This is a genomic window from Spirosoma aerophilum, assembly GCF_054782495.1.
Genome location: NZ_BAAGSJ010000004.1, coordinates 288356 through 749728, shown reverse-complemented (window position 1 = coordinate 749728; position 461373 = coordinate 288356). Strand labels below are relative to the sequence as shown.

Annotated in this window: 390 protein-coding genes, 4 tRNA genes and 1 riboswitch (2 of these 395 only partly in view); of the genes, 197 read left to right on the top strand and 197 right to left on the bottom strand. The window is 50.6% G+C overall.

The window, feature by feature from the left end; genetic code table 11:
* On the top strand, positions 1–382 hold the end of the coding sequence (locus ACYVK4_RS04990; protein ID WP_461126374.1) for an alpha/beta hydrolase. 689 nt of this gene lie to the left of the window's left edge; the window shows 382 of its 1071 coding nt (coding positions 690–1071); its start codon lies off the left edge, out of view; its stop codon occupies positions 380–382.
* Between the two features lie 59 nt (positions 383–441).
* Here ACYVK4_RS04990 and ACYVK4_RS04985 read toward each other — a convergent pair whose 3' ends face one another.
* The 4 genes from ACYVK4_RS04985 to ACYVK4_RS04970 all read right to left on the bottom strand — a co-directional run bounded on the left by ACYVK4_RS04985 (position 442) and on the right by ACYVK4_RS04970 (position 2493).
* On the bottom strand, positions 442–675 hold the full coding sequence (locus tag ACYVK4_RS04985) for a hypothetical protein (protein WP_461126373.1): 234 nt from the start codon (positions 673–675) through the stop codon (positions 442–444).
* Positions 676–827: 152 nt separating this feature from the next.
* On the bottom strand, positions 828–1253 hold the full coding sequence (locus ACYVK4_RS04980; protein WP_461126372.1) for a response regulator: 426 nt from the start codon (positions 1251–1253) through the stop codon (positions 828–830).
* 452 nt (positions 1254–1705) lie between these two features.
* Complete coding sequence (locus ACYVK4_RS04975; protein WP_461126371.1) at positions 1706–1852, bottom strand: hypothetical protein; 147 nt, start codon at positions 1850–1852, stop codon at positions 1706–1708.
* A 236-nt stretch (positions 1853–2088) separates the two neighbouring features.
* The gene (locus ACYVK4_RS04970) at positions 2089–2493 is read right to left on the bottom strand and encodes a DUF983 domain-containing protein (RefSeq protein ID WP_461126370.1); all 405 of its coding nucleotides are present in this window, start codon (positions 2491–2493) and stop codon (positions 2089–2091) included.
* A gap of 488 nt (positions 2494–2981) precedes the next feature.
* On the opposite strand from ACYVK4_RS04970, the gene ACYVK4_RS04965 reads away from it, so the two are divergent.
* The 4 genes from ACYVK4_RS04965 (at position 2982) to ACYVK4_RS04950 (ending at position 4314) form a co-directional block, all read left to right on the top strand.
* A complete protein-coding gene (locus ACYVK4_RS04965) occupies positions 2982–3383 on the top strand; it encodes a hypothetical protein (protein WP_461126369.1) in 402 nt (133 codons plus the stop codon).
* 83 nt (positions 3384–3466) lie between these two features.
* Positions 3467–3856 carry an antitoxin Xre/MbcA/ParS toxin-binding domain-containing protein gene (locus ACYVK4_RS04960; protein ID WP_461126368.1) on the top strand — a complete coding sequence of 130 codons (390 nt, stop codon included), beginning with the start codon at positions 3467–3469 and terminating at the stop codon, positions 3854–3856.
* Positions 3857–3859: 3 nt separating this feature from the next.
* Positions 3860–4093, top strand: coding sequence for an RES family NAD+ phosphorylase (locus ACYVK4_RS04955; RefSeq protein ID WP_461126367.1), 234 nt, complete (start codon positions 3860–3862; stop codon positions 4091–4093).
* Positions 4090–4314, top strand: a complete 225-nt coding sequence (locus tag ACYVK4_RS04950) for an RES family NAD+ phosphorylase (protein WP_461126661.1) — start codon at positions 4090–4092, stop codon at positions 4312–4314. The genes ACYVK4_RS04955 and ACYVK4_RS04950 overlap by 4 nt, the downstream gene beginning before the upstream one ends.
* A gap of 237 nt (positions 4315–4551) precedes the next feature.
* On the opposite strand, the gene ACYVK4_RS04945 is transcribed toward ACYVK4_RS04950, so the two are convergent.
* The 5 genes from ACYVK4_RS04945 to ACYVK4_RS04925 all read right to left on the bottom strand — a co-directional run bounded on the left by ACYVK4_RS04945 (position 4552) and on the right by ACYVK4_RS04925 (position 11447).
* Positions 4552–7080 carry a glycoside hydrolase family 9 protein gene (locus ACYVK4_RS04945; protein ID WP_461126366.1) on the bottom strand — a complete coding sequence of 843 codons (2529 nt, stop codon included), beginning with the start codon at positions 7078–7080 and terminating at the stop codon, positions 4552–4554.
* A 292-nt stretch (positions 7081–7372) separates the two neighbouring features.
* On the bottom strand, positions 7373–8821 hold the full coding sequence (locus ACYVK4_RS04940; RefSeq protein ID WP_461126365.1) for a family 43 glycosylhydrolase: 1449 nt from the start codon (positions 8819–8821) through the stop codon (positions 7373–7375).
* A 53-nt stretch (positions 8822–8874) separates the two neighbouring features.
* Positions 8875–9603 (bottom strand): acetylxylan esterase, encoded by a 729-nt coding sequence (locus ACYVK4_RS04935; protein WP_461126364.1) that lies wholly within the window; start codon positions 9601–9603, stop codon positions 8875–8877.
* Positions 9604–9815: 212 nt separating this feature from the next.
* Positions 9816–9956, bottom strand: coding sequence for a hypothetical protein (locus ACYVK4_RS04930; RefSeq protein ID WP_461126363.1), 141 nt, complete (start codon positions 9954–9956; stop codon positions 9816–9818).
* Between the two features lie 849 nt (positions 9957–10805).
* The gene (locus ACYVK4_RS04925; RefSeq protein WP_461126362.1) at positions 10806–11447 is read right to left on the bottom strand and encodes a nitroreductase family protein; all 642 of its coding nucleotides are present in this window, start codon (positions 11445–11447) and stop codon (positions 10806–10808) included.
* Positions 11448–11525: 78 nt separating this feature from the next.
* Here ACYVK4_RS04925 and ACYVK4_RS04920 point away from each other — a divergent pair, with 78 nt between their 5' ends.
* Positions 11526–11918, top strand: coding sequence for a winged helix-turn-helix transcriptional regulator (locus tag ACYVK4_RS04920; RefSeq protein WP_461126361.1), 393 nt, complete (start codon positions 11526–11528; stop codon positions 11916–11918).
* Between the two features lie 119 nt (positions 11919–12037).
* On the opposite strand, the gene ACYVK4_RS04915 is transcribed toward ACYVK4_RS04920, so the two are convergent.
* The gene (locus tag ACYVK4_RS04915; RefSeq protein ID WP_461126360.1) at positions 12038–12562 is read right to left on the bottom strand and encodes a DinB family protein; all 525 of its coding nucleotides are present in this window, start codon (positions 12560–12562) and stop codon (positions 12038–12040) included.
* Positions 12563–12856: 294 nt separating this feature from the next.
* Between ACYVK4_RS04915 and ACYVK4_RS04910 the strand changes: the two genes are divergently transcribed.
* The 5 genes from ACYVK4_RS04910 to ACYVK4_RS04890 all read left to right on the top strand — a co-directional run bounded on the left by ACYVK4_RS04910 (position 12857) and on the right by ACYVK4_RS04890 (position 17961).
* Positions 12857–13111 (top strand): hypothetical protein, encoded by a 255-nt coding sequence (locus ACYVK4_RS04910; protein ID WP_461126359.1) that lies wholly within the window; start codon positions 12857–12859, stop codon positions 13109–13111.
* 114 nt (positions 13112–13225) lie between these two features.
* Complete coding sequence (locus ACYVK4_RS04905) at positions 13226–15331, top strand: histidine kinase (RefSeq protein WP_461126358.1); 2106 nt, start codon at positions 13226–13228, stop codon at positions 15329–15331.
* A 5-nt stretch (positions 15332–15336) separates the two neighbouring features.
* A complete protein-coding gene (locus ACYVK4_RS04900) occupies positions 15337–16077 on the top strand; it encodes a LytR/AlgR family response regulator transcription factor (RefSeq protein WP_461126357.1) in 741 nt (246 codons plus the stop codon).
* 10 nt (positions 16078–16087) lie between these two features.
* Complete coding sequence (locus ACYVK4_RS04895; protein WP_461126356.1) at positions 16088–17302, top strand: amidohydrolase family protein; 1215 nt, start codon at positions 16088–16090, stop codon at positions 17300–17302.
* 149 nt (positions 17303–17451) lie between these two features.
* Positions 17452–17961, top strand: coding sequence for an SgcJ/EcaC family oxidoreductase (locus ACYVK4_RS04890; RefSeq protein ID WP_461126355.1), 510 nt, complete (start codon positions 17452–17454; stop codon positions 17959–17961).
* Between the two features lie 422 nt (positions 17962–18383).
* Here ACYVK4_RS04890 and ACYVK4_RS04885 read toward each other — a convergent pair whose 3' ends face one another.
* Positions 18384–18791: a transposase gene (locus ACYVK4_RS04885; protein ID WP_461126354.1), complete on the bottom strand. Its 408-nt coding sequence runs from the start codon at positions 18789–18791 to the stop codon at positions 18384–18386.
* A gap of 262 nt (positions 18792–19053) precedes the next feature.
* Between ACYVK4_RS04885 and ACYVK4_RS04880 the strand changes: the two genes are divergently transcribed.
* The 3 genes from ACYVK4_RS04880 (at position 19054) to ACYVK4_RS04870 (ending at position 21482) form a co-directional block, all read left to right on the top strand.
* Positions 19054–20013, top strand: coding sequence for an NAD(P)-dependent oxidoreductase (locus tag ACYVK4_RS04880; RefSeq protein ID WP_461126353.1), 960 nt, complete (start codon positions 19054–19056; stop codon positions 20011–20013).
* Positions 20014–20110: 97 nt separating this feature from the next.
* Complete coding sequence (locus tag ACYVK4_RS04875; RefSeq protein ID WP_461126352.1) at positions 20111–20356, top strand: hypothetical protein; 246 nt, start codon at positions 20111–20113, stop codon at positions 20354–20356.
* Between the two features lie 358 nt (positions 20357–20714).
* Positions 20715–21482: a tellurite resistance TerB family protein gene (locus ACYVK4_RS04870; RefSeq protein WP_461126351.1), complete on the top strand. Its 768-nt coding sequence runs from the start codon at positions 20715–20717 to the stop codon at positions 21480–21482.
* 765 nt (positions 21483–22247) lie between these two features.
* Here the strand turns inward: ACYVK4_RS04870 and ACYVK4_RS04865 are convergent.
* The 7 genes from ACYVK4_RS04865 to ACYVK4_RS04835 all read right to left on the bottom strand — a co-directional run bounded on the left by ACYVK4_RS04865 (position 22248) and on the right by ACYVK4_RS04835 (position 28727).
* On the bottom strand, positions 22248–23156 hold the full coding sequence (locus ACYVK4_RS04865) for a manganese catalase family protein (RefSeq protein ID WP_461126350.1): 909 nt from the start codon (positions 23154–23156) through the stop codon (positions 22248–22250).
* A gap of 249 nt (positions 23157–23405) precedes the next feature.
* Positions 23406–24308: a magnesium transporter CorA family protein gene (locus tag ACYVK4_RS04860; RefSeq protein ID WP_461126349.1), complete on the bottom strand. Its 903-nt coding sequence runs from the start codon at positions 24306–24308 to the stop codon at positions 23406–23408.
* A 57-nt stretch (positions 24309–24365) separates the two neighbouring features.
* Entirely contained in the window at positions 24366–24596 is a 231-nt protein-coding gene (locus ACYVK4_RS04855) for a hypothetical protein (RefSeq protein WP_461126348.1), read from the bottom strand.
* Positions 24597–25304: 708 nt separating this feature from the next.
* Positions 25305–25607: a chaperone modulator CbpM gene (locus ACYVK4_RS04850; RefSeq protein WP_461126347.1), complete on the bottom strand. Its 303-nt coding sequence runs from the start codon at positions 25605–25607 to the stop codon at positions 25305–25307.
* Between the two features lie 41 nt (positions 25608–25648).
* Entirely contained in the window at positions 25649–26548 is a 900-nt protein-coding gene (locus tag ACYVK4_RS04845) for a DnaJ C-terminal domain-containing protein (protein WP_461126346.1), read from the bottom strand.
* Between the two features lie 352 nt (positions 26549–26900).
* Positions 26901–27662: a nuclear transport factor 2 family protein gene (locus tag ACYVK4_RS04840; RefSeq protein ID WP_461126345.1), complete on the bottom strand. Its 762-nt coding sequence runs from the start codon at positions 27660–27662 to the stop codon at positions 26901–26903.
* A gap of 195 nt (positions 27663–27857) precedes the next feature.
* Positions 27858–28727, bottom strand: a complete 870-nt coding sequence (locus tag ACYVK4_RS04835) for a helix-turn-helix domain-containing protein (RefSeq protein WP_461126344.1) — start codon at positions 28725–28727, stop codon at positions 27858–27860.
* 87 nt (positions 28728–28814) lie between these two features.
* Between ACYVK4_RS04835 and ACYVK4_RS04830 the strand changes: the two genes are divergently transcribed.
* On the top strand, positions 28815–29309 hold the full coding sequence (locus ACYVK4_RS04830; RefSeq protein WP_461126343.1) for a DUF6265 family protein: 495 nt from the start codon (positions 28815–28817) through the stop codon (positions 29307–29309).
* A 75-nt stretch (positions 29310–29384) separates the two neighbouring features.
* On the opposite strand, the gene ACYVK4_RS04825 is transcribed toward ACYVK4_RS04830, so the two are convergent.
* Entirely contained in the window at positions 29385–32678 is a 3294-nt protein-coding gene (locus tag ACYVK4_RS04825; RefSeq protein WP_461126342.1) for a S41 family peptidase, read from the bottom strand.
* Between the two features lie 255 nt (positions 32679–32933).
* On the opposite strand from ACYVK4_RS04825, the gene ACYVK4_RS04820 reads away from it, so the two are divergent.
* Complete coding sequence (locus ACYVK4_RS04820; protein ID WP_461126660.1) at positions 32934–33419, top strand: VOC family protein; 486 nt, start codon at positions 32934–32936, stop codon at positions 33417–33419.
* Positions 33420–33438: 19 nt separating this feature from the next.
* Here ACYVK4_RS04820 and ACYVK4_RS04815 read toward each other — a convergent pair whose 3' ends face one another.
* Positions 33439–34272, bottom strand: coding sequence for a 3-keto-disaccharide hydrolase (locus ACYVK4_RS04815; protein WP_461126341.1), 834 nt, complete (start codon positions 34270–34272; stop codon positions 33439–33441).
* A 174-nt stretch (positions 34273–34446) separates the two neighbouring features.
* Between ACYVK4_RS04815 and ACYVK4_RS04810 the strand changes: the two genes are divergently transcribed.
* Complete coding sequence (locus tag ACYVK4_RS04810; RefSeq protein ID WP_461126340.1) at positions 34447–35553, top strand: SMP-30/gluconolactonase/LRE family protein; 1107 nt, start codon at positions 34447–34449, stop codon at positions 35551–35553.
* 162 nt (positions 35554–35715) lie between these two features.
* Here ACYVK4_RS04810 and ACYVK4_RS04805 read toward each other — a convergent pair whose 3' ends face one another.
* The 3 genes from ACYVK4_RS04805 to ACYVK4_RS04795 are packed head-to-tail and all read right to left on the bottom strand — an operon-like array spanning position 35716 to position 37102.
* Positions 35716–36057, bottom strand: coding sequence for a hypothetical protein (locus ACYVK4_RS04805; protein WP_461126339.1), 342 nt, complete (start codon positions 36055–36057; stop codon positions 35716–35718).
* On the bottom strand, positions 36054–36515 hold the full coding sequence (locus ACYVK4_RS04800; protein ID WP_461126338.1) for a hypothetical protein: 462 nt from the start codon (positions 36513–36515) through the stop codon (positions 36054–36056). Before ACYVK4_RS04800 ends, ACYVK4_RS04805 begins: the two co-directional genes overlap by 4 nt.
* A 53-nt stretch (positions 36516–36568) precedes the next feature.
* On the bottom strand, positions 36569–37102 hold the full coding sequence (locus ACYVK4_RS04795) for a TetR/AcrR family transcriptional regulator (RefSeq protein ID WP_461126337.1): 534 nt from the start codon (positions 37100–37102) through the stop codon (positions 36569–36571).
* 704 nt (positions 37103–37806) lie between these two features.
* Here ACYVK4_RS04795 and ACYVK4_RS04790 point away from each other — a divergent pair.
* On the top strand, positions 37807–38763 hold the full coding sequence (locus tag ACYVK4_RS04790; protein ID WP_461126336.1) for a tetratricopeptide repeat protein: 957 nt from the start codon (positions 37807–37809) through the stop codon (positions 38761–38763).
* Positions 38764–38787: 24 nt separating this feature from the next.
* Positions 38788–40089 (top strand): WD40 repeat domain-containing protein, encoded by a 1302-nt coding sequence (locus ACYVK4_RS04785; RefSeq protein ID WP_461126335.1) that lies wholly within the window; start codon positions 38788–38790, stop codon positions 40087–40089.
* A gap of 184 nt (positions 40090–40273) precedes the next feature.
* Here ACYVK4_RS04785 and ACYVK4_RS04780 read toward each other — a convergent pair whose 3' ends face one another.
* Together ACYVK4_RS04780 and ACYVK4_RS04775 are read right to left on the bottom strand one after the other, a co-directional pair.
* A complete protein-coding gene (locus ACYVK4_RS04780; RefSeq protein ID WP_461126334.1) occupies positions 40274–40870 on the bottom strand; it encodes a 3-keto-disaccharide hydrolase in 597 nt (198 codons plus the stop codon).
* Between the two features lie 227 nt (positions 40871–41097).
* Positions 41098–42219: a lactonase family protein gene (locus ACYVK4_RS04775; RefSeq protein ID WP_461126333.1), complete on the bottom strand. Its 1122-nt coding sequence runs from the start codon at positions 42217–42219 to the stop codon at positions 41098–41100.
* 257 nt (positions 42220–42476) lie between these two features.
* On the opposite strand from ACYVK4_RS04775, the gene ACYVK4_RS04770 reads away from it, so the two are divergent.
* A complete protein-coding gene (locus tag ACYVK4_RS04770) occupies positions 42477–43361 on the top strand; it encodes an OmpA/MotB family protein (protein WP_461126332.1) in 885 nt (294 codons plus the stop codon).
* Positions 43362–43665: 304 nt separating this feature from the next.
* Here ACYVK4_RS04770 and ACYVK4_RS04765 read toward each other — a convergent pair whose 3' ends face one another.
* Both ACYVK4_RS04765 and ACYVK4_RS04760 read right to left on the bottom strand, forming a co-directional pair.
* A complete protein-coding gene (locus ACYVK4_RS04765) occupies positions 43666–44469 on the bottom strand; it encodes a lipoprotein signal peptidase (RefSeq protein WP_461126331.1) in 804 nt (267 codons plus the stop codon).
* A gap of 62 nt (positions 44470–44531) precedes the next feature.
* On the bottom strand, positions 44532–45749 hold the full coding sequence (locus ACYVK4_RS04760) for a proline dehydrogenase family protein (RefSeq protein WP_461126659.1): 1218 nt from the start codon (positions 45747–45749) through the stop codon (positions 44532–44534).
* Positions 45750–46023: 274 nt separating this feature from the next.
* Between ACYVK4_RS04760 and ACYVK4_RS04755 the strand changes: the two genes are divergently transcribed.
* Positions 46024–47127, top strand: a complete 1104-nt coding sequence (locus ACYVK4_RS04755; protein WP_461126330.1) for a chorismate mutase — start codon at positions 46024–46026, stop codon at positions 47125–47127.
* A gap of 205 nt (positions 47128–47332) precedes the next feature.
* On the opposite strand, the gene ACYVK4_RS04750 is transcribed toward ACYVK4_RS04755, so the two are convergent.
* Positions 47333–48298 (bottom strand): DUF4249 domain-containing protein, encoded by a 966-nt coding sequence (locus ACYVK4_RS04750; protein ID WP_461126329.1) that lies wholly within the window; start codon positions 48296–48298, stop codon positions 47333–47335.
* Positions 48298–50727, bottom strand: a complete 2430-nt coding sequence (locus ACYVK4_RS04745) for a TonB-dependent receptor (protein WP_461126328.1) — start codon at positions 50725–50727, stop codon at positions 48298–48300. The genes ACYVK4_RS04750 and ACYVK4_RS04745 overlap by 1 nt, the downstream gene beginning before the upstream one ends.
* A 211-nt stretch (positions 50728–50938) precedes the next feature.
* Here ACYVK4_RS04745 and ACYVK4_RS04740 point away from each other — a divergent pair, with 211 nt between their 5' ends.
* The gene (locus ACYVK4_RS04740; protein ID WP_461126327.1) at positions 50939–52273 is read left to right on the top strand and encodes an NAD(P)/FAD-dependent oxidoreductase; all 1335 of its coding nucleotides are present in this window, start codon (positions 50939–50941) and stop codon (positions 52271–52273) included.
* 108 nt (positions 52274–52381) lie between these two features.
* On the opposite strand, the gene ACYVK4_RS04735 is transcribed toward ACYVK4_RS04740, so the two are convergent.
* Together ACYVK4_RS04735 and ACYVK4_RS04730 are read right to left on the bottom strand one after the other, a co-directional pair.
* The gene (locus ACYVK4_RS04735; protein WP_461126326.1) at positions 52382–53200 is read right to left on the bottom strand and encodes a hypothetical protein; all 819 of its coding nucleotides are present in this window, start codon (positions 53198–53200) and stop codon (positions 52382–52384) included.
* 137 nt (positions 53201–53337) lie between these two features.
* On the bottom strand, positions 53338–53529 hold the full coding sequence (locus ACYVK4_RS04730) for a hypothetical protein (protein ID WP_461126325.1): 192 nt from the start codon (positions 53527–53529) through the stop codon (positions 53338–53340).
* A 324-nt stretch (positions 53530–53853) separates the two neighbouring features.
* Here ACYVK4_RS04730 and ACYVK4_RS04725 point away from each other — a divergent pair, with 324 nt between their 5' ends.
* From ACYVK4_RS04725 to ACYVK4_RS04670, 12 genes are all read left to right on the top strand, one after another.
* The gene (locus ACYVK4_RS04725; protein WP_461126324.1) at positions 53854–55986 is read left to right on the top strand and encodes a S46 family peptidase; all 2133 of its coding nucleotides are present in this window, start codon (positions 53854–53856) and stop codon (positions 55984–55986) included.
* Between the two features lie 105 nt (positions 55987–56091).
* A complete protein-coding gene (locus ACYVK4_RS04720) occupies positions 56092–56613 on the top strand; it encodes a DinB family protein (RefSeq protein WP_461126323.1) in 522 nt (173 codons plus the stop codon).
* 153 nt (positions 56614–56766) lie between these two features.
* A complete protein-coding gene (locus tag ACYVK4_RS04715) occupies positions 56767–58974 on the top strand; it encodes a S9 family peptidase (RefSeq protein ID WP_461126322.1) in 2208 nt (735 codons plus the stop codon).
* 111 nt (positions 58975–59085) lie between these two features.
* A complete protein-coding gene (locus tag ACYVK4_RS04710) occupies positions 59086–59745 on the top strand; it encodes a hypothetical protein (protein WP_461126321.1) in 660 nt (219 codons plus the stop codon).
* 169 nt (positions 59746–59914) lie between these two features.
* The gene (locus tag ACYVK4_RS04705) at positions 59915–60595 is read left to right on the top strand and encodes an NUDIX hydrolase (RefSeq protein ID WP_461126320.1); all 681 of its coding nucleotides are present in this window, start codon (positions 59915–59917) and stop codon (positions 60593–60595) included.
* A gap of 42 nt (positions 60596–60637) precedes the next feature.
* On the top strand, positions 60638–61072 hold the full coding sequence (locus ACYVK4_RS04700) for a nucleoside deaminase (RefSeq protein ID WP_461126319.1): 435 nt from the start codon (positions 60638–60640) through the stop codon (positions 61070–61072).
* A gap of 73 nt (positions 61073–61145) precedes the next feature.
* Positions 61146–61961: a hypothetical protein gene (locus ACYVK4_RS04695; RefSeq protein WP_461126318.1), complete on the top strand. Its 816-nt coding sequence runs from the start codon at positions 61146–61148 to the stop codon at positions 61959–61961.
* 49 nt (positions 61962–62010) lie between these two features.
* On the top strand, positions 62011–62982 hold the full coding sequence (locus ACYVK4_RS04690) for a polyprenyl synthetase family protein (protein ID WP_461126317.1): 972 nt from the start codon (positions 62011–62013) through the stop codon (positions 62980–62982).
* A 113-nt stretch (positions 62983–63095) separates the two neighbouring features.
* Positions 63096–63719 carry a rhomboid family intramembrane serine protease gene (locus ACYVK4_RS04685; protein WP_461126316.1) on the top strand — a complete coding sequence of 208 codons (624 nt, stop codon included), beginning with the start codon at positions 63096–63098 and terminating at the stop codon, positions 63717–63719.
* 48 nt (positions 63720–63767) lie between these two features.
* Positions 63768–64664 carry a LytR/AlgR family response regulator transcription factor gene (locus tag ACYVK4_RS04680; RefSeq protein WP_461126315.1) on the top strand — a complete coding sequence of 299 codons (897 nt, stop codon included), beginning with the start codon at positions 63768–63770 and terminating at the stop codon, positions 64662–64664.
* A gap of 136 nt (positions 64665–64800) precedes the next feature.
* On the top strand, positions 64801–65499 hold the full coding sequence (locus ACYVK4_RS04675) for a DUF2306 domain-containing protein (protein WP_461126314.1): 699 nt from the start codon (positions 64801–64803) through the stop codon (positions 65497–65499).
* Between the two features lie 2 nt (positions 65500–65501).
* A complete protein-coding gene (locus ACYVK4_RS04670; protein WP_461126313.1) occupies positions 65502–66908 on the top strand; it encodes a S41 family peptidase in 1407 nt (468 codons plus the stop codon).
* A 2-nt stretch (positions 66909–66910) separates the two neighbouring features.
* On the opposite strand, the gene ACYVK4_RS04665 is transcribed toward ACYVK4_RS04670, so the two are convergent.
* Together ACYVK4_RS04665 and prfB are read right to left on the bottom strand one after the other, a co-directional pair.
* Positions 66911–67543, bottom strand: coding sequence for an SGNH/GDSL hydrolase family protein (locus ACYVK4_RS04665; RefSeq protein WP_461126312.1), 633 nt, complete (start codon positions 67541–67543; stop codon positions 66911–66913).
* A 206-nt stretch (positions 67544–67749) separates the two neighbouring features.
* Positions 67750–68827, bottom strand: a protein-coding gene (prfB, locus tag ACYVK4_RS04660; RefSeq protein WP_461126311.1) for a peptide chain release factor 2 whose coding sequence is annotated in 2 segments (ribosomal slippage) — positions 67750–68766 and positions 68768–68827 — 1077 coding nt in all. Because the reading frame shifts where the segments join, the coding sequence is not laid out codon by codon here.
* 259 nt (positions 68828–69086) lie between these two features.
* Here prfB and lpdA point away from each other — a divergent pair.
* Positions 69087–70487 (top strand): dihydrolipoyl dehydrogenase, encoded by a 1401-nt coding sequence (gene lpdA / locus ACYVK4_RS04655; RefSeq protein WP_461126310.1) that lies wholly within the window; start codon positions 69087–69089, stop codon positions 70485–70487.
* A 98-nt stretch (positions 70488–70585) separates the two neighbouring features.
* On the opposite strand, the gene ACYVK4_RS04650 is transcribed toward lpdA, so the two are convergent.
* Positions 70586–71329 (bottom strand): glycosyltransferase family 2 protein, encoded by a 744-nt coding sequence (locus ACYVK4_RS04650; protein ID WP_461126309.1) that lies wholly within the window; start codon positions 71327–71329, stop codon positions 70586–70588.
* 143 nt (positions 71330–71472) lie between these two features.
* Between ACYVK4_RS04650 and ACYVK4_RS04645 the strand changes: the two genes are divergently transcribed.
* From ACYVK4_RS04645 to ACYVK4_RS04610, 8 genes are all read left to right on the top strand, one after another.
* Complete coding sequence (locus ACYVK4_RS04645) at positions 71473–72537, top strand: TerC/Alx family metal homeostasis membrane protein (protein WP_461126308.1); 1065 nt, start codon at positions 71473–71475, stop codon at positions 72535–72537.
* A 158-nt stretch (positions 72538–72695) separates the two neighbouring features.
* On the top strand, positions 72696–75077 hold the full coding sequence (locus tag ACYVK4_RS04640; RefSeq protein WP_461126307.1) for a TonB-dependent siderophore receptor: 2382 nt from the start codon (positions 72696–72698) through the stop codon (positions 75075–75077).
* Between the two features lie 18 nt (positions 75078–75095).
* Positions 75096–76262, top strand: coding sequence for a PepSY-associated TM helix domain-containing protein (locus ACYVK4_RS04635; protein WP_461126306.1), 1167 nt, complete (start codon positions 75096–75098; stop codon positions 76260–76262).
* Positions 76263–76413: 151 nt separating this feature from the next.
* On the top strand, positions 76414–80454 hold the full coding sequence (locus tag ACYVK4_RS04630; RefSeq protein ID WP_461126658.1) for an AAA domain-containing protein: 4041 nt from the start codon (positions 76414–76416) through the stop codon (positions 80452–80454).
* A 102-nt stretch (positions 80455–80556) separates the two neighbouring features.
* Positions 80557–81201: an RNA polymerase sigma factor gene (locus ACYVK4_RS04625; protein WP_461126305.1), complete on the top strand. Its 645-nt coding sequence runs from the start codon at positions 80557–80559 to the stop codon at positions 81199–81201.
* Positions 81202–81313: 112 nt separating this feature from the next.
* The gene (locus ACYVK4_RS04620; protein WP_461126304.1) at positions 81314–82318 is read left to right on the top strand and encodes a FecR family protein; all 1005 of its coding nucleotides are present in this window, start codon (positions 81314–81316) and stop codon (positions 82316–82318) included.
* A gap of 12 nt (positions 82319–82330) precedes the next feature.
* Positions 82331–85006 carry a TonB-dependent receptor gene (locus tag ACYVK4_RS04615; protein ID WP_461126303.1) on the top strand — a complete coding sequence of 892 codons (2676 nt, stop codon included), beginning with the start codon at positions 82331–82333 and terminating at the stop codon, positions 85004–85006.
* A 3-nt stretch (positions 85007–85009) separates the two neighbouring features.
* A complete protein-coding gene (locus tag ACYVK4_RS04610) occupies positions 85010–85882 on the top strand; it encodes a DUF4249 domain-containing protein (RefSeq protein WP_461126302.1) in 873 nt (290 codons plus the stop codon).
* A 46-nt stretch (positions 85883–85928) separates the two neighbouring features.
* On the opposite strand, the gene ACYVK4_RS04605 is transcribed toward ACYVK4_RS04610, so the two are convergent.
* From ACYVK4_RS04605 to rplC, 31 genes are all read right to left on the bottom strand, one after another.
* Positions 85929–87725 carry a fasciclin domain-containing protein gene (locus tag ACYVK4_RS04605; protein WP_461126301.1) on the bottom strand — a complete coding sequence of 599 codons (1797 nt, stop codon included), beginning with the start codon at positions 87723–87725 and terminating at the stop codon, positions 85929–85931.
* A gap of 235 nt (positions 87726–87960) precedes the next feature.
* Positions 87961–89064 (bottom strand): glutamine-hydrolyzing carbamoyl-phosphate synthase small subunit, encoded by a 1104-nt coding sequence (gene carA, locus ACYVK4_RS04600; protein ID WP_461126300.1) that lies wholly within the window; start codon positions 89062–89064, stop codon positions 87961–87963.
* A gap of 114 nt (positions 89065–89178) precedes the next feature.
* Positions 89179–89796 (bottom strand): 50S ribosomal protein L17, encoded by a 618-nt coding sequence (rplQ, locus tag ACYVK4_RS04595; protein WP_461126299.1) that lies wholly within the window; start codon positions 89794–89796, stop codon positions 89179–89181.
* An 89-nt stretch (positions 89797–89885) separates the two neighbouring features.
* On the bottom strand, positions 89886–90875 hold the full coding sequence (locus ACYVK4_RS04590; RefSeq protein ID WP_046577854.1) for a DNA-directed RNA polymerase subunit alpha: 990 nt from the start codon (positions 90873–90875) through the stop codon (positions 89886–89888).
* Positions 90876–91056: 181 nt separating this feature from the next.
* Positions 91057–91662 carry a 30S ribosomal protein S4 gene (rpsD, locus tag ACYVK4_RS04585; RefSeq protein WP_461126298.1) on the bottom strand — a complete coding sequence of 202 codons (606 nt, stop codon included), beginning with the start codon at positions 91660–91662 and terminating at the stop codon, positions 91057–91059.
* A 76-nt stretch (positions 91663–91738) separates the two neighbouring features.
* Positions 91739–92134, bottom strand: a complete 396-nt coding sequence (rpsK, locus tag ACYVK4_RS04580; protein WP_012930219.1) for a 30S ribosomal protein S11 — start codon at positions 92132–92134, stop codon at positions 91739–91741.
* Positions 92135–92239: 105 nt separating this feature from the next.
* Positions 92240–92617, bottom strand: coding sequence for a 30S ribosomal protein S13 (gene rpsM, locus ACYVK4_RS04575; RefSeq protein WP_012930220.1), 378 nt, complete (start codon positions 92615–92617; stop codon positions 92240–92242).
* 2 nt (positions 92618–92619) lie between these two features.
* Positions 92620–92736 carry a 50S ribosomal protein L36 gene (gene rpmJ / locus ACYVK4_RS04570; RefSeq protein WP_046577847.1) on the bottom strand — a complete coding sequence of 39 codons (117 nt, stop codon included), beginning with the start codon at positions 92734–92736 and terminating at the stop codon, positions 92620–92622.
* An 88-nt stretch (positions 92737–92824) separates the two neighbouring features.
* The gene (gene infA / locus ACYVK4_RS04565; RefSeq protein ID WP_009284801.1) at positions 92825–93043 is read right to left on the bottom strand and encodes a translation initiation factor IF-1; all 219 of its coding nucleotides are present in this window, start codon (positions 93041–93043) and stop codon (positions 92825–92827) included.
* A 7-nt stretch (positions 93044–93050) separates the two neighbouring features.
* The gene (gene map, locus ACYVK4_RS04560) at positions 93051–93863 is read right to left on the bottom strand and encodes a type I methionyl aminopeptidase (protein ID WP_461126297.1); all 813 of its coding nucleotides are present in this window, start codon (positions 93861–93863) and stop codon (positions 93051–93053) included.
* A 32-nt stretch (positions 93864–93895) separates the two neighbouring features.
* Positions 93896–95215 carry a preprotein translocase subunit SecY gene (gene secY / locus ACYVK4_RS04555; protein WP_461126296.1) on the bottom strand — a complete coding sequence of 440 codons (1320 nt, stop codon included), beginning with the start codon at positions 95213–95215 and terminating at the stop codon, positions 93896–93898.
* Between the two features lie 30 nt (positions 95216–95245).
* Positions 95246–95722 (bottom strand): 50S ribosomal protein L15, encoded by a 477-nt coding sequence (gene rplO / locus ACYVK4_RS04550; RefSeq protein WP_461126295.1) that lies wholly within the window; start codon positions 95720–95722, stop codon positions 95246–95248.
* A 178-nt stretch (positions 95723–95900) separates the two neighbouring features.
* A complete protein-coding gene (gene rpmD, locus ACYVK4_RS04545) occupies positions 95901–96080 on the bottom strand; it encodes a 50S ribosomal protein L30 (protein WP_100989102.1) in 180 nt (59 codons plus the stop codon).
* A gap of 18 nt (positions 96081–96098) precedes the next feature.
* On the bottom strand, positions 96099–96617 hold the full coding sequence (rpsE, locus tag ACYVK4_RS04540; protein WP_461126294.1) for a 30S ribosomal protein S5: 519 nt from the start codon (positions 96615–96617) through the stop codon (positions 96099–96101).
* A gap of 3 nt (positions 96618–96620) precedes the next feature.
* The gene (rplR, locus tag ACYVK4_RS04535; RefSeq protein ID WP_461126293.1) at positions 96621–96974 is read right to left on the bottom strand and encodes a 50S ribosomal protein L18; all 354 of its coding nucleotides are present in this window, start codon (positions 96972–96974) and stop codon (positions 96621–96623) included.
* Between the two features lie 108 nt (positions 96975–97082).
* Positions 97083–97640, bottom strand: a complete 558-nt coding sequence (gene rplF / locus ACYVK4_RS04530; protein ID WP_461126292.1) for a 50S ribosomal protein L6 — start codon at positions 97638–97640, stop codon at positions 97083–97085.
* A gap of 13 nt (positions 97641–97653) precedes the next feature.
* Entirely contained in the window at positions 97654–98052 is a 399-nt protein-coding gene (gene rpsH, locus ACYVK4_RS04525) for a 30S ribosomal protein S8 (RefSeq protein ID WP_100989110.1), read from the bottom strand.
* Positions 98053–98142: 90 nt separating this feature from the next.
* Positions 98143–98412: a 30S ribosomal protein S14 gene (gene rpsN, locus ACYVK4_RS04520; RefSeq protein ID WP_106137346.1), complete on the bottom strand. Its 270-nt coding sequence runs from the start codon at positions 98410–98412 to the stop codon at positions 98143–98145.
* A gap of 23 nt (positions 98413–98435) precedes the next feature.
* Positions 98436–98990, bottom strand: coding sequence for a 50S ribosomal protein L5 (gene rplE, locus ACYVK4_RS04515; protein WP_461126291.1), 555 nt, complete (start codon positions 98988–98990; stop codon positions 98436–98438).
* Between the two features lie 15 nt (positions 98991–99005).
* Complete coding sequence (gene rplX, locus ACYVK4_RS04510; protein ID WP_461126290.1) at positions 99006–99377, bottom strand: 50S ribosomal protein L24; 372 nt, start codon at positions 99375–99377, stop codon at positions 99006–99008.
* A 3-nt stretch (positions 99378–99380) separates the two neighbouring features.
* Positions 99381–99749: a 50S ribosomal protein L14 gene (rplN, locus tag ACYVK4_RS04505; protein WP_012930232.1), complete on the bottom strand. Its 369-nt coding sequence runs from the start codon at positions 99747–99749 to the stop codon at positions 99381–99383.
* A 3-nt stretch (positions 99750–99752) separates the two neighbouring features.
* The gene (gene rpsQ / locus ACYVK4_RS04500; RefSeq protein WP_461126289.1) at positions 99753–100115 is read right to left on the bottom strand and encodes a 30S ribosomal protein S17; all 363 of its coding nucleotides are present in this window, start codon (positions 100113–100115) and stop codon (positions 99753–99755) included.
* Between the two features lie 12 nt (positions 100116–100127).
* The gene (rpmC, locus tag ACYVK4_RS04495) at positions 100128–100322 is read right to left on the bottom strand and encodes a 50S ribosomal protein L29 (protein ID WP_461126288.1); all 195 of its coding nucleotides are present in this window, start codon (positions 100320–100322) and stop codon (positions 100128–100130) included.
* A gap of 21 nt (positions 100323–100343) precedes the next feature.
* Positions 100344–100775: a 50S ribosomal protein L16 gene (rplP, locus tag ACYVK4_RS04490; protein WP_012930235.1), complete on the bottom strand. Its 432-nt coding sequence runs from the start codon at positions 100773–100775 to the stop codon at positions 100344–100346.
* 88 nt (positions 100776–100863) lie between these two features.
* Positions 100864–101769 (bottom strand): 30S ribosomal protein S3, encoded by a 906-nt coding sequence (gene rpsC, locus ACYVK4_RS04485; RefSeq protein WP_461126287.1) that lies wholly within the window; start codon positions 101767–101769, stop codon positions 100864–100866.
* Between the two features lie 6 nt (positions 101770–101775).
* A complete protein-coding gene (gene rplV, locus ACYVK4_RS04480) occupies positions 101776–102168 on the bottom strand; it encodes a 50S ribosomal protein L22 (RefSeq protein WP_461126286.1) in 393 nt (130 codons plus the stop codon).
* 85 nt (positions 102169–102253) lie between these two features.
* Entirely contained in the window at positions 102254–102532 is a 279-nt protein-coding gene (gene rpsS / locus ACYVK4_RS04475; protein WP_012930238.1) for a 30S ribosomal protein S19, read from the bottom strand.
* Positions 102533–102541: 9 nt separating this feature from the next.
* A complete protein-coding gene (gene rplB / locus ACYVK4_RS04470; protein ID WP_461126285.1) occupies positions 102542–103366 on the bottom strand; it encodes a 50S ribosomal protein L2 in 825 nt (274 codons plus the stop codon).
* Between the two features lie 30 nt (positions 103367–103396).
* Positions 103397–103684, bottom strand: coding sequence for a 50S ribosomal protein L23 (gene rplW, locus ACYVK4_RS04465; protein WP_012930240.1), 288 nt, complete (start codon positions 103682–103684; stop codon positions 103397–103399).
* Positions 103685–103687: 3 nt separating this feature from the next.
* Positions 103688–104317, bottom strand: coding sequence for a 50S ribosomal protein L4 (rplD, locus tag ACYVK4_RS04460; protein WP_461126284.1), 630 nt, complete (start codon positions 104315–104317; stop codon positions 103688–103690).
* A gap of 3 nt (positions 104318–104320) precedes the next feature.
* Positions 104321–104941 (bottom strand): 50S ribosomal protein L3, encoded by a 621-nt coding sequence (gene rplC / locus ACYVK4_RS04455; RefSeq protein WP_461126283.1) that lies wholly within the window; start codon positions 104939–104941, stop codon positions 104321–104323.
* 884 nt (positions 104942–105825) lie between these two features.
* Here rplC and ACYVK4_RS04450 point away from each other — a divergent pair.
* Positions 105826–106770, top strand: a complete 945-nt coding sequence (locus ACYVK4_RS04450) for a sugar phosphate isomerase/epimerase family protein (RefSeq protein ID WP_461126282.1) — start codon at positions 105826–105828, stop codon at positions 106768–106770.
* Here the strand turns inward: ACYVK4_RS04450 and ACYVK4_RS04445 are convergent.
* Positions 106767–107540 carry an SDR family oxidoreductase gene (locus tag ACYVK4_RS04445; RefSeq protein WP_461126281.1) on the bottom strand — a complete coding sequence of 258 codons (774 nt, stop codon included), beginning with the start codon at positions 107538–107540 and terminating at the stop codon, positions 106767–106769. The two genes, ACYVK4_RS04450 and ACYVK4_RS04445, sit on opposite strands and share 4 nt — an antisense overlap.
* A gap of 49 nt (positions 107541–107589) precedes the next feature.
* Here ACYVK4_RS04445 and ACYVK4_RS04440 point away from each other — a divergent pair, with 49 nt between their 5' ends.
* From ACYVK4_RS04440 to ACYVK4_RS04400, 9 genes are all read left to right on the top strand, one after another.
* Positions 107590–108933, top strand: a complete 1344-nt coding sequence (locus tag ACYVK4_RS04440; RefSeq protein WP_461126280.1) for a M16 family metallopeptidase — start codon at positions 107590–107592, stop codon at positions 108931–108933.
* A gap of 67 nt (positions 108934–109000) precedes the next feature.
* A complete protein-coding gene (locus ACYVK4_RS04435; protein ID WP_461126279.1) occupies positions 109001–110377 on the top strand; it encodes a M16 family metallopeptidase in 1377 nt (458 codons plus the stop codon).
* Between the two features lie 103 nt (positions 110378–110480).
* A riboswitch (cobalamin riboswitch) is annotated at positions 110481–110690 on the top strand.
* Positions 110691–110728: 38 nt separating this feature from the next.
* Positions 110729–112687 carry a TonB-dependent receptor plug domain-containing protein gene (locus tag ACYVK4_RS04430; protein WP_461126278.1) on the top strand — a complete coding sequence of 653 codons (1959 nt, stop codon included), beginning with the start codon at positions 110729–110731 and terminating at the stop codon, positions 112685–112687.
* The gene (locus ACYVK4_RS04425) at positions 112684–113736 is read left to right on the top strand and encodes a YncE family protein (protein WP_461126277.1); all 1053 of its coding nucleotides are present in this window, start codon (positions 112684–112686) and stop codon (positions 113734–113736) included. The genes ACYVK4_RS04430 and ACYVK4_RS04425 overlap by 4 nt, the downstream gene beginning before the upstream one ends.
* Entirely contained in the window at positions 113733–114470 is a 738-nt protein-coding gene (locus ACYVK4_RS04420; RefSeq protein WP_461126276.1) for a Dph6-related ATP pyrophosphatase, read from the top strand. Before ACYVK4_RS04425 ends, ACYVK4_RS04420 begins: the two co-directional genes overlap by 4 nt.
* A gap of 181 nt (positions 114471–114651) precedes the next feature.
* Positions 114652–115182: a gluconate 2-dehydrogenase subunit 3 family protein gene (locus ACYVK4_RS04415; RefSeq protein ID WP_461126275.1), complete on the top strand. Its 531-nt coding sequence runs from the start codon at positions 114652–114654 to the stop codon at positions 115180–115182.
* 212 nt (positions 115183–115394) lie between these two features.
* Positions 115395–117107, top strand: coding sequence for a GMC oxidoreductase (locus ACYVK4_RS04410; RefSeq protein ID WP_461126274.1), 1713 nt, complete (start codon positions 115395–115397; stop codon positions 117105–117107).
* Positions 117108–117292: 185 nt separating this feature from the next.
* The gene (locus ACYVK4_RS04405; protein WP_461126273.1) at positions 117293–117865 is read left to right on the top strand and encodes a hypothetical protein; all 573 of its coding nucleotides are present in this window, start codon (positions 117293–117295) and stop codon (positions 117863–117865) included.
* Between the two features lie 97 nt (positions 117866–117962).
* The gene (locus ACYVK4_RS04400) at positions 117963–118382 is read left to right on the top strand and encodes a peptidylprolyl isomerase (protein ID WP_461126272.1); all 420 of its coding nucleotides are present in this window, start codon (positions 117963–117965) and stop codon (positions 118380–118382) included.
* A 103-nt stretch (positions 118383–118485) separates the two neighbouring features.
* Here the strand turns inward: ACYVK4_RS04400 and ACYVK4_RS04395 are convergent, their stop codons facing one another.
* Positions 118486–118722 (bottom strand): GlsB/YeaQ/YmgE family stress response membrane protein, encoded by a 237-nt coding sequence (locus tag ACYVK4_RS04395; protein ID WP_461126271.1) that lies wholly within the window; start codon positions 118720–118722, stop codon positions 118486–118488.
* A gap of 218 nt (positions 118723–118940) precedes the next feature.
* Here ACYVK4_RS04395 and ACYVK4_RS04390 point away from each other — a divergent pair, with 218 nt between their 5' ends.
* Complete coding sequence (locus tag ACYVK4_RS04390; RefSeq protein WP_461126270.1) at positions 118941–122045, top strand: PVC-type heme-binding CxxCH protein; 3105 nt, start codon at positions 118941–118943, stop codon at positions 122043–122045.
* Between the two features lie 118 nt (positions 122046–122163).
* Positions 122164–123126, top strand: a complete 963-nt coding sequence (locus tag ACYVK4_RS04385; protein ID WP_461126269.1) for a hydroxypyruvate isomerase family protein — start codon at positions 122164–122166, stop codon at positions 123124–123126.
* Positions 123127–123214: 88 nt separating this feature from the next.
* On the opposite strand, the gene ACYVK4_RS04380 is transcribed toward ACYVK4_RS04385, so the two are convergent.
* Together ACYVK4_RS04380 and pnuC are read right to left on the bottom strand one after the other, a co-directional pair.
* Entirely contained in the window at positions 123215–123517 is a 303-nt protein-coding gene (locus tag ACYVK4_RS04380) for an isoamylase early set domain-containing protein (RefSeq protein ID WP_461126268.1), read from the bottom strand.
* Between the two features lie 484 nt (positions 123518–124001).
* On the bottom strand, positions 124002–124676 hold the full coding sequence (gene pnuC / locus ACYVK4_RS04375; RefSeq protein ID WP_461126267.1) for a nicotinamide riboside transporter PnuC: 675 nt from the start codon (positions 124674–124676) through the stop codon (positions 124002–124004).
* A 78-nt stretch (positions 124677–124754) separates the two neighbouring features.
* On the opposite strand from pnuC, the gene ACYVK4_RS04370 reads away from it, so the two are divergent.
* From ACYVK4_RS04370 to ACYVK4_RS04355, 4 genes are all read left to right on the top strand, one after another.
* Positions 124755–125948: a Gfo/Idh/MocA family protein gene (locus ACYVK4_RS04370; RefSeq protein WP_461126266.1), complete on the top strand. Its 1194-nt coding sequence runs from the start codon at positions 124755–124757 to the stop codon at positions 125946–125948.
* An 84-nt stretch (positions 125949–126032) separates the two neighbouring features.
* Positions 126033–126815, top strand: a complete 783-nt coding sequence (locus tag ACYVK4_RS04365) for an SDR family NAD(P)-dependent oxidoreductase (protein ID WP_461126265.1) — start codon at positions 126033–126035, stop codon at positions 126813–126815.
* 17 nt (positions 126816–126832) lie between these two features.
* Positions 126833–127336, top strand: a complete 504-nt coding sequence (locus ACYVK4_RS04360; RefSeq protein ID WP_461126264.1) for a GNAT family N-acetyltransferase — start codon at positions 126833–126835, stop codon at positions 127334–127336.
* Between the two features lie 43 nt (positions 127337–127379).
* Complete coding sequence (locus tag ACYVK4_RS04355) at positions 127380–128408, top strand: methionine synthase (protein ID WP_461126263.1); 1029 nt, start codon at positions 127380–127382, stop codon at positions 128406–128408.
* A 20-nt stretch (positions 128409–128428) separates the two neighbouring features.
* On the opposite strand, the gene ACYVK4_RS04350 is transcribed toward ACYVK4_RS04355, so the two are convergent.
* Together ACYVK4_RS04350 and ACYVK4_RS04345 are read right to left on the bottom strand one after the other, a co-directional pair.
* Positions 128429–128986 (bottom strand): acyl-CoA thioesterase, encoded by a 558-nt coding sequence (locus ACYVK4_RS04350; protein WP_461126262.1) that lies wholly within the window; start codon positions 128984–128986, stop codon positions 128429–128431.
* A gap of 170 nt (positions 128987–129156) precedes the next feature.
* A complete protein-coding gene (locus ACYVK4_RS04345) occupies positions 129157–129483 on the bottom strand; it encodes a HesB/IscA family protein (RefSeq protein WP_461126261.1) in 327 nt (108 codons plus the stop codon).
* Positions 129484–129637: 154 nt separating this feature from the next.
* Here ACYVK4_RS04345 and mce point away from each other — a divergent pair, with 154 nt between their 5' ends.
* The 6 genes from mce (at position 129638) to ACYVK4_RS04315 (ending at position 135398) form a co-directional block, all read left to right on the top strand.
* Positions 129638–130045, top strand: a complete 408-nt coding sequence (mce, locus tag ACYVK4_RS04340) for a methylmalonyl-CoA epimerase (RefSeq protein ID WP_461126260.1) — start codon at positions 129638–129640, stop codon at positions 130043–130045.
* 13 nt (positions 130046–130058) lie between these two features.
* Positions 130059–131714: a M1 family metallopeptidase gene (locus ACYVK4_RS04335; protein WP_461126259.1), complete on the top strand. Its 1656-nt coding sequence runs from the start codon at positions 130059–130061 to the stop codon at positions 131712–131714.
* A gap of 116 nt (positions 131715–131830) precedes the next feature.
* Positions 131831–132940, top strand: coding sequence for an AAA family ATPase (locus ACYVK4_RS04330; protein WP_461126657.1), 1110 nt, complete (start codon positions 131831–131833; stop codon positions 132938–132940).
* Entirely contained in the window at positions 132937–133503 is a 567-nt protein-coding gene (locus tag ACYVK4_RS04325) for a hypothetical protein (RefSeq protein ID WP_461126258.1), read from the top strand. Before ACYVK4_RS04330 ends, ACYVK4_RS04325 begins: the two co-directional genes overlap by 4 nt.
* A 161-nt stretch (positions 133504–133664) precedes the next feature.
* A complete protein-coding gene (locus tag ACYVK4_RS04320) occupies positions 133665–134399 on the top strand; it encodes a helix-turn-helix domain-containing protein (RefSeq protein ID WP_461126257.1) in 735 nt (244 codons plus the stop codon).
* Between the two features lie 60 nt (positions 134400–134459).
* Positions 134460–135398, top strand: coding sequence for an NAD(P)-dependent alcohol dehydrogenase (locus tag ACYVK4_RS04315; protein WP_461126256.1), 939 nt, complete (start codon positions 134460–134462; stop codon positions 135396–135398).
* A gap of 193 nt (positions 135399–135591) precedes the next feature.
* On the opposite strand, the gene ACYVK4_RS04310 is transcribed toward ACYVK4_RS04315, so the two are convergent.
* On the bottom strand, positions 135592–135999 hold the full coding sequence (locus tag ACYVK4_RS04310; protein WP_461126255.1) for a hypothetical protein: 408 nt from the start codon (positions 135997–135999) through the stop codon (positions 135592–135594).
* 253 nt (positions 136000–136252) lie between these two features.
* On the opposite strand from ACYVK4_RS04310, the gene ACYVK4_RS04305 reads away from it, so the two are divergent.
* Positions 136253–137629 (top strand): cystathionine beta-synthase, encoded by a 1377-nt coding sequence (locus ACYVK4_RS04305; RefSeq protein ID WP_461126254.1) that lies wholly within the window; start codon positions 136253–136255, stop codon positions 137627–137629.
* Between the two features lie 94 nt (positions 137630–137723).
* On the opposite strand, the gene rsgA is transcribed toward ACYVK4_RS04305, so the two are convergent.
* Together rsgA and ACYVK4_RS04295 are read right to left on the bottom strand one after the other, a co-directional pair.
* Positions 137724–138650, bottom strand: coding sequence for a ribosome small subunit-dependent GTPase A (gene rsgA / locus ACYVK4_RS04300; RefSeq protein WP_461126253.1), 927 nt, complete (start codon positions 138648–138650; stop codon positions 137724–137726).
* Between the two features lie 74 nt (positions 138651–138724).
* Complete coding sequence (locus ACYVK4_RS04295) at positions 138725–139969, bottom strand: 3-deoxy-D-manno-octulosonic acid transferase (protein WP_461126252.1); 1245 nt, start codon at positions 139967–139969, stop codon at positions 138725–138727.
* Positions 139970–140029: 60 nt separating this feature from the next.
* Between ACYVK4_RS04295 and ACYVK4_RS04290 the strand changes: the two genes are divergently transcribed.
* Both ACYVK4_RS04290 and ytxJ read left to right on the top strand, forming a co-directional pair.
* The gene (locus ACYVK4_RS04290; RefSeq protein ID WP_461126251.1) at positions 140030–140338 is read left to right on the top strand and encodes a phosphoribosylpyrophosphate synthetase; all 309 of its coding nucleotides are present in this window, start codon (positions 140030–140032) and stop codon (positions 140336–140338) included.
* A 54-nt stretch (positions 140339–140392) separates the two neighbouring features.
* Positions 140393–140722 (top strand): bacillithiol system redox-active protein YtxJ, encoded by a 330-nt coding sequence (gene ytxJ / locus ACYVK4_RS04285; RefSeq protein ID WP_461126250.1) that lies wholly within the window; start codon positions 140393–140395, stop codon positions 140720–140722.
* Positions 140723–140811: 89 nt separating this feature from the next.
* On the opposite strand, the gene folB is transcribed toward ytxJ, so the two are convergent.
* From folB to ACYVK4_RS04270, 3 genes are all read right to left on the bottom strand, one after another.
* On the bottom strand, positions 140812–141162 hold the full coding sequence (gene folB, locus ACYVK4_RS04280) for a dihydroneopterin aldolase (protein WP_461126249.1): 351 nt from the start codon (positions 141160–141162) through the stop codon (positions 140812–140814).
* Positions 141163–141244: 82 nt separating this feature from the next.
* The gene (locus tag ACYVK4_RS04275; RefSeq protein ID WP_461126248.1) at positions 141245–142153 is read right to left on the bottom strand and encodes a DivIVA domain-containing protein; all 909 of its coding nucleotides are present in this window, start codon (positions 142151–142153) and stop codon (positions 141245–141247) included.
* A 143-nt stretch (positions 142154–142296) separates the two neighbouring features.
* Positions 142297–143196 (bottom strand): WD40 repeat domain-containing protein, encoded by a 900-nt coding sequence (locus ACYVK4_RS04270; RefSeq protein WP_461126247.1) that lies wholly within the window; start codon positions 143194–143196, stop codon positions 142297–142299.
* A gap of 33 nt (positions 143197–143229) precedes the next feature.
* Here ACYVK4_RS04270 and ACYVK4_RS04265 point away from each other — a divergent pair, with 33 nt between their 5' ends.
* Positions 143230–143898 carry a 4'-phosphopantetheinyl transferase family protein gene (locus tag ACYVK4_RS04265; RefSeq protein ID WP_461126246.1) on the top strand — a complete coding sequence of 223 codons (669 nt, stop codon included), beginning with the start codon at positions 143230–143232 and terminating at the stop codon, positions 143896–143898.
* 82 nt (positions 143899–143980) lie between these two features.
* On the opposite strand, the gene ACYVK4_RS04260 is transcribed toward ACYVK4_RS04265, so the two are convergent.
* The gene (locus ACYVK4_RS04260) at positions 143981–144856 is read right to left on the bottom strand and encodes a transglutaminase-like domain-containing protein (RefSeq protein ID WP_461126245.1); all 876 of its coding nucleotides are present in this window, start codon (positions 144854–144856) and stop codon (positions 143981–143983) included.
* Between the two features lie 129 nt (positions 144857–144985).
* Here ACYVK4_RS04260 and galE point away from each other — a divergent pair, with 129 nt between their 5' ends.
* The 6 genes from galE to ACYVK4_RS04230 all read left to right on the top strand — a co-directional run bounded on the left by galE (position 144986) and on the right by ACYVK4_RS04230 (position 151324).
* Entirely contained in the window at positions 144986–146023 is a 1038-nt protein-coding gene (galE, locus tag ACYVK4_RS04255) for a UDP-glucose 4-epimerase GalE (protein ID WP_461126244.1), read from the top strand.
* Positions 146024–146096: 73 nt separating this feature from the next.
* On the top strand, positions 146097–147155 hold the full coding sequence (rfbB, locus tag ACYVK4_RS04250; RefSeq protein ID WP_461126243.1) for a dTDP-glucose 4,6-dehydratase: 1059 nt from the start codon (positions 146097–146099) through the stop codon (positions 147153–147155).
* A gap of 119 nt (positions 147156–147274) precedes the next feature.
* Positions 147275–148135 (top strand): glucose-1-phosphate thymidylyltransferase RfbA, encoded by an 861-nt coding sequence (rfbA, locus tag ACYVK4_RS04245; RefSeq protein ID WP_461126242.1) that lies wholly within the window; start codon positions 147275–147277, stop codon positions 148133–148135.
* 449 nt (positions 148136–148584) lie between these two features.
* Positions 148585–149001: a hypothetical protein gene (locus tag ACYVK4_RS04240; protein WP_461126241.1), complete on the top strand. Its 417-nt coding sequence runs from the start codon at positions 148585–148587 to the stop codon at positions 148999–149001.
* A gap of 786 nt (positions 149002–149787) precedes the next feature.
* Complete coding sequence (locus tag ACYVK4_RS04235; protein WP_461126656.1) at positions 149788–150600, top strand: sensor histidine kinase; 813 nt, start codon at positions 149788–149790, stop codon at positions 150598–150600.
* 64 nt (positions 150601–150664) lie between these two features.
* Positions 150665–151324, top strand: coding sequence for a response regulator transcription factor (locus tag ACYVK4_RS04230; RefSeq protein WP_461126240.1), 660 nt, complete (start codon positions 150665–150667; stop codon positions 151322–151324).
* Between the two features lie 105 nt (positions 151325–151429).
* Here ACYVK4_RS04230 and ACYVK4_RS04225 read toward each other — a convergent pair whose 3' ends face one another.
* Positions 151430–152218 carry an SDR family oxidoreductase gene (locus ACYVK4_RS04225; protein ID WP_461126239.1) on the bottom strand — a complete coding sequence of 263 codons (789 nt, stop codon included), beginning with the start codon at positions 152216–152218 and terminating at the stop codon, positions 151430–151432.
* A 148-nt stretch (positions 152219–152366) separates the two neighbouring features.
* Here ACYVK4_RS04225 and ACYVK4_RS04220 point away from each other — a divergent pair, with 148 nt between their 5' ends.
* The 4 genes from ACYVK4_RS04220 (at position 152367) to ACYVK4_RS04205 (ending at position 156825) form a co-directional block, all read left to right on the top strand.
* Complete coding sequence (locus tag ACYVK4_RS04220; protein ID WP_461126238.1) at positions 152367–152948, top strand: LemA family protein; 582 nt, start codon at positions 152367–152369, stop codon at positions 152946–152948.
* A gap of 97 nt (positions 152949–153045) precedes the next feature.
* Positions 153046–153480 carry a TPM domain-containing protein gene (locus ACYVK4_RS04215; RefSeq protein WP_461126237.1) on the top strand — a complete coding sequence of 145 codons (435 nt, stop codon included), beginning with the start codon at positions 153046–153048 and terminating at the stop codon, positions 153478–153480.
* A gap of 97 nt (positions 153481–153577) precedes the next feature.
* Positions 153578–154333 carry a TPM domain-containing protein gene (locus ACYVK4_RS04210; protein WP_461126655.1) on the top strand — a complete coding sequence of 252 codons (756 nt, stop codon included), beginning with the start codon at positions 153578–153580 and terminating at the stop codon, positions 154331–154333.
* Between the two features lie 140 nt (positions 154334–154473).
* Positions 154474–156825 (top strand): carbohydrate binding family 9 domain-containing protein, encoded by a 2352-nt coding sequence (locus ACYVK4_RS04205; RefSeq protein WP_461126236.1) that lies wholly within the window; start codon positions 154474–154476, stop codon positions 156823–156825.
* A 24-nt stretch (positions 156826–156849) separates the two neighbouring features.
* On the opposite strand, the gene lpcA is transcribed toward ACYVK4_RS04205, so the two are convergent.
* Both lpcA and ACYVK4_RS04195 read right to left on the bottom strand, forming a co-directional pair.
* Positions 156850–157422, bottom strand: coding sequence for a D-sedoheptulose 7-phosphate isomerase (lpcA, locus tag ACYVK4_RS04200; protein WP_461126235.1), 573 nt, complete (start codon positions 157420–157422; stop codon positions 156850–156852).
* Positions 157423–157512: 90 nt separating this feature from the next.
* On the bottom strand, positions 157513–159306 hold the full coding sequence (locus tag ACYVK4_RS04195; RefSeq protein WP_461126234.1) for a hypothetical protein: 1794 nt from the start codon (positions 159304–159306) through the stop codon (positions 157513–157515).
* Between the two features lie 135 nt (positions 159307–159441).
* Between ACYVK4_RS04195 and upp the strand changes: the two genes are divergently transcribed.
* Positions 159442–160089, top strand: coding sequence for a uracil phosphoribosyltransferase (gene upp, locus ACYVK4_RS04190; protein ID WP_461126233.1), 648 nt, complete (start codon positions 159442–159444; stop codon positions 160087–160089).
* Between the two features lie 44 nt (positions 160090–160133).
* Here upp and ACYVK4_RS04185 read toward each other — a convergent pair whose 3' ends face one another.
* From ACYVK4_RS04185 to cysM, 4 genes are all read right to left on the bottom strand, one after another.
* Positions 160134–160775 carry a LolA family protein gene (locus ACYVK4_RS04185; protein ID WP_461126232.1) on the bottom strand — a complete coding sequence of 214 codons (642 nt, stop codon included), beginning with the start codon at positions 160773–160775 and terminating at the stop codon, positions 160134–160136.
* 142 nt (positions 160776–160917) lie between these two features.
* A complete protein-coding gene (locus ACYVK4_RS04180) occupies positions 160918–163497 on the bottom strand; it encodes an FtsK/SpoIIIE family DNA translocase (RefSeq protein ID WP_461126231.1) in 2580 nt (859 codons plus the stop codon).
* Between the two features lie 105 nt (positions 163498–163602).
* A complete protein-coding gene (locus tag ACYVK4_RS04175; RefSeq protein WP_461126230.1) occupies positions 163603–164646 on the bottom strand; it encodes a quinone-dependent dihydroorotate dehydrogenase in 1044 nt (347 codons plus the stop codon).
* Between the two features lie 20 nt (positions 164647–164666).
* Positions 164667–165539 carry a cysteine synthase CysM gene (gene cysM / locus ACYVK4_RS04170; RefSeq protein WP_461126229.1) on the bottom strand — a complete coding sequence of 291 codons (873 nt, stop codon included), beginning with the start codon at positions 165537–165539 and terminating at the stop codon, positions 164667–164669.
* 283 nt (positions 165540–165822) lie between these two features.
* Here cysM and ACYVK4_RS04165 point away from each other — a divergent pair, with 283 nt between their 5' ends.
* Positions 165823–166263 (top strand): LytR/AlgR family response regulator transcription factor, encoded by a 441-nt coding sequence (locus ACYVK4_RS04165; RefSeq protein WP_461126228.1) that lies wholly within the window; start codon positions 165823–165825, stop codon positions 166261–166263.
* Positions 166264–166390: 127 nt separating this feature from the next.
* Here ACYVK4_RS04165 and ACYVK4_RS04160 read toward each other — a convergent pair whose 3' ends face one another.
* The 6 genes from ACYVK4_RS04160 to lipB form a co-directional block, all read right to left on the bottom strand.
* Positions 166391–168094 carry an AMP-binding protein gene (locus tag ACYVK4_RS04160; RefSeq protein ID WP_461126227.1) on the bottom strand — a complete coding sequence of 568 codons (1704 nt, stop codon included), beginning with the start codon at positions 168092–168094 and terminating at the stop codon, positions 166391–166393.
* Positions 168095–168597: 503 nt separating this feature from the next.
* Positions 168598–168669 (bottom strand) — tRNA-Arg (locus tag ACYVK4_RS04155).
* Between the two features lie 115 nt (positions 168670–168784).
* Positions 168785–171265 (bottom strand): ribonuclease R, encoded by a 2481-nt coding sequence (gene rnr / locus ACYVK4_RS04150; protein ID WP_461126226.1) that lies wholly within the window; start codon positions 171263–171265, stop codon positions 168785–168787.
* 138 nt (positions 171266–171403) lie between these two features.
* Positions 171404–172141, bottom strand: coding sequence for a 3'-5' exonuclease (locus ACYVK4_RS04145; RefSeq protein ID WP_461126225.1), 738 nt, complete (start codon positions 172139–172141; stop codon positions 171404–171406).
* Between the two features lie 72 nt (positions 172142–172213).
* The gene (locus ACYVK4_RS04140) at positions 172214–172618 is read right to left on the bottom strand and encodes a hypothetical protein (RefSeq protein ID WP_461126224.1); all 405 of its coding nucleotides are present in this window, start codon (positions 172616–172618) and stop codon (positions 172214–172216) included.
* A gap of 47 nt (positions 172619–172665) precedes the next feature.
* Positions 172666–173421 carry a lipoyl(octanoyl) transferase LipB gene (lipB, locus tag ACYVK4_RS04135; RefSeq protein WP_461126223.1) on the bottom strand — a complete coding sequence of 252 codons (756 nt, stop codon included), beginning with the start codon at positions 173419–173421 and terminating at the stop codon, positions 172666–172668.
* A gap of 100 nt (positions 173422–173521) precedes the next feature.
* Between lipB and ACYVK4_RS04130 the strand changes: the two genes are divergently transcribed.
* The 3 genes from ACYVK4_RS04130 (at position 173522) to ACYVK4_RS04120 (ending at position 177022) form a co-directional block, all read left to right on the top strand.
* Complete coding sequence (locus ACYVK4_RS04130; protein ID WP_461126222.1) at positions 173522–173875, top strand: YraN family protein; 354 nt, start codon at positions 173522–173524, stop codon at positions 173873–173875.
* Positions 173876–173987: 112 nt separating this feature from the next.
* A complete protein-coding gene (locus ACYVK4_RS04125) occupies positions 173988–175448 on the top strand; it encodes a S41 family peptidase (protein ID WP_461126221.1) in 1461 nt (486 codons plus the stop codon).
* 89 nt (positions 175449–175537) lie between these two features.
* Positions 175538–177022 (top strand): TonB-dependent receptor, encoded by a 1485-nt coding sequence (locus tag ACYVK4_RS04120; RefSeq protein WP_461126220.1) that lies wholly within the window; start codon positions 175538–175540, stop codon positions 177020–177022.
* A 77-nt stretch (positions 177023–177099) separates the two neighbouring features.
* Here the strand turns inward: ACYVK4_RS04120 and ACYVK4_RS04115 are convergent, their stop codons facing one another.
* Positions 177100–177621: a DinB family protein gene (locus tag ACYVK4_RS04115; protein WP_461126219.1), complete on the bottom strand. Its 522-nt coding sequence runs from the start codon at positions 177619–177621 to the stop codon at positions 177100–177102.
* Positions 177622–177782: 161 nt separating this feature from the next.
* Between ACYVK4_RS04115 and ACYVK4_RS04110 the strand changes: the two genes are divergently transcribed.
* Positions 177783–178088, top strand: coding sequence for a hypothetical protein (locus ACYVK4_RS04110; RefSeq protein ID WP_461126218.1), 306 nt, complete (start codon positions 177783–177785; stop codon positions 178086–178088).
* Here ACYVK4_RS04110 and ACYVK4_RS04105 read toward each other — a convergent pair.
* The gene (locus ACYVK4_RS04105) at positions 178056–178298 is read right to left on the bottom strand and encodes a hypothetical protein (RefSeq protein ID WP_461126217.1); all 243 of its coding nucleotides are present in this window, start codon (positions 178296–178298) and stop codon (positions 178056–178058) included. The genes ACYVK4_RS04110 and ACYVK4_RS04105 overlap by 33 nt on opposite strands.
* 618 nt (positions 178299–178916) lie before the next feature.
* Between ACYVK4_RS04105 and ACYVK4_RS04100 the strand changes: the two genes are divergently transcribed.
* On the top strand, positions 178917–179156 hold the full coding sequence (locus ACYVK4_RS04100) for a hypothetical protein (protein ID WP_461126216.1): 240 nt from the start codon (positions 178917–178919) through the stop codon (positions 179154–179156).
* 248 nt (positions 179157–179404) lie between these two features.
* Here the strand turns inward: ACYVK4_RS04100 and ACYVK4_RS04095 are convergent, their stop codons facing one another.
* Positions 179405–179632: a DUF6965 family protein gene (locus ACYVK4_RS04095; protein ID WP_461126215.1), complete on the bottom strand. Its 228-nt coding sequence runs from the start codon at positions 179630–179632 to the stop codon at positions 179405–179407.
* 1017 nt (positions 179633–180649) lie between these two features.
* Here ACYVK4_RS04095 and ACYVK4_RS04090 point away from each other — a divergent pair.
* From ACYVK4_RS04090 to ACYVK4_RS04045, 10 genes are all read left to right on the top strand, one after another.
* The gene (locus ACYVK4_RS04090; protein WP_461126214.1) at positions 180650–180850 is read left to right on the top strand and encodes a hypothetical protein; all 201 of its coding nucleotides are present in this window, start codon (positions 180650–180652) and stop codon (positions 180848–180850) included.
* Positions 180851–181190: 340 nt separating this feature from the next.
* The gene (locus tag ACYVK4_RS04085; protein WP_461126213.1) at positions 181191–181829 is read left to right on the top strand and encodes a gluconate 2-dehydrogenase subunit 3 family protein; all 639 of its coding nucleotides are present in this window, start codon (positions 181191–181193) and stop codon (positions 181827–181829) included.
* Positions 181830–182030: 201 nt separating this feature from the next.
* Complete coding sequence (locus ACYVK4_RS04080; RefSeq protein ID WP_461126212.1) at positions 182031–183749, top strand: GMC oxidoreductase; 1719 nt, start codon at positions 182031–182033, stop codon at positions 183747–183749.
* 167 nt (positions 183750–183916) lie between these two features.
* Positions 183917–184504 (top strand): hypothetical protein, encoded by a 588-nt coding sequence (locus ACYVK4_RS04075; RefSeq protein ID WP_461126211.1) that lies wholly within the window; start codon positions 183917–183919, stop codon positions 184502–184504.
* Positions 184505–184570: 66 nt separating this feature from the next.
* Positions 184571–185986: an ATP-binding cassette domain-containing protein gene (locus tag ACYVK4_RS04070; RefSeq protein ID WP_461126210.1), complete on the top strand. Its 1416-nt coding sequence runs from the start codon at positions 184571–184573 to the stop codon at positions 185984–185986.
* A gap of 365 nt (positions 185987–186351) precedes the next feature.
* Positions 186352–188439 (top strand): gliding motility-associated C-terminal domain-containing protein, encoded by a 2088-nt coding sequence (locus ACYVK4_RS04065; protein WP_461126209.1) that lies wholly within the window; start codon positions 186352–186354, stop codon positions 188437–188439.
* 164 nt (positions 188440–188603) lie between these two features.
* Positions 188604–190967: an OmpA family protein gene (locus tag ACYVK4_RS04060; protein ID WP_461126208.1), complete on the top strand. Its 2364-nt coding sequence runs from the start codon at positions 188604–188606 to the stop codon at positions 190965–190967.
* A 13-nt stretch (positions 190968–190980) separates the two neighbouring features.
* Complete coding sequence (gene ispE / locus ACYVK4_RS04055; RefSeq protein ID WP_461126207.1) at positions 190981–191787, top strand: 4-(cytidine 5'-diphospho)-2-C-methyl-D-erythritol kinase; 807 nt, start codon at positions 190981–190983, stop codon at positions 191785–191787.
* A 43-nt stretch (positions 191788–191830) separates the two neighbouring features.
* Positions 191831–192439, top strand: coding sequence for a cytochrome c oxidase subunit 3 (locus ACYVK4_RS04050; protein WP_461126206.1), 609 nt, complete (start codon positions 191831–191833; stop codon positions 192437–192439).
* Positions 192440–192500: 61 nt separating this feature from the next.
* Positions 192501–194471, top strand: coding sequence for a M1 family metallopeptidase (locus ACYVK4_RS04045; RefSeq protein ID WP_461126205.1), 1971 nt, complete (start codon positions 192501–192503; stop codon positions 194469–194471).
* 103 nt (positions 194472–194574) lie between these two features.
* Here the strand turns inward: ACYVK4_RS04045 and ACYVK4_RS04040 are convergent, their stop codons facing one another.
* From ACYVK4_RS04040 to secA, 4 genes are all read right to left on the bottom strand, one after another.
* On the bottom strand, positions 194575–195513 hold the full coding sequence (locus ACYVK4_RS04040; protein WP_461126204.1) for a 3-oxoacyl-ACP synthase III family protein: 939 nt from the start codon (positions 195511–195513) through the stop codon (positions 194575–194577).
* A 142-nt stretch (positions 195514–195655) separates the two neighbouring features.
* Complete coding sequence (locus tag ACYVK4_RS04035) at positions 195656–196780, bottom strand: glycosyltransferase (protein WP_461126203.1); 1125 nt, start codon at positions 196778–196780, stop codon at positions 195656–195658.
* A 13-nt stretch (positions 196781–196793) separates the two neighbouring features.
* Complete coding sequence (locus tag ACYVK4_RS04030) at positions 196794–197876, bottom strand: hypothetical protein (protein ID WP_461126202.1); 1083 nt, start codon at positions 197874–197876, stop codon at positions 196794–196796.
* Between the two features lie 109 nt (positions 197877–197985).
* Positions 197986–201378, bottom strand: coding sequence for a preprotein translocase subunit SecA (gene secA, locus ACYVK4_RS04025; RefSeq protein ID WP_461126201.1), 3393 nt, complete (start codon positions 201376–201378; stop codon positions 197986–197988).
* A gap of 288 nt (positions 201379–201666) precedes the next feature.
* On the opposite strand from secA, the gene ACYVK4_RS04020 reads away from it, so the two are divergent.
* The 8 genes from ACYVK4_RS04020 to ACYVK4_RS03985 all read left to right on the top strand — a co-directional run bounded on the left by ACYVK4_RS04020 (position 201667) and on the right by ACYVK4_RS03985 (position 212019).
* Positions 201667–204072 (top strand): SLBB domain-containing protein, encoded by a 2406-nt coding sequence (locus ACYVK4_RS04020; protein WP_461126200.1) that lies wholly within the window; start codon positions 201667–201669, stop codon positions 204070–204072.
* Positions 204073–204086: 14 nt separating this feature from the next.
* Positions 204087–205154, top strand: a complete 1068-nt coding sequence (locus ACYVK4_RS04015) for a Wzz/FepE/Etk N-terminal domain-containing protein (protein WP_461126199.1) — start codon at positions 204087–204089, stop codon at positions 205152–205154.
* 7 nt (positions 205155–205161) lie between these two features.
* A complete protein-coding gene (locus tag ACYVK4_RS04010; RefSeq protein ID WP_461126198.1) occupies positions 205162–206127 on the top strand; it encodes a GDP-mannose 4,6-dehydratase in 966 nt (321 codons plus the stop codon).
* Positions 206128–206131: 4 nt separating this feature from the next.
* Entirely contained in the window at positions 206132–207481 is a 1350-nt protein-coding gene (locus ACYVK4_RS04005) for a flippase (protein ID WP_461126197.1), read from the top strand.
* A gap of 145 nt (positions 207482–207626) precedes the next feature.
* The gene (locus ACYVK4_RS04000; protein WP_461126196.1) at positions 207627–208550 is read left to right on the top strand and encodes a nucleotide-diphospho-sugar transferase; all 924 of its coding nucleotides are present in this window, start codon (positions 207627–207629) and stop codon (positions 208548–208550) included.
* Positions 208551–208613: 63 nt separating this feature from the next.
* Positions 208614–209507: a hypothetical protein gene (locus tag ACYVK4_RS03995; RefSeq protein ID WP_461126195.1), complete on the top strand. Its 894-nt coding sequence runs from the start codon at positions 208614–208616 to the stop codon at positions 209505–209507.
* Positions 209508–209510: 3 nt separating this feature from the next.
* A complete protein-coding gene (locus tag ACYVK4_RS03990; protein ID WP_461126194.1) occupies positions 209511–210614 on the top strand; it encodes a glycosyltransferase family 4 protein in 1104 nt (367 codons plus the stop codon).
* Positions 210615–210702: 88 nt separating this feature from the next.
* Positions 210703–212019, top strand: a complete 1317-nt coding sequence (locus ACYVK4_RS03985) for a hypothetical protein (protein ID WP_461126193.1) — start codon at positions 210703–210705, stop codon at positions 212017–212019.
* A gap of 90 nt (positions 212020–212109) precedes the next feature.
* On the opposite strand, the gene ACYVK4_RS03980 is transcribed toward ACYVK4_RS03985, so the two are convergent.
* On the bottom strand, positions 212110–213786 hold the full coding sequence (locus tag ACYVK4_RS03980) for a glycosyl hydrolase family 28-related protein (RefSeq protein WP_461126192.1): 1677 nt from the start codon (positions 213784–213786) through the stop codon (positions 212110–212112).
* Between the two features lie 413 nt (positions 213787–214199).
* On the opposite strand from ACYVK4_RS03980, the gene ACYVK4_RS03975 reads away from it, so the two are divergent.
* On the top strand, positions 214200–215531 hold the full coding sequence (locus tag ACYVK4_RS03975; RefSeq protein ID WP_461126191.1) for an MBOAT family O-acyltransferase: 1332 nt from the start codon (positions 214200–214202) through the stop codon (positions 215529–215531).
* Positions 215531–216472 (top strand): hypothetical protein, encoded by a 942-nt coding sequence (locus ACYVK4_RS03970; RefSeq protein WP_461126190.1) that lies wholly within the window; start codon positions 215531–215533, stop codon positions 216470–216472. Before ACYVK4_RS03975 ends, ACYVK4_RS03970 begins: the two co-directional genes overlap by 1 nt.
* A gap of 25 nt (positions 216473–216497) precedes the next feature.
* Here ACYVK4_RS03970 and ACYVK4_RS03965 read toward each other — a convergent pair whose 3' ends face one another.
* Complete coding sequence (locus ACYVK4_RS03965; protein ID WP_461126189.1) at positions 216498–217280, bottom strand: glycosyltransferase family 2 protein; 783 nt, start codon at positions 217278–217280, stop codon at positions 216498–216500.
* 319 nt (positions 217281–217599) lie between these two features.
* Here ACYVK4_RS03965 and ACYVK4_RS03960 point away from each other — a divergent pair, with 319 nt between their 5' ends.
* Genes ACYVK4_RS03960 through ACYVK4_RS03950 form a run of 3 tightly spaced genes read left to right on the top strand, consistent with a single transcriptional unit; the run spans position 217600 to position 219971 of the window.
* On the top strand, positions 217600–218325 hold the full coding sequence (locus tag ACYVK4_RS03960) for a glycosyltransferase family 2 protein (protein WP_461126188.1): 726 nt from the start codon (positions 217600–217602) through the stop codon (positions 218323–218325).
* A 26-nt stretch (positions 218326–218351) separates the two neighbouring features.
* Entirely contained in the window at positions 218352–219047 is a 696-nt protein-coding gene (locus tag ACYVK4_RS03955; RefSeq protein ID WP_461126187.1) for a glycosyltransferase family 2 protein, read from the top strand.
* An 18-nt stretch (positions 219048–219065) separates the two neighbouring features.
* Positions 219066–219971, top strand: coding sequence for a glycosyltransferase family 2 protein (locus ACYVK4_RS03950; protein WP_461126186.1), 906 nt, complete (start codon positions 219066–219068; stop codon positions 219969–219971).
* On the opposite strand, the gene ACYVK4_RS03945 is transcribed toward ACYVK4_RS03950, so the two are convergent.
* Complete coding sequence (locus ACYVK4_RS03945) at positions 219968–221599, bottom strand: glycosyl hydrolase family 28-related protein (RefSeq protein WP_461126185.1); 1632 nt, start codon at positions 221597–221599, stop codon at positions 219968–219970. The genes ACYVK4_RS03950 and ACYVK4_RS03945 overlap by 4 nt on opposite strands.
* Positions 221600–221781: 182 nt before the next feature.
* On the opposite strand from ACYVK4_RS03945, the gene ACYVK4_RS03940 reads away from it, so the two are divergent.
* The 7 genes from ACYVK4_RS03940 to ACYVK4_RS03910 all read left to right on the top strand — a co-directional run bounded on the left by ACYVK4_RS03940 (position 221782) and on the right by ACYVK4_RS03910 (position 231298).
* A complete protein-coding gene (locus tag ACYVK4_RS03940) occupies positions 221782–223539 on the top strand; it encodes a beta strand repeat-containing protein (protein WP_461126184.1) in 1758 nt (585 codons plus the stop codon).
* Position 223540: 1 nt separating this feature from the next.
* Positions 223541–224077: a T9SS type A sorting domain-containing protein gene (locus tag ACYVK4_RS03935; protein ID WP_461126183.1), complete on the top strand. Its 537-nt coding sequence runs from the start codon at positions 223541–223543 to the stop codon at positions 224075–224077.
* 175 nt (positions 224078–224252) lie between these two features.
* Entirely contained in the window at positions 224253–225788 is a 1536-nt protein-coding gene (locus tag ACYVK4_RS03930; RefSeq protein ID WP_461126182.1) for a capsule assembly Wzi family protein, read from the top strand.
* 199 nt (positions 225789–225987) lie between these two features.
* Complete coding sequence (locus ACYVK4_RS03925; protein ID WP_461126181.1) at positions 225988–227367, top strand: sugar transferase; 1380 nt, start codon at positions 225988–225990, stop codon at positions 227365–227367.
* A 39-nt stretch (positions 227368–227406) separates the two neighbouring features.
* Positions 227407–228927, top strand: a complete 1521-nt coding sequence (locus ACYVK4_RS03920) for a capsule assembly Wzi family protein (RefSeq protein ID WP_461126180.1) — start codon at positions 227407–227409, stop codon at positions 228925–228927.
* A 132-nt stretch (positions 228928–229059) separates the two neighbouring features.
* Entirely contained in the window at positions 229060–230307 is a 1248-nt protein-coding gene (locus tag ACYVK4_RS03915; protein WP_461126179.1) for a serine hydrolase domain-containing protein, read from the top strand.
* Positions 230308–230377: 70 nt separating this feature from the next.
* Positions 230378–231298, top strand: a complete 921-nt coding sequence (locus ACYVK4_RS03910) for an alpha/beta hydrolase (protein WP_461126178.1) — start codon at positions 230378–230380, stop codon at positions 231296–231298.
* A gap of 191 nt (positions 231299–231489) precedes the next feature.
* Here the strand turns inward: ACYVK4_RS03910 and ACYVK4_RS03905 are convergent, their stop codons facing one another.
* The 3 genes from ACYVK4_RS03905 to ACYVK4_RS03895 form a co-directional block, all read right to left on the bottom strand.
* The gene (locus ACYVK4_RS03905) at positions 231490–232638 is read right to left on the bottom strand and encodes an acyltransferase family protein (RefSeq protein ID WP_461126177.1); all 1149 of its coding nucleotides are present in this window, start codon (positions 232636–232638) and stop codon (positions 231490–231492) included.
* Between the two features lie 118 nt (positions 232639–232756).
* Positions 232757–233662 (bottom strand): prohibitin family protein, encoded by a 906-nt coding sequence (locus ACYVK4_RS03900; RefSeq protein ID WP_461126176.1) that lies wholly within the window; start codon positions 233660–233662, stop codon positions 232757–232759.
* Between the two features lie 312 nt (positions 233663–233974).
* Positions 233975–234427 (bottom strand): DUF1573 domain-containing protein, encoded by a 453-nt coding sequence (locus ACYVK4_RS03895; protein WP_461126175.1) that lies wholly within the window; start codon positions 234425–234427, stop codon positions 233975–233977.
* 241 nt (positions 234428–234668) lie between these two features.
* Here ACYVK4_RS03895 and ACYVK4_RS03890 point away from each other — a divergent pair, with 241 nt between their 5' ends.
* From ACYVK4_RS03890 to ACYVK4_RS03860, 7 genes are all read left to right on the top strand, one after another.
* Positions 234669–237074 carry an alpha-ketoacid dehydrogenase subunit alpha/beta gene (locus ACYVK4_RS03890; RefSeq protein ID WP_461126174.1) on the top strand — a complete coding sequence of 802 codons (2406 nt, stop codon included), beginning with the start codon at positions 234669–234671 and terminating at the stop codon, positions 237072–237074.
* Positions 237075–237178: 104 nt separating this feature from the next.
* Positions 237179–238657, top strand: coding sequence for a 4Fe-4S dicluster domain-containing protein (locus ACYVK4_RS03885; RefSeq protein ID WP_461126173.1), 1479 nt, complete (start codon positions 237179–237181; stop codon positions 238655–238657).
* A gap of 22 nt (positions 238658–238679) precedes the next feature.
* Positions 238680–239237 (top strand): NADH-quinone oxidoreductase subunit J family protein, encoded by a 558-nt coding sequence (locus ACYVK4_RS03880; RefSeq protein WP_461126172.1) that lies wholly within the window; start codon positions 238680–238682, stop codon positions 239235–239237.
* The gene (nuoK, locus tag ACYVK4_RS03875) at positions 239224–239535 is read left to right on the top strand and encodes an NADH-quinone oxidoreductase subunit NuoK (RefSeq protein WP_461126171.1); all 312 of its coding nucleotides are present in this window, start codon (positions 239224–239226) and stop codon (positions 239533–239535) included. Before ACYVK4_RS03880 ends, nuoK begins: the two co-directional genes overlap by 14 nt.
* Positions 239532–240143 carry a 2OG-Fe(II) oxygenase gene (locus ACYVK4_RS03870; RefSeq protein ID WP_461126170.1) on the top strand — a complete coding sequence of 204 codons (612 nt, stop codon included), beginning with the start codon at positions 239532–239534 and terminating at the stop codon, positions 240141–240143. Before nuoK ends, ACYVK4_RS03870 begins: the two co-directional genes overlap by 4 nt.
* A 58-nt stretch (positions 240144–240201) precedes the next feature.
* Complete coding sequence (locus ACYVK4_RS03865; protein WP_461126169.1) at positions 240202–242109, top strand: NADH-quinone oxidoreductase subunit 5 family protein; 1908 nt, start codon at positions 240202–240204, stop codon at positions 242107–242109.
* Positions 242110–242182: 73 nt separating this feature from the next.
* Positions 242183–243862, top strand: coding sequence for a complex I subunit 4 family protein (locus tag ACYVK4_RS03860; protein WP_461126168.1), 1680 nt, complete (start codon positions 242183–242185; stop codon positions 243860–243862).
* A 16-nt stretch (positions 243863–243878) separates the two neighbouring features.
* On the opposite strand, the gene ACYVK4_RS03855 is transcribed toward ACYVK4_RS03860, so the two are convergent.
* From ACYVK4_RS03855 to ACYVK4_RS03830, 6 genes are all read right to left on the bottom strand, one after another.
* The gene (locus ACYVK4_RS03855) at positions 243879–244106 is read right to left on the bottom strand and encodes a DUF6169 family protein (RefSeq protein ID WP_461126167.1); all 228 of its coding nucleotides are present in this window, start codon (positions 244104–244106) and stop codon (positions 243879–243881) included.
* Between the two features lie 53 nt (positions 244107–244159).
* On the bottom strand, positions 244160–244396 hold the full coding sequence (locus ACYVK4_RS03850) for a hypothetical protein (RefSeq protein WP_461126166.1): 237 nt from the start codon (positions 244394–244396) through the stop codon (positions 244160–244162).
* Positions 244371–244580 (bottom strand): hypothetical protein, encoded by a 210-nt coding sequence (locus tag ACYVK4_RS03845; protein ID WP_461126165.1) that lies wholly within the window; start codon positions 244578–244580, stop codon positions 244371–244373. Before ACYVK4_RS03845 ends, ACYVK4_RS03850 begins: the two co-directional genes overlap by 26 nt.
* A 70-nt stretch (positions 244581–244650) precedes the next feature.
* A complete protein-coding gene (gene gldG, locus ACYVK4_RS03840) occupies positions 244651–246318 on the bottom strand; it encodes a gliding motility-associated ABC transporter substrate-binding protein GldG (protein WP_461126164.1) in 1668 nt (555 codons plus the stop codon).
* A gap of 170 nt (positions 246319–246488) precedes the next feature.
* On the bottom strand, positions 246489–246737 hold the full coding sequence (locus ACYVK4_RS03835) for a hypothetical protein (RefSeq protein ID WP_461126163.1): 249 nt from the start codon (positions 246735–246737) through the stop codon (positions 246489–246491).
* A gap of 53 nt (positions 246738–246790) precedes the next feature.
* Positions 246791–250390, bottom strand: a complete 3600-nt coding sequence (locus ACYVK4_RS03830; RefSeq protein WP_461126162.1) for a putative LPS assembly protein LptD — start codon at positions 250388–250390, stop codon at positions 246791–246793.
* A 94-nt stretch (positions 250391–250484) separates the two neighbouring features.
* On the opposite strand from ACYVK4_RS03830, the gene ACYVK4_RS03825 reads away from it, so the two are divergent.
* A complete protein-coding gene (locus ACYVK4_RS03825) occupies positions 250485–251327 on the top strand; it encodes an N-acetylmuramoyl-L-alanine amidase family protein (RefSeq protein WP_461126161.1) in 843 nt (280 codons plus the stop codon).
* 176 nt (positions 251328–251503) lie between these two features.
* The gene (locus ACYVK4_RS03820; protein ID WP_461126160.1) at positions 251504–252499 is read left to right on the top strand and encodes an MlaD family protein; all 996 of its coding nucleotides are present in this window, start codon (positions 251504–251506) and stop codon (positions 252497–252499) included.
* Positions 252500–252723: 224 nt separating this feature from the next.
* Here ACYVK4_RS03820 and ACYVK4_RS03815 read toward each other — a convergent pair whose 3' ends face one another.
* Entirely contained in the window at positions 252724–255831 is a 3108-nt protein-coding gene (locus ACYVK4_RS03815) for a WD40/YVTN/BNR-like repeat-containing protein (protein WP_461126159.1), read from the bottom strand.
* Positions 255832–256115: 284 nt separating this feature from the next.
* On the opposite strand from ACYVK4_RS03815, the gene ACYVK4_RS03810 reads away from it, so the two are divergent.
* Positions 256116–257726 (top strand): acyl-CoA carboxylase subunit beta, encoded by a 1611-nt coding sequence (locus ACYVK4_RS03810; RefSeq protein ID WP_461126158.1) that lies wholly within the window; start codon positions 256116–256118, stop codon positions 257724–257726.
* Positions 257727–257843: 117 nt separating this feature from the next.
* Here ACYVK4_RS03810 and ACYVK4_RS03805 read toward each other — a convergent pair whose 3' ends face one another.
* The 7 genes from ACYVK4_RS03805 to ACYVK4_RS03775 all read right to left on the bottom strand — a co-directional run bounded on the left by ACYVK4_RS03805 (position 257844) and on the right by ACYVK4_RS03775 (position 262885).
* A complete protein-coding gene (locus ACYVK4_RS03805) occupies positions 257844–258272 on the bottom strand; it encodes a c-type cytochrome (RefSeq protein WP_461126157.1) in 429 nt (142 codons plus the stop codon).
* A 71-nt stretch (positions 258273–258343) separates the two neighbouring features.
* The gene (gldD, locus tag ACYVK4_RS03800) at positions 258344–258931 is read right to left on the bottom strand and encodes a gliding motility lipoprotein GldD (protein ID WP_461126156.1); all 588 of its coding nucleotides are present in this window, start codon (positions 258929–258931) and stop codon (positions 258344–258346) included.
* Between the two features lie 95 nt (positions 258932–259026).
* Complete coding sequence (locus tag ACYVK4_RS03795; RefSeq protein ID WP_297370652.1) at positions 259027–259317, bottom strand: hypothetical protein; 291 nt, start codon at positions 259315–259317, stop codon at positions 259027–259029.
* A gap of 118 nt (positions 259318–259435) precedes the next feature.
* Positions 259436–260215: a TIGR00266 family protein gene (locus tag ACYVK4_RS03790; protein WP_461126155.1), complete on the bottom strand. Its 780-nt coding sequence runs from the start codon at positions 260213–260215 to the stop codon at positions 259436–259438.
* Positions 260216–260345: 130 nt separating this feature from the next.
* Complete coding sequence (locus ACYVK4_RS03785; RefSeq protein WP_461126154.1) at positions 260346–260636, bottom strand: hypothetical protein; 291 nt, start codon at positions 260634–260636, stop codon at positions 260346–260348.
* A gap of 243 nt (positions 260637–260879) precedes the next feature.
* Entirely contained in the window at positions 260880–262409 is a 1530-nt protein-coding gene (gltX, locus tag ACYVK4_RS03780) for a glutamate--tRNA ligase (protein WP_461126153.1), read from the bottom strand.
* A 107-nt stretch (positions 262410–262516) separates the two neighbouring features.
* Entirely contained in the window at positions 262517–262885 is a 369-nt protein-coding gene (locus ACYVK4_RS03775) for a RidA family protein (protein WP_461126152.1), read from the bottom strand.
* Between the two features lie 187 nt (positions 262886–263072).
* Between ACYVK4_RS03775 and ACYVK4_RS03770 the strand changes: the two genes are divergently transcribed.
* From ACYVK4_RS03770 to ACYVK4_RS03735, 8 genes are all read left to right on the top strand, one after another.
* Entirely contained in the window at positions 263073–264221 is a 1149-nt protein-coding gene (locus ACYVK4_RS03770; RefSeq protein WP_461126151.1) for an App1 family protein, read from the top strand.
* Positions 264222–264321: 100 nt separating this feature from the next.
* Positions 264322–265164, top strand: coding sequence for a hypothetical protein (locus tag ACYVK4_RS03765; protein ID WP_461126150.1), 843 nt, complete (start codon positions 264322–264324; stop codon positions 265162–265164).
* A 145-nt stretch (positions 265165–265309) separates the two neighbouring features.
* Entirely contained in the window at positions 265310–265888 is a 579-nt protein-coding gene (locus tag ACYVK4_RS03760; RefSeq protein WP_461126149.1) for an RNA polymerase sigma factor, read from the top strand.
* Positions 265869–267515, top strand: coding sequence for a porin family protein (locus ACYVK4_RS03755; protein WP_461126148.1), 1647 nt, complete (start codon positions 265869–265871; stop codon positions 267513–267515). The genes ACYVK4_RS03760 and ACYVK4_RS03755 overlap by 20 nt, the downstream gene beginning before the upstream one ends.
* Positions 267516–267588: 73 nt before the next feature.
* Positions 267589–268101, top strand: coding sequence for a QcrA and Rieske domain-containing protein (locus ACYVK4_RS03750; protein ID WP_461126147.1), 513 nt, complete (start codon positions 267589–267591; stop codon positions 268099–268101).
* A gap of 58 nt (positions 268102–268159) precedes the next feature.
* Positions 268160–268843, top strand: a complete 684-nt coding sequence (locus ACYVK4_RS03745; RefSeq protein WP_461126146.1) for a hypothetical protein — start codon at positions 268160–268162, stop codon at positions 268841–268843.
* 4 nt (positions 268844–268847) lie between these two features.
* On the top strand, positions 268848–269405 hold the full coding sequence (locus ACYVK4_RS03740; protein WP_461126145.1) for a YceI family protein: 558 nt from the start codon (positions 268848–268850) through the stop codon (positions 269403–269405).
* Between the two features lie 146 nt (positions 269406–269551).
* Complete coding sequence (locus tag ACYVK4_RS03735; RefSeq protein ID WP_461126144.1) at positions 269552–271045, top strand: serine hydrolase; 1494 nt, start codon at positions 269552–269554, stop codon at positions 271043–271045.
* 21 nt (positions 271046–271066) lie between these two features.
* Here the strand turns inward: ACYVK4_RS03735 and ACYVK4_RS03730 are convergent, their stop codons facing one another.
* On the bottom strand, positions 271067–272290 hold the full coding sequence (locus ACYVK4_RS03730; RefSeq protein ID WP_461126143.1) for a TCR/Tet family MFS transporter: 1224 nt from the start codon (positions 272288–272290) through the stop codon (positions 271067–271069).
* 117 nt (positions 272291–272407) lie between these two features.
* Positions 272408–273547: a DNA polymerase III subunit beta gene (dnaN, locus tag ACYVK4_RS03725; protein ID WP_461126142.1), complete on the bottom strand. Its 1140-nt coding sequence runs from the start codon at positions 273545–273547 to the stop codon at positions 272408–272410.
* A 145-nt stretch (positions 273548–273692) separates the two neighbouring features.
* On the opposite strand from dnaN, the gene ACYVK4_RS03720 reads away from it, so the two are divergent.
* The 10 genes from ACYVK4_RS03720 (at position 273693) to ACYVK4_RS03675 (ending at position 288945) form a co-directional block, all read left to right on the top strand.
* Complete coding sequence (locus ACYVK4_RS03720) at positions 273693–274205, top strand: DUF2480 family protein (protein WP_461126141.1); 513 nt, start codon at positions 273693–273695, stop codon at positions 274203–274205.
* Positions 274206–274664: 459 nt separating this feature from the next.
* Positions 274665–277820: a PQQ-dependent sugar dehydrogenase gene (locus ACYVK4_RS03715; RefSeq protein WP_461126140.1), complete on the top strand. Its 3156-nt coding sequence runs from the start codon at positions 274665–274667 to the stop codon at positions 277818–277820.
* Between the two features lie 239 nt (positions 277821–278059).
* On the top strand, positions 278060–279541 hold the full coding sequence (locus ACYVK4_RS03710; protein ID WP_461126139.1) for a M48 family metalloprotease: 1482 nt from the start codon (positions 278060–278062) through the stop codon (positions 279539–279541).
* A gap of 246 nt (positions 279542–279787) precedes the next feature.
* Positions 279788–280687, top strand: coding sequence for an ABC transporter ATP-binding protein (locus ACYVK4_RS03705; protein WP_461126138.1), 900 nt, complete (start codon positions 279788–279790; stop codon positions 280685–280687).
* A gap of 114 nt (positions 280688–280801) precedes the next feature.
* Positions 280802–284449: an ABC transporter permease/M1 family aminopeptidase gene (locus tag ACYVK4_RS03700; RefSeq protein WP_461126137.1), complete on the top strand. Its 3648-nt coding sequence runs from the start codon at positions 280802–280804 to the stop codon at positions 284447–284449.
* 2 nt (positions 284450–284451) lie between these two features.
* Positions 284452–285507 carry a c-type cytochrome gene (locus ACYVK4_RS03695; protein WP_461126136.1) on the top strand — a complete coding sequence of 352 codons (1056 nt, stop codon included), beginning with the start codon at positions 284452–284454 and terminating at the stop codon, positions 285505–285507.
* A 44-nt stretch (positions 285508–285551) separates the two neighbouring features.
* Positions 285552–286007 carry a DsrE family protein gene (locus ACYVK4_RS03690; RefSeq protein ID WP_461126135.1) on the top strand — a complete coding sequence of 152 codons (456 nt, stop codon included), beginning with the start codon at positions 285552–285554 and terminating at the stop codon, positions 286005–286007.
* A gap of 240 nt (positions 286008–286247) precedes the next feature.
* Positions 286248–287381 (top strand): AAA family ATPase, encoded by a 1134-nt coding sequence (locus ACYVK4_RS03685; RefSeq protein ID WP_461126134.1) that lies wholly within the window; start codon positions 286248–286250, stop codon positions 287379–287381.
* 2 nt (positions 287382–287383) lie between these two features.
* Positions 287384–288046: a DUF3226 domain-containing protein gene (locus ACYVK4_RS03680; RefSeq protein ID WP_461126133.1), complete on the top strand. Its 663-nt coding sequence runs from the start codon at positions 287384–287386 to the stop codon at positions 288044–288046.
* 2 nt (positions 288047–288048) lie between these two features.
* Positions 288049–288945, top strand: coding sequence for a LysR family transcriptional regulator (locus ACYVK4_RS03675; RefSeq protein WP_461126132.1), 897 nt, complete (start codon positions 288049–288051; stop codon positions 288943–288945).
* Between the two features lie 21 nt (positions 288946–288966).
* Here the strand turns inward: ACYVK4_RS03675 and ACYVK4_RS03670 are convergent, their stop codons facing one another.
* From ACYVK4_RS03670 to ACYVK4_RS03655, 4 genes are all read right to left on the bottom strand, one after another.
* Positions 288967–290307 (bottom strand): sensor histidine kinase, encoded by a 1341-nt coding sequence (locus ACYVK4_RS03670; RefSeq protein ID WP_461126131.1) that lies wholly within the window; start codon positions 290305–290307, stop codon positions 288967–288969.
* Positions 290308–290507: 200 nt separating this feature from the next.
* A complete protein-coding gene (locus ACYVK4_RS03665) occupies positions 290508–291440 on the bottom strand; it encodes a sugar phosphate isomerase/epimerase family protein (RefSeq protein ID WP_461126130.1) in 933 nt (310 codons plus the stop codon).
* Positions 291441–291554: 114 nt separating this feature from the next.
* A complete protein-coding gene (locus ACYVK4_RS03660) occupies positions 291555–292838 on the bottom strand; it encodes a TraB/GumN family protein (RefSeq protein WP_461126129.1) in 1284 nt (427 codons plus the stop codon).
* Positions 292839–292996: 158 nt separating this feature from the next.
* A complete protein-coding gene (locus ACYVK4_RS03655; RefSeq protein WP_461126128.1) occupies positions 292997–294781 on the bottom strand; it encodes a DUF6044 family protein in 1785 nt (594 codons plus the stop codon).
* 104 nt (positions 294782–294885) lie between these two features.
* On the opposite strand from ACYVK4_RS03655, the gene ACYVK4_RS03650 reads away from it, so the two are divergent.
* The gene (locus tag ACYVK4_RS03650) at positions 294886–296439 is read left to right on the top strand and encodes a M20/M25/M40 family metallo-hydrolase (RefSeq protein WP_461126127.1); all 1554 of its coding nucleotides are present in this window, start codon (positions 294886–294888) and stop codon (positions 296437–296439) included.
* 126 nt (positions 296440–296565) lie between these two features.
* Positions 296566–296796, top strand: a complete 231-nt coding sequence (locus tag ACYVK4_RS03645; protein WP_461126126.1) for a DUF4834 domain-containing protein — start codon at positions 296566–296568, stop codon at positions 296794–296796.
* A 94-nt stretch (positions 296797–296890) separates the two neighbouring features.
* Here the strand turns inward: ACYVK4_RS03645 and ACYVK4_RS03640 are convergent, their stop codons facing one another.
* Positions 296891–297277, bottom strand: a complete 387-nt coding sequence (locus tag ACYVK4_RS03640) for a hypothetical protein (RefSeq protein ID WP_461126125.1) — start codon at positions 297275–297277, stop codon at positions 296891–296893.
* Positions 297278–297282: 5 nt separating this feature from the next.
* A complete protein-coding gene (purN, locus tag ACYVK4_RS03635) occupies positions 297283–297858 on the bottom strand; it encodes a phosphoribosylglycinamide formyltransferase (protein ID WP_461126124.1) in 576 nt (191 codons plus the stop codon).
* 263 nt (positions 297859–298121) lie between these two features.
* Here purN and ACYVK4_RS03630 point away from each other — a divergent pair, with 263 nt between their 5' ends.
* The 4 genes from ACYVK4_RS03630 to ACYVK4_RS03615 all read left to right on the top strand — a co-directional run bounded on the left by ACYVK4_RS03630 (position 298122) and on the right by ACYVK4_RS03615 (position 300840).
* Entirely contained in the window at positions 298122–298748 is a 627-nt protein-coding gene (locus tag ACYVK4_RS03630) for an ABC transporter ATP-binding protein (protein WP_461126123.1), read from the top strand.
* A gap of 115 nt (positions 298749–298863) precedes the next feature.
* Positions 298864–299586, top strand: coding sequence for a peptidylprolyl isomerase (locus ACYVK4_RS03625; RefSeq protein ID WP_461126122.1), 723 nt, complete (start codon positions 298864–298866; stop codon positions 299584–299586).
* A gap of 76 nt (positions 299587–299662) precedes the next feature.
* The gene (locus tag ACYVK4_RS03620) at positions 299663–300562 is read left to right on the top strand and encodes an SDR family oxidoreductase (RefSeq protein WP_461126121.1); all 900 of its coding nucleotides are present in this window, start codon (positions 299663–299665) and stop codon (positions 300560–300562) included.
* A 14-nt stretch (positions 300563–300576) separates the two neighbouring features.
* Positions 300577–300840, top strand: a complete 264-nt coding sequence (locus ACYVK4_RS03615; RefSeq protein WP_461126120.1) for a DUF167 domain-containing protein — start codon at positions 300577–300579, stop codon at positions 300838–300840.
* Between the two features lie 107 nt (positions 300841–300947).
* Here ACYVK4_RS03615 and ACYVK4_RS03610 read toward each other — a convergent pair whose 3' ends face one another.
* The 6 genes from ACYVK4_RS03610 to ACYVK4_RS03585 all read right to left on the bottom strand — a co-directional run bounded on the left by ACYVK4_RS03610 (position 300948) and on the right by ACYVK4_RS03585 (position 307804).
* Positions 300948–303338 carry a mechanosensitive ion channel family protein gene (locus ACYVK4_RS03610; RefSeq protein ID WP_461126119.1) on the bottom strand — a complete coding sequence of 797 codons (2391 nt, stop codon included), beginning with the start codon at positions 303336–303338 and terminating at the stop codon, positions 300948–300950.
* Between the two features lie 286 nt (positions 303339–303624).
* Entirely contained in the window at positions 303625–304221 is a 597-nt protein-coding gene (locus ACYVK4_RS03605; protein ID WP_461126118.1) for a carbonic anhydrase, read from the bottom strand.
* A gap of 252 nt (positions 304222–304473) precedes the next feature.
* Complete coding sequence (locus tag ACYVK4_RS03600) at positions 304474–305163, bottom strand: hypothetical protein (protein WP_461126117.1); 690 nt, start codon at positions 305161–305163, stop codon at positions 304474–304476.
* Between the two features lie 20 nt (positions 305164–305183).
* The gene (locus ACYVK4_RS03595) at positions 305184–305999 is read right to left on the bottom strand and encodes a polyprenol monophosphomannose synthase (protein ID WP_461126116.1); all 816 of its coding nucleotides are present in this window, start codon (positions 305997–305999) and stop codon (positions 305184–305186) included.
* A 72-nt stretch (positions 306000–306071) separates the two neighbouring features.
* Positions 306072–307433 (bottom strand): protoporphyrinogen oxidase, encoded by a 1362-nt coding sequence (gene hemG / locus ACYVK4_RS03590; protein WP_461126115.1) that lies wholly within the window; start codon positions 307431–307433, stop codon positions 306072–306074.
* The gene (locus tag ACYVK4_RS03585; protein WP_461126114.1) at positions 307433–307804 is read right to left on the bottom strand and encodes a DUF4296 domain-containing protein; all 372 of its coding nucleotides are present in this window, start codon (positions 307802–307804) and stop codon (positions 307433–307435) included. Before ACYVK4_RS03585 ends, hemG begins: the two co-directional genes overlap by 1 nt.
* A gap of 84 nt (positions 307805–307888) precedes the next feature.
* On the opposite strand from ACYVK4_RS03585, the gene ACYVK4_RS03580 reads away from it, so the two are divergent.
* From ACYVK4_RS03580 to ACYVK4_RS03565, 4 genes are read left to right on the top strand one after another with little or no spacing between them, the layout of a single operon-like run.
* Positions 307889–308755, top strand: coding sequence for a DUF58 domain-containing protein (locus ACYVK4_RS03580; protein ID WP_461126113.1), 867 nt, complete (start codon positions 307889–307891; stop codon positions 308753–308755).
* Positions 308752–309777, top strand: coding sequence for a hypothetical protein (locus tag ACYVK4_RS03575; RefSeq protein ID WP_461126112.1), 1026 nt, complete (start codon positions 308752–308754; stop codon positions 309775–309777). Before ACYVK4_RS03580 ends, ACYVK4_RS03575 begins: the two co-directional genes overlap by 4 nt.
* A gap of 4 nt (positions 309778–309781) precedes the next feature.
* Entirely contained in the window at positions 309782–310861 is a 1080-nt protein-coding gene (locus ACYVK4_RS03570) for a VWA domain-containing protein (RefSeq protein ID WP_461126111.1), read from the top strand.
* A gap of 21 nt (positions 310862–310882) precedes the next feature.
* Entirely contained in the window at positions 310883–311458 is a 576-nt protein-coding gene (locus ACYVK4_RS03565; protein ID WP_461126110.1) for a ribonuclease HII, read from the top strand.
* On the opposite strand, the gene ACYVK4_RS03560 is transcribed toward ACYVK4_RS03565, so the two are convergent.
* Positions 311450–311890, bottom strand: coding sequence for an RrF2 family transcriptional regulator (locus tag ACYVK4_RS03560; protein WP_461126109.1), 441 nt, complete (start codon positions 311888–311890; stop codon positions 311450–311452). The two genes, ACYVK4_RS03565 and ACYVK4_RS03560, sit on opposite strands and share 9 nt — an antisense overlap.
* A gap of 375 nt (positions 311891–312265) precedes the next feature.
* On the opposite strand from ACYVK4_RS03560, the gene ACYVK4_RS03555 reads away from it, so the two are divergent.
* The 3 genes from ACYVK4_RS03555 to ACYVK4_RS03545 all read left to right on the top strand — a co-directional run bounded on the left by ACYVK4_RS03555 (position 312266) and on the right by ACYVK4_RS03545 (position 315557).
* A complete protein-coding gene (locus ACYVK4_RS03555; RefSeq protein WP_461126108.1) occupies positions 312266–312601 on the top strand; it encodes a hypothetical protein in 336 nt (111 codons plus the stop codon).
* 173 nt (positions 312602–312774) lie between these two features.
* Positions 312775–314214 carry an amino acid permease gene (locus ACYVK4_RS03550; protein ID WP_461126107.1) on the top strand — a complete coding sequence of 480 codons (1440 nt, stop codon included), beginning with the start codon at positions 312775–312777 and terminating at the stop codon, positions 314212–314214.
* Positions 314215–314258: 44 nt separating this feature from the next.
* Positions 314259–315557 (top strand): APC family permease, encoded by a 1299-nt coding sequence (locus tag ACYVK4_RS03545; RefSeq protein WP_461126106.1) that lies wholly within the window; start codon positions 314259–314261, stop codon positions 315555–315557.
* A 138-nt stretch (positions 315558–315695) separates the two neighbouring features.
* Here ACYVK4_RS03545 and ACYVK4_RS03540 read toward each other — a convergent pair whose 3' ends face one another.
* On the bottom strand, positions 315696–318596 hold the full coding sequence (locus tag ACYVK4_RS03540; protein ID WP_461126105.1) for a M16 family metallopeptidase: 2901 nt from the start codon (positions 318594–318596) through the stop codon (positions 315696–315698).
* A 78-nt stretch (positions 318597–318674) separates the two neighbouring features.
* Between ACYVK4_RS03540 and ACYVK4_RS03535 the strand changes: the two genes are divergently transcribed.
* The 3 genes from ACYVK4_RS03535 to ACYVK4_RS03525 all read left to right on the top strand — a co-directional run bounded on the left by ACYVK4_RS03535 (position 318675) and on the right by ACYVK4_RS03525 (position 321684).
* Positions 318675–319814, top strand: coding sequence for an LLM class flavin-dependent oxidoreductase (locus ACYVK4_RS03535; protein ID WP_461126104.1), 1140 nt, complete (start codon positions 318675–318677; stop codon positions 319812–319814).
* Between the two features lie 225 nt (positions 319815–320039).
* Positions 320040–320444 carry a response regulator gene (locus tag ACYVK4_RS03530; protein WP_461126103.1) on the top strand — a complete coding sequence of 135 codons (405 nt, stop codon included), beginning with the start codon at positions 320040–320042 and terminating at the stop codon, positions 320442–320444.
* A 259-nt stretch (positions 320445–320703) separates the two neighbouring features.
* Positions 320704–321684 (top strand): YihY/virulence factor BrkB family protein, encoded by a 981-nt coding sequence (locus ACYVK4_RS03525; RefSeq protein ID WP_461126654.1) that lies wholly within the window; start codon positions 320704–320706, stop codon positions 321682–321684.
* Between the two features lie 53 nt (positions 321685–321737).
* Here the strand turns inward: ACYVK4_RS03525 and ACYVK4_RS03520 are convergent, their stop codons facing one another.
* From ACYVK4_RS03520 to ACYVK4_RS03500, 5 genes are all read right to left on the bottom strand, one after another.
* On the bottom strand, positions 321738–322154 hold the full coding sequence (locus ACYVK4_RS03520) for a hypothetical protein (RefSeq protein WP_461126102.1): 417 nt from the start codon (positions 322152–322154) through the stop codon (positions 321738–321740).
* Positions 322155–322619: 465 nt separating this feature from the next.
* A complete protein-coding gene (locus ACYVK4_RS03515; protein WP_461126101.1) occupies positions 322620–323042 on the bottom strand; it encodes a BLUF domain-containing protein in 423 nt (140 codons plus the stop codon).
* A 469-nt stretch (positions 323043–323511) separates the two neighbouring features.
* The gene (locus ACYVK4_RS03510; protein ID WP_461126100.1) at positions 323512–323961 is read right to left on the bottom strand and encodes a response regulator; all 450 of its coding nucleotides are present in this window, start codon (positions 323959–323961) and stop codon (positions 323512–323514) included.
* A gap of 268 nt (positions 323962–324229) precedes the next feature.
* On the bottom strand, positions 324230–325033 hold the full coding sequence (locus ACYVK4_RS03505) for an NIPSNAP family protein (RefSeq protein ID WP_461126099.1): 804 nt from the start codon (positions 325031–325033) through the stop codon (positions 324230–324232).
* 320 nt (positions 325034–325353) lie between these two features.
* A complete protein-coding gene (locus ACYVK4_RS03500; protein WP_461126098.1) occupies positions 325354–325482 on the bottom strand; it encodes a hypothetical protein in 129 nt (42 codons plus the stop codon).
* 50 nt (positions 325483–325532) lie between these two features.
* Here ACYVK4_RS03500 and ACYVK4_RS03495 point away from each other — a divergent pair, with 50 nt between their 5' ends.
* A complete protein-coding gene (locus ACYVK4_RS03495; RefSeq protein ID WP_461126097.1) occupies positions 325533–326681 on the top strand; it encodes a GAF domain-containing sensor histidine kinase in 1149 nt (382 codons plus the stop codon).
* 91 nt (positions 326682–326772) lie between these two features.
* Here the strand turns inward: ACYVK4_RS03495 and ACYVK4_RS03490 are convergent, their stop codons facing one another.
* The 4 genes from ACYVK4_RS03490 to ACYVK4_RS03475 form a co-directional block, all read right to left on the bottom strand.
* The gene (locus ACYVK4_RS03490; RefSeq protein ID WP_461126096.1) at positions 326773–328941 is read right to left on the bottom strand and encodes a 3-hydroxyacyl-CoA dehydrogenase NAD-binding domain-containing protein; all 2169 of its coding nucleotides are present in this window, start codon (positions 328939–328941) and stop codon (positions 326773–326775) included.
* 63 nt (positions 328942–329004) lie between these two features.
* Positions 329005–330213: an acetyl-CoA C-acetyltransferase gene (locus ACYVK4_RS03485; protein WP_461126095.1), complete on the bottom strand. Its 1209-nt coding sequence runs from the start codon at positions 330211–330213 to the stop codon at positions 329005–329007.
* A 357-nt stretch (positions 330214–330570) separates the two neighbouring features.
* Positions 330571–331134 (bottom strand): RNA polymerase sigma factor, encoded by a 564-nt coding sequence (locus ACYVK4_RS03480; protein ID WP_461126094.1) that lies wholly within the window; start codon positions 331132–331134, stop codon positions 330571–330573.
* Between the two features lie 72 nt (positions 331135–331206).
* The gene (locus ACYVK4_RS03475; RefSeq protein ID WP_461126093.1) at positions 331207–331542 is read right to left on the bottom strand and encodes a LytTR family DNA-binding domain-containing protein; all 336 of its coding nucleotides are present in this window, start codon (positions 331540–331542) and stop codon (positions 331207–331209) included.
* 591 nt (positions 331543–332133) lie between these two features.
* Between ACYVK4_RS03475 and ACYVK4_RS03470 the strand changes: the two genes are divergently transcribed.
* Both ACYVK4_RS03470 and ACYVK4_RS03465 read left to right on the top strand, forming a co-directional pair.
* Complete coding sequence (locus ACYVK4_RS03470; protein WP_461126092.1) at positions 332134–336447, top strand: response regulator; 4314 nt, start codon at positions 332134–332136, stop codon at positions 336445–336447.
* Positions 336448–336609: 162 nt separating this feature from the next.
* A complete protein-coding gene (locus ACYVK4_RS03465; protein ID WP_461126091.1) occupies positions 336610–337938 on the top strand; it encodes a rhamnogalacturonidase in 1329 nt (442 codons plus the stop codon).
* 104 nt (positions 337939–338042) lie between these two features.
* Here ACYVK4_RS03465 and ACYVK4_RS03460 read toward each other — a convergent pair whose 3' ends face one another.
* From ACYVK4_RS03460 to ACYVK4_RS03405, 12 genes are all read right to left on the bottom strand, one after another.
* Positions 338043–339050, bottom strand: a complete 1008-nt coding sequence (locus ACYVK4_RS03460) for a hypothetical protein (protein ID WP_461126090.1) — start codon at positions 339048–339050, stop codon at positions 338043–338045.
* 75 nt (positions 339051–339125) lie between these two features.
* A complete protein-coding gene (locus tag ACYVK4_RS03455; protein WP_461126089.1) occupies positions 339126–340700 on the bottom strand; it encodes a flavin monoamine oxidase family protein in 1575 nt (524 codons plus the stop codon).
* Between the two features lie 102 nt (positions 340701–340802).
* The gene (locus ACYVK4_RS03450; protein WP_461126088.1) at positions 340803–341975 is read right to left on the bottom strand and encodes a pyridoxal phosphate-dependent aminotransferase; all 1173 of its coding nucleotides are present in this window, start codon (positions 341973–341975) and stop codon (positions 340803–340805) included.
* A gap of 358 nt (positions 341976–342333) precedes the next feature.
* Positions 342334–342798: a lipocalin-like domain-containing protein gene (locus tag ACYVK4_RS03445; RefSeq protein WP_461126087.1), complete on the bottom strand. Its 465-nt coding sequence runs from the start codon at positions 342796–342798 to the stop codon at positions 342334–342336.
* Positions 342799–342919: 121 nt separating this feature from the next.
* A complete protein-coding gene (locus tag ACYVK4_RS03440; RefSeq protein WP_461126086.1) occupies positions 342920–344911 on the bottom strand; it encodes a S9 family peptidase in 1992 nt (663 codons plus the stop codon).
* A gap of 218 nt (positions 344912–345129) precedes the next feature.
* On the bottom strand, positions 345130–346896 hold the full coding sequence (locus tag ACYVK4_RS03435) for an RNA-binding domain-containing protein (RefSeq protein WP_461126085.1): 1767 nt from the start codon (positions 346894–346896) through the stop codon (positions 345130–345132).
* Between the two features lie 120 nt (positions 346897–347016).
* Positions 347017–348285: an aminotransferase class V-fold PLP-dependent enzyme gene (locus ACYVK4_RS03430; protein ID WP_461126084.1), complete on the bottom strand. Its 1269-nt coding sequence runs from the start codon at positions 348283–348285 to the stop codon at positions 347017–347019.
* Between the two features lie 97 nt (positions 348286–348382).
* Positions 348383–349768, bottom strand: a complete 1386-nt coding sequence (locus tag ACYVK4_RS03425) for a M20/M25/M40 family metallo-hydrolase (RefSeq protein WP_461126083.1) — start codon at positions 349766–349768, stop codon at positions 348383–348385.
* A 131-nt stretch (positions 349769–349899) separates the two neighbouring features.
* Positions 349900–350463 carry a toxin-antitoxin system YwqK family antitoxin gene (locus tag ACYVK4_RS03420; protein WP_461126082.1) on the bottom strand — a complete coding sequence of 188 codons (564 nt, stop codon included), beginning with the start codon at positions 350461–350463 and terminating at the stop codon, positions 349900–349902.
* Between the two features lie 136 nt (positions 350464–350599).
* Positions 350600–352090 carry a multicopper oxidase family protein gene (locus ACYVK4_RS03415; RefSeq protein WP_461126081.1) on the bottom strand — a complete coding sequence of 497 codons (1491 nt, stop codon included), beginning with the start codon at positions 352088–352090 and terminating at the stop codon, positions 350600–350602.
* A gap of 137 nt (positions 352091–352227) precedes the next feature.
* Entirely contained in the window at positions 352228–352761 is a 534-nt protein-coding gene (locus ACYVK4_RS03410) for a hypothetical protein (protein ID WP_461126080.1), read from the bottom strand.
* Between the two features lie 169 nt (positions 352762–352930).
* Positions 352931–353272 carry a tRNA-binding protein gene (locus ACYVK4_RS03405; RefSeq protein WP_461126079.1) on the bottom strand — a complete coding sequence of 114 codons (342 nt, stop codon included), beginning with the start codon at positions 353270–353272 and terminating at the stop codon, positions 352931–352933.
* Between the two features lie 221 nt (positions 353273–353493).
* On the opposite strand from ACYVK4_RS03405, the gene ACYVK4_RS03400 reads away from it, so the two are divergent.
* Positions 353494–354870, top strand: coding sequence for a PQQ-dependent sugar dehydrogenase (locus ACYVK4_RS03400; protein ID WP_461126078.1), 1377 nt, complete (start codon positions 353494–353496; stop codon positions 354868–354870).
* 106 nt (positions 354871–354976) lie between these two features.
* Positions 354977–356635 carry a hypothetical protein gene (locus tag ACYVK4_RS03395; RefSeq protein WP_461126077.1) on the top strand — a complete coding sequence of 553 codons (1659 nt, stop codon included), beginning with the start codon at positions 354977–354979 and terminating at the stop codon, positions 356633–356635.
* Between the two features lie 7 nt (positions 356636–356642).
* Here ACYVK4_RS03395 and ACYVK4_RS03390 read toward each other — a convergent pair whose 3' ends face one another.
* From ACYVK4_RS03390 to ACYVK4_RS03380, 3 genes are all read right to left on the bottom strand, one after another.
* Positions 356643–359216, bottom strand: coding sequence for a TonB-dependent receptor plug domain-containing protein (locus ACYVK4_RS03390; protein ID WP_461126076.1), 2574 nt, complete (start codon positions 359214–359216; stop codon positions 356643–356645).
* A 97-nt stretch (positions 359217–359313) separates the two neighbouring features.
* On the bottom strand, positions 359314–359658 hold the full coding sequence (locus ACYVK4_RS03385) for a winged helix-turn-helix domain-containing protein (protein ID WP_461126075.1): 345 nt from the start codon (positions 359656–359658) through the stop codon (positions 359314–359316).
* A 46-nt stretch (positions 359659–359704) separates the two neighbouring features.
* Positions 359705–361747 carry a hypothetical protein gene (locus ACYVK4_RS03380; RefSeq protein ID WP_461126074.1) on the bottom strand — a complete coding sequence of 681 codons (2043 nt, stop codon included), beginning with the start codon at positions 361745–361747 and terminating at the stop codon, positions 359705–359707.
* Between the two features lie 141 nt (positions 361748–361888).
* On the opposite strand from ACYVK4_RS03380, the gene ACYVK4_RS03375 reads away from it, so the two are divergent.
* Positions 361889–362098, top strand: coding sequence for an alkylphosphonate utilization protein (locus ACYVK4_RS03375; RefSeq protein ID WP_461126073.1), 210 nt, complete (start codon positions 361889–361891; stop codon positions 362096–362098).
* Between the two features lie 87 nt (positions 362099–362185).
* On the opposite strand, the gene nfi is transcribed toward ACYVK4_RS03375, so the two are convergent.
* The 6 genes from nfi to ACYVK4_RS03345 all read right to left on the bottom strand — a co-directional run bounded on the left by nfi (position 362186) and on the right by ACYVK4_RS03345 (position 367846).
* On the bottom strand, positions 362186–362878 hold the full coding sequence (nfi, locus tag ACYVK4_RS03370; RefSeq protein WP_461126072.1) for a deoxyribonuclease V: 693 nt from the start codon (positions 362876–362878) through the stop codon (positions 362186–362188).
* Between the two features lie 48 nt (positions 362879–362926).
* Positions 362927–363940, bottom strand: a complete 1014-nt coding sequence (locus tag ACYVK4_RS03365; protein ID WP_461126071.1) for a sterol desaturase family protein — start codon at positions 363938–363940, stop codon at positions 362927–362929.
* Positions 363941–364086: 146 nt separating this feature from the next.
* A complete protein-coding gene (locus ACYVK4_RS03360) occupies positions 364087–364344 on the bottom strand; it encodes a hypothetical protein (protein ID WP_461126070.1) in 258 nt (85 codons plus the stop codon).
* 91 nt (positions 364345–364435) lie between these two features.
* A complete protein-coding gene (locus ACYVK4_RS03355) occupies positions 364436–365977 on the bottom strand; it encodes a S41 family peptidase (protein ID WP_461126069.1) in 1542 nt (513 codons plus the stop codon).
* Between the two features lie 76 nt (positions 365978–366053).
* Positions 366054–367199, bottom strand: a complete 1146-nt coding sequence (locus ACYVK4_RS03350; protein ID WP_461126068.1) for a helix-turn-helix domain-containing protein — start codon at positions 367197–367199, stop codon at positions 366054–366056.
* A gap of 23 nt (positions 367200–367222) precedes the next feature.
* The gene (locus tag ACYVK4_RS03345) at positions 367223–367846 is read right to left on the bottom strand and encodes a hypothetical protein (RefSeq protein ID WP_461126067.1); all 624 of its coding nucleotides are present in this window, start codon (positions 367844–367846) and stop codon (positions 367223–367225) included.
* Between the two features lie 266 nt (positions 367847–368112).
* Between ACYVK4_RS03345 and ACYVK4_RS03340 the strand changes: the two genes are divergently transcribed.
* The 4 genes from ACYVK4_RS03340 to ACYVK4_RS03325 all read left to right on the top strand — a co-directional run bounded on the left by ACYVK4_RS03340 (position 368113) and on the right by ACYVK4_RS03325 (position 371456).
* Positions 368113–369369 carry a hypothetical protein gene (locus tag ACYVK4_RS03340; RefSeq protein WP_461126066.1) on the top strand — a complete coding sequence of 419 codons (1257 nt, stop codon included), beginning with the start codon at positions 368113–368115 and terminating at the stop codon, positions 369367–369369.
* Positions 369370–369429: 60 nt separating this feature from the next.
* Positions 369430–371085, top strand: coding sequence for a hypothetical protein (locus tag ACYVK4_RS03335; protein WP_461126065.1), 1656 nt, complete (start codon positions 369430–369432; stop codon positions 371083–371085).
* Between the two features lie 147 nt (positions 371086–371232).
* Positions 371233–371305, top strand: a tRNA-Gly gene (locus tag ACYVK4_RS03330).
* Positions 371306–371372: 67 nt separating this feature from the next.
* Positions 371373–371456 (top strand) — tRNA-Leu (locus ACYVK4_RS03325).
* A gap of 245 nt (positions 371457–371701) precedes the next feature.
* Here ACYVK4_RS03325 and ACYVK4_RS03320 read toward each other — a convergent pair.
* Positions 371702–372190 carry a low affinity iron permease family protein gene (locus ACYVK4_RS03320; protein ID WP_461126064.1) on the bottom strand — a complete coding sequence of 163 codons (489 nt, stop codon included), beginning with the start codon at positions 372188–372190 and terminating at the stop codon, positions 371702–371704.
* Positions 372191–372581: 391 nt separating this feature from the next.
* Between ACYVK4_RS03320 and ACYVK4_RS03315 the strand changes: the two genes are divergently transcribed.
* Both ACYVK4_RS03315 and ACYVK4_RS03310 read left to right on the top strand, forming a co-directional pair.
* Positions 372582–375608, top strand: coding sequence for a DEAD/DEAH box helicase (locus tag ACYVK4_RS03315; RefSeq protein ID WP_461126063.1), 3027 nt, complete (start codon positions 372582–372584; stop codon positions 375606–375608).
* 95 nt (positions 375609–375703) lie between these two features.
* Complete coding sequence (locus ACYVK4_RS03310; RefSeq protein ID WP_012930624.1) at positions 375704–375880, top strand: hypothetical protein; 177 nt, start codon at positions 375704–375706, stop codon at positions 375878–375880.
* A 117-nt stretch (positions 375881–375997) separates the two neighbouring features.
* Here ACYVK4_RS03310 and ACYVK4_RS03305 read toward each other — a convergent pair whose 3' ends face one another.
* Positions 375998–376510, bottom strand: coding sequence for a phosphoribosyltransferase family protein (locus ACYVK4_RS03305; protein WP_461126062.1), 513 nt, complete (start codon positions 376508–376510; stop codon positions 375998–376000).
* Between the two features lie 131 nt (positions 376511–376641).
* On the opposite strand from ACYVK4_RS03305, the gene ACYVK4_RS03300 reads away from it, so the two are divergent.
* The 3 genes from ACYVK4_RS03300 (at position 376642) to ACYVK4_RS03290 (ending at position 380025) form a co-directional block, all read left to right on the top strand.
* The gene (locus ACYVK4_RS03300; protein ID WP_461126061.1) at positions 376642–377037 is read left to right on the top strand and encodes a DUF4783 domain-containing protein; all 396 of its coding nucleotides are present in this window, start codon (positions 376642–376644) and stop codon (positions 377035–377037) included.
* Between the two features lie 111 nt (positions 377038–377148).
* Complete coding sequence (locus ACYVK4_RS03295) at positions 377149–377733, top strand: YcxB family protein (RefSeq protein ID WP_461126060.1); 585 nt, start codon at positions 377149–377151, stop codon at positions 377731–377733.
* Positions 377734–377823: 90 nt separating this feature from the next.
* Positions 377824–380025: a S9 family peptidase gene (locus ACYVK4_RS03290; RefSeq protein WP_461126059.1), complete on the top strand. Its 2202-nt coding sequence runs from the start codon at positions 377824–377826 to the stop codon at positions 380023–380025.
* Positions 380026–380350: 325 nt separating this feature from the next.
* On the opposite strand, the gene ACYVK4_RS03285 is transcribed toward ACYVK4_RS03290, so the two are convergent.
* The 7 genes from ACYVK4_RS03285 to ACYVK4_RS03255 all read right to left on the bottom strand — a co-directional run bounded on the left by ACYVK4_RS03285 (position 380351) and on the right by ACYVK4_RS03255 (position 391348).
* Positions 380351–381805 (bottom strand): DASH family cryptochrome, encoded by a 1455-nt coding sequence (locus ACYVK4_RS03285; protein WP_461126058.1) that lies wholly within the window; start codon positions 381803–381805, stop codon positions 380351–380353.
* 511 nt (positions 381806–382316) lie between these two features.
* Positions 382317–383747 (bottom strand): M56 family metallopeptidase, encoded by a 1431-nt coding sequence (locus ACYVK4_RS03280; RefSeq protein ID WP_461126057.1) that lies wholly within the window; start codon positions 383745–383747, stop codon positions 382317–382319.
* Complete coding sequence (locus tag ACYVK4_RS03275) at positions 383744–384160, bottom strand: hypothetical protein (RefSeq protein WP_461126056.1); 417 nt, start codon at positions 384158–384160, stop codon at positions 383744–383746. Before ACYVK4_RS03275 ends, ACYVK4_RS03280 begins: the two co-directional genes overlap by 4 nt.
* A gap of 11 nt (positions 384161–384171) precedes the next feature.
* A complete protein-coding gene (locus ACYVK4_RS03270; protein WP_461126055.1) occupies positions 384172–386112 on the bottom strand; it encodes a TonB family protein in 1941 nt (646 codons plus the stop codon).
* Positions 386109–386480 (bottom strand): BlaI/MecI/CopY family transcriptional regulator, encoded by a 372-nt coding sequence (locus ACYVK4_RS03265; protein ID WP_461126054.1) that lies wholly within the window; start codon positions 386478–386480, stop codon positions 386109–386111. The genes ACYVK4_RS03270 and ACYVK4_RS03265 overlap by 4 nt, the downstream gene beginning before the upstream one ends.
* Positions 386481–386735: 255 nt before the next feature.
* Positions 386736–388673: a glycoside hydrolase family 2 protein gene (locus ACYVK4_RS03260; RefSeq protein WP_461126053.1), complete on the bottom strand. Its 1938-nt coding sequence runs from the start codon at positions 388671–388673 to the stop codon at positions 386736–386738.
* Between the two features lie 146 nt (positions 388674–388819).
* Positions 388820–391348 (bottom strand): glutaminase family protein, encoded by a 2529-nt coding sequence (locus ACYVK4_RS03255; protein ID WP_461126052.1) that lies wholly within the window; start codon positions 391346–391348, stop codon positions 388820–388822.
* Positions 391349–391895: 547 nt separating this feature from the next.
* Here ACYVK4_RS03255 and ACYVK4_RS03250 point away from each other — a divergent pair.
* The 9 genes from ACYVK4_RS03250 (at position 391896) to ACYVK4_RS03210 (ending at position 402374) form a co-directional block, all read left to right on the top strand.
* Positions 391896–392840 carry an RraA family protein gene (locus ACYVK4_RS03250; RefSeq protein WP_461126051.1) on the top strand — a complete coding sequence of 315 codons (945 nt, stop codon included), beginning with the start codon at positions 391896–391898 and terminating at the stop codon, positions 392838–392840.
* 68 nt (positions 392841–392908) lie between these two features.
* A complete protein-coding gene (locus tag ACYVK4_RS03245) occupies positions 392909–394186 on the top strand; it encodes a mandelate racemase/muconate lactonizing enzyme family protein (protein ID WP_461126050.1) in 1278 nt (425 codons plus the stop codon).
* Positions 394187–394478: 292 nt separating this feature from the next.
* On the top strand, positions 394479–395804 hold the full coding sequence (locus ACYVK4_RS03240; RefSeq protein WP_461126653.1) for an MFS transporter: 1326 nt from the start codon (positions 394479–394481) through the stop codon (positions 395802–395804).
* A 33-nt stretch (positions 395805–395837) separates the two neighbouring features.
* Positions 395838–395960, top strand: coding sequence for a hypothetical protein (locus tag ACYVK4_RS03235; protein WP_461126049.1), 123 nt, complete (start codon positions 395838–395840; stop codon positions 395958–395960).
* Positions 395961–396051: 91 nt separating this feature from the next.
* Entirely contained in the window at positions 396052–397266 is a 1215-nt protein-coding gene (uxuA, locus tag ACYVK4_RS03230; protein ID WP_461126048.1) for a mannonate dehydratase, read from the top strand.
* 134 nt (positions 397267–397400) lie between these two features.
* Positions 397401–399524 (top strand): alpha-glucuronidase family glycosyl hydrolase, encoded by a 2124-nt coding sequence (locus tag ACYVK4_RS03225; RefSeq protein ID WP_461126047.1) that lies wholly within the window; start codon positions 397401–397403, stop codon positions 399522–399524.
* Positions 399524–400324: an SDR family NAD(P)-dependent oxidoreductase gene (locus tag ACYVK4_RS03220; RefSeq protein WP_461126046.1), complete on the top strand. Its 801-nt coding sequence runs from the start codon at positions 399524–399526 to the stop codon at positions 400322–400324. Before ACYVK4_RS03225 ends, ACYVK4_RS03220 begins: the two co-directional genes overlap by 1 nt.
* A 186-nt stretch (positions 400325–400510) precedes the next feature.
* Positions 400511–401032, top strand: a complete 522-nt coding sequence (locus ACYVK4_RS03215; RefSeq protein WP_461126045.1) for a GNAT family N-acetyltransferase — start codon at positions 400511–400513, stop codon at positions 401030–401032.
* Between the two features lie 100 nt (positions 401033–401132).
* The gene (locus tag ACYVK4_RS03210) at positions 401133–402374 is read left to right on the top strand and encodes an alkaline phosphatase family protein (RefSeq protein ID WP_461126044.1); all 1242 of its coding nucleotides are present in this window, start codon (positions 401133–401135) and stop codon (positions 402372–402374) included.
* A 20-nt stretch (positions 402375–402394) separates the two neighbouring features.
* On the opposite strand, the gene ACYVK4_RS03205 is transcribed toward ACYVK4_RS03210, so the two are convergent.
* The 8 genes from ACYVK4_RS03205 to ACYVK4_RS03170 form a co-directional block, all read right to left on the bottom strand.
* Entirely contained in the window at positions 402395–402850 is a 456-nt protein-coding gene (locus ACYVK4_RS03205; RefSeq protein WP_461126043.1) for a DUF2147 domain-containing protein, read from the bottom strand.
* A gap of 394 nt (positions 402851–403244) precedes the next feature.
* On the bottom strand, positions 403245–404078 hold the full coding sequence (locus ACYVK4_RS03200) for a sugar phosphate isomerase/epimerase family protein (RefSeq protein WP_461126042.1): 834 nt from the start codon (positions 404076–404078) through the stop codon (positions 403245–403247).
* A 65-nt stretch (positions 404079–404143) separates the two neighbouring features.
* The gene (locus ACYVK4_RS03195) at positions 404144–405481 is read right to left on the bottom strand and encodes a Gfo/Idh/MocA family protein (protein WP_461126041.1); all 1338 of its coding nucleotides are present in this window, start codon (positions 405479–405481) and stop codon (positions 404144–404146) included.
* A 94-nt stretch (positions 405482–405575) separates the two neighbouring features.
* Positions 405576–407225, bottom strand: a complete 1650-nt coding sequence (locus tag ACYVK4_RS03190; RefSeq protein WP_461126040.1) for a RagB/SusD family nutrient uptake outer membrane protein — start codon at positions 407223–407225, stop codon at positions 405576–405578.
* A gap of 20 nt (positions 407226–407245) precedes the next feature.
* A complete protein-coding gene (locus tag ACYVK4_RS03185) occupies positions 407246–410533 on the bottom strand; it encodes a TonB-dependent receptor (protein WP_461126039.1) in 3288 nt (1095 codons plus the stop codon).
* Between the two features lie 261 nt (positions 410534–410794).
* Complete coding sequence (locus ACYVK4_RS03180; protein ID WP_461126038.1) at positions 410795–411940, bottom strand: FecR family protein; 1146 nt, start codon at positions 411938–411940, stop codon at positions 410795–410797.
* Positions 411941–412053: 113 nt separating this feature from the next.
* Positions 412054–412674, bottom strand: coding sequence for an RNA polymerase sigma factor (locus ACYVK4_RS03175; protein WP_461126037.1), 621 nt, complete (start codon positions 412672–412674; stop codon positions 412054–412056).
* A gap of 132 nt (positions 412675–412806) precedes the next feature.
* Positions 412807–413256 (bottom strand): hypothetical protein, encoded by a 450-nt coding sequence (locus ACYVK4_RS03170; RefSeq protein WP_461126036.1) that lies wholly within the window; start codon positions 413254–413256, stop codon positions 412807–412809.
* Positions 413257–413372: 116 nt separating this feature from the next.
* Here ACYVK4_RS03170 and ACYVK4_RS03165 point away from each other — a divergent pair, with 116 nt between their 5' ends.
* The 4 genes from ACYVK4_RS03165 (at position 413373) to treZ (ending at position 419408) form a co-directional block, all read left to right on the top strand.
* Positions 413373–413669 (top strand): SCP2 sterol-binding domain-containing protein, encoded by a 297-nt coding sequence (locus ACYVK4_RS03165; RefSeq protein WP_461126035.1) that lies wholly within the window; start codon positions 413373–413375, stop codon positions 413667–413669.
* A 159-nt stretch (positions 413670–413828) separates the two neighbouring features.
* Positions 413829–415259: a Gfo/Idh/MocA family protein gene (locus ACYVK4_RS03160; protein ID WP_461126034.1), complete on the top strand. Its 1431-nt coding sequence runs from the start codon at positions 413829–413831 to the stop codon at positions 415257–415259.
* A gap of 178 nt (positions 415260–415437) precedes the next feature.
* Positions 415438–417411 carry a sensor histidine kinase gene (locus ACYVK4_RS03155; protein WP_461126033.1) on the top strand — a complete coding sequence of 658 codons (1974 nt, stop codon included), beginning with the start codon at positions 415438–415440 and terminating at the stop codon, positions 417409–417411.
* A gap of 116 nt (positions 417412–417527) precedes the next feature.
* Positions 417528–419408, top strand: coding sequence for a malto-oligosyltrehalose trehalohydrolase (treZ, locus tag ACYVK4_RS03150; protein WP_461126032.1), 1881 nt, complete (start codon positions 417528–417530; stop codon positions 419406–419408).
* Here the strand turns inward: treZ and ACYVK4_RS03145 are convergent.
* Both ACYVK4_RS03145 and ACYVK4_RS03140 read right to left on the bottom strand, forming a co-directional pair.
* Positions 419380–420126 carry a hypothetical protein gene (locus tag ACYVK4_RS03145; RefSeq protein ID WP_461126031.1) on the bottom strand — a complete coding sequence of 249 codons (747 nt, stop codon included), beginning with the start codon at positions 420124–420126 and terminating at the stop codon, positions 419380–419382. The genes treZ and ACYVK4_RS03145 overlap by 29 nt on opposite strands.
* 120 nt (positions 420127–420246) lie before the next feature.
* The gene (locus tag ACYVK4_RS03140; protein ID WP_461126030.1) at positions 420247–421125 is read right to left on the bottom strand and encodes a LytTR family DNA-binding domain-containing protein; all 879 of its coding nucleotides are present in this window, start codon (positions 421123–421125) and stop codon (positions 420247–420249) included.
* Positions 421126–421375: 250 nt separating this feature from the next.
* Here ACYVK4_RS03140 and ACYVK4_RS03135 point away from each other — a divergent pair, with 250 nt between their 5' ends.
* Positions 421376–424801 carry a HEAT repeat domain-containing protein gene (locus ACYVK4_RS03135; protein ID WP_461126029.1) on the top strand — a complete coding sequence of 1142 codons (3426 nt, stop codon included), beginning with the start codon at positions 421376–421378 and terminating at the stop codon, positions 424799–424801.
* Between the two features lie 403 nt (positions 424802–425204).
* On the opposite strand, the gene ACYVK4_RS03130 is transcribed toward ACYVK4_RS03135, so the two are convergent.
* The 5 genes from ACYVK4_RS03130 to ACYVK4_RS03110 form a co-directional block, all read right to left on the bottom strand.
* Positions 425205–426500, bottom strand: a complete 1296-nt coding sequence (locus ACYVK4_RS03130; protein WP_461126028.1) for a sugar MFS transporter — start codon at positions 426498–426500, stop codon at positions 425205–425207.
* Positions 426501–426511: 11 nt separating this feature from the next.
* Positions 426512–427681: an N-acetylglucosamine-6-phosphate deacetylase gene (nagA, locus tag ACYVK4_RS03125; RefSeq protein WP_461126027.1), complete on the bottom strand. Its 1170-nt coding sequence runs from the start codon at positions 427679–427681 to the stop codon at positions 426512–426514.
* Complete coding sequence (locus ACYVK4_RS03120; RefSeq protein WP_461126026.1) at positions 427678–428445, bottom strand: glucosamine-6-phosphate deaminase; 768 nt, start codon at positions 428443–428445, stop codon at positions 427678–427680. The genes nagA and ACYVK4_RS03120 overlap by 4 nt, the downstream gene beginning before the upstream one ends.
* Before the next feature lie 158 nt (positions 428446–428603).
* Positions 428604–429626, bottom strand: a complete 1023-nt coding sequence (locus ACYVK4_RS03115) for a Gfo/Idh/MocA family protein (protein WP_461126025.1) — start codon at positions 429624–429626, stop codon at positions 428604–428606.
* A gap of 268 nt (positions 429627–429894) precedes the next feature.
* Positions 429895–431217 carry a Gfo/Idh/MocA family protein gene (locus ACYVK4_RS03110; protein WP_461126024.1) on the bottom strand — a complete coding sequence of 441 codons (1323 nt, stop codon included), beginning with the start codon at positions 431215–431217 and terminating at the stop codon, positions 429895–429897.
* Between the two features lie 297 nt (positions 431218–431514).
* On the opposite strand from ACYVK4_RS03110, the gene ACYVK4_RS03105 reads away from it, so the two are divergent.
* Positions 431515–434256 (top strand): YncE family protein, encoded by a 2742-nt coding sequence (locus ACYVK4_RS03105; RefSeq protein WP_461126023.1) that lies wholly within the window; start codon positions 431515–431517, stop codon positions 434254–434256.
* Positions 434257–434542: 286 nt separating this feature from the next.
* On the opposite strand, the gene ACYVK4_RS03100 is transcribed toward ACYVK4_RS03105, so the two are convergent.
* Positions 434543–436261: a GH35 family beta-galactosidase gene (locus tag ACYVK4_RS03100; RefSeq protein WP_461126022.1), complete on the bottom strand. Its 1719-nt coding sequence runs from the start codon at positions 436259–436261 to the stop codon at positions 434543–434545.
* A 306-nt stretch (positions 436262–436567) separates the two neighbouring features.
* Between ACYVK4_RS03100 and ACYVK4_RS03095 the strand changes: the two genes are divergently transcribed.
* Positions 436568–437494 (top strand): helix-turn-helix domain-containing protein, encoded by a 927-nt coding sequence (locus ACYVK4_RS03095; RefSeq protein ID WP_461126021.1) that lies wholly within the window; start codon positions 436568–436570, stop codon positions 437492–437494.
* A 438-nt stretch (positions 437495–437932) separates the two neighbouring features.
* Here ACYVK4_RS03095 and ACYVK4_RS03090 read toward each other — a convergent pair whose 3' ends face one another.
* A complete protein-coding gene (locus ACYVK4_RS03090; RefSeq protein ID WP_461126020.1) occupies positions 437933–438481 on the bottom strand; it encodes an RNA polymerase sigma factor in 549 nt (182 codons plus the stop codon).
* Positions 438482–438724: 243 nt separating this feature from the next.
* On the opposite strand from ACYVK4_RS03090, the gene ACYVK4_RS03085 reads away from it, so the two are divergent.
* From ACYVK4_RS03085 to ACYVK4_RS03070, 4 genes are all read left to right on the top strand, one after another.
* Complete coding sequence (locus ACYVK4_RS03085) at positions 438725–439264, top strand: heme NO-binding domain-containing protein (protein ID WP_461126019.1); 540 nt, start codon at positions 438725–438727, stop codon at positions 439262–439264.
* 3 nt (positions 439265–439267) lie between these two features.
* Positions 439268–442132 carry a PAS domain S-box protein gene (locus ACYVK4_RS03080; RefSeq protein ID WP_461126018.1) on the top strand — a complete coding sequence of 955 codons (2865 nt, stop codon included), beginning with the start codon at positions 439268–439270 and terminating at the stop codon, positions 442130–442132.
* Complete coding sequence (locus ACYVK4_RS03075) at positions 442129–442821, top strand: LytR/AlgR family response regulator transcription factor (RefSeq protein WP_461126017.1); 693 nt, start codon at positions 442129–442131, stop codon at positions 442819–442821. Before ACYVK4_RS03080 ends, ACYVK4_RS03075 begins: the two co-directional genes overlap by 4 nt.
* A gap of 476 nt (positions 442822–443297) precedes the next feature.
* Entirely contained in the window at positions 443298–447875 is a 4578-nt protein-coding gene (locus ACYVK4_RS03070; protein ID WP_461126016.1) for a nitric oxide synthase oxygenase, read from the top strand.
* Between the two features lie 113 nt (positions 447876–447988).
* Here ACYVK4_RS03070 and ACYVK4_RS03065 read toward each other — a convergent pair whose 3' ends face one another.
* The 4 genes from ACYVK4_RS03065 to ACYVK4_RS03050 all read right to left on the bottom strand — a co-directional run bounded on the left by ACYVK4_RS03065 (position 447989) and on the right by ACYVK4_RS03050 (position 458088).
* Positions 447989–448396, bottom strand: a complete 408-nt coding sequence (locus ACYVK4_RS03065; protein ID WP_461126015.1) for a hypothetical protein — start codon at positions 448394–448396, stop codon at positions 447989–447991.
* Between the two features lie 184 nt (positions 448397–448580).
* A complete protein-coding gene (locus tag ACYVK4_RS03060; protein WP_461126014.1) occupies positions 448581–449411 on the bottom strand; it encodes an alpha/beta hydrolase in 831 nt (276 codons plus the stop codon).
* 212 nt (positions 449412–449623) lie between these two features.
* Complete coding sequence (locus tag ACYVK4_RS03055; RefSeq protein WP_461126013.1) at positions 449624–456793, bottom strand: SdrD B-like domain-containing protein; 7170 nt, start codon at positions 456791–456793, stop codon at positions 449624–449626.
* A 965-nt stretch (positions 456794–457758) separates the two neighbouring features.
* Positions 457759–458088, bottom strand: coding sequence for a hypothetical protein (locus tag ACYVK4_RS03050; RefSeq protein ID WP_461126012.1), 330 nt, complete (start codon positions 458086–458088; stop codon positions 457759–457761).
* Positions 458089–458273: 185 nt separating this feature from the next.
* Between ACYVK4_RS03050 and ACYVK4_RS03045 the strand changes: the two genes are divergently transcribed.
* Both ACYVK4_RS03045 and ACYVK4_RS03040 read left to right on the top strand, forming a co-directional pair.
* The gene (locus tag ACYVK4_RS03045; protein ID WP_461126011.1) at positions 458274–458489 is read left to right on the top strand and encodes a hypothetical protein; all 216 of its coding nucleotides are present in this window, start codon (positions 458274–458276) and stop codon (positions 458487–458489) included.
* A gap of 71 nt (positions 458490–458560) precedes the next feature.
* Entirely contained in the window at positions 458561–459535 is a 975-nt protein-coding gene (locus ACYVK4_RS03040) for a lipid A deacylase LpxR family protein (RefSeq protein WP_461126010.1), read from the top strand.
* Between the two features lie 66 nt (positions 459536–459601).
* On the opposite strand, the gene ACYVK4_RS03035 is transcribed toward ACYVK4_RS03040, so the two are convergent.
* From ACYVK4_RS03035 to ACYVK4_RS03025, 3 genes are all read right to left on the bottom strand, one after another.
* A tRNA-Arg gene (locus ACYVK4_RS03035) sits at positions 459602–459673 on the bottom strand.
* A gap of 68 nt (positions 459674–459741) precedes the next feature.
* Positions 459742–461022 (bottom strand): GTPase HflX, encoded by a 1281-nt coding sequence (hflX, locus tag ACYVK4_RS03030; RefSeq protein WP_461126009.1) that lies wholly within the window; start codon positions 461020–461022, stop codon positions 459742–459744.
* A 194-nt stretch (positions 461023–461216) separates the two neighbouring features.
* Positions 461217–461373, bottom strand: partial view of an MATE family efflux transporter gene (locus ACYVK4_RS03025; RefSeq protein ID WP_461126008.1) — the 3' portion only. The gene runs 1229 nt beyond the window's last position; 157 of the gene's 1386 nt are visible here — the last part of the coding sequence; its start codon lies beyond the right edge, outside the window; the stop codon is at positions 461217–461219.

Genomic DNA, 461373 nt, shown 5'->3' with positions numbered 1-461373 from the left:
TCAGAATTTAGGAGGAACATTTTATCGAATCTTGTGGCGCTCCAAGGAATACAACCTATTTGATTATCTGAAAACCAAAAAAATCTACCGGTTAAACTGGCCCATGGATCAGGCCATATGGCCCACCATTGATTTGAAACGGCAAATTCCAGCGGTCAATGTGCCGGTTTATTTTTGTTTAGGTCGTTATGATCATCATGTGCCGGCCACCGTGGTAGCTGATTATTACGCAAGCTTGCAAGCACCCGTCAAAGAAGTGACTTGGTTCAAGGAGTCGGCTCATCATCTTTGCTTTGAGGAACCCCAAAAGTTTCATGCCTTACTGAAAGAAAAGTTGTTGGGGGTTAAACCCGAAGCCGCACGAGCTTCCGATAAGAATTAGGCTGTTGCGATCTTCCTAAACCCTCAAACGTGAGACTACAAACGATTCTTAAAACAACATTACTCGCTGAATTTCAGATCCCGTTCTCGAACTAAGGCATTTGTCTCGGCAAACTCGAGTAACATGCCGTATTCTTCTTTGGACCGAGTGGTGGAACCCCCTTTGGTGGCCGGATCGTTGAATTCACACCTACATCGGCGCTGACCATACTGATTCGTACCAAAATCAAAATGAGCTATTTTGTCTGGATCATACGCCACATTTCCTAAAATTAATATATGTCCTTTTCTCATAAGTGTTGGCTTTAAAGACTAAATGACCGTTTAAGCTCATCGCTTTTCGAGTCGTATGCCTGCGTATTCTGAAAGGGCCAAGAATGGGGACGTTAGCCTTTGTATCGTCTATTGGTATAACCTCAAAAGGGCTTAACTACGGTGGCGACAAATTAGACCACAAAGTCAGGTGAAGTACATTCCTGCCAGTAATCGATTATTTTTCGCATCATATGCTCGAGTTTATCCAGGCTACTGGGCTTGATAAAAAAGCCCTGGACTGATTTGGAGTAGGCGTCAATAACGTGTTGCTGCTCGGCACTGGTGGTAAAGAATAAATAGGGGATGCATTTCAAGCGCAGGCTCTCATTGGCATGTACTTTCTCTCGGAGTTCGAGTCCGCTTAGTTTGGGCATATTGATATCTGACAAAACGATGAATGGCTCAATATCGGTCGATAGTAAGTAGGTAAGCGCTTCTTCAGGATCCTGGAAAAAGATAATTTGATTCCGAATGATTAGTTTTTTAATGACCTGCGTTAACAGGAGCTGGTCGTCCTCATCATCTTCAATGACAATGATGGGTCCTTTCTTATTCATAAGCGGTGGGGAAATAAACTTTGCGTGTAGCGATCGGCTGCGGGGGTAACGACACTTGCCGACCATTCGTTGCAAACCTAACGGTACACTCATCCGGGATTCCAGTAATTTTAGGCTCAGCTATTGGCAATAGGTCAGACGCTATTTATCCTAAGAGACAAATTGATTGTAAAATGTGCCTACTGGCTGGACCGCGGTGGCTACGGGCAGACCCGGGTCGGCACGGGCTTCCGGTGCGGTACCGACTGTGAGCCACTTGACAGACAGTAAAATCACCGGCTCCTCAAACGGTCGCAATCAGATACTTGAAATGATAACTGCTAAGGGTATATGGGCAAGAGGCAATTGCGCGTCAATCGCTTGGCCGACTTGGGCATTTCGTTGAATGTCACCGCCATAATCAGACTCCTGTTGCTTGGATAGAGATCGAAGCAACAGGAGCCTTCAATTAATTATTTCTTGGTTTTGGGAGCTGAATCAGGCGGCTTAATTCCGGATTCACTTTGCTCATATTTGGGGACTTTGGCTACTCCTGCCACCTTGGGTGCTTTGGTAGCTACTTTCTTGATATTCTTGTTTTTCTTTTCCTCGTGAGCCATGATCGTATCGTTTAACTGTAGAACACATTTCACCAACTAACGCTTTATTTTTTATGCATTCGTCAACCAGAACCGGTATGACAAAGCCTTTTTAGAGATCGTATGGGACTGATTGGGGTTCATAGATATTAAAAAAATCACTCTCTTATAAAACCCTCGATTCGGTTATACTAAACTATACGCAAGTGATGGATTTCTGGTCCGCCGTTGCGGTGCCAAACGACATGCACACCCCATCAAGGGCAGTGGGTAGGCTTGTGTGCATCATAGCTGATAAAGAAGTTAATCCAAGTTAAGCGCGCCAGCCGGAAGACCACCGGTGTCAACACGATCAGCAAAGTGATCAACAGGGTTAAAAAATAACTCAATTCTAACTCGACCATTACCTGAAAGGCCACAAAAGAAATTACGATCAGAGCTGTATAATACGCGTAACTTACATACAGGGCGCCGGTATAATAGCCCGGCTCTCGCTCAAAGCGTTCACCACAACAGCCACACAGTGGATTCATTTGGTCAAATCGCTTGAGGTTATAGGGGTTGTTGACCGAAAAGAATCTTCCCTTCTGACAACGGGGGCAGGTATTGAAAAGGATGCTGTAGAGTTTGGTGCCTTTTCCCATTGTGTTAGTAGGATGCATAGCCTTCGGTCAAAAAAAGACGCTAAGCGCATTGACTAATTAGTATACCCTTATGACCATTTTATCCGACATTTTGTTTGCCATAATAAGGCTACTTACCAATTGGCTAAAGCCAAGCGTACTTTACTGAGTGAGTTGAACAGTTACTGTAAATCAGGGTCTTCGCAAACCCTACTAATTAAAGACCTGAGGCAAAATGGACTGCTCAAGCAATAATAAGTGAAGTTGAATTCCCTGTTGAGGTAGGGTACACAATAATATAATCGTTGTAGCGCTCCTTAAGCAGACCGATCCCCTAGCCTCAGCCCGGATCGCTGACACTTCTTGTTTCATTTTCTTTACTGCTTAAGCGATTGCAAAGCGTTCACCCAATACTTACGTTAAGTGAATCCATAGCATGGCTACTCTTGCTGCTGCCCCTGGCTGATGAGGGGCAGCCCATACCCAGGAACAATCTAGCAGATTGGCTTATTATCGGCTACCCTGCTATGGAACCAGACACCGCCACGAACGTCAATCAGCTATCACCTCAAGCTTATGGCCTACTCATCGAACGGATGTTCACCATTGATCAGCGGAGTCGAGACAGTCTAAACCATTCCGGGCAAGCCTTCATTAAACAAGACTATTATGGGAAGCTGATGAGCATGAATGACCGAGCGAATCAGACACTGTTGCTAAAGATCCTCAAACGCCATGGTTGGCCCTGCCAGCCGGACCGATCGCTTTCCCATAAAGCCTGGTACATTGCTTGGCATAGTCGAGGTGATTATGCGCGGTTCAGCCAGTTCTATCGTTACTTGCAAAAGGCTAGGAGCTGTGTAGACGCTTCTTTATTTGGAGAAATGAAGGAGCGGATAGAAGCCATGAAAGCCGTAGGCTACAAGTGAGGTATGCCTGCATTTGTCTTTATAGCGTAAGGAAACGCACAATGAAACGAGTTGCCTCACCCGAAAATCTTCTCTTATGAGATGTGCCTGCCCACATTAATGATAGTGAAATTCTTTCCTTGCTCTATAGCCGAGGGGTTAACTGGCAACATGTCAATCCCATTAAGACCTTGACCGAGTTTAATGACACCATTATTTCGGACTGGTTCAATATGAGCGTTAAAACATTTCGCGAATACAAAAAGCCACCAACGACCTTTAAGGAAAACGTCAACGAACAGGTGCTACTCCTGTTAGCCCTGATCAGGCACGGCATTACCGTATGTAGCTCGGTCAAAGAATTCGACCAGTGGCTCAACCGGGCCGACTTTTATTTTGATAACAAGAGTCCCAATGCCTTTCTCAATACAATCACCGACATCCGATTTGTCGATGATCGGTTGACGGCCCCGGAATACGGAGACAACGTGTAAGGGATGGAAGTATTTCGAATCAGTAAAGACGTTCATGCGCATAGCTTACGCTCATCAGGCAGTGCAGATCGGTGGAATAGCAAAGGCCAGCAGGTTATTTACACCGGCACATCGCGTTCCTTATCCTCTCTGGAACTGGTCGTTCACCGGGGCGGCATCCAGCCCACTTCTTCCCACAAGGTGATGGTCATCTCTGTGGCTGATGATGATTACTTGATGCAAACGGTTCACCTATAAAAGAACTTCCCGCCAACTGGCGAACCTTAGCGGGTTATCCGGCTTTACAAACCATGGGGTCCACCTGGTACACCAGCCAGGAAAGTTTAATCTTAAAGGTTCCTTCAGCGGTCATCATCTACGAGTACAATTACATCATCAACACCGGACATCCAGACTTTAGCCAGCATGTTCAGCTAGTTAGAACGGAGGACTATTTTTGGGATCCCAGGCTTCTCTAAGAGCGATGAAGTTAAATTAAAACGCATTTTAAAAACCTGTACGAAGAGCCAAAGCAAGTTTCATATACATGCTTCAGAAAATGGGTGTTTAATTGGAAGGCTTATTGAAATGACTGCCAACTACTATTCGTAGTAGACGTTTTTCAAATCACTATCAAACAATACAAAATAGCGCCAGTGACAAGCGACGAACTAGCGGGCTTATCACTGGCGCTAAACTTGTTCAGTTGAATCTACTTACTTGACCAGATTCCTGAAGGCTGAGCCAAAAATCAAATAGCTGGTGTTGCCGGCAATCGTGCCTTCGTTCTGTCCCCAGAAGAACGGCCAATCGTCGTAGTTTTCAAAGTGGTCGGGTTTTCTGAACAACAAACCGGGAGCCACGTTGCCCGGAATAAACGAGAAATCAGCCCGGTTATTCCCGTAAAAAACGGCTTTGGGACGTGTTGCACCTACCGTGGCCACCAATGAATAATTATGATAAGGATGGCAGCCAAATAGGTAGTTGCTTGCCTTAAACGCATGACTGGCGGCAACGATATCCGGAAAATACTTGCTGGCAAAGCAAACGGTAGTACCAAAGTTGATAACTTCGCCACTACCGGCCCAGTTGCCGAGGCCAATGGGCACGCCGTATGGATTGTTCTTCTCAAGCCCTTTGATGTAGTCATTGTACTTCACTACATACGGCCGAAGCTTTTCCTTATACGCGGCATCCAGATGCGGAATGGCGTCCAGAGCCGTCAACAGGCCGAAGTTTACGTTACGATCAAGCGCCGGCCACAGAAGCTCCTGAAACTTATCGAGGTACTGTTGCTCCCCGGTCGAGATGTATAACTGAAGGTTGGATGAAGCGCTTGAGCCAAACCGTCTGGCAAAGCTGTCCGGCGGCAGGTTGGCTATTAATTCCGTCGACTCTTTGAGCAATCGTTTCGACTGTTGCAACGCCCTCGCCGACAAATCATCGTTGTACCCCTTTAATGCCCGGCTGGCAGCTGCCAGCATGGTGGCCGCGTTCATGTCAAGGCCGGGATTACGGGTGGTAAAGGCCCAAAGGTCATCCTTAACTCCGCTGGAACGGCCGTCTGGGGCCACTTCATAAGGGGCCAGGTTCGGGTTGTACGGCAGGCCATCGGTCAGCGAGGCCGCATCGCCCAGGTGGTGGTAATTGTCCAGCACAGCGTTCGAGAGCGTTTGCGACATGTGGCCGATCTTCTCGGCCTGCGCGACCAGGTTCAGGGTGCCGTGTTCAATAAACTGCAATACGTCGGGCGTGCCATCGGGCCGGTGAAGATCAACGTAACGCTGCTTCTGGCTCACAAATGTTTGATCGCGCTGCGGCTTGAAATACTCCCAGGTCCGCACGAAGTTTTGCACGACGCTGATATTCGCCCCCGTCTCAATATCGAAATCACCGGCGTCGAAGAAGCCCCCAACGTTCAGGCCGGGAATCAATTCGAGCGCTTTGTATTTGGTGTCGGTCGTTGGTCCTTGTGCGTGCAGGTCAAAGTGGTCGGTGTTCGGTGGTGCCTGCCGATAGCCTTCCTTGAACGGCTCGCCATGCCATACCCGGTAGGCCTCGTTAACCGTCATATGGTTCATGTGGATTGGAATCCAGATGTCGCTGGTGGCATCGGTAATCTTATCATAGACGCTGTTTTCGATCAGGAAATTATTCGTCTGGAAATTACCGTACTTAATAAAGTAGATACCGGGCTCTTTGACAGACGTAAAATCAAACTTTACGTAGTGGTATTTAAAATAGTCACCCCAGGCCTGTATTTTACTACTGTATACCGAAGCGGCATTTCCGTCGGCCCCAATTTTATAAAGCGAGGCAGTCGCCAGCGGCTTGTCTTTCTTGTCAAGCTCGATGACAGCCACTTTTTGCTGTGCCGGGAGGTAGCCAACCTGCGAAAAACCAATGTTGGGTTCCCGTACCCAGCCTTTAATCGCATTGGGCTCGACGGTCCAGCTCAAGACCTTACCTGTTTTTCCCGCCGGCAACATACTGCGAACGACAAACCAGCCGTTTTGAGCCAGCACACGGCCGTCATACAACATGAGGTCAGCATCCGGCGATGTGATTTTTATCAGGCGTGAAGGCTCATCGGGTGCCAGCAGAAAGGTACGTCCTTTTTCGAGGGGCAGCGGATCGACAAACCGGCCGGTTCCCCGGTCGTCCGACGTGTTATATCCCTTGAATTGTTTCGGTTTTTCGCTGTTGGGATTAGTTGTGCTGTTACCTACCACATAGCGCGGAAACCGATTGTAACGCCCATCCATCAGATAGGCCTTACCCCAATACTGAGAAGGCAAGAACTCCAGGTTGAATCCGGCCGCTTTTTCCAGGGCCTTGGGGACCGGTTTGTCGAGATAAACAGCGATTTCTACTCCTTTGCCCTTTGGCGTTACGACGACTCTTGACTCAAAATCGTAGTCTTTATACCGCAAGGTAGCCTCAATCGTGTTCGACGCACGGTCTACCTTCCGGTTGGAAATGTCCGGCACAAGGTCCCACTGCTCCGGTGTATTGGAAAGCCGTATGGCACCGCCCTGTGCGGTTCGGACACCATGATGAATTAATTCGATACCGGCGTTCTTCTCATCGTTGAAACCTCCCGTAAACAGGTTGTTGTACACCAGTACGTTGACGCCCTGCGTCTCGAAATACTCAAGGTTGTTGAGCTTTAAATCCTGACCCGAAGCATACTGGTATGCCCCAAGTACGAGCAGGATTAGGGATAAAATAGTTGTTTTTTTCATGTTGGCCAGAAGGGTTCTTTATAGGAAGTCACTCGTTTCAATATGACTTTATCCATATTTTATACCCTTTATGTACTGTATTTTTTTTGTGCCGTATTTTTTACCATCCCATAGCTAGCTTTTTGTGTACACCTTCCCCATCAATCAGCGCAACAACCTCGAGGGGTAAGGTCCTTTTTTCAAGCTTATTCAGTAGGTCGCCAAGCCGTTAGTAAGCCGACGCTGTTTTTTGATCGGTTGACCTGTTGGGACTTTCGATGCGTGTTTTCAGGATAAGCAGGTGAGAGGGAACTTAGTGCGCCTTAAGATTCCACTTGGAATTATCACTGCTAAAGTCAAATTCTGCCAACGTTGGTGTGCTGTCGCCTGACGATACCAGCGCCAGCTTCTTACCGGAATTAGGGACTACCTTCGGCATGATTCGGTAGGTGCCGTCCGTCAACTGGTCGATTCGCCACAACTGTTCGGGTGCGCCGGTAAAGTTTGAAACCGTAGTTAATTCAGCGTCTGCCGTTGCGGCCAGGGCCCGCTCTGTTCCTGCAATGACGATTTTATAATAGGGGCCGCCCAGATACCCGCCTGCGGTAGGAGCCGCCGTAATTGTCCATCGTTGATGCGGACGAACCATATAATCGCCCATTCGCACAGGAATAGTTCCGGTTGGCCAGGTCTTCATTACATCCGTTAATGCCTGAGATGGTACGGGTTTTATGGGCTCATCAGTATTGCGAGGGCCACGAGGGCCACCGGGCATTCGGGTGAAGTCAACAATTAATTCCAACGCATAGCCTCTTCGTTCAGACTCAATCTCGTACGTGCCTTCTTTAACGTTATCTCCCGCAACAGGCCATCCATTTTTCCATAGCAACGGACGGATACCTAACACACTACGGCCGCTTTGGTCCAGATCGGCTTCGTAATGGCAGGACATCTTTTCTGCCCCATCCTCCAGCACGTAACGGCCGAAATGCCCGGGTCCAATCAGTCGTTCACCGGCAGCAAGTACCATTTTTCCCCCGCCTTTCAGCATGTCTCTTCCCATATTATCCAGATACGGACCGGTAACTTTTCTGGAGCGGCCAACCACAATATTATAGGTTGAGTTGGCGCCGTCGCAGCAGGTTCCGTGGGTGCCAAGGAGGTAATACCAACCATCCCGATACAGTAAATCGGTGGCTTCGCAGTCAATGGCGATATTGATGGCTTTGTTTCCTTCAACCCGTTTCCCGGTTTTAGGGTCAAGCTCGATCAGGCGGATAAACCCGAAATAAGTACCATACGACACCCACAAACGACCATCTGTTGGATCAAGAAGCAGGCCTGGGTCAATGGCATCGTTATCTTCAACCCCATCGGACGAGGCCACGACAATCGCTTCCGAAAACTTGAAATCGGGCGACTTAGGGTCCAGGGTTTTGTTCCACATAGTCAGGATTCGGCCATTGTGTCCGCCCCCTAAACCGCCACCGGTTGATCCATAAATGACCAGGTAACGATCCCCAATTTTGACAACATCCGGCGCGGCTCCTCCACCCGGTCTTTCGGCGCCACCGTTCCAGGTCCAGCCATCTTCGGATATCAACCCACCTCTACCGGTGCCAAACGTAAAATACTTTCCTTCGCATTCGGTGATGGTGGATGGGTCATGGATAAATGGTTTGCCAACTTGTGCCAGTAGGGGGCCGGTTGAGCACAGGGAAAACAGGGCTATGGAGCCCAATAGGTTAGTAGTAAAGTTCATGGTAAGGTCAATGTCTGAAGAGTCGAACGTTTATTACAGATTGTTGAACGGGTTTACTCGTAACTAATCGTGAGGTTCTTTACCGGCCTTCCGTTTTCGTCCAGGAAGCGAACACAGAAATCACTCATGCCAGGGCCATTGATAACGGCTCCCCGAATAATATTCTTCCCCTGGTTCAGGGTTAACCGGGTCGAAACGCAATCATCCATTACCATCCGCCGATCGCCGGAAAGGAGGACGGCTTCCTTACCGTTCAGCCACCACATCGATGCTGAATTTGAACCTACCGCCATTCTGACATTTTTCAGCTCCTGCGGACTGTTGATAACCGTTACTGCCCAAAACAGAACACCATACACTGGTTTTCGTAGTCCATAGGCGAACCGAAACAGCTTGACATTGTAATTGGTACTTTCCAGGGCGTGCCAGGTCAGTTCCTGATCGCCTACTTTTACGTTGTCGCCACCTTTGGGAATAACCGTAAATTGATTGGGAAAATACTCGGTGGTAAAGGCTGTTCGGAGATAGCTGTCCGTAAAGACAGTATTGGTACGATTAGGCTTATTGATCGGCTCCAACAGTAGCCAGCGTTGAATGAAGCCATCCACATCCGGCGTCTTTTTGGCTTTTGTAGCCTGCGTGAAATACGGGGCGATACTCCGGGTGGTGTCGGTTTTAGCTACACTTGTGATTGGACTCTTTGAGGTGGTGGAACAGCCTTGTAACGTAAGTCCTGCAAACAGGACGAACCCGGCTGCCCGCGCCAATTTTTCACGGTTCATAGTTAGAGTTGATTCTTATAAGGTGATTTGCTTTTTTAAAATGAATTTGCGTCGAAACGATACCCCTACCAAGCCCTAAAATTTTATTTCGAATTATCGCTGTTGACATCAAACTCGGCCAGGGTCGGTGTGCTGTCGCCGGAAGCTAGCTAGCGCACTTTGGCTTTCATGAACGACTCATACGCTTTCATACCACCCATAAATTCGGAGGACTATTCGACAATCGTAAATAGCTCACGCTCGTAAGCCAACTTGGTTTGTGCCTGAGCTGGGCTCAAGAACGTACTCAGCACTACAGTCAGCAGCGCATAGGCTGTCAGCCAACTGCGATAAAAAAGTGAGTTAGTGTTCATCTGTAAAGATGTTGGTATCAATGATAAGGCAAGAGTACGGTAAATTCAGGTCAGTTTAGTAGGTAGAACTACGGATTATTAGCTGTGTAACTCTTCTAAAACTGTATGCTTATTGATTGAGCCTCGGTGGCCGGTTGGCATGCCACGCCACCTCCAGTGCGGGAGCACTGGACTGATATAAAAAACTTTCTTTTAAAATGATCTTAGGGTAGACAAAGGGAATTTTCTATCAGGAACCTGGTTGAGATCAATAAACATTCGAACATCTTTTGCCTAGTTGACGGACGCCACCAGATCCTGAAAATCATACTCTGGCGGTGTCTAGTGCATTCACAAGCAGCTCGGTTTATGCGAATGACATAACTAAAAAACTTGATCCCGTACCTCATCCCAACCGAAACTGGAGACGATATGAACTGATCTCGTATGCCGGCGGTAGCCTTTATGATCAGCCGTACTTTCTCAGAAGGCCCCCAAAGATCGGCTGTATCTAAAGAGTTACTCCCTACCTCAAGAGAAGAGTGGATTTTAACGACCGCTTCCTGTTTATCGACGGGCCCATCCGTATGGCCATCCCTGATACTGGTCACGCCCACACAGCCAAAATTGATTGATAGTGGGTATCAGTAGCCCCTGGCTTCCCAATGCTATTTTTGTGTTCTGCCCGTATCTCGGTCGTGACTAATCTCGACAGAGATATAGGCAGAATCCCGTACAGTTTCAGCCATTCAAGGATTACTAACCCGCGACAAACTAAATAACCCATTGATGAACGTGACGGATAGGCTCACGTTCATCAATGGGTTATTTAGTTTGTCGCTAACTTGCTTAAGCAGTTATGAACGCTCTCTAATTAAAGAACGTAGCGAAGTCAGCAAGCGGGAGTCTGACTTTTTTCAACGTAGCGAAGTGGTCATTAGCCTGATCACGATAGCCAATTGCCAACGCAACGACCGACTTTAAACCTTTCTCTGGTAAGCCTAATAAGGCGTCAAATTTGGTTGCATCAAAGCCTTCCATAGGCGTTGAATCTATTTTCAATTCAGCAGCAGCGATCAAGGCTGTTCCTAAAGCGATGTAAGCTTGTTTTGCCGCCCAAGCCGAATTTTCCTCATCCGATCTCGATAGAAGTCCCTTTATCAATGCCGCCTTGAAATCAGCTAATGCCTCGACAGGAATGCCTCGTTCACGCGCGATATGAGCGATGTAGGCACTAATGTGATCGGCTGTTACTTTATCAAAAGCCGCAAATACCAAGAGATGCGACGACTCCGAGATCTGAGCATTGAACGAACCCTCGGCCAGTTCTTTTCGAAGGGCATCATTGTCTATAACAAAGATGCGATAGGGCTGAAGACCGGTGGACGAAGCCGAAAGATTAGTGGCTTCAAGAATTTTGGCCAGATCGTCTGCCGAAACTTTTTGGTTGCTGAATTTTTTGGTGGCATAACGCCATTCCAGATTTTCGATAACATTCATTTTTCCTGTCATTCGTTTCGACAAAATTCAGCAATATCAGTTTACTTTTGTCACTAACTGGCAAAAAGTAATAGTGACAAAAAGGTAACTATGTTAAAAATAACCCCAACCCCAACCCACGATTGTAAAAAAGCGATCATGAGTATTCATGATGCGATGTATGTCTTAGGCGGTAAATGGAAGATCCGTATCATTGCCGGTCTGCTATTTGGCCCTAAGCGCTATTCGGACCTGCTGCGGGACGTATGCGGGATATCTGGCAAGGTCCTCAGCCGGGAATTGAAGGAGATGGAAATGAACCGATTGGTAAAAAGATCGGTCAAGAATGACAAGCCGATCACCGTGATCTATGAGTTGACCGACTATGGCGATTCGACTAAAGAGATCATAAGCGTACTAGCTGACTGGGGAGAACGGCACCGGGAGATCATTCTGCAAGAGCCTTTGGAGCTTTTAAACGATGAGGTATCAATAGTGCCATAAAGGCTTGCCTTGGCGATAATCTGTAGATACAATTAGTTGCTATCAATGTTCAGACTGTCCAGGTACTGGACTGGCTAACTTTTGCTGGACAAAACCCGAAGCAACGTGTGTCTGATCGGTCATCTCGCTAAGCGTAGGCCGAAATCATGGCGCTCGTCCACCACGCGCTTGATGAGCCCAATCTGACCACAGTGGTACATGGTGTGCTGGATATTCCAATCAACAGCCTCTCGTTTTGTGGTAGCGATGGGATGAGGAGTAGGGGTGGGTTCTAGCGGATTGTCTAGTTCTGAATCTTCCAGAGTTGCCAGGATAGCCAACGACTTTCGTTGCATAAATTGCAAGTCAGCTAGCAAGTTAACTGAATCTACTTTAGCTACTGACAGGGAAGGGCCTGAGACGGTGAACCACTCACTATAGTCTCGGATGGGAAGCTGCTGAAGGATATCCATTTGGTGCCCCCGAATGACCATAATCGAATGGAAATACTGACTGATAATCAAATGCCCAAGCTGCCAATCAATACTTGATGCTACGATGGGAGGAATGATACTCCACCTGTCAAGTGGTACTGGATCAACCAGCTTATTCGTCCATTCATACGCATTGGCGGTTTGCTTAATTAACATCTGGATTTCAGTCATCGGTCGTAAACGTGTTTGGCTTAGATAAAACGATGTTGCACACTTGTAGGCTAAGTTATTGCAAGTATCCCAATAACAGTGGGTATGTCCATTCGGCGATCAAATTTTTGGGTTGTTAACGAGAAGAGTCGGTCAAAAGGGTCATTCTAGACTGACTCCCCAAAACGCTCATTTATTCAGCCGATATACCCAGTTAATAAACAAATAAACCCGGCAGCACAATGCCACTTTCCAGACCATATGGCTTGATTTTACTTTACTGACAAAATCAGTCATTACTTGTAAAAAAGAGCCATGAGCACAAAATACACCACCATCCTGCTGGCCGTATTGGCCCACGTGTTCCTGTTAGTGGCCTGCAATGACCATATTGTTACCCTACGATCCGTTTCATTTGACGAAACGTTTACAACGACAAACGAAGAGCTCAATCCGGCACTTGCGCCGAAGCAACGAACTTCTGGAACTTCTTCGGCTGAATCGCTGAATATTCATAAATTTATTACTGTTGCTACAAGTACGAGAGCGCCCCACCACCTTTTGATTTAGCCATAACTATCTCGCTTTTAAAAAATTAGCTGTACATTGATACTATACAATACGGACAGTCTTTTTGTAGCTGATTGATTGATTCCGCAGGTGCCCTTCTGACAATAACTGTGTATGCGAGCTAGTCTAACCATGCTACTTCTGGTGCTGACGATACAGGGCTGGTCACAAACGACCCGAATTGATCGGCTACGACTTGCCCTTCCGACCCTGAACGACCGGTGGCGGGCAGATAGCCTGAACGCGCTTGGTTTGGAGTTTACGTTTTACCATGTGCATGCTGACTCGGCCCTTAAGTACGCTCGTCTGGCTTATCAACAAGCCTTAACCAGTAAGTACCTAAAAGGGCAGGCCATTGCCTTACTAACACAGGGCGATGTGGCGGGCCGTTTACTGGCGGATTACAGGCGTATGGTTCAGCGGACCGAACAGGTCATTGCGTTACTAAGGCATCAGAACGAACCGGCTTCCCTGTCAAAAGCGTATTATCTGCTGGCCATTGCCCGGGGAAGTCAGGGGCAGTACGATCAGGGGCTGCGCGCTGCGGGCAAGGCCCGGCAGATGGCTCTGGCCGCTCATGACAGGCTGGCCCTGGGCTGGGCCACCCAAGCGGCTGGGTATCTGTACTGCAAACGGGGGCAATACTGGAAAGCCTTCGCAAACCTGATTGAGTCTCAGAAAATGGGTAAAGAGCTGAAGGACTCGGCCCTGACGGCGGTTTCCCTGGCTTTCATTGGTCGGTCGTTTAACCGGGTGGGTGACCCGCAAAAGGCCCTGGACTACTATCACCACTTCTTACCCTATGCGACCCCGTTTCTGCTTCTCTTTCCAAATGTGGAGGATATGGCTTACGCCCATCTGCAACTGCAGCAATATGATTCGGTACTGTACTACCAGCGGCAGCACCAGCGTAATCTGGAACGGCTGACCACTGACCAGGCTATTCGCAACAGGTTCAGAACTTATACCTGGGGCTATTCGGTGGAGGTGCAACTAGCCCGTCATCAATACAATCAGGTGCTGGCGGATGTAGTGCCACTCATGGACGGCCTTCGCCGAAAGCGCGATGTTATACCGCTAATGCAATCGCTGCTGACGGTAGCTCATGTGTATGAGGGGAAACAAAAGTATCCACTTGCGCTGCGGTATGCCCGCGAATTACGCCAAACGGCGCACCAGACGGGCAATCAACAGTACCTGAAAGATGCCAATGGGCTCATGGCTTCCCTGTTCGAGCGGTTGAAGCGCCCCGACAGTGCTTACTTATATTTTAAACAGTATACGGTCCTCAACAATTCGCTGGCGGCCCATCAGTTTGCCCAACGGACAGCCTTGTACCTGGCAGCTTCCCAGGCCGAAAACCGCATTCGGTTGTTGAAACAGGACAAAGCCCTAAAGGAGCAGCAGCTCGTGGTAAAGCAACAGGAATTGCAGCGACAAACGCAGTCAACAACCATGCTGGCGGGTGGATTACTAGGGCTGTTTGTTTTTTCGTCGCTGGTAATTCGAACGATAAGCCTTAGACGGAAAAACGAAGTCCTGCGCTACGAACAGGCCCAGTCGAGTCTAAAACGCAAGGCGCTGGAGCTGGAAATGCAGGCCTTGCGCACCCAGATGAACCCGCATTTTATCTTTAATTGTCTGAGCGCCATCGACAATCTCATCCAGACCGGCCAGCCTGACCGGGCTACTACCTACCTGGCCCGGTTTGCCAAACTGATTCGGTTAGTACTCGACAGCTCCAAAAATAACTTGGTTCATTTTCAGAAAGATTTTAATACCCTGCGCCTGTACCTGGAGCTGGAGCAGTTCCGGTGCAATCATAAATTCAGCTATTCGCTGACAGCCGATCCGGAGTTGATCGAAGGCGATTACAAGGTGCCACCGTTGCTTATTCAGCCCTTTATCGAAAACGCAATCCATCACGGTTTGCTCACTAAACCCGACATGCATCGCCAACTGGACATAGCCGCTCAACTAAGTGACGATTACATTATCTATTCGGTGGTCGACAATGGCATTGGCCGTGCACAGGCCGCCCGACTGAAAGAATTGAACCGACCCGAGCACCAGTCGTACGGCATCCAGATAACCCGGGAACGCATTCAGCTGCACAACCGGCACGACCGGTTAGCCGATGTTCAGATCAGCGATCTGGAAGAGAATGGAAGGCCTGCAGGTACCAAAGCGGTCATCAGGATTAGTAGCGCTGAACCCTAAATAATATGCTGAACGCCGTATTAATTGACGATGACCAGAGCAACCTGAGTTCGTTGAGTGAAAAACTGGCTCGACATTGTCCCCAGATCCAAATTAGGGCCCGTTGCGATACCGCTCAGGATGGTCAGCAAGCCATTGATCGCCTGAAGCCGGATGTGGTGTTTCTAGATATCGAAATGCCGGTGATGAATGGCTTTCTGATGCTTCAGCACGTGTCGTACAAACAGTTCGCACTGATCTTCGTGACAGCCTATGACCAGTATGCCATTAAGGCCATCCGTTATAGTGCCCTGGATTACCTGGTCAAACCAGTGGACATCGACGAGCTAAAAGCAGCCGTTGCTAAAGCCGAAGCGAACCGGCTGAACCAGTCAGCCGAATCGCAAGTGCAGGTGCTACTGGAATACATGCAGAAGAAACAACCACGGCGCATCAGCATTCCAACGTTTGAGGGCTTGCAGTTCATTAACATCGATGACATTATCTACCTCGAAGCCAGCGCGAACTATACGTACATCCACTTGGTGGACTCCCTTAAATTTCTGGTGAGCCGCACCCTAAAAGAGTTTGACGAGTTATTGCCCGCCGACATGTTCCTGCGAATTCACCACGCCCATATGATCAACAAGTCGTTCGTAGAACGCTACATCCGGGGGGATGGCGGTCAGGTGGTGATGAGCAATGGGGTTGTGCTGGATGTATCTAAACGCAAAAAAGCGGAGTTTCTACAGGCCATCAGTTTTTAACGAACCATCTATGTCTACCAAACTTTACAAAGGGAATGCGCTGGTAAATCGCCGGACGGCATTAGCTCAGCTATCAGCACTCGCTACGGTTGCCGGGTGGCCCGCATCGGCTGGGGCGGTTGCATCTGATGCTAAAGGGAGTACCCCCCCAACCGTCGAAAAGCGCGTACGAAAAATTGCTACCGAGGAAGCATTCATGATTCCGGAAGTGGCCATGGCTGTACGCGACCTGGCCCGGCGGGGTGGCTCAAACCTGGATCTGAAACTCCTTAGTACTATATACGATGCCCCCGCTCTAGTGGCTGTCAAAGACCAGAATCAGGCGCCCCCTCCGATCTCGAACCGGGATGCCAGTTCACGGCTGATGCTGCCCAAACTGCTAGATTTGGGTGCTGGACGTCTGGCTGACATGGACGCGAATGGGGTCGATATGCACCTGCTCTCGTTAGGGCTACCGGGTGTACAGATGTTTGAACCTGATCAGGCAGTAACCCTGGCCCGCCTTTCCAACGACCAGTTGGCCGAAGCCATTCGTCGTCATCCAAAGCGTTTCGCAGGGCTGGCCTGCTTTGCCCCCCAGAATCCAAAAGAAGCCGCCAAAGAAATGGAACGGTCCATTAAAACACTTAAGCTGAACGGATTCCTGGTCAACTCACATACCGCAAACCGCTACCTCGACGAACCACAGTTCTGGCCTATCCTGGAAGCGGCCGAAGCCCTGGGTGCCCCGCTTTACATTCATCCCCGCGCTCCGTCGGACGGTATGGCTGCTCCTTTTGGCGACTACCGCATCGAAGGGGCCATTTGGGGGTATGGTATTGAAGCGGGAACACACGCGTTGCGGTTAATGCTGAGTGGCGTTCTGGATCGCTTTCCCCGCTTACAGATTGTTTTAGGCCATATGGGTGAAGCGCTGCCGTTCTGGTTGTGGCGGCTGGACTTTATGGGCGCACCAGGTGCCAGGGCCGGCCGGGGTAACCGGCTTACACCAAGCGAATACTTCAAACGCAATTTTTCTATTACTACCAGTGGCGTTGAAGACCCGCTTGCGCTTCGGTTTAGCATCGACAAGCTCGGAATCGACTCGGTTATGTGGGCAATTGATTACCCCTACCAGCCTACAACCCCGGCCGTTTCCTTTATCGAGTCGGCAACGCTTACGGATGAGGAGCGCGCCAAAGTAGCGCATGGTAATGCCGAGCGCATCTTCCGGATTACCGGATAAAACAGAATGCATCTACAGTTATCACCCACTGTCGTTGACAGCCTGAAATTCATATCTGAAAACAGCCTGAAAAGGACGACAACACAACTCAAATGTATGTAGGAGCTTTAAGCCATTTATGAAGCGCCATCCTTCTTTTTCCACTAATTATGAAACAGCTAATCATCCTAACCGTGACCAGCCTGAGCGTGCTTTATGCAACTCCAATGCAAGCGCAACGAAACGCCGATTCGCTGACTATTCAAACTATCCTTGGTCAGGAAGTGACTTCCTGGAACAGTGGGGATGCTGCTACGTACTCTACCCATTTCGCCGAGAATGGAACCTTTACCAATATTCGAGGGATGTTTTTCACCGGGCATCAGCAGTTTTTAGACAGGCATGTGGAGATATTTAAGGGCATGTTCGCTCAAACGGTTTTGCAACAGGATGTAGTCTCCTTTCGGTTTCTCAGTCCAGACATTGCTATTGTAGAAACAATTACTTGGATTACTGGATTTCCGAAGGGTATTTCGCCAAAAGCGATTCATATCGACAATAAGGGACGCCTGCACACGCGGCTGCTTCAGGTCTTCCAAAAACAAAGAGGTGATTGGAAAATTGTTGTTTATCACAATGTTGACTTGAAGCCCGACACACCCGTTCCAGCACATCCATAAAAATCAGTGGGCTAACCTAATGCAAGTAAACCAAGGCTGATTAATCGACTTAAAGCAAGGTTAAATTTCAGCGTTTGCTTAATTCAAAAGTGTCACGTAAAACGCTCCTCCTTGAGACATAGAAACGTTCATGGATAGGTCCCCCGTCTTAGACGACGGCGTATTCATGTATCGGCTGCTTAAATGGGGCGATTAAAGAAACTGTACCGTAAGGCCATTGCTATCACTTGGACCCAAAACGCTGCATTCATAAAGGTAAATTCACTAGAAATCACCAGCTTAGCTGTAGAACACAACACCCGTTTTGTTTAACTTTTTTTCCAGGTAAACATGAACTGTGTTAAAAGGCAAGGAATCGTACGTAAAATTGGCGGATAATTCGGATCAAAATCTTCCTGGAATTTAACGGCCGCAAAGGCCTGTCAAAGTAATTTGTTAGCCACTGCAATCAGAGCTACTTTAGAAGCTTTGCCTGCGGCTTTTAGATGTTGATAGCACTCCCGGCAAGGCTTATTGTAACGCATCGCGGTCCAACTAGCCATGTATAATAAGCCTCTCAAATGACCCTCACCTGATCGGTTGATACCGCGAGTGGTCCCCATTTTTCCTGACTGATAAATAGTGGGGGCAATGCCAATAAACTTGGCCAATGCCTTGGCAGACTGAAAGTCCTGAAACCCGTTCGTTGTCTCGATCAAGGCTGTCGCAATGGTGTGCGAGATTCCTTTGATCGAGGTTAGTCGCTTATACTGAGCCGCAAAATCGTCTTGACAAACCTGGGTTATTTCACCTTTCAGTTTGACAATAGCCGTCTGGAAATGGGAGATCATTTGTTGCAAACTTTGTCGGACTGTTGGGTCTGGTAGCGGAAGGGGACGGAACGATTCGAGTACATTCTGCTAAGCAGTACACTGTCCAACCGAGCGGACAACGATTAACCAGGATAGCCCGCAAAGATACCTCTCTGGCTAACCGGGGCCTTGAGACGCCAAGCCGATTGGAGCCGGGGAACGCATTGAGTCGTCTGAGCATCAGCTAAACATTTGTCCTCTGTCGACGGTATGTATAGTCACTACCATCCAGGCTATTTTCATGAAAGCCATTGCCTTTAGCGTAGGCGCCTTCGAGGAGCCCTTTCTGCGCAACATCAGCCACGACCTGACGCTGGTAGAGGACCGACTTGGTCCTGATACGGTTGATCAAGCCAAGGGCTATCAGGCCGTACTCATTTTTGGCACCGATGATGCCTCCAGGCCCGTGCTCACCCGGCTTCATCAACTCGGTATCCGCTACCTGCTGACCCGGTCCGCCGGTACGGATCACATTGATCAGCCAACGGCGGATGCCCTGGGCATTGACGTCAAAAGTATTCCAGCCTACTCACCCGGCGCTATTGCCGAGTACGCCGTCGCCTTAATGCTGGCCCTTGGCCGCCACCTCAGGCAGGCAACCGACAACGCGCGCCAGTTCGATTTTAAGCTAACCCGGCAGCTAGTCGGTTTCGAACTCCGGGAGAAAACCGTGGGCATTGCTGGTTACGGCAACATTGGTCAGGCACTGGCCCGTATTTTGACCGGTTTTGGCTGTCGCCTGCTGGCGTATGATACTAAGCCCGACGCAGCTCAGCAGGAATCCCCGGTTCCCATCGAGTTTGTTTCCCTGGGGGAGCTGCTCACCCAGTCCGATATTATTAGCCTTCATTTACCCCTGACCGATCAGACGCAGGGCCTCTTCAACGCACAAACCCTTCTTCAGATGAAACGGGGGAGCATGCTGATCAATACGGGGCGGGGCGCTGTCCTCAAGACGACGGATGCGCTTGACGCGCTCAAAAGTGGGCAGCTAGGGTATCTGGGCATTGATGTCTATGAGCACGAGCATGGCTTGTTTTTTGAAGACCACTCGGATTCAGCGAATGCCGACCCCCTGGTTGCTGAATTACTACGTATGCCCAATGTACTGGTAACGGGTCACCAGGCCTTTCTTACTCAGGAAGCCCTGGCGGCCATCGTTAGCCAATCGATGACGATCTTGGATGAGTGGGAGCACTAGGATCGCACCTTGGGGCCGGTCAGTCTGCTGCTGTTTCACGCGCATTCCTTAAGGAATACCCCTATATTAATTCACCTAATTAAACTTATTACCAGCCATGCAAAATCAAATTGCTGCTTATTTGTCGAGCCCTAGTCCCATAGTGGTGATTGTTTATCAAAAAGAGCCCTATCAATACGTAGGGGTCTTCGTTAACCAGACCCGCCAGCAAGCCGAAGAACGATTCAAACAAAACTATCCCCTTGAGGGGGAGGCATCCTACGAGGTGAACGAATACGAAAACGTAGAAAGCTATTCGGTTACTGAAAATGGCCGGTTGGTGGTAAACGGCACCTACAAGTAGCCAACCATCTGATTCTGAGGTTCGCTTTACTCCGCACAGACAGCAAAGAGCGCCAGGTGACTCCCAAGTTGGGTGGTTCTCTTTTTACCTGGAGTTTTAAGCACCGCTGATAGGAGCCATTTCAACCCCGTTTCACCATGTAAGATCATCGTTTGGTGGGACAGCGGGTTTTACCTGCTGTTCAACACCAGCCTTATGCTACGGCTAGCTGTGCAGAAACGGATTAGTCAGGCTGTAGAAGGATAAGAAATGGATGAGCCACTGAGCGAAGTCGGCTGCCTTTTAGTTATCGATAAATAGCCTTCCCTCCGGCAAGGCTTTTAATAAACCTAACCAATTAAACCTACTTCATTTCGTTATGGAACAACCAACCACGTTACTGAAAGACTATTCGCTGCCAGAAAAAGGCGCTTATTTGAGTGCTCTGGCCACCCTGGCTGCTGCCGATGGCACGACCTCAGCGGAAGAACTGGAATTTCTGGGCTTGCTGGGGCAAGCCGCCGAATTACCCCAACCCGATCAAGAGCAGGTATTGCAAATTGCCCGTAATCCCTCCCAGATTAGTCTGCAAGCCTGCCTGGATCAATTGAAGGGCAGTCAACTCCGCTTTTCTTTTATTACCGATATCATCAGCTTTGCCAAAGCGGATGGGCAATACTCCCCGCAGGAGCAAGAACGGATTCAAGACATCGCGGCCTATTTAGGCATCAATGCGGAGCAGTTCCAGAGCCTCGATGAGTTTGTGGACAGCGCCGGGGCAGCCCAGCAGCAGGGGCAGGACCCCACCTCCCCCACGTTTCTTCAGCAAAGCGGTTTTGCTGATCGATTTAAAAATCTGAACATCTCCCCAGGAATGATACAGGGCGTACTGGGCATGCTGGCCCCTTTGGTCATTTCGCGCCTGGTCGGCGGCCGCCGGGGTGGGGGTATGGGCGGTGGTCTGTTGGGAAGCCTGTTAGGCGGGGGGGGGCGGATGGGCCGGGGCGGGGGGCTAGGCTCACTGATTTCCATACTGGGCGGACTGGGGGGCAGGCCCCGGTATGGCGGGATGAACTCCGGTGGATTAGGGAGTTTGCTAGGGGGTATCTTAGGCGGTGGGCGCCGGGGCGGTGGTTTGGGCTGGTAGGGAGCTGGTCAGCAGAGTATTCCAGCCCTTAACTGACTCGTGCCTGCCACCTCCATGCCGTTTGCTAGTCGTACTACCCATTGACCCATGAGAAGCCCCCTGTTGGTAACACGACTAGCGAAACGATTCACTCTTGTAGTGGACTGGCAAGATTTAACTGGAAATAGCTTTTTGATACACGTGGGGCAAACCAACCAGAAGGTACTCATGAAGGAAAGGCCGCTGAACGGCGGACCGGAGATATTTAGACAAATGACTTGTTCCGGTTTAGTGGTCGAGTTGTCCCAGGCAAAAGGGTCAGTGCAGGATGCCGTATGCGATTAATCGATGTTAACAGATTAGAAAAGTGTTTCTTTTAATGCTCCCGCCTGAGACGAAGGATCGTTCTGATATCTGCTTTAGCAATGGGCTGTTTTCATAGGCCATTGCTTTTTTTGTAGCTCTGTAATGGTCACGCACCGGCACGGTCCGCCGGTGCGTGCCTGGCTACCGCAATTCAGCCCCTGGACACCCGACCAATTGATTGGTTTGCCTGGCCAGGTAGTGGTCGTTGCTACTTCCTGGCCAATACCTTTTGTGGAACCTGCGTGTAATGATCTCTTAAGCCTGTAGGTGGCATTGCGAGTACAAGTTACTACCCAATTTCTACCCACCGAAGCCGCTGCCTTCAACCAGTTGGATAAGTTGAGAGCAGCGGCTTCGGTGGATAGGAACGAGAAGATAATTCAGTTCTGGAGGCCAGACCGGAATCACTTTCTCCATGCCTTAGTATTCATACTTGAGCCCCATTTTTTTGGCCATATCCGCGAACATTTGCGGATCGAAGTCCTCCGTACCGGGTGCTGTTAACTGCGGCTCTTCCTCCAGATCAGGCACCGCATAGCCCGGTATGGCTCCTTCGATAACGACGCATTCCTGGCCATCATCCGGATGGGGACCATTCCAGATTAAGCCCGCCTGCTTATAATCTTCCTGACTAAAGGTGTACAGCTGCAAATGCAATTTCTGCTCCATAAACTTCTTGGCTTCGGGGAAGGCATCGTTGCTCAAGGGAGGAATCGGTAAGAGCTTGGTCACTTCTACTCCCGTCAGCTTCTCCAGCGCTTTAGCATAGGCCACCACGTGGAGTCCACCCCGCACCAGCAGGTAACCGACCATGGTTCGGGCGGTGGGATCGGAGACCATCTCGTAGGCGCGGATTTTGTTGGCCCGCGCCCCACACTCCAGGAAGAAGTTGTGCAACAGGTCCAACTTCAGATTGCCACTACTGAAAACGTTCTCCCCCGTCCAGAAACGACCCATTGAATCCAGGGGTAATGCCCCCTGGCCACTGGCGATAAAGTGACTCGTATTGCGGAAGTTAGTCGCATCCGCTAGCGGAGCGGTCACCGGATCATGGCCCCGTTTGGTGGTACCGGTCAGCAGCAGATTGATGGCGTAAGAGACCACTTCAATATGCCCATACTCTTCGCCGGCAATACTAGCGATGACATCGTAAAAAGGACGAATTTTCTTGCGTCCCCGGAAGTTGAAGGACTGAAAGGTGTAGTTCATCAGCGTGGACATCTCGCCGAACTTACCGCCTAACAATTCCTGAATCGCGGCCGCATCATTGGCCGAAGGGTTCTTGGGGGTAGGCAACTCAATGGGAAGCCGATCCATCTTTAAAATCATACCAGTGTTGTTTAATTGGTTAGTCGGCAAGGTCCTGCCTTTTACCTAACTGATTCTATAGACAAAGGTTGTTAAAGGATTAGCAAACGGGTGCCAGGGATACCAGTGAACAGCTATAAACACCAACGTCTCAACAAGGACTCTACCTTAAATCGAAGGAACGTTCAGGCAATTGTCCATTGATTGGGGCGTTTGATAGAATCAGTTCGGGAAAGACTCGGCTCATAATTAAGCCGGCTATACTGCCGGCTAAAGCCAGCCTTTGCGCTTAAACCAACCAAAGATACCGAAGGCTACGAACGCCATTGCGACGAGCACACCGGGATAACCCCAGGGCCATTTTAGTTCGGGCATGTACTCGAAGTTCATCCCGTAGATACCGGCAAGAAAGGTGAGCGGCAGGAAAAACGCTGAAAAGATTGTCAACACACGCATCACCTCGTTGGTGCGTTGGGAGGCCATCGAGAGGTAGATGTTCAGCAAGTGGGTGGCTGCCTCTTCGAGTTGGTCGTAGATGGTGCGGGCTTTCAGATGTAAATCCAGCGTATCCTGTAAGACGGGGGAAGCGCCCTCACTCCGTTGTAAACAATGGAGAACGTCTTCCGTCAGCGTTAAAATGCGCTTAGCCGAGGAGGCCTTGCGCTTCAGATAGTATAACTGCTGGAGCACTTGTTTGGTGGGTTTTCCTAAAAAAAGAGCCGATTCATAGCGGTCCAGCTCATTGGCCAACGCCAGACCCGGATCAATGTAGCTAGCCAGGACCCAGCGAACAATGCGGATGCTTAATTCCGCCGTGGTCGGGCAGCGCCCAGGATCTACATAGCGATTTTTAATCTCCTCCAGTACGGGCTGCTCATAGCGGTGGACGGTAATGAGAAAGTCTTTACTGTAAAAAATAGCAATTTTGTTACTGAGCTCCTGGATGGTATCGGCGTCGGTATCTTTATCGGGATTATAAATGCGGGTAATAATGAAATTCACCGGCCCAATCGATTCAAATTTTGGCAGGTGATCCGGTTCCAGACAATCTTTAATCACGGTATAATACAGATCATACTGCTGAGCCACCTGGTTCAATTCCTCGGTCGAGGGGTCGTTCAAATCCAGCCAGGTAAAGGCGTGGTCAGTAGGGGTGGCTAATTGGTGCTGCATGGGTGTTTGCGGTTTGTAGGTTACCGACTATGGCAGAACGTTGGCGATTTAGGAGGGCTAATTCAGGCTTAAACCAAACAGCACACCAAACCAGGGTTTTTGCTGGTAAAGCCAGGCCTGGCGATTGGCATCGGTTAAGTAATCCGGGCCGATGGCCAGGCCTATATTAAAAATACGTGCGTCGTAGAGGACAGCGACCCCGGCATCCACGACCACCCCTTGGTATTCTGTACCAATCGGTGTTCGTAAGACAAATTCGTGAATGTCGCCTGCATCCCTGATGTACATTCTTTGGCCATTTATAGCCAGGGGCGTGGCATGCGGGATGTGGTAAAAGTCAGCCTTCAGGGAAGGTTGTGAGGACAGAACGCGACAGCCGTACAACAGCCATGAGGTGATGAGACATCCTTGCCCGAGAATGGTGAATCGATTCATCCAATACGAAAAGTAGCGTGTGCTGATTGTGTTGCCGAAGCCTAGAGCCGGTGTGTCATTAGTAATGTCGGAAAGCGCTACTTTGTTTTATTGACCAGTGTAAATCGATACTCCTAATACCGGTTACAAAGCACCTGACTAGTTCATTCAACGCGATCTCCAGTTGACAGGTAACAAATCATTAAAAGCCATCCTGTCCAGCTCTGGTCTGTCATTTTACTTTTCGGTCAGCAGGCTTATTGCTTCTGAAGAGGTAGTCTGTATGCCGATCTTTTTCATAGGAATCAAAGTGCCCTACGTTAGGCTAATTTGTGTACGGCCCGTCTCTTCAAACCCTCGTTTATGTCAACTATTGATAATCAATAGGAATGGACATCAAGTTTCCTTGTGATAGTTCTTTGCGGCAGCCGCGCTGTCCAGTTACTAAAAGAAGACCAATAGAGACTATTTTTTCGAGTTAACCGAAGGTTCCCGTTCCGGCGGCCCCTGCTGGCGTCGGGATGACAGAAATTACGCTTTGTTTAATCGGTGAACAATTCACAATTAATGTTGAATTACTGATCAGCCAGCCCGACGTTGATAGAACGTCAACTGATTCTGTAGCTGGCTTATCTCTCCCTGTAGGCCCTCCAGACGCTCCAGTAAATCGCTCACGACGTCGAGGTCGTCGGGATGGATAGCCAGGTCTTGGTGCAGCCGGACGAGCTTCTCCAGCCGGGGTAGTTGTTCGGGCTGCACAAAAACCGACTGCTCGACACAGATTGTTTCGACAAGGCCCTGTTGTTCCAATGAGTTCACAAACGCGATTTCGACATGGTGGTGAATGCAGAACTCGCTGATGGGGATAAGGTGGTTAGGCTGCATGGATGCAAATGGTTATTGCCGTGCCGAGCCGACGCTCGGCATTACATGGCGGCTAATTTTCGGAATAAGTCTTTCTGCTCGTCGGTTAGCTTCGTGGGAAGCTTGATTTGCCATTGTACGTACAGGTCGCCGAAGGAGCCATCCTGTTTGTAAACCGGAAAGCCTTTGCCTTTCAGCCGAACTTTGGCACCGTTCTGGGTTTCGGGCGGTACAGTCAGTTTTACTTTGCCGTCCAGCGTTTCGATAATCTTCTCGCCACCCAGCAGAGCCGTGTACAGGTCGATTTCTTCATCCACATACAAGTCGTTTCCTTTACGTTTGTAGCGGCTGTCGTCGGTAATGACGAAGGTGATGTACAGATCACCGTTGGGGCCGCCATTAACGCCGGGAGCACCATAACCTGCCAGCTTTATCTTCTGGCCGTTCTCAATACCGGCGGGTACAGTAATGCGGATGTTCTTGCCGTCGACGGTCAGCGTTTGTTTGTGGGTCGTATACGCATCGCGCAGGTTTAGGTTCAACTCGGCCTGGTAATCCTGCCCGCGGAACTGCGCCCGCTGCCGACCTCCGCGCGGCCCCGCGTCCTGCCCGAACATCGACGAGAAGAAGTCCGAGAAGTCGGACCCGCCGAAGCCGCCAGAGAAATCGCTGGCATCACTCTGGGCATATTGTGGACGAGATCGCTGTTGCCGTTTCGCTTCTTCAAACTGGTCGGCATGTTGCCAGTCTTTGCCGTACTGGTCGTATTTCTTGCGTTTCTCGGGGTCGCTCAGGACCTCGTTTGCTTCGTTGATCTGCTGAAATTTCTTACTGGCTTCCGCATCATTCGGATTTAAATCGGGATGATGTTTGCGGGCCAGTTTACGATATGCTTTTTTGATGTCTTCGTCCGAAGCCGTTTTCGGTAAGCCCAGAACGCTATAATAATCGATGAAGTCCATTTTATATGTGGCGGGTATATATAAGTGAATGATAGCTACTAATCACCTCTATAAACACATTTTCAGGCAGGAAGGTTGTTATCTGGACCGGCTGTTTTTGCCCAAAAACGTCACTATAAAATGGGTATCTAACGTGAATAATGCCCGTATTTAAGTTGAATTGAGCTCATTAAACAGACTTTGTGCCTCTGTGGTTAAATAAGATACACTAGCTATATGTATAAGCTAAATTTTGATCGAGCCAACCCATTATTCACCTTATCTAACAGGAAAGGGGGCCACTAACAGTGGCCCCCTGACGCTATGATTTCCTAAACTTTACCCGCAAGTAGCCTACCACAAATGGCAACCGTTAGAACTTGCCGTTCGTATTCTTCCACTCCGATTTAGCCGGAATGGTTTCAATGGTGTCCCAGTGTTCGGCAATCATCCCGTTTTCTACCCGGAACAGATCATAAAACGAGGTATGGGTTCCGCCAAATGTCCCTTCGCTTAGGACCAGCACAAAGTTCCCTTCGCCCAGCACCCGGTGAATTTTGTCGTACTTCATGGTCACCCCCTGTTTGGCCATGGCCTCCAGCGCTTTCCCCAAACCCGAAAGACCATCGCCAATTTGCGGATTATGCTGGGTGTACTGATCGCCATCGACGTAGCCCGCCAGTTTGTCCATACGGCCATTGACCAGAATGTCGTCCACAAACGATTTGACAAGCGCTTTGTTGGATTCAGTCTTTTCCAGATCCGTTGCCTGGGTTGGGCCATCGGTCATGCTGTGGCCACTTGGATTAGCCGTGGCGGGTTTCTCTTGCAGGTTATCCCAGTGTTCAACAATCTGGCCGTTGTCGAAGCGAAATACGTCAAAGCCAATCTTCGGCCCGAAGAAGTTGTAATCCGTGTGGGCAAAGACATAGTCCCCATCAGCGAAGACACGAACCGTATTGACGCTGGCCGAGTTGGGCGGCAATTGCTGTAACACCGCCCCAAAACCAGCCAAGCCGTCGGCAACGCCTAGATTATGCTGAGTATATTGGGTTGGGTTGATAACGGCGGCCGGTTCTGCCTCGCCGGTTTCGATGCTTTTTAATAAAGCAATTACCTGATCTTTTTTGTCCATTTTTGCTTCCTTTCTTTAGGTGTGATTACCGCCTGTGTTTAGTCCAATATGGGAAAGCAGTAATCCGAAATTTGTTGGTAAATTATTGAATACAAATAATTTAGATGTCAAGTCGTGACGCAACAAAGGTCGACAGATGTATTACCTGTAAAAAGATAAAAAACCGACTAAAACTGATCAAAATACGAAATTGGCCTATCTGACAAATGGCTTGCGAAAATCGGCAGGCGTTTGGCCGATCTGCTGGCGAAAGAAGCGGGTGAAGTTGGTCGGCTCGTCGAAGCCCAGTCCAAAGCCAATTTCTTTAATAGACAGATTTGTGTACACCAGCAATCGTTTGGCTTCTAAAACGAGCCGCTGGTCAATGAGTTGCTTGGGCGTTTTGCCTACAGCGGTAGCCGTTGCCTGCTGGAGTCGTCTTTCTGTAAGACCCATTTGTGCCGCATACTGATTGACCGATCGAAGGTGCTTAAATTGATTTTCCAGTAAAGTGCTGAATGCCATTGTGTAGTCCAGAGCTGGTCCTTTATTGATTTCGGAAAACCCCTGTGCCCTGCGTTCCCGGTCTGCCAACAGGAGCAAGGTAACGAGCAGATGTTTCAGAATCGGCCCATGAACCGCATCGTCAGGTCCGGCCAGTTCGTCCCGAAGCTGGGTAAGCACCACCGTCAGGTCTGTTTTTGTTTGATCGAGCTGAACGACAGGTACATCCAGAAGGTCATGGAAAAGGATGGTTTTGCGAAGAAAATGAGTGTCTTCCGGATTCTGGACAAAAAAGGTGTCCGTGAACATCAACAGCCAGCCGTCGTACTGACCTCCTTTATCGAAGAAATGGACACGGTTCTTATTAATGAACAACAGGGAATTCGGCTGGACGGCGATGGGCATAAAATCAACCGTGTGCACGGGCGTTCCCCCCGTAAACCAGAAGATGTGGTAAAAGTCGGCCCGGTGTGGTTGAATAATCGTTGACTCGTGCTTCTGAAAAATAGCCGATATCGGAACGAGTTCAATCTCGGTGGTCAAACCGGGCTTAAACGCATAGGTTTTGATGTTGGTAGACATTGGGCAAACAGGTCGGAATGAGTTGCGTAGAAATCGGGCATTTATTCGTTTTGGTAATGTTTAGCCCTTACCAAATCAAGATTCATTATGCAATCCTATCGCTTTTTACGTGTATTCCTCTTTTTTCTAACTCCTTTTTTCGTTCAGGCTCAGGCTACGAAAGGATCTCTTTCGGATGTTGCCTTTATGGAAGGGCGCTGGCTCGGTACCTTCAACGGCGGGCCTATCGAAGCCGCCTGGATTGCGCCTGTAGGTGATAACCTCACCGGCTTCATGCGGATGATGAAAGACAATAAAGTCTCGATGTACGAAATGCTGATTTTCGAACAGACCGAGCAGGGCCCCATTGTGCTGGTGAAGCACTTCAAACCCGGTCTGATCGGTCAGGAAGAAAAGGATAAATCGGACCGCTACAAGTTCATTGAAGCGGGTAAAGAAAAGGCGCTGTTCGAGAAAGAAGACGGCTCCATCCGCATCATCTACGAAAAGCGCGGCAAAGACCAGTTAGTCATCCAGCGCGGCCAGCAAAAAGACGGGAAATGGGCGTTCGCCGATTTGTTCGTATTTAACCGGGTGAAGTAAGAGTCTTTTAAAAGTAGAAAGCGGTGCCACGGCTCTAAACCGTGGCACCGCTTTCTACTTTTAAAACAACCAAACTTATTCCTTACCGCTGCTCACTTTCGACGCTTTGGCTTCATTTAGCTGCTTCAGCAACTCAGCTACCGCCGTATCCAACTGCACATTCTTGTCGGTATAACTCTCGCCAATGGGCCTCGACACCGTAACATCGACCGGGCGGGGAGCCAGCTCCATGTTCTTGCCCGTGTTGTCGGTGATTTTAGAGAACGGCAGCCGCAGGTTCGAGCCGTCGATCAGTTGCGCGGCCGAGGTGAAGATGATCCAGCCAGCCGTGGGTTCGCCAACGACCTTGCCCAACTTGAGCGTCCGGTAGCCTTCCGTAAAATCTTCGGCATCGGACAGCGAGTGCTGGTTCGTGACCAGAATCGTTGGCGTTTCCAGTGCCCGCTGACCCAGTTGCGTCCGGGCAGGAGCCGCGGGCAAACCGCGTGAGGTCATGGTGAGGTAGCCTTTGCGGGTAAATACATCCAGCGCGTAGGCATTGACAAACCCGCCGTTGTTATTCCGAACATCCACGACAACACCTTCTTTCGCGTGGTTGTCGGCATCCAGATCAAGACTTAACTGCGCCAGGGCATCCGCCGACATATCGTACATGTGAACGTAACCAAGTCGGCCACCGCTCACTTTTTCAACGTACTGACGTTGCTGCTGCACCCATTGCTTATACAGTAAACCCTTTTCTGTCGTCAGGTTGACCGGACGTATCGTCACGTCTCGCGGGGTGCCGTCGGGGGTGGAGGCAATCTGGAGTGAAATCCGCCGGTTGATCTGGTTTTCCAGCAACTGGTCGAGGTTAGTGGTGGCCGTTAGTTTGGTATCGTCGACGCCAACCAGGTATTCACCGACTTTAATCGTGCCCGTCAGAGCCGCCGGACTTAGCGGAATGATCTCCGTAATTTTCAGTTTTCCTTTGCTCTCGTATTCGTCCCGGTCGAAGCGCAGGCCCGTTCGGCCCGTTGTTGTCTGAACAGAACCGGCTGGCCCCGAAATGCCCGAGTGCGATGCGTTCAACTCTCCCAGCATCAGGCTAATCAGCCGACGGAGTTCGTCGGGGGTGCGGGCACCGGCAGCCAGGGGTTCGTACTGAGCTTTAACGGCTTTCCAGTCGGTGCCGTGGAAAGTCGAATCGTAGAAGCCTTTGCTCTGAATATCCCACGCCTGCCGGAATACCTGTACTTTTTCCTCGCCGAAGTCAACGTCCATTTCGGCCGTTACCGCCAGCGGCTTGGGTTCCCGTCTGTCGAGCGAGATGGACTGGATTCGTCCCTGTTCGAGGTAATAGATCTCTTTGCCATCGGGCGAGAACTGCGCCCCGTTCTTGCTGCCCGCCGTTGAGGTGAGTTGCCGGGCAACGCTCTGGTCGCGACCCAATTCATCAAGTGAATAGGTGTACAGGTTCTGCTGGCCCGCTACGGTAGCTATCAGCAACAGCGTTTTGCCGTCCTTACTGATCGAATGCGCGTCCACATCGACGCCTACGGGCAGTAAGCTTAGCCGTTGGCGAATGTCCTCAAAAACGATCTTCGTCGGTGCGCCTTTGCTGGATTTGGCGGTATCGCCCAGTGCCAGGGCGGTGGTGTCGCGCGTGGCGGTTTTTGCCACGGCGGGCGAGGTTGGCGCTGGCTTCAGTGTTTTGGGTACCTCTTCGTTGAACAGATCCCGGAACTGATCTTCCCGGAACTTGGGTGAACGAGGCACCAGATCGATGCGGGCAATCTGCGCCGTTTCGGTACGCTGGGTGGTGCTGAACAGAATGTATTTTCCGTCGGGGCTCCAGGTTACGTTGCCGCCAAAGGTGTTGGCCAGAAAACTGACGGGCTTGCTTTCGCCACCAGCGGCCGGAATGACCGAGATGTTCCGGAACGTTTTGGCCCCATACGACGCAAAGGCAATCCATTTGCCATCCGGCGACCAGACAACGGACCCATTCGACCCAAAGGGCGGACGGCCGAGATACGCTTTCTTCAGCAACCGGTCTTTTTTCGTAGCTATGTCCAGTACGCGCAGTTCCTGCCCATTGCGAACGTAAGCCAGCGATTTACCATCGGGCGAAAACACGGGTGAACCATCGTCCAGCGTGCCATCCGTCAGGCGGGTTTCGTCGCGGGTGGCGAAATCGTAGCGGTAAAGGTGCGAAACACCGTCGCGCTGAGACACATAGACCAGGCTGCGGCTGTTGGGTGTCCAGACGGGCTGCGATTCGTTGGCGGCACTGTTACTGATTCGGGTAGCGTCGCCCCCGTCTTTGGTCGATGCGGCAAACACTTCTCCATGCGCCACAAAGGCCACTTTTTTGCCATCGGGCGCTACCGCCAGTTCGCGGAACTGGTTCGTCAATTTCAGCCGGTCCACCGCCGGGCTGGCGGCTACGCCCCGTAACTTAACCGACATGGGCGCGGCCTGTTTGCTGGCTACGTCGTATTTCCAGAGCTGAAAATCCCGCTCAAAGACAATGCTTTTCCCGTCGTAGCTGATGGATGGCCACAACACCCGCCCGTTGGTGAACGATGTCAGCATGGCGGGTTTACCACCCAGCGGTAGTGTCCACAGGTTTTGGGCCTGGGTGCGGTCGGAGATGTAAAAGAGTGCTTTGCCGTCGGCGCTCCACATGGGCCAGAGTTCTTTGGCCCCGCCTTCGGTCAGGCGTTCGTAGGCGGTGCCTGCTTTTTTAGTGTCGGTATGAAGCAGCCAGATTTCGGATTCATCGAGGTGGCTGTGCCCTTTGCGCCACCACTGGTTCGAGGCAATGCCCCGCGCCGAAAAGGCCAGCGTTTTGCCGTCGGGTGAGGGAACGCCATAGAATTCATTGGCGTACCGGTCGGCGGTAATGGCCATGGGTGTACCACCGTTGACCGACACCCGGTAGATGTCGTTCATACCGGCAATGTCCTTGCTGGTCGACTGGAAATAGATCATCTTGCCATCCCGCGACCAGGCATTGAGCACTTCGGCCCCATCGTCGTAGGTCAGGCGTTTGGTGGCCCCCGTTTCCAGCGTCAGCAGATATACATCGCCGTTGCCGGTGCGTGACGAAACGAACGCCATGTATTTGCCATCGGGCGAATAGAGTGGGCGGGATTCATTGTCGGGGTGCGAGACCAGCAGCCGGGCTTCACCACCCGCAGCGGGCACCGTCCAGATGTCGCCCCCGGAAACGAACGCCACTTCGGCCCCATCGGGCGAGAGACTGGGTTCGGCATAGGCGAATTTGAGTGTTGGTGTAGCGGGTTGTGACTGGGCCATAACGGGTGCTACCAGCGCAGCCAGCAGGGCCGATTGAAAGAGAAAGGTTTTTGTAGAGGTATACATTGACAAGGCGTCAGCTTATTGACGAACGGAGTGATCTGTACAAATAATTTGATAACATGATTAACGTACTATAAAAATACGGCTGTTGGGTGGCGATGGCAAATTAAATATGGAGGTAAGCTACTATTCGGGCCAATGGAAAGACTATAAATCCTTCCCCATCAACCTTTACACAGGGCTGTCCAGAGACAAAAACGAATTGCCGATAATTCGTGTTGATACATCAAATGAACGCATACATTGATGCTTATGGCTATGGCTGATTACACCATTCCCGCCCAGACGCGCATTGGGCACATACATTTGAAAGTTGCTGACCTCGACCGGGCACTGGCGTTTTACCGCGACCTGCTGGGCTTTTCACTCGTTACCATGTACGGTAAGGAAGCCGCCTTTATTTCGGCCGGGGGCTACCACCATCACATCGGTTTGAATACCTGGTACAGTAAAGATGCATCCCCCGCGCCAACCCGAGCGGCCGGTCTGTTTCATACGGCTATTCTATACCCCACCCGCCGTGATCTGGCTGTGGCGCTCAAGCGGCTCATCGATGCCAGGTACCCCATAACGGGCGCATCGGATCATGGTGTTTCCGAGGCCATCTACCTCAACGACCCCGACCACAATGGCGTTGAACTCTACTGGGATCGCCCGCGCGAGGAGTGGCCGCTGAAACCGGACGGCTCCATCGAGATGTTCACGCATCCGCTGGATCTGGAAGGGCTGCTTGGGGAGATTTGAGGGGGTATCTACCCCCTTCTTACTTCACCAACCCCACCGGCAACTGACCAATGGGCTGAATCTGAATATTTCGATAAAAAACCTCGGCCCCTTCGGACTGGATCTGGATTTTGCCCTTCGTCAGCGGCTCGGCCTGCCCGTTTACGAGGTGGCGGGTTTTGGTGAGGACTAAATTGACTTTGCCGTTCATGACGTGTACGCTGGTGTCGCCAAAGCAATATAATTCCAGTACGTTCCACTGACCGGAGGGCTTCTCGGCATCGGGGTTTTTCAGGCACGACCGTCCGATCGGCGTTTTATCCTGAAAGGTTATGAGCGGGGAAGCCGGGTCATAAACATATCCCTTTTCATTTTTACGGGCGGTAATATCGGCCAGTACGTTCATGACGCCCCAGTAGTCCCCACAGTCGCCCTCCTGCACTTGCAGCTCAAACGATTCCATCCATAACATCGGTGTGCCGTGCGGACCGACGCTGTGATACAACAGGCCACTGTCGCGGGGGCGGTCGAGTTTGGGTGGCCACTTTTGCGTGCCCCATTTAAACTCCATGCGGAGGTGGTAGTTACCGTAGTCGGCCAGGGTATTGATGCCGCCGAAGGTCTCGCCCGAAATGCGTAAGGCCGGTTTACCATCCACCATCACGACGGAGAAAACATGGTTAGGGTCTTTATTCAGTCCAATGGGCGGTGTTTTGTCGTTCTCCCCGTCTTTGGCGTAAGGTTTATCCAGATACGTTTCCCAGCCGGTTAGGTCTTTTCCGTTGAAGAGTGACTGCCACCTGGCCGATGATTGGGCCATTACCGACGAAGCAATGAGCAGGCCGATACCGGCTGCTAGCAAGCGTAATTTCATAACAGAAGGGGTAATAGGCTAATGTATAAGCTGTTGTAATACTTTACTTTCAAGTGTTTTGGTCATGCAGTACTCACTCTTTCGCTCTTTTACCATTCGCTCACTCAAGGAATACAACTTTTAAGAGAACACTCGGTTTATGTCGGGATGTGTTTACTTACTCAACATAAAACCATGAAACAGTTTATCATTCCGGTTCTACTCGGACTCGGCCTGGCCGCTGGCTGCCAAAAGAAAGAAAATGCGAAGGGTGTGGATACCGGCGATCTGGATAGTGCCAAAGAGACCGTCTCGACTATTGGCGATCCCAAATTGCTGTACACACTACCCGCCAAATACAACACGCCCGATGGCATGGCGCTGGCTCCCGACGGAACAGTCTATCTGTCCGTCCCCAATCTGGCCGACAACAGCTCTCCCGGTGTGCTGGTCACGTTTGCTGCCGACTCGGTGAAGTTCTTTACCAGCCTGCCCGTCCACCCCGACACCAAACACGCCTGCCCGATGGATCTGGCGTTTGGCCCCGATGGCAATCTGTATTATGCCGATAACCAGTACGAGAACGATAAAAACTACAAATCGCGGCTCATGCGGGTCAAGATGAGTGGTGGCAAAGCGGTGAGCGTGGAGCCGGTTGTTACGGGTTTCGGGCTGTCGAATGCGGTGGTCTGGAAAGGCAACACCATTTACGTGACCGACAGCCAGTGGGACATGCCCGACAACGACAAAGGCAGCGCCGTGTTTCACTTTACGCTCGATGAACTTAATAAGGGCGTAGTGGCCCTGAAGCCGAAAACGATGGACCCGCACGTGCTGGCGACCTTCACCACGACGGTCAATGAAACGGGCGTCGACAACGGCGCCGACGGGCTGGATTACGACAGCAAAGGGAATTTCTACACCGGATCGTTCGGCGATGGCACGCTTTACAAAATGACCCTCAAGCCCGACGGCTCGCTGGCCTCAAAAGAAGTGGTGAAGGTAAGCGAACCCATTGCCTGCGTCGACGGTCTGATCGTGGACCGCAAAACGGACAAGATCTACCTCTGCAATTCGCGCATGAACTCGATCCAGACCGTAACGCCCGATGGTAAGGTGAGTACCCTGGTGCAGAACGGCGATACCGATGGCAAAGACGGCCGCATCGACCAACCCGCCGAAGTGCTGCTAAAAGGCAACCGGCTTTATATAACGGACTTCGACAAACCCGAAAAGAAGTTCGTCAACACCAAAGCCGACGATGTACACACAATGTCGTATGTTGATCTGGTGAATCAGTGATTAAGTAAATAATGGTCAGTTCATAATGAATATCAAACCGCTACGCGGTCATTATTCACGTTAACTAAGTGGCGGTGCTGGCAAAGTTGATATGAATCGGCTTCGTCAGCACCACCCTATCGGTTGGGCTTCTGGTGTCCGGACGCCTTTTTGTGCCGGGCATTACCTGTCACCAATCAGCACCTTTTTTAAGTCGCCATTCTCTTTCGTTAACAGATACAGGAGGTACGGAGCAAACGCCAGTATGCCTAGGATCATGGCTGCCAGGCCCAGTACGATAGCCGCAGGAGCAAACTTATTCCGCCACATAATCCATAATCCCGAAAGTGCCAGGTAACAGCTGAAATCCAGATTGAATTGCCCATTCCAGGTTAGTGAGGCAATATTGGCGAGGAAGAGTTGAAAGAGGGTTGCGCCTTCGTTCTGAAAAGCCAGGTAGGTATAGACTAGTAGCGCAATGGTCTGGACAAAGAGTAAAAACCGAAGTAGAGGCTGTCTGTTCATTGGGCGATAGAATTCATGTTGATTGGTTTCCAAAGTGGTCCGGCGGCCAACAACAGGAAGAAGATGTTAAAGAAAACATTGGACGTATTGCCCGAAGCCAGGGAGCCCGCACTGTCCAGCACCCACCAGGCTACTAGGCCCGTGAGTACCGATTTTCGAACCCCTTCCGGCGCTGCGTCGTAGACCCATTTTTGTAAGCACCAGATGCAGACGCCCCAGCCAAACAAAAATCCGCCGGTAAGCGCCGAAAGAAACCGGGTGGTAGCTGCGGTATAATCCTGTGCGCCATCCACCGGAAAGCTTAAGAAATCGAGCGCCCACCGGGCCGGTTCCGACGTGGGAACCATACTGCCCAAAAAGAAAACCGGGCCAAACGAACCGACAACAAAAGCGGTAAACTTTAAATACGATTTATAAAACGCTGGATTCATAGCCGCACTTACTTTGTCTTTTGGCAAAGCTACCGGCGTTCACAGCTGTATTTTAGACGCTCCCGTACAATGCACCGGGGCTACCCGAAGTTCTGGGCAATGCGCTTCAAATTTTTAAAGTAATCGGATAGCCATTCATTCGTAAGCGTTTCGGCATTTATTTGCAGAAAGAAATTTTCCAGGGCCAACTCAAACAAACCCTCTGCCTGGTTCTGACTCAACGGTAGTTGCTGGTCTTTCACCCAAATAGACACAAATTCAGAACCGATAATCTGGTTAGACCGGAGTAGCGTTTCCTTATACGCTTTATACTGCTGGTTAATGCGCAACTGCCTGTTAAACAGTAAGTCTGTTTTGTGCGCTACCAGAATTTGTATGAGTTCAGGGTCTATGTTGGCGGCTTTCTTTTCTTTGTCGGCAATAACCTGCGACTGTACCAAATGAAAGGCCAGCAGGAGTTCGATAAACACCTCCAGATCGGCGAAGTGATGGTAAAACGACGATTTGCTAATGCCTACTTTTCGGGCGAGGGTTTCCACCTTCAGGCCACTTTCGCCGGACAAAGCAAAAATTTCGTACCCCACCTTAATCCAGCTGTCTTTATTTTCGATCATGGGCCGAGTTTTCTCCTGCAAATAAAGATAAATAGGGTCGATTACTTAAAACCGATCCTAGCCCTACATACGCTTCATCATTGGCTAAGACAAATTAGAAAGAAGCTCGTAATATGAAAGCTGATGATGTGCCTACGGTGTCGTATGTTGATTTTGAATCAGTAGGTGAGTTGTTGGCTGGCGAAGGTGAGGCTTTATTAGCACCGTTGAAACTTATTTAGATACATATATTAAATCATACATTCAACCAATTGCCATTTTCCAATTGGTTGAATGTATGATTTAATATATGTATAATCGAATTACAGGCTGCCACTTTCTGTGATTTTAGTAAGTTCATATATTTTTTTTAAGGCAATCCGTCTGATTTAAAGCAATTTTTCATAATAGTTAATTAGAGCTATTTTGTCAACGCGTTTTTCTTTAAGTCATCTTTGTAAGATAATTTTAATAATCTAAAATTTTTTTAATCCGTTACTTATAGAAAAAGTAGCGTCAAAGTAAATATTTTTTTGATTCAATGCGTGGATTCAAGACTTCGAAGTAAATATTTACATTGGAAGATATGTAAAATTAGTTGATTCCGTTTGTCATCTTTCATGAATTTAGTTAGGTCGTACTTATTTGTTTTATCTATTGAATAGTAACTACCTTAATTTATGCATTTATTTTACAGAGACTTCACATCATACTGTTTAATTTTCATGAAAATATATGTAGTTATTTTGCTTCTTTTGCCCTTTCACGTGCTACGGGCGCAGGTAAGAAATTTATCGCCAACGTCAAAATTAATTTTGCCGCCTGACTATGACATATCAGGAGCAGATTGGCAACATACTACTATAAGAAAGAATACCTCTTTTGGAGGAGTAAAATTCAATACGTTCGAGGTAACTACCATTGACAGAACAGGTGAATATAAGCATAGGGAAAGCATTCCATACATAGGTGGGGGAGGGTCAGAAACGGTGATTAGTACGTTCTGTTATTGCGACGGCGCGCCTGTACTAGTGAACATAAATACAAATAGAGGGGCGGGAGGATTTATGTCGGCCCTCTCCGATGGATCTGAAACATTGACGAGTGGTGTATTTGAAGAATACTATTGGCGGGTAAAACCTTTATGTTACTATAAAGAAGTAACGAGCCCTACTTTAAAACAAGAGCAGGAAGCAGAACGAATATACAAACAAGCCATTGCGATTCCGGGTAATACATCTGAGAATAGACTAAATAAAATAAAGCTATTAGACCAGTCCATTAAAGAAAATTCTAAGTCTGGTAAGTATCAATATCAAAAAGGAATATCCTGTTATTCTGAAGGCTTGGACCTTGAGTGCATTATCTGTTTTCAAAATTCTATATTACTGGGTTACAAAGCAGACTCTTCTTACTATTACAAAGGTGTATCTCTCGGTAAATTAAAAGAATATAAGCAAGCTTCTGTTGCCCTTGATATGGCAACGCGCCTAAATCCTAATTTTCATTCTGCCTGGTTTTATCTGGGTGAAAGTTATATGCTTCATGGGGCTTTATCGGATGCACTTTATGCATTGAAAAAATATTTACTATTTAAGACAAGTGATGGTGAGAAGGGCTTAAAGTCAGAATCCTATATTAGCGATATACTTACTGAAAAACCTTTCATTATTAAACGATAGGAAGGTAAGTTCCTGCGAAGAATTATGAAGAAAGCTCTGTTAATAGTAGTCGTGCTATTTACGTTTTATACACCGTTACTGGCGCAATACGCGCGTAAGAACGTTAAATTTCTGCCTCCAAAATTCACGTTCAATAGGCAAGCTCAAGAGGGAGGTATGAGCTTGATTGAATTTGCCTATTTCCTTACAGACACTACGCTGATTGTTGTAACTAGCAAATCTACGATCTCTCACCTCTTATACCATATAGTTCATTTTGATGGTAAAAATTTTACTGTAAAAAAGGATATTACAAATGAGTTTTATCCTAATGCTGTTCCATCTTCAGGAAATAACTTCACGTTACAAACAGTGGCTGGAAAAGACTTCTTTTATGCCAGAAGGTTGCCCTATGGCGATGTGAAACAAATTGATAAGAACGGAGAGGTCAAGAGAAATTTTATGACTTCTCTTGACTTTGATTTATCAATTAAATCTAAAGAGCAAAGAGAAAAAGTCGCCGAATTTATGAAGGAAAAGGATCCTAGATATAGACTTTTAGGTATCAATTCTGGATTGATTCAGACGATCGAACCCAATTCGTCCGAAGATGACCTTTTTGGGTTAGGTTACTTCTTATACGATGGATGGGTTAATTATAAACCAAAAAAATATACATCCTACAATATAAATGAATTAAATAAGGTTAAGATAAAAGATGATAAGGTAGATTTTTTCAAACTTGACAAGATAAACTTTTTAAAAAATGGGTTTTCTAACCGCTATATTGACTTTAAAAGAAATCGGATATTTTATATTTCAAAAATTGGTAATATAGCGTCAGCAGTGAGTGATTTTTATAGATACTATTTCACAATTGATGACTATTCTCAAAATAGTAGTGAAGAATTCTTTTTCGGACGAGGCATAAACGAAAAAATAACATCGTTAACTATTGAAAAGGAAAATAATGTTGCTTTTGTAGGATGGGCTGATGGCGTTATTGATACGTATGATTTGACCATAAATGATAGATCTCAAAAAACACTAAATAGACTAAACAGAATTTATGCTAACCCAACAAAAAAAATTACACATATTGCCTATTCTAAAGATAAAAATTATTTAATAAGTGCTGCAACAGATGATGTCGATAAGCCTACATGGGCCTATATAAGAGTCTGGAATTCAAAAAATGATGATCAGGTATACAGTCTGCACGGAGCTAAGGATATCAATCCGGTTTTTGGCGAGGCTAGTATTAAACAACTGGAAGTTAGTCCCGGTGGACGCTATGTACTTGCAGTGGCAGCGACTGGTGAGCTTAAAATTTGGGAAATAAACTAAGAGTGGACAAATCAGTCCCAATTTCTTCTAGATAATTAGGTGATAAATAAGAACCCCCGTTGTTAGCAAGCTCACTAGAGAGCGTCGCTAATAACGGGGGTATAGACTTCATACTTATTAAGGCCATAAGTCTTCGCCTACACGTCTTTGCTTCAACTGCGCGGGCTGAAGGACCGCGGTACGGCTACAATTCTTTCAACTTCATATTCCGCCAGCGGACTTTGATGCCGCCACCGTCATGGATTTGCAGGGCTACGGAGCCTTCGCCTTTACCGATTTTCTCGTCGGTCAGGTCAACCATTTGGGTGCCGTTCAGGAAGGTTTGTACATGGTCGCCCTCTACCCGGATGCGGAGCTTGTTCCAGTCAGTGGGTTTCAGGATGTTCTCTTTCTCGTCGGGAATCTGGATCAGCCAGCCGCGGCCGTATGATTCGTAGATGCCGCCCGTGTCGTGATTCGGTGGCGCTACTTCTACCTGCCAGCCGTTCACTTTGGTGCCTTCTACCGTCGAGCGGAAGAACACACCGCTGTTGCCGTTCGCTTCTTCTTTAAATTCCAATGTCAGGTCGAAGTTTTTGTAGTGCTTCTCCGTAGCGAGGTAGCCGTATTTTTTATCGGGGCCGCTCTCGCAGATCAGCTCGCCGTTCTCGACGTACCATTTCTCGGTGCCGTAGATCTTCCAGCCCGATAGGTCTTTGCCGTTAAACAGCTTAACGGTTTTGGTAGGAGCCGTAAACGCCAGTGCCGTAAACAGCAGGCATATAGCAAGGCATTGTTTCATGGGGTATCAGGTTTTGGGGTTAATAAAATTTTTAAAGAAGTAAGATTTTCGGCTAAAATACAGCAGTTGTGTCATTTCTTCCGCAACGAAATCAAAAATCCACCGCCTGGTGCCGAATGTATTGGCTATGATTTCGTTCGGGTTATGGTTTTGCCATAGACCGGATAATCGATAGGATTCCGGCTGGTGTTGGAATTATCTACATAACGAACCGATTTGGCAGTGTTTTATCCCTTCGTCATGATCACGCATACGGGGGCTGGTACCTTTACCGACTGACCGGTGTAGGTTAGCTTTCCCGTTTTCTGATCGCGTCTAAAGATCGTGATGTTGTCCGTGTCCTGATTGGCCACAAACACAAAGTCACCTTTGGGGTCGATCAGGAAGTTGCGGGGCGTTTTGCCTTCGGTTGGCTGGTCGCCCACTTTGGTGAGCTTGCCATCGGAGCCAATCGCGAAAATAGCCAGTGTATTGGCCCCCCGGTTCGACTGGTACAGAAACTTGCCCGACGGGTCGATGTGGATGTCGGCGCTTGTGTTCTGTCCCGAAAAGTCGGCTGGCAGTGTTTTAATGTTTTGGTCGATCAGCGTTAATGCGCCGGTCTTCGCATTGCGGGAAAACACAGCGACGGTAGATGTCAGCTCTTCGACCAGATACGCGTATTTGCCATTGGGGTGAAAGGTGAAATGGCGCGGCCCGGAGCCGGGGTTCACGGAGGCATAGGGTGTAGCCGCCGGTTTTACTTTGGCGGCCTTCGTGTCGATGTCGAATATATTCACCCTGTCGGTACTGAGGTTGGCTACATACACAAACCGGTTGTCGGGTGCCAGCGTGGCCGAGTGAACATGGGATTTCTCCTGGCGTTGTGCGTTGGGACCTTTGCCCACGTCCTGCACGCTGTCGGAAGCAGCCCCCAGGGTGCCATCGGTCTTAATGGGCAGCACGGCGAGGCTGCCTCCGCCATAGTTGGAGATGAAGGCCATTTTGCCCGTCTTGTCGACGCTAACGTGACAGGGGCCATCCCCCAGCGACGATTGCTCATTCAGGAATTGAAGTTTACCGGTTGCCCTGTCGACGGCATAAGCACCAACGCCCCCCTTTTTATCGGCTCCTTCGTTGGCTGAATACAGGTAGTTGCCGGATGGGTGAACGGCCAGGAAAGATGGGCTTTTTTTGTTCGAAACGGCCTGAACGGGTTGCATTATCCCGGCTTTCCGATCGAATTCGAACACATAAATACCTTCGCTACCCCGAGTGGAATACGTGCCCACATACATCATCTCTTTGCCGGATTGTGCTTGGGCTGACAGGGCTGTGCTTACCATCATACTTACTAATAGCTTGTTCATACGTTCAATAATGAGTCATATCAATAAGCGTTGTCAGAATGTAAACTACCGGCATTGCAGGGGCTTCTTTCGTTGCTGATGTAAAGTTTTTAAAAAAAATAGCAGTTCAATGAGGAAATAATAGAAATAGAATTGTTTAGTTGGTGTATGCTATTGAAACGATTGAACGGAATCCTTTACTTTTGCGAAGCGATTAGCCCCATTCATTCTTAGCTTTTATCGTTAAAACCTAACTTTTCGTTAACACTTCCAGTACTATGAGACGAGTATTGATAATTTTCGCGGCCGTAACTATGCTAGCTTCCTGTAACAGCAAGAAGCGCCTGGCCGAAATTAAATCGTTGCAGGATGCCCGTGATAAGGCTGTTGCGTCCCTGAACGATTGCGATCAGCGTACCGCTACCCTTCGTTCGCAACTGTCAGCCAAAGACACTGATTTACAAGGTAAAGACAAACAAGTGAGCGATCTGCAGTCGCAAATAGATTATCTCAAAAGAACGAATACGAACCTTCTTGACCGGATGTCGGATTTGTCGATCGTGAGTAAATCGGGTGCCGAAAGCATCAAAAAATCACTTGAAACACTAAACGAACAGACCAAATACACCAACAACCTGAATGCGTCTATTCAGCGGAAAGATTCGATCAATCTGGCGCTGGTCATGAGTCTGAAACGGTCGCTGGATGACATCAACGACCAGGATGTACAAGTTGAAGTGAAGAAAGGTGTTGTGTACGTATCCCTTTCCGACAAACTTCTCTTCAAATCCGGTAGCTATGACGTTCTACCTGCCGCTGAAGTGGTTTTAGGTAAAGTGGCCAAGGTAGTTAATGACCACAAAGACCTCGATATTCTGGTGGAAGGCCACACGGACGCTGTCCCCATTGCCACAAACGCCATCAAAGACAACTGGGACCTGAGCGCCCTGCGGGCTACATCGGTTGTTCGGACTTTGCAAACCAAGTTTAGTGTAGCACCCACGCGGATGACTGCCGGTGGCCGGTCGGAGTTCTCGCCAAAAGATGACAACACAACGTCGGTTGGTCGTCAGCAAAACCGTCGTACAGAAATCATCATTACCCCAAAACTTGATCAGTTCTTCAATCTGTTGTCGAGCGGTCAGGCTGGTGGCAGCAAATAATTTACAAGGCCTTTCGGGTTATTCGAAAGCCGGTTCTAAAAAGCCCTCTCAGGACTACCTGAGAGGGCTTTTTGATGTAGCGTGGAAGGGTATTCCGCGTAGCCGTCAGGCTACTATACAGTGTGGTCTGTTTATCGAAATCCCGTTCGGTTGATAGCGTATCCGATAGGTTTTGAGAAACCTACCGGGTCAGTTTTAAGAAACTGACAGCACAAGCAGATACCCCGGCCTAAACGCAAATCGGGCTGCCTAAGATGATTTCTTAAGCAGCCCGAGGATGAGACAGTATTAATTTTTCGACGCGTTATTCCGACCGTTTTGATTCTTCTTCCGGTTCGGGTAATAGTGATTCCGGTGTTGGCTGGCTTGGCGTATCGTCTGTCGGTTCAGGAGCTTCGTTAATGGGTTCCGACGTGGTTGGCTCCTGATGCGTATGGCTCTCTTCGTCAATAAATTCAGAGGCAGGTAACACGGCTGCGTTAGTGGCATCCGGTCCCGAAACAGGAAGGAGGCTGTCTTCGATAGGCGGTTCGCCGAAGAACCGGCGCTGGAAGAACAGGATCAGACAGACACCAATGAAAATGCAGGAATCGGCAATGTTAAAAATGGGTGTCGAGTAATACTGACCACCCCAAACGGGTACCCATTCCGGAATGAACCCTTCCCACACGTCAACAAAGATCATGTCGATCACCTGCCCGTGGAACCAGGGGGTAGGGGAGCCATAAGGAGCGTTGTTCAGAAAGACCCCATAAAACGTACTGTCGATAACGTTACCGACGGCACCGGCCAGAATCATGGCCATTGCCCAGAGCAGACCATTCGGAGCACCCCGATTGGCCAGACTTACTAAGTAGAAGCCAATACCGACCATTGCAAAGAGCCGGAAGACACTTAACAGAAGTTTTCCGTATTCATGTCCCAGTTGCATCCCGAAGGCCATCCCGGGATTCAGCACATAATGGAGCTTCAACCAATCGCCAGCCACCTTGATCTGGCCCGCAAAGCCGGGTGCCATGTAAAAATGAACAGCCAGCTTCACGCCCTGATCGAGTAGAATCAGCAGCAGCGTCAGCAGAAAAAACTTATAGGGACTTTTCTGAATCATAATAAAAAGACAGCAAGGTGCCGACCAATCGACCGGGACCTTGCTGTTTGTGAGTACTCAACTTATTTAGAGCCTTTCCGGCGTTTCAATTCATTACTAACCAGCGTAAACTCGCGGCTACTCTGTCCGGCAATCGACTTGTTCTCATCGGCCCGACGGAACAAATAAGGCATAACAGTTTCTACAGGACCGTAGGGTACATATTTGGCAACGTTGTATCCGGCATTGGCAAGGTTGTACGAAATGTTGTCGCTCATGCCCAGTAGTTGGGCGAAGTATATATGCACATCGTCGGGAGCAATGCCCATTTCCTGCATATGCTGAACGCAATACTGGCAGCTCTCTTCATTATGAGTACCCAGACAAATCGAGATGGTTTGGCGATTCTGCAAACAGAAGTCGATCGCTTCGTTAAAGGCTTTATCGGTTTCTGCCTTCGTGGGCTGAATGGGGTCCTGGTATTCCTCTTCGTGGGCGCGCAGGCGCTCTTTTTCGAGGTAGGCCCCGCGCACCAGTTTTACCCCCAGGTAATAGCCTTTGGCTTGTGCTTCGGCCGTATCCCGTTGAAGGTGAGACATACTTTCCCAGCGGTACATCTGGTACGTATTGTAAACGATAGGGCGCTCATGGTTATAGCGGTCCATCATTTCATACGCCAGCGTGTCGATGGTATCCTGTATCCAGCTTTCTTCAGCATCGATAAAAACGCGTACATTCCGTTCATGAGCCCGCTGACAAATGGTATCAACACGCTTCATGACCCGGTCAAATTCAGCTTTCTGTTCTTTGTTGAGGGAGTCGCCAATCTGGATCGCTTCCAGCAGGTTGGTAGAGGCAATACCCGTCACCTTAAAGACAGAAAAAGGAATGTCGTTGGATTCGCTGGCCCGCTCGATGGTCCGAAGGATTTCGAGTGTTGTCTCGTCGAAACTTTTTTCAGTTTCCTCACCCTCAACCGAATAGTCGAGGATAGTTCCTACATGGACATCGTGTAGGGTCCGGATTGTTTTTTCAGAGTCCTGGATGCTCTCTCCTCCACAAAATTGGTCGAAAATTGTGTTTTTAATGAGGAATTTGATGGGGAGACGTAAGCGTAGGGCGATCTTTATAAAAAAAGTCCCTAAATTTACCAGCCATCCCTTATTCATCAACGCAAATAACCAGTAGGTCTTTCGGAGTTTAAAGTCCGACTGGGACGAAAAAGCAATCGAAGTGTCCTCAAAGGAAAGGGGGCTAATGGTTGACTTGACGTCTTTCAGGCCCTGGACAGTCTCCGGCATTAGATTACTTCGGTTCGACATATCAGTGCTCCGTTTGGGCGGTGCTACTAGCATAGCTTAAGTGCGTGTCGGCTAACACGACCGAAATATATAACGAAATTTCGGTCAATCGGTCAATGTGCCGGCGCGGCTTGGTTCGACAAACTAAAAACGGTTATAGACAAATGAAGGAACCGGCTTGAAAGACAGCCAATTCCTCTGCAAATATACCACAAAATTAAATTTAAAGTTCCCCATAGAGTAGCAGGTGTTACTCTTAGATTAGGCGTATAGTATGAAAGTAGAATTAGCCGTAGAGCCGCTTGGATCGTGGATTGATACCAACGGCAAACCTCTGATCATTGCCGGACCGTGCAGTGCTGAGACCGAAGATCAATTAGTAGAAACTGCCCGCCAGTTGAAAGCGCTGGACGCGGTTCATGTTATCCGCGCGGGCGTATGGAAGCCCCGCACCCGGCCGGGTAGTTTTGAAGGTATGGGCGAAGCCGCTCTGCCCTGGATCCAGCGCGCCAAAGCGGAAACGGGTTTGCCGTTTGCCGTGGAAGTCGCTACGCCCGAGCACATCGAACTGGCTCTGAAATATGGTGTTGATATTCTGTGGGTAGGTGCCCGGACGACCGTTAACCCATTTAACGTACAGGAAATTGCTGATGCCCTGCGTGGCGTTGATGTTCCTGTGTTGGTAAAAAACCCGGTAAACCCGGACTTAGCCCTTTGGGTAGGTGCGTTCGAGCGTCTGGCCGGAGCGGGTATCAAGAAACTGGGTGCTATTCACCGTGGTTTTGCTACAGGTGAAGCCAGCAAGTACCGTAACATTCCGATGTGGCAGATGGCCATTGAACTGAAGTCGATCTTTCCTCAGTTGCCTATCATCGGCGATCCCAGTCACATGTCGGGTAAGCGTGCTTACCTGAACGAACTGGCTCAGATGGCGATGGACCTGAACTACGACGGTCTGATCGTTGAATCGCACATTGACCCCGATAAAGCGTGGAGTGATGCCGCCCAGCAGTTGACCCCAGCCGCTTTCGGCGACATGCTCGACCATCTTCAAATTCGGCAGGTTGAGTCGCAGAATCTGGAATTCCAAAGCTTTGTGGAGCAGTCGCGTCGTAATATCGACAACGTTGACCGGCAGATCGTTGAAATGCTGGGCGCCCGGATGGCCCTCGTTGAGCGTCTGGCCGAGTACAAGCGCGACAATAACGTTACGCTGTTCCAGCCTGAGCGTTGGAAGGAAATCCTGAAAACACGTACCGAACTCGGTAAAAAACTGAATCTGTACCCCGAACTGGTGGAAGAGATCTACAAGATCATCCACATGGAGTCGATTCGGAAGCAAACCGAAATCATAAACAGCGCTGCCCAAAACGCCTAGTTCGTTTTTGGTGCAGTTAATGAATTGAGTGGAGTAGGGACTGGTCTCTACTCCACTTTTTTTGTGGGTAGGACTTTTTTATGAAAGATGGCTTCCGTCGATGAAGGCTAAAGATGGCACGCGGATAACCTTAAGCGAGTGGAATGAGGAATGGAGACAAGTTACGGTTCCAACTTACCTCACCCATTTCACTAACGCCACCACGTCACTTCAACTTCAACGTTCTCGTGGCGTTATTATAACCGGCGAAGCAGCCGAGGCCACCCTGGATATTGCTGGGGATCAGGACAGGTTCGGCAAAGGGATTGTTGCGCGACCGACGCTGCCGAATGATGGCCTCCTGATATCGGTAATAGGATTGCTCAACGCTCAGCAGGCTAACCGTAACGGAAGCGGTGTTGTATTGGTTGAAAAAGCCCGTTTGCAGGGTGCTGGTCGATGAGTTGGGCGTTATAAACGCCCTGCCCGACGGTATAATGGTACCATCCAGACCATCATCGGTAAATAAGCCCCGCCTGTCATCGTCGAACGAAAGGCTCGTATAAGCCTCTTCACGAACGTTTGTTTTCGTTGTATACCGAAAAATACCGGCAACCTGATACGCGTTTGCCTGCCCGGCAGGGTCTTGCCAATTTACCCGGATATAATACCGCTCGGTCGGTCTGCGATTCTGGGTTTCTGCCAGCGAATCAAATTTGATAACGGTTGGGTCGACGGCTTGAGGAATGGTGCAGGTACTGGTAGCGCGCTGACCGTTGGCTGTCGTAACGGTGAGTGAATAGGTATGACCGGCCAGAATGGGTAACAACCGGGTACTGGCGCTGTAATAGAACTGCTTTGTCGTATCGACACCTTGCTTCAGATTATTGTAGAGCAACCTGACCGATTGGTTGCCATCGGCTATTGTTACCGTGGCATCTGTTATGTTATTCCCTGTCTGCAACAAACTAAGGCTGTCACCAACCACCGTGTTGGAACGGGTTACCTTGATAGTCAATACGGTGTCTTGCGGACATAAGAAGCCGCTAACAACGAGTTTAGCTTGTTCAAGGCCCAATTGCTCCGGGTCGACTTCGTTGCGGAGACTGTTGCAACTTCCAAGCAGGGCAATCATAGCCAGATAAATGGCTAAACCAGAAAGAGCGAATCCACTTCGGGCGGTTGAGTACATCAAAACTTGAAATTATAGCTGACAGAGGGTACGACAGGAAACACGGAGTAGCGAAACAGAGCCGTTCGGGTGGGCTCGGTGGCGGTGGCGGCAACGGACTCCAGGCGGTAGAAAAATGGGTTTCGGCGGTCGTACATATTATACACACTGAATTCCCAGGTGCGTTCGTGGTGCTTCATCTGCTTGTGAAACTGAATGCCCAGATCGAAGCGATGGTAGGGTTCGGCCCGGAAACTATTCTTCTGGGTACCGTAATCGTCGACGGTGCGCCCGTTGTTGAAAAACGACTGAACAATACCCGGCGAGCCACCGTAGACCAGCGTATTGCCCGCCCGGTAGGTATCATAGCGGCCCACCGGAACGGTCAGCGCATTGCCCGTGCCATATACCCAGACCGCCGACAGGGTGATCCGCTTACTGAGGTCGTAGATGCCCACCAGCGAAACATCGTGCCGACGGTCGTAGCGCGGATAGTAAGGCTGACCACCGTTAAGCTCGGCAAATTGCCACTGAGTCCAGGAAAGCGTGTAACCCGCCCAGCCCGAGAAACGGCCCGCTTTTTTTTGCAGCAGTACTTCTCCGCCATAGGACCAGCCGCGCCCGGCCGTTACATTGTCTTCCCACCGAATGCTGTTGGCCGAGGTTGGGTCATTGATCAGTAAAAAACTCGCTCCTTCCTTGTAGTTGATGATGTTGTTCATGGACTTGTAATAGCCTTCGACGGTCAGCGTCAGCCCTTTGGCGAACGCGCCCCCGGTCGTGAAGTCTTTGGCCAAACCAACCGCTACCTGCTGCGATTGCTGTGGTTTGACCCGGTCGGTGCTGGGTACCCATAAATCGGTCGGGAGGCCAATGCCGGTATTCGACAACAGATGAATGTACTGATTCATAAGCGCATACGACGCCTTGATAGACAGGTCGGGTTTGAGTGTATAGGCCGCCGAGAAACGGGGTTCTGGTTTCAGATAGCTCGCATCTGTCTGTCGAAAATAACTCAGCCGCAGGCCGCCATTCATGCGCCATCGGCTGGACGGCCGCCAGGTGTCTTCGGCATACATGCCCGACTCCAGCACATCAATGGTATTGATATTGTTAATGGACTGATTGATACCAGCGTTTTGCAGGACAACGGCACTGGGCGTAAAACGATGATAAGTGTTCTGCATGCCCGCCTTTATGGAGTGCTGAGGAGTGGGGTAGTAATCGACGTCATATTTCAGCGAGAAATCCCGAATGCCGGAATTGTATTCGAGTGAATAGGTATCCGTTGCCAGTGTGCTTTTCTCGACCGCCGATATCTGGAATTTATAGTCGCTGAAAATCAGGGACAGGTTGGCAAATAGTTTCTGGTTGAACAGGTGATTCCAGCGGAGGGTACCCGTTGCATTGCCCCAGCCCAGGCCGATGTCATTGTTCTGGGTGTTGTCGTGGGCGTAGAACCGGTCGCGGCCGAAGTAGCCGCTTAGGTAAATTTTGTCGGTTGGGCTGAAATCGTAATTCGCTTTCGCGTTCAGATCATAGAAATAATAACCCGCCTGGGTTTGCCCTTTGGTCTGTGCATTGATCAACGGAGCGGCTACAATATCGAGGTACGTCCGGCGGCCGGATACCAGAAATGACCCGGACCGCTGCCCTGTCTTTTTATTATTCGTGAGTGGCCCTTCGAGCGTGAGCCGGGATGCAATCAGGCCAATACCGCCTTCGCCATGCAGCTTTTCGCGGTTGCCGTCTTTCATATTCAGGTCGATGACCGACGACAGCCGCCCGCCGTACCGGGCCGGGAAGCCGCCTTTGATCAGCTCGACACTTTTAATCGCATCGCCGTTAAAGACCGAGAAGAAACCGAACAGGTGACTGGCATTATACACAACGGCATCGTCCAGAATGATGAGGTTCTGATCCGGCCCGCCCCCCCGAACGTAAATTCCCGTTTGCCCTTCCGAACCCTTCTGAACACCCGGCATCAGTTGCAGTACTTTCAGCACGTCTTTCTCGCCCAGAAAAGCCGGTATTTTCTTGATCTGCGCAACAGGAACATCAATAGCACTCATCTGCGCACTCTCGCTCACTTTTTCGGTCAGACGACCGGCTTTCACCTCAACCGATGTTAACGCCTGGCCGGGCGACAGCAGTACGTTGACCGTCTGGTTTTTGCGAAAAGCAACCGGGCGTTCGATGGATTCGTAGCCGACAAACGAATAGGCCACACGTACACTATCCTGAGCGGGCAGTGTAAGCGAATAAAAACCGTAGGTGTTGGTAGTAGTGCCGGTGGTGGTGCCGGGTAAATAGACATTTACGCCAATCAGGGCCTCCAGACTTCCGGCTTCCCGAACGTAGCCACTAATGGTAAACCGGGTGGTTGTCTGGGCTTGTAAGCGGCTGATAAACAGAAAGAAAAAAAGAAAGGCCTGTACTCGTATGCGCATGGGTGCGGGCAAACTAAAGAGCGTGTTGGTTTTGTTGTATAAGTAGAAAACTAAACGGGCGTGACCACAGCAGTCACTTTTCTGAGGTAACTTATAACGAAACGACGAAGCTAGTGATCAATTGCTCATTTTCCCCCGCCGGTTCAAACAAAAGGCCTGATTACAAGGTACTATACCCGGAAAAGAACCCTGTGCTGAACGCCTGACGACTATGCTTCAATTCGATAAACTTTCGCTCAATATACCGGACACGACAAAACCGCGTGTCGTCATTATCGGTGGTGGATTTGGTGGCATGAATCTGGCCAAAAGTCTGCGCAACACCGATGTTCAGATCGTGCTGCTGGATAAACAAAATTACAACGGTTTCTGGCCGTTGTTGTACCAGGTAGCTACGGCGGGTCTGGAACCCGACGCTATTGCTGAACCTTTCCGGAAGATGTTCGACGGGTTCGAAGACTTCCATTACCGCATGGTGCGGGTCAACAAAATAGACCCGGCTACGAAAACGGTAACAACCCTGATCGGTGATCTGCACTATGATTACCTGGTGATTGCCAGCGGAACGAAGTCCAACTTTTTTGGCAATAAAGAGATTCAGAAATACTCGTTCCCGCTGAAAACGGTTCCCGAAGCGCTCAACGTGCGAAGTCAGTTTCTGCAGTGCTTCGAGCAGGCCAGCGTCACCACCGACCCTGCTGAACGGGAAAGTCTGCTGACGTTCGTCATTGCCGGAGCGGGGCCAACGGGGGTAGAAATGGCCGGTTCGCTGGCCGAAATGCGCAAACACGTGCTCCCCAGCGATTACCCGGGTCTGGATTTTAGCCAGATGAAGATATTCATCGTAGAAGGGCTGGGCAAAGTGTTGCCGCCCATGTCGGAGGAAGCTGGTAAAAAAGCCCAGCGGTACCTCGAAGACCTGGGTGTTATCATCAAGCTCAACACACTGGTCGAGTCGTACGACGGCGAGACGGTCACCTTTAAAGGGGGTGAGCAGATACGAACCCAGACCCTGGTGTGGGGCGCTGGCGTAACGGGAGCATTGATCGACGGCATCCCTGCTGAGTCGATCGAGCGGGGCCGGATTCTGGTGGATCCTGTCAACCGCGTACAAGGCCTGACGAATGTGTTTGCCATTGGTGATATTGCCCTGATGAAACTGGACGATTACCCCAAAGGACATCCCGGCGTAGCGCAGCCCGCCATTCAGCAGGGCGAGCATCTGGCCAAAAATATTCGTCGGTTGATGAAGAACGAGCCGACAGAGCCGTTCAAATATTTTGATAAAGGCTCACTGGCCATTGTAGGCCGCAGTCGTGCCGTGGCCGATCTGCCGGGAAATATACACCTGGGCGGTTTTGTGGCCTGGATGGCCTGGCTGTTCGTCCATATCTGGTATCTGGTAGGCTTCCGCAGTAAGCTGGTCGTCTTCAGCAACTGGGTATACCGTCTGTTCACCTACGAGCGTGGCACCCGGATCATTATCCGGCCATTTATCCGCAAAGACGATAAAGTAGGGCAGGAGATGATGGCCCAGAGTGAATAGAGGTATGGCACATGGATTAGTGTGGTTTTTAGGATAACTTATGATTTCTGTTTTTCATTTATAGATCATAGGTCATCCTAAAGACCACATTAATCCGTGTGCTATCCGTCACCGCCGGTTAATTGGGTAATTGAAGCCGAACTGGTATTTGTACTGGAGCGAATAAAAGTGGTGCGTAGCCAGACCCTGCTGGTCGGCACCGAGCCGGGTGTTGGTGTAATCGGCCCAGGCTCCCTGGAAATCGGATTGCAGAAAGAAGTATTTGAAAATATCCATCCTCAGCCCGGCGCTCAGAGCGGCCACCATACCGTGATAATGGAAAGGCCCTTCCTGACCATTGCCCAGTACAGTCGAAATGGTGTAGGAGATCAGCGGCCCTCCGCCTACTTTTCCGATAGCGCTCAAGTCAAGGTGTTTGGCATGCCACAATTTCTTGCGCTTGACTAGGTTAAGCATCAGGTAATTATTCCCATTCGTGTGCTGCAAGTGAACGAAGTTTGGCGTTACCAGCGTGTCCTTGTCGATCTGATGGCCCCGGATCTGCCCCTGTACGTGAATAACCTGGTTATCTGTAACGATATACTTTAGGTGGTCCCAGCTGATTTCAATGCCCAGATCGTGTTTATCGTTGAAGAAATAACCGGCGTTCATGTCGTACTGCGGAACGGTCAGGTTGTCAAGTTTATAAAAGTCGTGTAAATCCGGACGGTCATGGGCTTTCGCGTGGATAAACGTGAAGTCGTAATTATCGGTCGTTGTGTTGCGGAAGTGAATGGTACTGGCGGTGTACCATTCCCGGTTGTAGCCCCAGGTGAAATAAAAGCTGCCAGACTGTTTTCCTGATTTGAACGGAAGGGGTTGTTGCGCGAAGGCTGTTTGAAAGAGGCAATAATAAATCAAAGGCACAAGTAAACGTGTCTGCTTCATAAAGTTTAACAAGAACGGTGGTAGGAGGTATGTAACTCGATAGATGAGGCACAAAATAGCCTCATGAGTTCCTGCGAGCCCTATACAACAGGATAGTGCCTACCCCCTGGTGGGCACTATCCTGTTCAATCTATTGCTTACCAGCCGGAACGACCATAGTTGCCGTAGCCGTACCCTCTGTAGCCGCCATAGGGGCGGGGTGGCGGACCATGATGCCGACGGCCATAGCTATTAACAGAACGGTTTGTGTAATAGGTTGGCCCACAGCTGCTAACCGATATGAGTAGCAGCAATGCCACTATATACCCGAGCATTTTTGACGTTTTCATAACCGTAGAATTGTGTTTTTTGAGCAATTCCCAAATTAGATACGCCAACAGGTCGGTTGATTAAAACGGGGTGATTAAGCTTCCGTTAAAGTTTTGGATGTGTATCGTGGTGCGGGTATTTACCCGTGCTTTTATTTGGCAAGCCGGTCCGGCGTTCCGGTTCGCTTGCGTCAGTGAATACTGACTTAATGAAAAGGCACGGGTTCAAACCCGTGCCAGCTAGGCAACCCGCGCCAGCCGCCGTCACCCGCACCAGTTTAAAATCCTAAACGTTTGGCTTACCTTCACAGTTTACTAGCGAAAAGTACCATCCTTCTCGGCCTAATGCAGTTTAGAAAATTTCGTCTCGCTTTGCTGGCAACCGCTTGCCTGGCATTTCTGGTTGGCCCGGCGTCAGCCCAAACGACCGATACGACTAAAGGCGGCCCGCTCGATCTGGGCAAAATGTGGACGTTCGATAATCCGCCCTCCGCCTTTTTCAAAAAGACATACAACTTCACCGCCGACGAAAAATGGTTCGACGAAGCCCGTTTGGCGTCCCTTCGTTTCGCTGATTATTGCTCGGCTTCGTTTGTGTCGGCCAATGGGCTGGTGATGACCAACCACCACTGCGCCAGGGAGTCGGGAACGGGCGTGACCCGCCAGGGCGAAGACCTGAACGCGACAGGTTTCTTTGCCAAAACACCCGCCGAAGAGCGTAAAGTGGATGGCTTGTTCGTAGATCAGCTGGTTAAGATCGAAGACATCACCAAACGGATTCAGGATGCTATGAGTGGCGCAGGCACGGAACAGGCCCAGCTACAGGCGCGTGAACAGGCGTTTGAAACGGTAAAAAAGGAATTTGCGACGAAAGAAGGCTGGAAAGGACTTGAACTCCAAACCATCACGTTTTATAACGGTGGCCGCTATGCGCTGTACGGCTTCAAACGCTATACCGACGTTCGGCTGGTGTTTATGCCGGAGCTGCAACTCGGCTTCTTCGGGGGCGATTACGATAATTTTACGTATCCCCGTTACGCCCTCGACTGTTCGTTTTTTCGAGTGTATGATGGCGGAAAGCCGTTGAAAACAACCCATTTTTTCAAATTCAATACGAATGGTGTCCGCGATGGCGAACCGATTTTTGTGATTGGTAACCCCGGCCACACCGAACGGCTCAAGACTGTCGCCGAGCTGGAGTTCGACCGGGATTTGCAGACGCCAGCGACCATTCAAATGCTGCGTAACCGGTCGACGGCTTTACAGGCCTATAATGCGACGGCAAAGAACGATAGTATTCTGAATGAGATTTTCAGCTATGAAAATAGCCTGAAAGCCTATGGGGGGCAACTCGAAGGGTTACGCGATGCCAGCTTGCTGAAGCGTAAGGCGGTGTTTGAAAGCCAGTTTAAAGCTGCTGCCAAAACTAAAAATTTACCCCCCGACCAGCTGAAGACGTGGGATGAGATTGCCGCCAATACCGCTCAGCTGCGGAGTTTATTTAAAGATGCCAACTACCTCGGACCCAGCGAACGGACGATGGGCGAACTGTTAACGTTTGCCAACATAGCCACTCAGTTTAGTGAGCTACTGGCTACCCGGCCGCAGGATGCCGAACGCGCCCGGTCGCTGATGGGCATGCCCGAGGTCAAGAGTATGTCGCTGGAAGAGGCTTATTTGACGGCTCACCTGGCCGAAGCCCAGGCGGGTCTGGGTAATGACGACCCCTACGTAAAAGCGGCCCTGACGGGTGCCAATGGCAAGATGATGACGCCTAAAGAGGCCGCAGCGTACCTCATAAAAAATACAAAACTGACCGATCCATCGTTTGTCAGTGAATTATCGACTCGGCCCAATGCGGCTGTGGCGTCCAGCGATCCGATGCTGGCGCTGGCCCGGATTGGTTTCCCGCGCTATGTGGCAGCCGCCCGGCAGGCCCGGCAGATTTCGCAGAAACAGGAGGTGCTGCGTGGTCAGCTGGGACGTATGCTATACGATGTGTACGGCACGGCTGTTCCGCCCGACGCAACGTTCTCGCTGCGAATCAACGATGGCGTGGTGCAGTCGTATGATTACAATGGGACGAAAGCCCCCATTCTGACAACCTTCGCCGGTTTATACGACCGCAATTATTCCTTCGCCGATAAAGCGCCCTGGAATTTGCCTGCCCGCTGGAAGAATCCACCAATGGAGTTATTGAAACAACCCATGTGCTTTATCTCGACCAATGATATCATTGGCGGAAACTCGGGGAGTCCGATGATTAACAAAAACCTCGAAGCGGTGGGGCTGGCTTTCGATGGCAATATGGAGAGTCTGCCGGGTGAATTCATCTTCGTGCCCGACGCTAACCGAACGATCTCGGTACATACGGGCGGTATCATTGCCGCCATGCGCTACATCTATAAAGCTGATCGGCTGGTCAGTGAACTGACGGGCGCGGCCGTGCCAACGAAGCCCAAGCCGGCAAAAAAATAAGGGATAGAACGCGGATAAAACAGATTGGACAGATTTTAATGGATTAATGTTGCTAATTTGATCCGTTGAAATCTGTTCAGTCTGTACAATCTGTGTTCTATTCGTATGACTATCTCTGACATTCCGGTGATGCCAAAGTTCTTCGACCGGTATATCAATCTGGCCGGAAACGACTGGCTCCTCCTCGACGCGCTCACCCAGGGCGTGTCATTTGAAAACCTCATCCCTGCCGAAACCCTGGAAAAACTGGGCGATCTCCGTTACGAACCCGGTAAATGGACGGTAAAAGATATTTTACAGCATATCATCGACACCGAGCGTATCATGAGCTACCGGGCGATGCGTATCGCCCGCAATGATAAAACACCACTGCCTGGCTTCGACGAAGTGATGTTTGGTGAATTTGCGAACGGCATCCACCGGACCATCCCCGATCTATACGAAGAATACACGCTGGTAAGGCAATCCAACATCGCTCTGTTCAAGAGCTTTACTGACGAGATGCTGCTACGTACCGGCACCTGCTCCGATCAGCCGATATCCGTCATCGCATTGGGTTTTGTGCTCGTTGGGCATGCTACGCACCACGTCAATGTCATCAACGAACGGTATCTGCCACTGCTGTGAACGTACGTACCTATGGGCCGGGCCGCGTTCGGCTTCAGCCCGTATTCATTCTATCGCCATATACGGGCTGAAGCCGAACGCGGCCCGGCCCATAGGTACGTACACCCTTCTCACCCAATAACTTTTACCATAACCCAATACAACCAACACTTCATGAAGGCAACCTTCTTACTGCTTATTGCTCTGACGGCGCAGACGGTCTGTGCGCAGCAAAAATCTAAAGTTACCGTTACGGACATGGTCCGGATCAAGCAGGTTGGCGGTATTTCGCTATCGCCCGATGGGCAGCGGGCCGTTTATTCCCTAGCCACTATTGAGCCGAATCCTGACCAAAAGGAAGAGTACGAATACAAGACGCACATTTATCTAAGCAACCTGAAGCCCGGTGATGCCAAAGCCCTGACGCGTGGCCCCGAGTCGGCCCGGCAGGCGGTGTGGTCGCCGGATGGACAGCGGATTGCGTTTGTGCGAACCGTGAAAGGTAAAGGCCAGATCTTTATCATGCCGCTGGATGGGGGAGAAGCCTGGCAGCTTACCAACAGCACCTACGGCGCATCGACGCCCCTGTGGTCGCCGGATGGTACCCGGATCGCGTTTACGTCGGGTATCACCATGGCCCAGATGCTGACCGATTCGCTGGTTAATCCCGGCAAAAATACACCCGCCTGGTCACTGGAGAAACCGGGTTTTTCGAGCAATAACTTTATCCAGCGCGACAAGAAAATAAAGGCCAACCCGGATGGGTCACTGGCCGAAATTCGAGCGTATCTGGAAAAGGACGTTGATGACAAAAAAGCGAAGGTATTTAACCGGCTCAACTTTCAAGGCGAAGCGACTACCGAACCCGACATGTCCTTCACGCATATGTATGTTGTCGATGTGAAGGAAGGGGCCATGCCCAAAGCCCTTACGCGCGGCTTTTATTCATATCAGGGCGGCAACTGGCTGCCAAACGGACAGGGGCTGCTAGTCGTAACGGACCGCGATTCGCTCAAACACCCCGACCGGGAGCAGGATAACATGATCGTGTACATTCCGGCCGATGGGTCTGGTACGCGGAAAGCTGTTCTGGCCGAAGCCGGTAAAAGCTACCGCTCGCCCGATCTGTCGCCGGACGGTAAGCAGCTGGCGTTTATGGTATCGTCATCCGAAGGGGTTAACTTTCCTCAGCTTGGTCTGGCTACGGTAAACGGCACTACGGTTTCGGGTGTCGAACTCGTCACCTTCGACCGGGCACCCAGCAGCATGGCCTGGACGACGGCCCCTGCTCCAGCTAAAGGCAAGAAAGGAGCAACGGGCTATGTCATTTACTTCAATGCATCGGCCAACGGTGGTTCGCCCCTCTACCGGCTCGATCCGGCTACGAAGCAGGTGACCCAACTAACCGATTTCACGGCAGGCGTTACCAGTTTCGACGTCGACGGCAACCGGATTGTGCTGGCCAAGACCGAAGTCGCGAACCCATCGGAACTGTACCTGACCGATGCCACGGCCAAAGCACAAACCAAATTAAGCAATCACAATGACTGGGTAGCTCAGCGGCAGTTGAGCCAGCCCGAAAAGCGGACCTACAAAAATTCGCTCGGGCAAACGGTCGATTACTGGATCATGAAGCCGTCCTTCCAGGAAGCTGGCAAAAAATACCCGCTTCTCCTGAACATGCACGGTGGCCCAACAGCCATGTGGGGACCGGGAGAGCCATCCATGTGGCACGAGTTCCAGTACATGTGTTCGCAGGGGTACGGCGTCGTGTATGCCAACCCACGCGGATCGGGTGGATACGGTATCAATTTTCAGCGGGCTAACATTAAGGATTGGGGCACCGGCCCGGCCGAAGATGTGCTGGCGGCAGTGACGGATGCCGCCCGGGAGAACTGGGTCGATACCAGTCGGCAGGTCATCACGGGTGGTTCCTATGCGGGTTACCTGACGGCCTGGATCGTAGGCCACGACAATCGCTTCAAGGCCGCTTTTGCCCAGCGGGGTGTATACGACCTGACAACATTCCTGGGCGAGGGTAATGCGTGGCGGTTGATTCCAAACTATTTCGCCTATCCGTGGTCGGCGGAGGCCAAGGTGCTGGATGCCAACTCGCCTTACACCTTCGTACAGAATATCAAAACGCCGTTGTTGATCAAACACGGCGAGAATGACCTCCGGACCGGGCCGATCCAGAGCGAAATGATGTATAAGAGTTTGAAAATATTGGGTCGCCCGGTAGAGTATGTTCGTATGCCGGGCGCCACGCACGAACTGAGCCGGTCGGGCAACGTTCGGCAGCGGATTGATCGGATGCTGCGGATTTATGAATTTTTTGAGCGCTATGTGGGTGCTGATGCACAGGCTCTAACCCAGAAGTAGACCTCGCATTGCTGGCCGACTCAAAAATTTGCCGGATACTCAAAGAAACGATTTGTCAATCATCGGATTGGGTTTATTTGTCACTGATATTAAACAGGACATCCCAATCCGATGAACAGACAACTTCTTTTACTCGCTCTATCGCTCATGGCCACGACTTCGTTCGGGCAACTGGCCAATGACAATACGTTGAAAGCGCAAATTGACGGCAAGGAATTCGTGACCCAACCCCGCCGGGTTCGAATCGGCAACTTCTGGTGGATAACCGCCAATACCGTGAAGCCCGACAAATCCCTGCGCATCTGGCTCGGCAGCTACGACAAACGGGATATTATCGAAACCGGCACATATCTGATCGTTGATGCTGACAAACCCGACACCAAAGAGAACAAGAAAAAGGTGGAGGATTTGACCAAATACAAGGGGATTGCCGCCATCAAGTACGTCGAAGAGACACGCGAGCCCCGCATGGAATACCACGTTGGCAAGTCGCAGAATGGCGACGAAACTATGGAGGTGAAAATGGGAGCTGATGGGTTTCTGGAAGCGACCTTCAGCAGTAACCTGGTGGGCAGCTACTGGAAAGAAAAAGCCACCGCTACTGCATTCGGTGGCGTGGGACGATTGATCAGCAAGATGGAAGATAAAGCCATCACCAAAGCGTCGGGCTATGATTCGGATATTGACCCGGAAGGGAACGGCTACAAAAGACAGGATAAGCAGGATCAGGTTGTGATAAAAAATGGAACGGTGAAACTGAAAATGAAGTAGCCGAATCCTCGTAAACAACATACCCGATACATCGTTACGTCTTTAACCTGATGCCTGTCAGGTTAAAGACGTTTTTTTGTGGTACCGACGCTCGGCGCTACACATAGCCTACACGTCACTATTATTAAAAAGTTAAAACGCCGAAACCGTTTTATGTATAACTAGCGTAATGAAAAATCAGAAGGAGTCGCTTGAGGACGCGCCCAAGTTTCGGTACTGGAAAAGTCAGGCCGAAGCGAATGGTCTGAAAATTAATGCTGTAAAAGACTTTTATATCCGCTATCGGCATAATGGGGAAGTGTTGTTCGCCATGCTCGAAGTGGACGCCGACACCCCCGAAGGCGACAAGATTCCGCCCGCCCTCTTCCTGAAAGGTCATGCGGTTTCGATGCTGGTCTGTTTGATTGAGAAAGAGACGCGGCAGAAATTTGTGGTTCTGGTGAAACAGCGACGCATTGCCGATGGCTCACAAACGTATGAGCACCCGGCCGGTATGGTCGATGCCAGCGATGCTCCCGGCGAAGTGGCCGCCCGCGAACTGGGCGAAGAGATCGGCATGACCGTTTCGGCCAATGAACTGACCAGGCTGAACCCACGCGTGTGGCACCCCAGCACCGGCACCAGCGATGAGGGCATGCACTTTTTCTACATCGAGAAAGAAATGGCCCGCGACGAGATCATGGCGTTTCATGAGCAAAACATGGGTAATCAGTCGGAGTTCGAGCGTATAACGAGTGTGGTAGCCACCTTACCCGAAGCACACAAACTGATCACAAACGTCAATGGGTTGCTGTTGCATTTCCTGTATTTACAGCACGTGGGAGATTATTACACAATGAAATTGCTGTAGTTGTCAGTTGATAAACTGCAGTATCAATAAACGTATAGGAACATGGATGAATTTATGCAGGAGGCTATTCGTCAGGCCCGGAAGAGTTTAAGCGAAGGCGGCATCCCGATCGGGTCGGCGCTGATCAAAAATGGCGAACTGGTGGCGTCGGGCCATAACAAGCGGGTGCAGGAAAATAACCCGATCCTGCATGGCGAGATGGACTGCCTGAATAATGCCGGCCGGGTTGGGTCGTTTCGCGATACGGTTATTTACTCCACCCTGATGCCCTGCTACATGTGCGCCGGAACCATCGTGCAGTTCAAGATTCCCAAAGTCATTGTTGGTGAGTCTCGTACGTTTTCCGGAGCGCGAGCATTCATGGAACAGCATGGGGTGGAAGTGATTGATCTTGACCTGCCCGAGTGTGTGGATATGATGAACCAGTTCATTGCCGAAAAGCCGACGCTCTGGAATGAGGATATTGGTGAACTATAGGCAATAGCTAGTTACCTTATTTGAACTAATTCGTCACATACGCTGATCATAACGACTTACAGTTGTGCGGTGTATGTGGCGTTTTTTCATTCTGGTTATCTGTATAAGCTATCCGTCGGGCTTGCAGGCGCAGCGTTCCGAGATCTGGCGCGAGCGGCCGGGTAGCTGGCTTTTAAATGGCGGATTGGGCGCTACCCATTATCTGGGTGATTTGACCGAAGCGGGTAATCTGGGCCATTTACGCCTGGGGGCTGCCCTGGATATGGCGATTGCCTATCGATACTCTCCTCAGCTGACGTTGCGGGCTGAAGGACAGCTCTATTATATTCGGGGTACGCATAGAGATACTCATCTGGCGTATAACAACCTGTCATTTTATAGTATAAACCCCGACATCTGGGCGGGTGTACAATGGGATTTCTGGCCGGCCAGTCATCGCAATCATGTGATCATCCCCTATGCACTGGCAGGCGTTGGGCTAACCCACATAACACCCCGAGCGATGTTTCAGGGGCAATCGGTCAGCCTACCCTCGCTACAAACAGAAGGCGTACGGTATAACCGGCTGCCGTTTACTGTGCGCTACGGTCTGGGTGTTCCCATTCACTCGACAGATCGATTAAAATGGAACGTGGAGGCTGCTTACACCCATGTGTTCAGTGATTATCTGGACGATGTGAGTACCGTTTATCCCGACATTACGCTGATGGATCCATTTGCCGCTGCCTTATCAGACCGGCGGCTGGAGATTGGTCTCAAGCCCAACGCCCCCGGTGCACAACGCGGCAATAGCAATCGGCGGGATGGTTATTTTGTCCTCTCGGCGCGGTTGATCTTTGTGATCATGACGCCTTCCCAGCGGAATTACCGCCGGATGTTTCATCGTTAGGCTTTTGGGGTCTTTTGACGTATTTTTGGCCGAAACGTAAACTTGCCGAATGAGTCCTGCTATTTTCATTGATGCACTTCAAGATGAACTTCAGTCTATAGAATACGGGCAGGCCCCGCCCGAACTCTACGATCCAATAAAATACATTATGAGTTTGGGAGGGAAGCGTATGCGTCCCTTGCTGACGTTGATGGGTGCCTACCTGTTCACGGACGACTGGCGGAAAGCGATTCGTCCGGCGCTGGGCGTCGAGGTCTTTCACAACTTCACGCTCATGCACGACGACATTATGGACAAAGCTCCGCTTCGCCGGGGGCAGCTGACCGTACATGAGAAATGGAATGGGAATGTCGCCATTCTGTCGGGCGATGTCATGCTCGTGAACGCCTATCAGCTGCTGCTCCACATCGAATCCGACAAACTGGCTATGGCGCTGGCTCGCTTTAGCCGCACTGCTGCCGAAGTCTGTGAAGGCCAGCAGATGGACATGAATTTCGAAACCCGCTGGGATGTTTCTGAAGCCGAGTACATTGACATGATTCGGCTAAAAACGTCCGTCCTGCTTGGGTATTCACTGGAATTAGGTGGCTTGATTGGAGGTGCCGATCTTGAAACAACCCGGCATCTGTATGATGGAGGCATGAACATCGGGGTTGGCTTTCAGTTAAAAGATGACCTGCTGGATGTGTACGGTGACCCGGCCAAGTTCGGCAAGCAGGTTGGTGGCGATATTATTGCCAATAAAAAAACCTTCCTGCTCATTGAAGCCCTGGCACAGGCCAAAGGTACTGTCCGGGATGAACTGATCGACTGGTTAACACGAACGGAGTTTGACAAAGCCGAAAAAGTAAAGGCCGTTACTGCTATTTATAACCAGTTGGGTATTCGGGAGCTTACCGAAGCGCGCATCAATGAGTATTTCGCTCTTGGATTTGCCAATTTTGACCAGATCAATGCCCAACCCGGTCGGAAAGCCCTGTTGATTCAATTTGCCCGTCAGCTTGTCGAGCGGGAAAGCTAGATAGAGCGCTGTATGCTGTACCCACGGACTTTAGTCCGTGTTTGTGAAAATAATCACGGACTAAAGTCCGTGGGTACAGCATATATCATATACATTACATCATTCATCAAGCCATGAGTATTACCCTGATTATCATTGTTGTTACGGTTATCGTGAGTGTGGCCGCCTGGAATAACTATAGCCTGATGAATCAGTGGATCATGAATCCCTATCAGGTCGCCAGCCGGGGGCAGTATTACCGCCTGATTACGTCGGGTTTTCTACATGCCGACTGGGGACATTTGTTCTTCAACATGCTCAGTCTTTACTTTTTTGGGGGATTCATCGAGCAGGTGTTTAGCATGCTGTTTGGTGGCAACGGGGCGGTATACCTGATCGGCTTTTATCTGGTCGCTATTCTGGTGTCGGATATTCCCAGTTTTCTGAAACATAAAAACGATCCCGGTTATAACTCTTTGGGCGCATCGGGGGGTGTATCGGCTATTATTTTCGCGGCCATTCTGTTCCGGCCGTTAACGCCGATCTACATGTACTTTATCCCCATTGGTATTCCGGGTTTCATTTTCGGAGGTCTTTATCTGGCTTATTCCTATTACGAGTCGAAACGGGGGGCGGGAAATGTAAACCACGATGCTCACTTCTACGGTGCTTTGTTTGGGATTATTTTCATGATTGTGGTGTATCCGGAAGTGCTGCCCGGTTTTCTTGACCAGATTGCCGGCTGGAGACCCTTTTAAGGAATAGTGAACAGGTAAGCAGGTAACTAGTAAAATTGAACGGAAACCATGTTCCGATTTTTTAATCAACCTTACCCAATTGATTCCTCGGCCCTTTCCCAATTACGAAAGGCAGCACTGATCGGCTTATTTATTGGTCTGTTTCTGCTGATCTTCCAACCCTTTGGACTGGCTTCATGGAATACACCCGACAAGGCGTTCAAAACGCTGGGCTTTGGTGCCGTAACGTTTGTGGTAACAGTCTTTAATTTTGTTATTCTTCGACGGCTGTTCCCGAGTCTGTATGCAGAGAAACAATGGACCGTTGGCCGTGAAATACTGGGATTGATGGTTAATATCACGCTCATTGCGGTAGCTAACCGGCTCTATTTGAGTTGGCTGCTGAGATCGGAAGAGGTTAGTGGCATGAGTTGGCTGGGTATGATTCTGGGGACTTTCCTGATCGGGTTATTTCCAATAACGGGGCTTGTATTCGTTAACTATATCACCCAACTTAAAAAATACAGTCAGGCCGCTGCCAGTTTGCCGGTCCATGTGCATAATGATGAAACGACGCTGGCCCAAAACACCCCGGTTGGCTCAGCTACTGAGCCCGAACAGCCAACCGTTACCCTCGTTGCTGACAATGAAAAAGATGTTGTCACGATCAATTCCGAAGATCTCCTCTTCATTGAGTCGAGCGATAATTACTGCACGGTTACCCATCTGAAAAATAAGCAGGTTATGAAGCCGCTGCTGCGGAGTAGCCTTAGTCGGCTGGAGAAACAGATTACCCAGCCCTATATTGTCAGGTGCCACCGGTCTTACATTGTTAACCTCGACCGGGTAGAGCGTGTAACGGGCAATGCGCAGGGCTACAAACTGCATTTGTTGTCAGGGCAATTTGTGGTGCCGGTAGCCCGGCAGTATAACGAGACCCTTATTGCGGAACTGAAAGCCTTGTAAAACGCCCCTCCGTTCGTCCCAAACGCCATTTTGCTTTGTCAAACGCCCCAAAGCGTGTTGGTGGTCCCTTTTCATTATTGACTTCTTCTGGGTTGCCGTAGGTTTGTCTCAACGAAAAACAAACCCGGTAACGGCCATGAAAACAGTCATCATTTCTCTGCTCATTCTTCACATCGCGACAGGCTTTTCCGCCCTGCTTGTTGGCCTGATTCCCATGATCGCCAAAAAGGGAGGACAACTGCATAATCGGGCCGGGCTTATTTATGTTTACTGCATGATAGCAGTAGCTATATCAGCCTTGATGTTATGTGCTCTACAGCCGTTTAAGATGATGCGTTTATTTCTGACCGGCATTGCTGTTTTCAGCTTCTACCTGAGCATGACGGGCTGGCGGGCCACCAAACAGAAAAAATCGGGACCAACCCTGGCTGACAAAGCCCTTACGTTTGTCACGTTGCTGGTTAGTCTGGCTATGATAAGCTTTGGCATTTATTTGCTGGCACAATACGGAGCGTCGTTCTTCCCGATTTTATTTACCTTCTTTGGCCTGTTGACCATGACATTTGCCGGCCGCGATGTTCAAGCCATGACGCGCCCAAGTGAAAAGATGCATTGGTTTTTTCAGCACTTCACCCGAATGGGCGGCTCGTATATTGCCACGTTTACGGCGGCTCTGGTCACCAACCTGCCCCGCTTGTTACCCACTAATGCACCCGAATGGATGTCAACCGTTGGTTGGATAGCTCCTTCGCTAGTGGGTGGAATGCTCATTGGTTATACCGTTCGGTATTACAAGCTGAAATTCAGCGGTTCTAAACTCCCCGCTGTTGCTTAAGTATGAGCCGTTTCGTTATAACGCTGCTTTTTGTGTTATCCTTTTGGCAAGAAGCCTCTGGTCAAGCACGTTTAACCCCCGAACAGCTGCGGGCCGATATTGAGCGATTACGCACCCTGCTGGAAACCTGGCACCCCGGTTACGCGCAATATCAATCGCCGGATGCGTTAAGAAAGCAGTTTGATGAGATTGGTCAGCGAATAGCGCAGCCCATGACAGCCCGGCAATTTATGCGTGTTGCCCGTGTGGCTTCGGCTCAGATACAATGTCTGCATACTACAGTTTCGCTACCTGTGGCTAAAGGGCAGGCTACAACAAAGCCCGGCAATAGGTTTCTGTCGAACCTTTACCTAACGGCCGACAACCAATTGCTCAACCGCGCTACCGGCGACACTATTCGGCAGATTAACGGCCGTTCGGCACCCTTGATCGCTGATAGCCTGTTGCAGTTTTTTGCGAGTGATGGCCCCAATCCATCACTGAAACACTGGGCAGTCAACCGGCAGTTTGCTACGGTGTATGCTGCTCGTTTTGGACTGGTCGATACGTTGAACCTATTGGTTGCTTCGAGCACGGGTATGATTCGTCAGCAAATCATAGCCGATAAGGCCAAACCGGATACAATGGCAGCCTATCTCGCCAACCAGCCCTATCAAATCTGGCACGCCAGCCCCGATATTACTCTCTATTCACTGAACAAACAGCCTGATGTGGCCGTATTGCAGCTTCGGTCTGTGGGCGGGATTCTAAATCAGTTCAGGGTAAAACGGATTATGCGGTTGCTACAGAAACAGTCTGTTCGGCAGTTGGTGCTCGATTTGCGAAACAATACCGGTGGACGCGTCTGGACGGCTACAACTTTATTGAAACACCTGCTTCATCAACCCACGACCCTTTCTTTTGAGCGGTATCAAAAAGCGCAGGGGGCATCACCGCTGGGAGTTGTAAATCAGTTGTTCCGGTTTCTCTATAGTGCCCGTCTTTCCCTCAGAACCTCCGTGAACCGGGCCGCCGGGCGCGTGCGTCATACATACACCATCCGGCCAGTACGCCAGTTATTTGCGGGGCAGCTGACCGTGTTGATAAATGGTGGAACGGCGTCGGCAGCATCGCTCATGGCGGCTTATCTGCATGAGCAAAACCGGGCTACATTTGTTGGGTCAGAAAGTGGAGGCAGCCGATTTGTAAGTGCCGGCATGCAGGTTCCTACCCGCCCACTACATCATTCGGGGTTGCGGGTGAGGGTTCCTTTGTATCAGGTTATTCATGCCACCCAAGCGCCTAATGATGGACATGGCGTATTGCCCGATGTGTTTGTCGATGAATGGCAATCCACACAGGATGTGGTGATGCAGAAAGCCCTGGAGCGGACAGCTCCCGCCAAAACGCTGGTCATCGAACGACCGTAGGCTTAGTTCGTGATTCGTGTCTTTGCCACCGGCAGAGCCTTCTCGGCCCACTGCTGCATCTGCCTGCCCGAATAGTGAAGCCCGTCGGAAGCAAATTGTGTTGCGTCGCCAGTGGCTGATCGGGAGAGGGGGGTAATATCAACATACGCAATGCCTGCCTTTCGACATTCCTCCTTCGCAATGGCGTTGAACTGGTCGATCTCGCGGGCTACTTTGGCTTTATCGCGACCAGCAGCAAACGGCGAAGCCCCCCAATCGGGAATAGAGAGCACAAAAACATGCGTCGGTTTGCCACCTGCAAATTGAGCCGCTGTTTGCAATAGCTGAATAAATTCGGCCCGGTAGCGGTCCGGACTCTGGCCCCGATACTGGTTATTGACGCCAATCAGCAGGGAAACCAGCCCGTAGGTGTTCTGGTTTCCGCTGGCTTTGATGGCTTCCTGCAATTCGGCCGTTGTCCAGCCGGTTTTAGCAATAATATCCGGGTTTGCCACATCGATACCTTCTTTTCGCAGCATACCCGCCAGTTGAACGCTCCACCGGTCGGCTTCGGGCACGCTTTCGCCAATGGTATAGGAGTCGCCCAGGGATAAAAAGGTGTGTTTTGACTGAGAGAAGGCTGACGTGGCAGTCATTATGAAAAGTAGTAAAACCGGGATTTTTATGATTTGATTGATTTTCATGATTTTGCCTAACATACTGAATGCCTGACTCGAAAAAGCGAATGGCTATCAAAATTAGATTTTTAAATCTTCGTTAATCATTATTTGCTTTATCGATCAACAAAATCACAGTCGGTCAGTTAAATCACAAAAATCCTGCGGGGCCGCCCATGCGGTTATTACTCCTGCTCCAGCAAAAACGCTTTGATGAACGGGTCGATATCGCCATCCAGCACAGCTTCTGTATTCGACGTTTGATAGCCTGTACGGTGGTCTTTCACCCGGCGGTCGTCGAGTACGTAGGAACGGATTTGTGAACCCCACTCGATCTTTTGTTTGCTGGCTTCCACTTCGGCCCGGGCGGCATTGCGCTTCTGAACCTCAATTTCATACAGCTTGGACTTCAGCAACCGAATGGCTACTTCCTTATTCTGTAACTGGCTCCGTTCCTGCTGGCACTCGATAATCAGGCCCGACGGTTTGTGCTTCAGGCGAACGGCGGTTTCGACCTTGTTCACGTTCTGGCCACCCGCGCCCCCCGACCGGAACGTGTCCCAGTCAATATCGGCCGGATTGACTTCAATGTTGATCGTGTCGTCAATGAGCGGATAAGCATATACCGACGCAAAGGAGGTATGTCGACGGGCGTTGGAATCGAAGGGCGAGATGCGCACCAGCCGGTGAACACCATTTTCGGATTTCAGGAAGCCATAGGCCAGCGGGCCGTCCACTTCAATCGTTGCCGATTTAATGCCCGCCGTGTCGCCATCCTGATAGTCGACCTGTTTGAGGCCGTAGCCATGTTTTTCGGCCCAGCGCATATACATTCGGTAGAGCATATCGGCCCAATCCTGGCTTTCGGTTCCACCGGCTCCGGCGTTTATTTCGAGCACCGCGCTAAGCTGGTCCTCTTCATTACCGAGCATTTTTTTGAGTTCGAGTTCTTCGAGAGTGGTCGTTACCTTACGGCCTTCCTCATCAACTTCCTCTTCCGTTACATCGCCGGCTTCGTAAAATTCAAACAGGGTTTCGAGATCGCCGAACTGGCTGTTCAGCTTCTCATAGCCGGTAGTCCAGCCTTTCAGACCGCGTACCTGCTTCATAACCCCTTCGGCACGGGCCGCGTCGGTCCAGAATTCGGGTTGAAATGTCTGCTGTTCGAGTTCAGCTAGTTGTTCTTTCTTATTATCGTAGTCAAAGATACCCCCTCAAAGCCTCTACTCTGGCTCTCAAGTCGGTCAACTGGTCAGTTGTCATGAACTTGTCTTCTTGTTTGAAAAAATAAAATGTGACACAGCGATACACAGAGGAGCGCAGAGACTCACTGAGAAAAATCAGAAGAATACCTCCGTGTCGCTTTGTTCTCCTCTGGGTATCGCTGTGATACAATGCAAAGATAGAACAAATCAAGCTGGGGTAAGGGTTTACATCGGGTATCAACTTTTCGGCCTACCTTTGCGTTCTCCTTGTAAGAAGAGTTTACTTTTTTCATTCTACATAATTCATTCATTAACTAATGGCTTCACAGTACGATGTAATCGTTGTGGGTAGCGGACCGGGCGGCTATGTAGCTGCTATCCGGGCGTCGCAGTTGGGTATGAAAACAGCCGTCATTGAGCGCGAAAGCCTCGGCGGTATCTGTCTGAACTGGGGTTGTATCCCAACCAAAGCCCTGCTGAAATCGGCGCAGGTTTTTGAGTATATCAAACACTCCGCCGATTATGGCATTACCATATCGGGCGAGTCACAAGCCGATTTCGGAGCCGTTATCAAGCGAAGCCGGGGCGTTGCCGACAGCATGAGCAAAGGCGTTCAGTTTCTGATGAAAAAGAACAAAATTGACGTCATCAATGGCTTCGGTAAAGTAAAAGCAGGTAAGAAAGTTGACGTAACAGCCGCCGACGGTAAAGTCACGGAATACGAAGCTAAACATATCATTATTGCTACCGGTGGCCGTGCCCGTCAATTGCCGAACGTACCCATCGATGGTAACAAGGTCATCGAATACCGGAAGGCCATGTCGCTCGAAAAGCGGCCTGATAGCCTGCTGGTAATCGGTTCCGGTGCTATTGGTGTTGAATTCGCCTATGTGTACGCCAGCATGGGCACCAAAGTGACCATCATCGAATTCCTGCCCAACGTGGTGCCGGTTGAAGATGAAGACATTTCGAAAGAATTGGCCAAGCAGTACAAAAAACTGGGCATTGATATTTACACCAAGTCGGAGGTTACGAAAGTCGACACCAGCGGCAATGGCTGCAAAGTGTTCGTGAAAACCCCCGACGGCGAGAAAACCTTCGACGTCGACATCGTTCTGTCGGCAGCGGGTGTGGTGGCCAATATTGAGAATATTGGTCTGGAAGAGCTGGGTATTTCAGTTGACCGCGGCAAAATTGTTACCGACGATTACTACCGCACCAACGTAGAAGGCTATTACGCCATCGGCGACGTAACGAAAGGCCAGGCGCTGGCGCACGTAGCCTCTGCCGAAGCGATCATCTGCATTGAGAAAATTGCGGGCCTGCCACACGTTGAGCCGCTGAATTACAATAACATTCCGGGCTGTACGTACTGCACGCCCGAAATTGCCTCAGTCGGTTATACGGAAAAGGCTGCGCGTGAAGCGGGTTACGAGCTCAAAGTAGGCAAATTCCCGTTCTCGGCCTCGGGCAAGGCGAAAGCCGGTGGCGTTCCCGAAGGCTTCGTAAAAGTGATCTTCGATGCTAAATACGGCGAGTTTCTGGGTGCTCACTTCATTGGCTCAAACGTAACGGAAATGATTGCCGAGGTGGTAGCCGCTCGCAAGCTGGAAACAACCGGCGAAGAGATTCTGAAAACGGTTCACCCGCACCCAACCATGTCTGAAGCCATTAAAGATGCTACGGAAGCGGCTTATGGTGAAGCGATTCACCTGTAGTATTTTGCTGTATCGATCAGCATGACAAAATAGAATAAAGGCCCTTAGTTACAAACTGAGGGCTTTTTTATGTCAGGCAAGGTCATTATTGCAAAAAATTATGCCTTCAGCACCTTCCAGTTAGCTAGCCCAAGTTTGGTTAGGAAATACAGAAACGAAGTCCGTAGAACACCCAATCCATAGATGGAGCTGCGTCGGAAATTGATAGATGAGGCTTCCTCAAAGTACTTGGTGGGGCAGGTGACCTCGCCAATTTCGTAGCCTTTGAAGAAAACCTGCGCCACCATTTCGTTATCGAAAATGAAATCGTCGGAGTTGTGTGTGAAATCCAGACTGCGTAGCACTTCGCCCGAAAAAGCCCGATAACCGGTATGGTATTCGGAGAGTTTCTGATTCATCAGAACGTTCTGCGAAAAGGTCAGAAAGCGGTTTGCGATGTATTTATACATCGGCATTCCCCCTTTCAGGGCTCCTTTACCTAAAATACGGGAAGCAAAGACAACGGGGTACAACTCGTTGCCAATGATGGAAATAATGGCCGGTAAAAGTAAAGGAGTGTATTGATAATCAGGGTGAAGCATGACAACTATGTCGCCACCAAGCTCCAGCGCTTTGGCATAACATGTTTTCTGGTTGCCACCATAACCTTTGTTTTGATCATGACGGATAACGTGCCGAATACCCAACTGCTTGGCTACTTCGACCGTATTATCTGGACTGGCATCGTCGACTAATATAACTTCATCGACTAAATCGAGCGGGATTTCGCGGTAAGTCCGTTCCAGCGTTAAGGCTGCCCGATAGGCGGGCATGACGACAATTACCTTCTTATTATTAAACATTATAGCAAAATTAAGCGGTGGGTGTTATCATGCCAATTAATTTGACAATTAAAGCCATTTGGTATGACATATTGGCCGTAGATTTGTTGTTTAATCGGGAGCATGCTTAAGCCAAAGGCTTCATTATCTGTTCATTTTTTATTATGTTATCTAGCGAAACCATCTTTTTTCTAGCCTTTGCAGTCTTTGTTCTTGTCATTATGGCGGTTGACCTTGGCGTTTTTTCAAAGCGCAAAAGTCATGTTGTCCAATTTAAGGAAGCGGCTATCTGGAGTGCTATATGGGTAGCCTTGTCCATTGCCTTTTACTTCTTTTTAAAGAATTATGGGTACCTGGTTCATGGTATTACCGATATGGCCCGGCTTCAGGAAGTCAGCAACCGATACGCTGAACACGTTGAATTGATTCCAAGCAATTTTTCGGCCAGTTTAGCGAAGTTTCAGTCGAACATGTCACTCGAGTATATAACAGGTTACCTGGTCGAGTACTCACTGTCTGCCGATAATATCTTTGTTTTCATCCTGATTTTCAACTCTTTCGGTGTGCGGGAACGGTATTACAAAAAGATTTTGGTATGGGGTATACTCGGAGCAATCGTCCTGCGCTTTGTCTTCATCTTCCTGGGTTCAGCCCTGATCCAGCGCTTTGAATGGATCATGTTCTTTTTTGGTGCCTTTCTGGTATATACCGGTATTCAGTTGTTTTTTCAGAAAGACGAAGAGGAGAAGATCGAACCGTCAAAACACCCTGTTGTCCGTTTGGCCAGTAAATACCTGAACGTTTACCACCGCAATGTTACCGACAATTTTTTCGTCCGGCGAAAAACAGACCGAAAATTATTTGTTACGCCCTTGTTTTTGATAGTCATCGTGGTGGCTTTTACCGACCTGGTATTTGCCGTTGACTCCATCCCGGCTATCTTTTCGATCACGAAAGATCCATACATTGTTTTCTTCTCGAACGTGTTCGCGATTATGGGGTTACGGTCGATGTTCTTTTTCCTGTCCAGCATCATGGACCAGTTCCGTTTCCTGAAGGTGGGTCTTGCCGTGCTGCTTACATTTATTGGGGCTAAAATGCTGGCTGAACATTGGCTGGCTGAACAGGGGTTTAAGCCGGTTTATTCACTCTACATTATTGTCGCTATCCTGGGCATAAGTGTCCTGGCCTCTTGGCTTATACCCGAAAAGAAAAAAGTCGAAGCTTAATCGTTATTATAAATATGAAAAGCCATCTACACAGACATGTGGATGGCTTTTTTGTGTTGTTTTTTATCTATTTCAACAAAGACTATAATTTTTCCGACAAACTTATGCGCAGTATTCCATCGTTCGTACCTTTGTTTTAGAATTAGTCTAAATAAAGTATGAGAACACTCTTCTTTCACTATCAATACTATATCAAAAGCTTTGGTCTGCTTTGGGGCGTTTTATTTAGTTCGCTGGCAATGGCGCAAACGACCGGAACGGTTACAGGCCGAGTGCTGGCCGTTGATGCACAGCCAATGACACAGGTAACCGTACGGTTGACCACTGGTCGGATAGGGGCGCTGACCAACGAGCAGGGCGAGTTTACACTGAACCAGGTTCCGGCTGGCACACATACGTTACTGATCAGCCGGATGGGTTATAGCCGTAGTCGGCAATCGGTGACGGTAGCTGCCGGAGAGACGGTGACCCTAACGGACATTACGCTGCTGGAAAGCAGCGAATCGCTTCAGGAAGTGACCGTGGAGGGCAAAAATTCCTATAAAGCGGATATTCCTTCGTATAGCCTGCGGGTGAAAACGCCCCTCATTGAGTTGCCGCAGAATATTCAGGTTATAAACCGCCAACTCATTGCCGATCAGCAGATTTTCGATATGCTGGAAGGCGTTTCGCGGAATGTAAGCGGGGTGACCAAACAGGAGCACTGGGACAATTATGCCCGCCTGAACATGCGTGGATCACGGGTAGCTCCGTTTCGGAACGGAATGAATGTTCAGTCGACATGGGGGCCGCTGGCCGAAGATATGTCGATGGTGGAGCGCATCGAATTTGTGAAAGGTCCCGCAGGCTTTATGATGGCCAATGGCGAACCCAGTGGTTTTTATAACGTCGTGACCAAGAAGCCAACCGGTGTTTCGAAAGGCGAAGTGAATATGACAACGGGAAGCTTCGATACCTACCGCGCCACGCTCGATCTGGATGGTAAACTCAATCAGGATGGCAGTTTGCTGTATCGGCTGAACGTGATGGGACAGGCGAAAGGCTCGTTTCGTGATTTTGAATATAATAACCGCTACACGGTGGCACCCGTGCTCAAGTATAAACTGAGTGAACAAACGTCCATCACGGCTGAGTATACGTACCAGTACTCACAGATGTCGGCGATTGGATCAGCCTATGTTTTCAATGCTACGGGGATGGGCAACCTGCCCCGGGCTTCAACAGCGGCTTCGGCCAACCTCGACCCCACGAATGTTCATGACCACAGTGCCTTCCTGATTCTGGAACACCAGATTGACCCAAACTGGAAGCTGACCGGCCAACTGGCCTATTTCAACATGAGTCAGGTAGGGAGCTCTATCTGGGCCGATTCGGCCAAAGCCGACGGCACGGTTTACCGGTACAACAGTATCTGGGATGCGGCCAATGAAGGGAAATTTGCCCAGATTTTCGTGAATGGCGACGTGAAAACGGGGGGCATCACCCATCGCATTCTGGCTGGTCTGGATTTGGGTAACAAAAAATACATGGCCGACTGGAACCAGAGTTTCCCGCTTTACAGCAGCGACTTTACGTTCAACGTCAACACCCCCAACTATTACTTACCCGCCAGCCTGCTTCCCAGGTTCGACCGGACACAGAGCCTGCGCAACCGGGCGGGTACCAATGTGTTGAGCCAATCCTATAGCGGTATCTATTTGCAAGACGAGTTACGCTTCTGGGAAGACAGGCTCCGCCTGACGCTGGCTGGACGGGTAACGTCGGCAAAGGATAGTCAGTACGGCTCCGGCACAAATGAAACGGTCTTTACGCCCCGCGTCGGCGTTAGCGCATCACTGACAAAGCAAACCTCACTCTATGCGCTTTATGATCAGGCGTTTGTGCCCCAGGCGGGTGTTGATCGGCAGGGAAATGCCTTCAAACCTATTACCGGCAACAATATGGAAGTTGGTCTAAAGAGAGACTGGGCTGGTGGCCGTTGGAATTCAACCCTTTCGCTGTATCAGATCACGAAGAACAACGTGCTCACCACCGACCCGACCAATCCCAATTACTCCATTCAGTTGGGCCAGACTGAAACCAAAGGCGTTGAATTTGATCTTCGGGGTGAATTACTGCCGGGTCTGAACCTGGTTGCCAACTACGCGTATACCGACTCGAAGATTACAAAAGATACCAAATCGGAGAATGTAGGACTGCCGGTACCGGGCTACAGTAAGCATGTGACTAACGCCTGGCTTGCCTATCGGGTGCGGGAAGGAAACTTGCAGGGGTTGGGCGTTTCGCTCGGGTATCAATGGCAGCTTGATCGGTATGCCTGGTTTTCGGATGCTACATCAAAGGAGCCCACCTTGCCCAATACATTCCGAACCGACGGAGCCATTTCGTGGCAGAACAGCCGTGTCAACGTCGCGCTGAACATCAACAATATCTTCGATGCCTATCTGTATTCGGGGGCTTATTACCCCTACGGCGGCTACTATTACTATCAGGCAGAAGCTCCGCGCAATTTCCGTCTGAGCATGGGCTACAAATTTTAACGAGTTGATCAGCTAACCATGACAGCGAAAAAACTGATTGGTAATGTACACCTCTGGCTCGGACTTTCGTCCGGGCTATTGGTGTTTGTGGTGGCCATTACGGGCTGCTTTCTGGCGTTCGAGCAGGAAATCAAGACGGTGCTTCGTCCCTATCAATTCATTGAACCGGTTGCCAACGGAGTTGTGTTGCCGCCGTCTCAGTTGAAACGCATTGCCGAAAAAGTTGTGCCGGGCAAACCTGCCAAGGCGGTCATTTACGGGGATGGGGAGCATAGCGCCGTCGTGCCCTTTTATGGGGTTGCCCCTGACTATTACTTTCAGGTGTATATAAATCCCTATACCGGCAAGGTGCTGCACGTACATGACGAGGAAACGGATTTCTTTCATTTTATTCTGCATGGGCACTATTACTTGTGGCTACCCGAAACGATTGGCCAGCCGGTAGTTGCCTATGGGACGCTGGTGTTTGCCGTGATGCTCATAACGGGGCTGGTGTTGTGGTGGCCTAAAAACCTGAAAAAGTCTAATCGGGAGAAAAGCTTCCGCATTAAGTGGAAAGCCAAATGGCGCCGGGTTAATTATGATCTGCACAACGTTCCCGGTTTTTATGCGCTGGCTATTGGTCTGGTGCTGGCCTTAACGGGGATGATCTTTGGTATACAGTGGTTCGCCGACTCGGTATATTGGGTTAGTTCCGGAGGCAAAACGGCGCCGGTCTACCAGTTGCCCCTCTCCGACACGACGGTCGTTCGGCAGTTTGCTGCACCGGAAGACCGCGTCTGGCAACAATTGGGTAAGAACAAACCAAATACCGCCGGGCTGTACATTTCATTTCCCGAGAAAGCCTCAGAATCCATTTTGGCTTATGTCAACTACAAACCCGGCACCTATTATAAAATGGATTACTACTCGTTCGACCAGAACACGCTGAAGCCGTTGATTACAGAAGGACCCTATTCCGGTACGTATGCCAAGGCGGGTTTGGGCGATAAGCTTCGTCGGATGAACTATGACATTCATACCGGAGCCATTCTGAGTTTACCCGGTAAAATACTGGCTTTCTGCGCCAGCCTGATTTGTGCCAGCCTGCCCGTTACGGGTACCATCATCTGGTGGGGACGACGGAAAAAGAAGTCGCCTTCCACAAAACGGCGCTCTGTATCACAGATCAAGGAAAAAGTCTGAGATGGGACTCGAATGATTTACAGGATTTTTCTGGATTTTGCGTTATAATGCTGTTCATTAAAAAAATCTTGTGGAAATCCCGGTCCAGACTGTATTAAAGACATTCCGTCGACGTTTAACCAATCTTAGCAGCCGTAATCGGTCGCTTTTGCTGACAAGTTTACCGGCTGGTCAGTTTCTGGATCTACAGGAAACGGATTTTCTGCTTAACAGACCAGCCTTCACCATCATCAGCGACCTCATTAATCGGAAAGGGTCGATTGCCCTGTGCGATGTGCTTGACCCCCGGCAGGAGCGAAGTAATGAGGTGAGCCGCAAACTACGGCGCATTGACCGAACCGCCCGCTTTATTGAAGAGGAGCGGGGCACCGAAGATTTATACGTGGGATGGCCCTTTATTAAGGGTAAATTCATGGACGACTCGGTGGTTCACGGCCCCTTGTTGTTTTTTCCGGTCCAGATTGAGCAGCAGGGTAAACACTGGAAACTCACGCGACGGGGTGATGAACTGGCATTTCTGAATCCCACATTACTACTAGCCTACGGACAATTCAATCAGGTAAAGCTGACGGATGAGGTCATCGAGAAATCTGTCGACGATTTCGACCGTGACCCGCTCGTATTCCGTACTCAACTGTACGAATGGCTCAAAACCAGTCCTCTGGAGTTGAACTTTAATCAGGAGCTATTCACCAACAAACTTCAATTTTTCAATAAACAGAGTGCCAAAGATCTGGCCCAACTCGAACGCACCGGCGAACTAAAGCTTTACTCCGAGGCCGTGCTGGGCATCTTCCCGCAAGCCGGCTCATTCCTGGTGCCCGATTATGAGAAGCTAATTTTAAGGAGCGAGGAGCGAGGAGCGAGGACGGGGCCGCCCGGCGGTGAGGAGCTAAAAAGAAGAAGTGAGGAGTTAGGAGTTAGGAGCGAGGAGGCATTCGGCGGTGAGGAGGCAGTTAATAGCGAAGGGCTTTCTAATTCACTTTTTTCTTTTTTGCTTCCGAACGGCTCCTTACCGCCGGATGGCTCCTCACTTCCGGGACGCCGGCCGGCCGCTCCTCGCTCCTCGCTCCTAGAGCGCCAGCTCCACACCCCCCTGCCCATGGATGCATCGCAGGAAACGGCGGTGCGGGTGGTGAAGGCGGGACAGTCGCTGGTGGTGCAGGGGCCGCCGGGAACGGGGAAGTCGCAGTTGATTGCGAATCTAATGGCCGATGCCGCAGCAGCCGGGAAGCGGGTGCTGCTGGTATGCCAGAAGCGGGCTGCGCTGGACGTAGTGCAGCATCGTCTGGAGGAAGTGGGGATGGCTCCCTTTTTGGCACTGGTACACGATTTTCAGAATGACCGACGCGCTTTATTTGCCCAGATTGCCAGTCAGATCGCGCAGATCGACGCCTATCGGCAACAGAATAATGGGTTAAATGCCGTTTTGCTGGAGCGTGATTTTGATATAGAAAGCCGCCGGATTGATGACACCGTGGCGGAATTGCAGGCGTTCAAAACCGCGTTGTTCGATACGCAGGAAAGTGGCGTGTCGGCAAAAGAATTGTATCTGATGATACCTTCGGGTGGGAGTTATCAACAATTAATTGACTTAGAGGGTAGTTATCCACAATTTAGCTTGTCAAATGTGGGTAACTTTGTGCAGCGGTTAACCAACTATGCTGCTTATCAACAGGCGTTGGGACCGAATCATGTTTGGACAAACCGGGTCAGTTTTTCGGCCTTTACAAATGCTGATTTAGTCCGGGCGGAACAGATACTCCTTCGCTGGGAGCAAATACGGCAAACTGTTACGGATCAAATGACCGTACTGCTGGGCCAGCCACTTTCACTGACCAATTTACTCAACTGGCAGGCACATGATTGGGAGCTGACAGCCTTGCTGAGTCTTCTGAATGTGCCTGATGCACCCCTGCTCTGGAAGGTCGCCCGTCATATACTGGCCAATACGAACCATCCGTCCCTGAGCCTTGACGAAATTCGTTTCGATCAGTTGGCCCGGGGATGGGAAGAGGCATTGTTTACGCCCGGTCCGGAAACGTCACTGCCAACAACCGAGTTACGAGCGTTTCGGGATGTACTGGCCGATGCGTTAACAGCCCGGTCGTCGTGGGTGAGCTGGAACTGGTGGCAGTTGACAAATTCGGGCAAGGCACAGCTTCAGGCGGTTGTTTCAGCCAATGGACTAACACTTTCCGGATCCGATCTACAGATGCTTTCGGTGAAAGTAAATCAGCGGATCAAACTGGAAGCTATCCGGCACGAAGCAAATTCTTTACTCGTTGATCTGCCGCTCTCCCAATCACCGGAAAGTTTACGACTGCTGCATCGGGCACGTCATCTGGCCGAACGGTTAACTACGCTCGATCTGCTGCGGCATTTACCGGAATCTCTTTGGGAGACACCGGCTCAATTTTCGACCAGCGTACAGACGATGATGCAGCTAGCGGCTACGGTCACCCAGCAGCAGGCCGAAGCGGCTAACTACCTTACACCTGAGCCGCTGATGCGTAGTTGGGAGGATAGTGCGTATGCCACGGAACTACGCCGTAAGCTACGGGCCGATTTTGATTTGCTCGTTGAAGCAGATCGTCTACAGGACGGTTTTCTGGACGCCGAAAAGACGGTGATCGACCGGTTGAGTAACGAAGCTCCTGCTCTTTGGCCCACCATTTTTTTGGATAGCCTTCGGGCTGCCTGGCTCGACCATATTGAGCGACGATACCCTGAACTACGGGCGGTATCGTCGCTTAAGATGACTCAACTGGAACAACTATTACAGGACGGTATTCGTCGAAAACAATCCTTGAGCCGGGAGACGTTGCTGGTTAAACTACGGGAGCAAACGTACCGAAATCTGACCTTCAATCGCCTGAATAACGTAGTTACCTACCGCGATTTACAGCATCAGGTAACCAAGAAGCGCAACGTATGGCCGGTTCGTAAGCTGATGGAGTCGTTTACCGACGAAGTATTCAAGCTGGTCCCCTGCTGGCTGGCCTCCCCCGAGTCGGTTTCGGCCATGTTTCCCCTTCGGGAGGGCCTGTTCGATCTGGTCATTTTCGATGAAGCGTCGCAGTGTTTTGCCGAGAATGGGATTCCGGCCATGGCGCGGGGTAAGCAAGTCGTCATTACCGGCGATAACCAGCAACTGCGCCCGAGCGATTTGTACCGCACCCGTATTGATGAGGAAGAATCGGATGAAGAAACCCCAATTGCGCTTGAAGTAGAGTCCCTGCTGGAATTAGCTGCTCAATACTTGCCGCAAGTGTTCCTGACCGAGCATTACCGGAGCCAATCGCTCGACCTGATCACGTTCTCGAACGAACATTTTTACCAGAGCAAGCTCTCGCTGCTGCCCCGGTTCGATGATGTTAACCGACGCGAACCGGCTATCCGATACATGAACGTAAAGGGTGTCTGGCAACAAAACACCAACCAGGCCGAAGCCGAGGCTATACTGACTCTTATCGATCAACTGGCGGTTGAGCTTCCCGGTCGCTCCATTGGTATTGTTACCTTCAACTACCCACAGCAGCAGTTAATTCAGGATATGCTGGAAGGTGCGGCAACCGGCCAGGTACAGCCTCCGGAAATGCAGCGTTCCTACCCGGCTTCCCTTTTTGTCAAAAATATTGAGAACGTACAGGGTGATGAACGGGATATTATCATTTTTTCCGTTGGCTATGCGCCGGATGAGCGTGGACGCCTGGCTATGCAATTTGGTAGTTTAAATGCCAGGGGTGGCGAGAATCGGCTTAACGTTGCCGTGACACGGGCGCGGGAACGGGTATATGTGGTCACCAGTTTGTGGCCCGAACAGCTCACCGTAGCCGATACGGTCAACGAAGGCCCGCGACTGTTGAAAGCCTATCTGGCCTATGCACTGGACGTGTCGCAGGAGCGCTTCCGGCCAATGCCCAGACCGCAGCAGGCGCTGCCATCGGGCACATTACTAAAAGATAAACTGGCTGCCGAGCATACCAGCTGGCATTATGAGCTTCCTTTTGCCGACCTGACCGTAAAAGCGGAGGATGAAACGTATCGATCCGTTATTTTAACGGACGATGACTTGTTTTACCAGCAAACGACAAAGCAGGCCCATGCCTATCTACCCATGGCATTAGCCGCCCGTAACTGGCCCTATCAGCGGATGTGGAGCCGGGAATTCTGGCGTAACAAACTGTAAAACAGCTAAAATATTATTCGAAAAGTGCTCAGTTATACCCTTTTAGTTTAATATTGTGCACTCCTTCACGTCATCTTGTAGCACATCTTATCGCACACGCCTATGGTATCGTCCACTGTACAGGCCACCCATCTGCCAGAAAAGCTACAGATTCTATGGGAAGGTGTCCGGCGGCAGGATCATCAGAGCCTGACGGATTTATATGGGCAGATGTATACCGATTTGCTCAACTTCGGAATTTTTTTCGGTCATGATGGTATGACGACGAAAGACGCGGTCAATCAGGTGTTCCTTGAAGTCTGGGAGCGCGGTAAAGAGCTGCCCCCCGTTGAGAATGTACGTTCCTACCTGATTACTTATCTGCGCCGGAAACTCCTCCGGGAATATGAGCAGGGGAGCCGGTTCAGTGCACTCACCGATACCGAAATCCTTAGTCAGCGCTCGTATGAGGAAGTTATTGTTGAAGCGCAGCGGGAGGAGCGTATCCGGCAGCGATTGCAGGAGGCCCTTGTCCAACTCACACCCCGTCAGAAAGAGCTGATCGAAATGCGATTCTTTCGCAACTTATCCAATGAAGCCATCAGTCAGGAGACAGGGATGAACATCAATACGGTGTATAACACGATCTCGTCGGCCCTGAAGACACTTCGGCAAATTCTAGGGCAAGAGGATTATTACAATCTGCTTATTGTGTGGCCGTTGCTGTTTCCGTTGCTCTTTCAGGCAGAGTCGCTTGCTAACAGCTAAAATTTAGTTGAAAATTCTTTGTGAGATTTATCTTAAGTGCTACACTATGAGATAGCACACTTCATCAACAAGAATTTTATTTAGCACTTAGGTCTCATTGCGCAGTTAACGAATGGACTACGAAAACTACACAGTTGACGATTTCCTGATGAACGATCAGTTTCTGGCCTATTGCCTGGGAAGTGATCCAACTGCCGTTGAATTTTGGGAAAGCTGGCAATTGAAAAAGCCGCCTAACCTGCCTGCTTTTCGGGAAGCAGGCAGGTTATATGCCCTACTTAATGGCCAAAAGCCGCGTCTGGACAAATCGTTTGCCGAACTGGACGCGATGATTCAACGTCGCGGCCAGGTAGTTCCGGTTGTTCCTATGCCCATGGCGCTGTCCCGCGGTTTTCAATGGTGGGCTGCTGCGGCATCGGTAGTCCTGTTTCTGGGATTAGGATGGGCCGGATACTCGTATTGGCAGAATCAATATGTGAGCTACGCAACCGGCTATAACCAGCAGCGAACGATCTCTCTGCCTGATGGCTCCACGATAACCCTCAATAGTCATTCTACATTACGGCACAAACGGAATGGGTTTTCGGGTGGTGAACGGGTGGTTGAATTCCAGGGAGAAGGATACTTTTCGGTTCGGCATCTGATCCGGCATACACCGTTTAAGGTCGTAACAGATGATGCATTCGATGTAGAGGTTCTGGGTACCGAATTCACGCTGTCAAACCGGCCTGCACTTCACCGTGTTGTGCTCAACTCGGGCCGGATACAGATTCACTTTCACACGAATCGCCCGGAGGTGACGTTGCAGCCCGGGCAACTGCTTGAACTGGATGACAGCACCCGGCGTATCCATCAGCGAAGCGTACGGGCTGACCAATACAACGCCTGGCTTCGTAACCAGCTGGTATTCGACAACACGAGCCTAGTCGAAGTGATTCGCCGGATTGAAGATCAATTTGGGGTGAGGGTACAGGTTGAGGGAGCCGATCTGGCCGAACGAACAGTTACGGGTATCCTGCCCATGAACAAACCGGAAACGGTACTTGATGCAGTTGCCGCCCTGACTCAACTTAAGGTTCGCAAAACGAAAAACGTGTTTGTGCTGAGTAAACAGTAATTGCCGGTAGCTATGCAGTATATGTTGTCCGTTCTGATCGGGCGAACATTGGCGATTGTCTGCCTTATGGGTAGTCTACTTTTCGTTGGCTCCATGGCCCTCGGGCAGGTACCTATGCCGCTGCGGGAAGGTTTGAAAAAGCTGAATCAGAAACGAGGAACTTATTTTCTTTATGACCCAAAGCTGATAGATGGTCAGCTTATAACGACAAAACCGGACTGGAAGGCCGATACGGAACCGCTGCTGGCCCAACTCCTAAGCGGCACTCAGTTAGCGTTTAGGAAGGTGAGTGATTGTTATGTCATTGAGCCGATAACGGAAAAAACGACTCCCTCGCCCAGTCCGTCCGTCGTGACTCGGCGATTCACCATCAGTGGTTATGTTAAAGAGCGGGGTAGTGGCGAACAGTTGGTGGGGGCAACGGTTTTTGTCGCCGGAAAGTCAGGGACGCTGACCAACAATTACGGATTCTACGCTTTATCGCTGCCCGAAACCGATGAGGTTGACTTAATTGTATCACTGGTCGGTTACCAGCAGGCCTATCGACGGATTCGGCTAGATCAGCCGGTGTTGCTCACGGTTGAATTGACGCCCAACGATCTACTCGATGAGGTGGTGCTGACCTCTGATGCCATGGAACGTGCCGGGTCGAATGCACAAGTGAGCCAGCATACGATACCTATCCCTCTGGTTCAGCATACGCCGATGGTAGCGGGTGAAAAAGACGTCCTGAAAACGATCCAATTCCTGCCTGGTATTCAAAAAGGACTCGACGGACAAGTTGGGCTCCATGTGCGTGGGGGAGGGGCCGACCAAAACCTGCTTATTCTGGATGAAGCTCCCGTTTACAATGCCAATCATTTATTCGGATTCGTATCGGTTTTCAACGCGGATGCGCTCAAGAGCGTGCGGCTCCAGAAGGGTGGCTTCTCGGCGCGCCATGGGGGGCGTTTGTCGTCGGTGGTAGAGATGAATATGCGCGAAGGCAATAAAGAAAGCCTTCATGGTGAAGTTGGAACAGGTTTGATTACCTCCCGACTGATGCTGGAAGGGCCGATCATTCGAAACAAAGCGTCGTTTCTGCTCACGGCCCGGCATACCAACTTTAGCTCGCTCCTGGGTGGCTTTGTTGCTGACTTAGTGGATAATTATACCGGAACGAACTGGAAAGCCAGCTTTTATGATGTCAATGCCAAAGTTAATATTGAGCTTAACCGCCGAAATCAACTTTACCTGAGCGGATATTTTGGACGCGATTTTTTTGGTGGTGGGGATAGTCTGGACCGAAACCGCCGGTGGGAAAACGTCGTGCGTTGGGGGAATACAACAGGCACACTACGCTGGAATCACCTGTTCAGCGAACGACTGTTCTCAAATCTATCGCTTATTTATAGCAACTACGATTTTACGACGCACACAAAATACATTCCCATCGACCCATCAGACTTGTCCGTTAGTCAGAATACATGGCGGTATTTCGACGGGGTAACCGACTACACGGTTAAATATGACCTTGATTACTTCCCGACGCTTACACACCAGCTTCATGCAGGATTAACAAGCACACAACGGTCATTCCGGCTGAACGGGTACGAAATTATTAATTCTGCCAATAAGTTTCACCAGACTCACCACGAAGCCAATCGCTCTACCGAAACATCGGTGTATGCCGAAGATAACTGGACGGTCAGCACCCGGCTAAAAGCACTGGTTGGTGTTCGGACAACCCTGTATCAGATTCAGGATCAATCGTACACCCGTCTGGAGCCCCGCCTGTCGCTTTCGGCGAAGATGGGTACCAATACTGCCTTGCGCGGGTCTTTTTCGCTCATGAACCAGTTCATTCATCAACTGACCAATACCGGCGAAGGGCTACCTACTGATCTTTGGGTACCGGCAACGGCTCAGGTGAAGCCCCAGCAGTCGCAGCAGGTGGTGTTGGGTGTCGTGCACGATCTGACCTCAAAGTGGCAGCTTACCGTTGAGGCATATCAGAAGTGGATGCGGCATATTATTGGCTATCATCAGAATGCCGATTTTATTGGCATTACCAATGCGCAGCGGGCAGAAGGCATTCAATGGGAGAAAAACGTAACCAGCGGATACGGCAATGCGTATGGGGCTGAGATTATGCTCCAGCGAAAAGCTGGTCGGTTATCGGGCTGGGTGGGATATACCTGGGCCTTGACGCGCTGGTTTTTTGATGAGCTAAACAACGGACAGCCGTTTTATCCCTCACATGATCGCCGACATACGCTCTCTTGGGTTGGTGCTTATGACTTTACGCCAACACTCAAACTTTCTGGGTCATGGTCCTATAGTTCAGGAAATCCGCAGTCGCTGCCGGTATCGAACGTACCTAGTTTTGGCCATTTGGGGTTAGGGAAGGTCGACACTCCCAGTACACCCGCTGATCAGCTTTTTGGTACCGAAGGCCCTCTGGTGCAGGTTAGGCGATCGTATAACGGTTTTCGGGCCGAGCCGTTTCATCGCCTTGATCTCAGTGTACAGAAAACGTTTACAGGCCGTCGGTTGAAGCATGTGCTGGAGGCCACAGTTGTGAACGTGTATGGCCGCAGGAATCCATTTTATTACGACCTACATGTCGATGAAGCAAACCAGACAACGCTCAAGCGGGTTTCGCTGTTCACGTTCCTTCCGTCTATTAATTACACATTACGTTTTTAAGCGATGCGGGTTTGGGTTGTCATTCTGTTGGCGCTACTACTGGCGGGTTGTTTGAAAACAACGGACCAGATCGACTCTGACCGGCTGACACCGGATCGGGAGTCGAAGCTGTATGTAATTTGCTTCATATCCCCTCAGGATACGGTTCTGGCAGCCAGAGTGGCCTTGTCGAACCCTACAATAAGCACCGTGCCCGATCCGTCACTCCTTGTCAAAACGGCTAATGTTATGATCAGCGATGGACAAAACCGCATCTCATTACCGTATGACAATTCACTAGCTTATTATCGGGTAAAACCATCAAAAGAGTTTTCAATAAAGGCGGGTCAAACCTATCAGCTAACGGTCCAGTTGGGTGAAGACCGCCGGGTAACGGCACAGGCCACCGTACCGCAGGCAATGGCTATTCAGCAGGTCCAGATGGACTCAACTATCAGCGTAAGTGCCGCAGGTCAATCCATTCGGTATCAAACAACAATAACTTGGAATACACCGGGTGGCGTTAACTATTATCGGGGCTACGGGGAGATCAGCCAAACGGTTTTTGACCAGCGGGGGGCTATGCTTGATACCTATGTTAGCCAGCCCTCTTTTTTTGTCGATCGCGAAAACAGTCCCGGCCCTTCGCTACGATCGCTTACGGGAACACATACGCTCGTGGTGCCGGTAGGTGCCCGCGTTCAAACGACACGCACACGAGTGGGGCTTTTCACGACGGATTTGAATTATTATCGGTATCACGAGACGCTGCGGGAGCAGATCAACACGCCCTTAAATTCGTTTGCTGAATCAACCATTCTGTTCTCGAATATCGATGGTGGTTTCGGCGTTTTTGCCGCTTATAATGCTTCTTACATCAGCCTGCAACAAAAATAAGGAGCAAGTAGTACCTGCCCCTTATTTGATCCACCGAGTTTTCAATCTAGGGTAATAAGACCTGGTTAATTACATGCACAATACCGTTTCGGGTGATGATGTCTCCGGCCATTACGGTTGAGGGTGTGGCATTACCTTTTCCTTTTACCGTAATCGTAGGACCAACCCCTACCAGAAGAGCTTGCCCTTGCAGCGTATTAACTTCGCCATTACGCAGGGTAGACGAAAGTTCACGCCCAGCTACTACGTGATACGTCAGGATACGTGTCAGAACGGAGGGGTCTGCCGCCCGTATGGATTCGATTGTCGGGAACCCTGCCGCCTGGAAAGCGGCATTTGTAGGAGCAAAAACCGTCAAGGCGCCTGCTGTTGCAATCGTTTGTACCAGATTGGCCCGCTGCAGAGCGGCAACCAAATAGGTTAGGTTTGGATTGGCTACGGCAACCTCAGCCAGATTGCCGGTAGGCGGCATTAATACTTTATTGATAACATGAATGACCCCATTTGTTGCCTGCACATTGGCTTGCTCAACGATGACGCCATTTACCGATACAACCTGCCGTTTGGCAACCAGCACTTCATCCCCCTGAAGCGTTTTATGACCCGTAACGGTATTGGATAGAAACTGGGTTGGGAAACGGTTGCCAAGAACGTGGTAGAGTAGAATTTGGCGCAGCACATCGACATTGGCATTATTGATTGCATCGGCATTGGCGAAACCTGCTGCCTGAAAAGCGGCATTGGTTGGCGCGAAAACAGTTAAGTTACCCGTTGCCAGGGCGTTGGCAAGGCCAGCCCTTATAACTGCAGTCCTTAACAGGGAGAAAGCCGGATTGGCTACAACAATATCAGTAATTGACGTGGTCACATTTCCGCCATCGGGTAATAAGACCTGGTCGATCACGTGAACCGCTCCGTTGAGAGTATTTATATCTGCCTTAACAATAGAAGCTGGCGAACTATTACCCAGCCCTTTCACAGTTGCCATGGTTGGCGTTTTGGTTGTTGCCAGTGTGTTGCTCTGTAAGCTAGTCAGGCTTCCTTCACTAAGTTGAGAAGAAAAAAAGCGTCCGCTCACTACGTGATACCGGAGGATACGGCCTAACACATTTGGATCTACCGCTCTGATGGCGTCAATTGTTGGAAAGCCAGCCGCTATAAAGGCCGCGTTCGTTGGCGCAAAAACAGTAAGCCGACCCGTTGCCAGTGCCTGTAGGATGTTAATTTCGCCCTGACTGGCCCGTTGTACGGCGGCTACCAGATAGGTAAGGTCAGGGTTTGAAACGGCAACCTCAACTGTATTGCCAGCGGGCGGGAGGAGAACTTTATCAATTATATGGATGACTCCGTTGTTCGTTTCCAGATCAGCTTGTGAGACCGGAATTCCGTTTACGGATAAGCCCCCTAACCGGGTTGCAAATACCTCCTGTCCCTGCAAGGTTCGGTAACCTGTCAGGTTCTCTGAAATTCTGTCCTCGAAGAAACGCTCGGTACCAATAACGTGGTAAAGCAGGATGTTGCGAAGTGCATTGACATCCGCGTTATTGATCGCATTTTCATCTGTAAAGCCAGCTGCCTGAAAAGCGGCATTGGTCGGCGCAAATACGGTTAAGTTGCCCGTGCCCAGCGCATCGGCCAGTCCAGCTTTTACCACCGCAGTTTTTAGGAATGAAAAGTTAGGAGAGCCGACAACGACTTCGGTGATCGTTTGATTGAGTCGGATTCGGGCGCCGGATTTCTGACTCGACTCCTGCGGCACAACCGCCCGCTCGCAGGCCATACTGGTGAGCAGGATGAGGAAAAATATCCCGATACCCTGGTAGAGCTGAATGGTACGTTTCATAAAAATCAGTTGACAGTTTTAGTTGAAGAAGTAGACGTTGCTTTGCTCGTTTCATGGAGAAGCGTTTCAACTGATAGTGTCGGAGATAACGGATATCTCACAAAAAATTTTTATAAAATTTATATAAGCCCGTAAATGGCCATTTTCAGGCCAGGATTTGGTATCACGTGAGGCTAAAAACACACAGCCGCCCTGATGTATCAAGGCGGCTGTATACAAATAAGACATCGTTCTCTTATTCCTTCATCATCCCTATGAACTGGTCGAAGAGGTAATGCGAGTCGTGCGGGCCGGGCGACGATTCGGGGTGGTACTGCACTGAAAAGGCAGGCTTGTCTTTCCGGCGGATACCTTCAATCGTGTTGTCGTTGAGGTTAATATGCGTCAGCTCTACATTAGCGTGATCCATTACTTCCTCCGCCCGGACGGCAAAGCCATGATTCTGCGAGGTAATTTCGCAATGACCCGTAATTAGGTTCTTAACCGGGTGATTCAATCCCCGGTGACCATTATGCATTTTATAGGTGGAAATGCCGCTGGCCAGCGATAAAATCTGGTGCCCCAGGCAAATACCGAATAAAGGCTTATCCGTATCCAATGCCTGCTTTACCGTTTCTACTGCATAGGGCATAGCCGCCGGATCGCCGGGACCATTGGCAATGAAGTAGCCATTTGGATTCCAGGCCGCTAATTCAGCGTGGGACGTCCGAGCCGGAAATACTTTACAGAAGACACCGCGCTCGTTGAAGTTGCTCAGAATGCTTCGTTTTACGCCCAAATCGAGCACCGCAACGCGTAAATCAGCCTCTGGGTTGCCTTGCTCATAAGCTTCTTTAGTACACACTTCCGACGAAAGCTCCAGGCCATCCATGTCAGGTACTTTATTCAGCTCGGCAAGGAGAACCGCGGGGTCCAGAATCTCCGACGAGATAATGCAGTTCATCACGCCTTTCGACCGAATGTAACGCACCAGCTGGCGGGTATCGACACCGTGGATACCAACAATATTTGCCCGTTCGAAATAATCCTGCAGCGAACCATCGGCGGTGTAGCGCGAGTGAATGTTCGAGAAGAAATTACAGACCATTCCTCGGATCTTCACGCTACCCGACTCCTGTTCGGCATTGTTCAACACGCCGTAGTTACCAATGTGCGAGGTGGTATTGATAATCACCTGACCATAATAGGAGGGATCGGTGTAAATTTCCTGGTAACCGGTCATGCCGGTGTTGAAGCATATTTCACCTCCGGCTGTACCAATTTTACCGAGTGCCAGACCTCGATAGACGGTTCCGTCTTGCAAAACCAACAGGGCTTCAGGTTGCTGTGTATGTTTCATTATTCGGTTTGACTTGATAGGCTAAAAAAAAGGGCTAACCGTTGCCGGCTAACCCATTTTCTATATGATTTGTGCGTATATCACTCAGTTCTTTTGCTTTTTAATCTAACGACCTTAAGCCTCTTTGGGTTCATCTGACGAATCAGATGGAGTGATATTTTCATCTTGTGCAGGTACTTCTTCAGCAGTTGCTTCGACAACCGGAGCGGCTTCAGCTTCAACAACCTCGGCTTCAGCAACAGGAGCTTCAACAACTTCAGCAGCGGCAACCGGTGCAGCGGCATCCGTAGCTTTAGCACCTGATCCGCGACGGCTACGACGAGTCGTCTTGGTGGTAGCAGCCGTTTTCTCAGCAGCAGCAGCAAGCAGTAACTCGTTGAAATCAACCAGCTCGATGAGGCAGGTTTCTGCATTATCACCTAACCGGTTGCCCAGTTTGATGATACGGGTGTAACCACCTGGGCGGCTGGCGATTTTGTCCGCTACCGTTCCAAATAATTCTTTCATCGTTTCCTTGTCGTTCAAGGAACGGAATACAACACGACGATTCGCGTATGTATCATCTTTGGCCCGCGTCAGGATTGGCTCCACAAATTTACGAAGCTCCTTGGCTTTCGCCAGCGTGGTTTCAATACGCTTGTGCAGGATGAGCGACGACGCCATGTTCTGCAACATCGCTTCGCGGTGCGAATGTGTCCGACTTAGGTGATTATCTTTTTTACCGTGTCTCATTGTCTGGTGAAGGGAGCAAGGGAGGAGGGAGAAGGGAGAAGGTTTATATCACCCTTTCTCCATTATCCAATCTCCTTTCTCCTTTAATTTTAGTCTTCGTCTAGTCTGTACTTAGCGACGTCCATACCGAACGTCAGGTTCTTTTCAGCAACAAGTTGCTCCAGCTCCGTTAATGACTTCTTACCGAAGTTACGGAACTTCATCATGTCGGAAATTTCTAACCGAACAAGATCACCCAGGGTGCGAACGTCGGCCGATTTGAGGCAGTTGTAAGCCCGTACAGACAGATCAAGATCAGCCAGCGACGTCTTAAGAAGTTTCCGCATGTGCAGCACTTCTTCATCAACTACGTTTTCTTCTTCCGGTTTCGCCGTTTCAAACGTCATCGTTTGATCTGAGAACAGCATAAAGTGCTGAATCAGAATATAAGCTGCTCCTTTAAGTGCTTCTTCGGGGTGAATCGATCCATCCGTTTCAATGTCCAGCAGCAACCGCTCATAGTCGGTTTTCTGCTCAACACGTGTGTTTTCAACACTATATTTCACGTTTTTAATAGGCGTGTAAATAGCATCGATGGGGATGTGTCCGAAAGGTAACTCATTCGCCCGTGGCTCGTCGGCAGGAACATAGCCCCGACCTTTTTCCACGAAAATTTCCATTTCCAGATCCCGCGTATCGTCGATGTGGCAGATTTCCAATTCTGGATTCAGCACTTCGAACGAGGGTGAGAACTTGGATATATCACCGGCCTTCAGAACCGATTGTTTCTTGATGTTAACGGTGATCTTGTTGTCGACCATGTCATTGATCTTCTTGAAACGAACCATTTTCAGGTTCAGAATGATCTCTGTCACATCTTCAACGACGCCCTCAATTGATGAAAACTCGTGCAACACACCCGGGAATTTTACGCTTGTAATAGCGTATCCTTCCAGCGATGACAGCAAAATACGCCGAAGCGCATTACCTATTGTTACACCGTATCCTTTTTCAAGGGGTTTGAATTCAAACACCCCGTGAAAGTCGTCAGCTTTCTCCACTACGACTTTGTCGGGCATTTGGAACGCTAGAATTGACATACGTTTCGTATTTTAAAGCAGTTCTCTGCCTTGGCGTGAAGACTGAAATAGTGTTTACGGGTTTCAGGTCTTCGGTTGAAAGTGGGGGTAAATGACCAGCCCCACAAGAACCAATCACCCCTAAACCGTAAACTATAGAAAGGTGGCAGACACCCGGTAAGGTATCTGCCAACCCAATAAATTACTTCGAATATAATTCGACGATTGCCTGCTCGTTGAAGTTCTCAGGAATCTGGTCACGCTCTGGGTAGCTAATAAACTTACCCACTAACTCCTGACCATCCCACTCAACCCAGTTGTAACGCTTGGCGTTACGGGCCGACAGGCTTGAAGCAACAGCTTCCAGTGATTTCGATTTTTCACGAACGCCGATCAGCTGACCTGGCTTCAGTGAATACGAAGGAATGTTCACCACCTCGCCATCAACAATAATGTGTTTGTGAGCAACCAACTGACGGGCAGCCCGACGCGAAGATGCGATACCCAACCGGTAAACCGTGTTATCCAGACGGGCTTCACACAATTTGAGGAGGTTTTCACCGGTAATTCCTTCCCGAACCTGTGCCCGGTGGAACAGAGCCCGGAACTGACGCTCCAGGATACCGTATGTATATTTTACTTTCTGCTTTTCCAGCAACTGGAGTGCATATTCGGACTGTTTCCGTTTGCGACCCCGACCGTGCATACCCGGTCCATAATTCTTTTTCTGAAGCGCTTTGCTCGGTCCCAGGATGGGCTCACCGAACTTGCGCGAAATCTTGGCTTTAGGCCCTGTGTAACGTGCCATTCTTTAATGAATGAATAATTGTGAAACATTGGACAGACACAACCAAATGTCGCCTGTCCCTATTCAGCCATCCGTGTTATACGCGACGACGTTTTGGCGGCCGGCATCCATTGTGCGGCAGCGGGGTAATATCACGAATCGTGGTTACTTCGATCCCTGAGTTCTGAATGGTACGGATAGCCGATTCACGACCTGATCCCGGACCTTTCACAAATACTTCTGCTTTGCGCATTCCCAGATCGTGGGCAACGGCAGCACAGTTTGAAGCGGCTGTTTGAGCAGCGTACGGGGTGTTTTTCTTGGAGCCACGAAAGCCCATTTTACCGGCCGATGCCCAGGAAATAACCTGGCCGTTCATGTTGGTGATCGAAATGATGATGTTGTTGAACGTAGCCCGGATGTGTACCTGACCAACGGGTTCAACAATTACCACCCGCTTTTTCGCTTTGTCTTTGCGTTTTGCTTGAGCCATTGTTTGTAGGTAATCGTCAATGTGTCACCGGTGTCATTACTTGCCAGTTAGTCAGATAAACTAACCAGCCACAAATGGTCCGTATGACGATGAGCGACCGATTTATTATTTCGTTACTTTCTTCTTGTTAGCAACAGTCTTCCGCTTACCTTTCCGGGTACGGGAGTTGTTTTTAGTATGCTGACCACGAACCGGCAGACCTTTACGGTGCCGCAGACCCCGGTAGCAACCGATGTCCATTAACCGTTTGATGCTCAACTGCACTTCTGAGCGCAGCTGACCTTCAACTTTGTATTCGTTCGAGATGGCGTTACGAACGGCACTCGCTTCTTCATCAGACCATTCGCTGGCTTTCTTATCAACGCTGATACCAGCATCGGTCAGAATTTTTTTCGCCCGACTACGGCCGATACCGAAAATGTATGTCAGCGCAATCTCGCCACGCTTTTTGTCTGGAATATCAACACCTGCAATACGTGCCATGCTTAGCCTTGTCTTTGTTTATAACGGGGATTCTTTTTGTTGATCACGTACAGTTTTCCTTTCCGACGGATCACGACGCAGTCTTCACTACGTTTCTTGATTGACGCTTTAACTTTCATTTGTTTGGAGTTAAACGTAAAGAGGGTGAACTGAAGAGTAATTAAGTTTAAGAATGACTATCCTTAACGCTTCAGTTTACATTCTTCACTACTTGTATCGGTACACAATTCGCGCCTTGCTCAAATCGTAAGGCGACATTTCCAACTTTACGCGATCACCCGGCAAAATTTTGATGTAATTCATCCGCATTTTGCCGGAGATGTGAGCAATTACTTCATGCTTGTTTGCGAGTTCGACCCGAAACATTGCATTGGATAATGCTTCTAAAATCACACCGTCCTGTTCTATAGAATTCTGCTTTGCCATGTGTGCTTTAAGCCGCTATCAGTTCCTGAGTATCAACCATCAGGCTTGTGTTTGCGGTAACTGCTTCTATGTATTCAAAAGTTGTCAGAATTTCAGCTTTCCCTTTCCGCACGGCAACCGTGTGTTCAAAGTGGGCCGAGGGCTTCCGGTCAACTGTCCGAATCGTCCAGCCGTCACGCTCCTGAACAACACCTTTCTTTCCGAAATTGATCATCGGCTCGATCGCCAGAATCATCCCTTCGCGGAGTTTTGGGCCTTGTCCTCGCTTTCCGTAATTCGGTACTTCAGGGGCTTCATGCAAGTCCTGACCAACGCCATGACCTACTAACTCCCGAACAACTGAATACCCGAACTTTTCAGCGTAGGTTTGAACGGCATACCCGATATCTCCAATCCGATTCCCTTCTACAGCTTTTTCAATACCGAGATAAAGGGACTCTTTTGTGCGGGCCAATAGCCGCCGAACAGCAGGAGTGACGTCGCCAACAGGATATGTGTAGGCACTATCGCTGTGAAAACCGTTCAATTTTACTCCGCAGTCGATGGAGATAATGTCGCCATCACGAAGTTCATATTTACTGGGAAATCCGTGTACGACAACATCATTAATTGAAATACAAAGAGAAGCCGGAAACTTGTTATAACCCAAGAATGACGGAGAGCCTCCATTATCCTTAATAAACGTTTCTGCTACCTTATCAAGTTCCTTGGTGGCTATGCCTGGCCGAATAAGCTTGGCTACTTCAGCGTGCGCTTTTCCAAGTACCTGGGCACTGATCTTTATCAAAGCGATTTCTTCATCACTTCGGTAAAAAATCATTTTATCCTTTTTATCGGAACTACTCATCTCAATTAAGCGGCTACTGTCTCGCTATTCGCACGTCCCTGTACCCGGCCTGACTTCATCAAACCTTCGTAGCGACGCATTAATAGATAGCTTTCTACTTGTTGTAAGGTGTCGAGAACAACACCAACCATGATCAACAGGGAAGTACCACCAAAGAACTGGGCAAAACCACTGGTCATACCTAACAGGTTAGCAATGGCAGGCAGAATAGCCACAATTGCGAGCATAACAGCTCCTGGCAGGGTGATGCGGTCTAACACGGTTCCAATGTACTCCGATGTCTGAAATCCCGGCTTAACGCCTGGGATAAATCCGCCACTACGCTTCATGTCATCAGCAATCTGAACAGGGTTAACCGAGATAGCTGTATAGAAAAACGTAAAGATGATGATCAACAGGGAGAACAACAGGTTATACTGCCAAGTCGTATAGCTTTGAAATGCATTTTGCACGCTGGCGGCAAAATCACTTTTTTCAGCAAACAAACCGGCTACGTAGGTTGGGATAAACATCAGCGCCTGAGCAAAAATGATCGGCATAACACCGGCTGCATTCAGCTTAAGCGGCAAATACTGGCGTTGTCCGCCAACCACTTTATTTCCGATTACCTGCTTCGCGTACTGGATGGGGATGCGTCGAACGGCTTGTGTTAACACAACCGCGCCCATGATTACGAAAAACAGACCAACTAATTCAAGTACGAAAATCAAGCTACCACCCGTACCGCGTGACAATGCTTCGCCGTAAATGGCACCTGGCAGCCGTGAAACGATACCGATCATGATAATCATCGAGATACCATTACCAATACCTTTGTCCGTAATCCGTTCGCCCAGCCACATACAGAATATGGTGCCAGCCGTCAGAATAAACAACGAAGAAATGGTGAACAGTCCCTGATCAATCAGTAACGCTTCTTTCGGAATCGTTGTGCGCACATAGGTAATCGCCTGTACGGCCGTTACACCGATCGTAAGCACCCGAGTAATCTGATTCAACCGCTTCCGGCCTGATTCGCCTTCCTTCTGCATTTTCTGGAAGTAGGGCAGAGCCAGCGTTAACAGCTGTATGGCAATCGATGCCGAGATATACGGCATAATTCCCAATGCAAAGATTGACGCTTTACTAAATGCGCCACCCAGGAAGGTGTCCAGCAAACCAAGTAATCCCTGAGGATTAAGATTCAGTTTGTTCGGATCGACGCCAGGCAGTACAATGGCAGAACCAAGACGAAACGCTGTTATGAATAACAACGTGTTCAGGATTCGACCCCGCAACTCGTCAATTGCAAAAATATTCTTAAACGTGGTGATGAGTCGATTCATAAAAGTATGTCGGCGTTACGGTGCTCACTATTAGTTAGCTGCTTCCTCTTTTACATGTTTGGCAGGCACAACGGCCTTACCACCTGCTTTCTCGATGGCTTCTTTAGCACTGCTCGAAAAAGCGTGGGCGTGAATTTCAACAGCTGCGGTCAATTCACCCCGGCTCAATACTTTAACAAGATCTTTCTTGCTTACCAGACCATGCTGGAGCAGGAAGTTCATGTCAACAACAGTAGCCTTGGTTTCGTCAACCAATGCCTGGATTGAGTCCAGATTAAGAGGTTTGTACTCGACGCGGTTAATATTCTTGAAGCCGAATTTTGGAACGCGACGCTGAAGTGGCATCTGACCACCTTCAAAGTGCGTTTTACGACTGTAACCTGAGCGTGACTGCGCTCCTTTGTGACCACGCGTAGACGTTCCGCCCATGCCTGATCCCTGTCCGCGTCCGACTCGCTTGCGCTCTCTGACGGAACCTTTTGCCGGTCTAAGGTTGCTTAAATTCATGTGATTGGGTCGACTTAAAAACTAAGACAGACGAAAAAACTTGTGTTAAACCACAACTTTTTTGACGAGCTTATTCTTTAAATCAATATTTAGTGTTAAAAAGATGATTCTTTTGGCTCTTCGATACCATCAAAACGGGGTTCTGACAGCCTGAAAACCAAAAGAATCGCAAAGATACTTAAATTTCTTCAACCTTCACCAGGTGCTGCACCTTATTGATTGCACCTTTCAGAGCGTCGTTATATTCTAACTCTACGCTGCGGTTGATTTTGCCCAAGCCAAGTGACTTGATGGCATTTTTTTGGTTTAGCGGTCGTTTAATGGTGCTGCTGACCTGCGTAATGCGTACTCGTGCCATGTCTGTTGCTCCTTTATATTAACCGTTAAATACTTTTGCCAGGCTGATCTGACGCTGGAAAGCCACCTGATGCGGTAACCGCATTTTCAACAGGGCTGCAAGCGTAGCTTTTACCACGTTGTGCGGGTTCGACGAACCTTTCGATTTTGCCAGGATGTCGTGGATACCAGCCGATTCAAGAACGGCCCGCATAGCACCACCAGCGATTACTCCTGTACCAGGAGCAGCTGGCTTCAGCAGGACAAAGCCGCCACTGAATTTACCTTCCATTTCGTGGGGTACCGTACGCTTCAGAAGGGGGATCTGAACCAGATTCTTCTTCGCGTCTTCTACTCCTTTGGCAATCGCGTCAGTTACTTCATTGGCCTTACCCAATCCGTAACCAACGACACCGTTACCGTCGCCAACGACGACAATTGCCGAGAAGCTGAACCGGCGACCACCTTTTACCACCTTCGCTACGCGGTTGATGGCCACAACCTTTTCTTTCAGGTCGGCTTCGTTAAATTTTGTCGGTCTTGCTGCGTTCGTGTTCATTGTTTAGAACTTAAGGCCTCCCTCGCGGGCTGCATCGGCCAATGCTTTTACTTTACCGTGATATAAGTAGCCATTGCGGTCGAATACAGCGCTGCTGATATTCTTTGCAATTGCTTTCTCGGCCAACCGCTGGCCAACTTTCTTCGCCGTGTCGACGGTATTTCCTTCAGCTTCGCTTTTCAGCTCGACCGATGAAGCTGCTGCCAGGGTATGGCCGGTCAGATCGTCGATGAGTTGTGCGTAGATCGCTTTGTTAGAGCGGAAAACTGATAAACGGGGACGCTCGGCTGTGCCTGAAACTTTCGCCCGGATACCAAACTTGATCCGCTGTCTTCTTTCTTGTTTATTCGTTGCCATGTTATTTGATTCCGACCAAATAGGCGAATTTAGATTTTGGATTTATGATTTCGGGTTTATGATTACTGTTTACCAGAAGATCATAAATCCGAAATCCCAAATCATAAATTATTTCTTCGACGAAGACTTACCAGCTTTACGGCGAACTTGCTCACCGATAAACCGGATACCTTTGCCTTTGTAAGGCTCAACTTTACGGAGCGAACGGATCTTAGCCGCTACATCGCCCAGAAGCTGCTTATCTGAACCTTCCAGATATACTTTTGGGTTCTGACCTTTTTCCGTTACAGCTGTTACCTTGATCTCGGTTGGAACGGCCAGATACACATTGTGTGAATAGCCAAGCTGCAATTCGAGAACGTTATTGGCAACAGATGCTTTATAACCAACCCCGATAACTTCGAGATCCAGTTTGAAGCCTTCGCTTACGCCTGTTACCATGTTGTTGACCAGCGACCGGTACAAACCATGCATTGCTTTATGACGCTTCTGCTCGGTGGGCCGTGATACTTGGATATGACCGTCTTCAATGGCTACCGAAATGTCCGGGTCAACCGATTGGGTCAAGGTGCCTTTAGGCCCTTTTACTGTAACGACGTTTTGGTCGTCAACAGACAACGTTACGTTGCTGGGGAGGGCGATGGGTTTCTTACCTATGCGTGACATCGTTCAGTTCGGATTAATATACGTAACACAATACTTCTCCACCGACGTTCAGCGTCTTCGCTTCCTTATCTGTCATCACTCCTTTCGAAGTGGAGATGATAGCGACACCTAAGCCATTGAGGATACGCGGCAGGTTATCGGCTCCCCGATACTGACGCAGACCTGGACGGCTGATGCGTTGTAGATCAACGATAGCATTCTGCTTCGTCGTAGGATTGTACTTCAGCGCAATCTTGATTGAGCCTTGTGGGGTGCTGTCGTCGAACTTATAGTTCTGGATGTACCCTTTTTCGTACAATACCTTGGTAATCTCTTTCTTTATGTTTGAAGCAGGGATCTCCACAACCCGGTGCTTTGCCCGGATGGCGTTTCTAACACGGGTCAGAAAGTCTGCTATTGGATCTGTATTCATTCTTGGCGTTGCGTTACTTGCAAACCTCTCGTTTTGAGAAAGTTCGCAAAATTACGGAAACTGAATTACAAATAGAAATGGAATCTGGAATTACCAGCTTGCTTTAGTTACACCTGGAATCTTACCGGCTGATGCCATTTCCCGGAATGTTACCCGCGAAATACCAAACTTGCGCATGTAGCCCCGGGGACGACCCGTTAGTTTACAACGGTTGTGCAGACGTACTGGCGATGCATTTTTAGGCAGTTTGTCCAGGCCGATGTAATCACCGGCGGCTTTCAAAGCGGCCCGCTTGGTAGCATACTTAGCTACCAGTGCTTCGCGTTTCCGTTCCCGTGCTTTTATTGATTCTTTTGCCATTATCTTACCCTTTAGAACGGTTGTTATTTACCACTTTTAGCAAACGGCATACCCATCGCTTTCAGCAACTCGTAACTCTCATTGTCGGTATTGGCAGTGGTCACAAACGTGATGTCCATTCCCGAAATGCGGGCTACTTTGTCAATGCTGATCTCAGGGAAGATAATCTGCTCCTGCACACCGAAGGTGTAGTTGCCACGGCCATCAAACCCTTTGTCGCTAATGCCTTTGAAGTCACGAACACGGGGCAGCGACACTGTCGTTAGCCGGTCCAAAAATTCATACATCTTCACACCACGCAGCGTAACTTTCGCACCGATGGGCATTTTCTCCCGCAGTTTGAAGTTCGAGACAGCTTTTTTCGACAGTGTCGGAACAGCTTTCTGACCCGTGATGGTCGTTAATTCTTCGACGCCTACGTCTACCAATTTTTTATCGGCGACCGCAGCTCCAATACCTTTGTTGATCACAATTTTGCTCAAGCGGGGCACTTGCATGACCGACTTGTATTGAAATTTGTCTTTCAACTGTGGTACGATTTCGCTTAAATATTTCTCTTTCAGTCTTGGCGTTGCCATTCTCTTAGACCTTTATTATTTACGACCCGCGCCGGCGGACCGGTCGGGGATAAAGTTGCCTGTCTTCTTCGAGTAGCGTTGCAGCTTACCCTTCTCGTTCAACTTACGACCCGTGCGGGTAGGTTCGCCAGTGGCAGGATCAACCAGCTTCAGATTGCTGATGTGGATCGACCCTTCCGTTTTTACCAGACTCCCCTGCGGATTAGAAGCCGTTGGCTTCATGTGCTTGGTGATCATAGCGACGCCCTCAACACGAGCACGATCTTTTTCTACGATTACTTCTGTCACTACACCGCGCTGACCTTTCGAGTTACCACCAATCACGACGACAGTATCGCCCGATTTGATGTGGAATTTGTGTTTCGGTAGCGTTATTTTCTTCTCCATTGCTTACAATACCTCCGGGGCTAACGATACGATTTTCATAAACTGCTTCTCACGCAATTCACGGGCTACCGGCCCAAAAATCCGGGTGCCGCGAGGCTCGTCGTTGTTGTTGAGCAATACGGCGGCATTGTCTTCAAAACGGATATACGATCCATCTTTCCGACGCACTTCCTTCTTGGTCCGAACAACTACGGCTTTAGAAACCGTACCTTTCTTCATATTGCTGGACGACAGGGCTTGCTTCACTGTCACGACAATCTTGTCACCGACTGATGCATACCGCTTGCCTGTACCGCCCAGGACGCGGATAACCAGCACTTCTTTGGCGCCACTGTTATCGGCTACTCCTAATCTTGATTCTTGCTGTACCATGGCTTACTTCGCTTTTTCGATGATTTCGACTAAACGCCAACGCTTATTCTTACTCAATGGGCGGGTTTCCATAACACGTACTGTGTCACCAATACCACACTCATTTTTCTCGTCATGAACAGTCAGTTTTTTCGTCTTGTTCATGAACTTGCCATACATCGGGTGTTTCACCTTGCGGTCAATTGCTACGGTGATCGTTTTCTGCATTTTATTGCTGGTCACCCGCCCGATACGCTCTTTCCGAGCGTTGCGCTCCGAAGCCTCTACAGTTGCGCTCGTTGCTGGAGCGGTTGTGGTAGGCTGTTCTGTTGCTGCTGCCACCGGGGTTGTTTCCGCCTGTGGTGCTGGTGCTTGTTGCTCTTCCATTGTCGTGTCTTATTAGGCTTGCCGCGATTTAACCGTCAGTTCCGTGTTCAGGCGAGCAATCCGCTTCCGGCTCTCGCGGATACGCATTGGGTTCTCGATAGGAGAGACCGCATGAGCGAACCTAAGTTTCAACAGTCGGTCCTGTTCTGCACCAATCTCCGTGCGCAAGTCGTCGGCCGACAATCCTTTTAAATCTTCTTTTTTCATTTTGTTCGTCGCTTAGGGGTACTAGTCTTCGACTTGCTCCTGATAATCACGCCGGACAACAAACTTGGTCCGAACTGGTAATTTCTGAGCGGCCAGGCGCAGGGCTTCCATTCCCGTTGCCAGATCTACGCCCGTCGTTTCGAACATAATCGTGCCGGGCTTCACTACGGCTACCCAATACTCGGGTGCTCCTTTACCTTTACCCATCCGTACTTCGGCTGGCTTCTTGGTAATGGGTTTGTCGGGGAAAATACGAATCCAAACCTGGCCTTCGCGTTTCATGGCCCGCGTTACTGAAATACGAGCGGCTTCAATCTGGCGGGCGGTAATCCGACCGGGTTCCAGCGACTTGATGCCGAATGTACCGAAGGCAATCTCATGACCGCGTGATGCGATACCTGGAATCCTGCCTTTATGTTGCTTACGGAATTTAGTTCTTTTTGGCTGTAACATAGCTCTAAAAGTTAGCGTCGATAGTGGTTAGTTGGTAATCATCTAGTTGGTGAACTGATAATTGCTGACTGACAACTGACGACAGAATTTATCGTCTTGGTCCACCACCACGGTTGCCACCCTGACCACCACCGCCACCACGGTTGCTGCCTGCACCGGCACCGCCACCGCGGTTACCACCTGCTCCAGCGCCACCACCACGGTTGCCGCCACGGTCACCTCCGCGATCGCCACCACGACCACGGCCACCACGATCGTTACCATCACGGTCACCACGAGGGCCACGACGATCGCCACGATCATTTGCCGAAGCGGAACGCTCACCGGCTTGCGCCTGGCTCATCATTGCTGCCGGAGACAAATCACGCTTGCCATACACTTCGCCTTTAAAAATCCACACCTTGATGCCGATTTTACCGTAAACGGTCTGGGCTTCCGAGATAGCATAGTCGATATCAGCACGCAACGTGTGCAGCGGAACACGACCTTCTTTATATTGTTCCGAACGGGCAATTTCTGCACCGCCCAAACGACCTGATACTTTTACCTTGATACCCTGAGCACCTACCCGAATCGCTGACTGGATCGCTTGCTTCATGGCACGACGGAACGAAATACGAGCCTGTAACTGCTGGGCAATAGCTTCGCCAACCAGTTTAGCATCGATTTCAGGGCGTTTGATTTCGAAGATATTGATCTGGACATCTTTGCCCGTGATCTTTTTCAGCTCTTCTTTGATCTTATCGACTTCACCACCGCCTTTACCGATGACGATACCCGGACGAGCCGTGTGGATAGTCAGGGTAACACGCTTCAGTGTACGCTCGATAACGACCCGCGCAATGGCGCCTTTAGGAATACGAGCTGCTACGTATTTACGGATCTTCTCGTCTTCAACGAGTTTATCTGCAAATTCTTTGCCGCCGTACCAGCTTGATTCCCAGCCCCGAACAATACCAAGTCGCAGGCCAATTGGATTTATTTTTTGTCCCATTTCTGTCTATTGTTCGTTTTCAGGGGTAGAAACTTCAGCCTGAGTCAAGACCGTATCGGCTGCGCTGTCGACCACAATAGTGATGTGGTTTGACCGCTTGCGAATCCGGTGACCACGACCTTGTGGAGCTGGACGAAGACGCTTCAGCATCGGACCGCCATCAACAAAAATCGTTTTCACGTAGAGATCCGCGTCTTCGATCCGCGCATCTTCGTTTTTTTGCTGCCAGTTGGCAACGGCCGACAAAAGCACTTTCTGCAAGGTGTCGGCACCAGCCTGTGGCTGATATTTTAAGAGACCCAACGCCCGGCTAACGCGCTGACCACGGATGAGGTCGGCGATTAACCGCATCTTGCGGGGCGACGTGGGCACATCTTTAAGTTTTGCTACTGCTTCCATTTTTTTAGTGGCTTGTAGTTAGTGGTTAGTGGTTTTTTGATGGTTTTGAAACCAACGGCTAACCACCAGCATCTAACCACTTAGTTTATCGTTTGCCCTTGTCTTTCTTTGCGGTGTGTCCCCGGAAGTTACGCGTTGGCGAGAATTCGCCGAGCTTGTGTCCTACCATGTTCTCCGTTACATAAACCGGGATGAACTTGTTGCCGTTGTGAACAGCGAAGGTATGGCCTACGAAATCCGGCGAAATCATCGAACGACGCGACCAGGTTTTGATGACCGATTTCTTGCCCGAATCATTCTGAGCCTGAACTTTATTGTCCAGACGGAAATCAATATATGGGCCTTTTTTGAGTGAACGTGCCATTGTTATCTGTTACTTTTTGCGTCGGCTAATAATCATGCTTTCAGATGCCTTGTTCTTGTTACGGGTCTTCTGACCTTTCGCGAACTGGCCATTACGTGAGCGTGGGTGACCACCCGATGCCCGACCTTCACCACCACCCATTGGGTGATCGACTGGGTTCATAACCACCGCACGAACGCGGGGACGACGGCCCAACCAACGGTTACGACCTGCTTTACCGATGACCACGTTCATATGGTCGGGGTTCGATACTGAACCTACCGTAGCCATCCCGGCACTTAATACACGGCGGGTTTCGCCAGAAGGCAGACGCAGGATAGCGTACTTGTCTTCACGACCAACCAACTGTGCATACGTACCAGCTGAACGAGCCATTGAGCCACCTTTACCAGGTGTTAGTTCGATGTTGTGAACGATGGTACCGATTGGCATCAGAGCCAGTGGCAATGCGTTACCAACATCCGGGGTAGAGCCTTCGCCCGACTGGATGGTCTGGCCTACGGTGATACCCTGTGGTGCGATGATGTAGCGTTTTTCGCCGTCAGCATACTGCACCAAAGAGATGCGCGCTGAGCGGTTTGGATCGTATTCTACAGTCAAAACTTCGGCAGGCTGGCCGACTTTATCGCGCTTGAAGTCAATAATACGGTAGTGCCGCTTATGACCTCCACCAATGTAGCGCATAGTGCGGTGACCTTCGTTATTACGGCCACCGGTTCTCTTGATGGGCTCCAGCAGACTTTTTTCTGGCTTGGAGGCTGTTATTTCCGCAAAGTCGGGTGCCACGCGAAAACGTGTACTCGGCGTTATTGGTCTTAGTTTTTTAACTCCCATGACTGATTAATTGGTAGAGCAGTGCTCGGTTTACAGGTCAGCGTAGATATCAATTACTTCGCCTTCAGCAACCGTAACAATTGCTTTCTTAGTGGTTGGGGTCTTGCCCGATACAACACGTCCGTTGATGTTCTTGCTGCGTTTCTTTCCGTAAACCCGGAACGTGTTGACAGCTTCAACGTTAACGCCATACATTTTCTCGATGGCTTTGCCGATCTCGAGTTTGTTGGCTTTTAGTTCAACCTCAAAAGCATACTTCCCCTGCTTGTTAAGGCCCGTCATTTTTTCAGTGACGATTGGTCGTTTTAGTACGCTCATGGTTTATTTGTCGAACAACGTTTGGATGGTTGACAGCGCTTCTTCGCTAATGAGCAGTTGGTCGGCGTTCATCAGATCGTAGGTGTTTACCTGCGAAGCTGTCGTAACTTTCGCCTTCTGTACGTTCCGGCTCGACAACACAACATTCGTGTTTACGTCGGGCAGGATCAGCAGCGTTTTTTTACCTGTTACATTCAGATCGGTCAGGAACTGGATGTAATCTTTCGTGCGGGGAGCTTCTAGTGCGATGCTGTCAATAACTGAAATTTTCTCAGCTTTTGCTTTCACGGCATAGGCCGACTGGCGAGCCAGCGCTTTCACTTTCTTATTCAGTTTGAAGCTATAATCGCGGGGGCGAGGTCCAAAAATGGTACCACCACCAACGAATACAGGCGACTTAGCGCTACCGGCACGGGCACCGCCTGTACCTTTCTGCTTCTTCAGTTTGCGGGTTGAGTGTGCATTTTCTGCCCGCTCTTTCGCTTTGTGCGTTCCCTGACGCTGATTGGCCAGGTATTGTTTCACGTCGAGGTAAATCGCGTGTTGGTTCGGCTCAATACCGAAAACCTCTTCCGGAAGCGTGACCTTTTTGCCTGTGTCCTCGCCTTTGCTGTTATATACGATTACTTCCATGACCTACTTCTCGATAATAACGTATGAATTTTTGGCTCCTGGAACTGAACCGCTAACAACGAGCAGATTTTGCTCAGGCAGAACACGCAAAACGCGCAGGTTTTGAACCTTCACACGGTTGCCGCCCATCCGGCCGGCCATCCGAAGACCTTTGAACACACGCGAGGGGAATGAACACGCGCCGATCGAACCTGGGTGACGACCCCGGTTATGCTGACCGTGCGTTTGACCGCCAACCCCAGCGAATCCATGACGTTTCACAACGCCCTGGAAACCACGACCTTTTGCTGTTCCAACTACGTCAACGAAGTCAGTCTCTGCAAATACGTCGGCAACCGTCAGTGTTGCACCTAAAGCAAGTTCCTGCTCAAATTCTTTGAATTCGACCAGTTTCCGCTTAGGTGTGGTGCCCGCTTTCTTAAAGTGGCCCAACTCCGGCTTGTTGCTGTGCTTTTCTTTTTTGTCGCCATAACCCAGCTGCACAGCTGTGTAGCCATCTTTCTCGACGCTACGAACTTGCGTTACGACACAGGGACCCGTCTCAATCACTGTACATGCCAGAGCCTGCCCGTCCGCATTGTACACGCTGGTCATCCCGATTTTCTTGCCAATTAAACCAGACATTTGTGTTTGTTTAAAGTAAGCAGGTAAAAAATAGGTACTCATTTTCCGCTTCGGACCTTCCGAATCGGGCCGCAAAGGTAGACAAATAATCGGACGAATCCTATATGTGCCTAACAATCAGGCCCCGAAACGACATAAAAAAAGGTCGGGCGCACAGCACCTGACCTCAGTGGGCAGACAAAACGATGCAGGGCAGCGTTTGTTCGCCGAAATAAGTCAGATGTGGTTTCCTTTCGGACCTTCACCCTCGTATGTCGTTACACTCGATGTTCCGAGTTTGGGAGTGCAAAAGTATGAAATAGTTAGGAGAAATAGAAAATTTATTTTAAAGAAGTTTTTCGAAGCCATTCCATCCAGTCTTTGGCGACTTCGTCTCCAGTGTATTCTTTATCAATGACCGTAGCGGATGAGTCGCGTTTGAGCTTAAAAAACTGATGGTCATGATTGTAATGGGGCTTTATCAAATATACCTTTTGTGTAGCGATGACTAAATTAACTTGAGAAGGACTGTCACGTCGCTACGCGACTTGAAGGACGGCTTAGGTAAGGTTTGGGCTACAAACATTGTGTCACTAACGCGACTAAGTAAGGGCATAAGTAGATAATTAAGTTGGGTCAACAGTTAAGATTACAGTCGCGTTAGCAACATAATGTTTGTAGTCTATCATCGTTCGATTATGTTCTCAAGTCGCGTAGCGACGAAACTCTGTAGCATTGGGCCAGGGTTGATGTTGTTGCAAATCGTTTGTTGTTAACTTGAACAAGTTGATATTACTCTTCCGCATAAACCCATATTTGAAACCTCAGTGATATCTCTTTACAGTAGGTTTGCGCCCTTTTCTTGTTTATTGACTTATCGCAAACGCCTGAATCCTGTTTCTTTCATGTCTCAATCTGTAACTCGCCGTCAAACATTAGCGGCTCTGACTGCCTCTGTGGGCGCTTCTCTTTCGACCAATTCGCTGCAAGCTATGCCGGCGCCAACTGCTCAGTCTCCATTCACGATTTGCCTGAACATGAGTACCATCCGGGGGCATAAGTTGGGTTTTGTCAAGGAACTCGAAGCAGCCTCGAAAGCCGGATTTCGGTCGGTGGAAATATGGATTGAAACGTTGCAGACCTATCTGAAAAATGGCGGCACAACGGCTGAAGCTCGTAAAGTGCTGGCTGATAACGGAATAAAAGTTGAAAATGCCATTGGCTTTGCTCCCTGGATCGTTGACGACGAAGCCGCCCGTGCTAAAGGTCTTGCTCAACTAAAGAGTGAGATGGAGATGCTGGCTGAAGTGGGTTGTAAGCGCGTAGCGACTCCGCCCATTGGTGCCCAGTCGCCGGGGAGTCCGAAAGTCGATCTGTATAAAGCGGCTGAACGGTATCGGGCCATTCTCGAGATTGGTGATAAAACCGGTGTAGTGCCGCAACTGGAACTGTGGGGTTTTTCGCCCAACCTGAGCCGGCTAAGCGAGGTAATGTTTGTCGCCATCGAAAGCGGGCATCCATCAGCGCGGGTATTGCTGGATATTTATCACCTGTATAAGGGCGGTTCGGGGAACACGATGCTCCCGCTGGTCGGGAAATCGGCTGTCGAAGTGTTCCACGTAAACGACTACACGGCCAACTTCACCCGTGAGAAGATCGTCGATGCCGACCGGGTGTTTCCGGGTGATGGCGTGGCACCGATTCGCGACACATTGAAACTCATCAAACGCACCGACCAGCCTGTTGTGGTATCGCTGGAGGTATTTAATAAAGATTATTACGCACAGGATGCCCTGACCGTCACGAAAACGGCGATGGCGAAAATGAAGGCTATGGTGGCGGGGCTTTAGTACGCCCAGGCCATCAGGCCACCATCAGCCGAAATCGTTTGTCCCGTCACATAGCCGGATGCGGGCATGCACAGGAAAGACACAATTGACGCTATTTCTTCCGGTTCGCCAACGCGGTTCATGGGTGTTCGTTTCAGAATGCCTGCCAACTTCTCGGGGTTTGTGAGTACGGGTGTAGCCAGAGGGGTATTGATGTACCAGGGAGCCACCGCATTCACGCGGATACCGTCGGGTGCCCATTCGACAGCGAGGTTTCGGGTGAGTTGAAGCATGGCTGCTTTGGTCATGCCATACAACGAGCCACTACTGGTATGCGCCAATCCTGACACGGAGGAAATCATGACGACCTTTCCACCCACAGAAGACTCTTTCAGGAGTGGATAAGCGGCCTGGGTCAGTTCGTAGGCTGAGCGCAGGTTCGTGTTCAGAATATGATCATACTCCGCCGGGCTATAGTCGGCGGTGGGTTTGCGGATGTTCGTTCCCGCATTATTGACTAAAATGTCCAGACTTCCCCCTATTGCTTTTACCGCATCGATAACCTGAACGACCGCTCCCGGCTGACTTACATCGACGGCCATTCCATCAACTGTATGGCCCAGTTGGCGATAATTTGTTAGTTGTTGCTGGAGCAGCGTGTTATCGCGGGCGACGATGAAAACAGAAGCGCCGAGGTCCAGAAACTGCCGGACAATGGCTTCGCCGATTCCTTTGGTGCCGCCCGTGACGAGAGCGCGTTGGCCACTAAGCGACCAGAGTGATTGGTTCATGAGCTAAAGGTCATTAATTTTAGCTTTTCTCCAAACTAAAAACCATCTCATGAATAAACGAATGGGGCTTTTGGCGGCATTGACGCTCTCGGCTAGTGTTGTGCTGGCGCAGAATAAGCCTAAAGCGGAGGACGTACAAACGTTCACGCTTAAAAACGGCATGAAATTCATGGTCCTCGAAGACCATTCCATTCCCAACGCCAATTTCTATTCGTTCTGGAAAGTCGGCTCCCGTAACGAAGTACATGGCATAACCGGTCTGTCGCACTTTTTTGAACACATGATGTTCAATGGAGCCAAAAAATACGGCCCCAAGCAGTTCGACCGGGTGATGGAAGCGAATGGGGGCTCGAACAATGCCTATACCACGCAGAATACGACGGTATATACCGACTGGTTCCAGAGCGGGGCGCTGGAAACGATCTTCGGGCTGGAAGCCGACCGGATTCGTGATCTGGCTATCGACCCGAAAATGGTCGAGAGTGAGCGGGGCGTCGTGCTGTCGGAGCGAAGCACCGGACTAGAGAACAGCAATTACCGGGTTATCAGCGAACTGGTACAGGCAACAGCTTTTGTCGAGCATCCCTACATGTTTCCGGTCATCGGTTTCGAGTCGGATATAAAAAAATGGACCCAGGCCGATCTGGAGAAATATTTTAAAACCTATTATTCGCCAAACAATGCCGTGGCCGTGGTGGTCGGTGATGTAACGGCAGCTCAGGTAAAGAAACTGGCCGAACAATACATAGAGCCTATTCCGGCGCAGAAACTGCCCGACAGCCTGCGTACGGTTGAACCGCCCCAAAACGGCGAACGGCGCGTGACGACTTACAAAGACGTAGCTACGCCCAATATTTTGATGGCTTACCATACGCCCGCCACTCGCCACTCCGACTATTACGCCCTCGATTTACTGAGTGGTGTGCTCAGTTCGGGCAACTCATCAAGGCTGGTAAAATCGCTGGTGCTGGATTCGACCGTTGCCTCGCGGGCGTTCACCAATTTTGGCGAATCATTCGATCCCAGTCTCTTCTCGATCTATGCCATTGCCGCCAGTGGTATTACGGCTGAAAAGTTAGAACAGTCGGTGTTGCACCAGATTGACAAAGTCATCAACGAGGGAATTACTGATGTGGAACTGCAAAAGCTGAAGAATCAGAAACTGATGGAGTTTTACCGGACGATGGAGTCCATCAACGGCAAAGCCAACTCATTGGGCACTTATGAACTGTTCTTCGGGGATTATAAAAAGCTCTACGAAGCACCGGCCCTCTATGAGAAGGTGACGAAGGAAGATGTGCAGCGCGTAGCCAAGATTTATCTGACCAGCCGTAATCGAACGGTAGGATATCTTTTGCCAGAACCCAAAGCGAATCCGGTCAAGAACAATTAAACAACCCGATATCGCCCAACCCTATAATGTTTTTGAAAAACTTGCGGGAATTCACAATAGATCATCAATGAAATACATACATACTTTATTCATTATCCTTGTGGTAGTGACCTCTTCCCTGGCGCAAACGTTCAAGGTGCCGCCCTACCAGAAGTTCAAGCTAAAAAACGGCATGACGGTTTATTTGATGGAGCAGCATGAGGTGCCGCTTATCAACGTCTCGGCCGTGTTCGATGCCGGGGCTATTCAGGATGGGAATCGCTATGGATTGGCCAGCATGACGGCGGATGCGCTGTTATTTGGTAGTGCCAAATACACGAAAGCCCAACTGGAAGAAAAAACTGAATACGTTGGCGCAAGCGTAGACACCTATGCGGGGAAAGAAGTGGCTAAACTGACGGCGTCCTTTGCCGTGAAAGACCAGGATCTGCTCTTCGATATTATTCAGGACGTGATCACGAAGCCGACCTTCGATCAAGGCGAGTTCGATAAATATAAACAACGGCAACTGCTTCAGCTAACCCAACAGAAAGAAAGTCCGAGGGGCGTGATAGCGTCGTATTTTAACAAGTTTGTGTTTGACGGCCATCCATATGCCAATCCGCTAACGGGTACTCCCGCTTCGGTGTCGGCCATATCGGCTACCGACGCCCGGCAGTTTTACCAGAAGAATTTCACTACCGATCGGGCGGCTATCGCTATTGTGGGCGATTTCAGTACGGCAGCCATGAAGAAACGCATCACCGATTTGTTTGGTAACTGGAAAACGGCGGCCGCCACCTCGCCCGTTCTGGCAGAACCCGCCGTAGCGTTCGACAAAAGCCGGGTGTTGCTGGTGAACAAAGACGATGCCCGCGAAACAACATTCCTGATTGGCGGCAAAGGGATCACTCAGAATAACCCTGATTTCATTCCCGTCACTGTTGTTAATACCATTCTGGGTGGTCGGTTTACATCCTGGCTGAACGATGCTTTGCGGGTTAATTCGGGCCTGACGTATGGGGCGAGCAGCCGGTTCGGGACATTTCGAAAAAGCGGAACATTTACTGTTTCAACCTTCACGAAAGTCAGCACGACCACGCAGGCAATTGATATGGCGTTGCAGGTGTTAGACAGTTTGCATCGAACGGGCATTGATGAGAAAACTCTGTCGTCGGCTAAAAACTACGTGAAAGCTGACTTCCCGCCCCGATACGAGTCAGCCAGCGAACTCGCTAACCTGCTGACCGATATGTTTAGCTTAGGTTTCGATGAATCGTTCATCAATAATTTTCAAAAGAACGTGGATGGTCTGACCGTGGCGAAAACCCGTCAGATCATCGATCAGTATTTTCCGAAAGATAAGCTTCAGTTTGTGCTGGTGGGTAAGGCCGATACCATTCGGGATAAGGTGAAGAAGTACGGAACCATCACCGAGAAAGAAATTAAAGCCGAAGGGTTCTAACGGTATCGCGGCTGAAAAGTCGCGTTAGACACAAAGCGGCACAAGGAACACATAGAATAGATTTCTTTATGTTCCTTGTGCCGCTTTGTGTAAATAACCCTACCTTTGTTATCGAGTTTTTGGTGCCTGATGCTGCTTCGTGGTAGCTTTCAAGGCTTAAAAGGGAAGTTGGTGAAATACCAGCGCTGTCCCCGCAACTGTAAGTCTTTTTTAAAATCGGTTCAATCCACATGACCACTGCGCTGACGTTCGGCGTGGGAAGGTCCGAACCGATAAGACGAGCCAGGAGACCTGCCGAAGACCATCCGTTGTTCTGGCGTTCGGAGGAAACGCCCCAATCGCGTGCTGTTAATGCACATATTGTTCAAAGGTATAGTGGGAAAGAAAGCCCTTTATTGGTGGCTGCTAGGGCTGTTTGTCGGTTTGTTATCAAGTCAGAACAGTTTGGGTCAGGCTGATTCATCGGTTGTGTCGCTATCGGCTGTGACGGTGCGGGCTATTACGCCTGAGCGGTTTCTGGCAGGTCAAAAGCTTCAGCGGATAGATTCGACAACTCTGCTCCAGTTTCGCTTTGGCTCCCTGACAGATTTACTGACAGCCAATACACCGTTGGCGTTCAAGAACTATGGCCCCGGGCAATTGGCAACGGTTTCCTTTCGGGGTACATCGGCCAGTCATACGGCCGTTCTCTGGAACGGCATTAACATCAACCAGCCCAATCTGGGTCTGACCGATTTTTCGACCTTACCCGTTGCAGGCTTCGATAAGTTATCGGTTCAGTACGGCTCGTCGGCCAGCGTTGTCGGGTCCGATGCCGTGGGTGGGAGTATTCTGTTGGGCAGTAGTGCTATCTGGAAGCCGGGTATTCAGGTAACACTTGGCCAGCAACTCGCCAGTTTTCAGAATAACCAGACGCAGTTGGGTGTTCGCTATAGTTCAGCCCTGGGAGCCGCCTGGAAACTATCGGGTAAGACCTTTGCCTACCGAAACCAGTTTAACAACGCTTATCCATCGGCCGAACGCCGGAATTACTTTCTGGAACAGTCTACCACCGCACAGCGGGGCCTGGTTCAGGATTTATATTTCCTGCATAAAAGTGGCCGACAGCTGTCGGTCAATGTATGGCTGACGGATAACGACCTGATTCTGTCGCCAAAAGACACCATCGCCCGGGAGCGTACCCGGACGCAATCGGCCCGGTTCCTGACAACCTATGAGTCAAACCACCTGACGCTCCGCCTGGGCTGGATGCATGATGTGCTCGATTATGCCAAGGGTGATTTTGACCTGCCAAGCCATACCGAAACAGACCGGTTCATCGGCCGCGCCGAGCGGGAGTTTAGTCTCACACCGGCAAACGCTAAACTGGGCCTGAACCTCCGGGTTGGAGGAGAATGGTCGCATTACCGAACCCGCACGGACGGCTACATTCGCCCATTAATTGATGAAGACCGCGGTGATTTGTACGCGTTGCTCCGGCTTCAGACCGCTCGCTGGCTCGTATCGGCCAATCTGCGTCAGGCGTTCGTAACACATTTTAATCCACCGCTTACGCCATCGCTTGGCACAGAATACCGGCTGGTGCAACACAGCAAGTTTGGGCTGACAGCGAAAGCGGCCATTAGTCGCAGCTACCGAGTGCCAACGCTCAATGAACGGTACTGGGCCGGTTTGGGTAACCCGGATTTATTACCCGAAAAAGGGTTTAATCTGGAAGCCGGACTAGCTTCGACGCTGGTGATTAATGAACACCTCTCCCTAACGTCTGAAGCAACCGTCTACCGCAATCGGGTGGACAACTGGACATACTGGAATCCAACCACCAATTACCACGTTGAAAACCTGCAGCTGGTTGTTGCCCGTGGGGGCGAATTGACTGCTTCGTTAGCGTATGCGCGAAATAACTGGCGCGCGGGTCTTCGGGCGGGGTATGCGCTGACACGCTCGTCGCAGGAGCGGGCCTACGACACCTATGCGCAGGAGGTGATTGGCAAGCAACTGATCTACGTGCCCATTCATACCGAAACGCTCAATGCCTATGTGCAGCGGGGGCAAACGCGACTCAGCATACAAACACAGGCCAGTTCGCGCCGATACATCACATTCGATAATAGTCAGTTTTTCAAGGGCATTACCCTGACGAACATCCTGCTGGAAACGACAACCAAACTTGGTCCGGTACCTGTTCGACTACAGGGACAGATCAATAATGTGTTTGATGCGCTGGCCTTCAGCGTCAAACGAAATGCACTGCCCGGGCGAAACTGGGCACTCAATGTTCTTATCAATTTTCCATCTACTAGTTTATGAAATACCAAGTTACAAAAGGAATCGCGCTGGGTTTGCTGGCGCTGAGCGTCTGGAATTGTAAAACGTCTGATCCTGAGCCAACGCCCTATGAGTCGGGGGTATATATACTAAATGCCGGTAATTTCTTCGATAACAACGGCACCATCTCGTTCCTGTCACGAAACAGCAATACCGTTGCCACCAACATTCTTCAGGCAGCCAACCCAACATTTCTGCCGAGTGGCGGCATACAGGGCTACACCGAAGTGAATGGTAAAGGCCTGATTTTGGTCGATAACAGCGATACCGGCAAGGATAAGGTCGAGATTGTTGAGGCTGGTACGTTTGTATCCCGCGCCACGCTCAAATCGCCGGATATCGAAAACCCGCGTCAGGTAATTCAGGTGGGACCGAACAAGGCCTATGTGAGCTGCTGGGATGTGTCTGGCTCGGGTAATGCGTTCTATAAAGACCCCGGCTATATTGCCGTTATTGACCTGAACTCGGGTACGGTTACTAAAAAAATACCGGCGGTAAAAGGGGCTGAGAAAATGGTTGTGGTCGGTACCGAAGCATTTATCGGAAGCAATACCTACAGTGGCGATCAAACCCTGTTGATCATTGACCTGAACACCGACACCGAAAAGCAACGCATCGCTTTTGGCTCGACGCCTGAGCCGCTGGCGGTTGACGCGACGGGTAAATTGTGGATTCAGGCCGGAAAAGATCTCGTTCAGATTGACCCCGCGAGTCGGATTGTTGCCAAGCGATTAACATTTGGCGCGGCACCCTCTTCGGTCGTGATGAGTGCCGATAAACGAGCGTTTTATTACGTGTTGAGTGGCAAAACTTACCGGCTTCCTATCGAAGCTGCTACGTCTTTGGGTAGTCAGATAATTGCCCGTTCATTCAATGCGCTGGGAGTTGATCCACAAACCAAACGCATCTACGGCAGCCCATCGCCTACGCTTTACAAGCAGGCGGGCTATGTGATTCGATATGACGAAAATGGCACGCTGGTCGATTCTGTGAAAGCCGAAATTGCCCCACTCGGGTTTTATTTCCGATGAGTCGGCAGCGGGCCGTTATGAACTGGAGCGGGGGTAAAGATTCGGCCCTTGCTTTATACCATAGCCGTCAATCCGGACAATGGGATATTCAGACGTTGCTCACAAGTGTCAACGATGAATATGGCCGCGTGAGCATGCACGGTGTCCGTATCGGGTTGATGACGGCCCAGGCCGAGCGATTGGGTATTCCGTTGCAACTACTGCGTTTGTCGGGCAATGTTTCCATGGAGGTATACGACGCGCAGATGCAGACCACGCTTCAGGAACTGACGCAGACCGGAATTACGCACTCTATTTTCGGCGATATATTTCTGGAAGACCTGCGCCGTTATCGCGAAACGCAGCTACAACGGGTAAGTCTCGTAGGTGAATTTCCGCTCTGGCATCGGAACACACGGGAACTGGTTCACGAGTTTGTTGATGTGGGCTTCCGGGCTGTGCTGGTTTGCGTCAACGAAAAACACCTGAGCGCTGACTTTATCGGTCGCGAACTGGATCTCGATTTACTCAAAGATTTGCCCAGAACAGTTGACCCTTGTGGCGAAAATGGGGAGTATCATTCCTTCGTGTATGATGGCCCCATCTTCTCCAGCCCGGTCCCGTTTGTAAAAGGTGATATCGTTCGACGGACGTATACCACCTCGGGCGGAACCGATGATCACACAGACCAGGCCGAACCCAATGCAACATGGGATACCGGTTTCTGGTATCAGGATTTGATTTCCGAGGAATAACCTGGCTATGGTTATTTTCCGGGTAGTTTGAAAAGGCGTGCCACGGTTCAAAACCGGGCACGCCTTTTTCATATGTGCACCAGAAACATTAAAATTAGTACGCTAATTACCCTTATTGTCATACTATTAGCTGAAATTTTCTTATTATTGGTCTTTTATACCTAACAATACTCACCTTTCTATGAAACGTAGAGAAGCCTTGCAACAGGCGGCCCTCATGATGGGGGCTATGCTGTCGGCTCCCACACTGGCGGGCGCTATGGGTCGTGTGACCAATACCGGTCCGAGCGTGGCCGTCTCGCCCGATCAGGAAGCCCTTCTGGCTGAGGTTGCTGATGTTATTATTCCAACTACAACAACGCCGGGAGCCAAAGCCGCTGGCGCCGAAAAGTTCATTGTTCGGGTCATGCGCGACTGCTACCCCAAAGCCGATCAGGAGAAATTCTACGCGGGTCTGGCCAAGCTGGATGCCGACAGTAAAACCAAATTTGGTAAAGGCTTTGCCGCGCTGGAAGGGGCGCAGAAAATTGAGATGGTCAAACAAACCATGACCGCCGACAAGCCATTTTTCCTGCGCATGAAAGAGTTGACGACTACCGGCTACTTCACATCGGAAATCGGGGCCACCAAAGCGCTCGAATACCTGCCCGTTCCGGGCCAGTTCAACGGTTGCATGCCTATGAAACCCGGACAGAAGACGTGGGCATTGTGAAAAGTATGTAGGAGTTAGGAGCGAGTCGTGAGGAGTTATCCGGCGGCACAAAACATGCCGGTCCGCCGATGCGGTTAGCCCTCCTCGCTCCTAATACTGATTCTTAACATAAGAGTAAGGAGTGAAAAGTGAAAAGGGTTACTGCGTCAGCAAAGAGCATGCCGGTCAGCCCTCCTCACTTCTCGCTCCTCACTACTAACTCCTTAAAAAACATGTACCTTAATATAGATTCCATTAAAGACCAGACCTACGATGCCATTGTCATCGGGTCGGGCATATCAGGTGGCTGGGCCGCCAAAGAATTGACCGAAAAGGGGCTGCGCGTCCTGATGCTCGAAAAAGGGCATAAGCTCGACCACGTAACCGACTACGAGTACGCCATGAAAGATCCCTGGCAAACCCAGTATAACGGTCGTCTGACGGAGGAGCAGAAAGAGTCGCACCCGAAACTGGCGCGCGACTACCCGTACAATGAAATGACCCAGAACTACTGGATGAAGGATACCGACTCGAACTACAAAGAAGTGAAGCGGTTCGACTGGTATCGGCCAAACATCGTTGGCGGTAAATCCATTATGTGGGGTCGGCAGTCGTACCGGCTGAGCGATATCGATTTCGGTGCTAACGCCCGCGAAGGGGTTGCGGTCGACTGGCCTATTCGCTATAAAGATGTAGCCCCCTGGTATTCTTATGTCGAGAAGTTTGCCGGTATTTCGGGCGAGAAGCTAAACCTGCCCCAACTGCCCGACAGCGAGTTTCTGCCACCCATGGAAATGTACTGTGTAGAGAAAGAAGTTCGGAAGCGGATCGAGAAAAACTTCCCCGGTCGAACCATGACCATTGGTCGGGTAGCCAACCTGTCGAAAGCCGCTCAGGCGCAAATGGGCGTTGGCCGGGCCTCGTGCCAGTACCGGAACAAATGCTCCCTGGGCTGCCCATACGGCGCTTACTTCAGTACACAGTCGTGTACATTACCGCCAGCGGCCAAAACGGGTCGGTTAACCCTGCGTCCTGACTCCGTCGTGACGGAAGTGATGTACGACGAGAACAAAAAACGGGCAACTGGCGTCCGCATCGTCGATGCTGTAACCCTACAGCCTAAAGAATACTATGCCAGCATCATTTTCGTGTGCGGCAGTACACTAGGCTCAACAGCGGTGTTACTCAACTCGAAGTCGAACCGTTTCCCGAACGGTCTGGGTAACGACTCGGAGCAGCTGGGCCATAACCTGATGGACCACCACTTCCGTATCGGCGCATCGGGCGACTGGGAAGGCGATCTGGATAAATATTACATCGGTCGTCGGGCCAACGGTATTTACGTGCCTCGCTACCGCAATATCGGTAACGACAAGCGTGATTACCTGCGCGGCTTCGGTTACCAGGGTGGCGGCAGCCGCCAGGGCTGGCAACGGAACATTGCCGAGATGAGCTTCGGGTCCGATTACAAAGAGGAGCTCACCAAGCCCGGTCCGTGGACAATGGGTCTGGGCGGTTTCGGTGAGACCCTGCCTTACTACGAAAACCGCATGTATCTCGACAAGAACGAGAAAGACAAATGGGGTATGCCGTTGGTGGTGTTTGACGCCGAGCTCAAGGAGAATGAGAAGAAAATGCGTATCGACATGATGAACGATGCCAAGGAAATGCTGGAATCGTCGGGCGTTAAGAACGTGAAAGCGTACGACCGGGGCTCGTACCTGGGCATGGCCATTCACGAGATGGGTACCGCCCGCATGGGTCGCGACCCCAAAACGTCGGTGTTGAATGGCAACAACCAGATGCATGCCGTGAAGAACGTATTCGTGACGGACGGTGCCTGTATGGTATCGGCCTCCTGTGTGAACCCGTCGCTGACCTATATGGCACTCACCGCCCGTGCGGCTGACTTTGCCGTGAAGGAGATGAAGCGGAAAAGTATTTAATAAGCACTTTGATTAAGTAGCCCCCGCTGTGCCAGAGTCTGGTCAGGGCGGGGGCTATTTTTTTAACGCCCTGGCAGGAGAGGCTTCTCTTGTTACAGTACATTGAATGACGCTACGTGAATTTGATTTGGCCGTCTATCCCAACGCTTATCACTCGATCCGGGTCTATTTAGGAAAACATGCCTATGAAGACTCTCCAGTGGCTTTTAATTGCATTTGCCGGGCTGTTAGGCTGTTCAAGATCTACTCCAGACCCTGCGTTTAGTGGAGATACAAAAGCTACGCTGAATGGCCAGGCGTGGGGTGGATTTTCGACTGCCTGGAAAAATCCCGGTGACTCCTGTGGAATCAATACGATCACGCTAAGTATTCAAAATAAATTATCTTATCCGAAGGCTCGCTTACAAGCGCCCGCCTATTGCGCAGGCTATTGCGGTGATCAATCACTTACCTTCACCAGAATACCCCTGTCAGTTGGCGTATACGCGCTGTCAATGCATCAGCCTTGTCCGGCAAGTACAAATCAGGTAGGAGTGAGCTTCACAACCTTGATTGGGGGTGATGTCATTCGAGATCAATACCAACCTGATTTAACCAGGACGGGCACGATTAGAATTACCCGGTATGACCCGGGAGCAGGTGAAATTGAGGGCACTTTTGATGTTTCTTTAGTCAGAGATAATCGTAGTCAGACCAAATCCGATGCCGCTGAAATAGTCCATTTCCAAAATGGCTCTTTTAAGACCAAGCTGCCTTAATTGATTCTTACACATATACAGCTATCTGGCCCAAAAACATGTGCTTGCTGAGTTATGCCACCGTTGGACACCTTCTTACAACAAGCCGGTTACACCTATGAAACTTTGTTTGCTTGCTCTTCTTTTTTTGGCTGGCGAGGTTCCCTATTCGTTGTATGGGCAGGTGCTGCCAGAAACAAATAACAAAAGACACTATAGTGATGTAGCGGCAAGAAAAGAAGCTGCCTTTCTCTATCGAAAAGTAAAGGTGGGTTATCCATTTGACAAGCTGGCAGTCGCTTATTCTCAGGATTACGGTTCTTACGCCATGGGTGGCAAATTAGGTTGGCAAAAAACGAATCAGTTCGTGCCTGTTTTTGCTGACGTAGTTAGTCAAATGACGCCAGGCCAAATTTCGAAGCCATTCAAAACGGAGTTTGGTTATCACATTGTGCAACTGATAGACAGGAGAGAAGGAGAGGTCTTGACCAGGCATTTGCTTTTAAAGACATGGCGTTATACAAATAGCACCAGGTAAAGGGATGCTAACGGATAAAACAGAGATTGGCCCTTTTATTCGCTAGCATCCCTTTACTCGGTGCCATTCGTGTGCTGCCGGTATGGTTTAAGTCTAATTATGATTAGAATAACCTGCCTACAAAAATCAATAATACAGCACCACCAACGGCAATCAGCAAATTCATAAATAGGCCGTCGTTTTCCGGGTCGTTGCCGAGCTTACGGGCCACGAAGCCACCCACAAATCCTCCTACAATTCCGAGAATAATATTGACGATGGCCGAATTATGGCTATCCATCAGGCGGCTGGCTATATAGCCGGCAATACCACCGACAATAATTGAATACAGGAATCCCATGTCAGCAAGTGTTTAGATGAACGGTTTGTGATGTACCTACGCAATGCTACAAAAAACAATCTATTTTTGTATTATTATCAGGATTATTTGGACTAAAAATTCTGACAGCCAATGGGTATAAATGGGCACATTTTTCACTTTAAGAAGCAATACGCTGCTCTCTAATAAAAACAACTACTTAACTTAAGTAGGTCCTTCATATGAATAAATTGGTGCTAATGAAACGCTCAGCCCTGGCGCGACGGATAGTAGCGTTATCGGCCGCCGGATTAGTGGTTGGTGGAGCCTTTATCGGGGCTTATCAGAACAAAAACCTGAACGGGGCCTCTAACCCCTACCTGACAACCTTGTTCGCCCAATTAAGCGACGACGACAAACACGATCCAAAATATGCAGTGGGTAGCCTGAACGTAGCGCCGGGCCTCGAGGCAACCCTGTTTGCCGCCGAACCCATGCTGACCAACCCCACCGACATCGATGTGGATGCACGGGGGCGGGTCTGGGTCTGCGAAGCGTACAACTACCGGCCCGGGATCAATGGCAACCCAACCCGCAAGGAGGGCGACCGTATTGTGATTCTGGAGGATACCAACGGCGATGGAAAAGCTGATGTGACGAAGGTGTTTTATCAGGATCCAAGTATCGAATCACCACTCGGTATCTGGGTGCAGGGCAATAAAGTCATTGTGTCCGACAGCCCAAATGTTTGGGTGCTGACCGATGAAAACGGCGACGATAAAGCCGACAAGAAAGAGCTGTTGTTCACCGGCATTGGTGGAGAGCAGCACGACCACGGCATGCACACCTTCGTATTCGGACCGGATGGGAAATGGTATTTCAACTTCGGTAATGCGGGTGAGCAGCTTCTTGACAAGGACGGCAAACCCGTTATCGATATTGCCACCGGTAAACCTATCGATAAGCAAAATTTCAAGCAAGGGATGGTGTTCCGTTGCGATCCCGACGGAAAGAATGTCGAACTCCTGGGCCAGAATTTCCGGAACAACTATGAGGTGGCCGTCGATTCCTACGGTACGCTTTGGCAGTCGGATAATGACGACGACGGCAACAAAGGCGTCCGGATCAACTACGTGATGGAGTACGGTAACTACGGGTACACCGACGAACTGACCGGCGCAGGCTGGCAGGCAAATCGGGAAAATATTGAACCCGAAATTCCACGGCGTCACTGGCACCTCAACGACCCCGGTGCTATGCCTAACCTGCTTCAGACGGGGGCCGGTTCGCCAACGGGCATGATTGTGTACGAAGGCAATTTGCTTCCAGAAGTGTTTCGCAACCAGATGATCCACTGCGATGCGGGCCCGAATGTGGTACGGTCGTACCCGGTTCAGAAAGATGGTGCAGGCTATAAAGCCGAAATTGTGAACGTACTGGAAGGCGCCCGTGACCAGTGGTTCCGGCCCGCCGACGTTTGTGTAGCTCCTGATGGCTCGCTAATTATTGCCGACTGGTACGATCCCGGTGTGGGTGGTCACCAGGCCGGTGACCAGAGCCGTGGCCGCGTTTATCGCGTGGCGCCACCAAATTCGCCCTATAAAATTCCGAAGGTCGATGTGACAACGGTCGAAGGCGCCATCGAAGCACTTCAAAGCCCCAACATGTCGATTCGCTATGCGGGCTGGCAGTCGCTGCGGAGCATGGACAAAAAGGCCGAAAAAGCGTTGGCTAAACTGTACAAAACATCGGCCAACCCCCGGATGCAGGCGCGTGCGCTCTGGCTGTTAAGCAAGCTCGATAAAGGATCGAAATACATTGAAACCGCTCTCAAAAGTGATAACTCCGACCTGCGGATTACGGCGCTTCGGGCCGCTCGTGAGCTGAAAGGAGACATTACTCCATACATTAAGCAGTTGGTCAACGATCCCGAACCACAAGTTCGCCGGGAGTGCGCGATTGCGTTACGGAAAAATCTGGCCAGGGGACCACAATCACCTGAAGCACCGGCTTTATGGGCGCAGCTGGCCAGTCAGTATGACGGTAAAGACCGCTGGTATCTGGAGGCTTTGGGTATTGGGGCCGATGGAAGCTGGGATACGTATTACACCGCCTGGGTGAAGCAAATGAATAATGACCCGCTTGCCAACGCTGGTGGACGTGACATTGTTTGGCGTGCCCGCACTAAAGAATCAATCCCCATGCTGGCCAAACTGGCGGGCGATCAATCGGTGGATGTTAGCCAGCGGTTGCGCTATTTCCGGGCGTTTGATTTCAACCCCGCGGCACTCGAAAAATCCAATGCCTTGCTCGGCATCTTACAGGCAAACAGCAACTCGACCGATGTGACGAAGCTGGCCCTGCGCCACCTTGACCCGGCTTTTGTGAAAAGCTCCCCGGTGGCAACTACGGCCCTGAACAAAGTTATGAATGATGTATATGGCACTCCTGAATACATCGATCTGGTAAGCCGCTACGAACCCACCACCGAAAACGCACGTCTGAAGCAATTAGCTGTTCAGAAAGCGAGTGATGGGATGGGCCGTGATGCGGCCCGGCAATTATTGAAGCAAAAAGGCGCTTCGATGGCCTGGGAGGTGATCAACGGAAATGATGCCGATGCCGCAGCGAATATGCTGGTAGCCCTGCGTCGTGTGGGTAACAAAGAGTCCATCGAGATGCTGAAAACAGTAGCGCTCGACGAAAAGAAACCAGCAGCTTTACGCCGGGAGGCAACCCGCTCGCTGGGTGGCAGTTCCGAAGGGGCTGATCTAGTGGTGGCTTTATTAAAGTCCGGCGATATCAAAGGCGAGTTTAAGAAGTCGGCTGTGCAGGGCGTTAGTAACGACTGGCGCAAGAGCATCCGGCAGCAGGCTGCCAGCTTCCTGGATGGCGGTCAGAGCGCCGAAGGGAAAAAGCTACCCGCCATTAATGAGCTGTTGGCCATGAACGGCGATGCCGCCCGTGGCGTATCGGTGTTCAAGAACAATTGCAACATCTGTCACCAGGTCAACGGAGAGGGTATGGACTTCGGTCCGAAGCTGTCGGAGATCGGCTCCAAGCTCCCTAAAGAAGGGCAATATCTGGCCATTCTGCATCCCGATGCCGGTATTAGTTTCGGCTATGAAGGCTGGGAAGTGAAGTTTAAAGATGGTAGTTCCATGGCCGGTATCGTGTCCAGCAAAACCGAGACTGACCTTCAGATGAAGTTTCCGGGGGGCGTAGTCCAGAATTACAAAATGGCCGACGTTGTTTCGATGAAGCAGATGGAAAATTCCATGATGCCGTCGGGTTTGCAGGAAGCCATGAGTACCAAAGATTTAGTGGATTTAGTCGAATATTTAGCCAGTTTAAAGAAAAAGTAGAACCAGGATTTTTGTGATTTTTCTGACTGACTATGATTTCTTTAAGGAGCTTTCTAGGAAAGCAAAAATCATAATCAATCAGAAGAATCATAAAAATCCCGGTTCAGACACCCTCCCTATGCAACGACGCAATTTCGTAAAATCAACCTTTGGAGCCGCTGGCTTAGGCGCGGCCGGATTAGGTCTTACCGGTGCCGTAACCACCGAATCTGTAGCCGGCAACTGGCACTCTCAGCCTGCCTTTCTGGCCAAGAACAATTTCAAACTGAAATATGCTCCGCACTTTGGTATGTTTGAAAACAGTGCGGGGAAGGACCTCATCGACCAGCTTAAATTCATGGCCGATCTGGGATTCACCGCGCTGGAAGATAACGGTATGATGGGCAGGGAGCCCGCCATGCAAACCAAAATAGGTGAAGAAATGGCCCGGCTGGGCATGACAATGGGCGTGTTCGTACTCGATAAGGGGGGCAACTCACAAAACACACTGGCCGCCGGGAAGCAGGAGTTTATTGACATTTTCCTGAATGGCTGCCGAAAAGCCGTTGAAACAGCCAAGCGCTGCAACACGAAGTTCACGACGGTGGTGCCCGGCGATTTCGAGCGGAATCTGCCCATTGGCATTCAGACGGGACACGTGATCGACGCCTTACGTCGGGGTGCCGATATTCTGGCACCTGCCGGACTAACGATGGTGCTCGAACCATTGAGCGATTCGCCAAACCTGTTCCTGCGTACGTCAGATCAGACCTACGAAATTTGCCGGGCGGTCAATAGCCCATCCTGCAAGATTCTGTTCGACATTTATCACATGCAGAAGAACGAAGGGCATGTCATTCCGCACATTAACTGGTGCTGGAGCGAAATCGGCTACTTCCAGATTGGTGATAACCCCGGCCGGAACGAGCCGACAACGGGCGAGATCAACTACAAAAATATCTTTAAACACATTTACCAGAAGCAGAAAGCCGAGGGAAAAGAGTTCATTTTCGGCATGGAACACGGTAAGTCGCAGAAGGGTAAAGAAGGCGAAATCGCGTTGGTGAAAGCTTACGTCGAGTCGGATAGCTTTACCGTGTAGTTTGTGGTGCCGACCGGAGAGGTCGGCACTATATAAAAATGGGCATCAGGCAGAATAGCCTGATGCCCATTTTTATTAAATGTCTTTGTTAAAGAACAACAACCGAATTCTCTTCGTACGAAACACCGCTTGGAACGTATTTGTCAGCGGCTGTATCGTTTGTCCATGTTGTACCATCCAAAACGTAACGGAACTGGTATTCGCCACCAACGGGCAATTCTACCGTCGTTTTGTAAGAACCATCTTTTTGCTTTTTCAGGGCCTGGGCATCCCAGCCGTTGAATTCACCGGCCAGAGCGACCGTTTTCGCACCGTTGACGGCTTCGGCCGACAACTCAAATGTAACTTTCGCAAGGGGCTTGCTTTTGAGGAATTGTTTGGCAACTGCCATAGAGGTTCACTGTTTGGTTTTCAATGCAAAGTTATAATACAAAATCAGTAATATTATAGTTATCAGAAGGTTAACCCACAATATTCTTTACATAGTTATAATTAATATATCTTGTTTTATAATTAGTTGTATGGGAAACGTACTATTTTAATGCCTTAGTTCAGGTACTCCCATAGCGAATGAGCCACTCTAAAAATAGCCTTTACCTACTCAAATAGCCATTAATGACGCTAATTGAGAACTGATGAACCAATCCACTATAGGGATTATATATTGTTTTTAGACAAAATGGCCATTTTGGGGCCAACATGTATCATGGAATGAAAATATATCCGGCGGTAGTAAATGGGTTCTAGTTTTACTATTTGACCCGTTAACGAAGGCAGGTAACTTACTTTACTTCACGTATTTGCTCTTTCAAGCGTAAGATAGCCGCCAAAAAGTCCAGCCGCCATTTGAGCGTACACTTAGCCAATACCCAAACTTAATGGACTGGCTGCTGTGCCGGATACGTTCGGTATTCCTGCCACCAATGCCAGGCGCCCTGAAAAGCGATCAGGCAGAAAATAGCGTACTCGACACCCACTAGTTTCACCCCTTTCGTAAAATACATGTACGTGCTGATGATGTCGACCAACAGCCATACCCACCAGCATTCCAGCTTTTTGTGAATCATCATAAACGTACCAATGATGCTCATAACCGTGGTAAACGAGTCGAGGTAGGGGAACGCACTTGGCTGGCTGAACATGACCGGGAACCAGATGTGAAGATTCTGCGCAAAAGTGCCTAGGATACCGGTAGCCACCAGCCCGCCCAGCAGCACCAAAACAAGCGGCTTGCCAATCAGGCGGGTAATGCGAAGTTCGTTGCGGCTATCGGCCTCCAGTGCTTTCGGGTGTGTCCACCGCCACCAGCCCTGCAGGTTCGTGATGAAGAAGAATATCTGCAAAAACATGTCGGGGTAAAGCTGAATCTGATAGAACAGAAAGAAGAACAGCAGCACACTGGCTGCACCAATTGGCCAGCTCCACACATTGGCTTTAGCCGCCAGCCAGGTAGCCACCGCCCCTGATGCCGCCCCGAAAAATTCGAGGTAACTCATGGGGTAGTCCCATAGCGTAAAGAAGATGGTATGGATGTCGAAAAAATCGGCCATGGGTATAAAAAAACGGTGGGGGTTCTTTACTTTAACAACACGAAAGTACGGATTAACCGTTTACCTAAATCGTTACCTATGCAACGTATTGCCATGCTCGGGGGCGGCTTCATTGGCCGCTTCTACGCCGAGTCCATTCACGGCCAGCGCAGCCGCGACAAAGTGGTTGCCATTTACGCCCGTCGGGAAGAAACCGCCCAAAAGTTTGCCGCCGACTATGGCTGCGATTTCGCTTCGACCAACATGGAAGAAGTGATCGCCCATCCCGATGTCGACATGGTTTGCATTGCCCTGCCGAATAACATCCACGAAACGGCCGTCAACCTTTGTGCGAAACACAAAAAGTCGGTGGTGTGTACCAAGCCGCTCGGCCGCAATGCCGACGAAGCCCTTCGGATGATGCAGACAGTTGAAGAGGCCGGTATCTTCGCCGGGTATCTGGAAGACTTATGCTATACGCCGAAGTTCCTGAAGTCACTGGAAAGCGTCAAAAGTGGAGCGCTGGGCCGTATTCTCTGGGCGAAATCCCGCGAAACGCATCCCGGTCCGCACTCCGACTGGTTCTGGGATAAAGAGCAGGCCGGGGGCGGGTGTATGCTCGATCTGGGTTGCCATTGTGTGGAGATTTCCCGGAATTTTATCGGAAAAGACGTAAAACCCTTAGAGGTCATGTGTTGGGCCGCCACGCAGGTAAAACCCATTGACGCCGAAGACCATGCCATTGCGCTGGTGAAGTACGAAAACGGGGCTATCGGGCAGTTTGAAGTAAGCTGGACCTTCCGGGGCGGCATGGACCTCCGCGACGAGGTGATGGGCACCGAAGGCACCATCTGGATCAATAACTTCCTGCGGACAGGCTTCGAAATGTTTACCACCGGAAAAGGTGCCGATTATGTGGCCGAAAAAGCCGAATCCAACACCGGCTGGTTATTTCCCGTCGGCGATGAGGTGAACGATCTGGGCTACAACCACATGTTTACCGACATGTTCAGCGCGCAGGAAGAAGGCCGCGACCCCGCCGAAACCTTCTATGATGGCTATGTGGTAAACGCCGTGCTCGACGCAGCCTATAAATCAGCCGAAACGAAGCAGTGGGAGAAAGTAAATTTGCCGGTCTGGCGTGGACAAGAAGGGCTTAAACCTGAATCGACGCTGGTCGAGTACGACGCCGATCATTACCTCATCAAGCAGGAAATGACCCACGACGGCCGCAACAAGGTAATTCTGAAAGAGAAAGCCAGCGGTAAGATTATTGAGCGCGATATTGTGTAAGCGCCACCTGTGTTCAGGTAGATGGCTGGTTGTTATTGAATAGAAGCTGACTTTATTTCTTGCGTAAAAAACGCATCTCATCTTATGTGGCTGGAATCTAAAAAAATTGTGGTCGTGGGTGGCACGACCGGCATGGGTCTGTCGGCGGCCATGGCGTTTGTTCGGGAAGGGGCACAGGTCGTGGTTGTCGGGCGAAACCCGGAGAGCTGTACATCGGCGGAGAAACAACTGGATGGGAATGGGCTGGCCATGTCCGGCGATGCCTCCGACCCACAAACGGCTCCCAAGGCCATTGCCCTTTGTCAGCAGATTTTCGGGGGCTTCGATGGCCTGTACCATGTAGCGGGAGGCAGCGGCCGACGGTTCGGCGATGGCCCTTTGCACGATATCACGCTGGATGGCTGGAATTACACGGTAAACCTCAACCTGACATCGATGATGTTATCGAATCAGGCAGCTGTGCGGGCGTTTCGGGCGCAGGGTGGGGGTGGCGTTATCCTCAATATGGGTTCGGTGCTGGGCGAGCGGCCCTCACCGACCTATTTTGCTACCCATGCCTATGCCGCCGTGAAATCAGCTGTGATCGGCTTCACTAAATCGGTGGCGTCTTATTATGCAAACGACAATATCCGTGTCAATGTGCTGGCCCCGGCCCTTGTCGAAACCCCAATGGCCCAGCGAGCTACCAAAGACGAAACGATTATGGCGTTCACAAAAACCAAGCAGCCGCTCGACGGCGGTCGTATCGGTCAACCCGATGACCTCGACGGAGCGGCTGTGTATTTCATGTCCGACTATTCTGCTTTTACCACCGGGCAGGTACTCACCATTGATGGCGGCTGGAGTGTGAGTGAAGGGCAGGTTTAAATGATGATGTATATATCATGATTGAAACGCCACGCCTGACACTCGTTCCCCTGACGCTCGATCAGCTCCGTACGCACCTGGCCAATAAGTACGAGTTAGAACAGATTTTTGGCCTGAAAAAAGGCTATAGGGAGGTTGTCGAACCTGTTCGGAGTATCGTCGTTTATTTCACGATACCGCGCTTGCAGGACCCCTCGCTCGATCCGCTCTTTCACACGCTGTGGCTGGCCATTGACCGTGAAAAACAACAGTTTGTGGCCGAAGCGAAGTTCAAAGGGGAGCCCGACGATACCGGAACCGTTGAAATTGGCTACGGAACCTATCCGGGTGTACAGCGGAAGGGGTACATGACCGAAATGGTTGGCGGTATGGTAAACTGGGCGCTGCAGCAACCCGGTGTTGTGCGGGTAGTGGCCGATACAACCGCCGACAATGTAGCCTCACAGAAAGTGCTTGAAAAGAGCGGCTTTCGCCTGTTCGACCAGATCGAAGACATGCTTTGGTGGGAGATTAGTAAATAAACCGTTTCTAACGCTTTTTTGAGCCAACAAACCCCCTACCATTTTGCAGCCCGTACCCATTAAAACCACGGTTGTCGGTTCGATGCCGTTTCCTGGCTGGCTTGAATTTTCGAGTCAGAACCTGTCGCAGTTCGGCCCGGCCGATGTTAACGAAATGATCGAAGATGCGGTCGTTACCTCCGTTCATGACCAGGTTGCCGCCGGACTGGACGTCATCACCGATGGTGAGCAAACCCGCTTCGACTTCAATCTGTCGTTTTACGGCTACATCAATGGCATTCAGAATAACGACACGGAGCTGCGTCGATACGGCCCACCGGCTCACGACCAGCGCGGAAAGCACAACATCATTGAGCCGCTCACCGCTCCAAAAGGCCTGGGTGTAGTTGACGAATATCTACGGCTGAAACGGCTGGCTCCCGAAGGGCAGGGTCTGAAAGTGTCCATTCCGGGGCCGTATACGCTCAGCGGCCGGTTGCTGCCCGGTAGTTTATATAAAGACCGTTGGGAAGTAACGGAAGCGCTGTTGCCGCTGGTCAATAAAGAAATTGCCGATCTGGTGGCGCTGGGTGTCCCGGAAATCTGCGTCGACGAACCGTCTATGTCGTGCTATGCTTACCGCGAAGACACCAAACGCTTCGTGGATATCTTTAACCGGACGGTGGCACCGGGCGTGGGTAAAACCCGCCTGTCCATGCACCTCTGTTTCGGCAATTATAAAGGTCGGTCGGTGGGCAAAAAGAGTATTGCCCCCATGCTCCCCGACTTCCTCGACATGACCGTCGATGAGCTGCATTCTGAAATGACCATTCTGAATTTCTCGGAAGTAAACCTGCTGGCCCGCTTCGCCGAGAAATTCGATGTGGCGGTGGGTGTCATCGACGTCAAAAGCTATTACATCGAAACCCCCGAAGACGTAGCCGAGCGCATCCGCAAATGCCTGCCCTACGTCCCCGCCGAAAAGCTGGCCGTTGCCCCTGATTGTGGCCTGAGCCAAACCGCCCGCTGGGCTGCGAAGCAGAAGCTGGCTAATATGGTGGCCGGGGCAAAAATTGTACGGGGCGAACTGTAGAGACGCAAGTGATTGCGTCTCTACAGTTCCAATCCCTCCGCTAGCTCACATCGCTCTTTTTCCAGCTTCCCGATGTTCTCATTCAGCAACATTCGCGTTCTGGCGTTGTCGAAGTGTTCGCTATAGGAGGCCCGGAGCTCTTTGCGTTTCATGGCTTCCAGAAAACGGCGGATATCATCGACGGTTTCGAGCAGGAGGGGGGGGACTTCGGTAGGCCGTTCGTCGTCGTCTTTGGCAACCATAGTGAAGTACGAGGTATTCGTGTGCTTTACCGTTCCTGACTTTACATTCTCGGCAATCACTTTGATGCCAACGACCAGCGATGTTCGGCCCACGTAATTCACCGATGCCAGTAGCGAAACCAGTTCACCCACTTCGACCGGCTGGCGAAAATTAACTCCATCGACGGATACTGTTACGCAGTATTGGCCGGCGTGTTTGGCCGCGCAGGCGTAAGCCACTTTGTCCATCAGCGACAGTAAAATGCCGCCGTGGACACGACCGCCAAAATTGGCATACGACGGAATCATTAACTCTGTAAGGGTAGTTTGAGAATGGCTAACGGGCTTAGCGTTCATCTGGGACCGGGATTTATTTGATTTGTCTGATTTTCTGGATTTTGCTAGACGGCGCTGAGTAAAGAAAAGACACTGTCATTCTGAAAGGTACAAAAATGAAGAAGCCACTCCTTTTTTGGAGTGGCTTCTTGAAAAATCAAGCTAATTAACTAAATCCTATAAATCCAGGTTCAGACGGAAAAACTCTCTCCGCAACCACATGTACGCGTTGCGTTGGGGTTTTTGAACTGAAAACCTTTCCCGTTCAAACCGTCGGAGAAATCGAGTTCAGTACCAGCCAGATAGAGCAGACTTTTGCGATCTACTAAAATCTTGATGCCTTTATCTTCAACAAGATGGTCGGTGGGTTGCTGGGTCGCGTCAAACTGAAGGTCGTACATCAACCCTGAACAGCCGCCACCTTCTACTGCTACCCGGATGGCCGTATCTTCAGCAAGACCGTCTTTCTGACGGAGTTCAACAATCTTATTTTTGGCGATATCAGAAACCGTAACCATAGTTGTAATCGAATCAATGTTGAGGCATATCAATGCTTTCTCTATAACTTTCGGCCAAACGGAAAAGTTCTTTCTGTACCCGACAGCTTCCAGCTGTCAGTAGGCCGATATTTTTTAACACCGACAGCCAGAGGCCGTCGGCTACAACACACCCATGCTCACCAACGTCGAACATATCGGTATTGCCGTCCGCGATCTGGCGGCATCGAATGAATTATTTGCCAAACTACTGAATGTGCAGCCCTATAAAGCTGAAACAGTGGCCTCAGAAGGGGTGTCAACATCGTTCTTTAAGGTAAACCAGACCAAGATTGAACTGCTTGAAGCGACTAATCCGGATAGCCCGATTGCAAAATTTCTGGAGAAGAAAGGGGAAGGAATTCATCACATCGCCTTTGAGGTAGACGATATCCTGGTTGAGATTGACCGCTTGAAAGCCGAAGGGTTTACTATATTAAACGAGGTGCCTAAGCGGGGTGCCGATAATAAACTAGTGTGTTTTCTGCATCCCAAAGGCACAAACGGCGTTTTGGTTGAACTGTGTCAGGAGATAAAGGAATAAGGAGTACGACAGAATGAAAGAAGGGAACAAAGGATTTTTAACGGGGCTGCTGTTACTGGCTGCCGTCACCATCACACATGCGCAGTTAGCCAGCGGCTACGCAGCCCGCTATACACAACCGGGCGTCGATGTTCAGAACTACAATTTTTCGCTAACCTTAAGCGACTCTACCAACCAGATCAAGGGCGAAACCACCATCCGGTTCACCCGCGCCGACGATCGGCAAACGGTCTGGTTCGACCTGATCAGCCCGCGCGACTCATCTGGTACGGGTATGCGGGTGCGTTCGGTAAGCCTGTCGGATGGCAAGGCAGCTCCTTTCAGCCAGCGCAACGACCGGGTGTTCATTAATCTGCCAGCCGCGCCCAATCAGGCAACGGAAGTAGTGATCCGATACGACGGTATCCCGGCCCGGGGGCTTATTATCAGCCAGAATAAATTTGGAGAGCGAACCTTTTTCGGCGACAACTGGCCCAACAACGCCCGAAACTACCTGCCCGTAGTTGATCACCCGTCCGACAAAGCGACCTGTGCCTTCACCGTCAACGCCCCCGCAACATATCGCATCATCTCTAACGGAAAACTCCAAAGTGAGAGCAACCTGCCCGGTGGCCGCAAACTGACGCGCTGGCAGGAGAATACACCCATTCCGACGAAAGTAATGGTGATTGGTGCGGCCAGGTTTGCCGTCGACGAAGTAGGGTCTGTGAATGGTGTGCCCGTACAAAGCTGGCTCTACCCAAATGATAGCCAGAAAGGCTTTGTCGATTACCGTCCGGCCAAAGAGATTCTACAGTACTTCATTAATAAGGTTGGACCGTATTCGTACGAAAAACTGGCCAACGTGGAGTCGACCACGATTTTCGGCGGGATGGAAAACGCCAGTTGCATCTTTTACAATGAAAAAGTCATTGTTGGCAAGAAAGACTCCGACGTAGAGGCTTTGCTGGCACACGAAATTGCCCACCAGTGGTTTGGCAACTCCGCTACCGAAGCCGACTGGTCGCAGCTGTGGCTAAGTGAGGGGTTCGCCACTTATTTCTCGGCGCTCTACCTTGAACATGCTTACGGAAAGGACACGCTCAACGCCGTTATGAACCAGAATAAAGGTCAGATCTTCCGTTTCTCGGCGCTGAAACCAAAAGGAACCATCGTGGACTCAACGGCGTCGAACCTGATGGATCTGCTTAACCCGAACTCCTACCAGAAAGGCGGCTGGGTGCTCCACATGCTCCGCCACGAACTCGGCGACGATCTGTTTTGGAAAGGCATCCGGACGTATTACGAAAAGTATCGGAACGCCAACGCGCAAAGCAGCGATTTGCAGGCGGTGATGGAAGGCGTATCGGGTAAGAAATTAGGCCAGTTTTTCCAGCAATGGCTGCACCAGCCCGGCTACCCTGAAGTCATCTGGGGTTCAAAATACGATGCGGCCAAAAAGGCGTTAGTTATTGATGTTCGGCAGGCACAACGTTCGGGCGCGCTTTTTGTATTACCGCTCACGTTCAGCATCCGGGGAGCCAACGGCCGCGAAATCAGCCGCACCGCCCGCCTGAATATGACCGAACAAAACCAAACGTTCACCGTGCCGTTGGCCAGCAAACCAGCCTCCATTGCCATTGACCCCGACAATACCGTCCTGATGCGGGCCGTGGAGATGGGAAAGTAAATTCTTACCTTGTGTACCAAACAGCTGGAAGCTGTTTGTGTGAATGGAAAATCAGCTACCCGCCAACAGCTAGCCGGGTGGCCGGTGCCCAGCTATTTGATACCATACTACAAACCATGCTCAAGCGCGTATCTATCCAGAATTTTAAGAGCCTGAAAGACGTCACGCTCGACCTTCAGAAAATCAATTTGTTAATCGGCCCGAACAACTCGGGCAAGACGAATTTTCTGAAGGCGCTGGAGTTTTTTAAGTTTGCGGTTTTACAGGATGATGTGACTGCTGAGCGTCAGTCTCGCGATTTTCGATTCAAACGTTCCTTTGATAATCTGTCCATTGAGTTAATTCTCGAACGACAAGACGAGGAAATAACTTTTTCACGTGAATTTGTCTTCTCTGATCCATCCAGTGCAGTAGACGTAAAATCAGCACAGATAATTAAAAAGAATGGGGTCGAATTAGCAAGATATGATCAGGGATATCCTGATGTTACGTTTTTACGCCAAGAACTTAATTCGTTAAGCATTTACCGACCTGACCCTAATAAGCTAACTAAGCCTGGTCCGGTAGGCACTGGAGAAGACATAGTAAATGCTGATGCTTCTAATCTGATTGGTTTTTTAGATAGAATGCTGGGTAATAAGTACAGAAAGACTGTGTTTAATCGAATTGAAGAAGATTTGCAGATTTGCATTCCTGAGTTTGATGAAATTAATATAGATGACGATGCATCGCCCACAGAAGAATTAAAGAGGCTCTTTCCGAATAATTCGTTCAAGCGGCTTGGTCTAACTAACAGCAAACAAGGTATTACTTATTGGGCTGATGAACTTTCAGAAGGTACCCTCTATTTCCTCGCCCTTCTTTGTATCATCAACCAACCCAACCCCCCAAAACTCCTCCTTCTTGAAGAACCTGAAAAGGGTATTCACCCACGGCGGATTTTTGAAGTGATACAGTTCATTTTTAGACTGGCGGAGGAGAAGGATGTCCAGGTTATTATGACGACACACAGCCCGCTTGTGGTTGATATGTTCAAAGACATGCCGGAGTCCGTGTTCATCTTTGACAAAGATGACGAAGGAGCTACCCATGTTAAGAATCTACAACATGATGTGATTGAGCCCGAGACAGCTAAAAGTAAGGCGTTAGGAATTGAGCCACCACATTATACGGATTCGCTGGGCGATGCCTGGACAGTTGGCTTTTTGGGAGGAGTACCCAAATGAGCCGGATTATTACGTATGGGTTTTTTGGCGAAGACAAGGCTCAGCGCAACTTTCTCGAAAAATACCTCCATCATCAGTATCCTGATACATTCATCGAAGATGAGACAGAACGTTGGCGGTTCAAAGCTACAAACGGTCCTCAAGTGGATAAACTGCTGCCCGATGCCTTAAGGCAGCGAGCTATAATAGGTCTGGATATATTATTTGTCGGTCGTGATATAGATACTGAGCACAAGCCAACCATTAAGGCAAGGCAGGAAGGGTTTATAGGTAAGTGTACAAATCATCCCGTCGTTTTAATGCTTCCGGTTCAGTACATCGAATACTGGCTTTGGTATATAAAACGGCGTAAAGAAGAGCCAGGGAAAAACACACTATTGGAATCCTATACACGTTCGCAAGCTAAGCAGGCCGTGTATGGGGATACCAACCTTGTCAGCAAGCAGATTCTCTTAGCCGATGATATTCTGGCCAGTTTCGACTCTTCTTGGCTAGAGCAACGTTCCGATAGCTTCAAACATTTTCATAATCAGGTAAAAGCCTTTATTGATAAACAGGTTTAGCTTGCTTCATAAACAAATAACACCCCATAGCCTCACGACCGTGGGGTGTTTCATTATACAGCTTGGTAAACCGAACTCAATGTAGTCGTGCGCGTTACTGACTGCGTAGCCTTGATAGGGCAACGTTACAAGTAACGGAGCGATCTCAACTCGTATCATTTATGAACCCCTTTATTTTAGCCTTGATGATTCGCGGGCAGAACGTGCAGATTCATCAACACGCGGCCTATCAAATTGTCGTTTCACTTGGCGAACCTTTCACATCGGTCATCGATGGGACGCCCCATCAACATATTACAGGATTTATTATCAAACCGCAGGTAGCCCATTTGTGTACCGTCAACGGAGAAACTCCCTTGACTATCATCAATGTAGAACCTTATTCGCGGGCCAGTTTACAACTGCTGTCTTTATTTGAGCCAGACCAGAACGTAATTGTTTTGTCTTCAACGGCCGATGTATACCATCATTTTGCGCCATTTATACACCAGGATTCATCAAATTGGCCGCTCGGAATTACTCACTTTCTGACGCTTAACCACTCCGCTGATTCAGTGGATCAGCGTGTACAGACCATTATTCGCCAGATCGAAGCCCATTTCACCACCAACACGCTTACGCCCAGCGTACTGGCTGAACAGGTGTTTTTATCGCCTTCGCGCCTGACGGCGTTATTCAAAAAAGAGACGGGCAGCAGTGTATCCAAATACCTGCTTTGGAAACGACTTCGCCATGCTGTCGTCTGTGCGCTTACCGACCGAAGCCGCCACCTGACCGAAATTGCTTATGAATCGGGATTTTATGACCAGGCGCAACTCAACAAGTACATGTATGAAATGCTGGGAGTTGCCCCACGGGCCTTCAAGCAAAACAGTGATCTGATACAAGTTTTGTGAGCGGCCCACACCGACTTTTGCTACCGCCATAGGCCAAAAGACATATAAACAAACAAGGCAATGAAAACGGTAGTCTATCATAAATTCGGCGGCACCGATGTGCTGCAAATCACCGAAGCCCCCATGCCCACGCCTGGTACACACGACGTGCTGGTAAACGTTAAAGCGGTTTCGATCAATCCATTGGACGGCAAAATTCGCCGGGGTGAAATGAAGTTGATGTCAGGTACCAAATTCCCCAAAGGAGTTGGTGTAGACTTTGCCGGTGTGGTGACGGCGGTAGGTGCAGCTGTAACGGGCTTTTCGGTAGGCGATGACGTATTTGGGGCGGTCGACACCATGAAAGGGGGCGCTCTGGCAGAATATATTGCCGTCCCGGCTAAATCTGTCTGGCACAAACCATCGTCGATCAGTTTTGCTCAGGCCGCGTCGATTATGGTAGTCGGTTCGGGAGCGTACACGGCACTGGTCGAGCTGGGACACATCAAAGAAGGCTCGGAGGTGCTGCTGAACGGTGCATCGGGCGGTATGGGCATGGTAGCAATTCAACTGGCCAAACAGGCGGGCGCTGTTGTTACGGCAGTCGCTGGTCCCGCTGGTCTGCCGTTTGTGCAGAAATGGGGAGCCGATCGGGTAGTGGATTACACAAAACAGGACGTTCGGGAGTTGACTACGCAGTTCGACATAATTTTCGACCTGTCCGCGAAACTGCCTTTCCATGACGCCAAACCTCTGATGAAAGAACACGCGGTGTTTATTAATCCGGTGCCTCAACCGGTCGACATTGTAACGACGACATTGACGAATCTTGTAACGGGTAAGAAAGACAAAATGCTTTTATCGAGCCCCGGCCCGGCGAGCGCGAATTTTATGCTTGAGGCTATCGGAAAAGGGCTTCAGATTGAGGTAACGAAAACCTTTCCCCTGGCCGATGTAATCGCTGCTTACCAATACACCGAAAAGGGAAGTAACATTGGTAAAACAGTGATTGAACTGTAAGAAACCGTTGAAGAAGTGAAATCCAGGCAGGTTTGTATTGGATAACAGTATCAACCAACGATATGGAAATCCGCAGCCTCGCGAACGTCAATGAACGCATAACGGACTCTACAGCTTTGGTCATACTCTTGTAAACAGAACGGCACCACGATCTTATGACGTGGTGCCGTTCTGTTGGTATGTACCGTTGACATTAGTTCAGCGTAATGGTGCGGCTGACCGATTGCAAAGGCGTGGTGCTCAGCGTAACGGGATGCTCGGACACATCGCTGCCCGACACAATCTCGACCGTGTAAGCCCCATCTTTCAGATCCGAGAGGTCGAACTGAAAGTGGAAATTGCCCTGTTTTTTGCCGACCGACTGTGCGCCCAGGATTCTCCCGTCTGATGCTTTAAACGATACCGTCATCGTCTGACCGGGTGCCCGTTCAACGTATACGTTGAGTTTGGATGGAATGGCCGATGGGAAAACAGCGGCTTTGTACGAGTTCGTTGTAACGGTTGGGTTGGCTGTTGTGGTTGGGTGTGTGGTTGCTGCTGAGGCAAGAGTGGCGGTGCTTAGAAGCAACGCAGTCAGTAATGATTGAGCTAACGTTTTCATGATGTTTTTGTATTTGTTGTTGGTTTTAAAAGAAGAACAGGTCAAAGGTATGGCGCTTTAAACCGCTCATGAATAGGCGGTTGAGTGAACAATCGGAAAGGCAGGCTGAACTGGTAAAAACGGGTAACGAACTGTGCAGAAAGGGGAGGAGCAGCCGCAACGTTAGGGAGTGGTCAAACGAACGATGGGCTTCCGGCGTTTAGTGATAAACCACAGAACGAACATAAGTCGGCCAGCGTGGCCCTTCACCAACATGAACTACTACAAATCCATCATCGATACCATTGGTAATACGCCATTGGTGAAGCTCAATAAAGTCACGAAAGGAAATCGGGGGACGATACTGGCGAAGGTCGAGTATTTCAACCCCGGCAACTCGGTGAAAGATCGTATCGCTGTACGCATGATTGAAGATGCCGAAGCGCGGGGCGTTCTCAAACCCGGCGGCACCATTATTGAAGGCACCAGCGGCAATACGGGTATGGGTCTGGCGCTGGCGGCTATCGGCAAAGGCTACAAATGCATTTTTACGATGGCCGATAAACAATCGCAGGAGAAGATCGACATTCTGCGGGCGGTGGGCGCTGAAGTTGTCGTTTGCCCCACCAATGTGGCTCCCGACGATCCACGTTCGTATTACTCTGTCGCTAAAAAGCTGAACCGCGATATACCTAATTCGCTCTATCCAAACCAGTACGATAACCCCGCTAACACGGCCGCGCACTACGAAACCACGGGGCCCGAAATATGGCGGGATACTGACGGCAAAATCACGCACTTTGCTGCTGGCGTCGGTACGGGCGGCACCATCTGCGGTACGTCGAAATTCCTGAAAGAACAAAACCCAGGCATCGTTTCGCTGGGACTGGATACGTACGGTTCTGTATTCAAGAAATACAAAGAAACCGGCCAGTTCGACGAAGGCGAAATTTACCCATACCTGACCGAAGGCATCGGCGAAGATATTCTTCCGCAGAACGTTGATTTTAGCGTGATCGACTACTTCGAGAAGGTAACCGACAAAGATGCGGCCATTATGACTCGTCGGTTAGCGCGCGAAGAAGGCCTGTTCGTAGGCTGGTCGTGCGGTACTGCTGTGCATGGCGCGCTGGAATGGGCCAAAACCCACCTTACCGACGACGATGTAATGGTGATTCTGCTGCCCGATCACGGCACGCGTTACCTCGCCAAAATTTACAACGATACCTGGATGAAAGACCACGGCTTTCTGGAAGACCGCGCTTTCAAAACCGCCCGGGATATTGTTCAGCATAAGACGGGCCAGTCGCAACTAACGACCATTGGCGTTGGCGTTTCCGTAAGTCAGGCCATTCAGGTTCTGAACCGCTACGGCATTTCGCAGATTCCGGTAACGGACGAAAATGGATACATTGTCGGTAGCCTCACTGACTCCACTGTCCTGAATCGACTTATCGACGATCCGGCGGTGAAAGATCACCCGGTTAGCGAGTTGATGGATAAGCCCTTCAAGTTCGTGGGACTGGATAATACCATCGACGCCCTTTCATCGCTCATTGACCGAGACAACAAAGCGTTACTGGTACGCGACGAGCGGGAACAGGTGCATATCATCACGCAAGCCGACTTGCTGGCGGCAATGACGAATTAGGGGAGAAAGGGATAAAGGAGGAGGGGGACGAGAGGGAGGAAAGGGATTGTCCCCTAACCATTTTCCCTCTCGTCCCCCTCCTCCTTTATCCCTTTTACCGCCTGTTATCCCCGCCTTCTACCATACTCAAATAGCTCATGTAGCGGCTTTCGGCTATTTCTTCTTCAGCGACGGCTTCTTTAATGGCGCAGCCGGGCTCGTTGATGTGCAGGCAGTTGTTGAAACGACATTGGTTCAGTCGGTCGCGCATTTCGGGAAAGTAGTGGCCTATTTCTGTTTTCGAGGTGTCCATCAACCCTAGTTCTTTAATACCGGGCGTATCGATAATGAACGTATTTGGGGCCAGTTCAAACATCTCGGCGAAGGTGGTCGTGTGAACACCCTTGTTGGCAAAGGACGATACTTCGTTCGTGCGCAGATTGAGGCCCGGCGCAATGGCGTTCACGAGGGATGATTTTCCCACGCCCGAGTGTCCGGCCACTAGTGTTACTTTCTGGTCGAGTAACGCCCGGAAGGCTTCCACGCCCACGCCCTCGGTAGCTGAGGTCGACAGGCAATTGTAGCCAATGCGCTCGTATAAGTCGATGATTTCCTGCTGAAATTCCAGCCCTTCGTCGTTCAGGATGTCGATTTTGTTGAAAACGATGGTTGTCGGAATACGGAACGATTCGGCGGAGACCAGAAACCGGTCGATGAATCCTGCCGACGTTCGGGGCATGGCCAGCGTAGCCAGCAGCACCGCCTGGTCGAGGTTGGCCGCCAGAATATGACCGTGGGCCGTTTTATGGACAGATTGCCGGATAATGTAATTGTCGCGGGGCGAAATGTCGGTGATGATAGCCGTGTTCTCAGCTTCATCTTCCACGTCAAATACAACCCGGTCGCCTACGGCAATTGGGTTAGTGACCTTGAGGTCTTTCAGTTTGAACTTTCCTTTCAGCCGACCCTGAAAAATATGTCCGTCTGCGTTACGAATCTCGTACCAGGAGCCGGTTGAACGTATGACTAAGCCTTGTTGCAATTTTTAAAGAGTGAAAGGGTGAAAAGCGAAAGAGTGAAAGAGTGAAAGAGTGAGTGGCATGAACGCCCGTTGCATTATGGCAGATCGCTCTTTAATTGCCGTACAACTTCCATAACCTTCGCCGTTGCGCCAATGTTCCGCTGCACATAATCCCGGCTTATTTGAGCTGACAGCCGGGGGTTCTCGTACTGTTTTATGAACGATGTTGCTAATTCTTCTGCGTTATGAATTGGGAAAGCGACCCCTTCCTGCACGAGATCAATGGCTTCCTGATACTTTTCGAATTCCGGTCCAAAAAAGAGGGGCATACCAAAAGTAGCAGCTTCCAGAATGTTATGTAACCCCTGCTTAAAGGCCCCCCCAATGTAAGCGAACTCACCGTATTGATAGAGCGACGAGAGCATGCCGATGTTATCGATAAACAGTATGTCGAAGGAGCCGACAGTATCTGTATGGGCTATCGAAAACCGTACCGACGACTTTGTCAGTTGCTTCTGCCAGCGTTCAATTTCTTCATCATGAATCTCATGCGGGGCGATAATGACTTTCAGTGGCTTGTTAAACGAGTTGAGGAACGGGATTAGGACAGCCATATCATCGGGCCAGGCACTACCGATAACCAGCAACGGGTCATTGGCCTTAAACGCTTCGGCCACAGGAATCACCTTTTTGGTGACTACCACCTGTGATACCCGGTCGAAACGCGTATCGCCACCTAGGGTCACGCTGGTCAGGCCAATTCCCTTTAACAAGTCGACGGATTCCTGATTCTGCACCAGAATATGATCGAAGTAGCGAAGCATATTTCGGTAAAACTGCCCCCAGGGTTTAAAAAAGAGCTGATTCGGGCGGAAAATGGCCGAGAAGGAAATGACCGGAACCCCCGCTGTTTTTAACTCGCGCAGATAGTTGTACCAAAACTCGTACTTGATGAAAAAGGCAATCCGGGGTTTCACGATGTCAACAAACTGCCGGGCATTGGCGGGTGTGTCGGCGGGTAAATAGGCGATGTAATCGGCACCATCGTAGTCTTTCCGAACTTCATAACCGGAGGGAGAGAAGAACGTCAACAGAATCTTATAATCGGGATAGGCTGCCCGGAAGGCTTCAATTACCGGTCGGCCTTGCTCAAATTCACCCAGCGAAGCCGCGTGGAACCAGGCAATAGGGCTTGTGTTGGCGGTAAGGCGCTGCCGCAGGGCCACTGCCCAACCGCGACGGCCATCCACCCAGAGTCTTGCTTTTGGGTTGAAAGGAGCTACTAATCGCAATAGGGATTGAAAAGCAAGAATGCCGGTGTTATAGATACCCGAAAACAAGCGATGCGATGGTTGGTTATAGTTAGCAAAACTACGAACTCATTTGATAAACCACCGCTCATGCACGCATACGATACACTTACCGAAGCCCTGGAAGGCTTGCGAGCCCAGGGATTTACGCAGGACTATAACCTTAAACCCGACCACCTGCACTGCCAGCCTGACAATATTGAATTACGGCCGGCCGACTTCGACGTCGTCGAGGTTTATCGCTTTGAAGGGACAACTGATCCGGGCGACGAGATGGTTTTGTATGCTATTGAAGCCCGGAATGGTAACAAAGGGACATTAGTTGATGCGTACGGGACTTATGCCGAAGCGATCACAACAGAAATGGCTGAAAAACTACGATATACACCGGAAAATTGACGAACTTTTCATAAGTAAAAATGATTTTACGTCAACAGAATGTATGTCGGTACAATGAACTGGAATAAGATAACGAGTGACACTCAATTAGATACGATCAAAGAAGAGTCAGCAAAGCAGCCTGTGTTGATCTTCAAACACAGCACAACTTGTTCAATAAGTGCTATGGCGCTTAGCCGGATGGAACGCAACTGGAATGACCAGCTTGGTGTGAAGCCGTATTATCTCGACTTATTAGCCAATCGGCCTATTTCCAATAAAATTGAACACTTATTTGGCGTTGAACACGAGTCGCCCCAGGTGTTATTGATTCGCAACGGTGCCTGCGTGTATGACGCATCGCACATGGCCATCTCGTTTGCCGGCATTCAGCAGGCAGTTTAAAGGACGGTATTAGGAGTTAGATGTGAGGAGGGCTGACGCAAAAGCAATACATGCGTCAGCCCTCCTCACATCTAACTCCTCGCTCCTGACTACTCCTTTAAAGTTATCTTCGCCCGGTGGCAGACGCCCCCGATGGGTGGGTTAAATTTGGACACGCTCACCTCCACGGCGTCGAGTTCAGCGTAAGTCGATCTGATTTCCTGAATGATCTGGTGAGCAATGTGTTCGAGCAGTCGGGCGGGCTGTTTCATAACACCGGCCGTAATGCGGTATAAATCCTCGTAATTGACTGTGGCACTGAGCCGGTCTCGCCGGGCAGCTTCCGAAAAATCGGCGGTTACCACAATATCGACCGAATACTTATTGCCGATTTTCTGCTCCTCGTCGTAAAAGCCGTGGTACGAAAAAAACTCTAATCCTTCTAAGGCAATTGTTCCCATAACGTGGTATGAAGACGTGTCAGCCCGATAAAAACCTTCTTCTTGTGTGGGTTTTTATCGGGCTGACACGTTTCTCTAGTGCTTATATCTGGTCGAAAAATGAACCTGTTTTCTTAGTAGTCACCTCTTCCGTCGATTCGGCGGGGGCGGGTTCTCGTTCAGGGGTATTCACCTCGGCCAATACCGGTTCGGGTGTTTTGTCTTCAACAACCACGTCGTTATCGGCCGTAACGGGAGCCGTTTCCTGATGATCGTGTTGAAGAACTTCGTCAAGTTTTTCGACAACCGATTCATCCACTGGAATAGCTTCCTGAATAGATGCTTCCCGTTCGGTCAACGGCGGCAGTTCGGCTACAGCGTCAGCGGTGATGGCCGTGTCGGTGGGCAGCACTTCTGCTTCGCCTTCCGGTTGCTTCACTTCTTCTTTGAGTTGTGCTGTTACGTCGTCGAGTTTACCTTTCAGGTTCTGCCGGTTAAACTTCTTTTCGAAGCGATCCACGCTGTCAACGGCATTGTTGGCGAGGGTACGAATCTGAACGGCCAGGTTTTCCTTGTAGCTTTCCAGCGCCTTAAAATCGTGTTCCAGCGATTTAAGGTCATTGAGGATGTTATCCTTTAAGTACCGGGCCTGGTTTTCGGCATCCTGCACCATCAAGGCCGACTTTTTTCGGGCGTCGGCCAGCATGTCGTCAGCTTTCTGCCGGGCTTCATCAACGTATTTTTCGCCCGCTTTATTCGCCTGGTCGGTAATTTGAGCGCTTGTGTCCTCAGCCGTTTTTAGGGTACGAAACAGCGTCATCTCTACCTCCTTCAGCTTGCCCAGTTCTTTCTCAGCTATCTCAAGCTGCATCTTCAACATTTTATGTTCATTGGTCAAACGTTCCCATTCCTGAGATAGTGAAACCAGAAATGCATCGACATCTTCCGTTTTGTAGCCGCGCAACCCTTTGTCAAACGTGTGTTGCCGGATTTCGATGGGCGTAATTTTCATTGGTGCGCCAAGGGTTTTAATGAGTTACTGAATAGCCAGATAAAGGTGAATTAACGGCCTTAATACCTATTTTACAAAAAATAGCCTGAAAAATAGCCGAATCCTATTTAAGCTATCTGTATTGAGTCGTTTATCTCTATGTATCATGTCAATTTCCATACCGAAATGGTGCGGTCGTCGCTGGCCGAAAGAAGAAATTCATTGTAGTCGGTCCATAATACTTTATTGACCGATGTGCCATGCCCGGCATGTCTCGCCCGATCCACGACCTTCACTAACTTGTAGCTATCGGCGTCCCAGATTTTAATGGACTTATCCATGCTGGCGGTAGCCATCAGACTACCCGATGGGTTGAAGGAAAGATGATTGATGGCAAACATATGCGCCACAACATCATGCTGCAGGGCATAGTCCTGTTCAACGTCCCACACTTTCAAATGAGCATCGCGGCCAGCCGTGATCAGGTGCTGAAAGTCGGGCGAGTAGGCAAGGGTGAATACCGAATTGCTATGCGCCGGAATTACCTGCTTGATGTCAAACGTTGTTAAATCGAAAATACGCACAACATTATCGCTGTAGCCTACCGCCAGCTCGCGCTCAACGGGATTGACGGCGATACAGCGCGCCGACTGGTCGGATGCCTTCAGGTGTTTCCGGACCACAAGTGGGTTGGTGGAAACCACGGCGACAACACCATCTGAAAGCGCCAGAAACGCGTCTGTCTTGTGGAATTTAATGTCAAAAATGGCCGCTGATGTCAGCTTCAGCGAAGCCGTTTCCTGTTTTCGGAGCGGGTCGATCAGGTGAACACCTTCATAATTCTGGCCTACCCATAAAAGTCCGCTGGCCGGGTGCAGGGCCAGGGCGTATATGGACGTAGGCACTTTGGCAATCAGCTCGCCCAGATCGGGCCGGTTAAGATGCCATTGAACGACCTGACCATCGCCCCCCGCCGAAAAAAACTGTTCGGCCAGAGGGCCTCGTTCCAGCGCATACACCGGGTCGCGGTGCCCGCCGAACGTATCTATTTTTTCTACCAGCACTACTTCATTAAGACAAGTTGATGATCAAAGGTCGTGAATCCTTTCTTTTTCTCGAACGACTTCCGATTTTTGATGGTGACTTTTCAACTAGATATATCCAGCGACTGTATTGCGCTGCTTCGGGCCATCACCGAAGATGAGCCGACATTACAGGCCGGACTATTGCTGACACCATCCGAACAGGAAGATTTAGCCGCCATCACACACCCCTCGCAGCGGATCGAATGGCTGGCTTGCCGGGCGGCTATTCGGCAGTTGGTCGAAGCACAAGGCGTCGATTACCGGGGTTTGCAAAAAGATGAATATGGAAAACCGCATCTTATCGACTCGCCCTGGTATGTATCGTTGTCGCATACCAATGGATGGGCGGCAGCCGTACTCCATCGGTCTCGCCCGGTAGGTATCGATATTGAGCCCATCCGGGAGCAGTTCCGGCGGGTTGTGCCGCGCGTATTGTCGGAGAGTGAGCTGGCCCACGCAGCCGGTGACCCCAACCGACTGGCAGTTTACTGGTGTGCCAAGGAAGCTTTGTATAAGCTGTACGGAAAGCGGCAGCTCACCTTTCGGGAGCATTTGCTGATTGAGCCTTTCGCTGACGGGGCCGACCAGTTAACAGGCCATGTCCGTCTACCCAATCATCAGGAGCAGCTGATTATTCGTTGTTTTCAGGCCGGGCCGGGGTTGCTGGCAGTGGCCTATTAATGTACCCAGGGGATTCATCCCGTGATTTTACCTGGTAAATAAAAAAAACACGGGATAAATCCCCTGGGTACAAGTGGGTACGTTAGCGCTGTGTGTAGTCAGAAAGGGGGAGGCCGTCGCCATCGTCCCGAACGGCATTAAGGATTTGCTCAACTTCGCGAACGCGCTCGCTATCGCCGTTTTTCTCGAAGGCCAGCGTCAGATTTCGCAGCACCCGGCGGACTATATCGGCGTTTGTGCAAGGCTGATAGAACGTGTCCAGCCGTTTAATGTTCAGTTGGTCGATATACTGATCGATGTCTTTCGTAGTGAAAACCAGCCCGCGGTTAAACACATTGATATAGAACTGAACCCCGCTGCTGTTTTTGTAGGTCAGCACGAAGAGGTTGGGCAGGTTTACACCATATACCGGCAGGTTGAGCCGCTTGGCGATCAGCATGTACAGGACGCAAAGTGTAATCGGGTTGCCACGACGGGATTCGAGCACCTGATTGATCATCGAGTTGGCGGGTGAATGAAAGTGCTTGGTGTTGGGCGCAAATTTCAGTTTGGAGAAAAACGCGCTGTTCATCGCCTTGATCTGCTCGTCGGGGTGCATGTCGGCCTTGAAATCGACCCAGACATCATAATATAACTGTTCGACATCCTGTTTCAGCCGCTCAAGCGACAGGTCGGGGTATTGATAGGTGGCAACAATCCAAAGACCCTCCAGAAGATCCATGGCTCCCCCGTTTTTCCAGTCGCGCATGCGATCCAGAACGGATTCGTATTGGAGGTCATGAATGATCTCCTCAATACGTTTTTGCAGGGCAGGGTTAAAACTCGCTTCCCACTCCGACTCCAGAAAGGGAATCATTTGACCTCCCATTTGCCGTATTTGCTGTTCGACGTGTTCAACAACTTCCCGGTCTTCGTCGTCCAGAAGCGAGATAAGGGCTTTCAATTCGTTGTCGTTCATTAGTTTGTGTCGCTTTTGAAGAAGACCCTAGGATAAAAACTGTTTTTGAAACCTACTGAATATACTACTTTTGTGTTGCTCTAGGAGTTGCTATGCTAAAATAGCAACAAAAATTTTATAAAAAACGGTTTGACTCACTCAGGCAATTCTCAAAAAATTCTGGTTACCGGTGGCGCAGGATTCATTGGTTCCCACACGGTTGTTTCGTTGGTTAACGCCGGTTTTGAGCCGGTCATCATCGATGATTTTTCCAACTCCGAACGCTCAGCCATCGACGGGTTGAGAGCCATTTTGGGCCGCGACGTAACCTGTTATCCGGTAAATTGTAACGACGCCGGAGCGATGAACGATATCTTCACAAAAGAATCTCCCGTTGGCGTTATCCATTTTGCGGCTAACAAAGCCGTTGGCGAATCGGTGGCAAATCCGTTGAAGTATTACCGGAATAACCTGGATCCGCTCATGCTGCTGCTGGAGTTGATGCCGCAGCATTCGGTCAAGAATTTCGTGTTCTCCTCTTCGTGTACCGTATACGGCCAGCCCGAACATTTACCCGTAACGGAAGAGACGCCCCGGCTACCGGCTCAGTCGCCTTATGGCAATACAAAATCAATTGGCGAAGACATTATTCGGGATGCCGTTCGGGCGCAGATACCCGTAAAGGCACTGGCGCTTCGGTATTTTAATCCGATTGGGGCACATCCTTCCGCCGAAATTGGCGAATTACCCCTGGGCGTTCCGGCCAATCTGGTGCCGTTCATTACGCAGACAGCCGCCGGTATCCGTGCCAGCCTGACCGTGTATGGCGACGATTATAATACCCCCGATGGGACCTGTGTTCGCGACTATATCGATGTGGTGGATCTGGCCGATGCGCACGTGCAGGCACTCACAAAACTAATCGAGGCTGACGATGCCTGTTCCTACGATGTCATCAACATTGGTACCGGACGGGGTGAAACCGTTTTGAACGTGATTAAAACGTTTGAAGAGGCAACCGGCGTTAAGGTGAACTACAGCATTGGCCCCCGTCGCCCCGGTGATGTTGAGCAGGTGTACGCCGATGTTAGTAAGGCCAATAAGGTGCTCAACTGGTCGGCACAACGGACATTGGCTGAGTCACTGCGCGATGCGTGGCAGTGGCAACAGAAGTTAAGTGCAAAATAATATCGTTTTATAACGTAACTATGCAGTCTGATCATAGGGCCGTACAAAACATCTATAACTAGATACATATACAATGAAACTTCTAATCACGGGCGGAGCTGGCTTTATCGGCTCGCATGTTGTTCGATTATTCGTTACCAAATATCCTGAATATCAAATCTATAATCTCGATGCGCTGACGTATGCCGGTAATCTGGCCAACCTGTCAGACATTGAGCACGCGCCCAATTATACATTTATCAAAGGGGATATTACCGACGCCAAATTTCTGGAGGATATGTTCGCTGAACTGTCGCTGGACGGCGTTATTCACCTGGCTGCCGAATCGCACGTAGACCGGTCGATTACCGATCCTATGTCCTTCGTAATGACCAATGTAGTCGGTACCGTGAACCTGCTCAATGCGGCTAAAAATAGTTGGGCGTCTACCGGCGGTTTCGAAGGCAAGCGCTTCTACCACGTGTCGACCGACGAAGTGTACGGTTCCCTGCACAACCCCGAGGATTTCTTTACCGAAGAAACTCCCTACGACCCGCAATCGCCTTATTCGGCATCGAAAGCCGCTTCAGACCACTTTGTGCGGGCGTATGGCAATACGTATAAGCTACCCGTTGTGTTGTCGAACTGCTCCAACAACTACGGTCCGAATCATTTTCCGGAGAAACTAATTCCGCTGATGATTCATAATATTCAGACCAACAAACCACTGCCGGTATATGGCAAAGGGGAGAACGTTCGCGACTGGCTGTTTGTCGTTGACCACGCCCGGGCGATCGACGCAGTGTTCCACAAAGGCAAAGAGGGCGAAACCTATAACATTGGTGGCTTCAACGAGTGGAAGAACATCGACATCGTGAACCTGCTGTGCGGCATCATGGACCGTAAACTGGGACGGCCGGAGGGCACCTCGGCTCAATTGATCACCTACGTGACCGACCGGGCCGGGCATGATCTTCGTTACGCCATCGATGCGCATAAAATCATGAACGAACTGGGCTGGCAGCCATCCCTTCAGTTTGCAGAAGGCCTCGAAAAAACCGTCGACTGGTTCCTGGCGAATCAGGAATGGATGGATAACGTTACCTCGGGCGCTTATCAGAGTTATTACCAGGGTATGTACGCAAATCGTTAATAAAGGCGAAAGAGTGAAAGAGCAGAAGAGCGAAACCGGGCCCTGGTGCGGAGCAAAAAATTGATCCGCTGGTTGCTCTTTCGCTCTTGCACTCTTTCGCTCATTCACTCATTAAACAAATGAAAGGAATAATACTGGCCGGAGGCTCCGGCACACGTCTGCATCCGCTTACATTGGCTGTATCGAAGCAGTTGATGCCGGTGTATGACAAACCAATGATTTATTACCCGCTGTCTATTCTGATGCTGGCGGGTATCCGGGAGATTCTCATCATATCGACTCCCCACGATTTGCCGCATTTCGAAAAACTACTGGGCGATGGCGAACGCCTGGGATGTCGGTTCAGTTATGCCGTACAACCCAGCCCCGATGGTCTGGCGCAGGCCTTTATTATTGGCGAAGAGTTTATTGGCGACGATAAAGTGGCGCTGGTGCTGGGTGATAACATCTTCTACGGCTCCGGTCTGTCGAAGCTGCTCCAGGCCAACAACGACCCGGATGGTGGCGTAGTGTATGCCTATCAGGTGCACGACCCCGAACGGTATGGCGTTGTGGAGTTCGATAATGATTTCAACGTGTTGTCCATCGAGGAAAAGCCGGAAGAGCCCAAGTCAAATTACGCTGTTCCGGGCCTGTATTTCTACGATAACGACGTTGTTAATATTGCCAAGAACATAAAACCTTCAGTAAGAGGAGAACTGGAAATTACGGACATTAATCGCGTATATCTGGAACAGGGCAAGCTCAAAGTCGGTGTGCTCGACCGCGGAACCGCCTGGCTCGATACAGGTACGTTCGAATCGCTGATGCAGGCCGGCCAGTTCGTGCATGTCATTGAAGAGCGGCAGGGCCTGAAAATCGGTTGTCCGGAGGAGATTGCCTATCGCATGAAGTTCATCGATGGGGAGCAACTGGCTACCATTGCCAAACCACTCGTTAAAAGCGGTTACGGGGCCTACCTGCTGAATCTGTTGAAATAGTTGAGGCAGGGCTCCCGATGCCAGCAATTGACCGGGAGCCGACGCTCAATCATCTATATGAAAAAACGCCGAAGCAAGTTGCTCCGGCGTTTTTTGTTGACCTAACCTATGAGAAAAGTGTCGTTACTAAACTGAATCTATTGTGTGGACAGACGAGCTGTGTGAATAGATTGAATAAGACAAAGGTAGACTATGGTCAGGCGACTGTTTCAGCGCATAAACACCGATTTTAAGCCGCTGAGTATAAACAGGCAAAAGTCCGTAGTTTACTACGTAGAACTACGTATTGATAAGTATTTTATTTGGCATAAAACGCTTTATGTCAATTACTTAACTAATTTACGTATGATAAAGTAAAGTTGTCATGCAAACATAGACCCGCTAATTTAGATGCGCTTTCCGATTTTATCCATCCAGCACAACCTTACGTAAATTTCTAAATTACTTTTATGAGCGTGTTTACCAAAGACGCCGGGCGCATCCTCGACCCGCACGAAACCAAAGCTATGACAGGCGCCTACCAGGAACGTAAGCTGGAGGTTGGCCTTTCGAAAGATGAATATGTTCGTTCCGAATTTTTCGGTATCAACCAGGTTCAGTACTTACTCGACCAACCCGGCTGCATAGGATTACGTATCCACCATGCCAAACGGTGGGAAGATGCTGATGGCAAACCTGCCGAACCGGGTAAAGGCCAGCTGAAGCCGCGCGTTCTCTTAACGGGTGTCGATGAAAGAGGCCGGGATATGCCTATCCATGTAGACAAGGCAGGTATGAAAGATATGCCGGGAGCTACTGGAGGTATGAATGCATTAGGAGAAGGTAGACCATGTCCTCAGGATTGTGGTAATACAGAAGCACAATGAACCGTTACTTTACCGATTATCAAGAGTATCCTATAGTCTCAATAGCAGAATTAATAACCCTATTACCCATACTAATAGGGTTATTTCGCATTCGAACGTTTCAGTATGAAATAAGATTTCTAGTCATTCTGTTTATATTATTCTTTTTTAGAGATATATATTCAAATATTCTTGCTTCCACTCGAGAAAACAATCTCTTTCTTTATAATTTATTCTCCTTTTTTGAGATTGTCTTTATAGCGTTAATTTTCTACAGTAATTCAAAAATTCGCTCAAAAACATACAGGAAAATTATATTGTGGGGCTTATTAATTTCATTCGTTAGTAATATTTATTTCTACACGCAGAAAGACTTCTCAATTGGTAATTTTACCATCGTTAGAGTATATGGAATCGTTGTTACGATGACATTCTTCGAGCGGGTACTTTCCGAACTTACGATACGAAATATACTGGCTTATTCCATGTTTTGGGTAAATAGTGGCCTTCTACTATATTTTTGTGGCACGTTTTTTATCTTCCTCTTAAGTGATAAAGTACTGTCAAGTAAAGCTAAACCTGACATCTTTCAACAGTACTGGGATACAAATCTTATTTTTTATATCTTATTTTGCCTGCTTGCCTCAATTGGTATCTGGCTGAGCAAGTACGACCAGGTAAATGTATTATAACCTTATGTTTTTCAGTTAGTTAAATTACCATTCGCTCAATTGTTAATTAGGTAGGTTGACATTCATGAGTAAAGTCTGGAACTTTACTCAATTCCGCTTTCTGTTTATAGCGACCATGTCGATGGATTCCGGGTTTGTAATTGCCATTGGTACGGCTGTGTTGTTGATAATGGCTGTGTTCATTATCATCTTCGTCGCCTATTACCAGCAGAAACAGGCAAAACAACAACTGGCCTACAAGGAATTGCAGGCTCAGCATCGGCGTGACCTTATGGCGGCCACCTTCCGAGGGCAGGAAGAAGAACGAAAGCGGCTGGCTGAAGATATGCACGATGGTATCGGAACGATGCTGTCGGTGACCAAGATGAGTCTCAATCAACTGGAGCGGCAGGTTGGGGGCGACATGCAGACGAGTTTCCTGTTTCAGAAAACCCGCTCCATGATCGATGAGACCATGACCAATGTCCGGCGAATCAGCCGGAACCTGGTGCCTACAACCCTCGAACGGTTTGGCCTGCTGGCCGCCCTGGAAGAGCTCGCCGACCGTGCTACCGATGATGATATTGAAGTCGAATTGATTTATCCCGAATCGGTAGTTCCATTTTCGCCTGCGCTGGAATTGATGCTCTACCGCATTGCGCAGGAATTGGTCGACAATGCTATTCGGCACGCTCGCGCCAAACGAATCACCATCCAGGTGTACAGTGTTGAACACGAGGCCCGCTTGTCGGTGATTGATGATGGCGTCGGCTTTGATTTCGACAGGGTAACGGAGAACAAACAGGGTGGCCTGGGTTTGCGAAATATTGAAAGCCGGTTGAGTGTCGTCAATGGACATGTAACATTCGATGTGGCGCCCGGGCGGGGATCGCAGATTCATATACAGGTTCAATTGCTCGACGCGCAACCTGTTGATTTATTGAGTTAATTTGTTTGCTGAATGGTTGCTTCCTCCGACTAATGCAGTATCGATTCTTAACTCCTTCCTCTCGATGAGAAAAATTAAACTAGCCCTCTGCGATGACCACACCCTTTTCCGGGTGGGTATGTCTACCATACTCGGTCAGATTCACGATTTTGAACTGGTTTTGGAAGCTGGAAACGGGCAGGAACTCATTGATAAAATAGCCCGGAAATTGCCCGACGTGGTCCTGCTCGACCTGCAGATGCCCGTTATGGATGGCACCGCCACCGCCGATTACCTGCGCGAGAATTACCCACTCATTAAAATTGTGGTGCTGACCATGCACGACGAAGATCGCATGGTGCTGCACCTGCTCGAAAAAGGCGTGAGTGGGTATCTCCTGAAAGATGCCGAAGCGGGTGAGGTCGAAAAGGCCGTTCGAAAAGTGATGGACGAAGGCGTTTACCTCAACGAGTTCGTATCGAAGGCAATGCTTCGCAAAATGACGAACAAAACGAACGTTGCCAAGCCAATCAATGCCTTCTATAACAGCAAGATTCTGCTTTCCGAACGCGAAAAAGAAGTGCTCATGCTCATCTGCGAAGGGCTTTCAACCCTGGAAATCAGCGAAAAAATATTCCTCAGCCCGCGTACCGTCGAAGGTCACCGCTTGCGCATCCTCGAAAAAACCGGCACCAAAAACACGGCAGGTATGGTCGCCTACGCGTTCAAAAACAGCCTTGTTTAGTTAATCCTAAACAAGGCTGTTTCCGCTTAAAACAGGTCGTTATCTGTGGTAAGCTATTGGTTGTTCGTTGGTTTACTAAAACTGAAGTTGGCTATTTCCTGTCACCTACAGGCTCCCCGTCTTTCCGCCATCTACCGGTAGATTGATGCCATTAATCGAAGCGGCTACGGGCGTGCACAGGAAAGCGATAGCAGCCCCCACTTCTTCGGCCGTAACGAAGCGGCCGGTCGGAATTTCTGACTCCATCTGGCGGGCCGTTTCGTCCTCTGTTTGTCCCGATGACTTCGACCGCATGGCCAATACCGACTCCAGACGGGCGGTTTTGGTGTAACCCGGCAGCACGTTGTTTACCGTGATACCAAATTGAGCAATCTCCAAGGACAGCGTCTTGGCCCACTGGGCAACGGCTCCGCGAATGGTGTTCGACACGCCAAGCCCCACAATAGGCTGCTTCACTGAAGTCGAGATGACATTCACGATCCGTCCATAACCAGCCTGTTTCATAGCCGGGAAAACGGCTTGCACCAAGGCCTGGTTGTTGAGCAGATGATTATGAAATGTCTGGACAAATTCATTTGCTTTTGCGTCAATCAACGGCCCACCAGCGGGGCCGCCGGTATTATTGACCAGAATATGCAACTCCGGGAATTGGGCTAAATGCTGAGAGATAGCTTCCACAACCGCACCCGGCTGGCTGAAGTCAGCCACGAGATAGCGGTGCGTTTGTCCCTGCGTCGTATCCAGTTCAGCCAGCATGGCTTTCAGGCTTTCTTCCTTACGGGCCATCAGAATGATGTTAGCGCCCAAAAGAGCCAGTTCAATGGCGGCAGCGCGGCCAATGCCTTGGGTACTCCCGCAAACGAGGGCAGTTTTTTGTGTTAATGTAAGATTCATGCGAAAAGATGGCGTATGTTCATACCGATCATCAATACAAACCCATAGCAAAATAGGTAAAAAAACCACTGGCGTAGTTTTACGTTTACAAAGTAGTAGTTTTGATCAACTTTGTATCCAATATCAATCATTTGCATTTCAACAGACCATGTCAAAGACATTAATTATCGTGGTGGTTCTCGCCCTGATCCTGGGTATGTACGGCTGTAGCTCTTATAATGGGTTAGTACAAAGCGATACGACCGTTCAGGAAAAATGGGCGCAGGTGCAGACGCAATACCAGCGTCGTGCCGATTTAATCCCAAACCTTGTTCGGACAGTTCAGGGAGCGGCTAACTTCGAGAAGAGTACGTTGACCGCCGTTATTCAGGCACGCGCCAGTGCTACTCAGGTAAAATTCACGGCCGATCAGCTGACACCCGAGAACGTTCAGAAGTTTCAGGCGGCTCAGGATCAGGTAAGTGGTTCGTTGTCCCGATTGCTGGCCGTTGCCGAAAGCTATCCTAACCTGAAAGCAAACCAGAACTTTCTGGAGTTGCAGGCTCAGCTGGAAGGCACGGAAAACCGAATTGCCGTGTCTCGTAACGACTTCAACGGAGCCGTAAAGACATATAACCAATCGGTGCGGTCGTTTCCCAACAACATATTTGCCGGTATTTTCGGGTTCCCTGTAAAAGGCTTCTTCGAAGCTTCGCAAGCCGCTCAGAGCGCCCCAACGGTACAATTTTAAGTAGGGATTAGTGACGTGAGTCGATCAGGCGAGACAAGCAGAATTGCCTGTCTATACCGCTTGATCGACTTACGTTACTTACTTCACCCATCCTGTTATGCAATCCAATCCCTTCACTCCCGACGAGCAACAGCGTATCGTGGAAGCCATCCGGCAGGCCGAAAAGGCGACCTCGGGTGAAATCCGGGTGCATGTTGAACCACACTGTGTTCATGCCGACCCTGTTCAACGGGCTATTGAAGTGTTTGCCCAGTTGGGCATGCACCAGACGAAAGAACAGAATGGTGTGTTGTTTTACCTGGCTCATACCGACCGGAAGTTCGCGATACTGGGCGACAAAGGCATTGATGCCAAAGTACCCGACAATTTTTGGACGAGTACCAAAGATTTGCTCCGAACCCACTTTGCTGCCGGAAACTATGCCGAAGGGCTGAGTGCGGGTATCGAACGGGCCGGGCAACAACTAAAAAAGTACTTCCCTTACGCCAGCGACGACGTTAACGAACTCGCCGACGATATCTCGTTTGACTGACACTGCCGTGAACGTACCTTCCCTTTTTACTTATATTCATCAACAGTTGCGCCTTTGGCTGCTGTTTTTTCTGTTCGTCAGCCTGCCCGTTGCTACCATGCAAGCGCAGGATACCGCAACAGACAGCGGGTCATCGGCTGATGCCGCCATTCCTGCCAAACCAAGCCCACCCCGTCTGGTCAACGATTTTGTAGGTATTCTGAGCAGTTCTGAACGATCGCAGCTGGAGCAGAAGCTGCGTACTTACAATGACTCTACGTCTACCCAGATCACGATCGTTATCGTCAAAACCACTGAACCCTATCCCATTGGCGATTTTGCGTTTCAGGTAGGCCGTAAGTGGGGTGTTGGTCAGCAGGGAAAGAATAACGGTCTGGTGCTGGCTTGGGCCACGCAAACACGCAAAGTATTTATCGCGCCCGGCTATGGTCTGGAAGGAGCCATCCCCGATGCCATTGCCAAACGAATCATTACCAACACCATTGCTCCGGCTTTCAAACAGGAGCAGTATTTTCAGGGACTGGACGAAGCGACCACCGAAATTATACGGCGCGCCAGTGGCGAATATAAAGCTGACCCCAATTTAGACTCTGGTGATGACGGCGGATCGTTCATTTTTATATTGATCATTTTTATCATCATCATCTTCATCATTGTGCGCCGAAACAAGGGTGGGGGAAGCAATAACAGCCGGGGTGGCGGCTTCATGCCTGTCTTTTTCCCGACCTCTACCTACTCCGGCTGGGGTGGCTCCGGTGGTGGAGGCAGCTTTGGCGGAGGAAGCAGCGGTGGCGGCTTCGGTGGTTTTGGAGGTGGTAGTTTCGGTGGTGGTGGTGCCGGTGGCGACTACTAATGTCTAACCGTCAATCCGTTGAGTGGGTAACTGCCTGCTGAAGCGCTACCAATGGATGGGCCTAACGAGCCGTTCAACGAAAAAATGAGCAAAGGATGGATGACGACAAGTAGTTTTGTCGATTAAGTCATCCATCCTTTATGTTCTCCTTTATTGCCCGTAACGCTCTACTTTTCTTCTTTTTACCCTTTTCTGTAACTGCCCAGACCAACCCGCTTGCCCCTAATGCTGCCGCGTCGGCCTCAGTGCGGTCCGATACCGCACGAGATGACGGGCAGGATGTGCCGGTTGATCAGACCCCGGCTACGGGCCAGTCGGTCATCTTTGCGCCAGCGGTAAAGCCCAGAAGGATTCAGGCCGTTGAAATAAAGAACCGGCTCAAAATCGACGGTCGGCTGGATGAGGCTGAGTGGCAGCAAAGCCGGCTGGCCCGCCGGTTTGTGCAGGTCGATCCCCAACAGGGGCGCCCCGCTACGTATGCTACCGACGTTCGGGTACTTTACAACCGCCAGTATCTCTACATATCGGCTATCAATCATGACCCTTTGGGTCGGAAAGCCCTGCGGGTGCCTAACTTCAAGCGGGACTTCAGCAACCGGTCGCACGATTTGTTCGGCGTATCCATCGACGGCTTCAACGACCAGCGCAATGCCATGAGTTTTGCGACAAATCCGCACGGCACTCAGCGCGATCTGCTTTCTTTCGATGATTTGCTGTATGATGAAGATTGGGACGGCTATTGGAAGGTACGCACGACCCGAACCGATTCGGGCTGGGTGGCCGAAATGCAGATTCCCTGGCAAACGCTGCGGTATGCGTCTTCTGCCGATTCGGTTCAGTCGTGGGGAATCAATTTTTTCCGGAACCGCCGGTACTCCAACGAGTTGTCCGCCTGGTCGCCTTTCCCCAGGGCGTTTACATCGAGTCGGATGGCCTATGCAGGGTTGATTACGGGGCTGAAGCCGCCCCCACCTTCGCCGAATATTCGGGTTCAGCCTTATGTTTTAGTGAGTGACGACCGCTATAACGGGTCAGAGGTCGGCTATGACCAGCGCACCAAACTAAAACTGGGTGGCGATGCCAAGTGGGCAATTAATCCCAACACCGTTCTCGATCTGACCCTGAACACTGATTTTGCCCAGGCTGATGTCGATCGGCAGGTAAATAACCTCACACGTTTTTCCGTCCTTTTTCCCGAACGGCGAGCATTTTTTCTGGAGAATGCCAGTTTGTTCGGGGCTGGCCTGGCGGGTAATAAAAACACAGGCGAAGGGGGAAGTATGGTTATCCGGCCCTTTTTCAGCCGGACGATTGGCTTGGCAACGCTCCCCGATGGCACCAGTTCACCGGTGCCGATCGATGCCGGTGCCCGACTGGTATACCGGTCAATTAACCGGAACTATGGGGGCATGGTTATCCGCCAGCGGGGTATTCCGGGTAGCCCGACGACCGATTTCGCCGTTGGGCGCTATGTAGAAAATGTTGGTCAGCAAAACCGCATTGGCGCGCTCTTTACGTTGAAGAATGTGCATGGCACAGATAGCGTGGGCAGTCGGCAAAACGGTACCCTGGCACTCGACGGTTTCTTTCGGCTGAATCAGAAGTGGACGTTCAGTACCATGCTGACCGGCTCGATGAGTTCGGGGGGGCGGGATCAGGGTATTGCTGCCTACAGCCAGTTCGTTTACCGAACGAACCAGCTGGTTGGATGGTGGACGCAATCGCTCGTTACCCGGGACTTCAACCCCGAAATGGGTTTTATATCACGCGGTGATGTTATCGCTACAACGCCGGGGCTGTATATGGTCAATCGCGGGAAGTGGCTACCCAAATGGGTACGAAACTTTGAACCGGGGGCGTTTATGGAGCTTTACCACAAAGCGTCGACAGGGTATTTGCAGGAAGCACAGTATAATTTCAATCCCATCTGGCTAACGTTTCAGAATGGAGGTAACCTGGGCCTTTTCGTCAATCCGACCTTCCAGCGGCTGGATGATGGCGATTATCGCCCGCTGGGGCTGGCGATCGAGTCTGACCGATACCAGTATACCCGCTACTCCATGATGTTCGGTACGGACCCGTCGAAGAAAGTGTCGTTTCAGTTTAATGGCGAAACGGGACGGTATTACGACGGCAGCCTGACTTATGGCCGGGCTACCCTCATGCTGGCACCCGTTCCGCATGCGGCCTTTACGCTCGTTGCCGAAGCCAACGATTTCCAGAAAGTAGGTGGTTATACCGGCACCATATCACTCTATAGTGTAGAAAGCCGGATGGCGGTGAACCCGCGTTTGCAGCTGATCAGCTTTTTCCAGCGGAATACATTCAATGAGAAGAATGCCTGGAATGTTCGGCTGGCCTGGGAATTTCAGCCACTGTCCTTCCTCTACATTGTGTACAACAGTGGTACCTATGCGGGTTCCATCCGAACCTCCGACCGGCAGCGGGAGCAGCACGTTATCGGTAAGCTGTCCTATCTAAAGCAGTTCTAAACCGCACGGGCTACCCGTGCGGTTTCAAATGACCTGCTTCTCAATCAGCAGAATAAACAGGTGAATCACCTTTATATGGATCTCCTGAATGCGGTCGGCATAGCCGAAATGAGGTACCCGGACTTCAACGTCGGCCTGACCGGCGAGCTTGCCCCCGTCTTTGCCGGTGAGCAGAACCACCTTCATGCCTTTCTGGCGAGCGGCTTCCACGGCCCGAATAACATTGGCCGAATTACCACTCGTGCTTAAGCCCAACAGGACGTCGCCTTCGTTGCCTAATCCTTCAATAAAACGCGAGAAGACGTGCTCATACCCATAATCGTTGCTTACGCAGGAAAGGTGACTGACGTCTGAAATAGCAATAGCGGCCAGTGACCGGCGGTTATCGCGGTAACGGCCGGAGAGTTCTTCGGCAAAGTGCATCGCATCGCAATGGGAGCCGCCGTTGCCGCAGGAAATAATTTTACGGCCGTTTTTCAGGGCATCAGCCATGAGAATAGCCGCCTGTTCGATAGCCGAAAGATGACTTGGGTTGCTAAGGAACGTATCCAAAACAGACTGAGCTTCGGCGAGTTCCTGGCGAATAATATCAAGCATTTGGTAAGTTGTCAATGAAAAGTGGCCGGTAATCAAGCTACGGAGACGTAAACTTACTGACGACTTATGACTTTATCACGGGTAAGACTCCTAAAATACCCAGCTCCGGTAGGCGAGGTTCCAGCGGAGGGCAAAACTGGCCACCTGGTCAATGTACCGATCAGGCCGGTACTGGCTGTCCTGATAACGGTAGAGATAGCGGCCTTCCAGAAATATATTGTGCTTGATCATGTAGGAAGCCCGCATATCGGCATAGGTAACAATCCGTTGCCGTCCCTGACCAATAAAGTTGCCTTCCTCCCGGATCCGGAAGGTGTAATCTTTTAAAATGTTACCGCCATAATTAATATCGGCGGCCGGGTCGGTACCATTCATCATGACGCTGAACGTACCATTGACCGAAAAACGTTTCTGCTGATAGCGGACAATACCAATGCCTTCCATAAAATTGGCACCCAGCGGGTGAGCCATCGGCTGGCTATAATGCGCGTAATTCGTTTGTCCCGACGTAACGGTTGGGGAGGCTTCGTGCGAGTACGTATAGGGGCGGGCCAGATTTCCTTCCAGTTGCAGGTCCAGATTGGGAACGCCAAAGGCATCGATGTACTTGACGCCTAACTGAACCGCAAACTTATTGGTCCAGTCGCCCTTGCGAGCCAGGAGGGGTCTCAACCGAAATTCATCCAGCATGAACTGGGTGTAAACCAGAAAATGCGACAGGAAATTTGCCTTGAAATCAAGGCCCACAAAGGCATTGTCGCTGCTGCCCAAACTGGATTCGACGTACCGGTATAAAATAATTGGGTTCAGATAGCTCAAATCGAGCCGATCACGGCTGAATACTTCGGCTTCAAAGACGCCCAGATTCATGTGGTTGCCCAGATTTATACTGATGTGGTGCATGGCCGCAAACTTGGGCGGAATCAATTTGCTGTCCAGCACTCTGGGTGTCTGCGTGTTTTGCAGCGACGTGAACAGATTGGTATATTGAATATGACGACCAAGTTTCGTGGATAGCTTCAGAAATAAATAAGCCGGGCTATTGTCGGACAGAAGCACTGATCGAAATCCGTTACCGATGAAATTGCGATCGTGGCCAAACTGGATATTGATCACTTTAAGGGTATTGAACGTGATATACCCACGCGCCGTCAGAAAGTCGGAGCCCCGGGTCCCGAACGGCTTGACAAACCCTTCGCCCGGTGCCGTTACCTGTAATGTCCCCGCTGCATTATAGGTCTGGCCATAGGTCTCCCCATATCGTTGAATGTATTCCGGATAAATCGCCTGATTATCGGCGAAGTAGGTATAAAAGCCCAGCTTGCGCCCAATGGTGCCCCGTACTTCCAGACCCCTTGTGTTCACAAACAGCATTTGGTTGCCGGTCAGTGAAGCATTCGTTTGGCTGGACGTGTTTTCAGGGCCTCCACCAAAATAAACAACAGGGTTGATATGAAGGTCTAGATCAGGGGTCTGTAAACTATAGAAGTCCGCCTTCTTGTGGTAAAAATACTTTAGTAAAGGGCGCTTGCTATCGCCGGGTGACGCGGGCCGAACGAGGTGCTTGGTAAAGGGATCCGGTTTGAGTGAGTCATAGGGAGCGACCCACTCCCAACTGTCATCCCGTAAATAATCGAAATTAAAATAATCCGTATCTGAAAAGTCCCGGTTAGGGTGGGCCGCCACGCTATCCGTTAGCTGAATGATACTATGCCGGTTATAGGGCTTTACGGAACTGTGAAACCCCTCCGCCCATTTGTTTTGCCGAATCTCCAGCCGGTCGATGATATGGTAATAATCCGCATTGAGAGGAGCAAAGGGGCTCTGCGCCTGAACAGACAAGGAAAGCAGTAGAAAATAGAAAAGGTAAACGTTAATGCGCATGTAACTGACTGACTGGCGGTGGTATTCGGGTTGTCTATGTGACGTTTTATAGGTTACGGGCCGCTTAAATTAGCCAATTGGTTTGGATATACGCCAACCTTGCGGCTAATTTACAGTCAAAGAAGCCCCCAAACTATGTTTGTGTTTACGCAACAACCCTCCCTGGCCAACCAATATATGGCTGAACTTCGCGATGTAACAATTCAGAAGGATCGACTGCGATTCCGTCGGAATCTGGAACGGCTTGGTGAATTGATGGCGTATGAAATTTCAAAGACATTGTCTTATCAGACCCTCGACGTACAAACGCCCCTGGGCATTGCTAATACGCAAGTGCTTCGACAACAGCCCGTTTTGGCGACAATTATGCGGGCAGGGCTACCGTTTCACCAGGGATTTGCTAATTATTTTGACCAGTCTGAGAACGCCTTTGCGGGTGCTTATCGAGGCTACAGTTCAGAAGATAGCGATACCTTCGAGATAGCGATGGACTATATTGTCAGCCCTGACCTGAGTGGTAAAACGCTTATCCTTTGCGACCCTATGCTGGCGACGGGCCGTTCGCTCGAAAAAGTTTATCATGCGCTGCTGCGTTATGGCATCCCTGCTCAAACGCACATTGCCGCCATCATTGCCAGCCCCGAAGGAGTGCGGCATGTACAGCAGCAACTACCTCAATGCCACTTATGGCTCGGGGCAATTGACGACCATCTGAATGAGCACTCTTACATCGTTCCCGGTCTGGGCGATTCGGGCGACCTGGCATTTGGAGGAAAAGTGTGAAGGGATGTAGGATGTAGGAGTGAATATATCCTACATCCTACATCTTATCTCAGGTCTACGACTTCTACGCCGGGGTATTTTGATTTGTCGAAGACGAAGAACGTATCGGGCGCGTTGACATTAGGCGTAAACTTGGTGATGGTGTACGACGTCTGTTTGCCATCTTTATTAATGATCACCCAGTTTCGAACGGACTTATCCGCCTTGTCAACCGCAATCTGTACCGTTTTAATTGCGCTCTTGGGCCGGTCGGAGGTTAGCTGAATGACTTCCAGCGTGCGGCCGCCCTGCTTTTGTTCTTTCAGGAAACGATAGTCAAAACCACGCTTGTAGATCGTATAGATCTGGGTTGGATTCAGCTCGCCATTAGCACTCGCGTCGTAATCCTGCACGTTCACTTCGTTGGACTCCTTAATGTAGGTCGACATAGTCTTACCGTCGTTAAAGACTTCCTGCCCACCCAGCAATAGGCGGAATTTTTCATTTTTTACGGTCAAGTCACCTTTATACGACTCCTTCGCACCAGCACCGACGCTGGCAAATGTGAAACTCGCCTGGTATGATTTCAGTGATTTGTATTTTTTACTCATCGCATCCAGAATCTCCTGTGCCCGTTTCTCTTTCTGAGCAAAAGCAGGTAGCGTCATCAAAAACGCCATACTAAGCATCCACGCAATTTTCTTCATTATCAAAATATATTACCTGTCGATTGAGATTGACAGAATCAGACACGCTGTGCACCTGTCCTGTTTTTCTTAGACGGGAAAGTAAGAGGAAAAGTTTAATATTCGATGATCTGTCGGTAGCAGAAACCGACGAAAGAGCTATTTACTCACCTTTTAGCCGTTTCAGGATTTCTTCCAGCGATTGTAAGTCCTGTACCAGCACGTCGCGAGCCTTGCTGCCCTCAAAGGGGCCAACAATTCTGGCTGCCTCCAACTGGTCGACCAGACGGCCGGCCCGGTTGTAGCCCAGCTTTAGTTTTCGCTGAATCAAGGACGTGCTCCCCTGCTGGTGAATAACAATAAGCCGCGCGGCTTCGTCGAACATCGGGTCCCGATTGGCCATGTCCACGTCCTTATCGTCGCCCTGGCCGCCCTCGTCGCCCACAAATTCAGGGAGCGCATAGGCTTCATCGTATCCGCGCTGGTTACCTACAAATTCGCAGATGTCCTCGATCTCGTTGGTATCGACAAAAGGACACTGCAGGCGAATAATGTCGGAGTTGGACGAAAGCAGCATATCGCCCTGGCCCACCAGCTGCTCGGCACCACCGGCATCCAGAATAGTACGGGAGTCTATCTTGGATGTTACTTTGAACGACAGGCGGGCGGGAAAGTTAGCTTTGATCAGACCCGTAATAACGTTTACCGATGGCCGTTGGGTAGCCACAACCAGGTGAATACCAATGGCACGGGCCAACTGCGCCAGTCGGGCAATGGGCTGCTCGACTTCTTTGCCGGCCGTCATCATCAGGTCGGCCAGCTCGTCGATGATCAGAACGATGTAGGGTAAGAACCGATGCCCTTTTTCGGGGTTAAGCCGACGTTTTACGAACTTAGCGTTGTACTCTTTCAGGTTCCGGCACCCCGCATCTTTAAGCAGGTTATAGCGGTTATCCATCTCGATACAAAGCGAGTTGAGGGTGTTTACAACCTTCTTTGTGTCGGTAATGATGGGTTCTTCGGAGTCGGGTAATTTGGCCAGAAAGTGCCGTTCCAGCTTATTGAACAAGGTTAGCTCCACCTTTTTAGGGTCAACCAGCACAAGCTTCAGCTGCGACGGGTGCTTCTTGTAGATCAGCGATGTCAGCAACACATTCAACCCAACCGATTTACCCTGACCGGTGGCCCCCGCCATGAGTAAGTGCGGCATCTTGGCCAGATCGGCCACGTAGATTTCGTTTGAAATGGTCTTTCCCAGCACAATGGGCAGGTCAAACTTGCTGTTGTTAAAAATGTCGCTGGTAATCACGGAGCGCATCGATACCATTTCACGGTTCTTGTTCGGCACTTCAATACCGATGGTTCCCATACCCGGCATGGGCGCAATAATACGAATACCCAGTGCCGATAAACTCAAGGCAATGTCATCTTCCAGGCTCTTGATCTTAGAAATTCGGACGCCTTTGGCCGGAATAATTTCATACAACGTAACCGTTGGGCCGATAGAAGCCTGAATGGAGTCGATCTCGATGCCGAAGTTGCGCAGGGTGTTCTCGATCTTCTCTTTATTGACCGTCAGTTCATCGTCAGATACCTGCGCTTTGCGGCTGTTGGGGTAGTCGGTGAGCAGATCGTTGACCGGATACTGATACTGAGGCAGGTCGAGCGTTGGGTCGTATAAGCCGTGGGCCGCTGCCAGATCATCGTCTTCGAAAGGATCCGGTTCAAACGTTGGCGCGGGTGTGGCGCTCAGCTCTTCGGTGTTGTCAGCTACAGCGTCGCGGTTTTTAATGGTTAAGGTAACACCGGTTGTCTGCGCAATTACATCGGGCGAGGACGTTTCCGGTTTGACTTCAATTTCTGGCACCTCTACATTCGACACAAACGGACTGACAGCTTGTACATAAGCCGCTACATTTTCCGTGTCATCGGCATCGACAGGGTCCAGGTTCGCTTCTTCTTCCTCTTCAGGCTCGAATTCGCTTTCTTCATAAGTTTGCAGCGGATTGTCGGAGCGACTTTTGGCCCTCGGTGCGGCTGGCCGTGAGAAATCCGGCAGCTTGATGGACCGAACATCGAAGAAGTAGACGACGAAGAAAAAGAGTATAAAGGCGATAAATGCCAGATTTCCCCAGCCAAACAGGCTATACAGGGCAACGTTGACTTCGTAGCCAATGCCTCCGCACCAGACGCTGGCTGTTTCGGCAGAGTCGGTCACCAGCACAATATAACCCAGCATGAGGCTGCACCAGACGGCAGCAAACAGCAAGGCTTTGGTGGCCCGGCTCAAGGGTAATAACTCGCTGCCGAAAGTGAGTTTGTACCCTGACAAAAAGACAATAATGGGTAAGGCCAGTGCCCCCACGCCAAACCAGCGAAAAACAAAGACGTGCGCTACGTAGGCGCCAACAAGGCCAACCCAGTTGCGGGTTTCATTACCGTTCTCGGCCAGGGGTACTGAAAAAGCCGTGCCAACTACGCTCTGGTCAGACGCGCCATTGACTATGTAGGAGATAAAAGCGACCGCTAACCCCAGTGCCAGGCCCATCAGTAAGACCCCCCACGTAAGGGCCGACCGTTGATCGGTCAGCCAGCGATCGAGAGCGGCTCCCCAGTTGAAGGAAGGGCCCTTGGGACGACTCGATGCCGCGCCTCCATCGCGGCTTACACGCGGACGGGGTTCATTGCGTTCGGTTGGTCGTCGGAGGGTATTTTGACGGGGCGATGTGGTTGGTTGTGCCATTCGTTGGATTTGGGCGGTCGCGACAGGTAAATTTCCCACTTTTTAACGAGAAACTACGACAAGAAAAGGTGTAGAATCGCAAAAAAAGGCCCGTACGGTAGGTAATTAAATGAGCAGCGCTTTATTGATTCGTTTGGCAAGACCCGGTCCTTCGTAAATGAAACTCGTATAGACCTGTACCAGGCTGGCGCCGGCCTGAAGTTTCTCCTGCGCATCGGACGCTGTAGCGATGCCGCCCACACCAATGATCGGAAATGCTCCGCCCGACTGTTGATGCAAATACCGAATCACTTCGGTTGCCCGCTCGCGTAGTGGCCGACCGCTAACGCCACCGGCACCAATCTGAGCGACAGCCGTGGGATCGGTAGCCAGCCCGTCGCGACTGATGGTCGTATTGGTTGCAATGACGCCCGCAATGCCCGTGTCGGCAACGATGGCGATGATGTCGTCCAGCTGACCATTCGTTAAATCAGGGGCAATTTTCAGGAGAATGGGTTTCGGGGCTGGTTTCAGGCGGTTTTCCTGTTGTAAAGCCGTTAGCAGACGGGTTAGCGGTTCACGCTCCTGCAAGTCCCGCAAACCGGGCGTATTAGGCGAGCTGACATTGACCACAAAATAGTCGACGGCATCAAACAACTCGCGAAAGCTGATGAGGTAGTCGCTCAGCGCATTTTCGTTGGGTGTATCTTTATTCTTGCCAATGTTGCCGCCAACAATTACCCGCCGACCATTCCGATTTTTGGCAAAGTGTCGAAGCCGCTCAGCCGCCGGGCCTGCTCCTTTGTTATTGAAGCCCATTCGATTGATCAGCCCGCCATCGGCTTTCAGGCGGAACAGGCGAGGGCGTGGATTACCCGGCTGAGGGCGGGGCGTTACCGTGCCGATCTCCACAAAGCCGAAGCCTAAATCGCTTAGTTCGCTGATCAGCTCGGCGTTTTTGTCGAATCCGGCGGCCATGCCGATCGGATTCGGGAATGTCAGGCCGAAAACGGTGCGCGCCAGTCGATCATCCTCAACAACGTAGATTTTTCGGCAAATAGCCGACACGCCCGGAATGGAAAGGGCAATCTGCAACAAACGGGTTACGGTATGGTGGATTGTCTCGGCGTCGAAACGGAACAGAAGAGGCAGAATAATATGCTTGTACATGAGTACAAAGATAATTAGATCTAGCCGAATAAGTCCGATGACAGGTAGCGGTCGCCCCGATCGCAGATGATGCACACGATCACTCCGGATTCAAGCTCCTGTGCCAGCCGAACTGCGGCATGAACGGACCCACCACTGCTCATTCCCGCAAAGACCCCCTCAACATTGGCCAGTTTGCGCGTCATGAGCGTCGCTTCTTCTGCCGATACGTCCATAACCCGATCTACACGCTGGGGCTCAAAAATTTTGGGTAAGTATTCTACAGGCCATTTCCGAATGCCCGGAATAGAAGAACCTTCAGTAGGTTGGCAGCCCACAATCTGAACGTCCGGGTTTTGCTCTTTCAGGTACCGGGAAGTACCCATAATGGTACCCGTGGTGCCCATGGAAGAAACAAAATGAGTGACTTGCCCGGCTGTATCACGCCATATTTCCGGTCCGGTGGTTCGGTAATGGGCGAGGTAATTATCCGGGTTGGCAAACTGGTTGAGCATCAGGAAGCCGCCTTTCTGCACCTGCGCTTCGGCATAATCGCGGGCGCTTTCGATCGTTTCGGTCAGCGTTACTTTAGCCCCGAAGGCTTCCATGGTCAGAACCCGTTCGCGGGTTGAGTTTTCCGGCATGACCAGCTCAATGGGAATATCGTAGAGCCGTGCGATCATGGCCAGGGCTATACCCGTATTGCCGCTGGTGGCTTCCACGAGTGTCATACCGGGTTTTAATTCGCCACGGGAGAGGGCTCCCTGGATCATACTGACGGCGGCTCTGTCTTTTACACTACCACCCGGATTGTTGCCTTCAAGTTTGCCGTATAGCCTAACGTTGGGATTGGGATTTAGCCGGTTTAACTCAACTAATGGGGTGTTACCAACTAAATCGAGCAAGGTTGCCATGCTGATTTTATGAAAATTGTCTTTTAGCTGTCAAGCAGAAACACTCTCAATAAGTTCGCAAGAGCGGTGATTCAAGCACAAACTGACCGTGAAAAAAGCAACGCAGTGAGGAGTGTTTTTACCGCAGCTCATCTCTTTTTAAGGTGCTAAATAAATTTATTTCTCTTATAATAGCTTGATAATGAAAAATTTGTAAATTGCTCATACTGATGTACAGGTTAGGTGGCTTTGCGAGAAAATACCCATACCTGACAATTATTCACACCCTTACTGTATTATCCACATGAGAGCAACTATTGTTACTCGTCCGCTTACCAAAGGCAACGTTGAAAAGCTGGCCGGCCAGTTTTCGATGTCAGATCTCACCCTTCCTTTCTGGGGATGCCGCAAAAAAATGCCAATGCATCACATTGTGCGACTCGAAGGCGAAGGCAACTACACCCTCTTCCATTTCTCTGACGGTAGCCAGTTGATGGTGTCGCTAACGCTGAAAAAAATGGAGAGCCGGCTGGCGTCGAAAGTGTTTGTTCGCCCACACAAAAAAAATATCATCAATCTTCTCTATCTGGAAGGCATCCATCCCGATCGGCAACAGTTAAGTGTCAGCCTTGTCAATGGCGACCGGGTAGATGTGTCGCGCCGGAAAGCCAGTCGATTCATCAAACAGGTAAAAGGCTTTCAGCAGGAGTTGTCAATGCTCAACACGCTGGAGCCAGTGGCCTAGTTATTTGTTTCCTTAAAAGCAGCAAAGCGTTTCCCTGGAAAGGGAAACGCTTTGCTGCTTTTAAGGAAACAGGAATTAAGGCTGCTATACATTGGCTATGTACCAACTCCCGTGTGCTGCATTCGACTTACTTTTTCAATTTAGCCAGTTCTTCATCCCGCAGTGGTTTCCGCAGAATTTTGCCAACATTCGACTTTGGCAATTCCGATCGGAATTCGATAATACGGGGGACTTTGTAAGGCGTCAGATGCTCGCGGCAAAATTCCTTGATCGAGTCAGCCGAAAGGTCAGGGTCTTTTTTGACAACAAAGATTTTGACTACTTCAGTCGACTTCTCGTCGGGAATACCAATGCAGGCTACTTCAAGAACGCCCGGACACTGCGCAACAACATCTTCGACCTCATTTGGGTAGACATTGAAGCCCGATACCAGGATCATGTCTTTTTTGCGGTCAACGATTTTAAAGAAGCCGTCTTCGTTCATGACACCCACGTCGCCGGTTTTAAACCAGTCGCCCAGCATAGACTGGGCCGTTTCTTCGGGCCGTTTGTAATAGCCGCTAAATACCTGCGGCCCGCGGGCAACGATCTCACCTGCTTCGCCAATGGGCGCGTCGGTACCGTCGTCGCGAATTATCTTCATTTCGGTGCTGGGCCAGGGAACGCCAATGGACCCCACCCGAACCGTCCCGTCAATGGGGTTCGAACAAAGCACGGGCGACGTTTCGGTGAGTCCATACCCTTCGCAAGGGGTATGGCCGGTGAGTTTGCTCCACCGCTCGGCCACCACTGTCTGCAAAGCCATACCGCCCGCCGACGTAACTTTTAAATGGCTGAAATCAACTTCACCAATACGCGGATGGTTCAGCAAACCATTATATAAGGTATTGACGCCCGTGAACGCCGTTATCTTGTATTTTTTGAGGTCGTCGATAAAGGCGTTCAGATCGCGTGGGTTCGTAATCAATAAGTTCATCGATCCGCTTTTCAGAGCCGCCAGCGCATTTGTCGTTAAGGCATATACGTGATAGAGCGGCAGGGCGGCAACAATAACCCCTTCGCCATCGGGAATACCACCGGGTTTCATCCAGACATCCTGCCCCTCAACATTGGCTATAATGTTCCGATGGGTCAGCATGGCTCCCTTCGAGACGCCTGTAGTACCACCCGTATATTGCACGAAAGCCAGATCCGTATTGTGGATAGCCACCGGTTTGAATGGCTGACTGCTCCCCCGGCTCAGAGCATCGCTAAATGAAATCGCATCAGGCAGCTTGTAATCCGGGACCAGCTTCTTCACATATTTCACGACCGCGTTGACAATTTGTTTTTTAGGAAAGCCCAATAAATCGCCCAGTTGTGTTGTAATAACATGCTGAATGTCCGTACGATCCAGAATTTTTTCCAGATTACTGGCAAAGTTGCTCAGAATCACGACGGCCTTTGCCCCTGAGTCTTTAAACTGGTGCTGCATTTCGCGGGGCGTATACAGCGGGTTGGTGTTGACAACGGCCAGCCCCGCCCGCAGTGCGCCAAACATGGCCACCGGATACTGCAAACAATTAGGCATCTGAATCGCAATTCGATCGCCCTTCTGAAGTTTCAGTTCGTTTTGCAGAAACGAGGCAAACTGTTCGGAAAGCTTATTCAGCTCACCAAACGTGATCTGCTTGCCCATGCAGGCATAGGCGGGCCGGTCTGTAAACCGTTGGCAGCCTTCTTCCAGCAATGCCACCAGCGATGGGTAAGCATCCGGATTAATTTCGTCGGGTACCCCCCGCGGATAAAAACGACGCCAGGGATATGGATTTAGTGTTGACTTAGTGTTCATGTAGCGTGTAGGTTTAGCACGTAGATAGGTCTGTTAGCGGGTATAGTAGCCTCAGACACTGTTTATTAAGCTAACGAAATAAGTATAGCATTCATTGATGCGTACAACAAAACTAAGTAAATTGTTCTATTTTAACGGATGGCTGAATCAAATACCTTGTAGGAAGTCCGAAAGACAAAACGCCGGAACTTGACAAGCTCCGGCGTACTATGTGTTACCCATTGGTAAATGTTATAGACCGTTTATACATAAGTGACGGTTATATGCAACATTAGACCAATTTTTTGCGTCTTTTGTCTGACGCTTAAAACGCGTTTAAGTTAAGAAAAGAGTGCAGAAACGCCGGGCCTGAGATGTGTTCGGCGTTTTTTGGTTTCATGCACTAATTGCAAGGTAAGTAATGATTTTGAATTATGTACGTGTTGACGCCCTGATTGGAAAATTTTTGTAACCTCCAGTAACAAGAAAACCTGCCACATCACTGCAGCAGGTTTTGGTCGTTGTGCTCCCGAAGGGATTCGAACCCCTATCGTCGGTACCGGAAACCGAAATTCTATCCATTGAACTACGGAAGCGGGCAATGTCCCTATTTGGGAGTGCAAATATAGCAGATTGAACTACTAAAACGCAAGTCTATTTATAAACAAGATTTGTGTTTGGGCATTTGATACGCCCAAACACCGTGTTTACCTACCGACGACCGCGCCCGCCCCGCCGGTTTTCACCTTTGGCAGCGGTACCTTCTTTACTTCTCGATCCCCCTACTTTGCGGGTAGACGATGATCCGCCCGACCGACGGCTGTCGCCATTGCGGCTCGTTCGGCTGTTGCTGTCTGTCTCCGTAGCTCGTCCGGCTTTGTCGCTGACGAGGGCGAAATCCATGCTTCGGCGGGCCAGGTTGGTTTCTTTTACCCGTACTACGACCGCGTCGCCAAAGGTGTACATCTTTTTGGAACGGCTGCCAATGATGCGATAATTGTCTTTGTCGAATTCGTAGAAATCATCGCTCAGGTCTTGCATACGCACGAGGCCCTCGCAGCTGTTCTCCGTGATCTCGACGAAAATGCCGAATTCAGTAACGCCCGAAATAACACCCTCGAAGACTTGATCAGGGGCCATACGGCTCATGAATTCGACCTGTTTGTACTTAATGCTGGCCCGTTCGGCATCAGACGCCATTTTCTCGCGTTCTGATGAGTGTCGGCACTTTTCTTCGTATTCGTCCCGGTCAGCGGGTTTGCCTTTGTCCAGGTAATGCTGCAACAACCGGTGCGCCATCATGTCGGGATAGCGACGGATGGGCGAGGTGAAGTGCGAATACCGTTTGAAGGCCAGACCAAAGTGGCCCAGGTCTTCCGTGCTGTATCGGGCCTTCGACATGGTCCGAACGGCCAGTTGCTGGAGCATGTTGGCTTCGGGTTTGCCTTCGATGCTCGCCATGAATCGGTTCATCGAATTCGACAGGTGCTCGTCGTCGACATTGAGCTTGTAGCCCAGCTTTCGGGCAAAGTCCGAAAAACTGCGGAGCTTGTCTTCGGCGGGGGATTCGTGTACCCGATAAACCATCGTGTTTTCTTCGCCCCCTTTATTGCGTTTCGAGAGTGAATGCACGAACTCAGCTACGCGTTTGTTGGCCAGCAACATAAACTCTTCGATGAGTTTGTTGGTGTCCTGACGGATTTTCGGATAAACCGCCAGCGGAACACCGTTCTCATCGAGCCGAAAGCGTACTTCAACGGTCTCGAAGTTGATGGCTCCGTTTTTGAAACGCTCGTCGCGCAGTTTATACGCAAGTTCGTTCAGTAACCGAAGCTCTTCCAGGTAGTCGCCACTGTTGCTGTTCAGAATGTCCTGGGCTTCTTCGTAGGCAAACCGTCGGTCGGAGTGGATGGCCGTTCGGCCAAACCATTCGTTGACGACTTTAGCCTCGGGCGTCATCTCGAAAACGGCCGAGAATGTCAGCTTATCTTCGTTGGGCCGCAGCGAACACAGGCCGTTCGACAATTTTTCGGGAAGCATGGGCACCACCCGGTCCACGAGATAGACCGATGTAGCCCGCTTGTAAGCCTCTTCTTCCAGCTTCGAGCCGGGCAATACATAGTGCGTTACATCGGCAATATGGACGCCAATTTCGAAGTTGCCATTGTCGAGTATCTGTACCGACAGGGCATCGTCGAAGTCTTTGGCGTCGATGGGGTCGATGGTGAACGTCGTCACATCCCGCATATCGCGCCGTTTCGCCAGATCTTTCTTCAGAATTTTAGTCGGAATCGCTTCAGCTTCCTGCTCTACATCGGCCGGGAAGTGAATCGGCAAACCGAACTCGGCCAGAATGGCGTGCATTTCAGTATTGTTCTGACCGGCTACACCCAACACGGTAATGACCTCGCCTTCAAACCGCTGTTTGTAGCTGTTGGCATCGGGGTATTTGGTCAGGCGAACAATGACTTTCTCGCCATCATTGGCACCGCCCAGCTTTTCGTTGGGAATGAAAATGTCGTCGTAAATCTTTTTGCTGTCGGGTACAACAAAGCCATAGTTTGGCCAAACCTGAATACGACCAACCAGTTCAGGGCGTCCCCGCTCCACAACGCTGGCTACTTTTCCTTCAATCCGGCGACGGGCACCACTGCGGCCCCCATTGCGGGAATCCTGAAAACGGATCACCCGTACACGGTCGCCGTCGACGGCTCCTCCCAGATCTTCCGTAGATACCCAAATGTCGTCGTCTTTGTCGCGACGTACACCGGCGGCTGTATCGGGAATAATAAACGCAAAGCGCGAGTTGACATGGTCTACAATGCCTTCCATGAGGTTCGCATCGGCGTCGGCCCGGTAGCTGCCATCGGGCAGGCGTACCAGCGTACCTTCGTCGGTCAATTCACCAATGAGGCCGTGCATGATGAGTTTCATACGCCGGTCGCTGGTGTCGAAATGCTCAAGAACCTGCTCCTGCGTGAATGACTCTTTATCGTTGATCTGAAAAAACGCCATGATGTCGTTCTTCATTTCATCCAGAAAGGAGTCTGCCTGCTGAATAGGGCGAGCATGACTTTTCCCTGACCGTTCCGCTCCTTTTTCCCGGGGGCGAGCGGGACTGGATGACCGGCTGGCTGGTTGGCCAGCGGCATCCTTCGTATATTTATTTTGTTTCGGTTTTCCGTTTCTCATGTTACTTGCCGGGCAACTAAAGCCCAGCTAAAAAGTATGAACTGCTACAGCAGTTTTTCGTTAATTGGTTAATTCGATATTGAGTGATAAGGTTTTTGCTGCCATACTTAGTGTAGGGAAAAGCTGACGTGGCCAGCCTCAATCACTCAATACAATATGCTCGTCGGCCACGAGCGGGGCACCCACCATCTTCATGTATACCTGCACGAGCATCACCATCGAATCGCGGGCGTACTGCTCAATACGGGGCCAGTCGTGCTCGCGGTAATACATCTCGCTGGTTCGGTCGCCGGTCCATTCGAGGGGTCGGGTGGGTACATTAAGAACCGCAGCCAGCAGGTCGAGCGGTACAAAGTGCCGTTTATCGCCGAACTGCCAATGTTCGAGCGTATCCTTGTGGGGAATCTCCCAGGGTTTCTTACCGGAGATTTGCAGCGCGGGTGGAAGTGGCAATCCGTTCACCATTAACCGCCGGCACAAATAGGGGAAGTCAAATTCCTTGCCATTATGTGCGCACAGGGTCAATTCGCCCGGTGGGTATCGGTTAATAATGGCCAGAAACTCGCGCAAAAGAGCCTCTTCGTCGTCGTTGCTCAACAATTTTACTTTCAGGTGAGGCTTATCATCGTCGTCGAAATACAGGCCACCTACACCAATGCAGATTATCTTGCCAAATTCAGCAAAGTAAGAGGCTCGCCTGTCGTACCAGCCTGCCGCTGAAAGCTCATCGTCATTTTTAAAATACCGACTTTTCTCTTCCCACTGTCGTTGCAGCCGCGGTTCGACAGAGAGGAGCGACGGTTCTCCCGCCACGGTTTTAAGGTCGATAAAAAGGAAGTTCTTAAAACGACGCTTCCAGGATACGGGTTGAGGCATAGAGTATAGCGGATGGTTCGCCGTAGCGCGGGTTTCCACGGCAACGGCCGACCGTCCGTGCTACGGTGTTACTTAAGCGTGCAAAATTCCTTCCAGCCCCAGGGCAGGTACGGTAACCAGATTTTTTTCGACAATACTGTCGGGAACGAAAATGAATTTCTTGTCAAAAATCTGTTTACCAATAAAGTAGCTGACCCAGTATTCGTTGTTGAGGTGAAACACATCGGGCATAATCGTTTCAACCACCTCGTGAGCGCCGGGGGCTACTTCGACGAAGAAATGCCTTAGGGTAGAGGTCTTTTGTTCTTCATCGTCTTTCAGGCCGTACCCTTTGGAGGTCACAAACACCGTCTGAATGGGCACGTCGTTCTGGTTGATCAAAAAAACCTGCCAGTCGTAGCCGCCAAGAAGATTCTCTTTCCGGGCAATTACTATCTGTACGCCCTCAACGGGCAAAAAATTAATATCTTTCTTCATTGTATGTTCGTCGGATTTTCATCCGCAATGCTGTCAATAACGGCGGGTTATACTGATGCAGCAGTCCCGTTTGTTATTAATTCCATGTCAAACAGGGTAAACATATGCTGTTGCACCTTATTTGACACCTCGTCCAGAGGGACCTCATGACCCAGTTCCAGCGCCAGAGAGGTAACGGCTTTATCGGTAATACCGCAGGGGACAATATGGTTAAAATAACTCAAATCTGTATTAACGTTCAAGGCAAAACCGTGCATCGTTACCCAACGGCTCGCTTTAACGCCCATCGCACATATTTTACGGGGGTGGTTGCCGCTGGGGGCCAGCCAAACGCCCGTCAGCCGTTCGGCACCTGCGCCCTCAATCCGGCCCGCCTGCAGGCCATAATCGGCGAGGGTCAGAATGATGCTCTCCTCGAGCAGCCGCATGTAGCGATGGATGTCCGTAAAGAAATTATCCAGATCCAGAATCGGGTAGCCTACCAGCTGACCGGGTCCGTGAAAGGTAATATCGCCCCCGCGCCGGATCTTGAAAAACGTGGCCCCCAGTTCATGGGTTAAACGATCTTCATCGACGAGCAGATTCTCGGCGTGGCCGCTGGTGCCCATCGTATACACGGGTGGGTGCTCGCAAAACAGCAGGTAATTGGGGGTAGGCTGCTGGGCACTGGCAGGGGAGGTGCGATTCTGTAATTTCTGATCGACTATACCGGAGAATAGCCGTTCCTGTTCATCCCAGGCTTCCTGATACGCGATTAATCCTAATCTTCTGACCTCAACTTGTTTATTAATAAGGCTATTCATTGTTTTACGGAAGAGCGAGTCTTTCCTAAGACAACTTCCGTCTAATAACAACTAGACGTTCCCGTTTCGTTCGATTATACTCCGTAACCTACTTTATCCAATGGCACAGCACAACGAAACCGGCAAACAGGGCGAGGCCGAAGCAGCCCGTTATCTTCAGGAAAAAGGCTACGAAGTCATAGCCCGGAACTACCGCTACCAGCATGCCGAAATTGACCTGGTCGCTAAAAAGGGTAAACTGCTGATTTTCGCCGAAGTTAAAACCCGCACCAATCTTAGCTTCGGTAACCCCGAAGAGTTCGTTTCCTACGCCAAAGCTAAGCTGGTTATGAAGGCCGCCGAGCACTATATCTTTGCCAATGACTGGTTCCACGACATTCGTTTCGATATCGTAGCGGTGACGCTGGCAGGCAATGAGTTACGAATAAAGCATATTGAAGATGCGTTTTCATGAACTATTTTTTCTAAATTTCTCGGAACGCTCGTTTACGGGATCACTGTCTAAATTTTTTACGGATAGATTACGTTATTAGACAGGCATTGATTTTGCTCATCAACAACTTACTATGATAAAAATTTGCAAGTGGCGCCCGGCTTTGCTGGTCATGGCATCGGGGCTGTGTCTACTGACTTCGTGTAAAAAGAGTGAAGATGTTGCTCCTGTTGCAACGGCTACCGGATCTGCTACTGATAAATCGGTAAATGACTGGATTCTGGACAACATGAAGACGTATTACTTCTGGAACGACAAGCTTCCTGCCAATCCAGACAAAACGCTTGCCCCCGATAAGTTTTTTGCCTCTCTTCTAAATACCTATAACGCCACGACCAACCCGGACGGTGATCGTTTTTCGTGGATTCAGGAGAGTGCCGAAACCCTGAAGGCATCCCTGAGCGGGCAGTCGAAAACGACGGGTATGCAGTACAAGCTCTATTACCGGGACGGCAACCGGACGGGCATTGTTGCCTCGGTGATCTACGTGGTTCCCGGCTCACCAGCCGCCAGGGCCGGTATCAGGCGGGGAGATGTTATTTACAAAGTGAATGGACAGGCCCTGACGGGTGCGAATTACTCCGACTTACTGTCGGGAAGCAGCGATACTTACACCTATGGTTTCTCGACGGTAGCGGCCAATGGTTCATTGGTCGATACAGATCAGACGAAACAGGTTACGGCCGTTGTGTTGCAGGAAGATCCCGTTTTTATGGACACGACCTACACAATTAATGGGAAAACGGTAGGGTACGTTGTCTACAACCAGTTTATCCCCGGCGTTTATAAGACGGACGGCACCACGGATAAGACGTATGATACCAAGCTCGATAATATTTTTGGCAAGCTCAAGCAGAAAGGCGTAAGTGAGCTGGTCCTTGACCTTCGTTATAACCGGGGTGGGTATGTAAGTTCTGCCGTTAACCTAGCCAGTTTGATCGGTAAAAATATTGATGCCTCTAAAGTATTTTACTTGCAAAAGTGGAACCCTACTGCGTCGGCGGCCTACGCAGCTAAATACGGAGCGAACTGGAACGTTCAGAATTTCGTAAGTAAATCGACCAACATTGGGGCTAATCTGAGCCGTGTTTTTGTGTTGACGACGGGTAGTACTGCATCGGCCAGTGAGTTGATTATTAACGGGTTAAGGCCGTTTATGGCGGTCAACACGATTGGCACGACAACCGTTGGCAAGAATGTTGGCTCCATAACCATTTCCGATGCGAGCGGAGTTATCAAGTGGGGTATGCAGCCTATTACCTTCAAATCGGCCAACGCACAGGGATTTACCGAATACGGAAATGGGTTTGTTCCCTCCGTGGAAGTGAAAGAGCCAACACTGGGCATGAAGCCGTTTGGTGATGTAACGGAGCCGATGCTGAGCGAAGCTCTTTTCCAGATCACCGGTGTTCGAAGTGCCCGTCGGGCGGCAACCATCGAAATCGATCGCCCCTACATAGAATCCTCCATCGACCAGAAGGCAGGTGGCGGTAATATGTTTATCAATGGAAACCGACTGCTGCTGGCACATTAATATTGTATTATTTTGCGTCTGAAGCAGCTCTAAAGGCTGCTTTTGGCGTTTTATACTGTAACTTTAGCATCAGGCAAGCTAACCAGACTATGTACGAAAAGAATATAGGTACTAAGCAGAAAGCATTACGCATCAATCTCGATCGTCGTATTTATGGCTCCTTTGCCGAAATCGGTGCCGGTCAGGAAACGGCGGCTATGTTTTTCAAGGCGGGTGGTTCATCAGGAACGATTGCTAAGACCATGTCGGCCTACGATATGACGTTCAGCGACTCCATCTACGGGGTTGAGGAAAGCGGCCGGTATGTGGTGGAATCGCGGCTGGTGAAAATGCTCAACAAAGAATATAGTTTGCTGGAAAAGCGATTAGCCGAAAAACGAGGTACGGATACGACCTTCTTTGCCTTTGCCAATACCGTTGTTGCCTTAAACTATCAGAAAACCAATGAAGCCCATGGCTGGCTTGGCTGCCGGTTCCAGCTTAACCCTCAGTCGGGCTATAACGATGTCATTATCCACGTCAGGATGATCGATAACGAAAATATTCTGCAACAACAGGCTCTGGGTATTATTGGCGTTAACCTCATCTACGGCTGTTACTACTACGCTAAATCGCCCGAGACGCTGGTGCTGTCTCTGATGGACGATCTGGCACCCGAACGAATCCAGATCGATATGATCCGGTTCAGCGGTCCCGATTTTGCGGACGTCGATAACCGGCTGATGAGCCTGCACCTGGTGAAGAATGGCTTTACCGATGCCGCTTTGTTTGGGGCCGACGGGCAGGTGCTGCAGCCATCCGAAGCGCTCTACAAGAAGCACATTCTGGTGATGCGCGGGCGACTGAGGCCGGTCACGAATGTGCAGATGGACATGATCGAAAATGGCCTGAAGCAGTTTAAAGATGAGCCCGATGTAGACCCTAACCGGGTTATATCCATGGCCGAGTTGACACTTCACAACCTGAAAGCAAACGAGCAGGGTATCGATGAGAAGGACTTTCTGGACCGGGTCGATATTCTGTGCTCCATGGGGCAGACGGTAATGATTTCCAATTATCTGGAATATTATAAGCTCGTGGCCTATCTGGCCCGGTTAACGCGGCTTAAAATTGGCCTTATTGTCGGGATTCCGAATCTGGAATACATCTTCGAGGAAGGTCATTACGAGTTCCTGCCGGGGGGCATTCTGGAGTCTTTCGCCACGCTGTTCAGCCGGAAAGTGAAGCTGTTCGTTTATCCAACCCTGAAAGAAGGAGCTATTTACACTTGCAACGAGTTTAAGCTTCCGGCCACACTGGAGCCCCTGTTTCAGTACCTGGTTCGGAATGATAAAATTGAGGATATCACGGATTACAACGAACAAAACCTGCATATCTCCACCGACCGTGTTCTGGAAATGATCCAGCTGGGCGAAGACGGTTGGGAAAACATGGTGCCCGATCGGGTGGCGGAGCAGATCAAAACCAACTGTCTCTTTGGCTACCCCTGCGAGGTCGAATACGTACCCATCGGTAAACAGGTACGCCAGCAGCAGGAAGAAGAACAGGAAGCTACCAAGCAAATACTCCAGTAATTACCCATTTGGGCGGGCAAGACTTTAAAAGCGGTTAGTATGTTTGGCACCAATGATTTATCGATAACCCCAACGTACTAACCCGCCAACGCCAGTTTAATGTGCGCCAGGTGGTGCTGCACATGCCAGGCCGATATAGCCAGGGCCTGTGCCTGGGTAAACCATATTTGCCGAACCGGGTGATAATAACGAATGGCCAGCTGATCTGGCGTCAATGACCTGGCCAATCGGGCATACCGGCGGTGTGTACCTTCGAACATGGCAAGCGAGTCGCTCACGGGCGCGTGTACCGCATCGACCGTAGTCGCCCACGCATTCATATCAATTAGCGTTGCGGCTTCATAATCAGCCTCGGTTATGGCTTTCTTCAGGCGGAAAAAGTGTAATAGCCCAATGTCACTCACATGATGGACCAACTGCTCGACTGTCCAGCTGCCGGGCCTGTACGTTTTGGCTAGTTCATGGGGCAACAGATCGTCTATGAGCCGACGATAGGCGTCAGGGCTGGTCTCAATCACATCAATAATGTGGGTCAACTCATCGGTGGTGTAAGTCTCCTGACTGACAAAGGGCCCAATCGGATATTGCAGGTTTTTCATGTATAGTAAATCTATGGGCCATTGAATAGGAAATGAGGCCAATCAATACCCCTTTCCTTTTATTTTCGTTAACCTGTTGGCCTTCCTTTCACAAACATGGTGACTTCAGATGAAATTTCATCAAATGATTTGAAGTAAAACACCTGTAATTATCCAAAAAGATGATTATTACATTTGCTCAATATAGTATTCTTACCGCAACGTACAATGGGGCGACCTCCAGCCAGGTGCAGCAGCAAACGAGTTTCGATCAAATGATGATTTCGTACTACATTTTAGGGCTGGTCAGTATAGGTCTCTTAAAAGCCAGTGACGAAAATGCAGACGAGATAACGCGCTATGAACTGACCGAACTGGGTGAAGCGTATATTGATGATTACGAGCGCGCTAACCCGGCCCTGGTCATTAAAAAAGATATTAGCCATCAGCAGAATCTACACAATTCGCTCGATGTACGACTTGGCTAAACGTACGACCAGCGTTTCCTCTATATCGTCAAATAAACACATCTCATCCTGATAAGAGATAACAGTATTTCTATTGGCATCGTAAAGGCCCATTGGCGACAGGTCTGGGTCGTTGGTTGCTCTCTCAAGACAATAGACAGCTTCGTTCACAGAAGCGAACCCTTTGGCTACAGGGGTGGCAAATAGTCTAAAAACGGCAATGTAATGCATGGCTGACGGCTATTCGGATCTACATACCCAGCGCGTGGGTACATACTATTTCCTGATAAGTTTACTTTTAAATATTCCCTATATTTTCTTTTTTAATGACAGTATGTACGAATGGATGGTACTGTTTTCACATAGACTAAGATTATTACGAAATTAATAAAAATAACAACTAATGCACTTATTTATGTTATTAAATTTTTTCAACGATTAACAAGTTGTTACTATCGGATTGGATGTTCAGAAAAAAATTGACATCCCTCACTTATATAAATGCTTAGTCTATAATTTATGCATTGACATTTTAGTAGCTATAGGTTACTTTCTTTTGTTAGTAATACACGTGTAAATTTAGTTACTTGAACGTGAGCGTTACCTCTATTAATGCGGTAGACACTAACCTGCCTCTATTTATATATGAGGCTCAAATGGGTGCTTATTTCGAGGCTGCCTCAAGCCTGTTTCTATCGTTGATTCAGGGCCTGAAACTGAGCTCAAATGTTGACTAAAATTATTCTTGTTTAGGGAGAAAATAAATCCTTAAAAAGGCTATTTGTGCAATGGAAACTGCCTTTTTTTTGTTCTTGATATAGAACGTAAACAACAAGAATTATATACGAAATGGAGTCTATTCACCTGCATAAACTAGCGGCCGGCGGTCCGGACCAAACAACCCATCGGGCTACCCGTCGTAAGGGAAATGGACCCGCCACGGCAGCCCTGTTGATTCAGATGGCTACAGAGATCCTGACAGCCTCACCAACGCTGAGGAAGAAAGCCAACATTACGCTGGTCGATCTGGCCGCAGCCGAAAAAGTAAGGAAAGACCTGACGAGAAATCAATCCGTGCTACTGAAGTGACCCTCTTGTCTTAAAAAGAAAAACTCCGTCAGTTCATGGCGGAGTTTTTCTTTTTAAGACAAGAGGGTCACTGGGATCTTCCTGGCATTATGAAGCTGTTAAGGAGTTGATTCGTAAACAAGTATATGAGTAGTCAGACTTTTGTACACAAGGGTAGGCTTCCAGCAGGGTATCTTTTCAGCCATGTGCCTGAATAGTAGGGGAATCTTATTCAGGTAGCCCCTAGATGAAGTCATATGATGGCCGGATTAGCTGTTGGTTTCCTGTGCTGTCAGCCAGTCTTTCACTTCGCCAAGCATAACGGCTGCCGATTTTCTGGAGGCTTCCACATCACTCTGCAATTGCTTTAACTGAGACTCTATGGCGCCTGACAGGTTAAGGAACACACTGTATTCGTTAACGTGCTGGGGGCCAGAAGGTAAGGACTGACCGTTGAAAAAATTGACTAATTCCTGATGTTCGCTACTCAATTGCATGGAGCAAAAATAGGGATTTGTTAGAAGCGCGCAATTGATAGCTGGCTGAACTTGGAGAGAGAAGCCCATCTTTACTTGTAAGATTGACCCGCTATTTAATGTATATATGTGTAAGCAGTCTGCGATCGTTATGGCGAGAGTTTCGTCGTGAAAAAACAAAAGCCAGGCATAGCCTGGCCCTGTCTGGCCTTCCTCTTCTAAACCTAGCTAGTTCCTACCCAATAAGATTTTATGATGTTGGTTTCTATTTTGTTTTTTTGTCTACTATCTACTTTCTACTAGAATATCTACTATCAATGACTACTATGTTTACTAAAAAGCCCAGTTACAGTGTGACTGGGCTTTTGAATTCCTATCCACACTAAAATACAATTTTGCCTATTACCTATTTTGTAAGAGTAAAGTTAATGAAAAATTATATACGTAAACAAATGATTTCAGAAATATTATTTTCATAAATAAAAATTATTCATTTTTCGTGCTTTTACGATCCAAACACTAATTTTTGATTTAGATATTTATATAAATATATGAGTGTTTGTTATCCTTATTAAAAATAAACAAGGCAACCGGCGTTCAGTTAGATACCGGTTGTATAACCCCACCATTCTTTTACTCCTAATACCAGGATTTACGTTTTGCAGCATGGTTTGTTAAACGACAGAACGCGTGATGAGTAAATGAGCAGAATACCATTAGCGGGAAATATTGCCCATGAGGTCATGCACGAAGAGCTACCTCATACCTGCCACTCCAATAAGGTAAAAAGCACTTGGTTCAACTGTTTAAAAATTCAAGTAAATAAGGGTATGTGTTAACAACGAGTATAATTAATTTGGAGTAGTAGATCTATCTTTGGCTATATAAAGTGGTTTAACAGTAAATTCAGTGAACAAGTAGATCAATTATTGTTATAAGCTTGCTAATGAAATTTTGTTAGCCCAAACGTAATTACTAAGCTCGTTCCACCCTGATTAAGCAGCCCTTCTCAGGGCGCCAACGTAAACATTTACGACTATGAAAACTCAACGAATCGATAAGATACCAGCCACGCATGCAAACCAGGAGCTTATGGTACTTTCCGAGCGGCATCTGGGGGAATGGTTTCAGCTTCTGGACAGCCTGCAGGACGCCCATGCCCCAACGGATCAGCTGGTTTATTGTCGCAAGCAGATCATGCGCCTGCAGCACGATCTTTATCACCTCAGAAACCTATAGGCAGGTGTACTACCTAAGCATGCAACAGCCCGAAAATCTGAATTTTCGGGCTGTTGCATGTTCAACCCATAGCTGCTAACAAACATACTGTTGTTTGACCATCAATAAGTGAACAAAGTAAGTTCAACAACCCGTTGTTGCTATACACTTCCGGCTATTCGTTAAGGGGTGGGTATACCAGCCATTGCACCAGACCTGAGGGGATTGCATAACTAGCCTGTTTCTAAATAGTGATTTGCCTCAAAAGTGTATCTCCAAATTTCACAATCGCTTCCTCGATTGTTATACATTTGTATTTACTTATATCGTTCTATTAGAAAGTCTAATTCGCTCTACGCACATGAATAGAAGAGACGCCCTCATGCGGGTAGCCGCGCTGGCAGGCGCATCCATCGCGTTGCCTGCACTGGCTGATACGCTCGAAGCTTCGGCTGCCCGACGTGCCCTGACGGGCAAGCCGCTTTTCTTTACGGCTGATCAGGACGCAACCGTCGCTGAACTCGCCGATACAATCATTCCAACAACAACAACCCCGGGTGCCAAGGCAGCTAAGGTCAATGAGGTGATTGACGTTATTTTAAAGGATTGTTACAAACCAGACGATCAGCAACGCTTCCTGGATGGCCTGATCCAGACAAATAAATTAAGCAAGGATGCGTATGGTAAAGCCTTCGTTCAGCTCGACCCAGCGCAACGGATCGAGATCGTGAAAAAATTGCAGGCTGATGCCAAGCAACAGCTGGAGCAAATGAGAACCGGCAAGGCAGCTGCGAAAGTGGAAAACTCCCAGGCCGATCTTCAAATGCCTGATGCCAAAAAACAGTACACGCCTTTCTTTACGATTCTTAAAGATCTGACATTGACAGGTTATTTTACGTCTGAAATTGGCTGTACCCAAGCCCTCGAGTATGTAGCCGTTCCTGGTCGATACGACGGTTGTGTAACGCTCAAACCCGGCCAGAAGGCGTGGGCGATATAACGAGTATGTAGGAGTTAGGAGCGAGAAGAAAGGAGTGGCTGATGCAAATCAAGAACGCGTCAGCCCTCTTCATTCCTCACTCTTACATACCAACTCCTCAAAAAAAGACAAGTATATAGGAACGAGCAGCGTCCGGCGACCTTTATAATGCGTCAGCCCTCTTCACTTCTCACTCCTGCATACTAACTCCTTAAAAAAGACATGAATCTTACTATAGACGCAAAAAAAGATATGACCTACGACGCTATTGTCGTTGGGTCGGGTATTTCGGGTGGCTGGGCTGCTAAAGAACTTACCCAAAAGGGATTGAAAGTGCTGATGCTGGAGCGTGGCCGCGATATTAAACATATAGAGGGCTATGTAACGGCAACCAATAACCCCTGGGATTTTCCCCACCGCGGAAAAATCACAACGCAGGCTGCGGAGGAATACTGGGCCAATATGCGTACCGGCTATACGGCCAACGAAGAATGGCGGCATCACTTCGAGAATGATAAGGAAAACCCTTACCTCGAAAAACGTAAAGTCGACTGGATTCGGGGCTACCACGTAGGAGGTCGGTCGTTAATGTGGGGGCGTCAGAGCTACCGCTGGAATAAAGAGGACTTCATGGCGAATGCCAAAGAAGGGATTGGGGTCGATTGGCCAATCCGGTATGAAGACCTGGCTCCCTGGTACTCTTACGTAGAAACCTTTGTAGGGGTATCGGGTAGTAAAGACGGTCTGGATGTGTTGCCCGATGGTAACTTCCTGCCCGCCATGCAGATGAACTGCCTGGAAAAAGAAGCGAAAAAGAAAATAGAAAAGGCGTTTCCCGGCCGGACCGTTACCATGGGCCGCACGGCTCACCTGACGGCCCCCAAGCAATTACACTATGACCTCGGACGGGCTGCCTGCCAGTTCCGTAACCAGTGTATGCGGGGTTGCCCATATGGTGCGTATTTCAGTACGCAGGCGGCTACGCTGCCCGCAGCTATGAAAACGGGTAAGCTAACACTGCGGCCCGATTCGATTGTATCTGAAGTACTGTACGATGAGAAGAAAGGCAAAGCGACGGGTGTTCGGGTTATTGACCAGAATACGAAAGAGGTTCGTGAGTATTATGCCCGGATCATCTTCCTGAATGCATCCGCTTTTGCCAGTACGTCTATTCTGATGAACTCGAAGTCGCACCGTTTCCCGAACGGTATGGGTAATGAGTCCGATCAGCTGGGTCGTAACATCATGGACCACCACCTGGCCGTAGGGGCCGCCGGTACGTTCGATGGGATGGAAGATCAATATTACTATGGTCGGCGGGCCAATGGTGTTTACGTACCACGCTACCGCAACTGGCATAACGACAAGCGCGATTATGTTCGTGGCTTCGGGTATCAGGGTGGGGCCGGTCGTGGCGGCTGGAACCGTGGCAACGGTGAAGACGGATTTGGCGCGGATTTCAAAGAAAGCCTGACAACGCCCGGTCCCTGGACAATGAGTCTCGGTGGATTTGGTGAGATGATCGCCGATCCCAACAACCGGATGACCCTCTCGCCTGACCAGAAGGATAAGTGGGGACTTCCCCTGATCGTGTTCGATGCGGCCTATGGCGAAAACGAACGGAAAATGCGCATCGACATGATGAACGATGCGGCTGAAATGCTCGAAGCGGCCGGCATCAAGAACGTAACGCCTTACAACGACGAATCGAAACACCCTGGCATTGGTATTCACGAAATGGGAACGGCCCGTATGGGACGCGATCCTAAAACATCCGTGCTGAATGCGCATAACCAAATTCATTCGGTTAAAAACGTGTTCAATACCGATGGTGCCTGTATGACGTCGGCCTCCTGTGTGAACCCTTCCCTTACTTATATGGCTCTGACCGCCCGCGCGGCCGATTTCGCCGTGAAAGAAATGAAAAAGGGAAACCTGTAAGCAAGCCGAATACAGGAACGAGAAAAAATTAAAGGGGGTGCTGACAAAAAAATGTCAGCACCCCCTTTAATTTTTTTCAAAAAACAAAGGAAAAAATAAACACCTGTCCTTTAGTTTAGTTATACCATAGACTAAACAGTAAATAGGTCGAAAGACCTCACTCAACGATGAAAAAATTAATGATCATGGGCTGGATGCTGGTAGCTGGCATGGCTCTTAACGCGAATGCACAGACGACGAATTCAGGTTCGACGGGTACGAGTGGAACAACCACCGGCACAATGGGAACAGGTACAACGGGTACGGGCACAACCGGCACTATGGGTACGGGTACCATGGGTACGGGCACAACCGGCACTGGTACCACGGGAACGTATTCTAACGGAACCAATACGGGTACAACGTCAGGTACCTACCAAACCCAGCCGCCAACCAACTCGAATCAATCGACAACGACGGGTACTTATTCGAATGGTACGGGCGTAAATACAGGAACCAATGTTCCACCAACCACAACAAGTGGCACGACGGGAACGGGTACAATGAACTCGGGTACGACCGGTACTTACGGAACCGGGACGGGTACGATGAACTCGGGTACAACCGGCACCATGAGCTCGGGTACTACGAATTCGAACACAACCGACCGGACGAACTCCGGTTCGACGGGCAACAATAGCCGTCGTACGAGAAGCAAATCGTCATCGACGACAACAACGCCTACCACAACGACGTCGACGCCCCCAGAAAAATAGGGTCGTTCATAGCTGTTGAATAAAATAGTGGGGCAATACCTTTGCAGGGTATTGCCCTTATTTTTTATGCCAGATAACACATCGTTAATTACCGTACATAATCTAACCATTCGATATGGTGGAAAACCAGCGCTTACGGACCTGAATTTCCAAGTAAATGTCGGCGAGTGCTGGTGTATAACCGGACCGACAGGCAGCGGAAAAACTACTTTCTTGCGGGCGCTGGCCGGTCACTTCCCCGCACCACCCGGTACGCTCAGTCGAATGGCCCCCAGTGCGTTTGTTTCCTTCAAGGAAGAGTCAAGCCGTTTCTCTTATAGCGGGTATTTTTATCAGCAACGGTACCAGGCAACTATGAGCGATAACCCCGAAGGTGCCGATGCCGGATACACGGCCATGCCATCATTACGCAGTTTCCTGCAGGTCCCCGACTCGCCGGAATCAGCAGCACTGCTGGACCGTTTGGGTCTCACCCCATTACTGGACCGTTCGTTCATTAAACTGTCAAACGGACAAACGCGAAAGGCGCGAATTGGTAAGGCGCTTTTACAGAACCCAAGGGTGTTGATACTCGATAATCCGTTTGTTGGACTGGACACCACCTTTCGGACGGAGCTGACAAACTGGCTTGGCGAACTGACGAATCATGGTCTGACCCTTGTGCTGGTAAGCGAACCGGATGACATACCAGCTTTTGTAACGCACGTTGCCAAAATAGAGCATGGTCAACTTGGCTGGGCGGGACCAAAAGCTAACTTTTTTGTAAAGGATAGTCCGGAGGCTGAGTTAAGCGATCTGCCGGTGTTGCAGGTAAAGCCCGGGCAAACTGACTTTACAGAAGTGTTTCGGTTACGGGATGTGACGGTGCGTTATGGCGAAACGGTTATTCTGGATAACGTTAACTGGGTGATAGAAGCCAATGAACGCTGGGCGTTGTTTGGAGCCAATGGGGCCGGAAAATCAGTATTGCTCAGTCTTCTGTACGGCGATCACCCGCAGGCCTATGCCAACCAGGTAAGCGTATTTGGCCATCGGCGTGGCAAATCGGGTGAGAGTATATGGGATGTAAAACGGCGGATAGGTTTCGTTTCGCCCGAACTGCACCTGTATTTCCCGCAGCAGTTGTCAGCCCGGCAGGTGGCCCTTACAGGGTTGACGGATACACTGACGCCACCCAATCGGGTTTCGCCCGAGACGGAGTCAGACCTAGGCAGCCTGTTCACGTATTTCGAGTTAACGCATACGCTGGACCGACCTTTCGGCACTCTGTCAGCCGGCGAGCAGCGGGTGGTGTTGCTGATACGGGCGTTCCTGAAAAATGCGCCGGTCCTGTTGCTGGATGAGCCGTTTCAAGCTATGGACCACCGGCATGTTGATCGGGCACGACGGTTAATTGACAGTTTTGCCGATAAGACTATTCTGTTTGTGACGCACAATCGAAATGAACTGCCTCAAACGATAGACCATCTGTATAACCTGTAAACGAAAACAGAATTCGCTACGTAACGCATATAAAATCTACCGCCCGTCGGGCCTGATTGTTTAAACCAATACGCTCTTCCGGCACAGCCTTTATGCATTAATCTACAAGCCCGATTAAGAGAAAAGTTTAAAACGTTGGCATGGTTTGTGATAAATCAGCAGCCTTTTTCTTATGCCTGAGCAGAACGGTCATTAGATAAGTAATTGCCCCTGACAAGGCTTTGAATCCGTTAAAAAAGTAACTTACATTAAGTCGATATTCATAAAGGGCGGGCTTGGCATGATATTCGTCTTACATGGTTTAATTGAATTTCCACATGATAAGACTGTTACTGAATAAATTTTTGGTCAATCTTAAGTGGCTCATGATTTGGGTTTTGGTAACTTCTCGTGTTGCCGCATCCACATTACCACTTGCCGACACCTGTCAGAACCCCAACCCGCCCGTTATCACGGGTTCGGCGAAGGTTATATGCCGTAATGAATCGGTTCAACTCTCGGCAACGGGTTGTGTCGGTACCGTTGTGTGGTCGAATGGCGAAACAGGAGCATCTATCGACGTCAAACCACAACAAACGACAAAATATACGGCCATCTGCCGCGCCCGTCCCGGTTGCATCAGTTGTTTTGCCGAGGTCTGGAAAATAACCGTGAACACACCGGACGCTCCCGTCTTGTCGAGTTCTGAAACAATAATCTGTCCGAATGAAGCGGTTACGTTAACGGCCACGAATTGCAAAGGGATCGTCCGATGGCCCGATCAAACGACGGGCGCTATCTGGACCGGTAAGTTGGCGCAGACGACCGGGTTTCAGGCTATCTGTGAACAAAACGGTTGTGTAAGCCCGCCATCGAAAAGACTCACTGTACGGGTGGACCTGCCGCAAAAACCAACCATTTCAGCCACTACACATGACGTCTGTGCTGGTCAGTCGATTGACCTCATTGCTTCAGGCTGTTTAGGAACAGTGCGCTGGACAGATGGGAGCACTGGAGCGGTTAGAACGGTTACGCCTTTTGTCGCAACAACCTACCAGGCTATTTGTCAGATTGGCGCGTGCAGGAGCGAAAGCTCGGCGCCTGTATCTGTAACGGTGCATACGGCCACTCAGGAAATGGCGCTGATCACGCCCTTAACGAATGGCTGCCCGTATCAAACCGCTGACCTGTCGAAGGTCATTACAAATAAAAATCCTGAACTCAGTAACTACTACCAGTTTCGAACCGGGCCAACGCTTAATTCGACGGCCGTACAATCGCCGGGTGCTGTAGGGGCTGGAACGTATTATATCTTTGGACGTACCCAGGACGGATGTTATACCGCACCTGTAGCCGTTGAGGTAACCATTAAGCCCTGCCAAAACGCTATTCCACCTTGTTTGAGTGATCCGGCCCGGTTGACAATCCGGCTCGATTCGCTCGACTGGGCAAAAGGGGTTGTGCGGTTAACGGCTCAACTGGGTGGCTCTGCCAGTGGGGTTAGCTGGCAAAACGATGGGGGAGGGCTGTTTACCGAGAATAGTCGTTTGGCACGATACCTCCTATCCGAAACCGATCGACAGCATAACAAGACCATATTTACCGTATCGACACCTGACCCCGACGGTGCGGGGCCTTGCGTGGGCTCTTCGGTTCAGAAAGTCATATCGGCACCAGCGAACGAAATTCTGGGCCTTAGCAAAAAAGCAGGTGAACCCGTCTGGATGACAGAAGGAGGCACTAAAGTTGTCGAGCTAACGTATCAGCTGACGGCCGTCAATTTGGGTAAGAATCCCCTGACGAATGTTCAGATCATTGATGATCTGGAGGCTGCTTTTGGGGCTTCGGGTGCCGTCGTTCGCTCCGTAACGACTCGCGCCGATAAGGGCCTGGTTATCAATCCGGCCTATACCGGGCGGGGGGCAAACACATCCCTGCTCACCAGTGGCAGCCTGGCTGCGGGTCAGCAGAGTCATGTCTGGTTAACCGTTCGATTGGATGTTAGTCAGGCCAATACATTAACGTTCAGTAATGAGGCCGTTGCTACAGGGTTAGATGTTAACGGCGGACTTTGCCTTGACCGGTCAACCAACGGCAGCGAATCTGACCCCGACAGGAACGGTAATCCGGGCGATAACAGTGAACCGACCCCGGTAACGCTTCACTCGCTTAAACCCGATGAAGCCGAAACTGTCTTTATTCCGGAAGGCTTTTCACCCAATGGAGATGGTATCAACGATCTGTTCGTGATTAAATATTTACCTGAAGGGGTATCGGTTCAGCTTGAAGTCTACAATAGGTGGGGGCATCTTGTTTACCAGAATGCCAGCTATAAAAACGATTGGGATGGTACGCCTAATCAGGGGATCAGTGTAGCGGCCGCGAAAGAGGGCTTACCCGACGGAACCTATTATTATCAGATCAAACTTAGTGACGGCCGTGAATTCGTGCGGTTCCTGACGCTGGCCCGGTAGAGAATAGCAATGGTTTTAAGGCAGATTCGTTTGCTGCATATAGTAGAAGTAAAGAGGCCGTGAGGCACGGTATCAGAGTACGGATGAACAGGAACTGGATAATATGGATTTTTGGGGGATTGCTGTGGCTAAGCTCGTTAACGGCTTGGGCACAGGCTGATTCCTTGATACAGCAAGCAAACCGACTGCTCAGTTATAAAGCTTACGGACGTGCTATTGAAGCCTACGGAGAGCTTTTGACGGAGTATGGCAAAGTGCTGAGCCCTAAACAAAAATCAACCATTCAAAGCCAGTTAGCCTTTGCCTACCAACAGGTTGGCGATAACAGCAAAGCCGAACGGTACTTCCGCGAATCGGCCGAGAGCAACGGGAGCAACGATCCTCAGCAGACCCTTCGCTATGCACAAACGCTGGTCAGCAACGGTAAAATTCAGGAAGGTCAAAAGCAGTACGAACGCTATCTTCAGCTGAAAGATAAACAGACTGAACAGGCTGTATCGCCCGCGCCACCCGCCAGTACAAACAAAGGGCCCGTTCGGTATCGGCTGGAACTCCTGTCTTTAAACTCGCAGGGCGAAGAGTTCAGTCCGGCTTTTTATCAGGATGGTCTGGTGTATGTGTCGGGAAAGAAAGGAGGAGCTACCATTGAGACCACAGGGGGCGGGGGCGGCTCGGGCTATCTCGACCTGTTTTATGTGCCGAACCGAAATAATCTGAAGGTCGCCAGCATCCTGAATGCCGATGGTACCACCACAAAGGCACCCGAGAGCCGTGCGAAGAGCAATTATACTGTTGGGCAGGATAATTACTCCCGGCCAACGGCCAACGATTCACGCACCGTGCCCAATTATTATGAGGGTATTAACATTACGGAAGGCCTGGGCTACGACGAACGGCGCATTGACCCCGCCCGTCGCTTCAGTCAAACGCTGAACACCAAATACCACGAAGGACCGGCTACGTTTTCCCGGGATGGCCTGCGTATTATTTTTACCCGTAACAACTACAACAATGGGCGGGCCAGCAAGAGCACAACCGGCGTTAATAAACTCAAGCTCTATACCGCTACGCAGCAAAATGGAGCCTGGATGAATATTGAAGAGTTACCCTTCAATAGCGATGAGTATTCGGTTGGTCACCCTACGCTTAGCCGGGATGAGCAGTTTCTATATTTTGCCTCTGATATGCCCGGTGGCTTTGGGGGAACGGACCTGTATGTGAGCCAGTATCAGAATGGACGCTGGGGCCGACCCATCAATCTGGGCGGTATCATCAACACAAAAGGCAACGAGCTGTTTCCATTTGTCGATGATGCCGGCAACCTGTATTTCTCAACCGACGGCCGAAAAGGGCTGGGGGCGCTGGACATTTTTTTTGCTACGCTCTCCAATAACACGATAGTGAAAACGGTCGATCATCTCGATGCACCGATCAATTCAAATCAGGACGATTTCGGATTTATTACCGATGGCAACCGGCGAGGGGGGTATTTTAGTAGCAATCGGCGGGATGGTAATGATGATATTTACCGGTTCGTTCGGGAGAGCTCTCTGTTTGGCTGCCGCGACCTGACGATCCGGGTCTACGATACGAATACTGACCAACCCCTCGACAGCGTTAGTGTCCTGATTAAATCCAAAGGTGAAGGGCGGCCAGACCGGACAATTATGTCAGATGCCAACGGCTTTTTACGGATTTGTCTGGAAGGCGCGAATGCCTTTACGTTTCAGGCCAGCCGGGACGGCTACATTAACAGCATGGTGGGGTTCACAACGTCGGCCATGGTAGATGATCAGCCCAGCCGACTCGAAATAGGATTGATAAAGCCTACGGTTGTTGAGGATACGATTATGGCGGCTGAATCCTCCATTAGTACCGGAACCGGGCCGCTCACTAAGTCACGCATACGGGGTGTTGTTATGGGTGGGCGCGACCGTAAGCCCATCGAAGGCGTAACCGTGCGGCTCCGGAATGAGTGCGACCGTAGCCTGCGGGAATACGTGACCAAGGCAGACGGGCGTTATGCGTTCGATGTGATCGAAGGCTGTGATTATACGCTGATAGCTTCCAAACCGGCGTTTGGGACCAATACGAACCGGATCAAGCGGCTCCCTAAAAAAACAAAGCCCAAAGAGGTATCGGCCGATTTGCGTATGCTTAGCGTAGGGGATGTTGTAACAATTGACAACATTTACTATGACCTGGACCGCTTCAGCCTTCGTTCGGATGCTGCGCGTGAACTGGATAAAGTTGTAGCGACTATGCGGAAATACCCAACGTTAATTATTGAGATCCGGTCGCATACGGATAGCCGGGGCGATGCCGAACGCAACAAAACCCTGTCGCTGCAACGGGCAAATGCGGTGGCAACTTATCTGGTCTCGAAAGGCATCAGCCGCCGACGCATGTCGACACTGGGTATGGGCGAGTCGCAGCTGGTAAATAACTGCACCGATGGTGTTATTTGTACAGATGCAGAGCACCAGCGGAACCGTCGGACCGAATTCCGGGTAGTGGAGATAAAATAAGGCTTTATCCTTCATGTTAACATTCCCGACCTGTAAAATCAACCTTGGCCTCCGCATCACTGAAAAACGACCGGATGGTTTTCATAACCTTCAATCCTGTTTTTATCCGGTCGGCTGGGGCGACGTTCTGGAAATAATACCCGCCGACCGCTTTATGTTCAGCAGCAGTGGCTTACCCATTCCCGGCGATGCCTCTCAAAATCTTTGTAGCAAAGCCTACAATTTGCTGAAAGCCGATTTTGATTTGCCGCCGGTCCAAATGCACCTTCATAAAATTGTGCCGATCGGGGCGGGTTTAGGCGGTGGATCGTCCGACGCTGCATTTACACTGACGTTGCTGAATAAGCAGTTTTCGCTCGGGTTGAGCCATACCCGGATGGAAGACTATGCGCGCTTGCTGGGAAGCGACTGTGCCTTTTTTGTTCAGAACAGACCCGTTTACTGCACCGAAAAAGGGGATGTCTTTTCTGAGATAGCCCTTGATCTGAGCGGGTATTTCATTGTTCTGGTTTATCCGAATCTGGCCATTTCAACGGCTGAGGCTTATGCGGGCATTCGACCCCGGCCCATGGAGCAATCACTACAGAAGCAGCTGGAAAATGGCATCGATACCTGGCGTGACACGATCCATAACGATTTTGAAGACAGCCTGTTTCCCCGCTACCCGATCCTGTCGCAGATAAAGGACGAGCTGTATGCGTCAGGTGCCGTTTATGCCAGCATGAGTGGCTCCGGATCAACGGTTTACGGTATTTTTCAGACACCCGTAGCGATACCAAACCAATTTTCAGCGTACCGCGTTTGGAAAGGAAATCTCTAACTCTGTTGCCGTAACCGTAGACAGAATACCGTAAACTGATTAAATGAGCAATTTGATAACGAAACGGCGGGAGCCGTTCCGATTTATGTTGTGGCTGGGTATAGCGAGTAGTGTGATGATCTTCACGATGCTGCTGGTTGCTTATGTGGTTCGCCAAACCGGGCCGGGCTGGAAAACCATAAAACTGCCCAACGTATTTCTGATTAGCACGGTCGTTATTCTGCTGAGCAGCTTCACGCTCAAGAATGCCATTCAGGCCTTTCGGCATGAACGTTTCAGCAATTATCGAACAAATATTGCGACCACCCTTGGCCTCGGTACGTTGTTCGTCATCCTGCAAGCCTGGGGATGGCGGCAAATGATCCGATCGGGGGTCGAATTGCAGGGTAATCCCGCCGGAGGGTTTGTGTACATCATTTCGGGTGTGCACTTGCTGCACATTCTGATCGGACTTATTTTTCTGGCCATCATCCTGGTAGAAGCTCTGCGACGCCGGCTTTATGTCGACTCCTTCGTGTATAGCGTTAACCCGCCAAACTGGTTAAAAATTAGGCTTATCACGCTCTACTGGCACTTTGTCGATCTGCTTTGGCTGGGTTTGTTTGCTTTTCTGCTGATTCACCACGGCCTCGACCTGCGGCTGTCTCTCTAGAGTTATCTCATTTCGGTTCTTTCTGCCGTTATTTGTTTACGATAACGTATTTCTCTAATTCATGAAACAAATCGCTCTCTGGGCAGGATTCTGGTTACTAAGTCTGGTATCCTTCGCTCAAACTGCACCTTCATCGACGCCGGGGTCAAAATATGACCCGCTCGAGCTTTTCCACCCGCTTTTCAACATGCAGCCCGGCAACGACTATCGTACCGGAAGTGGCGCCCCCGGCCCGCGCTACTGGCAGAACCGGTCTGATTATCAGATCAACGTAGCCCTCGATGATCAGCAGAACACGATAACCGGTGAAGTGACGATCACCTACAAAAATAATTCGCCCGAATCACTCGCTTACCTTTGGCTTCAACTGGATCAGAATGCCTTTAGTGACACCTCCCGTGCCGCGAAAACGACCCCTGTTTCGGGTGGCCGGTTTGGCAATCTGGGCTTTGCCGGTGGTTTAACCATTTCCAGTGTTACGGTTGAACAGGGTAAAGGCAAGTTTTCGGCTGCACCCTACACCATAACCGATACGCGCATGCAGGTACGCCTGGCCGAGCCGGTGAAAGCGAGTGGCGATGTGGTCCGGGTAAAAGTGGCCTATTCGTTCAAAATTCCGGAATACGGTTCCGATCGGATGGGGCAGCTAAAACGGAAAGACGGTATCATCTACGAGATTGCCCAGTGGTATCCGCGCATGTGTGTCTATGACGACATTGAGGGCTGGAACGTGCTGCCTTACCTGGGTGCCGGTGAGTTTTACCTCGACTACGGCGACTATGAATACAGCATCACCGCCCCCTGGGACCATATTGTGGTGGGATCGGGCGAACTGCTGAACCCTGGCGATGTACTGACTGCCGAGCAGATGAAACGTCTCGATCAGGCACGCAAAAGCGATCAGACCGTTATTATCCGTGGAAAAGATGAAGTAAAGGATGCCAACAGCCGTCCGAAGAAATCGGGTACGCTGACCTGGAAATTCCGTTGCCTCAATAGCCGCGATGTAGCCTGGGCCTCGTCGAAAGCCTTTGTCTGGGATGCCGCCAAAATGAATCTGCCCAGTGGTAAAGCCAGTCTGGCGCAGTCGGTCTATCCGGCCGAAAGTGCGACAAACGACTCCTGGAACCGCTCGACGGAGTACGTGAAGGGATGTATTGAGTTTTATTCAAAATACCTCGTCGAATTTACCTATCCGGTAGCCACCAACGTGGCGGGTATTGTGGGCGGTATGGAATACCCCGGCATTATTTTCTGCGATCATAAAGACAAGAAAGATGCGCTCTGGGGCGTAACCGACCACGAATTCGGCCATAACTGGTTCCCGATGATCGTGGGCAACAACGAGCGGAAATTCCCCTGGATGGATGAAGGCTTCAATACCTTTATCAACACCCTGTCGACGGCTAATTTCAACAAAGGGGAATATGACCGGCAGCGGGGCACGATGCATGATATTGCTCCGGCGCTGTTTTACCCTTCCGAACCCATCATGACCATTCCCGATGTACAACAGGCCCGTGCATTAGGTATTCTGGCCTATTACAAGCCGGGTATGGGATTGAAATTGCTGCGTGAAGTCATTCTCGGGCCGGAGCGTTTCGACTTCGCCTTTAAAAACTACGTGACTCGCTGGGCCTTCAAACACCCAACGCCGTACGATTTCTTCCGGAGTATGGAAGATGGTGCCGGCGAAGATCTTGGCTGGTTCTGGCGCGGGTATTTCTACGAAACGTGGAAACTGGACCAGGGTATCCGGGATGTAAAATACGTGGATGGCGCGGCCGATAAGGGATCACTGATTTCCATTGAGAACCTGGACAAGCTGGCGATGCCGGTCACCATCGAAGTAACGGAAAGCAACGGCAAAAAAGGACGCGTGAATCTACCCATTGAAGTGTGGCAGCGTGGCGGCACCTGGACGTTCCGGTACAACTCAACATCGGCGTTAAAAACCGTCGTGCTGGACCCCGACCAAAAGTTGCCCGACATCAACACGAAAAACAACACCTGGCGCGCTGAAGCGCAATAGCAGCAAGTAGTAAGTAATAAAGTGGTAAGTAGTTAAGGGGCTGACGCATGATTTGCTTGCGTCAGCCCCTTACTACTTACCACTTTATTACTTACTACTATTTTTAAACTTCCACCAGCATCGCTCCGTACGAGTACCCACCGCCGAAGACAGTGACGACGATGCGCTGGCCTTTTTTGAATGTATCCCACTGCTCTGACAGGGCAATGGCGCAACCGGCACAACCCGTGTTGCCGTAGCGTTGAATGTTGGAGATCAGTTTTTCTTCGGGCAGTTCCAGCGTTTTCATGACGTTACGCGAGATGCGGAGATTTGCCTGGTGCGGCAATACATAGTCCACATCGGCAAGCGTCAGCCCGCAGGAAGCCAGTACCTGTAAGCTGGCTTTGGGCATGTATTGACAGGCGTTAATGAATACATCACGACCGTGGGGCATGGTAACGCCCCCATCGGCCGGTTTCATCATAACACCGGTCGTGGCTTTAGGGGTATGAGCGGCACCGCCCGTCAGCAATGCTTTTATGGCAAAATCGTCTTCGCTCTGGCGCTCTTTGGTGATCAGCAAAGCCGCGGCCCCATCGCCCCACAAATGTCCCGAAATCGTGTCTGTCTCGTTATAATATAACGTGTTGTGCTCCGACACGATCACAAGTGCCCGACTGGCTTTGTTTAACGCAAAGTAGCCCTCCACCAATTCAATGGCGTTGAGCAGTGATGAACAGGCCGTTGAAATGGAAATAACAGGAATGTCGGCAATACCAAGGTAATGTTGGGCCTCGTGCGCCAGCGAAACAATGGTATCGTAGGGAGTATAGGTACCGCCCACGATCAGGTCGACGGTGGTTAGGTCAGCTTTGTCCATGAGTCGTTGAACAACCTCAATCGTCATGGTATTCGTATTCTCACCTGGGGCAGCTTTGCGTCGCTCCACAATGCCAGTGCGCTCGATAATCCATTCGCTGGACAGACCGTTGAGCTGCGTAAAATGTTCATTGCCAACTATCTGCGAAGGCAGATAATGACTTACTGCATGTATGTACATCAGACCAAATAAGTAGGACTAGTTCAGGCATAACCTGAATTAGCTCCTAAAGTTAAATCCTTCCGGGAAAACGTGGTATTGCTCATTAGAACAATCCCATAATGTATTGAATTTATTATGTTTTTGTGGGCTTTATACAGCGTTAATGTGTACATAAAACAGCCGTATAAAAGCTGGTGAGTTTGGCGGCCTCGCTGTGCCAGTTATAGAATTGGTTCGCAGCCTTCCGGCCGCGCTGGCCCATCGCCCGCGCTTCGTCAGGATGTTCGATCAAATAAGTAAGTGCATCGGCCACCTGTACCGGGTCATAGGGTGAAACGCACAAACCGCATTGGTGCCGTTCAACGATGTCACGATAAAGCGGGAAGTCAGCTGTGATGAGAGGAAGGCCAAGGGCCATATATTCAAATAATTTGGTCGTATATGATTCCGGATAATCACCAACAGGTTTTAGCAGGGCTAACCCCACGGTTGCTCCGGTAACATATGAAAAAGCGATACGCTGGTCTGTATAGCCGTAAAAACGAAGATGGTCACGTACCTGGGAGAAATGAGCCAGCTTTTCCAGATCATCGTCTGTAAAGGTACGCCGACCAAATAAATGCACAATAAATTTAGGATAGGTTATTTTCAATTTCGCAAAACCATCAATAAGGGTGTCAATGGCCCGGTCGAAGCTAAGCAGGCCGATGTAGAAGAATACCGGCTGCTTTCGGTCTGGCTGATAAGGCGTTTGAAAGGGTTGAAGAAACGAGAGCAAAGGGTAATTATAAATCACCTCGCAGGTCTTCGTAAGATGTGTGTACGTGGTCAAATAAGCGTGTTCGGTGAAGATAAAATAGAAATGGCGCCGGGCCAGCCGGTCGAACCAGTAGAAGGACGTTTCCAGCAAATACCCTTTATTGATGGTTTTCCGGTGAATTTTCCTGTATAGATTTTCCTGCACTTCATAAATCACTTTTGCTCCCAAAAACTGAAAGAGATAGGCCAGCGGAATAAGCTCCGGCATATATATGTGAACAATCCGTGGACGAAGCCACAGGCACCGCACCAGCACAAACGGACAGGTAACAAGAAGCCGCCAGATAACCCGCCGAAAAAAAGGCAGCCGAATAAAGCGAATGCCGGGAGCAACGCCCGGGTCTGCGTGAGGGAGGGCGCAATAAACTTCATACTGTAGGGCCAGTGTCTGGCATTGCTTGAAGACGATGCGCGGGTCCTGAGCTGGGTGAGCTGTACTAATGTGCAGAACGCGGATTTTTTTCATGGGCCGCAACGGGCTACTTGATGACCCCAAGCTCCCGTAGTTCCGTGTCAATTTTCTGGTTCCAGCGTTCCTGGGCCACCTGGCTTATGCTGTGGGTCGTCTCGTTATCGTACTGTGTCTGCATCCGGTTCATCTCTCTGAACGACTCAAGAAACTGGTATTGAATAATGCTGTTATAGTCTTCCAGCGTCAGACTGTCTGGGTTGATCTTGCGCTTGAACCGCTCGACAATGATCTTCGTGATGTCGAAGTGACGTTGTTCGTGGTTGAGCGCATACGCGTTCTTGGCATCGGGTCGTGCCCAGGACGACGGTTTCAGCATGTACGCTTTGGCACTCAATGTCAGTACAATAACGCCGTTTTTTACGGTACTCTTGCCTTCATACGAGAAACTGGTGAATACCTCCGCAGCATAATGACTGCCTTTACGGGGCTCCGCCTGGAAATCGGCCCAGACGAGTTTACGGGCCGGGTTGTAATGAACGGTATCATCGTCTGTAATGCGCGAGTCATCGACAAAGACAACTTGCAGGCTTTTAGCCAGTTTTTCGTTTTGTCCGCTTTCCCGTTTCATGTACTCATTCAGGCTGCGCAGGGATGCCACTAACATTTGCCGGATGGTCGACTCAATAACGTCTGTCTGACCAAGCGGACGGGTATATTTGGCGCTTCCCTGATAATCGGTCAGGCGGGTGCTGGTTGTGGTACCCGCGTCATCTTTGCCGAGGAGTTCGAAGGTTACGGCATACGTGAACTGACCCGTTACGCGGTTCCCCACGGCAGACTCGCTGACTTTACATTGCCGAATACGCATGGCAATGGGCCGCAATGCCTTGTTTTGCTTTAACCCCTGATCGATGAACCGCTGAAAGCTGGTGGCAACACCTTTGTCCAGATCTACCGCTTGTGGTGGCTGATTAAGTGCCAGAGCCAGCCGGGCAACCGATCCCCGGTCGGTGCGTTGATCTGTAACGGCGGCAATGTAAAACTCTTTTGGTGTAAACGGCAGCGACTCCGGACGGAGCCGGATAGGGTCGGGTTCGTAGGAAAATGCCACTGACCCAACTAAAAACAGCGCTAGAAAAAGCTTATTCATTCTGCCATCATAACGGCTTATCCGGTGCAAATAGTACAGCCAATAACCATACCAAAACGCCCTCTGAATAGCGTATCCAGAGGGCGTTTTGTCAAGTAGTCAAAAAGCTTTAGTCAATCAGCATGGCTTTTCCGCTGACAACGTCGTTCTCAACGGTTTTGAACTTCACGTCACGCTTCACGGAGCCGTCGACATACTGTACGTTAACGCGGGCGTTACGATCCAGCTTGGCCACGCGGGCCGGTGCCTGACGCGGAGGCATTGGCGGAGCGCCTGCACCCATCGCGTTGTTTTCGGCCATTCGACGGGCGTATTCTTCAGGACCAGTGGCCAGATGATCGTCGTCGAAGTCTTCCATATTCGTATGAAGCTCCGGCTGGGGCTGCGGACGGCTCTGCGCCGGTGCCTGACGGATCTCCTGCTGTATATCCTCGGTTTCCTGAGCCGGAATGTCCGCCTTTGTCAGGAAGCTGATCGTATCGAAGTTAACCTTGTTCAGGAAACGCTTGAACAGCTCAACCGATTCGAACTTGTAGACCAGCAGGGGGTCTTTCTGTTCAAAAACGGCATTCTGTACCGACTGTTTCAGGTCGTCCATTTCGCGGAGGTGTTCTTTCCACTCCTGGTCGATCACCGATAGCGTAACGGCCTTTTCCATCTCGGTCACAATGTCGCGGGCACCGGAATCAACGGCTTTCCGCAAATCAGAAATAACCGTCAACTCATGCAGTCCGTCCGAGAAAGGAACAACGATGTTTTTGATCTGATGTCCCTGGTCAGTCAATACCTGCGTGAGCACAGGTAAGGCTTTCTCGGCGATGGCGTGGTTTTTGGCCTGATAGTTTGCTTCGGCTTCGTCGTACAACCGGCGAATCTGATCCGGCTTTTTCAACCGGTTGAATTCTTCGGCCGTTAACTGGGGCGATAAACCCACCGTTGTCAGCAACTGAAGTTTGATCTCTTCGTAATTGCCTTCGGCATTGTTGACCGTTTCCTCCACAACATCGTACATGGTGTTGGCAATATCGAGGGGCAAACGATCGCCAAACAGCGCGTTCCGACGGCGTTTATAGATAGCCTCGCGCTGGTAGTTCATCACGTCGTCGTATTCCAGCAGCCGCTTCCGAATTCCGAAGTTATTCTCTTCGACTTTCTTCTGAGCCCGCTCAATCGACTTGGTGATCATCGAGTGCTGAATGACTTCGCCCTCTTCCAGACCCATGCGGTCCATCACTTTCGCAATCCGCTCCGAGCCGAACAACCGCATAAGGCTGTCTTCCAGCGAAACGAAAAACTGCGACGTACCCGGATCGCCCTGACGACCGGCCCGGCCGCGCAGCTGCCGGTCGACCCGACGCGATTCGTGGCGTTCCGTACCGATAATGGCCAGACCACCGGCCGCCCGCGATTCGGGGGTCAGTTTAATGTCGGTACCCCGACCAGCCATGTTGGTCGCAATGGTAACCGTACCGGGTAAACCGGCGGTGGCCACAATTTCGGCTTCCCGCTGGTGGTATTTGGCGTTCAGGACCTGGTGTTGAATTTTGCGAAGGGTCAGCAGGCGACTCAGTAATTCGGAGTTTTCAACGGATGTTGTACCCACCAGTACCGGACGACCTTTCTCCACCAGGCTCGTTATCTCATCAACAACGGCATTGTATTTCTCCCGTACGGAGCGGTACACCTTGTCTTCTTCATCGGCCCGGCTGATGGCCCGGTTCGTTGGAATAACGACCACGTCCATTTTGTAGATCTGCCAGAATTCCGATGCTTCGGTTTCGGCCGTACCGGTCATACCCGCCCGCTTGTGGTACATGCGGAAATAATTCTGAAGCGTAACCGTGGCGTAAGTCTGGGTGGCATCTTCCACCTTTACGTTCTCTTTCGCTTCCACCGCCTGGTGCAGACCATCCGACCACCGGCGACCTTCCATGATCCGGCCCGTTTGCTCATCCACGATTTTCACCTTACCGTCCATAATGACGTACTCGGTATCGCGCTCAAACAAACAGTACGCCTTCAGTAACTGGTTGACCGTATTGATCCGCTGCGTTTTAACGGCGTAATCCCGAACGACGGATTCCTTATGCAAAATTTTCTCCTGTTCCGAGAAATCGCCGTCTTTGTCAATGGCGTTCAGGTCGATGGAGAGGTCGGGGAGGATGAAGAAGTTCGGATCTTCGCCCGAGCCGGTAATGTAGTCAATCCCTTTCTCGGTCAGGTCAATGCCATTATGGCGCTCGTCGATGGTAAAGAAAAGGGGCGCATCAGCTTCCGGCATCAGTTTCTGGTTTTCGGCCAGATAAATTGATTCGGTTTTCTGAAGCAGGGCTTTATTACCCGTTTCGCTCAAAAACTTGATCAGGGGTTTGTGTTTCGGCAACCCGCGATAGGCCCGGAACAACGACAAACCGCCCTCTTTCTCATCGCCGGCGGCAATTTTCTTCTTGGCGTCATTCAGGTAGTCGTAGACCAGCTTGCGTTGTGCCTCCACCAGGCGCGATACGCGGGGCTTCAGCTCAATGTAATCCTGCTCATCGCCACGGGGTACGGGACCGCTGATTATAAGCGGTGTCCGGGCGTCGTCGATCAGTACGGAGTCGACCTCATCCACCATTGCGTAATGGTGTTTGCGCTGAACAAGCTCACCCGTCTCGCGGGCCATGTTGTCACGCAGGTAATCGAAACCAAATTCGTTGTTGGTTCCGTAAGTAATATCGGCGAGGTAGGCGTTCTTACGCTGCTCTGAGTTCGGCTGGTGTTTATCGATGCAGTCAACCCGCATTCCGTGGAACTCAAACAAAGGAGCCATCCACTCGGAGTCACGCTTGGCCAGGTAATCGTTGACCGTTACAATATGCACACCCCGGCCTGCCAGTCCGTTGAGGAACGCAGGGAAAGTAGCCACCAGGGTCTTCCCTTCGCCCGTGGCCATCTCCGCAATTTTACCCTGGTGAAGTACCACGCCCCCGATGATCTGAACGTTGTAATGCACCATATCCCATTTGATGGGCGTTCCGGCGGCATCCCAGGTATTGGCCCAGTGAGCCTGATCGCCGTCAATGACCACGTTTTTCTTGCGGGAAGCAATCTCCCGGTCGAAATCCGTCGTCGAAACCGTCAACTGTTCATTCTCGGTAAACCGGCGGGCTGTTTCTTTGACAACGGCAAAAGCACGCGGGAGGATATCCATCAACACGCGCTCCAGTTCGGTATTGCGGTCGGCTTCGAGTTTATCGATCTGGTTAAAGATCCGCTCCTTCTCATTCACGTCTACGTCAGGATTGCTGGCGTGGTCGTTCAGCTCGGCAAGCTGCGCATCAATATCGGCTAACTCCTGCGCGATTTGAGCCTTGAGCTCGGCTGAAACACGACGTAACTCGTCGTTCGAGAGGTCTTTTAACTGAGCAAATTCGGCATTTACCTTCTCAACATACGGAAGCAGTTCTTTAATGTCCCGTTGCGATTTGGTTCCGAAAAATTTAGCTATGAGGTTAATCATATTATCGTTAGTAATTAGTCGTCAATGGTAGCCTCTACTGGCCAACGCGGGTTTATTTATGCGCGAAATCGCTTGTGCGATCGTTCTTGATTTATATACTAAACACAAATGGCTGCACGTATATTTCAGTATTGACTGACCTGCCGACTTTTTTGCAAATTTAGTGCATTACCGTGGGACTACAATCCAAGTGCCTTATGGATAGCGTCACCTTATCATACGGAAGTGGTGTATTGCCAAGAATACACTACTTTTGCAGTTCAAATTTTGGCCCAATAGCCATGGTTTATGTTTCTTAAGGACAAATTGTCACGTTTTATCCGTCTTACACGCCCTTTCCAGATTATTTTCCTGTTGTTTATGCTGACAGGATCATATCAAGCTGTTGCTCAGCGGCCCCGTTCCCGGGTCGACCAGTTGAGTGACGAAGATGTGCAGAACTTCTACCAGAAGGCGCAGGCAAGTGGGCTCAGCGAAGCCCAGATCGAGCAGGCTGCCATGTCGCAGGGGTATACCCTCGACGATATTGCTAAAATGCGCAAACGCATTGCTCAGATTCGGTCGGCGACGAACCGATCGCAAAACCAATCGCAATCTTCTCAGGATAATTATAAAGGTCGGGTACTGCCTTCTGACCTGTCGATGCGGTACGATTCACTGGCGCAAGACACCATGCGCCGGGATACAAGCCGGAAGCTTAAAGTGTTTGGTGCATCCCTATTTGAGAATGCCAAACTGTCATTCGAACCGAACCTGCGCATTGCTACACCCCGTAACTATGTAGTTGGGCCGGATGATGAAATCAATGTCGACATCTCCGGTGCCTCAACCGGGCAGTATCAATTGAAAGTAAGCCCGGATGGTACAGTCAAAGTACCCGATCTGGCCCCCATCTTCGTCAGCGGACTCACTATAGAGCAGGCCGAGCAGCGGATAATTGCTCGTTTGCGGCAGGGGGGCTATCAAGGTCTGGGTAAGCCGGGAAGCGGCACCAGTGCGAACGTAAGCCTGACCAATATTCGGAGCATTCGCGTTATTCTGGTGGGGGAAGTCGTCAGGCCCGGAACCTACACGATCACCTCGCTGGGATCTGTCCTGAATGCCCTTTACCTGGCAGGTGGCCCCAATCCGGAAACCGGTTCGTTCCGCAAGATTCAGGTTATTCGGAGCAACCGTGTGGTTCGGACGCTGGATCTGTATGACTTTATCCTGCGAGCCGATCAGCGCAATAACATACGGCTACAGGACCAGGACGTTATCCGGGTGGCCGATTATGAAACGCACGTTGAACTAAACGGGCAGGTGCGTCGCCCTGCCATATTTGAAGTGCTGCCGGGCGAGACACTGAAAACGGTACTGGGCTTTGCGGGTGGCTTCGCCGACGACGCATACCGGGCCTCTATCACGCTTCGGCGTAACACCGCTCGCGAACGACGAATCGTAACCATTACGGAAGAGCAGTTGGCCAGCTTTATTCCTAAGGCGGGTGATAAATACGAAGTGGGTAAAATACTGGAACGATATGAAAACCGAATTCAGGTGGCCGGAGCGGTTATGCGTCCCGGCGATTACGCGCTTGAGCCAGGGCTGGAGACCGTCAAACAGTTGATCACGCGGGCGGAAGGTCTTCGCAAAGATGCGTTCACCAATCGGGCTACGATTGTTCGGGAGCGGGCAGACATGGACCGCGAAAATGTCTCGTTCGATCTGGGTAAACTCCTGCGGGGAGAAATTCAGGATATACCCCTGCAAAGCCAGGATAGCCTAACCGTTCTATCGATTCGGGATTTACGCGAAGAGTATTACGTCACGATCGAAGGCGCCATTAACCGGCCGGATACGGTTGAGTATATTGCCAATATGAGCGTGGCAGACCTCATCGCCCATGCGGGTGGCTTTCAGGAAGGGGCTAAACCCAATCTGATTGAAGTGTCCCGACGGATACGCCAGGACTCTTCGGGTATACGCACAACCATGGTAGAAATTTACCGATTCGCTATTGATCGTAATCTGCAGATTACCCCAATGGAGGCTAATCCGGGCAGCTCGTCCCAATTTAAACTCCAACCGTTCGATGTCGTATATGTACGGAGTTCAGCCAACTACCAGGCACAACGCCATGTAATGGTATATGGTGAGGTGATGCAGCCCGGGAACTATGCCATTGCCAGCCGGCAGGAACGAATTGGTGATGTAATACAGCGGGCGGGTGGTCTAAAACCCGAAGCTTATATGGCAGGAGCCCAATTTCGACGTGAGGGTCAATTAATCGGGAACGACCTGCGTAATCTACTCGCTGACCCCGGTGGTGAAGAAAACCTATTGCTTCAGGATAGGGATACATTATATATCCCCCGACGATCAGAGATCATTACCGTACAGGGAGCCGTTTTAAATCCAGCGTCGATTAGTTACAAAGCGAATTACTCCTTTGACGACTACATTAGCGAAGCGGGTGGTTTTACAGAGAACGCTCGGCAAAGTAAAGCGTATATAAACTACCCGAACGGACGAAAAGACCGTTCTCATAATTTTCTATTTTTCGCATCTCGCCCCCATATTGAGCCTGGATCAACGATTACTGTACCATTCAAACCTATTGACTCTAATCGGCTGAGTTCTACAGAAAGGATAGGAATTCTATCTCTTCTAGCAACAGTTTCCATTGCACTTATCAACGTTCTTTTGCGCTAACCTCTGTTTTAACGATGTCAACTTCAGAAACTATAAAGACAAGCGAAACTGAGGATGATGAAATTGAAATTCGTATAAGCGATGTCATTCAATTTCTGAAAGATAGCCGTCGATGGGCTTTAATTACAGGACTGGCGCTATTGGTGGTTGGCGTTATTTATGCTTTCCTTAAACCAAACCAGTACACATCTCAGGTAACTGTAATGCCGGAGCTTCAATCAAAAGGTATGGAGTTGGGAGGGCTAGGCTCACTTGCTGGATTGGCTGGTATTGATCTTGGCGGTGCAGGTGCAACAGGATTGGATGCCATTCGACCTGACATATATCCTAACGTTTTGCAAAGTGTACCTTTTGCACTTTATCTGTTAAAGCAACCTGTTTATTCAAACCTTTTAAGAAAAAAGACATCCTTACAAGGATTTATTGAAGAACAGGGCCAACAATCCTGGCTGAGTGGTGCCGACAATAGCGAAGATAGCCAAGTGCCCGATCCTCAAAATTTTAGCAGGACTTTACAGATTACAAAAAAACAAGAGGAGCTTATCAAAGTAATACATGGTTCAGTAGCGACACTGTTAGATAAGAAGAACGGAATTATTACTGTGTCAGCTACTTTTCCTGATCCTGTAGTAGCCGCTGCAGTTGCCCAATTATCCCTTGAATATCTTACAAATTACATCACAAGCTACAGAACAGAGAAGGCGAGAAATCAGGTTCAGTTTCTGGCAAATCAGTTGAATGATGCAAAAAGTCGATATCAAAAAGCAGAATATGCCTTATCGAACTACCGGGACCGTAACCGAAGTCTGTTTCTAGAAACGGCTAAATTAGAGGAGCAGCGACTGCAGGGAGACTTTATGCTTACTCAAAGCGTTTTTAATGACTTGTCCAAACAATTTGAACAGGCGAAAATAAAAGTATCCGAAGAATCACCCGTATTCAAAGTACTTGAACCGGCTCGAATCCCTCTAAAAAAGAGCGCTCCTAAGCGAGGATTCATTATCCTAGGATTTCTTGTAGCCGGCACATTTCTGGGAGTTGTGTTATATGGTTTAAGGCGGTTTATTCTCAATTCGAAATAATAACCAAGTGAAGACAGCATTAATTTGTGGGGTGTCGGGCCAAGATGGTGCCTATTTAGCCAAGCTTTTACTAGGCAAAGGGTATAAAGTATTTGGTGGCTCACGCGATGCCCAAATGTCTTCGTTTGCTAATCTCAGCCGATTAGGTATCAGGAAGGACGTTGAGCTAATTTCCATAAGTATTAATGACTTTCGTAGTGTACTTCAAACAATACTAAAAGTCAAACCCGATGAAATTTACAATCTCGCCGGGCAAAGCTCGGTTGGTTTATCATTTGAACAACCCGTTGAAACTCTAGAAAGTATAAGTGTTGGAACGCTAAATCTACTGGAGGCAATTCGTTTCAGCAATCTGCCGATTCGATTTTATAATGCGGGTTCAAGTGAATGTTTTGGTGACACAGGTAAATTTGCCGCTGACGAAATGACGCCATTCAGGCCACGTAGTCCGTACGGAGTAGCAAAAGCAGCTGCTTTTTGGCAAGTAGCCAATTACCGGGAAGCCTACCAGCTTCATGCCAGCACCGGTATTCTATTCAACCATGAATCACCGCTACGGCCTGAGCGATTTGTTACTCAAAAAATAGTAACCGCTGCCTGTCGAATTGCTAATGGTAGTTTAGAAAATTTAATTCTGGGCAATATAGATATTGCTCGGGATTGGGGATGGGCTCCAGATTACGTTGAAGCTATGTGGTTTATGCTCCAGCAGGAGAATGCTGATGATTTCGTAATTGCCACTGGTCATACGAATAAACTCAAAGATTTCATTCGTATTGTTTTTGAAACCGTTGGATTAGACTGGGAAAACCACATAAGCATAGATCAAACACTTTTTAGACCAACCGATATTGCTGAAGGACATGCTAATCCCTCAAAAGCAAAAACTCAATTAAACTGGTCCGCTACATATAATATTGAGGAGGTTGCCCAACGTATGGTAGATGCCCGTATGAATCAATCTGTTCAATAGTTACATGGAAAAAAAATTAACTAGTTGGTTCAAAATATCATATCTACGAGAAAAGATTCCCGGTAAAAAATCGCTTATTAACCTGGGTTGGCTATTTTTTGATAAAATATTCAGAATGGCAACAGGAATGATAATAGGGGTATGGCTCGCACGATATTTGGGTCCTACAGATTATGGATTACTAAACTATGCCAGCGTTTTTCCTCTTGTTTTAGCACCATTAGCCTCCTTGGGCGTAAATAATATTTTGATAAGTGAAATACCAATTAAGGATAAGGAGGAGGGCAACAGGCTTTTAAGGACAGCAATTAGCATGAAGTTCTTATCTGGATTAATTGCATTTCTACTCATAGTTGTTTTTAGTTCTTACATAAATTCGTCTGACCAACAACTGGTTCTACTGATATCAATTTCATCTGTTAGCCTAGTTGTGCAATGCTTTGACGCCCTAGACATATATTTCCAGAGCATTCAGAAAGTACATTATTCTATTATACCTAAAGTTACCTCCTTTATACTGGCTTCATGTGTTAGAGTATATGGCTTAACCGAGCATTATAATGTAACTTTCTTCATCGTTGTTACAATAATAGAAATTTCGATTAGTTATATAATTATATATTTAATTTATTTAATACAATCTAAAGAGTTTACACCTAAAGTAGTATTTGATAAAAAGATAGTTCAGGGACTTATTAAGCTTTCTTGGCCTCTCATGTTATCGGAGTTTTTTATTTTTATCTATATGCGTATTGACCAGCTTATGCTAAAATACCTTACAACGCCAGATGAGCTTGGTCGGTATAGTGCAGCCCTTCGACTATCTGAGGTATGGTACTTTGTTGCGGCTGTTGTTACTGCCTCGATCTATCCAAGTATCATTGTTTTACGAGCACATGACTATAAGTCTTATTTAAATCGCTATCAGAAATTGCTCAATCTGCTTGCTGTAGGAGGAGTAGTAATTGGTCTGGTATTTTCTATATTATCTAATCAGATTACTACGTTAATATATGGACAAAAATATGATGGGATAGGTCATATTTTAAGTGTCCATATTTGGACTGGTTTGTTTGTATTTTTAGGTGTTGGCATAAATAATTGGTTTGTTGTAGAGAATATGCAACGCTTTCTTTTATGGAGAACTATAATCGGTGCGCTATTCAATGCAACGCTAAATTACTTTCTTATTCCCTCATATGGCGCGATAGGTGCATCGGTTGCAACTCTTCTGGCTCAAATCATAGCTTCATATTTGACAAACGGCATTTATAGCAAAACGAAGGAAGTATTTCAACTGCAAACGAGAGCTTTGCTATACTTGCCTAATGTTATATTAAGTAAATTTCGTTGATGAATTATTGTGGGCTAATGAAAAGCAATAGTTTTACTATTAACTAGAATAGTTAATAGTAAAATGTAATAATCTATCTTAAAAAAACACCGCAGTAATTTTTGGCACTATTTAAGAAATTAGTGAGCGAAATATCATTACGAACTTGGTTAGAAGAAAAATGTTAGAGACACCTGTGTTGTTAATTATGTTCAATCGCTCTTTGCAAGCGATGCAAGTGTTTGAACGTATTAGAAGTGTAAGTCCTTCAAAGCTCTATTTAGCAGTTGATGGCCCTAGATCAGGTAACGTGTCTGATATTGAAGAAACAGAAAAATGCCGTCAAATAGAGAGTCTTGTTGACTGGCCTTGTACAGTTCAAACATTATTCAGAAAAGAAAACTTAGGATGTAGACAGGCGGTAAGCCAAGCCATTACTTGGCTTTTTGAACACGAAGAAAAAGGAATCATTCTAGAAGATGATTGCTTGCCTGATCTTAGCTTTTTTGGATACTGTCAAGTCCTCTTGAATCGATATGTAAATGAACCTAAAATAATGCATGTTGGTGGGAGTAACCTTTACGGAGATATGAGATGGAATAACGACTCCTTTTTCTTTACAAACATTCCGCATATATGGGGTTGGGCAACATGGCGTCGTGCTTGGAAAAAATACGATATCACTATGTCTGATTATAAAATTTTCGAAAAAAGTGGTGGTATAGAAAGGACAATAAAAAATAAAAATTCTCAGTTGTTCTGGAAGAAATCATTTGGCAGTTTACTAAAAGGAGAAATAGATACCTGGGATTACCAATGGGTATTTACAATATGGAATAATAATGGTCTTTGTATTATCCCTAGGGAAAATCTAATAACCAACATTGGATTTACTCAAACGGCTACTCACACAAAAGAAAATAGTGTTTGGGCAAATCTACAGGCAGTAACAATAGATGCAGCCTCTATGCAATACCCAGAGGTCATAGAGATCAACACTGTTGCAACGCAATACGCTTACTCTCATTTTTATCAGTTACCCTCGTGGTGGCATAGAAAATTAAAAGGAATTAAGCGTTTAGTTAAATAAACCTTCATGATTAATGTAGGCTTATTCGTTAAATAATGAATTCTTTTTAAGGACAAAAGATGTATGAAAATACTTAAGAAAATACAAGATCTATTCAAAATAATAAGGCAGATAAGACAATATAATGTTGAAAACAGGTTATTGGTTGGGGCACTTCTTGCTAGGCAAATATCAGAAGAGACTTCTATAAATGAAGCCGAATTTAAAGTTTTCTCGCAATTTGGAGATGATGGCATAATACAATGCATTATAAATAACACGAAAGTTTCTAATACAAAATTTGTTGAATTCGGAGTGGAAACTTATGATGAAGCTAACACTAAGTTTTTATTGATGTATAAAAATTGGCAAGGTCTAGTAATAGATGGATCAGAAGCTAATGTAAATATTATAAAGAAAGATCCATTTTTCTGGCAATATGATTTAACAGCTGTTAGTTCATTCATAACTGCTGAAAATATAAATGATTTATTATTAAAGAATGGCTTCAGTGGAAAGATTGGTTTACTAAGTATTGATATAGATGGTAATGATTATTGGGTTTGGAAAGCTATTACAGTAACGGAACCAGACATTGTGGTTGTCGAGTATAATAGTCTATTTGGTATAGATAGAGCAATTACTATTCCTTATAAATCTGATTTTTATAGAGGAAATGAGCATTACTCCAACCTTTATTTCGGAGCGTCATTAGCTGCTCTATATGATCTAGCTAAAGCAAAAGGGTATTCTTTTATTGGATGCAATCAAGCGGGAAACAATGCTTTTTTTATAAAAGACAACTTAATAGATAAAATAAAACCTGTTTCTCTTGAAGAGGGTTTCGTCTCTGCTCGTTTTAGAGAAGCTAGAAACAAAAATGGGGAACTGACCTATGCTGGCATAGAAGAAAGAAAGAATGTAATAAGTGGTTTACCGGTTTTTAATATAAAAACTGGCTCAATCGAAACCTTTTAAGATGTGAATATTTTTTTTGATTATCAGGCGTTCTCTCTTCAAACCTATGGTGGTATATCTAGGTACTTTTGTGAATTAATAAACGGGATTAATAAAACTGAAGATAATCATGCTCATTTATCGCAGTTGTGGTCCAACAACGTTCATTTAAAAGAATATGGTATTAAAACATTGCCGTACCCTTTTAAGAACAAATACAGTCGTGTGCTACATAAACCCAATCAGCTCTATAATCTTCTGGATTATAAAACTGGTCAGTATGATATATATCATAGTACTTACTTCGACGATTTTCTTAGTAAGCCGGTTGGTGATAGACCATTTGTTACAACTTTTTATGATATGATTTATGAGCGGTTATCTAATCAGTTTATAGAACTGTCTGCTGATAAGTTTATAATACCCCAAAAGAAAAAAATTGCTTACCGGTCAAGCCATCTTATTGCCATATCGGAAAGCACAAAGCGCGACATGGTTGAAATATTAGGTATTGAGCCGTCTCGAATATCGGTTATTTATTTGGGGAGTTCATTTCAGCCGGAGTCAATCAACCAAACAACTTCAGATTTGTCTGTCACGGAGCAACCTTATCTTTTATTTGTTGGTAATCGCGCCGGGTACAAAAATTTTTCACCTTTTTTAAAAGCAGTAGCTCATTTATTAAAGCGATATTCTATCAAATTAGTGTGTGGAGGGGGAGGTAGTTTTACGTCAACAGAAAAGGATGTGATTCAAGAATTATCCTTACAAGGTCTGGTAGAGCAGCGATTGATCAATGATACGATTTTACCCACATTATATAAAAAAGCTTTAGCTTTTGTGTTTCCTTCGCTATATGAAGGCTTTGGAATCCCAGTCCTTGAAGCTTTTTCTTGTGGTTGCCCCTGTATAATCAGTGATTCTAGCTCATTACCTGAGGTTGCTGAAGACGCAGCCATGTACTTTGATCCAACCAATGTTGGTTCTATAGAAGCTTCTGTTGAAAAAATTATTTTAGATAATTCACTACGTTCAGAACTGGTTAGTAAAGGTTGGCAACAATTGAATAAATTTTCTTGGTCACGTACTGTTCAGGAAACTTTAGAGCTTTATAAAAAACTAACTTAAGTATAGGGTAACTACTTACTTAATGAAATATAAAGTGATCACTTTTTACTAAAGCAAAGTGGTAGTGTAATACCAATTACCTTTATTTATGTATTACTATGAAAAATATAATGTTTATGTTATGACAATATCATTTATGGTATTGGCAGTTTTGTTTTTTATACTACTAAGAAAAAAGATTTTTTCAATTATCGATCCATTGGTAAACAATATTATATGGTGTGCAAGTAGTTTGGGATTACTGTTTGGCTATTTAGTTTCGAAGAATATAAATCTGGATGGATTTTCGTTTGTTTCAGTTTTTTTTGTATACATAGCTGGACTTTACTTTTTTCTAGATACTACTCCCAGAAAAGTATCAGACTTGGAGAAAGGACTTACAAGTAAGAAAAATACTTTATTGTTTACGGTGTGTCTGTTACTTAATTTAGGAAGCCGTCTTGAATTTATCAGTTATGCAATAGAGCATCCATCAATTGCCAGTTGGTTTCTATATAAATTTGTACAGTATGAAGGCCGTAGTTTTTGGCAATATATTTTACAAATTGGTGCCAAACCATTTTTCATATATTACCTCTTTGTATTACTTAGAACAAAAAAAGAATGGCGTCCTCAGTTAATAATCATATTGATTATTAACAGCCTTCTGGATATAGTTGCTGGCGGGAGGTCGTCCTTGTTGGGATTGCTTGACACTTACGGATTTTTTATTTATTACTTCTCGCCTTATTACACGAAGAAATCTGTAAACCGACTAAACTGGTACGGTATTAGTTTCATTATTTTTGCCTTGATAAATAGTATAATTGTCACATCTTTTTATAGTAGCGAAGGGACAATTGAGGATGGAGTTTTACGTATGGCAAATCGTATACTTAGCGCCGGGGACGGCCTAGAAATGTATCTGGCTAATAATGCTTCCAATATCATTCCCTCCGGCGTCTTAGAGTATTCTAAGGCCGCTTTTGGTATATTCATTAAACAGATTATACCTATTGAAACACAGTCTGTGGGATGGCAATTGTATGAAATTGATAGTGGTCACATTTCGCCAGTTTCTGTCGGCCCTAATTTTATTCTACCCCTACAGGTTATTATCCTCGGAAAATTCTTTCTTATACCGTATACACTTTTTATTAGCTATGTTGTGTCGTTCCTTCGCGGAAACAGACTTTCCAAGAGACTAATAAAAAGCCAGCCACTGTCCTTCGTTCTAGGTATCCTAACCTTTCAATTGGTAATTGATGTAGAGTTCTTTGTATTACAGTTATGTGCCTGCTTGTTTGTATATTATTGTTTTATTTATCCGTTCAGAAAATTTACGTTGGTTAATGATATACCAGGAATTTCCTATTTTTTGAAACGTAGGGTTCTTGACCGTAGGTCATCAGCTAACTTGTTATAGCTTTAAAAAATAACCTGCTTTATTGCTTATTTATCAAGCCTTGTCAGAAGTATTCGCCCGGAAAATTATTGACTTGAATACATACATTATTTAAGGATTAACCCAAGCAGGCTTTCCCGAGACCATTTTGAGTATTTGTCCATCATTTCCCTTTTTTAATCGATTCCATTTGATTCCATCATGATAGAGAAGTTCCCCGGGACCAGATGATGGGGCTTCAATAGAAACAAGCGATTTAAAATCAAGCATACCATTTTGGGCAGGTGAATGCACCGCATAGGGATTAGCAAAATTCGTGAATGTATTATGCGCTATTTCATTATTTATATTGCTTGTACTGATCATAAAAAAAGCATTTGTCTGTGTAGTTGAGATACTATAAAAAGCATTTCCTACAAGTACTGATCCCTGCATTCCTGAATTGGCGTCCAGGTCGATTAATTTATTAGCTTTGTTTGTTGAGCTTGAATAAACACTATTGCCAACTACGGAAGCTCCATAAATGACGCCCGGCTGGCTCACCTTCAAAAAATACCCATCTGTTTTATAGCCTGTGTTGCCACTTATACTACAACCAAATAAATTAATGGGCAGGTGGATGAAATTTCTAACATTTGTATACTCATTGCCATTGACAGATAAAGACGTGATGATATCGGCTCCGTAGCCATTAATAAATGTGGTATTATGCCGGGAATTGTCGCTATTCGATACTCTGTTCCCAGATACAGTTACACCTTTGGCCGAGTATAAACGTATTATATCCAGTGCAACCTCGAAGAAGGTGTTATTGGTAATGCTTACGTCTACAGTGGGTGGTAAGCCCGGCTTACCAATAGCAATGGCGTGAAAGGGAAGTACATCAAACGTACAGCCGGAAATCTGAATGTCTCCTCCTTTAGTTATCCAGATTGCTAGATTTTCAGCCGTCTGAAACCAGCAGTTTCTAATGTAGTTAGAATTTCCATTGCTAGTGCCAATAATAATCTGAGCAACAGACAGGTTCTGTTTAGCAGAGCCAGACTTAAAAATTATGTCTTCAATAACGGTTGCATTAGATACTTTATCTGAACCTGCATCCAGGCTAATCATTGATATTCCGGGTACTCCTTGTATAAGTTGAGTACCTGCGTAAGCACCTCCCGCGCTACCCTGAAGCTTTACAGTCCCCGTGATGTGGATTGTTTTGTTAATTTTATATATACCCTGTGGTATATACACTGTTAAGTCACGCCCTTTCCATTTAGAACTGAATGCGCCATCTTTAGCTGGGTCCTGTAGTTCGGTGGCGAAGTTAACAGCAGCTTGGATAGCAGGTGCGTTATCAAAGTTAGTACCGTCTCCTTGAGCACCAAACCATAAGACAGAAACTGGGCCATCAATAACGCGCTTGTAACGTAAACCAGAACGGGTTACAACTACCGTACCTGTATTATCAGGTGTAGTGGAGTCTTCGGGGTCGAGGATAAACGTGCCTTGCTTGGTCTTGTCTGTTATATTGATAGCTACAGGAGCCGTATCACTTAATAAATTCATTGATCTAACTGTAGCAATATTTTGATAGACAGTCAGGCTATTAGCTTTAGGGTCAATCCGAAGTGGAATCTCTCTCCCCGAAGTAGTTCTTGAATACCAATAGCCATCGGTTTTTAAGCGCATATCCTCCCTTCCACCTACATCGGGTACGCGTGTAGAAGAAGGTAAATTCTTCTGAGCGGAAGAAATGAGAGGTATTGTCAAGAGTAATAATAGGATATAAGGCTTCATTCTAAATCAGTTTTAGCTATACTACTTATACGCTGAGCAAAAAGTTTGACAGCTTCAATAGCTGATGTTATAAGGATAGGGTGGAGAATTTGTTCTTTTGGGGTGACTATCGCTCGTATACCTGACTGTAAAGCCATAATCCATCAAGTTGATCAATTATATTCAAAGTCAAAGGATTAAGTGTAGTACTAGCTCGTAGAAGAACAGAAAAATATATGCCTATATTTACTTCGTAAATCAATTGTTGAGCTATAAATAGCGAACTACGCCATTTTTTACAAAGATTTTACTCACTAATGCTTTTTAATTCGATACATTTTTTAATTTTTTTTATTTGTATTACTTGCGCCTATTACTTACTGCCATATCGTTATAGGTGGTTGTTATTATTAACAGGTAGCTGTTACTTTTATATGGCGTTTGTTCCCATATATATAGTAATACTTGGATTCACTATTGTCATAGATTATATTGCTGGGATCTATATAGAAAAGACAAGCGGTAGAAAAAGAAAATTGTTTCTAATATGTAGTTTAAGTGCCAACATTTTAGTTTTGGCCATATTTAAATATTATAATTTCTTAAATGAAAGTTTTGATACTGTTTTAAATCAGTTTAACCATACAACTCCATTCGATTCTTTAAAAATACTGTTGCCGATTGGACTATCTTTTCACACATTCCAGGCAATGAGTTATACTATTGAAGTATATAGGGGAAAGCAAGCTGCGGAAAGACATTTTGGTATTTATGCGCTTTATGTCATGTTTTACCCACAGTTGGTAGCCGGTCCAATAGAACGACCACAAAATGTGCTATACCAGTTTTACGAAAAGCATAAATTCAAGGCAGAAAATATATCTGAAGGCTTAAAATTAATTGCTTGGGGATTATTTAAAAAGGTCGTTATCGCGGACAGATTTGCCATTATTGTCAATAAAGTTTATAATGACCCAAAGCAGTTTGAAGGACTCCCTTTAATTTTTGCAACTTTTTTATTTGCCTTTCAAATTTATTGCGATTTTTCAGGCTATTCAGACATCGCTCTGGGCACAGCTCGGACAATTGGATTTCGTTTGATGAAGAACTTTGATTCGCCATATTTTTCAACTTCAGTATCAGAATTCTGGAAGAGGTGGCATATCTCGCTATCAACATGGTTTCGAGACTATTTATATATACCATTAGGTGGGAGCCGTGTATCTGAATACCGATGGTACTTCAATTTATTCATAACGTTTCTAGTAAGTGGTTTATGGCATGGTGCTAACTGGACGTATGTGATCTGGGGAAGTTTGAACGGGTTATATTTAATTATTGAAAATAGTACAAAGCAGTTTTGGACAAAGATGTATGATTTTGCCGGGCTTTCGAGTAAAATCCGATCTTCCATAGGATTAATTTGTACGTTTACCCTAACCTGTTTTGCATGGATATTTTTTAGAGCCAAAACAGTACAGGATGCATATTATATCATATCACATTTGACTATAAGTTTAGGGTCAAGTATTAGCCATTTAAAGCCAAGTGCCCTAGGATCTACGCAGTATGACTACCTAATAGGTTTTTTGGCCTTAGTCGTTTTACTGACTGTAGAACGAGTGAATGTAAGTGTATCCGTTAATGGATGGCTCATGCGCCAAAGTTTTGCTGTGCGCATGACGATCTATTATATGTTTGTCATGTTTATACTTATGTTCGGTATGTTCGATGTTCAGGAGCAATTTATTTACTTTCAATTTTGATGAAACAAGTTTTAGCTTTAGTAAAGCCGGTAATAGTAATAGCTAGTTTTGTCATACTAACTGTGTCTGTAATACTCTATCTAATTGCCCCGCTTACGCGTAACAAATCCAGTTATGTAGCTGCTTCTCTAGATAAGGAAGAGCGGCTGATCACGGTTAGTCCTCCCCGGCTTATTTTTGTAGGGGGGTCAAATCTGGCCTTGGGACTCAATTGTCGATTAGTGCATGAGAAAACAAAATTCTCAGTAGTAAATATGGGCCTTCATGCCGGGTTAGGTTTGAATTTTATATTAAATGAATCCTTACCAAGTATTCGATCCGGTGATATTGTTGTTTTATCTTTAGAGTATTTCTTAGAAGATGGTAACAAAAAACTAATGGCTCAATTAGCAGACGTAAATCCTGAGTCAGTATCTAGAATGGGTCTTTCTATATTAGATAGGCTAAGATTACTGGTATCGCAATTGCAATTGTGTTGTAGTAGTGCTTTTTATAAACTTATTGGTAAAGTAAATGATCCTATATATTATAGAGAGGGTTTTGATGAGTTTGGGGATTTGAAAACACATTTCAATCAACCAAAGCCTACTTTTCCCTCTGGCAGTGTTATATTCTCGAATACTAATTACGATGAAGGTTTATTGGCAATAAACGAGTTTATTGATCGGGCGAAAGCAAAAGGAGCAACTGTTTATTTTACTTATCCAGCATTTCAGCGTTCAACATACAACTTGAATAAAGAAAAACTGTTAGAATTATCAAAGCAATACGCACACACATTAAAGTGCCCAATAATAGGCAGTATGCAAGATTTCGTATTAGATGATAAATATATTTTCGATACTGTTTATCATTTGGATAGTACTGGTGTTCAAAAACGAACTGAAATTTTACTAGGTTTACTTGAAAAATCGAAATTAGTAGTTCCACATGCAAACTAGAAACACAACTGGTTGAGAACTGAATTTATAGTTTTTTTACTATACCTTTTTTTACTAAAAACATTTTTATAGATAATTTTATTTTATTGTTCAGCACGAGAAGTGGTGTAGTATAACGAGAAAGAAGTTCATTTTTGACTTTAGCTCTATAGGTTTCATCTATGGCTTTGAATAATAGTGTCGTACTTACTCCGCCAGTACGCATCATTACTGTCGAATAAGGAAGATAAGCAGCTCTAAGTCGATTCTTTGGTCTCATGAGAAATTCATAATCTCCTGAAATTTTATACGAATCATCAAACATACCATATTTAGTAAATAGTTCTCTAGAATGAAAACTACCAACGTGCCATGTTATCATTTTGTGTTTAAAACGCTCCCATTCCCAAGCTTCTCCAACTGTTTCTATTATTTTCATCTCACTATTGACAAGGTCAATTTTCGACGATACAAACTCCAAAGAATCTTTTTCTGGGAGGTTACCAATAAAATCAACATAAGCTTTTAATGCATTGGGATAATAGGAGTCATCGGAGCCCAGAAATGAAATCCACTTTCCGGATGCAACTTTAAGTCCTTTATTCCAGGCATCATATATACCCTTGTCTGGTTCGCTTATAGTGTATTTTATATGTTTACTGTATGTGCTTATTACTTTTGTCGTGTTGTCAGTTGACCCACCATCGATAATGATCAATTCATAATTTGTATAATTTTGATTAATAATGCTTTCTATAGCACCGCCTACGTAGCGCTCTCCATTATATACTGCAATAATTATACTAATTAGTGGGTTATAGGAAATCATCTTAACTTTATTAGGATTCTTTTTGGTAATTCAAAATAACCTTATTATATCCTTAATAGCAACCTTACAATCTTTCTTGAGTCTGCCAATACAGATTTAAGGCCGAGAATATTTATATAAAAATTTAGTTTTCAGTGACTTAACTATCTTTCGTCGTTTTTCATGTAAGTACTTAGTTTCCATTTTCAATGGTATTGTCAAGTATCTTTATAAATCATATTTTTTGTCCAGCTTGACTAAATATACCTTTTTAAGATAGAATTTGGGTTTGAGTTGTCGTATGTTATTAAGTAGCTTTGTAATTTAATAGGCCAGCAACATGATTTCCCCACCCGTTTTTTCAATTATTACAGTTACTTACAACGCCATAAGTACACTTGAAAAAACTGTTCAAAGTGTTTTAAGACAAGATAAGACGCTTTTTGAGTATATAATAATCGATGGTGGAAGTAGTGATGGTACAGTTGATTGTATTGAAAAGTATCAGGACGACCTTAGTTATTGGATTAGTGAAACTGATAAAGGTATTTATGATGCTATGAATAAAGGCTTGGATAAAGCTAAAGGAAACTGGATATTATTTCTTGGCGCCGATGATCGTCTGTATCCTGACATTATAAGTAAAGTTTCTAACCATCTGGACGACTCTTTGGATATAATTTTTGGAGATGTACTATTCAGTAATGGGGAACGCTATAATTCTGAATTTAATATAAAGACTATTCTGAACAATACCGTTCATCATCAAGGAGCTTTTTATAACAAAAGGTTATTTACTGATTTTAGATATGATATTTCCATTAAAGCTATGGCAGATTATGAATTGAATTTACTAATATACTTGTCTGGTAAAAAGAGGAAAAAAATTAGATTCGATATTGCTGAGTGTGATATTCAGGGAGCTAGTTCAGATGTTAATCTTTCTTTAGAGGAGCTTCAATTGGTTCATTCGAAATTTTACAGCCCTGTCTCAGGGTTTTTTTTATCGAAGTTGATAAAACTTAAATACTTCTTGCATTATAGATTTTTTGACGTTTCTAAATAGTTAAATTTTGTATGATAAGTGTGTGTATGGCTACTTATAATGGTAGTAAGTACGTTATAAGACAAATAGATTCAATTATTGATCAGCTTGGAGTCGATGATGAGATCGTTGTGTCTGATGATAATTCAACAGACGATACTTACGATGTCATACTTGCTATGAATGATAAGCGTATTAAAATAGTAAAAAATAATATTCTATATAAAGGCCCATTAGCGAATTTTGAAAATGCGCTGAAGCATGCTAAAGGTGAGTATATATTTTTATCTGATCAGGATGATATTTGGGCCAGCAATAAAATTGAGATAATGACTCAAAAGCTTGAATTTTATGATTTAGTTTTAAGTGATTGTGAGGTTGTAGATGAGTCAATAAATGTTATCATTCCATCATTCTTTGACTTTAGGCATAGTAGGTCTGGTATTTTCCGAAATCTATATAAGAACTCCTACATCGGATGCTGCATGGCTTTTAGACGTGAAGTTCTAAAGTATGCTTTGCCTTTCCCCGCTTCAATACATATGCACGATTGGTGGATTGGTTTGCTTGTGGAAGCAAGAGGAAACGTCTGCTTTGTTCATCAACCCCTTATGAAATATGTGAGGCATGGTAATAATGCGTCACCGACTGGTGAAGTATCTTCTTATACTGTTAGTGAACAAGTCCGTACTAGGCTACTTTTGTCGTGGCATTTGTTTAAAAGGTGTTTTCGCTGTTTATAGATTTTATTAAGTGTATAAATGATATCTGTTATAATTCCTACATATAATGCAGCCCAGTATCTGCCTGAGTTACTCTCAATTCTAAAACAGCAAACTATTGAGCACGAATTAATTATACTAGATTCTGAATCAACGGATAATACACGGACTATCCTTGAGATGAACGGAGTAAAATACGTTTCAGTACCTAAATCAGAGTTTAACCATGGGGCTACCAGGAATATTGGTGTAAGGTTAGCGGGGAATGAGCTTATTATCTTTTTAACGCAGGATGCCTTACCTGTTTCTACCAATACACTAGAGACACTGGTTAATTGTCTTGTTAGTAACGACACTATTGCTATGGCTTATGGCAGGCAGTTGCCTTATCCTCAGACAGATCTATTTGGAAAAATAGCGCGCTACACAAACTATCCGGAACAAAGCTTATTAAAAAATAAGGCTATGATCGGGAAATTAGGTATTAAGACATGCTCTTGTTCTAATTCTTTTGCGGCTTATCGAAAATCATTGCTTCTTGATAATGGTGGCTTTCCTGATGATACAATCTTGGGCGAAGATGTTACTATTGCTGCTCATTTCATTTTAAAAGGCTATACACTAGCTTATTGCGCAGAATCTCAGGTATTACATTCGCATAATTACTCGCTTAGTGAAGAGTTTCGCCGATACTTTGACATTGGTGTTTTCCATCGGCAGCAAAACTCAGTTCTTCGATACTTTACAAAAGCAGAGTCAGAAGGATTGCGCTATATAATTGAGGAAAGTAACTATTTAATAAAAATGGGTGCCAGCCGCCTGTTACCCATGCAGTTTGTTCGAACTGTCGCAAAATATATTGGCTATAGAACTGGCTGGTTTTACACTGCTTTACCAATGAGAATTACACGGGGATTGAGTATGCATCGCTCCTTTTGGCGTTAACTTAGAGGTATTGGATCGTTTACGAAAAAGTCACTTTGAAGTTCAGTAAAGCCTTCATAATACACCGGTTCCCCAGTTCCGCTACCTGATACACGTGGTGTTAATAACACTGAGCCAATATTATTTGAAAAAGTAAGATCAAGAGTCAAGCCATTGATATTGAGGTAAGCTGGATCTGTTACACTTTGATCCAAGATTATCACGGTAATTGATAGAGGGTCAAGAATGCCGTCGTACCGTTGATTGACAACAATCTGAGCCTGAAAACAAAGAGTAGCTGCTTTTCCTGACCCATAACCGCCAGCCTTAAGTACGCCGTCAATCCACAGACGATAATAACCACTATTATTTGATATACTCGTTAAACGGGCTTCTTTAAACCGGAATATTGTTAGTGAAGTAAGTGAGCCAACAACGCCGATAACTGGTGTATTATTTGTTAATAATTTCAACCTTCCGTTTCGTTTCTCAAAAGGTGCAGAAGTATTTAAGCTAATGTTAGTAGATCGTCTGAGAAGGTTTGCAGATATAATTAGTTGATTGTCAGATATCGCGAAGCAAGTGATTTCACTGTTAATAGCGTAACCAGCGGCTTGCTGGTTACCTCCTCCTGCAGGCGCATGATACAGTACTATTCTATTTCGCTCTGAAGGAACAGGAAGGGAGATACGTGCTTTCAGACCGGCAGTAATGCAATTTGTTACGTCAATCAATTCGGTTGTTGGTGATGACGAATTGGCCATAACAATGTCGAAGTCACAATTTTCAAAACCGCTGTTTTCTGCAACTTTTACAAACCTTGAAAATGATTCTATTGTACCGTGGATTTTTAAGTTTGTTGTAGAAGTGGTACATAAAACGGCTGTTTCATTAGTTCCTGCATTAGAGGAAGCGCGGCCGAGATATCCCTGAAAATTAATGCTGTTCGTCCCGATGAGAATCAAGGCCGGTTGTCGTTTCTCAATGGATTGTAAAGATGTTCCATTAATACTGACTACGCCCATTGAACCGGTTCCAGAGGCAAGCGTTTGGTAAGCGCTCGTCGCGTTATAGTTGGCTCCACTAATGACTACATTTGCTGTGTAACTCAGTATAAGTGGAGAATTAGATCGAACCAAACATTCGTGTATATAAAATTCTTCGCTACGGATGTTCAATATGCCGATACACCCTAAGCCACCATTCGCAGAAGCATTATCATTGAACTGAATATGACACTTTTTAATCCCACAGTTTAGCCCGCCATTCGTTGTTAGGGCAAATTGAACCCCCAATGTAGATGTGTTGGCTGGACTCCCTGATGGTGAGACGAAATAAAAATTCTCACATCCTGAGTATGAAGAGCCGCTGAAATCGAAAATGGCTCTATTACCTGTATTGCCAAGTATAGTCGTATTAAGAAAAGAGCCTCCATCCCCCAGCAGCCAAATTCCATCTGTGTTAGTTACATTAATCGATGTATTCACTAAGTAGCGCCCGGCTGGAAAGTATATAGTAGCTCTATAGGCCCCGTTAGTGCCAGTGGATAATGATTTTGCAAAATTTATGGCTTGTTGAATAGAGGTAGAGTCATCTGTTAATCCATCCCCTTTTGCGTTATAAGGGGTGTCTTTTACATTAATTGCCATTTGTATTTGTGCATTAGGATTATAATGTGTGTAAGTATGTTTATATTTATGTTAATAAACAAGGAGTAACGTAAACTGTTTGGAAAAACACCCTCACAAATAGTTTACGCTACGATGTTTCAGGTGGTATGATTATTGCTCAATATATAAGCGAAAGTTAGCCGTATCAAACTATATTAATTATGAAGAATACTGTACTGTGGGTAATAATGGTAATACAATTAATGTCTTTAAGGTCATATTGCCAAAGCAATTATGTGTCTACGACCCCATCTTCAGCTACACCCGGCTCTGACAATACCTTAGTAGGGGTAGGGGCAGGTAACCTTAATATGAGTGGGGCGAGCAATCTATTCATTGGGCGTGGCACAGGTGTTCAAAATATGGCTGGGACACAAAATGTATTCATGGGTGCTTCCGCAGGTAATTTGAATACTTCCGGACTAGGAAACTCATTTGTTGGCTATAGCGCTGGTCTTAGTAACACGAGTGGAAATAACAATACATTTATAGGCTCGTCAGCTGGCAACACAAATGGTATAGGATACAACAATGCTTTCTTAGGAAGCAAGGCTGGCTTTTTCAATACATCCGGTTATAATAATTCATTCTTGGGAACTGGGGCTGGTTACGCCAACACAACAGGATATGAAAACACATTTATTGGAGCTGATGCTGGTTCCGCTAATACTACTGGTAAAGAGAACGTATTTATTGGCTCCCTCTCTGGAGCCAATAATAGTGAAGGCGTAGGAAACGTTTTTGTAGGTTTATCGACAGGTCAATCTAATAGTTCAGGGGCATTTAACGTTAGTCTTGGATATACTTCTGGGTTTAGTAATACCTCTGGATTTAATAACGTGTTTATAGGCCAGCGTACAGGATATACCAACTCAACGGGTACTTGTAATCTGTTTATTGGTTCTTATTCAGGTTATTCCAATACAGTTGGTGGTTATAACACCTTTATGGGTAACTCGTCTGGACAGAATAATACAACTGGCTTTAATAACGTATTTCTAGGCAATGGTTCTGGTTTAAATAGCAAAACTGGCGACCAAAATTTATTTCTGGGCTTAGCTTCCGGATTTAATAATGATAGTGGAAATAAAAATATTTTTTTGGGATCGTATACAGGACAATACAATAAAACTGGAAATCTAAATGTATTCATTGGTGATGGAGCAGGATCGACTGCTGCAAGGCCAAACGTAACTAACTCTACTGCCATTGGCGCTAACGCAATGGTTAAGGCAGATAACAGTGTTGTATTGGGCGATACATCTAATGTTAATGTTGGGATAGGTACGAGCGCACCTAAAAACAGACTAGAGATTAGAGCCTTGTCATCCAACAGTAGTGGTCTGCGATTCACGAATTTAACGTCAGCATCCAGTGCTTCAGCCTTGAATCAAACTAAGTTTTTAACTGTGAATGCACAGGGTGACGTTGTTCTGGGTAGTATTGGTGGATCTGGCCGTGTTGCTGCCTCGGAAACAGAGGTTCTATGGTCTACAGATGGCAATAACATTCAAAACACAAATGAGGGGGGAGTTGTCATTGGACCGGGTGTGGGAAAAACACCAGCCGGTTATCGATTGTATGTAGCCGATGGTATTCTGACTGAAAAGGTTAAAGTAGCTGTTAAAAGTACAGATGACTGGTCGGACCGCGTGTTTGAGCCTGGATACAAACTCCGTAGCCTGAGACAGGTAGAAAAATACATCAACCAAGAGAAGCATTTACCTGGTGTTCCTTCTGCCGAAGAAGTTGTTAAGGAAGGTGTGGACGTTGGCAAAATGCATGCCAAATTGCTTGAAAAGGTTGAAGAACTTACGTTATACGTGATTGAACTGAAAAAGCAAAATGATGAATTAAAGCATAAGAGCACGTTGTTGGAAAAACGAATGAACAAATTGCAGGCTAAAACGAGCAAATAATATGAAACTACTACTGACTTTGGCAGGGTGTTGTTTGTCTTTAGCTGCAGTTGCTCAGACATTGCCACAATCATTGCGAATCCAATTAAACTATGAAAGATCAGGCCGGTTCTTAGAACAGGCTGTCGAAACAATAGATGCGGTTAGTTTGGTAGGAGCCACAAGTCGAGTAAACTTTGAGGCAGGACATTCCATAACTTTAACCCCTGGTTTTGAGACGCAGCGGGGCAGCTTATTCACTGCTGAGATAAAGCCTGTAGCGAATAGCGAGTCCGAAGTTTCGTTAAAACTAAAAGCTTACCCGAATCCTTTTGAGCAATCAACAACTATAGATTATTATCTACCTGCCGCTGGAAAAGTGAATTTATGGATTACTGACGCACAGGGTAAAATTGTTGGCCAATTAGTAAATGACGAAAACCAGTCTGCTGGGCGGCATAAAATAGAATGGCAGGCGGGCACATTAGCTGAGGGAATATACATACCTATAGTTGAATCGAACCAGAAAAAAGCAGTCACTCGCGTTGTCAAGAAGTGACCAGTGAATTAAATATTGGAGCAATAAAAGAGGTCCGTTTCTAAAAACGGACCTCTTTTTATTTGTGCTTGATTAGTTTTGCGTTGACATACCTTCAAAAATAAAGCAATTCATTTCAAAGTGAAGTGCATATTACTAATGCACCTTCCTTTGCTCACTCTATACTAATCGCTCAATGCACACTTGCGCAAGGTCAAGCTTTGTAATCGCTTTACTAATCATCTTTATTGATTACTCATGTTTGTTGGCTCAACCAATACGTAAACCTACAAAATACTCCGCTGAAGCTGGTGCATACTTTTCTTCATCAACAGAAACTCCTTTTTGGTTACGGGCAAACCAGTATGGGATTGTCTCAAATCAATCACCCTTTACAACGCTTAGGGCTGGTGTGTATGGAGAATATGACACGTCCAGACATAGCACAGGCCTATGGAGCAAGTCAAAATTCGATTTCGCATATGGGTTAAACGTAGTAGCAAATATTGAAAAGAACAAGTTGTCTTACGAACGGCCAATACTACTCCCTGAAGCTTATGTAAAAGTTAGACGGGGCATTTTTGAAGCTTACATAGGTCGACAGCGGGAGAAATTTGGCCTTGCCGATTCAAACTTGTCTACAGGATCATATGCATGGTCAGGCAATGCCATACCCATTCCTAAAATTCAGGTTTCAATACCGGATTTTACGCCGATCGGTTTTACAAAAGGGTGGTTGGCAATCCAAGGTACATATGCACATGGATTTTTGAGCGCTTCTGGATATGTGCGTAATACGATGTTACATCAAAAGTCACTTTATCTTCGATTAGGCCGTATAACAAGTACAGTTAAATTATATGGTGGATTTAACCATCAGGTTGTATGGGGCGGCCAATCAGATAAGTTGATAGGTACTGGCTTAGTACCTAGTGATGGTCGTTTACCATCGAGTCTGCGTGATTATTATTATGTTGTGGTTGGTGATCGGAATAGTCGTACAGATTCCAGCGCATATACTTATTTTGAGATCACCAACCGGGTTGGGAACCACTTAGGAACGATCGATTTGGGCGCTGAGATTGATCTGGTAAGACATACTTTATTTTTTTATCGTCAGAATATCTATGAAGATGGGTCATTATTCAGCTTAATAAATATAGCTGACGGTCTAAATGGTGTTCGTATTCGACGAAATGACCCTAGAGCTGTTGTGAGAGACATCGTTATTGAATTTTTAAATACTACCAGCCAAGGTGGGCCAGAGTTTATTATAAATGATCCTTTAAAACGAGGTAAAGATGATTACTTCAATCATCAACAATATAGAGATGGATGGGCCTATCGGCAGCATACGATAGGAACGCCTTTTATTCCACCAGCCTTGGGGCCTCAGGATCAATATCCAAGTGGCACATTTACAGCTAATAACCGTGTTTATGTGTTTCATACGGGTATTGCCGGTAGTTTACCCGTTCGTGGGCGAGCTCTTGAGGGCGCATTGGCCTATCAGGTGAAGCTGTCATATAGCCGAAATCTGGGTACCTATAATAACCCTTTTAATTCACCCCGCGATCAATTTTCTGCTTATGCCTCTGTGGTAGCACCCCTAAATGTTTTAGGGGGCATTCACCTCACTGCAACACTTGCAGCCGATGCCGGTACGCTTTATCAAAATAGCGTTGGTACATTTATCAGCATCCGCAAGATATGGCAAACTACGGCTCGGTAGTAATCACCCATTAGGTAGAAAGGGTATATCAAACTTTTTTAAGAGGGTATTTGTCGCTAATTTGCGCTCTTTCGTCCTGAACCGTAAGATAACATTAGTAAAGGCACATCGGTTATTAATCTTACTTTTAACGTATTGTTTTTAGTAACAATGTTTCTGTTGCCAGCTCCAGCTATATCGATCGGTAAAATTTAGAGGAATGAGGCATCGCTATTCCATATTGTTTTTTCCACTTCACGTAATCGTTGATTTCCTTAGCTTAAACATAGCTTTTGTAGGGGCCTATTTTGCCAAATTTCAGCAGATTGACTCGGTTTTAGATGAACCCTATTCAACACTCCTGACCTTATTTAACCTTATCTGGTTACTTGAGGTGCTGGTTCTCAAGCCCTACATATATCCTCGGCAACTTTTTAAGGCGTACAACCTTATACAGAAATTAGTCGTTCTGATGGCTATTCACGTCGCTATCATTTCTATATACTGGGTCGCTGTAAAAGGGTATTATTATTCAAGGGAGCATCTATTAATCACCTATCTGCTGTTTACGGGTCTGGCATCGGCTTTTCGTTTGGGAAGTTTACTGTTTCTACGCGAGTACCGAAGTCGGGGCTACAATAACCGGCGTTATGTGATTGTGGGGTATGGCAAACTAGCAGCCTCCATCCAGAGCTTCTATGATGCCCACCCGGAGATGGGCTTTCGTTTTCAGGGCTATTTCGATCAGCCAAACAGCGAAAACAGGCATATTCTTAGGGGGAGTTATGATGATCTCTCAAGGTTTATAGAAAGGGAGCGAATAGACTGCGTGTATTGCTGCATGCCCTATATTGATAATGATCGGTTAAAAATGATAACCGAAAATGCCGAAGTGGTCGATTATCAGGTAAAGTTGCTGGTAGACTTCAGAGGGTTCCTGGCTCGTGGGGCATCGGTCGAATACCATGATTTTTTGCCTGTTTTGAGCCTGTCTTCGCAGATGTTGGCTGACTTTCAGGTAAATACATTAAAGCGCTCATTTGATATTCTGTTTTCAGTTGCTGCGCTAGGCTTAGGCATGCCGTTGTTTCTGCTTCTGGCCCTGATTACCAAATTCACCTCGTCGGGCCCTATTTTTTATGCCCAGGAACGCATTGGGAAAGGCGGAAAACCATTCAACATCTATAAGTTTCGGAGTATGTATGTTGACTCCGAGAAGTCGGGGCCGGTCTTATCAGGTGGTTTGCTCGATGATCGCATTACACCCTGGGGCCGATTTATGCGTCGTACCCGGCTTGATGAAGTGCCTCAGTTTTATAATGTGCTGGTGGGTGACATGTCGGTTGTAGGTCCCAGGCCGGAGCGACAGTATTTTATCGACCAGATCGTTGAAATTGCTCCGGAATACAGATCCCTCTTGAAGGTAAAACCCGGCATTACCTCTATCGGTCAGATTAAATACGGCTATGCTGCCAACCTGGAAGAGATGGTCCAGCGGCTCCGGTACGACCTTCTTTATCCCAGACGCCGGTCGTTTTTGTTCGATATGTGGATCATTGCCCAAACACTTCGGGTAATGGCTCAGGGCCGGGGCAAATGATTGCTGCTTTATACTCAACGAATTATTGGCCTGTCTTTTATGCGATGTTTATCTTGGAGAGTCTGCTTCGGGCTGGCTTTTGCTGTCAATTGTATTGACGTTCATGCACAGCGCGTCAGTCAATATCAGGTAGAGACAGGTGTGCTGGCATCATCAGATCAAACCCCGTTCTGGCTGCGGGCCAATCAATACGGAGTTGTTCCGTTGCAAAATCCTGCCTTTCGCATAAACGCTGCCATTTTTTCAGATTATCGGCGTGCCGATAGCACAGGGTATAGACCAAAAATAGACTGGGGATATGGTCTTAACGTGGTTACCAATGTAGGGGCTACCAATCAGATTCTTCTGCCGGAAGCCTACACAAAAGGGCGTCTGGGTGCTTTTGAACTCTATGCCGGCCGACGCCGTGAGGTAGTCGGTCTGGTTGACACGCTGCTGACAAGTGGTTCGTATATCTGGTCGGGCAATGCGTTGCCCATGCCGAAAATTCAGCTTGCCATTCCCCAATTCACCCCCATTCCATTGACGGGGGGAGTCTTGTCGGTTATGGGCACCTTTTCTCATGGCTGGTTTGAAAACGAAGGCCGGTTGGTGCAAGGGTCGTATCTACATCAATCCTCTTTGTATGGCCGTTTAGGGAAACCATCCTGGCGAGTCCGGTTCTATGGCGGCTTCAACCACCAGGTTATGTGGGCCGGACATTCTGATTATTTGGACAATACGGTGTCCGTAAATGGCAATTTACCCTCAGCAATCAAATATTTTCCAGCTGTCGTGTTGGGTTCGCGAAACCCATTTCCTGAAGACCAGGCTCTCACATCAATTTCCCGTTTTGACGATAACCGTATCGGTAATCACCTTGGCTCGATTGATTTTGCTTTTGAGGTTAATTTAAACCGCTGGAATGTATTTGCTTACCGTCAATTTATGTACGACGATGGATCGCTGTTTTACGGTACCAATCTGGATGACGGGTTAAATGGGCTTCGTATACGCAATCGGGATCAGCCAACCGGTTCTCTGTTTTTTTTGAAGCAACTGACTTTCGAGTACCTGTTTACAGGGAGTCAGGGTGGTGATTTATTCATCCTTGAGGATCCGCAGCGTAGAGGACGGGATGATTATTTTAACAATAGCCAGTTTATTGATGGCTGGACGTACGTTGGGCGCACGATTGGAACGCCTTTTCTGACGCCACAAAAAGAAGTGAATCCGGCTCTGCCCAACCGGTATGCGATTGCAAACAACAGAGTGAGTGCTTTTCATGTTGGATTAAGTGCTCTGGTACTGGATAAGGTCGATGTGACGACCCGTTTGTCCTATAGCCGTAACGCTGGCACGTACGCTATTCCTTATTTAACTATTCCTGCCCAATTCTCTGGTTTGCTGACGGCTTCAGTGCCAATAGGGTTATTTGGCGGAACGACACTGAATGGTTCAGTTGCCGTAGACGCCGGTGAGCTATTGCCCAATAGTGTGGGAGCCTATATCGGGTTGCGCAAAACAGGGGTGCTGGGCGGGCGTAAACGGGCAATTGTTTCACCCCGCACACTTTTCTAAATAAGAAAAGGGGGCCACTAGCAAAATTTCACGCCATTTTAACTGATTTAGCCATCGGGTCTGGTGTACAACAACTATTTTTGTTAGATCTTATTTTATATAGTAACAGTACAATTAATTTGGTGGGTTTGGATGGTGCAGATGAATCGCTTCTGGAGTTGGGTTAGTTTATTGGTACTAGTTGGTGTAGGCGTATCCTGCGGGCAGGACCAGAAGAACCTCAATCAGTCGGCGCGTGCGTTGCGGAACTGCGCGGATGAGCAGAGTTTGACCACTTCTCAGCAAAATGCCATCCGGGAGCAGATAAACGCCGATGAGAAAACCCGAAAAATCGAGGAAATTTTCCGGCAAAAGGTACGGGGTGGCCTGAACGGTAATGTTCTGGTGGCACAAAAAGGCATGGTGCTCTACAAAAAGTGCTTTGGCCTAGGGCATTTTGAACGCAACCAGCGCGACACACTCGTCGATGATTCCAAGTTTCAGTTAGCCTCTTTATCCAAGACATTCACCGCTGTTGGTACGCTCAAACTGATTGAAGCCGGGAAAATCTCTTTCGATGATACCATCCAGAAGTTCTATCCCGATTTCCCGTATCATGGCATCACGGTTCGCAATCTGTTAAGCCACCGCAGTGGCTTGCCGAATTACCAGTATGCCTTTGACGACAGCATGAAGGTGAATTTTTATAAGCGGGAAAAGCCGTATCCGTCAAACGCAACCATTATGCACTGGTTCGCTACGGTAAAGCCAACTCCCAAGCCTTATAACATTCCCGGCCGGGGCTTCAGCTACAGCAATACGAACTACATGGTGCTGGCGTCGATCATCGAAAAAGCCACCGGCCAGAGCTACGAGGCCTTCATCCACAAGAATATATTTGAGCCGCTGGGCATGCACCAGACATTTGTGGCCACTACGAAAAACGATTCCATCAACCACCATCGAACGGCGGGCTATCAATGGAATCGACGGATTCCAAAAGATTATTATGATGACGTGGTGGGCGATAAAGGCATCTATTCAACCACTGGTGATCTGTTTCGATGGTATCGGGCGCTGAATGGCGACTGTCTGTTGCCTAAGAAAATGCTCGCCGAGGCTTTTATTCCCCGCAGCTTTGAGAAAAAAGGCGCTAAGAATTATGGATATGGCTTCCGGATGATGCTGAACGATACCAAGCAGCCCGAGTACATCTACCATTCCGGCTGGTGGAAAGGCTACAATACCATGTTCTGGTTTAGTCCGAAAGACGAATACGTGATCATTATCCTTGGCAATCGGTACAATACAACGGTTTATCAGGTGAAAGAGCTGATCGAGGTTTTGCATAGTGGTAGTCCCTCAAAAGTATCTGCCGACGAAAGCGAAGTGGAAATATGAGTAGAGCCGACCGGAAGGTCGGCTTTTTCTGTTTTACACGTAAATGCTGCTCCCGGAGCAATTTCTCTCCATGCGTTCCTTATTGCTTAGTATGCTGCTGGCCACTGCCGTTCCTCAAGTTGCTTCATCGCAGGAAATAACCAAACTCTGGCACGATGGGGCTGTTCCCAACGCTATTGCGGGGGCGCAGATCACCGAGAAATCGGAAACCGATGCGAATGGTATTCTGCGTATCAGTAATGTATCCGTGCCGACGATTACGGCCTATCTGCCCTCAAATGACAAAGCCACTGGTGCGGCTGTTATGATCTGTCCGGGTGGAGGGTATGGTATTCTGGCTGCCAGCCACGAGGGGTCGGATGTGGCCCGCTGGTTTAATGAGATGGGCGTGGCGGCTTTTGTGCTTAAATACCGCTTACCGAATCCGGCCATCATGACCAACCAGCAGGAGGTACCGCTGATGGATGCCATGCAGGGAATGCTGTTAATTCGCCAAAGTGCAGCCCGTTATGGCATCGACCCGAACAAGATTGGGGTGATGGGTTTTTCGGCGGGCGGACACCTGGCCTCTACCCTTGCCACGCATTATAATAAAGGACCTAAGGCGAACGAGCAGGCTAAGCCGAACTTTGCCATTTTACTATATCCCGTTATCACCTTTGGCGAAAAGGCGCATGGTGGTTCGCGGAATAACCTATTGGGTAAACTGGCGTCGTCGCCTGACATGGTTGCCTACTATTCCAATGAGTTGCAGGTGACCAGTCAAACACCGCCCACGTTTCTGGTCCATGCCGAGGATGACAAAGCTGTTCCCGTTGAAAACAGCATCAGTTTCTACCTATCATGCCTGAAAAATGGGGTACCTGCCGAAATGCACCTGTACCCAACCGGAGGCCATGGTTTCGGGCTCCGAACGGCGAAGTTCGGGTCGCTCAACACCTGGCCGGAAGCCTGTAAGGCGTGGTTGACCAGCCTGATTGCCGCTAAATAAACAGGCGTATTTGACTAAAATAAATTGATTAACCACAGAGGCACGGAGAGCACAGAGATTAACTGCCAAACGAACATGGCTTTAATCTCTGTGCTCTCCGTGCCTCTGTGGTTAAAATTTTCTGTTTTGTGTGATTACGCGAACAAACGCTTGAAATCAATAGAGATCTCCAGCCCTCTGTGTTCAATACCCTAAACCCGTAGAAACGTTTTCTTTATATAGAGAAAATACAGAAACGCCCATTTTACGGCTAGATAAGCAATGACGCCACCCACGGCCTGAATGGGTTCGCTAAAGAAATGCAGCAGGCCCCAGAAAAGAAAATGGGTGGCGTATTCGAAGTCAATCACTGTTTCGGCCAGGTAAATAAGAATGGAGTTCATGCCGATGACAATGAAAAAGAACGTCCACCAGCGACTGTTTTTTACGTCGACGATCCAGTAAAACAAACTTAGGATCAATAGGCTCCAGCCCCCGGCAACCAACACGAAGGAACTGGTCCAGAGGTTTTTGTTCACCGGAAAGACCAGGTCCCATAGCCAGCCTACTGCCACACAGCTAATACCTGCCAAAACGAGTCTCAGCGTTTTTTGGGAATCCGGGAGACCTTGTTTACGCAGTACGGTGCCTGCGAAAATGCCCAGCAGCCCCGTGCAGATGGCGGGTAAGGTAGACAGTAGGCCTTCCGGATCGTGAACAACTTTATGCAGTCGGCCAGGCATCAATAGCCGGTCAATATAACCCACCAGACTTCCTTCCATGGTTAGATTTCCGGACCCGAAACCGGGTACCGGAACCAGCTTGAGTAATGCCCAGTAGAGGAGTAGGATGCCAACGAAGATACCGTACCGGGCCCGTTCGTTCCGGACGTAGAGATAGATGAGTTGCGCAAACATACCTGCCAGGCCAATACGGGCCAGTACGCTGCCAAAACGCATGTCGGCCAGCGGTTTTGTAAACAGGCCGTTGTTATAAATAAAGCCCAGAATTACTAAAATCAGCCCGCGTGTGATGACTTTGCGGGCCAGCAGGCCTTTGTCGGTTCCTTTGGCCAGCCGACTGCCGAGCGAATAAGGCGTGGAGACCCCTGCGAGGAACAGGAACAAAGGAAAGATGCAGTCATAGGGTCGAAAGCCATTCCAGTCGACATGCGTAAATTGGTCAGCCATAAAAATGGCCCATGTCCAGCCGGTTGTTTTGGCCAGCACATGAAAAATTTCTTCTCCGCCCATAATCCAGAACATATCGAAGCCCCGCAGCGCATCGAGCGATAAAAGACGCCGGACTGGGGCTGGTTGAAGAAGGGCTGGTTCCTGAAGAGTAGAGGTTTCGTTCTGCATAGACTAATAAAGCGGGAGGCAGAACAAGAATAGGCATAAAAAGAGGCTTAATCAACCGGACACGGTTTGATTAAGCCTCTTTTTAATGGATAAGGGCAACTTTTGCCAGTCTACAGACTTATTTGTCGTTCAGGATAAGAGGCACATTACCCCGGCTTCCCATAATCACGATTTTAGCATTGGGCGACGCAGCCAGTTCGCGTTGTGCTTTAATCTGCTCATACTGGAGCTGTTTATCACTCAGGCCCGTAGAAATGATCTGCTGGTAATCGGCAATGCCCTGAGCTTCGACCCGCTTTCGTTCGGCTTCCTGCTTCTCTTTCTGCAGCACGAACTGCATTTTCTGGGCATCCTGCTCGGCATTGATTTTCGACTCGATGGTTTTCTTGACGGAAGCGGGCAAATCGATGTTCCGGATCAGCAACTGCTCCAGCATAAGCCCCCGTTTCTGAAAATCGGCTTCGATCGTCTTATAGATTCGGGTTTGAAACTCGTCGCGCCGGGTCGAATACAACGCCACGGCATCGTAATAAACCGCATTGTCGCGGATACGCGTGCGGGTAATGGGACGAACAACCTTATCGGTATAATCCGTACCAATCTGGCTGTAAATTTTTGGAGCATCGGCCGCTACGACCCGATACAGGACCGTAAGGTCAATGACGACTTCCAACCCATCGGCGGTAAGCACCCGGATCGCATCATCGCCTGACTTCTGTCCCTCGTCGTGCGAGGCCGACATAGTGTAGTTCTGGGTTTGCAGGTTAAACTCCGTTACGTTGGCCAGAGGATTGACAAAATTTAAACCGGAATTCAGGGTGCGGTCGCTCACATTACCGAAGAGCGATATAACGCCAACTTGTCCGGCATCGATTTGTCGTATGCTCGACGTGAGCAGACCCAGAACGATCAGGATAAGGCCAACAACTTTGGCAGGGCGCGAAAAGCGTGAAAACGTTAACGCAGGGGTATTGATGGCGAATCCAGCGACAAGCGCCAAAAAGCCAAGGACAATAAAAAACATAGTTCAGGTGGATAATAGCTAGTGACCTACGTTACAGAACGCAGGCTAAAGCTGGTTAGATTAAGACAGAAACGTGGTGTAATGCTAAAACCGGATGTGTTAGCGCTGTGGCGGAGTCATAGGAGAAGTGACGGTCAGAAGACGAAGCAAAAGTAGGTGATAATCAATTGCTAAAGTAAGGAAATCGGAAGAACGGGCGCCGGGTTTGTCAATCGGTTGCCGGGCCTGATGATGGATATTTAGGCACAAAAAAAAGGCATCCGGTACACTACCAGATGCCTTTCTTAACCACACTATTAACCCTTCAGTAGATTAGCGTGAAGTTTTTGAGCTCTTCTTCTTAGCAGGAGCTACAGCCGGAGCTGGAGCCGCAGCTGTTTCAGCAGCGGCAGCCGCAGAAACGACTTCACCTTTCAGGTAAAGAACGGCCTGGCCGGCTTCAGCGTTGCTGGTTACCGTTACTGATTTGTTGAATGGACCAGCTGCAGCCGCGTTATAGGTTGCCGAGATAGATCCGGTTTTGCCTGGCATGATTGGCTCGCGCGAGAAACTTGGCTTGGTGCAGCCGCAGGAAGCCTGTGCGTCATTGATGACAACTGGATCTGTACCCGTATTTTTGAATTCGAATACGTAGGTAACGGGTTTGCCTTGCTCAACTTTGCCGAAATCGTGCGTTTCTTTTGTAAATTTCAGAACTCCCTTTTGGGCGTAGCTGACAGCAACGAACATGAACAAAGCTACGAAAAGTGAAAAAGACTTTTTCATCAGAATAAACGGAATTATGGTTTGGTTTTAAAATACTAGGCCTTACGAACTATACCCGTAGCAAACAGTTTGCCAAAATGTTATGCTTTTCATTCGGTCAACAAATAAACTCAAAAAATCGTTTTTTTGAAAGCTGACTTGTTTTAGCTTACTTTTACTTTCGCTTGGTAATCGGCGGGTCCGCTACCAGCTACTTCATCGGTAAATTGATTGTTAGACAATTCCAATCCGTAGCTCTGTTGTGATAGCAAACGAACAACTCCGCTCGACTGATATTTTGAGTCGTGAAAAAATCTTATCAGATTATCGCCTGGCTTGCGAAAGCCGGCAGGTAAGCTTATTGGGTCGGCGTGATGTGATGGGGGGCAGAGCTAAGTTCGGCATTTTTGGTGATGGCAAAGAATTGGCCCAGCTGGCTGCCGCAAGTGTCTTTGACCGGGGCGATTTCCGGTCGGGCTATTACCGTGATCAAACATTTGTAGCCGCGCTCGGCGAACTTCGCTGGACTGAGTTTTTTGCGCAGCTCTATGCACATACTGACTTGGACGCTGAGCCCAATACCGCGGGCCGGTCCATGAATGGCCATTTTGCCACGCGCTGGCTGGATGAACAGGGGCTGTGGCGTAACCAGACTGAACTCTTTAACTCGGTTTGCGATATAGCGCCCACGGCGGGTCAGGTGCCCCGTGCCCTTGGGCTGGCTTATGCCTCCAAACTTTTTCGAAATAATCCCGCTTTGGGCGAGCTGACGAACTTCTCGCGCCATGGTAATGAAATCGTCTTTGCTACCATTGGCGATGCGTCGACCTCACAGGGTATGTTCTGGGAGGCCATGAATGCGGCCGGTGTCTTACAGGTACCACTGCTGATGTCGGTTTGGGACGATGGGTATGGTATTTCCGTGCCGGTCGAATACCAGACGATCAAAGGAAGTATTTCGAAAGCCCTGGCCGGTTTCCAGCGCGAGGGTGATGAAAAAGGCATGGAAATCTTTGCCGTTAAGGGGTGGGATTATCCGGCTTTACGGGAAACCTATCAGCAGGCCGCGCACATCTGCCGGACACAACACGTGCCGGTTTTGGTCCATGTGCAGGAGCTTACGCAGCCACAGGGACATTCATCCTCGGGCTCGCACGAACGATATAAATCGAAGCAGCGCCTGAACTGGGAGGCTGAACATGACTGTAATGCAGTCTTTCGCCAGTGGATCCTGGAAAATGGCTATGCCACTGCGGATGAGCTGGAAAGCATTGAAAAAGATGCCAAAGACGCAGCTAAGAAAGCCCGGCTGAGTGCGTGGGAGGCTTATCAGTCCTCCATGAAAAATGATTTTAACGATGCGCTGGATTTGCTTCAGCAAACGGCCCGGCATCATGCAAAATCGGCCGAGCTGATGGCCATTCGGGAAGAGCTCCGCAAAACATTCTCGCCCGTACGGCGCGATGCTGTCTCTGCTGTTCGGAAAGCGCTGCGCGTTTTGCGAGCCGATGCCGGAACGTCACGGCAGCGATTGAAGGACTGGCTCAGCCGGACAAATATTGAAAATACCGACCGCTTTAGCTCCCATTTATATAGTCAGTCGCCCGAATCGCCGATGCGTGTAAAGGGAGTGCCAGCCGTGTTTACGGACGACAGCCCGATGCTCGATGGCTATTTGCTGCTTCAGCATTACTTCGATAGTCTCTTTACCCGCGATCCCCGAATCGTCGCCTTAGGCGAAGATGTGGGCCAGATCGGAGATGTGAACCAGGGTTTTGCCGGGCTGCAGGAAAAATTCGGTGAGATACGCATTACCGATACGGGCATCCGCGAAACAACGATTATCGGTCAGGGCATCGGTATGGCAATGCGCGGCCTTCGGCCTATCGTTGAAATTCAGTATTTCGACTATGTCTATTACGCCCTGGCCACCCTCACCGATGATTTGGCTACCCTGCACTACCGGACGAAAGGCGGTCAGAAAGCGCCCCTGATTGTACGCACGCGCGGGCACCGTCTGGAAGGTATCTGGCATTCGGGTTCCCCAATGGGTACTATGTTGGGAAGCCTGCGCGGCCTGCATGTGCTGGTGCCGCGCAACATGACCCAGGCAGTCGGTTTTTACAATACGCTTATTAAAGGCGATGATCCGGCCCTGCTGATCGAATCGTTGAATGGCTACCGGCTGAAGGAAATGCTGCCCGCGAACCTGGATGAGTTCTGTGTGCCTCTGGGTGTGCCGGAGATACTGCGTACCGGCTCAGACCTGACCGTAGTGACCTACGGGTCCATGTGCCGCATCGTTATGGAGGCCGCTGCTCAGCTGGCCACGATGGGGATACAGGTTGAAGTGGTCGATGTACAAACGCTGCTGCCGTTCGATGTGCACCAGTGTATCGTTGACTCCATTAAAAAGACCAATCGCGTAATTTTTGCGGATGAAGATGTGCCGGGTGGCGCATCGGCCTATATGATGCAGCAGGTTGTAGAAGGGCAGGGTGCTTATCGCTACCTGGATTCGGCACCGGTAACGTTGTCGGCTAAAGCGCACCGGCCTTCTTATGGCTCTGACGGGGATTATTTCTCAAAGCCAAACGTTGATGACGTAATCGAGACCGTTTACGCCGTGATGAGCGAGGCCGAACCAGACCGGTTTCCAAAAATATAGCGAAACAATGAAAGAGTGAAAGAGCGAAGTCGGGTTGCCGGATCGGAGTGATCCTCGATAATAATCTTACACTCTTTCGCTCTTTCGTTCTTTCACTTTTTAAAATGTCCTATTTCAAAGACATACGATCAGGGATTCGAACAACGATAAAAGGATTGAGCCTTACGTTGCGTCACCTTCGGCATGCCACCAAACGCCGGACACCCGAGGGTATTGCCGATGCCAATTATTTCGATTTACAGAATGGTCTGGTAACCCTTCAGTACCCCAGCGAACAGTTGCCCATTCCCGACAATGGACGCTATCGGCTGCGTAATGAAATTGAAGACTGCATCGTTTGTGATAAATGTGCTAAGGTTTGTCCCGTCGACTGCATTACCATCGACGCGATCAAAGCCACGGAGGAAGTAGGGCGGGCGTCGGATGGATCGCCCATTCGGTTGTATGCCGCTAAATTTGACATTGACATGGCCAAATGTTGCTACTGCGGCCTATGCACGGTCGTTTGCCCGACCGAGTGCCTGACAATGGACAAGAAATTCGATTACAGTGAATTTGATCTGGGGAAGCTCACGTATCATTTTTCTGAATTGACGCCGGAAGAGGCCGATGAAAAGCGAACCTTGTATGAGCAGTTTGTCCGGGAAAAGGAAGAAGCTAAAGCCGCCCAACTGGCCGCTAAGGCAGCCGCAACGCCCGCCACAGCCGACGCCCCCGCTATAGCAAAACGGCCTGTGTTCCGGCCAACGGCTAAACCGAGTGCTCCGGCAACCCCACCCACCGAGCCCGCTAATTCCGAAGGGTCATCCATCGAACACCCGCTGACAGATGCCACGCCGGACGAGATGCAGCAGATTGCGCAGGGCGGTCTGGAAACCGTCAAACGACCGGTGTTTAAGCCAACGCAAAAACCCGCGACGAAGGTAACGGATGTGCCGACGGATGCCTCGCTAACTGCCCCATCTGATGCCGCTGAGCAACAGGAAGCGCCTGTAAAACCGGCTAAACCCGCTGGTTTTCGACCCAGCATGAAACCGCCGGTAGCTAAGGCGGTTGAGCCAGAGCCAACGCAGGAGGCACCGGCAGCCGCTGAACCTGTCAAGCCTAAGCCTGCTTTCCGGCCTACGATGAAGCCGCCCCAAACGGCTGTGACGGAGCCGCAGGCCGAACCGGCTGCTGCTGAACCTGCCGAAGCACCTAAGCCCAAACCGGCGGCTTTCCGGCCGACCATGAAGCCTGCCAAAGCGGCTGAGCCTACACCGGGCCAAGAAGCCGAAGCACCAAAACCTAAACCGGCCGCTTTTCGTCCGACGATGAAGCCTGCTCAACCGGCCGAGCCTGCTTCAGACGAGCCGGTTGATGTACCGAAGCCCAAACCGGCGGCCTTCCGTCCGACGATGAAGCCCGCTTCGGCACCACCGAAACCGGCCGAAGAAAGCCCTACAGCCGAACCGGATGCCTCCGTGACGGCTTCTGCGGAAGAAAAGCCCGTGGCACCGGTCGTTGAGCCGCCCAAGCCCAAACCCGCTTTTCGGCCCACGATGAAGCCCAAACCAAAATCAGACGACGAAACAGCTGCCTAATACATCCTAGTCCCAGAAAATAGTGGTTCAAGTTGCTTTTTATGCCTTTTCGGCGCTGACAATTGGTGGCGCATTAGCCGTGCTGCTGACCCGTAATGTCCTTTACGCGGCTTTTTTCCTATTGCTGACGTTGTTCGGTGTCGCTGGTTTGTTTGTTCTGGCGAGTGCCGATTTCCTGGCCATTGCGCAAATCATGATATACGTGGGTGGCGTACTGGTGCTGGTGATTTTCGGTATTATGCTGACGCATAAACCCGATCCTCTGACCAACGCCAATAGCGAGCAGCCCAACCGCATCGTATCCCAATACCGATCCAGTGCCGCATTGGGGTGGGTAACGGCTGTGTTCGTTGCCGGAGCTTTGTTTGTCGGCCTCAGCACATTACTGGTGCGCGCTAATTTTACGTTACTGAGCCGGCCGGTTGGCTGGCAAAGCACGATGACCACCATTGGCAAACAACTCATGACCGAGTATGTCGTGCCGTTCGAAATTGCGGGTATTCTGCTGTTGGCGGCCCTTGTGGGCGCTACCTATCTAGCCGCTCCACAAACTAAACCTTCCCAGGATGCAACCCGTTGACAGTCATTTATTTTTATTGGTGGGCGCGGCCCTCTTCAGTATCGGGCTGGCGGTGGTCCTGCTCAAACGCCATGCTATTGTGGTGCTCATGGGCATCGAGTTGATGCTTAATGCTGTCAATATCAATCTGGTTGCTTTTAGCCAGTATGATCCCGACCGATTACAGGGGCAAATGCTCAGCTTATTCGTGATGGTCGTTGCTGCGGCCGAATCGGCCATTGCGCTGGCCATTGTTTTGCAGGTTTATCGTCATTTCCGCACAGCACAACTGGATGAGTTGAACGAACTCAATAATTGACAGATACCTTCGAGACGATCATCCAGGGTATTTTAGAGGATGGCTACGGCATTACCGATAATTTTATAACACCAGCCGAAGTGGCCGCTCTGGCCAGTCAGTTGCATTTGCGCTATGACGCGGGCACGTTTAAGGCCGCTGGTATTGGCAACCAGCAGGTGTCGGTTGAATATACTGTGCGGGGCGACGAAATCCTGTGGCTGGACGAGATGCCAACAATACCCGCCGAAATTGCTTTTCTGCTACGGATCGGTGAGTTTATGACATACATCAACCAAACCTGTTACCTGGGCCTGCGCGATGTTGAGTTTCACTATGCCGTATACCCAACGGGTACCTTCTACAAGCGCCACCTTGATCAATTTAGAAGTGATTCGCGTCGGAAACTATCGGTGATCTGCTACCTGAATGTCGACTGGCATGAAGCCGATGGAGGACAGCTGGCTCTCTATCTGCCGGGCGTCACAAATGGTGCAGAGCGGCAAATTACCATTTCGCCTTTAGGTGGACGGCTGGTTTGTTTTGAGAGTGATATACTGCCGCACGAAGTATTACCCGCCACCCACGAACGACTTAGTGTGACAGGTTGGTTGAAAACGTCAGGATAGACGTTTGCTTCCGCAAAGGATAATCGGGATATTTGCGGCCAATTCTGACGAACGACGAATGCTCGCCAATGCCCCCCAACTGATTTCTGTGCTGATGGCTACCCTGCTGGGACTGCCTTTTGCGGGGTTCCTGGTCTTGACCGGGGCATCCCGCCGAACGGCTGGTTTTATCGCGATCTCGTTCACGAGTGTTGGGCTGGCCCTCTCTTTATTTTTAGCGATTACCTTACCCCATCAGCCGGTATTGGTGAAAGCCGATTGGGCAACGCTGTCGGGAGCGTCGTTCACGTTTAGTTTACGGCTCGATGCGCTGGCGGCTCTGATGCTCGTGCTGGTGCATTTTGTGGCCCTGCTTGTGCAGATCTATTCGCTGTCCTACCTGCACGACGAACCTAAATTACGGCGCTATTTTGCCTATCTGCAATTGTTCGTCGGGGCCATGCTGGGCATTGTTCTGGCCGGTAATCTGCTGGTGATGTATGCCTTCTGGGAACTGGTAGGTCTGGCGTCCTACCTACTCATCGGCTTTTATGCCGAACGTCCCGCTTCGTCTAAAGCAGCCAAAAAAGCGTTTATGATGAATCGGGTGGGCGATATTGGCTTCCTGATTGGTATTTTCCTGACGTATTACTATTACGATACGCTCGATTTCGCTACGCTGGCAACGATTGGCGGGCAGGCCGTTCTGCCAACGTCTCTGGGCTTATGCCTGTTCATGGGCTGCGTAGGTAAATCAGCCCAGTTTCCGCTGTTGACCTGGCTCCCCGACGCTATGGAAGGGCCAACGCCTGTGTCAGCTTTACTGCATGCCGCTACGATGGTGGCTGCCGGTATTTTCCTCCTGGCCCGCATTCACCCACTTCTCTCGCCCGACGCCCTGGTGGTGGTGGCCGTGATTGGTACGATAACAACCGTGTGGGGTGGGTACTCGGCCCTGTTCCAAACTGACATTAAGAAAGTGCTGGCCTTTTCGACGGTGTCGCAACTTGGATTGATGGTGGCGGGTATGGGGACCGATAATGTGGGAGGTTCTCTATTTCATTTGCTCACCCACGCCTTCTTCAAAGCAGGTTTATTCCTGAGTGCAGGAGCCATCATTCACGCGGTGCATAGCCAGGATATGCGGCACATGGGCGCTTTACGCAAAGTCCTGCCAACTACATTTGTTGCCTACACGATCTGTGCTGCTGCCCTGTCAGGGTTACCTTTCTTCGCTGGGTTTCTGTCAAAGGAAGCTATTTTGGGCGGGGCTTTCAGTTGGGCGGCTGCCCAGAATCATGGGCTGGCGTATATCATTCCAAGCCTGTTGTTGCTGTCATCCGGCCTGACCGCCCTGTATATGGCCCGGCAATGGCGGCTGATCTTCTTTGGCACTTATCGGAATGACGAAGTACCACTACCGCAGGTACATGAACCTGACTGGTATATGCGTGGACCGGTTGTACTGCTGGCTGGCCTTTCCGTATGGGTCTGGTTCTCGGCTAATCCGCTCTCCGGGCATAGCAGCTGGTTCTTTAACCTTATCCCCGTTCGTGAAGAAGCGGATATTGTATGGCTGGCTCCGGTATCCATCGCCCTCGTTTTGCTGGGCGGCTGGGCAGGTTTCCGGATGCGCGAGCCGGGAGCTTCTGCCAGTTATGTTCGCCTGTCGCTTGATTACGGCTTTCTAGACCTTTTTTATGATGTATTGGTGATAAAGCCAACGGTACGTTTAGCCGCGTTCCTCAATCGGGCCGACCATCGGATTGTCGACGGAATGGTTAACGGTGCCGGGGTAGGTGGCGTCGTGTTGGCGCATCTGACCAGCGGCTTTGACCGTCTGGGCGTCGATGGTGTCGTCAATGGGGCGGCCTGGCTGGCGGGTCAGTTGGGGCAGGTGACCCGTTCTATCCAGAATGGACGAGTGCAGTCGTATATCACGGCGGCTGTGATTGGTTTGTTGGTGCTGCTTTGGTGGTTGCTTTAGTGTCTCGGGGCCAGACTTAATGTCTGGTCCGTGTTTACCAAAGGTCAGGCAGAAGTCTGGCCCAGATAGCTATATGATTCTTTCGTTACTGATCTTTATTCCGTTAATCGGTTCGCTGGTGGTGGCTCTGCTGCCCGAAAGCCGGAGCACGCAAAGCCGATGGATTGCCCTGGCCGTAACACTGGCCGACCTGGTGCTGGCCGGGATGGCCTATGGGGGTTTCGACAAGTCTGTGGGCGGCTACCAGTTGCTCGAACAGGCTAACTGGATTACGCTGCCATTGGGTAATCTGGGCATTGCTTCCATCGACTACCTGCTCGGCGTTGATGGCATGAGCCTCCCGCTGGTCGTATTGTCGGCGGTGGTCATGCTGATTGGCGTGGTATCGTCCTGGTCGATGACGCACCGGCTCAAAGCCTACTATTCGCTCTATTTATTGCTGACGGGCACGATCATGGGCTGTTTTGTTGCCCTCGACTTCTTCCTGTTTTTCCTGTTCTTCGAGTTCATGCTCCTGCCGATGTATTTTCTGATCGGCTTATGGGGCGGTCCCCGGCGCGAATATGCGTCCATCAAGTTTTTCCTATATACCCTGTTAGGGTCACTGCTGATTTTACTGGTCATGATCGGCCTGTACCTGTCTGTCATGGACCCCATCAGTACGGCAGTGGCTGCTGGTATCATCGCCGACCCATCGGCCGCTACGGACGAGTTGGTGCGAACGTTACAGGTTTATCTCCGGAATGGGCAGATAAACCCCGCTCAGATCGTCCACACCTTCGATATGCGGTACCTGGCCGATGGTGGGAACTATCTACCCAATGCGTTTTTGAATCCGGCAGTCGAGCCTGTTGTGTTGGGGCTTCCGGCCCGTATGCTGGCGTTCTGGGCCATTTTTATTGGTTTTGCCATTAAACTCCCAATTGTGCCGCTGCATACCTGGCTGCCCGATGCACACGTAGAAGCGCCGACGCCGGTATCGGTGGTGCTGGCGGGGGTGTTGCTCAAAATTGGGGGGTACGGTTTTCTGCGAATCGCCTGGAATTTCTTCCCCGATGGAGCGGCCGAATACGCCACGGCGTTGGCCGGATTGGGTGTATTGTCCATTGTGTATGGTGGACTGAATGCTCTGGCACAGGTCGATTTAAAGAAAATGATCGCCTATTCGTCGGTGTCGCACATGGGCTTTGTAATGCTGGGCATTGCCTCGCTCACGGCCGAAGGAATCAACGGGGCCGTGTATCAGATGGTAAGCCACGGGGTATTGTCGGCCATGCTTTTCCTGATTGTGGGAGTGTTGTATGACCGCACCCACGACCGGCGCATCGATTCGTACCGGGGCCTTATGCAGCCCATGCCGAATTACACAACTCTGACGGCCATTGCGTTCTTTGCCTCGCTGGGCTTACCGGGCTTTTCTGGCTTCGTGGGTGAGTTATTTACCCTTATGGGCAGCTTTCAATCCGACTGGCTGCCCGGCTGGCTGACGGCGGTTGCCACAACGGGGATTTTGCTGGCGGCAGCGTATTTTCTCTGGACCCTCCAGCGGATGTTCTTCGGGCCGCTCTGGGTTCGTCCGTTTGAAACCGGCACTGGCCTGACTGCCACCCTGAACGACCTCACCGCCCGCGAAAAACTTATGCTGATACCGCTGGGCGTACTGGCCTTGCTGCTGGGGTTGTTCCCGAATTTTATTTTCGACCTGACAAACGTAACCGTGGCACAGTGGCTGGTGAAGTTCTCCGTGGAGTAAGGAAGCTGTAATGGGTCTATTTGCCCCTCTTTAAATCAGCCATAAGGTCAATAAACGCTAATCCAACTTCGCGCAGATACGGGTTGCCATTTTTGGCAATTACAGCGCAACGATAGAGCAACTCTTCCTGCTTGTCCTGAAAGGAATCATCGATTCGAATGTAATCGGTAGCAGCAAAATGCTCATACCAGCTATTGAATTTTCGCCAGCGGACTTCCTGCTTTCTGTCGGCTGTGTCACACATGAAAATGGTGATCGTTAGACTGCTTTTGTCATAAAAGTCGCGGATGATGGCGGCTACGGTCGGGCAACAAGCGCATCAAAAGGTGGCCGTCTATCAAGAGGGTTATTGGCCACTTTGATCACCAGCTCGACAATTTCATCGAATAAGACGAAGCCCTCGCCAAATAAATAAGGCGTTGGTTTGAACAGAACTTCGTAAATGATTAATAAATCTGTTGTAAACGCGTAAGTATTTCGCTCACCACCAATAAACAGAAAATCGTACTTAGATGGCTGCTGTCCCTCGTTCATCACGTCTACGTTTCAATTCAGCTACAGCCGCCTGAATGAGCGGGTCAGTGTGGAAGTTATCGACGATGTCCTGTTCGGCCTGCCTTTTATCGGCAATTAATCGCTTAAAGATGGCCATGGCACGCTCGTGTCTGGCGAGATCAGAAGGGACTTCCGTCGCAGTTGGTTGCTGGTTCGTTTTCATGGGTAATCAGTTGGTTGTCAGACAAAGATAGCGTTAACTATCATAAAAACGACTGGCCGCTCCAGTCCGTTCATTTACCATATTTCCGGCTTCGGGCGAACTGCCAGACGAAGCCTACCAGCCCAACGAGGGCCAATGGTCCGAGTAAGTTAAGCAACTGCCAGCCCGTTCGGTTAGCGTCTACTTTTATCTTGTCTAAGGGGCGAAGAGTTACCGTTCGGGTTCGGGCCGCAATAACGCCGTTTGGGTCAATGAGGTAATCAATAGCGTTCAGGGCGAAATCCTTATTGGCAAACGTATTGCGCGTGAACCGGTCGAAACCCAGCGGATAGGGCGCGTTACGTTTATAATCGACATCATTCAGAATCAGGTCGCCGTCGGAGCAGATCAGTATGCGGGAGGCCACGCCTTCGGCCCGGAAACCCGCTGCCCGAGGATCGCCCGGCAAGATCCGGTTGGCAAACAGCGACTGAAATTTACCTTCGAGCAAACAGCCGATCAGTTTGTTGCCCTCGTCATAAGTTTTCGGGTCGGGCTGCTGCCGGGCTTCGTTGTACGAAATCAGCGCGGGTGCCTTGAGCACTTTGGTGTACGCCGACGTTAACAGCAAGGGTGTTTTTTTGATGCCCGGTGCCCGTACCGTGTCGAGGGTACTGGCGAAGCGGGCTAATACGGCGTCAAGATTTCGGACGATGGGGTTACCCGACGTACCAAAATTGTTGAGTAGCGGATAAAAACGCCAGGGTACCAGTTGTACGTTGGGTTTGTCGCCCAGGTTGCCCACGTTGAGGGGAATAGGCGCACAGTAGAAATCCTTTACCACGTCGCGGTTGAGCCGGACGCCCCAACGAAAAAACAAATCGTCGAGGTTCAGGCTGATGGGCTGGGCGTAAGTGCCTTCGTTACTGACGCTGTCGACGCGCTGTCCATCGACAAAAAATAACGCCCGGCCGCCGTTAACGACGTATTGGTCGATCTTGAAAATCTCTTCTTCCGAAAACGGTTTATCCGGTTTGGGAACCAGCATGACATCGAGCCCGGCAATGGGACCGGGTTTGCTCATGTCAATTAAAAATAGATCGTAATTCTGTTGTACCGAGGCCAGCAGGTCCGCGAAGCGTGAGGGTGGAACCTGTGTATGGTCGTAAAGCAGCCCGACGCGTCGGCGGTTTTCTTTCGTTTGGGTCAGCTTTCGAATGGCCGACGCCAGCTGGAATTCAACCCCTTCATACGATTGATTGAGCTGCTCTTCGGGCGAAGCGGTTTTGTTGCCTTTCAGAAATTGAACAGCGGTTTCCTGACCTTTGTAGGAGACAATAGCCCCCGGAAAGACCAGTTTCTCGGTTCGTTTACCGCCTTCATTGGCAAACAGATTGGTCGGTAATAACCCTTTCTGTTGCAGCTTATCAATGAATTTGTTCTTCTCTTCCGTATTGGTGATGAGGGCAGGGTCGATAAATCGGTAGGTAACGGTCTTGCCTGCCTGTGCCTGAAACTCGTCCAGGTTCTCGCGAACGGCGTTTTCCAGTCGTTTAAATCCGGGAGGTAAATCACCCGTCAGATACACATCCACGTGGATGTCGTCCGGCAACTCAGCCAATAGATTTTGGGTAGCCTCCGATAGGGTATACCGTTTTTCTTCCGTTAAGTCAATTCGGAAAAACACGAATGCCGACAACACGTTGACGACAACCAGGGCCGCTATAATAAGCAGGGTACGCAGAGAAGCGGATTTCATACGGAACAGTAACGAACAACCGGGCCAAAATGGTCTTTAGTGTCGCTAACAGACTGGCATTCCGGTTATCGGGTAATGGGTAAACGGTCATTACTCAACCCTAACGGGCCATGTTCGCCGTTGGTCATACAGGGACCCATGTGCACGAACATACAATGGCCAACGGGTTTTTAGTTGAGTCTTTGCTCTGGAATGGCGGTCAGATTAATGGCTTTGGCATCGTCCTGAGCGGTCTCAACGGAGTCTAATTTGTTGGGCTCAATACCGAGTTGTTTCATAAGCCGATGCTGGCAGGCCTCAATATAAACCAGCCGGGCAAGGATCTGAGTCATCCGGGAATCCTGTTCATCCTGCCGTTGGAGTAAGTACGCTGTTTTTACTTCCAGTTCATCAAGGCGTTGTTTGTCGCGTTCAGTCATGGTGGTTATCAGGTGAGAGTTCAGGCAAGATACGGATTTAATTCTTTCGCGCTTTAAAATCCGCCCCGGTCGTAGAAGCTCCGGCGACGGCTGAGTTTCAGCTCCTGCAAAATAGACGACCGTGCCCGCAGGTCGAACGAGTAGTTGCCCGAGCGGAAGTTATTGCCCGAGTAAGGCGTCCAGTTAAAGGCCATTTCCCAGCAGTGCAGATCGCGGTTAATGCCGATGGTCGTCAGCGTCGGGCTCTTGAAAGCGAAGTCATAGCCGGTGTTGACCGTAATTTTCCACTTCGGGGTCAGGCTTAGGTCGCCCGTTAAGGTCAGCGCCTGAATTACCTGCGATTGAACGGGCGTCAGTTGCGTGAGCCCGAAAGTGTAGCTAACGTTCATGGACCAGGGAATGTTGAAATCAACGTACAACTCCGGGTTGTTGTTGATCGCCTTCATAGTCGCATCGGAGGCATTGGGACTGCTTTTCTTTTTGTCGGCCTGCTTGGGAGCAAAGCGGGCGCTTACATACGCCTGCAGGTTGGTCATACGCAGCAGCCCCTGTCCGGCCTGATAAGCATACACATTGGGTACACGAATGTATTGCTGGTTCTGGTACTCCTGTTGTATGGCCAGAATGGATGGCGAGTAGGAGAGGGGCGTTATGGCCGTGGTTGGAAAGTAATACTGCGCGGTTCCTCCGTAGGGCCTGTAGGCGTAAGGGTCGAAAGTGGACGAAAAGTTAAAGCTGATATTTTTGAAAATCTGCGTGTTGGCGCTCACCGTAAGGGGCGACAGCTTGTAATCGGGTGCCAGCAGGTTGTAACTGCCATTGACGCTCAGGTTGTCGAAAATAGGAATCTTCTTGAATTCCTGCCCGGACGAGTCGCTGCGGGTGCGCACTTTCATTTCCAGCTGGTTGACGATGCCGAACGTAATGAACGCCGACTGGGTGCTGGATGCACTGCCCCCGCTGCCGCCCAATCCCCGGAATACGGAAAGCGTTCGGCGATACAGCGGCAAATTAGCCAGTGGGCCGACTGCATCCAATACCTGAAACTGCCCAAACGACGGGTTCGTGAAATCGGGTACATAGCTGAAGGAAATGGACGGTGCCACCGTGTGCCGGATAGCCTCGATACGTTTGCTGCGAATAAAGAACGTGCCGTAAAAACGGGTGTTCATACTGGCGTTGACCGAGAAATTGTAGGAGGGGAAAAAGCCCCTTGATGTATCCACCCGTATGCCGTTCTCTACGGGAACGTAATTAAGTTTCTTGCTGTAAATGTCGCCCTGAATGGCGAATCCGGGCGTCACGTTGATATACCGGAACAGCTTCACGTTGGGCAAGGAAATGGGAATGCTGTACCGTGCCTGTACGACCCGATTATTCCAGATCCGGCTGGCATTGGCCATGCTGAACGCAATCAGGTTCGGGTCGGCCGCAACGATACCGAAGCGGAGGTTTGTCGCGCGGGTTAAGCTGTCGTTATAGCGCTGTAGGGCATTCACCGTCGTTATCTGGGTAATGACCGGGAAGCCAAGCCCGGTGGTATCCACCTGCGTCCGGATGGTATTGCTCACGCTGATCGAACCACTGACATCCAGGCCCACCCGGAAACTTTCGTACCACCGGCCACTGCCGCCTTTGAGGGCAAATGGCGAAATCTGGTTGATACCAAAGTTGAAGTCCGACGATACATCCGTTTTACCATTCGCCCGAACGCCCGTAATCTGGTTCACCTGCCCAAACTGCTGGTTCACGCGTAAGTTGGCCCCCGCCCGTGCATATTGCCCGAACGTGCGGCTATATTGCACCGAGGAGCCCGCGACGTTGGAGATATACGACTGGGTGCTGTAGGAGTTAAACTGGTTGTAGCTGTTGCTGCTCACGTTCACGTTGGCCGAAAAACTACCCCGTCCGCGTGGTACCGGTGAGTGCGCCCAGTTGATGGAGAAGTCGTTCCGTGGCGTTTGCGTGGTGTCGACCCGGTCGCCGGAGCGGTTGCGGTTGAATTGCAGGTTCACGCTGCCGCTGTACCGGTACCGTTTGTTGTAGGCCGACGATAGGCCCAGCCCCCAGCTGCCCCGCGAGTAAATCTGCCCTTTGAACTGTAGCCCCAGGTTCTCGTTGACGGCCCAGTAATAGCCGCCATCGCGCAGGTAAAAACCGCGTCCGTTGGGCTCCTCGCCATATTGAGGCACAATAATGCCCGATACGCCGATCTCTTTCCGTTTCGGAAAGGGGAAAAAGCCGAAGGGTAAGCCGATGGGTAGTGGAATTTGATTGATAACCAGGTTGAACGGTCCGGCCACCACCTGTTTGTTATGAATGACCTTCAGTTTACTGGCATTGATATGAAAGTGCGGGGTCGCCAGGTTACAGGTCGTGTAAATGGCTTTACCGATGTACAGGTTGTCTTCGTCGTCTTTCTTTACCGTCTGACCCCGAATGTTCCCTTCGCCCTGCTGGGTGATCACGCCCTGAATCCGCCCTTTTCGGGATTTGAAATTATAGCGGATCTCTTTGGCGTCGTACTTGCCTTCGCCGTCCTGAAATATGGGTCTGCCGATCAGCTTTTGGGCTGTAGAGTCATAGCGGCCCCGGGCAAATACTTCATTGGTCAGGTAATTCAGGCGGATATACTCGGCTTTGAGCGAAATATCACCATAAATGACGCTGGCCTCTCCAAACAGCTCCACCGTTCGGCCGTCCGCCGAATAGAACGTCGAATCTCTGGCCTGGTATTTGACGGTTGTTTTAAACGAATCGGCAGACTGGAGCGAATCTCTCAGAACCGAATCGGTGACGGCCACCTGGGCAGAATCCACGCTTATGGCGGGCAGCGTCAGGCTGGCCGGTCCCTGCGGACGCACGATATTCGGCGAAACAATGCCGGGAATGGTGGCAGCAGGCTTGGCGGACGTCGCCGGTTGTTTTTGAGCCGGGTTTGTTTTTCCGGCAATGACCGGAGCCGCCGGGCGGCTGGAACGTCTGACAAGGCTGTGTTGAGAAGAAGCCATGTCGACAGACAGATTCCCCGTCAGGCGCCGGGCGAACTGCACCGGCCTGGGCACCAGCGGTACCAAAGACGTTAACCTGACGGGCGTGCTATTGACCGGGGCTGGTAATTTGGGTGTCTGCTTTGTCAGTCGCGTCCGGGCGGTGTCTCGATTTGCCGGACGGGCAGCCGGTGCCGGGAGCTGGCGGGTCGTGCCGGTACCCAGCCGGTTCGGGGCTGAATAATTCTGGTTAAGTTCGCGCTCCAGCTCGCTCTCCTGGCCGACGCCTGCGGGGCTTGTTGGTGTTTCTGGTAAGGTAGCGGTACCCGACGAAGGCCCCACCACAACTCGTCCGCCAGATTTCTTTTGGGTCGCAACGGGGGTAGGCGTACTGTCGCTGGGGGATTCCGGCGTTGGGTCAGCCACCCGCTGTGCTGGTACACCAGCAGGGGGTAAACCGCCCTTTGCGGGCTGTCGGGGCGTTTCTTTGCTTTGCCCTAACGCGTTAAACGTCCAGAGCAACCAGATAAGAACGCCGAACGCCTTTATCCATATTGGTCGTATTCGCGAGGGCCGCAAAATAAAGTATGCTTTTTTCAGGATTATTAAAAAAATTATATTTGCCAAAAGACCGTTAAGTCTATGGCTTACAAAGGTATTCATGAACAGTTATCCCGCTACCGCTTTGAAACGTTTTTGGTCGTTAAAAATTATTAAATCAACCGGTATCCGTATTTCGGCAACATCTCCCGGAATAATGACAACAGCGGTCTTATTGATTCTGCCCTTGCTGGCTCTGACTACACCGGGGGCTTTGTCGCCCGATTTAACGCAGGACACCCTTCGGCGCGTTGGATCGCAGGATACGGAAACGGCCGCCAACGATACTCCCAACCAGGTACGTACGGTGGTGCTCGATGCGGGCCACGGCGGAAAAGACCCGGGCACACATGGTCGTTATGCCAAGGAGAAAACAATCAATCTGGCACTGATTCTGCAATTAGGACGGAAAATTAAGAATAAGCATCCAAATGTTCGGGTTATTTATACCCGCTCATCCGATCACTTTGTCGATTTGATCGAACGGGGAGCTATCGCCAATCGAAGTCGGGCGGATCTTTTTATTTCGATTCACTGCAATGCCAGCCCATCCAGCAGTCAGGTATATGGCACGGAAACCTATACGTTAGGGCTGCACAGAACCGAGCGAAATCTGGACGTGGCCCGTCGGGAGAATGCTGTTATTCTGCAGGAAAAAAATTATCAGCAAACCTACAAAGGCTTTGATCCCAACTCCCCTCTGGCCACGATCATGCTGGCGAATTACCAGCACGCCTTTATGGGAAGCAGCATCAATTTTGCCGAAAAGATTGAACGCAGTTTTCGCCATAACGCCGACCGTAAAAGTAACGGGGTGAAACAGGCCGGATTTATTGTCCTCTGGAAAGCAACAATGCCCAGTGTGCTGATTGAGACGGGTTATCTGACCAATCCCGCCGAAGAAGATTACCTTCGGTCGGAGCAGGGGCAGGACGAAGTATCGACCGCTATCTACAAAGCTTTCCTGCAATACAAGCAGGAAATCGAAACCAGCGAGTAAGCGAACATTGGCGTTATGATTGGCTAAAAAGCCATATCTTACTACGGTCCTTCTTTGGTAGTCGTTGCCTTTCCTGCTTTTTCCGACTTTTACGGGACAAACAACCGCTAAAGTTGGTTATAGGGTCAATCAATCGGATTGGCCTGTCCTCTTGGGCTGTTCACCTTCACATACGCATGAAAGTTTCTAAAGAAGTAAAAGTAGGGTTGTTGGCTGTCGTCTCGCTGATGATGCTCTATTTTGGATTTAGATTTTTGAAAGGTTCTGATTTCTTCTCCTCCACGCGCAAATATCAGGTTGTTTATGACAATATTGACGGTCTGGTGGCATCTAACCCAGTCAGTATCAATGGGCTAACTGTAGGTCAGGTCAAGAGTATCGAGATCTTGCAGAAACAGCAGAATAAATTATTAGTGACGCTGGAGATCAAAAAAAATATCCTGGTAACGCAGGGCTCGAGGGCAGTATTGGCCGACGATGGCCTGTTGGGCGGTAAATTGATTCGACTTGGTATCAACTACGGCAAGCCTGAACTCGAAGAAGGCGGTGCCCTGGTGGCTGTGAAAGAATCAGGCTTATCCGCCCTGATCCGGGAAAAAACCCTGCCCGTTCTGAATAACGTTGACTCGCTGACCTATCAGCTCAACCGGGTGGTAGCCCAGTTCGACCAGACGGGCGTTGTGCTGAATCAGACCCTTCGCAGCGCCAATGCAGCTGTTGGCACACTTGGTTTGACAATTGCCGAAAACCGGGCGGGCCTCCAGGCGACTTTAGCCAATGTAAACAAGCTGTCGTCGTCGCTGATCGAAACCGAAAAACAACTCAAGCCCATTCTGGCCAAGGCGGATACCTTCGCTGACTCGCTTCAGGGACTTCAGCTGAAACAAACCCTGGGCAGTGTCAATAAAACGGTTGACAACCTTCAAAAAATTCTGGGATCGATTAGCAAAGGCGAGGGCTCGCTCGGTAAACTAGCATCGGACGAAGCCCTCTACCGTAACGTTAACGCTACAACTGCCAGCCTCGAAAAACTGCTGACCGACCTTCGGGAGAATCCCAAACGGTACGTACATTTCTCGCTTTTCGGCCGTAAAGAGAAACCGGCTGCCACCGCCGAGACCGCGCCAGCCAGCACAACGGGTATGACAAGCCGGAGCGATTCGACGAAATAGATACTGCTGATGCTTGCGTGTCGGGTCTGACTTCCAGACCCGACACGCAAGCATCAGCAGTTTGTGCTAACATACTGTGAGCCGGGTTCCAAACCCGACCGGTTAGGTTTCTTAAAACCTAACCGATTTATCCCATCTACAGAAGGTTTTGAGAAACCTTCCTAGTCAGGTTAAGAACCTGACTCCACAGTGTTAAATATACCCGGTATATAAGCTCCCATACGCTAATTGACCAGCACGACCCCTTTTTCTTTGGCCATCTGGTTGATGCGCATGAGGTTGGTTTCAATCGTCATTTTCAATTTCCCTAACTGTTCATCGACGGCCTGCGTAAGCTGTCCGCGTACTTCTTCCCCCTGTTTCGTTGGGCGGAAGTCGCCCTGTGCCTGCTCGCTCATGAGGTGAGCCAGCCGGTTGTTGAGCTTGATGCCGTAGTTGAGCGGGTCCTGAACACTCATGTTTTTGGTCTGGTGAATGTCGTTCTCGATGGTTTTGAGGTCATCTTCAAACTTCCTGATGACGTCGTTTATGTCCTTATTTTTCTCGTCGGCCCCCATCTTGTTTTTCAGATACGTCAAGTCCTCCTTGATTTTGCGGAGCCCGATAATGCCCTCGTTCGCTTCCGTCACTTTGTTGCGTACCTTCATCAAGAAGTCGAACTGGGCCTGATAATCTTCCGGCGTCGTTTTCAGGCGCGGGTCTTTAAGAATCTCAAACGGTTGGGTCTGAGATAGGCCGTTTACCGTCAGCCTGACCTGGTATTTGCCCGGTACGGCTTTGGGGCCGAGGTTGGGCGAGCCGTAGAACACCATGCCGGGGAAGGTTTTGTAGCCGGGATAGCGCATGTCCCACACAAAGCGGTCGCCCCCGGATTTAACTTTTAGTAGGTCGGCTTTTACGCTGGCTTTGCTGCTGAAGGCGCGGATGAGGCTGCCGTTGCTTTCCAGGATTTCCAGCTTAACCTCCGTGGCCGGGTCGGCTTTCCTGATGAAGTAATGAACCATTACGCCATTCGGGTGATTTTCGCCTTCGAGAGCAGCCTCCCGTTTGTCGTAACCGGCCATGCGGTAGGTCGCCATTGGCTGGTACAGCATAACATCTTTCGTAGCGACCTCACTTTTGAGTTGATGAAGTGGCGTAACGTCGTCGATCAGCCAGAAACTGCGTCCGTGGGTGGCGGCAATGAGATTGTCATTCTTAAGGGCCAGGTCATGAATGGGTACGGGCGGCAGGTTGAGCTGGAGTTTCGACCAGCTTTCGGCATCGTCAAATGAAACCCACACGCCCCGCTCGGTACCGGCATAGAGCAGCCCCTTGCGCTTGGGATCGGCCCGAACGACCCGCACAAACTCATCCTTCGGAATGCCTTTGGTCATCACCGTCCAGGTTTTGCCGTAGTCGAGCGTCTTGTAAATGTAGGGCGTGTAATCACCAAACTTGTACGACGTTGCCGCGATGTAAGCCCCCCCTTTCACGAAAGGATTGACCTCCACCGAGTTCATCATGTTGTACTTCGGCGACATGGGCGGGGTGACGTTTTTCCAGCTCTTGCCGCCATCCGTTGTCATATGCACCAGCCCGTCGTCGGAACCCGTCCAGATTTCTCCTTCGGTATAGGGCGATTCGGCCGCGGCAAAGACGTTGGCGTAGTATTCCGCGCCGGTGTTATCCTGCGTGATCGGCCCACCCGACGATTTGATGGTTTCGGGCTCTCCCCGCGACAAATCGGGGCTGATCACTTCCCAACTTTCGCCACCCGTGTAACTCACGTGCAGGTGGTTCGAGCCGGCATACAGCTTCTTCGGGTTATGCGGACTGAAAAAGACCGGGTAATTCCAGTTGAAGCGGTATTTCATCGCGTCGGCTCCCGAACCGGCGGGCAGGTCGGGGTAGATATTGGTGGAGCGTTCCTGCCCGGTGGCAATATCCTGCATGGTCATATACCCTTTGTAATCGCCACCGAAAACGACCTCGCTGTTGAGTGGGTCGGGAGCCAGATGGGCACTTTCGCCAATAGCCAGGGCGACCCAGTCTTTCTCGGTAACGGATGTGCTGCCCGTCCGGTGGGAAATCCGCACACTGGTGTTGTCCTGCTGCGCCCCGTAGATGCGGTACGGGAAATGGTTGTCGGTCGAAACGCGGTAGAACTGGGCGGTTGGCTGGTTGTGGTAGGTTGTCCAGTTGTTGCCGCCATCGGTCGAAATCTGAGCGCCCCCGTCATCGGCAATGGCCATGCGTTTGTTGTTGTTGGGGTCGATCCAGAGGTCATGGTGGTCGCCGTGGGGGGCATTTTTCAGTTCGAAGGTTTTCCCACCATCTTTCGATACGCCATAACTTACGTTCATAACATATACGATGTCCTCGTTCTGCGAGTCGGCGTAAATGCGGCAGTAGTACCAGGCCCGTTGCAGCAATGCGCGATCCTGATTGATTTTGGCCCAGGTTTTCCCGGCATCGTCAGAGCGGTAAACGCCACCGGCGTCTTTATTCTCAATAATGGCCCAAACCCGGCTGGAGTTCTTCGGCGAAACGGTTACGCCAATGATGCCGTTGATACCCGACGGCATCCCCGATTTATCCGACAGGTTTTCCCAAGTGTCGCCCCCATCGGTGCTTTTCCACAGCTTGGAGTCGGGACCACCGCTATCCATGCGGTAGCCGTTGCGCTTCATGTTCCAGGTGCTGGCATACATGATGCGCGGGTTGTTTGGGTCGAGGACCAGATCGGCGGCACCCGCCTGGTCGTTGATGTACAGTACTTTTTTCCAGGTCTGCCCACCATCGGTGCTGCGAAAAATACCCCGCATTTCGTTGGGCTTCCAGAGGTTGCCCATAGCCGCTACGTAGACCACATCGGGGTTTTTAGGGTGAATGCGAATGCGGGCGATGTGTTTGGAGTCGGTCAGGCCGATGCGTTTCCAGCTTGTGCCTGCATCAGTCGAGCGCCACATACCGGTGCCGGATGCCACGTTATTGCGTAAGGTTTGCTCGCCTTCGCCCACATAAATAACGTTAGGGTCGCTTTCGGCAACGGCTACGGCACCAATCGTTCCGCCAAAGTAATTGTCGGTGATGTTGCCCCAGGTCTGCCCGCCATCAGTCGTACGCCAGACGCCCCCGCCCACGGTGCCCATGTAATACAGGTTGGGGTTGTCTTTTACGCCCGTAACGGTGCAGGAGCGCCCGCCCCGGAAGGGCCCCAGCTCACGCCAGCGTAGCCCCTCGTAGGTGACTGGATCGAAGGTCAACGCGGCCGGTGCTTTCTGCGCCTGACCCAGAGCGAGACGGCTTACAAAGAGCATAAGAAAAATGTAGAGGAAAGACTTCTGCATAGGAGAATAGGATTTTGAGCTTGACTGGTCGCTTTGGGTGCGTTAACCAGGGGTTTTCGTTATTTCACCAAACTTAGCAAATGCTTATAATTTAATCAGGTCTAATTTTTCGTTTCGTTATATAATTTTGAAAAATACAAGAAAAGCCAAATATGATTATTAAATATCTGTAAGCTTTACGCTGGCATGGCGAATTGTTTTGAGGGCCTGGTTTTTGAGATGGCAACAACTGGCTTACTTTAGAGTTTTCTAATGGCCTGCACGGCTGCACTTCTCCTTCATTCATGCAAACCCTTCTCGACGAACTCGCGCAACGCACCACAAAAACCCAGCTTGGTGGCGGACAAAAGAAAATAGATGACCAGCATAAAAAAGGGAAGCTGACCGCCCGCGAGCGGATCGACTACCTGACCGATGAAGGGGCTCCGTTTGTCGAGATTGGTCTTTTTACGGGCGAGGGCATGTATGCCGAACATGGCGGCTGCCCGTCGGGTGGCGTTGTTGTCGGTGTTGGCTATGTGTCGGGTCGGCAGTGCGTCATTGTGGCGAATGATGCTACGGTGAAGGCCGGTGCCTGGTTTCCCATCACCGCCAAGAAGAACCTCCGGGCGCAGGAGATTGCCATGGAGAACCAGTTACCCATTATTTACCTGGTCGATAGCGCGGGCGTTTACCTGCCGTTGCAGGACGAAGTCTTTGCCGATAAAGAGCACTTTGGCCGGACATTTCGGAACAACGCGCATCTTTCGGCCATGGGCGTTTTGCAGGTGGCGGCTGTTATGGGCAGCTGCGTTGCCGGAGGGGCGTATTTGCCCATTATGTCCGACGAAGCGCTGATCGTGGAAGGTACCGGGTCCATATTTCTGGCGGGTCCTTATCTGGTTAAAGCGTCGATTGGCGAAGAGGTCGACGCCGAAACGCTGGGCGGAGCCGTTACGCATACCGATATTTCCGGCGTGATCGACAACCGCTACCCGGACGACAAAAGCTGTCTCGATGCCATCAAGCGCATTTTCGATAAAACGGGTCATCAGCCAACGGCTGGCTTCGACCGGGTCGAACCTGTATTACCCGCTAAAAACCCCGCCGACATCTACCAGATCCTACCCGCTGACCGTGTAAAACCTTACGACATGCAGGAGATTGTGGATAGACTTGTGGATAACTCGGCTTTCGATGCGTATAAACCCGGTTATGGGCAGTCGCTCATTTGCGGATATGCCCGAATTGACGGCTGGGCGGTGGGTATCATTGCCAACCAGCGCAAAGTGGTGAAAGCCAAAGGGAAGACGGGTCAGCCAACCGAAATGCAGATGGGTGGTGTGATCTACGGCGATGCCGCCGATAAAGCGGCCCGTTTCATCATGAACTGCAACCAGAAGCGGATTCCGCTGGTGTTCATACAGGACGTATCGGGCTTTATGGTCGGGAGTCGGGCCGAGCAGGGGGGCATCATTAAAGATGGGGCCAAGATGGTTAGTGCTATGGCTAATTCGGTCGTGCCCAAGTTCACGGTTGTGGTCGGCAATAGTTATGGAGCGGGCAATTACGCCATGTGCGGCAAAGCTTATGACCCCCGGCTGATGCTGGCCTGGCCAACGGCACAAATGGCCGTAATGAGTGGTGCCTCGGCCGCCAAAACATTACTCCAGATTCAGGTAGCGGCTCAGAAAGCGAAGGGCCAGCCTATGACAGCTGAAGAAGAACAGGCACAGCTGGACAAAATAACGGACCAGTACAACGCCCAGCTTTCGCCCTACTACGCAGCCGCCCGTTTGTGGGTCGACGCCGTCATCGACCCGCTCGATACCCGGAAGATTTTGTCAGAAGGTATTTCGGCGGCTAATCACGCGCCAATGACGAAGCGATTTTCGGTAGGGGTGATTCAGACGTAGTTTGAGGGGCTATTACAACTATCTTTTTAAAACAAGGATTAACCACAGAGTCACGGAATACACAGAGCTTCTTTAATTGGCTGCTCTGTGTGCTCCGTGACTCTGTGGTTCAATTACTTATTTCGCAGCCCGCACCACCTTCACCTCATCGGCGGTGATGGCGTCGGCTTTGTTGCCAAAGTTGCTGCGGATATAGGTGAGCACATCAGCAATCTGGGTGTCGTTCAGGAAATCGTGGGCAGGCATGGCGTTATCGTACATATCACCTTCAATTTCCTGGCCCTGCAAGCCTTTCAATAAGACATTGATCAGCCGGGTCTTATCGCCCAGAACCCAATCCGTGCCACGGAGGGGCGGATTCAGGTTGGGAACGCCGGAGCCATTGGCCTGGTGGCAGGTCAGACAGTTTTGTTCGTAAATAAGCTGTCCGGCGGCTTTGGTTGCCGCTGCACCTGGTTTGGCAGTTGCTTTAGCCGCTGGTTTCTTCGTTTGCGCGATGGCAACGGAAAGCGAAAGGCAAAGGAATAAGGTGGCGAGTAATTTCATTAAGATAACGTTTTCTGAATAACAGGTTGGGATAACGAATGGTTGGCGTTTAGCGGACCCCGCCCGACGGTCTACTTGCGCCATTTCAGGGTGTTCAGCATATGGATAATATCCTTGCGAATGTATTGGATAGCGGGTTGCAGGGAATCATTTTCGGTGGCTGTGTTGAAATACAAGGCCCCCCGCATAAAATGGGTTGTTGAGTCGGTCGTGATAAACTGCACCTGGCTAGGCACCTCGCCCGCCAAATCAATGACGCTCGCTTCCAGGCCTGACTTCAGGCGGATTCTACGCTCTTCAAACACCGAGGCTTTTATTTTGTGTCGCGCTGCCAGCTTATAGGAGTCGTCGAGCATCGCCCTAAGTCGTTTCATATCGTTCAGAACGGGCTTGTACGTCAACTGAACGCTGGCTTTGAACATGGGATAATGAATGAAAATCCAGTGCGGTTCGGACCGGGCGAAGGTGTCGGGGAGGATTTTGGCAATTGAGTTGTATTCGAACTCGTACGGATGTGTCGGGTCGATCAGTTTATAGGTCGGTGTCGGCAGATCGAAACGGGGGAAACCCTTTGGTTTCGGTACGTAATTTTCTGAAGTGTCGTTGCCACAAGCGGCCAGAAAAAGCCCTGTAAGCAGCAGGAATGCGTATTTTATCACGGGTGAATAAGAAAATGTGCAGATTGACAACTAAGTAAACGCAAAAGCCCGGCGGTTTCGTGCCGGGCTGCGCGTAAAGTCTATACGACGATCAATTAAGCATTTACATCTTCCAGTTCTTCCTTCATGACCGGCTGGCCCATCAGGGTGGCAAATCGGTTAATGTTGAAGGTCGGTTCAAACCAGACTTCGCCCATAACCGGATGTTTCACCGGCACATCGGGGTTCTTGATTTCGTTCAGCAACACGCCGGTATCGCCGGTCGTATGGCGTTTCACCTGCCGAATGGTATACATCTGGTCTCGCTTTGGCGTTTGTATACCGAACTCAGCATAAAAGGCCAGCACGGGAGCCGGAAAATTGTCGTTTGTGCAAATAACTTCCATAGTCGTCTGAACCGGGATTTATCAGATTTCTAAGATTAACATGATTTTGCTAAAAAATGTCCTATGTGAAGATAGAAAATTCTTTGAATCATAAAAATCAGATGAATCCAGGCTCCGGTTAGCCTTCAAACAGATTTCCTAACTGCCCCAGTACGGAGCCGCCTTCTTTGTGGGCTTGTCCGCCACCCGGCGATAAGCGCTGCACGAGTTTCGAGATTGGCATCGACTGAATCCAGACTTTACCAGAGCCACGCAGCGTAGCCAGAAACAGGCCTTCGCCACCGAATACCATGCTGCGCAGGCCACCCGCCCGCTGAACATCGAAGTTGATACTCGGTTCAAAACCCACTACGCAACCCGTATCAACGCGCAGGGTTTCGTTGTTTAGGATGCGTTCAACAACCACACCGCCCGCATGAATGAAAGCCATCCCATCGCTCTGTACTTTCTCTAGAATAAAGCCTTCGCCCCCAAAGAAACCCGCGCCCAGGCGCTGATTAAAATGAATGCTTAGTCTTGTGCCCAAAGCTGCGCACAGGAAGGCATCTTTCTGAACGATAAGCGTGTTGCCATACACATTGGCCATGTTGATTGGCATAATGGTGCCGGGGTATGGTGCTGAGAAAGCGACCTTCCGCTTACCAACGCCCCGGTTGGTAAAATGCGTCATGAAGAGCGATTCGCCCATGACCATCCGCGAACCGGCCTGCAGCAACTTGCCCAGAAATCCCTGGTCTGGCTGCGAACCATCGCCCATTTTGGTTTCAAAGGTGATGCCGTCTTCCATATACAGCATCGAACCCGCTTCGGCAATAACGGTTTCGTTGGGGTCCAGTTCTATTTCAACGATCTGGATGTCTTCGCCAATAATCTTGTAATCGATTTCGTGAGCGTACATAAGTCAGTTTTGGTTAACCTTAACAGGTAATGATGGACGAAAACTAATGAATGACACGCAGTTTATTGGTAAAATTTCTGACAAACGGCACAAAAAAAAGCCCGACCGGGCGTTTTGGCAGGTCGGGCTTTTAGCGTTGGTTGATGTCGTCGGGGAGATCGTTGTCCGTCTCATCGAAGAGGTGGTCATCATCCGATGCGTCGTCTTTCTCATCCTCGTCCGGCTCGCCTTTCAGATTCAGATCAGTGCGGTGGCGAAGTTTTTTATCGTCCACGGTTTTGTTCAGAAACTGATTGATCCGGTCAATATCAAAACTCGTCGTGATTTCGCCGAAGGAGTTTATCTGAATGTCGAAGCCTTCGAGTTCTTTATGAACGCGCGGCTTATCATTCTCGTCGGGATTGGTTTTTTTCTTTGCCATAAGCTTCGTGGTTTATCACAAACCTATAAGGTCTCAAAGACCGAAACCCCGGTTTGGCGTATAAGTTTAAAAAATTAAATGGATTCTGGTGCGGGTAGTCGGCTGACGCGGTTGGTAAGCTGGCGCGGGCATTTGCCCGTGCCTTTACATAAAGCAAGCATTCGCTTGCGTCAGTGAATACTGACTTCATACATAGGCACGGGCAAATGCCCGCGCCAGCTTACCAACCGCGCCAGCTTCATCCTACCCCAGCGTTGCCAGTGCTTTTTCCAGCCGGGCTACGGTTTCATCTTTGCCGATGATTTCCATCGTCAGCATCAGGTCCGGGCCAGCGCCGGAACCCGTTAGGGCCAGCCGCATCGCCTGCATGATTTTGCCCTGCTTGATACCCGCCTGCTGCATGGCATCGCCGAGGGTATGCTTGATATCGTCGGCCATAAACGCACCGTCGAAGGGTTGCAGCGCATCGCGGAAAACGGCGACAGCCTTTTTGGCATCGTCGTTCCATTTGGCTGTTACAATAGCTTCGTCGTAAGTCGTTGGCGCGTTGAAGATGGTACCGGCTTCGGTAAAGATCTCGTGCCCGAAATTAACGCGTCCTTTAAGTAGGGCCGCAATTTTCTCCGCTTTCTCCAGCGAGCAGCTAAAACCAGCCGCTTCGGCCTGTTGCTGAACGGCGGGAGCCAGGACAGCATCGGGTTGCAGCCGGATGTACTGGTGGTTGAACCACTGTGCTTTCTGAATATCGAAACGGGCACCGGCTTTGTGAACCTGGGTAAGGTCGAAGCTGGCGATCAACTCATCCATCGTAAACAGTTCCTGCTCCGTGCCGGGGTTCCAGCCCAGCAGGGCCAGAAAGTTGATGGTCGCTTCGGGCAGGTAGCCATCTTCCCGAAAACCGCGTGCGACAACACCTGAAACCGGGTCGGTCCACTGAAGCGGAAAGATGGGGAAGCCACCGAGGTCGGCGTCGCGCTTGCTGAGTTTGCCATTGCCTTCGGGTTTGAGGAGCAGGGGCAGGTGAGCGAACTGCGGCATGGTATCTTCCCAGCCCAGGTAGCGGTACAGCAGCACGTGCAACGGTGCCGAGGGCAGCCACTCTTCGCCCCGGATCACGTGGGTGATTTCCATCAGGTGGTCATCCACGATGTTGGCGAGGTGGTAGGTCGGCAATCCGTCTGACTTGAGCAGCACTTTATCGTCAATGGCCGACGAATGCACATTCACCCAACCCCGAATCAGGTCGTTGAGCCGAACTTCCTCTTTGCGGGGCGTTTTCAGCCGGATCACAAACGGGTCGCCCGCGTCCATGCGCGCCTTCACGTCTTCGGGCTTCATGGTCAGGGAGTTTCGCATCTGCATCCGTGTAATGGCGTTGTACTGCGCTGCCGGAGCATTGGCCTCTTCAAGCCGTTTGCGCATGGCGTCCAGTTCTTCGGCCGTATCGAAGGCATAATAGGCTTTGCCTTCATCCACCAACCGCTGGGCTTCTTTCTGATAAATGTCACGGCGTTCTGACTGCCGGTAAGGGGCATGGGGACCACCCGTACCCTGACCTTCGTCGATTTCGATGCCTGCCCATTTTAAGGCTTCCAGAATATATTCTTCGGCACCCGGCACAAAGCGATTCTGGTCGGTATCTTCGATACGCAGGAGCATTTTTCCGCCCATCTTGCGGGCAAACAGGTAATTATAAAGCGCAGTACGCACTCCGCCAATGTGCAGCGGGCCGGTAGGGCTGGGCGCGAAACGAACGCGAACGGGTCTTGACATAAAATTGGGGGAGGAAGGGGAGGAGAGGGAGGATGGAGGAAAGGAAACTGCGTTTTTATTCTTTCTTATTCCCTTTCTTCCATCCTCCCTCTCCTCCCCTTCCTCCTTTATTGAACTGCTATAACTGAAATTTCAACGTTAACATCTTTAGGCAGGCGGGCGACTTCTACGGTTTCGCGGGCGGGCGGATTTTCGGTGAAGAACCGGCCATATACCTCGTTGATGGCCGCGAAGTTATTCATGTCTTTCACGAAAATGCTGCTTTTAACCACATTCGGGTAATCCATACCGGCGGCTTTCAGAATCGCGCCGATGTTTTCCATCACCTTCTGCGTCTCGGCCTGAATGTCGCCCTGGGTCGACAGGTCGAACGCTATCTGGCCCGACACGAATAAGGTTCCGTTACGCTTAACGGCCTGACTATATGGACCGATGGGAGCCGGAGCGTCGTCGGTATAAACAATTTGTTTGCTCATGGTTTTTAATGAAGAGTAGCCACTAGTCGTCTGTTAGGCATTTATGGGAAGATAGACCTCGGCTGACTGTTGGCTGACCAGTAAATTGCCTGCAAGTTATCACTAAACCCCCGGATGGCCGAAAATCAGGCTGGCATCTTCACGAAAAACGATTTTTGGTACTGTAAAACACAATGGAACACCGCTTATGGCTTTTTGGAACGAATTATTAGAAAACGCATCTGCTGATGCAGAAACCCAGTTTGACCGGCTTAAGAGTCGGCTTTTCGGACGGCTCGATGCCCGCAAACCGTACCGAATTATTTACTACCGTGGCTTTGGCAGTCCAACAGCGGTCTGGGTGTCGGGGCGCGTGTTACGGCAGCACGATTTAAGTACTCCCAGCGACCGGGACACATTCTGGCAAAATCTGCTGGCCACCTATCAGCGCTTTGGCAGTCGGGAGGTATCCAATGTAACGGTACGGATAGAGGCTTTTGGGCAAACACACACCGCTGTAACGGATGAAGATGGTTTTTTTGAGGTGACGATCAACCCACCGAATGATCTACCGCCTGGCCGGGCGTGGTTTCCGGTGCGTTACTCGCTGGATGGCGTTGAGCAACCCGCAACGGAACTGAACGAAGGCCATGACCCGGTAGAGAAAGAGGGTCATCTGATGATCTCGCCCCCCTATAGCCAGTTTGGCGTTATTTCGGATATCGACGATACGGTTCTGGTGACAGATGCTACCAATCTGCTCCAGACCGCCAAACTCACCTTTCTCGGAAATGCCTATACGCGATTGCCGTTTGCCGGTATAGCCGCTTTTTATCGGGCTTTGCAGAGCGGCCCGGTCACGACTCTGTTCAACCCGATTTATTTTGTGTCGAGCAGCCCCTGGAATCTGTACGATCTGCTGGTCGACTTTTTCCGTATTCAGGGTATTCCCAAAGGACCCATTCTGCTGCGGGAGCTGGATCTGGGTGCCAAATTGTTATCGTCGCAGGGGCATCATACGCACAAGCTGTCGATGATTCGGAAAGTGATGGACGTTAATCCGCAGCTGCCCTTCGTGCTCATTGGCGACAGTGGCCAGCAGGACCCCGAAATCTACTCGCAGGTGGTACGGGAGAATCCCGGCCGGATTCGGGCGGTGTATATCCGCGATGTGACACCCGATCAACGCGACGAAGCCGTTCGCGAACTCATTCGAACGACGGAGGCCTACAACGTGCCTATGCTGCTGGTCGCGGATACCGTTGCGGCTGCCGAGCATGCTGCGTCCCTCGGCCTGATCGACCCGGATACCATACCCGAAATCCGCGCCGACCGACGTGCTGATAAAGAAAGTTGACTTTTTTTGCCGGACTACGCAACCTGTTTTCAAAACCGCCCGTATTGACGAATGAACCGGTTCAACTGTTCTTTATTCACTCTCTAACACAGTTGAAAGTATGAAACGAATTGTTTACGTCAATCGCTCCCTGATGGCAACGCTACTGTTGCTGGTAACTTTATTTGGCTGTAGTGAGGAAAATCCATCGCTGCCATCGCCCGATGTTGCCATCAAACCTTCGTCACTCGGGAACGTCATGACAGGTGAGGGCGGCAAGACGCTTTATTTCTTTGCCGGAGATGTTGCCGGAGATGGTACCTGTGCGGGTACCTGCAAGGATAACTGGCCCATTTTCTACAAAGAGACTCCAACGCTCGGTACGGGTTTGAAAGCAACGGATTTTGCCACGATCACCCGCGCCGATGGTAGTAAACAAACGACCTTTAAAGGGTGGCCACTCTATTATTTCAAAAATGACGCCAAAGCCGGGGACATTACCGGCGACAAGGTAGGGGGTGTCTGGATGGTTGCCAGGACAAATTATAGCGTGATGCTGGCATCCCGACAACTGGTTGGTAATGACGGAAAAAACTATACATTTGATACCAAAGAGGGTACAGGAAATTCGCTCTTTTTAGTCGATAGTGTAGGACGTACCTTATATGCATATGCGTTCGACAAAAACAACGTCAATAAATACACGAAAGCGGACTTGAGTAACAACCCAACCTGGCCAATATATGAGACGCCGTCTACCATCGGTGCCATTCCATCGGCCCTGGAGGTAACCGATTTCAGAACCATCACCGCGGTTGGTAAAACACAACTAACATACAAAGGGTGGCCTCTGTACTATTTCGGCCCCGACCAGGGTATCCGGGGAAAAACATTGGGCGTGAGCGTACCCCGGCCAGGTATTTGGCCCGTGGTTAATGCCACATCGCCAGTAGCCCCCAATTAACAGGTTGTAAGTAAATTAACAGTCTGCGGCCTGTTTTACGTTTACCGGTCAGCAGCCCGTTTAAGGATACCCAACTGCGTATAAGCAAGTGACCGGCTTACAGCAAACTGTAAGCCGGAAGCCAAACTTAATAGAAGAGGTTATTTTGTCCAACGCACCTAACATACCTGCCCTAACCGACCTGCTGGCTGGCTGCTTACGCAATCAGCGGAGAAGCCAGGAACTGCTCTATCGGCAGTTCTATGGGTATGCCATGAGTGTCTGTTTACGGTATGCACCTACCCGCGAGGGGGCGTTGGAAGTACTCAACGACGGCTTTTTGAAGGTCTTTACACGATTGGATCAGTACGATCCAGCACAGCCATTTAAAGGATGGCTTCGGCGCATTTTAATCAATGCGGCCATTGATCACTACCGACAGGAGGTACGCCACCATCACCATGAAGATGTTGAACAGATTGAACAGACCGTTGCTTCGGAGTCTGCTGATGCCTTTGAAAAGCTGGCACACGAAGATCTGTTGAGTTTGATTCAGCGGCTGTCACCCGCTTATCGACTAGTATTTAATTTATATGTTATGGATGGATTCACGCACGAGGAAATTGCCGGGCAACTTGGCATTTCAGTGGGTGCGTCGAAGTCGAACCTGGCCCGGGCACGGGAGAACCTGCGCACGTTACTGAAGCGCTTAAACAACGATGAGTATGTCAGAGCTAACCGATGACCAATTGGACGGGCTCTTCAGAAAGTCGGCTGAAGAGTTTGATCCTCCATTCGATCCGGCGGCCTGGCAGGACATGAAGGCCCGGCTCGACGCAAAAGATGGCCCAACACCAGCAGGAACACCACTGTGGAAAAACATTCTTCGATGGGGATTACCTATCGGTGTACTAGTCCTGATGATGTTTGGCAGTGTGTATACGTATCGCCATGTTATGGGGGGACGTGATTCTACGTCCGTACTGGCCATTACATTTCCAATCGATTTACGAGCGGCAAAAACGCTTCCTGAAAGACAGGCAGCGTCAGCCCGTTCCCGTTCTACGGAAACACGCTCGACAGATACGGCTCCTGCACTAAGCGCGAATACCGACGTTTCAGCACAGCCGATAGAGAAGGATGATCGATCAGCTGTACTGGAAAAACCCGCTGACGGAGTTGCTCGTCATACGCCGGACATTGACCCCGGAGTTAACAATCGACCCCATGCCAGTCGTGAAGCCGGTGAGCGGAACACGACGGAGGTAACTCGTGCAACAAATGGGGCTGTGAAGACGTATCCATTAAAAACTGACCCATCAGACGTTGCCGGGCTCACCAGTGCCCGCAACCGAACCCTGGCACCGGAACGTTCCGGGTCAGGCAGCGCAACGGGCCGGAAGCTTACCACACCAGCAGGCCAGCCAACCACGGATCGTTTTGTCCGTAACAAACGAAGGAAAGCGACTCGTATGGCTACTCTCGAAGCATTGGTGGCAATGAATGATGGAGCGCCTTTACGCGCGTCGTCCAGGCAACAGCCAATTAACAAAACGGCCGGGGTGAGTCAGAATAGCACGACAAATTCGGTTGAGTCAATGACACAGACAGACCTCGCCAAAACAGAAGCGGTATCGCCACTGACCATCAACGAACTGGCGATCCGACCTGCACGCTGGCCAAACGCATTGCCGTTTAAGGGGCGCGAGCTGGTTGTTCAGCCCGATACGATTTCGCAACGCGTGAAGCCAACACCCCCCGTAGAACGGGGTATGAGTATCCGGTTTGCGATATCGCCCGATTTGAGTTCGGTGGGGTTGAGGAATTTCTCCCGTCCCGGTACGAATGTGGGCGTGTTGCTGGAGTACAGAATCGCTTCACGCTGGAGCCTGCAGGCGGGGGTTATACAGAGCACGAAAGTGTATGAGGCATACCCCTCGGATTATAAGGCTCCCTCTGGTTCGTACGTTGATATGGTGGGTTCCAAAGTGGGCAGTATCGATGCCCGATGTAATATGTTCGATATTCCCATCAATCTGCGTTACGACTTCGTGTTGCGGCCAAGGAACTCGGGTCTGTCGCCCAGTCGATGGTTCATCAATAGTGGCGTAACGAGCTATTACATTAAGCAGGAGGACTACGTATACAATTACACTGGCTATGTACATAATGCGGTTCCGGCCTGGAGTACCAAGACCGGTGGTTATGGTTTTAGTCAGTTAAATCTATCCGTAGGCTATGAGCGGGCCTTAACGAAACGGTTGTCCTGGCAGGTAGAGCCCTTTATGAAAATGCCCCTGAAAGGCGTAGGCTTCTTTAAAATCAACTTACTGAGTACCGGCACTTTTTTCTCATTACGATACAAACTGTAACAACTAAAATTTACTTGTTCCCGACTCGCCTTAAAATCAGTGTAACTACATGAATAAGCCAGAAAAACAACCTATGAAAAGCAATCCATCAACCGACCAGATGAAACGTGGCGAATTTATTCGCAGTCTGGGTATGAGCAGTGCCGCCCTGATGGCGTTTTACTGCATGGGAACCACGCTGACCTCCTGCTCGAAAGGCAGCGATGACCCGACACCAACGCCAACTCCAGCGCCCAGCACCGGTTTAACCGGTAATGCGGATGTATCGAAAGGGGCTATCAATTTCACGATAAACCTGTCGGATACCAATTTTAGTAAACTCAAAACAGCTGGGCAGTATGTGCTGGTTGGGAGTTTGATTGTGGCAAAAACAACCGCTGGTGCGTTTGTGGCTCTTTCTAAAACCTGTACGCACGAAGGGACGGATGTGCAGTATCGCTCGGCACAGAATGATTTTTTCTGTCCCAATCATGGCTCCGAATTTAGTGCAACGGGTGCCGTAAAGGTTGGACCGGCTGTTCGCGCGCTTACGCTGTACAAAACGGCCCTGAGCAGCGACGGGAACACCCTAACGGTTACGGCCTAATCGTCCGGGTCAGGCCGGCGGGTTTACTCAATATTAAACAACTGATAAATCGTATCGAATGAGATATGTTTGTTTTGCCCTGCTGATGTGGATTGGGGCAGGTACCCTTCAGGCACAGGATTCAACCGCCGTCCGGCGGGATACGACAGTAGCGCCCGCAACGGATGCATCGGCCGATGATTTGCTGGCGGGTCTGAGCGACTCGACGCAATCATCAGCCGAGCTGCTGCCCCACAAAATGATATTCACCCAGCGGGCGTTCTGGGGCCCCAAAGGTCTGTTGCGGTCAATGAACATGGCTCCGCTAACACCCGAAGGCCGTGCGCATGAGTTGAAAATTCGGCGGACGATGCTGATTTCTCATCAGATTGGCGGTTTTATTACACTGGCGGGCTTTATTACGCAGGGCATACTAGGCGCTAAACTGTACAATGCCAAAGGGCAGGATTATGTCGATACCAAAAAATGGCATGAACGCTCAGCTACGTTTATCAACGTTACCTACGGAACAACGTTGCTACTATCGCTAACGGCACCCCCGCCGGTGGTGGGTGCCCGGAAGGGTTTTACGTCGATCAAACTGCATAAATACCTGGCCATCGTTCACCTCACGGGCATGATCGCGACCAATGTACTGGCCCAGATGATTGAGAATAACTCGTCGCTCAAACCCTATCACCGGGCGGCAGCCTATACCACTTTTGGCGCTTACGCAGCTTCGATTCTTTCCTTAACTTTTTAAGAACATGAACAACATGATCAAGTATAGCTGCTGGTTGGCTATCGGGCTCCTGTGTGCTTTTGTCAGCCCAATGGCCAAGCGGAAACTGGTTGCCGATAAAGCGCTGTCGACGGTGACGTATTCGGCCAAGCACCCGCTGCATAAATGGGATGGGGTGAGCCACGACGTCAACTGCGCCGTTATCTACAACGACGAAACGAAGCAGCCCGAAACGGTAGCCGTTTCCTTAAAAGTGACCTCGTTCGATAGCGATAATAACAATCGCGATTCGCACGCCATTGAAGTACTCGACGGTCTGAAATTTCCGAATGTTACATTCGTAAGTTCTGATATAAAACCGGGAGAGAATGGAGCACTCGTTGCCAAAGGTACATTAACGTTTCATGGGATAGCTAAACCCGCTACGTTACAGGCAACACGGAAAGATGCCGGTGGCAAAATGACGCTGACGGGTGAATTTCCCGTGAATATGAGCGACCATAACATTGAGCGGCCTTCGCTGATGGGTTTAAAAACCGAAGATGCCATGATGCTTAAGTTCAATGTTGTATTTGCTTTGTGAATAGACTACGGAGAAGACGCCTGAGGTTGTCGTCTCTCGTTATTGAGCCAAAAAGAGCGCATTTTTGTCATCCAGACAGAATGCGCTCTTTTTTATGAACCTTTGGATAGAAGGGCGCATGTCGATTGACTAAAATGCTGAATCCCATGAGGAACCTGTTTTTACTGTTTTTGGCCGGTACTACGTTTACGGCTCTGGCGCAAAAGCCGATTTCGCCCCAGCAGATTCAGGCATTCGATGCGTATGTAGAAGCTGCCCGGAAAGACTGGCAGGTGCCGGGCCTGTCCATCACGGTCGTTAAAGACAACAAGGTCATTTTCAAAAAAGGCTATGGCGTGCGTGAGCTGGGTAAGCCCGGGCGCGTCAATACGCAAACCCTATTCGCCTGCGCGTCGACCACAAAAGCCATGACCGTGGCGCTGATGGGTATACTGGTCGACGAAGGCAAGATCGCGTGGGATGACCCCGTTTCGAAATACTTGCCCGAGCTTAAACTCTACGATCCCTACGTAACGAAATCGCTCCGTATCCGGGATTTGCTCATTCATGACACGGGTGTGGGCGGTACTGATTTTATGACCGGGGCTATGACTATTCCGGTCAATGAGATGTTTCGGCGGATGGAAATGGTGAAGCCCAGTTACCCGTTCCGGGCTGGGTTTGTCTACCAGAATACGTTCTACTCAGCCGCTGGCCGCATTATCGAACGGATCGAAGGGAAAACCTGGGCCGAAGCCATCAAAGAGCGTATTTTCTTGCCATTGGGTATGACCCGCACCGCTCCTAAACGGGGTTACATTACGGATAACAATCTCACAAAGCCGCACTTTGCCATCAACGATACCATCAACGTGATTGAATACGGGGCCGACAGTGAAGTGGGTTCGGCAGGGGCGGTCTGGTCATCGGCCGATGATATCAGCAAATGGGTCATCTGCATGCTCGACAGCAGTAAATACAGTGGTGGCCGGTTACTGAAGCCCCAAACCTGGGCCGAAATTTTTACCCCGCAAACCTTTTTTCCGGAAGACGAATACCCGACTATGCAACTGCTGAAGCCCAACTGGCGAACGTATGGACTGGGCTGGTATCAGCACGACTACAAGGGCCGGAAAGTGAATTTTCATACGGGTAGCCTCTCCGGCCTGACGGCCATAACGGGGCAGCTGCCGGACGAAAAACTGGGCGTTTTTATCTTCGGCAATTACGACCACGCTGAAGTTCGCCACGCGCTCATGTATAAAGCGTTCGACTGGTTTGCGCTGGGCGGCACCCGCGACTGGAGCGCCGAATTCAAGACGCTTTACTCAACCATACAGGAAAATGATCGGAAAGCCAGAGCGACAGCAGAAGCCAACCGGGTGCCAAATACGTCGCCGACCCTGCCGCTGAACCAGTATGCCGGAACCTACAGCAGCCCTCTGTACGGGAAGGCTGACGTTAGCGTGGTGGGCAATCGGTTAGCCTTTGCTATTAATGACAATGCGTTGATGGCCACTTTGCCACACTGGCAATACGATGTCTTTTACGGGCCCTATCAAAAAGCCTGGAATGGAAACGCCAGAGCCCGCTTCAACCTGAATGGTTCAGGTAAAATCGAGTCGCTGGTTTTTAGCGGTATGGAATTCAGGAAGGAGTGATGCGTGCAGAATGCCGTGAAATTAACTGGCAGCCAGGCTGCGGTTCAGCCCACGCCGGGATAAAACCGCGCTAATAATGACCAGTACCGAAGCCAGGTAAAAAGGGGCACCCGGCAGGTAAACCGGTGCGGTTGGCGAGGTAAAAAACGAAAATAGATTCGTCATGATGAGCGGCCCGAAAATGGATGTCGTGCTGGTCAGGCTGGTTAAGGCACCCTGCAATTCGCCCTGTTCATTGGCAGGTACCTGATTGGAGATAATGCCCTGAATGGAAGGCCCGGCAATACCGCCCATGGCATATACCATCATAAAGGCAAACATCATCCAGCTTTGGGTAGCAATGGCAAAGAGTAAAAAACCAATGGCGCTGAATGTAAGGCCAACGTAAACCGAACGCTGTGGCCCCAGCTTCGGAATGATGATCCGACTTAGTCCGCCCTGAACAATGGCAAAGGAGAGTCCAATGGCCGCCAGAGAGAGGCCAACGGTTTTTTCGTCCCACTTGAATTTCTCCATCGAATAGAACGTCCAGGTGCCCTGCACGGCAAAACCGGCAATATACACCAGCACCAGCGAGGCCACCAGACCCAGAATAACGGGATATTTGCCCAGCCGCATGAGTGAGCCGATGGGATTGGCCCGTCGCCAATTGAATGGCCTTCTGTTTTCGGGCGCGAGTGATTCAGGGAGGATGAACAGGCCGTAGAGGAAGTTGACCATGGTCAGGCCGGCAGCCACGAAGAACGGCACCCTTGGGCCGTATTGACCCAAAAAGCCACCCGCAGCCGGACCAAGGATGAAGCCAACGCCAAAAGCGGCTCCAATCAGGCCAAAATTCTGCGCCCGTTTTTCGGGAGTGCTGATATCCGCAATATAAGCCGTTGCCGTTGTGAAACTGGCTCCTGTTACGCCCGCCAGCAATCGCCCGACAAAGAGCCATTCGATGGTGGGCGCAAAGCCCTGAAGAATGTAATCGAGTCCAAAGCCAAACAGCGAGAACAACAGCACCGGCCGACGCCCAAACCGGTCGCTCAAGCCGCCCAGAATGGGCGAAAAAAGAAACTGCATGGCGGCATAAGAAAACGATAGCCAGCCGCCCCAGCTTGCCGCCTGACTAATGTTGCCGTGAATAAGCTGTTCAATCAGTTTGGGGAAAACCGGAATGATGATTCCCAGACCCGTAACATCAATCAGGAGCGTGATGAAAATAAAAACTAAGGCAGGAGCCGTACGTTTGGAGGACATAGACGTGTTAGGAGTGAGGAGCGGGGAGTGAGGAGTAAGGAGTTGCTGACGCGTCTTCTTGCATGCGTCAGCAACTCCTCACTCCTCACTCCCCGCTCCTCGCTCCTTCAAGAAGAACTAAGCGTACGTATTTAACATGACGGGCATTACCAGCATCAGGATGTCTTCGTTTTCTTCCTTGTCGGCCGGGATGAGCAGGCCGGCGCGGTTCGGTGCCGACATTTCGAGGGAGATCATTTTGGCACTCAGGTTGCTCAGCACTTCGGCCATTAGCTTGGCATTAAACCCGATCTCCATCGCGTCGCCGTCATAGTCGCAGAGGAGCTTCTCGTTGGCTTCGTTAGAGTAGTCAAGATCTTCGGCGGAGATGGTCAGCGAGTTGGCTTTGAGCGACAACCGAATCTGGTGGGTAGTGCGGTTGGCGTAGATCATGATCCGCTTCAACGAGTTGAGCAGGTCGGTCCGGCCAATGGTCATCACATTCGGATTGTTGGTTGGAATGGCGTTTTCGTAGTCCGGGAAGCGCTCATCGATCAGGCGGCAGATCAGCTGCGTGGGGCCGAAGCTGAACGACGCGTTGGCCTGGCTGAACTCGGCGGTAACCGGCACGTTTTCGGGCAGCGACGCTTTCAGCAGTTGCAGGGCCTTGCGTGGAATAATGATCGACGTGCTGGCCGACGCGTTCAGGTCGGTCCGGCGGTACCGGATGAGCCGATGGCCGTCGGTGGCTACGAACGTTGCACTGTCGTCGTTCAGTTGCAGCAACACACCCGTCATAGCTGGACGAAGATCGTCGGTGCTGGTCGCGAATACCGTATTGTTAATGGCGCTCAGCAACACATCTGACGTCATATCGACCGACATGTTTTTGTTCACCGTTGGCAGTTTCGGGAAGTCGATCGGGTTTTCGCCGGAGAGTTTGTAACGGCCGTTGTCGGTCAGGATTTCGGTGCCGAAGGTATCGGTATCGATGTTTACGGTAACGGGCTGCTCGGGCAGGCTGCGGAGGGTATCCAGCAATAATTTGGCTGGAATGGCAATGGAGCCACTCTCGCTGGCTTCGACCGGAATCTGCGTCGTCATGGTCGTTTGCAAATCCGACGCCGTTACGGTGAGGGTCCCCCCCGTCAGACCATCGCCAACGTCGATGCGGAACAGGAAGTTTTCAAGGATGGGGACAATCGGATTCGTTGCCACGACGCCGTTGATATTCTGCAGGTTTTTTAGCAGGACAGACGAGGAAACTATAAATTTCATGTGAGAAATGTCTAAGGCCTTTTTTACGTATATGAGAACAAAAGTAGCAAAAATAACCGAGTCCTAAGGTGGTTATTTTCAAACGGTAGAAAGCAAGGAACGGGTTGCGGTGAACGGCTGTTTAATGGGTATTATCGGTAGAACTATGGAAGCTGAAATTGTTAATCGCGTTGCCAGCAGCGGTCTGGTTACGCTTGATCTGGAGGAATATTATCACCCTGGCGAACGGGTTGTTTACGACTTGAAAGACAATCTGTACATGGGGTTGATCCTGAAAGAGAAAGACTTTCGGGCTTTCCTGAAAGAGCACGACTGGAGCCAGTATGCGGGTAAAAACGTGGCCATTACCTGTACCGAGGATGCCATTGTACCGACCTGGGCTTATATGCTGCTGACCCTACAGCTGCAGCCATTTGCCAATACCATTGTATTCGGGAATCTGGCCGATCTGGAAGAGAAACTGTATTACGACGCTATTGCCAACATCAATCCTGAAGATTATCGGGATGCGCGCGTCGTGATAAAAGGATGCTCTAAAGTACCGGTACCCACGTCGGCTTATGTCGAGATCACACGGGTGCTTCGCCCCGTTGTCCAAAGCCTGCTCTTCGGTGAGCCATGCAGCACAGTACCGCTGTATAAGCGGCCGAAAATATAGATTGCTTTACATTATTATTTCTTCCGGTCTGTGTGCGAACACAGACCGTTTTTTTGTGCTCAGGTGTAGCTGCAGCGCATGGACTATGGCGGTTATATGGCCCGGGGTTGTGGCTGTCGAGCCAGACCTTTTCGGCTGACGAACGCTCTTTTACCCGATCTCACAGGCTTATAAGACCTGATTTGCTGAGAATAACCTGTTCCATCAAGACTTATAGACGAATCAGCCAGTCCTGATCAATGGCTGAAATCAGCCGGAAGATCGCTTTGTATTTATAATTGTAACTCTATATATTAAGTATACATAATTCACTATTTGGTGCAATTTTTGCTATACAAAAATTGCTTCTTTAGCATTAACCTATCCTCGCATTTTTTTTACTCAGCTGGTATGTTGCTCTTATTCAGTAAATTCCGATTCATAAGGTGTCCTAAGCCTTTTCTTTGTTTTATCGGCCTATTGGCAATCCTATCTACGATCAATGGTCTGCTGGCTCAGCAACTACCCTCCGGTTTTTCGAAGAGTGTTAGCCAAAGTGGGTACGTCGGTTCGGTGGGTATGGTTTTTGCTAAAGACGGGAATTCGTTCTTTGTCTGGGAGAAAAGCGGCCGTGTCTGGTCGTCAGTATGGAATGGGTCGTCGTATAACCGACAGGCAACGGCAACGCTTGATATTCGGGAGGAAGTAGGGGAGTGGAATGATTTCGGACTGCATAGTATGTGTCTGGACCCGAATTTTGAGACGAATGGATTTATCTATCTCTTCTACGTCGTTGACCTCCATCATCTGCTGTATTTTGGCACGTCGCAGTACAGCAGCACAACCAACGAATACAGAAATGCGACGGTTAGCCGGGTAACGCGCTACAAACTAAATAAGGTGGGGACCACCTATCAGACCGATTATTCGAGCCGTACTGTTTTGTTGGGCGAGAGTAAAACGACTGGCGTTCCGATCACCTTTGAGTCGCATGCCGGCGGAACAATTCTGTTCGCAAACGACGGTTCACTGCTTGTCACAACCGGAGATGGGGCTCATCATGAGGGGATTGATGTCGGCAGCGATAGCCGGACCAACTTCCAGACGGCATTAAATTTGGGTATCATGAGGCCTGAAGAGAATGTGGGTGCCTTGCGGTCGCAGATGGTCAACTCCTTGTGCGGCAAAGTATTACGCCTTGATCCCAACACCGGAAATGGTCTGTCGAGCAATCCGTTTTATGACCCGTCTAATCCACGGGCGCCCAAATCGCGGGTGTGGGCCTTAGGCTTGCGTAATCCCTACCGGGTGTCTATTCAGCCAAACACAGGAAGTAAAAACCCCGGCGATGGCAATCCGGGCACATTGCTTGTTGGCGATGTGGGCTGGTTTAAATGGGAAGATCTTCACATCATCGATAAAGCGGGTTTAAACTGTGGCTGGCCGCTTTATGAGGGTCTGCAGCCTACGTATATCTATTATGGTCTGAATGTCTCTAACCTGGATGAGCCCGGCCAGCCAACGTTTGAAAGTCTGTGTGTTCAGCCGTCCTCATTTATTGATAATCCCGACCCGACTCTTCGTCGTTTCACCCACTCCCGTCCGGCTATGGATTATAGCCATAGTACTGACATTGCCCGTGTGCCGGCTTTTAACGGAACCACGCCTATTCAGCGAACAATTGGCACAGTTGGCGCACCGGCTGGCATACCCTTCTCGGGCGATTGTGCAATAGGGGGCGCTTACTATACCGGTAATCAGTTTCCGGCAATGTATCAGAATACGCTGTTTTTTGCCGACTACGTGGATGGCTGGATCAAAAATATTGTGCTGCACGATGAGGGAGATCATGCGGTTCATGAAGTGCGGGAGTTCGCAGCGGCTGGTTTCGACGCGAACATACTCGATCTAAAAGTGAACCCCCGCGACGGTTCGCTCTACTATGTCCGGTTGGACGGGGTTGTGTCCCGAATAAGTTACGGGGGCAATCAGCCTCCGGTAGCCAATGCCACAGCCAGTGTCAATTATGGCCCGTCGCCACTCACTGTTCAGTTTACAGGTTCCGATTCTTTCGATCCGGAGGGTTTGGCGTTAACGTATCTGTGGAAGTTTGGCGATGGTACTACGTCGACCAGTGTCAGTCCTGTCAAGACCTTTACGGCTGTAAATACCCGGCCGTATACTGTAACCCTTGTTGTGACTGATAATGGGCAGCTAACGAATAGCAAAGAGGTTGTTATCTCGGTCAACAATACGCCACCGGCGGTTCAGATCGTTAGTCCGGCCATTGGAACGTTGTATCCCATGGATCAGGCAACGCCGTATACGCTGAGAGCCGCCGTTACCGATACCGACGGTGTCGGTATGCAATACGAATGGCAGGTAACTTTGCGGCACAATAGCCATACGCATCCTGAGCCTATCCTGTATGAGCAAACCCCAACGGTTACCATTACGCCCGCGGGCTGTGACCCGAACGAGACGTTTTATTACATCATTGTAGTTAAGGTAACAGACAACGGAGGATTGACCGCCACTCAGTCGCTCACCCTGAACCCCGATTGTAGTTCGGCGAACGTATCCGTAACCAACCTACAGGCCATTGCCAGGCTAAATTCGATACAGGTTAGCTGGATCAATCCTAACATAACCTTTGATGAGGTTATGGTGGTGGCTAAAGAAGGGAGTGGCTTTCAGGGATCACCAAGCGGAACAGCGTATACGGCTGATGCCAGTTTCACGGGTACAGGAACTGTTTTTGAAGCGGGTAAAGTCGTGTATCGGGGTCAGGGTAATTCGGTAACCGTAACCAATCTCAACCCATTAAAACAGTATTATTTTCGGGTATATACCCGGTTAGGTAGCGTCTGGAACACAGGGGTCGAAGGAACGGCAACCCCCAATCTGGCCCCCGTAGCGCCGGTTGTGGCACCACCCGCAGCCGAAATTAATGCGCTCTATGCCTATACCATACCGGCCTTTACCGATCCTGAAGGGCAATCATTACTCTTTACGACCACTCTGCCGGGCTGGTTAACGTATAATACGACCACGCGTCTTTTAACCGGTACGCCAACCGTAGCCGGTAGTTATACGGTTACCATCAGCGTGGCCGATCCGGGAAGCTTAACCGCAGGCGTCTCGATGGTTATTGTAGTGGGCCCTAATTTACCGCCGATACCGCCGATAGTGGGGGGGCAGTTTGCCGAAATAGGCCGTGTGTTTAGCTTTACGGTTCCAGCTTTTACCGATCCGGAAGGGAAAGCGTTGACGTACTCGGCAACAGGCTTACCGGCATGGTTAAATTTCAATACAAGCACCCGTGTACTGGCGGGCACCCCCACGCAGACCAACAGCCATTTGGTCAGCATACAAGCTGCCGATCCGAAAGGGCTGACTGCTTTCGTATGGGTTGTTGTTAATGCCGCCGTCTGTACAATTACCACCGTAAAGCAAGGTAACTGGAACGATCCCACGGTTTGGACTTGCCAGCGCGTTCCAACCGCAACGGAAGTGGTCTATATCAACCATAGTGTGACGGTACCGGTAGGATATAATGCCAATACAAAAGGGGTCGTTTATGCGGGTTCCGGAAAACTGGTCTTTAGTGAGAATGCCAGACTGGTGCTCAAGTAATTGTGTAGTAGTAAGCAGATTAAGAGGATACGGGGCCATAAGGCCGATGATCCTTTTCTCAATGTGATTCCTGCTCACGGAAGCAGAAGTCGCGAAGGATATATGATTTGTTTTAATACGAATTAAAGTCGCATTAAAACAAATCATATATCCTTCGTAGTTTATAAGAAGTATACTATTAATTCGCGTGGTATTACCATTTGAATGGGTAGGACACTTTCACCTAAAATTCACTACGAATGCGTACGTTTTCTTCTTCTTATCCTTTTTGCCTGCTGATCGGCTTATTGATCGCTTCGGGTTGTGCCCGTAATCCTGTTACGGGGAAGCGTGAAATCAGCCTGATGTCTACGGAGCAGGAGATTGCTCTTGGGAAAGAATCACACCCATCAGTTGTTGCTACGATGGGGCTATATGAAAACAAGAACCTTCAGGCGTTTATGAACGAGAAGGGTAAAGCCATGGCCCGGGTCTCGCACCGGCCTGACCTGCCTTACCAATTCTATATCGTCGATTCGCCTATTGTTAATGCCTTTGCGGTACCCGGTGGCTACGTCTATTTCACGCGGGGTATTCTGGCGCACTTCAATAACGAGGCTGAATTTGCCGGGGTGCTTGGCCACGAAATTGGCCACATCACCGCCCGACATGCGGCCCGTTCTCAGAAAAGCCAGCTGCTCAGCACCATTGCCCTTATTGGAGGGGCTGTTCTGGCTCCTCAGGTTGTTGGTCAGAATATGGAAGCCCTCCAGCAGGGGTTGGGTCTTCTGTCCCTCAAATACAGCCGTGATCACGAGTCGGAATCCGACATGCTAGGCGTTGAATACTCCAGCAAGATCGGCTACGACGCTAACCAGATGGCTGATTTCTTCGGAACGCTCAAGCGTATTTCGGAAAATTCGGGACAGGCTGTACCACAGTTCATGTCGACCCACCCCGACCCCGGCAATCGCTACACGCGGGTTCATCAGCTGGCAAAAGAGTATCAGGCTAAAAATCCGGCGAATTATCAGGTTGATCGTGACCGCTATTTACGGCTCATTGATGGCATCATGTATGGCGAAGACCCGAAGCAGGGATTTGTTGAAAATGGGCAGTTTTACCACCCTGAACTTCGGTTCCAGTTTCCGGTACCGAGCGGCTGGCAGTCGCAGAACTCGCCGAGCCAGTTTCAGATGGCTGCCAAGGACGGGAAATCGGCTATGATCCTGATGCTGGCGAAAGGGAATTCGCTGGACGAAGCGGCCCAGAATCTGGTGAAAGAGTTGAGCCTGAATGTGCTGGAGAACAGTAAAACGACTATCAATGGCAATCCGGCTTACGTACTTATTTCGAGACAGCAGCCGCAACAACAGCAGCAGGGCCAGCCACAGCAACAGCAGGATCCCGCAACATCGCTTCAGATCGGTACCTGGCTAATCCAGTATAACAACGCCGTTTATGCACTGCACGGCCTGTCGAGCGGAGCCGATTTTAATAATGCCTTCGGGACTTTTAAGCAGGTGGCGGGAAACTTTCGGTCCCTCACCGATTCGGACAAGTTAAATCGGAAGCCAGAGCGCGTTTTTGTCAAAACTGCCCCACGCAATGGCTCCTTCCGGGAGGTAATGACGGCCTTGGGTATGCCAGCCAGCCGGGTAGAGGAGGCAGGTGTTCTGAATGGTCTCAAAGCCGATGATCGTGTCACACAAGGCACGTTGGTCAAAATAATCAGCCGATAAATCTATACGTTCCTACGGGTTTCAACCCGTAATCCAGCTTACTCTTATAAATGGGCGGAACTCACGGGTTAAAACCTGTAGGTACAAGCAGCATATCTACAAAGAAAGCTTTACTCACGGGTGAAGCTTTTTTGTTTCCTTTTGGCCTAAATACTAGCCGTCTGCAACTGTTTGGTTTTGGGTTTTGGTTGCTTTTAACTTATTTGGCAAATATTCCTTTGAACCAATAAGTTAGCCCCTTTTCGTATGCAACTCGAAATTAAAGATCTGACCAAGACATACTCCAATGGTGTACGGGCGTTGAAAGGCGTCAACCTGACTATCTCGCAGGGGATGTTTGGCTTGCTGGGTCCCAACGGGGCCGGAAAATCGAGCCTTATGCGTACCATCGCCACCTTACAGGAGGCCGACAGCGGTTCTGTTCACTTGACCGGCGTTACGGGTGAGGACCTGAATGTGTTGACTCAAAAAGATGCCGTGCGCCGTGTATTAGGCTATCTGCCGCAGGAGTTTGGCGTATACCCGCGGGTAACGGCCGAAACCATGCTCGACCATATTGCCACGCTCAAAGGCATTGCCAACGGCCGAGAGCGTAAAGCCATTGTTGAGGGCCTGCTCCAAAAGGTAAATCTGTATCAGGTACGTAAAAAGAACCTCGGCACCTTTTCGGGGGGTATGAAACAGCGTTTTGGCATTGCCCAGGCGCTGATCGGTAATCCCCGGCTCATCATCGTCGATGAACCCACCGCCGGGCTGGACCCCGCCGAGCGAAACCGTTTTCATAACCTGCTGTCGGAAATTGGCGAGAACACCATCGTGATTCTGTCGACGCACATCGTGGAAGACGTGACGAACCTATGCTCCGACATGGCCATCATCTGCCTCGGCGAAGTTGTTGCCGCCGGAAATCCTAACGACCTGGTCCGTGACCTCAATGGCAAAATCTGGCAGACATCCGTCGAAAAATCCGAGATCGAAACGTACCGGCAGAATCACCGCATTATCTCTACCCAGCTCAAGGGTGGCAAAACGCGGCTCCATGCGTACAGCGACTTGCCGTTGGCCGGTTTCGACCCCGTTACGCCCGACCTGGAAGATGTGTACTTCGCCAAGATCACGGAGAAAATGGAAGCGGTTGCTGTATAAAGGCCCTTTCCGTGGTGTCGGGTTCTCAAACCCGACACGTGCGCGTCAGCAATTTGTGTCGGGTTTGAGAACCCGACACCACATCAAATTCGCTCCTAACTCCTTGTAACCTCCATGTTCTCCGAAATCTTCAAATTCGAACTAGCGTACCGGCTCAAGCGGCCTGCTACATACCTGTATGCCCTGATTTTATTTCTCTTTACGTTTCTCTTCGTCATCTACGGCAATGGCCCCGCGTCGGAGAAAACGAATGTCAATTCGCCGTATGCCGTCAGCCAGTTTGTCGTCGTGATGACCATTTTTGGGATGCTCATTGCGTCGGCTATCATGGGCGTACCTGTTTACCGCGACATTGAGCACAATACAAAAAACTATTTTTTCACTTTCCCTATTACCGAAAAAGGTTACGTGCTGGGCCGGTACATGGGGTCTTTTGTCGTGTTGCTGGGCGTTATGGCTATTGGGTTGCTGGGTATCGTGATCGGATCGATGCTGGGGCCTGTCTTTAATCTGGCCAACAATACCGAACGCTTCGGACCTATTCGGTTCCGCGATTATGTGTACCCCTTTCTGGTGTTCGTCGTGCCGAACATGTTCCTGGTCGGTAGTATCTTCTTTGCGCTCGTAGCCTTCTCGCGGCAGGTGTTTTCGACCTATGCGGGGAGTATCTTACTTTTTATTGCCTATTTGCTGGGGTCGACGCTATCGCAGGATATTGAGAACAAACAGCTCGTTAATCTGATGGATCCCTTCGGCACCTTCGCCTACGACGCTGCTACCAAATACTGGTCGCCGGTGGAACAGAACGTGCTGCTGGCCCCGCTGGAAGGCGATTTGCTGACTAACCGGCTCATCTGGTTCGGGGTGGCACTGCTCGTCTTTCTGGTAACCCTGTTCCGGTTCAACTTCTCCCGTTTTCTGGCCGTTAAACTAGGCAAAGCTTCGAAAGACGATGTCGTGACAAAAGGTGCTCCCTCGCTGGCGAGTCTACCCGTTGTTACGCCCATTTTTCAGGTAAGCACCTACGTTCGGCAGATGTTCCGGCAGGCGCGTATTGAATTCGCCAACATCGTTCGCGACCCGTACTTCATTGCTATTTTGCTGGGAGCCGTGCTGTTTTTGTTTCTGGACGGCTGGTTCGGTGTTGAGACCTTCGGCACCCCCTCGCTGCCAACAACCTACGGCATGCTTGAAGCGCGAAACGGCACGTTCTTCTTCTTCGTGCTGGTGGTTATCATTTTCTACACGGGCGAGGTGGTCCACCGCGATAAGGTGGTTCATTACGATACCATTGCCGATGCATTGCCCGTGCCCGACTGGATGAACTACGGAGCCAAACTACTGTCGATGACGTATATATGCCTGCTGCTCTGTGGCCTTGTTCTCGTGTCGGGTGTGCTGAACCAGACGATAAAAGGATACTTCAACTACGAATTCTCGCTCTACTTCCGCGACTTGCTGGGTATTGCCTTTACGCAGTACTTCCAGCTGGTGATGCTGGCCTTTTTTGTGCACACCCTGGTCAACCAGAAATTTGTGGGGCATATCCTTACGCTGATGGTGTATATCGTTATCTGGGCCGTACCGCAGTTTGCCGATTTCAACTACAAACTGGCAATTCCATTTTCGGGCGGGGGCATTCAGATTTCGGCCATGAACGGTTATGGGCATTATCTGGCCAGTATCGCGTCATTCCGCCTGTACTGGTATGCGTTTGGTGGTTTGCTGCTGGTGCTGGCCCTGTGGTTCTGGAACCGGGGTGCCGACACCAGTTTCAAAGCCCGCTGGCAGCTGGCCCGGCAACGAATGGGGCGTGGGTCTATAGCGCTCTTTGCCGTGCTGCTGCTGGCCTTCGTCAGTATGGGCGCCTGGATTTACACCAACGTGAGCGTGAAGAACCGGTATTACTCCATCGATGAAGTGACAGAGCAGCAGGCGTTATTCGAGAAAAAGTACCGCAAGTATAAGAACGTACTGCAACCCAAAATCACGAGTGCGAAGGTAAACGTTGATATCTATCCCGACGAATTCAAGGCGCTGGCCTCGGGGGCATTTCTAATGGTTAACAAAGGCGATCACCCCATCGACTCGCTTCACCTGACCATCCCAGCCGACAATTTTCATCGGAAGCTGACCAAGTTTTTAGTCGATGGGAAGGCACCGAGTCTGCTTGTCAACGATACCGAACGGGGGTATTATATATACCGGCTTGCCAAACGGATGAATCCGGGCGACACGGCGCATCTGGATGTGGATGTACTGGGTCAGTATGTTGGGTTTCCCAATAGTGGCGATAGTCGGGATGTGGTTGGCAATGGCACATTCTTTAATGTGGGTATCTTTCCGGCCTTCGGCTACAGTCAGGATAATGAGTTAAACAGCGATAAATACCGAAAGAAATATAAGCTACCCATAAAAAGATGGACTTTGCCCGAGCAAAATGACCCGGCTGGTCTGCGGGACTTCCTGTTTACCGACGATGCCGACTGGGTTACGTTTGAAGGTACCATCTCGACCTCGCCCGACCAGACGGCGATCATGCCCGGCGAGTTGCTGAAAACCTGGACCAAGACGGATGCCGATGGAAAACCCCGGAAATACTTTCAGTACAAGCTCCCCAGTTTCTCCGACTTTTTCTTTAGCATGTGTTCGGCCAGATATGGCGTGAAACGGGATAAGTGGACGGGTACCGATGGGCAGACCGTCGCGCTGGAAGTATATCACCATCCCGGCCACGACAAAAACATCGACCGGTTTCTGTCCAGCATGAAGGCGTCGTTGTCCTACTATTCTAAAAACTACGCGCCCTATCCCTATCCGGTATTGCGGGTGCTGGAATTTCCGCGCTATGCGGCTTTTGCGCAGTCGTTTCCTACCACGGTTCCGTATTCGGAAGAGTTTGGCTGGGTGGGCGACTTCCACGACCCGAACAAAACGGATTACGCCTTTTATGTAACGGCTCACGAAGTAGCGCACCAGTGGTGGGGGCACCAGATCATGCCCAGCCGGACACGTGGTGCTAATCAGATTTCTGAAACGATGGCGGAGTATTCGGCCCTGATGGTACTCAAACAGCGTTACGGTGCTGATGCCATGCCGAAATTCCTGAAATACAGTCTGGACCAGTATCTGCGTGGTCGGGCAAACGAAGACAAATTCGAAGCCAATATGCTCGATAACGATACCCGTTCGTATATCTGGTATCAGAAAGGGTCGATGTTGATGTATGCCTTGCAGGATTACATTGGCGAAGATCGGGTAAACAAGGCCATGAACGACTACATGAAAGCGGCTCGCTTCCGGCAGAAAGCCCCCTTTACTACCTCGCTCGAATGGTACAGTTTCCTAAAAGCCGCCACCCCCGATTCGCTCAAACCCTGGCTGACCGATAACTTCGAGAAACTAACCCTCTACGACAACCGGATTACCAAAGCCGAGGCCAAATCGATTGGCAACGGCCAGTATAAAGTTACGCTGCACGTGCGAACCGCCACGGAATACTACGACAAAGCAGGTAAAGAAATCAGCAAAGGGAAAGGTCCCGTTATTGCTGATATTGCCGTGCTGACGGATGATGGCAAAAACAAGGATGGACTGACCACCAAAGTGCCGCTTCTGCTTCAGAAACGAAGCCTACCCCCCGGCGAACACGTAATTGAGGTGACCGTGAAGGGCAAACCCGTGAAAGCGGGTATTGACCCCTATAATAAATTGATCGACCGTGTTTCGGACGATAACCTGGTAAAAATAGATATGCCGTAACGATGAAGAAGCATGTTTTTGAGTACCTGTGCACTTGTCTTGGGGCATTCTACCCAACCCCTCCCCTTGACATAAGGGGAGGGACTAAAAAAGTGACCAGCTGGAGCCCCTCTTATGTCAAGGGGAGGGGTTGGGGTGGGGTAAACTACCGCCTGACGTGTTTCTTAGTCTTTAGTGCCGCTGCCCTCATTTCCTTAACTCCGCTCGACTATTGGCGGCCACCGAATGATAGCCAGCTACCCACCGGAGCAAAGGGGCAGGAAATTCGTTATGGCCGGGAGTTGATTGCCCATACCGCCAAATACCTCGGCCCAAAAGGGTCGGTGAAGCACTTGTCCAATGGGATGAACTGCCAGAACTGCCACCTGGAAGCAGGGACGAAAGTGCTGGGAAACAACTATTCAGCCGTGTTTTCGACCTACCCGAAGTTCCGCGAACGTTCCGGCTCGGTCGAGACGATTGTGAAACGGGTGTCGGATTGCTTTGAGCGGAGTCTGGGCGGTAAAGCCCCCGACAGCAGCAGTCGGGAGATGAAAGCCATCATTTCCTACATTCAATGGCTGGGAACCGACGTGCCGAAAGGCAAGCGGCCCGATGGGGTAGGGCTGGTCAAACTGGCGTACCTCGACCGAGCCGCCGATTCGACGAAAGGGCGCATGGTTTACGTGGTGAAATGTCAGGTTTGCCATGGCAAAAAGGGTGAGGGGACAAAAGCTGCCGGTGCGTCGGAGTATGTGTACCCGCCCATGTGGGGGCCGCACAGTTACAACGACGGGGCCGGTCTGTATCGGCTGTCGGGCTTTGCGGGCTATGTGAAGAACAACATGCCGTTTGGTGCGAATTACGAGAGCCCCCAGTTAACTGACGAAGAAGCGTGGGACGTAGCGGCCTTTGTGAATGCCATGCCCCGCCCGCATAAAGACCAATCGAAAGACTGGCCCATCCTGGCCAGCAAGCCTGTCGACTTTCCCCTCGGACCCTATGCTGATGGGTTCAGCGAACGCCAACATAAGTTCGGTCCGTTTCAGCCGATTGCCGATGCGCGAAAAGTAAAGTAGCTTTACAAAACTCATCAGATCAAACGCCCTTAAAACGAACATTCATGAAAAAGATCAACTACCTGTTTTTCCTTGCTTTTTTCCTGGCCGTAGTGCCTGCTATAGCCCAAACCAGCGAATCCGGCTTTCACGGTGCCGAAGCGACCAAGTCCCGGTACCGCGCTGTTTACCAGCTCAACACCGGCGATACGTCTATTATCCATCATGCCCTGGCCAACATTCAGAACTCGCTGAACGACCCACGGCTCAAGGGTAAGCTGGATATTGAACTGGTCGTGTATGGCGGTGCCTTTGCCGTTTACAAAAAAGACAAACCTCTTTTCGAGAAGGAGATCCAGAATCTGCAAAAGCAGGGCGTCATTCTGGCCATGTGCGAGAACACGATGAAGATGCGCAAAATCAGCCGTGATGAGCTATTTCCGTTCGTGAGCTACGTCCCCACCGCCAACGGCGAACTCATTATCCGCCAGCAGGACGGCTGGGCCATCATTCGCCCGTAACAGCGTTAAGCAATTACTCAGACTTAAATTAGGTTTTTATTAACCACAGAGGCACAAAGAGCACAGAGATTAATCAGCTACAGTTCAACTGGCTAATCTCTGTGCTCTTTGTGCCTCTGTGGTTAACTTAAATTTAGGCATTTTAGTAGATTGCCCGTTGCCATCCCTCTACTGGTAACGGGCAATTTTGGTTAATGCCCATATAAACTCGTATTTTGGCCTACGTTAAAACCAGCTGTTATGTTACGCTCGCTCGAAATCCGCAACTACCGCAACCTCCGCCACCTGACCATCGAAAAATTGGGCCGGGTGAATTTGCTGGTCGGGAAAAATAATACGGGAAAAACGTCGGTGCTGGAAGCGGTGGCGATACAAGCTGAGCAAGGAAACGAATTGCCTACAATACGAACATTATTACGTAAGCGGGGAGAATTTTATCCTGATTTTGACAAACAAAGCTCATTACCGGAAAAGCATCTTTCTTCCTTGAAATCACTTTTCACAGACAGAAAAATTAGTTTCTATGAGGAGTTTGATAGTGAGCCAGATTCACTTATTTACATTGGAGAGATAGACGAAGTAACAACTGATTTCCAACGATTGATTATTGGGTTAATAACGACTTATGCCGTAAATCGATCAGATGATAAGGGGAATAGGTACGATGAATATGTAATGGCAAAATCTTTGGAGGAGTCTAAAGGTCGAGAATCGCGTGTCGAAGTATCAATTGTTAGGCATGCTTTTTATCGTCATAGCCTTGCATTAAATGATGAATTCCTTTTCGCTGAGAGGTACTTTGCTAAAGATAATGCTTCGGTGTTCCTTCAGTTTGTAGATGCCAAAAGTAATACGTTAGAAACAATTCAAAAGCTTTGGGACAATGTGGCACTAACCGAAGGGGAAGATGAAATTATTAGAGCATTACAAATTGTAGAACCTGATATAGTGAGATTTAGCTTGGTAGGTGAAGGACGCCCAATTGTCAGGTTGAGAAATGGACAAATAAATCCACTATCAAGTATGGGAGATGGTATTACACGTGTGTTTACCATTATGCTAGCCCTCGTAAATTGCGAGGGTAACGGCTATCTGCTCATTGACGAATTCGAAAATGGTCTCCATTATTCCGTTCAGGAAAAGCTCTGGGAAATAATCTTTTATCTGGCTGAACGGCTCAATATTCAGGTGTTTGCTACCACGCATAGTAATGATACAATCAAGGCTTTTGGTGAGGTGGTTAAATCTAAGTCTGAATATAGTGACGCCCAACTGATACGGCTTCGGAATATAAAAGGAGAGATTTCGGCTATATCGTTTAGTATCCATGATATCGAAGTTGCCAACGAAACAGACTATATTGATTTACGTTGAGTATGGCTACAAAGAATTTATTGGTAGAGGGCGCTTTTGATAAGCATGTTATTTGGGAAATTGTAAAAAACACTACTACTGTACTTGCAGAGACTAATATTCAACCGTTTAAGAAAAGAGATGAAACTGGAGTTAAAGATGATGAGCAGGGAATATATGCTCTTCTTAAAACACTCCCTACTACAATTAATGCAGCCTATCCAGATGATATTATAGGTGTTGTCATTGATGCAGATAGCAGCTCTAGCGGACGTTGGGAGCGCATTCTGCAAATCTTAACAACTCTAGGATACAAGAATCTCCCTGACTCTTTCTTAGCGGGATTAGTGGTCGCAAGCGATGAAGCTTTGCCAAGGATTGGCGTATGGATGATGCCGGATAATGAAGATGAAGGGGTAATAGAAACATTTATCCGCCGAATCATTCATGAGCAGGATAAATTACAACCTGAAGTTGATGCCGCTCTTAGTGGATTAAAAACAAAAGAATTACAATTCTTCTCGGATGTTCATCGTCCCAAAGCGTTCATTCGAACTTGGCTGGCCTGGCAGAAAAGTCCGGGAATATCACCCGGAACAGCCATTTCTATGAAAGTTTTAACAACAGACGCCGACCTCTGCCTCCGCTTCGTAAGCTGGCTTACTTTGTTATTCAACGCCCAATAGCCATGCTCGACTTTCGTCTCAACGTATTTTATACTGTTGCCAAACGGCTTAGTTTTACCAAAGCAGCTGCCGAACTGTATGTAACGCAGCCCGCCGTAACCAAACACATTCAGGAACTCGAACACCAGTTCGGGACCGCCCTCTTCGACCGGCGGGGGAATCAGATCAGCCTGACTACCGCCGGGAATGTGCTGCTTCGGCACGCCGAAACCATCATGACCATCTACCGCCAGCTGGAGTTCGACATGAACGCCCTCAAAGGCGAATCGGGCGGCACGCTTAGGGTAGGGGCCAGTACAACCGTGGCGCAGTATGTGATTCCTCCAGTACTGGCCCGCTTTCGGGAGCAGTCGGCCGATGTTGCCATGTCGCTGGTATCGGGGAATACCGAGCAGATCGAGCAGTTGCTGCTGAATAACGATATTGACCTGGGGCTGGTGGAAGGCCGGACTCACCACAGCGATATTCGCTACACCTCGTTCGTGAAAGACGAACTCGTGCTCATCTGCCGCGCCGATCACCCCCTGGCCGACCGGGACGAGATCACGCTGGATGAACTGCGCCTGATTCCCATCGTGCTGCGCGAACGGGGTTCCGGTTCACTGGAGGTGATTGAGCACGCGCTGCGGGGGGTGGGCCTAAAGCTCACCGATCTGACCATTGACATGCACCTGGGCAACACGGAAAGTATCAAGTCCTATCTGGGTAGCTCGCGCTGTATGGCGTTTGTGTCGGTTTTTGCGGTGCAGCATGAACTTCAGGCCGGGAGCCTCAAGATTTTGGATGTCCAGAATCTCACCATTCAGCGGGATTTGTATTCGATTCAGCTACAGGGCGTCAGCGAAGGACTCGCCGACACCTTTATGCGCTTTACCCGGCAGCATTATAAGCGTGGGTAGACAGCGTGACATCAGGCAGGCTTAATTAATGGGCCTAATCAGGGGTAGGGTGACGATAAAGGTATCGGCCGTTTCTTCCACCGTAGGAATGTCTTTTCCCAATAACTGGTATTTCGTAAGAATATTCAGCAGGCCTTTCTGGGTGGAGTCGACCCGGTTAACGGGCTTGCGCTGGAGTGTGTTGCTGACAATGAGCCAGCCGGCTTCATTCGTAACCAACTCAATAATCAGGGGTTGTTCGGTGGAGACGATGTTGTGCTTTACTGCATTCTCGAGCAATAGCTGTAAGGTCAACGGAGGAAGTTTATAATCCAGAAGAAGCGGGTCAATTGTTTTTAATAACTCGATGCCTGCGCCATAGCGTGTTTTGAGCAGGTGGTAATACGAGTCGATAAACGCCAGCTCGTTCTGAAGGGTGGTCAGGTTGTTGTCATTATTCCGGAGCAGATAACGGTAAACCGTCGACATCTCGTCCACAAATCGTTCGGCCTTTGCGGGTTCGTCGGCAATGAGCGACGAGAGCGAATTGAGGCTGTTAAACAGAAAATGTGGATTCAACTGTGCCTGCAGGGCCATCATGCGCATCGCCGACATCTGCTGCTGTAATTTCTCGGTAACTAACTCCGCTTCGACCTGCTCACGCTGATATTGCTCGCGCTGGCGGGCAAATCGCTGTTCAATAATTGCGTTTTTAATGGCCCCCCGTCGCTGGCGGTAGCCCAGTACCAGGGTAAAGCAGATCAGTTCGGCCAGAATGCCCAATTCCAGATAGGTGAGCGGGGCTACCCAAAAAGAAGACACCATGCTCGAGGGGTCCATAGTCATGGTCATAACCATGGAAACGATACCGCCCGACAGTATAAAGCCTGACCCTAACGCTACATAGCGCGGCACCACCCCTTTGAGTTTACCAATTTCGACAATGCCATAACTAGCTACACCCACCATGAGCAGTCGCATGGCCGTATGGATGGTTTCGTAGGTTGCCTCATCCCATTTGTCAACGCCAAAACACAAGATTCCCATTAGAGTGGTATAGCCAATAATGGTTATTTTGGCGATGCGGAAAAGTCGGAATAAAGTGGGTAGTCGGCTTCGGAGCTGGAGAAGCGCGTCGGCAAAATCAAAATAGACAAAATAGGCCAGCATGGGTGCCGTGGCCCGCACAAAGTGCCAGAAATAAAGTGATACGTAGGTGCTGATTTCTTCGATGCGCAGGCTGAAATACACCAGCCAGGCCAGCATGTAGATGGTATAAAGAAAGTAAATGCGTTCGCGGTAGATGCTCCACTGGACAACGTTCAGCAGCAGGATGGAACTAACCATTCCCGTAAACAGAATATTCCAGGTCTCAAACGTCATGAAAGTAGCTACGCTTGTTTGGGCAAAACACGTTAAAAATGGGGGATTTGTCCGATAAAACTAACCAAAACGTGCGTGAATCAACAAAAACCCTTCATGAAGTGTCACCATTAGCCGCCAAACGGGTAAGGGACGCAAAATGACTCTCCCATTCATTAGGCAATTGGGGGGCGCGGTGGCTTTGTCGTTTTTTACGACCTCTACCCCGTAATGGTAGCCAGTGCTTTCTTTACTTTTTCGTAAAAGGCCGGCACTTTCGTTCGGGGGTCGCCTTTGCCAAGCGTCTCGATGGGCAGGTAGCCCCTATAGCCGGAGTCGCGCACAATATGCATAATCTGGTTCAGATCAGTTTCGACCTCTTTGCCATTGACAAACAGATTCTCCTTCAGCTGCCAGGTGGCAGCCAATGGGGCTACCCGTGCAATCTGTTCATAGGGGTCGCCAATTTTGAAGCTGCCAATGTCCAGATTTGGAGCCAGCCAGTCGGAGTTAACCCGGTGCACGATGTCCAGAATATGATCGGCTGTCTGAATGAAATCGGCGTGGTTCTGCAACACGATCATAACACCTTGTTTGGCGGCATAGTCCGTGCATTCCCGGAGGGCGTCGACCACCCAGGCAGTAACCTCTTCCCGGTTGTAGTTGGCCGGGAGTTCTTTGCCTGTACCGGCAAAAACCCGGATGACCGGCGCTCCGAGCCGGGCGGCCAGCCCGGTCCATTGGTGCACTAACTCAACTTCGGCTTTTCGGCGACCGGCGTTGGGGAGGGTGAAGTCATTGCGGACGCCCGTGCCGCTGATGTCGAGGCCCAGCCGGAACGCTTTGCGCTTGATCGCATACACGTAGCTGTCATCGGGCAAAGCCGGATAGTTCGGAAAGTAGTAGCCCGTTGGGTCGACCGCATCAAAACCCAGATCAGCGCAGAATGTCAGCACCTGCTCGAGCGTCATCTGCCCGTTCATCAGCAGTTCATTGAACGAATATAAATTGCAGCTCAACCGGATTGGATTAACCTTAGCTGCGGCCGCATCAGCCGGATTCAGCACCGACTGTGCCGTCGTGGCGGCCATGAAAGGCAGGCTGGCGGCTGCGGTTTTAAGAAACGTTCTGCGGTCTGACTGAGTCGTTGACATGCTGATGAAAGGTAAACGTGCCGGCGGATTTATCGGTAATAAACCAAATCGGTTTAGCGCATAAGGCACCGAAGTCAACGTATCTACTTGTCGTTGCTGACGGGTAGAATCCGGTTATAAAGACGCTGGCCAGAGGTCGACGGCGGGTGAGTTTCTAACAACAAAAACGTACTGGAAGAAGCTGGTGGTTACGTTATGCTCCGGGTCATTGGGGGTGACTTTGCTGCCCGTAATGCCACTCATTTTTACCAGACTGATGGTTTTCAGATAGGGCGAATTGGGCGCATCGAGCCGGATGAGCGTCGTGGTATTCGGCGCACAAACCGGCTCCAGGCTCGAGAAGCCATCTATTTTGAAGACGGGGCCATCGGAATTTAAATATTTCGACCGCACGAACTCCTGCCCTTTTTTGCGAAATATAAAGGGAACGGCATCCCGATGAAGCAGCACTTCGCTGTCTTTATACAAGGTATTGATGGTAACCACCCGCCGACCGGCTGCTTTGAGCAAGCCCGAAAAGGTCTGCTGGTTGTTTACTCCGGCCTGCAAAATATGCGTTGTTCCCCAGAGGCCGTATAATTTCTCGTGTACAAGACCAAGTTCGTCAATGATAAACCGGGTCATTTGAGCGGCTATGTCATCGCGTGACATTTTATTGTTGGCGTACGCAAGGGTCCGGAAAAATTGCCTGAACGCCAGCAGCTGATTGCCAAAAACGGCCTTGTACTGGTCTTGATGCGCTGCGTAATCGGCATTGATTCGTCCGGCAAATGGAAACAGCTTCTTCAGGCTTAAAGAGCTATCCTGAACCACCAGCAGACGCAGGCTGTCGAGAAGCGTGTGGGGTGTTGTCGGGCAATGGGCAACGAGTTGTTTCAGCATCGGGACGGCGAGTTGCCCATTGCTCTGAAACCAGTCGACACCCAGAAATTGAATGCGGGCGTTTGGTGGTAGTGTTTGGTTATAGGCCTGAATATGGACCAGTTTATCGTAAAACTGCTGGTTGCCCCACTGCGACGAGCCCGCGTGTGTCTGCTTAAGGAAACATCGAAAAAGTGAATCCAGCAAACCCCGGTTGCCTGTGTCAAGATATGCGTTTAATAAAGCGGCCTGACCACAATCCATTTCGGCCAGGTAATAGCGCAGGCCCACCCGTTTGTTGAGGTGTTTGAGTAACGTTAAGTCGATGCCCTGAGTGGCCGCAACCCCGTGAATTTCGCCGAGTAAGAAAACGTCATTCTGGTAAAAGGCCGAGTCGAAAAGCTGGAAAGAGCTAGCCTGGGCGCTATCAAAAGGCAGGCTGTTCTGCCGTAGATAGGTCGTCATGTCCTGGGCGCTGACCGATCTAAAAACAAGCAGTAAAAGGATGATAACGAAATACGGAGCGGTGGTTTTCATAAAAATAGGCTGGCGTTACATTCGACAGGGGCAAATGTAGAACGCTTGTAAACACCCGGCTCGTAAATGGGGCTATTGGCAACCGGATGGGGAGTTTGGGTGCCAATTGGGCTAATGGAAAAGGCCCTGGGACAAATGGGAAGGGCCCCGGGGTAACGTCAGGGCTTGTTTTCTGCGATTTTCCCCGCGCCATCTACCACCTTATACAGCCATACCTTCCAGTAGCTTTCCGAATTGGTGAAGATACTTTCCAGGTGAAGCCGGTTCTGGGCGGCATTGCCAATGGGTACCGCCGAGAGAACATATTGACCACCCAGGGACGTCAAGGCGTTGGTGTTGATTTGCAAATGATTCAGCGTGGGGTGCTGGGTTTTGCCGAACCGATAATTCATGCCCAGTTCAGCGGTGTAGAGATAAACCCGGCAACCATAGGCATCGTAATAAGCCCGCATTTGGGGACTACCTTTTGCCAGTTCCGCAGCAATTATTTTACGGAAGGCGTATTTGTAAGGGAGGGGGTAATTGTTCTGGTAGCTGTCCAGCGTATAGAACCCGTTGAACTGCGCCACCGACGGGTGCATGCCCAGACAAATGACGCGGTAGTCGGACTGGGGTTTGCCGATGTAGTTGCGGATTTGAGCGAACTGTTTTTCGGCGAAGAAGGCCCGGAAGGAAGGTTGTTCGGCCTCGGTTACGTAGCCCGTCATTTTACCCACGTTAATGCGCCACTCTTTGTTCGCAACGATCATGAGCACAAACTGCCCCGCCAGAAACAGGCGGTTCCAGACGCTGTTTGCCCTGAACTGACGAAGGGCCAGCCCAAACAGCAAAAACCAGAGCGTTGGCAGCAGGAAGTAAAACCGGTCGAACTGAAAGACGCGAAATTTCAGTCCCAGCGAACTATCGCCCAGCCACACAACCAGGTAGTGGTACAACCCGTGAATAAGGCAGATCACAAGGGCCAGAATGGGTAGGCCAACGAGCCGATACACCGACCGGCTTTCCTTTTTTCGATAGGCAATCCAGGCCGCTACACCCGCCACGGCCAGAATCCCCGGCGTGAAGAACGCGCCGGTGTTGAACATGGGCCAAACGAATAAATCGACGCTTCGAAACAAACTGGCTCCGAGCTTCATAGACCGCAACCGGCTGTAATCGAACTCGACCCGATGTGAGATATAGGTCTGGTTGACGAAACCATAAATCAGCTCCCACTCGCTCCCCAGATACAGCAGCGAGAGTAGCAGTAAGCCCACGATATAGCTCCAGATGATTTGCCGGAGCTGTAGCATACTAACCAGTCCAATAATACCCAGCGCGACGCAAATGAACAGACCGGCCCAGACGAAGAACGAGTAAAACGGAAACAGGATGATAATCAGCCAGTCGGTTCCACGGTCCTGCTTTTTCAGTAGGTTCAGAAAAGCGTAAAGCAGCAGCGGTTGCCCCGTTACCGATGCGCCGTGAACGATGTAGCACGGTACCAGTGCGAACAGAAACGCAATGCCAACCCGCGTTAACTCCCAGTGCGATTCGGGCAGGACGTGTTTTCTGAGCAGGAGGTACATGCCCAGGAAACCAATGCCATGCACCAGCGTGAAATTGATAAGCTGTGCCGTATAGGGGGAGGCCAGATAAAACGAGAGCACTTCAAGGTTAAGCCCGGTCCGGAAAGCCGACCGGGGAATCCCGCTGAACGAACTGGCAGCATTGGGGCCGCTGCTCATCATGTTCGGGATAACCGTGCTGAGGTCGAAATCGAAGGCTGTGTTGGTAATCTTCAGCAGGTACAGATACAGAAAGTCGCTGTCCAGATTGTCGTGGATGGTCAGATGTGCCCCTTCACCGAGCCAGACGTAAGGGAACACATACAGCAGCAGTAAACCTACGGCAATAAGAAGATACGTTTTGTCAGTCTTTGTATTGGCTAAACGAGGAGGCATACGGGTAGTAAAGAGCCACGAAAATACTGAAATTCGCTGAGATGGCCGGAAGGTCGGAATGCCGTTGCGGTTTTTCGTACTTTTACGGGGTCAATCCAATCATCATGCAAACCTCATCTATTGTTAGTTTTTTAGCGGTCCTGACGCTGGCGGCTACGTCGGTACACGCGCAAAATCGACCGGCAAAAGCGACTTCTGCGCGCTCGGCCACCACGCCAATCACTAAACTGCCGGAATACAGCATGTCGCGGGCCGACGTGGAAGCGCACATTCGGTTTCTGGCCTCCGACGAGCTGGAAGGCCGTCGAACGGGCGAGCAGGGTAACCGCGTGGCCGCTCGTTATATTGCCGAGCAGTTCCGGCAAATGGGCCTGAAACCCGCCGGTTCTGTGGATAATAAACCCGATTACTTCCAGCCCATCAACCTCGAGAAAGTGAAAGCGGCCAGTTCGGCCTACATGCTCATGGGTAAAGATACCCTTCACCTGGGTAAAGAGCTGGTTGTGATGGCGGGCGGCCCGGCCAATGTGTCGGGCGAGGTGGTGTACGTTGGCTACGGGCTGACGGACGGCGACGATGGCTACAAAGGCCGCGATGTGAAAGGGCGGATCCTGGTGGCGCAGGGTGGCTCGCCCGATGCCAAAGGACCGCGCGAAATCTTCAATTCATCGGCAGCCAAACGGAAGCTGGCCACCGAAAAAGGGGCTGCTGCCCTTATCGAACTCTACAGCGAATCCATTCCCTGGGGCTTCGTTAACCAGTATTTCAACCGCGAACAGATGAGCGTTGCTTCGGCCGAAACGGGTAGTTCGCCCTTAACACATGTATGGATCAACAACGCCAACAATCAGTACAAACAGCTGAAGGAAGCGGGGCAAACCGTCACCATCCGTACGTCGGGGCGCGCTCGTGTGATGACCTTATCGGCCAACGTGGCGGGTATCATCGAAGGGACTGACCCGAAGCTCAAAGACGAATATGTGATCTTGTCGGCTCACTTTGATCACATTGGTGTCGGTAAACAGAGTGGAACGCCCTACCAGCCGGGCGATAGTATTTTTAACGGGGCGCGGGATAATGGCATGGGTACCGTCGCTATTTTAGAAGCGGCCAAAGCACTGTCGCAGCAACGGCCCAAACGATCGGTGCTGGTGATTGCCCTGACAGGCGAAGAAGTAGGTTTGCTGGGTAGCCGGTACTATGCCGAACATCCGCTGATTCCTTTAAAGCAAATGGTCTTCGACATGAACATTGATGGAGCGGGCTATAATGATACCACCATCGTGTCGGTGATTGGCCTGGAACGGACGGGGGCGAAGACAGAGATCGAGACAGCCGCCAAAGCGTTTGGACTTGGCGTATTTGCCGAACCGTCTCCCGAGCAGGGGTTATTTGACCGGTCTGACAACGTAAGTTTTGCCGCCAAAGGCATTCCGGCTCCCACGTTCTCACCGGGCTTTAAATCGTTCGACGATGCCATCCAGAAATATTACCACCAGGCTATCGACAACCCCGAATCGTTGAATTTTGCCTATTTCCAGCGGTTCTGCCAGGCCTATGCCTATGCCGCCCGTCTGATTGCTGACCGGGCCGCCCGCCCGCAATGGTCGTCGGGAGATAAGTACGAAGCCGCCGGGAAAGCGCTGTATGGACAGTAGTCGTCTTTGAGAAAGTGCTTTTGATACGAAAAGGGTCAACAGTTCATCCCGTCAACAAGCCGACTATCACATCAGAAAACTAAACCCGTCGTCCTGACGTTTATTTACTAACAAAGACACCCAGACATGTTATTCAAATATCTGTTCATCATCACCCTGATCATTCTGTTTGTTCCGCCCGTACGCCGGTTTGTATTTTACCTGCTCGTTGGCCGTCAGCTGGTTAAGCAGCAAAAACAACAGACGACGGCATCCGGCAGAACCCGGGAGGGTGAAGTGCGGGTGAAAACGCCACCAACCAACGGAAATTCTTCTTTCACGGGTGGCGAGTATGTCGACTACGAAGAAGTTAAATAAACGTATAAGGAGCGCGGCTGTGAAGCCACGCTACCAATGAAAAGAGAGTGCCCGGCCACGTAATACGTAGTCGGGCACTTTTGCTTTCGATTGGTTACTGTTCGTTTTCTTTCTTGTAGCGAACGGCCAGTCCCGTCATCAGGTAGCCGTTGTCGGTCATGGAGGTATAATAGGTGTACCGAACAGAAACCAGTGCGTCGGCACCAAGTTTTTTGGCCTGTAAGGTCAGTCGGGATAGCAGCAGTTCTTTTTGCTGCATATCATTGCCCCGGCTCAGCATCCGTTTGTTTCCCGATTGCCGCGCTTCAAGCGGTACCTCACCTTTCACTTCCAGATCCTGTAATGGATCAAACGGGCGTTCGGGTCGCTGGGTGTCATAAAATACATCGACCGGATAGCTGGGCTTGTTTTGCAGGTAAACAATCGGCTTGAAACAGCCCGATAAACTCAGTAAACACAACAGAAAGACGAGCTTCTTCATCGTTATTAGGGTGTCAGGGTGGTCAGCACGTCGGCAACAACGCGTGGGTAATGCAGGTGTTCCAGCACTTGTACGTTGTGGGCAATGTCGTCCGGGGTATCCGTTGGCGAGACCGGGCAGCTTGCCTGAAAAATGATCTGCCCTTCGTCGTAGTGCTCGTTCACGTAGTGAATGGTAATGCCCGACTCGGTTTCGCCCGCTGCTGCTACGGCTTCATGAACGAAATGACCGTACATGCCTTTACCACCAAATTTAGGTAATAAGGCTGGATGAATATTGACAATTTTATTCGGAAAGGCCCGCACCAGATCGGCTGGCATCAACCACATAAAACCCGCAAGAACGATCAAGTCAATGTTCTGATTAAGAAGCAGCTCGGTTATTTTGTCGGTGTTGTAAAATGTAGTCCGGTCGAAGAGCAAAACAGGAATATGCAGCCGCCGACCCCGTTCGATAACCCCCGCTTTGGGATTATTGGAGACGATCAGCGCGACGTCGACCTCCGCGTTATCGGCAAAATATTCAGCAATTTTCTCGGCATTGGAGCCGGAACCGGAAGCAAACAGAGCAATACGTTTCAAAATAAGTCGGTAAGTTAGTAAGCGGCTTCGCCTAAGTCGGTAAGTCGGTAAGTTAGTAAGCGGCTTCGCCTAAGTCAGTAAGTTAGTAAGTGGCTGACGCAAGTGTTACTGATACGTCTGCCGCTTACCGACTTAGGCGAAGCCGCTTACTGCCTTAGGCGAAGCCACTTACCGACTTAGGCGAAGCCGCTTACTGACTTACCGACTCATTTACCCCAAAATTACAACTTTTACCTATTTTTGTGGGTACTCGCTCAAATCCAATGCTGGCAACCCATCAACTGACGTTTGATTACGGCCCTTCCAAACAGTTCACGTTTCCCGACGTGCGCTGTGCCAACCGTGAAGCCTTCCTGATTCTGGGGCAGTCTGGTACCGGAAAAACGACCTTTCTGCATTTACTGGCGCTGTTGCTCAAACCCAAAAGTGGCTCGGTGATCATTGATCAGACCGATCTGACAAAGCTGAGCCCTGCTGAAACGGCCGCTTTTCGGGCCAGTCATCTGGGTATCATTTATCAGAAACCCCACTTTGTCAGCTCCTTGTCGGTACTCGATAACCTATTGATGGCCAATTATCTGGCAAATAAGCCACAAGATAAAGCGCGCGCCAAAGAACTGGCCGGACAACTGGGTTTCGCGGCTCATTTGGCCAAGAAAACCAACCAGCTTAGCCAGGGCGAACAGCAGCGGGTGAGCATTGCCCGCGCGGTGATGAACCAGCCCGATGTGATCCTGGCCGACGAACCGACGTCCAGCCTCGATGATGAGAATACCGATCGGGTTATAACCCTTCTGCGGCAGCAGTCCGAACAGATTGGGGCCAGCTTAATTGTTGTAACGCACGATCAACGGCTGAAAGATGCGTTTCAGAACCGGGTAAACCTCTGATCTAGCGTCCGTGTGGTTTATCTCCGCAGCTTCGGGCCGTTTGCTACGATAAATAATGCCCATAAGTTTTCTGTAGTTAAAACGTATCGGTTTAGTTTGTACATCTTTTCGTCGAATGAAGAAACTCCTTCTGTTGCTTTTATTGATTCCGGTACTTGCCCTTGCCCAAAACCGTAAGAAAAAAGATTACCTTGTTTCACTGAACACCTCGTATGGCACCCTGCGGCTCGTGCTGTATGATCAGACCCCGAAACACAAGGAAAATTTTATTAAACTGGTCAATCAGAAATTTTACGATAGCCTGTTGTTTCACCGGGTCATTCCCTTATTTATGATTCAGGGGGGCGACCCGAACTCGCGCAAAGCCGAGGCCGATCAGCCGCTTGGCAATGGGGACATAGGGTATAAAATTCCGGCAGAGTTTGTGCCGTCGTTGTTCCATAAAAAAGGAGCACTGGCTGCTGCCCGCGACGGAAACCCCGAAAAAGCATCGAGTGGATGTCAGTTTTATATCGTGCAGGGACGGGTTTGGGACGAGGCCGCTTTACAAACCCAGATTACCCGAATCGAAAGTCAGAAAGGCCATGTGCCGACCGAAGCGCAAAAGCAGGTATATAAAACTCTGGGGGGCGCTCCGCATCTGGACGGGAATTACACCGTTTTTGGCGAGGTTATTGACGGGCTAGCGATCGTCGACAGCGTTGCCAAACAGCCCCGCAATGACATGAACCGCCCCGACAAAGATGTTCGCATGACCATGACCGGGGAATGGGTAAAGAAAAAGAAAATTACGAAGCAATATCACTATCAGTATGTAGGAGCGAGGAGTGAGAAGTGAGGAGGGCTGACGCCAGCACATTCGCCGGTCCGGTCAGCAACTCCTCGCTCCTAACTCCTAACTTCTAACTCCTTTTATGAAAAAGATTCTTCTCACGGGTGCCAATGGGCTGCTGGGTCAGAAATTGGTTGGACTAATTACGCAGCAGGCTGATGTTGAACTGGTGGCTACGGCACGGGGCGAAAATCGGCTGCCTTTTTCCGATGGATACACCTATCGGTCGATGGACATAACCGACCGCCAGCAGGTGCTGGATATTATCGGCGAGGTGCAGCCCGACGTTGTTATCCACGGGGCGGCCATGACCGATGTGGATAAGTGCGAAGTGCAGAAAGATGCCTGCTGGGCGCAGAATGTACACGCTGTCGAATACATCATCGAAGCCTGTAAAGCTACCAACGCGTTTCTGGTACACGTATCGACTGACTTTATTTTCGACGGAGCGGCCGGTCCATACGACGAAACGGCCGAAGCCAATCCAATCAGTTTCTACGGATGGAGTAAGCAGGCGGGCGAATCGGCCGTGCGGCATTCAGATATCCGGTGGGCCATTGCCCGGACGATGCTGGTGTATGGCATTGCCCACGACATGAGCCGCAGCAACATTATCCTGTGGGTGAAAAAATCACTGGAAGATGGCAAGAATATCAAGGTTGTGACCGACCAGTGGCGCAGCCCGACGCTGGCCGAAGATCTGGCATTGGGTTGTTACCTCATTGCCGATCAGGAAGCGGAAGGGATCTTCAACATATCGGGCAAAGAGGTGCTGACGCCCTATGAAATGGCCATTCAAACCGCCGATTATTTCGGGCTCGACAAATCACTGATCGCCCAGGTCGATGCGTCGACCTTTACGCAGGTGGCCCGTCGGCCGCCCCGCACGGGTTTCATTCTCGACAAAGCCCGTACGGTTTTAGGCTACAATCCGCACACATTTGCCGAAGGTATTGCCGTGCTGGCAGAGCAACTGAAGTAGCGGCTACTACACCGATGACGATCCACCTCAAAGTGAAGCCCGGTAGTAAAGTTGATCAGCTCTTTTACGATGCGGCTGGTCAGCTGAATGCCAAAATCCGGGCTCCGGCGCAGGATGGAAAAGCAAACGCGTACCTCGTCGAATTTCTGGCCAAACAACTCGGCATCGCCAAGTCAAGCGTGACGATTGTAGCGGGGTTTACGAATCCGCACAAACGGATTGAGGTCGATGTGGCCAATGAGGTGTATGATGCTTTTTTAGGGAAAATAGCGAAATAAGAAGGGTTTAAACCGAACCGGCAACGTCGCTGGGGGATACACAAAGAACGCCATGAAGAAAACATAGCGCTCTTTGCGTATTCCCTAGCGACTTTTCGCTTTATGAATCACATCATCTTAATTCCGCTCTCCTTGAATCGCCGGTAGATGTTCAGCAGCACTTCGCTTCTGAACAGATCTTCTTTGTTTACCGAGTTGATCCAGACCCTCACCTTCAACTCAAGCGCGTCGTTCGTAATGGTCGACAGGAAAATTTCGGGTGCTATGCGCTTGACGGCGTTCGGATGCTTCGCAATTTCCTCTTTGATGATGGGTTCCAGCGTGTGCAGATCATGCTCCGTATCTGCTTTAATGGTTAGCTCGATGCGTTTCGCTTTATGATTGATGGTCCAGTTGATAACCTGCCCGGATAGCAGGTCACCATTGGGGATGATCACCTCCGAACCTTCGGTGGTCAGCAGGCGGCTGGAGCGGATGCCGATGGTCTTTACCCGTCCTTTCTTGCTGGCGATCTCAATAAAATCGCCGATCTGAAAGGGCTTATCGAAGATGAGAATGATGCCGGAAACGAAATTGTTGACGATATTCTGAAGCCCCAGCCCAATACCTACACCCAGCGCCCCAACCATAACCGTCACTTTATCCAGCCCGATGCCGGAAGCAACAATGGCAAACATAAACCCGGCAATCAGGATAACGAGCCGAACGATCACCAGCCGCGAATCGACGGTGCTGACCGAGCCGCCGACTTCATCTTCAGTTTCCCCAAAAAAGTAGCCGATGTATTTCCGGAGGGCACCGGAAATGTACAGTACAATAGCAAACAAAATGATATTGCCCCAGGTAAAAGTCGTGCTGCCGATGCTGCGGTCGGCGGTCAGGAAATTGGCGATCCGGTTATAGATCGCGTTGTAGACATAAAGGTTATTCGTGAAAATGATGACCCAGGCAATGATCGAGGCAAAGCTCAGCAAGGCGTGTAATCCGACTTTGATTCTGTCGTAATTGAATCGGGACGCTATGCCTTTTGTCAGTCTGCCGCTAATGACCTGAAGGGCGAAAGCCTCGTTGATGATCTGGACAAGGGTAAACAGGCCAATCGCCTGCGTCAAGCCAAAAATAGCGGCCGTACTAAAGATTTTGGCCAGGCTGAGCCGCCCGAAAACATTGCACAGTATGGCCAGAATATTCAGGATGATGTACAGAATAGATACCTGTTTGACAAACCCGGTTAGGGACAGGGCTTTCCGAATCCGAAAGAGAAACAGGAAGCCGAACACGACAGAAACGACGTTAAGCAGTAAAAACCACAGTCGGAAAAGCAAGCCGGGATCAATGATCGACGAGCGCGTAAAGACCACCAGAATATACAGGCCGACAATAGCCAGCCAATAGAAAAAGAGTTTGCGGGTCCAGCTTCGGTAAAAGAGAAACGTGAGCGCAATGAGCAGAATGAACTGCATTAGCTCTACATAAACTGCCGGGGGCTTCAGATCGAAGAAGGGGGCGAAGTTGAACACTACCACGAATGAGGCAAAAACGGGCACGGGTTTGAGATACCGTATTTTTGCTTCGGTCAAAATCTTGTCTATCGGTTCATGGCGCTTAATAATCAGGAAGCTGGACGATACCCAACCGAAAAAGAGCAGGCCAATCAGAACCATGTACACCCAGTTTCCGGCGCTCCGGTTAATGTAATACGACAACATATCCCGCTGGCCTTCATAGGAGCTGGCTACCAGGCTGTTCAGATTTTCATCGGCCCCTTCACTCTTCGGGATAGACCAGATGAAGTCAGCTTCCCGCCCAACAATTTTGGCATTGAACTCTTTAATGCGCTCATTGACTACGTTGGCTAACTCGACGGTTTCGAAATAACCATCCGATACCGTAGCCTGTAATTTGTTGATTCGGGTCAGATTTTTGTTGGTCGACTCGCTTGCATCGATCCACTGTTTTCGTAAATCTTTCAGAGAGTTGGCGTACAGCGCCTGGTAATTACTATCGGCGGGTACCACCAGCGACGAGTCTCTGGCCAAACCGATAAGCTGGCTGTTCATGTCAGACAGCTCTTTCTCGGAAACAGACAGGTTTTCCCGCCAGTTTTTGAGTTGTTGCTGCATGTCGCCAAGCAGAACCTGGAACATGAGCATGTTCTTCATGTCGTGGACTTTGCTGTACAGCGCCAGATTGGTACGAATGGTCTTGATATAGGATTGAACTTCGGGCAGGTTTTCATCGATCTGCCAAGTGTTGAAACCCCGTCGGGTGCGGTTACTAATGTCATTCAGGGTCGTATGCCCTTGCTCAAGGCGGGCAATGATGCTATCGACCGGAATGCCGGGTTGTGGAATAATGGGCAAACTATCTACACGACTCGCCGGGTCTTTCTGCGCAAAAAGTGAACCGGAAAAAAGAACGAAGGTGACTACCAGACTGGTAAAAAAGAGGGTTCGCCAGGCAAAGAACGCAGGCGGGTTAATGGTCAGACGCATCATAACAATCCACTGTTAGCGGGAAGTGCTGATGACCATCGGGCATTAAACGGTACTGATTGGGTATGGCCACACAGATTAAATAGGTTGCCAAGCGCTGACGCGGTGCTTGCTCGTAGCGGCAACTATCCTCACTTCTCTTCAATTTTGCCCGGTAGTACTGTTAGTAATACTCCCAAAAACCCGAATTGTTATGAGGGGCCGGTCGATGGAGATACGGCAACTCCGTTATCTGTAGTCGAAAAGCCCAGATAACGGCGTGAAGATTTTTGTGGTAATCGTAATACAATCATCGCTGATCCAGTCGATACAACGCCAGTTCTTCTTTAAAATTGGCTATGTTGATATGCAGGTCAACGACTGTACCCAGAGACATGTCATAGACCCACCCGTGAATACGCGGATAGTCGCCGTTGGAGCGGGCTCTCTGCACAAAAGACAGTTTCATGATGTTCAGACATTGCTCCTGCACATTCAGCTCCACCAGCCGACGAAAGCGGGCCGTCTCATCAGGCAGAGCATCCAACTCCAGGCGATGCAGGCGATACACGTCATCAATGTTCCGAATCCAGCTGTTAAGGTAACCCAGATCTTTATTGTCGAGAGAGGCCTGAATGCCTCCGCAACCATAGTGGCCACAGATGATGACATGCTTTACCTTGTGGAACTCAACCGCATACTGCACAACCGAGTAGGCGTTGGTGTCGTTGTCAGGAACCAGATTGGCGATGTTGCGGTGCACGAACACCTCACCAGGCTTGACACCCATAAAATCTTCGGGTTGTACGCGCCTATCCGAACAGCCAATGTACAGGAACTCCGGTTGCTGGCCATCCGCCATTCGGTTGAAGGAGGCCGGGTCCAGTGCTATTGTTGAGTAACCCATTGACGGTTATAGGCGAATACACTTTCATACAAATTCAAACGTATACGCTGATTTTGGTCAACTAGTAGAGAAGCAACTCAAAATTGGGATAAGCTTTTGACGCAATTTGGTAGGGCCGAGCGGCTCGGTCGCGGTAAATGCGGAATTAACAAGGCGCAACCTGGCGGGAAAGGCAATTTTTAATTGAAAAAATGAATGTAAAGGACTAATAGTCAACAGGTATTGGAGAAGCCCGCTTCCTGCCAGCAATCTTCAGTTTAAATTCAAGCCGAATAAAACGCCAAACCAGGGTTTTTGCTGGTAAATCCACTGCGTTCGGTTCTTGTCGGTTAAGTAGTCGAACCCAACGGCCAGGCCAATGTTAAAGATACGGGCGTCATAAATAGCGGCTGCGCCCGCATCCAGGACCACCCCTTCATATTCTATACCTATAGGCAGGCGAACCACGAAATCGTTGAGGGCAACCGAGCCAATGCCCGCAAACACCCCGTAACCAAAGCCCCGGCTGCGGAGCTGCCGTACCCCAAAGGATGGGGTTACGGCTTGCCAACGATAATTGTATAAGTCAACACGACGGCCCAGATAGAGGGCTGCGTTGAAATTTGAATTTAACTGAGCGGGTAAGGCACCCTGCGCGGGTCTGACTTTAAACGGAAGGGTGAATACATCCACATCAGCCTCCGATCGTTTGAACGTCCAGGATTGATAGGTTGAACGAGTTATCAGACGACGTTCATCTCTGGCTGGTATAATGACCTGAAGCGAATCGCCCAGATCTGTTACATAAACTTTTTTGTTTTCAAGCGCTGGCTGCCCCGTATGAATAAGCTGGTAAATATCGGCCTCCAGAATCGGTTGGGGAGCCATTACCCGACAACTGGATAGCAACCAGATAACACTGGAGAAGATCAACCCGCAGGAAAGTTGTTTTAAACGAAGCATGAAAACAGGGGTAAGCCCTTTTAAACCGCACCGACGGGTTCCTCAACCTTTTTGGCGGCTTCACGGCGGGGAATATAATGGCGGAAGAAGCTGCTGATCTTCATCTGCAATACCCCGAAAACGGCTTCCTTAAAGATCTTGGACGACATTTTAGAAACGCCCCGTGTGCGGTCGGTGAAAATAATGGGCACTTCCTGAATTTGGAATCCGTATTTCCAGCACGTAAACTTCATCTCGATCTGAAAGGCATATCCTACAAACTTAATAGGATTATGTAGAATAACTTCCAGCACTTCGGCCCGGTAGCAAATAAAGCCCGCCGTAGGGTCCATGATCGACATACCCGTTACAAATCGGACATACACACCAGCAAAGTACGACATCAGTACCCGGCCCATTGGCCAGTTAACTACATTTACCCCTTTTATATACCGCGAACCAACGGCCACGTCGGCGCGGTTTGGCCCCTCGTCGGCACAGGCATGGAATAGTTTGATGAGGTCCTCTGGATTGTGCGAAAAGTCGGCATCCATCTCGAAAAGATACTGGTACCCCCGCGACAACGCCCACTTGAAGCCGTCGATATAGGCTGTCCCCAAACCCAGTTTGCCACGTCGTTCGAGCAAGTGCAGCCGTCCCGTTGAGCCCCGCTGCAAAGAGCCGTTGGCCGGAAACTCCTCCTGCAAATCGCGGACGCGCTGAGCGGTACCGTCGGGCGAGCCGTCATCTACAATGAGGACATCGAATGGCTCAGGCAGGCTAAATACCTTTCGAATAATCGCTTCGATGTTCTCAATTTCATTATAGGTTGGAATAACGACCAGGCGCTCTTTCACGGGCTTTTGAGGGAGTTAGTAAGGAGTTACCTCTACAACAGCAAAGAACTCCTTTTTTATCTAAAAAAATCATTAAAAATTCTTAATTACCACCTGATCAGCCAGTTGTTGAGCCAACTTCCGGGCTTTGTTGATGCAATCAGACAGCGATACACCGCCATACCAGTTGGCACACACAAACAGCTGATCGGCTTCGGCCGCTTTGATCGGTTGTTTGATGGCCACAATACGGTTGTCATATTGTGGAATGGCGCGATGCCAGCGGGCCACGGACCGAAAAACCGGCTCGCTGGCCGTTATACCAAACCCATCGACCAGCTCCTCATGAACCTTATTGACCAGTACGCTATCCGGAAGCTGAGCGTTGCCAGCATTGGTCTGGCCACCCACAAATGTTGTGATAAGCACCTCATCGGCAGGACAACGACCGTCAAAAATAGAGCTGCTCCAGATATGACCAGCCGCGAACCGGCCTTCCACCTTGGGGTTCAATCCGCCGAACCCATTGAGCGGGTGCCGGACATCTGCCCGTTTATACACCGAATGGACGGCGGTCATGGGGGGGTAGGTAACCTGGCGCAGCGAACTCGAAAAGTCGGTATCGTAGGGTTCCACCAGCCGGGCGGTGGCCTCGGTGTCCGTAGCCAGTACCAGCGCTGTAACAAATTGGGTTCCCTTTGTACTGTCGACCTGCCAGCCGCCCTCCGTATGCCGAAATGCCTGAACGGCGTCGTTAAGCGAGAGGTTGGTCAATTTAGCCGCCAGCGCGTTTGGGAGCATCTGCATACCATCCCGAAAACTAAACGACTGCCGCCTGCCCGTAGCCGATTGGTTCTTTATCAATCCGCGCAGTACGGAGCCATATTCCTGTTCGTACCGGAGCAGAACGGGAAACGTTTCTGAGACCAGCAGTTGCTCCGGGTCTCCGGCATAGATACCCGCTACAAACGGGCCTAAAGCGTAATCGACGACCTCGCTGGAGAACCGACGCCGGAAGAAATCAGCCAGCGTTTCGCCGGGAGGGGAGAGGGTCTTATTGTTGCGCTCACGAAAAATAGCCAGCTTGGTTTTCCAGCTAAAAAACGAACCGAAAATCAACGAGGGGGGACCCGACGGCAGTTGCTGATACGAGCCATTCCGGAAAATGTAACGGGCTTTGCTGACCGGTCGGCTAACGGTGATGTCGGGCGTCAGACCCAGTCCATCGATCCAGTTCAGCAGGGCATCGTCGCCAAGCAGCGAATTGGGTCCCGATTCGCACAGGTAGGAGCCATGGGTAGGCTGTCCCGGTGTTAAGGGGCCTTGCCAGCGCGATTGAATATAGCCGCCGGGTTGATCGGAAGCTTCCCAAAGGCGGTATTCAATACCTCGCTGTTGCAGTTCGTAGGCAAGCGTCAGCCCCGAAATGCCCGCACCAATAATACCAACTGTCATCAGGGCTTTTTGCTTTTGGTGTCGATCTTTTTCTTCAGCAGCTCCGTCACCTGCTGGTAAATGACTTCCATATCGGCCGGGTGCGACGAATAAAAAATATAGCTGGTGCGGTACGTCGCTGTATCGACGCCGAACTTTTTGAATATATCGCCTTCCAGCTTTTTATAGGCAAGATTGGCGGAGTCAGTCGAATGCACATTAAGTCGGGAAACGCGGGCTTCAGCCATGTGTACCTCCGTCAGAATATCGGCCATCCGGCTTTTGCTGATCAGGTTTTCGGGCGGTTTGTTTTCGGGAGCCGTGCAGGCCACCACCAGCCAGCCGCTCAGCAGTAACGTCACCAGATGCCGTTGAAATAGGTTACCGTCCATACGTTTAAATCAATAGCTTTGTAAGTTAATCCCCACGCGCAAAGTTCAGGATTGACTGTTAAAATAGTATAACGCCGGTTTTACATGGACGAGTTCTTAGCCAAGCTTCGCAATTTCGACATTCGCATCCGTAAGGCTGTCAACTCGCAGATGCGCGGTAGCTTCCGATCGGTCTTTAAAGGGTCGGGGCTGGAGTTTAGCGATTTGCGAACCTATCAGTACGGCGACGACGTGCGGGCTATCGACTGGAACGTGTCGTCGAAAGGGCATGGCACCTTCGTGAAGGTCTTCCGCGAAGAGAAAGACCAGACCGTGTTTTTTGTGGTCGATGTGAGTGCCTCCCAGCGTGTGGGTGCCCGCCACCGCGATAAGCTAAAGGCGACTAAAGAGGTGTGTGGTGTGTTGGCTTTATCGGCCATCCGGGAAGCCAGCCATGTGGGCATGTATTGCTTTTCGGATCAGAAAGAGAAGTATATCAAACCCGGCAATGGGCTGAAAACGGGCTACCAGCTGATCATGAGCCTGCATAAATTACAGCCCGAATCAACGCGAACCCGTATTGCCGATGCGCTGCTGTTTACGCTCAATGCCCTTAAACGGCGCAGCGTCGTTATTCTGTTGTCGGATTTTATTGACCTCAATTACGAACACAACCTGAAAGCGCTGGCTAAAAAGCACGATCTGGTCGTTATTCACCTGTATGACCAGCGCGAAGTAAAATTGCCCCGGCTGGGTATTATTCCGGTGCACGATACCGAAACCGGCCGAACCGTATGGGTCAATACGTCATCCGTTTCGTTTCGAACGAGTTTGCACACCACCTTTCAATACAACCAGACACAGCTCGAACGCCTTTGTAAGCAATACGACGCCAATTACCTGGCACTCGATTCGCAGGAGGACTTTGTGCCCAAGCTTGTTGAGTTGTTCAGGGTTAGAAAATATCGATGAAACGATTCGGCTTTCTTTGTCTGCTGCTGTTCAGTTGCCTGGCTCATGTAAGCCCGGCACAAACTGCGTTGGTATCACCGCCGAAACAACCTGCGTTACCCGTCCGTCAGGCCCAGTCTCCGCTGCAAGGCTACTTTCTGGCAGACAGCATTGAAATCGGGCGGCCGTTTCGGTATTCCCTGAGCTACCGGCACCCGGCTACGGCCGATGTGCTTTTTCCGGACACGGCCCGGTCTTTTGCTCCCTTTCGGGTACAGAAAGTGGCTGTGTTTGCGACCCAGACAACCGGTGCCGGTCCAGCCGCGAATAGCCGCGACAGTGCCGTGTACACGCTGGTCTCCTTCGAAACGGATTCGATTCAACTGTTGCGCGTGCCCATTCTGACCATCCATGATGTTGACTGCACGGCCCGGTGGACACAAACGGATACGGTTTTTCTGCGGTCGAAATTGCCCCCTGGCTTGCCCGATTCACTGGCTTCGCGCTCGCTGCGACTGGCTACTGAAACGGACCTGGCCCCGGTTCGCCAGCAGTTCAATTATGTAGCGCTGGCGATCGGTGTCGTGAGCGTTAGCCTGTGTCTCGGGGTCTTGTATATGTTGTTTGGCCGGTTAACCCGTCGGCAGTGGCGGCTTTACCTGCTCAACCGAAGGCATGTTCGCTTTCTGCGCGAATACGCCCGGCTGAATGATCGCCTGAATTCATTTACAGCCGCTGAAGTGACCAATCAGGCCGTTGTGATGTGGAAGGCTTATCTGGAACAGCTGGACCCGCAGCCGTATATGTCGCTCACGACCCCTGAACTAGCCGAACGGCTTCGCGATGACCGGGTAACAACGGCCCTTCGGGAGGCCGACCAAATGATTTATGGCGGCTCTTTTACGCCCCAGTCACGGCTGGCGCTAAACGTGCTGAGCGAGGTAGCTACGCACATGTACCTTCAGTCCCGCACAAAGCTCCTGGAGTCTGATGGTCGACGGGCCGTACGAGCCACTTCACCCGAACCTACTCCTTTATCCTGAGCGCATGGAACCCTGGTATTCATTATATTGGTTCAAACCGGCGCAATGGCAACAGTTTCAGCTGGCCCAGCCACTGGCATTGTGGTTCATTCCTGCTACGCTGTTCCTGTTCTTTCTACGCTATTATCTGTATCGGAACGCGCAGCAGCGGCTGAATATGTCGCTCGATCAACTCGCCACATCCCGGTCCGGTACGGGTTTCGGTAGTTCCGCCCGCCTGCTGTTAAGTACCGGTCGGTATTTGTTGCCGATCAGTTTTTTCTTAGGAATGAGTTGCCTGCTCCTGGCACTGGCCCGGCCACAGATTATCCGGGAGCAACGGAGCGAACAATCGGAAGGGATCGATATTATGCTGGCCATAGATGTGTCGGCCTCGATGATGGAAACCGACCTGCGTCCAACGCGGCTGGCCGTGGCCCGGCAGGTGGCACAACGATTTGTGAATGGTCGTAAAAATGACCGGATTGGTCTGGTGGTTTTTGCCGGCGAAGCCTTCTCCCTCTGTCCGCTTACAACCGATTACGGACTGATAAAGCAGTACCTCAGCGATCTGAACGACCAGATGATCCGCACCTCGGGTACGGCCATTGGCGATGCGCTGGCTCGCTGTATCAACCGAATGCGCGACCGTGCCGTTTCCCCCGTCGACACCAGTCAGCAGGAGGCTGATACCTGGAAGCTGGCGCGCAGCAAGATCATTATTCTGCTCAGCGACGGCGACAATACGGCCGGGAACCTCGATCCGATTACAGCCGCCAGGTTGGCTAAAGCGTTTGGGATTCGGGTGTATACCATCGCTGTCGGTCGGCCAACGGCATCGGTTGCCAACGCCACTACAATTGATGAAGGAGTGTTGAAAACCATTGCCACCATTGGGGAGGGGAGCTTCTTTCGGACTACCGATGCCCGCCGGTTACAGTCCGTTTTTGCCCAAATCAGCCAGTTGGAGAAAGCGCCCGTTCGTGTCCACATCTATGAAGACGTTCAGGATTACTACCGAATTTATGTGTATTGGGGAATTACGTTCTTACTGATTGCCCTTTTACTAAAAAACACCATTTTTGGCAATGTGCTGGAGGATTAGCCCATTCCCAATCGTTCTACTATGCTAAAGTCTTATTACAACGCCGACGCTGTTGAAGCGGGATTGGACGAAGTGGGCCGGGGTTGCCTGGCCGGTCCGGTGGTGGCCGCAGCGGTCATCCTGCCGAAAGATTACACGCACCCCATTCTGAACGACTCCAAGCAACTGTCGCATCGGCAGCGGGTGTTATTAAAAACAGACATCGAGCGCGATGCCCTGGCGTGGGCCGTCGCCGAGGTATCGCATGAAGACATCGACCGCATCAATATTCTGAAGGCCAGCTTCCTGGCCATGCACCGGGCCGTCGATGCGCTCCTGGTTAAGCCCGAACACTTGCTGGTGGATGGTAACCGGTTCACGCCCTATCCCATGATTCCGCACACCTGCATCATTAAAGGCGACGCCCATTATTTGTCCATAGCGGCCGCGTCGATACTGGCCAAAACCTACCGCGACGATCTGATGGCGCAGCTGGGGCTGGAATTTCCGGCTTATGGATGGGCGCAAAATGTCGGGTATCCTACGCCCATTCACCGGGCTGCCATCCGGGAGTTGGGCCCTACGCCATACCACCGCATGAGTTTTCGATTAGTGTAACTCCTGCAGCAGGGGTTTCACATTGTCGACCAGCATTCGGATCGTTGTTTTTTCATACACGGCCAGGTTGGCATCCCGTACCCGCAGCATAATGGGCCGAATGGAACAGGTTTCTTCGTCGTGGCAATCGTCGCAGCGAACGTAAAAATTCAACGAAACGCAGGGCGTAGGAGCAATCGGTCCATCGATGATCCGAATTACCTGAGCTAGATTGATCCGCTCCGGGTCCACGCGTAGCAGGTAGCCACCGCCTTTTCCTTTCTGACTTTGCAGCACGCCGTGGTTGCGTAAATCGAGCAGAATCGTTTCCAGAAATTTCTTGGGAATGGACTCCTGTTCAGAGATCTGCGAAATTAAAACGGGCCCTTTTCCATAGGCTTCCGTCAATGCCTTCAGCGCTTTGATGGCATATTTTGCTTTTTTAGAGATCATCGCTTAGTGAAGTTTATGTGGGTATTAGACAAATTGGCTTGGTAGTCGTTTGCTCCTATAAAGTTTGTGTAGTATTTGTAAAAGCCAAACGTTCAGACTCGTACTATAGAGTAAAAAAATCCATAGAGTACGGTTAGGGATTGATTGTCAGAAGCTATCCAGGGTCTAATATTATTACTCCTAAAAGTAGATAGACTATTAGGTAACTTATTGATAATCATTTTCTTGGCTTTTTCTTGGAGAACTAATTATTGCTTGCCACCTTTGTGATTAACCAGGCTTCTTTCACCTAAAAGGGAGCCTGGTAGAAGTCAGTCAATCAGCTGGCTTATTTGTTGCGAAATTAAACTATTTAGTTGATAGATTAAATGTTTTATGAATAATAAATCATTCACATACGAACAGAGCGGTCTCCGGCAGGCGTTCGTCGTCCTGAAGTCAACCCGCTCATATCCATCATCATTAAAGACATACATACAGTACGTAAAGCACAGCCAGCGTGTCGGGGGACGAGGTTGCAGCAGACTACATGAACTGGTAGAGGAGACGGATGCTGCCCTTAATCCATACGCCCGTCTGTTCATGATCCTCTGGGCATTGGGCATGATGGCCGCCGTTGGTTTTCAGTCCGGCAAAGCCGCCAATGTGTCGATTAATAAATACATTAGCATAGCCCCTGTCGTAACGGTGATATCATCTGCTGGCCGCTAACAAGGCGGAAAATGTTCGGCGGCTCAAACGTTACCCGCTGGTTCCCGTAGATATGCCCGTTTCCGGTTACATTTACGACGTGAAAGCCGTTGGGCTGCTTTATTTTCTTTTCGACCCCGCAGATACTCGCTAGACATGAGCATCTGCGGGGTATTCATTCTTCAACTTCATCAATGCGTATTAAATCTCTGGACCTGTTACGGCAGGAGGCCGCTGTTAGCGACAAAACAACCCTCAAACGATCTCTCGGCGCCTTCAACCTGGTCGCCATCGGCATTGGTGTCATCATCGGGGCCGGTTTATTTTCGCTGACGGGTATTGCCGCAGCCAACCATGCCGGGCCAGCCGTAACCCTTTCCTTTTTGGTGGCCGCTGTGGGCTGTGCGTTCAGCGCCCTGTGTTACGCCGAATTTGCGGCTATGGTACCCGTAGCTGGCAGTGCTTATACCTATGCCTATGCTACCCTGGGCGAACTGTTTGCCTGGATTATCGGCTGGGACCTGGTGCTGGAGTACTCGGTTGGGGCAGCAACCGTGGCCATTAGCTGGTCGCAGTACCTCAACCGATTTCTGAGCAACTACGGGCTCCATCTGCCTCCCCAGCTTATGTTGTCGCCCTTCGAGACGGCCACCGACGCGGATGGGTCCGTGGTGTCGGGCTTCATGAATGTGCCGGCTGTTTTGATCGTGGTGTTGATTACGGCTGTCATCATTCGCGGCACATCGGGCTCCGCGTTGTTCAATGCCATTGTAGTGAGCCTTAAAGTGCTGGTCGTGCTGGTATTTATTGCGCTGGGCTGGCAGTATATTGACCCGGCCAACTATCAGCCCTATATCCCTGAGAATACCGGCACCTTTGGCGAGTACGGCTGGAGCGGGGTGGTTCGGGGGGCGGGCGTGGTGTTTTTCGTCTTCATCGGCTTCGATATCGTGGCGACAATGGCTCAGGAAGCCCGCAATCCACAACGCGATATGCCCATCGGTATAATCGGTTCGCTGGTGGTGTGCACCATTCTATTCGTTCTTTTCGGCTATGTCATGACGGGTATGGCGAACTATACCGAGTTTAAGAATAGTGCCGCACCCGTGGCCATTGCCATTGAAAAAACGCCCTATCGGTGGTTGGGCCAGCTCATTATCGGCGCTATCCTGATTGGATATACCTCGGTCATTCTGGTCGATCTGCTGGGGCAGTCGCGGGTGTTTTTTACGATGAGCCGCGATGGTCTGCTTCCCCGCGTTTTTTCGGATGTACACCCCCGCTTTCGAACGCCCTGGAAAGCCAATGTGCTCCTGTGTGTGTTCATTGGCCTGTTTGCCGGGTTTGTGCCCATTCGGGTGGTGGGTGAGATGACCAGCATCGGGACTCTGCTCGCCTTCGTGATGGTTTGTCTGGGCGTACTTATTCTTCGTAAAAAACAGCCGGATGCCCCACGGGCGTTTCGGACACCCTGGGTGCCGGTCGTACCTATTTTAGGCATTGTTACCTGTGCGATCATGATGGTGTCGCTGCCCGGCGATACCTGGCTGAGACTGGTTGTCTGGCTGGCTATCGGCCTGGTGATCTATTTTGCCTATGGCAAGAAGCGGAGTAAACTCAACGCATCGGAATAAATCATAAACCAGGTAACCGGCGACTACCAAAACCAGGTAAATCATTGACACCTCCCTCTAATTCGGCCCCTGCGTTGCTGCGCGGTATTGGGCGGTTCGATTTTATCGCGCTCATCATCAACATCACGATTGGGGCGGGTATTCTGGGTCTGCCGGCCAAATTGTATGCGCTGGTGGGCACCTGGAGCCTGCTGGCGTATGGCGTCAGCGCACTGGTCGTTACGTTAATCATTTTGTGCTTTGCCGAGGTGAGCAGCCGGTTTAGCGGTACGGGCGGGCCGTATCTGTACGCCCGGGTGGCGTTTGGGCCGTTGGTTGGCTTTGAGGTTGGCTGGTTGTTCTGGCTGTCGCGCATGGCGGCTTTTGCGTCGATCTGCAACCTGTTCGTTAGCTACGCGGCCTTATTTCGTCCTCAGCTGGCAACAGGCTGGGAGCGGGCGGGTCTCATAACGGCGATGACTGTGGGTCTGGCGCTGCTGAATTATGTGGGTGTGCAACGGTCGGCCAGGGTGAATACCATCTTCACGATCAGTAAGTTGCTGGCCATTGGCCTGTTTGCGATTGGTGGTTTGTTTTTTGTCAATAAAGCCGCTTTCACATTCCCCCGCTTTCCGGGTTATGCGCCGTTTTCCCAGACGGTGTTGTTGCTGATTTTCACGTTTTCGGGCTTTGATGTGGCTGCCATCCCTTCGGGCGAAGTGCAGCAGCCCCAGCGAACCGTTCCTCTGTCGTTGCTGGTGTCCATTGGAACGGTGGCGGTACTGTTCATGGCGGTGCAAATTGTCTGTATCGGAACGCTGCCCGACCTGGCTCACTCGGAGCGCCCACTGGCCGATGCTGCCGGGCAGTTCATTGGGCCCGCTGGTGCGTTATTCATCACGATCGTAGCGCTGCTGACGGCCCTTGGCACGCTTCATGCCCTGATGCTGACGGGTCCCCGGCTGTTGTTTGCCATGGCCGAGCAACGGCAGTTACCAACCTGGCTGGGGGCCACGCACCCGCGCTTCCGAACGCCTTATGCGGCCATTTTAGTCACCGCGTCCCTGCAGCTCCTGCTGGCTATAACAGGCACCTTTCTCTATGCGTTAACGCTCAGCACGCTGATTCGACTGGCTTATTTTGCGCTGACCAGCGCTGCCCTGCCCATCCTCCGCAATCGTACCGACGTACCGGCCGCCCAGTTTCGGGTAGTGGGCGGGAGATTGATTTCCGGGCTGGCCATCGTCCTCTGCCTCTGGTTGCTGAGCAACAGTTCCGGGCGGGAAGCTCGTGATGTGGCTATTGCCGCGGGGATGGGCCTGCTCATTTTTCTGGGGATGCGGGGTCAATCCAGCGATAATTAATTGATGAGCCGCCTGTTGTACGTCGTCATTGTTTTTTACCCACAGAAACCCAAAGAGCACAGAGGGCGCTAACTCCTCTGTGCTCTTTGGGTTTCTGTGGGTAAAACTCTTTTTGGCAGTTGTCGTGCCTTAACTTACTTAGTTCTTTTTGCCCGACGACATTTGGGCCGGGGCACCACCCCCGGGTGTGACCGTCGACGTACCCATTGGGTTGCCTTCCTTATCCAGTTCGATCAGTTCGTAGCCCAGTTTCTCCAGCCCCGGCTTAATGAGCTGTTTGTTGCCCACCACCGTAATCACCATGTTGTTGATGGGCAGTTGTTTTTTGGCAATTGCGTCGATGTCGGCCTTGGTGATCTTGCGGAGAATCTCGCTTTGCTGCTCAACATAGTTGCGGGGCAGGTTATACTTGATGATCCGGCTCAGGAAGATCGCTTTCTGGAGCGATGTTTCGTAGCGCAGGGCATCGCTCTGGCCCAATGAACTTTTAACAAAGCTCAGCTCCTGCTCCGTAATGCCCGACTTGGCGTAATTGGTGATTTCCTTCACAAATTCAATCACCGAGCTGTCGGTGGCGGCTGCTTTCACACCCGCCTGCGCCGTAAACGGACCGGGCGTGTTGGTACTCGAAAAGCCCGAGTTGGCCCCATAGGTATAACCTTTGTCTTCGCGCAGGTTCATGTTAATGCGGCTGCTGAAGGCGCCACCCAGCATGTAGTTCGCCAGTGTCGACCGGTAGTAATCGCCGGTAGCATCGTAGGGAAGGTTTGTTACATACCCGATACGGATTTCAGACTGTGCCGCCTGCTCTTTATCGATCAGGTACAGACGCGTCTTATCTATCTTTTTAGGAGCCGGGGTAGTTGGGATTTTCACCGGTTTGGCTGCCCACTTCGACAAAAACGCCAGCTTGGGCATCATAGCTGCCTGCTCAATATCGCCCACGATCACCATGTTCGTCACCGATGGCGACAGGTAGTTCCTGTAAAAAGCCTTTACATCGTCCAGCGAGATGGTCTCAACGGTTTTGCTGGTGCCGCTTAAGGGCACCGACCGAATGTTATCGGGACCGTACAACAGTTTGCTGTAGGCTTTGTTGGCAATCACAACCGGCTGCGTGCTTTGGTTGTTGATTAGCTCCAGCTGTTGTTTCTTGAGCCGGTCGAAATCATCCTGCGCAAATTTGGGGCGCAGGAGTTTCTCTTCAACCAGGGCCAGTGTCGAATCCAGATTCTTCATCAGGGATTCGACAGAGATCGTGATCTCTTCCGTATTCGCCCGGATGTCGATACTGCTACCCAGTTTTTCGAGTTTCGTATTGAGTTGTTCATTGGAATAGTTCTGGGTAGCTTCGTTCATCAGCGATGCGGTCAGTTGCGCCAGTCCTGCCTTCGATGGGTTTGCAGCCTCCAGCAAATGACCGCCTTTGATGGTGAACAACATCGTGATGGAAGGGATCTCGTCGTTACGGGCACCAATGATCTGGATGCCATTGGGCAGCTTGTCGTTCCAGAAGGGCGGCACTTTCAGAGCCGGATTTGGGCCGGGACCGGGTTTTGTGCTCCGCTCAAAGGTGTCTTTGGGTTTGGTATAGGCCAGGCCATTGTAGCCGTAATCCGGTGCCTTGTAGTTAGCAGTCGATACGGTGTAATTATCCGGTTTAGCCACGACTTCAGGTTTCCCTTTAGGATACACCGTCAGGATAACGGCATTTTTGCCTTTTATATACTGGTTGTACACCCGCATTACATCGGCTTTCGTCACGCTTTTATAGCGCTTCAGCTCCTGCGGCAAATAGTTCGGGTTGCCGAGGTAAGTCTGGAAAGCCGCCAACTGCGATACTTTTCCGGATACACTCGCCAGACCGTTGATCAGATCTGCTTCGCGCGTGGCTGTAAACTGAGAAATATCGTCATCGGTGGCACCCCGGCGTTCAAACTCGGCCAGTGTCCGGCGAACGACGGCTTCCGTACTATCAAGGCTCTTGCCCGGAAACGGCAGAACAACCATCGCCAGTTGACCAGCCAGCTCCGTAGAGGGGTGTGAGGTATTTGCCTGCACAGCCAACTGCGTTTTGACCAGATTTTTGTAAAAAAGGGAGTTTTTGCCACCGCCCAGAATCTCGGCCAGCGCATCGAGGGGCGCTTCGTCCGGGTGGTAGGTAGGCACCGTCGGGAACACCATCTGCAGCATAGGAAAGCGGATGTTGTCTTCATACGAAACATACCGGTCCTTCTCGATCACGGGTGTGGGTACCTGCGTTTTGGTAACTTCAGGGCCACGCGGAATGGAGCCGAAATACTTTTCGGTCATGGCTACCACTTGTTTGGTGTTCACGTCGCCCCCGATCGTCAGTACGGCATTGTTGGGGCCGTACCAGCGCAGGAAAAAGTTTTTGAGGTCGTTTACATTGACCCGGTTCAGGTCTTCGATATAGCCGATCGTGAGCCACGAGTAGGGATGGCCATACGCATACAGGTTTTTGGCGACATACTCACCCGCCAGACCATAAGGCCGGTTGTCGTAGTTCTGGCCGCGCTCGTTTTTAACGGTGGCCCGCTGAATCTCGAATTTCTTCTGTGTAACGGCATCGAGCAGGAAGCCCATGCGGTCGGCTTCGAGCCAGAGCGCCCGTTCGAGCTGGTTGCTGGGCAGCGTTTCGTAGTAATTCGTGCGGTCGCGGTTGGTCGATCCGTTGAGTGTACCTCCCGATTCGGTCACGATTTTAAAGTGCTCATCGTCGGCCACGTGGTCGGAGCCCTGAAACATCATGTGTTCGAAAAAGTGAGCAAACCCCGATTTGCCAATTTCTTCGCGGGCCGAACCCACGTGATACGTAACGTCGACGTGAACGATGGGGTCGGAATGGTCTTCGTGAACCACCAGCGTTAATCCGTTAGGGAGTACATACTTCTCGTAGGGAATAACGAGTTCGCTTCCCTTTCGGGTTACTTTCTCGACCAGGCGGGTTTGGGAATATGCCACTCCGGCCGATAACAGGCAAAGGAATGACAGCAATAGCGGAAAACGTATGTTCATGAAGAAATTTATTAAGCAGACAAAGTACGAAATAAATACTATCTTAATTTCCCGATTACCCGATTATAGTTAGTGACTATGTTAGCTCAACCTATTTCTTCTGTTCCTGCCCGAACAACGGACCGCGTTTGCGAAGTGGCCTGGTTCTCGGACCTCTGCGGAGAAGACACCGAATTCATTAGTATTCGTAACCCGGAGAACAGTACATTTTCCCACTGCCGCGATATTGCTTTGACGGCCGAACGGCTGGGTTTTAGTAATTTATTACTACCTACATCCTATATGACTGGTCAGGAGGTGGTGCCTTTTGCCGCTGGCGTTGCCCCCGATCTTCAGCAAATCAGCCTGCTAACGGCTATCCGCTGTGGGGAAATGCACCCGCCAATGCTGGCCCGATCGCTGGCTTCCCTCGATCATATGCTGAAGGGCAGGCTCACGATCAACATTATCAACTCCGATTTGCCCGGCTACCGGGAAGATGCCGATTTCCGCTACCAGCGCTGCGCCGAAACCATCCAGATTCTAAAGCAGGCCTGGACATCGGACCGTATTGAACACGACGGCCCTGTTTACGGAAAGATCAGTCTGGCAGCGGACCCGGTCAAGCCGTACCAGCAAAACGGTGGGCCGCTCCTGTATTTTGGCGGCACATCGGATGGCGCCCGGGATGTGTGCGCCCGTTATTGCGACGTGTTTCTGATGTGGCCCGAAACCGAAGAACGACTTTACGCCAACATGCAGGACGTAGCCGGCCGGGCTGCCAGGTACGGGCGGCAGGTGGATTTTGGTTTGCGTATTCACGTCATTGTGCGCGAAACGGAAGCCGAAGCCCAGGCCTGGGCCCGGCACATCATGTCGAAATTCGATCCGGTGCGTGGGGCTGCTATGAAAAATGCCTCGCAGAGTTCGTGGTCACTGGGTGTCCGGCGGCAAAACGAACTGCGCGAAGCGGCCGACACGGATGGCTATGTGGAGCCGCTGCTCTGGACCGATATTGGCAAAGCCCGTTCGGGGGCGGGTGGGGCGTTGGTGGGCAGCGCCGATCAGATCGTTGACAAAATCAACCGCTACATGGACATGGGTATCCGGGCGTTCATCTTTTCGGGCTATCCACTGATCGACGAAGCGGAATGGTTTGCCCGCCTGGTACTGCCGCGACTGCCGAATGTTACTCTGGCCCAATTTATTCGGGAACAGTCGGGCGTGGAGCCAGCCTGAAGCTAATTTACGGGCGCTTCATTCGGCTAATGGGAAAGCCCGAAACTTTCGCCCCGGATCCACCAAACTTATTGTGATTCTTACAGTTGTTCGTATATAGGTTTCCTATAAAGTGGTGGTTAAGCGGCTGGAAGGGACCCGGCAGTTGAGGATATGAGTGTCGCTTAACCATCTTTATAGGAGCCAGAATACCACAACCATACTATTTAACCTGGTTCAACTGCCATGACAATTGGAGTCCCTGCGGTTTGGCTGGTGGATGACGACGAAGACGACCGGCTCGAAATACGGGCGGCCTTCGATGAGCTTCAACCACCAGTCGGTATATTAACCCTGAATAACGGCCAGCAATTAATGGCCGAGCTGGAGCTGAATGAAACGTTGCCCAAATTACTGTTGCTCGATCTGAACATGCCGGGCCTGACGGGTTTCGATTTGCTCGCTCAGCTGCGCGGCAATCCCCGTCTGGCCAGTTTGCCGGTCGTAATCGTTACAACCTCGAATAACGCGCTCGATCGGCAGCAGAGTTTGGCTCTGGGTGCCATCGACTTCATCACCAAACCAACCAGTTACCTGCAACTGGCAGATATCGCCCAGCGATTGAGCCGCCGGTGGATATGGGTTAGCTAGCGGTATCCTTTTCGGAGACTGGTAGACCATATCCTTATTAAGGCAGCCCATAGTCGACGGGTTTCCATGCGTTGCGGCTGTTTGTGTAACAACTCGTTGTTATTCAAGTTATGTCGGTAGCGGAAGCTCCCGTTGGTAAATGCGAACGGTGGTATGGGATCTCGATTGGGTGGGGCTTCCGACAAAAACGACAACTGCAACGTTCATGAACAATTTCTTTGCGCGTATCTACCGCCGGCTTTTCGCTTCATCTATCCCAATGCCAGAGCCGGGTAAGACGGTTAAGGCGAAAAAGGGTTTTTGGGGAAATGCCTGGGTTGTATTACGCGATGCCTTCAATGGGTTTCTCGATGATCGCTGCCTCAAACTGAGTGCAGCGCTGGCCTACTATACCGTTTTTTCACTGGCTCCCCTTTTGGTGCTGATGATGTCGCTGGCTAGTATTTTTCTGGGTGAAGAGGCTATTCGGGGCCAGATCTTTGGCCAGATCAACGGATTAGTTGGTAATGAGGCCGCCAAACAGATTCAGGATATGATCAAAAATGTGAGTCTGTCGGATAAAACCAGCACGGCCCTGATCCTGAGCATCGGTACACTGCTGATTGGTGCCAGCAGCCTGTTCGTCGAAATTCAGGATTCTGTCAATCTGATCTGGCGCGTAAAGGCCAAACCTAAACGAGGCTGGCTTAAACTCATCAAAGATCGGCTGCTGTCGTCTTCTCTGGTGGTTAGTCTGGGGTTCCTGCTCGTCGTCTCTTTGATCGTGAACGGTATCGTGCTGGCGCTGAGTGATCAGCTAACCCGTTTTTTGCCCGGACTGGGTGTTTACGTCGTGAGTGCCATCAATTTTCTGATCAGCGCTGCCGTTATTACGTTGCTGTTCGGCGTCATTTTTAAAGTCCTGCCCGACGCAAAAATCGCCTGGAAGGATGTTCGTTGGGGGGCCATCTTCACGGCTATCCTGTTCATGCTGGGCCGTTACGTCATTGGGTTATATATTGATACTACCGCTACCAGTTCGACGTATGGAGCCGCCGGGTCCATGATCGTTATTCTAACCTGGATCTATTATACGGCCGCTATCCTGTATTTTGGCGCGGAGTTTACCCTGGCCTATGCCAATCACTTCGGTATAAAAATCGAACCTGCTGAAAACGCAGTTTATGTGGAACAAACCGAACGGGAGCGTGAAGTAGGCGCGATCCCTACCGAAAAGAAGGTGGCAGAGAGTAAGCACTAGACTACCGTGTTGGAGCGGTTGAATTAAAGGGCGGGTTGCCCGCTGGTTCATGCCTAAAAGCCGTTTTTTTTCTTCCTGAATACGGCCGTACCATCGGTCGCTGGCGGCAATTGTATGATTTCGTTTTGGGGAGTAGGTCCTGTAAAGGACGACCAGAATGACTGCATGCGGCTATTATAAATCACCAGATTGCCGTCGTCCTGCATGACTAGCGAGTAGGGTGGGTATTTCCCACCTCCCGGCGTTCCCCATTTTAACTCCCCTCTGTAATATAAAACGAGGCTGCCATCGTTTTGCAGAAGGCGCAGATCGTTGGGAAAGCCACGCGTGGCCGTACTCCAGATGACTTTACTGAGTTGCCGGTAAACCACCAGATTGCCGTCACCCTGAAAAATGCAGGTATACAGTCCATTGGGTGATGTCAGGCGTTGTTCCGGGGCTATTGTTGCAGGTGATACAAGTTGGTCCATTCCAGGTATACGTAAAGTCAGGCCATTCTATCAACAAACCACAGTTGGCCAGTCTCTCCGGCACGCCGATCAACAGGCTTTTACCTGAGTCCATGCTGAGACGACCAATGTGGTGGCTAATTCGTTTCTAAACAGGTGTAAAAAAGTGCAGGGTGGAAGTAGCTCAGAAAGCTTTCCAGCCCTGCATAGGTAACATGACAACAGTATAAGGCAACAGTATGAAAAGCACTAAAACAGGTTGTGTGGATATCAACAGTATACTGTCTAGACTATGGTTTTAAAACCGAGTCACTTGTAGATAGATAGACCTACTGGAAATCTCTTTTTCGGTAGGGAGTATGGCTTATTTGTCCGTAACCGGGCAAATAGCTATTCATCGAAGGGGCGAATTTATACGGACATGTTTGGCCAATATAGACCTAGTGACCAGCAGCGGGTGCGCGCTGTGCCGGACCGGTGGTGGTATTAGTTCCGGTAATTGGTCTGATAAAATAACTGGACCAGCGATAAAATCACATTATCTTCTTTAGGGATTGGCTCAGAAGGGTCCTGAAGAAAAGGCAGGGAACGGGTCAGGTGATTTAACTCAATAGCCGATAAGGCTTTATAGCCCATTAACCAGTCGGGAAAGGAACGGCGCGCAATGGGTTTCCTGTACAACTGAACGACATGCGTATGCCGGGCATCCTGGCGAATAACCTCGTATAAGTTGTTTACGCTCTCTTCTTCTCCTTCCAGCACCTGAATGATATTGCCATTGAAATACAGCAGAATGCCTGTAATGCCAAGAGCCCGGTTATTTTTTTGACTCTGATTAAGAATACGCGCTAACTCGTTCGGAGACAGTAAGCCAGTCGAAGAACTTAAGTAAGCAATGCAGTATTCCATACAATTTTGAAAAAGAATCAGGATGGCGTGTTGATCGTACGATTAGTTACTGCCAGTCCCTGTAAATCAGTAAACAAATATAAATATGTTAGATATGTTAAATGTGTCAATATGTGGTAACCGGAATAAAAGTTAGGCTATGGCCATACGGCTGCAAAAGCATCAGATGCCGGGTTGCCGCATTGATCGGCGTCTTGGCTGGCTCACGTTCATTGCTGGCAATATAAGTGAGTAAGCTACGCTTCTATGGTCTATCCTGAACGGATAAAGGCTACATGCTCGATCTCCTATTAAACGAAATCGAGCATGTAGTTGAAACGATTAGATTGGCGGCATCCAACTCGTACGGAGAGGGGTGGGTTGAGTCTTTTTTCTTTATACGAATGGGCCGTTTTAACAGCAGGCTGCTGGTTCGGGTTGTTAGTAGCGCTTTTGTAGGGTCGTATGATACCAGAGAAAACAGATCTGATTAATTTAAGGCAAAATCCCCCATATGCTCAGGCCAGGAGTGCATTGACGGCGGATAATGGTCGAGCCAATAGCGACTGAACAGGTTTAGGCGAGGCAGTAGATCAGTGAATGTCATTGGTTTAGTAATATAAGCATTCGCACCAATCTCATAGGAGGTATGCACATCATCTACTTGCTCCGAAGTTGTCAGCATAACAACAGGAATATACTTGTACTGCTCCGTTGCCTTCAGCGCCCTTAGCGTGTCAAACCCATTTGGTCCTGGCATATTGATGTCCAGAAAAATCAGGCTGGGACGATCATGCGTCGCTAGCCAGATTAACAATTCAGACCCGCTTCGTACCGCTTCAAGGGTGCAGGTTGGATCACATATCTGGAGGGCTTCTTTCACTAAATAACAGTAGTCAGGATCGTCGTCCACAACTACGATTTTATTGTTTCGTTTCATTATTAAAGCAGTTGGGTAGGCATATGTCTATTAACGTATGAATTACACCGTTTAATATATAAAAAACAAGCTTTTATGCATAAAACTGTAGACTTTTTAGGCACTTCCGAGTCACACCTGATTTTGCTGCAAGTGCTTATAATTCAGCGAAATGGGTAGTTGACAGGCTTGCTTTTTCGTAAACGGTACGTTTCGGCGGTTTAGCGTTTTCTAAAAGAGGGTATAACCCGTGGCTTGATAGTTAGGTACAACCATTAGGAGCCGCTTACTAGACCTGTGAGAAGGCTGCAGGAATCAAAAAAGTACGCGTGATATTGGATACGATTTTATCGTTCGAATACTCAGGCATAGAACTGATCTTTTTCCACTCAGGGTCACCGCCGAATTTTTTCCAGTTCTGGTCGTGCTCGTCCATATTATCGAACGTCAGCATATAAGTCAGGTTAGGCCGCATGGGGCCAATGAGCGTTTCGCCAAAAAACACGGGTGTAAGGCCCACGCGTTTAAATATGGCTATTTCACCCGCCTGATTGAACATCTCAATCTTCTTTTTTCCAGCCGTTTCATTATGACTTTCGTACCGGCGTAGTTCGAAGATACGGGGCTTGTTTTCGGGTACTTCCAGCCGTGGCATCTGCGAGAACGACTTCAGTAAGGAGCTCTCGATGCGCTCATAGGCTGGCTGGCTGGCGTCGGCGGTTAAATACTCCGCTCCGGCTTGCTGGTAGGCAGCATCGCTGGCCAATTGATCCGGTGCTTTGACATAGTCATCCAGGGAGTTGAAGGGTATGAGGGCAACCAGCTTCGTAAAGCCCTGAGGAAGATATTCGGTGAAGATGCCTACGTGCTTACTGCCCAGCCGGTTGAATGCCGGAATGGCCGCCTGCTGAAAGTAGTTCTGGACTATTTTCAGCTGCCGGTTATTTTTTAGTGTGTAGATCCGTAGTTCATAAAATTCCGAACCTTGGTTTTGTTGGTTTGGGGTGTTCGCTGCGGCCTCGTTTAGCGGACTCATTACGCTGGCCAGGGAGGTGGTAAGAACAGATGCTTTTACGAATTGACGTCTTTTCATGTAAAACGAGCTTCTAAACAGGTTGGCTACTAAAATGAACTGTAAATCATTCGTCAAAGGACAGCGAGGGATTGATCTACCTGATTGAAAACAAATTGATGCCGGTATTTTCCAGGGATACGGAGAGGAAGGCTTAATATAGGAATAACAGGGGAATCTTGATCCATATTGACTACTTTTAGTTAATAAGCTAACCATTTGTATTTACACATTTTGTATGTTGTTAAACAACCACTTAATAAAAAGTTATATTTATTATATGGCATAACTGAATACGCTATAGTTAAAAATATGTATTTTTGGGTATATGTCTTTTTAGGTTACACCGGTAGACTGAGCCATTGAGGGCCAAATGTGAATGTGGCTCGCTCAGCGGATTTTATCGTCTGGTGATAGGTTTCTTTCAGGTCCGGAATACGAAGATTTGGGTCGTATGGAGATGCTTTCAACGAGTCAGGAAGAGTTAGCGAGATTGGGCAATCTCGCCTATTACGACATTTTGGACTCTCTGCCAGAACAAGCGTACGATGATGTCACGTACCTGGCCGCACAAATTTGCGAGACGCCAATTTCCCTTATTTCGTTTATCGATCAGGATCGGCAGTGGTTTAAGTCCTGCTTTGGCTTTTCATTTAAAGAAACCCCCCGCCATCTCTCTTTCTGCGCCCACGCCATTCTCCAGCCGCAGGAAATGATGGTCATCAAGGACGCCACACAGGACGATCGTTTTTCTCAAAACCCACTAACCTGGCAAGATCCCAAAGTTATCTTTTATGCCGGGGTTCCTCTGGTGACGGAGGAAGGCTACGCGCTGGGCACACTGTGCGTAGTTGACAACAAACCAGGCAATCTGTCTGATTCTCAGGCAAAAGCCCTGAGCGCCCTGGCCCGGCAGGTTATGGCCTTGCTTGTCCTTCGAAAAAAGACCCGGGAACTGGAGCAGGCGCAGGCAAAAGAACGGGAGTTGCACGAGTTGCGGTCTCAGTTTGTGAATATGGTATCGCATGAATTTCGAACACCTTTAACAACCATTGGGCTTAGTGCCGACACCATTGCCTACTATGCAACGTTGGCGGCTAAGGAAAGCCGGAAGTCTATTGAGCGACATACGGACGTGATCATTAATCAGGTCACACAACTCACCAAACTTATGAATGGGGTGTTGTCGCTGGGTAAGGGCGATGCGGGGAAAATAACCGTTTCGCCCCGGTCGGTTGATGCCGTGTGTTGGTGTCAGGGTTTACTGGCCGATCATTTCGGGCAGCGGCCCGACCAGCGAAAGGTGTGTTTTGCTGTTGAAGGTAGGCCGGATAGGGTCAGTATAGACCCCGACTTGATGGGTAATGTGGTAATTAACCTGCTATCCAATGCGTTTAAATTCTCGGAAATAGATCCGCACCTGATTCTTCGCTTTACACCGACTCACCTGATCATTCAAATCGTTGATGAAGGTATCGGTATTCCCGCCAGAGATATGCCCTTTTTATTCACGCCCTTTTACCGCGCAGGCAATGCCACTGCTGTTGAAGGTACCGGACTGGGGTTGGCCATAGCCCGTCAGCTGGTAGAGTTGCATGGGGGTACGCTGCAGATCGACAGTCAGCCGAACCTGGGCACTACCTGTACGATTCGTATTCCTGTTGGCTAGCGAGCTGTGTTTAGTTCGACAGTCGTTTTTCAGTAGGGTGGACCGCTCCCGAAAAACGACTGTCGACCCGTCAGCACTTTCTCATTTTTGTTTATACCCGTGCTTTTACCGTGCTGCGTTCACGTAAAGCATCCGTCGGCCGGAATCGCTCGCCGTACTGGTCGGTCAGCCGATCCAATGTGTTGACGAAGGTGTCAATGCCAACGAAATCCACGAACGAGATCACTCCACCCGTATACGCCGGGAAGCCCCAGCCCAGTATGGAGCCCAGATCAGCGTCCAGTTTGGTCCGTACCACGTTTTCCTCAAAGCAGCGTACGGCTTCAATGGCCTGCCGGTAAAGCAAACGCGTTTTTACTTCATCGAGCGTGGGTTGCTGATCTGCTTGTGGGAACAGGTCCTGCAAACCCGGCCAGAGTTTTTTGGTGCGGTCATCGGCATACTCATAAAACCCGGCTTTGGTTTTCTTCCCAAATCGACCCAGTTCAACGAACTGCTTAGCCACTGCGTAACTGGTATCGTCTTCCTGGATGGCGCCATCGTTGATGCCCTGCCCCGCAATCTTATAAACCAGGTCGAGGGCTACTTCGTCCGTTACGGCGAGCGGGCCAACGGGCATCCCGGCGTCTTTCCCGGCGTTTTCGATCAGAATCGGGTTGACGCCCTCTTTCAGCAACTCCATCCCCTCCGAAGAATAGGTGCCGAAACAGCGCGAGGTGTAAAAACCACGGGCGTCGTTGACCACAATAGGTGTTTTGCGAATCTTTCGGGTGAAGTCGATGGCAACAGCCAGTGCATAATCCGACGTTTGTTTGCCCATGATAATCTCCACGAGCATCATCTTGTCGACGGGCGAGAAGAAGTGAATGCCAATGTAGTTTTCCGGTTTAGCTGAAGCTTGTGCCAAACCGCTGATGGGCAGGGTGGAGGTATTGGAACCAAATACACTCAGCCCGTTCTCCGCCAGCATGGGTTCGGCTTCTTTCGTGACCTGGGCTTTTAACGCCCGGTTTTCAAAAACGGCTTCAATGATCAGGTCGCAGCCCTGCAAGTCGTGCACATCGGCTGTTGGGTTGATCAGGTTCAGGATGCCGTCGACTTTGGCCGGATCGACTTTACCGCGCTCGACCCCCTTCTGGAGCAGATTTCGGGAGTAGTCCTTCCCTTTTTCAGCGGCTTCGATAGAAACGTCTTTCAATACAACCTCGATACCGGCCTGCGCTGATACATACGCAATACCCGCCCCCATCAGGCCCGCCCCCAGAATGCCGAGCTTTTTGACATCAGTTTTTGGGTAATCTTTCGGGCGGCTGGCGCCTTTGTTGGCTTCGTTCATGCCCAGAAACATGGTCTGGATAAGGTTCTTCGCTACTTTCGAGGTGGCTACTTTCACGAAGTGTCGTGCCTCGATCATCAGTGCCCGGTCGATGTTCACTTGTAAACCTTCGTATACGCACGCCATAATTTCGAGCGGGGCGGGGTAGTTGCCTTTGGTTTTATCCATGAGCATGGCCGTTCCAGCAGCAAACGTTTGCGCACCCACCGGACTCTGCACGTTGCCACCCGGTACCTTGAAATTGTCTTTGCCAACAATCTTCCCCGTTTTTCGGTCGATTTCGTCCCAGGGCTTCAGGAGAGGGCGCCCGGTAGACGTTCCGTTAGCTTCAATCCAGGCGCGGGCTTTGGCCATCATCTCGTCGGGGCTCTCGGCTATATCGTCGATCATACCCAGATTCTTTGCTTCCTGAACACCCACTTTTTTACCCTCTAGAATGAGGGACAACGCGGCCTGAATGCCAATCATGCGGGGTAGGCGCTGGGTACCACCGGCCCCCGGCAATAAACCAATCGTTACTTCAACCAGACCAATCTGAGTCTTTGGATTATTGAGGGCGATACGGTGATGACAGGCCAGGCAGATTTCGTAGCCACCCCCCAGCGCCGTGCCGTTAATGGCGGCAACGGTTGGCTTCCCCGACGTTTCGATACGGCGAAATACCCGGTTCAACTCCGATGATACTTTCAGCATCTCGGCGGGGGGCTTGTCGTTCGCGCGAAGGATCATTTTCAGGTCGGCACCGGCTACAAACTCAGGCCTGGCAGAGGTAATAATCAGGCCCTTAACCGACTCATCGGCAAAGGCACGCTGTAAAGCCGCTTCAAACGCCGGAATCGACTCGTCGTTGAGAACGTTCATGGGCGAAGAGGTCATTGCCCACGAAATAATGGCTATATCCTGGTCAACGGTGTAGGTGATCATGCTTGTTAGAATTATAGGTGTATTAAGTGTAGTACGTGTAGAGGTTTTCTTAACTTACTTCACTCAATTAACCCGCTCAAAAATGGTGGCAATCCCCATGCCGCCCCCGATGCAGAGGGTCGATAGGCCAAATTGCTTGCCCGAACGTTCCAGTTCATCGATCAATGTTGCCGAGATAATAGCGCCTGTAGCGCCCAGCGGATGGCCCAGCGCAATGGCTCCTCCATTTACGTTCAGTCGGCTATGGTCCACGCCAAATTCCTCCATGAAAAGCAGCGGCACGGCGGCAAAGGCTTCGTTAACCTCGAAGAGATCAATGTCGCTGATGGCCATGCCCGCCCGTTTGAGAACTTTGTGCGTAGCGGGAACCGGCCCCGTGAGCATGATGGTGGGTTCAGAACCTACAATGGCAAATGCTTTGATGCGGGCACGGGGTTTGAGCCCCGACTGCTCACCAAATGCCCGGCTACCAACCAGCACCCCGGCGGCACCGTCGACAATCTGTGAGGAGTTGCCCGCGTGGTGAACGTGGTTGATTTTGTCGTATTGTGCGTATTTGAGCAGGGCGAGGGCATCCAGCCCCATCTGGCCCATAGCCTCAAAAGCGGGCTTGAGTTTACCAAGGCTCTCAACCGTCGTGCCGGGGCGGACACCCTCGTCGCGGTCGAGCAGCGTCATACCGATCTCGTCTTTGAGGGGAACGAGTGTTTTGTGGAACCGGTTGCTGGCCTGCGCGTCCACCGCCCGGCGGTACGATTCAGCCGCAAACGTATCCACATCCAACCGGGAGTAGCCGTATTTGGTTGCGATCAGATCGGCTGAAATGCCCTGGGGAACGATGTTATGACGGGCTACAATTTGCGGGTTCATAAAGATGGCACCCCCGTCGGAGCCCATCGGCACCCGCGACATGGATTCGACCCCACCGGCTACAATGGCATCGACCTGCCCCGACATGACATAGGCAGCCGCCATGTTGATAGCCTCCAGGCCTGATGAGCAAAACCGGTTGAGTTGCACCCCGGCTACCGATTCATCATAGCCCGCTTCCAGGGCGGCCGTTCGGGCAATATCGGCCCCCTGTTCGCCAATGGGTGTTACACAGCCCATAATCACATCGTCGACAAGGGAGGTGTCGAGCTGGTTACGGTCGCGGAGTTCACGCAGGACGCTGGTGAGGAGTTGAACAGGCTGCACATCATGCAGCGAGCCGTCGCTTTTACCCCGGCCCCGGGGGGTGCGAACGGCATCATAAATGAAGGCTTCAGCCATACTACTGTCGAAAAATTAGTATGCGTGCATACGGTTTTCAGTCAAACAAAAGTACGGTAAAAGCTGAATGACACAAGGAAAATAGGGTTAAATTGATAATTTGATTGGTAAAAAGGACGTGAATAACGGACAGGTCAAAGACGAGCCACTACTATTCAAATAGGTAGCCATGAGTACAGCCGTTATTCACGTTAAAAAGTAGAAATTCCTGAATTCCGTCGGTGGAATGCTTACTTCTAGGACCGATCCCGTAGGAAATAGACCATCAGGCCTCCAACTACCACCAGCAAAACCAGCAGTATCAGGTACACATACGAGTACTGAGTGGGACTTAGATACATACTATACCTTAACTGATTAAAAGTCATGTTCACTCATCGCATGCAACTGATTGTAAAGCAGGCGGGCTCGCTCTCGGGCACGTTTAACGCGCATTTTAACGGCACTGAGGGTTAAATTTTGTTTTCGGGCAATACCCTCAAGTGTAGTACTATCGGCATATTTGATCTTCAACAACTCCCGCTCGGGAACCGATAATTGCTGCATTACCTGTTGCATCAGCAGGAAAGATGTTTCTTCGTTATCATAAGGTCTGTTTCCCTGTCTATACATCTCGTCTGCGTATCGCTGATAGAGTGTCTGTCGTTGCTGGTGTTCCCGAACCTGATCGATGCAGTAGTTGGCCGTTACCCGATTGAGCCAGGTGCCAAACTGGGCTGTTCCGCTATAGGTGTTAATTTTATGAGTGAGTCGGATAAAAATCTCCTGGGTGAAGTCGTCGGCTTCGTGATGATCCCGGCAAAAGTACAGGCAATGTTGATAAACCCGATAGCGATAGCGTGTGTAGAGTTGGGCGAAGGCATGCGTATCGTTATGGGTAAGGTATAAAGAAATTAAGTTCTGGTCGGACAATTGAGCCATAGAGACGGTGGTAATAAATAAGCAGAGAATACTTCCATGGTGAGCGGTAACGGTGAGACAGCCGCTGGTCGGTTAACTGACCTCCAAATGGGCTAGTGCCTGCTGGACCGTAGCCAACCGCCGTCGGGCAATTTTAAGCTGGGCCTTATCGGTCATGGTAATGAAGCTGGTCAGGTTGGCTTTGGGGGCAGGCTGGAAAGCCGCCATGTACGCCGGATTAATCAGCGTTGTTTTATGAACTCTGAGGAAATGCGGCCATTTGGTAGCGAACCATTTTAAGGTTCGGCAAGCCAGAATGACTTCATTGTTGGCCATGAAGACATAACAGTAATTGGTATTTCCTGTCAGGTAAAGGATTTGGCAAGGGTCGTATTGATAATGAGCGTGTTTGACGGTAAGTCGTTTCATAAACAAGTGCGGTAAATTTTTTGATGTGGATGGATAGTTTAGAAGTATACGGGTAGGCGAATGAGTTAGCTGAATGTGCCAAAGCCATCAACGGATGAACTGGTTTTGAGGGTGAGCGTTTTGATGTTACCCGGCACGTTGAGTTTGGGCGATCAATAGGCCCACTTGGGTTGGGGAGTCATGAGCGATAGTTGTTTTCCGGCGTTTATAACGTCTAAAAAAAGCATGCCTAGAGTATTGGCCAGCGGTAAGACCCATAGCAGCAGGCCAGATAAGCAACGATGGACAGCGGGTTTCAACTGGCCCGGATATAGATGGGGATGCATTGTGTAGCTGTTTAGTTTAGTTGATGAATTTCCAGTCACAAATCAATCAAATTCTCCTGTCCCAATCCTGCCAATCGTGTCCCCTGATCGGCAAACCATATCCCCAATCCTGCCAATCGTATCCCCAATCCTGCCAAACCGATTTTTTGTGGGTTTTGACTGTTATTTTAGCTACATGTTAGTGTCCATTCGCTCTATTTCAGTTGCTTTCTGCTGGGTGGATAGGAGCCACCAGAGCGCTTTACTACCTTTATCGTAACTTGATATGCGTTATCAGTGCTTTTGCAACGCTCTCCGCCGTTGTCTGCAAGCCAGTCTGCTACTTAGCTGGCTGGTAGTTGCTGGCTCTGGTGTTGCCGTTTACGGTCAGGCTCCCTTCCCCAGATCGCCGTTCCTGTTCAGCTCACGCCACCTCACCGTTGAACAGGGATTACCCAACCGGTACGTGTTTACCGTTGGACAGGACAAAAAGGGCTTTGTCTGGATTGGTACGCTCGACAATGCGTATCGCTTCGATGGGCAACAGTTTCATGCCCTCCCCACCAAGGCCAACACCCCTCAAAACAAGCGGTATGTGCCGATGGTAAACCACATCCTGACCGATCCGGTCGGTAATTTGTGGCTAACGGGCTACCTGAATACGGAATATGACAAACTACTGATTTTACCGCCTGGCAAAACCAATCCGCTGCCGGTGGAGGTTGCCTTTAAATCAGCCTCGCTATTCCGTACCGATCCCATTACGGCATTCGTCGAAAAAAACGGGCAGTCGTTTCAATACCTGCTCACCCTGGGTGGTCAACTCATTCATTGTACGAAAGAAGGCCGTTTTGTATCGATTGGGCGGTATGCTGAATCGGGCAAACCCGTCAAGTTGCTGGGGCAGCTCGAAACCCCGCAAGGCAACCTGCTGCTGTCGATGGAGACACCGCAAACTCCGCAACGCAGCCTGTTGCTCGAAGTCAATGCGGGGGGGCAAACCATCCGTCGGCGGGTGCTGCCCCATCGGCTCAGTCCCATCTGGTGCGAACCTGACGGGACTGTCTACTTGCAGGCCAGCCCGGTGCCCGCAGGTGCCCCCGCTCTGCCCCGCCTGTCGGCCCATCTACTCGATCAGTTTCTGTTTCGGCTGGCTCCCGATGGCACCCTCAGTCCATTCCCGATTTCGTTTGCAGCAAGCCCCTTTGCCGACAATGACCCGGCCTTGTTGACTGAAGCCCAGGTGCGGTACGACCCAATCCGAAAGCTATTCTGGATCAGCGGCAAACGAACCTGTTTTGCCTGGCACCCCACCCACGGTGTCGTCTTCGATCTGCGCAAAACCGACCTGTTCACCAACAGTATGCAGCTCTTCCGGCCTGCCTTTATCGACCGGACAGGGGCGGTCTGGTTTGGTACCGAGGATGGTGTCGTACTGCTCACAGTAGAAACCGACCGGTTTAAGCGGTATCTATACCAGGCTGACCCAAAATCGGATGCGGCCCGTTTTTCGATTCGGGGCATGGTGCCGCAGGGCAATCGGATGTGGGTCAACACCACCACCAGCCAATGGCTTCAGTTAGAAACGGGACGGAGCGAGCCGTTAGTACCTACCACCGACTCAATCCAACAGTATCTGAAGGGCCTTTACCCGGCCATAGGCACGAGCCGGGGCGACATCTGGGCGGCCGAAACCCAATTGATTCACCGCGACGGAGCCACCAGCCGGTTTCGTATTTACCCCTTCGCCCGTAACTGGACCGACAACTTTGGCAGCGCTCTCTGGCACGATGGAGGGCATCGGGTCTGGATCGGGCACGAGCATGGCCTTTCCGTATTCGATGAGCGCCAGAAACAGGTTCGGGCCTTTGATGGGTACAATGAGTTTGGCGAACTGGCCCAAAATCGTATTAATGGCTTTTTCCCCGATACCCAGGCAGCAGGAATTTGGGTGGCGGCTTCATCGGGACTGTACCTGCTCGACACCCTGCGGGGCATTACGGCCCGCTACAGCACTCACAACAACACGCTACCCTTCGACCATATCATGTTTGTGCATCCCGATCCTAACGAGAACGGGGTGTACTGGCTGGCTACGCGGGGGGGGGGGCTGGTTCGCTGGAACCGTGGCGAGCGGTCCGCCGGTGCGGGTGATGCGGCATACCGAGCGCACCGTACGGCTCAGTACCAGCAATTCAACCAGAAGGACGGCCTGTCGGACAATACACTGTATGCCATTTATGAAGACCGCGCGCAGCGGCTCTGGATACCCAGCAACTATGGCCTCATGGCCTTTCACCGCCAAACGCATCAGGTACGGATTTTTCATGTTCGAAATGGGATTGCCGACGAGGAGTTTAACCGAACCAGCTTTTGCCGCACCGCCGATGGGCGACTGTTTTTTGGTGGTCTGAATGGCATCACGGCCTTCTATCCCGATCTGATTCAGTTCGAGAAACCCGCTCAGGCGCCCATGCTGGTTACAGGGTACCACAAGTTAAACGTCAATACCGGTCAAACGGTTGACCACCTGGCGGACTATCAAAGACAGGGCGAGATTGAGCTTACCGCCAACGACCGACTAATTTCGCTGTCGTTTTCTGTGCTCGATTACCGATTTCTGAGCAAAACCCGGCTGTGGTATCGCATTGTTGGCTGGCAGGACAAATGGGATATACAACCCCAGATGGAACTACGCATGAACGGCTTGTCGGCTGGGAGTTATACGCTGGAGGTAAGGGCTCAGACCATAAATGGCGATTGGGCATCGCCGGTACTCAGTATTCCCATCCACATTGCGAAACCGTTTTACCTGCAAACCTGGTTCGTCTTGCTGCTGCTGTTGCTGGTGTTGAGTCTCTTTCTGGTCGAAATTAACCGCCGAAGCCAGCGATTTGTGTTTGAACGGGCCAACCTTGAGGAAGAAGTGGCCCGACGAACGGCCCAAATTGAGCGCGATAAGTCTATCATCGAACAGCAGGCCGCCGATTTGAGGGCCAATGCCACCCTCAAAACCCGGTTTTTTGCCAACGTATCGCACGAGTTCCGTACTCCGCTGACCCTGATTCTGGGGCCCATTCAGTATTTGGCCAAACGGATTACTGATGTCAGCACTCTTCAACTGCTACAGGCTATGGAGCGCAATACCCAGCAGATGCTGGGACTGGTAACGGATCTGCTTAACCTGACCCGGTTAGACAGTGGGCAGTTTGGCCTCAACGAGCAACCCACCGAACTGACCCAAACGATCCGGCAACTGGTGGATACGTTCAGACCACAAGCCCAGTTTAACGGGGTTTACCTTCGGGTGTCGGGTCTCGATACTCCTCTGACGCTCCCGCTCGATACGGATAAATTCGAGACTGTTTTACGCAATATCATCGCTAATGCGATACACTATACGTCGTCCGGCGACAGCATTATGGTTCGTTTAACCAGCACGAATGAGCACGCCCTGATCGACGTTATCGATACGGGCATGGGTATTCATGCCGACGACCTGCCTCATATTTTTGAGCGGTACTTTCAATCCAACCAACCCGATAAACCTCTGCGTGGAGGAACGGGAATCGGGCTGGCCCTTTGTCAGGAATATTGTGCGCTCTGGGGCGGCACCATCACAGTTAGCAGTGAGATTGGCAACGGCTGTACCTTCAGGATCGCCTATCCGATTCGGCCATTCGAACAGATCCCTGCTCAGCCCTTGCCCACCACAGCGACCGTCCTGCTGCCGGGGGGCTCCCCCACGCTCGGCCCTAATTTTGGTTGTGATAACCTGTTGTTTATCAGCCCGCCCGTTATCGCTGACGAAATTCCGGGCGTCAGTCAGCCCGCGATTTTGCTGATCGACGACAATCCCGATATTATTCTCTACATACAAACGCTGTTGCGACCGTATTACCGGGTCAGCACGGCACAAAACGGTCGGGAGGCCCTTAATTTGTTAACCTTGTGTCCTCAGCATCAGCTACCCCAGTTGATCATATCCGACATTATGATGCCCGAAGTGGATGGGTTGGCCCTCGTCAGTGAACTCCGGTCGAGTATGCTGCTCCGCTCAATTCCGGTCATTCTGCTTACGGCGCGGGCCGATCTGGAGGTTCGATTACAGGCTCTTCAGCTGGGCGTAGCCGACTACCTGACTAAGCCCTTCAGTGAATCAGAACTGCTGACCCGTGTGCAAAATCTTTTGGATCGTTTCGACGAACAACGCGTCTGGCAGCAGGCCGAGGGGGCCGGAGAAGTGATCGCGCTGGCAACGATGAATGATGCTGACTGGCTTCAGTTTGTTCAGTTTATTATTCGTAAGAATTTAATCAATAGTCAGTTAAGTATTAAATCGTTGTCCGAAATTGCCAACGTGAGTGAACGCCAATTGTACCGGCGCACTAAAACCCTGACGGGTTTGTCGCCCAATCAGCTTATTCAGGAAATCAGGCTACAGGTCGCGCATGAACTGTTCGAGCTTCATCCCGACGCTATGATTAAAACGATTGCTCTACAGGTAGGTTATCAAAAAGCTTCGTATTTCTCCCGGCTCTACCGCGACCGGTTTGGCCATGAACCCGGCAAGCGATATGAACGGGAAGCTGCCCTGTAGGCGGCTATCCTGGTGGAGTCAACTCGTTGACCTAACGACAGCCAGAGCTTACAGAACGGGGCCTGGCGCGGTGGCAATTAAATGCGAGTCGCCAAAGTTCACCGTCTGCGGGTAAAATCGCTGCTCTAAACCGCTTTTTGGTCTCGTTGTTTCTAAAATAATATGAGAAAACTAGTGGTTGCCCTGATGTGTATTGGGATGGTCTGTACCCAACTTTTCGCCCAAAATGGGGGTAAAGGGGCGTTTCCGGATGGTAGTCCGATTGGTAACTGGTTTACGACGATTCGTAAAGTGAGTCTTGCCGAACTTGGGAAACCCTACGTGATTACGGACTTCGGTGCACTGGCAGACAGCACCCTGGTGCAGACCGGTGCGATTCAGAAAGCTATTGATGCGGCCGCTCAGCAGGGTGGGGGCGTTGTGGTGATTCCGAAAGGTACATTCATGAGCGGGGCTTTATTTTTTAAGCCCAAAACCCATCTGTATGTAGCGCCGGGGGCCGTATTGAAAGGCTCCAACAATATTGCTGACTACCCAAAACTACCGTCGCGGATGGAAGGCCAGAGTCTGGATTACTTTGCGGCTCTGGTTAATGCCTATCAGGTAGACGGCTTCACGATTTCGGGAAAAGGGACCATCGATGGCAATGGCCTGCGTTTTTGGGAAGCTTTCTGGGCACGACGGAAGGAAAATCCTAACTGTACCAATCTGGAGGTTTCCCGTCCCCGGCTGGTATTTATCTGGAAATCCAATAACGTACAGGTGCAGGATGTAAGGCTGCATAATGCGGGTTTCTGGACAAGTCACTATTATCAGTGCCGGAACGTGAAAGTGCTGGATGCACACATCTATTCTCCGTATAAACCCATAAAAGCCCCCAGTACGGATGCCATTGACCTGGATGCCTGCGTCAACGTGCTGATCAAAGGATGTTATATGTCGGTCAATGATGACGCCATTGCCCTCAAAGGCGGCAAAGGCCCCTGGGCCGACCGGGTGCCGAGCAACGGAGCCAATACCAATATCCTTATTGAAGACTGCGAATTCGGTTTTTGTCATTCGGCGCTTACCTGCGGCAGCGAAGCGATTCACAACCGGAATATTATCATGCGCAACTGCCATGTCAGCGAGGCCGATCGGGTGTTATGGCTTAAGATGCGACCTGATACGCCACAGCTTTACGAGTACATCGCTCTTGAAAACATAAAGGGTCAGGCGCATAGTCTGTTATACGTAAAGCCCTGGACGCAGTTTTTCGATCTTCAGGGGCGTCCAGACGTACCGATCTCCTACTCCGATCATATACACCTGAAAAATATCGAGCTGAGCTGCGATACGTTCTTCGACGTTGCTATATCCGAACATGACCGGCTATCTAATTTTAAGTTCGAAAATATTATCGTCGACAGTAAAAACGCGGCTATTAACAAAAAAGTCGTGAACGGGATAACGCTCAAAAACGTGAAGATCAATCAAACCATCGTGGAGTAGCTGACGGTCGATACAACAATTTGGTAAAATAGCTTCTTAAGCAAAAGTGCCCTCTGAATCATTCAGAGGGCACTTTTGGTTGGGAGAGATTAGCTTTATAAGGCCTATTTATCCAGCACTACCGTTTCACCAATCAGGTAAGCACCCGACTCGGTCGCCAGATTGTAGACGGCCTTCACCGACCGGGTGGCCGATTCTGTCCGAATGACTTTATAGCCAACAACGCTGTTGGTTGTTGCTTCATAGCGGTACAGCACCTCACCTGCTTTTACGTCGCCCAATGCCTTGCGGCCGCTGGCGGTCAGGACGGGGTGGTTGGCCGTTGCTTCCAATAAGGTAGGGGCCACAAGGGTACTACGCGTACCGGCGGTTAGTTCGTCTGCTGAAGCCAGCCACACGCCAGCCAGGTTGAAATCGGCGTTTTTGTGAACGGTCATGTTCGTTACGCGGGTTGGCACCAGGGTTTTCGTTTTGGCATCGTAACCCAGCACAACGTCGCCCGTTTGTACGGCGCTGATGGCTTTAGATGAGCCGTCGGCCAGTGTAACCGGCGCATCGGCAGCAAAGCAGAAGTTATACTCTTCTTTTTTCTTGCCACCTTCTTCTGTTTTGCCCGCGCCACCCGACAGCAGATTCGCCATCTCGCGGGAGAGCACGAACGTCAGCGTCGACATCAGGCCGGGTTCTTTTTCACCAACATATTTCAGATCGTCGATGTAGGCGTCCCACGCTTTACGGTCGCCCGTAGCACCGGGAATGACGAAAGGTTTTAGTTCGTTGGTTTTGGTATTCTGATAGATGGCCAGCAGACCGAGTTCTTTTGTTTCTTCTACTGTAAACACCTTGTACAGGTATATTTTGCGCGTAATGCCATCGCTATAGGTGAACACGTAGGCCGGCCGTTCTTCGTAGCGATCCAGAATAAAACCACCCGATTTGAAATAGGTGTCCTTATCGAGGTTAGCCACTTTAATGGCCTTGATGGCCTTCAGTTGCTCAACGGTCATGCTGGCGCTGGCTGTAGCCGTTTGTGCCGACACGCGCTGGCTAAGTAACTGTGTTGCTACCGCGCAACACAGGAAGATCATAATAGAGAGCAGGTTGTTTTTCATGATTGTCGTCTGGGCCAAGCTCCAGCTTGACCCGTCACAAATTTTTACGGCCAAGCTGGAGCTTGGCCCGGACCATTATTTTTTTGTGTACTCTCCCACGCGGGCATGAAGTGTTTCGACGGTTCGGCGGGCCGACGTGAAGGCACCGGCCATCCAGGCGGTCAGGTAAGTTGTGTGTTCACCAGCCAGGTAGATGTTACCATCCGGTTCAAGCAGCGAGTGGTAATATTTTTTGCGGGTTGCTTCGTCGTACGTCGCCCAGCCGCCCCCGCTGTAGGGTATTCGGTGCCAGGCCAGAGAAAACGAATTGTCGAACTCCGAATGGTACTGCGGGTGAATTTTGCCACCCTGCGCCAGCGCAATTTTTTCGCGTTCGGCAACGGGCAACGCGCCAATGGCTTCGGCCCGGCTATAAAAATTGTAATAGCCGATCAGTACACCTTTCTTCCCCTGCAAACCAAACGAAGGGTACCAGATCTGGTTGATGTCCATGTTGGTACGCGAGATGCCGCCGTAAATACCATCATCTTCTTCCCAGAAACGTCGTTTAAATTGAAGCCCGATTTTGCCGGTTTTCATGTAGGGAATGAAATCGGCAGCCCGCTTTACCGTTCCGGACAGGTCGGATTCAAGGTTTTTAAGCATGGGCAGTGGTAGCGTACAGACGCAGAACTCACCCGTTAGCTCAACGGGTTTACCGTCTTTTTCATACACGACCCGAACGCCGTTCTCCGTTTTTCGCAGTTCTTTAACGGGGGCGTTGAACAGAATTTTTCCCGCCAGTTTTTTCTCAAAGGCTCTTGGGATCGTATCCATGCCACCCACGGGCTGCAACAGCGTAGACTGCTGTTCGTAGGCGTAGTCGCCCACGTTATAGAAAACCGGTTGCATGAAACCCGACCGTAAGAGCTCGGTAAGGCCGTAGGGGTCGGTTTGTGTACCGGGAGCATGTCCGGCTCCGGGATGGCTTTTGTCTTTATAGCCCCGGCGGTTAGTGCCTTTGTACAGATGGGCCGTGTTCAGGTCGCCTTCATTCTTGAGAAAGTCGATCAGCTTTTCGACGTCTTCTTTCGTCAACTGCTGGTCGAGCGACGACTGGTCGAGGGCTTTGGCGAGTAATTCGGACGTGTAGCCGCGCATGTCGTGGTGGTAATCGCTGATGCGCATGCGCCGGTTGGCCAGTTCCCCTTTTCCACCGTCGTTATAGAGGTATGCCGATTCGTTGGAGCCGTTAAAAATCTCAAGCGGTACGCCCAGTTCGCGGCAGTAATGCAGGGTGATCTGATGATGGTGCGGGATACGGGCGGCTCCACCATTGAAATAAAGACCATTCTCGAAGGAGCAGGTTTGGGCTGTTCCTCCACTCAATTCGGTTTCTTTAGTACCGCCCCGCACTGTCCAGACACGCCCACCCGAGCGGGCACGGGCTTCCAGAACCGTACAGTCGTAACCTAATTTGCCAAGTTCGTAAGCTGTTGTCAGTCCGGCCAGACCGGCTCCTAACACAATAACTTTCCGACCTTTGCCGTCACTTTTTTTGCCATTGGCGGGTAAGTCGAATGCCGATACGGGTGCGGGCTGTATCATGCCCCACGCCAGCAAGCTGGCATAACTGGCACTAGTTGAGTTAATAAAGTCTCTTCTTGTCATAACTTAAGTTAGTAAGTCAGTAAGTTGGTAAGTCGGCAAGTGGCTGGCGCGAGAGCCATACATGCGTCAGCCACTTGCCGACTTACCAACTTACTGACTTAATTATCCGACTACCTTCTTAAATCCGTCAATGAACATGGCCATTTCGTCCATGGTACCCACGCTGACGCGGCAATAGGGCTGTCCGTTGAAGTCGCGGGTTTGAATACCAATGCCCTGGGCAAACATCTGGTTGCTGAAGGCACCCGTTTTCATACGGATGGGAAAGAGAATGAAATTGGTATAGGACGGGATCACTTCGTAACCCATGTTCGTCAGGGCTTTGGTCGTGTAGTCACGGGCTTTGGCGTTTTCCGTGCGGCAGTGATCCTGCCAGGCAACATCCTTGTAGCTGGCAATACCGGCCATCAGGGTGGTGATACTAACATTTCCTTCCGCGCCGATGTACTGGTGCAGCGTTTTCAGCATTTCGGGCTGGGCCATGGCGTAGCCTAAACGCAAACCGGCAAAACCATGAATTTTGGAGAACGTACGCGCCTGGATAATGTTCAGCCCTTCGGCCACCAGTTTGCCGAGCATCGGCCGATCGGCAGGGGATAAAAAGTCAATGTAGGCTTCGTCGAGGAAGACGGGCACTTTGGGAGCCACTTCGCGGCAGAATGCTTCGAGTTCAGCAGGCGACAGAATCGTACCCGTTGGGTTATTGGGGTTCACGATGTACACCAGCTTCACATCGGGTGTGAGGGCAGCTTTCAGCGCAGGCAGATCGAATTTGAAATCTTTCGTTAACGGAATCGGCTTGATTGTCGCACCGAATTTGGTCGTTTTGTCCAACAAGTCATCATACGTGGGGCGGCAGGTAAGGATCGTGCCTCCTCCTTTGGCGAAATGTTCGGCAGCCGCCAGCAGAATGTCTGACGATCCGGGTGACATTAAGATATGCTGAGGTTTTACGCCTTCATTATCGCTGATCAACTTCTTCAGGGGGCCGAACTCTGTCCAGGCGTAGCGATTACCAATTTCAGCCGCTTTCATAATGGCATCTTTCGCACTTTGAGCGATACCCAGCGGATTTTCATTGGCGAGCAGCCGTACCTTTAGTTTCGACATTTTCTCGAACGGGTCGTCCATGAAGGCAAACTCATTCGCAAACCCGGAAACCAATGGGGCGTTGGGCGTGCTGGCGGCAGCAGGAGTGAACCGGCTCAATCCGAGACCAGCAGTGAGAAGGCCGCTGGCGCGAAGCCAGTCCCGGCGAGATAGTTGTGATGGCATGTGTGTAAATATTTTGTACTTATCAGGGATAAAATAAAAGTAAAACTTAATCTAACTCTTTAGTAGATAGGGTTTTGTGAAAGTACGAATTAATGTCAACAAAAAAGGAGTTTCCCTGAAGAAAACCCCTTAAAATATTTTGGCCTTTATGTATTGTTCAAAATTAATATGATAGCTTTTTGGTATTTGCCAAATAAAAAATGCCGCGTTGCTTGTCCTGAATATATACGTAACAACTTAGGCAACGGTAGATGAAGGTTGTCAGGCGCTGGGTCATCTCACAACAAAAAAGCCGATGCATGTGCATCGGCTTTTTTGTTGTGAGATGACCCAGGCCGTCAGCTGCATCAGCAGGAGTTTACTTTCGGTAAACGTATTGAAGTTTGCCGGGCGCTGTTCCCGTGCTGCTGACGGGGAATGTAATGTTCTGAGCCGCCGATGCTATTTCTTCAACCCCTTTGGTCAATGTATAGGTGTAGGTGTCTTTAGTACCATCGTCATAATTGAGCGTTAGCTGGGAGTTTGTATAGTCCCAGGTGCCAGTACCATCGTTTACCAGGCCACCCGATTTGTAATTATCCGTAAAAGATTTATCGGAACGAATATCGATGCGAGAGGTATACGACCCGAAGTCATAGTTATAGAGGTCGATCCCTAATGCGTTTAAGTTTTGATAAGGAGAAACAAATCCACTTAGCAACCCTCTATTCAATTCCCAACGGCCAACTACCGGAGATACAGGTTCGGGATCGTTACTCTTGTTGCAGGAAGATAAGCCGGTAAGAGCAACAACCAGGCATAACACATATACATAATGCTTCATAAACAATTGATTTTCAGTAAAGTCAAAACGAAACAGGGACAAGTGATGGTAAGCTACAAAAAATAATAATAGAGCACTACCCTCAATACGCTAAAAGCACACTTTTTGATGCAACGAACACTTACATTGTTTTGGGCTTTAGGTACTTATCGAACCACTGTAAATACCGGTCAATGCGGTCTTTCTGATAACTGGGCACCGAAATGCCGTGAAACTGACCCGGATAAATAATTAACTGTGTCGGTATGCCCAGCGACCGAAGAGCCTGAAACATCTGCTCACTACCCGCCGTGGGTACGTTGAAATCTTTCTCGCCCGCCATGAACAGCGTCGGGGTTTTGATCCGGTCGGCTTTTAGGAATGGGTACGATAACTTCAACCATTTGTCAGTATTCTTCCAGGGGGCACCCAGCTCTGTTTCGTACTGATTTGTGTACTGGTCAATACCGTACATGGATAGTTGCAGCGAGCTACCCGCTCCGCTGGCTGCGGCTTTGAACCGCGTATCGGTGGCAATGGTGTAATTGGTTAGAATACCGCCGTAGCTCCAGCCGCCAATGCCTAACCGGTCAGGGTCGGCAATGCCTTTCTCCACGACGTAATCAGTAGCCCCCAGAATATCCAGCACTTCTTTGTTGCCCCAGTCGGCGTAAATGGCTTTGGTATAGTCGAGGCCCCGGCCATTGCTGCCCCGGTAGTTGACTGCCACCACCGCATAGCCCCCTGCCGTCAGCAGCTGCCGGGTGATATCGAACGAATACTCGTCCTGCGCTACGGGACCACCGTGGATGAAGAAGATTGTGGGTAATTTCTTGCCGGCCGGTGCATTGGCGGGTTTGAACAACAGGTTCGACACCTGAGCACCATCTTTGCTCTTCGAACTGAACCCTTCTACCGTTGCCAGTTCAAGCGGGGCCAGAAAAGCATCGTGCGTATGCGTAAGCCGACGCGTTGTGCCGTTCTCAATGGCGTATAGCTCACCGGGCAGTTGCGGTTCGCTCATTAGCGTCACCCAACTGCCGCTGGCTACGGGCTCCAGATCGCCAAAGGCCCGGTTGCCACTTACTACTTTCGTTAGTTTACCATCCAGCGTATACTGACCTACATAGGTTTGCCGGTCGTCCTGCACCAGCACGCCAATGCTCTGCCCGTCTTTGGCCCAGCGTGGGTTACGAACGGGCCGGTCCAGCGCTTTTGAGAGGAGCACAGGCTCGCCACCGTCGCGGCTGATAACGGCCAGTACGGGCTGGTCGTACATCAGGAAGTTGCCCGATGCCGTCGATCGGGTATAGGCAATGCGCTTGCCGTCGGGGCTCCATTCAGGGTTGTTGTCAGAGCCGGGCCAGGTGGTCAATTGCTTCAACTTCGCTCCCTTTTTGGCATCGATGACGTAAATATCGGTGTTCTGATTTCGGTCAGGGTCTTCGGTTCGGTTGCTGACAAACGCCAGTTGTGTTCCATCCGGCGACCAAACCGGCGAGGCTTCATCGTAGTCGCCCGTTGTGAGCGTATCCAGTTTCTTCGTCGCTATATCGAAGACGTAGAGGTGTACGGCGCCTTTTTCAATATAGCCTTTCACATCGGCTTTGAAGTGGTAGCGATCCAGTACGTACGGCTTGCGGACTTTGGTCTTGGCCGAATCAGCATAGTCGGGGTCACGGAGCAGCATGGCGATCTTTTTACCATCCGGCGACCAGACGTACTCCTCCAGATCAGTTTTCAGGTCGGTGAGTTTTTTGGCTTCGCCACCCCGGCGGTCCATTAGCCAGATCTGCCCTTTGGTAGCGCCCTGCCGCGATGAAATGAACGACAGGTATTTGCCATCAGGGCTAAAGCGGGCTCTCGATTCGGGCTCGACGCTGTTGGTCAACTGAATGGACTCTTTGCCATCGTAACTTACCATCCATACATCGGAGCTGCGTTTGTCTTTAGTTGTGTCGACCGTCGATAAGCCATACGCAATCCATTTGCCATCGGGTGATACCTGCGGATCGCTCAGCGTTTGCAGGCGATAAATATCGGTTGAGTTGATCGGCCGCTTTTTCACGGGCGTCTGGGCCACACTCACGAGCGATGAGAGGGCTAAAAGCGAAAAGAGGATCGAGCGGTTCATATTGATGACTGATTGAAAATATTCGTTATTGAAGAATGATACTTTTTCGTACCGTTGGAATAGTTGAGAATGTGCTTGGGAAAGGATTGAAACTTTCTGCAACAAGGATTGAAACTTTCTGCAAGAAGACATATAGTTAATTATTTGATAATGAGTAGATTTCTTCTTGCAAGGCTGTTGGTAAATTACTCCAAAATAAGAGGCATTGCAAGAAGGAGCTAAACTGTGGTTTGTGTGACTCTGCTATAAAATACCTTTCTATTAGCTCCTCGTCTTGTTTCGGCAATCAGCTTTTTTTCTCGCATATCGCTGAATAGCCTGGAAACGTAATGATCCTGATTATCTGGTAAGAGTAAGACCTCTCTCGCTTTTTCATTATCAATTTCATCAAATTCGTCGAGGTAGCGTAAAATCGTTTCAATCTGTTTGTGCCGTTCTTGTCGTTTAGATAGTAAATAGTCTTTCTGTTCAGCCGAGTCGACTAAGCGCTTTTTGTGAATAATGTATTTTACGCCAGATGTCTTACCCGTTGTTTCAATAAACTCCAACTCTTCTAACTCCTGTAATGTCTTCCTCAGCAGATAAGGGTTAACGTATTTATTCTCAGCCAGTTCTTTGTAGCTAAGTTTTCGTTTTAGGTGGATCGCACTGAGCACCAGCAGCTTCTCTAGATCAATGTCATGTTTGGTTAATTCTTTGTATCGGTAGCTTAGTTCAATCAGCTTTTCTGAATAAACGTTAGCATCTATCCGAAATAATAATGAATGATCGCTTTCTAATGGTACTGGCAAACTTTTACCCTTGCTCAATAAAGCAGTAAATATTTTATCGAATCCACTACCCGCCTTCTCTGCGTATTTTACCTCCCGAAATACGTCCATAACATTCGGGTTACGTGGATTGGTTTTACGTAGGTAATTCTCTGTTGTAACGCCCTGAGGAAAAAGGCCTGGGCTTTCAAACTCAATGTAATTGGTATATTTCCTGATTTCTATAACGGCCTGGCGTGAATAGTCGCGATGAGCAATAGCATTGATCAATAGTTCACGTAGTACGACTTCAGGGTAATCTTCAACGTACTCACGGAATAAGCCGAATTGAAATTCCCGTAAATTAATTTCCGATTTCAGTTGATGAAAACACTCATCAGCAATTGTAATAAGATCGCCCCGGTATTCATAGGGAGTATAACTACCGTCAGGTTTGTAGCGGATGTATTTAATTTCGCTATAGGGAATTTGTCTCAGTACCTTTTGATTGCCGATGAAAAGTAATCCAGTTGTCGTAGGCCAGTACGTATCATCTTCCTCTTCAACAAATCCTAACGTTTCGCCAAATTCCGGTAATGACTTTTTTAAGTAGGGACTTTGGGGCTTAATGGCCTGGATTTTGGAGAATAAGGCTCTTGTTCGTTCAATATCTTGCCAGCCTGGAATTGGATATCCAGTTGCATCTGTTCCAATCGACCCATAATTAAGACGCCATACTTTTTGGTCATAAACGATTTGACCTTTTTCAGACATGAGTGTGGCCATGTCGGTTGGTGAAATCGGGCGGTTTCCATCAAAATTACGGACTAAATACTCACCCTTAGTCGTTGAGTGTACATAATCAGTGAACGGAATTTCAATAACTAACAACGTAGTACTTTGAACAATCAATTGATGAGTAGCTACTGTGATGGATGGCTCAGTACGTTCCTGAATGTTTTTGATTAAACTAATCTCCTGTTGAGTATCAATGGTGAAGTCAGTGTTTAGCTCTTTGTTTTTGTCGCCTATTCCCACTACAATAAATCCACCTTTCTTATTGGCGAAGGCTACTACATCACGAGCCATTTCCTCATAGTTAGGGCTGAATGAGCGTTGCGATTTCCCAAAAAGCATTTTGTCATCTAACTGCTCTTTGAAGTCTAAAAAGTCACACTCACCAGTTTCGAGCAAATTGTAGAACCATTGTACACTAAGCTTGGTGAGTTTTTTCATAATAAAGGCATTAAGAAGCTGTAAGCAGGATTTAGAGCGTAAATAGCGGTATATCGTTTTTTAGTAAGAGTGCCTTTCAGGCTGTTTTTGAAAAATTTCAGTAGAGCTTCCAACGTACTGTTACCCTGCCAGTTCGTTCAACGCTCTCACAAAGGTATCGAGTTCGGCGGTGGTGGTGTATACGTGGGGCGTTACGCGTACGCCCTGCACGGGGGGCGAGTCGATGGCGACGGTGAAAATTTTGTATTTATCGAGGAGCACTTTCGCCAGTTCGGCGGGCGTTCTCCCGGCTACACCTACGTTGGCGATAGCGCAGGAGCGGGCGGGGTCTTCGGGCGTGTTTAGTGTGATTTTGGGATTACGCCGTACCTGATCCGTCCAGTAGCGCTGCAGGTAGCGAAGCCGTGCTTCCTTGCGTTCGATGCCAATGCTTTCGTGGAATTTGATGGCATCCTGAATCGCCAGGTCTGTAGCCACCGGGTGCGTGCCGGTATGGTTGAGTTTACGGATGTCGTTGTCGGGTACGCTGCTGTCGGCAAACATGGGCCAGATTCCGGCGATCTTATCTTTTCGAACATACAACATGCCCGCGCCCAGGGGCGTGCCCAGCCATTTATGCAGACTGCTGGCATAATAATCGCAGCCACCGAGATCGGCCAGCTTAAAGTTCAACTGAGCAAACGCGTGGGCCCCATCCACCAACACCTCAACGCCGTGTTGGTGGGCCATTTCGGTAATCTGACGGATTGGCAAAATCTGACCTGTGATGTTGACCATATGGCACACCATCAGCAACCGGGTTTTGGGTGTAATGGCTTTCTCGTACAAACTAACGATCTCCGCATCCGATTTGGGATGATTGGGTAGCGAAAGAACCTTGTTGACAAGGCCATGCCGTCGGGCCTGAAGCTTGAACATATCCTGCATGGCACCATAATCCTGCTGCGCCATAATGGCTTCATCGCCCGCTTTCCAGGTCAATCCGCCAATAACCGTATCCAGCGATTCGGTGGTGTTTCGGGTAATGATCAGCTCGTCGGGAGAGCAGCCCAGCAGCCGGGCCAGTTGCGTTTGCGACTCGCGTTTGTCGTCGAACTGGCGCGTTCGCATGTAATAGGACGACACCGAATTGATGCGCTGAATGTGCTTCAGGTAACTGTCCATTACAGGTTGTGCCGCCAGCGAATAATACCCGTTTTCGAGCTGAATGAATTCTTTCGTAACGGGATAGGCCGCCCGGATGGCCACCCAGAAGTCTTCGGCTTGCGCCAGTGTGGCCGAAGGGACATGCGCCACCTTCGCCAGCGTTTCATCCAGACCTGCCCAGGTCGATAGGGCGGCTGTTCCGGCGAGGGATTTCAGGAATTGACGTTTGGAGAGCGTGGGCATGGCTGATACGGACTGGGATGGACATTGGTTGGGCCAAGCTCCGGCCTGGCCGTGTAAATTCGAAACGGGCCAGGCTGGAGCCTGACCCAGACATTTCTTACCGCAAATTCGGAACCGGCAACACCGGTAAACTCTCGTTGCCGTCTTCGCTCACGGCCTGAACGGCGAAATAATAGTTGTCCTTCGAAAAGGGCAAGGTCATACCGAGTTTAGTGGTGAAGAATTTCTTCTGCCAGAATGGCCAGTAGGTTTCCCGCATGAGCACATAATAGCCTTTTACCTTACCCGCCGTTGGGGCTTGCCAGTACAGCACCGTCGCGTTGGTGAGGTTCCGAACGTCGACAGTTACCTTTTGCGGTACTGCCGGGGCTTTGGCCAGGTTGGCAAGTGTAGCCAGGTTGATCGCGGTGTTTTTGCGGAGGTATTCGAAATCCATGAACTTTGGATAGTCACCAAACTCGATTCCATTTTCGGTACGCAGGTCCTGGTGCTGGTGTTCGTAGTTTTCGTTCATCTCGGTCAGGCGAACGGCGGCAAAACCGCGCTGTACGTAAGGCGTATGATCGCCCCCGCGCAGGTACCGGTCGTTGCGGTACACCATGACGACTTCGAGGTTTTCGACGTAGCGCTCACCCACTTCTTTCAGGTAACGGGCCAGGGTGCGGGCTTTGCCGTCATTCTCGTTGCCGAACTGACGGATTTGCCCAATACGGCCAGTGGTATCTTTGAGCAGATTGCCCGGTAGTCCTTCGCTGAATACCCGGATGCGGGTGTTATCGATGATACGGGTGTCGCTGCTGTTGTTGCTGCCCATAATGTCGTTGTTGAGCACCGCTTCGAGGTTCCACTTTTCTTTGATGGCCCGTTCCGACAGGTGCTCAGCGCCTAATAAGCCCTGCTCTTCGCCCGTCAGCGTCACGAAAATCACTGTGGCGGGAAAGGACGATTTGCTCATGACCCGGCATAGTTCAATAACGGCAGCTGTTCCCGACCCATCGTCGTTGGCGCCCGGGGCGTCCGATTCGCGGTTCATCACGTTCGTTACGCGGCTATCCATGTGGCCCTGTACAATGAAAACGCGGGTGTCGGTGGGATCGGTGCCTTTCAGCGTGGCCATCACGTTGCCCATGTTGGCGGGCTTGTCTACCCGCCGGCCGTCGGGCTGGAGTGTCCAGGTGTCGAGCATGGCGGTCATACGCCCGCCCGACTGTTTGGCGTACTGGTTGAATTTGCCCAGAATCCACTGTCGGGCGGCACCCAGGCCTTTTTTAGCGACGGGGGCGTTGGCATCGGTTGGTACGCTCAGCGTGTGGCGGGTGCCGAAGCTGACCAGACCATTGATGTGCGCCCGCAGGCTATCGGCCGAAATCTGGCTGACGAGATCCGCGATCTGGGGGTCGCGGTTAACAATTGTTTGGGCGTTGAGTAAGGGAGAGAAAAGAATAAAAGCAATAAAAAGGAAACGGGAGGGTTTTGTTTGCATGAGTTTGCTGATTGAATCAGCGAAGCTACTAAAAAAGCGCAAACCCGCCTAGTTTGCGCTTTTTAGAATCGCAAAGCCAATGAATATTTTGCCGTTAAGTAGACAGGCCAAATAAGTTCCTATCGGTGAGGTTAGTGTATAACGGGCAAACAGCTTTTGACCGAAATAAGCCCATAGGCCCGTTTGTTTCGGATGGTGTAGTTGGCTACCCGTTTTCCCGCCTTGTCCCACACGCGCTGGGGGCCATCCTGTTCACCTAACTTATACATACTTTCTTCCCGTTTTGTCCCGTCTGGAAAAAACACGAGTTGTGGGCCATCATATTGGTCATGTCGGTAGTGGAACACGTAGCGAAGGTGCCCGTTGGGCCACCATTGTGTAAACAATCCTTCCTTTCGGCCATCGACAAACCGTCGCTCCAGCAGCTTCTCGCCTGTATTATACCAGCCTTTCGCCAGTCCGTTCTCTCGGCCATCCAGAATGGGCAACCGGTAGACGATCAGCCCATCTTTTTCCTTCTCGACCATATAGCCCGAAAATACCGCTCCTTTGTAAGACCAGCCGCTATCGGTTTTCTGCAGTAATGGGTCATAATTGACTACCTCCACAGGCGGTGGGGTTCGGGAGCTGTTCAGGAAGAGAAACAAACACGCACAAAACGATAACACAAGACCAGCGAGTAACCCTTTTTTCATATGACGAGCTTTATACTTAAAAGAATTTAATTTAACCATAGAGTCACAAAGAGCACAGAGTTCACATAAACGTAATTCAGCCAGGTAAACTCTTTGTTCTCTGCGTCTTTGTGTTCAATAATTCCCCCCTAAATACTTACTGAACAACCAGGAACTGACCCATCATGCCGCCGTCTTCGTGGTTCGAGAAATGGCAGTGATACATGAAGGCGTTGGTGCTGCTGGCGAAATCGTCAAATTTGGCAATAACCGAAACGCTTTCGCCGACGGGTACAAAAACGGTGTCTTTCCAGCCCGATTCGTGCGTACCCACGGCCCCCGAACTTCTCGAAATGATCTTGAACTGAATGTCGTGGATGTGAAAGGAATGCCCGAAAATGTTGTTGTTAGTAATCGTCCACTTCTCGATGGCATTGAGCTTGACCGTCTGGTTGATCTTTGTTTCGCCGTAGAGGTTGTTGTCGAACGAAAAGGCGGTGGCACCCTGCCCGCCGGTGATCGTGATGGTCCGGCTGTTGGTCACATCGGCCGCTGTCCAGTAGGTGTTGGTGGTCAGTTTAGCCGGTAGGGCCGTAATACCGGCTGGTGTGGCTGCCTTCATATTGATATGCAGCACCGGAAAGTTCTTGTTATTCAGCAGACTCCCGAAATCACCGCCTGTGTTCGGCTCACCCCCCGGAAAGCCAAAGGCTTGCCCTGAGTTGTACGCCATCAGGTCCAGACTTGAACCGACGGCATCGCTGCCGAGGTTGACCAGGATCTCAACGCGCTCGCCCACCATCATTTTCACCCGCGTGACGGGAACCGGCGTATCCAACAGGCCACCGTCATTGGTGATGATATAAAACGTTCGGTTGTCGCTGAAGCCCAGGTTATACCCCCGCTCGATTTCGGCGTTAAGGATGCGCAGGCGCACAAATTGTTTGGGCAGACTAACCTGCGCGTTCGACGTGCCGTTGGTCAGTTGATAATCGCCGTAAGCACGGTTGGAGAGGTCGAAGGCGTTGGTAGAGGTGTAACTCCGGCTGGTCAGGATGAGCGGAATATCGTCTTCGCCATAGGTACGGGGCAGGGCCAGCGCCGATTCAATGGGGTCTTTGATAATGATCAGGCCACCGGCGCCATAAGTCAGTTGCTCCTTTGTTTTTTCGTGCAGATGCGGGTGATACCAGTAGGTGCCGGCATTGTTTTTTACCTCGAACGAAGGGGACCAGGTCGTGCTGGCTTCGATCATCTGGTGCGGACCGCCGTCCATAACCGCCGGAATATGGAAGCCATGCCAGTGGGTGGTCGTCGCTTCCGACAAGTTGTTGGTCACGTTCAGTTTTACCAGGTCGCCCTTGTTCATGATCAGGGTAGGGCCCCAAAACGACGTGTTGTTGTAACTGTACGTATTGGTTACCGAACCCGTCCGCAGTTGTTTTGTGGATTTGGCAAGCGTCAGATTGAAGGTCGTGCCGCTGAGGGTGGGCGGAATCCACAGGTCATTATATACCGACGTACCGGTTGAGGTTGTCGTGCTGGTTGTGCCTGTGGTCGATGGTGTTACGCTGGTATCACTCTGTTTACTACAACTGATGACGAACAGAAAGCCCAGAAACACAGTGAGAGCGAGTATTTTTTGCATGAGATGGCGGTAAAATGAACGGTTAGCCAAAGCGGAAGGCTACCAATATTCAGATTAGACGACACCCGGTGCGTATTCCTATGGGTGAGGGTCGAATTTTTGGGAGGTATTAACCCGCCCCAACCCACATCATTTTATTAAAACCCATACGATACCCCAACCCCCGCAGCCAGCGAGCCCGTTAGGGGTACGGGAGCCAGCGACATGCCTATTCGGGGCTGACGCAGCAGTTCATTGTAACGTGTAACGGCTTTGTTGATCTGGCCATTACCAATAATGGAAAGCGTTAAAGAGGCCGCAATGGAACCACCATACACCGTCCAGTAGGTACCCCCCGTGCGGTTGCTGCTCAATAAAATGTAGGCGAGTGGCAACAGGGCCGTCAGTCGGCTCAGCGTCGTTACGGTGCGGAATACCCGGAAGCGATGCGACACGTCGGGGTCGTTGAGTTCATAAAATGGAATCTCCAATGAGTAGGGCGACGAGAGTCGTTTACCGCCGTAAAAGTAAATGCTCCCCAGCGACGACGATCCATAAGCCCGCTCTATGGGTAGCAGGTGCGCAGGCACGGGCATCGTTCGGTAATGTGAGGTGTCATCATCACGCCGTCGCTGAGCCTCAGCCAGGGTGGTAATAAAAAAGAGTGTAGTGAGCAGTAAAACAGTTCGCATATGGATAGAACGGGAAAAGAGGCAATTCGGCATCGGTACCACGCAAAAATAACGACGCTCCCATAGAAAGCGTCATTCTATGCGTTGAGTTTCGGGGTTCGACTGGCGTTGGGGTCGATGCAGGCTGCCTGTTGGGGGCGGCCTCTTCAAGCCTTTACGCGTTTAAAGGTCAGGCAATTCGTTGCCCGTTAGGGGTTGCGCGTTCGGTTTGGAGCAGGGTGACGGTACCATCCTCCGCCACCGCCCCAAGCACCAGGCATTCACTCATGAACGTGGCAATTTGTTTGGGTGGGAAATTCACAACAGCCACTACCTGCTTGCCAATCAGATCGTCGGGTTGATACAGTCTGGTGAGCTGGGCCGAGCTGCGTTTGATGCCGAGTTCACCAAAGTCGATGGTTAGTTTATAGGCTGGTTTGCGGGCCTTCGGGAAATCGTCGACGGCGATAATGGTGCCCGTCCGGATGTCTACTTTCTCGAAGTCAGTCCAACTGAGGGAATGAGGAGTCATTGGCTGGAGGTTGTTGATCAAACAATGTCTGGAACTGGAAGGATACTTTGAATTTTCTTAGTACGACCGCCCACATCGGAGCCGATCAAAAAGAAAAGCCGAAATACGTAAGTTTACACCCATTCCCGTAACGACCCTGGTTAATTGTCGCAAATCCTTATAAACTTTTGATGGTAACCTCCCGTTACCCCCATGTTGTCGTAACCCAATTCATTTCATCCATGAAATCCTTATTAATTCTACTAACAGCCGTTGCCACCAGTGCCCTGGCCGGTCCCGTACCTATAACACCCGGTAAGACCGCAAAACCGACACCGGTTAAGAACCCTGCCGTCGTGAGTAAACTGGCTCCCGACCCCGACAACGGTGGTCTCAAATTAGCGTCCGGCTTCGGCGCTCTGGTATTTGCCGATAACCTCGGGAAAGCCCGCCATATTGCCGTCGACAATGCCGGCACGGTATTCGTAAAACTGGAACGGCTCAATGAGGGCAAAGGCATTGTTGAACTCATCGACGCCAATGGCGATGGCCGCTCCGACGAGACCGTTAAGTTTGGCAACAATACCGGAACGGGCATGACCATTTTTAACGGCTACCTCTATGCGTCGTCGGATACGTCGGTGTATCGCTATAAACTGACCAATGGGAAAGTGCTGGAAACAACGCCGATGGAGCCAATCGTTACCGGTCTGACGCTGCAACGTCAGCACGCCAGTAAGTCGATGGCCATCTCGCCCGATGGAAGACTGTTCGTCAATTTTGGTGCCCCATCGAACGCCTGTCAGGAAAAAGACCGGCAGAAAGGCTCGAAAGGAATGGACCCATGCCCCATTCTGGAAGAGTACGGCGGTATCTGGCAGTTTGACGCCAACAAGCAGAATCAGCACAAAGCTGATGGCAAACGTTATGCTACGGGCATCCGAAATGCCGTTGCGCTCGACTGGAACACGGCCAACAACACGCTTTACGCCATGCAGCACGGACGTGACAATCTGAACAACTGGGGGGGCATTTTTACCGATGAGTACAGTGCCGAGTTTCCATCGGAGGAGATGTTGATGGTGAAAGAAGGCGCTGATTTTGGCTGGCCTTATTGCTACAATAACCACGAGAAAAAACAGAAATTGCTGGCACCTGAATACGGTGGCGATGGGACCAAAGTAGACCGTTGCGCCGGAAAAGAGAAGCCGATCATGGCGTTTCCGGGTCACTGGGCACCTAACGACATATTGTTCTACACGGGTGGAACAGGAGCCAACGCGTTTCCGGCCCGGTATAAGAACGGTGCTTTTGTTTGCTTCCACGGTTCCTGGAACCGCGCGCCCCTACAGCAGGGTGGCTATTTTGTGGCTTTCATTCCGTTCGGAAAAGATGGCCGTCCGTCGGGTAAATACGAAGTGTTCGCTGAGAACTTTGCGGGTGTACCCGAACTGGGTAAGCCAGGGACGGATGTCAACGCGGGTAAACTGGAGCTGGCCAGTCCCGGCGATGCCAAAGCCCGTCCGGTAGGTCTGGCGCAGGGGCCCGATGGCTCCCTGTACATCTCCGACTCCGTGAAAGGTAAAGTCTGGCGGGTCATGTACACCGCAAAAAAATAATCTCAATCCATTAAGAAAACGCGTATTGCCCTTGGGTGATACGCGTTTTTTATGCTTTGTCGGTTTCGGCTACCTTTGTGGATGAATTACACACTCACCTTATTGAATGAAGAATAAACTTTTTGACGGAATAAGCCTGCTTTTGCTGTTCATTGCTATCTATGTTCTTAATCACCAGCTGACCACCATCGCCGATATACAGATGGGCGACGAAGGGTTTTACATGTATCAGGGCATCAGCAATTTTCGCCTGGGTCTGCAAACGGATTGGGGCCCCGCTTATTCACTCTGGTACAAGTTCCTTTCTTTATTTGAGTCGGATACCATTCGGTTATACTACCTGAACATGTTTCTGCTGTCGTCGCTCCCGACGATCGCCCTGTACGGAGCCCTTCGGCTGGCGGGTTTCCGCTGGTACTGGTCGTTATATGCCACGCTGGTATTCCATTTTTCCCAGATGAATTTTCCGGAGGGTGTGAAAGTGTCAATCCTGCTCTTCCTGCTGACCCTCGTGGTCTTTATGGTTTGTGCCCGCTACCTGCGCCATCGGCTTCAGCTATCGTTTGCTGCACTCACCCTGATGTATTTTCTGTTTGCGTACTTCCGGCCCGAGTCGGTGGTTCCCTTTGCGTTGTGTTTTGTGCTGCTGGTTGGGGCCACACTATGGTTTCGGCAGTCGTTTTATCCGGTGGCCGGCATTGTCGCCGTGGCTTTGCTGCTGTTTTTCGGCGTCGGTAGCCCTCTCTCCGAAAAAGGCGATAAAGCTTTCAAACAGGATTTCTCGTATAACTATGCCATGCGCCACCCCGAAGACAAACGGCTTGGTACCTACAGCAACTGGGTCGATTATGACGTGATGACGGAGCTTATTTTTGGGGAGCACGTAAAAGGATTTGGCGATGCGTTGATCAAACACCCCGACATTATTCTGGCCGATCACCTGCTGCCCAACATCTTTAACCTGGGCGTACAACTCGGCACATTGCTGGAGACGTACATTCGGCCGCTATCGTATCTGCCGGGTGCCGCCACCGTTGAGCGGCTGTTCCACCGAAAAATCACCTGGGTGCTGCTGGTCATCGGTTTTCTCGCGCTGGTGTCCATTCGTCAGTCGGCCCGTAGGGTAGGCCGAACAGTTATGGCCAATCCGTGGCCCTATCTGGTCGCAACATCGGCTATTGTGGCGCCTATTGTGAGTTCGGTATATTCGATGGGCATCAAGATTCGCTACCTTCCGAATTTTTACTTCTTCATTCCGGTCGTGATTGGGGTGGTGGGGATGAACCTGCAGGGTCGGCCCTGGCTGACGAATGCTCTGGCGAACAGAAAGCCCCTTGTTCGGCTGACAGGGCGTGTATTGACCGTCCTGTTGCTGGTTGGGATAGGCGCCTGGATGGTTTGGGAATGGCAGCACCAGACCCCCTCGCCCGGAAACGACCGCCGACTGCTTCAGTACACGAAAGAACTGACGGCCCCCATCGTCCATAAAGACCGAATCCGAATCTTCGACAATCCAGACGCCCTGCCTACCTATTTTGGTTACACGTCTGTCTCTTACGACAACTACAAACGCTACACGGATTTTTACAAGTTTGTCGACAGGAACGACATCAATCTGATCATTTTCCGAAGCGAAATTGCCCGGTACTATCAGAGCGATACAAGCCTGCAACGGTTTATTCAGCAACCGCCTGCGGCATTTATCCGCAAACCGGGGTTCGACCCCAATACATACAGCTTCATCCGTCGGGATTTGCTGAAGTAAGTTAAGGCTACAACGTAGTGGCCACGACCGTAACGTAGTAAAATCCACCCACGCCGGGCCCGGCGGTAAAGGTCGTGTAAGGCCGGTTCAGCAGATTGGTGCCCCCGATCTTAAACGACAACGCATTGACCGACCGGCCGAGGTTGGGGAGTGCGTAGCTGATCTGGGCATCGAAGGTGTTGATGGCGGGTACAATGCCCGTTGCCAGAGACGACTGCCAAAGGAAGGAACTCTGGTATTTATAGCTTACCGAAAAGCCCATGTTTTGCCAGAGGGCCGGATTCGAAATGCCCACGTTCGTGATCCATTTAGGCGTGTTAAAGGCTTCTTCCAGCCCGTCGCCCTGGTCGGTGCGGTCCAGACGAGCCAGGGAAGCGTTGCCTGAAAAGCCCCAGTTTCCACCCGACGAGTACCGCAGTCCCAGACTCGACCCGTAGTTATACACTTTGGTTTTGGAGTTGGTCCACAGCCGGTAGCGGTCCTGCTGGGTCCGGTCAGCCAGGTAATACGCTAACGAATCGGGGTTCCTGCCCCTGGGAATGTTGGCTTCTACCTGCGCAATGAAGTTCCGGTAGACATTGAAGTAGAAGTCAACGTCAACGTACAGCTTTTTGCCAAAAAACAGTCCTTTATACCCCAGCTCGACGCTGTTGACCTGTTCCGGTTTCAGGTAGGTGTAGGTATTGGGTTTCAACAAGCCTTTGTTCTTCTGGATGGCCTGATCGGTCGTCAGCTTGTTCGTGTTGACATCTGTATTGATAGCCGCCTGGAAGGCGTCGATGGAGGTGCGCAGATACGAGCTCTCAAAAATTCCCTGCGACATGATCTTCAGCCCGCCTACCCGTTTTACCCCGCCAGAGTTGACATTGGAAAACGCTTCGAACAGCGACGGAAACCGGTAACCCGTTTGGTACGACGCCCTGACGTTGTGGTTCTCGGCAGGCGAAAAAACCGCTGAGATCCGGGGGTTGACTTTAGGGTCAAAATAGGTGTTTTTATCGACCCGGATCGACCCGCTCAGTTTCAGCTTTTCGCCGAAAAAGGGGCGGGAGGCCTGCACAAAGCCGCCCGTTTTGCCATAGATCAGGTTGTTGCTGGTTTTGTCTGGATTGATAAAATAATTGCCGTCGGGGAAGACCACATAGCGCCGGAAGTCCAGACCCGCCAGCAGGTCGATACCGGTTTTCTGTCGGAAACCCGCCCACCGTACGCGGGTAGGCTCTATCTGCCCTTCGGCATGGTATAGCCAGGATTTCACCCGCAGAGCCGCGCCAATATCCCAGTTGTTAATGTCGCGGAGTTTGTCTACCTGCTGATTAAAGGTTTCCGAACCCGGTTGCGGCCGACCTGCATCGGCCGTCGTTCGGGCGGTTTGGAGGGCATCCATCACCGATTGTCCGGTTGCGGTGCTGCTCGTGAACTGGTTCGAAAAGTCGGTAAACCACTGGTTGTCGGACTTAAAGGATTTGTCGACGTTTTCGGCCATCGAGCGGATGTTGTACGAATCGCCTGTGTTCTCGCGCGTTCGGTAGGCGCGGATCTGTACGGAGGGCGATGTGAGCGTAAGGCCGTGTTGATCGAGGATGTAATTCTCCAGCCGGAAGCGGTTGGTCCGTTGATACACGTTGTTAAGCGTAGCGGCTTTGTATTGATAGGAAAGGGTCAGATTTGGGCGAATGCGCCAGTAAAGACCCACATCGCCCCGCAGGTTTCGGAGGCTCAGATCGGTGATGTCATTCTCGAAATAACCCGTTCGGGAGACAACATATTTCTTGCCGCCCAGCGTCAGCGTCCGTCGGTTGGCCGACTCATCGCCGTAGTTATTGACCAGATCGCTGCCGGGGTTGTTCATTCCGGTCAGGCCCAGAGACGTATTGGCATTGGGATTCAGGTCCGACGCGTCGCGGGCGATCCAGTCGTAGCCGCCCTGGTAGGTAACGTTTAGTTTGACCGCCACCCGCGAGCCAATCAGGCGGACATAACGCAGGCTTGTCTCGCTGTATGCTTTGGCCGGAACCAGCGGATCGTTGACGTGGTTGACCGCTGTTTTCTGACTAACGCTCAAGCCCTGCGAAGAAAAAGGGTCTTTCGTAATCAGCTGCGCCAGGCCGTTGAGGGCGTTCAGGCCGTAAAGTGCCGAAGCCGCTCCGGGTACGATTTCCACCCGTTGAATGTCCAGGTCGGAGGGGGCCAGTGCGTTGGCGATAGGTGCCCCAATATGGGGCGCCTGATTATCCATGCCATCCACCAGTTGCACGAAGCGCACATTGGTCGGGTTGGCAAAGCCGCGCGTATTGTACACTTTAAAGCCTAAGCTGGACGTCAGCAGTTGAACGCCTTTAAGGTTCTCGATGGCGTCGAAATAGGAGGGCTGGGCAGATAACCGAATTTGTCGGGCGTCGAGCAATTCGATACTCACCGGCGATTTTAGCACGTTTTCAGGAATACGGGAAGCCGTAATGACAATCTCGTTAAGCTGAATTTTTCGCAGAGAATCCTTCGGGCTAATGGTGCTGTCGGGTAGCATATCGGCCTGTGCCTGCTGGCTGACAATAAAAAAGAGCAGGAAGAGGTATTTCATACGATGCGCTATTTCTTCCGAAATATAACGACCGATATGTTTCTTCGGAAATAACGGGTAATGATTTGGGGTTAAATTTGATGAAGTGGTCAGCCTGTCAGGGTAGATTCGCCAGTTCGTCGGCCAGGAATTTCTGAAACCGTTCCTGCAAGCCCTTATAGTGATTCAGGTATTTTTCGCCTTCGGGGGTTACGAGGGTGCCCCCGCCTTTTTCGCCCCCGGTTTGGGTGATGACCAGCGGAGTGTTGGCCAGCGTATTCATGGAGTGAACCATTTCCCAGGCGCGTTTATAGGACATTTTCATGGCTTTGGCGGCCTGATTGATCGAGCCGGTTCGCTGAATATGGCCCAGTAATTCCAGTCGCCCGATGCCCATGAAGCGCTCGGCCGTGTCGTTCGAAAGGGTTTCAAGCCAGATGCGGCCGTTTATGCGGAGGTTCATGCCGGAAACAAACGGTTGTTTGAGGAGCTAAAGTACGACGGATTCATTAGTTCACGACCCGTTTTACGTTCATTCTCCCAAACGCACCTTTCAACCGAACCAGCTCTCTGTTCTTCAGGCTGATCGAGTCTTTGGCCTGCTGACCAATGCTCCGGGCTACGCTGTCGGACATGTACCAGCCGAGCGGATATTTTTCGTTGTAGGCAAGCCGGAGGGTCAGGTAATTGGTTTTCGGGTTGGCAAACCGGTCTATAAACGAGTTGAACATATTGTCGCGGGTGACGGAGCCATTATCCCAGGCATTCAGAAACGCCAGCAAGGGAATCTGCACTTCCTGCAAAATGGACCGCTTTTGCGGCAGATTGCCAATGGTATTGCTGTTCTGGATAAAGAGCACATACGGAATAATGGTCACCCGATCGGCCGTGTCGAGCCGACGAATGGACGGAACGAGGTTGTTGAGCAATTGGATGCAGGTTTCCACGCCCGAGTTGTCGAAGTAGCCCCCGTCTACTACGTGCCCGCCATACCGCTGTTTACGGCCGTTGGCTAACAACGTGTCTTTTTGAATCAAGCCGCCATTGGTCACGACCGGGAAACGACTGCACAGAGACGCTGCCGTTTTGAGCGGTACATCCATGCCCAGAACATCCAGCGTCGATACCACATTTTTAAAGTACCGACCGTCCAGTTTCAGATTCGAGGTAATGATTTTCTGCCCTGATTCGGCCAGGGTGCCATTGAGCAGCAGCGACGGCAGGTTGTAATTGTAACCCGTTGGCGTCTGGTACAACTGCGTCAGGGACGAATCGAGTGTAGACAACGCTAAGTTGTTGTAGTAGGAAGCCGCCCACGAATCTTCGAGCCACTTGGCGCGCTCCAGGGAGGGTATCGGCGCCGGAATGAGCCGCTGTACGGATTCCGGAAAGAGCAATGCCGACGATACACCCGACAGGTAATCATCCCGAATCACTTTTCGGAACTGCTCGAAGGTGCGGGTACGGTCGGCTTCGGCAACGTCGCGCAGAAAGGCCGTATAAAAAACCGTTCCCACACCCCCGCCCGATACGCCACTCAGCGCGTATATATGCCGACTGAAACCCGGAATGATGGAGTCGAGCCGGATGAGCGTTTCGGCAGTCCAGTTCAGGGCACGGATGCCTCCGCCTTCGGCCGCTACCAGCACCAGCGGAATCGTATCGCCGTCTTCCTGCCTTCGGGCGGCTACCCACTGGGCAAAATGGGCGTCGACGGTCGGGCGTTGCGAAATAGGGGGGACCGATGTTCCCGTCGCTTTCCGAACGGATGTATTGTCGTTGAACGCGCTGATGAGAACCAGATATCCCAGCGTTATCAGCACAAGCGGGCGGTAGCGGTAGTCATTAAAATACACGACTACGCTGCCCCAGAAGGTGTACATCGTAATACCGAAGATGATGATCGCTGTTGGACGCAGTCGCTGGGCCAGCCCCCACTGAACCGGCAGACTAAAAAGGGCAATCAGAAACAGCGTCAGCACAACACCCGTCCGGATCACCAGCCGCCCGAGCGGATGCCGCCACAACCCCCGAATATCCTGTTTGAAATTGGTATACCGGTCCGAAAAGCGCCAGCGGTCGGGCAATTTGAAAACAGAAACGTTGTGTTCTACCCAAAGGAACTGAGCCAGCATCAGGCCACTTTCCAGCAGGAGCAGATAGGGCTGCCAGCGGTCGGGTTTCCAGAACGCATACGCCAGAATCAGGGCTGGAATGACCCCGCCAATTTTCGGGAGCCATCGGAGCAACACATCACATTCCTCATTGATGCGAAGGCCAACGGGTGAAATATGCAGAATCATGCGGGTGCAGCCGTATACGAGCCAGCTCCAGACGAGTGTACTAAGCAATATGTACTGGAACAGCCTGTGGAAAACGCCATCGTCGATCACCGCATTGATCATGTCGCCTGCCTGATCGGGAACGGTCAGTATGTAGAGCGACAGGAGCAGCGTGATAATGATGACAAAGGCATTTCGCTGCGTCTGGTAGAACGCGATGGTATAATTTCTGAGGTGCTCGGAAAACGAACGCTGATTTCTATGATCCATATGATTCGATAATCGACGACGAACGGGGCGTGTAAACAACCAGCAATATCCGTGCGCTATCCCTTGTCCTCGTCTGCCGTTTTTCGGTGTGTTCTGGACGTTTCTGTACCTTTGCCGAAAACCACCAGCTATTTAACTTAAATGGACGTAAAAGACAGCAACGGAACACTACTTGCCGAAGGGGATTCGGTAAAATTGATCAAAGATTTGAAAGTAAGAGAGTCATCGGCAACCCTAAAACGGGGAACCGTCGTTAAAAATATCCGGCTCACCGAGGATGCAGAGGAAATAGAAGGTAAAGTTGAGCGGACAGTGATGGTGTTGAAAACGATGTATTTGCAGAAGGTATAACTGATATGCCAGCGATAAGACAAACGCCATTTCTTTCGAAAATGGCGTTTGTCTTATCGCTGGCATGCAACTAGTAAGCACCCGACTTTAGCTTAGGTCCGGCCGCTCCCCCCGCCGTATCGCGTTTACCAGGTTATGCGCCCGGCGGGTGGGCTCGGGAATTCGGTAGCCGCCGTCGCAGGCCAGCGTTAGTGAGATAGCCGTTTCCAGATCGATCAGATTTCCCGGCGACACATACACCGGATTGACTTTGTTCTTTGTCCGCAACGCGGCTCCAATCACTTCGTTATAATGACGCATCGGCGACCAGTTGCCGCGTTCCGGTGCCGGTTCGTCGTATTTACCCACCAGCACCGATTTACCGCAGCCAAACGTCGGTCGATTCAGGAACAGACCCGCGTGTGAGGCAATGCCAATTCGGCGGGGGTGGGCCGTACCGTGACCATCAAACATCACTACATCGGGCTCGGTCTTGAGTTTCTGCCAGGCTTCGAGCAGGGACGGAATTTCGCGAAACGATAGCAAGCCCGGAATGTAAGGAAACGGAGCCGTACTGACCACGCCCGTTTCTTCGATGGTTTCGAGCGTATCGAGCCGAAGTACCACAATACCGGCATACACGGTCTCTTCGAACTTATTGAACGAGATGTCACAACCGGCAATGGTTTCGGCTGGTTTGGTCAGCGGTTCAATGCGAATCTGTCCGCGTAGCTGATTTTGCAGGACGACGGCTTCGGTGGGCGATACATTCCAGTCGTGGAGAGGTTGGTAAGTGGCCATGAGCAAACAGGGGCTGAGTCCTTACCTAACCAATAAATTGGGTTAAGGTTAGGGCTTCCCTGCCAGACTAAGCTCCTGCTGGTGCTCTTTGATATAGTCAGCTTTGACAACGGTGGCCGTTTTGTGGTCGCCGGTATGGCTCCACCCAGGCGGCATGAATATGTAAAGGATTTTGTTTTTGATGCCGGGTGCCTGGTACACGTCTTTACCCAGGGCAACGATTTCGCCAAAATAAGCATCCAGAAAATCGCCTTTTTTCATGGGACGGCTAATGCCGTATTCGATCTCCATCGTTGTTTTTTCATCCTGTAAGGTACCAAAGGCTCTATCCCATATGTTGAGGAGATTACAAAAGTTGGTATCCATATACAATGGATTGCGGGCATGATGGACGCGGTGGTGCGATGGTGTAAGAATGATTCGGTTTAGAAAGCCCAGCCGCCCGTCTTTGAGCAGATTCTCGCCAATATGGATAAACGACCCCCAGGTTCCGTCGATGAACATGATGAGAAAAAGCAGGGGAGGATTTACGCCCAGCAGAATACAGATGGTGGTACGGATGATATCGGCGTAGGGCGCTTCGAGAAAAAAGTGCGCGTAGGTTACGGAGAGGTTCATGTATTCCGGCGCGTGGTGCGTGGAGTGCAGGCACCAGAAAAGCCGGACTTTATGCCCGAAATAATGATAGACAAAATGGGCGAGTTCCCAAACCACGTACCCGTAAATAAACCAGTACCAGGTAAGCGAGGTCTTAAAAAGGGCATAGGGCTCAAAAAAGCCAATGCAAAAGGCCACCATCGCAATTGACAGAAAGCTGGAAATAAAGCGATTCAGGATATACGTGAACACAGAAATCTTGTACTGGTCATGCGAGTAGCGCCGGTAAAACAGCCCGCGAATAATCTCAATCAACAGGAGTACCGGGAGGAGCGGTCTTAAAAAAGCCTGAATACCATTCTGGGTCAGCAGTGCTTCGTAGTTCTGCGTTTGAATGATTTCCCAAAGTTGGTCAAACCCCCAGAAGTTGATGAATTCGTGGTAAAGGATCTCGAAAATATGCATAACGGACAGCAGGTTATCGAAAGGAACAGGTTGGTGTCTATTGCGCTACTGAATCAGGGAAAGGCCCGCCCGGCAGTGCCCAAACAGAATAAACGGTTTTTGCCCACAATTATACCGTTCGTTACCGATAAATGCCATACGTATCCCTAAAACGAATAGACATTCGGTCTCAGTAAGAAGTAGTTGATCAATAAGGTATAGGTCTGCCTCGCCGTAATGACATATCGCGACCAGTTACCATGTTCCGGTGCCGGTTCGTCGCACTCGCCCAGCAGTATCTCGCACTTATTGAACGAAATGCCGCAACCGGCAATGGTTTCCGGGGGTTTGGTCAGCGGTTCAATGCGAATCTGTCCGCGTAACTGATTTGGCAGGGTGACAGCTTCGGTGGGCGAACGTTCCACTGGGCTGGCGGGGTTGGTAAGCGGCCATGGGCCGGTAGGATTCGTGCCTGCCTGACTCACCGGGTTGTACAGGGCTTTACTTTTCAGGCCTTCACTGAGGTTGCTTTCGAATTAAGGTCACGACAAAGTCAACTTGTGAATCGGTATGCATCAGCAAATCATGTATGGTAACGGGCACGTCGTGATCCGGCAGAGTGCCGCGCCCTTTCTGCTTCGGTTCAGGCACGGTATTGTTGTAATAAACCAGCGGTGTTGTTACCTGTATACCTGATTTAGGGAGCCCAAGGGTAATAAAACTACCCCCGTTACCCCCTTCATAGGCACCACCGGATTCCGTACCGATAAACACGCCCACTTTATTGGCATGGGCAACGGCCAGGAATTCGGATGCGGTTGAGGCACTTTCGCCATTCATGAGCACATAAACCTGTCCTCTGAACCGATTGGGTTTAGGCGCATACCGTTTGGGTGTTCGACCGGTCGAATCAATGCCGCTAGCCTGCTTAAGCGTAAACGTACCGTCACTTTCAGGGGTCAACTCGTTCTTTATATTCTTCCGGTTGGCTTCGGAGAGGTCCGAAAAGGCAAGAAACTCGCTTCCGGTGGTGCCGTCGCTAATGCTGTGCTGGCGCCTGTAATAGGCTACGGCTGAATCCGTTTTCATCAGATACGTAAACAACTCAATCCCCTGACTGTCCCATCCACCCGTATTGCCTCTGACATCGATAATCAAGTTCTGAATTCGTTGCTTTTCAAGTTTAGCCAGGCTCTTATCCATAAATGCCCGGAAAACGGTCACGGCTTCATCACTGTTTCTGGCCCCTTCGCCCCCAAAGCCATCGAATCGAAGAATAGCGGTGTTCGCCAGCGTATCGGGGAAAGACAAGCGCCAGGGGTGTTTCTGTTTTTTGTTGACATACCAGGCTACCATTTGCTTGTTGACGGGATTTTTGAGCATTTGCCGAAGCGAAACGCGGAAGGGCTTAGCCGGGGTATTCACCTCAAGGGTATCGCCCGTCAGACTGCGGAATCTGAGCGAAAATGTATCCGGCTGGCCAACGAACCAGTAATAGAATAGGTTAAATAATTCACCCCGCATCTGACTTTTCGATGATTCAATATAGCCATCGGCCCAGTGGTATCGGTCCATTTGCCGCCGGACGTCGTCCATCGGCTGTCCGTTTATGCTAAGTAGCTCGAAGCCGGGTTTGATGGTTTGGTCGGTCGTGCCGTTCATCAGGACGAAGAAGCGTTGCTGGGTGGTCCAGATAAAAAATGGGATCGTTTGCTGGACTTTACTGAACTGATTGCGCCAGTTCTTCTCCGGTAATGCATGCGTATGCGCACAGCGAATGTCGGCTATGAGGGCTTCAACGGTGCGGTAAAAATCGTAGAACGGAAGCGGTTTTGTCAGTGTACCGGCAAGGCTGTCCAGTTTTGCCTGCATGATGGGTTTGGGCGTGTACCGGTACAAACCCGGATGCGTCTCCTCCAGCAGCCTGCGGAGGTAGGAGAAGTCGGCCTGCATGTCGGAGGGTTGCAGGATCCTGGTTTTTAACGAGTCGATGGCTGGCTGGGCGTGGCCACCCAACGCAAACAGGAATGAGAGAAAAAGACAGCTGATCGTTTTCATAATGCATTGATTTTAGGCCAAAACAGGCCAGAATCAATGCATTAGTCTACTCAAATCCAGATTTGAGCGGTGATTTTCAGGATTCTGTCGTCTGTTGTTCTATGAATCGCTTGGGCGACTGGCCCGTTGCCTGTTTAAACGCCCGCTGAAACGTAGCCTGTGAATTGAATCCGCATTCCAGTGCGATGCCTGTTAGCGTCAGGTATTCGTTGGCAGGGTTGGTCAGCTGCTGCTTCACGGCTTCGATTCGGTAGTCATTCACGAAGGCATTGAAGCTTTTCTGCACATGCTGGTTCAGGACAAACGACACGGTTTTGGGTGTTAGCTGCACATGCCGACCTACTTTTTCGACGGTCAGTTCCGGGTCGAGATAGAGTTTATCCATTTGCATGGCATGCGTCAATACATCAATGGCCTTACGAACGGCTTCATCAGGCATCGTCATGGCGTTGGCTTTAGGGCCTGCTACTTCAACGGAACTTTGCCGGGTGTGCAGATACCCTTTCAGGCCCAGCCAATAAATTAAAACGGCAATGGGAATGTAAATCGGATACCAGCCAAACTGATCCAGCCAGGCCGACCGGGTGTCCGGAATAATGTAGGGTACCAGATGCACGAGCCATACGATCTGGAAACCCAGAAAGATAGTAACAAACTGCCGGAGCCATCGCAGCGTTTGGTCCTGATTGCCTGCTTTTTGGTGAGTATTGGCTTGTTTGTACTGGCTGAGCCAGCGCCTTGTCAGAAGGAGATACGTCGTTACCGAAAGCCAGCGCGGAATATCGGCGTAGGTGTCATATTCATTCATGACATGCCCCCAAAGCGGGCCATCCGACGTGGGAACCAGACCGAGAAACAAGCCGCCCAGGAACATCCAGCCGATAAGTTTAGACCCCCAGTCCAGCACGACGGGGTAAAAATGCCGCCGTTCCCGCCGACCCAATTGAAAGGCCGGGTCCAGCATGGATTTCGTGTAGAAATACACAAGCGGCCCCAGGGGCATCGCCATAATGAGGGGTAAAAAATCCAGCGCAAAAACGACCCAGCGGTTGTGAAGGGGAATGGCTAAAGCCAGACTCATCAGGGCCAGCAAGCCGATCAATACACCCAGTAGTCGGTTGGATAATTGACGGCCTTTGGGCGTTGTCCACAACAGGGCCGACAGGATAAACCCCTGTAGAGCGCCAAGTAATATGATTAGGTCGAGTGGAGAGATGGTCATGGGCAGACGGTTGTTTGCGTTGCCTAATCCACAATCTTGACCCGAATCCGGTGCGGGGCTACCTGATTGCCGCCAAAATAAAGTCCGGTGTTATAGGCAAAGGACTTGTTATGGGTGAAGGGAACGGTTTTGCCGCCCAGCACCTGGTATAACTTCCGGTCGTAGTCGATCTTAATGGTCATGCGCGTGGGGGTGTTCAGCGCCACTTCAGCTACCTTGAAGTCGATCCGATTGCCTTCTACGTAGATGTACGCGCCCAAGTCGATGCGGCCCCGTTGCGGATTCCAGCGCCAGCCTACCCGCGCACCATCGACCTGGTGCGGAGGTACCCCATCCAGCGGCTGATCTTTGGAACCCACGAAGCCTATGCCGATAACCTTGTTCCAGTCGTCGGCATCAGCCCCACCAATGTCGTAGATGCAGGAACTGTCGAACGTAACCGTAGCCGATATTTCCTTTGGACTAATAACAAGACCTACTTTTCGCTTTGGATTGGGCTCGTGTTCACCGGCTTCGATAACGACCCAGTCGGAATCTGATAACAGAAAGTCCGGAACACACGCACTCATGAACAGGCCAAGCCCCACAAAGAGCAGTGCTTTTGCGGAGAACAGAAAGGCACGTACCGGTGAAGATATAGACAGCATGGTGGCAGGGCGCAGATGGTTACACAAATAACGCCATAATCCAGCGAATTGATGTCCCGTTGGCTCAAGTAGCCGAAACAGTCTCTTGTGCGTCAGGTAATAATCGAATCAATGCGTGGCTATTCTGTCCTTTAAATAATGAGTTGACGGCCGGGGGGATGGCTTGTGGGCTATCACTTTCCACTCGTCAATTTTTTAAAAAGTGGACGGCAACCTTTTTGTATCTTTCCACATCCTTTCGTTAATAAACCACTTCATCCATTCCTATGGAATCGGCATTTCCTTCTTCGTTTGAATCCGGTCGGGAGCAGACGGCTACTCGTGCCAGTAGTTGGCGGCTCGGTATACCTACTTACGTTTACGCCGTTGTTTTTTCGTCTTTCTGTGTCATCATAGGCCTCCTTTGGGACATTATGTGGCACATGAGCATTGGGCGCGACGGGCTGCTGGCTCCACCCCACGTCGTTATCTATGTGGGTGCGATTGTGTCGGGGCTGTTTTCGGCCTACCAGATCCTGAATCTGACGTTCACAAAAAATCATCCCGGCCGAACGCAGGCCGTTCCCTTCTGGGGTGTTTTTTATGGTCCGTTAGGTGCCATGTTCTGCGTTTGGGGCGCACTCGCCATGCTAACGTCGGCTCCCTTCGATGACTGGTGGCACAATACCTACGGCCTCGATGTCCAGATCCTGACCCCGCCCCATACAATTCTGGCAATCGGTATCATGACAGTACAGTTTGGGGCCATTGTGGGTGTGCTGGCTTTGCAGAACAAATACCGGAATCCGGTTCAATCGCTTGGTCAGGCAAACGACGACACCCGGCGGGGCGTGCGGCTCAAGTGGCTGTTTGCCATTGCCGCCGGTCTTTTGCTGATTATGCTGTACACGCTGCTGTCGGAGTCGATGGGTATGCGCGAATCCCATAGTTCTATCTTCTACGCGACGGCCGCCATTGCTCTGCCCTTTTACCTGCTGGCCGTTGGCCGGGCTTCCTTATTACGCTGGCCCATCACAACCATCACGGCCATCTATATGGTGGGTATGCTGGTGCCGAGCTGGGTGTTGCAGCACTTCCCGGCCACACCCCGTCTTGGTCCCGTCCTGAACCCCATTACGCACTATCAACCATTCTTATTTCCGGTTTTTCTGATCATCCCCGGACTTGTACTCGATTGGCTCATGCACCGGTTCGAGGCACCGGCAGATGGCAAACGTAAACTGAATGACTGGGTGCTGTCGTTGATTTATGCCGTTGGGTTTATGGTCGTTTTGCTGGCTGTTCAGTGGCCGTTTGGCGAGTTTCTGCTGACGTCGCCCTATGCCAGAAATGGCATCTTCCTGTCTTATTCCTGGGTCTACTCCAACTCGCCCGACTGGGAATATCGCTACGCCTTTGCACCCTGGGAAATACAGTCGGCGGCTGAATTTGGGATTGGATTTGCCAAAACGCTTCTCTACGCTACCCTCTCAACGCGGGTTGGCTTACTATGGGGTAACTGGATGAAACGGGTCGTTCGATAAGCCGGCAATAGAAAGAAAATAAAGTACATGGAAGCTATTAAGTACAGAAAACACAGTCGAATGAAGTGGCCATTGCTGCTCTTTTCGCTCTTTTGCTCTTTCGCTCTTTCGCCAACGGTCTCTGCCCACATTGGTAGTTCGGGCGTGATTGTACAGAAACAGGCGGGCAAATACCAGCTTTTGATCAGTGTACAACCGCCGGATGTAGTACCCGGAACGGCTAAAGTTACGGTATACGTAGAACAGGGGCGGGTCAGCCGTATCGGCGCTCGTCCGATCTACTTTCGATCGGGGGGTAAAGGTGCCCCAACGCACGATGAACTGGCGCTGATGGCCGATAACCGCTACGAAGCGGATTTGTGGCTCATGAGTTCCGGTTCGTCCAGCATTGAGCTTACAATCGACGGACCCGATGGCAAACAGCAGGTGATCGTACCCGTTATGGCCGTTGCAACCAGTTTGCGCGAGATGCCCGCCGGAACCGGCTGGGGGCTTGCTGCCATGGGCCTGTTGCTGGTCGTGATGCTGGTCACAATTATTGGTGCCAGTAATGCCGATGGGGTGGTGTTGCCGGGGCAACCCGCTCCGGCTAAACTCGGTCGGCGACGACTGGTTGGTATGGGCGTTGGTCTGGCCGTTGTGGTATTGATCCTGACGGGTTGGCGAACCTGGTGGACTAGTACGGCTGACCACTACAAGAACCAGCAGTTATACAAACCCGCCACCATTCATGCGTCGGTTCGTGTCGCCGATGCGCAGCGTCTGCTAGCGATTCAGTTCGATACGACGGGAACCGGCAACGATGGTCGGCAGCGCCGGATGATGAGCTTCGTACTGCCCGATCATGGCAAGCTCATGCATGCATTTCTGGTGCGTATGCCGGGTATGGACGCCTTTGCGCACCTACATCCCAACCGACGCGACACCTTGAATTACGAGGCTGCGCTGCCGCCATTGCCCGGCGGTAAATACCTGCTTTATTCCGATGTCGTTTACCGAAACGGTTTTGCCGAAACACTGACCGATACGGTTGAAGTCCCTTCCCTGAAAATCTCCGCTGAAGCCGCGGCCGCTGCCAAACCGACCGATCCTGACGATAGCTGGCTCGTAGCCGAACCGATGGGGGTGAAGCCGGGGGCAGTCAATGTCCCGCATCTGGACAACGACATGGTCGTTTGCGGGAAGCCGGGTGCGAGCACGAAGCTGGACGACGGTTCGACAATGCTCTGGATGGATAAATCGGCCCCAGTATTGGAAGCCGGTAAATTGTACACGTTGAAATTTGCCGTTGCCGATGCGCAGGGAAAGGCAGCCGCGCTGGAACCGTATCTGGGCATGGGTGGTCATGCCGCTATCTTACGCTCCGATGGTTCGGTGTACATCCACCTTCATCCCGTAGGCACATACTCTATGGCATCCGAAGAGTCGTTGACCAATCGCATCGCCGATACTGCCCGGACGTTCCGGTATCCGGACCCCGTTCGTTTTAGCGATAGCATCGATGCTTACGTCAGCAAGCTCAAAACCTTGCCCGAAGCTGAGAAGAACCAACGGCTGGCTGCGGGCATGCGTCACACCATGAAGACGAACAACATGGTGGAGTTTCCGTACGCGTTTCCGAGGGCCGGGCATTACCGTATTTGGGTACAGGTAAAGCGAAATGGCCGGGTTTTAACGGGTGTCTTCGATACGCAGGTTAACGAATCCTTGCTCTAAAGGATAGCCCTAACTCGTTCAGAATCAGTTTTTGGACAAGTTAGGCTAAATTTTTATGAATTTTTTTTGAGCGAAGGACTTGACAAGCGTCAAAAAACACCTACCTTTGCATCCACAATTCGCCGATTGGCAGGCGAACTTGATAATGCGAAAGTAGCTCAGCTGGTAGAGCGCGACCTTGCCAAGGTCGAGGTCGCGGGTTCGAACCCCGTCTTTCGCTCAACAAAAAGGCACCGAAACCGGTGCTTTTTTTGTAAAGAGTGCTTCGCGAAAGCGGGGCATGGAATGCCGGGATGGTGGAACTGGTAGACACGCCGGACTTAAAATCCTGTGGGCATTAGCCCGTGCGGGTTCGACTCCCGCTCCTGGTACACAAACAAAAAAACCGCTGATGATCAGCGGTTTTTTTGTTTTCTATAGATTCATAAACTATCAGCCTTTGCTGCTTAAAATTTAACGGAATTTTAAGCAGGTTTGGGCAAGCTTCACGACTTCGAAACTACTTTTCTGTCCTGCTGACCAACTCGTTTTGTGCCCTGATTATTGCCGCGACATGGGTCTGAGCGAACGTCCCGGATCGACAGATCAGGCTTACCCAGGTTCCGGAAAATTTCGTTTACAGCGTGTGTCCGGTATTCATTTCGTTCTCCAGTTTCTCGGCGGTGTCTTTTATCGCTTCTTCAACCGAGTGCGATTGCCGCAGGTCGGAGGCTTGCTTCGTCAATTCCGCCATCATCTGGTAATGCTGTTGCAGTACTTTCAATTCATCTTCGGTCAGGTCTTCGACCGATACCAGCCGGTTGCTGGCCCCTTTTGTAGCGGCAATCAACTCATTGAGTTTCAGTTGAACCGACATCGAATCTTTATTCTGTGCTTTCTGGATTAGGAACACCATCAAAAAGGTGACAATAGTGGTGCCGGTGTTGATAACCAGCTGCCAGTTTTCGGAGTAGTGAAACAGCGGGCCCGTGACTGCCCAGATGATCACGGTAAAAAAGGCAATAATGAAAGCGGCTGAACTGCCAGTCGCCTGAGTGACCGAGGAAGCAAAGCGTTCGAAATAACCCTTTGCTGATGGTGGCTTAACAGATGGTTGCGTTTCCATAGTAGAATGATTGAGAGCGTTCTGTAATTAACTAGCCCGTTCTGAGAAAGTTGCTGATAGCTATAACGTACCTCTGCGAAACTCTCTTGTTAACGGCCCACTGGGGGCTCGGTTTTTTAATCTGTTCAGCTGTTTTCACGACCGCTTGCTCATGTATTTTCCCATTTACTGATTTTGTCGTAAACAGACTTGTACATTTTGTTTTGATTCGTATATTTGACACCTTCGACAAATGCGGATAGTGGCTAATCTGTTCATAATGAACAAGTTTGGTTGTTATTTTGGCGTCTGTTAAGCCTATAATCCACACGGTCTCTTATCGGAGATTGTTCACCTTAATCTACGGCTCCGGCCTGCCTTCCCCAGGCTGGCTGTGAACGCTTTTGTTCGTATGAAAGTATCGCCTTTGCAACCGTTTCAAATCGTGTATTCCTTGCTGAATCACGAGTTTCTGGGATACCTCATTGAGGCTTTTGTTGTCCAGCGCAACAGCCGTGGCGAATTGACACTCCAAAACCAGACATTATCGACTCAGAACGTTAGTGAGTTTACCAAAGGCCTGGACGAACGGGATTTTGACCTGGTGAAGCTGATCGACAGCATTCAGCAGGATTATATCGTAAAGCGGTTCAACACCCGAAAGCTGCCAGCCGTTGATTTCTTCCTGAAAATTTACGACCCACAAAAAGGTGATAAGCTAATTCAGGAAACGATTGCCGGTCATATCGAAACGGTGAAGGCTAAAATCATGGGCCTGCTGCCTGGTAAGCCCTTCTATATTATGGGTAATGATGGGAACCCTGCCTGGGAGCCTATCGTCTGGATGCCCGAACCCGCCCGCGTCCATTTTCACTTTGTTCGCAACGCCGAATCAACCCACTACTTCCCCATCATCCGCTACCCAATTGTCCCACGAGAGGGCGGCCCACGAGAGGGCGGCCCACGGGAGGGCGGTGCGAAAGATGGACAGACAAGCGAGACGGAGCGAGTCGATTTTCAATTCAGAGATGCCCTGATGATCTGCGATGAGCCTGCTTATCTGATGGTGGGTAACCGGCTCTATCATTTCAGTAAAAATGTCGACGGGAAGAAACTGCGTCCGTTCTTCTCGAAAAACCACATTGTCATTCCCCGTAATATCGAGCAGCAGTACTACGAACGATTTGTTACGCCCCTGATTGCGTCGTACGATGTATTTGCCAAAGGCTTCGAGATCCGGACGGAAACCATGGAGCCGGTGCCTGTTTTGACCGTTTCCGACATGGTGCAGTCGAGTCGGGCGGTAGCGGTGATGAACGATGGCTCGGATGGTCCGGACGAGGATGAAAGCACCAGCCAGCGGATTGTCTTTGACCTGTCGTTTCAATACGGTGACTACACCTTTCGGTTCGATAGTTTCGGGCCGTCGGCCAATGTGAGCCTCGAAAAGAATAACGACGAATACGTTTTCCATAAAATTCGTCGCGACCAGCGGCTGGAGCGTAACAAGCTGACGTTTCTTCATGACGCTGGTCTTGATCTCCGGCACGGGCGATTGGCAATTTCCAAAGCCGAAGCCTTTACCTGGTTGTCGAAGAACAACGGCCAGCTTCAGGAGGCCGGGTTCGTTCTTCGGCAGGATGCACAGGATACCAAACGTTATTTTCTGGGCTATTCGAGTATCAAGGTGTCTATTGAAGAAGGACGAGACTGGTTCGATATTTATGCCAACGTCCGGTTTGGCGAGTTCGAAATTCCATTCCTGAAGCTGCGGACGCTCATTCTGAATAAAAAGCATGAATTCACGCTGCCTAATGGCGAAATTGCTGTAATTCCCGACGCCTGGTTTACCGAATACTCCGAACTCTTCGGCTTTCTGGAGCATGCCGATGGCATTGACGGCGATGGACGGCTGGTACTTCAGAAATATCACCTGGCACTGGTACAGGAACTGGAGCGGGATAATCTGGCAACGGCCGTTATTACCCGCAAGCTGGAGCGGCTGCGGAATTTTGAGGAGATCGAGCCGTTTCCGGTACCCAAAGGGTTCAACGGTAATCTGCGCCCGTACCAGCAGGCCGGTTACGACTGGATGAATTTCCTGCGTCAGTACCGGTTTGGGGGCTGCCTGGCCGATGACATGGGGTTGGGCAAAACGGTAATGACGCTGGCAATGCTGCAGGGGCAGAAAGAAGCCGGTGTCCGGGAGCCCAGCCTGCTGGTGATGCCCACATCGCTGCTCTATAACTGGGAACTCGAAGCCCGGAAATTCACGCCCGACCTCCGGGTGATGGTGTATACCGGCACCTACCGCGATAAGAACACGGCTCAGTTCGACGAGTATGATCTGATTCTGACTTCATACGGCATTGTCCGCATCGATATTGACATACTCAGCGATTACCGGTTCAACTATGTTATTCTGGACGAGTCGCAGGCAATCAAAAATCCATCGTCGCACATTACCAAAGCGGTGATGCAGCTCAACAATGCGTTTCGGCTTATTCTGACGGGCACTCCGCTGGAGAATAGCACCATGGATCTCTGGTCGCAGATGTCGTTCATCAACCCGGGTCTGTTAGGGAGTCAGTCCTTCTTCCGAAATGAGTTTCAGATTCCGATTGAAAAAAAGCACGACGAAGTTAAAACCGGTAAGCTATACGGGTTGATCAAGCCGTTTATGCTGCGACGCAACAAGGCCCAGGTCGCCACCGATCTGCCGCCCAAAGTTGAAAGTGTACTGTATTGCGACATGACTCCCGATCAGTCGGCGCAGTATGAAGAAGCGAAATCCTATTTCCGGAACTTGATTCTGGAGCGAATCGAAGAGGAAGGCATTGCCAAGTCGCAGATGGTCGTTCTGCAGGGTCTGACCAAGCTTCGTCAGATCGCCAATCACCCACGTATGGTCGACGCTGATTATGAGGGCGATTCGGGTAAGCTGGATGATATGCTGATGCGGCTGGAAAGTGCCATGACCGAAAACCATAAAGTGCTGGTGTTTAGTCAGTTTATCAAACACCTGAATGTGGTTCAGCAGTACCTGAAAGAAAAGCACATCAAATACGCGTATCTGGACGGTTCGACGGTAGACCGGAAGAGTCAGGTTGAACTTTTTCAGACGGACGATTCGGTGAAGCTGTTCTTAATATCGCTCAAAGCCGGGGGGCTGGGTCATAACCTGACCGCTGCCGATTATGTGTTCATTCTGGATCCGTGGTGGAATCCGGCTATTGAGGCCCAAGCTGTTGACCGGGCGCACCGAATCGGGCAGTTAAAAACGGTGTTTACGTACAAATTCATTGCCAAGAATACCGTCGAAGAAAAGATTCTGTCGTTACAGCGGGCCAAGCAGCAGCTCGCCGGCAGCCTGATTACGACCGAAGAAAATTTCATGAAGTCGTTGACAAAAGAAGATATTATGGTGCTGCTGGAATAGCCGGGCAAAAGAAACGGCTATTTTTCAGGGAGGATTTTGGCTAAAGGGAGTTATTATGCCGGGAATGAACCGTTCACGCTAAAAAAACTCAACGTATGAATGCGAAAAGCATCTTAGGCATTATCCTGACACTGGCCGGTTTGATCGGCCTTATCTACGGCGGTATCGACTTTACCAAAGGGGGCGTTTCTCAGGCGTCCTTCGTGTATGTGATTCTGGGCGGCATTTTCTTCTTTGCCGGCATTGGGCTGGTGCGCAGCACCCGAGTGTAAGTTAGTGGAGTAGTTGATTAGTGTAGTGGTACCGGGAGCGGCCTAGGAATTAACCACTGCACTAATCAATCACAACACCCGTCAACGGCTCCACCACATCACAATTCCATCAATTAATTACGTCAGATACACCCCCATCCGTGCTTCATCACTGAGCACAACGTCGACGTGTTCGGTGAGGGTGGTGCTCAGTTCGTACCCTTTATAATCGGCCGCCACGGGATAGCGTGGGTGATTGCGGTCGATCAGGACGGCTACTTGTAGTTTTCGAACCGGAACGCTCAGGAAAGGCTGTAGACTGAATACCAGTGTTCGCCCGGTATACAAGACGTCGTCGACAACAATTACAACCGTATCGGTATAGACTGCTGCGGGTTGATCGGCCTCTACCGCGGGTTGGGCAGACTGCGTTTTGTCGAGGTTCAGTTGAAGCAGTTTGACCGAGAAGGGAGCTATTGTCTGCAATTCTTCTGCCAAAGCCTGTGCCAGCACATAGCCTTCTCCCGCAATACCCGCGAGTAGCAGGGTAGACTCTTCAAAATTATTTTCGTAGATCTGAAAAGCGATACGCCTGATTTTCTGGCGTATCTGTTCCGCATTCAAAATAAGCGTCGGCTGGCCGGTATTCATGTAAATGGACAAATAGAATAAGACTGTAAAGATGGGGAAAAAGGCTTTAGGTAAGGAAATATAGCCAATGGTATTTAGTTGGCATCATTTTCGCCTTTAGAGGAGGAAAGAGACATTTGCTTTATCCAGCTATGAATATATTAGTTAGTCTTATCTTTAGTATATGGGCATGGGGCCTGCCGGGGACATCGCCCGACATAACACAAACAGTGGGTACCTCCTTGCGGAGTGGTGATGCCAGCCAGTTATCGGCGCGGTTTGCCAAAACGATAGAACTGGTCATCGATACGGAAAAGGTGGAGTTTCAGGCGGTGCAGGCCACACATGCCGAATTAATTCTGCGTACGTTCTTTCGTAAATATCCTCCTCATAGCTTTCAGTTTGTGTATCGGGGTGCGTCAGATAAACTGCGCTACAGCACCGGCACTTACGAGACCGGCGGACAGGTCTTCTCCGTCTACGTGCTCATGCGCCAGACGAGCGACCATCAATACGCCATCAACGCCCTGCACTTTCGAAAAGAATAAAGAAAGATGTATGATGTAGGATGTATTGCTTTCGTAGCCAGATACATCCTATATCCTACATCCTATATCATACATCTTTATCTTATCTTTGCACTTTCATGTAGAGGTGTTATGATTGTTAAGACTAAAAAGTACGCGTTAGATCAAAAAACGTATATCAATATTGCCCTGCGGCAGTGGGTGAAAGATAACTGGAAATGGGGGTTTGTGCCGCTGGCATTAATTTTCCTCAACGTCGTTCTGAACCTGACGAACGTTTATCCGAATTACTGGATTTATATTGTCGTGGTGCTGCTCACGATTTTATACGTTCTTTTCTGGGCCGTTCAGATTACCGGTATCGCCCAGATGGAACAAAGTAAAGCGCTGTTTCAGAAGTACGTTTATGAAATAGACAGCCGACAGATCCTGATGCGGATCAACGCCAAGGAAGGTGGTATTCTGAAATGGACCCAGATCGATAGCGTCATCAAAGACAAGGACGCGTATATCCTGTTTCTCGATAATGCCGAAGCCATGTCGAACGTGAAGGCCAGTTGGATCGCCAAAACCGTTACCAAAGGGTTGTCGAAAGCCCAGTTTCTGTATCTGCCCTTCTCTATTTTTACCAGCGATAACGACCTGCGTTTTACCGACGCTCTGCTGAAGCGCAAAGGCCTGTTGCCCGGCAGCGTTCCCGCCGAACCGGTCAAGTAAGATACCTTTTCAATAAACGGTTCGCCGTTGCCATGGTTCGCCGTTGCAATGGCGAACCGTTCCGTTTTTGTACACACTAACAAAACGCTCATGACTGTCCGTCAAGTTCTGCTTCAGGTTGCCTTTTTACTGGTAGTTATTCCCGCTTTGTCTCAAACCCCTAAAAATGTGTCGCTCGACGACGTGTGGGGGCGCAACCAGGGCGTTTTTAACCAGCGTACCGTTCAGGCCGTTAACTGGATGAAAACGGGCGGCTTCTATACAACGCTCGACGGAGGAAAGATCAGCAAATTTATCATTACCACCGGAGCCCCTGTCGAAACGCTCTTCGATGCCCAACAGACGAAGGTTGCCGGGACGGGGAAGCAGGTGAATGTGGAAGGGTATCAACTGTCGGCCGATGAACGAAAGCTGCTTATTACTACCGAAGAAGAACCCATTTACCGGCGGTCGAGTAAGGCCGATTACTACGTCTATGATCTGACAACGAAACAGTTGGCGGCTTTGAGTAAGGGTGGCAAGCAGCAGTACGCGACGTTTTCACCCGATGGCAAACGCGTAGCCTTTATGCGCGATAACAATCTGTTCGTGGTCGATCTGGCAACGCAAAAGGAAACTAAACTCACCACCGACGGTAAGCTGAATGCCATCATCAACGGTGGCGCCGACTGGGTGTACGAAGAGGAGTTCAGCATGGCGCGGGCGTTCGAATGGTCGCCGGATAGCAAGCGGCTGGCCTGGATTCGGTTCGATGAAAGCCGGGTGCCCGAGTACGACATGCAGCTATGGGGAAAGCTCTATCCGGTAGAGTATCGGTTTAAATACCCTAAAGCGGGGGAGGCCAACTCGCTGGTATCGGTCTGGATAGCCGATGTGCAGACCGGCAAAAAGGTGCTGGTGCAAACGGGCGCGGAAAAGGACATATACCTGCCCCGCATTCAGTGGACGAAAAACGCGAACCTGCTCTCGATTCGGCGGCTGAACCGGCTCCAGAATAAACTCGATCTGCTGCACGTTAACGCCACCACCGGGCAGGCGGCAACGGTATTGAGCGAAACAAGTCCGACCTATGTCGATCTGGAATTTACCGACGATCTGACGTATCTGAACGAGGGTAAGTCGTTCATCTGGAGCAGCGAGCGCAGTGGCTACAAGCACTTGTATCTGTACGATATGAGCGGCAAGCTCATTCGCCCCGTTACGTCGGGTGCGTATGAAGTTTCTACCGTATCGGGCGTTGATGAGAAGACGGGCACGATTTTCTTTACGTCTACCGAAGCGTCGCCCCTCGAACGGCACCTATACCGCATTGGCCTTGATGGCCAGAACAAGCAAAAACTAACCAGTCAGGCGGGTACGTATACGGCTAACTTCAGCCCCGATTTCGGCTACTATCTGCTGTATCATACCTCCGCAAAATCGCCCGTAACGGTTAGCCTTCGGGATACAAAGTCAACGACAGACCAGCGCGTGCTGGAATCGAACGATGCCCTGAAAAGCCGGTTGGCGGGCTATACCATCCAGCCCAAAAAGTTTTTTCAAACCAAAGCTGCCGATGGAACACCCCTGAACGGCTGGATGATCCGGCCCGCCGGATTCGATAGTTCGGGAACGAAGAAGTATCCGGTTCTGATGTTCGTGTATGGCGGGCCGGGTTCGCAAACCGTTAAAGACGACTGGGACAGCCGTGATTTCTTCTGGTACCAGACATTGGTGCAGAAGGGCTACATCATTGTGTCTGTCGATGGTCGGGGCACGGGAGCACGGGGTACGGCCTTTCGCATGAGTACGTACGCCCAGCTCGGCAAGCTGGAAACGGAAGATCAGATTGCCGTTGCTCAAAATTTGAAAACAGTGCCGTTTGTCGATCCCGCCCGCGTGGGTATCTGGGGCTGGAGTTATGGCGGCTACATGTCCGCATTGTGCATGACCCTCGGGGCTGATGTGTTCAAGGCGGGTATATCGGTGGCCCCCGTTACGAACTGGCGGTTCTACGACACCGTGTATACCGAACGCTACCTCAAACGCCCGCAGGAAAATGAATCGGGCTATGATGATAATTCGCCCGTTACGCATGCCGCTAAACTACGCGGTCCTTTCCTGCTCATCCACGGCACCGGCGACGATAACGTTCATTTTCAGAATTCCATCGCCTTCGAAGATGCCCTCATTGCCGCCGGCAAGCAGTTCCAGTCTTTCTATTACCCCAACCGAAACCACGGCATTTACGGGGGCAACACACGACTCCACCTCTACCAGATGATGACCAATTTTGTGGAGAAGAATCTGTAGAAGTGGATTTAGAATTGCTTTGCCAGAAGCTACCCCACCCCAACCCCTCCCCTAAAAAAAAGGGGAGGGGCTTAGGAACGACATATTGTTTGGAGATGGGGGAATTACCCAATTACCTGAGTCCGCAGTTAGCAATAATGGGGAATCTATACCTAACACTATACTGCGTATGCTGTTTAAGCCTGTCACTTCGGGCCGAGAGGACACATGCCGAGGATGCGGTAACCTAAAAAAGGTATGTAGTTGGACGCTGCCGGGCTAAATGGCGACGTATCCTTTATAGCCCCTCCCCTTTTTTCAAGGGGAGGGGTTGGGGTGGGGTCATCTACCACTTAGCCGGGTCCACAACCGGCAGTGGGTAATCGGTACCTAATACGACACCATACTGCTCCTGCTGTTCGGGGCTCAGGGTCGAAATCTGATGCACCTGATCGGCGGGGACCTGCGCCAGTTCGGGAAGCCAGTGTTTTACGTAGCTGCCGGGCTCGTCGTAGCGCATAGCCTGGCTCAGTGTATTGAAATAACGCGGCTGTCCGTTGCTGAACTGGCGTGGATCGTTGCCTACCCCCGCCACATAATTCCAGTTGCCCCAGTTGCTGCACGGGTCATAGTCGACCAGTTGGCTTTCGAAGTAAGCCGCTCCCCATGTCCAGTCGAGGCCGAGGTCGCTGACCAGAAAGCTGGCTACGTTTTGTCGGCCCCGGTTGCTCATGAATCCGGTGGCGTTCATTTCGCGCATGTTGGCGTCGATAAACGGGATGCCGGTTTTACCTTCCGCCCAACGCCGAAACAGCGTTTCGTCCTGTTTGAATTTGCGCTTGAGATCGTGCTTGATACCGCTGCTCTTGAAAATGCGGGTGCCGAACCGGAGGGCAACGAACCGGAAGAAATCGCGCCACATCAGCTCAAAAATCAGCCAGTACGTCGACTCATTCCGGACCCGTTCGTTTTCGTAGCGGGTAATTTCTTCATACACCATCCGGGGCGACAGGCATCCGGTGGCCAGCCAGGCCGAGAACTTGGTCGAATAATCCTCGCCAAGGAGTCCGTTGCGGGTTTCTTTATAGGTGGCAATGCTGTCGGTTTGCCACAGGTATCGGTTAAGCCGTTCCAGCGCCACGCGTTCGCCCCCGTCAAAGGACACCGCCCGGCGTGAATCCGGTTGGTCGACCTGTTGTTGGGCTTCGCTATCGAAGCCAAGTGTCGTTAGTGTGGGCATATCGCCGGGCAACACATCGGGTACGAGCAAAACCGCGTCGGGCGTTGGGAACGTTGGCCGGATGCTGGTGCTTTTCTCGATCTGATGCCGATACTGCGTGAACACGTCGGGCAGCCGCGAGATGGTAAACGGTAAATCCCGAACATGGTACAGCGTGCTCATCCAGAAGAACTTGATATCGATATTGAGCGGTTTGAGTTTGTTGCTCAATTTCGATTCGGTGTCGGTTTCTTCCTGCGTAATTTCTTTGCTCGTATAGATAGCCGACGCCCCGATTTCGCGGGCGAGTTCGGCCAGCACATCGGCGGGTTTACCAACGCGTATGATCAGGTTGGCCCCTCTGTTTTGAAGAGACTGGCGAAGGTCGGCTACACTTTCCAGCAGGAAACTGGCCCGGAATACCGACGTTCTGGGAAAGCCCAGCCGGGGATGCTGCGTAAACCAGCGTGGGTCGAACACGAATACGGGCAGCACCTTATCGGCGTCGTTAAGCGCGCTGACAAACCCCTCGTTATCGTGCAGGCGAAGGTCATTACGGAACCAGTACAGGATGCGATTCATTCCAGAACAGAAAACGGTTGTCTGTTATAAATGAATGAGCAGGTATGCTTGGTTCACCAACGGCTAAAAATAAAGAACTAAACCATAAATTACCCCGAAGGGGTTGACTGTGGCTAACCGGGAGCGTAGCCCCCGGACTCGGCGGGCTGGTCACCCTCCCAACCCCGAAGGGGTTGACTGTGGATATCCGATGGTGTAGCCCCCGGACTCGGAGTGTCTGACCTCCTGTCCTAACCCCGGAGGGGTTGACTATTGCTGGATGGGTCACCTCTGAGGAGATGCCATCATCCGGGCTACCATCTGAGGGCTGCCATCCGAGGGCTGCACCCCCGGTTATCCATAGTCAACCCCCTTCGGGGTTGGGAGGGTGAGCGGACCACTTCTATCCGAGGGCTGCACCCCCGGTTAGCCACAGTCAACCCCTATCGGGGTTGGGAGGGTGAGCTGACCACTTCTATCCGAGGGCTATACCCCCGGTTATTCATAGTCAACCCCTATCGGGGTTGGGGGCTTATTTTGTGGTAATGGAAACCGTTTTATTAGGTTTATCAACGTCCATCCGGACAATTTTGGCGGCTGGAACAGCCGAAAATTCTATCGCTGTGACTGGCTTTCCATCAACAAGAAAAACGTCTATATCCTTGAAAGCAGATTCATTTGAGAATGATGCTCCATCTTCAAATTGAAAATTAATGGGCAGGTTATACTTTACATTGACAACCTCGCCATTCTGCCGGGCCGGTTTCCAGTTGGGCATGTTTTTTACTACCCGAACCGCTTCCTCATCAGTACCGTAGCCAATACCTTTCAGGATTTGTACATCGGTAACTTCACCCGTTTTTGTGACAATGAAACTAACAAATACCCGTCCATGAACATTCGCCTTTTGTGCGGCTTCGGGGTATTTCAGATTCTTATCCATATAGGTAATAAGGCCCGGTATACCGCCCGGAAACTCCGGTGTCTGTTCAACAACGGTAAAGATTTCGCCGTCTACTTTAACGGGTTTGCGAGCCGGAATGCTGGCGGTGGTGAGGGCGGTTTGATCCTGTTCCTGCTGCGTACACATGGTGAGCAGGGCGGCCAGTGGCAGAACGAGGACGTAACGGAGCAGGGCCCGGCGGTTTGTTTGGGGTTTTTGTAACATAACGATGCGTTGTTTAAGGGTTGATTTCGAAACAAAAGGGGTGGTTAATGCGGCCGATGGAACATTGAGCGCATAGGCCACTAACTGGTGGGCGTAGGTAGGTTGAGCGGAAAGCTGTTGGTGTTGGCGAGAGTCGGTCGAAAGCTGACGGACAGCCGACTGATCGGCCAGAAATTCGTGGACTTCCTGCAAGGCACGTTTGTAGAACACTAGCACCGGGTTGAACCAGAAAAGGGCCTGAACAACTTCTATGGTCAGTACATCGACGGTGTGCCGCTGCCGAATGTGTGCTTCTTCATGGCGAATCAGCGCTTCCGGTGGGGTATGGGCATCGGCGTGATTAAGTACCAGATACCGGCCGAACGAGAAGGAGGGTACAAGGTCTTCCGATGTTGAGGTGTTGGGGAGTTTAACCAGCGTATAGGTTGTCCTCCGGTCAAGTGTGCCGCGTTTGATCAACGCATATACGGAGCGCAGATTCAGCATGAATCGCACGAGCATAGCGCCAACCCCAAGTCCATAGACCAGCCAAACCCATTCAGTCAGGGTCAACCCGCTGGTAGGGGCAAGCTGTGGCTGACCGACCACAAACATGGGCAGCGTAATGACGCCTACGGCCTCCGTGGCCCCACCCGGTAGTTCCATTACCGGTAATACGAGAGACAGCCCGATCGACAGGAGCAGATAAGCCCGGTTCAGACCGAAAAACGTAGTGCGTCGAAGGAGCAGTTCATAGCAGCCATAGAACAGCAGCAGGTACAGGCTGGCGATCAGGAGATAAGGAAGTTCGTTCATAACGTTTTGTTTTTGAGGTGAATGATCACAATACCTTTGCTGGCTATATCGCCGTAGAGGTCTTTATACTTCGCAATATTTTTGGCGTCTTTTAACACCTCGATCGACTCAATCGTATTGGCGTCGACATCGCCGATGCGCGCCACTTTCTTCGTTCCATTCACCAGCACCAGGTCGGCTTTACCACCGGAGCCGTGGTTTACGGGCACCGTAACCGTGTAATGACCCGGTGGCGAGTAGTGTGCTGAACTGGCTTTGTCTGGTTCCACAGGCGAGGCACGACGTTTAGCCGGTTGTTTTTTAACCGAGTCTAATGGCGTAGTAGCCGAAGCTTTCCAGCTGGTAGTGGCAACGGGTTGGATGGCTAAAACAGCTACTAAAATCCCTGCAACAAGTGCATCAATGTGGTTCATGCAACGGGGGGTTATTTCTTTTTGGTAGTGATAATGATAACGCCATTTTTACCTTTTTCGCCGTAAGGGACTGCTGATGAGCCTTTTAATACAGACACATCGTGAATGTTATCAGGACTGAGTTTACTCAAGTCTTCCTTCGGTGTCTCAATACCATCAAGTATATACAGTGGGTCGCCGATGCTGAATCCATTACTTCGAACATGGATGGACGTTTGCGGTTGAATAGAGTCCGGCAGGGGCATTGCATAGCGATTTTTACGGCCAGCCGACATGTCATTGAGGAAGGCAAGTTGCCCGTTTTTGTTATTATCCTGAACAGCTTCTGCAGATTGCCTTGAATCGAGTTTCTGGCCTGGCGCAACCTGCCCCGTTCGCTTGTCGTCACTTCTTTTTTCGAGTGAAAATTGAATAGGGAGATTATACATAACCGACACGTCCTTACCGTGTTGCTTACCGGGAATCCAGTTCGGCATTTGACTCACTACCCGGATGGCTTCTTCGTCGCAGCCACCGCCAATGCCCTTCAGAAGGCGTAGTTCCCGAATATCACCGGTTCTGTCGACAACGAATTTAACATAAACCCGACCTTGAATTTTATTTTGTTGGGCTTCAGTAGGGTAGCGTAAGTTGCGGGTCAGGTACTGATACAGAGCCCGTACACCACCGGGAAATTCGGGGACCTGTTCAACAACGGTGAATACTTCCTTATCGGCTTTGGTGGACTGATTTGATTCAACAGGTACTGTTTGTTTTTGAGGTGCTGGCTCCGCAGTTGGTTCATAAGCAACTACATGTACCTCATTCAAATCCTTCGATTCAAGAGCAAGACTAACGCTCAGGGTTTTGCGTCCACCAACAGGAACAACTTGAGTGGTAAAACCAATAAAACTGAATGCTAACGATGCATTTTTAGGGACATTGGTTAATGTAAATTCACCCTTCGCATTCGTCGTTGTTCCTTTTCTTGTATTCACAATGACGATGGAGACCCCTGGCAATGGCTTCCCATCTGCCAGGCTTGTTACTTTCCCCTTCATAGTAATGGTCTCGTCCTGAGTTAGTTGATCCACGGCGTTAGATAATTCCTGCCGGGCGGTAGTCATGGCCAGCAGGCCGAACGCCAGGGGCAGTACCAGTACGTATTTGCCTAATGCCCAGCGATTGGTGGCTTTCTGATGCAGCATAATAATACGTTGTTTTAAGAGTGAAGGCGTAAAGAAGCTGTTCGTGAGCACGTCCGCATTCTGCAACGCGGGTGATGTGCCGAAGGAGTAAGCAACCAGAAATCGGGCGTATTCGGTGGGTTGGCTGGCGGGTTGATCGGCCAGAAATTCGTGAACCTGACGGAGCATTCGCTCGATGAGCAACAACACTGGACACGCCCAGAAAACAGCCTGTAGAATGCCCAGTCCCAGCACATCGGCGCTGTGTTGCTGGCGTACATGCACCAGCTCATGCCGTAAAATCAGCTCATTCCGGGTGTCGGCAGGATTGAGGATGATGTAGTTGAAAAACGAGAAAGTAGGTAGGGTCTCATCATTCGGCAGTACCCGTATGTAGTCGCTCTCCAGTTGCCGGGGCGATTGATGAATCAACCGAAGCAGTCGCCCAGTCCGTATACTCAGGCGTGCCAGTAATGCCAGCGCGATGAACCCATACGCCCAGAGGCCAAGCTGCTCCCAGGCGGGGCCGGGTTCAGTTACCGGTACTTCGGCAGTTGACACAGTCGCTATGGGCAGCGCCATAACGCCCACCGGAATGGCGGGGAGTGTTTCGACGGTTTCGGCGGGGAGCGTGATCAGGGGCAGGGTCAGCGACAGAACGACCGACGTCAGCAAATACGTCCGATTCAAACTGAAAAACGTATGTCGGCGCAGGAGCAGCCAGTAACAGCCGACAAACAGCAGACCGTAGAGGTTCGCTTTGAGGAGGTAGTCGAGGACGTTCATTGGTCTTTCTGTTTGTTTAGGAGCTTAATGATCTCGTCGGCTTCACTCAGGCTGATATTTTTGTCCTGTACGAAAAACGACACCAGTTTTTTGAGTGAATTATCGAAGTAGTTTGCCATCAACTGATCAGTCTGAAAACGGCGATATTCTTCCTCCGAAATCAGGGGGTAGTATTCGTGCGTTTTTCCGTAGGCCCGGTAGCCAACCAGTTCTTTCTTTTCCAGAATGCGGATAATCGTGGAAACCGTATTATAGGCTGGCTTCGGCTCCGGCAGTTCAGCTAGAACGTCTTTGACAAAGCCTTTTTGAAGCTGCCATAGCACCCGCATGATTTCTTCTTCGGCTTTGGTGAGATCGCGTATCGGCATGGTAGACAGTGTTTTATTGATTACAAACGAAAGGTATGACTAATGGTTTAGTTTTACAACTAATTTATTAGTTAATTTTTTGAAGAAATAAAAAATGCCCTTTCTGACGTCAGAAAGGGCAGGTTGATTAACGGCTGGCGCGAGTATTTACTCGTGCCGTTTATTTAGCAAGCCGGTCCGGCGTTCCGGTTTGCTTGTGTCAGTGAATACTGTCTTTATGAAACGGCACGAGTAAATACTCGCGCCAGCCGTCAATCATTTAAACAAGGGCGCGTGAATCTTCTTCAGCGTTTCGATGGGTATTTTGATGACTTCGCGGTCGTAGGTGAGCAGGCCGTTTACTTCCCCTTCTACATCCGTCGTTTGCGTGTACACAGCCGCCGACAGGGCCTGTTTCTGGTAATACTCCACAATTTTGGCGTACTTCTTCTGGTAGGCTTTTAATACCTCGTCGGCCGATTGGTAGGTCTGGTACCCCCAGTTACGCATCTCCGGATTCCAGAGGTGACCCTGTACCGGCCAGCCAATGCCGCCAAACTCACCGATCACAACAACCCGGTCTGTTTTGGGCGCTGGTGCGTTGGGTTCTGGCTCGTAGGTATGAATGTCGTAGAAATCGCCCGCGCTAAGGTCGTTCCAGCCGCTGCTGGCGTTAACGGTTCGGCTGGGGTCGAGGGCTTTTACCCAATCGGCAAGCCGTTTGTTGTCGTATTGTCCCCAGCCTTCGTTATGCACCACCCAGGTAACAATGCTGGGGTGATTGTGCAGGCGGTTCATCATCCGGCGCAGCTCCAGTTCAAACTGCTCTTTCCCCTTCGACCGGCGAATCGGCTCCGACTGGTCACCGGGCGCTTCGTTCTGGCCTTCCAGAAAGCCTGACGGCATGTCCTGCCAAACCAGCATACCCATCTTGTCGCACAGGTAATAATAGCGGTCAGGTTCCACCTTGATGTGTTTACGGAGCATGTTGAAGCCCGACTTTTTCAGGAAGTCGATCTCAAACGCCATGGCTTCGTCGGAGGGGGGCGTCAGTAAACTACCGGGCCACCAGCCCTGATCGAGCGGGCCGTTTTGAAATACAAATTTGTTGTTCAGCAACAACACGGGCTGGTTGGCAACAGGCGTAGCGACGCCCGGCCCACGACCCGTCGCAATTTTCCGCATGGCGAAATAACCCGTAACCACATCGAGCGGGCTTCCCGTTACGGTAGCCCCAGCGAACGCCTTGTTGAGCGCATCATCCTGGCGCGGGCGTTTGTTCCGGGGTGTATCGCCGAAGGGATCCGTTACGGTAACTAACTCTGCTTTCAGATCATACAGAAACGGGCTGTCGGGCGACCAGAGTTTGGGGTTTCTGATGGCCAGATACCCTGTTCGGCCGGCCCGGACCAGCGTTGTCGCCACCGTTCGGTTTCCGTCCAGCGCCGTCAACCGAATGGCCGTGGTGTAATTGTTGGCCGGTTTATCGAGCAGCACATCGACCCGGACCCTTGCCGAATCAAGCTCGGGCGTTAGCTTTACTTCTTCGATGTACGCCTGTTTCGGCACGGGTTCCATCCAGACCGTTTGCCAGATGCCTGACACGGGTGTGTACCAGATGCCGTTTGGATTCATCAACTGTTTCCCGCGCGGCTGCTCGCCTGATGAGGTCGGATCCGTTACGCCCAGCACCAGTTGGTTCTGGCCATCTTTCAGGTAGTCGGTAATGTCGAAGCTAAACGCATCGGAACCGCCCGTGTGCGAGCCAACCAGACCGCCATTGACCCAAAGGTTACACTCATAATCTACCGCGCCGAAGTGCAGCAGCACCCGTTGCCCGGCCCAGTCGGCGGGCAGGCTAACCGTTCGGCGGTACCACAGACGCTGGTCGGCGTTGAGTGATTTGTTAACTTTCGACACCGTCGATTCGACACTGAAGGGCACCAGAATCTGTCCCGAAAAATCGGTTGGCTGCGGGGCCGTTTTGGCTGTTATGGTATAGTCCCACATCCCGTTCAGATTCTGCCACTGCTTCCGGACCAGCTGCGGACGCGGGTATTCCCGCCAGGCATTCTCCGGCGTCAGCTGCTTCTCCCACCGGCTCATGATAGGAGCCGTACGGGGGGCATTTTGAGTGGGTGGTGCTTGCGAGTAGGTAAGCGTTGACGCCAAAAGGAGGCCCAATGGCGTGAATAAGAATTGATCGAATCGCATGAATATTGGAAAGGTTTAGGGTTCGTTTTGCCACTGGCACCAGTCAACCACCCCCAACCCCCTCCTAAAACAGGAGGGGGCTTTGCAGAAAGGTAGTCCATTTTAGAGCCCCCTCCTGTTTTAGGAGGGGGTTGGGGGTGGTAAACTTACTTAGTCAGCTTCCCCTCCAGCATTTTAATATAATACCCACCTATGACCGAGCGGGCCTGAAAGCCGACCTGTTTGGCATTGGTCGTCTCATGCCAGTCGGAGAGGGGTACCCGCGTAGGGGTTTCGTTCACGTATTTCCAGACGGGCTTGATGAAAGCTTCGAAGTCGCGGTCCGACTTGGCAAGGGTGGCTGTCCACACGATCCAGTCCGATTTGGTATAGGTTTTACGGCTGTCCAGCGGCAGGCCGTAGGGCTTTTGCTTGGTCAGGTAGTAGGCGATCTCGGTTTGGGCAACCTCTTTTGGGAAAATATTCAGGTCCAGCAACTTATCCCAGACGAGGTTATATTTCTGGCTCCAGGTATCGCCCGGATTCTCGAACGTCAGGTCATAGTGGGGCTTCTGGTCGGCGGTTTTGTCTTGGGCAAGCTGTTGCCATTTGACGGCCATATCCCGGGCGGTTTGCAGATAGCTTTGTGCGGTGGCTTTGTCGCCCAGTTGAGCGGCCATTTTACCATAGGCGGCAATGCCCAGAATAGCTTTGACCGATAGGTTGGCGTTGCGGGCAATGTGACCGGCGAAGTCATCCGTACAAAGCTGGTTAGCGGGGTCAAAACCGTCTTTTTTGAGGTATTCGACCCAGGTCGTCAGCGTTTTCCAGTGCTGTTTGGCATAGTCTGCGTTCTTTTCCGCTCCGGTAATGGCACCGGCCAGTATAAGCATATTGCCGCTCTCTTCCACGGGCATATCCTCGCCGTAGGTCTGGCCGTTGGCTTGCGGATACGTCCCTACATCATGGGCCGCAAACGGTTTCTTCCATCGGCCACTCTCCGAGTATTGGAAAATTGGCTCCATCATGCCCTTCAACAGGGTTGGGTTGTAGAGCAGGAACAGCGGAGCCGAGGGGTAAGTGATATCTACGGTACCAATGGACCCATTGGAGAAGTTCTCTTTCGACAGGAAAAGCGTTTCGCCCTTTGGCCCGGCCACAATTTTATGGGCAGCAATAGCCTGCCGATAGGCCAGCACGCACAGGTCAGCGTAGTTTTTACCACCCGCCCGTTTCGCATCGGACTGGAGCCGTTCGTCGAATTTGTTGCATTTTTCCCGCAGTCGGCTGTAGTCTTTTTCGGCCGTTTGCAGCAGCGAGATCATGTTCGTTTTTTCATCCCGACGCCACCACGGGCGTAAGTTCTGCTTGAAATACTGCACCGAATACAGGTCGTCATAGCCCAGCATAATGTGTTTTTCAACGGCCTTCGTTACGCTCCCGAAATCGAGAATGCTGGCCACCGCCACATCGGCTGCCGCGCGTGGTTTGTTGCCCGGTACGGCGGCTTTGTTATCGGTAGGAAGCTGGCCATTCATCAGGAAAGCCTCTTTGAGGCCGGGGGCCATGCCGTTGCCCGTCTGGTTGCCGCTTTCCTGCGGAGCCGCCAGATACGCGTACCCCCAGTCGATGCGTACATTGTCGCCTTTTTTCATCAGAACGGGCTGGGCTTCGGTGCCCACCGTTTGGTAGATCAGGCCGGGTGCCTGCCCTGCTTTCATGACCACTTCCTGACCGATGGTATTGGTCGCCATCGTGCCCGACTCACTCAGGTAAACCTGCACCGAATGCGATTTGCGATCCTGCGAGCGTGCTTCGAACGTGACATATGTGATCGGGCGGGCGGCTACCTCCAGCTCATCCAGTAAGAGGGGCGACATGAAATTGACCGTCAGATCGACCGGTCCTGCCGTGAAGGTGTATTTGGTTTGAGTAGCTGATACGGTTACCCCCGTTTGAGTGGCTGTAACGATCGAGGAGGTAGTGACCGGGTTAACGATCCCTACATCGATATACGAACCGCCCCGGGGGCTTACGCAATGCACGGCCAGTACGTTTTTACCTTTACGAATGGCTTTCTGCCCGGCATCGGAAAGGGGAAGGTAAATGTATTCGTTGATGTAGTCGGGTTTGTCGAGGATTTTGGTACCGTTCAGATAAATGACCACGTCATCGTCGTGATTGATCGACATCAGCAATTTCGTCGGATCGGCTTTACCGTCGTACGTAAATTCCCGTCGGTAGTAAATCCCGTCTTTCATCGGAGCGGAATCACTGTTGGTCCATTTTGTTTTGGCCTCGGGTGTATCGCCAAACGGGCCTTGCCCCGATTGCCAGCCACGGGCATTAAAATCGACCTTTTCCCAGCCGGGAGCCGGTTTTTTGAAGGTATACTGAGCTGGGTAGGGTTTTATTTCGCCGGTAGGGGCAATTGGCTCATAGGTGGTGGGTACCGCCCCCAAAAACTGATAGGCTTTACCGTCCACCCGGATAATACCTTCCAGCGATTGAGGTTTGCCGGTCCAGTGCCGCGTGGGCGAATCGGTTAATTTATCCGTCATGCTCCAGACGCTAAAATAAGGGTCGTGCGTGATGAGTGGGTAAGCCGGTGGACGCAGATCCTGAGCATAAAGCCGCTCGGAAACTAGGGAAAAAAGAAGCGTAATTGAAAGGAAAAGGACTGAGTTTTTTTGCATTGTGACTAGGTTGTTTGCGGGTGTACCAAAACCATCCACAACATAAGCTATAAGCCGGTTAACCTTTACTTATTAAGCAGAATAATTTGGCTCTGCCGGGCCACTGCCCGTCTGGACTGCTTTTCGCGATGATGTCCGCATCACTAGTTTAGGCTGGCTGATATCAGTGTCGCAGACTAATGCTTATCCCTATTTCCCCGAACGGCACATGCTGTATTAAAATGACTGGAACACCTTGCGGAGGAAGCCTGGTAGCTCATGTTGCAACCGATTGTATATTATGGGTGTAAATAAAGACCGTATGAGGTGGCGTCAGCTATTGTTGAGGGATTTATAACCTTCATTTTTGTTGAAAATAGTATATATGTTATTTCTAATTAAATTATTCTTTTAGTAATATTTTGCAATCGGTTGCAAATGTGAAAATTATGAAAGACTTTTATCGGTAGGGCTGGCAACAGGTCTTTCCAGTGCTTATGAAGGGTAGATGAACCGCTTACGTGCCTTATTTTACCTAACTCCTAAACCCTTAATTTTAACAAGTTCAATGAAACAGGTAATCGTAATGACCGCTGTGTTGTTACTGTCCGGCTTGGCGTCGGTATCGGTTGCGCAGCAGATCTCGAAGGAAGAGCTAATTTTTCTGACGCCCGAATGGAAAGGCGAGCGCTTTCCCGACGGACGTCCGAAAGTGCCCGATGCCATTATCAAACGCATGAAGCTGGTAACCCATGAAGAAGCCTGGGCTGTGATGAAAGGCGAAAATTACCGTTATCAATATGCGGGCGACTGGCAAACCATCAACCCCGATAGTGTTTTGGTAGGACGCGCCCTGACGGCAACGTTTATGCCCGGCCGGCCGGATGTACACCGGGTAACGGACGACAAAGGTCATACGAAAGATGGGCGGGTGAAATCGCAGAATGCCTGGCCAATCGACATGCTCGTAAAAGGGGATGTCTATGTCGTAGACCAATACGGCATGCACGAAGACGGGCCAACCATTGGGGACAATCTGGGCAACTCGATCTATGCCAAAACGGGCAACGGCATTGTTTACGAAGGGGCTCTTCGCGATGTGGCCGGCCTGAAAGAGATCGGCGGCTTTACGTCGTATTTTCGAAGCTATCACCCCTCGCACCACAACCCCGAAGGTAATCTGAACACCACACTGGTCGGCATCAACCGCCCCACACGCATTGGCAAAGTCATGGTGATGCCCGGTGATATCGTATTGGGTCGCGATGGCGGTGTGGCGTTTATTCCGCCCCATCTGGCCGAGAAGGTAGTGAAAACATCGGAGATTATCCGGTTGCGGGATATGTTCGGTCACCTGCGGTTGCGGGAGCAGAAATACACGCCGGGACAGATCGACTCGCGCTGGTCGGATGCGATCGAGAAGGATTTTTCGCAGTGGCTCAACGCCCACGTCAGCGAACTGCCCGTACCCAAAGAACAAATTCAGGAGTATTTAAAGACTCGTACCTGGTAGTTTGCTGTACCAGATAGCAAGATGCTGTTTGGTACAGTGTACACACAACCCTTTTCCTTTCCTTAAACATGACAACATCCCGTCGTTCTTTCTTAACCAAGGGCGCCATTGCGAGTGCATTAGCGGCTACCTCCTTATCCACCTTCGGCGAGGGGCTGGAAACGGCCGTTCATAACGCCCCTCTTTCCTCGGCACCTTCCGATCTGAAAATTACGGATATTAAATGCGGCTATATCCGCAATGGGCACAGCTTATTTGTGAAAATTCACACCAACCAGGGCATCTGGGGCTGTGGCGAAGGCGTTGATGCCACCCCCGGAACCTATCACCTGGTGAAGATGATGGGCGAACGCATCAAAGGCAAAAGTCCGCTCAACGTCAATCGCTTGTTCGAAGATGTTCGAAAAGCCGGTTTTTTTGAAGGCGCTCAGGCGGGCATGTATGTATCGGTGCTGTCGGCTATTGAAACCGCCTTGTGGGATCTGACCGGCAAAGCACTCGGCATGCCTGTGTACCAGCTGCTGGGCGGGAAGTTCCGGGATAAGATCCGGGTTTACTGCGATACCGGAGCGTATCGGGAAACCGACACCAGCGCCGAAGCCTTCGGGAAAAGTGCAAAAAAAGCGGTCGATATGGGCTTTACGGCGGTGAAATATGACATCGACGAGCGGAACGACCCGAATAAATACGACGCCTACAACTGGACCGCCAGCCAGGGTGAACTGGAGCGGATGTACAACCAGATTGCCGGTGTTCGAAAAGCCGTTGGTCCGAAAATCGACATCTGTGTGGATATGCACGGAAAGTATGATGTACCAACAGGCCGGCGCGTGGCCAAGATGATGGAGCCGCTGAACCTGCTGTTTCTGGAGGAACCCATCCCTGCCGAAAACCCCGAAGCTTACAAACAAATTCGCGAAGCATCAAACACGCCGATCTGTGCAGGCGAGAACCATTACCTGGCGCACGGATTCCGCAAACTGCTCGAAATTGGGGCCGTTGACATCATCATGCCCGATTTGCAAAAAGCAGGTGGCCTGGGCGAAGCGCAGCGGATTGCCAACCTGGCTAACCTGTACTACGTGCCCTTTGCTCCGCACATGGTCGCGTCGTACCTAGGTGCCATGGCATCGAGCCACGTGTGTGCATCGGTACCGAACTTCCTGATTCTTGAATGGCAGATCTACTTCCACGAAGAGCCGATGTTCAAGGAAATCGTCACCTTCGATGGACCAATGATCGAGAAAGGATTTATCCCGCTCTCCAACAAACCCGGTATCGGTGTGGAGATCAACGAGGAAGGCATGCGGAAATACGCCCCGAAAGACGTGCCTTTCTTTGTGTAGACCGTGTCACGCGGCTGGAACACCGGCCGCGTGACGAACACATCCAGTCAATAGTGTGGATAAGTCGGTGTTTGACCCCTAAAAGCTGTGGATAACTTTTTCGAATGTGGATAATCCTGAACATACGTAATCCGGTGGAAATGTAAGGTACCCCACTGGTCGACCGATGTCAACAATCCCCTTATACAGTAATAAAACGGGCCAACCGTGTTTTAGAGTAGTCTGACCGACACTCATCTTAATCGTACGCGTTACCTTGACAACAAAACCCACGCCCGCTGCCGCCGATAGTCTGAGGCCAACCGGTGGTACCTTACCCACCTCCAGCAATTATCGATGGATCATTGTTGGGTTGCTCTTTTTTGCAACGACCATCAACTACCTCGACCGGCAGGTCATGAGTCTGCTGAAGCCGGTTTTAGAAAAGGAGTTTAACTGGAGTGAAACCGATTACGGCGACCTTGTCACCATCTTCACGTTTTTCTATGGCGCATCAACGTTACTGGCCGGGTACATCATTGACCGGGTTGGAACGAAACTGGGCTATATCGGTGCCATTGTGGTCTGGAGTTTAGCCGCTATGGGCCATGCGCTGGCGGGTGGTACGGCCGGATTTATGGTTGCCCGGGCGCTGCTGGGTATTGGCGAAGCCGGTAACTTCCCCGCTTCCATCAAGACCGTAGCCGAGTGGTTTCCGCAGAAAGAACGGGCGCTGGCCGTGGGCATCTTCAACTCCGGTGCCAACATCGGGGCGGTGGTTGCACCAGCCATTGTGCCTCCGCTGGCTCTTATGCTGGGCTGGCAAATGACCTTTATCATTACAGGGGCGCTGGGTTTCCTCTGGATTATAGCCTGGTGGTTTTACTATGAGGTACCCGCCCGGCATAAGCGCGTCAGCGCGGCTGAGCTAGCCCATATCACCTCCGACCCCGTTGAACCATCCGTTGCCGGCGATGCGGCCGCCACGGATCTGCTGGCGAATAAAACAGAAGCCAGCTATCCGATTTTTTCTAATAAAGCGATCTGGGGATTCATGAGCGGCAAACTGCTGACGGACCCTATCTGGTGGTTTTTCCTGTTCTGGCTCCCTTCGTACCTGTCGAATATCTACCACCTGGATTTGAAAAAGCTGGGCGCTCCGCTAATCGTCATTTATCTCGCGGCTACTATTGGCAGCGTTGGTGGTGGCTGGCTGTCGTCCAGGTTAATTGAGAAAGGCTGGCACCCCACTCGGGCGCGGCAGTGGGCTATGGCTTTGTTTGCGATCTGTATAACACCCGTCATGGCCATCAGTCAGATGAACAGCATGTGGCCCGTAATTGGAATTTTATCTCTGGCCGTGGCCGCTCACCAGGCCTGGTCGGCCAACATCTTTACCGTTGCCGCCGACCAGTTTCCCAAGCGCGTATTGAGTCGGGTGGTTGGGCTCGGCACGATGGCCGGTACGATGGGCGGTGCCGTATTTCCGCTGATGGTCGGTCGTATTCTCGACCATTACAAAGCGTTGGGGAGCCTGTCGGAAGGGTATTATATTATTTTTTACATCGCCGGTTTCGCGTACCTGGTGGCCTGGACGATGTTGTACATTTTTGTGTTCAGCCGGGTGAAAGCGAAGTAAAAAGTACCATATTATGGATATTTGCCGGTAGTTATGGGCCATGTCGAGCGGATCGACTGGCCCATTTTTCTGACATTTGCGGAGTGGGAGTTGTACCAGATACGTACCTACGGGCCGGGCCGCGTTCGGCTTCAGCCCGTATTGGCATTAACATAATAATACGGGCTGAAGCCGAACGCGGCCCGGCCCGTAGGTACGCCTGTTTCTGTGGTGCAGTAATACAATCATAATAAGCAATAGCGTACGAATGGGAATGTTACAAACAATGCGCTGGTTTGGCCCGAATGATCCGGTTTCTTTGATGGACATTCGGCAGGCTGGTTGCTCAGGGGTCGTGACGGCCTTACACCAGATTGCGGTAGGCGATGTGTGGACCGTCGACGCCATCAACGAACGAAAACAACGGGTTGAAGCCGATAATGACCGGTATTCGCCCTTGCAGTGGGCCGTCGTCGAGAGCTTGCCGGTACACGAAGACATCAAGAAGGGGAGGGCCACCCGTGTCGGGTATATCGAGAATTACAAACAATCGATCCGAAATCTGGCCACCTGTGGTATCAAAACGGTTTGCTACAACTTCATGCCGGTGCTGGACTGGTCGCGAACAAACCTTAGTTACGAAATGCCCGACGGCTCACGGGCGCTTCGGTTTGTGTGGGAAGACTTTGCTGTCTTCGACCTGTGGATTCTCAAACGTCCCGGCGCTGATGTCGACTACGAACCTGAAATCATTGAATCGTCGCGGCAGAGGTTCCGCCAGATGACGCCCGAACACATCGCTGAGTTATCCAACATTGTCCTGCTGGGCTTACCCGGTTCCGAAGAAGCGTTCTCCCTCGATACCTTTCAGGGGCTACTGAACGAATACGCCACCATTGGTGATGCCGAACTTCGACAAAACCTGTATTACTTCATCCAGCAGGTGGCTCCCGTGGCGCAGGAGGTGGGCGTCAACCTGTGCATCCACCCCGACGATCCACCAAGACCCTTGCTGGGGCTACCACGCGTAGTCAGTACTGAAGCCGACCTGGCGCAGCTAATGGCGGCCAGCGACGTGACGGCCAACGGCATTACGTTCTGCACCGGTTCGCTGGGTATTCGCCCCGATAACGACTTGCCTGCCATGATTCGGCGGTTTGGCGAGCGGATTCATTTTATTCACCTGCGGACCACCAAACGCGAAGATGACGGAACGTCCGCCCGGCCACGCAATTTCCACGAAGCGGACCATCTGGCAGGTGATGTGGATATGTATGCCGTGGTGAAAGAAATCGTGCTGGAACAGAAACGGCGCGCGCAGCAGGGCATGGGCGAGACGTCTATCCCCATGCGCCCCGACCACGGCCATCAGATGCTCGACGATTTACATAAAAAGACGTATCCCGGCTATTCGGCCATCGGTCGGTTGAGGGGACTGGCTGAAATAAGGGGATTGGAAATGGGTATTGAACGGAGTTTATAGGGAACGGTGCAGGTTCGTGCTGAGCTGGCGCGAGTATTCACTCGTGCCTTTCATGAAGTCAGTATTCACTGACGCAAGCGAATGCTTGCCACATAACCGGCACGAGTAAATACTCGCGCCAGAAAACTAAAAAAATGAAACGAATACTATTTTGCCTTTTATTCATCAGCCATCTGGCCTTCTCCGACGATGGCTACCGGCTCTGGCTGAAATATGACCTGATCAAAGACGCCCCTAAACGGGAGGCTTACGCCCGTTCAGTGCAGTTCATCGCCCTGAACGGCAGTAGTCCTATTCTGAAATCAGCGGCCGACGAACTACAAATGGGTTTGCAGGGCTTACTCGGTAAAACGGTACCCATCATGACCAATGCTGGAAATCGGACCGGGGGCATTGTGCTATCGGTAGTGGGTGCGCCAACGTCTGGTTCGCAGACGCTAGTGGCGGATGGGTATCAGCTAACCAGTCGTAAGGGAGGCAACATAACGATTTCCGGAAAGACCGATTCGGGGGTACTGTATGGTGCGTTTGCCTTGCTTCGGCAACTGCAAACCGGCCAGGCGGTGGAGAATGTATCGCTGACCAGCAATCCGAAAATTCAATACCGGATGCTGAATCACTGGGATAACACCAATGGCACCATCGAGCGCGGTTATGCGGGTGAGTCGCTCTGGAAATGGTACGAGCTACCCGCTACCGTCGACCCTCGCTACCGCGATTATGCCCGCGCTAATGCGTCGCTGGGCATCAACGGAACGGTGGTGAACAACGTGAATGCCAGCGCCCGTTTCATGACGGCTGAATACATCGAAAAAGTAGCGGCTCTGGCCAACGTGTTCCGGCCGTATGGCATACGGGTGTATTTGTCGGTCTATTTCCCGGCGGCCAAAACCATTGGGGGACTGAAAACATCGGACCCGCTCGACCCGGAGGTTCGCAAATGGTGGGTCGATAAAACCAGAGAGATTTACAAAGCTATTCCCGATTTTGGCGGCTATCTCGTCAAAGCTAACTCCGAAGGCGAACCCGGTCCGCAGGATTACGGCCGTACCCATGCCGACGGAGCCAATATGCTGGCCGAAGCCCTCAAACCCTACGATGGCATCGTGATGTGGCGGGCCTTCGTTTACAAAGCCGATCCGAAAGCAGATCGATTCAAAGCGGCCCATGAAGAGTTTACCCCCTTGGATGGCCAGTTCGATAAAAAGGTTATTGTGCAGGTGAAGAACGGTCCCATCGATTTCCAGCCACGCGAACCCTTCTCGCCCCTGTTTGGCAACATGCCCAAAACACCCCTGTCGATGGAGTTTCAGATCACGCAGGAGTACCTCGGTTTTGCTACCCACTGGGTATACGAAGCTCCGCTTTTCAAGGAGTGTCTGGAGACCGATACGCATGTGGAAGGCAAAGGCTCATCGTCCGGTGGGGCAACGGTGGCCAAAGTAATTGATGGTAGCTTGCATCAGTACACCATGACAGCCATTGCGGGAGTTGCCAACACGGGTTCTGACCGGAACTGGACCGGCAACCCCATGGCGCAGGCCAACTGGTACGCTTATGGGCGGCTGGCGTGGGACCATACCCTGTCGTCGGAAGGGATTGCCGACGAATGGGTGAAGATGACGCTGACGAGTGAGCCGAAAGCGGTGAAAACCATTACCGATCTGATGCTCAAGTCGCGGGAGATTTACGTGAACTACAACACACCGTTGGGGCTCTCGCGTCCGTGGTCGGGTGTTCACTTCGCCCCCGAGCCCTGGCAGGAGAAAAGTGTTCGCCCCGACTGGACCGCCATCTATTACCACCGGGCCGATTCCATTGGGCTTGGCTTCGACCGAACCGCAACGGGTAGCAATGCGCTGGCACAATACCGGCCCGAAGTACAAAAGCAATGGAACAACCCCGAAACCTGCCCGCTGCCGTATCTACTCTGGTTCCATCATGTACCCTGGACAAAGAAACTGAGCACAGGTCGCACGCTTTGGGATGAGCTTTGCACCCGTTTCTATACCGGTGCCGACTCGATTGTATGGATGCAGAAGCAGTGGGCGCAGGTGAAACCCGCCGTCGATCCCGCTATCTTTGCCGACGTAACGGGCCGACTGACAACCCAGCACAAAGAAGCTATCTGGTGGCGCGACTCCTGGGTATTGTACCTCCAGACCTATTCGAAACAACCCATTCCGGCTTCACTACCCAAGCCCGCACGGACATTGGAAGACGTGAAAGCCTTATCCGAAATTTATAAATTACGCTAGTGGAACAAGAACAACGTACGCAGATCAACAGCCAATCGGCCAACCTTTCCCCTTTTTCACTCGATGGAAAACTTGCCTTGATTACCGGTGGCGGCAGTGGGATCGGCTTCGACATTGCCCGTTGCATGGTGCAGGCCGGTGGCCGTGTGGTCATCACCGGTCGGCGGGAGCAGCCCCTGCAGGAAGCCGTTGCCACTCTGGGCGACCGGGCGCATTACATGGTCAACGACGTAACCGACCGGCCTTTGCTCGACGACCTCGTTGAACGTATCGAAGCAACGTATGGTCCCATTGATTGCCTCGTCAATAATGCGGGTATCAATATGAAAAAACCGGCACTGGATGTCACTGATGAGGATTTCGACCGGATTGTTCATACCAATCTGAACTCCGTTTTCAGCCTGACGCGGGCCTGTGCCAAACGGATGATGGCGCGTCAGAGCGGCTCGATCATCATGATCTCATCCATGGCAGCCTACTACGGCATCGACCGGGTGGCGGCTTATGCCGCGTCTAAATCGGGCGTGGAGGGGATGGTGAAAGTGCTGGCGTCGGAGTTTTCGGGCAACGGCGTTCGGGTCAATGCCATTGCGCCCGGCTTCATCGAAACGGCCATGAGTAAAACCGCGATGGGGGGAGACCCCGACCGTTTTGCCCGCGCCATGCGCCGGACCCCAATGGGTAAGTTCGGCCAGCCCGAAGACATTGGCTGGGCTGCCGTTTTCCTCGCGTCCGAAGCCGCCAAGTACATTACGGGGGCTTCATTGCCGGTCGATGGCGGTAACTCGATTGGATTCTGATCTATGACTCGGCCAGACCTGAGTCCGGGACACGGGCTCAGCTCCCGGACCCCGGCTCAGCTCCCTGACTCGGACCGCTCACCAGACCTGCCTCCGCCCCCGGATTGCATCCGGGGTTAATCATAGTCAAGTCCTTCGGACTTGTTAGGGTCATAGTAAAGGGCTGATGGGTAAATGATTACGGCTATGTTTATTGACTGTGGTGTTTGTGTCGTTCGCTCGTGGCAGCGTGGAGACGCAGAAAACCTGCCCTTATATGCCAATGACAAAGACATCTGGCTGAACCTGCGGGACCGCTTTCCGTATCCCTATACGAAGGAAGATGCTCACCAGTTTGTTAAGTTTGTGATGGACGCTCGCCCGGAAACCGGCTTTGCCATCGTGGTTGACGGTGAAGCCGTAGGGGCTATTGGTTTTCTGCTTCACGATGATATTGAGCGTTGTTCTGCCGAAATAGGCTATTGGTTAGGCCGCCAGTACTGGGGGCGGGGTATCATCACGGCGGCCTTAAAAGCCGTTACCCGCTACGCCTTCAGCGAGTTTGACCTGACCCGATTGTATGCCGTTCCTTTTCTGAGAAACCCGGCATCGATGAAAGTGCTTGAAAACGCGGGCTATCAGTGCGAAGGAATCATGAAACGCAGCGCCGTCAAAGATGGGCAGGTGCTGGATCAGGCTTTGTATGCGTATGTCGTCGATACGGAGTAAAAGGTGATCGGTGCTGTTGTCAAATTGTAAAGTTTCGGCGGCTTATTTCACTTACCCATCGGGTTACATTTACTTTGGGTCTGTATACCGCCTTCATTGTATGAAACTGATGTTGAAACACCTGTTAGCGCTGGGCTGCCTGTTGTGGCTGTCTCCTGTATGTCAGGCGCAGAAAAACCCCCGAAAAGCCCTGTTCGTTATTGTCGATGGAATTCCGTCGGATGTGATCGAAAAACAGCCCACGCCCAATCTGGATGCCATTGCTAAAGTGGGCGGCTATGCGCGGGCGTATGTGGGTGGGCAAAAAGGCACCTACTCGCAAACGCCGACGATTTCGGCGGTGGGATACAACAGTTTGCTGACCGGCACCTGGGTGAATAAACACAACGTCTGGGACAACAGTATCAAAGCCCCAAACTATCAGTACTGGAGCATCTTCCGCTTCTTCGAAAGCCAGTATCCGCAGAAGAAAACGGCCGTTTTCTCCACCTGGCTCGACAACCGGACCAAGCTCGTTGGCGAAAACCTGCCGCAAACCGGCAACCTCCGGCTTGATTATTCCTTCGACGGGTTTGAACTCGATACGCTCCATTTTCGGCACGATAAACAGTCGGAGTACATCCACCAGATCGACGAGAAAGTGGTGGATGAGGCCAGCCGCTACATCCGCGACGAAAGCCCCGACCTATCGTGGGTTTATCTGGAATACACCGACGATATGGGCCATAAATACGGCGACAGTGAGCCATTTTATAAAGCCGTCAGCATCATGGACGACCAGATGGGCCGACTCTGGAAAGCGATTCAATACCGCCAGAAAACGTTTGGGGAAGACTGGCAGCTGTTCATCACCACCGACCACGGGCGCAGCGCCGACACAGGTAAAAATCATGGCGGGCAGTCGGACCGGGAGCGGGCCACCTGGATCGTGACCAGCGCCAAAGACCTGAACGTGCAGTTCACGAAGAATACCCCCGCCATTGTGGACATTATGCCGACCATGGCCCGCCATCTGCAACTCACGATCCCGAAAGAACAGGCTTTTGAACTGGACGGCGTACCACTGACGGGGAAATTATCCATCGCGGAGCCAACGGCGAAGAAGGAGGGAGCTAAAATCACATTGACCTGGAAAGCCCTGGAATCCGACGAGACGATAAAAATCTGGCTGTCGACCACCAACCATTACGAAGAAGGCAAGCGGGATAACTATCTGCTGATGGCCGAGGTACCCGCCAAAACCCAAACCGCCACCGTCGATGTGTCAACGCTACCCAAAGGCTTTTACAAGATCGTGCTGGAAGGCCGGCACAATACGCTGTCAAGGTGGGTTGTCGAGTAGTTCCGGGCCGACGCTCGGTGCTACTTCACCCGCGTCCAGGTTTTAGATTTTCCTAAAAAGCTAAGTCCCATGACGTACCCTCGCAGGTCAATGGAGTCGTGGTCTTTAAGGGTCACTTCGCAGTTGTAGGTTTTGCCGTCTTCGGGGTTGTAAATCTCCCCATCTCCCCAAACATTGTTGCCTTTATAGGTCAGGTTCGTGAGTAAGACCATGTGCATCAGCGGGCGGCTTCGCAGCTTTTCGTCGGGGTTTGCCTTGTCGGCTTTGAGTTTGTTAGTCCCTGGTTCGTTGGGTTCCAGCATCCAGACCAGCTTGCCGAAATACTTATTACCCTGTCTATAAATCTGAACCTGATTCCGCTTTTTTGAACTCAGCCATCGCCCCACCAGCGCATCCGGGTCGTCGAGGGCGCTGGCAAACGACGGAAGTGAGAGGCAGACGAGCAGGAAGAGAACGATCAGGCGTAACGGGTTCATACGTGAGTTGGTTTGTTATATAAACGCAGAAGAATCGCTTTTGTCGATTCAACTACGATTAAATTTATAACAAACAGGCTATTTCCAAGGTAGAGCAGCGCGTTTGTTTTTTGTTTGATAGGATTAATGGAACATTGTTTAATCGTGTCCTGAAAATAAATCCTCTTCGTATGGCCAGCTACCTGCCGTTAGGCTGGATTATTACCCGATGAAGAGAAAAGGCGTCTCTATAACCTGGTCGGTATTGGTACTCGGTAGCTATAAACGAATAGTCTACGTTATTAAGCAAATCGATTGAATACAGAGACGCAGAGAGCGCAAAGGTTAAGTTAATTAATCTCTGTGCTCTCTGCGTCTCTGTATTCAACTTTATTTCACCTGACTACACAAGTATCTAATAAAGGGTTTTTAGATAGGCGATGGTCTGCGGCACCTGTTTTGAATAGCTGGGACTCTCGTCTTCAATGTAATAGTGCTGGATGCTGGATTTTCTGGCCGCTTTCAGAACAGCCGGAATATTGAGCTGGCCCGTACCCAGAGCGACGTCATTCTCCACCGGCGTTCCCCCCGACAAGTTGCCCGTCACGCCCTTCCGGAGGTCTTTGAGGTGCATGAGTTTATAGCGTTTCGGGTATTTTTTTAACAGCTCAGCCGGGTCATAACCCGGAAAGAACGTCCACAGAATATCGAGTTCAAAACTTACGTACCATGGGTCCGTTTGCTGAACGATGTAATCATAGAGCGTCCCGTCGCCATACTTCTCGAATTCGTAGCCGTGATTGTGGTAGCAGAATGTAAGCCCAAAGTCATCGGTTAGCTTCTGGCCGATCCGGTTAAAATCGGCTACTGTTTTTTTCGCTGTTTCCAGCGTAAACGGCCCTTCGTGCGGTATCCAGGCAACACGGACAAATTTCGCGCCCAGGGTTTTTGCCTGCTGGCCAACTTCGGCCGTTTTGTTGAGGGCATCTCCATAACTCACGCCGAATGACGAGCAGGTCATGCCGCGTTCGTCGAGGAGTTTACGGATGTCGGCGGCTGTTTTGCCAAACAGGCTGGAGAACTCCATATCCGTCATGCCCAACGATTTGATGGTGTCGAGTGTGGCCGCCATATTTTTTTGAAGGCTGGCGCGGTAGGTGTACGACACCATGCCGGGTTGTACTTTCTGGGCTCGGATCTGGGTGCTTCCGAGTAACAGGAGAACGAGAAAGAACGTGTTTCTTACCATAAAAAAGTCATTAACAAAATACTGTAAGCCAATGGAGGGTTGGTTTTATGCGTGAATACCTCCTGTTATACCCGAACATTCCAGCCTTTGTCATACTCCCGGCCCCAGAGTTGCATGCCCTCTTTGTCGTCCAGAATATGGCCGTTCTGCGGGTTGCAGTTCAGGGTTCTGCCCACCCGGTAGGCGATATTGCCCAACTGGGCAATCAACGTGGACTTATGCCCGTTCAGAATTTCGCCGGTTAGTTTGGTGTCGCCCCGAATGGAACTGATAAAGTTCTGAAGGTGGGTGGCATCCAGCTTTTCCAAGGGGCTGACGGTGTTGGTAGCATCGTAGGGCGTGTCGTCCTTTACTTCCTTCACCAGCTTGCCCTTCTGATCGTAGATGCTGTAGCTGTTGGCTCCCGGATACACGACAGTCCCTTTTTCGCCATAGAAAATAACCCCCCGGTCGCTGCCTTCCGATTTGTAGCCGTTGCAACTGCGCCCCTCCCAGGTCATCGCCGTATTGTTGGCAAAATTAGCCGTAATGGTCTGCGTGTCGGGCGTTTCCCAGTCGTCCTGAAACGCGAACCGTCCCCCCGCCGACACAACTTTAGTAGGGTAGTCGACATCCAGCCCCCAGCGTATCACATCAATCTCGTGGGTGCCGTTGTTGAGGGCTTCGCCGGTGCCCCAGTTCCAGAACCAGTGCCAGTTGTAGGGTACCACGTTGTCTTTGTAGGTCCGACGGGGAGCGGGTCCCTGCCACAGGTCGTAGTGGAGGGTCGAAGGAACCGGTGTTTCTTTGCCCCGGCCAATGCTTTGCCGCCAGTTGGTGTACCAGCCCCGCGCAAAATAAACCCGGCCAATGGCCCCAGCCCGCAGCTGCGCCACCATGTCGTTGACATTGCTGAACGAGCGTCGCTGACTGCCCATCTGTACCAGTCGGTTGTATTTGCGGGCCGCTTCAACGGCCATTTCGCCTTCGCGGGGGTTATGGCTACAGGGTTTTTCCACGTAAACATGTTTACCCGCCTGGCATCCCATAATGGTGGCGGGGGCGTGCCAGTGATCGGGAGCGGCAATAACCAGCGCGTCGAAATCTTTTTTCTCCAGCAATTTTCGAATATCGGTAACCCCCTGTGGTTTTTTGCCGGTCTGCTTCTCGACACTGGCGCAGGTTTTCGCCAGTACCTTCTCATCGACATCGCAGATATAGGCAATTTCAGTATTGGGGATATTGGCAAAATTCTTGGCCAGAAAGGCACCCCGGCTGTTGGTTCCCATAATGGCAATGACCACCTTGTCGTTGGGCGACCCTTTGTAAAATCCCCCTGCCGACAGGGAGGGGGATAGCACCAAACTCGTGCCCGCTACGGAAGCTGTTCGAAGGAACGCACGACGATTAACTTGTGAACGCATGAGTACTATGATAATTTAGTTGAATTGGAGCAGACAGCAAGGCGTTGACTGCCCGACCTGCTGTCTGCTCCGAGGAAAGGTAAAAACGGAAGGCTCAGTAGCCGGTGTTCTGGTCTACTTTCACATCCAGATTGGCGTCGATGAATTTCTGCGGGATGGGGAAAAAGGCGTGATAGGGCTGAATGGTAGGGCCTGCTTTCGGGTTGTATTTCTTCACCCGCTCCACCAGTTTGCCCATCCGGTTCAGAATCAGTCGCCTGAATTCTTCCAGCATCAGTTCCCGTGCCCGCTCATCGAGCAGGTAATCCAGCGTTACGTCGTTGGCCGCTACCGGGCTGGCTTTGGCCCGACTCCGAACCACGTTGATGTCGTCGGCCGCTTTCTGTTTGTCACCCTTCATCAAATACGCTTCGGCGCGTAACAAGTAGGTTTCGGCGAGTCGCATTAGGTAAAACTCTTTGAACGTACGGCCGTAGGTGGCTCCCGCCAGTGGTTCGCCTTCAATTTTGCGGATGTAAGAGTAGTACCAGTACATCGTATCGAGGTCTTTGGCCGTTTGCCGGTTTACTTTCTGCCCGAAATACTTCGACGATTTGTCGTTATAGAAAAAGTCGCGCCGGATGTTGTACCGCGAATTGCGGATGTCGTTGGGATCACTCCAGACGGTGTAGTTGAAATAATTCGTTGGGCGAAACCAGCCAACGGGTCGGCCGAGGCTGTCGGCAACGGTCATCGCTGTTTTGCCATCGGGGTCTTTAATGGCGAAGTAGCGCGGTCCCCAGGCCCGCAGCGTCCCGTTGCCACCCCCCGATTTAGGAATCCCGCCCGGTGTCTGAAACTCAAACTGAAGCGCCCAGATGGTTTCTTTATTGCCTGATGTGCTGCGATTCTGGTTGTTATCCTTGAACAGGTCAGAGAACACATCGCCGGGTTGCCCGGAGTATTTGCCGAACCGGTTGGTCATCAGTTGGTACTGCCCGTCGTTGATCACCGCCGAGGCACTGGCAATGGCTTTGTCGTACTGGCCCAGGTTGTTATACACATCGGCCAGCAGATGATCGGCGGCTGCTTTAACAACGCGTCCGTCCTGCGTGGTTGATTTGGGTAACCACTGCGAGGCAAACTCCAGATCTTTCGCCACAAAAGCCAGCACATCGGTGCGGGGCGACCGCACAAAATCGAGCTTGGGTCCCGTAGCGACTTTATCGACAATGGGCACCGCACCGTAGAGGTTCGCCAGAATATTATAGGCATACGCCCGCAGAAACCGCGCTTCGGCTACCGACGCATTTTTCTCGGCTTCGTCTTTCCAGACAGCACCGGGCTTTTCGGCGTATTCGATGATCGTATTGGCGCGGGGAATCACCTTCAGGTACGCCCATTCCCAGTGGTGATTGACCTGACCGGCCGTGGGCGTTACCCAGGTGCGGTAGTCGACATAGGTGTTGATGCCGGGATCGCCGGTCATGCCCACGTCGGTACCGACCTGAAAATCCCAGACGTTCGAGCCGTAGCCATAATCGTCATTCTCGAAAAAAGCAGACCGTAACACGGCGTGGATCGACGCTATGTAGGTATCGAAGCCGGATTTGTTAACCAGCACCACATCGGGGTTCAGAAAAGCCAGGGGCACTTCGTCCAGCACGCTGTCTTTACAGGCATCGACCGTAAAAAGGAGCAGAGCCGCCAGCAACAGCCGTTTAAAACCGGATTGGAGAAACGAAAAAGGGGTATATGATTTCATGTGTAACGTGCTGTTGAGGGTTAGAAACTCAGGTTGATGCCGCCCGTAACTGACCGCGCCGTGGGGTAACCGGCCCAGTTATAGCCGCTCTCGGGGTCCTGTCCAACGTAGTTGGTGAACGTGTAGAGGTTCTTGCCGCTCACGTAGGCCCGAAGCCCGTTTATTTTCAGGCGGGAGAGTATGGCTTTGGGGAGTTCATACGACAGGCTTACATCCTGAATCCGAACGAAGTCGCGGGTGGTGTAATAGCCGTATCCCAGTGGATTCGTGTAGGTGAGAGAGGGTCTCGTGTTCGACTTGTTCTCGGCGGTCCACCAGCCCGCGTCGAGCATGTTGACCGGGCGGTTGGGGTAGTTGTTAACCGGGTCGAGGAGGTAGAACGACTGCGACCAGCCCTGCATGGCATTCAGGAAAACTGACAGCGACAAATTCCCATAGCGGAAAGTGTTGTTGATACCCCAGCGGTATTTGGGTTCCCGCTGGCTGATGACCGTGCGGTCGTTAGGATCGAGTTTACCATCGCCATTGAGGTCTTTAAAGCGTAAAAAGCCCGGTTTATAGCCCGCTGGCAGCTCGTCGCCCTGCTGATAGACGCCGTCAAATACGTAGTCGTAATTGATGTTAATGGGTTGCCCGATGAACCAGCGGTTGCCTAGGTCGTCGTCTTCGCGCCCGTCGCCATTGTTGTCGTTTCCGTACAAATGAATGATGCGGTTGCGGTTGGTCGAAAAGTTCAGGTTCGTGGTCCATTCAAATTTCCCTTTGCGGAAGTTGCTGGAGTTGAGCGTCGCTTCAAAGCCGACATTTTTGGTGGCGCCTAAGTTGGTGAGTACCTGACCAAAACTCGTTGGGCTAGGCAGCGAACGGTTCAGGAGCAGGTCGCGGGTGTTCATGTGGTAATACTCGAACGTACCGCCAAGCCGACCTTTGAACAGCTCGAAGTCGACGGCTGCATTTTTTGACACCGTCGTTTCCCAGCGTAGATCGGGGTTGGCCATCGTGGATGTATACACCGCGTTGACGGTAGCCCCGCCATCGCCGTAAACGTACTGCGTAGTACCCGACGTGCTCAGCGACTGATAGGGGGCAATAGCCTGGTTGCCGACCGAGCCGACCGAGAAGCGGAACTTCAGCAGGTTAAAGGCCGACAGTTTTCGCATAAACGACTCATCGGAGGCCACCCAGCCCAGGGCCGCCGATGGAAAGGTGCCGTATTTGTGGCTGGCCCCAAACACCGAGGTGCCATCCCGCCGGGCCGTGAGGGTGAACAGGTACCGGTTTCGGAATCGGTAATTGACACGGGCCATCGACGAGATGCCGTCGACGCGTTGAGCGTCGGAAAAATTCTGCTGCACCTGCGCCAGATTTATATTGTTCCAGCTCAGCACATCGGTGAAAAAATTGGACCCGTTGGCCGTTGTCGACTCCCAATACCGCTGATTCCGGCCGTAGAGCAGGGTAACGTCGAGGTCGTGGTGTTCGGCAATATGACGGCTGTAGGTCAGAATATTCTCCAGCACCCAGTCGAAATCTTCGCGGTTGTATTTCGACGCGCTGCCGAGGTTATTAAGACCATTCCGCTTATAGATCGGGGAGGAGGTGTACTTGTGTTCCCAGCGATAATTGGGCGAGTAGTTGACCCGATAGCTGAGGCCCGGCAGAAACGGTGCGTCGACAATGGCGTAGAAATTAGCGAACAGGTTGTGCTTGATCTCCTGGTCTTTGTCGAGCAGCGGATAGAAAATTGGACTGCGCTGAATCTGGTCATCCACCGGATAAGGGACCGGGTCGGTTTTGGCCGCATCGAAATACAATTTACCAAACGGACTCAGGGTATAGCCCTGCCCCGTGTCGGATTCTTTCCCCGACAAATCGCGCCGGGCGTATTGCGAGTTGACGCCCACCCGCAGCCAGGGAGTTATGTTGTTTTCGAGGTTGATGCGAAAGGAAGTCCGGTTGGCATTGTCGTTGAAAATCAGTCCTTTCTCATACACCTGTGCCGTCGAAATAAAATAGGACGTGCGCCCGGTTCGCCCTGACACGCTGATGTCGTATGACTGAATAGACCCCTGCTGCGAAATCTCCTTCCACGGATCAATCGTGATGCCGTTGCGGTAGTTTTCGGCTTCGGTATTCTGCAAATAACTGGCTACCTGCGCCGGATCGGCCGTTTGTCCGCTCTGCCGACGAACGTCCAGCGTTTTCTCGATGTAGCGCTCGGGACTGAGCAGCTTCATCCGGCGGCTCCAGTCCGACACACCCGCGTAGGCGTTGAACCGGATAATGGGTTTCTCGGTCGTACCTTTTTTGGAGGTGATCAGCACCACGCCATTGGCTGCCCGTGACCCGTAGATGGCCGCCGACGAAGCATCTTTCAGAATCTCCATCGTTTCGATGTCGTTCGGGTTGATGTCGGCCAGATTGCCATTATAGAAGACCCCGTCCAGAATAATAAGCGGGTCGTTGGAGGCCGTAATGGAGCGTGACCCCCGAACCAGGATGGTGCCGCCCTGCCCCGGTCGGCCGTTATCCGTGAACTGCACACCCGCCACGCGGCCCCGCAGCGCCTGGGTGACGTTGGTATTCGGCAGGTTCTCTACCTGTTTCATGTCGATCTTGGCGACCGAGCCCGTCACGTTGCGCCGGGATTGTGTGCCATAGCCGACCACTACGACCTCTTCCAGTGCCTTCGTATCGGGTTTGAGCGTCATGTTGACCGTTGTCTGGTTTCCGACGGGTACTTCTTCCGACAGGAAACCCACGAAGGAGAAAACCAGCGTGGCGTCAGGCGTGCCATCCGGAATGGACAGGCGGTATTTGCCCGCTACGTCGGTGGTGGTACCTCGCTGGGATCCTTTCAGAATCACGCTGACACCGGGCAGGCCTTCGCCTTTTTCGTCGATAACCGCCCCCGAAATGATCTGCTCAAGCAGTTGCTTTTGCGAGTCGTCCGACTCTGCTCTAAGCGGCTCCTGAAAGCTGGTGTTCTCGCTTCGGCGGAGCATGATCAGCTTTTTGGAAATTTCGTAGTCGATCTGGAGAGGCTTCAGCACACGGTTCAGGATGGAGACCAGGGCTTCGTTATGCGCCGAGATGCTTATTTTTCGGCTGCTCTGAATCAGTCGTGAGCTAAACACGAACCGGGCGGTGCTCTGCTTCTCTATTTCGTGCAGAACCGTGCGGACGTCCTTCTCCTGCACTTCCAGCGTAACTTTTTGGTCCAGAATGGCTTGTGCATAGCCGTCGTGAGCAAAACTTGCTCCGACAAACAGCATGGCCAGCATTAATTGTGTACAGGTAATTTGCATAACCCTATGCAAGACTGTTTTCGGTTGTACGCGTTTTTGCATACTTTTGGTCAGTTTTGTTGGTTTAAGAATGGACAAAACAATCCCCGTTATCCCGGATAAGGATAGGCTCAGTTTCCAGCTCAGCATGGGGAGTAATCAGGTCGGCAATGTTCCAGCATTGCCGACTTTTGTGTGAAAGAAGGGGTAGGCTTAGGGCATATGGTTCCGGGTTTTAGCGATGTTTATATTTAGAATTTAGGTTGGTAATTACTAGTGAGGTTATGGTTTGCAGCCCCGGCTATTGATCACGATCTGGCCATCGATCACGTCGTAATGGGCTTCGATAACCCGGCAGATCACATCCAGCTTTTCAAAGAGCGACTGCTCGGTCAGCTCGGCCGTGAGCGGGCAGGTCGCCAGCAACTCCTCGTCGTACACAATATCGACCCCATAGGCTCGCTCCAGTCGGCCAAACACAACCGGTAGTGGCGTGTCGTCGAAGGTGAACTGCTGGGCCTGGGTGTTACCCGCCAGCACCTGCGGATTTTCAACCAGCGATTTGGACAGGCGGGCGGGCTCCCGTTCAAACACAATTTTTTGGTTGGGCATAAGCACCACACCGTCCAGGTCGCGGTCGCGGAGCTTTTGGCCAGCCTCGGGATCTGTTTGGGCGAATACGGCCACCCGCCCGGTTTTCACCTCGACCGTAACGTCGGGGTCTTTGGCGTAGGCGCGTATCAGGAAGCTGGTGCCCAGTACTTTGGTAACCAGCCCGTTGGCATAGATCAGAAACGGCTGATTTGGATTTTTCGTTACTTCGAAGAAGGCCTCACCCGAGAGGTACACCTCCCGTTTGTTTCCTCTAAACACAGCCGCGTGACTAATGCGGCTACCGGCTTTGAGCAGTACCAGCGAGCCGTCGCTCAACTTCACCGGCATCACTTTGTCGGACCGGTTTACCGTTTCGGTGAGCGCGTGTTTCTGGCTGGCAATCAGGTTGTCGTAGGTAATGCCGGGGCGAATGAGGTGGCCTATCTGGTCGGGCAAATCGGCTCGCCATCCCCAGATAGACAACCCCAACACCAGCAGGATGGATGCCGCCACCCGAAACCAGCTGCGTTGATAGAAGGGTATAATAACTGGCGGGGTAGTGTGGCCAGCGGTGAGTGCCGGTGCCTGTTTACGGGATTGGCTGATGGTGCGCTGAACGGCGTAGCGAATTTCCTCATCGCTCAGGGGTAGCTCCTGCAGCCGGAGTGCCTCAACCAGTTCGCGGGCCTGGGTGATGAGTGCGGACTTCTCGGGATGACTGGCCAGCCACTCCTGCCAACGGGCATCTGTCTCGCGTGTGGGCGACAAAACCCACTGGCGGAATGCCTGGTCCCAAACAAAATCTTCAACACGGTACTGTAGGTATCGTTTCATCGCCGTTTATCTGCCTCTCAATGGCTGATAGACAGAATGGCGGTGGAGATACCATACATTTTCACAAAATTTTACTGTTTTTTTTTCAGCGCTTCGTCAAATGGCCCTTTGGACTACAGAAGCCCCATGTTCACGACCAGGAGCGTAAGGAGTTCTATTTTCCAATATTGGCGCAGGTGGCGAAGAGCTAGTTGAAGGAGGTTGGATACCGTTTGGGGGGCAATGTCCATAATTTCGGCAATCTGCTCCCGCTCCATTTCCTGAAAAAATTTCAGGTAAATAACTTCTTTCTGCCGACGGGGCAGGGTTTGCAGCAGGCTCTGCATGTGCCGGGAGCGGTTGAAGGTAGTTTCGTGACGAATGAATGTTTCCTCCACCGAAAATTCCAGGTTGAAATGCTGCAGCTTATCGTCACCGAACTCCTCCGACGCCGGCGCATCGGGCATATGCCGGTGCATATACCGCCGTAACGAAGCCATCAGATACGGCTTGAGTACAACCTGCGTGCGCAACGAAGTCCGGCGTTCCCACAGGTATAAAAACAGGTCCTGAATACAATCTTTGATAAACTCTTTATCTCGGGAGAAGCGAGTACCGTACCGGAACAGTGCCCGGTAATACGTTGTCATCAGCAGTTGAAACGCAGATTCTTCCCCCGCCAGAAAGCGTGTCCAGAGTTGCTGTTCTGCCGGGTTGTCTGGCATTGAGGACCCATTGGTTTCGGACTTCGACATAGGAAGATGACGGAATAGCGTGTCAAATTTGGCTTAATTTAGCTTAAAGGGAGAAATACTAGAATTATATCTTCCTGGCTTAGTTTTAAACGAGGGTTGTGTAGCCCCGCCGTTGCAGCACTACAACACAACTCACTTCATCTCTTTTATCGACAGCCAGTAGAGACCGGCGAAGATTATACTGAAAAAGGCACCGAAGGAGGTGTTCAACGCACCAACGCCCGCCAGCGCAACGGGTAGTACCAGACCAACGGCAATGCCCGCTACATAAATCCAATAGCCGATTTTGCGCAGCCGAAACATCAGGATAGCGCCGATCAATGTCAGCAGTGAATAAGCAAACTGAGCAATGGCCAGCGACTTGATTTCGTCCGGGTCGCCGGGGGCAGGCGCGTCGGAGGAGCGATCTTCGAAGTACTGTGTAGACCCTTCTTTCTTTTTCGCCGGGTCCGGTTTTGTTTCGACGTATTTCGTTTCAGCCACGGCATCGGCTTGTACAAACGAGACCACCGAATCAATAAGGCCCCAGCCGCAGCTGAGGAAGGTAAGAATGCACAGGAGCGTTAATAGTTGGGAACGCATAATGGTAGCGCGGGTGGAAACCCGCTTAAACGAATAAAAAGGGAGCTTCCGGTCAGGCAGTCAAAAAACCTTATTTTCGCGGCTGAGTTTCTTTATCACAACGAAATCCAAATCAGATGACTCTGCAAGAACTAACCGAACAAATTCGGTCCAAAGTTACACATGCCGACAACATTAACGCTACGATTAAAATCGTCACCGATCAGGGGCCTATTTTTATCGACGCATCTAAATCGCCCGCAACGGTGTCGAACGAAGATAAACCCGCTGATTGCGATTTACAGGTAAGCATTGACAACCTCGTGAAAATGGGCAACGGCGACCTTAACCCCATGATGGCCGTGATGTCCGGCAAACTCAAAATCAAAGGCGACATGGGTATCGCCATGAAAATGGGTCAGGTGATGGGGTAGAATTCAATGATGAATGAGTGAATGGTTCAATGAGTGAATAAACGTGGTTAATGGTACAGTAAATCAGTAGTACGGTTAGCATGAAGACTTACTACAATTTATGAGACTGTTCCCCCTGATTATTCACTCATTCGCTCATTCATAATTCACTCATTGATTATGTCTTCTCGTCGTAAGTTTCTGGAAAACAGCGCACTGGCTGCGGCAGGTTTTTACATTGTGCCCCGGCACGTACTGGGTGGAACCGCAGCGGATGGGTCGCGGATTATTGCGCCTTCCGACAAACTGAATATGGCTGCCGTGGGTTGTGGCGGCAAGGCCGATGTAAATGTCCGGCTGGCCTACAACAACGGTTCCGATAATTTTGTGGCCCTCTGCGATGTCGACGACCGGCAGGCGAAGAAATTCCGGGGCCAGTTTCCCAACGCACCTTACTTTCAGGATTACCGGGAAATGTTCGATAAAGCGGGCAAGACGTTCGACGCCGTCATTGTGAGCACGCCCGACCATATGCACGCGCCCATCGCGATGGCCGCTATGCAGATGGGGAAACACGTGTACGTCGAAAAACCGCTGACGCACGACATTTACGAAGCCCGTATGCTGACCCAGGCGGCTGCGAAATATAAAGTCGTGACCCAGATGGGCAACCAGGGTAGTTCGGGCGATGCTACGCGCATTATCGAAACGGCCATTCAGAAAAACAGCATCGGCCACGTTCACACAGTGTATTGCTGGACCAACCGCCCGGTCTGGCCGCAAGGCGTCAAATCACCGAAGGAGCGGGGGGAGTCGCAGCCGGTACCTTCTGAAGTAAACTGGCCGCTCTGGCTGGGCACCGCCCCCAATCGGCCTTATCACGAAGCGTATATGCCCACCCGCTGGCGCGGCTACTGGGACTTTGGAACGGGTGCTCTGGGCGACATGGGTTGCCATTTTATGGATGTACCCTTCCGGGCGCTGAATCTCAAATACCCCACCTCCGTTGAATGCAGTGTGGGGTCAGTGTATGCCGACTTTTTCGAAGAAGCGTTCTACGACGATAGTTGCCCGCCTTCGTCGGCTATTCACCTCACGTTTCCGTCGACCGATAAAAAAGTAAAAGAGATCAAGTTTTCGTGGTTCGACGGCGGTATCCGGCCCCAACTGCCCGAAGGCGTCGAGTACAGCGATGTGTTTCGGGATATCGACGGGGGTATGTTGTTCATCGGTACAAAAGGGATGCTGACGGGTGGTCTGTTCGGCAATAACCCCAAGCTGCTGCCCGCCGATAAGTTCAGCGGGAAAGAGCTGCCCGCTCCCGAAAAGCCATTGGTGGAAGGCAAAACGGAAGGCCACCAGCAGCAATGGGTCAAAGCCTGCAAACAGGGCTATGGTGCGTATACATCTTCATCGTTCGACCAGTCCGGCCCGCTCACCGAAACCGTATTGATGGGAAATCTGGCCACGCGTTCCTACCTGGCCCGTGAGAATGGCAAGTTCACCGGCCGCAAAAAGCTCTTCTGGGACGGCGACAATATGAAGATTACTAACTACGACTACGCCAACCAGTTTGTGAAACGGCAGTATAAGGGAGGGTACCGTTTGTAGCAGACGGCATGACACCGGCCACCCGGCTTGCTGTCTGAGCTGCGGCAGCGGCTGGTAAGGCTCTACAAATTAGTCGCTATCGCGACTCAGACAGCAGGATGCCGTCTGCTACAAGCTAAGGCTAACTACTTGTTTATTACCCATAGTCCATTTACATTAGGGGTGACTTCATTCGCTAATGATACGATTGCGTTCACTTGTCCTCTCGCTTTTAATTGGCTGTCTGCTAACACCAGGCGCATCGGCGCAATTGCTGAGCCATCAGCCCGTGGTTGTACTGCCCGCCGATGGGGATAGCTTCTCGCTGGAGGGAACGATAGCGTACCTGCGGGACTCCTCCCGAACCCGTACCATCGCCAATGTGATCGGACTTGCCAACACCCCGGCTTTCCACCCCATCTTTTCGCCGGTTCCCAACTTTGGGGTTATCACCGGAACGAAAACAGCTACCCCCCTCTGGCTTCGGTTTCGGCTGAAAAATACCTTGAATCAACCCCAGGCCTGGCTGGCTGAACTTGATTTCTGGTGCTTCGACGAACTCCAGTTGTTTGTGGTCGATGCCCAAAACCGGGTGCTGTCTACCTCTCCGACCATTGGCTGGAAAACGCCCGCCGAACAGCGCATAAAGAACAATCGACACTTCTGGTTTCCGTTTACGGTGCCCGCCGGTCAGGTCGTAACGGCCTATCTGCGGGTAGTCAAACACCGCGGCACACAGATCGTGCCCATCGAACTGGTCCGGGCGTCGGCCTATGATTCGGTGGTGCAGGAAAGCTATTTGTACTGGGGCGGGGTGCTGTTTACGCTGGTGTTTATGGCGGTTATGAGCCTGATTTTCTTTCTGACCACCTTCGATCAGATCTATTCACGATATATTTTCTGTTTGCTCGGTCTGGTGGGTTTTTTTATCATCAACGATGGATTCCTGAATCAGTTTGGCTTTGCTGCCCAGTTCTGGATGCCCCGGCAGAATGTGTACTTTCTCTTTCCACTCGTCCTGTTCTATTCGCAGCTAACGTTTGTCCGGCGATTCCTCACTTTGTGGCATACACCCTCGCATCGCTGGCATACTATTGGCACGGCAGTTCTGTGGAGTGGCGTTTTGTGCCTGATTGCGCTGACGGCCGAGTGGTTCACCCCCCTCAGTCCCTTTATGGAGTTGGTGCTGGTGCGGTTGTTTACGGCACTTTACTGGCTGCCGCTGCCCGTTATCATCGCGTATATTATCATCAGCATTCGACGCCGGTATCATGTGCAGGAAGCCTGGCTGTATCTGGTCGGCATTGTGCCGTTTTATACCCTGAATCTGGCGCTGGTATTTGCCAACTTTGGCCTGCTGCCAACCTACAAACCCGTGGCTTCTTTTGCCTACTATGCACCAGCCGCTCTGTTTGAAGTGCTGGCGTTGATGGTGGGGCTGGCCTATCGTTACAAGATTGACCGGGACCAGACGGAAAAACTGATCAAAGAGCGCAACGTTCAGCAACAGCGCATGTACGAAGCTGAAGTACAGACGCTGGCTCTGCAAAACGGATTACTGGTTGAAAAAGAGCGAATAGCCCGCGATTTGCACGATAACGTAGGGGCGCACCTGGCCTTCGTTGTGACCAACCTGACGCACATCAGCGCCCAGGCAGAAAAGAAACCCATTACCGATGGTCAGCGGCTGGCCGACCAGCTTCGTACCATTGTCGTTCATACCCGCGAGGCCGTCAAGCTCCTGCGCGAAACCATCTGGGCAATTCATCAGGAAAGTTTCACCGTCGAGGAGTTTGCGGAGCGGCTCAATCAATACATCAACCGATACGTACATGAAACCGACGGCCTGCATGTCGATGTGCAGGTGTCGGGCTCGCAGTCGTACAAGCTGAGTTCGTCGCAGGTGCTGAACCTGTTCCGGATTGTGCAGGAAGCGCTCAATAATGTGATCAAGCATGCGCAGGCCAGCCAGGCCATTGTTCAGTTATTCGTTGAAGACGATGGGCATATTAACTTACGTGTTCATGACAACGGCCATGGCTTTAGCTGGACAGGTGAAGCGCTGGCTCCCCATCATTACGGCCTGCGCAACATGGAAACGCGTGCTCAGGAGCTGGGTGGCACCTTCCGTATCTTTGAAGAGGAAGGCACGACTGTGGAAGTAGCGGTATAGTTATGCTCTTTTGGGCTATACCGCGCATTGATTTGTCATTTTGTCTGTTTTTGCCAACACATACGGCGGTTAGCGGGTTGCTTTAGTAACCGCTTACTCAAAAACCGGCTCAACGTATGAATCAGACATTACTCAACCACCGAATGCTGGGGGTCACGTTTGGCCCTGATGGTGCCACTGCTCGTGTCTGGGCACCTTTTGCACAGAACGTCGTGCTTCGGCGCTGTAACCGACCCCTCGATATTCCGCTTCAGCAGGATGGCGCTTACTGGTGTACCACAACAGCACAGCTTCAGCCCGGCGATACGTACAAGCTCATTCTCAATGACAGCATCGAACGTCCCGACCCCGCTTCGCTGGCCCAACCGGAGGGGGTTCATGGCCCATCGGGTGCGGTAGATACCCGAACGTTTACCTGGACCGATGCCGACTGGCCTAACTTTCCGCTGGACGATTACCTGATCTATGAACTACATACAGGCACATTCTCGCCCGAAGGCACGTTTGCAGGTATTGAAAATCGGCTCGACTACCTGGTTGAACTGGGCGTCAACGCGATCGAGATCATGCCCGTTGCGCAGTTTCCCGGCACCCGAAACTGGGGCTACGATGGCGTGCTGCCTTATGCCGTACAAAACTCCTATGGCGGAGCGGAGGGCTTGCAGAAACTGGTCGATGCCTGTCATAAACGGGGGCTGGCCGTGGTGCTCGATGTGGTGTACAACCACATCGGACCGGAAGGGAATTACCTCGAAGACTTTGGCCCCTATTTTACGTCCAAGCACCTCACGCCCTGGGGCAACGCTATCAACTTCGACGATGATTACAGCGATAGCGTTCGGAGGTATTTTATCGAAAACGTGCTGATGTGGTTCCGCGATTTTCACATCGATGCCCTGCGGCTGGATGCCGTTCATGCGATTTGCGATGCAGGCGAACCGCACATCCTGCGCGAAATAAAGCAATATGTGGATGCCCTGATGGCGCAAACCGGTCGGCAGCACTACCTCATCGTCGAACTGGACCAGAACGAAACACAGTTCATTCAGCCGCTGGTCAACAACGGCTATGGCATGGACGCCCAGTGGAACGACGAATTTCACCACGCCCTGCGCGTAACGGCGGGTGGCGAACGTAACGGCTACTATGCCGACTACGATGGTATTCATCACCTGGCCAAATCCTACACGGACGCTTATGTGTACGACGGCACGTACATGCCCCGGCGCGCCCGGATTGTGGGGAAATCGACGGCGGGCCATGCGGGGCGGCAGTTTGTGGTGTTCTCGCAGAATCATGACCAGATCGGCAACCGGATGCTGGGCGAGCGACCCAGTCAACTGGTCAGTCTGGAGATGCAGAAGCTCATGGCCGGGGCCGTTATGAGCAGTCCCTATCTGCCCATGCTGTTCATGGGCGAGGAGTGGGGCGAGTTGAACCCCTTTCTGTATTTTGTAAGCCATTCGGACCCCGATTTAGTGGAAGCCGTTCGGCAGGGTCGCAAAAAAGAGTTTGCCGATTTTCAAACGGATTTCGAGACGCCCGGCGTGGATGCGCCCGACCCGCAGGATGAGCGTACTTTCGAGCGGTCGAAGCTTCAGTGGGGACGACTCACGCAGGAGCCGCACCGCACCCTGTTTCGGTATTACCAAACGCTGCTGGCCCTGCGGAAGTCGTCGTCGTTGCGACACCCGGATCGGGAATCGGTAGCCGTTGTGGTGGATGAACTTCGCCAGACGCTTACGCTTTTCCGTCAGCACAAAAAGCAGGATGAACCCGACACGACGGATACTTCCGAGACGGTCGTTTGCCTGATGAACTTCTCCAAAGAGGGGCAATCGCTGACATTACCGGCAAATGACGGGCAGTGGCGCAATCTCCTTGACTCCGCCGACCCTCAATGGCACGGCCCGATGGCTGCTCCAGTGCATGTGGACGGAAATGCAGCCGTTGTTCTCCAGCCGGAGTCTATTCTGATCTATACGAATTGCGGGTAAGCTGCTTTTTTCGAACCATCTGAAAAATAGCCACCGCATGGCTGAACAGTACCGTTGGAACGATGAAGCCGGGCAACCAGATGTACGGTAATTTCAGTATGCCTACGTTTGGTTGCCCGAAGGCGAATTGCTGAAAGGGTAGGGGAGCCGACAAAACGGCATGAATGACAATGTTCAGCACCAGCCCCAGCGCCACCATATTCCAGACGAGCAGCCAGCGCGGGGCTAACTGCGGTTTTCCGAAAACGAAATAAGCCACAACGGGTGCCGTCAGACCCGAAAGTATGTCATAATTACCCCCCTCAAACGTCATCAACTCCGGCACCTGGTGGTACAGATACAGACCAAATAAGGTCAGCTCAACCGGCACGCGAACGATATGCAGGTAGGTTAGATTCGTGAGGGGTAATCGCAGGAGCCAGGCCCGGCCTTTTGATGTACTGAACAAGCCGGCAATGACCAGCACAGGCGGACCAATGGCGACAATGAAATGAGGGGGTGTTGCTTCGACCTGTTGAAAGAAATTAGTGAACGCCAGTACGCCTAAACCTGCCAGCCATAGAACGAAAAGACCAATAAGCGACCAAACGGCTTGCGGAGGTAAAACCCGTCGAACGGCCAGGGTAAAAAGGGTCAGCGTCGCTAAGGTTGTGACGGCAAAAAACAGATCCAGCCAGACGGGCGTGGGGGCAAAGAGGTACGATAAGTTCGGTTGCATGAGCGTGTTCTTATTGACAAACACCGGTGCTTGCCGTTACAAAAGAAGGCAGTCAGGCCAATCGAAAAGCGACTAGCCGACGCTTCGTTTATGAGTGGTACGGGAATGCGATATGAATGGTCAGCTTGTGGCGATGACCCGCAGCCAGTTCTTGAGTTCGAGACTGCGATACCGACTGACAATCACGGTCTGGGTAGCCTCGTGCCTATGCAGGGCGGGTACGAGTGTAACGCTGAGTTTACGGTTCACATCGTCCTGAACCGCCCGAATGGCTCCGGCACTGACTACAAATTGTCGGCTTAGCTGGAAAAAGTAGCGCCTATCCAATGTATCGACCAGACTCGGCAGCGACGAATACCGGGTGGCCAGCTGCTGTCCATCGCTCCTGACCAGCAACACCAATCCACCCGTCGAATAGAAATACGCGATCTCATCGATGGGTAACCGAAGCTGCCCGCTGGGTACATCGACTGATAGGAGGGTTGTCGTAGTCGGGTAGTTGTCAGGCTGGAGAACTTCCTGACCGATGGGGGCGGGGTTTTGCTCCCGTTTTTGGCGCTCAGCATAAAACGCCTGCAACAAGTACAAACCAGAGTAGCCGCCATTAATGAGCGAAGCCAGCGTGACACAAACGGCGATCCCTTTCAATAGGGTAGGCGTAGGAGGCCATTGGCCCATGTAAATCCGTTGTGCCAGTGGGAAAACCAGCGCGAAGGTGAGTAGTGTGGCGCAGCCGCCTGTCAAAATCTGGGCCGTTAGTCGGCGAACGGGTTGCCGCTCGAAGGGTAACTGGCTATCCAGCCATCGAAAAATGAATAGATTGACTTCCCAGCAGGAAAGCATGACGGTGGCTACAGTCAAGAAATATCCCCACGGGAAATAATACCCCGCCTGACCGGGGAACACCTGCCGAAAGACCACATGAGACGCCACCAAAGCCGAAACCGGCACGACAATCAGGCGCAGGTAGATATGTTGCCGATGGCTGAGCGGGGGCATGGTTTCGATGGTGATCGACTAAAATAAAGTCACTAGGCCGATTTAATTACCGAAAGCTATGAAGAACCTGACAACAATCCATCAGGCAGAGGAAGCGCCAAAACATATTCAATAAAATAAAGTAGCGTTTGGTCGAAAATGGCTTTTATTTCGTAGAACGACCTACAATCTGAGTAGCCTACCAATCCTCAGAATCAGTCCGGGTCTGCCGGGCGATTCTAATTTTAAATCGATTATACTCCTGTCCATAATGAAAAAAAGCAACGTTAGCCCGACCGCTAAAAAACTCCTTTGGCTTGGGGCACTGGTACCTACGCTCTGTCTGGTAGGCTATCAGGTCGAAAAAGACCCGATCAATCGGCGGATCAAGCGGATGGACCCGGCCAAAGCGGCCCAATTAGCCAAATCCATTGAGGCCACCGTAACCCCCGAACTGGCCGCGGGCCTTAGCCTGAACCTGTGGGGCGTCGATTCGCTGGTGGCTGACCCCATCGGCATCGACATTGACGACAACGGGCGGCTGTTTTACAACCGAACCAACCGTCAGAAAAACTCCGAGTTCGATATTCGGGGGCATCAGGACTGGGAAATCGAATCCAATCGCCTGCAAAGTGTCGAAGATAAACGGGCCTTTCTGCACCGGGTCCTGTCGCCCGAAAACAGCAAGAAGAACGAATGGCTGAAAGATGTCAACGGCGATGGCTCCCACGACTGGCGCGATATGACGGTGGAGAAAGAAAACATCTTCCGGATTGAAGATACCAACGGCGACGGCGTAGCCGACATGACGCAGCTGGTGGTCGACGATTTCCACGACGAAGTAACTGACGTAGCCGGGGGCGTTATGGCCCATGGTAATGATCTGTACGTGGCCGTGGCTCCCGACCTGTGGCGGATGCAGGACAAAGACGGTGACGGCATTGCCGAGACAAAAACGTCTATTTCGCACGGCTATGGCGTTCACGTGGGCTTTAGCGGTCACGGTATGTCGGGCATCGAGATGGGACCGGATGGAAAAATTTATTGGCAGATCGGCGACATCGGCTTCAACGGCAAAGGGCCGGACGGCAAGAAATGGGAGCACCCGAACAGCGGTGTCGTCGTGCGCTCTAATCCCGACGGCAGCGATTTTGAAGTGTTTGCGCATGGCGTTCGGAATATTCATGAGTTCGTCTTTGATGAATACGGCAACCTGATCAGCGAAGACAACGACGGCGACCATCCGGGCGAAAAAGAGCGGCTGGTCTATATCGTGAATGGTTCCGATACGGGCTGGCGCAGCAACTGGCAGTACGGCAAATACCGCGACCCCAAAAACAACACCTACAAAGTGTGGATGGACGAGCAGATGTATAAGCCTCGCTTCGAAGGGCAGGCGGCTTACATTACGCCCACCATCACCAACTACGTGAGCGGCCCCGCCGGTATGAAATACAACCCCGGGACGGCCTTGAGTCCGGCTTACAAAAACATGTTTTTTGTTGCCGAATTTGTCGGAAATCCAGCCAAGTCAGGCATTCACGCGTTTAAATTGAAGCCCAAAGGTGCTTCGTTCGAGCTGGGCGAAGAGAAGAAAGTGCTGGGTAATGTGCTGGCTACCGGCATCGACTTCGGTCCAGACGGCGCCCTATATGTAGCCGACTGGATCAACGGTTGGGACACGAAAGATTACGGGCGTATCTGGAAGCTGGACGACAAAGCCGGTGCCGGGTCTGCGGAGCGTAAGCTAACCAAAACGCTGCTGGCCGAAAAATTTGCCGGTCGTTCGGAAGCGTCGTTAGGCGATCTGCTGAAGAACCCCGACATGCGTGTTCGACAGAAAGCTCAATTCGAACTGGTGAAGCGGGGTGCCAAAGGTGTTGGGGTATTGACCGCATCGACCAAACAGACCGACAACCAACTGGCGCGTGTGCATGGTATCTGGGGCATTAGCCAGCTGACCCGTCAGGATAAACAGTATGGTCAGTTGCTGATGCCGCTGCTTCAGGACAGCGACCCCGAAATTCGGGCGCAGGCCGCCAAGTGGCTGGGCGATGTTCGCTACAAAGAAGCTGGTGCCGCGCTGATTCCATTACTCAAAGACAGCAACAGTCGGGCGCGTTTCTTTGCCGCCGAAGCGCTGGGCCGTATCGCCTACGAACCGGCCATTCAGCCCATCATCCAACTGCTGGAAGCCAACAACGACCAAGATGCCTACATCCGCCATGCGGGTAGTTTGGCCCTGGCCCGGATCGGGAAAGCTGAACCGGTCATTGCGCTGGCTAACAATCCATCGCGTGCGGTACGCATTGCTGCGGTGGTGGCCCTGCGCCGGATGGCCAATCCCGGCATCGCTGCCTTCCTGGCCGATAAAGATGAGTTTGTTGTAACCGAAGCCGCTCGCGGCATCAACGACGACTTGTCTATTCCGGCCGCTCTGCCCGCGCTGAGCAAGGTGCTGCAAACGACGGGATTTACCAATGAGCCCCTCATTCGCCGGGCCATCAACGCCAACCTGCGGGTGGGTACGCCGGAAGCAATGCAAACGCTGATGGCGTATGCGCAGAAAGAAGGCAACCCCGTAGCGATGCGGGCCGAAGCCATGGACGCACTCAGCACCTGGGCTTCGCCATCGGTGCTGGATCGGGTCGATGGCCGCTACCGGGGCGTGGTTAATCGCGACGCGGCTGCTTTGAAAACCAAAACGGGTGATGCCTTTATCAAACTGGCGTCAAGCTCTGACCAAACCCTGCGGCTCAGCGCCATCAAATCCATTGAGCGAATGGGCCTGAAAGAAGCGGGTACGGCGCTGTTAAACCGGTTGACGGAGGATAAAGAGCCTGCCATTCGCATTGCGGCTTTGCGGGCGCTGGCTTCTCTCAACGATCCTCAGCAAAGTAAAGCCATTGAGGTAGCGATGGCCGACAAGGAGAAAAGTGTGCGGGTGGCCGGTCTGGACCTGTTAAGTAAAACCAACATGGACAAAGACCGGATGGTAACGCTCCTCTCCGACGTGATCGCCAATCGGACAACCGAAGAAAAACAGGCGGCTCTGCTCACACTGGGTAAGTTGCCGATTAAAAATTCGCAGAAAGCGTTCGATCCGTTGCTGACCAAACTACAGGCCGGAGCGCTGCCTGCAGAACTGCAACTGGAGTTAGGCGAAGCCGTCGAAAGTAGTAAATCGCCCCAGTTGGCAGCCCGTTACAAAGCGATCAACGACAAAATGTCGCCCGATGCGCTGGCGGCTTCGTTCAAGGGTAGTTTGATGGGGGGCGAGCCGGATTTGGGCCGTCGGATTTTCTTCCGTCACCAGACGGCGCAGTGTATCCGGTGCCATTCCTACGATGATCTGGGTGGTAACGCTGGTCCGCGCCTGAACGGTGTCGCCAGCCGACTCACCCGTGAGCAGTTGCTGGAAGCCCTCATCAACCCAAGTGCCCGACTGGCACCCGGTTTCGGAACGGTGACGCTGACGCTTAAGAATGGAAAAACCGTCAGCGGCATTCTACAGGGCGAAACCGACACGGACGTATCCGTAAAAGTGGGTGACCAGCCGGACGTAGCCATCCAGAAAGACCAGATCGCGAAGCGTACCAACTCGCCGTCGAGTATGCCCGAAATGAAGTACCTGCTCACGAAACGGGAAATCCGCGATGTAGTAAGCTTCCTGGCGACACTGAAAGAGAATAATTAGAGGTAGTGTGGTTTATTAACGTGAATGATGGGTTGGCTCGATCAAAATTTAGCTTATACGTATAGCTAGTGGATCCTTTTTTTAACCACAGAGACGGTCCGCCGTTGCGGCACAAAGCGCACAGAGGTCGATGGGGTAACTTTCTTCCCCATCGACCTCTGTGCGCTTTGTGCCGCAACGGCGGACCGTCTCTGTGGTTAAAAAAAGTCCTAAACCTGTCCAATAAGCTCAGTTCAATATATATACAGCCATTATTCACGTTTTATTAGTAGTTCAGTTTGCTAAAGCCTGTTTTCTCTCATCCCGACCGGTCCGCCGGTGCGGCAGGAGGGATGACAGAAAACAGGCTTTAGTACTGTTACAGCGGTGCCACGGTTCTTAACCATGGCACCGCTGTGACTTTTTACCACCGCCGGATTTTATGGCCATACCCCGCGTAGAAAATCAGGTAGGCATAACAGACCGGCAATAACCAGTAAGCCTGCTTGGTGCCGTATACATCGGCGAAGTGGCCGTATACGAGTGGCATCAGGGCATTGCCGCACAGACCCATAATCAGCAAAGAGGCTCCCACTTTGGTGAACCGGCCCAGCCCGTCGAGGGCCAGCGGCCAGATACCCGCCCAGATCAGCGAGTTCGCCAATCCCAGACTGATCAGAAACCAGAGGGACACATCGGTGGTGTGGCCGAGCAGGGCGACGCGCCCGCTGGTGGTAAGTAGCAATAAGCTGAAGATGAGCCCCAGCCCTGTACAGATGCGGAACGCATTCACCTGCCGAATATATTTGGGAATGGTGCTGATGCCGATGATATAGCCCGTGATGGTTGCGGTGAGGATGTAGGACGGAAACACTTTGGCTTCGAGGATAGACAGCCCCATGGAGGTGGCGTACCCAATGACAGTGTCGATGGCAACGACCTGCGCCCCCACGTGGAAAAAGATGGCGACGGCCCCCAGTACAGCCTGTGGGAATTGCAGAATACTCGTTTTGTCGGCGTTGGCCAGCGCCAGTTCATCGCTTTCCTGCTCCGTGTCGATCTCGGGTAGGGGCGACCGCCAGATCAATAAACCGAGGCCCATCAATACCACACTCACTACCGAATACGGTACAATCACCCGCCGAATCAACGCATCCAGCGCGGCTGCCCGAACGGCGGGTTCCATCGTTGGCAGTTGTTTAAACAGGTCGCTGTCGGTGGGGCGGAGGATGGCGGCTGCAAAGAGGAGGGGAGCCAGAATGCCCGCCATTTTGTTGCAGATGCCCATAATGCTGATGCGCTGGGCGGCCCGGTCGTGCGGGCCCAACACAGTGATGTAGGGGTTGGCGGCTGTTTGCAGGATAGCCAGGCCAACACCAATGGTAAACAGTCCCGTCAGGAAAACCAGGTATGCGCGGCTCAGGGCGGCCGGTATGAAAATCATAGCTCCCAGCGACATCGTGAAAAAGCCCACCATCATCCCGCGCTTAAATCCGACTTTTCTGAGTAACAGCGATGCCGGAACCGACATGACCAGGTAGGAAATGTAGAACGCAAACGCAACGAGGTACGACTGGAAGTTGGTCAGTTCACAGGCGATCTTAAAGTACGGAATCAGGATGGCGTTGACCCAGGTGACGAACCCGAATACAAAAAAAAGTACGCCGATGATGCCAATCGAAATCGTCGTGTCGCGTGAGCTGAGGGGCCTGGAGTTCATGTTTCTTTGATTTAATTGTGCAACTCTGTGGTACACCCTTTTTTATACACATCAATAACTTCACCAACTCTAAGCAACACCAGGTCAGCCGGGGCACCAATGGTTAAGCCGCCTTGCTGGGGTAGGTTGAGCAGTCGACTGGGGTTGATAGACGCCATGTTCCAGGCTTGAGTCAGCGACGCCAACTGTAAACGAACTAACTGATGGACACCCCATAAAAGCGGTTGAGCAGAGCCTGCCAGTACCGTTGGTTTACCCGCCAGATGAAGCTTACCCTCTTCGGTCAGCGTAACCGCTCCGCCCACCGGCGAGTGGTAATTACCGGGGGGCATGCCGCCCAGACTAACACTGTCGCTGATCAGAATGGTTTTCTGGCCTTTCATGCGGAGGATAACGTTCAGTACGGAGGGCGGCAAATGAAAACCATCGGCAATGACCGAAGCGGCCAGCCTATCCTGCGCCAGTTGTTCCCAGATGTAATTCGGGTGGCGGGGCAGGAGCTGGTGCGCGGCATTGCCGAGGTGAGTCGACAGGCGTGCGCCAGCGTCAACGGCTTCCTGAATCTGCGCCGGACTGGCTGCCGTATGCCCAATGGAAACCAGCAAACCGTGCGCAACGCACTGCCGGATAAACTCAGCTGAACCGGGCCACTCCGGCGATAGGGTAATCAGGCGTATTCTATCGCCGGAGGCTTCAATAAAGGACTGGAGCAACGACCAGTCGGGGGCTTTTACATGGCTTTTAGGATGAGCACCGAGGGGGCCTTCTTCGGGCGAGATAAACGGCCCCTCCAGATGGATACCACCGATACAGGCCGCCACCAGCGGAGACGTTTCGCAAGCCTGACGAATGGTTTTCAGAATCGTCCGAATCGTTTCATCGGCGTTGGTGATGACGGTAGGGTAGAAGGTCGTGACGCCGAGTTTCAGCAGCGATCGGGTAATCGAGCTAATCTCATCCACCGTTAAAGCCGCATCGTTAAAATCAACACCCCCAAATCCGTTTACCTGCATATCCACCAGGCCGGGCCCGATATACGGTAAGTCTTCTTCGGAAGCGTGTTCCCTTTTCTGAATGTTCGTCACGATGCCCGCCTGCATCGTCACGTCGACCGGCTCATCTGTCTGGTAATGGATCCCGGACAGAATCAGCGGCTCAGTATTGTCGTCGGGTGTCATCATGGCAACGCATTGCCGAAGGACGCTTCGTCGACGTAGAGGGTGCAGTTTGGGTGGGTTCGCAGAATGGACGCGGGGCAGTCTGTCGTAATTGGCCCGCTCAGCATCTGATGCACGGCGTCGCGTTTCGTTGGTCCGGGAACGACGCAAAACAGATTTTTGCCCGCCATCAGCGTCGGAATGGTCAGCGTGAGGGCTTCCTGAGGCACGTCGTCAAACGTTGCGAAACACCCATCGTTTACCTGTTGCTGTCGGCAAATATCATCCAGTTGTACGCGCTTGATGACGGCCGGGTCGTTAAAGTCGGCAACGGGCGGGTCGTTGAAGGCGATATGCCCGTTTTCGCCAATGCCCAGGCAGATCAGATCAATCGGTGCTTCGGTTAGGCGTTTGGCATAGGTCTGTGCAGCATCGTTTGCACTGCTGTCGATCAGGTTCACCGTTCGGGGTTTGACTTGGTCGAACAGGTGTTTGCGCAGAAACGTGCCGAACCGCTGCGGAGCACTTTCGGCCAATCCTACGTATTCGTCCATGTGGAAAACGTCGATGCGCGACCAGTCGATGTCCGGGCTTTGTACCAGATAGGCCAGCAGTTCATTCTGCGAAGGAGCCGCAGCAAAGATCATTCGGATTGTTGGTTTTCCGGCCAGCAGGGCGTTGATCTGCTCAGCAACAGCCCGTCCGGCCGATGCACCCATTTCCTGGCGGGTTGGGTAAACGTTGACCCGAAGCGAGTCGACCTGTGCTGTTTGTGTGGGTTGGTTCATGGGTTGTGGGTTGTACCGCGGATCTTTAGTCCGCGAAGCCGTCAGGCTAACAGGTCGTCCTAATTAGCCTGACGGCTTCGCGGACTAAAGATCCGCGGTACTAAAACGTTCATTTACACTCAACTATCAATTAACTCGTAAAATCGTACGAAATGCCTTCATCGCCCTTTCGCCAGCTTCTGCGCTTTCTGCCGTACCGTTTCCAGCAGGACCGGCACTCCGCCGAGCCGTTTGCTTTCATCGGCGGCTTCCATAAAGGTGTAAATTTCCAGCGTTTCCTCCGCACTGACGGGCGGTACGCCGGTCTTGAAAAATTCAATGATCTGAACCAGCAGTGGGCGGTAACCGTCGTAAGGCCCGAGGGGCGCGTTGCCTTTTTCGCCGTAGGCTGTACCACCGTATTCATTTTTGCCCGTCCGTGTTCCCCGAAAGGTGCCAATCCGGCCATCGCCCCAGGTGCCCACCACCACATCGGTGCCCTCTGTTTGTGCCCGAACGACTTGTTTGCAGCCCGTACCCATCACGGTATACAGCGTTTCGACGCCGTGAATACCATACCAGAACAGGTCGGGGTGGGTTTTCTCCAGATGGGCCGGACTAAAGGCGTCGGCACCCAGCACAGCCCCGATCGACCCTTTTGCAACCGCCTGGGCACTGGCTGAATAGCGCAGGGACGAGGCCGAGAAAATGGGGACACCCGTCCGTTTTGCCAGCTCAAAAACGGTCATTGCATCGGACAGCGTACCCGCAACGGGCTTGTCGATGAAGAGCCGTTTGCCCGCTTTCAGCACCATCATGGCCTGCTCAAGATGCGGTCGGCCGTCATTGGTTTCCAGCAGAACGACGTCTACTTTTTTGAGAAGATCGGGGATGGAGCTGACAATTTCTACACCCATCTTTTTGACTTCTTCGGTATAGCCGGGAATGCGTTTGGTGCTCGATTCAATGTCGGTGCTCCCCTGCGGGTAAGCTGCCACCACCGTAAAGCCAGCCAGATCCGGCCCGGAATTTGGGTCGTTGAGGAGCTTCGTAAATGCGGTGCTGTGCGAGGTGTCCAGCCCGATTATGCCCACCCGGCCTTTATCGGCCGTTGGGAGATTGGCGAGCGTTGACAGGTCTGAGAAGCCAGCCGCTAAACTCAGGGTGGTGGCAGACTGGATGAATGTTCGTCGTGTGTACATGGGGTGGGGGAGTGAGTTTAGTTTGATTTAGTATAAGTTCGGCCTTTTACCACCCCCAACCCCCTCCTTTTTTCAAGGAGGGGGCTTTGCCGAAGGGTTGTCTTTCTTAGTTTCCGCCTGTTTCAGAGGAAGTCTATTTGCTTTTTATGTATCTTCATTTGTAATGGGGTCCCCTTATTCAAGCCCCCTCCTTATTTCAAGGAGGGGGTTGGGGGTGGTAAATGGCTACCTAGTGCTAAAAGGGTGTCCTTTGAAAAAATAACTACCATCAAACCACCGGCATCCAGACCGGATTATACTCGCGGCCCCAGAGCTTCATGGCTTCGGGGTCGTTTTTGATGCGTCCGGTGGCGGGGTCGCAGCTTAGTGACCGGCCTACGCGGTGGGCAATGTTGCCTAACTGGCAGAGCAACACACTTTTGTTGGCGTCCTCGATGGAGGAAACCGGCCGAACTCCCGTCCGGATGGCATCGCGGAAGTTGGCGAAATGGTCAACGTCCATATCGAAGCCCGGCCCGGATGCGGTGATCTGGTTCGAGTCGCCACTAACCTTTTTGAGCTCCTTGTTTTTGTTGTCGTAGAGCGTGTAGCCGTTGCCCTGAATAGCCATCGTGCCTTTCTCGCCGTAGAAATCGACACCGCCCGAAATGCCTTCGATGTTGCGCCCGTTACAGCTTCGGCCTTCCCAGGAAATGCTTTTCCGGTTGGCGAAGGCAAAGTTGGTGAGCTGCGTGTCGGGTGTTTCCCAATCGTCTTCGAAGGCGTACCGGCCACCCACCGAGTTCACTTCCGTGGGATAGTCGACTTCCAGGCCCCAGCGGCACAGGTCGATGAAGTGGGTGCCGTTATTGAGCAGTTCGCCGGTGCCCCAGTGCCAGAACCAGTGCCAGTTATAGGGGTGAATGTTGTCGCGGTAGTCCCGGCGCGGGGCGGGGCCCTGCCACAGGTCGAAGTTGAATCCGGCGGGTACGGGGGCGGGTTTCCCGTGGCCGATGCTCACGCGGGTGTTGGCGTACCAGGCTTTGGCATAGTACGCCCGGCCAATAGCCCCCTCTTTCACCATGTTGATGGCTTCGACCACCTTGGGCCACGACCGGCGCTGGTTGCCCATCTGCACGACTTTTTTGTATTTATGGGCCGCTTCAACAAGCCATTCGCCTTCGCGGGGGTTGTGGCTGCACGGCTTTTCGACGTACACATTTTTACCCGCTTTCAGGGCCAGAATGGCGGCTGGCGCGTGCCAGTGATCGGGGGCAGCAATGACCAGCGCATCGACGGATTTATCATCGAGGATCTGCCGGAAATCGCCGGTGGTTTTTGGTGCTTTCTTCTGCCCGCCCGACTGCACCGCTTTCAACCCTTTGGCAATGGCCTGCTCATCGACATCGCAGATATAGCCCACTTCGGCACCGGGCAGTTTGGCAAACCCCTGCGCGAGGGCTTCACCCCGTCCGTTGGTGCCCATAATGCCGACGACCACTTTTTCGGCGGCCGAGCCATTGGTTTGGATAAGCGGGCCGGGAGCGCTCAGTATGACGCTCGCTGCGGTGGCCTGTCGGATAAATTCTCTGCGGGGTACGATGATTGCCATGAGACGGATAGGTTGAAGGGAAAATACCCCACCCCAACCCCTCCCCTTGAACTAAGGGGAGGGGCTAAAAAAAGTGACCAGCATAGCCCCTCCCCTTAGTTCAAGGGGAGGGGTTGGGGTGGGGTAGTCAGTAAAGAAATTTAAGAACCTCTTTTACCCTGATACAAGGACATTATAGCGCGGGCTTTTCGCTCGCGTGAGTAACAGGGAAATCATTTCATAATACATCAACTCACCTCAATACAGGCAGAACCCACTATCTTTAACGGCCAGATTTGGTCTGGAAAACGGCACACTATGAAAATCAATTTACGGTCAATTGCTTTTGGATTATTCACACTTTCCAGCATTTCGCTGTTGAGTAGCTGTCATAAATTCGGGCCTACTAGTGGTGGTCGGTCGGCGGTGTCGTCGGCCTACAGAACGGCTACGGACGATAGCACGCTTACCAATACGTCGCCTTTTCTGATGCCCTACAACCGGGTAATCGACGGGGCGGGGGAGTCGGTGAGTTTCGGCGAGGCTAACGTGGAAAATCATAGTCTGGATGCCGTGCTGCTGCCCGACAAAAAAACGCTGGTCGTCGAAGATCGCTACGGTATCGCGTTTTTCGATGTGAAAAGCCGAAAGCTGGTGTCGCGCTGGGACTACAACAAAGGGTCGAGACTGAAAGGCGGTATGAGTTCTTTTTCGGGAATTAAAGCCATTGTTCATCACGATTCAACCTATATTTTCTGGGGAGCCGGTGGCCGTGATGTCGCTAATTCGCATGTCATGCAGGTCGTTTGGGACGGCTCGCGTGCCCGGCTCATTCGGGCCATTCCGTTCCAGCCCGTGGCTCCGGCAACCATCGCCCTGCCGAATGAAGTGGTGGTGAAAGAGGAAGCGGGTGACCTGATGCTTTACACCGTCCTCAACGGCAACAATCAACTGGTTAAAGTTCGCGTAAACGACCAGCGGGTCATCTGGACGGCTCCTACCGGCGTGGCCCCCTTTGGCTTGACGCTCCTCGGCAACCGCGCCTACGTGACCAACTGGGCGGGGCCGGTGCCCGATGCTACCAACGGCTTCGAAACGGCCGGTATTCCCTGGGGTAGCGCCTACATCGACCCGAAAACGGGGGCCATGGCTCATGGAACGGTATCCATCATCGACATTGCACAGGGCAAACCGGAGCGGGAGTTATCTGTCGGGCTGCACCCCAACGCCATCATCAGCAGCCCCGATCAGCAGTTTCTATACGTGGCTAACGGCAACAGTGATTATGTGTCGGTTATCAGCACGCAGACGCAGCAGGTAACCGATTCCATTTTTGTGGGACTGTTCAACCGGGGGAATGGCTACATCGGCAGCACGCCCAACGGTCTGGCTATCAATCCTCAGGGAACGACGCTGTATGTGGCCAACGGGATGGATAACGCGCTTTGTGTAGTGGCACTAGGCGAGAAAGCCTCGGCTACCGGCAAAGGGACTTCGACCATAAAAGGCTACATTCCAACGCAGGCCTACCCGTCGGGTATTGTGCCGAACGGCAATGAATTGTACGTAACCAACCTGGAAGCCATTGGTGCCCGAATCGCCAACCCGGTCGATCAGGGAAGCCAGGGCAAGAGCCCGTCGAAGGAGTTGAAAGCGTACAATTCGCACAAGCAATTAGCCTCAATTTCCTTTATTCCGGTGCCCACTCAGCCGCAGTTGGACACGTATACCGACAAGGTAAAACGCATGAGCCAGCAGTTTCGGCTGGCGCTGACGGAGCAACTGCCCAGGCCAAATGTGGCACCCAGACCCGTGCCGGAGCGCATTGGCGAGCCGTCGGTGTTCAAGCATGTGCTGTACATCATCAAAGAAAATCGCACCTACGACCAGGTGCTGGGCGATATGCCGCAGGGCAACGGAGCGCCTGAACTCTGTATTTTTGGCGATAGCATTACGCCTAACCAGCACCGGCTGGCGCAGGATTATCTGCTGATGGATAATTACTATGTGTCGGGTAAGTCGTCGGCCGAGGGGCACCACTGGGCCAGCGCGGCTATGGTGACAGACTATACCGAGAAGAGCGTTCGGGCATGGTTCAGGAGTTACCCGCACGTGCTGTATGATGCGATGGTGTATAACAAGAAAGGGTTGATCTGGAACAATGCCCTCGACCACGGCAAAACGGTGCGCATGTATGGCGAAGCCTGCTCCTGCGACTTCGATAAAAAAGCCTACGACTGGAGCAAACTCTTCCAGCTGCGGCAGGAGGGCAAACCGTTCTCGTTCACCAATACCTCCACCATTTCGCGGGTACGGCCCATTCTGGCCATGAATTTTCCGGGCTGCGACGATGAAACCATTAGTGACCAGATGCGCGCCGATGCGTTCATTAAAGAACTGAACGAAGCGGCCGCCGACCCCAACGCCGACCTGCCGAACCTGATGGTGATGTCGCTGCCCAACGACCACACCTCGGGCATGAGTCCTGGCTTTCCGGTTCCCCGTGCCATGGTGGCCGATAATGACCTGGCCGTTGGGCGCATTGTCGATGCCATTACGCACAGCCGGTTTGGGGCTTCAACGGTCATTTTTATAACCGAAGATGATTCGCAGGCGGGATGGGACCATGTATCAGCCTACCGAACGACCGGCTTTGTGGTCAGCCCGTATTCGCGCCTGCAGAAAACGGTACACACGAATTACAACCAGACTTCGATAGTGCGCACGATGGAGCAGATTCTGGGCTTGCCGCCCATGAACGTCATCGACGCCACTGCCCTGCCCATGTTCGACTGTTTTACGGATAAACCAGACTTCTCCTTCGCCTATAAAACGATACCAAACCGGGTGTCGCTGACCGAAATGAATGCGCTTCCCGCCGGGCAGAAGGGGGCGTCACTCCGATTTACCAACCAGTCGATCCGCTTTGGTTTTCACCAGATCGACCGGGGCCACGACGATCTGCTCAACCGGATTCTGTGGTTTACAGCCAAGGGTAAGAAGAAATACCCCGCCCATCTGGCCGGGGCGGAGGATGATGACGACGATGATGATGAGTAAGCCCTGAATGGGAAAATATGATCTGTACCAACAGGAATGGCTAAGGGACAATGGCGGAGTAAACACGTCAATTAGCGCTTAGCCATTCCTGTTAATGGCTTGTCTGGGGACCGTCTCTGCGGTCAACATCAATGTCTTGACTAGCTCTGTAACCCACATAACGACTGGATGTGAAGCTATTATTCATGTTAACCAGGTAGTCGCTTTACGCACCAGCCGGGTGGGTTATTCAACCTGAACGAAAAAGATAAACGGGGTTTGTTTGGAAACTCAAAAGCCGAAGCCGTTAATATCGGTAAAACTTAACCCGAACAATGCTATACGCTCCGTTCGGATTTTTCTGAAAACGGAGAGAACCGGCTTTGTTGTTTTTTACACCAAACGCGCCAATTCCTCCGCCACCGGTTCCTTCATCACCGTTCAATCGGCGGATGGGTACCCATTGGGCGTTAACGAACGCACCTTCCTCCATAAAGTCCAAATCGACACGCGGCTTTTGCGGGTCAGGGCTGGTGGGTGTAAACGTCAGCTCATAGTCGCGGCCAACGGCAATGAATTCGTCTGGCCCCACCGCGAATAAAATCCCTCCGGCAAAAGCGGCTTTCTTCTCCGCCGAGGGGGCACCGGCAAACCCTCTGGGCACAACCAGATTGGCCTTTACCGTAAAGCCATTCAAGGGAAAGCTTTGCGACGTTGCTGTTGAATCCACAAAAATACCGGCCATGGTCCCTTTGCCCTGATGGCGTAGAATGAGTTCCTGTACCTGCGCCACCGCTGCGAAGGTTTTTGTAAACGGATCATCTTCGGCCGGGCTGTCGTCAATGCCGAAAGGGGCAACGCATAGCGCATCATGCTGGCCATACAGCCAGAACGCCAGGTTGGCCGCTTCTGGCCCCTGCTTGATTTCGGGAATAAACAACGGATTGCCCGAGCGGTGGTACTGTTCGGCCAAGGCATAAATTCCCTGTTTAGACGCATATACGTTTGGCGTGATAAAATCAATGGCCGGGGCATTGGCCCGCCATACATCGAGCAAGTGCGGCACTGGCCCTCCGCTCGGGTACTTGCCGGGGGTACTCATCAGCCCGGCGGCTTTTGGCCAGGCGTTTATGAACAGGGGAATGGGGTAGGCTTCCTTTCCGGCTGCTGCTACTTTACCAATAAATTTGGTGTAGTGATAGGCCGTAAATAATTCTTCCGGGAAGTAGGACAGCCCGTTTGGCGTTTTATCATCCAGCACGCTTTTACCAAACACCTCTTCCCAGCCGCCGGTCATCTTATAGCCGTTTGCTTTCCAGACACTGTCCAGTCCGGGCTGCAGCTTTGCTTTATGCGCTGCCAGATAGCTCATCAGGTCGGCGGGAACACCTTCTTTATAGGCTTTGGTTGCTTCATCGCTATAGTCGCGGGGCGCATAAAACAGTCCGGGTTCATTTTCTACCTGAGCCAGTATAACGGTCTGCTGCCTGGCGTCAATCTGCCGAATATGCTGCATCAACCGGTTAAACGCCCTGGCGTTTGCCTGCAGCGCGTTAGCCGAAAAGACCGAAACAACCGGCGTGGGCTCTCCCTCCTTATTTTTTACCCTTGGAAACCGGCTCAGATTGGCCTTAACCCATACTGGTGCGTAGGTAGAATAAGTGGTTTTGAACAGGCCAAACCATAGAATACCCAGATGCAGGTTTTGCTTTCGAGCCCCCAGAATCAGGCTGTCTACCACCGCGAAGTCAAAGGTGCCCTCCCGAGGTTCAATTAACTCCCAGTATACGGGTGCCAGCAGGGTGTTCACGTTCTTAGCCTTCATTTTCGACCAGATCGGACGCATATAGGCCGCCGTTGACACACTTGAGTTATGCAGTTCGCCACCCAGAGCCAGAAAGGGCTTGTCTTTGACAATCAATTGTGTTGTATTACCCTGCTGCGTCAAATGGGGCGGTTTATAAGACTGAGCGCTGACTGCAGTTCCGGTAACCAGTAAAATGGTCAGAAACAGGTAATTTTTCATGGGCTTAGTGGGTGTAATGGTCGATTCGCGTCGTGGGGTAATCCTTCTACTTTAGTCGATGCGGGCAAATGAGCGAATGCCCAGATACGCAGAAACGCGTATTGTTGGGCGCGCAGGCCAAGCCTGAATCGTTGATTATTGCAGAAAAAACTTGATTTACGACAAAATTAGGGGGTAAATCAGTAGCCCGGCGAGTCAAAACAAATCCGATAATTGTCAAAAACAATCAAAAATGACGGTGATTCTGTTTTTTCGTAGTAAACTCACTGGCAAAGTCGATCCACTATTCGTTGACGCCCCTTCGCTATGCCTGACAAGACAGCCCCAGTTCCCATTCTGACGCCCGGTGCGTTGAAAGAAGTGGCGTTTAAGCAGCCCGGCTGGCCAGCATTGCATTTAAAATCGCTTCCTTACTTTCATATCAATCCCCTTGAAGATGTCCGGGAAGCCCTGAACTTTCCAACCCTGCCTCATCGTAAAACGGTCATTGACTTTATGGTCGTTACGGAGGGTCAGCTTATTCGACGGATTGGATTGACCCGGCATACGATTTCCCGAAGCCAGATCGTCTTTATCCCGGCTCATCAAATCTATAATGAGGAGTGGATGAGTGAGGATGTGAAGGGGTATTACTGCCATTTTGACCCTGAATTGCTAAGTCAATCCGGGCTAAAAACCGACATTGAGAAGGAGTTTTCGTTTCTTCAGGTCGGTCGGGAGTCGATCCTGGTGCTTAATGACGAAATGCTCGCGGCAACCCGCTCCCTTTTAGAGCGGTTAGTGGCGCTTGTCGACAAAAAAAGCGCCGACTTGCCTTTGCTGGTCCGGCTTTATGTGTTGACGCTTTTAACCGAATTGAAGCAGGCCAATACGCTGGCGCCAGCGCGGGATGCAAAACATCGGAATGCCGCCTTTCGGATCACTCAGCTCTATAAAGAAGCGTTAACGAAGTTTATTTATGAAACGCACACCGTTTCGGCGTACGCCACGCTATTGAACGTCAGTCCGAACCATCTAAACAAATCGGTGAAGCTGGCGACCGGTCTCTCTGCCCACGATCTGCTGGAAGAAATGCTCCTGCTGGAGTCTAAAGTATTGCTGACACAAACGGAGTTAAGTATCGGAGAAATCGCTTACCTGATTAAAAAGCAGGACCCGGCCAATTTCACGCGCTTTATCCGAAAAATGACCGGCCTGACTCCCAAACAGTACCGGTTGAGTCATGCGGGCTGATGGCTTAGCCTGACTGTAGTCGCAGGTTTTCTGAACGTTGTTAGGGTAAAAGAAAAGCGGCTGAAAACGCTTCGATAGCTGAACGCCTGGAATCTGCCAAATGGGCAATGACAGTAGTCGAAAATGCTGACCTGTTCGCAGAGGGACGCAAAAAAAGTAATGCCTTCCGGTTTATACTAATATAACGTGAATAACAGCTGTATCTAGGTTAAATCAGGACCGTCTCTGTGGTTAAAAAAAAGATATAGTAGCTATCTATACGTATGAGCTAAATTTTGATCGAGCCAACCCATCATTCACGTCAATATAGATGATCGGACTAACCAATTCATCAGCAGTCTTTTTTACGGCCAGGGTAATGAATAAGACGCAGAATTCCTGTCTGACGGGGTAAGGATTTCAAAAAGGGGAGACTGGGTCGATTCGTACTGTGTCGGGTTATTGGTAGACCGAATTGTACATCTGTCTTACTTTGTTGCGTGAGCGTTTCAGGCGCATTTTTACCGCGCTCTCTTTCAGATTCAGTTGCTGCCCAATCTGGCTCAGGGGCAGGCCATCCTGGTATTTCATGCGCAGCACGGTTGCGTCCTGCGGAGAGATTTTCTTCATCACCTTCGCCAGTTGTTGCAGTTCATAATCTACTTTCTCCGCGTCTTCTGTGCTGGTGCAATAATAATCGATATCGTCGGTCAGTTCGCTCATTGTCAGTCGTTTTGCCCGTTTGAGCTGGTCGAGACAATAGTTGTAGGAAACACTGTACAACCAGGTCGAAAAGGACGACCGCTGCTGAAACCGATCTAAATGAGCGAAAACACGAATGAAAATATCGTGCGTGAAATCCTGAGCCTGTTCAGAATCTTTCGTCATGGAGAAACATTGCTTGTATACTTTCCCCACATACCGATTATAAAGGCTTTCGAAACAGACAGTCGAGTTAGAACTAAGGTACTGCCGAATCATGTCTTCGTCACTTACGTATAGGTTCATTGGTAGTCTTTATTTATGGGTCCGTAAACAACAGGTTAATGTTTCTGTTTGTACAAACTTGCCTTTAAAGATGAAATGTTGACAATATTTTTCGATGAAATGTTGGTTTTGCACGTTTTTTGGTAAAAAAAGCTTGAATGAGAAGATTTTTAGTTAAAATATTATTTATAAATACAAGTACTTGTTACTATATTGCGTGATAAATTATTTATAGTATATATTAATTAACGGTTATATATTCCCATGAAAGGTATCGTCTTTACTGAGTTGCTAGAAATGATCGAGCACAAGTTCGGTTATGAATTAGTAGATCAACTGCTTGAAAACAACGACCTGCCCTCGGGGGGTATCTATACCGCTATTGGTACCTACGACCATGCGGAGATGGTTACACTCGTTACCAGTTTAAGTGCGCAAACGAAAATCCCTGTACCCGATCTGCTGCGTTCCTACGGGCAATACATGTTCTCCGCATTTACCCGGAGTTACCGCCCCTTTGTCGAACGGGCCGATTCGGCCTTCGGGCTGCTCAACTCCGTTCAGCACTACATTCACGTGGAGGTCCGAAAATTATATCCGGACGCCGAGCTCCCGCACTTCGTTATCGAGCAACCCTCTGAAAACCAACTTCTGATGTACTATACCTCTGAGCGGAAGCTGGCTGATTTCGCCCACGGTCTTATTGAAGGATGCCTGGCAAATTTTGGAGAAACAGCCACAATCGTAAAAACGATTCTTACAGAAGACGGAAGTCAGGTTTTGTTTGACATAACGAAGGCGTAAGGTATGGAGGAGATCGAGGACATCGAGCTGCTGAAAAGGCGGCTTGTTCGCGAAAAAACCGCTCGGTTGCAGGCAGAAGCTATTCTGGAGAAGAAAGCGTTGGCACTCTACAACGCCAATGAACAGCTGCTGCATTTGAATGAAAGTCTGGAGCAGCAGATCCGCGATAAACTGGCTGAACTGAGCGATAGTGAACAACGCTATCGGCAGCTCATCGAATCGGTTCAGGACATTATTTACAAGATATCACCCAGGGGCTTTTTTACGTTCGTAAGCCCTGTAGTAGAAAAAATACTGGGCTATACGCAAGCCGAATTTCTGGGAAAACACTTTACCGACTTTGTGCAGGCCGGTTACCGAATGTCGCTCATTGATTTTTATCATTCGATGATGCTTGAGCGGCAGGATAGCACCTACAATGAGTTTCCGGTGGTGGCTAAAGATGGCCGTATTGTCTGGATTGGGCAAACGGTCAGGCTGATCCAGGAAGACGGGAAAATAAAGGAGCTGGTGGCGGTAGCCCGCGACGTGTCGGATCGGAAACTGGCAGAAATTGAACTGGAAACAACCCAGACCCGGCTCTCAACGCTCATCACTAACTTACAGTCGGGGGTGATGGTAGAGGATGAGAACGGGAGGGTCCTGCTGGCTAACCAGCTGTTCTGCGATATTTTTGAGATTCCGCTGACCACCGATGAACTGGTCGGCTACGACTGCGCCGAAGCGCGTCAGCAGGTGAAATCCCTGTTCGTTCAGCCCGAAGAATTTGTAGGCCGGATGAACCAGCTGCTAACCGAACGGACGGCCTGCGTGGGTGAGGAAATTACCATGGTCAACGGCCGGACGCTGGAGCTTGACTACATCCCTATTTTCCTGGACGACCATCAGTACATGGGCCATCTCTGGAAATATACCGATGTGACCGAGAAATACCTGGCTCGTGAACTCATCCGTCGGAGCGAAGAGAAGTACCGGGGCATCATGAACAACATGGAACTGGGCCTCTTTGAAGTAGACAACGACCAGATCATTGTTCGGGCCTACGAGCGGTGCTGCAAAATGCTGGGGTACACGGAGGAGGAGATGGTGGGCAAAAATGCATCGGAGCTGCTGGTACCCGCCGAGTTTTTGGAACTACTCAACTATCAGAACCGGGAGCGGCAAAAAGGACTGGCGGGATCGTATGAACTTCAGTTAATTAAAAAAGACGGCAGCCGGATCTGGGTGCTGGTGAGTGGTGTGCCCATTCTTGACGAGCATGGCGTGATTGTCGGATCGATGGGTATTCATTACGACATGACCGAACGCAAACAGCTGGAGCAGGAGCTGGCTAAAGCGAAGCATTTTGCCGAAGAAGCCCAGCAGGCTGAAAAACAATTTTTTGCCAACATGAGCCATGAGATCAGAACGCCCCTCAACGCGATCATTGGCATGTCTCATTTACTTTTTGATACGCAACCAACTACTCAACAACGGGAATACATCGACATTCTGAAAACCTCGGCCGATTTTCTGCATAGTCTGATTTCCGATTTATTGGACATGACAAAAATTGAAGCCGGCCGAATCGAAATCCATGCCCGTCCGTTTGATCTGGCTGGCCTGCTGCGCAGCACACAACGTGTGTTTGAAATGAAGCTGCAAAACCGACCGATCAAAATAGGGGTCATGCTGGACGCCCGCATCAACGACGCGTTTATTGGCGATGATGTTATGCTGAATCAGATTTTGATGAATCTGGTGGGCAATGCCGAAAAGTTCACGGAAGAAGGGGAGATCCATATTACAGCACGCGTTAAAAAAGAAGAAGGCATCCGGCACTGGATCGAGTTTACCGTCTCCGACACGGGCGTTGGTATTCCCGACGAAAAGATGGACCTGGTCTTCCAGAAGTTCAAGCAGGTGAACCCGCAGGGATTCAAGCACAAAGGTACCGGGCTGGGTTTGGCTATTACCAAAGAACTGGTTGAACTGCAGGGCGGTACCATTTCCGTGTGGAGCCAGGTGGGGTACGGCAGCTCGTTTACATTTACCCTCCCGTACACCAAATTGACGTCGTCGCCCGAACAGGAGAATGGCATCGATAATACACTCGTTCTGACGGAGGCACTCACCACCGCCAATGTGCTGATTGTGGAAGATAACCTCATGAACCAAACGTACATCGGGAGCTTGCTCAAAAAGTGGAGCATTCCCTTCACGATGGCGTCGGACGGAAAACAGGGGGTTGAGAAAGCAAAACAGCAGTTGTTCGACATCATCCTGATGGATATTCAGATGCCCATCATGAACGGCTACGAAGCGACGGTGGCGATTCGAAATACCCACAACCTTAATCAGCATACGCCTATCATTGCGCTTACCGCTTCGGCCATGGCCGATCACAAAAATATTGCTATGGCAGCGGGCATGAACGACTTTTTAACCAAGCCGTTCGAACCGAACCAACTGCTGGCGGTTATGCAGCGATTTGCGCCCTCGGCTCAGCTCGACAGCGAAGGCTGTATCCTGTTCGACAGGGCGCTGGACCGGCAGCGTTTGTCTGAGTTGTACGGAACGGATGCGGCTTACGCATCGGAGATGTTTACGATGTTCCTGACCGACGTTGTGCCCGATATACGCAAACTACCCGAATTATGTATTGATCAGAAATGGGCCGAGCTGGCCAGCGCGGCCCATCGGCTCAAGCCTACATTGGCCATGGTGGGGTTATCCGCTCTGGAGGAGAAAATGAGACAGTTGGAAAATCGGGCGCGGCAGGACGCCGACAAAGAGTGGATAGAAACATACTGCTACGAGTTTATGGAAGAAATAGATAAAGTATTACCCATCCTAGAAACAGAGTTACAAAAACTCTCTCAGCTATGAGTTTAAACTGTATTATCGTTGAAGATGAACCCATGTCCCGCAAGTCGCTGCAACGGCTTTGCGAGCAACATGGCTCATTAGAGGTTCTTGGGGTGTTCGATAACGCCACCAGTGCGCTTGATTTCCTGGCTGAGCAGGAGGTGGACTTGATCTGGCTTGATATTGAGATGCCGGGGCTGTCGGGCTTTGACCTGCTGGAGCAGCTTCCTTCCATTCCGTACGTCATCTTAACGACCAGTAAGATAGAGTATGCTTTTGAAGCTTTCCAGTATAACGTGACGGATTACCTCAAGAAGCCTATTTCGATGCCCCGCTTCAAAATTGCTGTCGAGAAGGTGCTCGATCTGAATGCACGCGCGAAAGCCAACCCGTCGGATAGCCGTAAAGAGATCTATATTAAAACCGATGGACGATACATACGGCTACCCTTCGACACGATTTCCTACATTGAAAATACGGGCGATTACGTCAAAATTTTCACGAATACCCAAACGTATGTGGTTTACACAACCATGAAATACCTGGAAGAAAAGCTTGGCTTCCAGTTTCTGCGGGTACATCGTTCCTACATCGTGCACCTGGATAAAATCGTCGATATTGAGGATAATACACTCGTTATAAATAATAAAGTTATCCCTATTAGCCGGGCCAATAAATCAGAGCTCATGAACCGGCTTAATCTATTATAAAAAAACAAATATTGTGGCCGGAAGGCATGCGCATACCTTCAGCCCTGTCTTTTCTGGTAAGCTTTTTGTGCAGAATAGATTACCACCGGCCCGTATGGGAATTACGTTATGTAAGTCAATCGGAGGTGTCTGATAAATAGAAGTAAACTTTGACGGTGCTACCCTGGTGGCAAGATTTCTGCTCTCCCTGTCTGTGCTTTCTGAGAGGAATCCTGAAAACCCGGCCAAAAAGTTCTGACCATGAAAACTGGCCGCGACCTATTTGCGTAAATAACTTTTGAGTGCTATGTTGAGTACATATTAATTTATCATTATCATTAAAAGCAAATACGTAATTATATATGAAATACATTAGTAATGGTTTAGTTAAAGAACTGACTATTAGATAAAGTAGTTAATATAGAGTAAATATCCACAGCGGTTCGTTAATTAGTATACTTTTTTAGCCATGTTCTACCTTTCTCAATCACCTACCTGTGCTTATATCTACAAATACGGCTGATACACAACCACCCATTGATAAAGTACCGGCTATTCACATAACGGAAGTTGTTGCCCTCAATTACCCCGAATCTGGCTATGAATTCCGGGGGCTGATCCGGGCACACGATGACGCCGGCACTATCGTTAAAGAGCAGATTCTCCAGACAAGACGAAAACCGGAATGGTTAGTAAACGGGCGGCATCAGGGCCATGGCGAGTTGTACATTGCCCTGCAGTTTCGGCAGGAGGGCACGCTGCAATGGCACGGAATTGACGAGCAAACCATACCGTTGCATGTTCCGGCCAATGGGCAGAGCAGCACGGATGTTTACCTGCCGCTCCAGGGGTGGGGTGAAGCTCCTCATATGCAGATTCGCGTCCGTATCACCAAAGATCAGCCCGAGAGCCGTATCGAAATGCCCTTTACGCATTCGATAGACGATCTTGCGAGCCTGAATACAAAAGGCTGTCCTTTTTTTGCGCCAAAAGTAACGACCGACGCACCGGCCACTAAAAAACCGGCATTGGTCATCCCCGACGATATTACCAATTTACCGGGCCTGACGGCACCTGAGCAGGTGCTTGTGAAAGATACCTGGAACAAGTTTCTGGCGTATCAGGATTTGCTTATGGAACTGTTTTTTGAACGGCTCCTTCATGAAGAACCCGAATTGATCAGCCTCTTTGGCGATGCCGTCGATCTGGTGCCGTCTTATTTTACGAATCTGTTCGATGTGAGCGTTCGGCAGTTGATGCCCCATACCGAACGAATTCTGCGCGAAAGCTATACCGGCGCTTATCCCAGTTCGGCCGAGGGCTTAAAAACCGTGGAAGAGTACGTTGGGCTGCTGACCGATCTGGGTATGCGCACCGAACATTGGCTGACGGCCCGCCGGGCCTGGTTATGGGTACAGCTGCAGGTGCCACACCTGGACGACTACGACCGGGAAAACCTTGCCAAAGGGGCAAATTCCGCCATGTACCGGTTCTTTACACTGGCCATTCTGACGCCCGCGCTGGCTGCGGCCAAACTCTACGAAGAGGCTTTAACGCCCCAAATGATCAGTGTTATGCGGCAGGCCGGCGATCGGTTGGGTGCCAATGCGCGGGTTATCGGTACTGATTTTTACCACACGCTTTTTCAGACTCACCCCGATATTGTCCCTTATTTTGGCCGGACGGATGTCGACAGCCTGACCGAACACCTGATGCAGGCCATTGCTTTCCTGCTCCGGTCGCTGGACAGTCAGCTCAATATCATTCAGGAGTTACGCGACCTCAGCCAGGTCCACACCAACTTTTCAGTACCGCCGGAAGCTTACGCCAAACTGGTGGAGCCCATGATGGCAGTGCTGAAAAAACACATTCCCGATTTTACCCCTGAACAGGAGCATGCCTGGGGGGTTCTGCTGAACCGTGTCACCAATGTGCTGCGGCAGCCAATGATCAATCAACAGCGGATATTGGCCAAGGCGAAGGAGTATATTGAGCAGATCAGCCAGGAACTGGCCTGGGGCACGGCCGACTGTGAACGTCGCTGGGAGGAAATAAAGCGGGAAATCCAGGCGACCGGGAGTTATACGCATACCTACGAGGAGTTGGCCTATGGAGCTCAGCTGGCCTGGCGAAATTCCGCCAAATGCATTGGGCGGATCTCGTGGCGAAACATGATTGTCAGGGATTTGCGGCACGTTAGCGACCCGGATGAGATGTTTCGGGAGTGTGCTGAACACCTGCGGATGGCCACCAACGGCGGGAATGTTCAGATCGTGATGAACGTGTTTCGGCCAAAGAAGCCGATGGAGCGCTGGGGACCCCGCATCTGGAACAGCCAGTATATTCGTTTTGCTGCCTACGAGCAGGAAGACGGCTCTGTGCTGGGTGACAAAGCCAACCTGAAATTCACACAGACGCTCATACGGGAGGGATGGGTGCCGCCCGTCAACAAAACGGCCTACGACACGTTGCCGCTGGTGATCGACGTACCCGGACAGGCACCCAAAATGTACGCCTTTGCCGACGATGATGTTTTGAAAGTGCCCATTACGCATCCATCTTCTCCGGCCTTCGATGCGCTGGAAATGAAGTGGTGCGCCGTGCCGGCCATTTCGAATTTCAGGATGGATATTGGCGGTATTCAGTACGGTTGTATTCCCTTCAACGGCTGGTTCATGGAAACCGAAATAGCCCGTAACCTGTGGGAGGATGGCCGTTATGAAAAAGCCGAAATTATTGCCCAGGCGTTAGGGCTGGATACCTCCAGCGAGCAAACGCTATGGCGCGACCGGGCATTTCTGGAGTTGAATGCGGCCGTGCTGCATTCATTTTCAAACGCCAAAGTAACTCTGGTCGACCACCAGACCGCAGCCCGTCAGTTTCTGACCCATGACCTGCGCGAAAAACGGGCGGGGCGCGAATGTCCGGCCCAATGGTCGTGGGTGGTGCCCTCGGCCGGTGGGAGTGTTACGCCCGTATGGCATCACGAAATGCGGGATTTCTTCCTGAGTCCAAGCTACCATTATGCGGCCGACCGATGGGTTGTGATCGATGATGACCGCATGGCGGTTGATGAAGAGAATAGTGCCGACTCGTTGCGGGTAAGTCGTCCACGATTGTCGGCACTTCGGACCGAACGAACGACGGCCCCTGAAAATCGACCGCAGCGGGTGCTCATCCTTTACGGGTCTGAAACGGGTACCGCCGAAGGCTACGCCCGGAAAACGGCTCGCCGGCTGAGTCGCTACCAGCCCCGTGTAATGGCGCTGGATGAGTATGAGATAGACAACCTGAGCCAGGAGGATTTATTGCTGGTTGTTACCTCGACGTTTCGGGAGGGCAACATGCCGAGCAATGCCCAGATGTTTCATGCCCGAATTCAGGCACTGCCGCAGGGAGCTTTATCCGGGCTCAACTTTTCGGTGATGGCGCTGGGCAGCACGGTGTATAATCATTTTTGTGCCGCCGGTCTGGCCCTCGATCGTGAATTGGCGCGGGTGGGGGGCAATCGGGTGGTGATGATGCATAAAGGTGATGAGATCAAAGGCCAGGCCGATACCTTTCGGCAGTGGCTCGACCTGGTGGCCCGTTTACTGGGCGAAGATCCAACCAGCACCAATTTGTCGGTGCTGCGCGAACCGGTATTGCAAGTGTCATTTTTATCGCCGGAGCAGGTACCTGCTACCGCCGAAGAAACCCGCCGGAAATCCCTGCCCGGTCATGCCGTTCCGGTTGTCGAGAATCGGGAGCTGCTGAAAGAAGTCATCCGGGGAAGCCGGTCTACCCGCTTTATTGCGCTCGACATAAGCAACACGAACGAGACCTACGAAACCGGCGACCATGTGGCTATTTACCCGTGCAACCCATCGGAACTCGTGCAGCGGCTGACCGATCGGCTGGATGTGGACCCGGATGCCTGGTTTGTAACGTCGCTCGTTGATCCTATGGGCGTACCGGTGTCGGGTGATCATGCCTATCCTACTCCCGTTCGGGTCGGAACGGTGTTGACCGAAGATGTGGATCTGACCCTGCGGGAGCCGATCGACGAACTGTTGAAGGCGCTCCTGAAAACCGCAGAATCGTCCATCGACAAATACCGGCTCGAAGCCTGGCTGGATATTCTGCAAACGGGTAAGGAAAATAATAATGACTTCGTCGAGCTGAAGAAGCACATTGCAGACACCTTCCTGACCGTTGTTGACTTGCTGGAGTTATTTTCATCGGCCCGGTTAACGTTTACACAGCTTATTGAATTACTGCCTAAACAGAAGCCACGGCTCTATTCGGTTTCATCCTGTTCGCTGGCGCACCCCACCCAGGTTCATCTTACCGTGGGCGTTGTTGAGCTAACGACCGATGCCGGCAAGAAACTCGCGGGTCTTTGCTCCAACTATCTGGCGGGGCTTCAGCCCAGCCAGGGGGCCATGGTGCGTATGGCCATTCGGAAGTCCAGTTTCCGGCCGCCCGTCGATCCGCAGGCTCCCATGCTGATGGTGGGAGCGGGCACAGGGTTATCGCCTCTGCTGGGCTTTTTGCAGCATCGCGAGATTCAGTTGCGGGCCTTATCGAAACATGGGCAGCGGGTGCAAACCGATTTCGATACAATTGCGCCCCTGCCTGCACACATCGGTCATGCCCGGTTATTTTTTGGCTGCCGGAATTTAAATGATTACCTGTACCAACGGGAGTTGGAAACCTGGCACGAAGCCGGGGTGCTGACTCATCTGGACGTTGCCTTCTCGCGCCTTGATGATGAGAAGATTTATGTACAGGATCTTATCGGGCAGCATAGCAAAGACCTTTGGGAAGTACTTTCCCAGCCCGACTGCCACTATTATGTTTGTGGCGACGCCAAAATGGCCGATGAGGTGTTTGATGTGCTCATGAACATTGCCAAAACGACCGGTAGGCTTTCGCACGCCGAAGCCGTCAACTTCTTCCGGCAGATGCAGCGTGAAAATCGATTCGTTATGGATGTGTGGGGAGTCTTGCTGAATTTTCAGAAGTCGCTCTCTGAACTGCAGGAATCAAAATATAAGCAGGGCGAGCGCTGGCTGGAACGCGTATCGGCCTGAATAAGATCCTGAAAGAGCGAAAGAATGAAAGAGCGAGGAGTTGCCTGTCTGTTAATTTGTTAGCTAGTCAGAAGGCCGTTCCTTATTGGCTCTTTCACTCTTTCGCGCGCTCATTATTCCGGTTCGGGTGAATAACCATATTTCTCCTTCCGGATGGCCAGCCATTCTTTCACGGTGCCCCCTTTGGTGAAGTGATCGTCCTCATCCTGAATCTCCTGATCCCACTCATAGTCGACCGCAAAGCGGCCCTGAGCCGAGAGGGTCATTTGTATGCTGTTCGCGGCAGGTTCCCCGGCATCTGCCCGGTTAACGAACAGAAACGGGAGCACCTCCACAACTTCATCCGGGAACTCCGTCGAGAGCACCTGTGCTTCGCCCGCCCCATCCAGATACGTGCCGTCGCATTCAGCTTCATTGCTCGATACCAGATAGCGGATGTTAAGTTCGGCAATGGTCCAGGGTTCGGTAATAAGATCGTGGATGGATGTTGCCAGCAATTCGTAAATTGTTTCTGTCTTCATAGGTTGTATAGGCTGAGTGCTGTTCGTTACCGCATCGTTCCGTCGAACAGCCCCGTGCACTTACGGGAGTAACAACATTTTGGACGAAAGTATTCAATCGAGTCCGTACCCTCGTACCCACGGCCTTCAGCCCGTATTTTCCTGTTATGAGCAAAAAACACGGACTGAAGGCCGTGGGTACAGATTAATTCGGTTTGGCCCGGTTAAAGTACTGCCGCATAAACAGCATCTGGTAGGTTACGGCACTGGTCCAGTAGTTCCAGTTATGGCCACCCGGCCGGGTTATGTAGTCGTGGGCAATGTTACGTTCCAGTAGCTTGTCGTGAAAGTTGTTGTTGACCCGAAAGAAGAAATCGTCTGTACCGCAGTCGACAATCAGGGCGAGGGCACCCGGCGTCAGCAAATGCAGCAGGTTGATAACGGTATTCTGTTCCCACCGCTCCGGAAACTGAGCGTAGGTGCCCAGTCGTTTGGCCATATCCCAGTTGTTGGGGAACGGCCGGATATCCACCCCGCCACTCATACTCCCGGCGGCTCCAAAAACGGACTGATGCCTGAACGCCAGATACAGGGCTCCATGACCGCCCATACTCAGGCCCGTAATGGCGCGTCCCGATCGGTCTTTAATCGTCTTGTAATGACCGTCGATCCAGTTCACCAGTTCGTCGGCCACATAGGTTTCGTACTTGAAAGATGGGTCGGCGGGGCTGTCGAAATACCAGCTTCCAAAGTTTCCGTCCGGACAAACGATGATGACTTTGTGCAGATCGGCTTCATTGCCAATGCCGGGTGCTTTTTTTGTCCAGTCGCTGTAGTTGCCGCTGTAGCCATGCAGGAGGTAAACAACCGGAAACGACTGCCCGACGGAGTACGAATCCGGCGTAATGACGACCGCTTTGATCGTCTTTTTCATGGATGGACTATAGGTCGCTACAGTATCGATGGTGGCCGCCTGACCGGAAAGATGGCAAAAGACCAGCAGGCCCGCCAGAAATAAAGTACGCAAAGAATTCATGCAGGTAGTAGGTGTTATAAAGCGTCGAAATAAGGATAATTCATTCAATCATTACCCGTTTGTGTCGATTATTTTCACAAACACACCCGTTGCCAACGGGAAGAATGACAAACTTACCCTGGCGCAATAGCTGAGAGTAATTTTCTAAAAAAGGAAAGCTCCCGGAATATATATCCCCGGAGCTTTCTCAAAGATCGTAAAGCGGAATGTACCTATCTAACGATCCATTTAATCACAATCGGTACGCATACCGATGGCGTTACGCAATCGGTCGAGACAATGCCGGCATCGATGGTCAGAATATCGCGCAGGGCCGGGTTGGCGGGTACCAGCGTAATCAAACCCGACCGGCCCGTGGCCGGATTGGCGTCACTGTCCAGCCCGGTTGGTACACTCACCGCATTGGCCGTTGTTAAGACATAATTGACGGGCAGGGTTGCCGTAGCAAATTCGACCAAATAGGTGCCAGCGGATAGGTTGGAGAACAGATAGATGCCGTTGCCTGCCGTCACCGTGGTCGACACAACGGTAAAGGTGCCCGGCGTTGTTTCCTGTAAGAGCCGTACTGTTACACCACCCACGCCCGGTTCGCCCACATCCTGCTGGCCGTTTTTGTTCAGATCGTTCCAGACAAAATCGCCAATGCTGCCCAGTAACGGAATCAGCCCCGCGTCGACGGTGAGGTTCTGCTCCCCCGCCGTCAGCGAGTAGACGCCCGTTGCACCCGTGGTGCTTGTGGTCGAGACCACGTCGCTATCCGTGGCATCGGGTCCGGTGTTGGGGGTAGTGAAGGTGGTGCCGGTTGGGGCGGTGAACTTCACTACATACGTGCCGGGGTTGAGGTTAGTGAACAGGTACAGCCCTGCTCCATCTGTGAGGGTCGTACTAATCACCGTTCCCGATATGGCATCACACAGCACGGCGGTGACATTGGTCACCCCCGTTTCGGTGGGGTCCTGGACACCGTTTTTGTTAGTATCCAGCCAGACGTAATCGCCTAGACTGGCTGTCAGCGGCAGGATACCCGCGTCGACGGTGAGGTTTTGGTCACCGGCAGCCAGGGTATAATTCGTGGTTTTTCCCGTAACCGGATTTGCATCGCTATCGGTAGCATCAGGAGTCGTGTTTGCGCTGGTGAAAGTATAGCCCGTTGGCAGCGTTGTCTTGTCGAAGATGACACAGTAGACGCCTGGTGTGAGGTTAATGAACAGGTACTTACCATTGCTGTCGGTTGTCAGTGAGGCAACCGGTGTTGTCGTGGAAGAGGTCGGGTCAAACAGCTTGACGGTGACACCCGGCACCCCCGTTTCGCCCACATCCTGCTGGCCGTTCCTGTTGGTGTCCAGCCAGAGGTAGTCGCCTAGACTAGCCAACTGCGGTGCTGTCGTACAACTCGCCGGGGCGGTATAGGTAGTGCTGGCGGTTTGACCGGCATAACTGACCGTGATGGTGTGCACCCCCGTGCCGCTGCTTAAGCCCGTCAGGGAATAGGGTACAGTGGTAGCCCCTGCGCTGACGATTACGGATGTCGTTACCGAGCCATCAGTGATGGTGGCTGTACCAGCAATGGCGTTGGTGAGTGAGATAATCCCTGTTGTGGTGTACCCATTGGTGGCACTGAAACAGGTGCCCGGATCGAGGATGGCGATTGTCAGATACGTTGTGCAGTCAACGGCCGATACACTAACCGTTGCGGTAGTGAAGCAGCTTGGGGAGCTGCTGACTGTTACGGTAAACGTTTGCAGACCCGCCGTTGAGGCCGTAGCCGTGGCGGTAGCGGTATTAGCCCCCGTGAGTGTTACGCCCGCCGGTGCCGACCAGGCGTAGGTATAACTGCCGCCGGGGGTGACCTGAGCCGTCAGCGTAACGGGTAGACCCGTGCAGACGGTCTGGCTGCTGGCCTGCGCCGTGGCGGTGAGGCTGCAGACGAATTTCACTAGTCCGAAATCGTAGGTATGATTATTATCACCCGGCCCGCCGGTGGTTAGTTTAATGCAGGGTTTGCCCCCATCCACAAGGGCATCGTTGTTAATCGTGCTAAGACCCGAGTTCAGGGTACCGCTTTCGCCGGGAGTCAGGGGCGAAACATCCGTTAGCGCCAGTCCCTGGCTGGTGACGACTGTGCTGGTGCCCAGACTGGTGATGACCAGCCCGTAAGTGGTGTTGTATTGGAGGGCTGTGGTGGCGACTGCGGACGTTGAGGTGCCGGCCGTCAGGGTGAGCGACGAGAAGTAGTACTCTCCGGCGGCATTGGTCGTGGCACTGGCGATGGCCGTTGTTTTAGCGGCATTGTAGAGGGTCACCACGGCACCGGGAATAGGCGGTTCGCAAGGGTCCTGAATACCGTTCCGGTTATCGTCGCGCCAAACGCGGTTGCCAATCTGAATAGGAGCGAGGTCGCACAAAATTTCCAGGTCGCCCAGCCCATTCCCCTTACCAAACGAGAATGTACCGTTCCCGTTGGGAACAATGGCAAACGAGCCCGTTGCATTGGCACCCGTGGTTGTGCTGAAGTATCTGACGCCCTGCTGGAAGAGCCCATTAATATCAAAAGCAGTGGTAATTACTTCGTTCTTGCCCGGCTGGATGACCAACGCGCCATTGGTCGTTTCGAAATGGGTATTAGTACCATCGTTGTACTGGTCGTTGGCGTAGAATTCACCTGTTTTCGACGGACCGTCATTGGCTAAACTATAACCACTATTGTTAAGAATGTCGTTGGTCTTACAACTCCCGGCAGTACCTTCCAGTAACCATTTGCCATTTACGAAACAGGCGTGGAGAATATCGCCCCCGGCTCCCATTTCTGTAAGGATAGTAGTCCCGGCAACGGGTAGGTAGTTGCCCATACCCCACTGGTGGGAAAGCCGGTCAGTAAAACCCATCACCATATCCCCATTGTCGGCAAAGGCAATGTCGGAGAGTATGGGCTGAGGCCAGCCCAGGCGCCCCGGACTGGCTGGTGCGCCCGGTATATCAGCATATGCATTAATCCAGGCCCTCCACGAAGCATTAACCCGGTATGTCAGAGTCGGGTTTATCCCTTCAAGCTGTTCACGCGGGTAGTTCATCGGAACCGTCATGACGGTAGTGAAGCCCGCTCCCACGTTGTTGGGGTCGAACTCAAGTACATAGGACACCAGCTTCGATGGATCTTTGCTGGTTTCTGATGAGCATACACCACCCAGATAGCCTTTGCCCCGGTGAAACGCCAGCGCCCACGGGCGGAACACGCCATCGGTGCCGCAATTGGGTACACCCGGCAGGTTGTCGAGCAGGTATTGATTGGTCAGGGGCGACAGCGTAGCGGCTGAGGCTCCGTTCAGTGCCGTGGCCGTACCGCTGACGTTTACGCTAATGATCGCGCGCTGGTAGAGGTTAACCAGCCAGAGTCGATTGTTGGTCTCGTCCATATCGGCATCGCCGAAACTCATCTTCCCTACTTTAGCAAAAGCATCAATGTCGTAGTTGGGCGTGGTGTTAACCGTAGAAATATAATTGGGGTCAGTAGCAGGACTGGTAACCCGCGTCACGGTGCCGAGGTCGATAGCAGGACCACCATTGGCCGCAACCACGTTCTGTAAACTGAAACTGGCAACTAATGGAGGATCTACCGCCGGGTTATTGTAATCATACACATAAACCCCACCTGGTCCCTGAGCGGCAAACCCAACGTGCCGTTTCAGAAACGCTGCGGTAAAGGCCTTACGGGTAGTGCGCTGGTAAGCCACGCCCCATACCGAACCAATTTCCCCAATGGTGCCATCGACCCGTTTGGTGGTTGCACTATAGTCGAACGACACAAATCCGGCGGCTGTACTGCCCGTCCCGGTTCCATTCTCGTAGCAGGGGATCACCACCTTTGGTGTGGTCTGGCAGAAATCAGCTGGATAATTGATGCCCAGGCTGATGGAGCAGCTACCGGGTTTGGAGAACTGAACCGTAGTGCCGTTTTGGGAACCCCGGAAGGTTGGCTGCGTGCCGTCTGGCAGGTTGGTAAACTCGATGCGGTAGTCTACCCCGGCCGTTAGACCCGTGAAGCTGTAGGCCCCATTCAGATCAGTAGTCATCTGAGCTACCTGCGTGCTTTGGCCCGTTGCATCGCACTGGAAAATCGTGACGGTTACACCCGCTACGCCCAGATCATTGATTTGCTTAGCGCCTTCGCTTTTAAAATCCTGGTATACCTGACCACCGATCGTAGCCGTTCCGCCTGCACAAGACGTACAGACTACCGGCGTGAGCGTGTAGGAAACCAAATCGGAAACACAGCTTGCCAGCGTAGCCCGAACCTGATAGGTAGTGGTTGTGTTGATGGCGGTTGTATTGTAGGGGTTAGCTGTACTGATTGGGGTAGTCCCTCCGTTCCAATACCATTGATATGTACCGCCCGATACGCCCAGCGCTGTGAGCTGTGTTGTTGTTCCCTGACACAAAATAGCATCCCCGCCAATGGTCACCTTGGGCCGGGGAGTAAGGGTAAGCGTAAACTGATCAGATGGGAGGCAAAGGCCATCACCCGATTGTAACAAGGCATAGACGTAGAGCGTCTGTGCCGTTTGACCTACATTATCGGGCAGTTGCACATTCGCGAGGGCAACGGTATTGGTGACCAGCGTACCTGACGCGATGGTGCCCAGCACCGTGCCGCCGGTAGCCGTATAGGCATCTGCTGCGCTTGCCAGCGGGCTGGTGAAATACACGAACTTGATGGCATCAGGTGCTTTGGCCGTTGTGCTCACCGTCAGGTTCATGGTGGTGTTGGCGCACTGGGTTACTGCAGCCGCTGAGGGAACCGTGAAGGTGATCGTTGGCAGCGCTTTGCTCGTCAGACTGACAAAGGCTGTTTCAGCACAAATGCTGGTGCTGTTGTAGGCTGTAAGGGCGAAATACCGTGTTGTGCCGGCGGTGGGTAGCTGGGTTGTCGGGGTGAATGTCAGGCTGGTGGCTCCGCTGATGGCTGTGAACGACGTACCGGTGGCATTGGTCAGGTACCATTGCTGGCCCGTAGCAGTACCGCTGGTAACACTGGCTGATAAGGGCAGTGCAAACAAACTTCCCTGGCAGATCGTCTGCGAGGGAGAGATCGCCAGCACCGGCGGATTACAAATCAGACCGGCATCGAAAGTGTGCGCGTTCTGGCCCAGGTCGCCGGTGGTGAGTGAGGTGACAGCCGCCGTAACGCCCGGCGTAAAGTCGGAATCAATGCCTTCGTTGGCACCCGCGTTGGCTGTGGTGAACGACAAACTTGTCAGCGCTGTCTGTACGGCCGGTATCCGCACCTCATAGGCCGTGTTGTAAGTCAGTGCCGTGGTCGACGCTGATTTAAAAACATACAGTCCATTGGCATCGGTTACGGTCGTGGACAGGGGCGTACTGCCCCCGGCCGCAAACAGCTGGACCGTCACTCCGGCAACAGGGGGCTCGTTGGAGTCCTGAATGCCGTTCTTGTTTTTATCCAGCCATACCCGGTTACCAATTTCGATAGGGGCCGGATTACAGAGTACCTCCACATCGCCCAGGCCATTTGCTTTACCGAATGTGCCTCCAGGCTGGAAGCCCGCTGTCCCATCGCCCAGAAACAGCATATAATTCAGGTTGCGGCTACCGCCCGTAGCATTGTTGAAGAAGTTGATACCCCCCGACACATAGAACGTACCCCAGGGGTCGAACACGGCCACCGCACTTTCGCCACTGCCCGGCAAGACCGCAATACCGCCCGTGGTGGTTTCGGAATGGATAACCCCCCGGGTGCCATTCACGTAGCTGCTGCCTGCGTTCTCGTTGAACTCGTCGCGGAAGTAATATTCGCCCCCATTGGGACCTTGCCCATTGGACAGCTTGTTGGGGCAGCCCGGGGTTCCCTGCATGGCAAAGGCCCCACCCACGTTGCATACGCGGAGGATATCACCCGCCCCGTGATAGTTCTCCAGACCCGAACCATCAAGCTGGGTGTTCTGTGCACCAATCTGGTGGCCCATGCGGTCCATAAAAGTCAGAATCATGGAGCCATCCACGTCGAATTCAATATCGCTCAACATGGGAACCGGGTAATGATAGAGTACGCTGGTAGTTGTAGGGCCACCTGAGCAAACCACGGCGGGTGGTACATCTGTCCAGACGTGCCAGTTGGTCGAAACGGTCGGGCAGTTAATCGTTCCCCCCGTGCGGGTATAGTTGAGGGCAATCGTGGATGAGCCGTTGATAAGTACCGGCGTGAAAGCCGCCCCGTCGAATTGGTAAATAGTGGCTTCCAGAGCCGCTTCGCAGACCACGCCCACGTAAACATTCCCCTGGTAGTACTTGAGGGCAAAAGGGCGTTGGCTACCCGTCCCGCAGGGGTTGGGGATGGCATATGTCCGGACGTCAGCCGAGGTGGGCGCCGTGGCCGGGTTATTGTCTGAGTCGATCAGAATCGAATTGAGCGTCTTGTCAAAGAGGTTGACTACCCACAGCACTTTACCATCGTCGGAAATGTCCAGATCGCCCAAACCTACTTTGCCAATGGCCGAGAAGGATTGCGGGTCCCCCCCATCGGCCACCGTGGCCGAAGCGGTCAGGCCCCGCTGGGTATTCCGTAAAGCGGGTGTGGTGCCAATGCCGACTGTACCCGTATTGATGCCAATCAGGTTAAGATCGACGAACTGGCTAACCACCGGCGTTCCTGCCGCCGAGTGATTGAGTACATATATTCCGCCTTCGCCAAGCGGCCCAATGCCTACGTGGCGTTTGACAAAGGCAGAGGTGTAAAGCTTTTTGGTTTTCCGATCCCATGCCATCCCCCATGTCGACCCGACGGTACTGGCTGCAATTTTATAATTGACCGGGTCAACAGGAGCTGCAATGCCGTTGGCGGCCAGAATCCCCATGGCATCACCGGCCGAGTTAAAGTCAAATCCGACCAGGGCATCTTTCGAGCCGCCGGTGCCGCCCCCGGATGGGTTTCCATTCACGTAGCAGGGCGTAGCCAGCAGTGGATTGGATTGGCAATAGTCGAGGGGATAGTTGATACCATAATTGGCGGTTGTACTGGTACCCGCCGTTACGAATTGCTCAGTAGTACCACTGCCGCCCGTTGAGGTTAACATGGGACCACTGGCATAGTTGGTTGGCAGATTGGAAAATTCTAACCGAAGTTGAGTCCCTGCCGCTGTACCCCCGGCATTTGGGAAAAGGTAGACCCCGCTGATATCTGTTGTAACGGATACAGGAGAGCCCGTAGCGGGATAGGCCGTAACAAGTACGCCTTTTACCCCTGGTTCTCCTGCCGAAACAGCGGTTGAGGAAATGGGTGTATCCTGAATACCGTTGGCGTTAAAGTCGCGGAACACACGTCCGGTTACTTGCGCCTGGGCGGTTATAGTGCCAAACAGGAGTGCCATGGAGAATAGAGCCATTAGCCTGTAGCTCCATGGATGTTTCTGTTTGAAAAAAAGAAAAAGCGACTTATTGATACCGGTAGAAGGGAAGATGTGTGTCATAAGAAGGCGTATGTAACCTGAACGGCTATAGAATCGCCATAATCATGCCATCTACATATTGTATATATCTGTATACAAAGAGGTCTGATTCAGTCTTTTCATTCAGTACATTTTACGGACATTTGATGTTATTTTTTTAGCATTTCAGGATAAATAGTACTCGTCAACGATAGTTAAGGCTTTGAGGGATTCATGGATGGTATGATTCATGACGCGCCAAAACCGTTCATTTCCAGCGCCTTCAGTTAAGGCATTACACCAGAGGTAAGCCAATAAAACTGCAAGCGGCTGTAAGTCCGTTGTTTAGTTATAAAAGAGTAGGTAGCCCTATGCGCAGGATCGCGTTTGTAAAAGGTCGTTATACGTATACAGGCGATCATTGAGCATACACGTTTATATACTCTCTTACTGATCCGCCTAATGTTCGTTTAACTGGCCTGAGTTCGGCCCAAAACCGGGTATTTGCTTCCGGGAGGAAGTCTTCTTTAACTCTATTCGCTCTGCCCGTCCGTAAACCGTATAGAGTCTGGCACCGGCGCGTGCAGGAAGAAGAAGGGCTTACAAAACGAATGGTCCGTATAAAGCGAAAGCCCGGTTCAATACCGGGCTTTCAAAAGTTTTTCAGTTTTTTCTAACGTTGAGTGAAACGAGATTGATCTATGTTGAATCCACAATGAATGCGGTAAATAACTGAAGATTAACTATCCGTTCATGTCTGGTATTGCCTAAATCGTGCCAGGTCCAGTCTGTTTTTATTAATAGGCTGATAGTCAGTTGATTGTTGAAAATGACCAACTGGACACGCTGAGTACCGTGGGGATTATTTTCCCCAACCCTGGGTAGGCCTACCCACAGTGGGATGTTGCTTAGTCGGTCAACTCAAGTCTGAACCCTTCCCATTCTGTTTGTGCCTTTTGATAAGGGGGAAAATCGGACTGACTATCGATCTGCTTTTTATCGGCCGGGAGTTCTTCATACGTTTCCCAGTGATCTTTGATATAGGCGATCGCTCCCGTGAAAAGTAGTCGGATATATTCGGCTTTTGTCTGCTCATCGATGCCCCAGCTATTCTGCGAGCCAAGGACGTGAATGGCCTGGCTTTCGTCGGAATCATCGACTGTGTAATTGAACAGTACATCAATACCATCCTTTTCCAGGTTGGTCAGTTTCGCGTTCGTGAATAATAACGTTGGCATTGCATTCGTGTTTGGTTTGATGCAAAGGTGCTAAGGATCATTTATAATCCATAGGATAAGAGCAATATCTGAGTAACGAGTCGAAAAGCTATTTGCAGGAGGTGGCTAAAACAAATTCGGGATGGGCGAAGATATATATGCAAGTCCCACGCTCATGAACCGGGATGGTTAATCCGCTGAAAGGAATGGCTCAACAGGAAAGTGAAAAAGAGAAAGTAACGAAACAGATCGCCCATTACGACGAGTTGATGGCCTCTTACATTGATCTGATCCAACGCATCAACAAGCCTGCTGCGTCGGACGAAACCAAAATATTGGTTGATCTGGCTAATGAAAGCCTTCAGCATTGTCAGGATAAACGGGCCATTTTAGTCAGCCATTTGAACACACTCAACGCCTAGACCGGACGGAATTTGCCGACGTCGATGCATCCGGCAATCCGCCGGTACAAGACAGGCGTAGATGGCTTATCATGCAGCGAGTTAATCCTTATCTGGTTGTTGTAGGCTGTCTGCTTTGTGGACTGGGTTTTGCCCAACGCATAGACAATACGGCTTCGTTTCGGCAAATGGGTCAGGAGCGTTTCGTTCGGCTTCACTACGACAACGACTTGTTTACGGGAACGGACTATTACTATTCCCAGGGCTATTGCGTGGAAGTCGTTAATCCGGCGCTCCGAAAAAATCCGCTTGCCAGACTCCTCATCAAAACCAGAGGTCATCAAGTTCTGTACGGTTTGGCGCTTGAACACGTCGGCTTTACGCCGACGACCCTTCAGCGGGAGTCTATTCCGGTAGGCGATCGCCCATTTGCGGCTTATTGGCTCATCAAAACGTTTGGCGTATCCGTCGATACGCTGCGTCGGGTCAGGATATCGTCGGTTATCAGTACAGGCATGATCGGCCCCGTTGCCCTGGGGGGCGAAATACAGACCGCCCTTCACCGACTGGTCAACGGGATTGAGCCGCATGGCTGGCAGCACCAGATTCGCAACGATGTCATGCTGAATTACACTCTTCATTACGAAAGACAGCTCTATGCCTACCGCCATGCGTTATCGGTAAGTGCTACGGGTCAGGCCCAGGTGGGCACCCTTACTGATCGTCTGCAAACGGGATTGGTGGTCATGGCGGGTCGGTTCGACTCTCCGTTCGGCCGTACCCCGAACAACCGGCGGTTGCCCTGGCAGCTATATCTATATGCTCAGCCACTGGTTAGTGTAGTGGCCTATGAGGCTAGCCTGCAAGGGGGCCTGTTGAACCGAAGCAGTCCGTACGTGATTCAACCCGATCAACTGGCCCGTACAACGTTCCAGGCGAACATGGGTGCCGTGCTTCATTACAAGAATCTGTATCTGGAATATTACCAGTCGATGCTCAGCCGCGAGTTTAAGACAGGCCTGCCTCACCGCTGGGGTGGCGTGAAAATTGGGGTAAGGCCATTTTAAAATCGACCTTGAGAAAACAAGGCTCACTAACTAGATGATAGTCAGTGAGCCTTGTTTTATTTATTGTAGTCCCGACGGGAATCGAACCCATATCAAGCGTTTAGGAAACGCTTATTCTATCCGTTGAACTACGGGACCAAGATGAAAACCTATAAGGTTTCAAAAACCTTATAGGTTTGTCAGGACGCAAAATTGTTAAAAAACCCTCAACCGGCCAAACCGTCACCGTACTCCTCGGCTGATTCGTTGAGGGGAACGTTGACCCAGTTGGGATAAATAAAGAAATGTTTCTCTTTCACCAGCGAATAAAGCAGTTCCCGCAACTCGCCGACGTTCTCGCCGGTTTCGGCCGAGATGAAGGCCACATAATCCGCTTTTTGGGATAGATAGGTTTTTTTGAGGTATTCCAGGGCCGTTTTCCGCTGTACAGCCATGGGAATCAGAACCTCTTCGCCCCCGTTAAATACCTCATCTTCTTCAGGCAGTTCGGTTTTTTCCGTCCACGAGGCTTTGGGCGAGAACCGGTCCATTTTGTTGAAGACCAGCACCATCGGCTTGTCGGCGGCTTTAATGTCGGCCAGGGTTGAGTTGACGACTTCGATCTGCTCCTCAAAATTAGGGTGCGATACATCCACCACGTGTACCAGAATATCGGCTTCGCGCACCTCGTCGAGCGTCGATTTGAACGACTCGATCAGCATCGTAGGCAGCTTACGGATAAATCCAACGGTATCGGTCAGCAGAAACGGAATGTTGCCCAGCGTGACTTTGCGCACCGTCGAATCGACGGTTGCGAAGAGTTTGTTTTCGGCAAAGACGTCAGCTTTCGCCATCGTGCGCATCAGCGTCGACTTCCCGACGTTGGTATATCCTACCAGGGCTACCCGTACCAGACGGTCGCGTTCCTTCCGGCGCGTTACGCTCTGCTTGTCGATCTTGGCGAGTTTTTCCTTCAGAAAGGCGATCCGGTCTTTCACGATCCGGCGGTCCGTTTCCAGCTCTTTCTCCCCCGGTCCGCGCATACCCACGCCCCCTTTCTGACTGGTCAAGTGACTCCACATCCGGGTCAGCCGGGGATACATGTACTGGTATTGCGCCAGCTCGACCTGCACCCGCGACTGGGCCGTTTGCGCCCGCATCGAGAAGATGTTCAGGATGAGCAGGCTCCGGTCAAGGACTTTGATATCCTTGAAGCTGTCTTCCAGATTACGCACCTGCGAGGGCGACAGGTCGTCGTCGAAGATGACGCAATCCACCGGATTGTCGAGAATGAACGTCTGTATTTCTTCCAGCTTGCCCTTGCCAACGAACGTCCGGTTGTCGGGGTGTTCGAGTTTTTGAGTAAACGTTTTAAGTGTTTTAACGCCCGATGTTTCGGCCAGGAAAGCCAGTTCGTCGAGGTAATCTTTTGTCTGTTCAGCCGTTTGCTTTTGCGTGATCACTGCCACAAGAATAGCAGTTTCGGCTGGTTTATGTGTGTCGACCATGTAGTTTCGTAAGGTAATAAGGCGGTTATCGCCGGCAGGTTTTAAGCAAAAACCTGCGTGGAAAAGCGATTAGCCTGTAAATTATAACGGGCCTGATTCGGTAAAAGTTTCGGCGCGAAGAGACCCGCTTATTCGGCCGAAACTTGCCTGTAGATACGCCATATCTTCAAGATATGGCGTATCTCGATGTACCTTTAAACCTGTACGGTTTTCCACCGTCCCCGGCGAAAAACCAGGATCGCCATACCCGCCAGCAACGTTTCGCTGATGGCTACCGACCAGAATACCCCCGGCGGCCCCCAGTTCAGGGTGTGGGCCAGTATATACGCCAGCGGAATTTCAACAACCCAG

Coding starts and splice junctions, on each gene's coding strand:
- ACYVK4_RS04390 (WP_461126270.1), top strand. CDS start 118,941: ATGAAACGCTCAGCCCTGGCGCGACGGATAGTAGCGTTATCGGCCGCC.
- ACYVK4_RS03075 (WP_461126017.1), top strand. CDS start 442,129: ATGAGTTTAAACTGTATTATCGTTGAAGATGAACCCATGTCCCGCAAG.
- ACYVK4_RS03310 (WP_012930624.1), top strand. CDS start 375,704: ATGAATGCGAAAAGCATCTTAGGCATTATCCTGACACTGGCCGGTTTG.
- ACYVK4_RS04975 (WP_461126371.1), bottom strand. CDS start 1,852: ATGGCTCACGAGGAAAAGAAAAACAAGAATATCAAGAAAGTAGCTACC.
- rfbB (WP_461126243.1), top strand. CDS start 146,097: ATGAAACTTCTAATCACGGGCGGAGCTGGCTTTATCGGCTCGCATGTT.
- ACYVK4_RS04770 (WP_461126332.1), top strand. CDS start 42,477: ATGAGACGAGTATTGATAATTTTCGCGGCCGTAACTATGCTAGCTTCC.
- ACYVK4_RS03225 (WP_461126047.1), top strand. CDS start 397,401: ATGAAACGAATACTATTTTGCCTTTTATTCATCAGCCATCTGGCCTTC.
- ACYVK4_RS04195 (WP_461126234.1), bottom strand. CDS start 159,306: ATGCGCATTAACGTTTACCTTTTCTATTTTCTACTGCTTTCCTTGTCT.
- ACYVK4_RS03755 (WP_461126148.1), top strand. CDS start 265,869: ATGTCAGAGCTAACCGATGACCAATTGGACGGGCTCTTCAGAAAGTCG.
- ACYVK4_RS04715 (WP_461126322.1), top strand. CDS start 56,767: ATGAAGGCAACCTTCTTACTGCTTATTGCTCTGACGGCGCAGACGGTC.
- ACYVK4_RS04925 (WP_461126362.1), bottom strand. CDS start 11,447: ATGACAGGAAAAATGAATGTTATCGAAAATCTGGAATGGCGTTATGCC.
- nagA (WP_461126027.1), bottom strand. CDS start 427,681: ATGATGACACCCGACGACAATACTGAGCCGCTGATTCTGTCCGGGATC.
- ACYVK4_RS03295 (WP_461126060.1), top strand. CDS start 377,149: ATGATTGTTAAGACTAAAAAGTACGCGTTAGATCAAAAAACGTATATC.
- ACYVK4_RS04895 (WP_461126356.1), top strand. CDS start 16,088: ATGTCTACCAAACTTTACAAAGGGAATGCGCTGGTAAATCGCCGGACG.
- ACYVK4_RS04720 (WP_461126323.1), top strand. CDS start 56,092: ATGACTATCTCTGACATTCCGGTGATGCCAAAGTTCTTCGACCGGTAT.
- ACYVK4_RS03845 (WP_461126165.1), bottom strand. CDS start 244,580: ATGAAAACGAACCAGCAACCAACTGCGACGGAAGTCCCTTCTGATCTC.
- ACYVK4_RS04160 (WP_461126227.1), bottom strand. CDS start 168,094: ATGAACACTAAGTCAACACTAAATCCATATCCCTGGCGTCGTTTTTAT.
- ACYVK4_RS03955 (WP_461126187.1), top strand. CDS start 218,352: ATGGCTACTTATAATGGTAGTAAGTACGTTATAAGACAAATAGATTCA.
- ACYVK4_RS03465 (WP_461126091.1), top strand. CDS start 336,610: ATGAGAAAACTAGTGGTTGCCCTGATGTGTATTGGGATGGTCTGTACC.
- ACYVK4_RS04650 (WP_461126309.1), bottom strand. CDS start 71,329: ATGTTTAATAATAAGAAGGTAATTGTCGTCATGCCCGCCTATCGGGCA.
- ACYVK4_RS04095 (WP_461126215.1), bottom strand. CDS start 179,632: ATGCAATTGAGTAGCGAACATCAGGAATTAGTCAATTTTTTCAACGGT.
- ACYVK4_RS03950 (WP_461126186.1), top strand. CDS start 219,066: ATGATATCTGTTATAATTCCTACATATAATGCAGCCCAGTATCTGCCT.
- ACYVK4_RS04930 (WP_461126363.1), bottom strand. CDS start 9,956: ATGAACACTAACTCACTTTTTTATCGCAGTTGGCTGACAGCCTATGCG.
- ACYVK4_RS04120 (WP_461126220.1), top strand. CDS start 175,538: ATGTACGAAAAGAATATAGGTACTAAGCAGAAAGCATTACGCATCAAT.
- ACYVK4_RS04450 (WP_461126282.1), top strand. CDS start 105,826: ATGTCTCAATCTGTAACTCGCCGTCAAACATTAGCGGCTCTGACTGCC.
- ACYVK4_RS04605 (WP_461126301.1), bottom strand. CDS start 87,725: ATGAAACGTACCATTCAGCTCTACCAGGGTATCGGGATATTTTTCCTC.
- ACYVK4_RS04035 (WP_461126203.1), bottom strand. CDS start 196,780: ATGAAAAAAATCCGCGTTCTGCACATTAGTACAGCTCACCCAGCTCAG.
- ACYVK4_RS04360 (WP_461126264.1), top strand. CDS start 126,833: ATGATTGAAACGCCACGCCTGACACTCGTTCCCCTGACGCTCGATCAG.
- ACYVK4_RS04890 (WP_461126355.1), top strand. CDS start 17,452: ATGAAACAGCTAATCATCCTAACCGTGACCAGCCTGAGCGTGCTTTAT.
- ACYVK4_RS03265 (WP_461126054.1), bottom strand. CDS start 386,480: ATGCCGATACGCGATCTCACCAAAGCCGAAGAAGAAATCATGCGGGTG.
- hemG (WP_461126115.1), bottom strand. CDS start 307,433: ATGACAGTTGGTATTATTGGTGCGGGCATTTCGGGGCTGACGCTTGCC.
- rplR (WP_461126293.1), bottom strand. CDS start 96,974: ATGGCAACGAATAAACAAGAAAGAAGACAGCGGATCAAGTTTGGTATC.
- ACYVK4_RS03665 (WP_461126130.1), bottom strand. CDS start 291,440: ATGTCAACGACTCAGTCAGACCGCAGAACGTTTCTTAAAACCGCAGCC.
- ACYVK4_RS03390 (WP_461126076.1), bottom strand. CDS start 359,216: ATGAAATACCTCTTCCTGCTCTTTTTTATTGTCAGCCAGCAGGCACAG.
- ACYVK4_RS03550 (WP_461126107.1), top strand. CDS start 312,775: ATGCGTATTAAATCTCTGGACCTGTTACGGCAGGAGGCCGCTGTTAGC.
- ytxJ (WP_461126250.1), top strand. CDS start 140,393: ATGAACTGGAATAAGATAACGAGTGACACTCAATTAGATACGATCAAA.
- ACYVK4_RS03930 (WP_461126182.1), top strand. CDS start 224,253: ATGCACACTTGCGCAAGGTCAAGCTTTGTAATCGCTTTACTAATCATC.
- ACYVK4_RS03090 (WP_461126020.1), bottom strand. CDS start 438,481: ATGAACCTATACGTAAGTGACGAAGACATGATTCGGCAGTACCTTAGT.
- ACYVK4_RS04105 (WP_461126217.1), bottom strand. CDS start 178,298: ATGCATTACATTGCCGTTTTTAGACTATTTGCCACCCCTGTAGCCAAA.
- ACYVK4_RS04240 (WP_461126241.1), top strand. CDS start 148,585: ATGAGCGTGTTTACCAAAGACGCCGGGCGCATCCTCGACCCGCACGAA.
- rplO (WP_461126295.1), bottom strand. CDS start 95,722: ATGAATTTAAGCAACCTTAGACCGGCAAAAGGTTCCGTCAGAGAGCGC.
- ACYVK4_RS03190 (WP_461126040.1), bottom strand. CDS start 407,225: ATGAAATCATATACCCCTTTTTCGTTTCTCCAATCCGGTTTTAAACGG.
- ACYVK4_RS03215 (WP_461126045.1), top strand. CDS start 400,511: ATGTTTATTGACTGTGGTGTTTGTGTCGTTCGCTCGTGGCAGCGTGGA.
- ACYVK4_RS03470 (WP_461126092.1), top strand. CDS start 332,134: ATGCGTTATCAGTGCTTTTGCAACGCTCTCCGCCGTTGTCTGCAAGCC.
- ispE (WP_461126207.1), top strand. CDS start 190,981: ATGTTAACATTCCCGACCTGTAAAATCAACCTTGGCCTCCGCATCACT.
- rpsC (WP_461126287.1), bottom strand. CDS start 101,769: ATGGGACAAAAAATAAATCCAATTGGCCTGCGACTTGGTATTGTTCGG.
- ACYVK4_RS03825 (WP_461126161.1), top strand. CDS start 250,485: ATGACAACAGCGGTCTTATTGATTCTGCCCTTGCTGGCTCTGACTACA.
- ACYVK4_RS03720 (WP_461126141.1), top strand. CDS start 273,693: ATGGAAGCTGAAATTGTTAATCGCGTTGCCAGCAGCGGTCTGGTTACG.
- ACYVK4_RS03860 (WP_461126168.1), top strand. CDS start 242,183: ATGATTCTTTCGTTACTGATCTTTATTCCGTTAATCGGTTCGCTGGTG.
- ACYVK4_RS04750 (WP_461126329.1), bottom strand. CDS start 48,298: ATGTACTCAACCGCCCGAAGTGGATTCGCTCTTTCTGGTTTAGCCATT.
- ACYVK4_RS03535 (WP_461126104.1), top strand. CDS start 318,675: ATGTTAGCTCAACCTATTTCTTCTGTTCCTGCCCGAACAACGGACCGC.
- ACYVK4_RS03270 (WP_461126055.1), bottom strand. CDS start 386,112: ATGAACGTCCTCGACTACCTCCTCAAAGCGAACCTCTACGGTCTGCTG.
- ACYVK4_RS03410 (WP_461126080.1), bottom strand. CDS start 352,761: ATGCGAACTGTTTTACTGCTCACTACACTCTTTTTTATTACCACCCTG.
- ACYVK4_RS03385 (WP_461126075.1), bottom strand. CDS start 359,658: ATGAACCTCCGCATAAACGGCCGCATCTGGCTTGAAACCCTTTCGAAC.
- ACYVK4_RS04625 (WP_461126305.1), top strand. CDS start 80,557: ATGGTATCGTCCACTGTACAGGCCACCCATCTGCCAGAAAAGCTACAG.
- ACYVK4_RS03820 (WP_461126160.1), top strand. CDS start 251,504: ATGAAAGTTTCTAAAGAAGTAAAAGTAGGGTTGTTGGCTGTCGTCTCG.
- ACYVK4_RS04305 (WP_461126254.1), top strand. CDS start 136,253: ATGAACTACTACAAATCCATCATCGATACCATTGGTAATACGCCATTG.
- rplX (WP_461126290.1), bottom strand. CDS start 99,377: ATGGAGAAGAAAATAACGCTACCGAAACACAAATTCCACATCAAATCG.
- ACYVK4_RS03505 (WP_461126099.1), bottom strand. CDS start 325,033: ATGAAAAGACGTCAATTCGTAAAAGCATCTGTTCTTACCACCTCCCTG.
- ACYVK4_RS04175 (WP_461126230.1), bottom strand. CDS start 164,646: ATGTACAAGCATATTATTCTGCCTCTTCTGTTCCGTTTCGACGCCGAG.
- ACYVK4_RS04230 (WP_461126240.1), top strand. CDS start 150,665: ATGAGAAAAATTAAACTAGCCCTCTGCGATGACCACACCCTTTTCCGG.
- ACYVK4_RS04090 (WP_461126214.1), top strand. CDS start 180,650: ATGAAAACTCAACGAATCGATAAGATACCAGCCACGCATGCAAACCAG.
- ACYVK4_RS04900 (WP_461126357.1), top strand. CDS start 15,337: ATGCTGAACGCCGTATTAATTGACGATGACCAGAGCAACCTGAGTTCG.
- ACYVK4_RS03065 (WP_461126015.1), bottom strand. CDS start 448,396: ATGAAGACAGAAACAATTTACGAATTGCTGGCAACATCCATCCACGAT.
- ACYVK4_RS04735 (WP_461126326.1), bottom strand. CDS start 53,200: ATGAAGCAGACACGTTTACTTGTGCCTTTGATTTATTATTGCCTCTTT.
- ACYVK4_RS03490 (WP_461126096.1), bottom strand. CDS start 328,941: ATGATCACCTACACCGTTGACCAGGATATAGCCATTATTTCGTGGGCA.
- dnaN (WP_461126142.1), bottom strand. CDS start 273,547: ATGAAATTTATAGTTTCCTCGTCTGTCCTGCTAAAAAACCTGCAGAAT.
- secA (WP_461126201.1), bottom strand. CDS start 201,378: ATGATTAACCTCATAGCTAAATTTTTCGGAACCAAATCGCAACGGGAC.
- ACYVK4_RS03700 (WP_461126137.1), top strand. CDS start 280,802: ATGTTCTCCGAAATCTTCAAATTCGAACTAGCGTACCGGCTCAAGCGG.
- ACYVK4_RS03080 (WP_461126018.1), top strand. CDS start 439,268: ATGGAGGAGATCGAGGACATCGAGCTGCTGAAAAGGCGGCTTGTTCGC.
- ACYVK4_RS03430 (WP_461126084.1), bottom strand. CDS start 348,285: ATGCCCACGCTCTCCAAACGTCAATTCCTGAAATCCCTCGCCGGAACA.
- ACYVK4_RS04810 (WP_461126340.1), top strand. CDS start 34,447: ATGAAACAGTTTATCATTCCGGTTCTACTCGGACTCGGCCTGGCCGCT.
- ACYVK4_RS03375 (WP_461126073.1), top strand. CDS start 361,889: ATGGACGTAAAAGACAGCAACGGAACACTACTTGCCGAAGGGGATTCG.
- ACYVK4_RS03140 (WP_461126030.1), bottom strand. CDS start 421,125: ATGCCCCCGCTCAGCCATCGGCAACATATCTACCTGCGCCTGATTGTC.
- rplB (WP_461126285.1), bottom strand. CDS start 103,366: ATGGGAGTTAAAAAACTAAGACCAATAACGCCGAGTACACGTTTTCGC.
- ACYVK4_RS03580 (WP_461126113.1), top strand. CDS start 307,889: ATGGACGAGTTCTTAGCCAAGCTTCGCAATTTCGACATTCGCATCCGT.
- ACYVK4_RS03120 (WP_461126026.1), bottom strand. CDS start 428,445: ATGAACCAACCCACACAAACAGCACAGGTCGACTCGCTTCGGGTCAAC.
- nfi (WP_461126072.1), bottom strand. CDS start 362,878: ATGGCCACTTACCAACCTCTCCACGACTGGAATGTATCGCCCACCGAA.
- gldG (WP_461126164.1), bottom strand. CDS start 246,318: ATGAAATCCGCTTCTCTGCGTACCCTGCTTATTATAGCGGCCCTGGTT.
- ACYVK4_RS04435 (WP_461126279.1), top strand. CDS start 109,001: ATGAAATACATACATACTTTATTCATTATCCTTGTGGTAGTGACCTCT.
- ACYVK4_RS03510 (WP_461126100.1), bottom strand. CDS start 323,961: ATGAAACGAAACAATAAAATCGTAGTTGTGGACGACGATCCTGACTAC.
- ACYVK4_RS03460 (WP_461126090.1), bottom strand. CDS start 339,050: ATGAAAAACAACCTGCTCTCTATTATGATCTTCCTGTGTTGCGCGGTA.
- ACYVK4_RS03960 (WP_461126188.1), top strand. CDS start 217,600: ATGATTTCCCCACCCGTTTTTTCAATTATTACAGTTACTTACAACGCC.
- ACYVK4_RS04775 (WP_461126333.1), bottom strand. CDS start 42,219: ATGAACAAGCTATTAGTAAGTATGATGGTAAGCACAGCCCTGTCAGCC.
- ACYVK4_RS03165 (WP_461126035.1), top strand. CDS start 413,373: ATGACTCTGCAAGAACTAACCGAACAAATTCGGTCCAAAGTTACACAT.
- ACYVK4_RS03420 (WP_461126082.1), bottom strand. CDS start 350,463: ATGAAAAAAGGGTTACTCGCTGGTCTTGTGTTATCGTTTTGTGCGTGT.
- ACYVK4_RS04675 (WP_461126314.1), top strand. CDS start 64,801: ATGAAAACAGTCATCATTTCTCTGCTCATTCTTCACATCGCGACAGGC.
- ACYVK4_RS03170 (WP_461126036.1), bottom strand. CDS start 413,256: ATGCGTTCCCAACTATTAACGCTCCTGTGCATTCTTACCTTCCTCAGC.
- rplC (WP_461126283.1), bottom strand. CDS start 104,941: ATGTCTGGTTTAATTGGCAAGAAAATCGGGATGACCAGCGTGTACAAT.
- ACYVK4_RS04345 (WP_461126261.1), bottom strand. CDS start 129,483: ATGGTTACGGTTTCTGATATCGCCAAAAATAAGATTGTTGAACTCCGT.
- upp (WP_461126233.1), top strand. CDS start 159,442: ATGTTTGTGTTTACGCAACAACCCTCCCTGGCCAACCAATATATGGCT.
- ACYVK4_RS03040 (WP_461126010.1), top strand. CDS start 458,561: ATGCAGCGAGTTAATCCTTATCTGGTTGTTGTAGGCTGTCTGCTTTGT.
- ACYVK4_RS03805 (WP_461126157.1), bottom strand. CDS start 258,272: ATGAAATTACTCGCCACCTTATTCCTTTGCCTTTCGCTTTCCGTTGCC.
- ACYVK4_RS04275 (WP_461126248.1), bottom strand. CDS start 142,153: ATGAAAATTACGCCCATCGAAATCCGGCAACACACGTTTGACAAAGGG.
- rpsN (WP_106137346.1), bottom strand. CDS start 98,412: ATGGCAAAAGAATCAATAAAAGCACGGGAACGGAAACGCGAAGCACTG.
- ACYVK4_RS03210 (WP_461126044.1), top strand. CDS start 401,133: ATGAAACTGATGTTGAAACACCTGTTAGCGCTGGGCTGCCTGTTGTGG.
- ACYVK4_RS03515 (WP_461126101.1), bottom strand. CDS start 323,042: ATGGAATACTGCATTGCTTACTTAAGTTCTTCGACTGGCTTACTGTCT.
- ACYVK4_RS03610 (WP_461126119.1), bottom strand. CDS start 303,338: ATGATGCGTCTGACCATTAACCCGCCTGCGTTCTTTGCCTGGCGAACC.
- ACYVK4_RS03055 (WP_461126013.1), bottom strand. CDS start 456,793: ATGGCACTCCTGTTTGGCACTATAACCGCCCAGGCGCAAGTAACCGGA.
- ACYVK4_RS04795 (WP_461126337.1), bottom strand. CDS start 37,102: ATGATCGAAAATAAAGACAGCTGGATTAAGGTGGGGTACGAAATTTTT.
- ACYVK4_RS03440 (WP_461126086.1), bottom strand. CDS start 344,911: ATGAACCGCTCGATCCTCTTTTCGCTTTTAGCCCTCTCATCGCTCGTG.
- treZ (WP_461126032.1), top strand. CDS start 417,528: ATGAATCAGACATTACTCAACCACCGAATGCTGGGGGTCACGTTTGGC.
- ACYVK4_RS03475 (WP_461126093.1), bottom strand. CDS start 331,542: ATGAAACGACTTACCGTCAAACACGCTCATTATCAATACGACCCTTGC.
- ACYVK4_RS04005 (WP_461126197.1), top strand. CDS start 206,132: ATGGAAAAAAAATTAACTAGTTGGTTCAAAATATCATATCTACGAGAA.
- ACYVK4_RS04205 (WP_461126236.1), top strand. CDS start 154,474: ATGTTCTCCTTTATTGCCCGTAACGCTCTACTTTTCTTCTTTTTACCC.
- ACYVK4_RS04705 (WP_461126320.1), top strand. CDS start 59,915: ATGAAAAATCAGAAGGAGTCGCTTGAGGACGCGCCCAAGTTTCGGTAC.
- ACYVK4_RS03965 (WP_461126189.1), bottom strand. CDS start 217,280: ATGATTTCCTATAACCCACTAATTAGTATAATTATTGCAGTATATAAT.
- ACYVK4_RS03830 (WP_461126162.1), bottom strand. CDS start 250,390: ATGAATACCTTTGTAAGCCATAGACTTAACGGTCTTTTGGCAAATATA.
- ACYVK4_RS03555 (WP_461126108.1), top strand. CDS start 312,266: ATGAATAATAAATCATTCACATACGAACAGAGCGGTCTCCGGCAGGCG.
- ACYVK4_RS03940 (WP_461126184.1), top strand. CDS start 221,782: ATGAAGAATACTGTACTGTGGGTAATAATGGTAATACAATTAATGTCT.
- ACYVK4_RS03105 (WP_461126023.1), top strand. CDS start 431,515: ATGAAAATCAATTTACGGTCAATTGCTTTTGGATTATTCACACTTTCC.
- ACYVK4_RS03910 (WP_461126178.1), top strand. CDS start 230,378: ATGCGTTCCTTATTGCTTAGTATGCTGCTGGCCACTGCCGTTCCTCAA.
- ACYVK4_RS04690 (WP_461126317.1), top strand. CDS start 62,011: ATGAGTCCTGCTATTTTCATTGATGCACTTCAAGATGAACTTCAGTCT.
- ACYVK4_RS03670 (WP_461126131.1), bottom strand. CDS start 290,307: ATGACGTTTGAGACCTGGAATATTCTGTTTACGGGAATGGTTAGTTCC.
- ACYVK4_RS04110 (WP_461126218.1), top strand. CDS start 177,783: ATGATTATTACATTTGCTCAATATAGTATTCTTACCGCAACGTACAAT.
- ACYVK4_RS04225 (WP_461126239.1), bottom strand. CDS start 152,218: ATGAATCTTACATTAACACAAAAAACTGCCCTCGTTTGCGGGAGTACC.
- ACYVK4_RS04260 (WP_461126245.1), bottom strand. CDS start 144,856: ATGAACGACAACGAATTGAAAGCCCTTATCTCGCTTCTGGACGACGAA.
- ACYVK4_RS03400 (WP_461126078.1), top strand. CDS start 353,494: ATGAAATCCTTATTAATTCTACTAACAGCCGTTGCCACCAGTGCCCTG.
- ACYVK4_RS04785 (WP_461126335.1), top strand. CDS start 38,788: ATGAAGAAAGCTCTGTTAATAGTAGTCGTGCTATTTACGTTTTATACA.
- rplP (WP_012930235.1), bottom strand. CDS start 100,775: ATGTTACAGCCAAAAAGAACTAAATTCCGTAAGCAACATAAAGGCAGG.
- ACYVK4_RS04755 (WP_461126330.1), top strand. CDS start 46,024: ATGAAAGTAGAATTAGCCGTAGAGCCGCTTGGATCGTGGATTGATACC.
- ACYVK4_RS03690 (WP_461126135.1), top strand. CDS start 285,552: ATGAAAAAGATCAACTACCTGTTTTTCCTTGCTTTTTTCCTGGCCGTA.
- ACYVK4_RS04440 (WP_461126280.1), top strand. CDS start 107,590: ATGAATAAACGAATGGGGCTTTTGGCGGCATTGACGCTCTCGGCTAGT.
- ACYVK4_RS04215 (WP_461126237.1), top strand. CDS start 153,046: ATGCAATCCAATCCCTTCACTCCCGACGAGCAACAGCGTATCGTGGAA.
- ACYVK4_RS04165 (WP_461126228.1), top strand. CDS start 165,823: ATGAGAGCAACTATTGTTACTCGTCCGCTTACCAAAGGCAACGTTGAA.
- ACYVK4_RS04825 (WP_461126342.1), bottom strand. CDS start 32,678: ATGTATACCTCTACAAAAACCTTTCTCTTTCAATCGGCCCTGCTGGCT.
- ACYVK4_RS03525 (WP_461126654.1), top strand. CDS start 320,704: ATGCCAGAGCCGGGTAAGACGGTTAAGGCGAAAAAGGGTTTTTGGGGA.
- rplV (WP_461126286.1), bottom strand. CDS start 102,168: ATGGAAGCAGTAGCAAAACTTAAAGATGTGCCCACGTCGCCCCGCAAG.
- ACYVK4_RS03135 (WP_461126029.1), top strand. CDS start 421,376: ATGAAAAAAAGCAACGTTAGCCCGACCGCTAAAAAACTCCTTTGGCTT.
- ACYVK4_RS04220 (WP_461126238.1), top strand. CDS start 152,367: ATGTCAAAGACATTAATTATCGTGGTGGTTCTCGCCCTGATCCTGGGT.
- ACYVK4_RS04125 (WP_461126221.1), top strand. CDS start 173,988: ATGATAAAAATTTGCAAGTGGCGCCCGGCTTTGCTGGTCATGGCATCG.
- rpsQ (WP_461126289.1), bottom strand. CDS start 100,115: ATGGAAGAGCAACAAGCACCAGCACCACAGGCGGAAACAACCCCGGTG.
- ACYVK4_RS04725 (WP_461126324.1), top strand. CDS start 53,854: ATGCAGTTTAGAAAATTTCGTCTCGCTTTGCTGGCAACCGCTTGCCTG.
- ACYVK4_RS03815 (WP_461126159.1), bottom strand. CDS start 255,831: ATGCAGAAGTCTTTCCTCTACATTTTTCTTATGCTCTTTGTAAGCCGT.
- ACYVK4_RS04610 (WP_461126302.1), top strand. CDS start 85,010: ATGCGGGTTTGGGTTGTCATTCTGTTGGCGCTACTACTGGCGGGTTGT.
- ACYVK4_RS03850 (WP_461126166.1), bottom strand. CDS start 244,396: ATGAACGAGGGACAGCAGCCATCTAAGTACGATTTTCTGTTTATTGGT.
- ACYVK4_RS03100 (WP_461126022.1), bottom strand. CDS start 436,261: ATGAAAAATTACCTGTTTCTGACCATTTTACTGGTTACCGGAACTGCA.
- ACYVK4_RS03835 (WP_461126163.1), bottom strand. CDS start 246,737: ATGACTGAACGCGACAAACAACGCCTTGATGAACTGGAAGTAAAAACA.
- ACYVK4_RS04180 (WP_461126231.1), bottom strand. CDS start 163,497: ATGGCACAACCAACCACATCGCCCCGTCAAAATACCCTCCGACGACCA.
- rplQ (WP_461126299.1), bottom strand. CDS start 89,796: ATGAGACACGGTAAAAAAGATAATCACCTAAGTCGGACACATTCGCAC.
- rplW (WP_012930240.1), bottom strand. CDS start 103,684: ATGAGCGTACTAAAACGACCAATCGTCACTGAAAAAATGACGGGCCTT.
- ACYVK4_RS03520 (WP_461126102.1), bottom strand. CDS start 322,154: ATGGACCAACTTGTATCACCTGCAACAATAGCCCCGGAACAACGCCTG.
- ACYVK4_RS04695 (WP_461126318.1), top strand. CDS start 61,146: ATGTGGCGTTTTTTCATTCTGGTTATCTGTATAAGCTATCCGTCGGGC.
- ACYVK4_RS04865 (WP_461126350.1), bottom strand. CDS start 23,156: ATGATTTTAAAGATGGATCGGCTTCCCATTGAGTTGCCTACCCCCAAG.
- ACYVK4_RS04965 (WP_461126369.1), top strand. CDS start 2,982: ATGGAACCAGACACCGCCACGAACGTCAATCAGCTATCACCTCAAGCT.
- ACYVK4_RS03435 (WP_461126085.1), bottom strand. CDS start 346,896: ATGAAAAAACTCACCAAGCTTAGTGTACAATGGTTCTACAATTTGCTC.
- mce (WP_461126260.1), top strand. CDS start 129,638: ATGCTCACCAACGTCGAACATATCGGTATTGCCGTCCGCGATCTGGCG.
- ACYVK4_RS03885 (WP_461126173.1), top strand. CDS start 237,179: ATGTCCTATTTCAAAGACATACGATCAGGGATTCGAACAACGATAAAA.
- ACYVK4_RS03970 (WP_461126190.1), top strand. CDS start 215,531: ATGAAACAAGTTTTAGCTTTAGTAAAGCCGGTAATAGTAATAGCTAGT.
- ACYVK4_RS03790 (WP_461126155.1), bottom strand. CDS start 260,215: ATGTACGCTCACGAAATCGATTACAAGATTATTGGCGAAGACATCCAG.
- ACYVK4_RS03355 (WP_461126069.1), bottom strand. CDS start 365,977: ATGAAAACGATCAGCTGTCTTTTTCTCTCATTCCTGTTTGCGTTGGGT.
- ACYVK4_RS04665 (WP_461126312.1), bottom strand. CDS start 67,543: ATGACTGCCACGTCAGCCTTCTCTCAGTCAAAACACACCTTTTTATCC.
- ACYVK4_RS03320 (WP_461126064.1), bottom strand. CDS start 372,190: ATGGAAACGCAACCATCTGTTAAGCCACCATCAGCAAAGGGTTATTTC.
- ACYVK4_RS03305 (WP_461126062.1), bottom strand. CDS start 376,510: ATGAATACCGGCCAGCCGACGCTTATTTTGAATGCGGAACAGATACGC.
- ACYVK4_RS04235 (WP_461126656.1), top strand. CDS start 149,788: ATGTCGATGGATTCCGGGTTTGTAATTGCCATTGGTACGGCTGTGTTG.
- rpsM (WP_012930220.1), bottom strand. CDS start 92,617: ATGGCACGTATTGCAGGTGTTGATATTCCAGACAAAAAGCGTGGCGAG.
- ACYVK4_RS04940 (WP_461126365.1), bottom strand. CDS start 8,821: ATGAACTTTACTACTAACCTATTGGGCTCCATAGCCCTGTTTTCCCTG.
- ACYVK4_RS04710 (WP_461126321.1), top strand. CDS start 59,086: ATGAACAGACAACTTCTTTTACTCGCTCTATCGCTCATGGCCACGACT.
- ACYVK4_RS03415 (WP_461126081.1), bottom strand. CDS start 352,090: ATGCAAAAAATACTCGCTCTCACTGTGTTTCTGGGCTTTCTGTTCGTC.
- ACYVK4_RS03115 (WP_461126025.1), bottom strand. CDS start 429,626: ATGTACACACGACGAACATTCATCCAGTCTGCCACCACCCTGAGTTTA.
- ACYVK4_RS04980 (WP_461126372.1), bottom strand. CDS start 1,253: ATGAATAAGAAAGGACCCATCATTGTCATTGAAGATGATGAGGACGAC.
- map (WP_461126297.1), bottom strand. CDS start 93,863: ATGATTTTTTACCGAAGTGATGAAGAAATCGCTTTGATAAAGATCAGT.
- ACYVK4_RS04875 (WP_461126352.1), top strand. CDS start 20,111: ATGCAAAATCAAATTGCTGCTTATTTGTCGAGCCCTAGTCCCATAGTG.
- ACYVK4_RS04420 (WP_461126276.1), top strand. CDS start 113,733: ATGAGTCGGCAGCGGGCCGTTATGAACTGGAGCGGGGGTAAAGATTCG.
- ACYVK4_RS04635 (WP_461126306.1), top strand. CDS start 75,096: ATGACAGCGAAAAAACTGATTGGTAATGTACACCTCTGGCTCGGACTT.
- ACYVK4_RS04115 (WP_461126219.1), bottom strand. CDS start 177,621: ATGAAAAACCTGCAATATCCGATTGGGCCCTTTGTCAGTCAGGAGACT.
- ACYVK4_RS03710 (WP_461126139.1), top strand. CDS start 278,060: ATGCGTACGTTTTCTTCTTCTTATCCTTTTTGCCTGCTGATCGGCTTA.
- ACYVK4_RS03570 (WP_461126111.1), top strand. CDS start 309,782: ATGGAACCCTGGTATTCATTATATTGGTTCAAACCGGCGCAATGGCAA.
- ACYVK4_RS03975 (WP_461126191.1), top strand. CDS start 214,200: ATGGCGTTTGTTCCCATATATATAGTAATACTTGGATTCACTATTGTC.
- ACYVK4_RS03900 (WP_461126176.1), bottom strand. CDS start 233,662: ATGTTTTTTATTGTCCTTGGCTTTTTGGCGCTTGTCGCTGGATTCGCC.
- ACYVK4_RS03645 (WP_461126126.1), top strand. CDS start 296,566: ATGTTATTCAAATATCTGTTCATCATCACCCTGATCATTCTGTTTGTT.
- ACYVK4_RS03235 (WP_461126049.1), top strand. CDS start 395,838: ATGGGCCATGTCGAGCGGATCGACTGGCCCATTTTTCTGACATTTGCG.
- ACYVK4_RS03280 (WP_461126057.1), bottom strand. CDS start 383,747: ATGAACGAACTTCCTTATCTCCTGATCGCCAGCCTGTACCTGCTGCTG.
- ACYVK4_RS03455 (WP_461126089.1), bottom strand. CDS start 340,700: ATGACAAGAAGAGACTTTATTAACTCAACTAGTGCCAGTTATGCCAGC.
- ACYVK4_RS03045 (WP_461126011.1), top strand. CDS start 458,274: ATGGCTCAACAGGAAAGTGAAAAAGAGAAAGTAACGAAACAGATCGCC.
- ACYVK4_RS03050 (WP_461126012.1), bottom strand. CDS start 458,088: ATGCCAACGTTATTATTCACGAACGCGAAACTGACCAACCTGGAAAAG.
- ACYVK4_RS03185 (WP_461126039.1), bottom strand. CDS start 410,533: ATGCAAATTACCTGTACACAATTAATGCTGGCCATGCTGTTTGTCGGA.
- pnuC (WP_461126267.1), bottom strand. CDS start 124,676: ATGGCCGATTTTTTCGACATCCATACCATCTTCTTTACGCTATGGGAC.
- ACYVK4_RS04430 (WP_461126278.1), top strand. CDS start 110,729: ATGCACATATTGTTCAAAGGTATAGTGGGAAAGAAAGCCCTTTATTGG.
- ACYVK4_RS04320 (WP_461126257.1), top strand. CDS start 133,665: ATGAACCCCTTTATTTTAGCCTTGATGATTCGCGGGCAGAACGTGCAG.
- ACYVK4_RS03365 (WP_461126071.1), bottom strand. CDS start 363,940: ATGCATATTTTCGAGATCCTTTACCACGAATTCATCAACTTCTGGGGG.
- ACYVK4_RS03340 (WP_461126066.1), top strand. CDS start 368,113: ATGGAATCGGCATTTCCTTCTTCGTTTGAATCCGGTCGGGAGCAGACG.
- ACYVK4_RS03345 (WP_461126067.1), bottom strand. CDS start 367,846: ATGCTGTCTATATCTTCACCGGTACGTGCCTTTCTGTTCTCCGCAAAA.
- ACYVK4_RS03925 (WP_461126181.1), top strand. CDS start 225,988: ATGAGGCATCGCTATTCCATATTGTTTTTTCCACTTCACGTAATCGTT.
- ACYVK4_RS04185 (WP_461126232.1), bottom strand. CDS start 160,775: ATGAAGAAAATTGCGTGGATGCTTAGTATGGCGTTTTTGATGACGCTA.
- ACYVK4_RS03630 (WP_461126123.1), top strand. CDS start 298,122: ATGCTGGCAACCCATCAACTGACGTTTGATTACGGCCCTTCCAAACAG.
- ACYVK4_RS04790 (WP_461126336.1), top strand. CDS start 37,807: ATGAAAATATATGTAGTTATTTTGCTTCTTTTGCCCTTTCACGTGCTA.
- ACYVK4_RS03485 (WP_461126095.1), bottom strand. CDS start 330,213: ATGGCTGAAGCCTTCATTTATGATGCCGTTCGCACCCCCCGGGGCCGG.
- ACYVK4_RS03995 (WP_461126195.1), top strand. CDS start 208,614: ATGAAAATACTTAAGAAAATACAAGATCTATTCAAAATAATAAGGCAG.
- ACYVK4_RS03625 (WP_461126122.1), top strand. CDS start 298,864: ATGAAGAAACTCCTTCTGTTGCTTTTATTGATTCCGGTACTTGCCCTT.
- ACYVK4_RS03685 (WP_461126134.1), top strand. CDS start 286,248: ATGTTACGCTCGCTCGAAATCCGCAACTACCGCAACCTCCGCCACCTG.
- ACYVK4_RS03735 (WP_461126144.1), top strand. CDS start 269,552: ATGAGGAACCTGTTTTTACTGTTTTTGGCCGGTACTACGTTTACGGCT.
- ACYVK4_RS04015 (WP_461126199.1), top strand. CDS start 204,087: ATGTCAACTTCAGAAACTATAAAGACAAGCGAAACTGAGGATGATGAA.
- ACYVK4_RS03855 (WP_461126167.1), bottom strand. CDS start 244,106: ATGTGTGACACAGCCGACAGAAAGCAGGAAGTCCGCTGGCGAAAATTC.
- ACYVK4_RS04330 (WP_461126657.1), top strand. CDS start 131,831: ATGCTCAAGCGCGTATCTATCCAGAATTTTAAGAGCCTGAAAGACGTC.
- ACYVK4_RS04855 (WP_461126348.1), bottom strand. CDS start 24,596: ATGTACATCAGGGATGCAGGCGACATTCACGAATTTGTCTTACGAACA.
- ACYVK4_RS04370 (WP_461126266.1), top strand. CDS start 124,755: ATGCAACGTATTGCCATGCTCGGGGGCGGCTTCATTGGCCGCTTCTAC.
- ACYVK4_RS04615 (WP_461126303.1), top strand. CDS start 82,331: ATGCAGTATATGTTGTCCGTTCTGATCGGGCGAACATTGGCGATTGTC.
- cysM (WP_461126229.1), bottom strand. CDS start 165,539: ATGGCAACCTTGCTCGATTTAGTTGGTAACACCCCATTAGTTGAGTTA.
- ACYVK4_RS04945 (WP_461126366.1), bottom strand. CDS start 7,080: ATGAAAAAAACAACTATTTTATCCCTAATCCTGCTCGTACTTGGGGCA.
- rpsS (WP_012930238.1), bottom strand. CDS start 102,532: ATGGCACGTTCACTCAAAAAAGGCCCATATATTGATTTCCGTCTGGAC.
- ACYVK4_RS03405 (WP_461126079.1), bottom strand. CDS start 353,272: ATGACTCCTCATTCCCTCAGTTGGACTGACTTCGAGAAAGTAGACATC.
- ACYVK4_RS03560 (WP_461126109.1), bottom strand. CDS start 311,890: ATGATCTCTAAAAAAGCAAAATATGCCATCAAAGCGCTGAAGGCATTG.
- ACYVK4_RS04310 (WP_461126255.1), bottom strand. CDS start 135,999: ATGAAAACGTTAGCTCAATCATTACTGACTGCGTTGCTTCTAAGCACC.
- ACYVK4_RS03155 (WP_461126033.1), top strand. CDS start 415,438: ATGATACGATTGCGTTCACTTGTCCTCTCGCTTTTAATTGGCTGTCTG.
- ACYVK4_RS03530 (WP_461126103.1), top strand. CDS start 320,040: ATGACAATTGGAGTCCCTGCGGTTTGGCTGGTGGATGACGACGAAGAC.
- ACYVK4_RS04065 (WP_461126209.1), top strand. CDS start 186,352: ATGATTTGGGTTTTGGTAACTTCTCGTGTTGCCGCATCCACATTACCA.
- ACYVK4_RS04405 (WP_461126273.1), top strand. CDS start 117,293: ATGAAGACTCTCCAGTGGCTTTTAATTGCATTTGCCGGGCTGTTAGGC.
- ACYVK4_RS04870 (WP_461126351.1), top strand. CDS start 20,715: ATGGAACAACCAACCACGTTACTGAAAGACTATTCGCTGCCAGAAAAA.
- ACYVK4_RS04385 (WP_461126269.1), top strand. CDS start 122,164: ATGCAACGACGCAATTTCGTAAAATCAACCTTTGGAGCCGCTGGCTTA.
- ACYVK4_RS04745 (WP_461126328.1), bottom strand. CDS start 50,727: ATGCGCATACGAGTACAGGCCTTTCTTTTTTTCTTTCTGTTTATCAGC.
- ACYVK4_RS03750 (WP_461126147.1), top strand. CDS start 267,589: ATGAAAAGCAATCCATCAACCGACCAGATGAAACGTGGCGAATTTATT.
- ACYVK4_RS03795 (WP_297370652.1), bottom strand. CDS start 259,317: ATGGAAGTTATTTGCACAAACGACAATTTTCCGGCTCCCGTGCTGGCC.
- ACYVK4_RS03250 (WP_461126051.1), top strand. CDS start 391,896: ATGAAACAGGTAATCGTAATGACCGCTGTGTTGTTACTGTCCGGCTTG.
- ACYVK4_RS03640 (WP_461126125.1), bottom strand. CDS start 297,277: ATGAAGAAGCTCGTCTTTCTGTTGTGTTTACTGAGTTTATCGGGCTGT.
- ACYVK4_RS03260 (WP_461126053.1), bottom strand. CDS start 388,673: ATGCGATTCGATCAATTCTTATTCACGCCATTGGGCCTCCTTTTGGCG.
- ACYVK4_RS03395 (WP_461126077.1), top strand. CDS start 354,977: ATGAAGAATAAACTTTTTGACGGAATAAGCCTGCTTTTGCTGTTCATT.
- ACYVK4_RS03740 (WP_461126145.1), top strand. CDS start 268,848: ATGAACAACATGATCAAGTATAGCTGCTGGTTGGCTATCGGGCTCCTG.
- ACYVK4_RS03905 (WP_461126177.1), bottom strand. CDS start 232,638: ATGCAGAACGAAACCTCTACTCTTCAGGAACCAGCCCTTCTTCAACCA.
- ACYVK4_RS03775 (WP_461126152.1), bottom strand. CDS start 262,885: ATGAGCAAACAAATTGTTTATACCGACGACGCTCCGGCTCCCATCGGT.
- ACYVK4_RS04290 (WP_461126251.1), top strand. CDS start 140,030: ATGCACGCATACGATACACTTACCGAAGCCCTGGAAGGCTTGCGAGCC.
- ACYVK4_RS04620 (WP_461126304.1), top strand. CDS start 81,314: ATGGACTACGAAAACTACACAGTTGACGATTTCCTGATGAACGATCAG.
- ACYVK4_RS03275 (WP_461126056.1), bottom strand. CDS start 384,160: ATGAACCACATTGATGCACTTGTTGCAGGGATTTTAGTAGCTGTTTTA.
- ACYVK4_RS04970 (WP_461126370.1), bottom strand. CDS start 2,493: ATGCATCCTACTAACACAATGGGAAAAGGCACCAAACTCTACAGCATC.
- lipB (WP_461126223.1), bottom strand. CDS start 173,421: ATGAATAGCCTTATTAATAAACAAGTTGAGGTCAGAAGATTAGGATTA.
- carA (WP_461126300.1), bottom strand. CDS start 89,064: ATGAAACATACACAGCAACCTGAAGCCCTGTTGGTTTTGCAAGACGGA.
- ACYVK4_RS04130 (WP_461126222.1), top strand. CDS start 173,522: ATGGCACAGCACAACGAAACCGGCAAACAGGGCGAGGCCGAAGCAGCC.
- lpdA (WP_461126310.1), top strand. CDS start 69,087: ATGGCTTCACAGTACGATGTAATCGTTGTGGGTAGCGGACCGGGCGGC.
- ACYVK4_RS04985 (WP_461126373.1), bottom strand. CDS start 675: ATGAGAAAAGGACATATATTAATTTTAGGAAATGTGGCGTATGATCCA.
- gltX (WP_461126153.1), bottom strand. CDS start 262,409: ATGTCAAGACCCGTTCGCGTTCGTTTCGCGCCCAGCCCTACCGGCCCG.
- ACYVK4_RS03160 (WP_461126034.1), top strand. CDS start 413,829: ATGTCTTCTCGTCGTAAGTTTCTGGAAAACAGCGCACTGGCTGCGGCA.
- ACYVK4_RS04350 (WP_461126262.1), bottom strand. CDS start 128,986: ATGAACGCTAAGCCCGTTAGCCATTCTCAAACTACCCTTACAGAGTTA.
- folB (WP_461126249.1), bottom strand. CDS start 141,162: ATGGGAACAATTGCCTTAGAAGGATTAGAGTTTTTTTCGTACCACGGC.
- ACYVK4_RS04860 (WP_461126349.1), bottom strand. CDS start 24,308: ATGCAGCACCAATTAGCCACCCCTACTGACCACGCCTTTACCTGGCTG.
- rpsD (WP_461126298.1), bottom strand. CDS start 91,662: ATGGCACGTTACACAGGGCCTAAAGCCAAGATTTCGCGCAAGTTCGGT.
- ACYVK4_RS03620 (WP_461126121.1), top strand. CDS start 299,663: ATGAAAAAGATTCTTCTCACGGGTGCCAATGGGCTGCTGGGTCAGAAA.
- ACYVK4_RS03175 (WP_461126037.1), bottom strand. CDS start 412,674: ATGTCGAAGTCCGAAACCAATGGGTCCTCAATGCCAGACAACCCGGCA.
- ACYVK4_RS03565 (WP_461126110.1), top strand. CDS start 310,883: ATGCTAAAGTCTTATTACAACGCCGACGCTGTTGAAGCGGGATTGGAC.
- ACYVK4_RS04765 (WP_461126331.1), bottom strand. CDS start 44,469: ATGATTCAGAAAAGTCCCTATAAGTTTTTTCTGCTGACGCTGCTGCTG.
- ACYVK4_RS04050 (WP_461126206.1), top strand. CDS start 191,831: ATGAGCAATTTGATAACGAAACGGCGGGAGCCGTTCCGATTTATGTTG.
- ACYVK4_RS04760 (WP_461126659.1), bottom strand. CDS start 45,749: ATGCCGGAGACTGTCCAGGGCCTGAAAGACGTCAAGTCAACCATTAGC.
- ACYVK4_RS04030 (WP_461126202.1), bottom strand. CDS start 197,876: ATGAATAAGCTTTTTCTAGCGCTGTTTTTAGTTGGGTCAGTGGCATTT.
- ACYVK4_RS04680 (WP_461126315.1), top strand. CDS start 63,768: ATGTTCCGATTTTTTAATCAACCTTACCCAATTGATTCCTCGGCCCTT.
- ACYVK4_RS03660 (WP_461126129.1), bottom strand. CDS start 292,838: ATGAAAACCACCGCTCCGTATTTCGTTATCATCCTTTTACTGCTTGTT.
- ACYVK4_RS03615 (WP_461126120.1), top strand. CDS start 300,577: ATGACGATCCACCTCAAAGTGAAGCCCGGTAGTAAAGTTGATCAGCTC.
- ACYVK4_RS04085 (WP_461126213.1), top strand. CDS start 181,191: ATGAATAGAAGAGACGCCCTCATGCGGGTAGCCGCGCTGGCAGGCGCA.
- ACYVK4_RS03785 (WP_461126154.1), bottom strand. CDS start 260,636: ATGGCAAAGAAAAAAACCAATCCCGACGAGAATGATAAGCCGCGCGTT.
- ACYVK4_RS04365 (WP_461126265.1), top strand. CDS start 126,033: ATGTGGCTGGAATCTAAAAAAATTGTGGTCGTGGGTGGCACGACCGGC.
- ACYVK4_RS04140 (WP_461126224.1), bottom strand. CDS start 172,618: ATGAAGAAAGATATTAATTTTTTGCCCGTTGAGGGCGTACAGATAGTA.
- rnr (WP_461126226.1), bottom strand. CDS start 171,265: ATGAGAAACGGAAAACCGAAACAAAATAAATATACGAAGGATGCCGCT.
- infA (WP_009284801.1), bottom strand. CDS start 93,043: ATGGCAAAGCAGAATTCTATAGAACAGGACGGTGTGATTTTAGAAGCA.
- ACYVK4_RS04145 (WP_461126225.1), bottom strand. CDS start 172,141: ATGCCTCAACCCGTATCCTGGAAGCGTCGTTTTAAGAACTTCCTTTTT.
- ACYVK4_RS04045 (WP_461126205.1), top strand. CDS start 192,501: ATGAAACAAATCGCTCTCTGGGCAGGATTCTGGTTACTAAGTCTGGTA.
- ACYVK4_RS03130 (WP_461126028.1), bottom strand. CDS start 426,500: ATGAACTCCAGGCCCCTCAGCTCACGCGACACGACGATTTCGATTGGC.
- ACYVK4_RS03600 (WP_461126117.1), bottom strand. CDS start 305,163: ATGCTTCGTTTAAAACAACTTTCCTGCGGGTTGATCTTCTCCAGTGTT.
- ACYVK4_RS04955 (WP_461126367.1), top strand. CDS start 3,860: ATGGAAGTATTTCGAATCAGTAAAGACGTTCATGCGCATAGCTTACGC.
- ACYVK4_RS04740 (WP_461126327.1), top strand. CDS start 50,939: ATGCTTCAATTCGATAAACTTTCGCTCAATATACCGGACACGACAAAA.
- ACYVK4_RS03380 (WP_461126074.1), bottom strand. CDS start 361,747: ATGGATCATAGAAATCAGCGTTCGTTTTCCGAGCACCTCAGAAATTAT.
- ACYVK4_RS04805 (WP_461126339.1), bottom strand. CDS start 36,057: ATGAACAGACAGCCTCTACTTCGGTTTTTACTCTTTGTCCAGACCATT.
- rplD (WP_461126284.1), bottom strand. CDS start 104,317: ATGGAAGTAATCGTATATAACAGCAAAGGCGAGGACACAGGCAAAAAG.
- ACYVK4_RS03985 (WP_461126193.1), top strand. CDS start 210,703: ATGTATTACTATGAAAAATATAATGTTTATGTTATGACAATATCATTT.
- ACYVK4_RS03945 (WP_461126185.1), bottom strand. CDS start 221,599: ATGGCAATTAATGTAAAAGACACCCCTTATAACGCAAAAGGGGATGGA.
- ACYVK4_RS04670 (WP_461126313.1), top strand. CDS start 65,502: ATGAGCCGTTTCGTTATAACGCTGCTTTTTGTGTTATCCTTTTGGCAA.
- ACYVK4_RS03935 (WP_461126183.1), top strand. CDS start 223,541: ATGAAACTACTACTGACTTTGGCAGGGTGTTGTTTGTCTTTAGCTGCA.
- rpmJ (WP_046577847.1), bottom strand. CDS start 92,736: ATGAAAGTTAAAGCGTCAATCAAGAAACGTAGTGAAGACTGCGTCGTG.
- ACYVK4_RS03705 (WP_461126138.1), top strand. CDS start 279,788: ATGCAACTCGAAATTAAAGATCTGACCAAGACATACTCCAATGGTGTA.
- ACYVK4_RS03680 (WP_461126133.1), top strand. CDS start 287,384: ATGGCTACAAAGAATTTATTGGTAGAGGGCGCTTTTGATAAGCATGTT.
- ACYVK4_RS04410 (WP_461126274.1), top strand. CDS start 115,395: ATGTACCTTAATATAGATTCCATTAAAGACCAGACCTACGATGCCATT.
- ACYVK4_RS04820 (WP_461126660.1), top strand. CDS start 32,934: ATGGCTGATTACACCATTCCCGCCCAGACGCGCATTGGGCACATACAT.
- ACYVK4_RS04685 (WP_461126316.1), top strand. CDS start 63,096: ATGAGTATTACCCTGATTATCATTGTTGTTACGGTTATCGTGAGTGTG.
- ACYVK4_RS04830 (WP_461126343.1), top strand. CDS start 28,815: ATGCAATCCTATCGCTTTTTACGTGTATTCCTCTTTTTTCTAACTCCT.
- ACYVK4_RS04780 (WP_461126334.1), bottom strand. CDS start 40,870: ATGAAACAATGCCTTGCTATATGCCTGCTGTTTACGGCACTGGCGTTT.
- ACYVK4_RS04730 (WP_461126325.1), bottom strand. CDS start 53,529: ATGAAAACGTCAAAAATGCTCGGGTATATAGTGGCATTGCTGCTACTC.
- ACYVK4_RS04395 (WP_461126271.1), bottom strand. CDS start 118,722: ATGGGATTCCTGTATTCAATTATTGTCGGTGGTATTGCCGGCTATATA.
- rplN (WP_012930232.1), bottom strand. CDS start 99,749: ATGGTACAGCAAGAATCAAGATTAGGAGTAGCCGATAACAGTGGCGCC.
- ACYVK4_RS04905 (WP_461126358.1), top strand. CDS start 13,226: ATGCGAGCTAGTCTAACCATGCTACTTCTGGTGCTGACGATACAGGGC.
- ACYVK4_RS04210 (WP_461126655.1), top strand. CDS start 153,578: ATGCAAGCGCAGGATACCGCAACAGACAGCGGGTCATCGGCTGATGCC.
- ACYVK4_RS04100 (WP_461126216.1), top strand. CDS start 178,917: ATGGAGTCTATTCACCTGCATAAACTAGCGGCCGGCGGTCCGGACCAA.
- nuoK (WP_461126171.1), top strand. CDS start 239,224: ATGCAACCCGTTGACAGTCATTTATTTTTATTGGTGGGCGCGGCCCTC.
- ACYVK4_RS03445 (WP_461126087.1), bottom strand. CDS start 342,798: ATGAAGCATTATGTATATGTGTTATGCCTGGTTGTTGCTCTTACCGGC.
- ACYVK4_RS04335 (WP_461126259.1), top strand. CDS start 130,059: ATGAAAGAAGGGAACAAAGGATTTTTAACGGGGCTGCTGTTACTGGCT.
- ACYVK4_RS04425 (WP_461126277.1), top strand. CDS start 112,684: ATGAAATACCAAGTTACAAAAGGAATCGCGCTGGGTTTGCTGGCGCTG.
- secY (WP_461126296.1), bottom strand. CDS start 95,215: ATGAATCGACTCATCACCACGTTTAAGAATATTTTTGCAATTGACGAG.
- ACYVK4_RS03245 (WP_461126050.1), top strand. CDS start 392,909: ATGACAACATCCCGTCGTTCTTTCTTAACCAAGGGCGCCATTGCGAGT.
- ACYVK4_RS03200 (WP_461126042.1), bottom strand. CDS start 404,078: ATGGTAAGAAACACGTTCTTTCTCGTTCTCCTGTTACTCGGAAGCACC.
- rfbA (WP_461126242.1), top strand. CDS start 147,275: ATGAAAGGAATAATACTGGCCGGAGGCTCCGGCACACGTCTGCATCCG.
- rpmC (WP_461126288.1), bottom strand. CDS start 100,322: ATGAAAAAAGAAGATTTAAAAGGATTGTCGGCCGACGACTTGCGCACG.
- ACYVK4_RS03915 (WP_461126179.1), top strand. CDS start 229,060: ATGGTGCAGATGAATCGCTTCTGGAGTTGGGTTAGTTTATTGGTACTA.
- ACYVK4_RS04835 (WP_461126344.1), bottom strand. CDS start 28,727: ATGTCTACCAACATCAAAACCTATGCGTTTAAGCCCGGTTTGACCACC.
- ACYVK4_RS03605 (WP_461126118.1), bottom strand. CDS start 304,221: ATGGGTTACTCAACAATAGCACTGGACCCGGCCTCCTTCAACCGAATG.
- ACYVK4_RS04325 (WP_461126258.1), top strand. CDS start 132,937: ATGAGCCGGATTATTACGTATGGGTTTTTTGGCGAAGACAAGGCTCAG.
- ACYVK4_RS03810 (WP_461126158.1), top strand. CDS start 256,116: ATGCAAACCCTTCTCGACGAACTCGCGCAACGCACCACAAAAACCCAG.
- ACYVK4_RS03205 (WP_461126043.1), bottom strand. CDS start 402,850: ATGAACCCGTTACGCCTGATCGTTCTCTTCCTGCTCGTCTGCCTCTCA.
- ACYVK4_RS04080 (WP_461126212.1), top strand. CDS start 182,031: ATGAATCTTACTATAGACGCAAAAAAAGATATGACCTACGACGCTATT.
- ACYVK4_RS04880 (WP_461126353.1), top strand. CDS start 19,054: ATGAAAGCCATTGCCTTTAGCGTAGGCGCCTTCGAGGAGCCCTTTCTG.
- ACYVK4_RS03980 (WP_461126192.1), bottom strand. CDS start 213,786: ATGAAGCCTTATATCCTATTATTACTCTTGACAATACCTCTCATTTCT.
- ACYVK4_RS04920 (WP_461126361.1), top strand. CDS start 11,526: ATGTTAAAAATAACCCCAACCCCAACCCACGATTGTAAAAAAGCGATC.
- rpsH (WP_100989110.1), bottom strand. CDS start 98,052: ATGAATACAGATCCAATAGCAGACTTTCTGACCCGTGTTAGAAACGCC.
- ACYVK4_RS03450 (WP_461126088.1), bottom strand. CDS start 341,975: ATGCCATCACAACTATCTCGCCGGGACTGGCTTCGCGCCAGCGGCCTT.
- ACYVK4_RS03675 (WP_461126132.1), top strand. CDS start 288,049: ATGCTCGACTTTCGTCTCAACGTATTTTATACTGTTGCCAAACGGCTT.
- ACYVK4_RS03315 (WP_461126063.1), top strand. CDS start 372,582: ATGAAAGTATCGCCTTTGCAACCGTTTCAAATCGTGTATTCCTTGCTG.
- ACYVK4_RS03920 (WP_461126180.1), top strand. CDS start 227,407: ATGCGATGTTTATCTTGGAGAGTCTGCTTCGGGCTGGCTTTTGCTGTC.
- ACYVK4_RS04910 (WP_461126359.1), top strand. CDS start 12,857: ATGAGCACAAAATACACCACCATCCTGCTGGCCGTATTGGCCCACGTG.
- ACYVK4_RS03145 (WP_461126031.1), bottom strand. CDS start 420,126: ATGCAACCGAACTTATCGTACCTCTTTGCCCCCACGCCCGTCTGGCTG.
- ACYVK4_RS03195 (WP_461126041.1), bottom strand. CDS start 405,481: ATGCGTTCACAAGTTAATCGTCGTGCGTTCCTTCGAACAGCTTCCGTA.
- ACYVK4_RS04380 (WP_461126268.1), bottom strand. CDS start 123,517: ATGGCAGTTGCCAAACAATTCCTCAAAAGCAAGCCCCTTGCGAAAGTT.
- ACYVK4_RS03095 (WP_461126021.1), top strand. CDS start 436,568: ATGCCTGACAAGACAGCCCCAGTTCCCATTCTGACGCCCGGTGCGTTG.
- ACYVK4_RS04040 (WP_461126204.1), bottom strand. CDS start 195,513: ATGTACATACATGCAGTAAGTCATTATCTGCCTTCGCAGATAGTTGGC.
- ACYVK4_RS03480 (WP_461126094.1), bottom strand. CDS start 331,134: ATGGCTCAATTGTCCGACCAGAACTTAATTTCTTTATACCTTACCCAT.
- ACYVK4_RS04915 (WP_461126360.1), bottom strand. CDS start 12,562: ATGACTGAAATCCAGATGTTAATTAAGCAAACCGCCAATGCGTATGAA.
- ACYVK4_RS03745 (WP_461126146.1), top strand. CDS start 268,160: ATGAGATATGTTTGTTTTGCCCTGCTGATGTGGATTGGGGCAGGTACC.
- ACYVK4_RS03865 (WP_461126169.1), top strand. CDS start 240,202: ATGCTCGCCAATGCCCCCCAACTGATTTCTGTGCTGATGGCTACCCTG.
- ACYVK4_RS03300 (WP_461126061.1), top strand. CDS start 376,642: ATGAATATATTAGTTAGTCTTATCTTTAGTATATGGGCATGGGGCCTG.
- ACYVK4_RS04700 (WP_461126319.1), top strand. CDS start 60,638: ATGGATGAATTTATGCAGGAGGCTATTCGTCAGGCCCGGAAGAGTTTA.
- ACYVK4_RS04070 (WP_461126210.1), top strand. CDS start 184,571: ATGCCAGATAACACATCGTTAATTACCGTACATAATCTAACCATTCGA.
- ACYVK4_RS03285 (WP_461126058.1), bottom strand. CDS start 381,805: ATGAATCGCATCCTGTACTGGTTCCGTAATGACCTTCGCCTGCACGAT.
- ACYVK4_RS04885 (WP_461126354.1), bottom strand. CDS start 18,791: ATGATCTCCCATTTCCAGACGGCTATTGTCAAACTGAAAGGTGAAATA.
- ACYVK4_RS04935 (WP_461126364.1), bottom strand. CDS start 9,603: ATGAACCGTGAAAAATTGGCGCGGGCAGCCGGGTTCGTCCTGTTTGCA.
- ACYVK4_RS04645 (WP_461126308.1), top strand. CDS start 71,473: ATGTTATCTAGCGAAACCATCTTTTTTCTAGCCTTTGCAGTCTTTGTT.
- ACYVK4_RS04845 (WP_461126346.1), bottom strand. CDS start 26,548: ATGGACTTCATCGATTATTATAGCGTTCTGGGCTTACCGAAAACGGCT.
- ACYVK4_RS04020 (WP_461126200.1), top strand. CDS start 201,667: ATGTTTCTTAAGGACAAATTGTCACGTTTTATCCGTCTTACACGCCCT.
- ACYVK4_RS03655 (WP_461126128.1), bottom strand. CDS start 294,781: ATGCCTCCTCGTTTAGCCAATACAAAGACTGACAAAACGTATCTTCTT.
- ACYVK4_RS04590 (WP_046577854.1), bottom strand. CDS start 90,875: ATGTCAATTCTAGCGTTCCAAATGCCCGACAAAGTCGTAGTGGAGAAA.
- ACYVK4_RS04815 (WP_461126341.1), bottom strand. CDS start 34,272: ATGAAATTACGCTTGCTAGCAGCCGGTATCGGCCTGCTCATTGCTTCG.
- ACYVK4_RS03350 (WP_461126068.1), bottom strand. CDS start 367,199: ATGACCATCTCTCCACTCGACCTAATCATATTACTTGGCGCTCTACAG.
- ACYVK4_RS03110 (WP_461126024.1), bottom strand. CDS start 431,217: ATGGCAATCATCGTACCCCGCAGAGAATTTATCCGACAGGCCACCGCA.
- ACYVK4_RS03540 (WP_461126105.1), bottom strand. CDS start 318,596: ATGAACATACGTTTTCCGCTATTGCTGTCATTCCTTTGCCTGTTATCG.
- ACYVK4_RS03060 (WP_461126014.1), bottom strand. CDS start 449,411: ATGAATTCTTTGCGTACTTTATTTCTGGCGGGCCTGCTGGTCTTTTGC.
- ACYVK4_RS03695 (WP_461126136.1), top strand. CDS start 284,452: ATGAAGAAGCATGTTTTTGAGTACCTGTGCACTTGTCTTGGGGCATTC.
- ACYVK4_RS03765 (WP_461126150.1), top strand. CDS start 264,322: ATGAAACGAATTGTTTACGTCAATCGCTCCCTGATGGCAACGCTACTG.
- uxuA (WP_461126048.1), top strand. CDS start 396,052: ATGGGAATGTTACAAACAATGCGCTGGTTTGGCCCGAATGATCCGGTT.
- ACYVK4_RS03650 (WP_461126127.1), top strand. CDS start 294,886: ATGCAAACCTCATCTATTGTTAGTTTTTTAGCGGTCCTGACGCTGGCG.
- ACYVK4_RS04075 (WP_461126211.1), top strand. CDS start 183,917: ATGAAAAAATTAATGATCATGGGCTGGATGCTGGTAGCTGGCATGGCT.
- ACYVK4_RS04850 (WP_461126347.1), bottom strand. CDS start 25,607: ATGCAGCCTAACCACCTTATCCCCATCAGCGAGTTCTGCATTCACCAC.
- ACYVK4_RS04415 (WP_461126275.1), top strand. CDS start 114,652: ATGAAACGTAGAGAAGCCTTGCAACAGGCGGCCCTCATGATGGGGGCT.
- ACYVK4_RS04315 (WP_461126256.1), top strand. CDS start 134,460: ATGAAAACGGTAGTCTATCATAAATTCGGCGGCACCGATGTGCTGCAA.
- ACYVK4_RS03290 (WP_461126059.1), top strand. CDS start 377,824: ATGACTGTCCGTCAAGTTCTGCTTCAGGTTGCCTTTTTACTGGTAGTT.
- ACYVK4_RS03585 (WP_461126114.1), bottom strand. CDS start 307,804: ATGGACGGTAACCTATTTCAACGGCATCTGGTGACGTTACTGCTGAGC.
- ACYVK4_RS03770 (WP_461126151.1), top strand. CDS start 263,073: ATGGCTTTTTGGAACGAATTATTAGAAAACGCATCTGCTGATGCAGAA.
- lpcA (WP_461126235.1), bottom strand. CDS start 157,422: ATGCTTGATATTATTCGCCAGGAACTCGCCGAAGCTCAGTCTGTTTTG.
- ACYVK4_RS03085 (WP_461126019.1), top strand. CDS start 438,725: ATGAAAGGTATCGTCTTTACTGAGTTGCTAGAAATGATCGAGCACAAG.
- ACYVK4_RS03575 (WP_461126112.1), top strand. CDS start 308,752: ATGAAACGATTCGGCTTTCTTTGTCTGCTGCTGTTCAGTTGCCTGGCT.
- rpsK (WP_012930219.1), bottom strand. CDS start 92,134: ATGGCTCAAGCAAAACGCAAAGACAAAGCGAAAAAGCGGGTGGTAATT.
- ACYVK4_RS03180 (WP_461126038.1), bottom strand. CDS start 411,940: ATGAAACGATACCTACAGTACCGTGTTGAAGATTTTGTTTGGGACCAG.
- ACYVK4_RS04445 (WP_461126281.1), bottom strand. CDS start 107,540: ATGAACCAATCACTCTGGTCGCTTAGTGGCCAACGCGCTCTCGTCACG.
- rpsE (WP_461126294.1), bottom strand. CDS start 96,617: ATGAACACGAACGCAGCAAGACCGACAAAATTTAACGAAGCCGACCTG.
- ACYVK4_RS03255 (WP_461126052.1), bottom strand. CDS start 391,348: ATGCAAAAAAACTCAGTCCTTTTCCTTTCAATTACGCTTCTTTTTTCC.
- rpmD (WP_100989102.1), bottom strand. CDS start 96,080: ATGGCACGAGTACGCATTACGCAGGTCAGCAGCACCATTAAACGACCG.
- ACYVK4_RS03335 (WP_461126065.1), top strand. CDS start 369,430: ATGAAGTGGCCATTGCTGCTCTTTTCGCTCTTTTGCTCTTTCGCTCTT.
- ACYVK4_RS03730 (WP_461126143.1), bottom strand. CDS start 272,290: ATGTCCTCCAAACGTACGGCTCCTGCCTTAGTTTTTATTTTCATCACG.
- ACYVK4_RS03425 (WP_461126083.1), bottom strand. CDS start 349,768: ATGCAAACAAAACCCTCCCGTTTCCTTTTTATTGCTTTTATTCTTTTC.
- ACYVK4_RS04640 (WP_461126307.1), top strand. CDS start 72,696: ATGAGAACACTCTTCTTTCACTATCAATACTATATCAAAAGCTTTGGT.
- rplF (WP_461126292.1), bottom strand. CDS start 97,640: ATGTCACGCATAGGTAAGAAACCCATCGCCCTCCCCAGCAACGTAACG.
- ACYVK4_RS04400 (WP_461126272.1), top strand. CDS start 117,963: ATGAAACTTTGTTTGCTTGCTCTTCTTTTTTTGGCTGGCGAGGTTCCC.
- rplE (WP_461126291.1), bottom strand. CDS start 98,990: ATGGCAACGCCAAGACTGAAAGAGAAATATTTAAGCGAAATCGTACCA.
- hflX (WP_461126009.1), bottom strand. CDS start 461,022: ATGGTCGACACACATAAACCAGCCGAAACTGCTATTCTTGTGGCAGTG.
- ACYVK4_RS04840 (WP_461126345.1), bottom strand. CDS start 27,662: ATGGACAAAAAAGATCAGGTAATTGCTTTATTAAAAAGCATCGAAACC.
- ACYVK4_RS03895 (WP_461126175.1), bottom strand. CDS start 234,427: ATGAAAAAGTCTTTTTCACTTTTCGTAGCTTTGTTCATGTTCGTTGCT.